Raw genomic sequence first — 461,373 nt, forward strand, 5'->3', positions numbered from 1 at the left:
ACAGAGAGTTTTGGAACAGTAGCCTCTGACATCGCAGAAATCATTTTCGCTCCGTGTCTGATAATCCCAGCCTGTTCTACTTTTGTGCCAATCATAAAACCGGGGATATCGGCTAAGAACAGCAATGGGATATGAAAAGCGTCACATAAGGTAATAAACTTAGCCGCTTTGTCTGCTGAATCGTGGAATAAGACGCCTCCTTTTACCTTCGGCTGGTTTGCAACAATGCCGACAGGCTGTCCGTGGATTCGTGCGAGGCCCGTCAATAATTCCGGTGCAAATAAGGCTTTGATCTCAAAAAATGAGTCTTCATCTATGACCCGCTCAATCAGCTCATGCATATCAAAAGGTGCGTTTTGATTTTGCGGAATGACGTCGGCAAGCGGAGTTTTGAAGTGTTTTGGCGGGCGTTTCTCATGAATGGGCGCTTTTTCTTGAAAATTTGCCGGAAAGTAAGACAAATAAGCCCGCGCCAGCTGTATGGCTTCTTCTTCAGTTTCTACAAGAATATCTCCGCAGCCGGAGATTGAGCAATGCATACGGGCGCCACCCATTTCTTCAAGAGACACTTTTTCTCCAATAACCATTTCCGCCATCCTTGGCGAGCCTAAATACATGGAGGCGTTACCGTCTACCATAACGACGATATCACAGAAGGCCGGAATATAAGCGCCACCTGCCGCAGATGGTCCGAAAAGCAGACAGATTTGCGGAATGCGTCCCGATAATTTGACTTGATTGTAAAAAATTCTTCCTGCACCGCGTCTCCCTGGAAAGACATTGATTTGGTCGGTAATTCGGGCGCCTGCCGAATCGACTAAATAAATGAGCGGACAGTTTAATTTTTCCGCGGTTTCTTGAATTCTGATGATTTTTTCAACTGTTTTAGCTCCCCATGACCCCGCTTTCACTGTTGAATCATTCGCCATGACGCAAACGGTATGGCCGCCGATTTTGCCGATAGCGGTGACAACTCCGTCAGCGGGAAGCCCGTCTGACATACATTCCGCAAAAAAAGCGTCTTCTAGCTCAATGTCATCGTCAAAGAGAAGGGAAAGCCGCTCTCTGACAAAGAGCTTGCCTTTTTCCCGATTGCTTTGATGATACTTTTCCGCTCCGCCTTTTCGAATCCGTTCAGCCCGTTCTGTTCGTTCCTTTTCATAATCCATGAGCATTGCCTCCCTTTTATATTCCCTTGTATACGGCCCGTCTTTTTTCTTGAAAGGCCTGAAGCCCTTCTCTCCTGTCTTTTGTCGGGATGGTTTGTTCATACGCTTTTTGTTCAATCGCAAGGCCTGTAGCGAGATCTGTCTCCAATCCTTTATTGATTGCAAATTTAGCCTGACGGACAGCGATCGGCCCGTTGGCAGAAATGGCTGCGGCCAGTTCCTCTGCTTTGGGCATAAGGTCACAAGGAGCCGTGACATGCTCTACAAGGCCGATTTCTTTTGCTTCGTGTGCGGTCACGCGTCTGCCTGTATAAATGAATTCTTTTGCTTTTCCTCTGCCAATCAGCCGGGGCAGCCTTTGGGTCCCTCCAGCGCCCGGGATAATAGCTAACCCTGTTTCCGGAAGTCCCAGCACAGCTGATTCAGCTGCGATTCGAAGGTCGCATGCCAATGCCAATTCTAGTCCGCCGCCTAATGCGCTTCCATTTATCGCAGCTATGACCGGCTGCGGCAAGGCATCAAGTAAAGCCGCCGTTCTTTGAATGAGAGATACACTTTCCAGAACCTGATCTTCTTTCAGTTTTATCCGTTCCTTTAGGTCTGCCCCTGCACAAAACGCTTTTTCACCGGTGCCTGTGAGGATGACGCAACGGATGTTTGAGTTGAATTCAATTTCCTGAAGAATCATTTGCAGGTTTCTAAGCATTTCCGCTGAAAGAGCATTTGCTGCCTGAGGCCTGTTTAAGGTGATCAACGCAATATGTTCATTTTTAACAGTAAAAAGAATAGAGTCTCCCATTGTATGCGTCCTCCCTTTTATCAAGATGATTTAAACACCTGTAAATTTCTGCTCGGCAGCGGTTTGCCCATTTTTTCTTCTATCCATTTGGCCGCAGATAGCAGTTTTTCTAGCTTTACATTTGTTTTGATATCCATCTGTTCAAGCATATACACGATATCCTCAGTTGCGGCGTTTCCTGATGAACCTGGCGCATATGGGCATCCCCCAAGCCCGCCTGCCGAGCCGTCGAACACCGTGATGCCCATTTGGAGTGCTGTGACCATGTTGGCCAGAGCGGTTCCTCTCGTATCATGAAAATGCAAGGCAATTTGATTAGCCGGGAATCGTGCCAAAAGAGCTTCAAGTACAGTTTCCACTTGGGCGGGATTAGCCGCTCCAATCGTATCTCCAAGCGACAGTTCAGAAATCCCAAATTCAAATAGAGCTTCTGAAAGGCGAATGACTTGTTCAATGGGGACATCTTTTTCGTACGGACAGCCGAAAACAGTCGAGAGGTAGGCTCTTGTTGTGAGGTTTGCTTTTTTTGCGTCGTTGTTTACTTGTTTGAGTATATGAAGGGATTCAGAAGTGGATTTATTGATGTTTTTTCTGTTGTGCGTCTCGCTGGCGGACATAAAAACGCAAGCTTCGTTAATGCCTCCTTCAAGTGCATTCTCCAGTCCTCTTTGATTCGGGACAAGTGCCGCGTACGTTACCCCTTTTTCACGGTCGATGCCTTTTGCTACGTCGATAGCATCTCGAAGCGCCGGAATCCATTTTGGGTGAACGAAGGATGTGATTTCAATATACGAAAGCCCTGTCCGGGAAAGCTGGTTGATCCAGGTTATTTTATCCTCTGTTGCGATCCATACGGGCTCGTTTTGTAAGCCGTCACGCGGGCCGACTTCTTTGATTGTCACTTTTTTAGGATATGACATGGTCTTCCTCCAAATTATTGAGTGGAATCGCTCAGTTCGAGCAGTACGTCTCCTTCATTTACAAAGTCGCCTTCCTTTTTTTTGACTTCTTTTACGATTCCGCTTCTATCTGCAACGATCGGGATTTCCATTTTCATCGATTCCAAAATGGCTACCTCCTGGCCCTTTTCGATTTGGTCGCCGGCTTTGACGTGGACTTTCCACAGGTTTCCTGCCATTTGTATGCTAACCGTCATGACAACTGCCTCCTTTATAGGTGTTGTTTCAAAAAGTCAGTCGTGACATCCCCTTCTTTAAATGCCTTTGTTGCCGCAGCTTGTATGAGAAGCGGAAGATTTGTTTTGATTCCCTCTACACGATAGTCGCGAAGCGCTGTCTCTAGTTTTTCAATTGCTTCTGTTCTGGTTTGGCCTTTGACAATCATCTTAGCGATCATCGGGTCATAAAAAGGGGTAACGGTGCTGTCTTTTGCTACCGCACATTCGTGTCTGACTCCTTTTTGGTCAGGAAGTGAAAACGCAGTGATCGTACCTGGTGACGGGAAGAAGGTCTTGGGATCTTCCGCGTATATTCGAACCTCTATCGCATGCCCGTTCCGTTTGATGTCTTTTTGGGAGAATGTGAGTGTATGGCCCGCAGCAATCCGCAGCTGCTGCTCAACTAAGTCCAGGCCTGTTATTTCTTCAGTCACGGGGTGTTCAACTTGCAGTCTCGTATTCATTTCGAGGAAATAAAAATTTTGTTTCTGGTCAACTATAAATTCGATGGTGCCTGCGTTCGTATAGCCGATTGCCTTCGCTGCTTTTACCGCTGTTTGCCCGATCTTCATTCTTAGTTCATCGTCTACAAATGAAGACGGTGCTTCTTCAATGACTTTTTGGTGGCGCCTCTGAACAGAGCAATCACGTTCAAACAGATGTACTGTATGGCCGTGTTGATCGGCCAAAAGCTGAACCTCGATGTGACGCGCATGTTCAATAACTTTTTCTATATACATCGACCCGTCACCGAAAAAATCTGCTGCGCGCTTTTTGTTTCCCTCGTACGCTTTTTTTAATGCTTCTTCATTTTCAACACGCTGCATTCCGATGCCCCCTCCGCCCGCTGAAGCTTTCAGCATGACAGGATAGCCGATTTGCCTTGCGGTGCGGCAGGCTGCCTCTATATCTCCGAGGGATTCAGAAACGCCCGGCACCACAGGGACACCTGCAGCCTCCATTGCTTTTCGCGCTTCAATTTTGCTGCCCATCTTTGCGATGATATCAGGGGAAGGTCCGATAAACACGATGTTTTCTTGCTTGCAGCGTTCAGCGAACCGGCTGTTTTCTGATAACAATCCATATCCCGGGTGGATCGCGTCGGCATTTGCTTTTTTCGCCGTCTTTATGATTCTCTCTATATTTAAATAACTTTCACTGACTCTCGATTCCCCGATCAAATATGCCTCTGTAGCGGCTTTTGGATGGAGCGCGTCCTTGTCTGCTTCTGAATAAACCGCGACCGTTTTAATGCCGAGACGGCTGCATGTTCGGATAATTCTCATTGCAATTTCTCCGCGGTTGGCGATCAGTACTTTTGTAAACATGATTTCACCTCATTGACTTGATGATAGGTTAAACATTTCAATCGTTTTTTCTCGCAGTTTATATTTTTGAATTTTGCCTGAGGCCGTCATCGGATAGTCATCCGTAAAAATAACATAACGCGGAATTTTGTGGCGGGCGATTTTCCCTTTGCAATAGGCTTTAAGCTCATCAGGTGAAACGCTTTTACCGTCTTTCAGTTTAATCCAGGCTGCAGCTTCCTCCCCGAATTTGGCGTCAGGCACACCAACGACCTGTACATCTAAAACAGCGGGATGCCGGTATAAAAATTCTTCAATTTCCCGCGGATAAATGTTCTCGCCGCCTCTGATGAGCATATCTTTTAATCTTCCAGTGATGCGGCAGTACCCGTCTTCATCCATAACAGCAAGATCTCCTGTAAACAGCCATCCGTCATGATTGATTGCTTTTCTGGTCGCTTCTTTGTCTTTATAATAGCCTTTCATGACGTGATAGCCACGGGTGCACAGTTCTCCCTGCATGCCTCTTTGAACTTCTTGACATGTCCCGGGTTCTACAATTTTCACCTCAGTATGTGGCAGGGCACGGCCGGTTGTTTCGACTCTTCTTATGAAGGAATCATTTGCTCTCGTTTGCGTAATGACTGGCGAGGCTTCGGTTTGTCCATAGGCGATCGTAATGTCTTTCATGCCCATCCTTTCAATCACAGCTTTCATCACTTCACTTGGACAGGGAGAGCCGGCCATGATTCCTGTTCGGAGCGTCGATAGATCATATGCATCAAAATCCGGATGATGCAGCTCGGCGATAAACATGGTAGGCACACCATGGAGCGCTGTGCATTTCTCTTTTTCTACCGTTTTAAGGACGGTAACGGGATCAAATTCTTGCACGGGTATCATGGCTGCCCCGACGGATACACATGCCAAAACCCCAAGGACGCATCCAAAGCAGTGAAAAAACGGAACCGGGATGCACATGCGGTCTTGAGAGGATAAAGCCATACATTCAGCGATATTGGCAGCGTTATTGATGACATTAAAATGGGTCAGCATCACGCCTTTTGGAAACCCTGTCGTTCCCGATGTGTATTGCATATTAATCACATCGTCTTTATCCAGGCTGTTCATTCTTTCTTCCAGCTCAGCATCTGTCACTGTTTTCGCCAATATCTCTGTATCGTCCCAATGATACATGCCAGACAATCGTTTATTGCCAATATAGATCAGCGTTTTTAAAAAGGGATAGCGTTCAGATTTCAGTTGGCCGGGCTTTGCTTCTTGCAGTTTTGGAATTAAACTGTTCACGATGTCTGGATAAGAAGTGCCCCTGTATGAATCCATGATAATAAGCGCCGCGGCATCCGATTGCTTTAACAAGTAATCAAGCTCGTGTGCTTGATAATTGGTATTGACGGTCACGAGCACGGCTCCGATCTTCGCAGTTGCGAACTGGACGGCAAGCCATTCAGGGATATTAGAAGCCCATATGGCGACGTGGTCTCCTTTTCCAATCCCCATCCGCATAAGACCTTTAGCGGTTTGACGGCACAGACTGTCAAATTGAGCGTACGTATAGCGGATATTTCGGTCTGGATACACAACAGCATCTCGATCGGGATACGCATCAGCTGTTTGTTCCAGCAGCCTGCCGATTGTGGAATGGATGAGTTCAGCCATTCATTGTTCCTCCTTTCTTAATGATGGGAAAGCGTTTACATTTTTATTTTAAAAGCTGTCTGGCGATCACGAGACGCTGAATTTCAGATGTGCCTTCACCGATTTCCATTAATTTTGCGTCCCGCAGCATCCGTTCCACCCCATACTCTTTCATATAGCCTGAACCTCCATGGATTTGAATGGCTTGATTGCAAGCTCTTGTCGCCATTTCAGATGCGAATAGCTTGGCGTACGCCGCTTCTTTGGTGAACGGGCGGTTATGGTCTTTCAGCCAGGCGGCTTTTAACACCATTTGCCGTGCCAGATCAATTTCCATCGCCATGTCAGCAAGCTTAAATTGAATCGCTTGAAAGGAAGAAATCGGCTGTCCAAACTGCTTTCGTTCTTTCGCATATGCCAATGATGCGTCAAGGGCTGCTTGGGCAATGCCGACTGCAAGAGCAGCGATGGAGATTCGCCCTCCGTCCAGCGTATATAGAAACTGTTTAAACCCTTTTGTTGGATCGCCAAGTAAGTTGGCCGCAGGCACTCTTACATCTTCAAGCAAGATTTCCGCTGTATTCGAACCGCGGACGCCCATTTTATCGTACGGGCTCGTAATCGTAAGTCCTGGTGTATCAGTTGGCACGATTAATGCGGAGATGATGTTTTTTCCGTCTTTGTTTTTGCCTGTTACGGCGGTTACAATAACTGTGCGTGCGTAGCTTGCATTAGTGATCCAGCACTTTTCGCCGTTGATTACATACTCGTCACCATTTGAAATCGCTTTTGTTTGAGTGCCTCCTGCATCTGAGCCGGCATTTGGCTCCGTCAGGCCGAATGATCCGAGTGCTGTGCCTGAAGCCAGCGGCGTCAAATGCGTCTGTTTTTGCTCTTCTGTTCCGAAGTAGTAAAGAGGGCTTGCGCCTAGCGAGACCGCTGCAGCATAGCTTAATCCAGTACTGCCGCAGGCTTTGCCGACTTCTTCAACCGCTAAGGCATATGAAATCGTATCACCGCCAGATCCGCCGTATTCTTCAGGAAATGGAATACCCATCAGACCGAGTTCACCCATTTTTTCAAATGTTTGCATCGGGAACTCGCCTGTTTGATCTACATGTTCAGCGTGAGGAGCAATTTCTTTTTTCGCAAAATCTTTTACCATTTCACGCACCATTTGTTGTTCTTTTGTCAGCTCAAAATTCACATCGTTTCCTCCTTCACATCTTTGTAACATCCTATTAGGCGAGTTCTATAATCATTCCCTGACAAGAAAAGTCTGAAAATTAAAACTGAATCCGTAGGCGCATACCATCCATATCGCAAACGCAATAACTTGACCCTTTGATAAAGCCGGGAAGTGAGGGGATGATTCCAAAGGGAAATCGTATCAATCAATAAACCGACCGCTGATCCCCATATACCTAGCTTGATCACCGCGAACTGTGATTGATCGAGTTTATGATAGAGAAAGAACACAAGGTATAAAACAAGAGCGGTGCCCGCTCCCAAGAGAAGAAAGTTCGGCAAAAAGGCTTCTTCAGCCGGATCAGTCAACACAGCATCTTCGAACAGCACAAAAAATAATGTGGCACCTAACCAGACTAGAAATGAAAACGTAAAACACGTCCTGTACGTGTTTCTCTTCGAATTTACTTAGTACTAGCTTCTCAGATTCCAATAATGGAAAATGTCCAAACACCGCCTACAGCGGTTTACCATCGTTTCCTGTCTCCAAAATCACTTTTAAAAAAAGACGACTTAGAAAGCCGTCCTTCTCATTTCTTATTTTGTTGTTCGTTTGGAAGCCTTGCTTTCGTTATGAAGCCGGTCTGCTGAAGTGACATAATACGTATATTTCTTGTTAGGATCTGCCGTGTTATCTAAGAAGGTTTGCTGCTCATGTGTTTTTCTTTGCGTTGCCAGCAATGTTCTCTGCTTTTTCCCTTCGGCTCTGTATATCGCATAATAGGCTGTTTCTTTCGTTTTTTGATTTGATGGGTGATCTTTAATCTGCAGAAGATTGCCGTTTTTGTCTTCGGTGACTTTCGTAAGCTTCGGTTTTTTTGGGGCGGTATTGTCAAGCCAAGGCATTTGCGGAACCAGTGCCGGCTTGCTGTAAAGATCGGTGCTGAGCCTGTCTTTGATGCCAAGCGGATTTTTGTTGAGGTCCTTGAGGCTGAAATGCATGCTTCCTTTCACCAGTTCAAGCTGGCGGTTCAAAGTGATTTGCCGCACATATTCCTCAGGGTCGGACCAAGGCGGATCAAAATTGTTATTGATTTTATATGCTGCCTGGCCAATATATAAGTGAACAGGCCTATTTTTGACTTCATTGCTCCACCAATCAGCCAGCACGTCGTACGCCGCTGCGTTAAAGCCGATACTCCAATAAATTTGCGGAGCAATATAATCGATGTCGCCTTCTTGGATCCAATGCCTTGTGTCTGCATATAGATCGTCATAATTTCTGACGCCTGCTTTTGTATTCGATCCGGTCGGGTCATCTGCGGCGTTTCTCCATACTCCAAAGGGACTGATGCCGAATTTGACATACGGTTTTGCAGCTTTAATTGTTTGGTTGATTTGTTTGACAAGCTGGTTCACATTGTCCCGCCGCCAGTCATCGATATTAGAAAAAGCGTCTTTTCCGTATTGTTCATACTGTGCTTGATCAGGAAATTCCTGTCCTGCTATTTTATAAGGGTAAAAATAATCATCCATATGAACAGCATCGATATCATAATGTTTTACGACTTCTTCAATGCCTTTGACGATAAAATCTCTCGCTTCTGGAATGCCTGGATGATAATACAGCTGGTTTCCGTAGGCGGCAACCCAATCTGGATGTTTTCTTGCCGGGTGACTCTCAGACAATTTATTAAGATCTGTATGATTCATTGTAATACGGTAAGGGTTAAACCACGCGTGAAATTCCAAATTTCGTTTATGGGTTTCTTCAATCATAAATGCAAGAGGATCATAGCCCGGGTCCTTCCCTTGGACACCGGTTAAGTATTCCGACCAAGGCCCGTAAGCTGACGGATAAAAGGCATCAGCCGTCGGTTTAATCTGAACAATAACGGCATTCATTCCCATTTTCTGCACATCGTCCAGCAGTTTGATATACTCCTGTTTTTGCTCTTTCACAGATAACCCTTTTTTGGATGGCCAATCAATATTTAATACGGAAGCAATCCATACGGCTCTCAGCTCCCTGTCAGACTGCGCATTGGCCATAAACGGAACGGAAATGACAAACGTTCCGATGATCAAGCTGACAAGGAAACGGACAATCGACTTTTGGCAAACCTTCATTCTGTTTCTTCTCCCCCATTACATCACTTTCACTATTCGCTATTACGGTATTCCCGGGCTATAAAAGGGTGATTAACAGAATGTCTATCTCACTAAATAAACGAAAAAAGTCCTAAAGCATGTTGTGAACCGCTTTTAGGACTTTTTATCATTCATCATGGTTTGCAGACTTTTTAACACGTCAATAAGTTTTACGCCGACACCGACAGCCGTTTCAAGGATCGCTTGTGCTCCGGCAATGGCTAAAATAAAGATCAGCGGTATTGCAATACGAGGCAAAAATAGATAGCCAAGTCCGATCAAGATGGCACACCAAACACCGGCACACCAGTAGCAATTGAGCATGTATCCAAAGTTAGAAGCCGGCACGCTTTTTTCATCTACATGCCCGTTTTGATCAACAATCCTTTTCTTTTTCATAAAAGGTTTTCGGATAAATTCTGTGATTTTGTCGAATACAATCAAATGTGTCAGCCTGTAACTGGCTAGAATCAGCATGATAAACGTAAGAAAAGATAGATGATCCATGACAAGCCTCCAAGAAAAAGGATGATGTTATCATTCCCTAGTGTCATCGATCCATTCTTTGATACAAAAAGAAGCGGACAGAGAATGCCTCTGTCCGCGAATCCGCTCTATTGTTTGTGCGGGATTGCTTTATTTGAAGTGATCTTTTCTAAAATGTCGAGGATGATGTCAGCATTCTTTTCAGCATATGTTCCTTCCAGCATGTCTTTATGAGCGCCAAAACCCGTGTACTCACTATAGTTTCCGCAGGCGCCTTCCCATTTCGTTAAGCCTGTATTCTTGCTGGTTTCGGGATGGATTCCAGCTTCGATGAAATGAATGCTTGCTTTGATGTGCCCTTCATTCAGCAATTGTGCCCAATATTCCTGATAGTTTCTTTTTTTCTTCATCACCTTTTCTCTGACTGCTTCAGGCAGATATGCTGCAGATTCGTCATTACCGGTATCGATAGGCAAAGGCTGTTCTTTTAGATAAGCGTCCACGATAATGAAGTCGCTGACTTCTAATCCTTTGCGCTCCATAGCCTGTGCCACTTCAAAAGCCAGGTTTCCGCCTGCAGAGTAGCCTAATAAAACGTATGGGCCCTCAGGCTGTATGTCCGTCATGCAATTAACATATTGTTCAATGCGGGTGTCTTGTTCAATAAAGTGAAACCCGTATACGGCTGCCTTCTCATTCAGCAATAAAGCAAGGTCTTTAAAATAAATGCCAAATCCCGATATCGGCGGGAAGCAGAAAAGATTTTGCGCGCCGTGCTGGTTCAGTTTGATCACATGCTGTTCATTTGCTGCTGTCAGCTGTTTAGAATAAAGTTTTTCGGCAAGCTGAGCGATTGTCGGATGTTCGAACAAGAAATCAATCGGTATGTCAATGTTCTGCTGATGTTTTAGTGTATGTATGACTTGCAGTGCTTTTAGTGAATGTCCGCCAATAGCAAAGAAGTCATCATCAATACTGATTGTGTTAACACCGAGAACTTGCTTCCAAATGTTCGCTAATTCTTCTTCAACCAAGTTTCTTGGCAATATGATGTCCTGTCGTTTGGCAGGCTTATTTTCTGGAATAGGCAGCGCGCTGCGGTCTATTTTTCCGTTTCCGGTAAGCGGCATCCGCTCCACACGCACCCAGTGCTGCGGGATCATATAGTCTGGAAGCACACGCGCCAAATCGGCGCGAAAATCCGTATCTGTTTTTTTGTGATCACCGACGTAATGAGTGTACAGCTGCGCCTCTCCATCTTTTTCTCTCAATGTCACTGCTGCTTCTTGAACGCCTTCCATTTCTAACAGGCGCGCTTCTATTTCGGCAGGCTCAATTCGTTTTCCGCGGATTTTCATTTGCCTGTCAATTCTGCTGATGTATTCTAAGTTTCCATCAGGCAGCCAGCGCGCCAAATCACCAGTACGGTATATTCTTTCTCCAGGCAAGAAAGGATGAGGAGAAAAAACAGCATTTGTCAGGTCATCTTTGTTCAAATAGCCTTTAGCGACCCCATCACCGCCAACACAAAGCTCGCCGGGAACGCCTATTGGCAAAAGACGTCCTTTTGTATCTAAGATGTAAGCGGTGCTATTGCTGATTGGTTTTCCAATCGGAATCGGCACCGCATAGTCTCTCTTTATTTCAAAAAAGGTTGAAAAAGTCGTGTTTTCCGTAGGCCCGTAAATATTATGAAGCGCGAGATCTGGGCAGGCGTGCCTGACAGCATTCATCAGAGCAGGCGAAAGTGCTTCTCCTCCGACATATAACGTATCGAGTCCGCGAAACATATCAGCTCGTACCTGTGCCAGCTGATTAAAAAGAGCTGTCGTTAAAAATAGCACTGTGATATCATTTTCAAGCAAATACGCTCCAAACCGATCAGGTGTCAGCATTGTCGATTTATCAATGATATGAAGGCTTGCGCCATTTAAAAGTGCCCCGAACATTTCAAAGGTGACGGCGTCAAAGCTGATAGATCCAGTCAGAATAAACCGGTCATCACCGGACGCAGACGTGTAATTGCTGTTTCTGACAAGGGACACGACATTGCGATTCGTGATCATGACCCCTTTCGGCCGGCCTGTTGATCCTGAGGTATACATGATATATGCAAGATCGTCTGGACTGGAGATGGTGTTGATAGGAAAATGGTTCTCTCCCATCAATGCCTGCGCATCTGCAATCATACATGTTCCTGAGAACGCAGCATTTTGCTCCAGCCCCTTTTGAACAATCAGCATTTTTGCTTGCGTTTCCTCAAGCATAAAGCTGACTCGTTCAGGCGGAAGCTCCGCATCAAGCGGGAGGTATGCTCCCCCTGCTTTTAATACGGCAAGCACACTGATCATGAATTCGGGAGAATGTGCAGCCAATATTCCGGCTGTCTCGTTTTTCCGAAATCCCTTTTGAATTAATTCTCTGGCGAGCGCATTAGAGCGTTTATCAAGCTCTTTATACGAAATAGACATATTGCCATACACAAGTGCGGTATGGTCTGGCGTCTTTTCTGCTTGTTCGCGAAATAAATCGATAATTGTATGATTCTTTGGATACTCCGTTTTTGTATTGTTGAACTGTGTGACAATCTGCTCTTTTTCTGTTGCATCAAGAAAAGAAAAATCAGCAATTGGCATATGAGGGTGCTGTGCAGCTGTGCTAAGCGCTTGCGTAAATTGCCTCTTGATACAGCTGATCCAGGCAGCATCGTAAACGAATGCATTATAGCTGAACTTGACGACAAGCTCTTCGCCGGGAGCAACGACAAGATTAAAGTTATATCCTGATTGCTCGGATACTTGAACTTGATCGATTTGCAGCGGTGAATCGGTTTGATCAGCGGAATCGGCGATTTTCTGCTGTAACGGATAGTTTTCAAAGACGATAATGTGATCAATCAGTTCCTGTTTTAATGCGGTGTTTGCCTGAATATCAAATAAAGGCTGGCAGGTAAACGGCTCAGCTTCCAGCATTTCTTTCTGGCAGCGTATGAGCAGTTCTTGAAACGTTTCGTCTTGATGTGTTTTAATGCGAATCGGTATGGTATTGATAAACAACCCTATCATTTGCTCCACGCCCGGGATTTCTGACGGTCTTCCTGATACAACTGCGCCAAACACAACGTCGTCTGTGCGATTATATTGCTGCAGCATCACACCCCAGACCGCCTGAATTAGGATAGCGAGCGTGACGCCGTGTTGTTTGGCAGTCTCTTTCAGCTTGTCTGTCAGTGGTTTATTTAATGAAAATATCAAATCTTCACGGTGATAACCTTCTTTTGTTTCTTTATCAGACACACGAGGCAGAGGTGATGGAGTGCTGTAGTTTTTTAAATAGGTATCCCAGTAGGCTGCTGCTTTTTCTTTGTCTCGGTTTGTCAGCCAGGAAATATAGGTGCTGTACGGACGGACAGGGTCTAATGAAAGCGGTTTTCCTGCATGAATCGATTGATAAATTTGCATAAATTCCTGCATAACAATACCTAGGCACCATCCGTCCATTAAAATATGATGGTGACTCCAGATACAGACATGTTCATCTTTAGCTGTTTTGAATAGAGAAATCCGCATCAGCATGTCTTTTTGCAGATCAAAGCCTTTTTGCTTGTCCTTCTCTTTAAAGCGTTCAATATACTCATTCTGATCGTTTGTTGGCAGATGGGAAATGTCTTCGCTGTACAAATGGAATTCACGTTCTGTCATCACGACTTGCCGAGGTCCCGACAAATGCGGGACGTGCGGCAAAAACACGGTTCTGAAAATATCATGGCGGTCGATAATGGCTTGAATGCTGCGCTGAAACCATTCATAGCTGAGGCTTCCTTTAATGGTGAAGAGCGACTGCTCAACGTATGCCCCCTCCTCTTTACGGAGGAAGGAATGAAAGAGCATTCCCTCCTGCATGTGACTCAGAGGATAAATGTTCTTGATTTTTTTTATGTTATCCATAGTGTCTGCACCTTTCTTCACGGTTTCATTAGTGAAAACTGAGCATATCAGCAATCTCTTGCAGGGCATCCTCAGTCAGTTCTTGATCATCATAATCACTGATCGTTTTTTCTGTTTCGCTTTTGTTCTGGCAGTGTTCGATCAGCTGTAATAAAAATTGACGGCATGTTTCGCTAAGCTGTTCGATGGTTTTGCGCTGAAAACGGGTAGTGTCATAAGTCATATTGACAGTCATTTTTCCTTCTGCAGCGATTGCGCTGATATCCAGCGACTGTTCACGGTTCCATGTTGTGCTGATATCACCTCCGGCACCCAGCGGAGAGAATGAGAAGGCGTCCTCCTCAGGTATTTCAGCTGTGCGGCCGCTTTCAAATTGACCAAGATAATTAAAGCTGATTTCTGGTGCACCTGTGAAATTGATGTCTTTTTTGCCAGGCGGAGTCAAATATTTGATGACACCGTAGCCGAATCCTTTGTCAGGTACACGTCTCAGTGTATCTTTTGTTGTTTTTAGCACATGAACCATGTATTCTTCCGAATCTGGCAAGTCTGCGTTCAATTTAACCAATAACGGATAAATGGCGGTAAACCATCCAACCGTCCGGCTCACATCTATTCCTTCTAATACATCCTCTCGCCCGTGGCCCTCTAATGATAGTTTGAAGGCGGATTGATTGGTCCAATGGCGCAGCGCAAGAATGACAGAAGCGAGCAGCATGTCCTGCGTATCAGTGTTATATGCGCTGTTGGCGTCTTTTAAGAGTGCTGCTGTCTCTTTCTCGTTTAAGGTAAACGAAATCGTGGACCGTTGTCCCTCGTGTGCTCTAGTTCCATCAATGTGATCAAAAGGCAATGCCTCTGTTTGATACTCTTCGGCTTCGCGCCAATACTTGAACTGTTTCATGAGCTGCTGGCTTTCAGCGTAGTCAGAGAGCTTTTTCGTATACGCTTTAAATGAGCTTGTTTTAGGCGGCAGTTTGATATCCTCCCCGCCTGCAGCTTGGCGATACCCTAAAGCCAAATCTTCAAGCAGAACCCGCCATGAAATGCCGTCAACGACGAGGTGATGAGCCGATAAAAATAAGAAATCACCGTCAATTGTGTGGAAAAGACCGGCTTGCAGCAGCGGACCATTCTTCAAATCCATTTTCTGCTGAATATCAAGTACATGGCGTTTGATAATAGGCTCATACGCTCTATTTCCATCAGTGCATAAATCAATCATCTGAAGGCCGTACAACGCGTCGTCCGAATGACTGAGCGGCCGATTATATTGATCCCACTTTCCTTGTTCATTCTGTGTAAACACCATTCGCAGCGCATCATGATGACACGTTATTGCTTTTAACGTTTTGCGCAGTGCGTCTTCTTGTACAAAGGTACTTCGATGCAGCATTACGGACTGATTAAAATGGTGTTTTTCTTTTATATCTTGAGAAAGAAACCATTTTTGAACAGGCGACCATTGTACGTCTCCCTCAACCGCAGCTTGGCTGGAACTTGTATCTGAATCACGGATATAAGCTGCCAATTCTTGAATGGTCGGATGGCTAAACAAATCTTTCACTGCCATTTGCTTGCCTATCCGGTGAAGCCGCGCAGATACCTGTAACGCTTTGATTGAATCTCCGCCAAGTTCAAAGAACGAATCAGCTGTTCCGATCTTTTCTGCCCCCAGTACTTCTTTCCATATATCTGCCAGTATTTGCTCCATTTTGCTGGCTGGCGGGAGGAATGGACGTTCACCTTCGTGGTTGTATACAGGTTTTGGAAGTGCTCCGCGATCCAGCTTGCCGTTTGGTGACAATGGAAGTGAGTCCAGTTTTTCAATAAACGCAGGGTGCATAAACACCGGCAGCTTGTTTTGTAATTCTGAGCGTACAGCATTTGTGCTCAACTCTGGTCTTGTCACCACATAAGCACTTAATTCGGTTTGTCCTGACGCTGTTACATGAGCAACTACTGCGGCGTCTTTTACACCCTTTATACACCGGATGACCGATTCAATTTCTTTCGTTTCTACACGGTATCCTCTGATTTTGACTTGATCATCGATTCTTCCGAGATATTCGAGTGTTCCGTCGGCCATCCATCTGGCGGCGTCTCCTGTTCGGTACATTCGTGTTTCGGGTTTAAATGGATTCTGCGTGAATGCTCTCTCTGTCAGTTCTGGAAGATTGACGTACCCTCTTGCAAGCCCTGTTCCTGCTATACAAAGCTCTCCCGCAACACCGATTGGCTGAAGCTGATGATTGCTATTTAAAATCAGCACTTGAGTCCCGTCAATCGGCTGGCCGATGCTTACGTATGCCTGCTTTTCCATATGTCTCATGACGGTAGTCGCCACGCTGTTTTCTGTCGGTCCATATTCGTTGGCGAGTTCGGTATGCGGACATATAGCTAAGCTGCGGTCGATCAATTCGCGGTCAGCCGCTTCTCCCGCCAGTGTGACGACTCTAAGCGTCTTTACATCTTCCGGCTGCACTACGTCCAAAAGCGCTCGATATAAAACAGGCACAATAATCATATGTGTAATCCGTTGACGAGACAGCTGATGCTTAATGGCCAGAATATCCTTCGCTTCCTCTTCATGAAGCAAAACGGCTTTTGCACCTGACAAAAGCGGTGTAAACATACTAGTTATAAAGCCGTCAAATGAGAAAGAAAAGAGCTGCAGAATGGTATCTGTCTCGTTGAATGCATAAGCGTTTCGCCGCCACTGTAGAGTGTTGGCAATACCTTTATGCTCGACCATTACCCCTTTTGGACGGCCCGTCGTTCCAGAGGTATAAATGATATAAGCCAAATGATGGGCAGACGACATTTGCGGCAGCGGCGATTTGTCGTCTGCCTCTACGCTTTCTATCGTCAAGATCTCTCCTTCAAAGTCAGCAAGTACTCCCCGATCCGCTTCATTTATTGTCATCAGCAGTTTCGTTCCGCTGTCGCTAAGGATATAGCGTTTGCGTTCTGTCGGGTATTCAGGATCAATGGGAACGTAACAGCCGCCTGCTTTCCACACACCAAGTATGGCTGCTATCATACTGAACGAACGATGCATCATGATGCCTACTGGTGTGTCCGGCTTAACACCTCTGTTGCGCAATGCACGTGCGATTCCATTGGACCACTCGTCCAACTCTTGATACGTCAGTGTTTTGTCTCCGCTGACAAGTGCAGAAGCTTTTGGTGTTCGTGCAGCTTGCTGCTCAAACAATTGACTGATTGTTTGAACTCCGTATTGATTCGCTTGCCCGGTGTTAAACTCATTAAGCAGCTGGTGCCGCTCTTCTTGGGTCAGGATGTCGATATGGTTGAGTGTCACCTCCGGGTTTTTACCAATGATGCTAAGTACATTTGTTAAATGCGATGCCCAGCGTTCAATGGTTGTTTTCTCGAACAATGCGGTTGAATATTCAAAAAGGAAATGAATGTTTCCGTCGCCCTCAGATGCCTGTAGTGTCAAATCGAATTTAGAAACGAGATGAGAAACTTGTGCCGGCTTCATTTGCAAATCATGAAGATGCAATCGCTCGTAATCATTATTTTGAACAACTAACATCGCATCAAACACTGGATTCCGGCTCATATCCCGTGTCAATTCAAGCTTATCGACAAGTTCTTCGAACGGGTAATCCTGGTGCTCAAAGGCTTCCAATGCTGTCTCGCGTACTTCCTGCAAGTACTGTACAAACGGCTTCCCGCCCTCCGGGCGCGTCCGAAGCGCCAGCGTGTTCACAAACATGCCGAGTATCGTCTCAAGATCCTTGTGCGGCCGGCCGGCGATTGGCGAGCCGACGATGATATCCTCCTGTCCGCTTAAGCGTGACAAGAACGCGGTGTAAGCCGCAAGGAGCACCATGTAGAGTGTGCTTCCGTTTTCTCGTGCCAGCTTGTGAAGGCCTGATGCAACCTCTTGATCCAGCGTAAATGAGACCTTGTCACCAGCGAAGCTTCGCACCGGCGGGCGGGCATGATCAGCGGGGAGATCCAGCACAGGCAGCTCGCCCTCGAGCTGCTTCAGCCAGTACGCCTCTTGCGTTTTGTACGCGTCTCCTGTTTTGAATCCTTCTTGCCATACGGCATAATCTTTATATTGAATGCGCAGTGCCGGAAGCTTCCGATTATTGTACAGCTCGCCGAATTCCCGAATCAGAATGTTGACGGAAACACCGTCTGAAATGATGTGATGCATATCAACCAGCAACAGGTGCCGCTCATCTGATACCTTTACGATTTGGGCACGGAACAGCGGCGCTTGGCTGAGATCAAACGGTTTGATAAATGCGGCTGTGGCCTCCTGTTCGGTTCGTTCGCCGAGAACTGTAGTCTGTAACGTAAACGGCACCTCGTCATGGATGCGCTGCACCGGATCGCCTCCTGCGTCCTGTTCGAAGGAGGTCCGAAGCGACTCGTGGCGCTTGATCAGCTCTTGGAAAGCTCTGTCCATCCTTTCAGGGTTGAGCTTCCCTTCGAGCTCTAACACAGCCGGCATATTGTAGCCTGTCCCTCCGTCCTCCAGCTGCTGAAGGACATAAATCCGCTTTTGGGCAGAGGAAACCGGATAGGTTTCCTGTTTTTCAGCGGGCTTAATCACTTCATATGGACTGTCCGTTCCTTCACGGATAACGGTAGCCAGTCCTTCTACCGTCGGATGGGCAAACACATCTTTTAGCGGCACCTGTACATCGAATTCTTTGGTGATCCGTGAGACAAGCGCCGTTGCTTTTAAGGAATGTCCCCCGCGGTCAAAAAAGTTGTCGTGAATCCCGACAGGGCCATTTTTCAGCACGTCCTCCCACAGCTGAGAAAGCTTCATCTCAGTCACGTTTCTCGGCGCTGTGTAGGTCTCCGCATCTGCCGCTCCGCCAGGAGCTGGCAGGGCGTTTCGGTCGAGCTTTCCGCTTGGCGTAACCGGCCACTGTTCCATCTCTATCATATAGGCTGGGACCATGTAGCCCGGCAACAGTCTCTCAAGCTGTGCTCGCACTTCGTTTCTTTGGAGCCCTTCTATATAAGCGCATAATTCCGGCTCCCCGCTGTCTGTCCGTACGGTAACAGCCGCCTCTCTTACGCCTTCAACGCTTCTTAGTGCCGCTTCAATTTCTCCCGGCTCAATCCGGTAGCCGCGGATTTTCACCTGATCATCCGTGCGCCCGAGGAATTCAATATTCCCGTCAGGGAGCCAGCGCGCCACATCCCCGGTTTTGTACATGCGTTCCCCCAGGTAAAACGGGTCTTCAAGAAAACGCTCCTCCGTTAATGCCGGCCGATTCAAATAACCTCTGGCAACACCCGCTCCGGCAATGTATAGTTCACCGATACATCCAACAGGCAGCATCCGCTGATTCTGATTCAGGATATATAATCTGACATGATGAACAGGTTTTCCAATTGGAATCCGTTCAAGTTTTTCTTGTGGCGGACAATTAAAGAATGCAGCTTCTACGGTTGCTTCCGTTGGCCCATAGGAATTGGTTATTGAAACATTTGGAAGCAACTCGTAAAATCGGGAGACAAGATGGGTCCCCAGCTGTTCTCCCCCAGAAAACACTCGCTTGAGTCTGTTTGTCTTAATCGGTACAGAGCGATATTTTATATGTTCTAAAAATGCATGGAGCATTGAAGGCACAAAATGCATAGCTGTGATCTTTTGTTCTTCTATGGCCTTCGCGATCACTTCAGGTTCTTTTTCGCCTCCCTGAGGAAGCAGATAAACAGAAGCTCCGGCATAAGGCCACCAAAACAGCTCCCATATTGAAGCATCGAATGAATATGATGTTTTGTGCATAATCATATCTGAATGCTTTAGCTGATAGCGGGACTGTAGGGAATTCAAAAAATTCACCGCTGATCGATGTTCAATTTCAACACCCTTAGGCATCCCGGTAGAGCCGGATGTATAGATGACATAGGCTAAAGATTGCGGGAGAACATCCACATTCGGATTGGACAAACGATGTGCCAGTCCGCTATTTGTCTGATTGAGATAGACAATCTCTCCTGTAAATTCCGGAACATGAAGGCCGGCAGACTGAAGCAGGAGAATGTTTGTACCGCTGTCCTCCAGCAGAAAGCTGATTCGTTCTTCCGGATAATCCGGGTCGATGGGCAGATAAGCGCCGCCAGCTTTAAGAATGCCATAAATGCCAAGCAGCATTTCAGGTGAACGCTTTCCTATAATGGCAACAGTCGTTTCAGGTTTTACCCCCCGTCCGATCAGCTCCCAGGCGATACGGTTAGCCTGTTCGTTCAATTCTTTATAGGTCATCACTCCATCTTCGAAGATAACGGCCGCCTGATCAGGCGTTTTTTCTGCCTGCTGTTCGAGTGCATAGTGGAGCGTTTGATTCATTGAATAGCCCGTTTCCTCAAACAGATGGCATGATTCAATGAAATCTCGCTCTTCTTCTTTTGTTAAGATTGGAATATTGTCCAATTCTGTTTCAGGACTGGCAGCTGTATGTTCCACAAGCGTGGTGAAAAGGCTGGCCCACCTTTGGATGGTTTCTTTCTCAAACAAAGCTGTACTGTATTCAAACTGACAGAAAAGCTCGGAATCATGCTCTGTAACGTATAGGGAAATATCAAATTTTGATATTGGGTGCTCCAAGTCGTTCCACTGAAGCTGTACATCATTCATTTTTAGCTTTTGCTGTTCCATATTCTGAAGGACTAGCGTTGTGTCAAACAAAGGATTCCGGCTCATTTCCCGCTGCACACCGAGTTTGTCCACAAGCTCTTCAAACGGGTAATCCTGATGCTCATACGCTTCTAGTGCCGTCTGTCTGACTTCTTTCAGAAATTCCTCAAATGTCTTATTACCCGCCGGGCGTGTGCGGAGAGCCAATGTATTGACGAACATCCCAAGAACAGCTTCAAGGTCGGCATGGGGCCGTCCGGCGATAGGTGAACCAATCACGATATCATCCTGACCGCTTAACCGAGACAAAAAGGCTGAATACAAAGCGAGAAGCGTCATATAAAGCGTGCTTCTGTTTTTATGGGCGAGCCGCTTTATGCGGGCCGTGATCTCTTTGTCCAATTGAAAGGTTACTTTTCCGCCTATGAATTGCCGTTCTGCCGGACGTCGTTTATCTGTTGGAAGCTCCAGTATAGGAAGGTCCCCGCTAAACTGCTGCTGCCAGTAAGTCTCCTGCTTTTGGTACGAGTCTCCCTTTTTAAATTTCTGCTGCCATACGGCGTAATCTTTATATTGGATCCGCAATGGCTTAAGCTGCCGGTTTGCATAAAGATCGGTAAATTCTCGGATTAGGAGCTGAACGGATACGCCATCTGAAATGATATGGTGCATATCCACCAGCAATACATGCTTCTCGTTTGACACTTCTATAAGGCCTGCTCTAAATAATGGCGCCTGGCTGAGATCAAAGGGACGGACAAATCCCTCGATAGTGGTCTCTTTACTTAACGTAAACGGCACTTCGGTGTGGATACGCTGAACCGGCTCGTCATCAGCTCCGGATACAAAGGAAGTTCGAAGCGGCTCATGCCGGCTGATCAGTTCTTTACATACAGCAGACAGTTTGGCGACATCCAGTGCACCTTCCAGTTCTAAGACCGCAGGCATGTTATAGGCGACACCCTCATCAAGCTGTTGAAGCACATAGATTCGTTTTTGGGCCGAAGATACAGGATATGTATCCCTTTTTTCTGCTGGTTCAATTGCTGCATACAGATTTTGTTCTGCCTCTCGAATAATTAAAGCTAATCCTTCAACAGTCGGATGAGCAAAGATGTCCTTAAGTGAAACTTGCACATGGAATTCCTTTGCGATCCGTGACATAAGCACTGTTGCTTTTAACGAGTGACCGCCATTGTCAAAAAAGTTGTCTTGGATGCCTATATGCCCATTCTTTAGCACATCTTCAAATAGTTGCGAAAGCTTTGCCTCTAACAGATTTCGAGGGGCAGTATATGGGTTTCCGCTGATTGAAGCATCTGGCTCCGGAAGTGCTGCGCGATCTACTTTTCCGTTTGGGGTAAGAGGTATGCTGTCAACCCATATCCATTTCGCCGGAATCATGTATTCTGGGAGCTCACTAGCCATATAACTGCGTAAATCTATTGCATTCAGCTTTTGTACACTGCAATAGTAAGCGCATAATTCATGTTCACCGTTTTGATCTTGCCAGATGAGAATGGCAGCCTCACTAATGTCCGGATGATTCATTAGCGTGACTTCGATTTCTTGCGGCTCAATTCGATAACCTCTGATTTTCACTTGATTGTCTGCCCGTCCGATATATTCGATGTTGCCGTCTTCAAGCCGTCTGGCCAAATCACCTGTCCGGTACATGATCACATCAGGCTTGAATGGATCGGATGAAAATTTGTCGCTTGTCAGTTTATCGTGATTGACATATCCTCTGGCAACACTTGCGCCGGAAATATAGAGTTCGCCTGGTACGCCGCATGGCTGAAGCTGTTTTTGATGATTCAAAATATATAGATCAGTACAGCCTATCGGTTTACCGATTGGCGGAAGCTCAGGAATAGGGTCTCCAGGATGAATGGTATACGTAGATACCACATGAGTTTCTGAAGGTCCGTAATGATTGTGCAGGTGTATGCCGCGTTTACGCAACACATCTTGGAAAAGGTCTGAAATCATTAATTGTTCCCCGGCTGCGATCAGGTGTTTGACGCCATCAGGAAACGAGTTCGCAAGTTCTCGCTCGCTGAAAATCATTTTGATAAAAGCAGTTGGGAGAAACACAATATTCGTCTGATGCTTGTTTATAAATGCAAACAGCTGAGGCACATCTCTTTTTATGGCTTCTGGCACGATGTGGAGTGTGCCGCCTTTCAGAAGCGCAGAAAATATTTCTTGATAGCAGACGTCGAAGGAAGGCGTCGCAAATTGCAGAACATCTGCTTCAAAGTCAATGCCGGAGTGAGTATATTCGAACTTCAGCAAGTTAGCCATGTTTCGATGCTCAAATTGAACACCCTTTGGTTTACCTGTTGTGCCTGATGTATAAATCATATACAGCAGATCGTCAGCATTGTTGACTGACTTTATGTTACTGCCGTCTACTTTGCTTTCGATATCTTCTGGATGAGTGATAATGTAATTGTCTTCTAACGATGAGGGAAGATGCGCTTGTGAAACAACATGCGAACAGCCGCAATCATGCAGAATATAACGGATTCTGTCAGCCGGGTAATGCGGATCAACCGGAACAATGGCGCCGCCTGCTTTCAAGATACCAAGAACACCTGTGATAAACGCCGCTGAGCGTTCCATCATAATCGCAACGGGTTCCTGTCTCACAACGCCTTTCATTCGTAAATGCCGTGCCAATCTGTTAGCCGCTTTATTCAGTTCTCTGTATGTTAATGAGCAGGCTTGATCAATTACAGCATGAGCATCTGGTGTCTTTTCCGCTTGCTTTTCAAACATGGCATGGATGGTTTCGTAAACTGGTGTTTGATCTGTGATTTCTCCAATCAGCTGCCGCTTTTCAGTATCTGTCGTGATATCGATTTCTTCAGGTGGAAGATTCGGATTATTTAAGATTTGTGATACAGCATTCAGAAGATGCTCTTTGACAGAGAGCACAAAAGACCGATCGTGCTGCTCCGCATCATAGTTCATTTTGATATGAATTTCTTCCCCTGGCGCCACCATAAGATAAAAGCTGTAGTTGGTTTCATCTGCGACAGTGAAATTATGAATCTGAAAAAGATCAGAAGCATGTTCCTGTTTGTTCAGCATTTGAATCTCTTGCTGCACCGGATAGTTTTCAAATACGAGAATATGATCAATCAGCCCTTGCTTAACAGCTGAGCGGGATTGAATCTCATATAAAGGATGGTAGCTGTACGCTTCAGCGGCAAGACGGTCTTTTTGCATATCTTTTATAAGTTGAAGAAAAGGCGTTTTTGCCCCCTGCACCCGAACCGGCATCGTATTAATGAAAAGACCTACCATATGTTCAATGCCTTCGATTTCTGCGGGTCTTCCTGAAATGACAGAACCGAATACGGCGTCATCGTTATTATTATATTTTTGTAGCAGAATGCCCCAAATGGTATGAAAAATCGTACTGAGTGTCACTTCTTCTCTAGCAGCAAGCTCTGAAAGCCTGCTGCTTTCTTCCTTAGAGAATGAAAATGTAACGTGTTCCTGCCTGCTTTTTCCCTTTGTTTTTTTCTGCTTCGGGAGCACGGTTTGCTGTTCGTGGCCGGAAAGATAATGGTCCCAATAAGAAACCGCCTGCTCTTTGTCTTGCTCCATCAGCCATTTGATATACTTTCCGTATGGCTGGACCGGCTCCAATGTTATTGGGGATGCATTTACATAAGATGCGTAAATATGCAGAAACTCCTTTAGCACAATGCTGAGGCACCAACCGTCCATCATGATATGATGAAAGGTCCAAATGCAAGAGTACTGGCTCTCTCCTGTTTGAATCAGAGCGATGCGCATGAGCACATCCTTTTGTAAATGAAACCCCTGGTCCCGGTCCTTTTCTTTCCATTGCTCGATAAACTGTGATTGCTCCGCCTCGTTTAAATGAGTAATGTTTTCTTCCAGTACGATGACATTTCGTTCTCTCAGAACAACCTGCTGGGGAGAGGAAACATTTTGGCTGATAAAAATCGTTCTGAAAATATCATGTCTTTCTACAAGAGCGTTGATGCTGTTTTGAAAAAACTGCGGGTTGACTTTTCCTTCAATTGTAAAAGAAGCTTGCTCAACATACGCCTGTGAATCTTTTTGCAGGAGGGAATGGAAAAGCATCCCTTCCTGCATGTAAGACAGCGGATAAATATCCTGAATTGAATTCGCTTTTGTCATGTTCATGTCTCCCTGTCACGATTTTCTACAATTCTTCCACCAAGCTGGATATGCTGTCCAAGTCCTCAGCCGTTAATGATTGACTGCTGAAATCGCTCAGTGTCTTTTCTGTTTTCTGTTGACCGGCGCAGTGTTTCATAATGTCCAGCAAAAAGTGTTCAATCCTGTTAATAAGCTGCTCCATTGTGTTTCTGTGAAAGCGGGCTGGCGGATAACTAAGATTGAAATGGAGCTTTTTGTCTGCTGCCATTGCGCTCATCTCGATGATTTGCTCACGCTTCCATGTATGAGTGATATCCTTTCCGCTCCCAAGGCTTGATGGGCGGAAGGTGTCCTGTCTTTCGATGTCGTTGAACTGGCCCAAATAGTTAAAGCTGATTTCAGGTGTTTTTGAAAACGTAATGCTTTTATTTTCAGGGTGTGTAAGGTATTTCAGCATACCGTAACCTACCCCTTTGTTTGGTATCCGGCCCAGTGTATCTTTAACGGTTTTTAATGCGGTTCCGAGCTCATCCCTATGATTTTCAAAGCTTATGAGGGCCGGATACATGGATGTAAACCAGCCGACCGTCCTGCTGATATCTAACTCTGGCAGAATGTGTTCTCTCCCGTGTCCTTCCATAGCGATACGGAGCTTGCTTCCTCCTGTCCATTCACAAATCGCCAAGGATGCTGCGGTTAACAGAATATCTTGTGTATCTGTGCCATAGGCGTGATTGACGTTTTGCAGCAAGACGGCGGTGTCTGCTTCAGTCAGTGAAAAGTTTAATGAGTCCCTTTTGCTGAAGTCGATGTTTACTTGATGCGGTATTTCATAGGGCAGTTCTGCGTCTTGCTGTTCTTCTACACTTCGCCAATACGCCTCTTCGCGAATCAGCTTACTGCTTTGGGCATATTCCTGTATGCGTCTTGCGTATTCCTGGTAGGAATCCGTTTTAGGTGGAAGCTGGATCGTCTGGCCTGCAGCAGCTTGTTGATATCCGGCTGACAAATCCTCCAGCAAAATCCGCCATGAGACACCATCAACGACAAGGTGATGGATCGCAAGGAACAAGTAATCTCCGGTCAGTGTTTTAAACAAAGCGGCGTGCAACAATGGTCCTTCCTGCAAATTGATGCTTTGCTGAAGATCGGCAACTTCTTGTTTGATTTTCGTCTCCCAGCCGCTTTCTGACTGTGAAAGATCAGAGATTCTTAAGCTGTATAGCTGTGACTCATGAATGCCTTGGTTGATTTGAATCCATCGCCTATCATCGTTGCGATAAACCATCCGAAGCGCATCATGATGCTCAGCCAGTTTTTTCAAGGCTGGTCTAATGGCGTTTTCAGACAAACGTCCAGAATGGAATAGCATGACAGACTGATTGAAATGGTGTCTTTCTTCAATATCTTGTGAAAAAAACCATTGCTGAACAGGCGTCCAAGGAACGTCTCCCTGAACGGGTCCTTGCTCTATGATTCTCTCTGACTTACGGATCAATGGTGATAAGTCCTTTATCTTTGGATGACGGAATAAATCACTTACCTGCAAGCTTAGTCCATAGCGCCCAAGGCGTGCAGAAACTTGAAGGGCTTTGATTGAATCTCCGCCCAATTCAAAAAACGAATCCTCTATTCCGATCCTCTGGATGCCGAGAACCTCCTGCCAGATCAACACAAGTTGGTCTTCAAGGTCATTTCGAGGTGGAGCGTACGTTTGTTTAGATGTGAAATTTGGTTCAGGAAGTGCTTTTCGGTTCAATTTGCCGTTTGATGTGAGCGGGAGAGTCTCCATTTCAATAATGTACGCCGGGATCATATAGTTTGGCAGCGAACGCGCAAGAAGAGAACGCACTTGTTCAGCATTCGTGCCTGCTTTTACGCTGATATAGCCAAACAGCTCTTTGCTCCCGGTCTGGGCTGTACGTGCTAACACTGCGGCTTCTTTGACCCCGTCTATTTGACGAAGTGCTGATTCGATCTCACCCAGCTCCACACGATAGCCTCTGACTTTTACTTGATCATCAATACGGCCAACGTACTCAATTGTCCCGTCAGGAAGCCAGCGCGCCAGATCACCTGTGCGATACAGTCGATCGCCAGGTGCAAATGGATGTGGGACAAATTTCTCTTTCGTTAAATCAGGACGGCCCAAATATCCTCTGGCGACGCCATCTCCGCCGACACAAAGTTCACCGACAGCTCCGACCGGCTGCAGCACTCCCCATTGATTTAAGATATAAGCGGTGGAATTACCAACCGGCCGCCCGATCGGAATGGAAAGTTCATATGTTTTTTGAATGTGAAGGCATGTCGAAAAAGTTGTATTTTCGGTAGGGCCATATCCATTCCATATAGATACTTCAGGGCAGACATTTCTGATTCGATTGACGTGGCTCGGCGACAAAGCTTCACCGCCAATAATCAAATGTTTCAGCTGTGAAAATGTTTGTTCATTTTGTTCTGTCAAATGATTGAATAGAGAAGATGTCAGCCAAATCGTTGTGATTCCTTGATGTTCTATGTACCTCTTAAGCTGATGGGAATCGAGAAATGTTTGTTGATCGGACAGATGCAAAGCGGCACCATTTAGCAGCGGTCCGAAAATTTCAAATGACCCAACGTCGAAACCGATTGATGATGTCATCAGAAGGCGGTCTTCAGGTGTAAATGTAATATAATTGCTGTTTTTCACAAGACGAATTACACTTCGCTGCTCAATCATGACACCCTTTGGTTTACCGGTTGATCCAGAGGTATAAATGATATATGCGAGTGAATGTGGCCCTGCTGAAGAATCAACGTTCTTCGTTTCTCCTTGCTTTTGAATATCTTCGATTATGATTTGTTCACATTCAATGTCTAATCGTTGTTTTTCTGTTTTTTCAGATTGAAGGAGTAATGCCGCCCCGCTGTCTGACAGCATATAAGCTATTCGTTCAACAGGCAGATCAGAAGCAATAGGCAGATAGGCTCCCCCGGCTTTTAGAATGCCCAGCATTCCTGCAATGAGTTCTGGTGTTCTGCCTGTCAACAAGGCTACAACACTATCAGGCCCTACGCCCTTAATCTGTAGAACTGAGGCAATTTGATTTGCCCAGCTGTTCAGGTCCTCGTAAGTAAATACTTGGGTGTCGCTGACAATTGCTACAGCATTAGGCGTTTGTTCAGCCTGCATTTCAAAGAGTCTGCTGATGGTTTCATTTCTTGGATAATCTATTTTTGTGCGATTGAGCTCGTGGATAAGGTAATGGGTCTCATCCTCATTCAGGATATTTATTGTTCCGAGAGCGGCTTTGTTGTCTTTGATGATGGAGAGTAACATATTGATGAAGTATTGAAGCCACTTTTCTATCGTTTTTTTCTTATATAAGTCAGTACTAAACTCCATTTGGAACGTCAGCAAACCGTGGGGCTGTTCCTGGGCATATAGGGTTAAATCAAATTTGGACGTTTGATGCCCATTGTTTGCTGCAGGTTTGAGACAAAGTTCATCCAGCTCCAACGATTCCTGATCCATGTTTTGAAGAACAAACATTACGTCAAACACTGGATTCCGGCTCATATCCCGTGTCAATTCAAGCTTATCAACAAGCTCTTCGAACGGGTAATCTTGGTGCTCAAAGGCTTCCAATGCTGTCTCACGCACTTCCTGCAAATACTGTACGAATGGCTTCCCGCCCTCCGGGCGTGTCCGAAGCGCCAGCGTGTTCACAAACATGCCGAGTATCGGCTCAAGATCCTTGTGCGGACGGCCGGCAATTGGCGAGCCGACGATGATATCCTCCTGTCCGCTTAAGCGTGACAAGAACGCGGTGTAAGCCGCAAGGAGCACCATGTACAGTGTGCTTCCGTTTTCTCGTGCCAGCTTGTGAAGGTCTGATGCAACCTCTTGATCCAGCGTAAATGAGACCTTGTCACCAGCGAAGCTTCGCACCGGCGGGCGGACATGATCAGCCGGAAGATCCAGCACAGGCAGCTCGCCCTCGAGCTGCTTCAGCCAGTACGCCCCCTGCGTTTTGTACGCGTCTCCTGTTTTGAATCCTTCTTGCCATACGGCATAATCTTTATATTGAATACGCAGTGCCGGAAGCTTCCGATTATTGTACAGCTCGCCGAATTCCCGAATCAGAATGTTGACGGAAACACCGTCTGAAATGATGTGATGCATATCAACCAGTAACAGGTGCCGCTCATCTGATACCTTTACGATTTGGGCACGGAACAGCGGCGCTTGGCTGAGATCAAACGGCTTGATAAACGCGGCTGCCGATTCCTGTTCGGTTTGGTCGCCGAGAACTGTCGTCTGTAATGTAAACGACACTTCGTCATGGATGCGCTGCACCGGATCGCCTCCTGCGTCCTGTTCGAAGGCGGTCCGAAGCGACTCGTGGCGCTTGATCAGCTCTTTGAAAGCTCTGTCCATCCTTTCAGGGTTGAGCTTCCCTTCGAGCTCTAACACAGCCGGCATATTGTAGCCTGTCCCTCCGTCCTCCAGCTGCTGAAGGACATAAATCCGCTTTTGGGCAGAGGAAACCGGATAGGTTTCCTGTTTTTCAGAGGGCTTAATCGCTTCATATGGACTGTCCGTTCCTTCACGGATAACGGCAGCCAGCCCTTCTACCGTCGGATGGGCAAACACATCTTTTAGCGGCACCTGTACATCGAATTCTTTGGCGATCCGTGAGACAAGCGCCGTTGCTTTTAAGGAATGTCCCCCGCGGTCAAAAAAGTTGTCGTGAATCCCGACAGGGCCATTTTTCAGCACGTCCTCCCATAGCTGAGAAAGTTTCATCTCAGTCACGTTTCTCGGCGCCGTGTAGGTCTCCGCATCTGCCGCTCCGCTAGGAGCTGGCAGGGCGTTTCGGTCGAGCTTTCCGCTTGGTGTAACCGGCCACTGTTCCATCTCTATCATATAGGCTGGGACCATGTAGCCCGGCAACAGTCTCTCAAGCTGCGCTCGGATTTCGTTTCTTTGGAGCCCTTCTACATAAGCGCATAATTCCGGCTCACCGCTGTCTGTCCGTACGGTAACGGCCGCCTCTCTTACGCCTTCAACGCTTCTTAGTGCCGCTTCAATTTCTCCCGGCTCAATCCGGTAGCCGCGGATTGAGCCTGATCATCCAACCGCCCGAGGAATTCAATATTCCCGTCAGGGAGCCAGCGCGCCACATCCCCGGTTTTGTACATGCGTTCACCCGGGTAAAACGGGTCTTCAGGAAAACGCTCCTCCGTTAATGCCGGCCGATTCAAATAACCTCTGGCAACACCCGCTCCGGCAATGTACAGTTCGCCGGCGACACCGGAAGGCTGTACGGCTAAATGCGGATCTAAAACATACAAACGCGCACCAGGTACGGGCTTCCCAATCGGAATCCGCAAACGATCCCTGTCCCGTTCTGGATCTAACACGTAAAATGCCGCGTCTACCGTTGCTTCTGTCGGCCCGTAGCCATGGATTAATGATACCTGCGGCAATACAGAAGCAAAACGGGCTGCCGTACGCGGCGCAAGCGGTTCACCTCCGGCGAATACACGTTTCAGGCTTGTGCTGTCACGCAACCTTTCGATTTCCGCTTGATCCAGAAAGCTGTTCAGCATAGCCGGAATAAAATGAGCCGTTGTCACTTTTTCCTGATGAATGGCTTGTACGATCAATGCGGAGTCTTTTTCCCAGCCGGGCGGAAGCAGATACGCCGAAGCACCGGAAAGAGCCCACCAAAACAGCTGCCACACAGACGCATCAAAGGAAAAAGAGGTTTTCACCATGACAATGTCATCTTCTGAAAGCGGAAACTGGTACTGCATGCCGGTCAGAAAAGAAACAGCCTGGCGGTGCTCAACGGCCACTCCTTTCGGCTGCCCGGTAGAGCCCGATGTATAGATGACATAGGCGAGAGAACCGCCGTCAGCAGGAGTAAACAGATGGTTTTCTGCTTTTTCGCTCGCAAGAGATGTCATGTCCACTTCAAGCGTTTCGCCAGAAAAGTTTGGTGCGGAGCATCCCGGCTGTGTCAGCAAGAGCGATGCCCCGCTGTCTTTCAGCATGTAGCTCAGCCGCTCCTTTGGATACGCAGGATCAAGCGGCAAATACGCCCCTCCGGCCTTCAATACAGCAAGGACAGCGATCAGCATGTCAGGTGAGCGTTCAGACAGGACACCGACGATACTTTCGTTTGTGACGCCGCGTGCCGCAAGGTGCGCAGCCAGCCGGCTGGCGTACATGTCAAGCTCAGCGTATGTCAGCAAACCGCCGGAAAAGCGAATCGCTGGCCGCTCCGGTGTGACTGCCGCCTGTCGCTCAAACAGGCCATGCAGGGTTGGCGCTTTAGGTGAAACAGATACTGTCCTGTTATTTTGAGAAACGATTTTCCGTGTTTTGTCCTCATCTAGCAATGTCATCTTTGACACAGGAAGAGATGGATCAGAGATGACGTCAGAGATCATGTGCTGTAAATAATCTTTTATTTCGGACATCATATTTGGTTGATAAGTGCCGGTATGAAAATGAATCCGAACGTACAAAGTACGCCCTGGGATCACTTTGACACTGCATCTATAATTAGTTACCTCTTCCATCTCAAAATCTTTCACGGAGAAATCAAATGATCCAGCTTGATTCAGCTCTTCAATCTCTTGTTGAGTAGGTGTATTTTCAAAGACGATAATATGATCAATCAGCTCTTGTTTAAGAGCGCTCTGCGCCTGAATGTCATATAAAGGGAAGTAACTATACGCTTCTGCTTCAGTCATGTCCTTTTGCATTCCGCTGACTAGGTCAGAAAAAGACAGAAAATCACTTTGGACTCGAATAGGAATGGTATTGATAAAAAGTCCGACCATGTTTTCCACATCTTTTAGCTCAGAAGGTCTGCCTGATATAACTGATCCGAACACAGCATCGTCGCGGCGATTGAACTTTTGGAGCATGATTCCCCATAAAGCTTGGAAAACAGTGTTAAGTGTCGCACCACATGCTGCAGCGATTTTCTGTAATTCGGAGGTTTCTTTTTCAGGAATGGTAAACGTGATCTGCTGTAATGTCCCATCCGACATTTGATCTGTTCTTTTAGGCAGAGGTGAAGCTTTTTCGAAATGCTGAAGCCTCTTTTTCCAATACTCAGCTGCTTCTTCCCGGTCTTGCTGCATCAGCCATTTAATATACGTCCCGTACGGCTGTACGGGAGGCAAATCAGGAAACTGCCCTTTTCCAAGCGCTTGATAAATATGGAGAAAGTCTTTAATGACGATGCCTAAACACCAGCCATCCATTAAAATATGATGGTGGCTCCAGATACAGACATAATGATCAGGCGCCCATTTTAAAATAGATATTCTCATCAGTACATCCGTTTGGAGATCGAAGCCCCTGGATTTATCCTGCTCTTTGAATGCCTCTGTACAATGTTCTTTATCTTTTTCATTGAGGTGAGAAATATCTTCAACATGAACAGGGCAATGACGTTGCTTGAGCACGACTTGACGAGGTTTGGCTACATTTTTATAGATGAATGCTGTTCGAAAGATATCGTACCTGTCAAAAACAGCATCCATACTTTTCTGGAAACGCTCCAAGTCGAGCTGTCCATTGATCGTAAAAGAAGCCTGTTCAAAATAAGCTCTCGACTGTTCATCATACAATGAGTGAAAAAGCATCCCTTCCTGCATAAATGACAAAGGGTATATATCCTGTATTTCAGGTTGCTGCGGCATCAGTGAATCTCCTCTCCTATAGTTTGTTGACGGCTCCCATGATCTCACTCAATTCATCAAGCGTTAAGTCTTCATCAGTGAAATCAGATGCGCTCCACTCATGGTTTTCTTTGCCGGTACAATGCTCAATGATGTTTTCCAGAGTCTGTTTAAAATGCCTGGAAAATGTTTGGATTGTTTTTTCCTCAAATTGAAACCTGTTATAGATGATGTGCATGTTCAGGCACCCCGAAGAAACGGCGCCGCTGATATCCAGTGCATAAGGACGCTCCCAGTTCGGGCTGATCTCATTTCCTGGCTTGATGTCAGACACCTCAAAGGCATTTGATTGAATATCCTGATCAAACTGGCCTAAATAATTAAAGCTGATTTCTGGGCTGTTTTTCTGAGAGCCCCATCTTTTGCTGATATATTTCAGCACGCCGTAGCCCGCGCCTTTATGCGGTATACGGTGCAGCATATCTTTTGTCTGTTTAATAAGGTGGCCCAGCCGCTCTTCTTTGTCCTTATGATCGGAATCTCTCATATCAAGCCACACAGGATAAATGGAGGTGAACCACCCAACAGTTCTGCTAATATCGATTTTCTCAAGATATGATTCCCTTCCGTGGCCCTCCATGCTGATTTTAAATTGGTTATTTCCCGTCCATTTCTGCAAAGCAAGACCTAAAGCTGTCAGAAGGATATCATTCATCTCCGTGCTGTAAGCTTTATGTGCAGCCGTTAATAGTAATTCTGTGTGATGGCGAGATAGCTCAAAATCAATCACTTCTGTATCTTTGAATGTGTTAGATGATGCGTCATTGTCTTTTGGAATAGGCTGGATGTGACGGTTCTCGCACTCATCCCAGTACGCTGCTTCGCGCTGCACCTGGCGGCTTTTAGAGTAGTCAGCTATTCTTTGTGAATACGTTAAATATGAATCTGTTTTTTGCGGCAGTTTAATAGATTCTCCTGAGACTGCCTGTTTGTAAGCCGCTGAAAAATCCTCGAACAAAATGCGCCAGGAAACCGCATCAACAACTAAGTGATGAATCGTCAGAAATAAATGGTCACCATTCTCGGTTCTAAACAATCCAGCGTGAAGTAAGGGGCCGGTTTCCAAACGAATATGTTCTTGCATCCGGCTGGCTGCTTCCTCAATCGTGTTCCGGGCTTCTGTTAGGCTATCCTTTACATCAAACAGTTCAAGTGCATATAGCTCCTCATCTGAAAGATCTATCCCTCTGTTTATCTGCACTTGCCTGCCATCTTCATGCCGGCATACGATTCTCAGTGCATCATGATGAGTCACAAGGCTTTTTAGTACTTTTCTAAGCGCAGCCTCATCAAATCGTTCAGCCCGGTAGATCATAACGGATTGGTTAAAATGATGGCTTTCCAGAGATTGCGAGAAAAACCACTGCTGGATAGGTGTCCAAGTAATCTCGCCTTCGACCGGGCCTTGGTCAATGGCGCGTACGTCTTTTCGAACCCGGGCGGACAGTTCACCAAGAGTCTGATGTTCAAACATCTCACGTACTGTCGTTTCAAATCCGCGCTGCTTCAGTCTGGCACAAACCTGCAGCGCTTTAATAGAGTCTCCGCCAAGCTCAAAGAAATTGGCGCTTACACCCAGCTCATCTACATTAAGAAGCTCCTCCCAAATTTCAGCCATCACCGTTTCAATCTCATTTCTAGGACTGATATCATCAGCTGTATAAGCGTGTTTTTCAGGCTCTGGCAGGGCTTTCTGATCGAGCTTTCCATTAACAGTCACCGGGATGCTGTCAATTTGTATCATACGGGCAGGCAGCATAAAGTCAGGCAAGGCGTTTTTTAGGTAAGTTCGGATGTCTGATATATTCGCAGCCTGTTGATCTTTTATCACCATATATGCATATATAGCTGTTTGCCCTTGCTCGTCTGCTCTGGTAATGACAGCCGCCTCTTTAATCATTGGATACTGAAGAAGTGCCGCTTGGATTTCGCCTAACTCAATACGGTGCCCTCTGACTTTCACCTGCTCATCAATGCGGCCTAAGTATTCCAGCTCGCCATTTGACAGGCGCCTAGCAAGATCTCCTGTTCGGTATAATCTGTCTCCCGGAAGATAAGGATTGGATACAAAACGGTCAGAGGTCAGCTCATCTCTGTTGAGATATCCCCGTGCCACACCTTCGCCGCCTATATACAGCTCCCCTGGAACTCCGATCGGCTGCAGATTCATATGAGCATCCATCACATAAGCCTGCAGAGTTGAAAGCGGCCGGCCGATATTGCTTTTATTTTTTGCAATGTCTGCTGCGGACAATTTTTTGAATGTTACATGGACCGTTGTTTCTGTAATACCGTACATATTAATCAAATCAGTATGAGGATATTTTTTATTCCAGCTTTGAAGCATGCCGGGCTGTAAGGCTTCGCCGCCAAAAATCACGTATCGGACGTTTAATCGATCCGGATGGTTTTGATCTTCATGCATCAGGCCGTAAAAAGCTGTCGGGGTCTGATTGAGTACAGTGACGCGTTCTTTTTTTAACAATAATCGGAATGCATGGGGGTCACGGGCTGTTTCTTTAGAGACCACGACTAATGTACCTCCGTTCAATAACGCACCGAACATCTCCCATACAGAGAAATCAAAGCAATAAGAATGAAATAACGTCCAGATGTCTTCATGGTTAAATTCAAAAGGCAGGTTTTGATGCTTCAAGAGACTGATCACATTGCGGTGCTCGACAATGACTCCCTTTGGCTGACCAGTCGTTCCAGATGTGTATATCACGTATGCGGGCTGATCCGTTACTATTTCTTGAATGTTTACATCAGCCGGAATTGAGTCGTTTTCACATTCATCGATATACAAAATTTGCCCGATGTAGTCTGCAGGTTTGTTTTGACCGCGCTCTGTCAGCAGCAGTTTTGCTCCGCTGTCATTGAGCATAAAGCTGATACGCTCCTTGGGATATTCAGGATCAATCGGCAAATAGGCCCCTCCAGCTTTTAAAATCGATAAAATGCCAATGATCATATCAGGTGACCGATCGAGCATCAGACCGACGATATCGCCAGTTCTGACCCCTTGTTTGATCAGCATAGCAGCTGCCCGCTCGGCTTTTTCATTCAGGTCTCGATACGTAAGCTGAGAATGGCCGCACACCACTGCGATATGCTCCGGATACTGAGCGGCTTGCTTTTCAAATAAGCTTACTATGTTTTCATTTCTCGGATAAGCCGCATACTGCCCCATTTTTTCAAGGAGCAACCTACGCTCTGCAGCAGGAAGCAATTGCATGTCCGAAATTCTCATCTCGGTATCCGCCGTTACCCCTTTCACCAATTCAATAAAATAGGATGCCCACTGCGTAATGGTTTCTTCTTCAAAAAGAGCAGTGCTGTATTCAAAACGGCAGCGTATTCCACTCGGATGCTCCTCAGCGTGTAATGTTAAATCGAATTTAGATATATCATGTTTAGGAGTGACAGACGAAATCGACAGACCAGGCACTTCGAACCGGAAATCTTCACTGCTTTGAAGCACAAGCATCGCATCGAACAGCGGGTTGCGATTTACCTCTCGATTTGTAAAGAGCTTATCTGCCAGCTCCTCAAAAGGATAATCCTGATGCTCGTAAGCTGTCAGAGCCAGGTGGCGAATGTCCTGCAAATAGGAGCTGAACGTTTTGTGGCCCTCGGGCTTGCTGCGCATCGCCAATGTATTGACGAACATCCCGATGACGCGCTCCAGATCAGCGTGCGGTCTTCCGGCAGCAGGCGAACCGACAACAATATCCTCTTGCCCGCTTAGCTTAGATAACAAAATAGAATAGACAGCCAGAAGAATCATATACAATGTTGTTCCCGTTTCAGCCATTAAACGGTGCAGCTCATCAGTCATGTCTTTATCAATGTTGAGTTCAATTGTTCCACCGCTGAAATCAGGGAGACGCGGCCTTGTTTTATCAAGCGGTAATTCTAGTGTAGGAAGACTCCCGCCAAGCTGACCGAGCCAGTAGGCCTCCTGTTTTTTGTATAGCTCTTTCGGGTGCTTCTCTTGCTGCCAAACAGCAAAATCCTTATAATGCAGGTTTAAAGCTGGCAACTCTTTTCCGCAATATAAGTCAGTAAATTCTTGGACAAGAGTGCTCATCGAGACACCGTCGGCAATAATATGGTGCATATCGAGCAGCAAAAAGCCGCGATTATTGCCCATTGTAATGACACATGCTCTAAAAAGCGGACCGGATGATAGATCAAACGGTTTGATAAAGGTCTCGATTGCAGACTCAAGCATTTGTTCTGATTCCATTTCAAGCTCTTTTAGATCAAAAGCTATCTCTGGATAAATGATCTGCACAGGCTCGTCTCTGTCAAGCACAAAAACAGTCCGTAATGCTTCATGCCGATTCACAAGTTCTGTGAGAACGCTTCTCAACCGCTGGCGATTCAGATTTCCGAGTAATTCAAGTACAGCTGGCATGTTGTAGCCTGTGCTGTCATCTGCCAGCTGATGAAGAGCATATAATCGTTTTTGCGAGAAAGACAGCGGATAGACATCTCTTTGATCCGCAGGTTCAATCTGTGTAAAAGCGTGTTCTTTTAAGCTCATCAATTTGACCGCCATGCTTTCAACCGTCGGATATGAAAACACCTCACTGAGCGGCAGCTCGACATTAAGCTTTTTATGTATTCTTGATACCAGTGCGGCCGCTTTTAAGGACTGTCCGCCTAACTGAAAGAAATCATCACGAATGCCGATTTGCTGTTTATTCAGCACATCTTCCCAAATATGTGCGAGATCAGCTTCGATTAAGGTTCGGGGCGCCATATATGTGACACTCGTATTGTTTTCTGGTTCAGGAAGCGCAAACCTGTCAAGCTTGCCGCTGGATGTTAATGGCATCCTGCTGATGTTGATAATACTTGCTGGGATCATATAGGACGGCAATGTCCCGGCAAGATGCTGATACAAATCTGGGAGGCTGTTTCCCTTTTCCGGAACGATATAAGCAACGAGCTCCTTTTCCTCAGCAGAAACATCACGGGCCAGTACCGCGGCTTCCTTTACCCCCGGTGCTTGTCGAAGAACTGTTTCAATCTCTCTCAGTTCAATACGGTAACCCCTAATTTTTACTTGATCATCAAAACGTCCAATATATTCAATCGTTCCATCAGGCAAAAAGCGGCCTGCATCACCTGTTCGGTATAAACGCTCCCCTTCAAGGAATGGATGATCGGAGAATGCTTTCTGTGTCAGCTCTTGCTGTTTGTAGTATCCTCTCGCAAGACCCGCGCCGGAAATACACAGTTCACCCGCCGCGCCGATCGGCTGCATTTGATTTCCGTGCAAAACAAATACTTTTGTGTTTCTGATCGGGTGTCCAATCGTGATCCTCTCTTTTTCATTCAGATGCCGCAATATTGTTGTTGCCACGCTGTTTTCTGTGGGCCCGTATTCATTTGCCAGTTCTGCAGAAGGACAAATCATTTGACTCAATTCAAGCAGATCAGGCGTGACCGCTTCACCCGCAAATGTCACAATACGAAGACTTTTTGCATCGTCAGCAGTCATCACTTCCAATAACACCCTGTACAGGGAAGGAACAATGATCATGTGGCTGACCTTATAACGGGCTATTTTTCGCTTAAGGGCCAGCACATCCTTCGCTTCGTCATCTGTTGTCAGCAGTACGCACGCACCAGATAAAAGCGGGGTAAATAAGCTCGTTACACAGCCGTCAAACACGTACGAAAACAAATGGAGGGATATATCCTGTTCGGCCATGCCATACTCTTCCCGTCTCCATTGCAATGTATTGGCAATACCGTGATGATCTACTAAAACCCCTTTAGGGCGCCCCGTCGTTCCCGACGTATAGATCAAGTAGGCTAGATCACCTGGCGGCATATTTGGAGCTTCTGTTTGGTAACTTTCTGTATGTTCTATCGTTATCGTATTTCCTTCATAGGACGGAGGGATCAAGGAAATAAGGTCTTCTTCTATCAGCAATTGAGCCGCTTGACTGTCCTTCAGCAGGAAAGAAAGACGTTCTGCTGGAAAATGTGGATCAAGCGGCATATAAGCGCCGCCTGCTTTCCAAATCCCAAGCAAAGCTGCAGGCATTTCCATTGACCGGCCCATCATCACAGCCACGATATCTCCAGATCTAACGCCTTTTTCTATCAGGGCGTGCGCAATCTGATTGGCTCTTATATTTAATTGGCGATAGGTCCAGCAATCGTCTCCCATTTTTAATGCAGCCGCTTCAGGTGTTTTGCGGGCTTGTTCCTCGAACAATTGGGGTATCGTTTTGTTCACATAAGGACGCTCAGTTTCGTTAAACGATTGGATAACCTGTTGCTCCTCCGGCGGCACGATATTGATGTCACTGACGGCAACATCGGGATTTGTCAAAATGCACTCCAGTGCTTGCTTTAGATGCCCCTGAATCCTCAGCATCTCCTCCCGCTCGTAAATGTCTGCGTTGTAGCTGAATTTGATATAAAATGATTCTCCCGGAACGATAACGATATTAAAGTCGTAATTGGTTTGTTCCGACATTGAAATGTCACTCAGCTTCAGAGCGCCTTCGTCATTTTCACTCTCCACGCTTAATGCCTGATGAAGCTGTACAGGGTAATTTTCAAAAACAAAAATATGATCGATCAACCCTTGCTTCAATGGACTATGGTTTTGAATCTCATAAAGCGGATAATACCCATGCTGTTCAGATGATAAAATATCCTCCTGCACGGCTTTGACCAGCGAAGAAAACGTTATGCCTTTCGCAGATCGGATTCGCACTGGAACAGTATTGATAAACAAGCCGACCATTGATTCAATCCCGTCAATCGCTGACGGGCGTCCCGAAATGACGGAGCCAAAAACGGCATCATCTGCAGCATTATATCGATGGAGCAGCACGCCCCAAATACTCATAAACAGCGTGTTTAATGTCACTCCCCAGTTTTGGGCAGCCTCTGTCAGTTTCTCAACCATATCCGGCACTAATGAAAAGCTGACCTGGTCGGCTTTATAATTCCCGTCTGCCGTGCGGCGCTTTATTCGGGGAATAGAAGCAGTATTGCCGTACTCCTTCAAATATTCGCTCCAGTAGGCAGCAGTCTCTTCTTGATCTTGTTCTCCGAGCCATTCAATATAACGGCTGTACGGCACCGTGTTGCCAAGCTGTACAGGTGAGTTATTTTTGAGCGAATCATACATGTTGAAAAACTCTTTAAGAATAATGCCGAGACACCACCCATCCATGATGATATGGTGATGTGTCCAGACACATGTATATTGGCTGTCTCCTCTATCAAAAAGGGCAAGACGCATTAAAGGATCTTTTTGCAAATCAAATCCTTTTTCCCGATCCTTAGTCATAAAAGCATCAATCAGCGTCTGCTGTTCTTGATCAGCCAGGCGAGAAATATCTTCTCTATATACTGTCAATTCCCGGTTTGATAAGACTACCTGCTGCGGACCTGTAAGATCTGGTACTTCTTTAATGAAAATCGTTCTGAAAATATCATATCTAGAAACAAGAAGGTTTAAGCTCTTTTGAAACGAGTCGACGCATAGATTCCCTGTGATCGTAAACGAGGTCTGTTCGATATATGCTTTCGAGCTGAAATCCATTAATGAATGAAACAGCATTCCTTCCTGCATGTGCGATAACGGATAAATATCTTGAATTTGTGCCGATTGTGCCATCAATTCCACACACCTTTTCAAAAGTTAAAGATCTTTCACGAGATCTTCGATGCTAGATAATGCAGACAACGTTAATTCCTTATTGCTGAAATCGCTCAATGTTTTTTCGCGTGCTTTTTTCTGCGAACAATGCTCAATCGTCTCGATAAGATGCCTGTGAAAACGATCCATAAAGCACTCAATTGAGTGTTTGCTGAACACCTGGGTGTATACCGCTTTTACTTGAAGCTGTCCGTCCGTAATGAGAGCGTTGATGTCCAGCTCATACTCTCGTTCTCTCTCACCCGCTATTTCGTAACGGGGCTGGTAATATGATAATTGAAACGTTTCAACTTCCTTCTCTTCGCTAAATTGACCGAGATAATTAAAGCTGACCTCAGGCTCTTTATGCCGCAGTTCTCCTATGTGTGTTAACAATCCGTATCCAGTTCCTTTGTTCGGTACTCTTCTCAGCATATCTTTTGTCGTCTTAATTCGGTATGCGAGCTGATCCTCGAAAGGCTCGGGAATACCCATGTCTAGCAGAATAGGATAAATGGAAGTAAACCATCCAACTGTCCTTGAAATATCAATGTTTGGCACATGCCCTTCTCTACCGTGTCCCTCAGTGCTGATCACGATTTGGTCATGCCCTGTCCATTCAGAAAGCGCCATTCCTAAAGCCGTAAGCAAAAGTTCGTTGGCATCAGTACCATAGGCTTGCTGGGTTTCAAACAGCAATTTTTCAGTCCAGTCCCCGGATAGTACAAACGCTGCTGCGTCGCTATTCATTTGGAGTCTGTCTGGCACATTTTCTATGTCCTTAGGAAGAAAAGCAGTGTGAGCGTCTAAAATCGTTTGCCAATACGTTTTCTCTGAAAGCAATTGGTTACTTTCAGCTATTTGGGTAAGACCATCGGCGTAGGATAAATAAGAATCCGTTTTTGGCGGTAATTGGATTTCTTTCTTTTCTAAAGCCTGTTGATATGCAGCAGCTAAATCTTCAAGCAGAATTCTCCAAGAAACGCCATCTATCACAAGATGATGAAGTGCAATCAGCAAATGATCCCCTTCTGCCGTTTTAAACAAACATGCTTGCAGCAAAGGCCCTTTTTCTACATTCATTTTGCTTTGAATGACGGTTTCCTCAGCGGCAAGTTTTTCATCAAGGTGAGTCCTTTCCAGCGATGCTTTTGTCCAATCTGAAATATAAAGGCCAAACAGTTCATGATCCTTGTGATTGATTCCGCGATTAAACTGAATGACATGGCCGTTTTGGTCACGTTGGAAAATCATGCGAATGCCATCATGATGCTCGGTTATTTTACGCAGCGCTAGATGAAGCGCGTTAGCATTGAATCCTTTTTCACTGAAAAGCATGACGGACTGGTTGTAATGATAGTGAAAAGCATGTACCTGTCCGAAAAATCTTCGCTGAATCGGGGTGAGTTCAGCTTCACCTTCCGCAGGTCCCTGGTCCGCTTGAGATGCCAATGGTGTGATATGTCCGCATAGTTCCTGAATCGTTGAATAACGGAATAAGTCGCGTATTGTCATGCTCCAGCCTTCAGCTGCCAGACGTGCTGCCACTTGTAATGCTTTAATTGAGTCTCCACCAAGCTCAAAAAAGGAATCGTGAATGCCGACTCGTGACATGCTCAGTACATCTTCCCATATATACGCCATCGTTTTTTGTATGTCGTTAACTGGTGCGGTATATGGACGCGATAACACATTATTTGGAGCCGGCAAGGCATTTCTGTCCAGCTTTCCGTTTAGGGTTAGCGGCATGTTTTCTAAAGGAATCAGATATGCAGGAATCATATACGCTGGCAGTTCCTTTGTTAAAGCAGCACGGAGAGCATTCGTATTGACGTCTGAAGGCACAATATATGCTGCCAAACCAGCCTGTCCATTTTTATCATGCTGAACGGCAACAGCAGCTTCTCTGACAAGCCCCGTTTGAAGCAGAACACTTTCAATTTCTTCTGTTTCAATTCTGTATCCATTTATCTTTACTTGATAATCCATTCGGCCAAGAAGCTGGATCGTTCCGTTTGGAAGCCAGCATGCTCGATCACCGGTTCTGTACAGCCTTTCTCCAGAGACAAATGGATTTTCTGTAAATTTCATTTGCGTTAAGTCAGGTTTATGATGATAGCCTTTCGCAACACCTGCCCCGCCGATGCACAGCTCGCCGGCAACACCAATCGGCTGAATTTGATCAGTCTGGCTGAGTACGTACATGTGTACATTCGGCAGCGGGCTGCCGATTGGTACGTTATCTCCCGTACACTCTCCACCCATACTGGTTTCATAGAAACTCGAATCAATGGTTGCCTCTGTGACACCATAGCTATTAATGATGCGCATGCTTTGGCCAAAGCGATCTGTCAATGTTTTGAAATCTTGAGCTTTCACCATGTCGGAACCAAGAATCAGTATGTCTAAGTCAGGAAGCTTGAATTGGTTACGGTATACATACTCCATCACCGGGATAATGAGAGCCGGTGTCGACTCCATCACCGTGATTCTCTGAGAGTTCAAGATTTTATATATTTCAGCAGGTTCCAGCCTCTTTTCATCTGAACAAACGATTAGCGTCCCGCCATTTGTCAATGATCTCGCCAAATCTCCTGAAAAGACATCGAATGAAAAGCTCGCGATTTGAAGCAGTCTGACAGGCTTCCGATCCAGTTCATAAATTTGACGCCAAGCAAGAGCAGCATGAGTAAAGTTCTGATAGGTGACAATAACACCTTTAGGCGCACCCGTCGTTCCTGACGTATAAATGATATATACCGGCTCTTCAGGAGCAGGAGATAAGTTAAGGTTGCAGTTACTTTCTTCAAAAGAGCCCTCATCGTCAAGGAAGATGTGAGACATTTTAGATTCAGGCGAGTTCGAAATCAAATGCTTCAACTCTCTCTGTAAAAGAAGAATATCTGCCCCGCTATCACGAAGAATGTATTCAATACGGGCTTTTGGATAATGTGAATCGATTGGGATATACACTCCGCCAGCTTTCATCACTGCCAGCACCCCAACAATTGCATCAATGGACCGCTTGGCTAAAACAGCCACAGTTGGCTTCGGTCCTTTTCTGTTTTGCAATGTTCGTGCCAGACTATTGGCTCTTTCATTTAGAAGGCGATAGCTAATCTCTGTTTCGTTATCAATAACAGCTATATGTTCTGGAATTTCTTCAGCTTTCGCTTCAAATATGCGATGAAAAGGAACATCTTTTCGAGCAAATTCAACCTGAGTTTTGTTAAATTCAAAGACTATTTTTTGTTTTTCTTTATCACTAAGTATGTTTAATTGTGCAAGGCTTGTTTCAGGGGTTGAAAGTGCCGCATGCAGAAATTCGATAAAATGATCAGCCCACCGTTCAATCGTAGCTTTTAGGAATACTTCTGTACTAAATTCCATTTCGCAGCAAATAGATCCACTTATTTCCGTAGCTATTAATGTGATATCAAATAAAGAAATGTGATGTGCGAAATTGGCAGGCCGGACTTTTATTTCTCTCAGATCTATGTCTTGTTTTTCCACATTTTGAAGGATAAACATCGCATCAAACACTGGGTTCCGGCTCATATCTCGTGTCAATTCAAGCTTATCGACAAGCTCTTCGAACGGGTAATCTTGGTGCTCAAAGGCTTCCAATGCTATCTCACGCACTTCCTGCAAATACTGTACGAATGGCTTCCCGCCCTCCGGGCGCGTCCGAAGCGCCAGCGTGTTCACAAACATGCCGAGTATCGGCTCAAGATCCTTGTGCGGTCGGCCGGCGATTGGCGAGCCGACGATGATATCTTCCTGTCCGCTTAAGCGTGACAAGAACGCGGTGTAAGCCGCAAGGAGCACCATGTAGAGTGTGCTTCCGTTTTCTCGTGCCAGCTTGTGAAGGCCTGATGCAACCTCTTGATCCAGCGTAAATGAGACCTTGTCACCCGCGAAGCTTCGCACCGGCGGGCGGGCATGATCAGCGGGGAGATCCAGCACAGGCAGCTCGCCCTCGAGCTGCTTCAGCCAGTACGCCTCTTGCGTTTTGTACGTGTCTCCTGTTTTGAATCCTTCTTGCCATACGGCATAATCTTTATATTGAATGCGCAGCGCCGGAAGATTCCGATTATTGTACAGCTCGCCGAATTCCCGAATCAGAATGTTGACGGAAACACCGTCTGAAATGATGTGATGCATATCGACCAGCAACAGGTGCCGCTCATCTGATACCTTTACGATTTGGGCACGGAACAGCGGCGCTTGGCTGAGATCAAACGGTTTGATAAATGCGGCTGCGGCCTCCTGTTCGGTTCGTTCGCCGAGAACTGTAGTCTGTAACGTAAACGGCACCTCGTCATGGATGCGCTGCACCGGATCGCCTCCTGCGTCCTGTTCGAAGGAGGTACGAAGCGACTCGTGGCGCTTGATCAGCTCTTTGAAAGCTCTGTCCATCCTTTCAGGGTTGAGCTTCCCTTCGAGCTCTAACACAGCCGGCATATTGTAGCCTGTCCCTCCGTCCTCCAGCTGCTGAAGGACATAAATCCGCTTTTGGGCAGAGGAAACCGGATAGGTTTCCTGTTTTTCAGCGGGCTTAATCGCTTCATATGGACTGTCCGTTCCTTCACGGATAACGGTAGCCAGCCCTTCTACTGTCGGATGGGCAAACACATCTTTTAGCGGCACCTGTACATCGAATTCTTTGGCGATCCGTGAGACAAGCGCCGTTGCTTTTAAGGAATGTCCCCCGCGGTCAAAAAAGTTGTCGTGAATCCCGACAGGGCCATTTTTCAGTACGTCCTCCCACAGCTGAGAAAGCTTCATCTCAGTCACGTTTCTCGGCGCCGTGTAGGTCTCCGCATCTGCCGCTCCGTTAAGAGCTGGCAGGGCGTTTCGGTCGAGCTTTCCGCTTGGTGTAACCGGCCACTGTTCCATCTCTATCATATAGGCTGGGACCATGTAGCCCGGCAACAGTCTTTCAAGCTGCGCTCGGACTTCGTTTCTTTCGAGCCCTTCTACATAAGCGCATAATTCCGGCTCGCCGCTGTCTGTCCGTACGGTAACAGCCGCCTCCCTTACGCCTTCTATGCTTCTTAGTGCCGCTTCAATTTCTCCCGGTTCAATCCGGTAGCCGCGGATTTTCACCTGATCATCCGTGCGCCCGAGGAATTCAATATTCCCGTCAGGGAGCCAGCGCGCCACATCCCCGGTTTTGTACATGCGTTCACCCGGGTAAAACGGGTCCTTAAGAAAACGCTCCTCCGTTAATGCCGGCCGATTCAAATAACCTCTGGCAACACCCGCTCCGGCAATGTACAGTTCGCCGGCGACACCAGAAGGCTGTACGGCTAAATGTGGATCTAAAACATACAAACGCGCACCGGGTACGGGCTTCCCAATCGGAATCCGCAAACGGTCCCTGTCCCGTTCTGGGTCCAACACGTAAAATGCCGCGTCTACCGTTGCTTCTGTCGGCCCGTAACCATGGATTAATGATACCTGCGGCAAGATAGAAGCAAAACGGGCTGCCGTACGCGGCGCAAGCGGTTCACCTCCGGCGAATACACGCTTCAGGCTTGTCCCGTCACCGAGCGCTAACATTTCCGCTTGATCGAGAAAGCTGTTCAGCATAGCCGGAATAAAATGAGCCGTTGTCACTTTTTCCTGATGAATGGCTTGTACGATCAACGCGGGGTCTTTTTCCCAGCCGGGCGGAAGCAGATACGCCGAAGCACCGGAAAGCGACCACCAAAACAGCTGCCACACAGACGCATCAAAGGAAAAAGAGGTTTTCACCATGACAATGTCATCTTCCGAAAGCGGAAACTGGTGCTGCATGCCGGTCAGAAAGGAAACAGCCTGGCGGTGCTCAACGGCCACTCCTTTCGGCTGCCCGGTAGAGCCCGATGTATAGATGACATAGGCGAGAGAACCGCCGTCAGCAGGAGTAAACTCATGGTTTTCTGCTTTTTCGCCTGCAAGAGATGTCATGTCCACTTCAAGCGTTTCGCCAGAAAAGTTTGGTGCGGAGCATCCCGGCTGTGTCAGCAAGAGCGATGCCCCGCTGTCTTTCAGCATGTAGCTCAGCCGCTCCTTTGGATACGCAGGATCAAGCGGCAAATACGCCCCGCCGGCCTTCAAGACAGCAAGGACAGCGATCAGCATGTCAGGTGAGCGTTCAGACAGGACACCGACGATACTTTCGTTTGTGACGCCGCGTGCCGCAAGGTGCGCAGCCAGCCGGCTGGCGTACATATCAAGCTCAGCGTATGTCAGCGAACCGCCTGAAAAGCGAACGGCCAGCCGCTCCGGTGTGACTGCCGCCTGTCGCTCAAACAGCCCATGCAGGGTGAAAGCTTTAGGCGAAACAGCTTCCGTCTTGTTAAACTCATACAACAATTTTTGCTTTTCTCTTGTATTCGTCATATCTAATTCTCTTATAAAGCTGTGCGGATGTTTAAGGGCGTTTTCCAGTATGGTAAGCAGATGAGATTGTATTCGTTTAATATCCTCAAGAGAAAACAAGGTATTTTGATAGTCGAAATTTAATTGAATGGTTCCATTGTCTATCCGTTCTTGTATTTGAACTGAAAGCTCATTCGCGGTGTATCCGCTGAAATAAAGCGCTGTTTCATAGTCAAAATCGTCTGCATTATGCCACTGAAGTGGCTGATACTGCATAGATATACCGATAAGGTTGTGTAAATCCTTCTGTTCATTTCTTAATTCATTTACAAGCAAATTATAAGGAAACCGTTGATGACGCATAACAGAAAGCTGTTCCCTGCCTATTGTGCGGACAAAGGAAAGAAAATCTGTGTCAGGATCAACCGTTATTCTGATTGGAAGAGAACTAACGAACATGCCGAGCATTTCTTTTTCAGCCTTAGACCCTCTGTTGCCATAGTAGGTGCCAATGGCAAGATCTTTTTTAGAAGTGATTCGGCTGATGCATATGTAAAATGAAGCCATAAATAAGGATATGATATTGATCTTGTGTTCTTCGCAGAAGATTCGAATCGTTTGCTCTAGATCAGGTGAAAGAATGATGGTGTCTCTGGATGCAGATGTGCTCTGTTTTTGTAAGGACGTCTGGTCGGCTAACGAGTGGTATTCCAACGGGTGCTCAAAGGTTTGTGTCCAAAATAAACGGTCCTTTGCAAACCGTGGAGATTGTAGATATTGACTCTCTTTTTCGATGTAGCTCAAGTAAGAAGGTTCCGGCTGATCAGGTAAAGGATCTTTCTTTTTCATTTTTTGATAAAGATCTATAATTTGATTTCCCATCACATTTAAAGAGATTCCATCCATTATGATATGATGGAATTTCGCAAATAGCCAAACTTCATGAGAGTCAATTCTAAGGAGGTAAAATTGATAAAGAGGCGAGTTGAACAGTTTAAATGGAATGCTCGCTTGATCCTGAATCCATTGCTCTATTTCTATCATTTCAACATTTGAAAAATCAATTATTCTAAGTGGATAATATTTATATTCAGTAAGGTGCAATCGCGGCTCAAGCTCTTCTCCTTCTAACAGCTGAAATCTAATGGCGTCGTTGCGGGAGATGGAATGATTCAGTGCTCCCTCCAGAGTATCAAGCTCAATATTGCCTTTAAATTTCACACAGGCTGTGAGATTGCAAATGCTGGTATCTGGCTCCAGCAGTTCGGTAAACCACACTCTCCTTTGGGCATGGGTTAAAGAATAAGTATGTTCGCTCAACGGATTCCCTCCAGTTCTCATAATAAGAGGATAAGAAAATGTAGAAAAAAGCAGAAAAATGACAATAAAAGAAATTATATGACTATATAATCCATATATGCACTATATTAACGGATATTTTTTAAAGTACAATAAAAAACATTAAATTTTTATAACATTTTTTTGAATATAGTATTATTTCTTTATTTTTCGTTTCTTTTTTTATCAAATTTCCGGATATAAAGTGATAAAAGTATTGTTTTACATAAGGTCTTATACACTACTTTTTAATCGGACTAATTTTCTTTTGTGCATCATTCTTCTAATTGTTGGAAGGTTCGACAAAGCGTTATTACAGACATAAAAAAACCTGTTTTCTCTTGGAAAACAGGTCTGCCGCTATTATTGATTTGCCAAAATGACAGCGATTTGATCCTCAATATCTTTTCCATCCTCTTCATCAATCAATCCATTTAGAAGAATAGAGAAAACAAGTTTTTTTCCGCTCTTTGTTTCTGCGTACCCCGATAGAGAGCTTACCGTACTGAGCGATCCGGTTTTTGCTCTTACTTTTCCTTGTGCAGGAGTGTCTTTCATGCGGTTTCTCAGCGTTCCGCCCACCATTCTGTCAGGATTGCCCGCAACAGGTAAAGAATTTAGATAAGCCGAGAACCAACTCTGATCCTGAATGTCATATAACAGCTGTGAAAGTTGATCTGAGGATACAGCATCAATATGTGAGATTCCTGATCCGTCCCTTAAGACGAGTGATTTAGAATCAACACCAAATTCCGGAAGCGTACTGTTTAACACTTCGAGCCCCTTTTCCCAGCTCCCTTCTCCTTTTTTCACTTTCCCCATCTCTTTTACGAGCACTTCGGCATGTCCGTTATTACTTAATTTCATGAACGGCACAAAAAGTTTCGATAAAGGCATTGAGCGATGAGAGAGCAGCACATCTGAAGAACTAGGTGCTTCACCCGTCTTGATGTCCCCTTTCACAGTAATACCTTGTTTTTTTAGTGACTGCTTAAATAAATCTAAGGCATATCCGGCAGGCTCCCAGACAGAAATCCATTCCTTTGTCTTTTTTGCGTCAACCGGTACGCTCCCTTCAATTGTAATCGTGTTTGTTCCATGCTCTCTTTCGATTGTGAGGTCTTTTTCTGAACCGGCAGCAGTCGTTTCAGCATCGTTCTTTATCGTTATATAATCGGTTTTCGGAGAGACAGACACGGCAGGCTCTTCCCCTTCTTTTTGATTTGGGGTGACCTCAACAATCACAGTGCCTGCATCATAGTCTTCATTCGGAGACGCTGTTAGAGCGGAGATTGGCGCGCCATAATATGTGTATTCATCGCTCCAAGGCATATCAGGTGATAATCGCATGTCATCATGCCACGTATCATCACCGATCAGATTGCCTTTAATTACTTTTACGCCGGAATGTTTCAATTTCTCAGCCATTTTGTCAAAATCAGATGGTAAAAGTGTCGGATCGCCTTTCCCTTTCAAATAAAGGTTACCATTCAGCTTTTTCCCTTTCAGTGTTCCATCCGTCCGGACCTCGGTTGTAAAAGAATAGTTCTCGCCAAGGACAGAAAGTGCCGCGGCCGCTGTCAAAAGCTTTAGAGAAGAGGCAGGCCTCATTCGGGTTTCTCCTGAATGTTCATATAGAACAGCACCTGTTTCCGCAGAGCGAACGGTGATGCCGGCCATTGCGCCTTCGAGGGCAGGATGATCAGCTAAAATCTTATCGATCTGCCCGGAAAGTGCATCTTGTTTTTCAGCGGCAAGCGCAGCCTGATGCATATAAGGCACCGAAGCAACGACGAAAAGCAGTAAAACAGCAACATAAAGCTTTATGCTTTTTTTCATTAATTTCCCCGCCTCTCTGCGCTTCATCATTGGCTATTGATGATTCAGTTCAATGGTGATACTGCTTTTAGCTGTCGTTTCTTCTCCCGGCTCCAGCACTTGTAAACCAGTGAGTGACGAAGGTAAATCAAGATTCACAGCGTTTGTCACCCATGTGTAAGGTTCAGGGCATAAATACCCTTGTTTTCCGTCCGCATTGTATACAACCCAATGTTTAAACTGTTCATCTGCCTTATAAATAATGCTGATATGTGCATGCTGATGATAAATGACTGCCTGGTTTTCTCCGCCCCTCTTCTGATAGGAAGATAAAAAGACATCATCCAGCTGCTTGTGGCGCAAATCCATTCCTTCATGCAAAGCTTCTTTAATCGGTACATCCATCAGTTTCCCGGTCGGCAGCAGGCGTTCATCCAACTCCCATTGCTGATCTGCTGTCAGGGAGAATAACGAGCTTTCTGCCGGAAACACAAATGTAGTATGATAACCAATTCCCCAAGGAAACGCTTCCTTTCCTTTGTTCATGACTGTCGCATGTTTATATAGAGTATTCCCCTTTACCGTGTATGTCATCCGAACGACGGCATGGTGAGGAAATTGCTTATACACATGGGGGAGCTCAGAAAGATCAATTTCTGTTTCAACAATCACTTCTTCATCAGTTTTCTTCGCGGTCACTACGTTCCACTTTTCATGGTAAAGAAACCCATGAAGATGGTTGTGTTTATCCTTCTCGTTGATATCAAAATGATACGTTCTGCCCCGGAAACTGAATGTACCGTCACTTATGCGGTTAGGTGGGAACAGGATTGGAATGCCATACAATGTTGGTGTATCGTGAAAACTTTTTGCTGTTTCCGGTTCACGCAAAAGCTGGACATTTGTTGTTTTGTCCACGAGAGAAATGACGTTGCTCCCCCACTCAGGGACAACAATCATTTCTAGATGTTCGTTGCCCGCTTTGATGGCCGGTGTTCCCAAATACGTGATTTTCTCAATAAAGTTTGCCATGTTTACTCAACCTCTCCTTGATTCATTGCTAGTATAAGAATTCAATGTACTGTACCATATTTCCTCCATTTTATATTTTCCCCTATCAAATAAAAAAACACCGTTCAAACTTATGAACGGTGTGATTCGGAGGCTATTGGATGAGACGGGTGATTTGTTTCTTTTTCCAGACGAATTGATAATACCCATAAATCAACAGCAAGCTGACGGCAAACGCAGCTGGATAACCAACCCAGACGCCGAGTATTTCAAGCTTTGTATAGTGAGAAAGGACGAAAGCGACAGGCACCTCTACTCCCCAGATTGCAAAAATACTGATGACGGTCGGCCATAAAACTGTTCCGCTTGCCCGCATCGTTGCAGAAATAATTTGGGCATTTCCAAACAGCAAATAGCTCCACAATGTAATCATCAAAAGACGGTGCGCAATGTAAAGCGTCTCTTGCTCGGTTAAAAATAACGATAAAATCTGGTGTGAAAAAACATAGATCAGAATGATCAGTACGCCGCCAATGATATAATTCAGCCAAATCCCCACGCGAATGACCTGCTTTAAGCGGTCAAACTCGTTCGCTCCGATCGATTGCGCAGCGAAAATAGAAACCGCAATACCAAGGCTGACGGCCGGCATCTGTACATAGCTGGCCACCTGGTTGACCACTCCGTATGCAGCTGTTGCATTAGAGCCGTAATGATTGACGAATGAAATAACCGCTATCTCTGATAATGAGACAAGAATCATATTGATGCTTGCTGGGACCCCAAGACGCAGCAGGAGAACCAGCAGTTCCTTATCCATTTTCAAATAACGACGCACTGTTTTATCAAATTGCAGCGGGTGTTTTCGCTTTCGTAAATACACCATTAACACGAGAAAAGTCGCAATCGTAGAAATGACAGTTGCATATGCCGAGCCGTATATGCCCAGTTTCGGAAAACCAAACATGCCAAGGATTAAAACAGGCAAAAGCGCGATGTTGATAACCGTGCTCACAATCAGCGTATAAAACGGTGTCTTGGAATCTCCTGTTCCGCGCAAAAAGGTAGTATATGCAAAATATAAAAACATAAACGGCATAGCATAAAATAAAATACGTGCATAGTTAGCGCTGACATGAATGACATTTTCAGGTGTTCCCATTAAACGAAGGATATCCAGGGTGAAAATACTGCCGATGACGGCTAACACAACGCCTAATAAAAATGTAAACGTGAGCGTCGTCCCGACAACAGCCTTTAGCCGTTCCTCATTTTTCGCTCCGTAAGCTTGTCCGATCAGAATCGAACTTCCTGAACCGATCCCAATCGTAAATGAGATTAAAAGAAAAAATAACGGGAAAAAGGATGATACAGCTGCCACTGCATCAACACCGAGCCATCTGCCTACAGCCATCATCCCGACTAGCTGGCCGACTGATTGCAGCACATTGCTCAGCAGAAGCGGCACTAAAAAGAGTGACATCGACCGCCAAACTGATGGTTTGCTTTTCTTTTGAGTTACAAGAGGTTCTTGTGATGTTTCCATATTAAAGGACTCCTTTATTTGAAATCGTTTTTAAACATGCCCTCATTTTTTGACAAAAACAGGATATGTAACATGTTATTATTCATCACTGCACTTATGAAACCCTTCCCGATTCTTCTAATTTTACACATCTTTTTAGCTTATGAAGAATAAACTAGCAAGTAATGGCGTATTTTTTGTGAGTAAAAGAATAAAAAATAATTTATGCAAAAGTATTGTAATCTATCCGTAATTATTGTAACATTTGTAACATAAGAGAAAGAGATTTTGAAGGAGAGAGCGATAATGAAAAAATGTCTTCTATTTCTAACAACCATTGCACTTATTCTGTCATTAAGCACAAATGCATTTGCGAAAAATACATCAGGCGATTTATCACAAAAACAAGCATTACAGTTGGCATTATCCGCTAGAGAACATTTTTGGAACACCATGAGCGGCCACAATCCGAAGGTGAAAAAAGCAGTTTGCCCATCAGGCACATTCGAGTATCAAAATCTTCAATATGTATACATGTGCAGTGATCTAGGCACTAAAGCAAAAGCGGTGAATTATTTAACTCCTATGTTTACAAAAACAGCAATCGAAAAAGGCTTTAAAGATTATCATTTCACTGTTTCAAAAGGAAAACTTGCTGTTCCAATCGGTGACGGAGACAATCTTTTGAATTGGAAAAAATCAACTGCTAAACTGATCTCTAAAAAAGGCAGCACAATCACATACGAATTTACTGTCCCTACATTAGACGGATCCCCTTCTGCAAAACGGAAAGTGACATTTGTGAAAGAAAATAAAAAATGGAAAGTCAATCAATTTGACGCAGTTATATAAGAATAACGCCCGGTATAAGCGGGCGTTTTTTATTTGGTTTGCATAAAGAAAGACAACAGGCGAAAAGTGCCTGTTGTCTTTTTGTGAATATAACGCTCTAGGAGAGATTCGAACTCCCGACCTGCAGTTTAGGAAACTGCTGCACTATCCGCTGTGCTACTAGAGCTTTTGGTATTTATATAGTAGCTCTGATGATCAATATTTTCAAGCGATTTGTATTAAAGCCCTCCAAAAACCTTATATGCGGCTCTTGTCGTATCTTCATCAATACCGATATACCGCATTGTAATTGATGGTGATGAATGATTCAGTATTCTCTGCAGCTCGGCGATGTCTTTCGTTCGCTGATAAAAATGATAGCCAAACGTTTTCCGGAGTGTATGCGTCCCTATCTCCTCAAGTCCGCACGCTGCAGCGGCCTCTCTTAAAATTCTGTAGGCCTGAATGCGGGAAATCGGCTTCCTGGTCCGCACTGATTTAAAAAGATATTCGTTTTCCTTCATGTCTTTCGTATACTCGTATATTTCCTGTTTCAGCGATTCTAAAATAAGAATCTTTCTTTTCTTTTTCGTTTTGCTTTCAGTCGCCCATAAATGATCTTTATTTTGAACATCCTTCACTTGCAGCGGCAGAATATCAGAAATGCGGAGCGCGCTGTTGATGCCGAAAATAAACAGAAAATAATCCCGCTTGTTTTTGTTAAGCAAATACTGTTTGACTTCTTGGATTTTCTCTAGACTGCGAATCGGCTGTACAATATGCATCAAAAAACTCCTTAAAAACCCTTATGTAACATTTTGAGGTCTATGTTACTATTATAGCTGAAAAACGTTGAATGTCAAAGTGCGGCGGCATTTATGTAACATAATATACATAGTGTTACATAAGCTTTTAAAAAAGCTTCTTCCAACCTTCACCCTATAAAATAAGCTTTAAAGCCTATTATAAAGCTTTTAACCTCTTGGATACTTATCTCCCTACTAATCATCAAAAAACCTCTTAAAACGAAATCTGACACTCCCAATTTTCTGGAGCTTTCGCAAAAATATACAAAAAAAAGACACAATTTCAAATTGTGTCCTAATCCTCATCCTTTACATCAATATCTTCCGGGATCGGTTCATTTAATATTTCCTGCACAAGTGCTTTGTAATTCTCCAACTGTTCGAGATGCGTTTTGAACTGTTCCTTATAAATCAAAAATTGCTCCCCGTCATGAACGGCTCTGATTTTCCCTTCGAGCACCAAGCTTTTAATATAATCCTCTGAAAGATTTGTATATTCTGCTGTTTCTTCAATCGTTAAATACATATAGCAGTCCCTTCTTAATCCGTATGCTGATTCTAATATAGCACATGGCTCATATCAATATAATCAATTTTGCACAGAAAAACGGCTTTATGTACTATATAATATACCATTTGTCACTTGTGAAAACGCTGTAATTTTTTTACGCTAAGATTGTAACAATACAGCTTCATATAGGAGGGAGAACATGAAAAGAACGTGGAACGTCTGTTTAACAGCTCTGCTTAGTGTTCTGTTAGTCGCTGGAAGTGTCCCTTTTCACGTGGAAGCTAAAAAACCGCCCAAAAGCTACGATGAGTACAAACAAGTAGATGTTGGAAAAGACGGCATGGTTGCGACCGCACATCCTCTTGCTTCTGAAATCGGTGCTGATGTGCTGAAAAAAGGAGGAAATGCTATTGACGCAGCGGTTGCCATTCAATTTGCACTCAATGTAACAGAGCCGATGATGTCAGGTATTGGCGGCGGCGGTTTTATGATGGTGTATGACGGAAAAACGAAGGATACAACGATAATCGACAGCCGTGAGCGTGCTCCAGCAGGCGCAACTCCTGATATGTTTCTGGACGAAAACGGCAAAGCAATTCCTTTCTCTGAACGTGTAACAAAAGGTACTGCCGTTGGTGTTCCAGGCACTCTGAAAGGGCTGGAAGAAGCCTTGGATAAATGGGGAACCCGTTCGATGAAGCAATTAATTACCCCTTCTATTAAACTCGCTGAAAAAGGCTTTCCGATTGATTCGGTGTTGGCAGATGCCATTTCTGAATATCAGGAAAAACTTTCACGGACTGCCGCAAAAGATGTATTTTTACCAAATAGCGAACCGCTTAAAGAAGGAGATACCCTTATTCAAAAGGATTTGGCTAAAACATTTAAGCTTATTCGCTCCAAAGGCACTGACGCTTTTTATAAAGGAAAATTCGCCAAGACGCTTTCTGACACTGTCCAGGATTTCGGCGGATCAATGACAGAAAAAGATTTAGAAAATTACGACATTACAATTGATGAACCGATTTGGGGAGATTATCAAGGCTATCAAATCGCTACTACTCCTCCTCCAAGCTCCGGCGGTATTTTCTTATTGCAAATGCTGAAAATCCTTGATCATTTTAACCTTTCACAATACGATGTCCGCTCATGGGAAAAATATCAGCTGCTTGCTGAAACGATGCATTTGTCATATGCCGACCGTGCGTCTTACGCAGGTGATCCCGAATTTGTAAATGTTCCTCTCAAAGGCCTGCTTCACCCCGATTATATTAAAGAACGCCAGCAATTAATCAACCTAGATCAAGTGAATAAAAAACCGAAAGCCGGTGACCCTTGGAAATACCAAGAAGGATCAGCAAACTATAAACAAGTTGAACAGCCGAAAGACAAAGTAGAAGGCCAAACAACCCACTTTACAGTTGCTGACCGTTGGGGAAATGTCGTTTCTTATACAACAACAATCGAACAGCTATTCGGAACGGGTATTATGGTCCCTGATTACGGTGTTATTTTAAACAATGAATTAACGGATTTTGATGCGATACCAGGCGGAGCTAACGAAGTACAGCCAAACAAACGGCCTTTAAGCAGCATGACCCCGACGATTTTATTTAAGGATGACAAGCCTGTCCTCACTGTTGGATCTCCTGGCGGTGCGACAATTATTTCATCCGTTTTGCAAACCATTCTCTACCACATTGAATATGGTATGGAATTAAAAGCAGCTGTTGAAGAGCCGAGAATTTATACAAACAGCATGAGCTCTTACCGTTACGAAGACGGAGTTCCTAAAGATGTCCTCAGCAAGCTAAACGGCATGGGCCACAAATTTGGCACAAGTCCGGTGGATATTGGAAACGTGCAAAGCATATCGATCGACCATGAAAACGGCACCTTTAAAGGTGTAGCTGATTCAAGCAGAAACGGAGCGGCGATCGGCATTAATTTAAAACGTAAATAAATAAAAAAACTGTACTCGCTTCAAATGAGTACAGTTTTTTCATGCAGATCTTTAATAACAACGGGCATTGCTGATGCTCTGTATCCCTGATTGCAATCCAAAATGACAGAAGGATGACTGCTTCTTTGACAAAATCTTTATTCTGCTAATGCACGTCTATCTTCATCTTTTCATTTCGTTTATCTCATCAAGAAATGTCTGAAACGCACTCGTAATAAAAAAGTCTTTCCTGTATATAAAGACGATCTCTAAGTCTTGATATGCTGGTGGCAATTGATGAATCCATACATTTGTACGATGTACGGAGCAGTCAACAGCGGACTTTGGGAGCAGCGCCGTACCCATCCCAGCGGAAACACCTTTTATAATAGCCTCCAATGTGCCAAACTCTATGATTTTTTGATTGTGTATGTCTGCTTCCTCTAGTAATCTTTTGACCCTGTCACGATGAGAACAGCCAGCCCCAAAAAAGAGCATCGGCTGCTGAAGCATGTCTTCTGCCGTCCCTTCTCGTGATGAAATCAAAACTAATTCATCATGGGAGACATGGAGTTGTCTAACTGCAGCGTGTTCAACCGGCCCATATACAAAAGCGCCATCAACTTTATGATCAAGAACCTGTTGAATCAAATGATGCGTATCAGCTGTGTTCACTGATAAATCCACTTCAGGAAAACGCCTGAGGAAGGATGCTGTATGCTCAGGCAAATGCGTTACCGCCGTCGTTTCCAGTGATCCGATCCGCAAAGGCCCTTTTGGTTGCCTGCTCATTCGGGTCGATTTTTCAGCTTGGTCTAACAGCGATAATACTTGATCTGCATATTGTAAAAGATTTTCTCCTGCAGCAGTCAGCTTCATTCCCCGATTCGTTCGATGAAAAAGCCTGATATTCAAATCTTCCTCAAGGTTATGCACTCTGGCTGTCACATTCGACTGAACATAATTCAGCATTTGGGCTGCTTTCGTTATGCTTCCTTCGCGAGCAACAGCCTGAAAAATTTTTAAATCTCCGCTTTCCACGCGCTCTCACCTGCTTGCTATGATGAAAAGTGATATTGGCTATCATATTTGTTCATTTTACTCGAAGAAAACCGCTATGTAAAATATGTAAAGATATGAAAATACAATTCAATGAGGAGGCAGACAGCATGAAAGCTGTAATTCACAACGGAAAAGCCGGTCTTCTGGGGTTATCAGTTCAGGACGTTCCATCAACAAAGCCTGGATACGGAGAGGTAAAGGTTAAATTAAAATCTGCAGGCCTGAATCATCGTGACTTGTTTCTTATGAAAAACAAATCTGAACAAGATCCTCACATGATACTGGGTTCTGACGGCGCGGGTATCATCGAAGAGATTGGTGAAGGCGTGAAAAATGTTACTGTTCAGACAGAAGTAGTCATTTTCCCGACATTGAACTGGGATTTGACAGAGAATGTACCACCTGTACCTGAGATTCTGGGAGGTCCTTCGGACGGAACACTTGCTGAATATGTGATCATTCCTTCACAAAATGCAATCAAAAAACCTGCTTATTTATCATGGGAAGAAGCGGGCGTTTTACCTTTATCCGCTTTAACTGCATATCGGGCTCTGTTTACAAAGGGGCAATTAAAAAAAGGCGAGCATCTATTGATACCCGGCATCGGCAGCGGTGTGGCAACCTACGCTTTATTTATGGCTAAGGCGATTGGGGCAACAGTAAGCGTGACCTCCCGCAGTGAGGAGAAAAGAAAAAAGGCGCTGAAATTAGGTGCTGATTACGCATTTGACAGCTACAGCAAATGGGATGAGCAGTTGCAGGGAAAAAAGGCGGATGTTGTTCTTGACAGCATAGGACCTGCCCTCTTTTCGGAATACTTCCGCCATGTAAAACCAAATGGCCGTATTGTCAGCTTTGGGGCAAGCTCAGGGGATAATCTCAGTTTTCCGGTGCGTTCTCTATTCTTTCCTCAGGTCAATGTTTTGGGAACCTCGATGGGAAGCGGTGAGGAATTTCAAGCTATGCTCGCTTTCATTGACAAACATAAGCTGCGGCCTGTAATTGACCGGATATATCCTTTAGAAAAAGCATGTGAAGCATATAAAAGAATGCAGGAAGGCAGACAGTTTGGAAACATCGGGATCGTAATGGAATAAAAAAAGAAACCGGCTGGCAGCCAGACCGGTTTCTCTTATATGATAATCCCCTTTATTTACGGAAGAACTGAACTCCCCATCAAATATCGATCCACTTCACGCGCCACTTCTCGGCCTTCATTAATCGCCCATACGATTAAGCTTTGGCCTCTTCTTGCATCCCCTGCGGCGAATACACCATCGATATTTGTTTGATAATCCCCATATGCTGCACTGATTTTGTTATTTACAGAATCAACACCGAACTGTTTCAACAGCGGCTGTTCTGTGCCTTCAAAGCCGATAGCGATAAAGACAAGCTGAGCAGGCCATACTTTTTCCGTTCCAGGCAGCTCGCGGAACTCGTATTTCCCATGCTCATTTTTCACTTTTTCCATTTGGATGGTATGAAGCTCTTTCAGCTTTCCGTTTTTATCCGCAACCATTTTTGTCGTTTGAATGGAGTATTCTCTCGGATCTCTTCCGAATTTTGCTTCTGCTTCCTCGTATGCATATTCAAGCGTAAAGACGTGTGGCTGTTCAGGCCACATATTGTCATTCGTGCGGGCTGGCGGAAGTTTCGGGTGTTTGCCGAATTGGTGCACGCTTTTGGCTTTTTGACGCAGAGCAGTAGCCACACAGTCAGCTCCTGTATCTCCGCCTCCGATTACGATGACATCCTTCCCTTTAGCATCAATGAATTGCTTGTCTTTAAAATTAGAATCTAAATAGCTTTTTGTTGCAAGTGTCAGGTAGTCCATCGCGTAATGGACTCCTTTTGAGTCGCGTCCTTCAATTAAGAGGTCCCGCTGTTTTTGAGCGCCTGTGCATAGGATCACAGCATCAAATTGCTCCTTTAGCTCATCAGCTGTAATGTCAACACCGATTTCTGTGTTCGTGACAAAATCAATTCCCTCTTGCGTCAGCAATTTAATTCGGCGTTCTACAATGCCCTTCTCAAGCTTCATGTTTGGAATGCCGTATGTTAAAAGGCCGCCCGCTCTGTCTGAGCGCTCAAAAACAGTGACAGAATGCCCCGCTTGATTCAGCTGGTCAGCACTCGCCAGTCCGGCTGGGCCTGACCCGACGATGGCCACTTTTTTGCCTGTTCGTTTTTTTGGAATTCTAGGTTGAATCCAGCCGTTCTCAAATCCTTTATCGATAATGGTCCGCTCGATGTTTTTAATTGATACGGCCGGGTCTGAAATCGCTAAAGTGCATGATCCTTCACAAGGAGCGGGACATACCCGCCCTGTGAATTCAGGAAAGTTGTTTGTTTTCAACAGACGTTCCAATGCTTCCTTCCATCTGCCCCGGTAGACAAGATCATTCCATTCAGGAATTAAGTTGTAAATCGGACAGCCGGATGTAAATCCGTTAATGTCCGCACCGATCTGGCAAAACGGTGTACCGCAATCCATACACCGCGCCCCTTGCCGTTTCGATGCTTCTTCTGAAAAAGGAGCAGAATATTCTTTCCAATCCTTTAAGCGAGTGAGAGGGTCCCGCTCCGCAGGTTTTTCTCGTTTGATCTCCATAAATCCAGTTGGTTTCCCCATGTTCCTCTCCCCTTCCTTACTGTACTACCGCTTGTTTTTGTCCCGATGCTGCTGTATTCTGCTTTGGCTTCGTGTTGGCCTCAAAAGCGAACATGATGGCTTCTTCATCTGATAAACCTGCAGCTTTTTGCTCTTGGATGCTTGCGAGCATTTGTTTATAGTTTTTCGGAATGACTTTGACGAATTTTTTCACACTGTCTTTCCATTGATCAAGCAGATCTTCTGCTTTTTGGCTGTTTGTATACGCAGTATGTCTTTCAAGCATTGCTTTGATGTGCTGTATTTCTTTCTCATCCTCTAATGATTCAAATAAAATCATCTCAAGGTTGCATTTGCGTTTAAACGCTTTGACATCTTCGGCCAGTACATAAGCGATTCCGCCGGACATACCTGCCGCAAAGTTTTTGCCTACATCACCGAGAACGACAACGCTGCCGCCAGTCATGTATTCACAGCCGTGGTCGCCGATGCCTTCTACAACTACGTTCACACCGCTGTTTCGAACGGCAAAGCGTTCACCAGCACGTCCGTTAATATATGCTTCTCCGCTTGTCGCACCGTAAAAAGCCACGTTGCCGATAATGACATTGTCATCCGAAGCAGAGTTGAATCCTTCTGGTGACTTGACGATGATTTTTCCGCCAGAAAGCCCTTTTCCGACGTAATCATTTGAGTCTCCGTCTAAATAAAGCGTCATCCCTTTAGGAACGAAAGCTCCAAAGCTTTGGCCGGCTGATCCGGTAAAGTGCAACTTGATTGTATCTTCAGGAAGACCTTCTTCTCCGTAACGCTTTGAGATTTCACTGCCGGTTATCGTTCCGGCTACACGGTTTGTATTATTGATTTCAATCGAAATATCAGCTTCTTTTCCAGATTCGATGGCTTCTTGTACAGCCGGGAGAATTGTTGTGATATCAAGCGATTGATCAATTTTATGATTTTGCGGAGCTTGGAATGTCCGCACCCCTTCAGGCTGATAAAGAAGTGTAGACAAATCAAGCTGGCCTGCTTTCCAGTGCCCCTTCGCCCGTTCACTTACATGAAGTACATCAGTGCGGCCGATCATTTCATCAAATGTCTTGAAGCCTAACGCAGCCATGTACTCACGAACTTCTTCGGCAATGAACAGCATATAGTTCACAATATGGTCAGGATCTCCCATGAACTTTTTGCGAAGCTCTGGATTTTGTGTCGCTACACCGACAGGGCATGTATCCAAATGGCAGGCACGCATCATGACACAACCGAGTACAACTAACGGAGCTGTTGCAAAACCAAATTCTTCGGCGCCGAGCAAGGCAGCCATCACAACGTCGCGGCCCGTCATAAGCTTTCCATCTGTTTCTAATACAACACGGTCACGAAGTCCGTTCAGCATTAGTGTTTGATGTGCTTCTGCAAGGCCAAGCTCCCACGGAAGCCCTGTATGTTTAATACTGGTTTTCGGAGAAGCGCCTGTACCTCCGTCATAGCCGCTGATCACAATGACATCTGCAGTCGCTTTGGCAACACCTGCAGCGATTGTTCCTACACCTGCTTTTGACACCAGCTTTACGCTGATTCTTGCGTCACGGTTGGCATTTTTCAAATCGTGGATCAGCTGGGCTAAATCCTCAATCGAATAAATGTCATGGTGTGGTGGAGGTGAGATTAATCCGACACCTGGCGTTGACCCGCGGACATCGGCAACCCATGGATATACCTTGTTGCCAGGAAGCTGCCCGCCTTCACCCGGCTTAGCACCTTGAGCCATTTTAATCTGCAGCTCGTCAGCATTGACGAGGTAATGGCTTTTGACACCAAACCGTCCGGATGCAATTTGTTTGATCGCACTTCTTCTATCATCGCCGTTCTCATCTGGAACAAAGCGTTTGGGATCTTCTCCGCCTTCACCGCTGTTGCTTTTTCCTCCAAGACGGTTCATTGCGATTGCTAAAGCTTCGTGCGCTTCCTTACTCAAGGACCCGAATGACATCGCACCCGTTTTAAAACGTTTGACAATCGATTCAGCGGATTCAACCTCCTCCAACTTCAAAGGCTTGCGGTTTCCGTCAAATGCGAACAAGTTCCGCAAAAATCCGATGCGTTCTTCATCAGCCGCTTTTGTATACTGTTTAAACAGATTGTAATCATTTCTGCGGCACGCCCATTGCAAAGTATGAATCGTTTTCGGATTAAACGCATGATGCTCTCCGCCATTTCTCCATTGGAAGTCACTTCCCGGTTCAAGCGTTTTGCTGTAATCATCCTGATACGCTTCCCGGTGGCGGCGCTGTGCCTCTTCTGCAATTGTTTGTAAATCGATGCCGCCTAGCTGTGATGCCGTACCTGTGAAATAGCGGTCGATCACATCGCGGCTGATTCCTACCGCTTCAAAGATTTGGGCGCCTCTGTAGCTTTGCACAGTTGAAATTCCCATCTTGGACATCACTTTTACGACGCCCTCAGTAATGCTTTTTCCATATTTGCTGACCGCTTCTTCATAGCTGATATCCAAACGGCCTTCATCAATTTCCTGCTTGTAGGTCGCATAAGCGAGATAAGGGTTAATCGCATCTGCGCCATAACCGATTAACGCTGCAAAGTGATGCACTTCACGTGCTTCTCCCGATTCCACAATAATGCTGACCTTCGTACGCAGCCCTTTGCGGATTAAGTGCTGGTGCAGCGCGCTTACTGCCAGAAGCGGCGGAATTGGTGTCAGTCGTTCGTTCATCTTTTTGTCTGATAAAATTAACAAACTTACGCCTTGGCTGATGGCTTTCTCTGCTTGTGTGAACATGTCCTTTAATCCGCGTTCAAGATCCTCTGAAAACAGCACATCAATTTTTTGGCTTTTTAAATCTGGATGAACAATCGTTTTCAATGCGTAAAACTGTTCATTGGATAAAACAGGTGTATACAGTTTAATCCGGCGAACATTTCGTTCACTTGGATGAAGAAGATCGCCTTCCGCACCGAGCCAAGTCATCGTTGAAGTGACAAGCTGCTCACGAATCGCGTCGATTGGCGGGTTCGTTACTTGTGCAAACAGCTGTTTAAAGTAGTTAAACAGTGATTGCGCTCGGTCAGAAAGTACAGCAAGCGGAGCATCATTCCCCATTGAACCAAGGGGATCTTTGCCTTCTTTAATAACAGGAATTAGATATTTTTGGATATCTTCATATGTGTATCCGAATGCCTTCTGGCGAGTAAGAAGATCACTAAATTGTTCTTCTTCTCTTGACTCCGGATCAGGATTTACTTGTACAAGCTCTTCTTCAAGCCATTTTTGATACGGATACTCAGTTGCAATTTGTGTTTTGACTTCTTCATCGGAGATAATACGGCCTTCTTCCAGGTCGATTAAAAGCATTTTCCCAGGCTCAAGGCGGTTTTTATATAAAACGTTCTCCTGTTCAACTTCAATAACGCCTACTTCAGATGAGAAAATAATATAATCATCTTTTGTGACATAATAACGGGCCGGACGGAGACCGTTCCGGTCAAGGATCGCCCCGATTTGTTTACCGTCAGTAAATGAAATGGCTGTTGGTCCGTCCCAAGGCTCCATCAGGGAGCTATGGTACTCGTAGAACGCCCTTTTTTCCTTGGACATATGCGTATTTTCCGTCCAAGGCTCTGGAATGAGCATCATTGCCGTATGTGCCGGTTTGCGTCCAGCCATCACAAAAAACTCAAATGCGTTATCCAAAATGGAAGAGTCACTGCCGTCAGCATTGAGAATCGGCAAAATCTTGTTTAAGTCCTCACCGAAGCTTTCAGAAACAAATTGCTGCTCACGTGCTCTCATCCAGTTGATATTTCCGCGAAGGGTGTTAATTTCACCGTTGTGAACCAAATAGCGGTTAGGATGCGCTCTTTCCCATGTAGGGAATGTGTTGGTGCTGAAGCGTGAATGAACGAGCGCAAAAGCAGAAACGAATGCTTCGTCTCGCAGATCTGAATAAAATGCATCAACCTGTTCAGGTGTTAAAAGGCCTTTGTAAACAATGGTCTGGCTTGAAAGACTGGCAAAATAAAAATCAAGATCTTCCGTTACTCCCCAATTTTCAGCCTGTTTACGAATGACATACAATTTTCGTTCAAAAGATAAATTGTCCTTTAGATCAGAACTTGCGCCGATAAATACCTGACGGACAAACGGACAGCTTTTTTGCGCTACTGTTCCGATTTTTCCGACATTTACAGGTACAGTTCTCCATCCAAGAACGACTTGGCCTTCTTGTTCAATCAGTGCATTGATTTGCTTTTCAATTTTTTTTCTTTCATCTTCTTTCTGTGAGAAAAAGACCATTCCTACCCCGTAACGTTCTTTTTCTGGCAGATTGATGTCTTTGCACTCTTTTCTAAAGAAAGCATCAGGGATTTGAACCAGTAAGCCGGCTCCGTCTCCTGTATCCGGATCACTGCCTTGCCCTCCTCTATGGTCTAGCTGGCAAAGCATCTTAAGTCCTTGTTTGACAATGTCGTGAGTCTGCTTGCCCTTTAAGTGTGCATATAGGCCGATTCCGCATGCATCATGTTCAAATTCAGGACGGTAGAGACCTTGAGCTTTTGGCATTTGATTGTACGTCATAATTCCTCTCCCCCGATCAATTTCCGATAATACCGGTCATAAAATCTAACAACTCTATAATCATTGTAGGTTTTCAAAACGATATAAACAATATATAATTTAGATCAAAAGAATCTCAAAATGAGATAGATGGATGTGAGACAAACATGGAGCTGCGCCAACTGCGTTATTTTATGGAGGTGGCTGAAAGAGAACACGTTTCAGAAGCCGCTGATCATTTGCATGTGGCCCAATCAGCAATCAGCAGACAAATTGCCAATCTTGAAGAAGAATTAAATGTGACCTTATTTGAGCGTGAAGGGAGAAATATCAAACTCACGCCAATCGGAAAAGAATTTTTGATTCATGTGAAAACGGCGATGAAAGCCATTGATTATGCGAAAGAACAAATTGATGAGTATCTTGACCCGCATCGCGGAACGGTAAAGATCGGCTTTCCTACAAGCCTCGCCAGCCAGCTTTTGCCGACTGTCATTTCAGCGTTTAAAGAAGAATATCCGCACGTCGAATTTTTGCTGCGCCAAGGCTCCTATAAGTTTCTGATTGAAGCTGTCAGAAACCGCGATATTGATCTGGCCTTATTAGGGCCGGTGCCGACGAATTTCTCTGACATAACGGGAAAAATATTATTTACTGAAAAAATTTACGCGCTTGTTCCATTAAATCATCCGCTTGCTAAACAAAAAACGGTTCATTTAATCGATTTGCGCAACGACCAATTTGTATTGTTCCCGGAAGGATTTGTACTTAGAGAGATGGCAATCGATACTTGCAAACAAGCAGGCTTTGCTCCTCTCGTTTCCACGGAGGGTGAGGATTTGGATGCGATCAAAGGGTTAGTGTCCGCAGGAATGGGCGTTACCCTTCTGCCTGAAAGTACTTTTGCTGAAACAACACCTCGTTTTACTGTGAAAATTCCAATTGAGTTCCCTCAAGTAAAACGGACTGTCGGAATCATTAAACCGAAAAATAGAGAGCTTGCGCCTTCCGCGAATGATTTTTATGAGTTTGTCATTCAATTTTTCTCTAAGCTGGAGCAGTATCAATAAAAAAAATGAACCCGAGCTTCTATATAGAAGCTTCGGGTTTTTTTCTGCAAATTAATTTACAGGTAAAGAAAAATCCACATGGCAAACAAATGCTTCTTGATCAATTAGAGCTCTATTTGTCAGTTCCTTTTTCTTTTCCGGTTCTTGAAGCTGTACAGAAGAGTAATTGACGATTCCAAGGCCGATTTCCGTCCCTTTTGAATCCATCAGCCGAACAACTGAACCGCTTTTGAATTTCCCTTTAATCTTCTGTACACCGTCTAGGTATAAACTCGATTGTCCGTTTGTTATTTTTCGTGAACAATCATCTGATAAAATCATTTCACCTTCCGGACCGGAATTAAAAGCGATCCATTGCTCCTTTTGATTCAACGGAAGCGTTCCTTCTGCTTCAAAATAGGTGCCTTCCGCCTGTTCATGAACGGCGTGGTATAAAATATCGCCAGCATCTGCCTGACCTAGGAAACCTTTAATGCCAGACGCCATTACGATTTTAAACGCATCAAGCTTAGAGCGCATGCCGCCGGTGCCAACGATGCTCCCAGTGTCACCTGCGCATGCTTCGATGTCAGGTGTTATTTCACTTACCCGCTGTATCCTTTTCGCTTCTGGATTTGTGCGCGGATTGCCGTCATATAATCCGTCTATATCTGATAAAATCACAAGCATATCTGCATCAATCAATCCTGCGACTTTTGCCGCGAGTGTATCATTGTCGCCAAACTTGAGCCGATTGACGGTAACTGTATCATTTTCGTTTATGATCGGGATGATGCCGCGCTCGAGCAGTACATTCATTGTATTCCTGACATTGTTGTATCGATATTCATCAGAAAAATCGCTTCTCGTAATTAAAATTTGGGATGCGACATAGCCGTGTGCCAAAAACAGCTTTGAATAAGCCTCCATCAGCAATCCCTGGCCGATTGAAGCTGATGCTTGTTTTTCTGGAAGCTTCTCGGGCCTTTGGATAAATCCGAGCTTCCGATATCCCGCCGCCACTGCGCCTGAGGAAACCAAAATCACTTCATAACCGGCGTCTTTGAGTTTGACGACCTGGTCGACCAACGCTTCTAATTTTCGAATGCTGATTTCTCCATGAAGGCTTGTTAATGAACTGCTTCCAATCTTCACAACGACTCTTTTCATGCTTGTATCAGGCGTCACTTTATCACTCCTGATAGCGGCGCTGCAGTTTTTTCGATATCTTCGCTGATTTCCTTTGAACGCTTAGCCGCATGCTTTATTGCTTGAGAAATCGCTTCTCCGCCGCCGCTCTTTTTCAAGGCTTGCAGCCCCGCTGCTGTGGTTCCGTTCGGTGACGTGATATTATCTCTTAAGATCTCAGGATGTTCTCCTGTTTCCATGAGCATTTTTGCGGCACCTAAAAGTGTCTGTGCGCCGATGCTTCGAGATAACTGTTTATCGAGGCCCGCTTCCTCGCCTGTCTTTTCAATGAATTCCATTAAATAATAAAAATACGCGGGTCCGCTGCCTGCAATTCCGGTGAATATATCCATTTGATTTTCTTGGATTGTATAGACTTCGCCCATGCATCCGAGCAATGCTTCGGCCAGCTTCTTCAGGTCTTCCGACACATATTTGCCAAGGGCAATAGCTGTTGCAGAAGCGCCAATCATACTGGAAGTGTTGGGCATCACTCTGACAACCGGCTGTTCATTAAGCAATGATTGTTCAATAAAAGAGGTAGTTATGCCGGCAAGGACCGACAATATTAATTGATGGGGTTGAATACGTGATTTTAGTGATGACAGAGCGTTTTCGGCGTCTTTTGGCTTCATTGCCAAAATGAGCACATCCATGTCTTCAATACATAGTTGGTTCGGCAAGGTGCCTTTAATGCCATATTGAAGTTCAAGTTCAGTTAATCGCTCTGTATTGCTGCGGTTTGTAACGCAGATGTTTTGTTTCGGGATTTTGTTGGCACGAACGATACCTGATATCATTCCTTCCGCCATAGATCCTGCTCCTATAAAGGCTACTTTCTTTTGATCAAAGATCGGTAACATCTCCTTTGTTCGCTTTTTTGTTCGCATTTTCACACGTTTAAAATGTTACCACGTGAGGAAATGATGTCAAGTTTGAAGGTCATCATTGATTTGTATTGTTTCTTTTCGACAAATATGTATAATGAAAAGCAGAAAACACCCGGTTCACACTGCTGCGCCGGGTGTTTGTTTCTATTAAAAATTATCTGAGAGAGCTTTTTCAATCAGTTTTTTACAGCGATCCAGCTCTACCTTCAGCTGTTTTTTATATAGCTTGGCGGCTTCGTAATCTTTAAATTGATAGAGGACGACTTCCTGGAGCTTAGCCCCTTCTTTTTTTACTTTAATTTGTTTTAGTATCCCGTCATCAAGAAGCTCATGCAAAGACCGGTATACTTCTGTATGATTTGGTTTAAAACCAATCTCTTTAAATTCAGACCGAAGTACTTCAAGCAGCTTTAACCCATAGAGTCTCTCTTGCTCTGTCATCGTTATCATATAAAGCTTCAAAAATGCGCGCTGTTTCACTAAAAAGCCTGTTGAACTCCTTTTTTCTTCTTTCATCATATGCACTCCTTCTTCTGTCACTGACAACACTATGTACTAAATATTCAATTTTCTTTTATTGTTTTCCTTCTTTATATTAAAGACTGATAGTCCAAGCATTTCATATTTACTGATTATAGGTGTAGCGGAAAAAATAAATTTCGACTGAACATTTGGTACATAGTTTTCTTAGTTCTATTATAGCCTGCATTCACTGCCAGCTTCAATTTAAAACGATTGTCAGATTTGCATATGCCGGTATGAATTTCATTCAAATAAAAAAACCTGTCGAAAGACAGGTTTTCATTTTTAAGGATTTGTTGACCATAATCCCGCTGTTTTGATGAAAATACGAGGATCTAATTTCAATTGTGCCACCATGTACTCAGCAAGATCCTCAGGCTGCATCACTTTTTCAGGATTACCGTCTGTTAAGTTCAATTCGATAGACATATCACTAGCGACAGTGCTCGGCGTTAACGCGCTGACTCTGATATTATGTTTTCTCACTTCTTGCATAAGAGACTCTGTTAACCCGAGAACGGCAAATTTAGAAGCGCTGTAAGCACTTGTTACAGCAGCTCCTCTTTGGCCCGCTGTAGATGAAATATTAATGATGTCTCCGGCTTTGCGTTCGATCATTTCCGGAAGCACCGCGCGCGTGACATGGTACACACCCATTAGGTTGACTTGAATAATATTTTCCCACTCATCAGCTGACAGATCTAAGAAACCGCCAAATTTGCTGATGCCGGCATTATTAATGAGGATATCGATATCACCGAGCTGTTCCTTCACTTGAGCGACGGCTTGGTTAACCTGCTCGGCATCTTTTACATCTGCAGCAGCAAATGCAGCTTTTACACCAAGCGCTTTGACTTCTTCTGCCACTTTTTCAACATTAGCGGCAGTCCGGCCGATTAACCCAATATTTACGCCTTCTTTCGCAAGAGCAAGAGCTGTAGCACGGCCAATTCCTCTGCCTCCGCCTGTGATTAGTGCAGTTTTATTTTGTAAACTTTGCAATTGAAGCACCCTTTCTTTGTTTACATATGTACGATATCACATTATAAGTACAATACATCCAATACGCAAATCAAACGAACTGTGTAAATATCATTTCTTCTGATTAAAAAAACGGATACAGGGTAATGACATAAGAAAAGGAGTGAACATATGATTATAGTTTATATCAGTCTTGCAGTATTAGCAGTTTCTATTATCTTCTTAGGAGTTACCGTGATTCAAAACAAGAAAAAAATGGACCCTGCACTAAAGGAGCTTTCCTCTGTTACGCAGGCTATGCAAAAACAAATCGAAGGATTAAAAACAGAAACAGAGCTGCTGACGCAAAAACAAAAGAAGGTTCAGCAGGATGTCCAAATAAAAAAATACACGTTTCAGCAGACCGCAGCTGAAGTGAAAAAAGTTCCTAAAGCTGTTAAAGAGGTGTGGCAGGCTGGCCATTTAAATAGCAGGTCATGATGAATGATATCCCGTTGTTTCGATCAGAATGAACAATGGGATATCATTTTTTGAGGAGGCTTTCGCATGATTGTAAACCACAGTTGCTTAAAGGAGTTCGCAGAAAAACTACATTCTCTTCCCTCTTCACTTACAAAGTCGGATTTATTTATTTCTCCATTTCATCTCCATCAAGAAAATGAACTTGACATCTACTATTCACCTCATAATGAATATATCAATCGGACTGCTACGATTGTGATTGCCGGGATCACGCCGGGTTTTTCCCAGATGAAAACAGCATACGAAACAGCAGTCGAAAGTCTGCGGCAAGGCCGCACTCTTGGGCAAATGGCGGTAGATACAAAAATAGCAGCGGGTTTCTCCGGGTCGATGAGACATAACCTTATCACCATGCTGGATTTATGCGGGCTGCCGCAAGCTTTTGGCATTCAAAGCGCCGCAAAGCTTTTTGGAGAATTACGGCATATGCTCCATACAACTTCCGTTATTAAATATCCTGTCTTTATCCAGCAAAAAAACTATACCGGATACAAACCGGCTATCACTCATTCTCCTATTCTAAGCACTTATGCTTTTGGGTACTTCCCTGCGGAGCTTAACCATGTGACGGGACCAGCTCTTCTCATTCCGTTAGGAAAAGCGGCCGAAACAGTATGTGAAACATTGATCAGACAGCACAGCCTCCAGAATTTGGTTTGCCTTAACGGCTTTCCCCACCCATCAGGCGCGAACGGCCATCGTTTGAAACAATTCAACAAAAACAAAGAGCAACTAGAAACACAAATTCGTTCCTTTGCTGCATTGGTTGATTTCACTATAGAAAAGAGGAAATAAAAGGGATATGATAAACATAGACACAAACGCGGGGAGTGGTTGAATGTTTCCTATATTAGAAACCGATCGGCTTACACTTAGGCAAATCACAGATCAGGATGCGGAAGCCATTTTTGCTTGTTTCTCAAACGATGAGGTGACACGCTATTATGGGCTTGAAAACATGGAATCTATAGAACAGGCCATTTCAATGATTCAAACGTTTGCTGCCCTCTATCAAGAAAAACGCGGTATACGGTGGGGAATTGAAAGACGGGACACTAAAGAACTGATCGGAACAATAGGCTTTCACGCTCTGGCCCAAAAGCATAGGCGCGCGGAAATCGGTTATGAATTCATCCCGGAGCATTGGCGAAACGGATTTGCATCAGAAGTCATTTCAAAGGTCGTATCTTACGGATTTTCTGCCCTTGGACTGTCGCGTATTGGCGCAGTCGTATTTACCGATAATGAAGCATCAAATCGTCTGCTTCTAAAAATGGGGTTTCAAAAAGAAGGCGTTTTAAGACAGTACATGTATCAAAATGGGACTCCAAATGATACAAATGTGTACTCTATTGTGAAACCAAGAGAATGACGGTATTCTCTTGGTCTGTGCCACATCCCTTTTCCTTTAAAATGTCCGATTCATGACCTGCATCAGCTGTGACGTTTTGATTCTTGATCAATCCCTACAAAATTTTCATCTCTTAAAACAATGCTAATAACTTTTTCCCCTACTCATAAATCCCTTTATTGGTTCTTCTTCTTGTGATAAAATCCCCAAGGAAACAAAACGCAGCCGACCACATCAAAATATAAATAACCTGAGTTTTGTATTCCCACATTGAATCCCCCATTTCTACCCCGTGAATGAAAGTCATATACGCTTTTTGCGGCAGTATCGCACAAAGGGCATTCAATATTGGATGATGTGGAGCAAAAGAAATAAAACAGCCTGACAATACACACGTGATCACACTGATACCACTCGTCATCAAACTGATGTTTCGATCCATCACAGAAGCCATAAAGATAGCGAATGCTGTTGCAAGCACTGTAAGAACACCCAGTAACCCAGCAAGAATATTTAAACGGAAACCAATTTCAGCATGAAAGAGTACATTTGTAATTAGGATGGCCAAGTAAGTGGGTATGTATAAACATAAAAAAGTAAAGATAAACTGAACCAACAAATATTTCCCCACATGCACGGGAGACACTAAAATCCTTTTGAAGGTTTTGAGCATCCGGTCTTCTGGATATAACGCAGCTAATGCCACACCTTGCATCAATACAAGCATCATGATAAAGCCTAATATATTCGTTCCCGTTCCCCGTTCAGTCCTTAATTCATCCTCTCCCCGGTAGCTGCCTGGCATTTCTCCAGTCTCAAAAAATTGCTGAATCATTTTTTGATCCGCTTTACTTTTCAACGTGGTTACTTTGTAATCAAGTTGATTTTTTTCTACAATGGCTGCATATTTCCCTAACATCAGATCAGAAAACTTCGGCTTCTGATCTACCGTTACCACTCTAAATGCAGAATCACTCGGCAAATGATGAACTTCGTCCAGTTCTGTAACAAAAGCGATTGTTTCTTTGAAAACCGGCTTCCCGGAAAACATAATCGCAACGCCAATCATCAGAGGGATAATGATTAATGCAATGATAATAATGGCTTTTTTGGTCAGGATTCGCTCCCACCTGTTTTGGAATAAACTCAGCATATATATCCCTCCGGCTTAAATACAACATGAGAAACGGCAATACAAATGATTGAAGCCAATATTAGTCCTGACATAACAGGCTGCAGCATACTGAAATCATGATCATAAATGAGACGAAATGAACATTCTGTTACCCATTTAATCGGAGAAAGAATCGATATCTGATTGACGGTATCTCCAAATCTATGAATTCCGAAAAATACGCCACCAAAGAAAACAAAAAAAGCTATCGGAATTTGCATAATCCCATTCGCCTGTTCTTCATTCTTGAACAAACTGCAGAACATTGTGCCAAAACAGCAACCGAAAAATAAAAATACATACAATAAAAGCATGAAATACGTAAGATATTGTCCTCCAAAGTTCAAATGAAAAATCGTTTGGACTATCAACACATTCATGCTGTACATAATGACACTGAATATAAAGGTTGATAGTAATTTAGAAAGATAGATACTAGTTGTCGAAACCGGCGCATACACAATACGAAGGTTCGCTTTCTTCACCTTTTCCTCCATAAACGTATTAGAGGTCGTCATAGCAATCAGAGCTGCAGTGAAAATCATCATATTCACTCCGTAATAATCATAAGAACTTACCCCGCCTGCTCCAAAGCTGCTTTTCGTAACAAAGCCCATGACCAGAATGAGAACGAAAGGAAAGGCCGTATTGGCTATTACAAGAACCGGATTCCTTAAAATATTCATAAAATCAAATGTTATCAATTTTAACAAACTCATTTTGCTCTCCTAATCTCTTAAATTTCTTCCCGTCAGCTCTAAAAATACCGTTTCTAACGATGCCTCTTTTTTGTTCATGTTTAGGATGCTGCAACCTTGGGCACTCAATTCTAATATGATTTCACTCAGGTGATCTTGGTTCTTTTGAACGGTAACATTTAGTTGATGGTCAGAGAAATCAACTCCTGTCACTCCTATGATTTCTCTAATCGAGTTTTTATTTAATCGCTGAACATGCGCCAGTTGAAAAGCGTATGTTATTTCTTTATTGACTTCTCTGTACAGCTCTTCTTTTGTTCCATTGGCAATAATTCTTCCTTCATTCATGATCATAATACGATCTGAAATCGCCTCGACTTCTTCCATATAATGTGTAGAGTAAATGATGCTTGCGCCTTTTGTTTTCAGCTCTTTTATTGATTCCAAAATGTGATGCCGGGATTGCGGATCAATTCCTACCGTGGGCTCATCCATGATAATCAGTTTCGGCTGATGGGCAATGGCGCACGCAATGTTTAATCTTCTTTTCATCCCGCCTGAAAACGTCTTTGGCTTGTCATCTTTCCGTTCATATAGCTGTACGAGCTCCAAAGCCTCTTTGACTCGGGCTTTCAGTTCTTCTCCTTTAAGAGAATAAAGACTGGCAAAAAAACGAACATTTTTCTCAGCTGAAATCTCCTCATAAATCGCGATATCTTGAGGCACAATCCCGATGCCTTTCTTCATTTCCTTTGACCCTTTTTTCACACTATGGCCCAATATCGAAACGTTTCCGGAACTGGCCGACAATACTCCTGATAAAATATGAATGGTTGTGCTTTTTCCTGCACCATTTGGACCTAGTAAGCCAAGCACTTCCCCCTCTCTCACTTCGAACGAAATCCCATCTACTGCCGTTTTGTTTTTGTTTTTATACTGCATTTTCAAGTTTTCTACTATTGCTACGTTGTTCATAGTTGGTTCTCCTTTTTACTTTCTCCGTTTTGCAAATTCCTGCAATAAATTTGTTTTCAAATTGTCTCGATTTTGTTCAATGTCAAAATCAGCAGCGTCTTCTTCAAAACCATCCTGTTCTTCTCCATCAAAACTGTACAGTTTCTTCAATAAAATCCACAATGTTTCCAGCTCTTCCGTCGAAAAGCCTTTAAATAGATCAGCCATAAAATACACCGCTTTTTCACCGCATTCCTCCATGACACGCTTTCCTGAATCAGTAATCTTCACATTAACTGCACGCTTGTCACGTTTACTTGGTACAGTGATGACATAACCTCTTTTTTCAATACCGCTGACAAGTCTGTTGATGTTTTGTTTTGAAGTGCCTAATTTTTTTGCAATGTTGTTGAATGTCGTTTCCTCTTCCGGTAAATGCAGTATGGCAACCATCGTCATAAATTGCCTCGACGTTAAGCTTTCATAATAATCGTCTCCGCGTGATTGGATTTTGTTTAAAGTGGAAAAAAATGTAGCGTAAGACTGTTGCATTAAAAATAAATCTTTCAGTTCCTTAGAATAATCCACGATGTTCCCTCCTTGAATGGACAACTTATTGTCTATACATCTTAACATTTCTCATTACATTGTCAATATGTTGTCTATTTTCCTTTAGACTCCCTCGATAATTTATAGAATAGTTATATACTGATCGATTCAGAAAGAGGTAATGTTGATGGCTCGTCATCGAGAATTCAATCAAGAATAAAGCATTGGAGACCGTTATGAATTTGTTTTGAGAGAACATTCGGGCGAGCTAAGACGTGAAATTAACGTGGAACAAACGGCTCAGACTTATATTCTGTTTCTTATCGGCTGACTGTTATGGTGAAATCCCGTCCAGATCAATCATTTTTGCGTCATTCCGTATCGGAAATCCTTACATTGCTGAACAAATGATAAAAAGCGCCCCGGAAAATGGGCGCTTTCTAATTAAGATGCATATTGAGGAGATGTTTCCTCCTTAACTGCTTTTTCCTCAGGTATATGAATACATTTTGTCAAGACCGCACTTGCAAGGTAAAGGGCCGCAAAGCTCCAGACGACACCTTGCGCGCCGACGAGACCGATGAACAGCCAAGCGAGTGCAGGGCCGACAAACGCTGATAAACCTGCAGCTAAATTCAATACAGACATGGCTGCCCCTTTATCTTTTCCTGCCACCGTCGGCACAATTGCACCAATCGGCACATAGCCTGCCAGCAAACCGCCCCAAATAAAGCCGATCACGCTGACAACCGCTACACTTCCGCCGGAGAAAACAGGTGCGTAGTATAATAAAACGGTGAAAATGCCGCAGCCGACTCCGCCGAACCAAATAACAGTATTTTTCCAGCCGAATTTATCGCCGACAATACCAAAGATAAGGTTAAACACAATGTTCCCCAGGAAAATCGTTCCCCAAATTTGCAGCCACACATTGGTTGAAATTCCATGCTGGGCCATGTGCATCGGCAAAAAGACTGGAAAACCATATGTACCAATACTGTTGATGATTCTGATGATTCCGCCTGTAAGCACGCGCGGATTTGTAAATAAAATCGTAACCCCTTTTAAAAGCTCCTCGGCTGTTTCTGATCTTTTTCTTTTCTTCTTTTCAAAACGGTCTTTATTGATAAACAATGCAAAGAATGCACCGAGACATACCCAGAAAATAGAGCTCCAAAGCGTATTCAAATAACCGAACGCTTTGATCGCGTAGCTTGAGTACCAAGCGCCGAACACAAACATGCCGAGGCAATATGCAATCCAAAACCAGCCGACAGCAGTGCTCAGTTTGCTTTGCGGTGTTCTGTAAATGACCCATGTCAAGAAAGAGTAAGCAAAAAGCGGGTAACCTAACCCTTTTACGAAGTAAGTCACATACATCACTGGCAGGTTCAGCTGTTCAAATCCAAATACGATAAAAGCAGCTGTACCGATCACATAAAACAACAGCCCCATAAACATCGTCCGTTTTGCGCCAAATGCTTCGAGACATACACCCGAAAACCAGGAAGCTATGGCAAGCGCAATTCCGTATATACTAAAAATGGAAGCGGACTGCTGAACGGTGAGCCCGTTTTCGATCAAAAAAGGACTGAGCCAGCCTTGTTCAAGGCCATCTCCCATCATAAACAAAACAACCCCTAAAAATCCCCAGGCAAGCCGCTTCGGTATTCCTATTTTATCCAACATATCTGTCTCCTCCTTAGATGCTAATATTCATTACCGTATTACCTTATTAAAGTTGAAAATTAAATGATTCCTCAAAACAGCAGAAATGCCGCCTTAAATTAATACTTTGCTTTCTGATCCTGAAAAAAAGCGCTGTGTTTGCTTCCATTCCTCATATAAAGCCAATTCTGTCTGACAGTCCTTCGGTTCGATCACCCGGACATTTGCTGATATCTCCTCCGTTAATTGAAAGGTTTCATTGCAAATGACTGCAGCACCGACGACAGATGCCTGATGATATCCCTCTTGGACATAGACCTTTTTTTGAAGAAGATCCGCGATATATTGAGTGAGCGCTTTGCTTTGGAATCCCCCTCCGCACACCCAAACATAGTCACGTTCAAACGGAGTAACCTCTGTTAAAATGTCAAAGTTCCATTTGATTGAAAATGCGATCTCTTCTAGCGCTGCACGTACAAAATGTGCCCTCTTTAAATGTGCTGACAGCGGGGCATCAAAAAGAAAACCGCCTCTCGTTAACGCATTCTTTTCAGCCGATAAATAAGAGCCGAGAGCCGCTACACATGCATGGTCTTCTTTTGCAAGTGCAGAAATCTCCTCCTCCATTACTTCGTACGTTTCATTCGGATAAAAAATCTGTTTTAATTTTTGATAATTCAAGCCGGTAATTCCCGGATTCGTTTCCACAAGCCAATGCCCTTGATCCGTATGACAGTTCAGCCAGGCTTTATGTTTTGTGTCGCCATGATCCGCAGTAATTTTGGTTATTGGCGTTGTTGTCCCTGATACAATGACAATGTCCTCAAGTCCAGCTCCGGTGCTTTTGACAGCTAGCTGTGTATCCCCGCCCCCTGCTATAACCTTAGCATTTATTGAAAGGCCTAATTCGGATGCATATTCATTTGCTATCGTTCCAATTGCTGTTCCCGCTCTTACAAGAGGCGGAAGGATAGATGGAGAAAAGCCGAATATGTCGCACATCTCTTCTGACCAAGTGTTTTGCTTCACATCAAACAGCAGGGTTTCTGTTGCCTGTGATGGTTCATATGTTAATATTCCGCTCAGTTGGTACGTCACCCAATCACTGATGCTAGTAAAGCTTGCAGTCTTTTCCCATAAAGAGGGCTGGCGCTGTTTTAATCCATAAAGCTTGAGCGCGGAAAAAAGTGCGGTTGGCAGGCGGCCTGTGCGGCTGTATATCTCTTCCCGATCGGGAATGCTCGCCTCCCACTCTCGGCCGCGATTATCGATGTTCGGCAGCCCGAGAAAAGGATTGCCGTTTTGATCAATCAAAACAATCCCCTGTCTTTGGCTCGTCGATGTCAAACCAATGATGTCAATATCACACGAACGGGATAGCGCACGTTTTGCCAAATTCATCACCTGCTTCCACAGCACCTGAGGAGAAAAATAACGGCTGTCCGGGTAAAGCGTCTCTGTGGAATACACGATGTCCTCCCGTTCAACTGTTAGAACACTGCCAGTTACACTCACGACCGCTACCCTCGCATTGCCTGTGCCAATATCAAAAACAAGATAGCCTTTTTGTTTTTTCATTCTGTTAGCCTCCTTTCTTATACCCCTGTTTTCAGTTCGTCCTTGTTATACATTGTCGGAATATTAAGAGTTTTTTCACCCTTCCACTTTTTGAGGGCTTTATTCAGTATCGTCACGTGATGATCCTCCACTTCAAATGTTGCTCCAGCGAGATGCGGTGTTGCCAGAACATTAGGCAATGAAATCAATTCATAATCTGATTCCTCTGGAGGTTCATGATAAAAAACGTCTAATATCGCACCTCTGATTTTATGTTCTTTTAATACAGATAAAAGATCTTCACGGTTTACAACAACTGCTCTTGAAGTATTGACGAAAATCGCACTCTGTTTCATCAGATCAAAATACTTCCGATCAATAAGTCCAAGTGTTTCCTCAGTACGAGGCAGATGGACAGAAACGATATCACTGTCTGAAAACACCGTTTTAAGAGATACTTTTTCATACAACGGATGATCGTCTTCAATGTATGGATCGTAATACTTTATTTTACAGTCAAACGCAGTCAGCAGTTTTGCAATCCTTTGCCCGACTGCGCCGAACCCAATCATGCCAACCGTTTTTCCTGATAATTCATTCCCTTTAAATTTGACATAAGCCTGCAGGTAATCACTGTCCCACTTTCCATCCTTCAGCCATTGATTCGAGACGCTGGTATGGCGGAGAAAGGTAATCACATTTCCAATAAACATTTCAGCAACGGCTTGTGCATTCCGCCCAGGTGTATAAAAAACAGGTATGCCTCTTTTTGAAGCAGCTGCCACATCCACATTGGAGGGCATTCCCCTGCAAACACCGACAAATGAAAGGTCGGGAACAGAAGCAAATACGCTGTCTGTTACCTGATCAAGTTCAGTAATCAAGCCTGTCGCATTTGTTGCTTTTAGCAGCTGAATGAGTTCATCTTCCCGATATGCCCGGCCTTGTTCCTTCCAAGATTGATAAGCAACTGAGCCAAACAAGTTTTCTAGCTTTTTTCGTCCTTCTTCGTTGTACGGTGCTGTAACCAAAACCGTCATGGTGCAAAACATCCTTTTCATCGTATTTTTCATAAAAAAAATCTCTTTCCGAAGATGGAAAGAGATTCATATATAGGCGCGCTCTGTTACAGGCAGACGCCGGTATAAACCTTGCTTTCCTATCTTTCAAGCTGACGCTTGCTGGAATTGGCACAATAATGTTGCCGAGGTTTCATAGGGCCAGTCCCTCCACCTCTCTGGATAGAAAATGTTGAGTATGTAATTTTCAGAATAAAGAATACGTTTATCATAAAGAAGTCTCAGATTGATGTCAATCTCTTTTTTCAGAATTGACGTTATGATCCGAAATGTTATAATTCTTACAAAATATCTAACTAGAGAGAGGAACTGGGCCATGAAATCTTTTGCCACACAACAAAACGGCATTTTCAAATCCGTTTGCTCGCTGGACTGCCCGGATCAGTGCGGATTGTTAATACATAAAAAAGACGGGAAGATCGTAAAAGTGCAAGGAGACCCTGATCATCCTGTCACAGCCGGAAACATATGCAACAAAGTCCGGAATATGACGGAGCGCATATATGATGAAAAGCGGCTGACTACACCGCTCAAACGAACAGGTGCGAAAGGCCAAGCGATATTTGAACCGATTTCTTGGGAAGAGGCAATCGATACGATCACCTCCCGCTGGAAACAGCTGATTGATGAAGAGGGAGCTGAAAGCATACTTCCTTACAGCTTTTACGGAAACATGGGGAAATTGACAGCTGAAGGAATGGACCGCCGCTTTTTTTACCGCATGGGGTCAAGCCAGCTTGAACGGACGATTTGTAGCAAAGCGGGATCTGAAGGCTATAAATATACAATGGGCATAAGCGCGGGAATCGATCCTGAGGAAACCATTCATACAAAACTATTTATTTTTTGGGGAATCAATGCGGTCAGTACAAACATGCACCAAATTACGATCGCCCAAAAAGCGCGAAAACAAGGTGCCAAAATTGTCGTGATCGATGTGCATAAAAATCAAACAGGACGTCTCGCAGATTGGTTTATTCCAATAAAGCCGGGAACCGACAGTGCACTTGCTCTTGGCATCATGCACATTTTATTTAAAGAAAACCTTCATGATGAAGCATTTTTGTCCGAGTACACGGTTGGCTATGAAGAGCTCCGTGAACACGTTAAACAATATGATCCTGAAAAGGTATCGACGATCACCGGTGTCAGTACCGAAGATATTTACCGACTGGCAAAAATGTACGGGGAAACCTCCCCTTCTTTTATCAGAATCGGAAACGGACCCCAGCATCACGATAACGGCGGAATGATTGTCAGGACGATTGCCTGTCTTCCGGCGATCACCGGCCAATGGCTGCACACAGGGGGCGGCGCAATTAAGCATAACAGTGGAATTTTAGAATATAACACAAATGCCTTGCAGCGGCCCGACTTATTGAAAGGGCGCACCCCGAGGTCATTTAATATGAATCAGCTTGGCAAGGTGCTTTTGGAAACAGACCCGCCGATTCGCTCTCTATTTATTTATGGAACGAACCCTGCCGTCGTCGCGCCCGAAGCAAACAAAGTCAGACAGGGTTTGCTGCGGGAAGACTTGTTTACTGTGGTTCATGATTTGTTTTTAACGGAAACGGCTGCATATGCGGACATTGTACTGCCTGCAACATCCGCTTTTGAAAATACTGATTTTTACACCTCCTACTGGCACCATTACATTCAGCTTCAGCAGCCGGTGATTGAGAGATATGGGGAAAGCAAGTCTAACACTGAGGTTTTCCGATTACTGGCTGAAGCAATGGGATTCACAGATCAGGAGCTTAAAGATTCAGATGAAGAATTAATCCGCCAGGCGCTTGACCATCCAGATAATCCGCATTTGGCAGAGATTGATTACGATGCACTTGCTAAGCATTCATTTATGAAAGCGAAACGCGAAAAGCCGCTGTTTCCGGGCGAACTTCCAACGCCAAGCGGAAAAATAGAATTATATTCAGAAAAAATGAAACAAGACGGCTTCCCTGCTTTACCGACATATACACCTCTTGTAACCGATAATGAACATCCGTTTATGTATGTTCCGGGGCCAAACCATAATTTCTTAAACTCAACATTTTCCAATAATGAAAAACACATCAAGCTTGAAAAGACGCCAAAGCTCTTTATCAACACAAAAGATGCTGAAGAACACGGAATCGTTGATGGGGCACCTGTACGAATTTGGAACAGCCGGGGAGAATGCCAGCTGACCGCTGCAGTTGGAGAACAAGTGCTGCCAGGTGTCGTTGTCAGCCAAGGATTATGGGCGGATGAACAAGGAAAAAAACAGCTTGTAAACGCGCTAACCCCAGACCGATTGTCCGATATGGGCGGCGGTGCCACCTTTTTTTCAGGCCGTGTACAGATTGAAAAGGTTTGAAAAATAATGAAACCCGGAGTATGCCAAGCCCGTATAACATAACATTGACATAATGGAGGCATACACATGGACGTTTTTTTAGGAATTGGTATTGCTTTGGCAGGATATTTTATCGGTGAAGGCTTAAAGCAGATGAACCATACAAAAGGTAGTGAACAAAATGATATCTTGCTTATAAAAGAACGGGATATTTACTTTTACATCGGACTTTTTTTAGGAATAACAACGACTGAAGCAAAACAGTTAGCTGGAGACATGGCAGACCTGCCTTACATTGAAATAAACGGAAAAAAATATGTCCAGAAACATATGTTAAAAGATTGGACATTCACATTAGTTGAAAAACATCAGGGTGAATAAATAAATCTGAGGAGAGCCAGATTCATTGTCACGCTCTCCTCTGTTTAGCTGTATGGATTGACCGCCACCAAAACTTTGTTCTATAAGCGCTGATAAAACGATAAACCACCATCTATGTTCTTTCCTCAAACAGCTCGAGATGCCCGTTCCACAACAATAGTTTGTATATTCCATTGATGACGTGATGATCTTGATGAACGTATGTATCGTAAAACACTTAGAAAACCTATTCGGTTCGAATGTGTGCTCTCATTATGTCCCCATACTGCGCCTTTATCCGCGGAGGATTTTTTTAAAAAATATGAAACCTAAAGCTTTTAGATTCACGCAGCAATGTTAGTGCAATACCCTTTATTTTTATTGACCTCCATATATCTCCGATTGGTAAAACTACGTTAGCCTGATTTGCTTGCTTTATACGCCGGAAGCTGTTCGTTTATAAAGGATCAGAGAATCCCATAACCAGTAAATCACTGCAGCCGCAATACTTAACATATAATAAAAGTACGATTGCAATGTCCATGCTATTGACGCAGGTTCATTGATAACAAAAAACAGGAAAGCTGCGATAAAAGCAACCACACTGTAAATCAATAGGTACATGACATTGAATGTTCTCGCTTTTTTCTGCAACTTCATTTGGAGCGGAACAGCAAAAAGGCCATACACCACAAAACCGTATAATAAAGCAATTGCTGCCGTAAACAATGCAATTATCATATCGCCATACATAACGAAAGAATAAAACCCTAAAAACAAACCAAATGTAAGGCTGGATAGCCCTAATGTCATTAAATAATATGATGCGATTTTTTTCATTTTTTCACCCCCCTTGTTTGATTTATTCACAGTGCTGTTAGTATAAATTCACAACCTTTGTATTTCTTTTATCGAGATGTCTTCCCCAACGGGCTATACGCAATGCGCTAATAAAAGGTTTCAAAAATGACGTTCTTTTATTAGATAATACGCTGGCATGAAAACGCCTCTCCTGATTGGCGAAAGCGCGAATGAAAAAAGTGAATGAATACCTGATCAACAGACAAAATAAGAAGAGTTGATATTCAACACTTTTCGTAAAGGAGTGAAACCAATGAGTAAAAAGGGAATTCAAAATTCAAGTATTGAACAAATGAGAAATGACCATGAGACTGAAACAGCTTTTAAAGCAGATGATCCTAAAAAACATGGTTCTGATCCTAAAAGAACGAAATAAGTTCTTACCCCACTAAAATATCAATAATCTGGAGGAAGTAAAGTGACTCAAAAAAACGGTGCAGACAGACCTGATGATTATAAAAGATTTTCTTCATTAGACAAGGAATATGATTTTCAGCAATCTATAAGCAGCAATACTGAGACAGAAAGTGTAAACACTGAAACACAAACTCATAACAAAGAAAACAAAAATGACACAACAGATGTTGCCGGGAAATACTTTGAGCCCTCAGATTATAAAGGAAGCACGCAATTAGAAAAAGGATTGGCTGAAACTCATGAACAGGTCAGCGATGACTATTTTGAAGGGACAATCGATCAAAATTTGGACTAGCCATACAAACGGAACTAACTTAAAAGAAGTCAGTTAACTCTGTTTTTAGAAACAACCACAGTAAAAGTAGCCAACCCCCACCGAATAAGATGGGGGTTGCACGTAAGTAGCCTGTTTAATATTTAAAACGATTAATGACGGTTTGAAGTTCTTCTGCCAACTGAGATAGAGATTCTGCGGCATAGGAGATTTCCCCCATTGAATGAAGCTGTTCCTGTGATGAATTTGCAACCGCTTCTGTATTTGCAGACGTTTCTTTTGTTCCAGCGGCCAATGTATGAACTGTGTGCTGAATCACTTCAACGCCTGATGTAAGCTGTTGAGTTGCCGCTGCGACTTCTTGTATTTGAGAAGTGACCTGTTCCACGAGGTTCAGTATTTCATTGAAATTTCCTGTTGCCTCTTGAGAAAGAACAATACCTGAGCTCACATTTTCTTGAACAACCTTAATATTATTTACCGTTTCTATCGATTCATTTTGGATGGTCGCTACCACCGATTGGATGTGGTTTGCAGATTTATTTGTTTCATCCGCCAACTTCCGAACTTCTTCTGCCACCACAGCAAATCCTTTTCCTTGCTCTCCGGCTCTGGCCGCCTCGATCGCTGCATTTAGTGCCAACAAATTTGTCTGCTCTGAAATCGTCGTGATAAGCGAAGAGATATCGCTGATTTCTGCTGTGCTCGCTACCAATGTCTGCAATCCATTGCCGGCTGAATCTACAGATTTATCTATGAATTTCATCTGATCTAACATCTTGTTGACGGACTTAGAGCCTATTTCAGCCTTGTCTCTCATCGAAGAAGAAAGATCCGCTATGTTCCCTGTATTTGAAGCAACTGATGATATACTGTCTAATAATTCAGTGATGGATTCTGCGCTCTTTTCTGTCATTGAGCTTTGCTTCACATTGCTGTCGGCAGCCATCTGCATGGCTCGGGAAATATGTTCAGATGTTGATTTCGATTCTTCCGCGCTTGCCGATAATTCTTCGGAGGAAGCGGCGACTTGTTCAGATGAGCTGCTGATCTGCTTCACAATTTGAGTTAATGAATGAGTAAAAGAATTAAACGATTGGGCAAGCTGACCAAATTCATCTTTATTTTTCACAATGACTTTTTTGGTTAAATCAGCGTCGCCATGAGCAATTTCCTCTAGCTGCTTATTTATGCTTCTTAGTGGCACCATAATGGACTTTAACAGCATTATGCTTAGAACAATGCCTAATATTACTGATATCCCTGTGACAATGATAATGAGCGATTGACTCATTTTCCCATTGCCCTGTATTTCATCCTTTAGATCCTCTACCTCTTGATCCAGGCGATCAGACAGCTTATTGACAGCCGGATCTACGACTTCTTTTCTTAATGTTCTTTCTTCTCCAAAATGGATGGTTTCTGCTTTTTTAGGATTTGAAGAGTAGGCTGTTACTACCTGCTGATTCAAAGCTCTATACTGAGTAAAACTTGTCTTAATGTCTTCAATATTGGATTGATACTTCTCTTCATCAATCAAGTCATTAACCCGGTCAAGGCTCTTTAAGACATCGTCTGCTTTTTCCTTCATACCCTCGTCGTATTCTTTGTCTCCGGTAATCAAGAAGCCTCTTTCATCATTTGATAACCCGGTCAATTCATATTGGATGTGTTTTATCTCTTTTTGGAATTCCATTTTGTCTTTAAGTTCTTCATTCTTTTTCACAGTAGAAGAAATCATAAATACTGAGGAGCCTCCAATTCCAATAATTGAAACAACTAATATTGATATAATCCCCAGCAATTTTGTTTTCACTTTCATGTGTCGTTTTCCCTTTCCGCACAATGTAATGGCTGAAATAAAATATGTTCAAGCGCGTTTGAATCCAATTCGCTTACGCTCATGTCCATAATATCGACACGTGTTATCAAGTTTTATAGTGCTATTTTCATATGAATAAGCTAATTCTTTACGTCTCTGAACTTACAGAAAAACCTTAAGTAAAATTTGCAGTCTTTTGCGGTATGTAAGTCACTCTTATTCGTTTTTCTAAAAAAGGCTTTTCCCACCTCAAATTGGCTGAACCGGCTGTTTTCTCGAAAATATAATACAATACGCAGCATAATATGAAGGAGCGAAACTTAAATGGGGATCATCAATGGTAAAGAATTCATTGACCGATTGAATAAACTAGAAAACGAAATATGGTATGATGGCGAAAAAATAAAGGGTAACATTTCTGAGCATCCTGCATTTAAAGGAATAATCAAAACAAAAAGCTCACTTTATGAATTGCAAACAAAGGATGAGTTAATACATGAAATGACTTATTGCCTTCCTGGAGATCATAATCGAATCGGCCTTTCCTATCTCCAGCCTAAAACCAAAAATGATTTGAAAAAAAGAAGGACCATGATTGAACATTGGGCTAGACATACTCATGGAATGATGGGGAGAAGTCCGGATTACATGAATACGGTTATGATGAGCTTTGCTTCGTCAGCGGAGCTTCTAAAAGATAAAGAGAATTGCTTTCCTGAACATATACTAGATATGTATGAACAAGCTGCTAAGCATGACCTTTCCTTTACCCATACATTCATTACTCCGCAAGTGAACCGGTCACAGTCCTATTTTGGGCTAAGTGAAAAACCGATATCTGCTAAAGTCATTGATAGAACCGAAAAAGGTTTAATGATTCATGGCGCACGACTGCTTGCAACACAAGGCGGGTTGACCGATGAAATCTTGGTTTTTTCAGCGCCTAAATTTTTCTTTGAAACAGATGAAGCTTATGCTTTTTCAATCCCTTCTAATACAAAAGGCGTAAAATTCATCACAAGAGAATCATTTGTATTAAGCGACTCTTCCTTTAATCATCCCTTAAGCTCAAGGTATGAAGAAATGGATTCAATTGTGGTTTTTGATCATGTGTTAGTGCCGTGGAATCGTGTGTTTTTTTACGATAATGTGGAAGCAGCTAAAGATTTTATGACAAAAAGCTCTTTTCATGCCTTTACCTTTCACCAGGTTGTCATTAGGCAAATGATAAAAATTGAATTTCTATTAGGTGTTGCACAGCTTCTTGTCGACACCATTAATGTTTCCGAATATCAGCACATCCAAGAAAAGCTCTCAGAAATCATTGTGGGATTGGAAACAATCAAAGCCCTCATTGACAAATCGGAAAATGATGCTCAGTTAGATGAATTCGGCTATATGCGCCCCTGTTTAATTCCTCTTCAAGTCATCAGTACGATCATTCCTAAGCTATATCCTCGATTTACTGAAATCATACAATTAATTGGAGCTAGCGGAATGGTGACACTGCCTACCGAAAATGCATTTGACTCAGAGATACGGGAAGATCTTGACCAATATCTTCAAGCAACCAATACAAATGCTGAAGAACGTGTGAAAATTTTCCGTTTGGCATGGGATTTAACAATGAGTTCATTCGGAACTAGACAAACTCACTACGAAAGATATTTTTTCGGAGATCCTATTCGGATTTCAAGCAGGCTGTATACCAGTTATCCAAAGCAGGAGCAGTTGAACATGATTAAAACATTTTTACATGCAGATACAGAACATTGAAAAAACAGCGGGAAAAGATCCGCTGTTTCGTATTTTTTATTCAGGAAACTGAACATGGCCCGGTACTGTATAGGCTTTGGACGTTCCGCTTTCAGGCAGCTTTGGAATGGTGTCTTTCACAACTTTTCCGCGGATGTCAGTCATTCTGACTTTGAGAGAGCCAGTACCTAAATTCGTACTCACAAAATGGTTATAGTCCATTTTCTCCATGTTGATCCACTTACCATCCTTTTCATATTCCATTTTCATAACAGGATACTTGTGATTTCTGACTTGGATTGCTGCCCACCACCTGCTGCTGCCTTCTTTGATCCGGTACGTGAAATTGCCGGTGATTGGGGCTTTGACAACACGCCATTTAATATTGATTTTTCCGTCTTTCATATTGCCGATTTTACGGAAGGCATTAGGTGACAGATCAAGAGCTCCCCGAGCGCCTTCGGGATAAAGATCAGTAACATATACGGTTGTTTTCCCTTTTGGCCCTTCAACTTCCAAATAAGAGCCGGCAAGTGCCGCTTTTACTCCTCCGTAATTGAGATCCGCCGGATTTATTGCAGTAATCTCCATATCGGAAGGAATGGGATCCAGCAGGAAAGCTCCTCCTGAATAACCTGACCCTGTATACGTTGCATAACCTTCATGCAGGTCGTCATATGCTGCCGAAGCTTGCGGGGAAAAACAGAAGATCGTCAACAAAACCATACCAACAAATGCACTCATGATCTTTTTCATATTTGGTCCTCCTCAAACCAGACTTCAAATGAGAATCATTATCATTATAAGACTCAATCCATCTGGTTTGAAAGAGGAAATAGATTCATAGATGATTTTAAGGCAAATTCACTATCATTCATATATCAAATGTAGGTACTTATGAAAAAGCCAATACAAATGAACGAATGTGCACTTCAGCCGAATGTCTTATTTTCCCCTCTCAAAATTCGCATTACAATAACGAAATGAAACAGGCTGTTGGCCTGATAACAGCTACACAGGAAAAGCTATTTTTCCCCGCTCAGTTTCAACTTAGCTGTCATCATAATGCCAAATATCAGCACAATCGGAACCCAAATAATGAAGTGATAAAAATCAGGCTCAGCCAGAGCAACAATAATAGCCCCCACACAATACAAAATAATAGCCAGTGCTCTTAACACAGTATCTCTTAAGAAAGTCTTCTTTTGCTTCTTAAAAAACAAACGGCCGGATATATCCTCTAAAAGAGAAGCCAAAGTGCCGGTCAACACAGTTGAAGAAATACCTGCGATCCCCAGTTTTTTTGCTGCTGTAGTTTGAATCCCCATAGAAATGCTCATGAGTATAATCAGAATGTGCACAGGAACAAATGCCCGGTAAAAAGAAAGACAAGCAAAGACAAACAAAATGAATGCTTCAAGTGAGAGGGCTTTTGTCACAGCAGAAGGCCAAAGGGTATTTTCCGCCTTTCCGACCATCAATGTAGCAATGATCACGCCGCATATAAATCCGATTAGCGCAGTCAAGGAATTAAAAACAGTGACCTGAATGGATTTGCCGATAGCTAACCCCAATAATACAATGTTTCCAGTCATATTAGCTGTGAACACATGTCCCAGGCTTAAATACCCGATTACATCCACGATTCCAGCTGTTAAACATAAAAGTGATAGCAAGGTGTTTCGATAAGCTGCTGCAGTCAACGGTGTATCAATCCTTTCTTCTATTTTAATTGTTAGTATGTCTTTTGGCGCAATCTGTATTTTTTAAGTAACCCAACATTAATTAGGAAGATAGAACCTATCATTCCTTTCCATTAAATGTAATAATAATCCCCGCAAGGAAATGATTAAAATTGAAAGGAAGCATATTGTGATGAAACGACTTTGTTTATGGTTCACCGTCTTTAGTTTGTTTTTGGTTCTCTTGCCTGGAAAAGCATTAGGTGCAGCCGATTTTCCGAATACCTCAACAAATGGCCTTTTAGGTTTTGCCGGAAATGCCAAAAATGAAAAAGGCATTTCTAAAACGGGCACAACGGGTGGAAAAAACGGGCAGATTGTTTACATTCAAAGCGTAAATGATTTAAAAACCCATCTAGGAGGGTCCACTCCGAAAATTTTAGTGCTTCAAAATGATCTTTCCGCATCTGCGAAAACAACAGTTACCATTGGCTCAAATAAAACACTCGTGGGCTCTTACGCGAAAAAAACGCTGAAAAATATTTATTTAACAACTTCATCAGCTTCTGGAAATGTCATTTTTCAAAATTTAACGTTTGAACACAGTCCGCAGATTAACGGAAATAATGATATCCAGCTTTATTTAGATTCCGGTATGAACTATTGGATTGATCACGTCACATTCTCAGGTCATAGCTATAGTGCAAGCGGAAGTGATTTGGACAAACTCCTGTATATCGGAAAATCCGCAGATTATATCACGATCAGCAACTCAAAATTTGCGAATCATAAATACGGTTTGATTTTAGGATACCCGGATGATTCTCAGCATCAATATGACGGCTACCCTCACATGACAATCGCCAATAATTATTTTGAGAACTTGTATGTTAGAGGCCCAGGTCTGATGAGATACGGTTACTTTCATGTTAAAAACAATTACAGCAACAATTTTAACCAGGCGATTACAATTGCTACAAAAGCAAAAATATATTCCGAATATAATTACTTTGGGAAAGGCAGTGAAAAAGGCGGCATCCTTGACGACAAGGGCACTGGTTATTTCAAAGACATAGGCAGCTATCCATCACTCAACAAGCAAACCTCTCCGCTGACTTCTTGGAATCCCGGGTCAAACTATAGCTATCGTGTTCAAACGCCGGAATATACAAAAGAATTTGTCACGAAATATGCCGGATCACAAAGTACAACTCTGGTATTTGGCTACTGATATAAAAGAGGCCCTGCGTTAAAAACGCTGTGCCTCTTTTTATACTTATAGGCTATTTTTAAGCGATCCTTGTAACTCCATCAAGATCCAGCGTCGGTCAAACAAAAAAGCATATGTTCTTTTCCACAATAACTTCTTAACTGGCTTTCTTATTATACCAGTTTATCGCAAGTGAAAAGAAATCATTGTTCTGGACCTGTATTAAATGAACGTTCGTCCCACAAACTATTCAAAAACCCCTAAAAAGGATGATGGATATGTGCGGCAGGTTTACTTTGTACTCTGCATTTGATGATATTATTGACCAGTTTGACATCGATCAATTTTTTCCTAAAAGTGAATACCAGCCAAGCTATAATGTCGCACCATCACAAAACATCCTTGCAATCATCAATGATGGATCAAATAATCGCTTAGGCAAGCTTAGATGGGGACTTATTCCACCTTGGGCAAAAGATGAAAAGATCGGTTATAAAATGATCAATGCTCGAGCCGAAACCATTACCGAGAAACCGGCCTTTCGAAGACCGCTTGTCAGCAAACGCTGCATCATACCAGCAGACAGTTTTTATGAATGGAAACGGCTTGATTCCAAAACCAAAATCCCAATGCGGATCAAATTGAAATCATCTGCTCTTTTTGCGTTTGCTGGCTTATATGAAAAGTGGAGCACACATCAAGGATACCCTCTTTATACCTGCACCATCATAACAACTGAGCCTAATGAGTTCATGAAAGATATACACGACCGAATGCCGGTTATATTGGCCCATGATCATGAAAAGGAGTGGCTTAACCCCCAAAATACAAGCCCTGATTATCTGCAAAGTTTGCTGCTGCCTTATGATGCTGATGACATGGAAGCATACCAGGTTTCATCATTAGTAAATTCACCTAAAAATAATTCAGCTGAGCTTCTTGATGCAGAAAATCATATGTAGTGATTGAAATTCTCTAGCAAGAACTTGTCAAATAGCTTTGTTCCTTAGGTGCCAATCCCTCTAGTAATTATGAATATTTAGTACATAGATCAATTAGTTATTTTCAATATCAGTTTGAAATAATTTTATTATGTAAACTTAAATAAGCAATGTTATCTCTTTCATATAAAATAGTTTACATTTTTATAAAATCGCTTCACTTTTCTATTTTGTCAGCAAAAAAACTGAACCACATTAAACTTATGAAACCTGCCGCACCTGTGGATTGCAAATATGATATAAGCCCATAGAGGTAAATCCATACACTTTCCCTCCTAAGAATTAAATGAAATTTCTTTCATCTTACATGAAGGTCTTCTTTCTTTTGTTTATCCAGTGTAATACTTAATAATATGTTGATGAATGCAGCTGGAAAATATATAAATCCCACTCCAAGAATGCCTAGTATCGTACTTAAACTTACTATGTAATTCTTTGTCATCGTTTGACTGTCAATCAATATTAGAAGTGAAATCAATCCAGCTAAAACACCTATAAACCAAGCATCGCCAACAGCATAAGAATCATCCAGCATCCCTAACCATCGCCCCAATATAGAGCTCCCAATGGCAGTCAAACTGGATAAAAATATGAGTGCTTTCATTTCTTCTCCTCCTTTAAAGCCAATCAAACTGGTAGAAATCGGCCATTGAATTCCCATTATCGAATGGTTACCATTTCCACATTAACATCTTAAAGCTCATTACAATACGATTCAAGCAGAAAAACCCTACATAACGTATATATAGGGATTTAATAAAACACAGGCCAAAATTCAGCTCTATCTACTTTAAAAAGATATGAAGGTGTGTGATCTGTTACGTCTTTACGTACCGGGATATTTCACAACAGGCACTTTCTTCTTACGCAGAGAATCAAGCATGACTGATCCAGCATTCAAGTTGCTTTGCACTAATTCTTTAGGCGTCAATGCCATCCACTGATTGAGTGACACATCTGCATAGCGGTTACTTTTGAACATTTCTAAAAACCATAATGTTTCTGTACCAGTGTTTTGTATATAGTGTCCGGCATTAGAAGGCACGTATCCAACGTCGCCTGCTCTATAATCAAATGTGCGGGCAGTCCCATTTCCGATAAATACCGTCATTCGTCCCTGTCCTGTTAGATAATATTGCCACTCATCGCTATTGGGATGCCAATGAAGCTCTCTCATCGCGCCAGGCTCAATCTGAACAAGTGCAGCGGCTATCGTTTTTGAAATTGGGAAGTTAGAAGAATCCACTATTCGTACACTCCCCCCTGGCATTTGAATTGGGGGTTGATTTAACAGCTCGTGTTTAAAGGTCATGGGGACTTTTCCATATGGTGACTGAATGTCTTCACTGGCGACTGATCCCGGCACATTCCCTTGGTAGATATAGACTTGCTCAGACGGAAGAGATTGAAAGCATTCTCCGGGACACCGAAATTTGCAGACAGAACGTCTTTTGGTGTGTGTGCAAGCCAATCTGAAATGGTTAACGTTGAAAACTCAGAAAAGTTTCCATCATCGAATACGAGCAGAAACTCGCAGTGTTCCAATCCCTGTATGGAATGCGGAATTCCTGCCGGGAAGTACCAAAGGTCGCCGGGACCAACATCAGCAATGAAATTTCGTCCGTCTTGGTCAACAGCGGTGATACGTGCCCGTCCCAAAAGCATATAAGCCCACTCCGCTTGCTTATGCCAATGAAGCTCACGGACGCCTCCCGCAGTTAAGCTCATGTTTACACCTGCAATCGCAGTCGAAATCGGAAGCTGTCTTACAGTGATTTCTCTTGACCAGCCGCCATGATCTAATTTCATGGGAGCGTCTGAGAATGAAAATCTCAAGTTAGGAATCATACCTTCATCTGTAACAGGCGGAACAAGTATATTCGGATTTTGAATATCCCGCATCATATTTCGCGGGCCTGCATCAATAGCTCCAGCTCCATCACTTCGAATAGGCTGCGGCACGTTTCTGTCTTCATTATTGATTGGTTGTTGTTCCAACAGCATGCACCTCGTTTTAGAAATGAACAAGATTTTATTTCAGCCTATGCAGAATCTTAGATTGCTGTGCCTAGGAATCTGCAAATAAAAAAGTGACCACCAATGTGTCACAAATACATCAAATAAGCTATTTTTTATACCATGGCTTCTTATGTAATTTGATTTCTTCTGTCTGTTTTTTCTGGCCTGTCCTCCACTCCACTTTTACTAATACATCATGACCTATCACTTCATCTTCAGGCATATAATCAAAGGTGGAAATATGGTCCTCCATGCGTCCCCCACCCGGCATTTCATCACCTGTGTACTCTGATAAGTCGTACTCATCTACGTTATCATCTTGATACTTTTCGCCATCTACATACAGAGTAATTCTTTCAACAACAGTCCACTTTTCTTCCTTCTTACTCCCCTGCCAATATAGATTTAGAAAATAATTGGGTCCAATTGAAGTTTTGTCTGATTTTTCAAGGTTAGACATCCACAGTCCGCTTTTCCCGCTGCCCTCATATTTCACTTTGTTTCCTGACACCATTACAAATAATGTGATGATGCAGATGATCAAGAATCCAGCAATGATCAATAGCCATTTCTTAATATTGTTCTTTTTTCTCATGTTTTTCCTCACTTTCCTAACTTTTTAGTAGGAAAATACGATCAAAATGTTACCGAAAAGAAAATAAGAAAGGGCTAATGATCTAACAGATGACTGTCTAAACTTTTGACTTAAATTAAAGTGCTCTCTAAAGACAAGATTAAAACGTATAACAGCTCTTAAATGCATTTTTTGTTTCATTGAGTCAAGAACCTTAAAATGGCTTTTTATTATTAAAAATCAAGCTAGTGTATTAAGTAACTTTTCAAATTTATTTATACTCATGATCTCGTGAGTCACAAATCTCCCATCAAAAAAAACGCTAAAAGTTGTCCAAATAGCTGGTGACTTTTGTGCCTCTTCTTTCGATGATAACTGAATTGACTGAAATTGAACCCCTTTCTTTTCAGTCAATTCCCGCAAATCATTTATCATGCCCACTGCAAACGGACACTGAGCTGTATAGTATATCGTAATCCCCTTTTCATTGATAGAATCACTTTTCACCTGGCTCTTAAATGCAGGAGAATCTGCAAGGCCATTCCAAGTCAAAGCCATTAATTGAAAATAAGGGGCAGCTTCATCTTGTAGAGTAAACCCCATATGCTCAAAGAAATGCTTATCACTTAAATAGGGCAGTTTTTTCTTGCCTGCGATATGGATAATGCCATCCATGCCGCACGCTTTCGCATCTGCTATACATTTGTCCAACAATCGTTTCGCATGACCGTTATTTTTATATCTGCCAGACACCCACAGACAATTAATGTACATAAAATTAGGCGCATTGATAGGCACCCATGCCTCATTCGCAGGTAGGTATTCAATAAAGACTTTTGCCCGTTCATGTAAGCGATAGAACACCAATCCTTCATCCATTCGAGCTTTGAGCCATCTCTTCTTTTCATTAACTGCATGCTCATATTGTTTCGTGCCTAATGCACAGCAAATATGATTGTCTTCAATATTGTCCTTTGTGATTTCAATGTAGCACATCTCCTCTTTCCCCCCTTTAACATAATTACATGGAATTCAACTTCACACTTTACATGCCTAATAGAATAAATACCCGTTCCAACTTAAATACTTTTTCTTTTCCATTTTGCCAATTAACTGTAAAACCCTTCTTTTATTCAGATATTATCTTGATTCCTATATCACCCATTTCAAATCCAAAGTGTGTTCATCTTTGAGGATTAGATGCACTGCTTATGCTATAAATACAGTACACGAAGTTTTTTATTTGAAGTAATATTTGTTACGGGACAGCAATAGTAAATAAGTGATAAAAGGGGAATTAAACTTGGTGGAAAAATGTTATTCTTGTTTAATTTGCGGATACAAAGGATTAATTCAAAATCCTTTGTATAAAGGCGAGTATCAAAAAACGTTTGACATTTGTCCATGTTGCGGTTTTGAATTTGGCTACAGTGAGGATCATGATGTGAGGTTAGGTTTTATTGTAACTCCTGATCATTTAATTGAGGCTGCATTTCAATTGTATCGCAAACAATGGATTGAGAGCGGGATGGTAATTGCTCATCCGGAAGATATTCCAGAAGAATTGAAAAATGGCAATTGCTTAAAATTTGAAGTTTTGTTGAAACAATTGAAAAAACTAAATCTTGACATAGAAAATTTTGGAATTAGCGGTTTTTAATGATGAAACAGGTTGCACTTGTTTAGGTTTCACTGTCATTATCAGTAAAATGTTAAGTTGAAATGCGCAGTTAGTCACAAAGTCTCTATTCGTATTCAATAAAGACTTTGTGATCATCGACAAACATTTCACTCCCATCGGATAAAGTATCCAAAAGGCCTCCTCTGGTTCTTCTCTATAGTCATTAATCACAGTCACTTTGACATTTGACTCAGCTATGATTGGTTTTCCAACAATTAGTTTCGTTTTTTCCTCAGGCAAAGTAAGAGATCGAATCATCAAAGCCATTCCATCTTTACTGTCTAATTAATGCCATCTTCAGTGAATTTAAAGGTCTGTTTTAAATTGCGTCCTTCTTGCCCCTTCTGTGTCCAAATTATAACAACCTCTAATTCAGAGGCCTTATCTGCCAGCATAAAATGATTGAACTTCAGCGGTGAGCCATCATTTAAACTTTCAGCTAACATTTTAGAATCTTCTTTTGGTTTGACACAATTTTCATCGGGACATCCAAAAAGCGAAAACCTTGTGATTGAATTAGGGTCATTTCTATACAATTGCACATCCACTGTAGCTGCTTTTTCCCCTATATTTTTGACTTCCAAGGAATATACTTGATATTCTCCTTTTTGAGGTCTCGCAAATTCCTTTGCTTTTTTTGCTTCACTTACTTTTACTGACCACTGGTCTGTTTTTTGTGTAATAGGCAACACCGTAAAAGTCAGGGCATGCGCTTTTGATTGGCAAAACGTAAATCCAACTGCTGTAAAAACAATTACAGAAAATAATACCCTTTTCACTTCATTTATCCCTCCTTCCTTTCACTGGCCGCTCCTTAAAGAATTGATTTTGACAATCTACAAGCTCTCTTAACCAAAACCTTACCTAAGGTTTTGTCTTTACTGCTCTGCATTTATTTCTTTCGGTATCCGAGATGGAGCTTTGGGGATTTTTCTCAATCTGCTGTTAATCACATCAGAAGAGTATAGCGTAATAATCATACTTCCCCCATACCTTTTTGCCCGAATTAAGATTGGTTGGTTATATTGGTTTTGAAAGCGAAAGTCAGGACCTCCCCAGCTTACCGTCGCATCCCGTCCGGGCGGTACATATGGTACACTTCTAGTATGAGAATAGCGCTGAACGATCTGCAGTCCTGCACGATCGACTGCATTAAATAGAGTTGAGGACACCTGACAAATTCCTCCTCCTACACCTTCAGACAACTCCCCTTTTACAATAATGGGTGCACTTTTATATCCTTTGTTCCGAGTTCTCATTCCCACAACTTGGTTAAACGAAAACGTCTCATTAGGGAAAACAACGTGATTGTCGATTGCTTTTGCAGAAAGAGAAATATTGTGTGAACGGCTTTTATTGCTTGAGTTAAAATACGTCACGTACTGACCAAGCTGCTGCGTACTGATGTGAGCTAGCAGCTCGCTGTCAACTTTCGGATAAATGTTCATTTCCGGCACTTCTATCTTGGAGGGACCTTGCCCATAAAAATACGCATAAAACTTTTCCATAAACGCCTGTTGATACAGTTTGTAGCCAACCCTGCCCGGGACGATGCTTCCATGATCGTTAAGGACAGCATTTATCGGCTCACGGTACACTTTCTGATCAAGCTGTTTGATGAATTTACTGTATTTTTCATAGTCAACCATTGGAGTGCCGGGAAGAGGCATTGTAAAGTCTTCACGGTTAACAGTGGCAATCGTCCGTCCTTGCTGTGTGACCGTTAAACTGTCCTGCGGCTCACTCGGCTGAGCCAATAAAAAAAGACCAGTGATCAAAATTTGTATCATAAGTCGGTTTACCTCCCGATCATTAGTATGAACAGCCGCTTATCCTTTGATGTATTTCTTCCCATCGTTTGTTTGAATCTTTAGACGTTGATAAAAACCTTCATAAAAGAGCTTAGCTTTATGTTCACACCGATCCCTGAGCTCACTGAGGGACACGGTTCATTCAGTCGGCAAGTTTGAAGTAGTTCAGCATCTCCCAATGATGAGGGATGCTTTTTTGTCTTGTCAAAAATGAAAAGGGTCTCCTATAACAATAACAAATCAATACATTTCAATATTTTTTTATTGAGAAACGATAAATTTTTTGTTACATTCAATTAGACAACAAATAAATGAGGTGCTTGTTATGAATCGAATGTCGACAATTTTTTTAAAGATAGCTTTGGTTCTTATTGGAATTCCAATTCTTGCTTTATGCATTTTTTTAGTGCCTAAGATAGCCAACTATTCAGCAGAATTATTTCCAAATATCGCTTATATAAAATATCTCGTTTTCATCTATTTGTATGTAACGGCGATACCTTTTTACTTTGCTCTTTATCAAGCGTTCAAACTTTTAAGCTATATTGACAAAAACAAAGCTTTCTCGGGTTTGTCTGTAAGAGCTTTGAAGAATATAAAATATTGCGCAGTCACTATCAGTATCTTTTACGCAGCAGGCATGCCTGTCTTTTATCTGATGGCCGAGATAGACGACGCCCCGGGTATCATTGTGATCGGATTGGTTATTATTTTTGCTTCAATGGTGATTGCGGTCTTTGCTGCTGTTCTTCAAAAACTGTTAAAAGAAGCGATTGATATAAAATCAGAAAATGACTTAACGGTCTGAGGTGATGACATGGCGATTATTATCAACATTGATGTGATGCTTGCTAAGAGGAAAATGAGCGTAACAGAGCTTTCAGAGAGAGTTGGCATCACCATGGCTAATCTTTCGATATTAAAAAACGGAAAAGCAAAGGCTATTCGATTATCAACTTTAGAAGCGATTTGCAAGGCTTTAGAATGTCAGCCCGGGGATATATTGGAATACCGAAGTGATGAAGACACAGGATTCGCAAAGAAAAAATATGAAGGATCAACAGAAAAATAAAGTGATTGGCGGTGAGCTTATGGACATAAACTTATATCCATCTAGCTGCTATACTAAGCGTCCCTTTCATACACGAAGAACACAACTATGGAGGAGGCATACATCATGAGAGCCATAAAACAAATCGTCCATTTTGGCTGGGAACAAGCCCTTTCATGTTTGTTTCCTGCCGTTATTTTTGCCTCTTTGGCTATTACGCAAATCATCCCACTGCCCTTCTTGCCGCGATATGACTGGCTGCTCATTATCTGCGTTCTCATGCAATTGTGGATGGTGCGTTCCGGTCTTGAAACACGGGATGAATTAAAAGTGATCACATTATTCCACCTCATTGGGCTTGCTCTGGAACTTTTTAAAGTCCATATGGGCTCCTGGTCTTATCCAGAAGAAGGATACTCCAAAATATTTGGAGTACCTTTGTATAGCGGTTTTATGTACGCAAGTGTAGCCAGTTATTTGTGCCAGGCATGGAGAAGGCTTAAGGTTGAACTGGTTAAGTGGCCGCCTTTTTTTGCAGTTGTTCCGCTTGCCGCAGCGATTTATTTGAATTTTTTCACCCACCATTTTTCTATAGACTTTCGATGGTGGTTATCTGGGCTTGTCATCATTGTCTTTTGGCAAACATGGGTTACATACGAGGTGAATGGAGCTCGTTACCGTATGCCGCTCGCACTTTCTTTTGTACTCATCGGATTTTTTATATGGATAGCGGAAAATATCGCTACGTTTTTTGGAGCTTGGAAATATCCAAACCAAATCGATACATGGAGTCTCGTACACCTTGGAAAGGTAAGTTCATGGCTCTTGCTAGTGATTGTTAGCTTTCTTATAGTAGCATCATTAAAACAAGTTAAGGAGCAGAGTCCCACAAAGGCAGAGATGGAGGAATCTTTTTCTTAGCATACAAGGTCCCAAATAGAGTGAAAAGCAACGTTCAAATGGTTGCTTTTTTCTTTTATGTAACTCTGCCGGTGAGTATTCATCTTCTTCAATTTCATCGCAACACGATAACTGATTCAGATTACAACTGCTTTCAACACTTTGACAAACTCATGCGCCGCCGGCGTTATCTCTTCAAATGAATGTACGATGACGCCAATATCGCGTGTGACCCTAGGAAAGATGTCCTTTTTAATCAATTGATGCGGGACGGATGAAAGTGTAAAGTTTGAAATGATGCCGATACCCAAGTTATTTTTGACCATATTAATCAAGGTTTCGGCATTTTGCACAGTTAAGTTTTCCTTTAATTCGATGTTGTATTGCGAAAATGCGTTTGACATCGCGATTTCATGACCGCCTTTACAAAAAATGAGGTCATCTTGATATGTTTCAAGGTCGACATGCTTTTCAAGTTTTAACTCGTCACGCTGCGGCGGGATGACAGCCACCATATAGTCGTTACACAATAGCTGATTTTCAAACGGTTCAAATGGAGATGCTGCGATCCCGATATCAACCGTCCGATCCTCAACCCATCCTTTTATTTGGTCAGAGGTTCCTTCGATCAATTCTATGCGGATCAGCGGGTAGTTTGATCTGAATGCAGCAATCGCCTGTGGCATGATATTTGTTGAAACTGCAGGAAATGAACCGATTTTCACCTTCCCGTTTAACAGCTTGTTTTCCCGGTTGGCTACTTGATATATTTTGCTTTCAATTCCCTTCATTTGCCTCGCAAGCAGCAATATTTCTTTTCCGATGTCAGTCAGCATTAAACCATGATGTTTATCCCTGATCAATAATTTGAGCTGCAGTGAGCTCTCCAGGTTTTTTATCGCTTTGCTTACCGCCGGCTGAGAGATGAACAATTCTTTTGCCGCTTCTGTAATATTCAATTTCTCCCCGACTTTTACAAATATGTGAAGATGGTTCATATTCATAACCATTTGGTTATACCCCCAATAATAAAAATGTATTTCAGTTATACATAAATGTAACATATGATAGAAACCAGCACGATATTTAAACAAGAAAGGCGGCTTCATTATGGTAAAAGTTATGCTGGGTATCATATCTGTCACACTTATTTGGGGTTATACTTGGGTTGCGATGAAAGTAGGAATTCATGACATCCCCCCGCTTTTATTTTCGGGTTTGCGCCTGTTCATCGGAGCGGTTCCTTTATTTCTCATTCTCTTCATCCAAAGAAAAAAGCTTTCAATTAAAAAAGAACATCTTAAAAGCTATATCATCATGAGCCTGTTGATGGGGCTGGGCTATATGGGGATCTTGACGTATGGAATGCAGTTTGTCGATTCAGGGAAAACCTCTGTTTTGGTATATACAATGCCTATATTTGTTACGGTGATCAGCCATTTTACATTAAACGAGAACATGAATGTGTATAAAACGCTGGGACTGGTCTGCGGCCTCTTCGGACTGTTATTTATATTTGGAAAGGAAATGCTCAATATCGATCAAAGCGCTTTATTTGGGGAGCTGTGCGTCCTTGCAGCAGCGCTTAGCTGGGGAATCGCGAATGTGTTCAGCAAGCTACAATTCAAGCATATCGATATTATTCACATGAATGCCTGGCACCTTATGATGGGAGCCGTCATGTTATTGGTGTTTTCCTTTATATTTGAGCCGGTCCCTTCAGCCGAGTGGACATATCAGGCGGTGTGGTCATTGCTGTTTAATGGCTTGCTTTCCACCGGCTTTACCTTTGTCGTATGGTTTTGGGTGCTCAATCAAATCCAAGCGTCAAAAGCATCCATGGCATTAATGTTTGTTCCCGTATTGGCCCTATTCTTTGGATGGATGCAATTGCACGAACAGATCACCATCAATATTATCCTCGGCGCACTGCTGATATGTTGCGGGATTTTTATGAATACATTTACATTTTCACGACGGAAAGTGTGAATGATATACATTTCCCCTGTCATTTGGGCTTCATGTGACAGGAGACGACTATTACGAGAAAGTCTTCTAGAATCATGACGACAGCCTATTAAACAATGAAAAAAGCTAATGTCTGCATGTGAGACATTAGCTTGGCTGGCGTTTAGGCTGGTGAGAATCCAGATTCTTTTTTATTACCATTCTGGCTGATCAAACTGAAAACCGTATAGACCTTTTACTTTAACATCTCCGCAATCTGGATCTTTTGTCAAAATCAAATAATGAGTCTTATAAGGCATCGTCTCAACTCGATCAGTTGCACTAAAATCAAAATGATCCCCTGAGAAGTTTTTTTCACTAACGGTTATTTCATATCCTGACAAAGTCATTCGCATGATTCTTGCGTTAATTGTACATCCTTCAGTATCGAAAATGGTGAATCTATACCCAAAGTGAGATATCCAATGGTTTGAATTTAGGTCATCAGACTTCATAAACCATTTTTCATTTTCTGTCATTGTAAAACTCACTTTCTCCTCATCTTTCACGATAACGGCCGAAGCTTCCCCTACATGGATAGTCAAAGCCAAAAGAATTGTAAAAGCTAACATCAACATCTTTTTCAAAAGAGTTCCTCCCGATATCTTTTACTTCAATATATTGGAAGGGTCTTTTCTGATCAAGACAGTCTTCTCTAAATGAATCTTTAGCACCATGAAATGAGCCTTAATAAGAACAGTTTTAACCCAAATCAAACTCTATTCGAAATAAGGCTTACCAATCTATATTCTTTTTAAAAGTTTCTGCATTTCTTTATATAGCTCCTAGACACATATAAAAAATGCTCCCATAAGTTCAGGAGCACTACAAAAAACTGCTAAAGTGTTTTCTATCGATTTATTGTATTCATTAGCTCAAAGAAGTGTTCAGGCTTTTGAGTCTTATTTAGCTTATACCATGAACGCAATGTATCTGGTGCAAATACATCTAATTTTTTCAATACTTCTACCGCAAATTCCAGAGGAGCAATTCCTGATGCAGTAACCAAATTTTCATCAGATACTGCAGGCCCCTTTTCATATAATGTTTCTCCTTTGTAATTAGGGCAGACCATATTCATATAGTCTAGGTCATTGCTTGTGTGCTTTCTCGAATTTAAGTATCCTTCATTCGCGAGGCCCAGGGTTGCCCCACAAATTGCAGCAATAGTCGTGCCGAGCTTTAAAGCGTCGCCAACTTTTTCAAGATCGGCTGATGAATATCTTCTCCCCAAGTGTTTCCTCCGGGTAAAATGATAAGATCTTGACTCCCAAGAGTACATTCGCCAAGAGAAATATCTGGTTTTATGCTTAATCCTCCCAACGTAGTTATCATTTCTTTATTAACCCCTACTGTAACTACTTTTAAAGATGCTGCATCTTGTTTAAAGTATCTCCCTTAGTTTAGTTCCGCAATTAAATATCCATATTCCCAGTCTGACATTGTGTGAAATACGTAGAGATAAACTTTTCTCGTTTGCATCCAATAACACTCCAATCACAATTGATAAAGCTTTCTAATAGATGACTTTGCTGACAGCCATTGTCAGCATATGTATTCTGATTTGCCTATTCTTATATAATACCATGTAGGTTGGCAATTGCCCTTGTTCTCCCAACTTATTAAAAATATAAGATCAATTGATTCTATGTTTACTAGCTCAAAGGGGTTTGTTACACTAACTGTCATGGGAAACATTTCATTGGAAATATCTCGATTTCATTCCTGCTTTTGTGATGTGAATTAGAAGGTAATACAAAATCATTTGAATGAGGAGGCTTGATGAAGTTGAAAAATAAAGCGTCAATAAAATTCGGAATATGTGTTGGGCTTTTATGTTTAAGCATTACTGGTTTCACACCTTTTTACAGCTCAACGCATGCCGAAGCAAAATCCATAGAAGACACAAACATGGCAAGCTGTATAACGAATAAAAAATTTGTTCAACTTGAGAAAAAATTTGATGCCACGCTTGGTGTTTATGCAATTGATACAGGTTCAAACAAGACAATCGCCTATCGGCCGAATGAGCGATTTGCTTACGCATCAACCTATAAAGTTCTAGCCGCAGCTGCTGTCCTGAAGAAAAACTCAATTGAAAAACTTAATGAAGTCATCCACTACAGCAAGGACGATCTTGTTACATATTCTCCAATCACAGAGAAACACCTAGATACAGGCATGAGCCTAAAAGAAATCTCGGAAGCGGCTATACGTTACAGCGATAATACCGCTGGGAACATCTTGTTGCAACAGCTTGGCGGCCCTAAAGGTTTTGAAAAGTCACTGAAACAGATTGGGGATCATGTAACGAAAGCTAAACGATTCGAGACGGATCTAAACTCTGCGATTCCTGGTGATATTCGTGACACCAGCACCGCAAAAGCACTGGCAACCGATCTTAAAGCTTTCACTTTAGATAACACGCTCACGACTGACAAACGCACGATCTTAACCGATTGGATGCGAGGCAATGCTACTGGTGACGAACTGATTCGGGCAGGCGCTCCAATAGGATGGGAAGTTGGCGATAAATCCGGAGCCGGAAGCTACGGGACACGAAACGACATTGCTATCGTTTGGCCTCCTAACAGAGCTCCTATTGTTTTGGCAATTCTGTCAAACCGCTTTACGAAAGATGCTAATTATGATAATGCTCTTATCGCTGAGGCTGCAAAAGTCGTCTTTAACGATCTCAAATAATATGTTTAGCCTTTTGCCACAAAGGAAAAGACATTACTTTTTTAACCCCTACCGTTCATTTTTTGATGAACGGTTCTTTCATAGGACCTCTAGAATCATATATTTAAACACCACAAAATTAAACGTTATTATAATTAACGGCAAGTTTTCATTTTATGGAACAAGTAAAGTTTGACCTGACAAGAATTAAGATTAAGCACCCTAAAATCCGTTTTCTTCTCCTTCAAGTAAACATACAATGCAGACAACTCTCTTAGGTCTCTTATTCTGTGACCAATTTGTAATACTCATTGATATTCGGACTCTCTTCCCAATATTTCGTCTCGTTCGAAGACACTAACATATCAAACCACTTGAATTAACATAACTGAACTTGATATTGGTCACTGGCAGTTTCAATGCAATAGAACAACATTTGTTGTCTCAGAGGTTATCTATATGAGAATTCAACAATTTTTTTATAATAATTCATATTTTTGTATCGTTGCACTTGGTGGATTTGACTCTTTTCGTGTATGGAACCACACTTTTATTTTTTCACCTCTTTTGAGATCATCTGTGTTATCAATCTCACTTAATCCTACAATTACTATGTTATTTTTAAACTTGTTCATAAGTTGTCCTTCAGAAAGATCGTAATCTTCTTTTACTGGAGTTTCTGTAGTGGTAATGAGAATTGCCCTATTATTGTCTTTAAGCACGACATAGCCTACTAGGCTCTGCATCTTTGTTTCGTCTCCGTTTTGTTCATTTTTATTGCAGCCTGCAAGGAAAATAATGAGCACTATCAAGCTTACTCCGATTTTCGGCAACCTTTCTCCCTCCCGTCATGTTTAACAATCTCACTCCATAACTACATATCAATAAACTGTAGTGTAAATCTATCCAGAAACTTCTTCATTTTCTCATATTGAATCTTTTACAAGCTGGTAATACACAGACTAAATCGGGTAAAAATTCGTAGAGGTGATTTCATTGAATGATGATCATAAAGTAACTCATTACTCTTCATTTATTTTTTCAACAATCATGGTATTGGCGGTCGCCATTTTTCCACAATACACTTCTTGGTTTGTAACAGTTTTCTTCTTTGGTTTTGCACTTATCTATACATTCCAAAAACATAAAACAAGTTCTTCAAAAGCAATATCTTATATTTCGTATTTTTTATTCATTGTTTCATTGATTTACACTTTAGTTAATATGTAATAGTAATCCTCCCTTTGTGGGAGGATTTTTTGTTTAAGCTTATTTCTAGGCTGCTTTTGGGCCACCTCTATCTATAATGATAAAACTATCTGAACCATTTTTTTCTTCCGATCTTTGTCTTCGTAAATAGCAACATTTTGGCGTGTCATTAATGTAATACCGGCCATTTTAAACTCTTTTTGATCTTTAAAATAAACAACAGGGACATTCACCAAACGGATCTACTTCTTTTTGTTCTTTCTCAAATGTTTGTATGTGGTTTCCTTCGAACCATACCCTTACTCTTATTCCGCTAAAATCGAGATTTTTACTTTTTATGATCCATTATTCACTTTCAAAATAACTTCCAATTACAACATAATATGTGTATAAATTGTAAATGGAGTTGATATAATTGAAGATTAGGAAAATCTTATTGAGTTCTGCTTTATCCTTTGGCATGCTCATATCCGCGATTCCCGCATTGGCTGCTGGCACTTCGTCTGAGGTTGCAGTAAAAAGTGATGAATATGATTATGACACTATATACCGCATTAGTCCTCTGCCAATGGACTTCCAGCCAACAATAGAATACAACGGTTATACTTATACGCTTACACGACATTATTTTGATTACTCAATCGGGTTTTACACGGCTATTTATACAAAAGTTGTTTAAATTTATAAAGGAGCTTTTTAGCTCCTTTTTCTCTTGTTTTAAGCACAAATACAAGTTTAAATGCTGGTAATAAAAAATTCACTTTAAAGAAGCGCCGCCCGCAAAATGCGGCTTTTGCACACTACGCCAATTTTATATAGAAAAGCCAGACCTCCTCCAAGAGGTTCCAGCTTTTCTTAATGTGCTATCGATCTTCGTTAGTTCAACGGGAACTTAATCATTCGGTACAAATGCAGCCTCCCACTTCTAGTTAGGGCTGATGGCGGAATATCTGATGGCTCTCTACACATCAGACATTATAAGATTTCAATGTAGCCTTCTGTACCATGAACGCGAATTCGTTGCCCATCTTTTATCAGCTTGGCAGCATTTTCAACGCCAACAACTGCAGGTAAGCCATATTCACGGGCTATAACAGCTCCATGGGTCATCAGTCCCCCAACTTCGGTGACTAGGCCTTTTATGGATACAAACAATGGTGTCCAGCTTGGATCGGTAAAGGAGGTAACTAATATATCTCCATCTTCTAAATCAGCATCTTCCATGTTTAAAATGACACGCGCTCGCCCCTCTATCACTCCGGAGGAAACAGGTAGACCTACAATCGCTCCGGCTGGGAGATTTTCTCGTTTATACTCACCTGTAACGATTTCACCATCAGACGTGATAACACGTGGTGGAGATAGTTTTTCATATAATGTGTACTCGTCTTTTCGTGTACTGATGATGTGATAATCCAGTTTATGTGTGCGTACGACTTCGTGAAGTTCTTCAAAAGTGAGATAGTATATATCTTCTTTTTCATGAATAACGCCCGCTTCTATGAGTTGTTCGGCTTCTTTCAGTAAAGCCTGCTTATAAACGAAGTATCGATTAACCATGCCGTATTTTGGATATTCCCTAAACCCGCTGAAATTCCGGATGATATCTATCATTCGTTTTGTTTCTTTGGCTTTTTGTTCACCATCCGGTAATTGCTTCAATCGATCTAATAACTCTTGCTCTTTCTTCAAAGCTTTCTGTCGCCCTTGCTCAAATTTCCGATGGCTGGCATTAGGCCCACTGTTATTGATATTATTAAGAATCATTGGGATAAGTGTAGTTGGTTTTTCGCTCCATCGAGTTCTTGTAATATCAATTTCTCCGGTACATCGCATTCCGTATTTGCTGAGATAATCATAGATCGCGTCTCGGGTTTTGCTTCCGCCATCAAACTTAGCCAGTTCATCCAAAAAGTTATCATCTTTTACATGTTGTAAGTAATCAATTACCTCTGGATAAGGACGAATCACATCTGCGACGTCTAATAACGCAAGACCCATTTCTGAAGTAATATTATGGGGTACAGATTGAGAGAGTGTATCTGCTGCGTTTTTTTCACCTAACCACTCGTTCATTTTTTCGTTAATCCATAATGAAGCATTCATAGCAGTTCGAATCACAACCGAACTTTCTGGGTTAAATAAAATCTTCTTTAATTCCTGGATATCTTCCAGAATAAAACGAAATAAATCTGATCCTGATTTCGTTTGGATGTTTTGTTTTAACTCTTCTATCGATGTTTGACTGCTCTCAATCAAATCAGACACGATTGTCGGATCGTTTTCAACTTGAGCCGGCATATCTGCATTGCCTCTGATGGGATTTGGTGCTGTTTTATCATTTGGTATCGACATTATGAAATCTCGTCGCTTTATTATGGTCATAAGTGCGTCTTTTAAAAGCTGATCGTGCTGCCCCATGCCTTTTAAGAAAACTTCTCTGCTGTCAGGGGATGCCAGATGATGTGTGACATCAACAAATAGCCTTCCACCGGCTTTACGCATAGGTGCAGCAGTCGTCAACAGAAAAAAAGACAATCCTAGTGGTTTTATGGGATCCGTCATCATTTGTTGATGACCAACAGAAATATAGACGTGATTTTCTTGGTCACTCGCTTCAGGGATGGGGAATAAAGTAGTGATTGGACGACTCTGTACAATATAAAAAGTATCGCGGGCCAAACACCATTCGATATCTTGCGGCTGGCCGAAATGAGCTTCGATCTGTCTTCCAATGCGTGCCAGCTGTAAAATTTGTTCATCAGTCAGTGTTTGAGCCTTTTGCTGATCAGAATCGATCTGATGTGTTTCTGTTCCGCCTTCTTTTCGTCCGTAGATAGCCAATTTTTTAGTTGCTATTCTCTTATCGATGATTTGCCCATCCTGTACTTTATAACAATCGGCAGATACCAAGCCGGAAACCAGTGCTTCACCAAGTCCAAAACCGGCATCGATGGATAACACCTTTCGGCTTGAGGTAATCGGATCAGCGGTAAATAAAATCCCCGAAGCCTGAGGGAAAACCATCCTTTGAACGATAACGGATAAATAGACTTGGCTGTGGTCAAATCCATTTTGCATACGGTAAATAACCGCGCGATCCGTAAATAGGGACGCCCAGCATTTACTGATATGCTGCAAGATTGCATCGACGCCGATAATATTTAAATAGGTGTCTTGTTGACCGGCAAAAGAAGCATGTGGTAAATCTTCAGCAGTCGCACTAGAACGCACGGCATAGGCATGTTCCTCGCCAAACTGGGAGATATATTGAGCCACAGCTTTCACAACATCAGAAGGGATGTCTACTTCCATAATGATTTGCCGAATCTTTCTGCTGATGTTACCAATCTGATCTCGGTCCTCAACTTTTAGCATCGCCAACTGGTCCAACAACTCTTGTAACGTTTCGTTTTGTTCGATGGCTTTTTGATATCCTACTGTTGTGACACAAAATCCTTCTGGTACTTGTATACCTTGAATTTTTGATAATTCCCCTAAATGTAACCCTTTTCCTCCAACGAGCGAAAGCTGTGTTTTTTCAATTTCATGTAAACCGAGAACCAAAGAACTCATTCTACATCTCCCCTTCAAAAAATAAATATTGACAAGAGCTTCCCAGCAGGATATAATAAAATTATAAGATGGGTATCTATAACTTTTTAACCAGAAAGCGCACGTAGTGTGATTATATCACCGTGTCTGTTTTTGTGCAATATAAAAAGAACCTGGGCAATTTCACCAGGTTCTTTTCTTAATTTCCATAGCTAGTCGCATTAAAAAACTTGGTTCGAGCTGATACAATCCTCTAAGGAAATCCTAAAGTTGGGTTCTTTTCGAACTAACCTGTCTTGTTCCGTAGAGTCCCCATTTATAAATTAGACTTTTTGTTCTTAACAGTCCCACCTTTAACTAGTATAAAGTTATGAGGATCTGGTTAACTACTAGATATTTTTATTTTGAATAAGGCTTATGTTTGATAAAGAAGGGTTATGTAAAGGTGTCTGTTGTGAGCAAGCGCTGACTACAAAAAATTGATAGCATTCTCATTTAAATACCATTCTATTAACCTATAGGAAAAGTTATAAAACCAGATGGAGAATACCCTACCTCCAGTAATTCCAAGGCCGTTCACCTAGTAGAAAACAACCTTTAACCATTACTAACGATTTTAATAATCATTGATTATAAAACTTCTCAAGGAACGATCATCAGCCCGTTAGCTACCCCTGATTAAAGATGATCTGCTACCACACTGTTACGTTAGAAATTCCACTACTTTGATATCCTTCTGTCGCCATGACTTGGTAAGCCCAATTACTGCCCAGATTCATTCCATGGCTCTTCCATGCGTTCACATGATTGCTGAAAGTGATTGTAGCGTTGCTTCCAGTTGGTCTCTTCGTCTGACGAACACTCCAGTACTGCGTAAAAGTAGTGCGATCGCCATCAATGGAAGGTGCGTTATAACGTGTAGTTGTATATATGTCATATGTACCCCCATCACTTTTTACAGTACCTTTATACGTTCCAGTAGGTCTATAAGTACCCCATGAATCCACTACATAATATTCTATGAGAGGTGATCTCGTCCAACCATATAAAGTTAAATATCCATTGCCATTTGGTGCCCAAACTCCGGCATTATAGTTTATCGTCCTAAATGGCGAACCTGTAGTCCAACCTTTACCAACAACAAAATTTCCGGTATTAGACCAATTAACACTGTAATTCCCGCCAGACCCATTAACAGCGTTTACTATACCGCCCCCATCAGTCCAATTTTGCCAGTAGTCTGTGCTAGCTGCAGAGGCGGTTGCCGAAAACAAGCTAATACTCATTAAAGCTGCCGATAATCCAACTAAGAAATTCTTTTTAAACTTAAACATATGTTACCTCCTATAATATTTTTTCCGACTTTGAGGTAGCACTCGTATACATTTAAAACATTCTTAATTACTAATGCCAAAGCTTTTGATCGTCCCCTTCAGTATAATACCACGAATTCATGAGCAAATATTAAAAGTATTTGTAATTTAATTACAAATACCTAGAAACACATTATAAGTGGTCTTCTTCCACCATATCCTGATCCTTTTTTCGTAGGATCACAATTCTTGTTTCTAATTCAGATGGAGTAATATCTGCAATGAATTCCCATTGAACCATTTCTATAAAGGAGATATACAGTAGAGATTGTGAAATTATTGTGCTGCCGCTTGTCTAATGAAGGGAAGCAAATCTATGAAGAATATGAAGAACTGAAGAAGAAAACAATTAAGGTTATACTAAGAAAGAACTGCTCAATTAGAATTATTGACCAAAAATTTGAGGATGATAGCTTAGATCAGTTTTACAAAGAAGTTGCAAGATTGTTATTTGAAAGGACTCTGAAAAAGAAAAATAAGAATTGACAATCGTGGTAACTGTGGAATGTAACCGAGCCTCCAATTCAAAATAAATTTCTTTAAAATACTTATTTTATTTAAAGAGGGACTGTATATCCCTCTTTAAAATTAAGCTTTAGATTGCTGCTGAAAGTAATAAAAATTGTACTTTTGATCAAACCCTTCTTCGCTACCACAAAGAAAAATAATGAATTCAATAAATGCGATAATAGAGGGGATACCAGTCCAGCAAAACAAAATATATAGAATACCTTGTCCTACTCTTCCCAAATAAAACTTATGTATTCCCAGACCCCCGAAGAAAAATGCTAATAATGCCGCTACAATTTTGTTCTTCTTGCTTACCATGACTTCCTCCTAGTTCATTGCTACCATTTTTAAAGTAATGCTTTCACATTATAATGCATTTTCCGCCAGAAATCGTGAAAATTTTGAAATTCTTTTGAGATTTTTTATTTTATTGAGAAATGAAAGCTCATATAATTGAACTAGATGGTTTTGGGAGGCGTTTATTCAAAATGTATGGCCAAAGATTACGTCAATTACGAAAGGCACACAAATTAACAATGGAACAGTTAGCTGAGAAAATTGGAATTGCAAAATCAAGTTACGGCGGGTATGAAGCTGAAAGCAAAAAACCACCATTGGACAAGTTGGTTATTTTAGCTAGACTATATGATGTTTCAGTTGATTACATACTTGGATTAACAGATGATCCTGATCCTAAAGTGGAAAGAAAAAATCTAAAAGAGTTTTTAGAAAAACCAGATATTCACCGGGATGGATATAAACTTACCCCTGAGATGTTAGATCCTATCCGGAAAATTTTGAAGATGGTTACTACAAACAACAATTAAAAAGAGCCCTTATGTGAGCATTTGCATAAAACAATTATTTTATCTAAATCTAAAAATTTGGATTCCAAGCAAATTCAATGTTACCTTCTGTTCTTACGACTAAATCTTTGCTTAATCTCTCTTTGTTAACCTTATATTCTTTGCAGCTAAAATATTGAGCTTGTGCAATGAAGTTATCATTACTTGACATTATGTATCTTTTGCGATCACTTTTCCTTCCATACTCTTTAAAAATATCCATAAATATAACATCTGCTGGCATCTTACCATACTTTTTATCATGCGTTATCTCTGGAAAGTTTTCTAAATGTCTAACCTTGTCTATGATTCGTACAATTTCCTTCTTCACATGACTTCTACGCTTTGAATTCTTCATGTAGATCTCAATTTTAAAACGTTTTAAATTGTTTGTACTTGTGTCTCTGATATTTTTAACGATATACTCTTCTTCCTTAATATCGTGATAATGACAATGCAAAGTATAATTTCCGCTAACTGTATCATCATCTTGAAAATTCGCACCAAAAAGACTATTCCTACTTATTTTATCAACTAAGTATTGGGCATCTATACCGTTTTGAATATATGCAATAATATCAGCTGTATCAGTTAATAAGAAAGAATTAATTTGTTTGTCGTTATTAAATGTAAGGAAAAGCCTATCGGACTCAGGATACAACAAAACTAATTTAACAAAGGTAAATATACCAAACTGAATCAATTCATTATTAGAAGGAACTTCATATGTAGAAAAATAGAGGTTGACTTGGTTGTTTATTTCATCCACATTCAAAAGATTACATCTTAAATTATAAGTTGACATCTCGAGTTTTATCCAGGATTGATAAACAATATCGGTTGTATTCGAACAAATTGACTGAGCAATGCTCTTATAATTCTTTACATTAAATTTTACAATACCGGCTAGCAATCCGTTAACCAGATCAATTATTTTATATATCTGTCTCTTAAATTGAGAAACACTTACTTCCTTACTTTTAGGTTTTCCTCTGTTAGTGAAGTTAAAGATAATTTTATCTTTCTCTTTTAGATAAGTTCCCCCATGGTTAATAGCATTTCTAATATCTACATCAATTTCCTTTGTTAAAATTGTACACCCTTTTGAATTAAGCAAATTGACTAAAGGGCCTAGATTATTTTGACTTAACAAGTCTTTATCATCTATGGTGTTAAGCAAATTCTTCAAAAATTTATATAAATTGCTAACTACTCCTTCAACTAACGAATTAAATAAAGGCAAATACTTGACTTGAATTTCAGTGTCTCTCGGAATTATAGTTTTATTAAATAAATTCAATGTACTCAGTACACGATCATATGATGAAAGGGCTAAAAAAAAGTTGTCTAGACTGTCTCTGAAGTTCTCAAAAAACAAATCAGTGTTAACGTTCTTGCATTTTACTTCATCAATTAAGTTGTAAATAAAATCTTTAATATCTTTATTCCAAAACTGTTTCTCCTCATCAAATATTAAATCATAAATTAACGGAAGCCATGTCTTAGGTATATATTGTATCCCCTCAATATTTTGGTCTATTCTCTCTTTGTACCCCTTCATAACTAATTCACTATCAAACCCCATGAAATCTAATGATCCAAATGCAGCTTCAACGTAATCACTGTTCAATTATTCCCTCTCCTAGCTCCTCATTTAATAAAAAGATTCTTTTAAACAGATATTTCACTTTCAAGTTTACTCAAGCTATATTGTTCTAGTATGTGCATATTCTTCTTAGAAACATTTATCCCATACTCAGGTTCCTTATAGTTTGGCTTATATTTAAATACTGGATTATTTCCTTCAAGGAAGACGTTCCCTGGTATTAAAAAAGATTGTGGTAAAGATCCTTCAATAAATAACATTAAATAAATATAAAAGCCCTTCTTATAAGGATTGAAATGTTTTTCTTTTAAAAATGTATAAGTTGATTTAGGAAAACTAAGTGACTTTACTTGTATTTCTAAGAATTCGCCGCCAGCCTTCCTTGCAATGAAGTCAATTCCATGATCATCTACCTCGCTACTAAAAATTTGATAACCATATGAGGCAAAATCCATCATTGCGTAATATTCACCATATCTACCTAATTGTAAGTTATTTAACTTACTCCAATTCATATTTGGCATTTCTTCATCTCCGTAAATAAATAATTATGCCGTTACTTATTTAATCCCTTTATATGAAGATGGGTCTTTATCAGGAAAATTCTTTTTCCAAACATCAAATGTGCTAAACAGTTTTCTTGTCCCATTTTTATGCAAGTGCACATGTTTGTATCCATAAACATTGCCATTCTTATGGCGAACATGATTGTTCTTTTTGCAGATTATTCTTCCTGTTACAGTAATCCAATATTTCTCTTCATAGTCAATTAAATCTCTTATCTTTTCCTTCATCTTTTCACCCAATCTGAATAAAATGATTATTTCATTACTATTATACTACAATTTTCCATGGTCACACTAAACAAAAAGCAGTCTATTCAGATCTGCTCCTTAGTGTTTTCTTCTTTTAACTTTTTGTTTAGGTTGAAGCCAATTAAAACATTGACAATAGCTGCTGGAAGATATAGAATCCCTGCACCTATTATTCCTAGTGCAGTACTTAAGCTCACAATAAATGTCTGCATTTCTGTGTTTCTTGACTTAAAGCAAAGTAATACTAGGAAGCCAGCTAAAACTCCTATAAGTCGTGAAATACCTGGAATAAAGAAATCTGTTAGGACTCCAAATAATTGCCCTATAATTGATAGCACAATTCCTAAAAAGCTGGACAATAAAACTAAATTTTTAATTGCATTTCACCCCTTTTCAAAGCCGCTTCCATTCAACATAATCAAACCGCTTCTGATACAAGTCTTCAAGTATAACAGCCCCTTCAATCCAACCTTCTGCAACAATGCTTTTCTTTTCTCCATTTTCAATCCACTCTATCCAATACACCTGAACACTCCTAACGCTTTACGACTTGGATTTCCCTTACCTCACATTGCACATTGCACATTGCACTTTGTTTTGAGTTCACTGGCTACCTCAATGACTTCATACATTGTTTGCAATTTAGAAGCGCCGTGGAGGTCGCTAGATGTTAAATAACCGTCCTCATCTAACTTAAATGATTTGAAGTATTCCTTGTTTTCAAACTGCAGTACATAAAAATAATCAAGCAAAGGCATAAATCAACCTCTTTTAAATAATTTTGTAATCCTCATTGCTAATGGCAGCAAACCAATTAGCATGAAAAAAGCAATAACGTTTACCTTATTTTTGAAAAACAGGCTGGCCAAATTCCTTTCCATGCCCGCTGCTGTTTCTTTATCCATGAGTTCTTTAAACTCATCATCATAGACCTGGTCAACAAAAATAAACTTAATGCCAGTCAACAATCCAGCTCCTAGCCAGATAATTAAAAAATAAGCTAAACCAATCATTTGTTCCCTCCCTATATCGAACGAAATTTGCTATTCTTGAGTATGTTGAATAAATTATGTAGGTGATCTTGTGGAAGAGAAATACGAAACAAACGGGTTAAGAAATGTTATCTAACGACGCTTGTGCAAAAATAATATTGTTGTTTAATTTACAATAAAGTCATTTGAAAAATAATATTAGTTGTTTAAAAATCCTTATTCCACGAACGGAGCAGGTTAGTGGAAGCAATAGTAATTTAGGTTTGACTGGGAAAATTGTCGATGATATTAAAAAAGACACCGAAGTGTCTTATGTTTTTCAAATTAAGCATACCGATAAATTCAAATTTAATTACTTAACATTATGCTTATCTTGGGAGCGAGGTATTTTATCGGTGAGTGTATACAAACCATGTAATGCTTGCTGTTAATAATGCTGACGAAATCAAAGCTGTAAGAACACTATATGTTTGCCAAATAAGTATCGTTGACCAATCGAAAGCACAGCACAGTATACCCAGGGCAATCGTAGCGATCAGGAAAATAACTGTTACGATTATTCTCTTTTTTGTCATTGGCTGCCGCTCATTCGTTTTCCTTCTGCGTAATCCTAAGAGAAATAGGAGAACGGCCAATAGGCAAAGAATAATAGTGATAGACGACAAAATGATATCCAAAAGCTGTGTGCCGCTTATTTCATATGACTGAGTTAGATTACCGTCTAATATATCTTTAATTTTTAGTACCAGGTTTATATTGGTATTTGCGCCGTTGCTCAGCAAGCAGACGGCTGTTCGTTCATTTAGCAGTATGACTACTTCGGTTCTGAAATTTGGATTGCTCCCAGTGTGTTCTATAATCGTTTGGTCGGCGTTTACCGACCAGCCTGCCGCATAATACATATCGTTGACAGCCGAAACAGACATATCACCCCTATGTGATTTTTCGATAACCGTGTGAAATATTTCGGGTATGTCCTGCACAATACCCATCTGTATGCCCATCCAACGCGCCATATCTTTTGTATTAGAAATGATGTAGCCTGCGGGCTTATTCCCAGCATAATCCGGAGCTTTAAATGGAGTTGTCATAAAAAAGGAAGAACGGTAGCCCTGTGCCAACTGTCCAGTGGCTTGAGCATCTTCTTTATAAACATACGTCTGGTGAAGACCTAACCGCTGAAATACCTGTTCCCTCATAAAGTCTTCATAGCTTTGTCGCGACACAATCTCAATAACCAAGCCCAATACGTCATAATTAACGGTTCCATAGTTATACTGTTCACCGGGAGGGAACGCCAATTCAGCATCTACGAGCATTTCCACAGTCTTTTGCAACATATCCGGTGTATTGCCTTGTGGAATACTTTGAGTATGCCTAATATTTGTTAGACCACTGGTATGGTGAAGAAAGTTATTTAGTGTAAGGCTTTGCATATCAACAGGTTTCCCTTGATACTTTAACGTAAACCAAGGTAAATATTTTTGGACAGGGTCAGTCATTGAGAGCAGCCCTTGCTCTTCCAACAGCATAATACCCATACCGGTAAAAGCTTTACTGACCGAGGCTAACTCATAGAGTGTATTTTCACTTGCAGACACCCCCTTTTCACGGTCAGCATACCCTGAAGAAAAGTAGAACACTTCATCATCAGTAAGTATTGAGATTGACATTCCCGGCACACCTGATATACGAGAGGCATCATCTAGCAACGCTTGTATTGCCGCAGATTTCGAATCAGACAACGCATAACTTTGTGTTGCGAATCCTGAGAATAATATAAATATCGTTAATACAAAAACAATAATCTTTTTCATATTGTATAAGCCTTTATCATTGAATTTCGCCGCCTTTCTATAAAACACTTCTTTTATCTTGATTCTTTATGCTCTCGGATTAAGACGCGTAATCGTGTTAAGGTTAATTCATGACCGCATAAGGAGTGATACCTTGCTAAAAGTTGCAAAAATTTCGGTTTCTTGCATTGCATTAGTCTTGTGCGTATACTCATTGTTCAATCAAAATGAATTATTGTTGATTGTTGTGCAATTATTTGTTGCAGCCCTTTTATCATTAGTCGGAGTTGAAGCGATATTAAGCAAACAAAAACTGTCTGGATATTTATTGTTTGGAACAGCAGCCTTCTTACTTGTTGTAAACGGAGTGAAATTCATGATTTAATTTAATGTTTTAATTCCGTAAGAATATAGAGTCCCAAAACCAATAAATAAGACCTGTAACAATACTCATAATGTAATAATTTAAGCTTCTGAATACAGTAAGAGCATTTGGCGGATAATCAACAGTCCAGCACAAAAACACAGCTAAAAAGGCTACTGCAATATAAATTAAAAAATTGTTCAAACTGAATTTTCTGGGCCTTCTTCTAAGCCACACTTGCAAAGGGACAGCAAATACCAAGTAAGTGATTAAAGCATAAACTCCTATGATGCCAATAGTGACTAATGCGAATGCCATAAAACCAGAGTAAGCAAACATATACAGACCAAAGATTAAACCAAATGATAAACTAGAGATTATTAGAGTATAAACATAACTGTTTAACAATCTATTAGGTAGCAAAAGTCTATCCTCCTGTCTTCAAAAAACCTTATTAATACAAAACTTTACTTAAGCCAAATAGCCTTAGTCGCATCAACTACTCTAGATTTTTCATCAAGATATGCATATTTTCTCTCCCACTCGCTTTTTCTCCAAGCCTCTTGATTTGCAAACGATGATTTAATTGGTTTTGGGTACTCATTCTTTGACCAGCCGTCTTCAATATGGTTTAACTTAGGGTCATTATCATCGTAATACTTATACCAAACAGTAATCATTTTTAACATTATTGCCCCCTGCTTCTTTTTAAAATCGTAGTTTTATTTAGTCTTGAGAAAGTTTGTCAAAATCTCTTTCTTTCATTTCAGGTAAAGTTAGATTAATCCCTAATATATTTATTAATTCTTGTACATATCTTTTAATTGCAAGCATATCAAATGGAAAATCGAAATCAAATTCCTCTTTAACGCTTAGAATATCCATTGAATACGAACAATTATGCTTCATACCCAAAAGATCATCATTAAAGCTTAGTACATCTTTATATGATTGATCAGATAACTCAAAGTGAGTAACTAAATAAACACTAATATGGTTACCACCTTGAGAATCAAAATCCTCTAATCTTTCCTCAAGTACTAATAAAAATGCAGATCTCTCATCATCACTTAAGACCAACTGAAAAAATTCTAAGTTTCTAAGTTTCAATAATCGTTTAAATCTTGTATGTAGTGCCCTCATAATCTAATTCTGCCTTTCCTGGTATAAATCGTTTTAGAAAGAGTATTACAAGTATTTATATGTATTTATATTCTTCTACCCAGTTGTGATATTTTTCATAAAGTGGACGTATTCGTTTGAAATCAAGAGCTATGACTTCACATCCTCGGTCATCATAGATAAAGAAAATAATGTCTTTTGTAATGTTCACAAAGAAAACATCAGGGTAATCAATAGAGTAACCCCCGAATCTCGGTTTCAATGGAAAATCTTCATTACTGGCTGCTTTAAGTAGTTCAGTTACATGTAAGTCTCGAGGTTTGCATAACAAGGAAAATTGTTGCATCTCGTATTCTTCAGCTTCATCTATCTCAAACGAGTAGGGATATGTCTTCACCAGAATTTGATTCAAATGATTTTTACACTTTAGAAACGGTTGATAGACCTTTAATTTTCTTATACATTTCTCTTTCTTGTGCTTATACATATTCGTCACAAGGAATATGTCATCGTTTTGTTCAAATAATTCATTAAAAATGGTTGAGATTTGCTCATATACAAACCGAAATCCTGATTATAGATGCTAGGAATTAATTCGAGTCTTGGAAACCTTTCCTCCATATACCCCATTAAATTCATTCATACATTCTCACTTTCGGTTAATCGAATCTTTTTCCTATTAGATAACAATTATGAAACAACAAATCATTTTATTTAAATAACAAAATACCCTTTTGGATAAAAGTACGATTTTATTTAGACCTAGAAAACTTGTAATTCTTTCCTAACCTTATAACTTTAGTATACCATTTTCATCCTGAGTGTTCGATATGGTTATGATTTTTTGGAAAATCAATAACTCATGCAGCTCGATGTTTAAATATGTACAGACTTTATCTAACAGCTCTCTTGGATACCGCTCCATTTCATCTCTGTATAGCTTTCTGACAGTCGGATACTCATGATTAATTTCTCTGGGTAGCTGCCTGATGCTGATCTTCCTTTCGTCTAATAAGGGCTTTAAATTTGATTTAATCACGTTCTCACCTCTTAGTTATTTCTGATCACTTAAAATGATCATTAACTAAATAATAATGGCCAAGGCTTTTTTCTCCTTGGCCTCGCTGAATTTAATACTCATCAGGCTCTTCATGTTCAAATCCATAAATACCGTTTATCCAAACATCTCCACAACCTGGATTCTTTGTAATCTCTAACACGTGATTACGATTAGCATCTCCCTCTACTCGGTCTGTAGCAGTATAATCTAAATAATTTCCGGTAAATTCTTTCTCACTACGTGGGAATACCCAGCCAGCAAGAGTAATTCTGCTGATTTTCATATTTAGAGTACAACCTTCAGCATTGCGAATTGTGAATTTGTAAAATAGCCAAGTACGGTCATAATCACGATCAAAATAATCTGCCATAGAAAAACTTTCTGAATCCTCACTCATGTGAAAGTTAACATTTTTGTACTCTAATGTAAGCTTTGCCTCGGCATTTGGAATACTAAAACTCGACATAAAGCCAAGGCAAATCATAGTCAGAAGGATTAATTTTTTCATTTCCTCTCCCCCTTTTTCCAATTATAATATTAATTGGTAATTAAAGGGTAGTGGTTTTTTCTCTGGATAATGAAATATTCAAAGATGTTTAATCTTACTTAGCTGCTATCTTCGCCTTATTTTGCAGAAAAACTGAGTCCCAGACCCAAAAGATTAGAGCAAATGTGATACTAAATAAGTAAATTTCATATCCCATTAGGAAATCTATAGTGGTCTTAAGGTCAGTAATTATTGCGAAGATTAACCACACTAAGAAGGAAAAGAATATGTATATGAGTAAGTATTTCAGGCTAAACCTTTTTGGATTGCGATTTAAAAAATATTGAACAGGTGCAGCAAAGATTAAATAGAAGATAAAGAGAATAACACTTATTAAGAAGTACGGAATATAACCATCATAATCAATGCCCAAAACATAAACAACAGCAGCTGATAACGCAGACGAGACATGAACAATAAAGATCCTTAAAATTTGCATGTTTATACCCCCTTTCATGTTAAAAGCTTCTTCAACATTGTCTAGACGCCTCCTTAAAATCACTTTAAAATCCATGTTTTAACTTAAATTATTTGAAATATCACAAACATTGCAACTTCAGCTACAAGCAAATAAATCATATATCTAGCATAATTAAACACATCTTCATCAGCATTTTTTCTTTTTTAAATGTCCAAGCAAATAATCCTAATATAGTTGCCACTAACACGATTTCAATTATTGTTAAAATTGACATACTTTCCTCCCAAATAAGAGCCAAATATAGATCAGAATTTCTTATGACAAATATTTACTTAGTTTCTCCAAAGCAATAACGGCAATAAACTGAGTTGTTATCTTCATCTCTAATGTATGTATCCTGGATTAAGAAATTTTAAAGCCAGCTGTTTTGAGTATCGATTTACTCATCATGAGCATATCCATCTGGATATCATAATCAGTTTAAAGATCCAAATTAGTAGTAAACGCTGCATGTAATTTAAATATAGAATTATCAAATTTAAAGTTTAAGAGTATCAATATTTCCTTTATTATACAAATATTACACAAAAAAGATTGCTTCAACTTAGACTAATACTGTAAATCAACCTCAATTGCCTTTTCATATGCTGAATGGAAAATTATTTTGTTATTTATCCATTCGACATTACCTACTCCTAATACACTAAGGTCATCTTTACCCTCGATATTTCGAGTCATAATACGTATGGTGTCCTTATTCACTTTTTTCATTAAACCAGGGTATAAACTAGGAACATGAACATAAAAATCGTAAAAATGATTCGTTTCCCCTAAGGTGGCATTATTATGTTCTATAGTTATTGTTACATTTTTAGTTGGCGAAGAAATGGTATCGTATGAATCACCAGTTAACGCAAACCATGCAACTGAAAGTATCAGTGGAATTGTTATGCAAGTTACATATAATTGTCGAATTTTAAACCTCCAAGCTAACACAAAAAAACCGGCTAAAGTAAGTAGTATAGGGAAAATATAATTTGTTTGTAAAACAAAGCTTAAGTAATAATCATCAAAAGACAATAAGAAAACAGTTAGATCAAAAGTTAAAACCAAGGCAAAGAAGATTGTTGCTCCGTCTATTTTGCGTAATACTTTGTTTACCATATTCATTCCCCCTGTTAATACACCACTATCGATAATTTGTATCTACAACCTTTGAGTTGTATTATAGCAAAGTAAAAGGGGTATCCGTAATCAAGAAACAGAATAAAACAAAAGGACGAATGTCTATTTTGAGGAAAATTTAATCTCTCCTTTCTATTAATAATTCAATGTTCCCTGTTATATCCTGGATCAAATCAATATTACAGTAAACACACAAGTTTCGTGACCTTCCCCACAGTCTGAGAATTGAAGGTGATCCAATATTTCTTCAGGCTTAGTTTACCTCCCTTCTCTTTAAACTGCTGTTTTATTCAAAACTTAATGTCCTTTGTTCCTTTCCCTCTTCCGACCATTGCGGATGCTAGCCACTTCATAGTTTCTTTAATATAGTTTTAATATAATAAAAGCTTCATGAGAAAAGGTCATTTTTTGCCCGCTTGCACACCCCCCCAACATTTTTAGTTATAATTATTATAAAAATCAATAGGAACTATAAATATATAAAGAGGGATTGCTATGCCAAAATTATATACATGTTTAATTTGCGGATATAAAGGATTAAGTGAAAACCCATTAAACAATGATGGTCAGTATCAAAAAACATTTGAAATCTGCCCTTGTTGTGATTTTGAATACGGCTACAGTGAAGATCATGAAGTAAGCTTAGGTTTTATTGTAACGCCAGATGAAGCTGCAATTCAGTTATACCGAAAACAATGGATTGAGAATGGCATGAAAATTGCAAATCCTAAATATATTCCAGATGAATTAAGAAACGGTGACTGCTTAAAATTTGAGGTGTTGTTAAACCAATTGAATAGCCTAAATCTCGATACAGAAAACTTTGAAATCAAGGGATTTAATGGTTATTAAGCAGATCCAAGCCCCCATATGGGGGCGTTCTTATTATTGTGCAGTCTATCAAAACTATCTATAGAAAAACTATTTAATGTATTGTATAAATATCACTGACCTTTTCTTTCTCCATTCAACTTCCTTAACCCTCAACTGTTTGCTGCTGCATCACATTCCTCCTTTTTGATTTTTGTGTATCAAGCCTGTACAATATTCAAAAACCCTAAAGGATGATGAACATGTGTGGCAAGTTCACTTTATTTTCTGAGTTTGATGACATCATTGAGCAATTCAACATAGATCAATTCTTACCTGAAGGTGAATATCACCCTAGCTATAATGTCGCTCCTTCACAAAACATCCTGACAATCATCAACGACGGATCAAACAACCGGCTGGGCAAACTTAGATGGGGTCTTATTCCTCCTTGGGCTAAAGACGAAAAAATCGGCTATAAAATGATTAATGCTCGTGCTGAAACGTTGGCCGAGAAACCCAGTTTTCGAAAACCGCTCGTAAGCAAACGTTGTATCATACCGGCTGACAGTTTTTATGAATGGAAACGTCTTGATCCGAAGACTAAGATCCCTATGCGGATTAAGCTTAAATCATCCAATCTCTTTGCTTTTACCGGCTTATATGAAAAGTGGAACACGCCAAAAGGCAATCAGTTGTACACTTGCACAATCATCACAACAAAGCCCAATAAGCTTATGGAAGACATCCATGATCGGATGCCGGTCATTCTAACTGATGAGAACGAAAAAGAATGGCTTAACCCTCAAAATACTGATCCTGATTATCTACAAAGCTTACTGCAGCCTTATGATGCTGATGACATGGAAGCATATCAGGTTTCATCTTTAGTGAATTCACCTAAAAACAATTCACCTGAGCTGATTGAATCCCATTAAGTACCACTGCCATATGGCTTTATATATCACCTTCGCTTAGCTAATATGTTCTAAGTAGGAGGGGGTATTTTGTTTGTATCTCCAATGCTATTGCATTCAATAAAAGAGCCTTTAGCCTTTTGATGACGAGAGCTATATCACTGAGCTTAAATTATCAAGACTAAAATTAAAATAAGGGCTCATACATAGTTGATATTTATAATATGTATTGAGACCTTTATTGAACAAACGCCCCGTTTGTTAAAGTGGAAATCTCTATAATTAATAGCCGACTTTTAAAAGTTCCAATCTAAAATTATCCTCTAAATCGGCTAGCTTCATTAACTTCTCCGATATACCTTTCCAATCTTTATTTACAGACATAGAATGACATATCCCAAACACCTTAGCCTGTTCAGTCTTCAACACTGATAAATGTGAATGCCTATCTTTAAAATACATTGCATAATCGTTGGCCCTTCTTGCACTTAATTGGAAAAGGAAGAATGTTGTATGCCCTATAGTATCAGCTGTAATAGGGGCATTTAATAATTGATCAGCATAAAAACAAATTGCTTCCCTTCCAATTAACCCTATATCCACTTTTTCGAATTTCCGATAAGTTCTCTTAAAATAATCAATTGCTCTCTCGTATATTTCGTTATTGTCTAATGTGAGAACCTTTTTTGCTGAAGACCAATATTTATTGATTCCTTTCCTATACGGAATCCTTTCCGCCATCCAAGCCTTCTTAAATTGGTCCAGTGATAATGGAACAAATGGAAAGCCAGCTGGATCTTGCACATAAATATTTTCATTATCCATTTGGTACCCTAGAACATAATGGTCAGAACCATTTAAATTTTTATGATTCGGATGGTATGTTAGCTCCCCCATATCTAAAGGGCCTAGAATTACAGGGTTTTGTTTGATTTGCTGTTTTAATAACGGAAATGGGTCATCTAAGTCCCTAGCTTGCTGATGTTCTTCTGCAGTAAATCCAAGGATGTTTAAAGCATAATTGATACCATCATCAGGATCTCTCATACTAAAATAAAGGTTTTTTTCATTTTCTATCATGGCACCTAACCCAACACCAGTTAATATCTCTACAATTTGAGGAGATACATTTTCTCCTATTGATGAAAGAAACATTGCAGTTGAATTTGAATAACAGTAATGGCCATTCCCTATATACATAACATCACCTCCGGGTAGATAAGTTAACCTTACAATTTTGAAAATTGAAAATCCATATTAAATTAGCTCCATTCTCGTACTCATCATCTGGATCATTTTTATCAACAATAATGATCTTCTCGCCAACCTCCGTTTTACGATCGACCTCTACGTATTCGCGCTTGATGCCGCTAAGTGTTTCGTCAGCCAGTACGTGAATCTTTACATTTGCTTTCGCTTTAGTTTCCATCATTTACTGCATCCTTTATACTTTTTTAAGTTTTTTTCAATTCTTTTTAGATTTTCATATTGGATTTCACTCTTTTATTTATAGAGCGTGTCATACACATGCCATCTAAGAGAGATAGGACATTTTTGTCTCGGAGGTGGAAACTAATGAATTTTTTTCTGGATCTTTTCACAAACTGGACTTTTGATAAAGTCCTGGATTATACGTTTGCTTTTGCAATTTGGTTTGTATTTAAATTCAGACCAAAGCAGAATAATTATCCAGATTATTTCGAGAAAACACGCCGCTATAGAGATTAACATCCCCTTCTGCGATCGTTATCGATGCGTGTACTTTTACCGATAACGATCCATCCTTATATGTATAGTTAAAAACTATCTTTTATCTAAACCCTAATGGCTCATTCAACTCAAATGCCAATCAACACCCATTGATAAACTGTTCTAAAGTCTCTATGTATCTATTAGGTAGCGTATAATCATGAGGCATCCACACATTTGCCAACTCTTCTGCATAGGGTAGATGGCTTCTAATTCCTCTGCAATAACTTTACACATTTCAGGTGTAATTACACCATCACAATCTGAATGACCGAAAAACTCTGTTAGCCCCTTATAGGTTATTGTTGAATAGCCTTTGCCAAAGTACCAATAGCCATACTTAAATTTTTTGGTTATCATGTGGTGGCCAACTACCTCCAATTGATTTTAATAAAAATCTCCTAAGATTATTGAATGACGAGTACGCCCCATCGAATGCTCCGTGTGTTACATATAAACCCATGTATCAAGGCCTCCAATTCTGTTTAAAATCTCGATTTTAAGTTAACTTTAAAGTACATGGTCTTGAGAAATTCCCCTTTAATTGGTAAGCTGGCACCTAGGATCATACAAAGCAGGTGATACCTTGAAAAAAATAATCGGAATAATTGGATTAATTGCTTCCTTAATTATGCAAGGATTTTCAGCAAGCGGTTCGTTGACTCATGAGATTGCTATGGCTTGTCTATTTGTATTTCTAATAATTTATAATTTTGAACATGCTAAGTATTTCTCTAAAAAATCTCTAATTGTTTTAGGAGCAATCTTTATAGCTCTAATGCTAGGTATTTATCAACTCATTTCCTTTAGCGGTGATTACTTTGATAGGCTTGACTTAAATATTGGACTTATCATCTTACTTGAGATCGCTTTGATCATTGTTTTGGTATCTATTGCAGTAAATTTAATGAAACTTATTGCGAATTGGTTAAGGAAAACACCTCATGGTAAAGAGTCTTAACTCTTTGCCTTGTGGTCTCTTATATATAAAATCAAATGCTTTCCCTAATTCCTTCTCTTCTGTTACCGCTGAGTATTAATAATTACTTTGGCCATATCTTATATTGCATATAAGGGTTAATCAGTCGAGATCATTAAGGGATTAAAATATGGCCAAATAAAAAACGATGGATGCTCCATTTCCATTAAAAAGACAAGGTTGAATATGTAGTACTTCACTCAGAACATTTGGCTTATTAAGGATATAATAAGTGTTCTTATTAATTTTTCCTGTTACGATAACGATCAAAAACAGAGTTATCTATCCCATTTCAAGCCAGATATTCTGCTTTTTTTAAAAATGTTCTTGATTTTCACTTATATATATATCCATAAAGCATCCGGACATAACCTTATATGTAACTGAAATGCAGGTATAAGACTTATTATATAGAGATTTAACTACCAATATGTGGGGGTCTATTAACATCCAAATACTCAAAAGCAAGAACAAATGTACTCATAACACTTCCATTTCCACACCCTATCCAAATTTTCATTTTCCTAATTTCACTTTAAATCGTCCTTTTTCACTTCGTAATCGCTATCGTAAAAGCCTATATTATCAACGTTTTTCCTTCTGAAAATTTTCCCTTTTTTATCAATATCTCCTTAAAACAACCACTTTTCCCTACTCCCACTTACGTTTTATCGTTTACCCCCTATTCACTAATTAAAGTATCAAAAATCCTTATGTTTACTGTCTTTTTTAACTCATTATAAATTTTTACGATAAGCATGTTATTCGTGTACGTTATACGACTTGATTGTATTTGGTGACGATTTAACAGAGAAATTTAATGCATTTCTAACATTTTTAACTGCAATGGGTATCATTGTTGACCCAACAACTCAAGGTATTTCTGATAGTGAACAAGCAATGGATTATGATTCACCGAGATAAAACCCCTACCCTTCTCTTAATCGAGGAGGGTATTTTTTTCGCTTTTTAAGAAAACGTTAATCTTCCTTAAACACTTAAATATGATAAAATATTACATATTTAGTCTATTGGATACATAAAGGGAGGGATTTTAATGGAGCAATTAATTCCGTCATCCACAGTAGGAGTTAAAATCAATGAGTGGTATAAATACATACGGATGTTCGCCGTTCCAGATGCAGAGATATTAAAAGCAGAGGTTGAAGAAGAAATAAAACATATGAAGGAAGATCAAGACTTATTGTTGTATTATTCTCTAATGTGTTTTCGTCATCAGCTAATGCTGGATTACCTTGAACCTAAGTCATTGAATGAAGAACGCCCTAAAATTTCAGACTTATTAGAAAAGATCGAAAGCAGTCAAACAAAGCTTAAAGGTGTCCTGGAATATTACTGCAATTTCTTTAGAGGAATGTACGAATTTGATAAGAAGGATTATATAAAAGCAATAAAGTCATATAAAATTGCTGAGAAAAAGCTCGCTTTAGTAACAGACGAAATTGAACGAGCTGAGTTTTATTTCAAAATGGCTGAAGTGTATTATCACATGAAACAAACCCATGTATCAATGCACTATGCTGAAGCAGCCCTTAACATTTATAAAGACCAAAAAACTTATACTGTTCGCCGAATACAATGTGCTTTTGTTGTAGCAGGCAACTTTGATGATCTGGAAAGTCATGAAAAAGCAGTTCCGCATCTTCAAAGAGCATTAAAAGATTCGAAAGCTATAAACAAGCACAAACTAATTGGTGCATCGTTATATAATTTGGGGAACTGTTATTATAAGATGAAAGAGTATGACAAAGCTGCTGAATATATTGAACAAGCAGTCTCATTGTACGAAAACGATAAAAGTGACCTTCTCCCTCATACGTTATTTACACTGACACAAATTTACTTCAAAATGAAGGATATTGAAAAAGCCTTTATTCTTTATAAAAAAGGAATCGAGAAAGCACAAGCCATTAACGATGATGTCTTAGTTGCTGAGTTTAATTACTTAAAGGCTTTATATATCGACTCTATAGATAAACGCACAGTTTTCCGAACTTTTTCTGTACTTAAAGATAATGTAATGTATCCAGATTTAGAGGAATTAGCACTCGACACGGCTAATTATTGTAAGGAGATAGGGCAATTTGAAAACTCAACCACCTTTTTTGACGTCATGGTGGATGCCCGAATCCAAATACAAAGAGGAGAGTGTTTATATGAAATTTAAACTTGCATTAGCCACCTTGTCAGTTGTCGTTGGATTAGCAATTTTTAGTGGCTTTTCATCCTCGAATGACAAAGAGTTCCATGAAGCTAAAAGGAATATTACTTCTATTCAACCGACCAAGTTTTTTGTTTAATATTTAACCCATTAGAAACATTACCGAGCAATGGGTGCTACTAATTTGTCAACTCTTGATTAATCATTAGCTAATTAAACTAAAAAGACCGCACTACGAAATACAGTCAGTGTGGTCTTTTGTCTTCAAAATAAAATTTTAATGGAAAGTTTGTTACCACATATGCAAAGCAAGAAACGAAAGCCCCCATGCTAATATGCCGAACATTACGAAGAACCTAAGAAAAGTTTCATATTTTGTAAGTCTTCGTTCTCTTTTTATTTTACTCAATCTCCAATAAAAGGCGTAGCCGGAGAACAATAAAATTATTTGTCCCAGTTGTGACACAGATTCTAAAAATTCTATCCCATTCATTGATTTTCACCTCGTTTATTTATGAGAAAAGTAGGTTTTATTATCTCAGATGAAAAAACCATTTCCAACTGTTTAAGTAAAAATAAGTAAGCCATACTGTGTCTAATGGTATAAGAAAAGATGTCCTCTGTGTCTAGTAAAACCATAGTGTATGGTGGCAGAATACGTTATGTTTCTCTATTAAAATTAGCAAATTAACATTGTAGTTTTATCATCTTAACTTTATGATGTATGTCCACCAGTCAGCCCTGCTCTGTGAAGCGCAGTACCAGCAGATGTATAAGAAACTGCTCTAAGAATCGCTTTCGAATTGTTTTGGCTCGGTGAAATCCACCACCAAGATCATCTTTACTGTATCCAATACCCAGGCTGATTGTTCGACCAGCTTTGTTGTTTGCACCCTTACCGGAAAACTCGGTGTCATCTAGGTCAGCTACAGACTTAAACGCTTTTTTAAGCTTCACCATTTGCGACCTTAGTTCCTTGTACTCTTTAGTTCTTTTGTCTGCTTCTGAGAGCAATGAATCAGCTTCAAATACCTTCATTTCATTCTCCTTTCAAGCCTACTCTATGTAAATTTTACCACAGTAATCTATTTGAATAACAGAAAAAGACAGCCAAAATGACTGTCTTATACATCACACTATCTTGTTCTATAATAATTTTCTGCGGTATAGTAGCGCCAATCCCAAAAAGGTTCCCCATTGGCCAATATATACCGGTCTAAAAATTTTTCAAAGTTTAAATTTAATGGATTATATTCTAAACCACTTTCAAATATATAGAGATAGTTGGGATCACCTTGGTTCACTTTATCTTTATCGATCATTAAATGGCATTCTTCCAATAAGTAGCCAATTGGAATACCATTGATATCTTCAAACAAATCCTCATATTTTAACTCCTCTTCAATCTCTTCAAGGCTAAATAGCTGAAGTCCTCCACCTATATTCTCCCCATCAGAAAGAATCTCAAAAATTTTCGCACCGTTATGCAGTGTCATGAACTTCTGATAATCCTCTGGAAGTGTAATCTGATGTTTAGCTTCAAAGCTTTGAATGTCGTTAAGGGTTGCTTTGTCCGGTGAAAAAGTAACAAGGCATTCCATGGTATCTCCTTCAGAACAAAACAATTGAATGGCTCCTTTTTCATCTAAAAGACTTTTCAAGCCATTTACAGTCTTATGAACAAAGTTAGTCACATACATCACCCCTTTATTTCCTTTTAACAATAACCTTTCAAATTCCAAAAGTTGTGGACAGATCGTGATAGGCGCTCTTTTCAATGAATATAATGCAATAAATTCTAAAAAGAGGTGCCTCCAAAAAAGTGAATTCTCTAATGAATGATGACATGGTAAAGATCATTAGAAATGGCCTTAGCGCATCGCAGCATCCAAAGCACATTCTTGTTATAGGAGCTGGATTGTCCGGGCTTGTATCAGCAACTTTGCTGAAATATGCCGGTCACAGAGTAACGATTCTCGAAGCGAGCGGCAGAGCGGGCGGCCGTGTCTGCACTTTAAGATCTCCCTTTAGTGATGATTTGTATTTCAACCCTGGCCCGATGCGCATACCGAATAACCATTCGTTAACCTTAGAGTATATAAAAAAATTCAAATTGCCAACAAATGTATTTATCAATAGAACCCCTATGGACATCATTTATGCAAATGGAATCAAAACACGTCTCCAAGTTTTTGAGCGAGCTCCTGGAATATTGAGATACCCAGTTGCACCAAATGAACAAGGGAAAACGTCTGAAGAGCTGATGCTTTCTTTACTGCAGCCTATTCTAAATTTTATCAATCAAAATCCAGCGAGAAATTGGCGGATTGTCGAAGAGCAATACAAAAATCATTCGTTAAGCTCTTTTTTAAACACGTATTTTTCATATGGCGCGATCGATATGATCGGTGTACTTTTGGATATGGAAGCGTATATGGGGATGTCCCTTGTTGAAGTATTGCGGGAATCTATCTTTTTTTCTTCACCCGCTCACTTCTATGAGATAACTGGCGGCATGGATCTGCTGCCTCACGCGTTTCTTCCTCAATTAAAAACAAACATTCTATACCATCAAAAAATGATGAAAATTTCTCAGGGTGAAAATCGTGTTACGATCCATTGTCAGCATCAACAAACGGCAGAATTCACATCATTCACAGCTGATCTCGCTATTGTAACCATTCCTTTTTCAACATTGCGATTTGTAAAAGTCGAACCATACCATTCATTCTCGTACTATAAACGGAGGGCAATCCGTGAGCTAAACTATATCAGTGCAACAAAAATCGGCATAGAGTTTAAAAGCCGATTTTGGGAAAAAGCCGGGCAGCGCGGCGGCAAATCTATTACTGATCTACCGATTCGTTTTTCGTATTATCCAAGCAGAAATATTGGAGCAAATGGACATGCCGTCATTCTGGCCAGTTATACTTGGGCTGATGAGGCACTGATATGGGACAGTCTTTCAGAAGGAGAGCGAATCCAGTATACTTTACTGAATTTATCTGAAATCTATGGTGATATTGTGTGGTCTGAATTTGTGTCTGGCACTTCTTTTAGCTGGAGCCAGTACCCGTATTCTGCGGGAGGTTTTACAGCTTTCGAACCAGGACAAGAATTAGAGCTGTATCCCTATATTCCTGTCCCTGAGGGCAGAGTTCATTTCGCCGGAGAACACGCCTCACTCACTCATGCGTGGATGCAAGGCGCGATTGAATCTGGAATACGTGTTGCTTATGAGGTCAATCGCTTACCTTAGATCATGCTCACCTTCTGTACTAAAAGATTATTACATTTCATATAATAAGATCTTGATTAGACGGACAAATTCAATCACAAAAACAAAGTAATCCTTGCATTCCTTCGCCCTCCATGCTATATTCATATAGCGATGAGCTGAATTGTGTAAGCCGATGTACACGCCTTTATGGCATACACGAATGTGGCGTGTGGTGCATCGCCTCAATACGCAAAGACGTTTGCCTTAGGCAAACGTCTTTTTTGTGTTATCCGATTTTTGTGCCGTTTGAAACAGGCTGATCCGGCTGCAAAAGGACGACATCGCCCTGGCCGGGTATGCCGCCGAGGACCAAGACTTCCGATTTAAATCCGGCGATCCGGCGGGGCGGAAAGTTCACGACTGCTATGACTTGCTTGTTGACGAGACCTTCCGGCTGATAACGCTTCGTGATCTGCGCGCTCGATTGTTTTATGCCGATTTCTGTCCCAAAATCTATTACAAGCTTGATTGCCGGTACTCTTGCTTCAGGAAATTCTTCCGCTTTTAGAATTGTTCCCGTTCTGATATCCAATTTCTCAAAGTCTTCAATGACTGCCATATCAATAACTCCTTTTTCTCCTATTGTAAAGGAGATATTCAAGATTCGTTTAACCAAAGAGCCATTATTTTTTATCTGAATATAAGGTGTTTCGATACAGTCGGGGCGGCATTCCTGTGCTTTTTGTGAACCATCTTGTAAAAGAAGAAAGGTTTTGAAAGCCCAGCGCCCCGCTCACGAAGGTAAGGGTTTCATTTCTCTCCATCAGCATTCGTTTTGCTTCCTCAAGGCGAAGGTCGGCAATATAGTTCTGCGGGGACTTCCCTGTCTGTTTTTTGAACCAGCTTGAATAGTAAGCTGGGTGATAATGCTCGATTTCTGCCAGCTTCTTAATCGTCAGCCGCTCAAATAAATGGCTGTGAATGTATGCAATTGAGGCATAGCTATGGGATTGAAGCTTTTCTTTTATGTATTGTACTAGCATATGAAGCGAGTTGGCTGTTCCGGCCTTTGCTTCCTCTGTCAGCAAGTACCTGATCGAAGACCAGAAAGGATCGAGTGCAGCTTCAATTCCCGATCCTGCACGATACTCATCAATTTTCATTGCATGAAGCGGAACATCTAGTACAAGACATTCATTTCTTCCGATAGAACGGAAGCGATGCTCGCACTGCGGCGGAATATATAAAAAATGATCCGGATTTAATTTCACCTGGCGCCCCTCAGTCTCAAGATCTATACTCCCTTCAAGCGGAAAAAGAAATTGGCTGTACGCGTGCTTATGTGAATGATATAGGCGTGTGTATGTCCGTTTTTCGCAAATCATCTCTTGAAGCGAATCCATCAGCAACCCCCTTCCTTTGGTCATCTTTTAATCCGGTAATGGTGTTCCGATATAGGCGAAAATCCGATTTTTTCATATAAAGAAACTGCCGCCAGATTTTCTTTCATCACTTGTAAAAACATGTGTTCCGCTCCGTTGTTTTTTGCCCATTCAGTCAACACCCTGATCACTTGGGTTCCTGCCCCTTTTCCTCTGTGCTCCTCAGCTACAACGATATTACTAAGTCCGCCATAACCATCAATGACAGAAACCGTGCCAAGCGCTGTCAGGCTTTCTTTGTCATACATCTTGAAAAAAGTTTTACACGGCGGCATGCGTTCGAAAATGTGTTTGTAACCTTTGTGACGCTCGGGTGAAAACCCTTCTAATTGAATAAATTCATCTATCCAAACAGATGATGGCTCTTGTTCCCACTTGTATGTAAATCGGCTGTTGTCATTTGTTCGGCTCATAATTGACCGGCACAACGCTGTCATCTGGAAGCACTCGTCTACCTTTTCATAACGGCTGTCTGCCAATGCGTCATCAAGCCCTTTCGGTGATGCGTTGCTAATATGAAAACAAACAGGTAAGCCTAAACTTTGATAAAAAAGTTCGGCCTCTAGCTGAAAATCCCCTTCAGGCATATCCGCAGACGTCCATACGCTATTTGCCCTTTTGGTTACGCCAAAATTCGCTCTGAGAAGCCATTGCCCTATGCTTTTTTGAAAATAAGCCGGCCATGAAGCTGCCGCTAATCGTTCAATCTTGTGAATGTCATCCATTGCATAATGCCTCTCCCCTATGTATACTCCCTTGATATTATACAATATTCAGAAATATAAGACATCCATTTATTTGTTTACATAATATTTTTATTGTTTATTAATAATCCTGACAAAAATGTCCTAATTGAAAATGACAGGCTTTCTAAAATGTCCTCCTCACGTTCAAATGCTTCTTTTGCGATTAAAGCAGTAAAGCCATGCAGCAGGCTTCTGAGCCCCCTTGTCGCATGAATGGCAGTCTTTTCACTTGCATAGCCGTTTTCAATGAGCAGCTTCGTCACAAGACAGACAATTTGGTCAGAGACGATTTCCGTCCGTTTGTCCTGAACCTTAAGCAGAGCCGCTTCATAATATCCGGGATTTTCAATTGCAAAATCAACATATGCATGAGCTAAAGAAAGCATAGCGGAATCTCCCTTTCGTTCGGTTACGGAGTCCGCCATTTGATCAAAAAGCTTTGTCAGTCCTCTGACAGCAAGTTCTGCTCTGATCGCTTGCAGCCCGTTGATATGGTTATACAATGACGGGGGGCGAACATTCATTTTTTTAGAAAGTGCGGCAAGTGAGACACCATTTACCCCTTCCTGATCGGCAATCTCTGCTGCAGCGTCTACAATCATTTTTTGGGTCAAACCTATTCTCGGTGACATGCTCATCATCCTTTCTTTGCTTTTTGGATCGCCTGTCTCATCCGCTCTGAAGGTGATCGCAGGAATTTTCCATGTCCGACAGCGAGACAGGAAGGCGCCTTATCTGCGAGCAATTGTGCACTTTTGATGGCCTCCTCCTTATTCCATGTGGCGAAAGCGGGAAAAGGAAACGCCCATTTTATCTGACCTGATACAGCGATTCCTCCGCGCAACTGAAACGCATCTCCTGCTATTAAAGTGCCGTTTCTTGTATCAAGAAATGACATGCTGCCCGGTGTATGGCCCGGTGTTGGAATGGCAAGCAGAGAACCAATTGTTTCACCGCCCGTCAGCAGTTGGTGAGGCTTTGTTTGTATGTGTTTCGGAATACCTCCTTTTATAGGCGTCTGCGGCTCATCTTGCCGCAAGGATGTGTCACCTTGGAGCAAGAATGAATCCCGTTCCGAGATCATGACCTTTGCATGCGGAAATGTTTGTGCCAATGTATCCAGTGATCCGACATGGTCCCCATGTGCATGAGTCAGTAAAATATGCTGAAGCGGTTTTCCAAGCTGATTCACAGCTTGAATAATCCCTTTATAGCTGCCTGGCAGTGCGGCATCAATAAGGGTGACTTCGTTTTCTTCCTCTACTAAATAGCAATTAACCGGAAACAATGCTGGAAAAAAAGTCAGCTGCCAAACCGTTTGGTACTGAGTAATTCTCATCTTTTTATTCCTCCTAACAAAAACTAATGACGTTAGTTTTATTATTAACTAACACCATTAGTTTTTCAAGAGTTTATTATTTTTTTATCGCTACATAAATGTTAACTTGTGCTCGCTGTGGCACTGCGGCATTTTGATCATACATCTCAAAGTCACCTGTAAACGTGCGCAGATGCCGCTTATCCCAAGTCCAAATTTCCTTCCACGTTTCAAGCACAATCTCTTCAATAGGACCGATTCTGGAAGTGAAAACGGCGTAAGCGGAAGCCGGCAAATCAATGTTTTCATATGGTCCCGGAAGAATGTCGTCGTATTCCTGAAACGTTCCGACTGAAAACGTATAAAACCCATTCGTCTCTTGTTCATAATTCGAATATAAGGCAATAATGCTCTTGTCTTTTTCAGCCTGTGATAAAAGAGCGCTCATATCCTGCTTCCAGAATTGATCCCACAGTGCCGGAATCCTCCTTTCTTCCGTCATTTCCAGTGCGTTGCTTGTCCGTTGTGACAGTCCGGCAAATCGTTTCCAGTCTAAGTGTGTTATATGTGAAAAGCCCATACGATCTCCTCCTTTTTTTAAGATTATAGACAAAGAAACCTGACAGCAGTGTGTCAGGTTTCATATATTCTTTGCATGTGATGAATGGTTTCTTTTACTTTATCCCGTATATGAAGAGGCTGCAGAACCTCAATATCCTTTCCGAACTGGAGCAAAAAACCGATCAGCCATTGATCTTCTGGAAGTGAAATCACCGCCTGGCAGATTTTATCTTCCTCACAACAGTGAAGGACATCATATCCGAACCATTCACCTATGCGCTGACGTGCTGACGGCTGAACAAGAATAACCAATTCAGTTAAACGGTCCTTTTGGTACCAACTCTTATCCCATGGCAAAGTGTCCAGCTGAATGTCTTTTCTGATAAAGGTCTGATGTAAGATGGCCAGATCTTTCATCCGGTTCAGTTTAAAAAAGCGAAAATCATTTCTCACCAAGCAATAAGCGTATAAATACCAGTGCCCCGCCTTGCAAACCAATGTATAAGGTTCAGTTTCACGAAGAAGAGTTTCCCCGCTTGCGCTTGTATATGTAAAAGATATCGTTGACAACCGATCGATGGCAGCGCTTATTTTCTCACGAAGCGCCTTTTGATCCTCGGTATGGCCCCATGCCGTCATGTCAATAAACCATTTTTCTGTTTGGTGCTTAAATGCTTGAGCAGATTGCTCAGGTATAAGGTGTTTGATTTTTTGATAGGCTGTGCTGTGAGAAACGGGTTCATACATAGATGAAACGCTTTGCAAAGCGGAAGCAATTGCAAACAATTCCTCCTCCTTCAGCCACTCTCTTTCAAGCCGATACGTTTCCATGATGCCAATTCCGCCCCCGGAACCCTGTGAGGTCACAATCGGAATACCAGCCCTATTGATCGTCTCAATATCACGGTAAATTGTTCTGACAGATACTTCAAACAGCTCAGCAAGCTCTGCAGCCTGCACTTGTTTTTTGCTGATCAATAACACAACCATCGCTAACAAACGTTCCAGTTTCATTCTGCGCACCTTTTCTTCTTGTATTTTCCAACAAAACAATCATAACATTTTGATAAAGCTTGGGCATATCTATTATGCGGCGGAATACACCTCGCATATGCTATGAAAACAGGGGTTTCCCCTTCTTTTTTGTGTTCAGTATTTTATTTCAGCTACTATTTCCAACCGGATAAGCATACACTTCTCAACGGAGGGGATTTCACATCATGCATCTTACATTTCAGAGCGTTTATCCTGCCATGATCATCATCTTTTTTCTGTATAAAAAAATTAAAAGGTCCATCGGATACCAGCCGCTGAAGCCCCGCTGGCTGTTCACTCGCGTCATTCTTTTCTCGCTGTTTGCTTTTGGCCTTTCAATCTTCAGCGCCATTCACCCTTTTTTATATGGATATCTCATTTTGGGCATTCTTGGCGGATGGCTCCTTGTCTTTTTCGCTAAGAAAAACATCTCCTTTGAAAAACGCAGAGGAAAGATCTATTTTCGGACTCATATTTGGGTAGAAATGATTCTCTTAACCTTATTCCTGTCAAGATTTCTATATCGAGTGACAGAGCTTTATCTTACCTCGCCTGATCTAAACCGCCTTGGATCATACAGTCAGTCAATCGGAACGGACCCTCTGACAATTGGCGTCTGTTTTCTGATAGCCGTTTATTATATCGGTTTTTCTTCTTTTGTCATCAAGCTCAGCAGAAACGAACTCGAACAGCACGGACACAATAAAGAAAAAGACATCCTTGCCCGCTAACAGCGAGTTAAGCAAGGATGTCTTTTTCAATCATGCTGCGTATGATGGATCATTTGCTGAAGAACATCTAAAACATGTTCATCCTCCGGAGAGTAATAAATCGATGTTCCTTCTCTGCGCGATTTGACAAGCCGAAGATTTTTCAAAAATCTAAGCTGGTGGGACACGGTGGATTGCAGTAAATTCAGCTTTTCTGCAATTCCGTTTACAGCATGCTCACCCTGGGACAATAAATGGAGAATCCTGATTCGGGTTGGATCAGAAAGCGCTTTGAATGTTTGCGCGACTAGAAACAGCGTCTCCTCGTCCAGATCAGCAGCCGATTGTTCCGTTTCTCTAAATTCAGTCATATGTATCACCTTTCTTTATTCATAGTTTTATCTTATAACAAATGCGCTTGAGTGCAAACCAGCCTGCTTGTATTCCATTTCAATCTCATAGTTTAAATTTATGTTTCAAATCAGGTTTTTACTTGGTCTGATATACCGTCTTATGTCATAATAAAAAAGGTCATACTGCTCCAAACATTGAGGGTGAAACACAGTGAAGAAAAAGAGAAAAGGCTGTTTCGCTGCTGCGGGTTTTATGATGATTTTTGTCTTTGTCATCGCCTCTTTTTTATTGGTCCTGCTTTTTTTCAACCGGGATTTAATCAAAAAACTTCCGATCGATACGAAAACGATTGTTTTGGAACGTTTAACCGATTACAAACCCTTGGTGGAAGAAGAGCTTGAAAGCCAAGGACTCTCTAATTATACATCACTCATATTAGGCATGATGTATCAGGAGTCAAAAGGAAAAGGCAATGATCCCATGCAGTCCTCTGAATCTCTGGGGTTAAAACGCAATGAGATAACAGACCCTCAACTCAGTGTTAAACAAGGCATCAAGCAATTTACCCTCATGTACAAGACCGGTAAGGAAAAAGGCGTGGATTTGGATACCATTATTCAAAGCTACAACATGGGGGCAGGTTACATTGATTTTGTAGCTGAACATGGAGGAACGCATACTGAGGAATTGGCAAAACAATACTCCGAGCAGCAAGTCAAAAAAAATCCTGATCTGTATACTTGCGGGGGAAATGCGAAAAATTTCCGCTATCCGTATTGCTACGGTGATTATACGTATGCAGAAAAAGTAAAAGAAAAAACAAAAACTGTTGAAGAATCTTTGCAGGTTGCAACACTTGAAACCATGGAATCCAAGGCTCATGAATAAGAGTCTATCAATTTACTGACAAAAGCCCAAAAATGAATTTGGGCTTTTGCCATGTTTACACGTAAAAAAAGCCATACTGAGTATGGCTTTTAATAATACGGTGAAATCATCAAATATACAATAACGCCTGTAAGGCTTACATACAGCCATAGAGGCATTGTCCATCTCGCAATTTTTTTATGGCGCTCCACCTGCATGCTGAAGCCTCTGATCAGCGTAAACAGCGCAAGCGGCACAATAATTGCAGAAAGGCAGATATGTGTAATTAAAATAAAGAAATAAATCGGGCGCATAATACCTTCTCCGCCATAGAGCGTGTTTTCCGCAATCGAGTGGTACGTCACATAGCAAATCAAAAATAGTAATGTTGTTGTGAACGCAGCCAAAATAAAGCGTTTGTGAGCTTTGATATTTTTCTGTTTAATCATAATCAGCGCGGCCAATAAGAAGATAAACGTAAAGCTATTGAATATCGCATTCAGCATTGGCAAAATGTGAATATTCGCATGGCTGAACTGATCTAATTTAGGCATAAAAAACAGCACTGCGATTAAACCGTTAATCAGAACTGTCAGCGTAAGGACAATCCCCGTGTAATTTTTCGGTTTATTTTCTGTTTGGTTCATTTGGTGACCTCTCCTAATTTGTACTGGCTATCCAAATCGTATGCAAATTCAAAGAAGATGTCAACGGTTTCGATTGCTTCGTCAGAAATTAGACACACTTCAAAGGCCGGAGGCTATTAGCCCCGGCCTGTTAGGTTTACGCCTCTTTTATCAAATGTTCAATGACCTTATATTCATTTTCATTCAGCAGGTTCTTTTGAATTTTCGAATGAATGGGTTTATTCATATGCTGATCCAAGATATCGGCCGTTTCTTTATCCCCGGCAATAACCATTCGTTCCCATCTTTTCGCGGCAGCTTTTTGATCAAGGCTGGCAGCCAGCCGCTTATACAGTCTCGATTGGTTCTCTGTTACATGTTCCCTCATCCGGTTCTCTTCAAATCGTGCCGCTTTGTCTACAGCTGAATGGCAATTCTTCCAAGATTCATTGATCATATCATACTCATAACGCTCCACCGCCTCAATTTTCCCTAAAACGGTTTCAATAATTTTCACTTCATGCTGCTGAGTTAAAATAAACGCCGTACTTGGGTATGTCTGGCGCAAACCCTTTAGCTGATCCAGGACAGCTGTTTCTTCCCAGTAAAATCTTGTATCTACAGGGACTTGAAGCTTAATAGGCTCCCATATGCCGCTGTCGGAAACAAAAAACACGAGACTGCGGGGCATGTCTTTTCCTATTGCATTCAAGTATTGATTCATTTTAGCTCTGATTCCATCCAGACACTTTTCCTCCTCTGGATCACTAACTGCCAAATACTCTTTTAATCGGCTGAATCCTGACTTTAGGGCAATCTTCCATTCTCCCCCCTGCTGCTCTGGATCTCTCATGTCTGTATTGAGATACAGGGAGAGAATTTTATCCGGCGGTTCCAATTGGACATACTGTAATTTGTTAATCAATGAATCAATCGCCATTCTGATTCCTCCTTTTTCACAGGTTAGTTTTCTTTTTCCTCTCTTAAAAACGATCAAACCTGACTTTGCGCTAATTTCTAGTAATAATGGAATTGTTGTTTACAATACGCCTCTCTTCTAATACAATTGGTAACTGTGTTTCTAAGCTGTTTTTTGAAAGGAGTTTGATCTTGTTTACTATTAAAGAAAAAAATCGTCAAGAGCTTGAGGAAGAACTAAATGATTTAGAATTTCAAATTTATCGCATGCAGGAAAATATGAAGGATTTATCTAAAGATGCCAAAGTGCTTGGTATTGATCAATCGAACAATGAAGAATGGATGATTGTTTCCTCGATTGATGATGGCCAAACATGCAAAATTATGCTAACTGATTGTAAAACGGCTTACCGAGGAAAAGGCTGTTTTTCACTTGTAGCGTCTTACAAGGACGATGCCATTCATATAGGCGATATAAAAGGCCCTCCGAATCACGGGTTTGGTTCCATTTGCATGAAATATTTAAAAGATATAGCAAGAGACCACAATATACCGAAAGTCACAGGAGACATCGCCAAACGGGATTGGAATCATGTAGACCGGCTGATTCACTTTTATGAAAAACATCAATTCAAAGTATGTATCGATCATGATACCCAATCCGGCAGCATTAAGTGGGTTGATTTGTAAAAAAGTCTGGAAGAAAGAGCCAAGATATGCTGTAATGGTATAAAACCATTGATGGAGGGTTCTATGTACGCCTCAAAACTGAAAATGGGAGACGAAATCCGGATCGTGTCTCCCGCGACCAGCATGTCTATATTATCAAATGAAGCAAAAACCCAAGCAAAAACGGCGTTAGAACGCTTAGGTTATCGGGTAACCATCGCTGAACACGCAAATGAATGTAATGAATTTGATTCATCATCTATCGAGTCAAGAGTCCATGATCTGCACGCTGCCTTTTTTGATCCAGGCGTCAAAGCGATTTTAACGACACTCGGAGGGTTTAATTCAAATCAGCTGCTGCGTTATCTTGATTACGAGAAAATCAAACGGCATCCAAAAATTCTGTGCGGCTATTCCGATATAACCGCTCTTTGCAACGCTATTTATCGAAAAACGGGTCTTGTTACGTATTCAGGCCCCTTCTTTTCAACATTTGCAATGAAAAAAGGGCTTCATTATACACAAGAGTATTTTCTTTCTTGCTGCGCTTCAGACGATCCGTTTGAAATTCACCCCTCAAGTGAGTGGAGCGATGATCGCTGGTTTTTGGATCAAGAAAACAGGCGTTTTTATCCTAATAACGGCCCTGTTGTAATCCAAGAAGGTTATGCGGAAGGCACTTTAATTGGCGGAAACTTATGCACGCTTAATTTGCTGCAGGGAACGGAGTATTTTCCCGAAACAGAACATACTATTTTATTGATTGAAGATGATTATATGTCAGACATCCATATGTTTGACCGCGATCTGCAATCACTCATCCACCTCCCCGCTTTTTCACATGTAAAGGCGATTTTGATCGGCAGATTTCAGAAAGCATCAAACGTATCAATGGATCTAGTAAAAGCCATGATCGAAACAAAAAAAGAATTATCCGGCATCCCGATCATCGCAAATATAAATGCCGGACATACCTCGCCAATTGCCACGTTCCCTATAGGAGGAACATGCAGGATTGAAGCTATTTCGGGTACATCACGAATATGGATTGATAAACATTAATCAGCTTGTAAATTTTTTTACAAGCTTTTTTAGCGCAATCGGTTATGCATGCCGCACGAGACATGACAAATGTCATATAGGAGGCATGATGTGTGCTACTACAAAAGACTTCTCTCATTAGCGTATACTGAACCGAGACACACAATGAGAGGATACTTACTATGACTGAACAAACCATTGCACATAAGCAAAAACAGCTGACAAAGCAAGTCGCTGCATTTGCTCAGCCTGAAACAAAAAACAGCCTGATTCAGCTTTTAAACACGTTTATTCCATTCTTCGGCCTGTGGTTTCTTGCTTATCTCAGCCTCGATGTCTCCTATCTTCTTACGTTAGCATTAACGGTGATTGCCGCAGGTTTTCTGACAAGAATTTTTATCATCTTCCATGACTGCTGCCATCAATCTTTTTTCAAACAAAAACGCTATAACCACATTCTCGGTTTTCTGACAGGTGTCCTGACTTTATTCCCGTATCTTCAATGGCAGCACAGCCATTCGATTCATCATGCGACTAGCAGCAATCTGGATAAACGCGGAACAGGAGACATCTGGATGTTAACAGTAAACGAATATAAAGCTGCATCCAGACGAACAAAGCTTGCATACAGACTTTATAGAAACCCGTTTATCATGTTTATTCTCGGACCGATTTATGTTTTTCTGATCACGAACCGTTTTAACAAAAAAGGCGCAAGACGCAAGGAACGTGTAAACACATACCTTACGAATCTGGCAATTGTCGCGTTGGCTGCTGCTTGCTGTCTGATCTTTGGCTGGCAATCGTTTTTACTGGTGCAAGGCCCGATATTTCTGATTTCAGGTTCAATCGGTGTTTGGCTGTTTTATGTGCAGCATACCTTTGAAGATTCTTATTTTGAAGCGGATGAAAACTGGAGCTACGTTCAGGCTGCTGTTGAAGGCAGTTCATTTTATAAACTCCCGAAACTGCTTCAATGGCTAACAGGCAATATTGGTTACCACCACGTTCATCATTTGAGTCCAAAGGTGCCTAACTATAAGCTTGAAGTTGCTCATGAACATCACGAACCATTAAAAAACGTACCGACAATCACCTTAAAAACAAGCCTGCAATCACTTGCGTTCCGTCTATGGGATGAAGATAACAAACAGTTTGTGTCATTTCGGGCTATAAAACATATACCTGTAAGCCTTCCGCCTGATTCACCAGAAAAACAGAAGCTGCGGAAGAATGCCTGATGATAAAGGAGGTCTTCTAATATACTAGAAGGCTTCCTTTTTATTGTTGGAGGGTGCATTCTGGCTTTCACAATGATAAAGTTACAAGTAAGATGAAAAGCTGAAAATGAGGTAAGATCATGATTAAAAAGCATTTAACATTTCAAAAACTAAACGGGATTACGCCCTATATATGGACGATATTTTTCATCCTCCCCTTCTACTTTATATGGAAATCATCATCTACATTTGTTATTATTGTCGGCATCATTTTGACGCTTTTATTTTTTTCGGTATATCGATTTGCTTTTGTCTCAAAAGGCTGGACCATTTATTTGTGGGGATTTTTATTAATTGGCATTTCAACCGCTTCCATTACCCTGTTCAGTTATATTTATTTTGCTTTTTTTATCGCGTATTTTATTGGAAACATTAAGGAACGCGTCCCTTTTCATATTTTATATTATGTCCATTTAATAAGCGCAGCCGTCGCAGCCAATTTCAGTCTCGTATTAAAGAAGGAATTCTTTCTGACACAAATTCCTTTTGTCGTCATTACCCTCATCAGCGCAATTTTATTGCCCTTTAGTATAAGAAGCCGCAAGGAGCGCGAACGGCTTGAAGAAAAGCTCGAGGATGCAAATGAACGGATTGCAGAACTGGTAAAATTAGAAGAACGTCAGCGAATTGCCCGCGATCTCCATGATACGCTTGGGCAAAAGCTTTCTCTTATCGGGTTAAAAAGCGACTTAGCAAGAAAATTGATATACAAAGATCCCGAACAAGCAGCTCGTGAACTGAAAAGTGTTCAGCAAACTGCGCGAACTTCTTTAAATGAAGTAAGAAAAATCGTTTCCTCTATGAAGGGCATCCGGCTCAAGGATGAATTGATCAACATCAAACAAATTCTCGAAGCAGCTGACATTATGTTTATCTATGAAGAAGAGAAATGGCCCGAAAATATCTCATTGCTGAATGAAAACATTTTGAGCATGTGCTTAAAGGAAGCTGTCACAAATGTCGTCAAACACAGCCAGGCTAAAACTTGCCGAGTTGACATTCAGCAGCTCTGGAAGGAAGTTGTGATAACAGTGTCTGACGATGGAACATTCAAAGGAGAAGAAAATTCCTTTTCAAAAGGACATGGCTTACTCGGGATGAGAGAACGGCTTGAGTTTGCAAACGGAAGCCTTCACATCGATACCGAAAACGGAACCAAGCTTACCATGGCAATTCCTAATAATTCAAAATAAACATAAAGGATGGCTTATATGATTAGTATATTTATTGCAGAAGATCAGCAAATGCTGCTGGGCGCTTTAGGATCACTTCTAAACCTCGAAGACGATATGGAAGTCGTAGGCAAAGGTACAACCGGCCAAGATGCTGTTGATTTTGTCAAAAAACGCCAGCCTGATGTATGTATTATGGACATTGAAATGCCCGGAAAAACAGGGCTTGAAGCTGCTGAGGAGCTAAAAGATACAGGCTGCAAAATTATCATCTTAACCACCTTCGCCAGACCCGGTTACTTTCAGAGAGCTATTAAAGCTGGCGTTAAAGGCTATTTGTTAAAAGACAGTCCGAGTGAAGAGCTGGCCAACGCCATCCGTAGCGTCATGAACGGAAAACGCATCTATGCACCTGAGCTGATGGAGGACTTATACAGCGAAGCTAACCCTCTTACAGATAGAGAAAAAGAAGTGCTCGAACTTGTGGCTGACGGTAAAAACACAAAAGAAATCGCTCAGGAACTCAGCATCAAAAGCGGGACGGTACGGAATTATATCTCAATGATTCTAGAAAAGCTTGAAGTGAAAAATCGAATTGAAGCCATTACCCGGTCAAAGGAAAAAGGCTGGTTTAAATAAAAAAGGATCTTGGCATCTGCCAGGATCCTTTTTGTTAATCTGAAATTCCCGTTTGAGAACCTCGCCGCAACCAGAATTAAATTGATCCATATCCTCGCTCCTACGCCCGCTGAACGATTGTTTGGTTAACAGCCCAATAAAAGACTGGATTGAATGATATCCCTGTTAAAATGGTCGGCCATTGCACATCAGCAGAATTTCTGATATTGATTATATTGTATTTTCAGTATGACAAAGTTGCGCTACTTCGCTCCCGAAGCTGCCATGCCCAACTGCAAGAGCCTAATATCACAATAAAAAACCGTCTGAAATCAATCCGATTCCGTAAATGGCATCTGCTACATCCAACTGCTTATTATCTGCCAAAAAAGATACAACACCAGCTCGTTTCGCTGATCAAAGATAGTAACAACCAGCTATAAATGTCATGATGCCGAATGTCTCTGTAATGTGGAACCAATCATTTAACCCGAGAGCCCCTGAATCGCACATAAAGAGAAAAACGGGACCACTTTCTTTTATCAGCTTATGATATAAACAGCTCTAAGTAGAACAAAAAAAGACACAAGCCAAAAGCTCATGTCTTTTATCACAATCTATATTATTAGTTTAAGACTTTAACACTTACAGTTTTGACGCCCCAATTAGAAGCATCACTTTTACTTGGTACAAATACGTCGATTTTATTTCCTTTAATAGCGCCGCCAGTGTCTGCTGCTGTTGCTTCCCCGTAGCCTTCAACATAGACTTTAGAACCTAGCGGAATTACATTAGGATCAACCGCAATAACTTTCGCGTTCGGGTTCTTATTTAAGTCAATGCCTGTAGCTGTAACGCCGGAAATGCCGCCGTCGTTAGCAGTGTAAGCAGTAGCAGTAACTGTTAGTTCTTTTGAAGCTTCTTGATTATTTGTATTTGATTGAACAGCCTTCTCCTCTGTGTTAACAGAAGTTTCTGCCTCAGCCTTTGTTTCTTGTTTAGGTTGCTGTTGTACAGCTTCTTGTTTAGGTTGCTCTTTTTGCACAGCCTCTTGTTTTGGCGCAGCTTGAGGTGCGTTTGTTTGCGCATTCTCAGTAGCTGTGTTTGCTGCTGTTGCCTGACCTTTTACTGAAAGAGTTGATCCAGCATAGATCATGTCAGAGCTTAAGTTATTCCAAACTTTCAGGTTGTTGACTGTCGTGCCGAATTTTTGAGCAATCTTAGAAAGCGTATCTCCCGCTTTAATTGTATATTGCCCAGTCGTGGTTGTTTCTTCTGAAGAAATGGTCAGTTTTTCTCCTGCAATGATTTTATCAGAAGTTAACTTGTTCCATTCTTTTAAGTCCTTTAGGTTCACTCCATTTTTCTGAGAGATTCCCCAGAGCGTATCACCCTTTTGCACCGTAATTTCTTTTGCAGAAGCGTGAGCTCCGAATGCAGTTGTTGAAAGTGCAGCAACTGCCACAAAGGACATAATCGTCTTCTTCATAAGTAAATCCTCCCTTGTTAGCTTTTTATTGGCGGCTAACAGGTGATATCGTAACACACGTAAATGTCAAATCAATAACAAAAAGATATGATTTAGATTACAGTTCCTTTACATGAAGGATTTCTCTCTGATGGAAAGACTTGCTGAACCCTTGATATAATAGGCTTCGCAGGTCTTTTTATTTTGAGGCGAAACAGAGAAAATAAAATGTGTTTTTTATAGAAAAAAAGATTGTTTTTCTGTTTTTTTAGTCTGTCATCCTTGCATAAGCTTGTATTTCTTGTAAAAAAAGCCGGCCGTATTTTGCTCTTTTTTGTTCTCCGACTCCTTTTATAGACAAAAGTTCATCATCATTTACGGGCTGTTTTCCTGACATTTCTTTTAACGTTTGGTCAGAGAAAACAACAAATGGCGGAACACCCTGCTCAGCCGCAACTTCTTTCCGAACCATGCGCAATCGTTCAAATAGCTCGTCATTTTCAGTAATCGCTGCCGCTTTTAACGCTTCTTTTCTCGCTACTGATAATTCTCCTTTCAGCACATTCCTTCCTTTACTACTGACAAAAAGAGTCGGAAACGTTCCGTCTGACATCCTGATGAAGTCGTCAGAAATAAGAAATTCGATAAAATCACTGATTTCGCCAACGGATTGGTGTTTTAATATCCCGTATGTTGAAAGGTCGGAAAAGCCGTTTTCAAGAACTTTTTTATTTTTGGAGCCGGCAAGCACCTGGGCAACCATCGTCTTGCCAAACCGTTCTTTCATGCGAATGATACAAGATAAGACCATTTGCGCCTCCCGCGTCACGTCATGGGCCGCTCTTGTATCGGTACAGTTTCCGCACTGTCCGCACGCATCAGGCTCCTTTTCTCCGAAATACATAAGGATAAAACGCTGCAGACAATCTTCCGTATGACAGTAGTCGACCATTTGTCTCAGCTTTTTTAAATCCTGCTTTTGTTTCTCTTCATGTTCTGATTGCTCAATTAAGAAGCGCTGCACCATAATATCCTGCGGTGAAAACAGGAGAACACATTCACTGGCAAGACCGTCCCGTCCAGCTCGTCCTGCCTCTTGATAATAGCTTTCCATATCTTTCGGGATTTGTGCATGCAGAACAAATCTGATATTTGATTTATCAATACCCATTCCAAAAGCAGAGGTTGCCACCATCACTTGAAGCTCATCATTAAGAAACCTTTCCTGCTGCTCTTTTCTCACATCATCAGCCAAACCTCCGTGATACCGACCTGCCCTGACTTGATTTCGTTTCAATCTCTCATATATCCGATCAGCTTCTTTTCTGGTCGCGGTATAGACAATTCCTGCTTCATGCCTGTTGTTTTGCACATATTCGTCTATAAACCGATCTTTATTTTCTCCTTTTACTACTTTAAAGGTTAAATTCTCTCGGGAAAATCCGGTATATACCGTGTTTTCTTTTTGAATATGCAGCTGTTTGCAAATATCATCATGAACCTCGGGTGTGGCTGTTGCTGTTAACGCCATGATGACAGGCTTGTCGTGTAATTCACGGAACAAGATTTCAATATTCCTGTAGCTTGGCCTGAAATCATGGCCCCATTGAGAAATACAGTGCGCCTCGTCTATTGCGACCAAAGGAACATCTATGCCCTGCAAAATCCGGATAAATTCTGTGGACGTTAGTCGCTCTGGTGTAATGTAAAAAAGCTTATAAGCTCCTTCTTTGAGTCCGTTCAGCCTCTCATATATTTCCTGATTGGATTGTGTGCTGTTAATGTAGGCGGCGTTAATCCCCGCTTCTTCTAACGCATCAACTTGATCCTTCATCAAGGAAATCAACGGTGAAATGACGATCGTCGTCCCTTCAAACATTAATGCCGGAATCTGATAGCAAATCGATTTGCCGCCTCCCGTCGGCATAATGCAGGCCGTATTTTGCCTCGCTTCCGTCACCAAGCGGATCGCTTCATCTTGGCCGCTCCGAAACTTCTCATAACCAAAATAATGAGCCAGAAGGGATTGGGCTCTATGTAACATAACGTGTAAACCTCGCTTTTCCTTGAATTTCTCCCATCATATCATAAAAAAGCGGCCTTCATTTCTTTCACACAAAAATGGAATATTCACTATACCAAACCTTTTTAGATAAAATAAAAAGCCATTTCCGAAAAGGAAATGGCTTTCGCTACGTCTTGCCGTATGCAAGTAAGAAAGTTTTAAACCACCACTCCTCAAAGTGGGTGTTTGCAGAAACGTTCCTGTCGTCCTCTGCAATGGAGGCATGACATTCCGGCTTCGATATAAAACTCCCTATTACAGCTTAAAGGTTAAAACTTAATTAACAATACGCACAAAGTAGCTTCTTTAATATAGTACACCATCAGGCGGTTTTAATCAAGAGGTCAGAACAATTGTTTAGAAAAACTTTTTCCAGTGAATAAAACTGTTTTTTCTCCAAAATACCTGACAATTCGACAAACAAAAAATATATTACAATAAAAAAATAGCCTTTATTGCTAAAAGCGAATGATTATTTTCTTCTATATTAATGTGTATATACAAAAAGACTCCTATTTGTAACGATAGGAGTCTTGGCTTTATTAGAATTTTGCAGCAAGATCTTTTGCTTCTTGTAAACCTTTTTCAACGATTTCTTGCGCTTGATCAGGTGCTGCGTTATGTCCTTCGATGACAACTGTGTGCAAGTCTTGAACACCCCAGAAACCAAGAACTGTTTTCATGAAGTTTAATGACATTTCAAGTGCAGCCATTGGTCCTTCTGAGTAGACACCGCCGCGAGCGTTAAGAAGCGCAACTTTTTTGCCTCCCATTAAACCGACTGGTCCTTCTTGTGTGTATTTGAATGTAACGCCTGCGCGAGACAGATAATCAACATAAGTATGAAGCACTGCTGGCACTGTGAAGTTCCAAAGCGGGAATGCGAAAACAACTTTGTCAGCTTTTACAAACTGGTTCAGATATTTGTCAGCAATTGCTGCTTGTTTTTTCTCATCTTCTGTCATTTCCATTCCTTGACCTGCTTTAAATGTTCCGTTAATCATATCTCTGCCAAGGTAAGGAAGGTTTTCCTTATGAAGATCTAATTCAACCACTTCATCATTAGGGTTGTTTTCTTTATAAGCAGCTAAGAAAGCTTCGTAAAGTTTAGTTGAAACGCCTTCTTCAGCTGTACGGTCGCTTGATTTTACAAATAAAACTGTAGACATTTGTATTCCTCCCGGTAAACTTTTTATATTTACTTACAAATAGTATGTTACTTTCTTTTTTACGTAAAGTCAATCACTTTATTTTGAATATGAGATTTTTTTTCAAAAAAAAGCAAGTACATCTAATATCGGTGTACTTGCTTGCCATTTTTACTTCGAATCTTGTTCACGATCCAAGATTTCATACGTCTGCGAGCTTTTTTGATCAATTGTTTCTTTGTTGGATAAGTCTTTTACCTGTTCATGAAACTCTCTTTCATAAGAAGGAGCATCTGTCTCCAGATCATCCTCCACATTAGCTTGAGCCTCAACTGTCATTCTTGCATAGGGAACAGCTTCAAGTCTTTCGTAAGGAATGTCTTGGCCGGTTTTTTCACACACACCGTAAGTTCCGTCTTTCATCTTTTGTAATGCACGGTTGACCTCCTCTAACAGCTCCCGGTCAATCTCTTTCACTGTTTGGTCTGTCATCCGGTCTGTGACGAGCGTCCCGTGGTCTGCCATATGGTTGTCAACCCCGTTGGAAAGCTCCCCCACTTCTTCCGTCATTGATTCTGTTTCCTTTTTCTCGCCAGACAATTCTTTTTGCATATCGAGCAATTTATGATAGAGATGCTGTGTTTGTTCTTTTGTCAGTGCCATGTATATCCTCTCCTTTCTATCCTGTTTCCCGTTTTGCCTTCTGTCAAACATGGAAACATCGATGGAAAGAAGCTACTGCCTTTTTGAACGGATCGTGACCGCTGGCGTCGATGGTGCTTCGGGTTTTCGTTGGCACTTTTTGTCCTTCTCTTCTGGCGGTATATAATAGGTTGCGCCTATATTTAATCTGCCGCTCAGTTCATCAATGGTCAGCTCGCCGAATTCAAGATGATAGTCAATTTTTTCGACATTCAGCGTTTCAATATGTATATAGGTTTCTTCAGACTCTTGTTTGCTGCTTTGTTTTTGTTTCTCAATCACTGAGAGTCTTTCTTCACATTCACGCAGTTTGTCAAGTTCTGGTTTCAAGCAATGCCTGATCAGCGACCGGAACATTTTTTTCATGACATCACGACCCTTTGCATACTCCTCTTTCGTCTACATATATAATGAGGTATATCCCATAGAAAGGAGAGGTTTTCATGCTTCCGACTAACATCAATATTTCTCATCTCAAGACTAACTCGATAGGCACCGGATCATCCCTTACCTTTGGTTCTGCGGAGTTAAGGAACAGGTGCTCTGCTATCAAAAGAAATAACGGTTTTGGGGAACAAAATGCAGATGTTATTGTTATGGTCATTCCGATTGAATCAATTGATGACCGTGATGGGGCAGATGCACTCAGTATGAAAATCAATCATCAATAACAATGGTTTTCGCTTGACCTTCGTCTTTTTGAATAGTGATGTATAGGATTCCGTCTTTAAAAATGGCATTCATCTTTCCATGAAGATGATCGGAAAGCGGAATTTTCTTCTCAAAACTTCCGTATTTTCCTTCTTTTTGGCGAAAGTCCTGTTCATTAAAATAGGAAAAGCGCTGCCCCTTCACCACTAAATAATCTCCGTACGATAATATGTGAACGTCTTGTTTACGGTAGCCTGGAAGATAAATTAAAAACTGTACTTCCGCAACGGTATCTACAATATCCATGCTCGGAAATGAAGCATCTCCTTTCCCTCGCTGATCTTGCTGCGAAAACGGAAACGGAGATTGGCCATTTGTCATAAAAGGGGTTTTTTGGTCTTCATCAAATACCTGTTTCCAAAAGTCACCGCCGTACATCTGCTGCGCGAATTCCATCCACTGCTTCATCTTTTCGAAATCCATTTGAAGCCCCCTGTCTTAACATACTTTATAACCGCCAGCATACAACTATAGAAAGGAGGTTTGCCTGTGGTTCAACCAACTCCGTATATCAATATTAATATTTTCATGCTGAAAATTAATTCCTTTGAAAATGCTTCAGCGGTTAACGTAGGACAAAATTTATTGGCAGAATGGCAAAATTCAGATAAAAAAAATCAAGGCTACGGACAGAATTTTGGAGATGCGAGCGGATTTATGGGCACGAGAAGCCATGTGGATGACAGAGACCAAATTGATTCTCCGGCCTCTTTTGAAAGTGAAGCGGTTAACTCCTCAATCAAAAGGAAGTGATGAGATGTTCTTTTCACCCTCCGTCGTGAATGTCGGCGGATTTAAAATCAATACGATGGATCGAGGTTCCTCTTTAACACTCGGTCCGTATCAGCAGGTCGATTACTTTTTATCAGCTAAAATAAATCAAGGGTTTGGAGAAGAAAATGGCGACTTTACTCCTCTTGTCGTACCGATTTCAAATGTATTAGATGCAGATCTTGTTGATTCGAACTCAGCGAAAAACAGTGTGGTGTAATAAGAACAGGGCGCACATGCCCTGTTTTTTTTATAAAAAAAAGCCTAACCATTTTTTGAACGGCTGGCTCATCAAATATTCAGCTGCACAAATGCTTTGTCAGCACCGCCTGAACCTCGCTTAAATCGGTGTCTTTCGCAAATTCTAATTCGAACGTTTTGCTTCTTGTCATCAATAAAAGCCCAGTGTCCGGATCAAACATTCCCGCTTCTTGGATGGCAAAGCTTTCAATTGTTTTATATGGAAGAAATACACGAACCTTCTTTTTGGAAAACATTTTATTGTCAAAGAAAATGATCCGCTTATTTGTAAAGCAAATTTGGTCCACTCGGAGCTTATAAATCGATTCTATTCTTTCCCCTTCAACGAGCAAAGCCTCAAGCTTCTTTGCGTCCGTTGATCTACTAACAGAAAAAATACCCAATGAAGAACCCCTCTTTCTGCATTTATCTATTTGTTTTATCATTCACTACATAAAAATAAGTCCTTTATCCCTATATAAGAATACGACATAGAAGACATTTAAACCATTACGAACAGATTACATTTTTCAAATTTTTGATTTGTTTTTTGGCTTTTAAGCTGTTGTCATCAAGTAATACGCACAGATAGAGAAAAAAGTTTCAATATTCAGCAATGTTTTTATAAAAAAGCGGTTTTTAATGATTTTTTTAATTTTGTTTTATATTTCCTGTTTTAACCACAAAAAAACCGCAGCTGAGCTGCGGTTTTATGGATCGACTACTTTTAACAAAATCTGTCTGATGCTTCAAGGAAGCATTACATCTCTTCGAAGTATTCTTTATAATAGCCGCCGACTTTATTCGTATTGTCGACCACAAAGAGAAACTCCTCTGTTTCATTTTTTACTTCATATTCTTTTCCCGGCGTTAAAACGCGGTTTACGATATATTTTTTTGCGTTTGTCTGCACACACTTTACTTTTTTAATTGTTTCTTTTTCAAGCCAATTTTTATGAATCATGATGAAATCTCCTTTTCTTATCTATAAGCTTATTGTAGCTTTTTTCTTTTGTAAATTGCAATATCGGTTATTCATTGATTTTGCCTTGATTCCTATTATAGAATGTTTGTATACGCTTACGTTTGAAGCAACTATCACAGCTTATTTCTGCTATTCAATCCAGGAATCAATGTGCTATCACCAAGAATCTCAGAACAGACCATAAAAAATGACTGGAGGTTTGTTACGGATGAGTTCTTTAACGATGCAAGTGACGAAAAGGCTGGAGACATTTTTACAGGGAACAAAGAAGCTTTATATTGACGGAAAGTTTGTTCCGAGTGCCTCAGGGGCAACCTTTGACACTCCAAACCCGGCGACCGGCGAAACCTTGATGACGCTGTATGAAGCCCAGGCTGCGGATGTGGACAAAGCGGTTAAAGCTGCCCGGAAAGCCTTTGACCAAGGTGAATGGAGAACAATGTCTCCAGCTTCGAGAAGCAGACTGATGTATAAGCTGGCAGACTTAATGGAAGAGCATAAAACTGAGCTTGCTCAGCTTGAAACACTTGATAATGGGAAACCGATCAATGAAACGACTAATGGAGATATTCCGCTGGCTATTGAGCATATGCGCTATTACGCCGGCTGGTGTACAAAAATAACAGGACAGACGATTCCGGTTTCCGGCGCTTATTTTAATTATACGCGTCATGAGCCTGTCGGTGTCGTCGGCCAGATCATTCCATGGAATTTCCCGCTCCTGATGGCGATGTGGAAAATGGGCGCGGCACTTGCAACAGGCTGTACAATCGTCCTCAAACCGGCTGAACAAACACCGCTTTCAGCTCTTTATTTGGCAGAATTAATTGACCAAGCCGGTTTCCCTGCCGGTGTAATCAACATCATCCCAGGATTCGGTGAAGATGCGGGAGAAGCGCTGACGAACCACGAAGCGGTTGATAAAATTGCCTTTACCGGTTCCACTGAAATCGGAAAGAAAATCATGTCCACCGCAGCGAAAAGCATTAAGCGTGTGACATTGGAGCTGGGCGGAAAATCGCCTAATATTCTTCTGCCGGATGCGAATTTGAAAAAAGCCATCCCGGGCGCTTTAAACGGTGTGATGTTTAACCAGGGCCAAGTCTGCTGTGCGGGCTCACGTGTCTTCATTCATAAAGACCAATATGATGAAGTTGTTGATGAAATGGCATCCTATGCTGAGTCACTCCGCCAAGGAGCGGGACTTCATAAAGATACTCAAATCGGGCCTCTCGTAAGCAAGGAACAGCATGAGCGCGTTCTTTCCTATATTCAAAAAGGAAAAGATGAAGGAGCAAAAGCAGTGACCGGCGGAAGCTGTCCTTTTGAAGCAGGATATTTTGTCGCACCGACTGTGTTTGCGAATGTTGAAGACGAAATGACCATCGCAAAAGAAGAAATTTTCGGACCCGTGCTGACTGCAATTCCGTACGAAACAGTCGATGAAGTTATTGAACGGGCAAACCATTCAGAATATGGGCTTGCGGCCGGACTATGGACAGAGAACGTCAAGCAGGCTCACTATATCGCGGACCGTCTTCAAGCCGGAACCGTTTGGGTCAACTGCTATAATGTGTTTGACGCGGCGTCTCCATTTGGCGGTTATAAACAGTCAGGACTCGGACGAGAAATGGGATCATATGCCTTGGATAATTACACAGAAGTCAAAAGTGTATGGATAAACCTTGAAGACTAACATGTATGTTTAAAAAACTGCTGCCTGCCAGCAGTTTTTTTCTTTCTGTAATGGCAGTAAAAGACGCTGAATATATATGCTTCTGAAGGAGTTGAGCGTGATGGGCACACTTCAGGAGAAAGTGAGGCGTTTTCAAAAGAAAACCATTACCGAGTTAAGAGACAGGCAAAATGCTGATGGTTCATGGACATTTTGCTTTGAAGGACCAATCATGACAAATTCCTTTTTTATTTTGCTCCTTACCTCACTAGATGAAGGCGAAAATGAAAAAGAACTGATATCATCCCTTGCAGCCGGCATTCATGCAAAACAGCAGCCAGACGGCACATTTATCAACTATCCCGATGAAACGCGCGGAAATCTAACGGCTACCGTCCAAGGATATGTCGGGATGCTGGCTTCAGGATGTTTTCACAGATCTGAGCCGCACATGAAGAAAGCTGAACAATTTATCATCTCACATGGCGGTTTGAGACATGTTCATTTCATGACAAAATGGATGCTTGCCGCGAACGGGCTTTATCCTTGGCCTGCTTTGTATTTACCATTATCACTCATGGCGCTCCCCCCAACATTGCCGATTCATTTCTATCAGTTCAGCTCATATGCCCGTATTCATTTTGCTCCTATGGCTGTAACACTCAATCAGCGATTTGTCCTTATTAACCGCAATATTTCATCTCTTCGCCATCTCGATCCGCACATGACAAAAAATCCTTTCACTTGGCTTCGGTCTGATGCTTTCGAAGAAAGAGATCTCACGTCTATTTTGTCACATTGGAAACGCGTTTTTCATGCACCATTTGCTTTTCAGCAGCTGGGCCTACAGACAGCTAAAACGTATATGCTGGACCGGATTGAAAAAGATGGAACATTATACAGCTATGCGAGCGCAACCATATATATGGTTTACAGCCTTCTGTCACTTGGTGTGTCACGCTATTCTCCTATTATCAGGAGGGCGATTACCGGCATTAAATCACTGGTGACTAAATGCAACGGGGTTCCTTATCTGGAAAACTCTACTTCAACTGTTTGGGATACAGCTCTAATCAGCTATGCCCTACAAAAAAATGGTGTGACCGAAACGGATGGCTCTGTTACAAAAGCAGCCGACTTTTTGCTAGAACGCCAGCATACCAAAACAGCAGATTGGTCTGTCAAAAATCCAAATTCAGTTCCTGGCGGCTGGGGGTTTTCAAACATTAATACAAATAACCCTGACTGTGACGACACTGCAGCCGTTTTAAAGGCGATTCCCCGCAATCATTCTCCTGCAGCATGGGAGCGGGGGGTATCTTGGCTTTTATCGATGCAAAACAATGACGGCGGATTTTCTGCTTTCGAAAAAAACGTGAACCATCCGCTGATCCGCCTGCTGCCGCTTGAATCCGCCGAGGACGCTGCAGTTGACCCTTCAACCGCCGACCTCACCGGACGTGTACTGCACTTTTTAGGCGAGAAAGTTGGCTTCACAAAAAAACATCAACATATTCAACGCGCTGTGAACTGGCTTTTCGAACATCAGGAACAAAATGGGTCATGGTACGGCAGATGGGGTGTTTGCTACATTTACGGCACTTGGGCTGCTCTTACTGGTATGCATGCATGCGGGGTTGACCGAAAGCATCCCGGTATACAAAAGGCTCTGCGTTGGCTCAAATCCATACAAAATGATGACGGAAGCTGGGGAGAATCCTGCAAAAGCGCCGAAATCAAAACATATGTACCGCTTCATAGAGGAACCATTGTACAAACGGCCTGGGCTTTAGACGCTTTGCTCACATATGAAAATTCCGAACACCCGTCAGTTGTGAATGGCATGCAATACCTTACCGACAGCAGTTCGCATAGTGCCGATAGCCTCGCATATCCAGCAGGGATCGGATTGCCGAAGCAATTTTATATTCGCTATCACAGTTATCCATATGTATTCTCTTTGCTGGCTGTCGGAAAGTATTTAGATTCTATTGAAAAGGAGACAGCAAATGAAACGTGAATCTTATCAAACGGAGATGTTCAATTGGTGTGAAGCCCTGAAAGATCAGATTCAAAAGCGAGGACAGCTTGACCAGTTTGAAGATCAAATCGACAAGATGATTGAGGCTCTGGAAGATGATCAAACAACAGAAGAAGATTGGTATAAACAGGCCGCTGCCCTTTATCGGGATATTACAGAATCAGATGATACAAGTGAAAGACGCGCTTATGTCCCTATAGGGAAACACGTGCTGCCAAAGCTTCCTTACAAATACTCCGCCTTAGAACCTTATATTTCACGCGATATTATGGTCCTTCATCATACAAAACATCATCAAAGCTATGTCGATGGCCTGAACAAAGCAGAATCAGAGCTTAAAAAAGCGAGAGCGACAAAGAATTATGACTTAATCACTCATTGGGAAAGAGAGCTTGCGTTCCATGGAGCAGGCCATTATTTGCATAGTATTTTTTGGTTTTCTATGCATCCAAACGGAAAACGGCGTCCTACAGGGGCATTGTTCCAAATGATAGACCTTTCATTTGGAAGCTATTCCGCTTTTAAAGAACATTTTACCCAGGCCGCTAAAAAAGTGGAAGGCGTCGGCTGGGCCATTCTGGTCTGGGCACCTCGATCAGGACGGCTGGAGATTTTAACGGCAGAAAAACACCAGCTCTTTAGCCAATGGGATGTGATCCCCCTTTTACCGCTTGACGTATGGGAGCATGCCTACTATTTGCAATACAAAAATGACCGGGCCAGCTATGTCGATCACTGGTGGAATGTCGTGGATTGGCGCGAGGCTGAAAAACGTTTTGAGCAGGCAAAAGAAGTCGTTTGGAAGCTCTATTAAAAAAAGCCCCCTTTCCTCGGGGGCTCCGTGTTTTAAAAAATCCCTACCACATGCAAAAACACGATGATGATGGCAACAGGAGATAGATATCGAATGAGCAGCAGCCAAACCGCAAACCACTTTCGTTTAAGATTGGAACCGCTTTTCAGCTCGTCAAACAAATCCTGTTTCGGTATTTTAAGCGGGACAAAAATCGAAATCAGTAACGCACCTAACGGCATTAAAATATTGCTCACAAGATAGTCGGCCGCATCAAAAATAGACAGATGAAATATAGAGACGTCACTTAAGACACCGTATGATAATGCAGACGGCACACCGACAATAAAAATAGCAATTCCGCCTAACCAAGCGAATCGTTTTCTCTTATTGACATCGCCTTTCGACAGTACTGCGACCAAAATTTCCAGCATTGAAAAAGCAGATGTCAATGCAGCAAATAAAAATAGAAGTAAAAATGCTAATAAAAAGATAATTCCGAACGGCATTTGATTAAACACAGTCGGCAGCACGTTAAATAACAGAACCGGGCCTTGGTCTGGTTTGAGGCCGAATGAAAAGACAGCTGGAAAAATCGCAATTCCGGCCATTACAGCTACAAGCATGTTCATAACAGTTACAGATACAGCGGACTGTACCAGATTTTCCTGTTTCTCTAAATAAGCGCTATACGTTACCATGACAGATACACCGACACTTAATAAGAAAAAGGATTGTCCCATTGCATATAAAATGGTATTGGCATCAATTGCAGTTAAATCAGGCATCAGGAAAAATTTGATTCCTTCCATCGCGCCATCAAGTGTAACCGAACGCACCATTAAAATGATGAATAATAGAAAAAGCGCCGGCATTAATACTTGGCTTGCTTTTTCAATTCCGCTGCTTACCCCTTTTGCAACAACTAAAATTGTTACCACCATAAAGAGCAGCTGGCCTCCTACAGCCAAATAAGGATTTGAAATGGTACTTGCAAATATCGTATCAAAACCAGATGTTTGCGATAAACCGCCAGTGAAGCCTTTTATAATATAAATTAAAATCCATCCGCCTACGACACTGTAGAAAGATAGAAGAATAAAGCACGTCACCATGCCTAAATAACCGATCCAATGCCACTTCGTTCCTGGAGCAAGTGTTTTATAGGACTGAACGGCATCTTTCTGTGTTCTTCTGCCTATGATGAATTCACCTAACAATAAAGGCAGTCCGATTAAAACCGTAAATAAAATAAAAATAAGTAAAAATGCGCCTCCTCCGCTGGTTCCGGCAACATATGGGAATTTCCATATCGCACCAAGCCCGATAGCTGATCCTGCCGCGGCTAAAATAAAGCCGAGCTTCGAAGACCATTGATTTGCTTCCTTCACCGTATCACTCCTATTTGATCTAACCATTATAAAGGTTCATTGTAAGAATATCTTCCTATATAGTCAAGAACATTTTAATTAGTTTACATCATATATCTATAGACATCTGCCAAAAACTAATATTGAATTATTCAGAAAATTATTTATAATAAGAGAATGTTATGAAATTTGTAAGAATTTCTGCTGAAGTTCTTGATAAGTGTGTTAGGAGTGTTTTTATGGACATCATTAGAAAAATAAGTCATTTTGCAGGACAAACCTTTGGCATATGGGTCATTGTTTTTGCAGTGCTGGGATTTTCTTTCCCATCTTTATTTACGTGGATCAGTTCTTATATTACGATTTTTCTTGGCATTATCATGTTTGGGATGGGCCTTACACTGCAAGCCGATGATTTCAAAGAGCTGGTCAGAAAGCCTTGGCAAGTTATTATTGGAGTAATAGCCCAGTATACGATCATGCCGCTCGTTGCTTTCGGCCTCGCATTTGGGCTTCATCTTCCAGCTCAAATCGCAGTTGGTGTTATTCTTGTCGGCTGCTGTCCCGGGGGAACTGCATCTAATGTTATGACATTCTTAGCAAAAGGAAATACTGCCCTTTCTGTTGCGGTTACGACAATTTCTACCTTATTGGCACCTGTTGTAACACCGTTGTTGATTATGCTGTTTGCCAAAGAATGGCTTCCTGTCTCACCGGGGTCTTTGTTTATCTCAATCTTACAGGCGGTTTTATTTCCGATCATTGCAGGTTTGATTGTCAAAATGTTTTTCAGAAAACAAGTAGCAAAAGCCGTACATGCCCTTCCGCTTGTTTCTGTCATTGGCATCGTTGCGATTGTCTCAGCTGTCGTCAGCGGCAATCGGGAAAATCTGCTTCAATCGGGGTTGCTCATTTTTTCAGTTGTTATCCTGCATAACGGTATCGGTTATTTACTTGGGTTTCTTTGTGCAAAACTTTTAAAAATGGATTACCCGTCTCAAAAAGCGATTGCAATCGAAGTCGGCATGCAAAACTCCGGACTTGGGGCTGCACTTGCCACGGCTCATTTCTCACCGCTATCTGCCGTACCAAGCGCAATATTCAGTGTGTGGCATAACCTTTCAGGTTCTATGCTTGCAACATATTGGTCAAAAAAAGTGAAAAAGAAACAAGCTGGATCCAAAAGCAGCAATCTATCACTTTAAATATGCATCAAAAAAGGTACATCACTTTATCGTGATGTACCCTTTTTTATTATCCTTCTAATAAAAGCTGTTCAGGATCTTCCAGTAAATTTTTGATTGTCACGAGGAAACCAACCGCTTCTTTACCGTCTACAATTCGGTGATCATAAGATAAAGCGATATACATCATCGGACGGTTTTCGAAACGCTCTTCATCAATGGCTACAGGGCGCAGTTGAATCTTATGCATGCCCAGTATACCGACTTGAGGGCTGTTTAAGATCGGAGTTGACATCAGTGAACCGAAAGTCCCTCCGTTGGTAATCGTGAAGGAGCCTCCCTGAAGCTCGCTAAGGGTTAATTTATTGTTTCTTGCTTTTTTCGCAAGCTCGCCGATCTCTTTTTCGATTCCTGCAAATGTCAGGCGATCCGCATCCCGCACAACCGGAACGACAAGGCCTTCATCAGCAGCAACAGCGATTCCGATATCGTAGAATTTTTTAACGATCAACTCATCACCTTGAATTTCTGCATTCAACAGCGGATATTTTTTCAATGCAGCCACGACTGCTTTCGTGAAGAAAGACATAAAGCCGAGCTTCACTTCATTTTGCTCAAAGAATTGATCTTTGCGGCGTTTTCTGAGATTCATGACAGCCGTCATGTCCACTTCATTAAATGTGGTCAGCATTGCTGATGTTTGCTGTACCTCTACAAGGCGCTTTGCAATCGTTTGTCTGCGGCGTGACATTTTTTGCACTTCAACAGGTTTTTCAAAGCTTTGCTGTGCTTTTTGAGCCTGAGGCTGCTGCTTTTGCTGAGGAGCCGGTTTTGATGCCGGTTTTTCGTACGCTTCGACATCCTGCTTGCGCACTCTTCCAAGCGGATCTCCAGTTGGAACTTGAGACAGGTCAATTCCTTTTTCTCTCGCCAGCTTACGGGCCGACGGAGAAGCGATCGTTCTTGATTTTGCTTCAGATTGTGTTTCCTCGCTCACCTCTTGTGCAGCTGGTTCAGCCTGTTTCTCTTCTTTCACGCTTTCCTTGCTTTCTGCTTTCTCTGTAGGAGCAGGGGCAGAACTTTCACCCGCGCCTTCTGAAATCGTACCGATAATTTCTCCGACCTGGACGGTATCACCCGAATCTTTCAATACCTCTTGAAGTACACCCGATTCTTCTGCTGTCAATTCAACATTCACTTTATCCGTTTCTAGTTCAAGCAGATATTCACCCTGTTCTACATAGTCACCAGGCTGCTTTAACCATTGGGCTATTGTTCCTTCTGAGATTGATTCTGCTAATTCAGGTACCTTAATTTCCGCCATTTTTTCATTTCCCCCTTAGTTTTTGCGAGTCAAGCTATCAGATACAATACGTTCCTGTTCTTTTTTATGAACTGTCGGATCTCCCTCTGCAGGGCTGGATCGTCTTCTTCGTCCAATATATTGAACGCTTACTCCCTCTGGTGCAATCTCAGTCAAATACGGGCTGATATAACCCCAAGCCCCCATGTTCTGCGGCTCTTCCTGCACCCAAACGATTTCTTTCAGGTTCGGAAGTTTTGCAAATAATTCTTTGACTCCTTTTGCCGGGAATGGATACAGCTGTTCGATTCTCGCAATGTGAAGCCACTCTTTACCGTCTTCTAACTTATTAAAATGATCGCTAATGTCTATAGACACTTTACCGCTGGATAATACAAGTCTGGTTACTTTTTCATAGTCATGAGAAAGTCCCGACTGTTCATAAACAGGCTGGAAGCGGCTTTCGCTGAGCTCCTGCACTTCCGACACCGTATTTGGGTTGCGAAGAAGGCTCTTCGGCGTCATAATGACGAGCGGTCTGATTTCTTCACGAAGCAGCATTTTAGCCTGTCTTCTTAAAATATGGAAATACTGTGCCGCGCTTGTCAGGTTGGCAACCGTCCAGTTGTTTTCCGCTGCAAGCTGCAGGAATCGCTCGATTCTTCCGCTTGAGTGCTCAGGCCCCTGTCCCTCGTAACCGTGCGGAAGCAGCATGACTAATCCGGATTTTTGGCCCCATTTCGCGCGTCCGGCAGAAATAAATTGGTCAAAATACACTTGAGCTGCGTTGGCAAAATCTCCGTACTGTGCTTCCCACAAAACAAGCGTTTCCGGTGAATGCACGTTATAGCCGTATTCAAAACCGAGAACCGATCCTTCAGACAGCGGGCTGTTATGAACAGCAAATGATGTGCTGCAGTCAGATAAGTGATGAAGCGGCACAAATTCTTTGCCCGTCTCACTGTCATGAAGCACAAGGTTTCTTTGGGCGAACGTTCCGCGCTCGGAATCCTGTCCTGTTAAACGAATCGGTGTTCCGTCTTTCAAAATTGAAGCAAACGCGAGTGATTCTGCCAAAGACCATTCCACTTTTCTGTCATCATCGAACGCCTTGGCGCGTCTTTCTAAAATGCGTTTTAGCTTGCCGAAAACATTAAATGACTCCGGCCAGTTGATCAATTCGCCATTCAGCTTGCGGAGCACATCAAAATCAATCGAAGTGTCCACATCTGGGAAACCGTTTGATACAGGCTCTGGAAGTTCAATTTCACAGGCAGTGTGTTCCTTTTTAGACGGGACTTTCTGATATGCATCCTCAATGCGCTTCGTTACCGATTTTTCGATGTTTTGAACGACTTCCTCGGTAAGCACGCCTTCTTTTACCAGCTTTTCAGCGAAAATTTGTTTGACGGTCGGATGCTTTCTGACAGCATCATACAGCATTGGCTGAGTGGTTGACGGTTCATCCATTTCGTTGTGTCCATAGCGTCTATACCCGATCAAATCAATCAGAAAATCCTTGTTGAATGTTTTTCGGTATTCGACCGCAAACTTAACAGCTGAAAGACAAGCTTCAGGATCGTCCGCATTCACGTGAACAATCGGAATTTCATAACCCTTGGCCAGGTCGCTGGCATATTTTGTCGATCTGGATTCAGCGCTTTCTGTTGTGAATCCGATCATGTTATTGGCGATAATATGAATCGCACCGCCTACTTGATACCCTTTTAAAGAGCTTAAATTCAATGTTTCAGCTACAATTCCTTCCCCAGGGAATGCAGCGTCTCCATGGATTAAAATGGCCAGCGATTTTGTTTCATCTTGTACCGGGTATCCGCTTTGTGTCCGCGTTTCCTGTGCCGCTCTAGTGCTGCCTTCAACAATCGGATTGATAAATTCCAAGTGGCTCGGGTTGTTCGCTAACGTAATGCGCGCTGATTTTGTTTCAGCGTCTTGAAGCTCCCGATTCGCCCCCAAATGGTATTTGACATCCCCTGTCCATCCGTAGCTGATTCCAATGGATCCCTCAGACGGGACAAGATCTTTATTCGGCGCATGCTGGAATTCAGAGAAGATGATTTCATACGGTTTGCCGAGCACATGTGCCAAGACATTCAGGCGTCCCCTGTGCGCCATCCCGATGTTGACGCTTGTCGTACCTGATTTGACAGATTGTGCAATAATGTCATCAAGCACTGGAACAAGAGCGTCCAGACCCTCAATGGAAAAGCGCTTCTGCCCGACGAATGTGCGGTGTAAAAACTGCTCAAAGCCCTCTACTTCTGTCAATCTTTCCAGCACAGCTGACAGCTTTTCAGCTGAGTTCTTCTGGAACAGCTCGCCAGATTCAATCTTTCTTGTCAGCCACTCGCGCTCTTTGAAGTCATGCACATGGTCAAATTCAAAAGAGATGGTTCTTTTATACGTATTTCGTAAATACTGAATGGCTTCTAAACCGTTCGTAATGTTTTTAGGAGCGTCTTTGCAGATGACAGACGCAGGTATTGCTTTTATTTCCTCTTCTGTTAGCCCGTAATCGGATAATGGAAAAAGTTCGCTCTTTTTCTCATCCTTTCTGAGCGGATTGACGGAAGCGTTCAAATGGCCATAGGTTCGAATATCTTCTGCAAGTCTGACTGCGGATGCGATCTTTTGAATCAGATCGGCTGTAACACGTCCCTTTTCTTTTGTTCCCGAGGCCTCTTTTATATCGCTTGGCGGAGCACCGAGCTCGTCGAACATTTCCTTCAAATCCGGGTCAATGCTGTTCGGATCCTGGGTATACTGATCGTAAAGCTCCAGCGCATAGCCGAGGTTCGGACCGTAAAAATCTTCCCAATTCATTCGTTGTTTCATACTATTTTGAAACATTTGAATATTACCCCCAACTTAAATAATCAAGTGATTGATTCACTATCTTGAAATAACTTTCGAACGCTGTGTCCAAAATTATGTAATAAAAACGCTTCCAACGATATTTTACCACTGTTTGCAATTTGATTCTACCTTGATTGTTCACAAAATAGTAAAAAACCTTTATAAAAAACAAAAAATTTAATCATTCGAAAAAACAAACGCCAAAAAGCATAGGATTAAGGGCTATCCTATGCTTTTATGAAGCAGTTTTTTCAGCAGCGGATACAAAACATCCGGTAGCTGATCAACATCCGGGACAAATATACTGAATTTTCCGTACATATCCTGAATCGTCTTCATTTGCGATTCTTCTATTTCTGAGTTGGAGAGAAAAACATTTATCACTTCTATTCCTCTTTTTCGGGCTTCGATAACCGCCTCACTTGTATCGACGATCCCATTTTGTTCGTAGCCAAATGCGGCCGGCTCTCCATCTGAGAAAACAATTAAGAACTTTTGCGCCTCGCTGCGATGCAGCATTTTTTTCGTCATCTGCCTAATTGCGTACCCGTCACGGTTATCTTCTTCTGGCTCAAGCTGCATAATGGCCGGTCCAGACTCTTGTCTTAATGATGATTGGAAGGGAATAACCGTATTGAAATAGTTTGGCTGGCTTGTTTCGGTTGCATCATTTGTGTCCTCCCAGAACCCGACAATCTGATGCGGAACCGCTACCGATTTCAGCGCTTCGTGAAACAGCACGATTCCTCGTTTTGTTTCGTCCATTTTGTCGAACATGCTGGCTGAACAATCGACCAGCAATGTAAAAACTGCATCGATTTCTGAAGATGGTTCTTGCTTTTTGTAGAACAGGCGCGGATTTCGCTCAGTGAAGTAGCGAAGAAGCTTATTGTTCAGTCTCCCGGCATGAAGGTCTGTTCTCGGCAATGTTTTTTTATGTTCAAGCGTTTTTTGAATCATTTGTTTCAAACGCTTTTGATACGATTCAATCGTTTTTGCCTGCTGTTTATAAGAAAGCTCTTCTTCACTGGTTGCCGGCTGCGGTTCTTTATAAATTGGAAATGCATATTTATTTTCTTTGCCGTCAGCCATACCCGCTCCGTTCGGCTGGTCTTTTTGAGACTCCAGCGCTTCCAGCTTGGAATAGTCTTTCCGTTTCGTTTGTCTGGCTGATCCTTGAACAGAGCCAAGGGCCTGATCTCCATCGTCGCCTTCCCTTGAAGCATCTTTTCCTAAATCTGATTTTGCGCCGTGTTCAATATCAAATTGAAGGAAGCTTTTAGACGGTGCTTCTGTTTCCCTGTGCCATGTCGGCATTTCTTCTTCATGGATATCCTCATCACCGTCTGATTGTTTTGGAAGCGTGACGTCATCACTCAGCTTCGGCGCTTTTTTCTCTTCTTCAAATAAAGGCTGTTCTGCAGCTTTTGCGTAGTCAAGCTCAGGCAAAAAGAAGTAGGTGTTCAACATGTCTTTATCGAGCACCTCTTCAAGTCCGTCCATGAGGTCCTCAACAATTTTCAGAACCTGCCGTGTCGAATCTGCTTCATACACACGCAAGAGCTGCTGCTCAATAAACGGGCGCATCAGATCGATATCTTCACGCATGGATGGAAGGGTCTCGAGCGGCGATTCCGCTGTGAGCTTGACATAGATCGCGCAAAAGAGCGCATCGGTAAAAATGCTTCGTTCCAAATTTAAGGTCAGCTGGGTTGAGAAATGTTTTCTGTACATGTCTTTTCGCTTCGCAAATACATGTTTCGTACCCGGACGCTCACGTTTGATGCATTCTTCGATCCTAATGTCTTCAAGCAGCATAAAGAGCTGCTTGGCAAAACTTTTAAAGGTGAGATGACGATGGATATCATTCAAAAAGTTCGCAAACTCATGCAGCGAGCTATATCTTGTTCCGACTGAACGCAGGTAGACGTCGCTTTTCAGACCCGCTTCCATGTCCTCAGCTGCCCTGTCTTTCCAAAAGTGGCTCATATAGATTTTCTTTTCAAATGGATTGTAATAGGACTGAACGCCATACTCCACTTCTACCGCTTCACTCTTGGTGAGTGTTTTGGCCAAATCAGTCAGCATCATAAATAAAAATGAATCAATCGTGCTGTCGTTAAATTTGATAAATTTCATCGCAGCCCCCTCATTCAAATAGAGTTTCTGCAATATTTCGGACGGCCGCTTTTTCCCGATCATCATCAAGCTTTTCTACAATTCCCCGCTCAATGGCACGACGCGGCGGAATATAAGCAGCTAAATCACATGTATCGATTAAAGCTCTGATGGATGCCGCTTCTTCAGACACCTGTCCGTTATTGGCCTGAACGATCAAGTCAGAGGAAAGCGTGATAAATCTGTCAATCAATTTCTCGTCTTTCAGGGCTGACTGAGACATGAGCACTTGTTTCAGCAGCTCGCCTTTAATATAAGGCACATCAATGATGACAAAACGGTTTTTCAACGCTTCATTCAGAGGAACAGTTCCGACATAGCCTTCATTGATGGCTGCAATGACTCCGAAACCGCTTTTAGCCCGTATGACCTCGCCTGTAAACGGATTTGTCATCATTTTTCTGTAATCTAATACACCGTTTAAAATAGGCAGTGTTTCCGGCTTCGCCATATTGATTTCATCTATATAAAGAAAATGGCCTTCCTTCATTGCCTTTGTAACAGGTCCTGAAACAAACTCGATTGTCGCCTGGCCAGATTGATTTTCAATCGTTTTATAACCGACCAATGCCTCAGCATCCAAGTCGACTGAACAGTTGACGCTGTGCATCGGTTTATGAAAATAGCTGGACAATGTTTCTGCCAACTTTGTTTTTCCTGAACCTGTAGGCCCTTTCAGCAGGACATTTTTCCCCATGGCTAATGCAATAATGGCGTCAAATAGAATGGCTTCATCCTCCGCCTCATAGCCTGATGTTCCTATAAGCGATTGAAACTCCGGGGAAATAGGCTGCTCTTTATATGATAAAAGCTTTTGTTGTATATCTTCCGGCAATGTTAAGTGCTGTAGTTGAGTTGTCATAGACAGATTCCCTTTCCTATTCATATTCCATTAACGAGTATACTAAAAAAGCCCCTGTATGCTCAATACAAAAGGGCTTGGATGATATTACTGCTTCTCGTTATTTCCCAAAAGGGCTCCGCAGACAATACGCGCACCGGAATTGCCGCTTGGGTTTGTCAGATAATCGTCCGCTTGTTCATGAATAATAAATGCACTTCCGTCCTCGTCGAGAATATTTAGTTTACTTCCTTTTTTCAGTGAAGTGTCAGGCGCATTCATTATGACATCTACCTTTCCATCAGCACCGACTTCAAGGTTCGGCAGATCTCCGGCATGATGCCCCATCGGATTATTGAAGCCGTGTTCTTTGTTCAGTGGATTAAAGGGACCGCCCGCTGATTCAAAATCCGGCCTGACACAAGAACCTTTCTCATAAATATGAAAACCGAGAGAAGCACCTGGACGCAGGCTGTTTGCGGAAATATGAATATCGAGGCCTTCATCATCTGATTCTTTGATCTCTATAAAGCCGACTGCTTTCCCTTCACGATTGACCAACTGGACATGATGACCAAACGCTGACGTTTCAACCACTTTTTTTTCCGGCACCCGGTTAGGAGGGTCTGGAGGTTTTTTTTGTCCGCATCCGGCAACTCCCAGTGCCGTCAGCATCATCAACAGCAAGAGACGGTACATACTGTCTCCCCCTTGTTTTTTCTAACAGTGTGGTCAATCATTGTCTGGTATAAACAAAAAAGCCTATAAAAGGCTTTTTGTCATACTCATTTTTAAAAATAACTTCTTGCGCCCAAGTACCGCTGTTTCCAATACGAATTGCTGAGATTGGAAATGTCGACGCCCGATGAGCTTGCATGAATAAAATCACCGCCGCCTAGATAAATCCCCATGTGAGACGGGCCGGATTTATATGTGGTAAAGAAGACAAAGTCTCCTACTGACGGCTGGCTGACTTTCTGCATGACATTCCAATACCCTGCCGTACTCAATCTTGATATAGATGATACATTATTAATGAGGTAATAAATGAAGCCGCTGCAATCAAAACCGGCAGGCGTGTTTCCGCCCCATCGGTAAGGCACTCCGACATATTTTTTCGCTTCCGTTATCATTCTGTCAATCTTCGAACCTATTTGAATGTTTGACCCTGAGTTATCTTTTGGCTTTGTTGGCTTTGTCGGATTTGAAGGATTAGATTTTGATGCTCCCGAAATAGTCAGAACCTGCCCGATTTGCAGCACATCCGATGATAAATTGTTTTTATCACGGATGCTTTGGACAGTGACTCCGAGCCGATTTGCAATTTTCCACAGTGAATCGCCTGCTTTTACCTTGTACGTCGTTGTTTTTGAGGGATTGGAGTTTGACGGCTTTTTGGAACCGCTGTTTCCGTTCTTAGGTGAACTGCTTCCTTTTATTTTGAGCACCTGTTTAGGATAAAGTGTATCTGATGTTAAGCCATTTAAGGTTTTTAATTCGGCTACAGTCATATTTAAGCTGTTTGCGATTTTCCACAGTGAGTCACCAAGCTTGACCGTATATGTACTTTTTGAAGAACCTGAAGAATTGGAACCGCTGTTTTTCTTTGATCCATTTGATCCGCTTGAACTGCTTGTCCCTTTGATCTTAAGCTTTTGCCCCGGACGAATCAGGTCACTGCTCAGGCTGTTTAAGCTTTTAAGCTCAGAAACACTCATTTTATGATTTTTAGCAATCATCCATAGGGAATCACCATATGCAACTGTGTATGTTGATGTTTTGCTTGAGTTAGATGGGGATGTCGTGCTTTTTTTGCTGCTTTCAGGAACCTTAAGGCTTTGTCCGACATAAAGCACCGTTGATTTCAATTTGTTTTCGGATTTCAGAGCTGATATTGTCGTATCATACTGGCGGGAAAGTTTCCAAAGAGAGTCACCGCTTTTTACTTTTATCGTTTTTGCTTCCGCGGGTGCTGCGGCCATCGACGACCCAACAACTGCAGAAACAGCCAAGCCGGCTACAATCTTCTTTTTCATTCATTCAACCTCCTAAACTGTTTTTTTGTAAAAACAGCTAGTATTTTGTTTCCAAAAATGGCACACAACTGTTTTATCGTCAATTTTTCAGCAAGTTAAACCCTTTTCAAACATTTGGCGCAGCATTTTCAGCATCGTTCGACCTTTAAACCTTCAAATAAACATCTAACATTTTACATAAGCACGATATGTTTTTCGAAAGTCTAAGGAACTATTTAAGTGAGGGTAAAAATGATGGTTTTCTATCGATGAACGAAGCAGTTTCTCCTCCTTTCTTGTCTATTTTTCTAATCAATTCTCTATCGGCGTGTCAAATCCCTCTTATGAAATGGCAAAAAGCCTGTTCTTTCGATAAGAACAGGCTTTTACACTATGCATTTGCTGATTGAGTTTTTTGTTTTACAGCTTCAAGAATGCTGTCGGCTGCTTTTTTAGAGCCGCCTGCCGCTTTCAGTGATTGTCCAATTTCTTTTGCCTTTTCAGCATACGAACGATTATTCATTACTTCTTGTATCGTCTCTTTCAGTAGGCTTTCAGACAATTCTTCCTTTTTAATTACTTTTCCTGCGCCGACTTTTTCTACCTGATCTGCGACAACAAATTGGTCGCCTCCCATCGGAATGACAACGAGCGGGGTTTCAAAATACAAACCTTCACTTGTGCTGTTCATTCCGCCGTGTGTCACAAATAAGCTGGCTCTTTTCAAGATCTCAAGCTGAGGGACATACGGGCGTACAATGAAATTCTCCGGAATGTCGTTTAACTCACTTGTTTTAATATGCTTGCCGATGGAAAGCACAACTTTACCGTCAAAGTCCTTACACACTTCAAGGCATTGATTAAAAAACTGCTTTTGATTATTAAAAATGGTTCCCATTGAAATAAACAGCACGTTTTCATTGTCAATCTGATCAAATGGGAAATCATTGTTTCCGGCTCTTTCTGTAATGGAAGGACCGACAAATACATATCGCTCGCCAAATTGCTCAGCCAGTGGCTGAAATCCCCTTGATGTAAAGACGATTGTCAAGTCACCATCAGCTAAAAAAACATCAAATGGCTTCTTGATCTCTGCTTGAAAATCAGCATTTAACGTTTCTGCAAGCTGCTGGTATGATTCATAATGAGGCGAATCTTCAAGTGATCCTTTCATGTACGCTCCCATCATTTCCTTCGCAAATTCCTCATTCATCGCAAAGGTTGTACACAATGAAAATCTTGGCAGCTTCAGCATGTTGGCAATGACTTTACCCGCGAGAAGATGGTGATCATATATGACATAATCATACGATTCATGTTTAACTTCCTCATAAATATGAGTCGCGATATCCTTACAGGCTTTCAAAAAAGCGCAGAGCATTTCTGTGAAATCTCTTTCTTCATCGCCGGTTGCGTTTTTCCCGAAGTAATCTCCTCTGAAATCATGATACTCACGAAACTCTATATCAAGAGCTGTGATTTTTTCTTTATATTCCTTCACTGCGTAGTACGTAATGTTTTCTCCCCGGGATTTCAGCTCCTTCATCACACCGATAGAGGGATTAATATGCCCTTCACCGGGAAAACCGATCATTAATACATTAGCCATGCGACAGCACCCTTCCTTTGAAAATTTATGTAATATTTTATACGGTACTATAAATACATAAACAGGTAAAGTATTTCACTTAATTAATATTCATTACATATAACTTTTCTACCAGTTTATATTTCCTGTCTTCAAGACAAAAAGCATTCAGCTTGAAGCGAATGCTTTAATAAAGATACGAATTCAGTCATTTTGTCTCATGATAGGATTCTTAATCAGGCCCTTTTTATTATTTTTACGTTCTTGGTGAAATTAACGGATATAATACACCGTCTTTGGCAAACGACATCTTCCCTGTTTCCTCTGAAACCACGAGCACCAGTGCATCCGTATAGCCCGACATACCGAGAGCCGCCCGGTGCCGGGTTCCCAAATGGATATCCACTTCCTTCGTCGTCAGCGGGAGCACATTGGCTGCTGACACGAGTTTGTTTTCCCTCACTAATAAAGCGCCGTCATGAAGAGGGTTTCCGGGAAAAAAGATGCTTTCAATTAATGAAGAGCTGATCTCGGCGTGTAGGGAGGTGCCTTTTTGAATAAAACGTTCAACCGGGTCTGCTCTTTCAATCACAATTAAAGCTCCATGCTTATGTTCCGATAAGGCTTTAATCGCCTTGGCCAGCTCAATAAATGCCGGCGTAAATTCCTCAATGTATGATTGCAAATAAAAGGAGGATGCAATCCCCTGCATGTCCTGAAAAACGTGCCCCAAATCATCTAATTCACAAAGGAGACACTGGTCTTTTTCGTGAAGCGTTTTCAAGATTAGAGATGCATCACCTAATATTTGCTCTAAGTACACCTGTATTTTCCCCTTGAACGCATTTTCTGATATCTGCTCATAGCGCATAGCCTTCATCTCCTGTTCAAATTTCCAACTTTTCACGAATGCTTATCTTATTGATGCACATTCTATTGGTAAAGGAGGGATGTAAAGAATGGAAATCGAAAGAATCATTCAGTATATTTGCACCTTTTTAGGCGTGATTTCGCTTTCTTTTATTTATGCCCAAATGTTTAGAAAAACGAAACCGACAAAAAAAGAATAGGCCCGGCGTTCATTGCTTTTTATACATAAAATGTTATAATTTCTCTCGTTATGAAAAAGAAACGGAGATCAATGTATGAAAGAAACTCAAAACGCCCGGGAAAAAATCAAACAGCTCTTGCACATTTTAATACCGATATTCATTACCCAAGCGGGGCTTTCTCTGATCACTTTTCTAGATACTGTGATGTCAGGGAAAGTCAGCCCCGCTGATTTAGCTGGTGTCGCCATTGGCTCAAGCCTTTGGACCCCTGTTTACACAGGACTTGCAGGTATATTAATGGCGGTCACCCCGATTGTCGCTCAGTTATTAGGTGCAGAGAAAAAACAGAAGATTCCCTTTACTGTTTTACAAGCTGTATACGTAGCCGCGCTTCTTAGCATCGCCGTTTTAGTGATTGGATATGCTGCAGTTGACCTTATTCTTGGCCGATTGAACCTTGATATTCACGTGCATCAGATTGCTAAACACTTTTTAGGCTTTTTATCACTGGGAATTTTCCCTTTATTTGTTTACACCGTGTTGAGATCATTCATCGACTCATTAGGAAAAACGAGAGTCACCATGATGATTACACTCAGTTCTCTTCCAATCAATTTTGTATTGAATTATGTATTTATCTTCGGGAAGTTCGGAATGCCGGCACTTGGAGGTGTAGGCGCGGGACTGGCATCCGCGTTAACTTACTGGTGTATCTGCATCATCAGTTTTTTCATTATTCATAAAAACGCACCGTTTTCTGAATACGGGATTTTTCTTACCATGTATAAGTTCTCTTGGAAAGCATGCAAAAATTTGCTCAAAATCGGGCTGCCTATTGGGTTCGCCGTGTTTTTTGAAACGAGCATTTTCGCAGCTGTCACGCTTCTAATGAGCCATTTTCATACAGTGACCATCGCGTCCCACCAGGCAGCCATGAATTTTGCGTCTCTTTTATATATGCTGCCGCTTAGCGTGTCCATGGCTCTAACAATTGTTGTCGGATTTGAAGCGGGTGCAGCCCGTTTTAAGGATGCACGCTCATATAGCTTAATCGGCATCATGATGGCGATCGGCTTTTCTTTGTTCACTGCCGCCTGTATCCTTTTATTCAGAGAGCAAATTGCGGGCATGTACACTTCTGACCCCGATGTGCTCCGGCTGACACAGCACTTTTTAATTTATGCGCTATTTTTTCAGCTTTCCGATGCTGTTGCCGCACCGATCCAGGGAGCACTCAGAGGGTACAAAGATGTGAACTATACGCTTGCGGCCGCTTTTGTCTCTTACTGGGTCATTGGCCTTCCGGTCGGTTATATGGTCGGTACGTTTACAAGCCTCGGTGCATTCGGCTATTGGATTGGATTAATAGCGGGACTCGCCGCCGGAGCAGTTGGGCTGTTTTTCAGGCTGGCAAAACTGCAAAAACGTTATTCGCAAAAACAACATATTTAAAAGAGGTGATCAATCATGGCAAAAAACAAAAAATTATTCGAGTATCTTTCCCAGCATGCGGAAACCATCAGTTCAACATGGTATGAAACAATCGAGGAGACTGATCCCAATTCCATTTATGCCTCAACAGACCCTGTTGTCATTCACAATTTAAAGAGCCAGAATCTTGCCTTTAACTATAAAATAAACCGTATTTTTATAGATGATGAGGACATATACTTGCCTATACTGAAAGAATGGGCCTTTGAAGTCACACAGGATCAAGAGCATTTAAAAACTCCTATCCACTATATTATTCGGGAGTTTGTCAGAGTGAGAGATTTATATGTTTCTTATGTGAAAGAATTTGTCCATCTCAATCAGGATACTGTGAAAAGCGAAGAAGCCGAAGACCTGTATCACGCCCTTATAAAAGCGTTTGATCTTGTGATTCATATTTTTATAGAAGAAATGTACAAAAACACAAGCCTTCAGCTTCAGGCCCAAAAAGATATGATTACTGAATTGAGCGCTCCGGTCATCGTGCTGTTTCACAGCGTCGGACTGCTGCCTTTAATCGGAGATATTGATACAGTCCGCGCCAAGCTGATTATGGAAAACACACTGCATCAATGTGCGAAAAAAAAGGTGACACAACTGTATATTGATTTGTCAGGAGTAGCTGTGATTGATACGATGGTTGCCCATCAGCTGTTCAGTCTGATTGAGGCGCTTCGTTTAATCGGTGTTTCTTCAACTTTGTCTGGAATCCGTCCGGAAATCGCGCAAACAGCGGTTCAGCTAGGTTTGTCTTTCGAAGGTATTTCCTTGAGATCCACTCTCGCTTCAGCAATTGCATCGGACTTAAAATTAAAAAAGGTATAAGGCTTAAGGCCTTATACCTTTTTGATTAATCATTCCATTGATACGTCCAATATATTTCTTCTTCAAACCATGTTGCCATAACAGGTTCATTATTTTTCAATTTCTCTTCAAGCTCTCTGAGCATGCCTTCTGTTTGTGTGCGGTGAGCTCTTAACGCATTCATTTTAATATCAGCTACTTCTTTGATATCAAGCACGACATCAGCTTCGCCGAGAACCTCTTCTCTGTTGCGGGTAATGGCCATGCAGATTGTACGCGGACGGTCTTCTTTCTTTTTGCGGTATAATGCACGGATAACCGCTTCCCCGCATGCATCATGGTCAGGGTGCACACCGTGTCCGGGATAAAATGTGACAATTAAACTTGGTTTTACATCATCTATGATCTCTTCCATGATATCAGCTAAATACTCATCATCTTCAAATTCGAGCGTTTTGTCACGGAGTCCAAGCATACGAAGGTCATTGATATCCATTTCTTTGCAGGCATTGATGAGCTCTTGTTTTCTTAATAGCGGCAACGTTTCCCGATTCGCGAAAAATGGATCGCCCATATTTCTGCCCATTTCACCTAAAGTGGCGCAGGCATACGTAACGGGAATGTCTTTTTTTCTGTTTAAGGCAATGAGGCCTGCCACTCCATATGATTCATCATCAGGGTGAGGCAGGATTACTAGTACATGTTCTTTCATTATTATTCACCCTTTTCTTTAAACTGTGAACGGTTTTTCGCTGATTTGCAGAGAAATAGCCAGTTTACCGCCCGGCAGATGTCCCGCCATTAATAAACGGTTTTCTTCATCTACCGTGTATTCAGTCAAGCCTTCAGCATAAATCCAGCCTTCTTCTGTTTTCAAGCCAACGCGGTAAGGCCCGTTGCCTTTGATTTTTGCCTGATGATAAGTGACTTTTGCATTGCGGATATACGCAACAACCGTCATGTTCTTTTCATTTAAATGCGCTGAATAAGAACCTGTGGTGGTTTCTAAATGGATATATACAGGGCGGTCCGCATATCGTTCTAAAGATGCTTGCACATCTTCTTTTATGATCGCTTTCATGATTGCTCCCCTCTTTCTTCTTTTAAATACTCTGCACGTTCTGTATGTAATTTGACCAGCTGATATTTCACAGCCGGTTCGAGCTGTGAATTCACAATGCGCTGAATCGCGGCAAAATATTTTTCCAGCATCGGTTTTCGGAGTCTTGGATGTGTTCGTTTATCCAAGAGCTCAAGATCAATCGCCTCTGCTACCGCTTCTGCGTCATCATGTGCGAGAGATCGGTTATTCCAAAGTGAAGCATAGGCTTTCACTATCTCTTTATCATTGTCCATCGTCTTGCTCCTTTATGTCTTACATACATGAAATGATTATACATAATATATGCATCAGCTGAAAAGCCAAAGGCCTCAATGGCTTTTTGACGCCCGTTTCCACTTCACTTGTGAAAACGTAAACAAGATCAGCGCAGCCCATATACAGCTGAATGTAAAAGCCTTCGAGCTTGAAAATGGCTCATTGTAAACAAACAGCCCGATCAGAAGGGTAATGGTCGGCGCAATATATTGTAAGATACCGACTTGATACAGTGGCAGCCGTTTCGCTCCTTCCGCAAACAATAAGAGCGGCAAAGCCGTAAACACACCGGCCAAAAAGAGAAGCAGCCACGTCCCTCCGCTTTCTGCACCCGCTGGCTGAACATGTCCGCTGAACAGCAAATACCCCAATGCAATGGGCATAATCATGAATGTTTCCAGCGTTAAGCCAATGGCGCTCGGCAGGCTTGTTCTTTTTTTGCTTAACCCGTACAGCCCAAAGCTGAATGCGAGCAGAAGCGCAACATAAGGAATGGAGCCGTATTGGAACGCCGAGATGATGACACCGGCTGCCGCAATCGAAACGGCCACTAATTGCAGGCGATTCAGTTTTTCCTTTAAAAATAAAATCCCAAGGAGCACTGATACAAGCGGATTAATGTAATAGCCAAGACTAGCCTCAAGCAAAAAGCCATGGTTGACAGCCCATATGTATACAAACCAGTTGATCGAAATCAGGATAGAAGCAAGAAATAAAGAGAGGATCCCTCCGTTCTTTTTCAGAGAGCGCAACTCCTGCCATCCTATTTTCCATTGCCGCAAGAAAAAAAGTACGATACACATAAAAACAAAAGACCATATAATACGATGAGCCAAAATATCAAGAGCCGGCAGCTGTTCGAGAAGCTTCCAATAGAGCGGAAACAGGCCCCACATGATAAAGGAAACGGCTGTGTAAATAACGCCTTTTTTTGTTTCTGAATATTGCATTTATATCCCTGCCTTTCTTTAGAGCATCTTATATTATATCACGTGAAAGATCTGGCGGGCATATACTATTTTGTCCGTGAAGAAAGGATGTGAAGACAATGTTTGAGTGGAACAAGTACTTTCCTTTCCACAATCAATTTTCTAAAGAAGCATTAAAAAAAGCTGATCCGAAAGAAGTTGAAACGTATGTCAATCGTGTGATGGAAAGTGTGTTCGGCAGTGATTATGCGGCTCAATTTCCTTTCCGCGATCCTCTCCCCCAAAAAGAACATCCCGCCAAACCTGATGCAAAACCTGATGTCAAACCTGATATTGATATATTCGAAACAGCAGACCATGTGTTTGTAAAGGTGCCAATCAGCGAAGAATGGCTGGAACAAGTGAGAATCAAACACACATCTCACGAATTATGGTTGGAAAACTTCCCAAGAGCAGATCATCCGAAAAAAGTAAATCTTCCTTGTTTAGTCAAACGCAAAGGAACAAAAGCCGTCTATAAGGATGGCCTTCTGGAAGTCATGTTTCAAAAACAGCAAGACTACAATATGTCCGAGGTAGAAATCATCCGATAAAAAACGGCCTGCAATCGATGCAGGCCGTTTTTTATTAATAGAAGCCGGGATATCCCCCGTATGGCACGCCGGCACCAAAACCGTACGGTCCGCCTCCGTATCCATAAGGGCCAGGAGGATAGGCATAGGGACGAGAATAGTTAAACAGCGCACTCCCGAGAAAACCGCCTAATAAACCGCCGACTAGAGGAGCGCCAAACAAAAAAGGACTACGCGCCGGATATCCGGCTGGACCTGGGATTCCGCGTAAATACGAATGATGAGGGTACATGATTTTTTCCTCCTTTATGTCTGCCTATACGTAAAGTATTCAGCAAGGAAGAAAAACGATTGGGCTACGGACTGTCTATGATTGTTACATCACAAGCCCTGCCAATAACACACAGCCGAGCCCTGTAACCGAAAGAACTGTTGTAAGCAGCGTCCAGGTTTGAAATGTTTCTTTCATGCTCAAGCCGAAAAATTCCTTTACCATCCAAAATCCTGCATCATTTACATGACACGCAATGACACTGCCGGCTCCTGTTGCAAGCACCATTAACGCGGGGTTTACACTGCCAGCCTCCATAAGCGGAGCTGCCATTCCCGCTGTGGTAAGCGCAGCCACGGTAGCAGAGCCTAGACACAGACGCAAAACCGCGGCGATGGTCCATGCAACGAATAGCGGCGACATGTTTGTTTGACGGAAAAAATCAGCGACATAATCGCCGACCCCGCCGTCAATCAGCACCTGTTTAAACGCTCCTCCCCCTCCTATGATGAGCAGCATCATCGCAATTTGCGAAATTGATTCTGAAATAGATCTGCTGATTTCCTGCATAGGTATTTTACGGGCATATCCCATCGTATAGAGTGCAAGCAACAGCGAAATGAGGATTGCCGTTCCCGGAGTGCCGATAAATTCTATAATGTCTTTTCCTTTTGAATGTTCATTCAATAATAAAGAAAAAACTGTTGCCATTGCCATAAAGATAACCGGGAATAAAGACGTGACCGCACTGATCGCAAAGCCCGGTGTTTCATCCAGCTGAAATTCTTTCCTTGGTCCTAACCCCGATAAGTTTCCATGCTTTTGATACGCACCAGGAAACCGTTTCATCGCAAATTTATTAAATAAAGGCCCGGCAATCACAGTTGTCGGAACAGCGATGATGATTCCAAAAAGCAGCACCTGGCCAATATGGGCACCGTATGCAACTGAGATAGCAGTTGGAGCAGGATGCGGGGGCAAAAATCCGTGAGTAACATTTAAGGCGGCGGCCATCGGGATTCCCAGATACAGAAAAGGCATTTTTAATTCTTTAGCAATCGCGTAAACAATCGGTATCAACAGAACAAGACCCACTTCAAAAAACAGCGCAATACCGATGATAAAAGAGGCAACCACAACCGCCGCCTGTATTCGTTTCCTCCCGAATTTGTCAATCAGCGTAATGGCAATCCGGTAGCCGCCCCCAGCATCTGAGACAAGCCTCCCAAGCATCGCGCCAAGTCCAAACACTAAAGCTAAATGCCCCAGCTGCCCGCCAATTCCAGTCTCAATTGAAAGAACAATTTTATTGATATCCATTCCAAGTCCGATGGCTACTAAAAATGAAACGACAATCAGTGAGACAAAGGTATTTAATTTTACTTTAATAATGAGAAATAACAGAATCAGCACTCCGACAGCTACAATTAAAATCGGCATGGTACCCCTCCAAAAGTGTTTTATATGATTCTCGCGACAATGTTTTGGCGCTTTTCATGCCTAGACGAACAGAAAACGCTTTCATTTATAAATAACAACGTCTTGGTTATATGATTGTTATCTTTTGATCAACTAATATGTTCATACTAATCTCCTAATCAATGACTGTCAATCGTTTTTATGAGCTTGTCTCGATTATCTACCGCCTAACCTATGATTCATTAGTTATATGTTGATTAACTTTTGGTTATATGTTATGTTTTTTAAAGTTGACTGCCAATCATTATATCTCTCCATTGTCTGAAAGCAAACGAGACAATATGAGAACAGACGGATAACAACTTCACAAGAGGAGGAGTACACATGCCATTATTGCGTTTTGATGTAATTGAAGGCCGTGACGAAAAATCGCTGCAATTGTTATTAGATACTGCTCACCAAGCGATGGTTGAAGCGTTTGGTGTTCCGGAAAGAGACCGTTATCAAATTGTCCATCAGCATCCCGCAAACGAGCTTATAATCCAGGATACGGGATTAGGGTTTCAGAGAACCAAGGATATGGTCATCATTAGCATGACAAGCAAAGCAAGAACCGAAAGCCAAAAGGAAAAATTGTATGCTCTGCTTGCTGAAAGGCTAGAAGAAAAATGCGGAATTTCCCCTGAAGACCTCATGGTATCTATTACTGAGAATGGTGACGCAGACTGGAGTTTCGGTCTCGGTGAGGCGCAATTTTTGAATGGAAAACTATAAGATTTCGTCACCCCACAAAAAAAGAAGAGAGAGCTCCAAAGAAGCTCTCTCTTTTTTCATAAATGCGGAAGTCATCAGTATAGAAGCATCCAGCAATACGAAAAACCTGGATCTCCTTTTAGATCCGGTTTAAATGCCAATTGGAAGCTGACTTTGGCCGAAAATATAAAATTTTGCTGATTTGCATAATAAGATACATCATAATCACCATTTACAACAGGTTGGATGCTATAACTTATTGATCATTTCCATGAACATGACACTTTTGCCAATCCGGAAATGTCAGTCTGACAAATATAAAAAGTCATGTAAACGGGTGTGAACCGTACTTACATGACTCACCATGGAAACAAAGGCTCTTTTTCAGGTGCCGCTTTCCTTATTTCTCTTCTTCACACACTGTGTCACCAGGCTCGCAAAATTGATCGGCCCATGCCTGCATTTCTTGAAATACAGCTTGAAGCGCTGTTCCTTTTTCAGTTAGCGTGTAGATGACTTTGACCGGCGTTTCAGGGAGAACCTGCCGTTCGACAATCTCGTTTTGTTCAAGCTCCTTCAAGCGCTCTGCCAACATTTTTTGGCTGATCATCGGTATTGTTTCCGTTATCTCTTTAAACCGTTTCGGCCCATCCATTAGCACATGGATGATCAGACCGTTCCATCGTTTTCCCAGCAATGAGAATGCGGATTCCATTTTAGGGCACATCGTATTTCCCACAAGTCTTCATCCCTTCATCTATTGATTGACATGTATTCAATGATCCATTACAATAATCTTTCAAGTTACATTTAGTAAGCTTCTAACTTTTCTATTATCATACCACGTTTATCCGAAGGAGGAAACACTATGACGAATACTCTGGATGTTTTAAAAGCACGTGCATCTGTAAAGGAATATGATACAAATGCCCCGATCTCTAAGGAGGAGCTGACTGAGCTATTAGACCTTGCCACTAAAGCGCCTTCCGCTTGGAACCTTCAGCATTGGCATTTTACAGTATTCCACAGCGATGAATCAAAAGCGGAGCTTCTTCCTGTAGCTTATAATCAAAAACAAATCGTTGAGTCTTCTGCTGTTGTTGCCATTTTAGGCGATTTAAAGGCAAATGAAAACGGTGAAGAAGTTTATGCTGAATTAGCAAGCCAAGGCTATATTACGGATGAAATCAAACAAACATTGCTCGGCCAAATCAACGGTGCTTACCAAAGCGAGCAATTCGCACGTGATTCCGCTTTCTTAAATGCTTCTTTAGCTGCTATGCAGCTTATGATTGCCGCAAAAGCAAAAGGTTATGACACTTGCGCAATCGGCGGATTTAACAAAGAGCAGTTCCAAAAGCAATTTGATATCAGTGAGCGCTATGTTCCGGTTATGCTTATTTCAATCGGCAAAGCAGTGAAGCCTGCGCATCAAAGCAACCGTCTGCCGCTTTCAAAAGTATCAACTTGGCTGTAAGGATATGAAAAACCTTAGTCCGAAATCCGGACTAAGGTTTTTTTATACAATCGCCTCTTTGTACCATTCACGAGCCTGTTCAGCTTCATGCTGAGTCAGCTGATGGCCCCCGTCCTGCCAGAAAACGGAGGCTGATGCCCCGCTGTCACGCAAATAGCGGTAAAGCTCTTCTGATTCTTCCTTCGTGCAGAGAGGGTCGTATTTCCCGGCACCGATAAAAACAGGGAGCCCCGCCATATCAGGCAGCTCGATACCCCGAATCGGAACCATTGGATGATGCAGAATAGCCCCTTTTAACACATCTTTATAATGAAAAAGCAGGCTTGCCGCAATGTTTGCGCCATTTGAATATCCGACTGCAATCACTTTGCCGCGATCAAACTGATGCGTTTCTGCAGCCTCGTCGATAAAATCTTTCAATTCTCTTGTCCGCACCACAAGATCTTTTTCATCAAAAACTCCTTCACTCAGACGTTTGAAAAATCGCGGCATTCCATTTTCAAGCACCGATCCTCTGACACCAAGCAAATGGGCATCAGGGTCTATAAACCGCCCCAATGAAAGCAGATCGTGTTCATTACCACCCGTGCCATGCAACAGCAAAAGTACGTTGTCAGATGTTCCTTTTTCATAAATATGCTTCATTATAAATTCCCCCTTTTAAAGTTCAGGTAAAATGTCTGTAATTTGTTGTCTATGTTTCTCCAGCCATTCAGGCAGTTTTAAGGAAGTCCCTAGCTCAGCAAACGTTTCATCTGTCATAAAGCCCGGTTCATCTGTGGCAATTTCAAATAAGATACCGCCTTTCTCCCTGAAATAAACTGATGTAAAGTATTCCCTGTCGAGAATTTCTGACGAAGGCAGATGGTTTTCAGCAATAATCGGCAGCCATTTCGCCTGTTCCTTTTTCTTTGTCCGAAACGCTACATGGTGTACCGTACCATATCCTCCGACTCCTCTTTTTTCAGGGTATAAATGGACATCAATGACACCGCCGACGGCCGCTGAGGTTGCCAGTCTGACAATCTGGTCTTCTTCGGCCACTTTGGTGTATCCAAAGCTTTCCATTAACAATTGTATGGTCGCCTGCGGGTCGTAGGAATATAGCAGCACACCTCTCATTCCCGTAATTGCTTCATTTGTTGTGATCCCGTCAGGCGTCCACTCGCTTTTGCCGCTTTTCGCATCCTCCATGATCGCCAGCGGAAGGTCTTCTGTATCATCAAAAATAAGACCTTTTTCACCAAACAACGTTTTTTCCTCTAGGCTCAGCCCGCTTTTCTCAAGACGCTCCTTCCAAAAAGACAGGGAGCCTGAGGGAACTGAAAAGTACACCCGGCCCGCTTGGCCTTTTCCTACCGTTCCCTGTCCGCTTCCTTGGAACGGAAAAAAGGTCATTATTGTACCGGGATCTCCGTTTTGATTCCCAAAGTAAAAATGATACGTTCCGGGATCATCAAAGTTTACTGTTTTTTTAACAAGCCTGAGCCCAAGCACTTCTGTATAAAATCGCAAGTTTTCTTGCGGATCTCTGGCGAATGCTGTGACATGGTGCAATCCTTCTGTTTTCATTTTCTCACTCCTATTTATCTCGATTTCAAGATATTTATTATTTTAAACCTTAATTGAAAAGGATGCAAACCATGTGTTTTGATTAAATAATTGAAAAAATCACTTTTTTCTAATAATTATCTTGTGATCTTTTCTTACAACTGCTATTATAGTGAGCATTATCATGTTTCAGGAGGAAAGTAAATGGTTAAAAAAGCACTTATTGTGATTCTCATTCTTTTGCCATTCGTTCAGCTCGCGCTTTTGCCGCTTGTGAATCGAATAGAACCGATTATATTCGGCCTGCCGTTTTTCCACTTTTGGCTGCTGCTGTGGATTATTGTTACGCCGTTATGCTCGTTTGGCATTTATCAGATGCAAAAAAAAGATGGAGGACTTGAATAATGCAAGGGAATCTGACTACTCTTCTCATTACTTCTATTATTGTTTTAACCGTTGTCTGTATCGGCTTTCTCGCCGGAAGAGACAAATCCTCGCGCACTTCTGTGGAAGAATGGTCTGTCGGCGGCAGACGCTTCGGCGGTCTTCTCGTCTGGTTTTTAGTAGGCGCTGACCTTTATACGGCCTATACTTTCTTAGGGTTGACCAGTACTGCTTTTACAGGCGGAAGTGTTGCATTTTTCGCCATTCCTTATTCTGTGTTGGCCTACTTTATCGCCTACTTCTTCTTGCCAAAACTTTGGAAAGTTGCGAAAATTCATAAATTAACAACACTCGCGGATTATGCCCGGGAACGTTTTAACAGTAAGCTTTTGGCAAGCCTCGTTGCCATCGTTGGGGTACTCATGCTTATTCCGTACATATGCCTTCAGCTGAGCGGCATTCAAGACACGCTTCAGGTTGCCGGCACCGGATATATTAACGTAAAATTCGTTGTGATCATTTCATTTATTCTTGTTGCTCTTTACACATTCTTCAGCGGGATTAAAGGGCCCACATATACAGCCATCATTAAGGACATTTTAGTATGGGTCATTATGCTGTTTATGGTGGTGTCCCTCCCTCTCATTCATTTTAACGGCTGGACGCCAATGATTGACACGTTAGTGAAGGAAGCGCCGCAAATGCTGACGATACCGTCAGAAGGGCCAAAAGGCATTCCTTGGTTTATCACAGCATCTATTGTTTCCGCTCTGGCACTTTTTATGTGGGCACATGCCGCTACAGGTGTTTTCACGGCGAAAAGCGCTGATGCAGTAAGAAAAAACAGCATGTTTTTACCCCTTTACAATATTGTGTTAATTTTGGTCATTTTTCTTGGCTTTATCGCCTTTCTTGTTCTGCCGGAAGATACAAATCCAAGACTCGCGCTGCTGCATTTGATTCAAACATCTTACGGCGGCGTGGCACAAGGCTTTGCATATGCCACTATCGCTCTTGCTTCATTAATACCTTGTTCCATTATGGCAATCGGCGCATCGAATTTATTCGCCAACAACCTATACCGGGATTTGATTCATCCGAATGTGTCGCAAAGCAAGCTTACTCTTGTCACACGTTCAATGGTCTTTGTTGTCATCGGTCTCGCGCTGCTGTTTGGAATGCTGTTCCCGACTGCCTTAGTGACACTCCAGCTATTAGGTGTATCCGGCATGGTGCAAATCTTCCCGGCGATTGCTGTCAGTCTATTCTGGAAGCATCAAACGAAAGAAGCGACAGTTATCGGATTATTAGTCGGCCTTGCGGTTACGTTTATTGTGTATATCACTCAATCCGCACATGGCATTTATGAAGGATTCTGGGGATTGGCCGCCAACATGATCGCTGTGGTTATCCTGAATCCGCTGTTCGTTAAAAACGCGGGATCCAATCCTGTCATTGAAGGTTTATTTGGCAAAAAACAAGACGCTAATCCAAATCAAAAGGGTGCATAAAAAAACCATACGCGGCAGCCGCGTATGGTTTTTTTACATTTCTTTTTTCAGTGTTTCAATTGCCTTTTCCATTTGCGTATCATTATCAGACAGCTTCTTTTGAAGTTCTATCATTAATTTCGTTGTTGTATCGCCAGTCAGTATGCCTGTTTCTTTCAGCTCCTCTTTTTTCTGGAACTGTTTGACGACAGATACAAAATCCTGGTCATACGTACTGTTAACGTTTACCTTGTAACCAAGTGCTTTGAGCATTTTCTGAGCCACTTTGACGTTTGTGCCTGTATCACCTGATTTGTACGTTTTATCTGCGTCCAAATACGGCAGCTTCGCGTAATCAGGCAGCTCAGCTTTCACTTGAGGCTTGATGCCTTTTTTGTGAATCCATTCGCCGTCAGCAGTCAGCCATTTGGCAACTGTCAGTTTGACAGTAGAGCCATCATCATATTCTTTTGCCGTTTGCACTGTACCTTTTCCGAATGTCGTCTCGCCGATTAACGGTACGTTTGACGATTCATGAAGGGCAGCGGCCATAATCTCGGCTGCACTTGCTGTACCGTCATTTACTAAAACGACGGTCGGCTTGGTCACTTTCCGTTCTTTTTCGGCCTTCATGACTTCTTTTGAACCGTTTTTGTATTCAACCTGCATGATGTTTTTCCCTTTATCAATGAACAGGTTGCTCATCGTAATCGCCTGTTCCATTAAGCCGCCCGGGTTGCCTCTCAAGTCTAAAATATAGCCTTTGGCGCCTTTTTTCTCTAAACTGTCAATCGCATCTGTCAGCTCTTTAGCTGTTGTTTCAGAGAAAGAAGTGATTTGAATTTCTCCGATGTTGTTGTCTTTCATCTCTGAATAGACAGTCTCTACAGGAATGGTATCGCGCTTAATGGAAAGATCGATATTCCCCACTCCCGCTCTGTTCAGTTCAAGCTTCACCTTTGTGCCCTTTTTGCCTCGGATTAAAGCGACGGCTTCATTTACATTCATGCCTTTTACGCTTTTTCCATTTACCTTAATGATTTGGTCTCTCGGTTTGATACCGGCTTTTTCAGCAGGTGAACCTTTAATTGGGGATACAATAAGGATTTCTCCGTCTTTCTCCTCTACTTGGGCTCCGATTCCTTCAAAAGATGCTGAAATCGTCTCGTCGAATGATTTCGCTTGCTCTTGATCCATATATGTAGAGTACGGATCATCCAGTGATTGAATCATTCCTTTAATTGCTCCGTCTACTAATTTGTCATCATCTGTTTTTTGGTAATAATCACTTTTGATTTGCTCATACGCTTTATTTAATTTGTCGAACTTACTGTCTCCTGTGCTTGCTGATTTTTGGCCCAGGATACTGGAATTGCCCGTAATAAATAAAGTAAGCGCCGAAGCGACAACTGCAGTGATCAGCACAATAAAAAACAGTTTTAATTGCCGTTTCAATTAAACACCACCTTTTTCTTCTTACATTATTATCATGGACGAATTCTTATTCGTCAACTCGGAGCAGAAATGAAAGAGAAACGCCCTTCTTTTGCTTTTCATAAACCTATGTCTTTATACGACATATGATAAGGAAAAAGGAGGATTCGATATTGAGCCGATATTTAGAAATGCTGTCCTTATTCGGTGTCGCAGGGGCGCACCCAGGCGGGCTGGCTTTTTCAAAAGCGGTCTTGCAAAAGGCTGCACCCTCTCCGGATCAGCCGATTCTTGATGCCGGATGCGGAACAGGGCAAACGGCGGCTTATTTAGGACATTTGCTGTATCCTGTAACAGTCGTTGATAAAGATCCTATTATGCTTGAGAAAGCGAAAAAAAGATTTGCGAATGAAGGGCTTGCCATCCCTGCATATCAGGCGGAGCTGGAACATCTCCCGTTTTCTTCTGAGTCCTTTTCCTGCGTCCTGTCAGAATCGGTCCTCAGTTTTTCACGCCTGACATCCTCTCTTCAAGAAATTTCAAGAGTTTTAAAACCCGGCGGGATGCTGATTGGTATCGAAGCTGCTTTAAAAAAACCGATGCCCCCTGCAGAAAAGAAGCAAATGATGGATTTTTACGGATTTACTTGCTTACATGAAGAAAGCGAATGGCATAAACTCCTAAGATCCTATGGCTTTCAAAAGACAGAAGCTATGACACTTCTTCCGGAAGACATGGAATTTGAACCAACCACAGAAATGGATTTATCGCAAACGATTGATCCCATCTATTACGATACGCTTCAAACACATTATCAGCTCATGCAGTTATATAGTGAGTACATGGGTCATTGTATTTTTATCGCGTACAAGTAAAACGGCGTATCGCCCCCTGTTTTCGTCCAACCTTTTTTTCCTATCTATCATATGCTGATAGAAAGTCAGGATAGGAGGGGAACAATATTGGAGAGATATTATCATCTTTGCAAAAACCATCAAGGTAAAGTCGTCAGAATTACAGAGAGAGGCGGGAGAGTTCACGTCGGCAGAATTACCCGTGTAACAAGAGACAGAGTTTTTATAGCTCCGACCGGCGGAGGGCCAAGAGGTTTCGGTTACGGATATTGGGGCGGTTATTGGGGATACGGAGCAGCTTACGGTATTTCCCTCGGTTTAATTACAGGGGTCGCTCTTGCTGGTTTATTCTTCTGGTAAGCATAGAACAAATGCTAGATTCACCAGACACAATGAAGCCCGCTTTTCTAGAGTAAGCGGGCTTTTCATTTTAAATTTTCTTCACTTTTTCAAAGTACTCTTCAAGCGTTAAATCATTATCTTGGATGACCTTTGCGGCTTTTTTGCCTACATAGCGCAGATGCCATGGCTCATATTCATATTTCGTGATATCTTCTTTATTTTTCGGATAGCGAATGATAAAGCCATATTTATAAGCATTGTCCTGCACCCATTTCCCGTCTGCCGTGCTTCCGAACGCTTCATTTAGCTCAAAGCCATTGCTCCGGCTCGAAATGTCCATCGCAAGGCCTGTTTGGTGCTCGCTTTCACCCGGGTAAGCAACCGCTTCCTTTGCCTTCTTTTCCCCTTTTAGGCTTACTTCATTGTCAAAAATAACTTTCTGTCTGTCATACGAACGGTACCCTGAGACAGCTGCCAGTTCATAGCCTTCCTTTTTGGCAGCATCGAACATTGTTTTTAATGCGTCGGCGGCTTCTTTTCTGATGTAACGTTTTTGAATCTTTTCTTCAAAAGAAAACTCTACATCAGGTATGACAAGATCGCTAGGTTCATAGTTTCCGGGCAATGCGTATTGTTTATTGACAAGCGCGAGTATATTTTCTGGATTTTGAATGGTTTCCAGACCATCGACTTTTTTAATATCATTGAAATACTGGCTTTCCAATGAAAACTCACTGTTTTGAGTGTTTGATTTTTTGCTGTCAGCTGTTTTTTGTTCTGTTTGCTTTGTTTCTGCTGTGGTTTTCGTATCCTTTTGAGCATCTCCGTTCGACATGCTGCAGCCGGCTCCGACTATTGCCGTTACACTCAGAGCGGCAGCCAGTGAGAACCATTTACCGGACTTTTTCATATTACATTACCTTCCTTTTATCAATCGTTTCCGCATTCATAAAGAAGAGGCTGCCGGCACCCAGCACGCCTCTTGATATATTTTATTGTGATACGGAATGTAAAGCCACTTCTATCATATCATGAAATGTCGTTTGACGCTCTTCCGCTGTCGTTTCTTCTCCTGTTAATACGTGATCACTCACGGTGAGAATTGACAGGGCTTTTCTTCCGTGCTTCGCTGCTAATGTATACAATGCAGTTGTTTCCATTTCAACGCCAAGCACACCGTATTTTGCAAGTTTTTCAATTTGCGAATCGTCATTGTAGAACTGGTCAGCTGTAAATACGCTTCCTACAGTCACCGGCACACCTTTATCCTTTGCGGCATCATAGGCATTTTTTAAAAGCTCGAAATCTGCGCAAGGCGCAAAATCAACGCTTCCGAAAGCAACTCTGTTCATTTGTGAATCAGTTGAGGAGGTCATCGCCAAAATGACGTCTCGCACTTTGACATCTTTACGAATAGCGCCGCAGGAACCGACTCTTATTAGATTTTGCACATCGTAGCTTTGAATTAATTCATTCACATAAATTGAAATAGACGGAACGCCCATTCCCGTGCCTTGTACTGAGATTTTTTTACCTTTATATGTACCCGTAAATCCATACATGCCTCTGACTTCATTGTAGCATTCTACATTTTCAAGATACGTTTCTGCAATAAATTTTGCTCTGAGAGGATCTCCCGGCAAAAGCACAGTATCCGCAATTTGTCCTTTTTCAGCACCTATATGTACACTCATCTCATATCCTCCTGTAAATCTAAATTATCATCCAGCCCGTCCATTTTACAACGAATGTCATGATGAAACAAACTTTAGCATTGATTATAAAGGAATATGTCGAAAAAAGAAATGTTCGAGGATCTGTTAGGCACTTCCTCAGAAAAACGGATAATCGGGGTGTTAATTTGAAAACCTAACCGCAGGAAGGAGGGGTGGGACATGGGTAAAAAACATCGCAACCGGATCACCGGCCAAAAAAAGAACAATCATATACCTGAAAAAGATATCATTGCAGCTGAAGAAGCACACGGGAAAGAATATTCCGCTGCCAAACGCAAGCCTTAAAACTGCAGAAAACTGCGGGTTTCCGCAGTTTTCTTTTCATTATGTCGTTTGTACAATCAGACGATTGATTTTCCTCCAGCCGGCGGGAAGCAGTTGATAATATGTTTTCCCTTTTCTGCCTTCATCAATCAGGATCACGTCCCCTGTGGCCATGAATCTTGCATCATAATCACTCGGAACAGTGTCGAATACATTAAACAAAGAGAATGCTCTTTTCAGCACGTCTTGATGATCGCTCCCGTTCAGTTCAGTTCGATAGACGGCTCTGTAGCCCTTTTTTTCGCCAAACCGGGGTGTCTGAAATATTGTCACGTCATAGGAACAAGACTTCTTTTTAAACACGGATAACATCATCAAGATCCCCTCCCTTTTATTTCTATAACATATTGGCGTTTTTGCTGTGTTTTCCTCTCTCTATTTTTGTCGAAACCGCTTAATCTTTTCGTCAAAACCTTTTACTAGGAAAAACAGAAGCAAGCCGAGACTGAAGCCTCCTAACACATCCGTCAAAAAATGAACCCCCAGATAGACTCTGCTTATGCCGACCAAAACAGTAATTACACCGGCTATGATATATACCATTTTTTTATGCTTGGACAAAAACGGGAGGTGTTTCACTAAAAAGTAAGCAATAACAGGATAGACACAAGCTGCATTCATGGAATGGCCGCTCGGAAAACTGAAGGATGATTCATGAACCAGCGGTGCAAAATCAGGCCTCACTCTTTCGATCCATTCTTTTAAGACTTTGTTTAACAGCCGATCTGTGCCGAATACTAAGAGCATCAACAGGCCGTCCCATGTTTTTCTGTAGAAAAACATGCCTGCTCCAATGATGACAATTAGAGGGAGCAGAAAAGAAGAAGCACCAAGATGCGTGATCCCCGTCATGACTTCATTAAGCCATGGCTGACGGATCAAAACAGCTGCCTTGCTTATTGCTTCATCTGCAGATTGAACAGCATTTGTATGAATGGCCGCAGCTAGAATGAGAAAGAAAAGAAACAAGCTAACGGGCTTGTACAATTTAACCACCTCAATTTTCACAGAAGTCATAGAACATGAATAATAAAACCGGAGCTGACCGCTCCGGTTTTAAGCCTCACTCATCTTCATCCAGCTCTTCATCTATCATACATTTTTCTATCAAATAATCAAAGGTAATATCAGCGATTTCAAACAGCTCATCCTCACTCGGTATGTAGCCCCGTCTTGCAAGCTCTCTGTAAAAAAATTCAGCGATTTCTTCCGTATCAATCACAAGATCTATTTCTTTCATCTCCGTACCGCCTCCTTTTTTATGTTTTATGAAAAAACAGGCTGAATTATACCCGGTGTTCTAAACAATTCTTTCAGTCATATATTGAATAAAAAACGAGCCATGGGAGGCTGACGCTATGATTGCTAAAATGATGGAAGCACTGGACGGAGAAAGATTTGATATCATAATGGAAAAAACGCTCAAAGGAATGACGCGTGTGATGATTTGGGGCTGTCTGCCATATTTTTTATATGTCTTGATCCGTATGTTCACAAACTAACTGAAATGCTCTTTTAAACTTTCCAAAACAAACATCATCATGTCTTTATATTCTTCATCATGAAACATTTCGTACAGAATTTTGTAGTCATTATAAATATCCAGAAGCTCATCAACAATTGACACAGCAAGGATGTGAAGGGTATCTTGATCTTCATCATCGCCTTCAAACTGAAGAAGAGCAGACGATGCGATATCTTCGCCGATCTCATGGCCAGTTTCTCCGACATAATGGACAAACAACAGCTGATGCACAAACTGGTCCATTTCATATTTTCTAAGCACCAGCGTGAGATCCTCTTCCTCCGTTTCAAGCCACTCTCCATCCTTTAAACGGGTCAGCTCATAAATGATATCTTCCCAGCCATCTTCTAAATATCTCCAAATTTCTGTTCTATGGCCGATAATGCGAAAGAGTTCTTTTCCATAATCTTTTACATAAACAACGTCCCCAATAAGGAATTCATACTCAATATCAAGCTTCTCCATGTCGACAATGACACCCTCATAATCTTTATAAAGCTGAATAGATGATTCAAAGTATAAAACTTCGTTATGATTGACTTCATAAAGATAGTGTTTATCAATTTGGTGTACTTTTGTGATGGTGCCGACTGTTCCATACATAATGACGACTACGATATCCCCTACTTGGAATTTCGGTTTATTTTGCTTCATGGTGTCTCCCCCTCGCCGCAACATTTCTCATACGCTATCGTATGCCGGGTGAAGCCAATTCGCATGGGCATGAAAACCAAAGGAAATATCCAATTATGGTATGGGTATGGACATAAAAAAATCCGCAGTGATCTGCGGATGAAACAGCTATTATCTGCCGTGCACTTCAGACTCGTATTGATCCCAAGCTTCATCAAACGTCGCCATCGTGTGAAGGTAATCAGCATTCAGCTCCAAATATGAACTGATTTCATGATAATCGGTTGATGTTTTTGGAAAGCTGTGATCCTCATACGCCTGATTGGCAAATTCACTGATGCTGTCCTTCGGCTTAGGGTGTCTGTATTTCAATAAATAGTGATAAAAGGATTTCATGGGTTTCCCCTCCTGGTGTCTGTCTTTTGTTGTTCTATTATACAGTTCAAGTGTAAAATTACAACAAAAGAATACTGAAACATGACTCAGGAGAAGTCAAAATAGTTGCGTTTCAAAATTCTTTCTGTCTCCATGAGCTGCTGATATGTCAGGCTTTCAGGCAGTTTTTTTGTTTGAATTAAAAGCAGCTGATCCTCAATCTCCTTAACCGTGTTTTCCTCTTGATAGGTCATACCGCAGGAAGAACATACCATGGCAGGGATGTCTGTCAGTTCTATAGCCCTCGATCCATCAGGGAGCTCCCAGTACACCGTGTTCCTGCCGGGCACCGCTTCAAGCTCGCCGCACCATTCGCATGTTTTCATGAAGAATCCCCTCCGCATTCAGTCTCTTTCTGTTTTTTCTGCTGCGCCAAAAATTTCTTTTCTTTGAGCTGATCTCTTTTCTCACGCCGATCTTTTAATGTTTCATGCTCCGGATTTGCGATGTATGCCTCTCTCCTTTTGATTCTGTCTACATTTTCAGGTGTAAACGAAACTTCTTTGTCAGCAAAAATGGCACTCAGCCCGATCGGCTCCTTTTTGTCAGCGGTTTCAGGGAAAACGGACTCAAAATAGGCGTCTGCCTGATTGGGGATATAATTCTCTGGTTCCGGATATGACGTAATCACACCTTCAAAATTTCTTAAGATCACTTTGTCAGGACTTTGTGACAGGACATAGTTTGGCTGCAGGGCGATTTTACCTCCTCCGCCTGGTGCGTCAACGACAAAGGTAGGAACCGCATAGCCTGAGGTATGACCTCTCAGCCCTTCAATGATCTCCAAACCTTTGGAAACAGGAGCTCTGAAATGCCCGATTCCCTCTGACAGATCACATTGGTAAATATAATAAGGACGGACTCTGATTTTTACCAAGTCATGCATGAGCTTTTTCATAATTGGAACCGAATCATTTATACCTGCTAATACGACAGCCTGATTTCCGACCGGCACTCCCGCGTTCACCAGCTTTTCACATGCCTCAACGGATTCTTCTGTCATTTCGATGCTTGTGTTAAAATGGGTGTTCAGCCAGACCGGATGATATTTTTTCAATATCTCGCACAGATGATCGGTAATGCGCTGCGGAAAGACGACGGGCGCTCTTGTTCCGATTCTGATGACTTCCAGATGCGGAATACTGCGCAGCTCTTTTAAAATATATTCTAAAATTTGGTCGTTGATGAGCAGCCCATCACCGCCTGAAATTAAACAATCTCGGATTTCGGGTGTTTCCCGGATATAAGCAATTGCAGCATCAAGCTGTTTTTTTGGGACGCCCATTCCGATTTGTCCGGAAAAGCGCCTTCTTGTGCAGTAGCGGCAGTACATGGAACATTGATTCGTGACAAGAAACAGCACACGGTCGGGATAGCGGTGTGTCAGACCGGGTACCGGTGAATCTTCATCCTCATGGAGCGGGTCTTCCAGATCGTATTTTGTTTTGTGCATTTCTTCAGAAAGCGGCACAGACTGCATGCGTACCGGGCATCTCGGATTGTCGGGGTCCATTAAAGAAGCATAGTAAGGTGTAATATTTAAGGGGATCGTTTTGGTAGAAATTCTGACGCCTTCCTCTTCATCCTCGGTCAGATTGATGACTTTCTTTAAATCATCTAACGTTCTTACAGTGTGTGTCAGCTGCCAAAGCCAATCGTTCCATTTCTCTTCCGGAACGTCCTTCCATAACTCGATCTCCTTCCAATGCCGTTTCGGTTTATACCATTTGTTTTTCAAACGAACTCCTCCTCGCGCATATTTTGACTTACAGTTGCTTGCACCAAATATTCATGTTTTCAAGGCCTTCGGCTATAAAGCAATTATTGATCAGCCTTCCGCCATACTGATAACCTGAATGGTACAACACAGCATTCATCCCAAAAGACGAAGCACGGGCGAGAGAAAACACATGAAAGATATCCTTTCCAGCCATTTCTTTTTCTAACGCCTCGATTAAAAAGCTTGTTAACGAATGGCCGCGATATTCCGGCAGCACAGCGCAATCGGTTATTTCTGCATGCCCAAGCTCTGGATTGATTTCTGCGCTTGCTGCGCTGATCAGGCGGTCATGATCAAGCATGATATAATACACCGTATTTGCATTCATCGTCTTTTCAATATAAGCGGGGTCAAATACCGGGGTTGGGTACGTGCGGAATACTTTTTTATACAGCATCGATAGCTGGTACATGTCGTTTGTTTCTGCTTTTCTCATCGTAAAAACGGGTGTACTGTCGTTGCGAAGACGGGGCGCTGTGCGATATATGGCTTCGATGATCTCCTGTTCCTCTGTATAAGAATCTGTTTGTCTCCGGCTTTCTGAAAGGTAACGTACCATGACACAAGCCAAATGGCCGAGATAATAGCCCTTTAGATAGCCCTCCGGCGCAAATAATTGTTTGGCAAGCATTGGCTCATCATGCTGCTTCGCATAGACGATGATTTTTTCTGCATTCTCTTCTTTTGCCGCTGCCACGATATCCGGCAGGGCCTTCTCAATGGCTCCGTCATAACGGACCACTCTGATTCGTTTATTAAAACCGTCATGGTCCAAAACTGCTGTGACACCGCTACTCTTTATTGACTTGAGCATCCGCATCCTCCCCATCTGTATGAAGCCCGCACCAATCCATGACAAAAAGTGCAATAATTTTAGCAGATTCTATCATGGCTTCAACCTCAATGTATTCATTGGCCTGATGAGCCGTTTTTGTTTCCCCCGGCCCGAAAACGATTACTGGTGTATCTCCTGCATGGTACAAAAGCCCTCCATCCGTTCCCCACGGGGAAGCCTCAATAATCGGCTCTTTCTGTTTCATTTTTTGATAGGCTGATTGCAGCACAGAAATTAAAGGGTGATCATCAGGTAAATCATTCGGTAGCCATTGAGCGCCAAACCATTCTACTTGTACGGGATGACGTTTAAACCATTCGTCATGGTATTCTAAATCCTTCAGCCAGTTTTCCAATTCAAGTTTTACAGCTTCTGGTTTCTCATGGGGAGCAATTCCGCATCTCCCTTCTATGACGACACGGTCTGCAACTGAAGATGGCCAGGCACCGCCTGAGATGGTGCCGATATTCACCGGTACCGGTATTGGGATATTGTCATACAGCGGATCTGAAATTCTCGCATTGCGGACTTTCTCCAGCTCTTGTATCGCTGTGATAACGTGCATGCTTTTTTCAATCGCGCTTACCCCTTCGTAGCGTGTGCCCCCATGTGCGGATAATCCCTTCACAGTGATCCGAAACCACATCGAACCCTGCTGCTTAATAAATAGTTTCATATTCGTCGGTTCAGGAATCAGCGCCCCGTCAGCACGATAGCCTCTCATGATGGCGGAAAGTGTACCGGCGCCGCCGCACTCTTCATCTACAACACTCTGAAACAATACATCTCCCTTCAGTTTGACATCGCAGGCGTGCAGGGCTTCTAAAGCAAAAAGAAGGGCTGTATTGCCTCCCTTCATATCCGTTGAGCCGCGGCCGTATATTTTACCGTTTTCTTCGACAGCTTGATACGGTTCATACTTCCAATCCTTTACGCTTCCTTCAGGCACAACATCGATATGGCCGTTCAAAATCAGGGACCTGCCTCCGCCGGCTCCCGTTTTTTTAGCCACGATATTCGGGCTCTCATGAAAATCGGATCGGTTAGATTTAAAGTAGGGATGCTGTTTTAATTGCTTTATGCTTGGCTCCCATACATCAATGTCCATATGAAATTGCCGCAGCTTTTCAAGCACAACAGCTTGGGCGTTAAACTCTGACCCCAATGTGCTTTTTTCCCCAATCAGCCTTTTGAGAAGACGAATGGCTTTGGCCGAATGCTGATCAAGCCACTCGATTACTTTTCTTTCAATGTCTTGCATCCTCATTCCCCCTCTTAAGAAAAAGGCATATCTATTTTGATTTCAGCTTCTGTCAGCCTCGTCACCTCATCGATTGTCGAGCCATTCATCAGCTCTTTTAAAATGAAGTGATGGCTATCGACCTCAAGAACCGCTTTTTCGGTAATAATCAAATCTACACAGCCTGCAGCAGTTAATGGCAGCGTACACCTTTCTGTTAATTTAGGCCTTCCCTTTTGATCTGTATGACTCATGACGACAACCACTTTTTTCGCTTTTTGGGCAAGCTCCATCGCCCCGCCCATACCAGGCACCTTTTTTCCCGGAACAAGCCAATTTGCCAAATCTCCTGATTGGCTCACCTGCAGGGCGCCTAAAATCGTAATATCAATTTTGCCTTTTCTGATCATCGCAAAAGACATGGTTGTATCAAAATAAGACGCCCCTTTTACAGCGCGGACAGGATAGCCCGCGGCGTTGCATAAATGCGCATCCTCTTCTCCCTTTTCGGGACTTTCTCCAATGCCAAGGACACCGTTTTCCGCTTGAAACATGACCTGCATGTCAGGCGGCAAAAAGTTCGGTACCAAGGATGGGATACCGATACCGAGATTCACAATCATGCCCTGCTTAATTTCAGTAGCAGCCCGTTTTGCAATCTGTTCTCTTTCTGCTACTCCCAAGCCCATTTCCACTTCACTCCCTCGCTTCGTACAACTCCCTCAACAAAAACCCCCGGTGTGACAATCATTTCTTCAGAAATCTCACCCATCGGAACGATACGCTCAGCTTCGGCAAAGGTTCTCCTGGCGGCCATTGCCATAAGCGGGTTCATATTGCGCGCGGTTTTGTCATACGTTAGATTGCCGAATTCATCTGCAATGTAAGCATTGATGAAAGCAAAATCAGCCGTCAGCGCCTCTTCAATCAAGTATCGTTTTCCCGCCACTGTTACAATGTCCTTTTTTTCGCAAACCATTTGATTATCAATGCCCACGTCGGTTAAAATACCGCCAAGCCCCGCTCCGCCGGCGCGAATCCGTTCCGCAAGCGTTCCCTGAGGTGAAAATTGAACCTCTAACGTCCCCTCTGTCATCTGTTTTCCGGCTACAGGATTGGAACCGATATGCGAGGCGATCAGGGTTTTGACCCGTTGATTAACAATAAGCGGGCCGATCCCTATATCCGGGAAACCGGCGTCATTGCAAATCACAGTTAAATCCGTTACACCGCTGTCCAATATCGCTTCAATCAATGAAGGAGGCGACCCGACTCCCCCAAAACCGCCAAACATCAGAACCGATCCATCCCGAACATCTGCAATTGCTGTGTCAATGCTGATTGCTTTTTGAAATGGCGCCATTTAATGTCAATCCTTTTTTAAGTTTTTTTCGACCGCTGCAACTGTTTCTGAAAAAATAGAGATAAGCTCTTCCATTTCACCGTCTGAAATGGTAAAAGGAGGAGCAATAATGACAGCATCTCCTTCTCCACTGTCTATTCCAGCTTTGGAAGGATAAACAATCAGCCCGCGTTTTTTCGCCTCGCTGACAATAAGCTGGGTTACCGCCTGCTCTGGCGGAAACACTTTCTTCGTTTTTTGGTCTGTCACAAATTCAATGCCTAATAGCAGTCCTTTTCCGCGCACATCACCTATAATGCCGCTTTGAGATGCCGCCTCATCAAGCTTCTTCTTCAGCACAGCGCCCTTTTTTTCTGATTGTTTGATCAAGCCGTGCTTTAACACATATCGCAAAACTTCAAGAGCAGCTTTGGCTGAATAGGGATGTGCACTATATGTGTGACCGCTCATAATCACACCTGACCCTTGTTTTATGGTTTCAATAATAGAATCAGATACGACGGCAGCAGCAATAGGCGCATACCCCGCACCGAGTCCCTTCCCCAGTACAGCAATATCAGGTACGGTATCCCAATGCTCTGTCGCGAGCATCCTTCCTGTTCTCCCAAGCCCCGTCATCACTTCATCTGCAATAAAAAGCACATCGTGTGTGCGGCATACCTCACTTAATCTCTCATAATATCCCGGAGGCGGAGTAATCGCTGCGCCTGCAGCACCAATAATAGGCTCAGCCACAAAGCCGGCGATGAATTGGCTTCCGATTCTTTTGATCATGGTGTCCAGTTCATCAGCTGCAGTCTGAACAAAGTCTTCTTCCGTCTCATAATTCAGCCGATAAATATGTGGAGCTGAGATAGCTGGATACCGCTCAATGAGATGGGTGAACCGGTATCTCCTTTCATAAAAACCAGACAATGAAAGCGCTCCCAAAGTTATTCCGTGGTAACTGCTCCATCGAGACAAAAAGATGGATTTTTGTGTTTGCTTTTTTTCCTGCCAATACTGAATGGCGATTTTCATAGCTGTTTCTATCGCTTCTGATCCGCTGTTGACAAAAAAAGACCAATTCACATCTCCGGGCAGCTCCTGTGCCAAGAGAGCGGCTAATTGCTCGGCGGGCTCACTCGTAAACTGTGAGCGGTAAGCAAAAGACACCTGATCAAGCTGTTCTTTCAGCTTCTCAGTCACATCACGAACTCCGTGGCCGATATTACATGTCACCGCACCTGACGAGCCGTCGAGATATTTTTTTCCGGTCTGATCATAAACATATGAACCCTTCGCATAACTGACAACCGGATAGGCCGAGCTAAGCTCTGGCTTAATCAAATAACTGCTCATGCTCCCACCTCAAAACCCCTTTTACCATATTGTATGAGTGTCCAAATGGCGGCATGACGTTCCCCGCAAAAACTTTTTCACATAAAAAGAGCCTTCCTAATAGGGAAGGCTCTTTTGGAATTTCAGCATCTAGCAAATAAAAGCGGCTCCAACAATAATTAATAAAATGAACAAGACAACAATTAACACAAATGTATTTGTCCCGCAGCCAAATCCGTAACCGTACCCAGAGTATCCATACATGCTGTTTTCATCCTTTCTTATCACGATATACGGCATTTTATGCGGGCCAAGTCCCAAATGGTTTGTGCAAACGCCTATTTCATGTAAGGAAATAATGAAATACAGTATGCACCCGCTCATATTTTTTAAACGTCAGCTTTTCGTAAAACTGAGTTGCACCGTCAGTGCTTGCAGCAACTAAGTAGGCTGCTTCCATTCCTAGTGATTTGGCGATGGACAGCATTTCTTTCACTAAGATACTGCCGTAGCCCTTCCTTTGAAACTGATCTAAAATTGCCACTTCTTCGATTTTAGCCGTTTTCTCTTGATGATCGATAAACAGCTCGCCGCACCCAATGGGAACTTTCTGTGCCTGGTCGCTGTAACAAACAACAAGAATGATTATACCTGCTTCATAGAAAGGATATTTTCTTTTTAATTTTTGTTCAGCGATTGCTTCTCCAATATAAATGGAATCGTAAATTTTCATAATAGAAGATCCGTCGCTAAGACTTTTCGCCGTCCCCCATGCGGTTAAAGGATGTCCCATCTGCCCCTTCCAGTCACTAAGCTTCATGTCATATAGTAGCTCATCCTCGACGACAAAACCGCTTTTTACAAGCGACTGCTTCAAGCCGAGCGGAAAAACATGCTGCGGCGACGCTTTTAAATGGAGATAATTCGCATCAAGCAGCTTTGGTACGGAGGGTAAAAAGTTAAGTAACCGCTCCAATGGAAACGTATCATGAAGCTGAACAAAGTTATGAGAAAAAATTTGCGGAAGCTGCGGATCTCTGTATACGCTGTAATGATCAAACGATGCCGATTCAGACGTTAACAATATATATTGATGTTCCGTTTTTGAATAATGTCCTGTCATGAACGTCTCCTTTTTATGACCTATACCTTTACTCTGTTGCAATATTCAATTTCTTTATAATCTCATCGTACACCGGATAAAACGGCTTTCCAATTGGAAATTGTTGAATATTTCGGAAAGAAGCGGAGATTGGCTTCTGATGTAAAAAAAATTTCCTTGTTACTTGTTCACTAATCGGGTGAAAGACGCCGTTTAGAAACAAAAACGGCTCGCGTTCGATGAAAAACACCCGTCGGCCAGGTGGATTTTTGATCAATTCAGATCGTTTCCACGTAATCGGCGGTCCTTCCGGAAGCATCTCCATCTCTTCTTTTCCAATTGTCACTATGTCTTTTCTTTGAAATTGATAAAATTGAAACGCATACTGGTCCACAATTCGCCTTTTTTTTCCGGCTTCGATATAAAATATTGCAGGATGGTCAGCTTCCTTTACTAAAATATAATTCGGAATGTTTAAAATTTTGCCAATCCTATATTGGAATAAATATGGGTCTGGAACAGCGACAGTCCGATTTAGATACAAAAAACCCCACTTTTCTCCAACAGGATGCCTTACACCCTGATCAAAAAAATACACATTTTGATCTGAACCTTTTACAAAAGAGCCGTCAATCAAATCGGCGGGCAGAAACCGATATGCATTTTGAAATGAATCTGGGGTTTTATAGGTTGTGTCTAATACTTCATTTATCGGCAGAAATGGGGTAAAGTTGTTGAGTCTCGCCCAAAAAATTGCGTCTCCATGATTCCAATGCTTCATATCATCATCCCAGTAGCCTCCAAATTTATGGTGGATGAGATTAAGTAACGAACGGCGATGCATAACGGAGCAATGATCAACTTGAAAAGCGGCCTGATCAAGCACTGCATTGGCATTTCTGTAGAAATGTGAGATTTCCTCTCCCCTTTCGTTTACATGTACAACTTTTTGTTTTGAATAGACCGCCTGCGCTTCAGGCTTATGTGAAAACTCTTGCACCATACGGCTCAGCCGCTCAGGATGATAAACAGTGTCGTCAGTAAGATAGGAAATGTAATCGCCGTCTGCAAATGGGAGCGCACTGTTAATTAATGTGGCATAACGGGTTGTTTTTAATCGATCTGCAGGATGCACGAAACTGTTATGATATTGAATGCGCCGGTCATGGAGATACTTGTGAATCACCGCAGTTGTTTCTGCATTCGAATGATCATCCATGATAAAAAGCTCCCAAAAATCATGCGTTTGCTGTATCACGCTTTCGATCGCTTTTTGCAAATAATCGGGTTTGTTGTAACTTGTTAAAATAATAGACACTTTCTCTCCCATCTATACCGCCTCCCGCCGTCAAACATAAAAACGGCTCCGCAGCAAGCAGAGCCTCTGTCATCATTTAAAAAGCACCCCAGCTTACAACACTTGAGAGTGAAACATGAGATCTCGTGTTATTTAACGGGTTTTGGAAAATAACCAAATCAGTCAGAACTTCTTTTACGATGACATTTTGAAGTGTATCTCCGTTGATCAAATTGACTTTTGAAACCGGTACGCCCAGCTCTTTTGCAAAAACAAGCTGGCGTCTGAGGTCAGATGGATTTCCTTCAGAAGACGATTGACGTATAAGCAGAATCAGCAAAAGCAAAATAAAATGCAGATCATCTTGGTTTTCTTCTCGATCCACTTGTTTCTCTAAATCCAAATCATCCCTCTCCCTTATCATTATCTCTGTTTCACAATATGTGCGACTTCGATTTATGGTATAGGCTATGTCCACTCCATTAAAAAATCAGCATTTTCCTTAAATAGATGAAAAATAGATCAGGTACGGCGTTCGACTCATACCAAATAACAGCCGGAAGAATATGAATAACGTGAGTTCACTATCGAATAGGAGGTGTGTGTAATGAGCTCTGAAAATGCACAGTTAAAAAAGGATTTAATTAAAGCCGTTTTAAGCCCTTTATTTCCAACTGCAACAGAAGGAGGAGAAAATATGGATAGTAATCTTAAAGCCTTGCTTGATGCTGCCATCGATCAAAAAGTAGATGAAAGTGAAACGGTTACGGCAGAATCTCTTTTAGACCCTTCTCTTCCGGCAAGATGGATTTTTGCCAGAATTACGCCAGGCACTACAATCAGCATTGTGACTGATTCAGGTGACATGATCGGACCGGTTGTTTTCGTTGCTTTCGATCAAGTTCACGGTATCGTCTTTGTAACACAGGAAAGCTCCGTCACTCCGGCAGGCCAAGCTACAACATTAATTGATGTAGACAAAGTAGAAAGCGTTACGTTCTTTTCATAACATCCGATGAAAGTCTTGTATATCCAGTCGGGATACGGAGGAATATACAGTTATTTTGATCGCTGGGCTGAAGAATGTTTTCAGAACACTCATACAGAGTATATGATTGCAGATAAACCTGAAGCAGAATCTTTGATGAAGATCGAAGCGTTTCAGCCGGACTTCACACTTATGATGGTTGGAGACCGCGTTCCTCACGACTGGCTGACCTGGTTAAAGGGTAAGGATATCCCCGTGTATGTTTGGCTGACCGAAGACCCATTTTATATGGATATCAGCCTTCAGGTAATTAAGCTTGCTGACGCCATATTAACGATAGAACAAAATGCAGCTCTCTACTATCAAGAGCTCGGCTACCAGAACGTCTATTATGTTCCGATACCAGTTAACCATCGGCTGTTTAAAAAAATGGGCACCGAACATTCCTATCATTCAAATCTGTTAATCATCGGCTATCCTTACCCTAATCGGGTTCAGCTTATGAAAGAAGCGTTCCATCTGCCATTCACGGTTCGGGTAATCGGCAAGGAATGGGGAAAATATCTGCCTAAAAAAGTGCTCAAACAGCCGCATATTGATGTCGTCAGCACATGGGTTCCACCCGAACAGGCCGTTCATTATTATAATGGGGCAGACATCGTAATTAATGCGCATCGTCCCTATCATTTTGCTTTCAACCAAAATACTATGCGCATCAAAAATGCCAGTTTTAATAACCGAACGTTTGATATCGCTGCATGCGAAGCATTTCAATTAACAGATTTACCCGCGGCGCATCCTTTTTCATCCTTTATTTCTTATCACGGCATGAACGACTTTAAGGAAAAAGCCGCTTTCTATATCAACCACCCTGAAGAACGGCAAAAAGCTGCAGCAGCCAATTATAAAGAGATCGTACCCACATTTACGTTTGATGAGCTTCCTGCAAAACTAAAAGCGATTCATCTGGCGCTCTCATGAAAAATCGTTCATTGCTATGAACGATTTTTTTATTCATAGAAAAAAGCAGCCGCACAAGCTGCTTTCTTTTCTAGCCGTCAGAACGGTCTTTCAGCTTCCTCGGGTTCACCTGTTTATGAAGATCAGGCATTTCGCCGAGATGCTGTGCAATTTGTTCCCACGATACAATTTTGAAATTTTGATTGACGGCTTGTCCGTTATCGATATTTTCGCCATCCTGCGCCATAAAAATCCCGTACGGATATTTTGGGCCAAGTCCGAAACCGAGAACATCAATACCATCCGTGTCACTAGTACCGTCTATCTTCTCGCCATCTGTAATCTCAAAGTTGGCTACATAGCGATTTTTCCCCTGCCGTTCATACATTGCATAGCTGTTATTTCCTTGACTTGAAGCCATAAGATATCCTTTGCCATTTGGTGCATAATAGATTGTCAGTCCTTCAATATCAGCTGTCAAATGATCTCCTGTCGCACGGTCAACAACCTGCCCCTTTGATCCTCCGCCGGGCTCAGCGTTAAATTTCCAGATGGCCTCATCTTCCTCTGCTATGTATAGGTTTCCGTACTCATCATCCGCAACAAGGCCTTCGGTCTGAGAATTCAACTTAAATTCACGCACTTTTTTCCCTGTTACATAACCCTTTCCACCATCAACAATTTCATACTGCTCAAATTCCCCTTGTTTGCCTGTCACTAATGCGTAAAATGCTCCTGTTTTCTTGCTGTGATACAGGCCGAATCCATAAACCTCAGAAATATTGGTGGAAATAGGATGTTTTGGATCTGTAATGCTTTTCAATTTTCCTTTATCCCCGTCTATTGCATATACTTCAATTGTATTTTTTCCTTCGGACCGGTTGGATGCGGCAGCAATATCAATTTTTTCGCCGTTCAATGGAAAATCATAGCGCAGATCGACATTATTGAGCTTGCCAAACTCATAAGAATGAAGCTGTTTTCCGTCTAAATCATACACGACGAGGCCTGACTTCTTATTTGTCGTAATCAACTTGCTTTTTTCCGGGTGTTTTTCATGAACCCAAATGGCCGGGTCATCTGCTGCGTCATCGCCAGATGCGACCGGATCTGTCTCCGTGTGTGCAGTCACTTTGAAATGATGTTCCTCATTCACATAATGAGCCGACACCGAGGTTGCTGTCAGGCTAAGCAATAAACCCGCGGCAGTGCTTAGCAGCATTGTTTTTGAAACCTTCATTTGGTACCCTCCTCTTTTATCACTAACACTACTATTGTAAAATATATACAGGTGATTACCGTGAGGAAAATGAACCTTTTTTTATAGGGTTTCTGACTCATAAACAACTTATTCCCCAAAGAGGTACGTGAGATGACTTTGCCAGATTTCCTTTTGCGGAGCGAAATAAAAATATGTTGAATATTTAGTACATTGTTTATTTAGTTTTGTTGTTCCTTAGTTACGTCCGTTTTTCCATTTTCTATTAAAAAAGAACACTTTGTGACATGATCATTCCCCTAAATTTTGTTTTATTGGTTGCTTTCATTAATTCGATTACAAAGTTGAACATATGATGCATGGTAGAGAAACGAGAGTTGGAGGATAAGCCATGCCTAAACAGCAAACAGCAGAACTAAAACCATTTTTCCATAACAAAACAGTTTTAGTCACTGGCGGAACGGGTTCAATCGGGAGTCAAATTGTCAAACGCCTTTTGCTGCTTACACCTAAACAGGTGATTGTATTCAGCAAAGACGACAGTAAACAGTATGTCATGAGCCAAAAGTATGCGGAGGATAAGCGGCTATTATTTGTACTTGGAGATGTACGCGATCACAGAAGGGTGAATCAGGTGATGAAAGGCGTTGATATCGTCTTTCACGCGGCTGCGCTGAAACAGGTTCCGACATGTGAGGACCATCCATTTGAAGCGATCCAGACCAATCTCATCGGCGGACAAAATGTGGTGGAAGCTGCCCTTTCACACCGAGTGCAGCATGTCATTAATATCAGTACAGATAAAGCTGTATCTCCTGTGAACACAATGGGTGCCACCAAGCTGTTATCTGAAAAGCTGTTTCATCAAGCAAACCGCCACGTCCAAAACAAAGGAACCTTGTTTTGTTCGGTCCGCTTTGGAAATGTTCTCGGTTCCAGAGGTTCGGTCATCCCCATATTATTTGAACAGATGATGGAGGGTGAACCCCTGACCATCACAGACAAAAACATGACCAGATTTTTCATGTCAATAGACGATGCAGCTACATTGACATTACAATCGGCTGCTATTACAAAAGGCGGAGAAACCTTTATTTTCAAAATGGAATCACTGAAACTTGAAGAACTGATTCATGGGTTTGAAGAATATGCATCGCAGCACGGGCTCCCGCGGCCGGCTGCAGTAGAAGTGGGCAAGCGTCCAGGTGAAAAGCTTCACGAAGAATTAACATCTCCACATGAAATTGAATCACTGTATGAATGGGGCAACCTTTATGCGATCCTTCCAGAGCCGGAAAAACATCCTGACTTTCGCAAAGTCAATCTGCCTGGGTATCAATCAGATCAAGCCCCGCTCATTACGAAAGAAAGAATTGCTCAGATTATTGAAGAATTGCATCAAGAGAAAAAGGCATAAAAACAAGCCTGTCTATCCATTAGGCAGGCCTGTTTTTAACACTTTATTTATTAAAGAGATGCAGATAGCTTTCGTATCCTTCTTCTTTTAGCTTATGCTTCGGAACAAACCGCAGCGCTGCTGAATTTATGCAGTAACGAAGTCCGTTTGGACCAGGTCCGTCATTAAATACGTGGCCAAGATGAGAATCAGCAGTTCGGCTTCTTACTTCTGTGCGAATCATGCCGTGGCTCGTGTCCAGTTTTTCTTCCACTTCTTCTTCTTCAATCGGCTTTGTAAAGCTTGGCCAGCCGCAGTGGGAATCAAATTTATCCTTGGATGTAAACAATGGCTTGCCTGACACAATGTCTACATACAACCCTTCTTCCTTATGATCCCAATATTCATTTTGAAATGGCGGCTCCGTGCCGTTATTTTGCGTTACTTCATATTGCATGCGATTTAATGACTTTATTTTTTCTTCTTTATTGTACGCCATTTATTTAGCCCCCCAATGCTCGCTGATAAATCCCGCTCGTCCGGAACCTGTCCGGTAGCGCTGATAATGTGCTGGATTCTTTTTATAAAAATGCTGATGGTAGCCTTCCGCTTCATAGAAAGGTTCAGCTTTTAAAATGTCCGTTACAATCGGATCTTTAAAGATGCCGCTTTCCGCCAGACGTTGCTTGGAAGCTTCCGCAAGCTCCTTTTGTTTATCATTATGATAAAAAATGGCTGCGCGATAGGAACTGCCGCGATCAGCAAACTGCCCCCCGGCATCTGTCGGATCGATTTGCTGCCAAAATAATTCAAGCAGTTTTTCATAAGGGAATACATCAGGATTAAACGTGATTTGAACGGCTTCACGATGTCCCGTCGTTTCACTGCACACCTCTTCATACGTAGGGTTTTCAGTATGGCCGCCTGTATACCCGGACACCACTTTTTCAATTCCCGGCTGTTCGTCAAAAGGTTTAACCATACACCAAAAACAGCCTCCTGCAAATGTGGCGATTTCTTTTTTTTCAGACATACTGGTGCCTCCTTTGTTAATACGTGGTATTATTATATTATAGCATGTAAAAATAGAATGAAAATGATTCTGCTTTTCAATAAAATCTATAGGTTTTAAGCAATATGCTTATGTAATGGAGGTTCACAAATTTGAAAGTAAGAACACAGATGATGTACGATATGGAAACTTTACTCCGTAAAGTCTTTAAACAAATACGCAATGAAATCAATGAAATTTTAGATAAAGAGCTGTCGCGGAATGAATTCACCATTCTTCGGATCCTCAGTGAACAAGGGCCTAAAAAAGTCACTGAATTTGCGCCTATTTTAGAGGTATCGGCAAGCCACATTACGGCTGTGACCGATGCGCTGGTAGAAAAGGAATGGATTACGAGAATCAGATCGAAGGAAGACAGACGCATCATCCGCATTCATATCACTGAAGCGGGCGAAAAAGTCCTTCAGCACTTTAACGAGAAAAAAACGGAATATTTCTTTAAACGCTTTGACTGCTACACTGATGCTGAACTTGCCACGTTAATCGAGCTCTTCAGCAAACTTGATAAAAAACGGTGAAAAAAAGCACATACCGATATATAGGTATGTGCTTTTCGCAGTGCTTCACTTATTTTTCAGTAAACAGCTTCATTGCTTTCCAGCGGCCATATCTATAATACAAAAATGCCGCGCAGCTGCTAAATAAAAAACTCATTCCGATTCCAAGCCCGATTCCCTTTTGTCCAAGCCAAGCTGAAAATAGAGCTGTGAAAGGATATCTCAACACCCAAAACGAGATTAAATTTAATACCAGAACCTGCAGCATCGCTCCCGCGGCCCTGACGATTCCGTTCAGCACAAAATTAATCCCAATAAAAGGGTAGAAAAACGCGATCCACTTCAAATATTGTTCACCAAATGCGACCGCATCGGGCTCACTGATAAATAACCTTATGAGATATTTACCAAATACCCAAATCATAACCGCAATCACCAGCATGCAGGAAATAACAGCTATCACACCCAGCCTTGCAATTGTTCCCACTCTTTTTTCGTTTCCGATTCCAATATTTTGCCCTGCCATACTGTTGACGGCCGTACCGGCAGCCATTGCTGGAAGCGTGATGATGCTATCAAGCCGCTGCACCGCGCCAAAGCCTGATACCACGTGATCTCCGTATGAGTTGACAACACTCATAATCGCCATCATACCGCCTGTAATCACCATCATCTGCAGACCTGCCGGAATCCCGAGTTTCAAAATCAGCGCGGACTCTTCCCACTTGGGCATTCTCGGAATCGAGAATGGCACAAGCTTGTGTTTGATGACATAAAACAACCCATACAGAAACGCAATGCCCTGTGACAAAATCGTTGAATAAGCCGCTCCCGCTATTCCCATGCGGAACACAGAAATAAAGAGCGGCGCAAGCACTGTATTCAGTACAACAGCAAACGCAATAAACCGGAGAGGTGTCTTGCTGTCGCCCAGCGCACGAAGCACAGTACTGATAAAGTTATAACCAAACAAAAATAAAATGCCGATAAATTGAATCTGTAAATACGTCTCAGCAAGCGGTATCATTGACTCCGGCGTTTTTAGAAGACGCAGCAAAAGCTCTGAGAGAAAAAAACCGGCCGCGCCGAATCCGATGCTTAGGCCTGTTAATAAAACAACAAAAGCGTTAATATACGACGCCATTCCTTTTACATCATCTTTTCCTTTTTGCTGAGATAAAATGGTTAACGTCGCATTGTTAAGGCCCAAAATAAAAGACAGCACGGTCAAAACAATCGTGCTTGATACCGCGGCTGCCCCAAGGGCCTTTGCCCCCAGTAAATTGCCGATCCACAAGCTGTCTATAAATTGAAAGGAAACCTGCAATGCGTTTCCGAGCATAATAGGCATTGAAAACAGTACAAGCTGTTTCAGCACGTTCCCCTGTGTAAAATCGTATGCTTTCATCTTTTCTCCTTGTGTTCTCAAATTTTCTTTGGACCGCACGAAAAAAGAGACGTTGTTTCATGTCTCTTTTTTCATGACTTATCGGTTTTTTTTCGGTCTCGCATACCGAATGTAAACACCATCACACTTAGGAACAAGGCACAATAGGAAACATTCAAATACATTTGATCCATGTCTTCAGCGGTCAGATGATGATAAGCAAGCCAGCCGAAGTACAGGGAAAATGTAAAGGATAATAAACTGAAATACTGGTAAATCCGTTTCATTTTCAGTCACCTCTATTGTTTAGGATGGTAATAGGAAAACTCAATTTCATCTTTTTCTAAATTTATCTTATCCGCTTTGACATACATTCCATTCGTTAAAGGCATTTCTGACAAACGCACTTCAATGCTTTTATCTCCGGGGTGAACATGGACAAATGACGGCAATTCATAAAAGCTGTCCATATAATTTAACACAAAGCTAATTGGTATACTCAATTTCCCTAACGAAAATTTCGTGACATTCAGCTCTACATCACCGTTTTTTTTCACGGTCGGCTCAAAAGCGATAAACGCATCAATAGACGTGGAAAATGCCTTGATTTTCCCTGCGACATGAACATCATCATCAATCTCTACTTTATAATCAAGCTTGTTTGATGCTTTGTCGTTTAAATATGAGTTAACAAACGCAGCTAATGATTCTTTTGTGCTTGTCACTTGAAATCCATACTCGCTCTCAGATGAATCTTTCACCTGAGCCTGTTCCCCCGGGAGCAAAACAAGTGCCACAAACCCGGCGGCGAGGATAAAATTGATTGCAAGCAATATAAAAAACAGTCGCTTCCACTTATTCATGCTGTCACCCTACTCTTTCGGTAATCCTTCTTTTTTGATGGCTTGATAGACGCGCTTTGCGATAAGAGAATAACCCGTACCATTAGGATGAAAATCATCTTCCTCAGAAATTCGGCTGCTGTCACTTTTTTGATTGAACAAATCTTCGATATGAACGATTTTTGCATGTTTATCTTTTTTCAGCTCTTTTTCAGCAATATGGTTCCAATCCGTGACGACACCATTTATTTCATTTAGTTCTGATAATGTAAACGTAAACGGATTGTACATGCTAACATAAATCAGCTCAGCGTGATCATTCAGCTCGCGAATTTCAGAAATGATTTTTTCAAAGCGCTTTTCGTACGGTTTTTCCGCTTCCTGAAACGGTTCAACGGTTAATTGCAGAAAGTTTTGGCGAAGGATTTTCATCAAATCATTACCGCCAATTGTAAAAAAGACATAATCTGCGTCCTTTATGCCTTTTTGAACCTTTTTATCTTTTAGTTTTTCTAATAAATCATCCGAACGGTTCCCTTTTACGGCATAATTTTTCACGTCGACCGTTTTGACTTGTTTATCTGACCGGATAGAATCCGCCACCTTGCCGACATATCCCTTTCCGTCGGGATCTCCGACTCCTTCTGTCAGCGAATCTCCGACAGCCGCTATGACAATGTGTTCTTTTGTTTTCGTTTCATGGGCCTTTTGTTTTCCCTCAGATGATGTACGTATGCTCGTACACGCAGTAAGAAGCAAAATCAAACTGGCCATGATTGAAAAAATGCGCAGCTTCAATCTTGTTGCTCCTTCCCATTCTACTAGTGGAAAGTGTATCATGTTTTAGAAGATTTGCAAATGCCTAGTCTCTTAGCTTACTTGAGTGTACTGGCTGACTTCACATCGGAAATGATATCATCGTACGGTGTATTTTCCACTCCATTATAATCTTTCAGCACCTTGCCGTTCGGGCCTACTAACCAAAAAGAAGATTGATGAATGACTTGGTCCTGTCCCTCAGGTTTCTTCACAATCGCCTTAAAGCTCTTAAGTGCGAACTCTTCAATCTCACTCTGGCTGTATCCGGTGAGAAAATCCCAGTTATCAAACGATAATGGATAATTTGCGGCAAATTTCTTCAGCTGTTTCGGCTTATCGTTTTCTGGGTCAACACTAAATGATATGATACGGACATCTATATTTTCGGCTTTCAGTTTTTTTTGCAGATCGGTCATATGAGCGGTCATTGGCGGACATATAGTTTCACAATTGGTAAAAATAAAATCCGCCAGCCATACTTCTCCTTTTAAACTCTCTAAAGAAACGTTCTTGCCGTCTTGGTTTTGAAATGTAAAAGGCTCCACCTCGTAATTGAGCGGATTTTTAATCTGCTGTCCTCCGCATGCACACAAAAACAGAAAAATCAGCCCAGCCGTTAACCCCTTGATAACCTTCATGACATCCACCCTTTCCAGCCATCATAAAAACGCTTTCTAAAACCGTCCTTACTGTCCTATGTTTGTATTCGATACTGAGCAAAAAAAATCCTGCATGCCTCCCATTAACGATTACAAAGGAGGGCATGCAGGTAAAAAACGGCATGTTACGCGTTGTGCTTTAACACCTCTTGATGAAATACAGCCTGATAATCTGCCCACTTCATCCGGCGCTTCATATAATGTCGGAAAGAATACACTTTTGCCCTGCTGTTTGATGAAAACACTTCTTTTAAGTAGAATTGCAAATGGTGATGTAACATAAAGAAATAGTGCTCATCTTCCTTTAATACAGGTATTTCTGTCACTTTCACCTGAATCCCGTCACCGCGTTTGAACTCTAGGCTTTTGAGTAACAAGCTATCAATCCTCTTTTTTGTTTTTCTTCTATTATATATGATGCCAGCCGGGCTGTCTGTCATTTTGCGCGGTTGTGTAAAAAAATTAGATCAGCAAATGGAACAAGTCCTCATCCTTGTTCACCTCTACATAATGAAACGGTTTTTTGTTCATCCGTTCAATCAGCGGCCCATAATCGGCTTTGTTCTGCAGCTCGATGCCGACAAGAGCAGGTCCGTTGCTTTTATTATTTTTCTTCGTATATTCAAATCTTGTAATGTCATCATTCGGCCCGAGGACTTCGTCAAGAAATTCGCGGAGCGCCCCCGCTCTTTGCGGAAAGTTGACGATAAAATAATGCTGAAGACCTTCAAAAATCAAGGAACGCTCCTTCATTTCCTGCATTCTTCCGATATCGTTATTCCCCCCGCTGACCACACACACCACATTTTTTCCTTTGATTTCATCCTTGTACAAATCAAGCGCTGCGACAGAAAGAGCTCCGGCCGGTTCAGCAACAATCGCACATTCGTTATATAATTCAAGAATGGATGTACATACTTTTCCTTCAGGCACAAGGAGAATGTCATCAACGACAGTTTCCAGCGTCTGGAAGGTTTCCTCGCCAATTTTTTTAACAGCCGCCCCATCTACAAACTTGTCAATTTTATCAAGTGTGACGACATGCCCAGCTTTGTTTGATTCAAAGTAGGATGCCGCTCCCGCCGGCTCAACAGCAATTACCTTTGTATCAGGAGACACGTTTTTCAAATATGTACCTGCCCCAGAGAGAAGGCCGCCGCCTCCGACACTTGCAAAAAGAAAATGCGGTTCTGCATCAATGTCGTTTAAAATCTCGACTGCGAGCGTCCCCTGTCCGGCCATCACATCCGGATCATCGAACGGATGGATAAACGTCCGAGATTCAGCCTCACAGCATTCAACAGCGCTTTTATACGCATCGTCAAACGTATCGCCTGTCAAAATAATATCGATAAATCCTTTTCCGAATAGTTCAACTTGAGATACTTTTTGTCTCGGTGTAGTAGACGGCATAAAAATTTTCCCGTGAATGCCAAGATGTTTACACGAAAATGCCACACCTTGAGCGTGGTTTCCGGCACTTGCACACACAACTCCGTTTTCTGTCTGCTCGCTGGAAAGCTGTTTCATTTTATGATAAGCCCCTCTGAGCTTAAAAGATCTGACAACTTGCAAGTCTTCACGTTTTAAATAGATATTGCATTCATATCTCTCAGAAAGTCTGTCATTCCTCTGCAAAGGTGTGTGAATGACAACGTCCTTTACGTTTTGGTGAGCCTTCAAAATGTCTTTCACTTGGATGAGAGAGTTTTCTTTCAACAACGGTTTCATGTACAGATTCCTTTCTTGTTTTAAATCCCTATTTAATATGCCATTATAACATGAATATTCAAAAAATAAGACAATTATTTTTATTTAATAATTAAAAAAATACAGACTATGTCCATCACATCTTGTGGTAACTTCTGTTCAACCATTATCCTGCAGAGCCAAGAAAAAAGATGATCGTAAAATAAAGGGTGTTTTCAACCAAAAGGCATGATATAATGAAACCAATTAGAACCAAAAGGAGCCAATTGATGAATAGTGCACCAAAACTCAATACATTTCAACATCTAATCGGAGAACATCAAACTTTCCTGGAAGCGAAGCGAATCGCCAAGCAGTTCTCGTTATCGGAGCTTCCTGTCTTAATAACAGGAAAAATCGGAACAGGCAAAAATCACTTCGCACATGCCATACACTTGGAATCTTCGAGAAGCAATGAACCGTTTATAAGCGTCAATTGCAGCACCCATTCGGAAGAAACCCTTATTCATGAGCTTTTTGGCCCTAACGGAAACACAGGTGTTTTTCAAAAAGCGGTACGAGGAACCCTTTTTCTTGATGATGTATGGCGCATGCCTGCTTCTGTACAAGCTCAGCTGTTAAAAGCGCTTGATTCAGACACGGAGAAACCGCGAATGATCTGTGCTTCTGCAGACCGATCCGTGGAACATACCTTCAGGCAAGACTTATTCTACAGACTGAACATTTTAACGCTCACACTGCCCGAATTATCGGAACGAAAAAGCGATATTCCGCTTTTGACAAAGCATTTTCTCTCAAATTCCGGTCAGCAATTGTTAATCGATCCCTCCGTTTTTCCCGTGCTTGAGAAGCATGCATTTGAAGGCAATGTCAGGGAATTAAAAAACGCTGCAGATTATATGGCGGCAGTATCAAGCGGAGGAACGATTCAGCCATATGACCTGCCGCCATATATTAGAGGCGCGATAGACGGAAAAACGTCGAAGAAAAAAGCGAAGCTGCTGACTTTAATGGAAAAAGCAGAGTTTTTGTTTATTTTGGAAACAATAAAAGTATTGAACGAAGAAGGAGAACCTGCCAGCAGACGGATCATTTCTGAATACAGCAAAAATACCCAAACCTCGTTAACTCCTCAGCAGGTCAGAAGCCGTCTCGACTATTTGGAGAAAAAAGATTATGTCACCAAAAGCCGCGGACGCGCAGGCACAAAAATTACCTTTGAGGGCTTGAGCTTTATAGAGACGTTAAAAAATCAAATGATCTAGCGATCGAAAGGAGAATGTACTTGTTTACAATCAAAGAAGAGATCGCCAATGCGATTACACACGGCATCGGTGTCCTCTTATCCATCCCAGCATTAGTGTTTCTAATCATATTTGCGGCTAATTACGGGTCTGCATGGGACATTGTCAGCTTTACAATATTCGGTGTCTCTATGCTGCTGTTATATTTGAGCTCCACACTGCTTCACAGCATCACACATAAAAAAACGAAGGACATTTTGGAGATTATTGATCATAGCGCGATTTACGTACTCATCGCCGGAACCTACACGCCTTTTTTGCTTGGACCGCTGAAAGGCACACTCGGCTTTACCCTGTTGGTTATCGTATGGTCACTTGCCCTAGGCGGAATCGTTTTTAAAATTTTCTTTGTGAAACGGTTTATCCTATTGTCAACCTTCGTGTATTTAGTCATGGGGTGGCTGATGATTATTGCAGTTAAACCTTTATATGCTTCACTGAGCGGAGCGGGATTCAGCCTCCTTTTTCTCGGCGGCATTTTATACTCTGTCGGAACCATCTTTTACATTTGGAAAAAGATCCCCTTCCATCACGCCATTTGGCACAGCTTTGTATTGGGCGGGAGCGCTGCCATGTTTTTCTGCGTGCTCTTCTATTGTGTAAAGGTGCCGTTCCTTTCGTAACAGTAACAGAAAAGCGCAGTCTTCACGACTGCGCTTTTTTATGCACGTAATTGTTTTTCATTGGCAGGTATATAAGCTTTTGAAAAGGACAATTCAATGTCTGCCGGTTTTAAGCGTTTAAAAAACGAGCCCTTTTGCATGTTATCTGTTCCTTTCGTTTCCACCATCACCAACGGAAGATGATAGCGGGCCGCAAGTTCTATAGGATCAATAGAACCATCTAGTGAAAGAATCAGGCTTTGTCCCTTTTCCAGCTGTTTTGTCACATCTTCATATACCTTTTCTGAATCACCGTCTGAAATCACATCCATCCGATCCAGCCATTGCCCGATAAAAGGCAAGCGGAACACTTTTGGGTTGGCGATAAAGCCGGCCGGTTCCTCAATATATCCAGCAATTAAGGCCAGTTCAGCCAAACGCAAACGGGGATGTACATACAAAACAGGACCGTGTGGTATTGGCTCTGGCTGATGGATTGTCACAACTGAACCGGAGATGCCGATACAGCCTTCCAAAAACGCCTTTGGCTGTTCGTACACAAGAGTCATCTGTTTTTTGTATGACAGACGGGGATCGAGCATTGTTTGATTAAATAATTGTTTCATATTTTTTAACAGCATATACACAATATAAACCACTAGAAGGCTGTAGCGAACCAATTAAAATCCTCCCGCTTTAGAAGAATTCTTTTTTTCATACATTAGAAATTCGTAATCATACGGGTTTTTTTCGTCTTTGATCCCCTGCTCAGAAGAAACCAGCTTCCAATTGGATTCATCAAATTCAGGGAAATGACGGTCACCCTCAAACTCGTGATGAATTTTCGTCATATACAGTCTGTCCGCATAAGGGAACAGGTCCGTATAGAGCTGAGCCCCTCCGATCACAAAGCATTCTTCAGGGCCTGAACAAATGTCCAGTACATCCTTTAATGAACTGACAACGGTGCATCCCGGAAATTCTGAAGCCGGCGCTGAGGTAACGACAATATTTTTCCGATTTGGAAGCGGACGTCCGATCGATTCAAATGTTTTCCGGCCCATAATGATTGAATGGCCCGATGTTACTTTCTTAAAGTATGCAAGATCATTGGGCAAATGCCACGGCAAATCATTGTCTTTGCCGATAAGCCTGTTGGCATCCATCGCAAAAATGAATGAAATCATACGCTGACCACCCCTTTTATATGAGGATGCGGATCATAATCCTCGATGATAAAGTCCTCAAATGCAAAGTGGAAAATAGAATCAACCTTTCTGGCGAAACGAAGCTTCGGAAGCAGTCTAACATCTCTTTCCAGCTGCAAATTGACTTGTTCAATATGATTTTGATAGATATGAACATCACCAAACGTATGGATGAACTCGCCCGGTTCAAGCCCAGTCACATGAGCAATCATCATGGTTAGCAGGGCATAAGATGCAATATTAAACGGCACACCTAAGAAAACGTCGGCAGAGCGCTGATACAGCTGACAGGACAGCTTGCCGTCAGACACATAGAATTGGAACAGGCAATGGCACGGCGGCAACGCCATTTTATCAATTTCACCAACATTCCAGGCGCTGACGATTAAGCGTCTGGAGTTCGGATTTGTCTTAATATCTTCAATAAGACGGGAAATTTGATCAATGGTTTCTCCATCAGCTCCCCGCCAAGAACGCCATTGGGAGCCATATACAGGTCCAAGTTCACCGTTTTCATCAGCCCACTCATTCCAGATTCGCACTCCGTTTTCCTGCAAATAGCGTACATTCGTATCTCCTTTTAAGAACCACAGCAGTTCATGCGCAATTGATTTAAAGTGGAGTTTTTTAGTGGTGAGCATCGGAAAGCCTTCCCGTAAATTAAATCTCATTTGATATCCGAAAGTGCTGATTGTTCCGGTCCCTGTCCGGTCTCCCTTTTTCTCACCATGCTCTAAAACATGTCTGCATAAATCCTTATACTGTTTCATTTTTTTCATCCTTTAAAAGTAGTCTTCTAGTAGTGTAACACAATAAAAAATCATTTCTGAACCCAGAAATGATTTTTTTATAGTCAGCTGACGACAGGCTTTTCATCCTGTTCTTTTTCTTCATCTTGCAGATCCTGATGCGTATGTGCAATTCTGCTCGCCGCTGCTGCAGCAAGAGCTGCCACAATATCATCCAAAAAGGTGTGAATACCGTCTGGACTTTCATCAAGTTCCTTAATAATTCCAATCTTCTCTTTATCTAAATAACCGAAATTGGTCAAACCGATCGACCCGTACACATTAACGATTGAGAGCGGGATAATTTCATCTATGCCGTAAAGCGGTTCATCCGTTTCAACAAGGTGCTGCAGCGGTTCGGGGAGAAGCTTCTGTTCTGCAAGCTGATCGAGTGCAAGGCCTGTCAAAACAGCATGAATAATTTCACGTTTGTTCAGGACTTTTTCTACATTCTCCATGCAAACACTGAGCGGCAGATTTGGATTGTATTTTTCCTGAAGTTTTTGAACAATCCGTGCAATATCTTCTATCATAACGCCCCGTTTGTTCAGCATATCCTTTGTTATATCGACCATTTCATTCATTGTGTACTTTTTCATGTCTAATGGCATCTCCTTTAGGCACTCATCCAGTTGGGAGGCGTGTTGCGGTCCCAGTAAATGCTCCCAAGCTCATGATGTGATTGAAATCCATCTTCTGCTGTATGATAATGAAAATTAAACCAGTAGCCGTCATGAGGCGGGTGGTCTCTTCGCACATGGAATCTGAGAAGATCTTCTCCAGTTGTCCGATTGTAAACGTTGAAAATTTTTTCCGTTTTGCCCGCTGAAGGCATGCTTGAGATCACAATATCTTGGTACGCCTCATCATCTTGCAATGTCGCTAAATAATCACTAATCACATTTTCGATTTTTGGCAGGATCTCTTTCCGATAGTCATCCTCAATGACAGGAGCGATTCTGCTGCCGAATTTTAAAAAGGACTGATCCTCAGCGCTGTCAAGGAGCTGTTCCTTGTACGATTGAAAAAGCAGTTCAGGATCTCGCCTGTCATCCGACTCATCATCGTACAGGTCATGCTCATCATAAAAAGCGGTGTAATCATTCTGCTCAAGACTGCTCGGCTGTCCGGAAGGCTTGTCCGCCATAAGGGCAGCCGGAGGAGATACGAGCCCGAACGTTACAATGGTAAATAAAACCACAAGGGTCTTTCTCATCCACAATTTCATGACTGCTTATTCCTCTCTATTTTATTGTCATGTTTCTCTTATTTTAGCACATCCAAAACATGCAAGTCATGTACTATATGAAACTGATATGCAAATTAGGAGATTCGTTGCTATGCACTTTGTGTAAAAACGCTTACAATATTTCATGAAAGGAGGCTTTCCGCATGATTGACACTCTGTTTGCCACAGTTTCACTCTTAACATTATTATACTTTGTCGTCATGGAGGTCACCGATTAACAGAAAGCCCGTGATATGAATCACGGGCTTGTTTGAATGACGCCATAATGGAACAGTGCTGTTTTTCTTTTCATGACGTTAAAACCAAACTGTTCAAACCGCGGGCTTTTCCAGTGGTCTTTTAGCACAACGCTTTTTCTGGCGACTCGTACCGCTTCATTGATACATCCTTCGTGCAAAATGGAATCCTCTGCCAAATCACGTAAAGGCGCGATGCCGTCAGAGGTCTCTACAGGTTCATGAAACATTGGATCGAAATAAACCACATCAACAGAGTTGTCAGGAAGCTGCTTGATGTGTTCAAAGCAATCACCATTCTTCACCTGGATTCTTCTCATCGCAGCTTGAAGCTCTTCTATACCCGTTTCCCATGAATGCAGCCCCGTCCTCACTAAAACAGACACAAGATGGTTTTTTTCAATCCCAACAACAGAACCCGTTTCGCCTACTGCCATACTTGCGATAATGGCATCTGACCCCAGCCCGAGTGTGCAATCTAAAAACGTATCCCCTTCAGATAAGCCCGCAGCCCGAAGCATAGGCTCTTTCTCCCCCTGTAAGAAGCGTTTGGCTCTGAACATCGCTGTATTCGGATGAAAAAAGAATTTGGCACCTTGTTTCGTATACAGCTCAAACCGCTCTTTGCCGACCACAAGCAAATCACGTTCAGCTGATTTCAGCAGGTGTTCAACCGTTTGTTTATTCCGGCCGCAGTATGGCATATTTAGCTCTTTAGAAAGCTGCTTTGCAGTTTTTATGGTGTGTTCAGACGGTCTATAGCTTGTTGTTATCATCTTCTGTACTCCCAAAAAGAAAATGCCCGGAGAACGGGCATTTAGCAGTGCGCATCGAAGGCAGCAGTCAGATTTTTCATGATTTCTTCCATATCGTGTCCTTCAATTTCATGACGCGGAATAAAATGTACGACTTCTTTGCCTTTCAAAAGAGCCATTGATGGTGAAGAAGGCTCCTGGCCAGTAAAATACTCACGCATTTTCGCAGTAGCTTCTTTATCTTGGCCCGCAAAAACAGTCACCGTATTGTCAGGTGTTTTGCCATTCTGGAGGACTGCCTGTGTAGCCGCAGGACGCGCAAGGCCTGCCGCGCAGCCGCATACAGAGTTAACGACTACAAGAGTTGTGCCCTCTGCCTTTTCCATAAAGTTTTCTACTTCTTCCGCTGTTGTTAACTCTTCAAAACCTGCTCCAGTCAGCTCGCGGCGCATCGGTACGACAAGCTGGCGCATGTATTCTTCATAAGCCATTGACATAAAAAAAGCCCCCTCTAGTATCCTTCATCTGAAGTAAAGGATACTATAGAGAGGGCCGGATTTCAAATGTTCACACCTTAAAATAAAAGAAAGTGTCCCCAGCTATCTAGATTTTCATAATACCGCCGGTGTTGGCACTTGTCACAAGTTTAGAATAACGTGCCAGGTAGCCGGTTTTCACTTTCGGTTCAAAACCTTTCCAGTTCGCTTTTCGTTTTTCCCACTCTTCTTCTGGCACTTGTACATCCAAGATGCGTTTTTCAATATCAACGATAATATGGTCTCCGTTTTCAACAAAGGCAAGCGGCCCGCCCTCAGCGGCCTCAGGTGATACGTGGCCGATTGAGAGGCCACGGGAGGCTCCGGAAAAACGTCCATCCGTAATCAATGCCACTTTTGGCCCGAGTCCCATTCCAACGATTTGGGATGTTGGCGCCAGCATTTCCGGCATGCCAGGTCCGCCTTTTGGCCCTTCGTATCTGATGATGACAACGTCGCCTTCTTTTACTTTTCGGTTGATAATGCCGTCAAGCGCCTCGTCCTGAGAATCGAATACGACAGCCGGCCCTTCGTGTCTTGTAATCCCATTCTGTACGCCGCCTGTTTTAATGATAGCGCCGTCCGGAGCTAGATTACCGAATAAAACAGCAAGGCCGCCCTTTTCAGTGAATGGTTGATCCAGCGGATGAATGACGTCATAATCCTTTACTTCATGTCCGGCAATAGTTTCTCCAAGAGTTTTTCCTGTAACAGTCAGCGCATCTAAATGAAGCGCTCCTTCTTTCTTGGAAAGCTCATTCAGAGCCGCTGACACGCCGCCCGCTTCATGAAGATCTTCAATAAACACATCCGATGCAGGAGCCAGCTTGGCCAAGTGCGGCACGCGCTCAGCGACTTCGTTAATGCGTTCTAAAGAGTATTCAACGCCGGCTTCGTTTGCAAGGGCAAGCGTATGAAGAACGGTATTTGTAGAACCTCCGAGCGCCATATCGAGTGCAAACGCGTTATCAATCGCTTTTACTGTAACGATATCACGCGGTTTGATATCTTTGCGAATCGTTTCCATTAATTGCACAGCCGATTTTCTCACAAACTCTTTGCGTTCCGGAGATGTCGCCAGAATGGTTCCATTACCCGGCAAAGCAAGACCAAGTGCTTCTGACAGACAGTTCATTGAGTTCGCCGTAAACATGCCTGAGCAAGACCCGCACGTTGGGCATCCGAACTGCTCTAGTTCTTGAAGCTCGTTTTCGTTGATTTTCCCTGCTTGGTAGGCGCCTACCCCTTCGAATACTGAGGAAAGAGAGATTTTTCGCCCGTCACTTGTTCTTCCTGCCGCCATCGGTCCGCCGCTGACAAAAATCGTCGGAATGTTGATGCGCATTGCCGCCATAAGCATTCCCGGTGTGATTTTGTCGCAGTTCGGAATACAGACCATTCCGTCAAACCAGTGTGCGGATACAACCGTTTCCACAGAGTCTGCGATAATTTCACGGCTTGGCAGCGAATATCTCATACCGATATGCCCCATTGCGATGCCATCATCTACCCCAATGGTATTAAATTCAAACGGCACGCCCCCTGCTTCTCTGATTGCTTCTTTTACGATTTTCCCAAACTCCTGCAAGTGAACATGACCGGGAACGATATCAATGTATGAATTACACACCGCAATAAACGGCTTGCCGAAATCCTCTTCTTTTACTCCTGCTGCACGAAGCAAACTGCGGTGCGGAGCTCTATCGATTCCTTGTGTGATCATATTACTGCGTAATTCTGCCATGGTGATCCTCCTAAATTCTTTCAATTGTTTGATTGGATTTTATTTTGACAATTTTCAGTTTATTTATGGGCTGTTTTTGCAAATAAGATAAATACAGGCCGCCCTCACCTTGTTTTGTTCTTTCGTGTTTTTATATTTATATAGCTTTCTTTCGATTTGAACCCTCCAACTATTAATATTGTTACTTACTATAAATAGTTTTCGGATATTTTTCAACAATATTCGAAATAATTTTTATAAAAAGTGAATTCACATAAAAAAGGTGCATGATCTGCACCTTTTTTATTTCTATTCGCCTTTTTTTCTGCTTTCCGTCATTTGTTTCCAAACAGAACCTTTTGCTTCTTCTCCATGCTCAATACGTTCAAGCGCCATTTTGACTTGAAGGCTGACCTCAAATTCAGGGTCATCTTCGGCAGCGCGCAAAGCTTCAATTGCACTTTCATCGCCGACTTCGTACAGGAACATGGCCGCACGCCAGCGAACAAGCTTGCTGGAGTCGCTTAACGACTTGATCATAGCGGGAATGGCTTGAGGATCGCCGATATCAGACAGGCAGTCTCCGGCCGTTCTTCTGACTGATACAGCTTTGTCCTCAAGTGCTTTATACAATAGAGGAAGAACATCAGGTGTTTCAATCATTCCTAAGTACACAACAGCCTGTCTTCTGATGGACACCTTTGGATCATCCAATGCCTTCTGTAAAACCGGGATATCCTCTTCTTTCGGATCCATCTGTTCCAAGTGTGCATAACGCTTTTTCCAGTCCTCATCATCCAGCATGTCAAGCGTTACTTTATACGCTTTGCGCTGTACAGCTTGTTTTGCTTCGCCCTTTCCTTGAGCGGCTGCTTCAGTCAGTCGTTTCAGCCGTTCATCACTGTATGCCGCCTGAAGCTCTTCTGTCACATCATGGCCGATTTCATCAAAGTCACCGAATCTGACACCTTGTTCTTTCCAAGCCCGCTCAAACACAACATTGGAAGCTTCAGATCTAAGTTTTAAGATCGCCTGCTGAAAGCGTTCAGGTAAGCCGAAGCGTTCTTCCCGCTCTCCATCGGTTAATTTAACTTGCATAGGAATGCCGCTGAACATCTGCACAAAAACTTTTACCTCTCCAAAAGATTCTTGATCAGAACGATTTTCTTCTCCGCTTTCAGCACTTTCCATCCCAAATGCAGTGCGGACTTGCGGTAAAATGTCTTTCCAGTCGTATCTTGCATTCCGTTCAACAGCAAGAAAATCTGCGACGTGATATACCCCTTTAACTCCATCTATTTTAAGGATTTCCGCTATAACAGGCGGTGCGCCTTCTGCTTGCTCAGGTTTATAGTTATTGCTTTTGCCCGCCGGAAGCTCTTCCGTTAAGATGACTTTCATTGTATTCGGGCTTGGTGTAGGTTCAATTGATTTTATCTTCATGATCGTCCTCCTATAGCATATCTGTGACTTATTCTATCATAGTCGCTCCAAGCCTTCTATTACGACGTTTCGGCATCAATCCCGGGTATTTCTTTTTCTAATTGGCGGACAAACTGAAGCATAAAATTGTGTCTTTCTTCTGCCAGTTCCCGTGCAGTGTCTGTATTCATCATATCTTTCAGCCGCAGCAGCTTATGAAAAAAATGAGTGTAGGCGCTTCGATCATCTCCATAAAGGCCATGCCCGTTTGCGCCTGCAAACATGAAAGCTCTCGCAATGCCGACAGCACCAATCGCATCAATTCTGTCAGCATCCTGTACGGCTTTTCCCTCAATTGAGAGCGGCTCCTTCGCCAGCTTTTCCCTGTCTCGAAAGGACATCCTTGTTATAATATGAATCACCCTGTCAGCATTCTCTTTTCCTACTCCGAAAAAAACGAGCTGATCATATACTTCGCTCACAGAAAGCCTGACCGTGTCAGGCAGCTTCACATCAATTAAATCATGAACCAAAGCCGCCGTTTCAACAATGAACAAATCCGCTTTTTCCTTTTCTCCAATATACGCTGCAAGATCTGCTACTCTTGATACATGATGCCAGTCATGTCCAGAGCTTTCGTCAGTCAGGATAGATTGAACCCATGCCCTGATTTGCTCTGCCTGCTGCTTCAATTCCTTCACAAAAACACCCTCTTTTTATTGCTCTAATAGCTTCACGATATCGTCTTCCAGCTCTTTCGGATTTGTATTTGGTGAATAACGGCCAACGATTTCTCCATTTCTATCCACTATAAATTTCGTGAAATTCCACTTGATCGCCTTAGTTCCCAGCATCCCTTTCGCATGTTCTGTCAAATACACAAACAGCGGGTGGGCGTTTTTCCCGTTTACATCCACTTTTGAAAACATAGGAAATGTAACACCGTAATTTGTTTCACAAAATTCCTGTATGTCAGCCTCTTCACCAGGCTCTTGGTTCATGAATTGATTGCAGGGGAACCCTAAGATCTCCAGCCCCTCCTGCTGATATGTATCATATAATTCCTGCAGCTGCTTCAATTGGGAAGTAAAACCGCACTTACTTGCTGTATTCACGATCATCAGTACCTTTCCCGCGAAAGGCTGAAGTGTCATGTCTTTCCCTGTGATTGTACGTACCTTCATATGATAAATAGACATGTAAGTCCCTCCTATGTCCCTGGTGCTGATTATTTTACCTTTTTTAAATCGCAATTCAAAATGTAAACATCAATTAAGAACTCATAAGAAACCTAACGATATGAGCGTCAGTTCATTATCAATTCATATGGCTCGTTTTTTATCTTATCATTCTATAAAACATTACAATTCCCTCTGACATCTTTGAAAATCATTTTACTGTGAAACCAAAAGGCGTGTCAGTGCGTTTTATTTAAAGAGTTTTCTGTTGTTTCCCCCTCAACACGTATAGATAGATTGAAAATTGGCGTGAAAATTCCTATAATGAAGAAAATTAAACGGGGAAATAATGGAGGTGGCACGTTGCCTATTAATATACCAACACACCTGCCGGCAAAACAGGTGCTTGAAAGTGAACATATATTTGTAATGGATGAAAGCAGAGCATTTCATCAGGATATCCGGCCGCAAAAAATTATTATATTAAATTTGATGCCGAAAAAAATCCAAACAGAGACTCAGCTTCTCAGATTGCTTGGAAATTCGCCTTTACAGGTTCATTTCACATTTTTAATCCCAAGCACACACACGCCGAAAAATACTGCGAGAGAACACCTTGACGAATTTTACACGACTTTTTCCAATATCCGTCACAAGAGGTTTGACGGCATGATTATCACCGGTGCGCCGATCGAGCATTTGGCGTTTGAAGAGGTTTCATATTGGGAAGAGCTCAAGGAAATCATGGAGTGGAGCAAAACAAATGTCACTTCAACCTTGCATATTTGCTGGGGTGCTCAAGCAGGTTTGTACTACCATTACGGTGTGGAAAAAATTCAAATGCCGAAAAAAATCTTCGGTGTGTTCGAACATACCGTTCTTTCAAAACACGAAAGATTGGTAAGAGGTTTTGACGAGCTATACTACGTGCCGCATTCCCGGCATACAGATATAAATATGGAACAGCTTCAAGCAGTGCCCGAGTTAAACATTCTTACCGCATCAAAGGAAGCCGGGGTGTGCTTAATTGTGTCCAAAGACGAAAAACAAGTCTTTTTGACAGGGCACCCTGAATATGATACAAATACGCTTCTGCAAGAGTATGAAAGAGATTTGGAACGAAACCTTTCTACTGTCGAGGAGCCTAAACATTATTTTGCAAAAGGCAGCAACGAGCCAGTGAATCGCTGGAAAGCGCATGCCACATTATTGTTTATGAATTGGCTGAATTATTACGTTTACCAAGAAACTCCTTATGAATGGGACTAATTTTTCTTTTTTTAGTGATACGCTGAGCAAAAAATATGATAAAATACATCTGATTCAGTCTGCGTATAACAAAAATTTAAAATACTGGAATCCAAATCATTTAAAATTAGCTTAACTTTTTCACTGCATTAATAATTCGATTATGTATTTGTGTTATGTTTATGTATAGACAATAACTCCTTACGATGCATGAAGCTTGCTTGTTGTTGATTACATTGAGGTGAATTTACTTGAATACCAATAAAAGAGTATTAATTTTGACTGCAAATTACGGAAATGGACATGTGCAGGTAGCCAAAACACTTTATGAACAATGTGTACGGCTCGGCTTTCAGCATGTAACAGTTTCTAATTTGTACCAAGAGTCAAATCCGATTGTTTCAGAGGTAACTCAATACCTTTATTTAAAAAGCTTCTCAATCGGGAAACAGTTTTATCGTTTGTTTTATTACGGAGTTGACAAAATCTATAATAAACGTAAATTCAATATTTACTTTAAAATGGGTAATAAAAGATTGGGCGAACTTGTCGATGAACATCAGCCCGATATTATTATTAATACATTTCCGATGATCGTCGTGCCGGAATACAGACGCCGAACTGGAAGAGTCATTCCTACCTTCAACGTTATGACTGATTTTTGTCTTCATAAAATTTGGGTTCACGAAAACGTGGATAAATATTATGTGGCGACAGATTACGTGAAGGAAAAACTGCTGGAGATCGGCACTCATCCAAGCAACGTAAAAATCACAGGAATTCCAATCAGGCCGCAATTTGAAGAATCCATGCCGGTTGGCCCGATATATAAAAAGTACAATCTTTCACCAAACAAAAAAGTGCTTCTGATCATGGCAGGTGCTCACGGTGTATTAAAGAACGTAAAAGAGCTGTGCGAAAACCTTGTCAAGGATGACCAAGTGCAAGTAGTTGTCGTGTGCGGGAAAAATACGGCTTTAAAAGAATCTTTGAGTGCGCTTGAAGCGGAAAATGGTGACAAATTAAAAGTTCTGGGCTATGTGGAGCGTATTGATGAGCTATTTCGGATCACAGATTGCATGATTACCAAGCCCGGCGGCATTACTTTGACAGAAGCCACAGCCATTGGAGTGCCTGTCATTCTGTACAAACCCGTGCCTGGCCAGGAAAAAGAAAATGCAAACTTCTTTGAAGACCGCGGAGCTGCCATCGTTGTGAACCGTCATGAAGAGATTCTCGAATCAGTCACTTCCCTTCTTGCAGATGAAGATACCTTGCATCGCATGAAGAAAAACATTAAGGACCTTCATTTAGCAAACTCCTCTGAAGTGATTTTAGAGGATATCCTGAAGGAATCAGAAATGATGACTGCCAAACAAAAAGCCAAAGTGCTATCGTAATGGCGAACTTGAGAGCATACGAAAATCGTGTGCTCTTTTTATTTATATTCAGCCATCAATAAAAGCGGTTACATTTTTTTGTGGAACTTGCCCTTCTTTTGAAAAATAAGCCGTTTCGCAACTTGACGGGTGCTCCCAGATGGTGTATAGTTGAACCATCATTTAACAATGAATCGAAGTTAGATGATGACAAAATTTTTTTTAGCACATGGGTGCTACAGTACTAGGAGGAATTAAGCAATATGCAAAACGGTAAAGTAAAATGGTTCAACAACGAAAAAGGATTCGGCTTCATTGAAGTTGAAGGCGGAGACGATGTATTTGTTCACTTCACAGCTATCGAAGGAGATGGATACAAATCATTAGAAGAAGGACAAGAAGTTTCTTTTGAAATTGTCGAAGGTAATCGTGGACCTCAAGCTTCTAATGTTGTAAAACTCTAAACTCAATACATGATGATGAGATGACAAATAGAGGAGAGGCATTCGCCTCTCCTATTTGATTTTCATCTGGATTTCAATCGCCAAAATGTTTTGTTTACACCTCTGTTCAATCTCTTCAACATACTTTTCCATTGACGGTTTTCCTTTTTTCGCGATATCCGCCAGTTCTTCTAAATCACTGTATATTTCTATAAATGTTTTGTGAAGGATCAACTTCAAGTCTTTATCATCCATAGCTGCGTTCCCCTTCTCTATCAAGATACCTCAAATAGTAAAACAGTCCTATTTATTCTGGTTCAATAGTTATATCGGCTTATTTTTATTTTCTTTTCTATTTTGGTACATAAATTTCAAAAAAACTCTGCAAAATAATGGCGGAGGTGTTTTTTGTGACTTCAGAATTTCATAATGAGGATCAGACTGGCTTTACGGATAAGCGGCGGCTGGAACTAGCGGTGGAAACAGCGCAGAAAACAACAGGAGCTGCGACGAGAGGCCAAAGCAAAACATTAGTTGACTCTTCATATCAAGCCATTGAGGATGCTAGAGAACTGTCACAATCTGAAGAGCTGGCAGCTCTCGATGATCCTGAATTTGTAAAGCAGCAACAGCAGCTGCTAGATGACAGCGAGCATCAGCTGGATGAATTCAAAGAATAAAAACCGCAGCTTCTGCGGTTTTTATTTTTAGTGATTGGTTAAGACATCTCCGTATTGTTTCAGCTTTTCACCAACCGTACATTTATTGATACAAAATGAATGCGCATAAGTTTTGCCAAATTCTTTGCGAAACTGCTTCTTAATAAAACAGTCCTTACAATATTCATCGTGCAGTTCTGTCAGTTCTTTAAAGATCATTTTCTTATCCAATATCGTCATCTCCGTTACGGTCTAATTTCGTGTGGCTTTCTACGAATTGATGGGATAGAATTTTTTTAGCGAGGCCGTCAGCTTCCTGATTATCTTTTCGTTGTATTGTTTCGTAGGTTGGAGTAAGCTTCAGCGATTCAAGGAGTGCTTCTATTTTGTCCAGCCATTCATTATGAGATGGATCATAACAAGGCCAGCTGCCGTCAAGCTGATTCAGCACAACAAGCGAGTCCCCTTTGATTGTAATTGAATTTCTGCTTGCCCCAAGCTCTCTTACTTCTCTTATTGCTTCATAAAGCGCTGCGTATTCAGCTTCATTATTGGTTTTCAGCCGGAAGCTTTTATTTTTTCTCAAGCGATGCCGGGTTCCTCCCAGTGAATAATAGATGACGATCCCGAGACCGGCCAATTCGCTCTCCTTATCGAAACTGCCGTCAAAATAAACAGTAATGTCATCAGGCTCTTGAGCAAGCTCCTCTGTCAGCTTTTCCAATTCCTTCAGCGTCCAGCTGCCGCCTTTCTCGTCTTCGAACTCTAGCTCTTTCATGTATGGAAAACGTCCAAGTTCTCTGGCGAGCATACGTGCCTGCTGTGCTGTCAGCCAGTCTTCGCTAAAAAATGAGACGGATCCCGTTCCTTTTGCTTCTATTTTCAAATGCGGTCTGAGCTTCATTACAATCACCTTACCATTCATTAGTTGCCGGGCTTATGCTATAATCAAACCAATCTTACCCCGGAAAGGAAGCTTTTTCATCTTGTTTAATAATTCGTTTTGGATCTTTTTTGCGATCATTCATTTTATCATTGTTCTTTTATTTTATAAAGGATTTGGCAAAATGGGGCTGTTTGTTTGGATCGGTTTTGCGACAGTCTGCGCCAACCTCCAAGTCGTCAAAACAGTCGAACTGTTTGGCTTAACAGCGACACTTGGGAATGTGATGTATGGCACAATCTTTTTTGCGACAGATGTGCTGAATGAAAAATACGGACCAGCTGAAGCCAGAAAAGCGGTATGGCTCGGATTCTCAACGCTCCTGACGCTGACATTTGTCATGCAGGGCGTGCTGCTTTTCGAACCGGCTTCCAGCGACATATCACAAACAGCGCTGGAAACGATCTTCGGATTCCTTCCGCGAGTTGCGTTAGGAAGTCTGCTTGCCTTTATCTTCAGCCAAACGCTGGATGTTTATGTATATTCGGCAATTAGAAGGATATTTCCTTCTGATCGGCTTTTATGGCTCAGAAACGGCGGCAGTACAGCAGTCAGTCAGCTGTTTGATACATTCATATTCACTGCAGTCGCCTTTCTCGGCATTTATCCGGCAGGCGTGTGGCTTCATATTTTTATTTCTACATATTTGATTAAGTTTGCGGTATCTTTGATTTCATTGCCTTATGCTTATGCAGCCAAAAAAATGATACCTAAAGATGAAAGGAGTTCATAATGCCTACAGAAATATACGTAGACGGCGCAAGCGCTGGTAATCCCGGACCTTCCGGTATCGGCATTTTTATCAAACATGAGGGAACAGCAGAATCCTTCTCTATTCCAATCGGAGTGCATACAAATCAGGAAGCGGAATTTCTTGCATTAATTGAAGGGATGAAGCTATGTGCAACGCGCGGGTATCAATCGGTTTCCTTTCGAACCGATTCAGATATTGTGGAACGCGCCACTGAGCTTGAAATGGTTAAAAATAAAACGTTTCAACCGTTCGTAGAAGAAATCATCCGATTAAAAGCGGCATTCCCTCTTTTTTTCATCAAATGGATACCGGGCAAGCAAAACCAAAAAGCCGATCTTCTGGCAAAAGAAGCGATTCGGCTGAATGAAAAGAATTAAATCTTGATCATTGGTTCATCCTAATGGCGAGGTGAACTAACATGAAAAAGAAAGATAAAGGCCGGCTGACCGGCGGTGTTACTCCGCAAGGCGACCTGGAAGGCAATACACATAATGACCCTAAAACAGAGCTTGAGGAGAGAGCAAAAAAAAGCAATACAAAACGCTAGAGAAGATCTAAACGATCTCTCTAGCGTTCAGCTTTTCAAGCATACGCTCAATTCCTTTGATTTGGTGGCGGCGAAGCATGTCAGCCGCCTGCTCCATTTGCAAAGTAAATAAAGCGTCTTTCAGTGTGCAGGCCAGCGGCACTGAGCAATGAATTTCCGCCAGCTTCCTCGACATCTCCAAATCACTTAAACCTTGCTGAATTTTTCCCTGCTGTCCTTTTGGAAGAAGAGAAAGATTTTCCAATAAACGGTCAATCGTTTCGTATTCACGAATCAGTTTGTAGGCTGTTTTTTCTCCAATCCCTTTGACTCCGGGATAGTTATCACTGGAATCTCCCATAAGCGCTTTAATATCAATCAAAGCCTTCGGCATTACGCCTGTTTCTTCATAAAAAGTCTCTTTTGTATAGACTTTATAATTTCCGATTCCTTTTTGAAGTAAAGCAACGCTTACTTTATCCGTTAACAGCTGAAGTAAATCTCTGTCCCCTGTTACGACCGTAATGTCCGCTTCATTCGCAAATAAATCGGCAAGAGTACCGATACAGTCATCCGCTTCATAGCCGGCAAAGCCAATATTCATGATTCCAAGCTCTGCGGCTGCTTCCTTTGCCAAATCAAACTGCGGAATCAGCTCCACAGGCGGCGCGCTGCGGTTGGCCTTATAATCTTGGAACAAGTCATTTCGGTACGTTTTGCTCCCCATGTCCCAGCAGCAGACGACGTGTGTCGGCTGGAATGTTTCCACGGCTGTAATCAAATGCTTTAAAAAGCCGTTGACGCCGTTCGTCAACACCCCGCTGTCATTTATCATAAAGTTGCGATGTACGGCCGTGGCAAAAAAGGCCCGGAATAAAAGAGCCATGCCGTCAACCAGCAATAGTTTATTATTATTCATCAAATAACTCCCTTTTCTTTCATTCCTTCTATTTTATCATAAAGCAGCCCAAAAATAAAAAACAGTATCTCTTTAATTAGAGATACTGTTTGGATATTTATCAATCGTTGTGTCTTTTGTTGCTGGCGATCAGCTTTTCAGCTTCGCGTCCTGCGTAAGAGTCAAAATGGGTTTGAAATCCGTTTTTCTTTTTGGCATTGTTATTCGCCTGTGCATTTCTGTTTCCGAGCTTTGTTCTGCCCAACATGAATCCCCCCTTACGTCGGATGCATATAGTATATGCTTCCGGCAGGAGGTTCACTCGCGACAGGATCATCCAGCTTACATGCGGCTTACGTATTCTCTGACCATTTCTTTTGATACAAGCCGTCTTGTCGGGACGATGCCTTTTTTAGCGAGCTGATTCATTTGCTCGGTAATTTCATTAATTGCATCTGTAGTATAAGGTTCATCGTTTCTGCATTTAGCAACAGCTTCTTCAATCGCCAATTCACGCATATTTTCAAGACGCATAAATGCTTTGATATGCTCGTGCTGTTTTGATGAATGTGCTGAAATTGCTTTATGTACCTCTGACATTAATCGTTCATCTCGCTTTTTTCTATTTAGTCTATCATGACTTGAAATACAAGCCAACTGAATTTTACATTTTTATTGTATTGTCTGAATTTTTCCAGGAGATGCACGCCTGGTACGCCATTTCAATCTCTTTCGCATGTTCCCCTTCCGCATATCCTCTTAAATATGTCTCTTTTTGATCCATTATTTGCGCGATTGCTTTTTCACCCATATCTTCCTGTAAGCGTCTGAGGTGAGCTGTGTAATGAGAGATCAGGCTTTCTTCTTCATTTTTTATCCATGCCTCTGTGATTTTCGTAAGTTTCATCCGTACAGCTTCGATAAAGGCCGCTTTTCCTTTCTGCTCAAAAAACTGCTTCGGTGATTTGACCTCTTTTAGTTCCTGCTCAAAAGCACGTTCTTCTATTTCCGGTTCAACTTCCTTCAACTGTATGCCGTTCGAATGCTGATCACCCGCATAAACGGAAAAATAACCGTCCTCGTTTAATATTTTTTGAAAATGATCTAGCCATTCTTCATTGATATGCCGTTCGATGAAACCGCTCATGCGAACATCAAGCGTTTTGATTTCCTGAATATATTCAAATTGATATTCATGTAAGGCTGTTGTCATCGCTTTACTGACGTTCTTTTTCCAATCCCCGTTTTGCAGCCCGGGATGAAATGCCGATTTTAATAAATCATTTGCAAAATATGATAATCGCTGTGCAATGTGATATAGCTGCTCTCTTGTATCTTTTTTTACTTTTTCAATGATGGTTTTTGAGTTCCGCCGTTTCTCGATATCGGCCGCTGTCCGCTCAAATGACAGCATAAGGCGCTGTTTCTGCGCTTCCTTCTCTTCTCGGGACTGATGCTGGGATTGGTGAAGCTGAAAAACGGTTTCGCATAGTTTGTCTGCCTCCGAACTGAGCTGCGCTGCTGACGCTTTTTTTACATCCACTTCGATAAACCGGTCTAAGTGTTTTCTTACTTTCGAGAACTGATTATAAAATGACTCCGGTTTTCCCACCAGTTCCTCCTTACTTGATACGGTAAAGAGCTGCGGCTCATAAACCCCTTCTTTTACAAGCTCTGCGCTGACATAATCGGTCACTGTTTCGAGCTCTATTTTATCTTTTGCAAGGTCTGCAGCATTAATAATAAAAAACATTTTATCCATGCTGAGCGATTCTTTCACAAGTCCAAGCTTTCGCAAAAATGAACGGTCTCCTTTTGAAAAAGAGTGCTGATAATAAGTCATATAAAAAAATGCATCAGCATCTTTGATATATTGGAATGCCAGTTCTGTATGCCGTTTATTCATGCTGCTCGCGCCGGGTGTATCAACGATCGTAATCCCTTTTTCAGTGAGCGGGCATGTATAGTAGACCGTTACCTCTTTCACAGCACAGGCCGTTGTTTCCTCTGCTACATACGGCTTTAATTCAGAGAGCGGAATCGTTAATTTCTTCCGTTCCTGTATATACTGCTGATACTTCTCGTATGCAAGCAGAAAATTGCTGATTAATTTCACTTGTTCTTCCTGCAGCCTGTTTTTTTTGACTGCCTTTTCCCACTTCTCTGTGAAGGAACGGCCTGCCGGTTCTTTTGGTATTCCGGTGAGCTGCAAAATTTCAGCCGTTATGTCATCCTCTGTCTTAAACACTACATCCGCTGTTTTGTTTAAGTTGCCATTGATTGGCTTTGTGATCTTGTTAATTGTCGCTGTGGTTGGCGTTGGTGAGGATGGCAGCACTCTTTCGCCGACAAGCGCATTGGCAAATGATGATTTCCCCGAGCTAAAGCCTCCAAAAAGAGCGAGTGTAAATTTCCGTTCCTCAAGCCTTTTCACCCTTTCACGAAACGCTGAAGTTTGCTTTAACAACATGCTGCATTCGCCTAAAATGTCAGACAAAGTGTAAAAGCGTTTGATTTGGTCTTGAAGCGGCATTTCTTGTTCCATTTTGATTTCTGATTTCGGCATCGGCTGCGCCGTCAGCTGGCTTCGGCCTTGTTTCTGCTCTGGAGCCGCCACTCTTGTTTTCTTCGATTTAAACCATTCTGTGTCTATATGCATTGGGCATGCGGACTCTTCTTCCCAAATGGCCCACAGGCGATCGGTTTTCTCTCGGGCATTATTCTCTAAACGTGCCTGTTCTTGAAGAAAGACAAGTTTTTCTGATTCTTGGACGAGCCGGTCGTTAATTGTTTGCACATCTTTGGAAACACGCTCTTTCACCATAGCGGAGAGCACCTTTATTATGTCTGCGGCTTCTCTTTTCGCCTCTTTCCGGATGAGCTCTGCCAAGTCTTTTGTATATTGCAATACATATTCAGAGGAAAAGGCTGCACCATGCTTGACCGCGCGTTCAATGATGCTTATATCAAGCGGTGTGCGATAGGCCTGAATCAGCTTTTCACTTTCAGCAGTATAAACATCAAATGCCTTGGCGAGTTTATGAAGCGTGTCTATCATATGCCAATCCGCTTCGGCCTCTGTTCGTTTTGCCACATCAGAGAAAAAAGCATTCCGTCTTTTATCTCTTTCCTGTGCAGTTTTCGCTTTAGAAAAGAAAAAGCCGGTTTTAAAAGAAGGCTCTTGTGATTCTAAAAATGCAGCCGCCAATTCACGCATTTCAAAAGGCGTCAGGTTTGCGTTTTTTAAAATACGATTGATTTCTTCCAGCATCCTCTTCTCTGCCTCAGTCGTTTGTTTTTCGGCCTCATTCAATTGATCACGCAGCGATTGGACCAGTCCAATTTGGATATTAAGCTGTTCAGCGAAACTCGGAGCGCCTGTTTCGTCTTTCTTCAGCATTTCCGTATGTTCCTTTAGCAGATTACGGACTTTTTGTTCCGTTAAAGCCTGCATATTGCTTTTTGATTGCTGTTCTATTCTTCTTAACTCTTCTCTCAGGGCCCCCATCTGATTGAACGGGTGATCCGGTTCTGTTACTGATGTAAAATAGAGCGCTTCCCTTGAAATCCCTTCATTGCAAAGCATCTCCTCTACCTGCGCTTGATAGTCTCCAAATTTCGTCTCCGTCTCATCATGGCGGTCAATTTGATTGACGATAAAATACACATTCGGAATGCTTTCTTTTATTGATCTGAGAAACTTTACATTTTCTTCAGAGTGCACGTGATTATAGTGAACGACGTAAAACAGCGCATCAGCTTGGTGAAGAATAGAAGCAGCCGATAGAAAATGCGCATCATCTGTTGAATCTATCCCTGGAGTATCAATATACGCAACCCCGGAATCGATCTCAGTATACCTGTCAAAAATTTCGACGCTTTCAATCTGTTCCCCGTCTTTACAATATTGCTGCACCTTGTCTTTCTGGTAAGCTCCTTCCAGCTCAGCACACGCTCCGTCTGTTGTATGAAGCCGAACTCGCTTTTCCCCGTTTCTGATCACAACAAGGTTAGCGCTTGTCGGAATCGGGCTTGTCGGCAAAATATTCTCCATTAACAGGCAGTTCAGCAGTGACGATTTTCCCGCTGAATAATGCCCGGTAAACGCGATATAAACCTCTTCATCAGCCGCTTTTTTCATGACCGCAGCCAGTTTAGCAGCCCTTTGTTCATCTTGATTCTCAATAAATTGCTTATAAAGTTCCCCAGTTTTATGCAAAAGCTCTTTTCTGTTTTGATCTGTCATAAGTCTGAACCCCTTTGTGCCGTTTCAATTGTGAACCTTTTTCGAAAGATCTGAATTCATTCCCTTTTCATTTTACACAAGAATAAACCAAATTTCTTTAGGGAAATAGAAAAAAGCCGCCATTACGGCAGCTTCTATAAAAGAAAATCTGCAACTTTTACAAGTTCCAGATTCATCAAACAGATTTATTAGAGATTCCTTTTAATACAAAACCAATTAATACACTATATGTACAAACCGCTCCAAGCAAAAACAGCATTGTCATTTGCTTCACCATCCTGATTGAGAATCTTTTTCAAATTCATTTTAACATGGTTGAGAATGATTTTCAATCGCTATTTTACGCTGTATTCCTGTAATGCTTTGTCTTCTGCGCGAATTCTGACGCTTAACAACACGGCATTGAAAATGGAAAACAGACACATGGTGACGTATGCTTGATAAAGCAGCGGAATCAGCAAGATTTCGAGTATAACAACGGCATAGTTTGGATGTTTCATCCATTTATATGGACCTTTTTTTACAAGCTCTACACCTGGAACAACAAGGATTTTCGTATTCCAATATGCCCCTAAGGAACAAAGCGCCCAATACCGTACGATCTGTACGCTTAAAATCACTGCAGCGATACCGAGCCACCAGCTGGACGGCTGTTTATTCATCAGCAGCACCTCGGCAATTAAGGACAGGAAAAAAAGGATATGCATCGTAATGATATACGGATAGTGGCTCTCGCCAAATTCAATTGCTCCTTGCTTCTTTACCTTTTGTTCGTTTTGCCTGGCCACTGCCATTTCTGCTGCTCTTTGAACAATGAGAATGGCGATCAACAACCAAAACATGAGTCAGGCCCCCTTTTCCCAGCTGAATAACAGCAACTCTGATGAGAAACCCGGCCCTAATGCGCCAATCAGTCCGCGTTCAGCTTCCTTTTTATGTCCGTTCTGCAGATGGTCTTTGATCACATACAAGATTGTGGCTGAAGACATATTTCCGTGCTTTTGCAAAATGCTTTGCGCAGATGAAAGCTTTTCTGACGACAGCCCGAGACTTTTGATGTATGCATCGATCACTTTTTTTCCGCCTGGATGCGCCAAAAAAACACTGATATCATGGAATGACAGCTTATGTTTGTCCAAAAAAATCTGTACATTTGTTTTGAGCCATTTTTCCACCAAGGTCGGAATGTCTCGTGAGAAAATGACTTTGAATCCTTGATCGGTAAAGTCCCAGCCCATGACATCTTCTGATTGTTTCATCAAAATAGATTGGGCGTCCATTATCTTCGGCGCAAGCTTCAGCTTTGACATCCTGCGGTCCGCCTTCTCTCCGCATAATAAAGCTGCGGCAATGCCGTCACCAAAAAGCGAGGTGCCGATCAGATTGCTTTTCGTTTTATCTTCCGGCTGGAATGTCAGGCTGCATAGCTCGGCAGCAATGACAAGCACAAAAGCCTCAGGATACGCTTTGCAGTATTCGGCTGCACGCGCAAGTCCGCTGGCTCCTCCTGCACAGCCAAGCCCCCAAATCGGAATCCGCTTCGTATATGGAGAAAACGGAAGTTCATTCATAAGCCGCGCCTCGATACTCGGTGTGGAAAGACCTGTACTGGAGACGAAAAAAACAGCTTCCACTTTCTCATAAGGAATGGCTTCTTGAAAAAATTCCGGATGAGAGAGGCACTCACGAACAGCCGCTCTGCTGTGTTTAAGTGTTTCTTCTATGTATATTTGATTTTTTTCTTCAAAGCTGTGCCCCTCTTTATACCATTCAATCGGCTTAACAAACTGTCTCGAATGGATTTGCCCGTTTTTAAAGGAGGATAACAGCCGGTCAATATCCTTAAAAGAATGCTGAAACATATAGCGGGCGAACTCGGCCGCTTTCTCTTGGTTTACATTATACGCAGGAAGACTTGTTCCAATGGATAAAATAAACGCCATGCGATCACCTCTTTGCATACATTGTGCCGCAACAATCTTTTTTATATGCAAAAAAACTCCGCCGCGGCGGAGTTAGACTGCTGTTTTTTGTTCAGCGAGGTCAGCTTCTTGTTCTATTTTTTTAGCTTTAGAAAAAACGTTATATACAATATTTAAGACGACTGCAGTAAAGCTGCCCGCCACAATGCCATTCGTTGTAAGCAGCGTTAAGGCACTCGGAAGCTGTTTGAAAATATCCGGCACAACGGTCACACCGAGCCCCAATCCCACTGAGCAGGCAACAATCAGCAGATTTTCCTGTTTCGCAAAATCAATGCGGCTGAGCATTTTAATCCCGTAAGCGATCACCATTCCAAACATCGCCACCATTGCACCGCCCAAAACAGCGGATGGAATAATGGTCGTAAAAGCAGCGATCTTTGGAAACAGCCCAAATGCCATTAGGATCACACCTGTGACCACAATGACGGCATTTTTTTTGATCCCTGTGAGCTGAACAAGCCCGACATTTTGAGAGAATGCCGTATAAGGAAAAGCGTTAAAAATACCGCCCAGAAGCACAGCCAGTCCTTCAGCTCGATAGCCTTTAGACAAATCTTTCTCTGTCAAACGGCGGTTTGTCAGGTCACCTAAAGCAAAGTAAACACCAGTTGACTCCACAAGGCTGACAATTGCAACGATGGACATCGTAATGATAGGCGCTGCATGAAAAGACGGCGCGCCGAAGTAAAATGGCTGAATCATTTGAACAACTGCCGCATCCGAAACATTATCAAATTGAACTTTCCCCATAAAATAAGCGATGAAGGTGCCAAACAAAATACCGATCAAAATCGAGACGGACTTGATAAAGCCTTTTGTAAAACGGTATAGAAGCACAATGATACTCAACACGGTAAAAGCAAGAGCAAGGTTGGAGAGATCTCCGAAATCTGCACTTCCTTCTCCGCCGGCCATGTTATTCATGGCAACCGGCATCAATGTAATACCGATAATCGTAACAACAGAGCCTGTCACGACCGGCGGAAAAAACGATACGAGCTTTCCAAAGAAAAATGAAATAAGAATGACAAGAATGCCTGAAGCGATAATGCTGCCGTAAACTGTTGAAACCCCATATTCAGATCCAATCGCAATCATTGGCGATACAGCTGTAAAGGTACATCCAAGCACTACCGGAAGCCCGATCCCAAAAAATCGGTTGCTCCACACTTGCAGAAGTGTAGCCACACCGCACATAAAAATATCAATTGATACTAAGTAAGTCAGCTGCTCGACGGTCAGTCCCATTGCTTTTCCGACAATCAGAGGAACGACAATGGCGCCGGCATACATGGCGAGAACATGCTGAATCCCTAAAGACAGCGTTTTGCCGAATCCATTTCTCATGAATGAACCTCCTGTACGAAGGACACTTTTCCTTCTTCTAAAGACTGAATTCTTGCCAAAGATTCCACTCGGTAGCCCAGTTTTACAAGTTCTTCTCTTCCCGGCTGAAATGACTTTTCAATAACAATGCCGATTCCCGCGATAGAAGCTCCCGCTTGCTTCACAATCGACACAAGCCCGTGCGCTGCCTGTCCATTTGCCAAAAAATCATCGATAATCAGCACATGATCCTGATCCGACAGGTGGGTCCCAGACACTGCGATTTGGCTTTCTGTTTGCTTCGTAAAGGAATAAACAGACGCTGTCAGCAGGTTGTCGGTGAGTGTTAACGATTTATGCTTTCTCGCGAAGACAACTGGCACACCCAGCTTCAAGCCCGTCATTACAGCGGGGGCGATACCTGATGATTCGATTGTCACAATTTTGGTAATACCGTCTTTTGCAAACCTGGACGCAAATTCGTCACCAACTCTCTGCATAAGCAGCGGATCAATTTGGTGATTCAAAAAAGAATCCACTTTCAATACCTGATCAGATAATACGACGCCTTCTTCCTCTATTTTCCGTTTCAGTGCTTCCATCCTGTCTTACCTCCGTTATGAGAATAAAAAAAGCATTGCCCGCTCAAATAAAGAGCAAGCAATGCTGATATCACAAAAAACCGTACACGTGCGGTTCCATTGCTCACCCATAGTCGGACATTTACGGTGCCCGGTAGAAACTTGCGTGCCATATCCACGCGATTATATGAGTGTTCCTATTATATTGTAATAAATTATATCAAGATTCTAATCTCTTGCATAGGCTGAAAATAAAAATTCCCGAACTTTATTTTTGTTTTTTTAGATATCATTCGTATTTAAAGGGAATTCGATATAAAAGAGCCTGACGACCGCGCCGCCAGGCTTTTGATTATGACAGATAGAGATTTGAATATTTGTTTGATAAATAATCAATTAAATAACGAACATTCAGCTCTTCTCCTGTTGCATCTTTAATAATGTCTAACGGCTTTTTCCGTTTTCCGTGAATGTGCACCTTTTCCGTCAGCCATTGCTTTATCGGATGGAACTCTCCTCTTTCCAAGAGAGCGTCAAATTCAGGGAGATCCTCAAGCATTTTTTGTTTCAGCTGAGCCGCATACATGTAGCCGAGCGCATAGGATGGGAAGTAGCCGAAATCTCCACCTGCCCAATGGACGTCCTGTAAAATCCCCTCTGCGTCGGTCTGCGGTGTAATCCCTAAATAATCCTGGTATTTTTGATTCCAAAGCGACGGCAGATCTTCCACAGACACTTCATTGCTGAAAATCGCTTTTTCAATTTCATAACGGATGATGATATGAAGAGGATACGTCAATTCATCCGCTTCGACCCTGATAAATGAAGGTTTTGATTCATTGATTGCCCGGACAAAATCATCCAGGGAGATGTCCTTGAACTGTTCAGGTGATGCTTCTTGAATCTTCTGATAGTACGGTGTCCAAAAATGCTTGTTGCGGCCGATAAAATTCTCGTAAAATAATGATTGCGATTCATGAATTCCCATTGATGCGCCGTCTGACAAGTTCGTGCCACTGAGTGCTTCATCAATATTTTGCTCGTATATCGCGTGCCCGCACTCATGAATGGTGCCAAAGATCGCCGTCCGGAAATCTTTTTCATCATATCTCGTCGTGACCCGAACGTCTCCCCGGTTCAGCGTAGTTGCAAACGGATGAACGGTTTCATCAAGTCTTCCGCCATCAAAATCGTAGCCAAGCTCCTGTAAAAAATACAGACTGAGCTCTTTTTGCTTTTCTTTCGGGAACGCTTTTGTAAGAAAGCTTGTATCTGGTTTATTTCCGGAAGCTGTCACCTGTTTAACAAGAGAGATAATCGCTTCCTTCAGCTCAGCAAACAGCTGATCAAGCACCTTTACCGTGACGCCGGGCTCAAACAAATCAAGCAATGCATCATAAGGATGCTCTTGATATCCCCAATACGTAATAAAACGTTTATTGAATTCAATCAGCTGTTCTAAATAAGGAGAAAACAAGCTGAAATCAGATTTTCCTTTCGCTTCCTCCCACGCTGTTTCTGCCTTTGAACACAGAATTACGTATTCTTTGTATTCAGCCTCAGGGATTTTCTTATTCTCTTCATACTCTTTTTTCGCCAGTTCCACTGCTTTTTTCGTATCTTCCGACAAGTCATCAAATCGTTCATACAGGACATCGATAAGCTCCTTCATTCGATCTGATGTTTGGATATTGAATATATCTGTTGAAAGCTGGCCGATGCTTTCGGCACGATCCTCTGAGCCGTTTTTCGGCGCGCCTGTTCTGGAGTCCCAGTGCATTAACGCAACTGCTTCGCTGTAATGTGAGATTCTTTTTAAAAGATCAAAAAATTCTTTTTCATATGTATGTATCTCCATATCCATTCCCTCCCTATTCTAGCCGTTCCATTACAGGCTAATGGAAGGGGGTATGAAAGTCAAATTGTTTGTATAAAAGGCTGCCGGTATGTTTTGCGGCAGCCTTTTTATTCAGTTGATCGTCATTTGATTTTTTGGCGGAGGTGTTCTTCGCTTTTTCTGCTTGATTTTTTTATCCACCCACACTGTTGCCAGCGGGGTTAAGAGCGAGGTGACAATAACGCTTGTCGCGATAATTGCAGTTGCCGACTCAGCAACTGGCGCAAATGAGGCATTCGCTTCCGCTAATGCGTATGGCACGGCTACAGCCGCCCCTGCCGTAGAAGAAGCGGCCACACCCGCGACACCGTCTCCCCGCGCGACAAAACGATCAAGTAAAAACAAGGAACTGCCCGATAAAATGACGACAGAAACTCCGATAAAAATGCCGAGCAGCCCTGATTGGATCAGCATTCCAAAATTCAAGGTATTGCCGAGCGAAAAGGCGAAAAATGGAATGATCGCCGGCACAACCTTGCTGAATAAGTCTCTGAGATCGTGATCCAGATTTCCAAGTATACATCCAAGTAAAAACGGGATAACTGTCGCTGCCAGCGTTTCCCATGGGAATGCGGCAAGTCCCGTCACACCAAACGTCACCATGGTCATAAAAGGACCAGATTCTGTACTGATAAAGGCGAAAGCGCCCGCATCCTCTTTTCTTCCCATGTGATTCATGAGCGCCAAATACAGTCCGCCGTTCGTTTCATTCATTACCGCGACAATTGCTAAAACAGAAAGGCCTGCAAAAAAGCCGGATTGTATGCCTTCGTCAGGTATAAATTGCGCTGCGATCACGCCGAGCAGTGCCGCAAATCCGACCTTTCCCAATAATAACGTGATTCCTTTTCTTGCGATATAGCCTGAAGAACGAAAATCAATCGTTGCTCCTACGCAAAAGATAAAAACACCCAGTATTGGCAGCGTTCCGGTAATCAAAGCACCCGTAAACCCTCCAAAGAACTCCGCTGTTCCAGGCGCAAACGTGTTGAGCGCCGCTCCAAGAAATAGCGGAATAATCATCATTCCGCCAGGTACCCGTTCAATTGTCGCCTTGATTTTCATATTGTGGATTCTCCCATCCTCCGGTTATGAAAAAACAATTCCACTTACACTTGGAAAACAGCCTGCAAATCCTCTTTTGAACAGCTGCCCAGCTGGCTGCCGACTCCGACGGCGCCAGCTCCGGCTCTAAGCCAATCCGGCACTTCAGACGGATGTATCCCGCCTGTCGGAATAAAGGTCACCTGCGGGAAAGGACCCGCTAAATTTTTCATAAACGGGATGCCAAACACACCGCTTGGGAACAGCTTTAATGTCGTAAAACCGAATGTCAACGCTTCCATAATTTCGCTCGGAGTCAAGACGCCGGGGATATAATGTGTTTTTACAAAAGATAGATGTTCAGCAAGATCAGCTGAAAAACCCGGACTGACAATAAACTGTGCTCCAGCCTCAGCAGCTTCCCCAGCTTGCTGCGCGGTGATGACAGTGCCCGCGCCAATTAAAATATCTTCCCTATTACGGAAGGATTCGATAATATCTGATGCCCCGGGGGTCGTATACGTCACTTCAACTGCACGAATCCCTTTATCTAACAAACTCTCAATCTGCTGACAGGCCTCCTGCGTATCCTTTGAACGAATGACTGCAATCAGCTTTGCTTCTTTCAGACGGTTTTCAACGACTTTGGACTCCATATTAATAATCCCCTTTCTTTTGGTGAACCGTTCTTTGAGCAGATAAAAAAGAAGCTAATTTCTCCCTGGTCGGCAAACCGTCCATATCCCCCGGTGCCTGCACTTGCAAAGCGCCAATCGCATTTCCCCTTTGCACCGCATCCTTGTACGACAAACCGTCTAGGATACCGCTGATTACACCGACTGCAAATCCGTCTCCGGCGCCGACTGTATCAACCACCCGGTCGACCCGGCAGCCTTCTAGAAATCCTTCACTTGTCACCGTTTTAAAGTAAGCGCCTTCTTTTCCAAGTTTAATAGCAACAAAGCTGGCACCTTTTTTCAAATAATAGTCGGCAATGCCTTCAGGTGTTTTTTCTCCGGTCAATAGCTCTCCCTCTGCGATACCCGGGAAAAACCAGTCTGCAAGCCCAGCCAGATCATTGATTGTGTGTACCATTGTTGCTTGATCAGGCCAAAGCGAAGGTCTTACATTAGGGTCGAATGAAATGGTCTTCCCTGCGTTTCTCATGTCGTTCATGACATGATACGTGAAGTCTTTCATCTCGGCTGATAAAGCAGGCGGAATGCCTGTCACATGCAAATGGCCTGCGCATTGAAAATAATCTCTCGGATATTCAGCTGAAGTTAATGTGCTTGCAGCTGAGTTTTTCCTATAGTAGGTAACTTGCGGGTCGCCTTCTTTCACTTTTGACTTCAGCAGCAGCCCGGTGGGATTTTCGTCCTGCGAGCGGATCACGCGGGACACATCCACTCCCTCTTTTTTAAGTTCCTGTACAATAAACGTTCCGAGCTGATCATTGCCGACCTTGCTCATCCATCCCATTCGAAATCCGAGTCTGGCAAGGCCACAGGCGACATTGCTTTCTGCTCCGGCAAGCCCTTTAGAAAAAGTGGATACTTCATGAAGGCCTCCATACTCATTTGCATAAAACATGGCCATTGATTCCCCGAATGTCACCGCATCAAGCTTCATCTCTTCCCAACCTCCTCTTAGTTGAGGGCACCTAGGATTAAAGTGACTTTCTCATGATGACTTTTGCCTCTAATTCAATGGTTTGAGGCGCTCCTTTGTCACCTTCAATCCTTTTTAATACACGTTCCATCGCCGTCCTGCCCATATCATGTGACGGCTGGGCGATCGTTGTAATACCTGGACCGATCAGTTTATACCATTCCGTATCATCGAATCCTGCAATCCCTATATCTTGAGGGATGCGCAGGCCAAGCTCTTCCATACAGCTGATGATTTTCAGCATAATCAAGCCATTCAAAGCCAGAATCGCTTTTTTTTGCTCCGGCATTTCCTTGTGAAAAGAACGAAGCGCCGCCTTAAGCTGCTCCTTGTCCTTTACGTCAATTTCATGCAATCTGACAAGCCCGTTCACATTTTGAACCGAAGCCATTTCCTGATACACAGCTGCTCTTTCTGCACGAGGGCTTATAGAGGAAATCGGTTCGGTAAACAGCGCGACATCAGTATACCCTTTGCTGTACACCTTCTGAAGAATCTCTTTTGTGATCCATCTGTTGTCAGTCGTTACGGTATCCAGTTTCAGATCCGGCAGTTTCCGGTCAATTAAGATGGTTGGAATTTGCTGTTCAGCAAAAGCGCGGAGTACATCCTTGTTTTCCCCTGTTGCGTTTAAAATCAAGCCCTCAACCGAATGGGCTTCTAGCTTTAAGAGCATTTCCCGCTCTTTTTCAGGACTGTTATCTGTGTTGCACACCATAATGCTGTAACCATATTGATCACAAACCTCTTCGACTCCCCTGAAAGCAGCGACCGAAAAAGGATTTGTAATGTCAGCCACAACAAATCCGATTAACTTACTTTTTTTTATTTTTAAACCTTGTGCCATTTTACTCGGCCGATAATTCAATTCTGCGATTGCCTTTTTAATGTTTTTCACTTTTTCAGGAGAAATCGCGTCAATTTTTCCGTTAATATAGCGGGAAACTGTCGATTTCGAAACTCCTGCACATTCAGCTACATCTTTGATGGTTGTATGGCCTGTTGTTTTCTTTTTCATTCAAGTGCTCCTGTATCTCTTATATTTGAAACCGATTTCAAAACCGTTACAACAAAAGAATACCATAATTTTAAAATTTGGAAAGAGTTTTTTTAATAATGTGTCAATTCATTATTTTTTCGTTGACTCTTTTCACTATTTATCCTAAAATTTTCTTTGAAACCGTTACCAAAATATTTTCATTCAAGTGATGCTGAAATCCTAACCAAGGGGGAAATATAATGGAAAATCGTTATTCTGTACATCCTGAACAAGTAAAACGCTTTACAACAGAGGAGCTTCGCAGTCATTTCTTAATGGATCCTTTATTTACAGAAAACAAACTTACGATGTATTACTCACATGAAGACCGGGTTGTCATCGGCGGAGCGGCTCCAGGGCAAAGTGAACTGAAGCTTGATGCAGGTGATTTTCTAAAAACAGACTTCTTTTTGGAACGGCGTGAAATCGGGATTATTAATGTCGGCCAGCCTGGTGCCGTTAGAGTCGGCGATGATGAATATGTGCTTCAAACAAAGGATTTTCTCTATATCGGAATGGGTAATCAGGATGTATCATTTTCAAGCCTGAACGGTGAAAAAGCGAAGTTTTACTTCGTCTCCGCTTGCGCCCACAAAAGCTATCCGACACAAAAAGCCGCCCTAGCTGAACTGACACCGGACCGCCTTGGTGATGATGCAGCGTCTAATGTCAGAAGTCTGTACAAAGTCATTCATCAGGATGGCATTAAAAGCTGTCAGCTGATGATGGGAATAACGATGTTAGATCAAAACAACAACTGGAATACCATGCCAGCACACGTTCATGACCGTCGGATGGAGGCTTATCTTTATCTGGATCTTGAAAAGGATTCAAAGGTATTTCATTTCATGGGCCAGCCGGACGAAACACGCCATCTTGTTGTTGGAAATGAGCAGGCTGTCCTTTCTCCCGCCTGGTCTATTCATTCTGGCGCAGGAACATCAAACTATAGCTTTGTGTGGGCGATGGCTGGAGAAAATTACACATTTACGGACATGGATCTCGTTCCGATGGATGGGCTGAAATAAGATGGGTTATCTACATGACGCCTTTTCATTAGAAGGAAAAACAGCGCTGGTGACAGGCCCTGGAACAGGGATCGGTCAAGGAATTGCCAAAGCCCTAGCCGGTGCTGGCGCTGATATTATCGGCACATCACATAAAAGCAGCCTGTCTGAAACACAGCAGCTTGTGGAACAGGAAGGCCGGATATTTACATCTTTTACATTGGACATGAGCAAGCCGGAAGCGATAAAGGATTCTGCAGCTGAGCTGTTTGAAAACAGGCAGATCGACATCCTTGTCAATAATGCCGGCATTATTCATCGGGAAAAAGCGGCAGATTTTCCAGAAGAGAACTGGCAGCACGTACTGAATGTCAATCTAAACAGCCTGTTTATTCTGACACAGCTTGCTGGCAGGCACATGCTGAAAAGAGGTCATGGAAAGATTATTAATATTGCCTCTCTCCTGTCTTTTCAAGGCGGCATCCTCGTTCCGGCTTACACCGCGAGCAAACACGCTGTTGCCGGTTTGACAAAATCATTTGCAAATGAGTGGGCAGCGTCAGGTATTCAGGTCAACGCAATCGCCCCAGGCTATATTTCTACTGCGAATACAAAGCCTATTCGGGATGACGAAAAGCGAAATGAGGACATTTTAAAGAGAATTCCTGCCGGCCGCTGGGGCCAAGCGGATGATATCGGGGGGACTGCAGTCTTTTTGGCATCACGTGCTTCAGATTATGTAAATGGACATATTTTAGCAGTTGATGGCGGCTGGCTATCCCGCTGACAAATAAAAAAAGCTGACGAACGATCGTCAGCTTTTTTCCATTACATCTTATGCGGTTCAACAGGCAAGACCTTTTTGACCTCATCAATGATGCGTTCATTTTCTCCGCCAGCGTAAATGTGAATCGAGCCGCTGTCTTGATTCGAGCGAATCAGGCGCCCGATGCCCTGCCGTACACGTAACAACATATATGGCAGATCAACTTCTTCGAACGGATCTTTTTTCGCTCCGTTGCGCTTCGCTGTAAATACAGGATCGTGTGGCGGAAATGGCAATGACCAAATGGTAACATTCTTCAATGCGTCACCGGGAATGTCGAGTCCTTCCCATAAGTGAACTGAACAAAGTACTGTTTCCTCTTCCTCTTGGAATTTCTCTACTAAGCTGCTGATTTCCTCATCACCTTCAAAGAAAATTGGATACGGCAGCTCCCATGCCGCCGACAGCTCTTTAAACTCGTTTAATTCTTCAAAAGAAGGGAAAAGCACCAGCGTTCTTCCTTTGTAACGTTTGATTGTTTCAATCGTTTCAGCCGTTTTTTGCTCAGCGTCCATATCTGTTTTTGCGTATAGATTAATACTCATTTGCTCGTCATAATCATAAGGGGAATCAACAGTTAATGACAAATAATCATGAATCCCAAGACTGTCGGCAATATAATCAAACGAACCGCCTTCTGACAGCGTAGCAGAAGAGAAGATATAAGGAATTTTCTTAGAAAACACTTTTTCGCCAAGTACTTCTGCTACCGTTCTCGGCATCACGACAAAAGTTGATTCTGCTTCCTTTTTCTCCAGCCAGCTGATTGCATCCTTTTGATATAGAGATAATGAATACGCCATTTGTTCAACATATTCTTCCACTACTGACAACTCGTATTGATCAATCGTATACATTTCAGACTCAAATACAAGTGCCTCACCGATTTTATCAAGTAAACGGCAAAGCTCGTCCGCCGCCTTTTTGACACGCTGGTCATTTTTTATTTCTAAACGGTGTGAACCGGCTACTTCCTTTGATTCTTCAGAAAGAACATAGAAAAATTCGTCGTTTGCGAGAAGCGCATCTTCAATCAATTCTGCAAACTCTTCTCTGATGTCATTTTGCAGCAATCGTTCTAAAAACAATTCAAGAGTAGACTGCTTCACTCTATAGGTTAGCGCTTTTTGCGCAGCAAACTCTAACAAGTGCCCCTCATCAAATACAACTGCACTATGATCAGGCAAGAGCGGCAGCTGGCCCTCTCGTTTGCGTGATTCTTCCGTCCACACATGCTCCATATAAAAATCATGGGAACATATGATTAAGTCCGTTGACTTGCGATAGTAATCTCTGGAAAGTGTCAGACCGCATCTGTGTCTCATATCACAAGTCAGACAGTCCTGAAACGAGTCGTAGCTTACGTCAGACCACTCTTCATTCGATAGATTTGCGTACTGCTTACGGTCGCCATACGGATAAAAGCGCTGCATCGCCTGTGACTCGTGGACAAATGACGGTAACGACTCATAAAGATCCAGCCATTTATCATCATCAGAACGCTGCATTGTTTTTTCAAGCTTCTTCAAGCATAAATATTGCTCATGTGATTTTGACAGCCTTGTATCAATTTTCAGATCAAGATGCTCAGCCAGCTTAGAAATATCGCCCTCTTTTTTCACTAGCTGTTCAATTAATGTTTCATCTGCACAAGCGATGATGGCGGGTTTGCCGACATACCTTGCATAGCTGATTGCAAAAAGAAGATATACCAGCGTTTTCCCCGTTCCCACTCCAGCTTCGGCGAACATGACTTTTTTCTCTTTAAACGCCCGCTCCAGCTGAAAAGCCATAAATACTTGCTCGTCCCGAAGATCAAACCCTTTTTCGGGAAGGATATCGTAAAACACGTCACCAATCCAATTGTTCAATTCTTCATAAAAATTCTTTGTTTTCGTTAAAGAAAAAGGCAAACGTGATGTTGTCACCTAGTTCCAACCCCCAACTATTCGACATTCAGACCACCAATAATATCATTTTCCGCTGATGAATACAATAAAAAAACTTGGCAATGCCAAGTTTTTTGCAGTTTACTTACGATTGATCACATGCGACGATAAAAAAGGATGGTCTGTTGAATAAATATGTTCTACCGCTTTTTCTAAATTAGTTTGCGCATGCGAAATCATAGACGGAGACGATTCAGTCCCGAGCTCCTTCAGCTCGTTTGCTGTTGCGTCAAGCGCCCTTTGAATAAGATTAAAATGTTCGCTGTTCAGCATGAGATCACCTCTGATGGAAATAATCATCATTGTATGCGAACTTTTCATTTTATATACATGCTTTACCGCATGTTATCACCGAAACATGCACAAACTACACTTGATATTCCGTCTCCGGATTATCCGTCTTATCAACAATATTCTATCAGGGAGTGATGTTGACATGAGTTATAGAAACCGATTAGATCAGCATTCTGAACTGTTTCATCACAATTGGACGCGGCCTAAACGTTCTAAGTCTCAAGTAAACGGTCACACTGAAATGTCCCAAACCAACATTATATTGAGAAGCAACGCGAAAGCTCACCGTTGGTAACGATAGAATAGGGCTGAAAGATGAAAGAAGACGCATGCAGAGCGTCTTCTTTTTATGCGTTTTCTGTTTTCTTGCGCTGCGGCCTTACTTTTGACCAATATTGATAATAATCCGTTTTTATAAACCCGTTAAAGAGTTTTCGTTTCTTCGTTGCTTTTCTGCCATATGCTTCCTCAAAGTTTTCATTTGATGTCAGCATATACACAGACCAAGTATCAAGCGGCTCGAACGCCTTCCCCATTTCTTTATACATCTGCTCAACAGCTTTTTTCTCGCCGAGACGCTCTCCATATGGCGGGTTGCCGACAATTACGCCAAATTCCAGATTTGTGGTAAAGTCTTTGACCTGCATCTGCTTGAACTGGATTAAATCTCCCAGTCCTGCTTCCTCTGCATTTTCTTTTGCGATTTGAACCATGCGGTGGTCTATGTCGCTAGCGAAAATTGTAAGCGGCTGATCATAATTTGCCTTTTCTTCGACTTCAAGCCGCGCTTTGTTCCACAGATCTTTACCGATCCATTCCCAATCCTCTGAAACAAAATCGCGATTGAATCCCGGTGCGATGTTTTGGCCGATTAACGCCGCTTCTATCGCGATTGTTCCGGAGCCGCAGAAAGGATCAACAAACGGGCGGTCGGGCGTCCAATTGGTTAATTGCACCAAAGCGGCAGCAAGTGTTTCTTTAATCGGCGCACCGCCCTGATCGACACGGTATCCTCGTTTGTGAAGGCCTGTCCCTGATGAGTCCAGTGTAATCAAAGCCTGATCTTTCAATAAAGAAATTTCGACTTTATACTCGGCACCTGTTTCTTCAATCCAATCATTGGCTTTGCCGGACTGCAGCTTGAGCTTTTCGACAATTGCTTTTTTGACGATCCGCTGACAGTCGGGAACGCTTGCAAGTGTTGATTTTACCGATTTTCCGATGACAGGGAATTTCCCGTTTTCAGGTATAAATGAGCGCCAGTTAATCGCTTTCGTTTTTTCAAACAGTTCATCAAATGTTTTCGCTTTAAAAGAAGCAACCTGAACCTTTATGCGGTCGGCTGTTCTAAGCCAAAGGTTCGCACGGCAGATGGCAAGTGCATCACCTTCAAAAATAACTTTCCCGTTATCAACCTTGCATTCGTATCCTAAATCTCGTACTTCCTTTGCGACAACAGCTTCAATGCCCATCGGCGCCGTTGCAATTAGTGTATACTTCTTCATCGTATCACCCTGTCTTTTAAAACTTTTCTCTTTTCAAGATAAAAGCTCTCCTTATACGGGAGAGCTTGTTTTCATCATTTTAAATGTAAGTGGTTTAACGTTCTGTAAGCCATGTTTTGTTCCGTCGTACTGCAAACGGCTCATCACCTCGTACTCAGGCGGCAATCATCTATCTACAGAAAGCATTCTGTCCTTCTCTCCGTTGAATTCCGTTAAGAAGGTTCCCCTACCAAAATTTGGGTTTCTCGCTCGAGGGGTTTACCGCGTTCCACTCTCACCATTTCTAGTGAGACTTCGTCACTGTGGCACTTTCAAGGATACTCAGCCATATCCGAAGACGTAGGCTTTTTTCCTGCCGTCAGTCTCTAAAGACTGCCCTAGCTTATGACTTCGCTAGGCACGAACACTACGGGCATCTCAGCACCGTGCGAGCATGGACTTTCCTCTACAGATTCAAGATCTGCAGCGATTACCCGAACGTTAAGAACATGAATTATTATATAACAACTGATTACAATTTACAAGCGCCATTTTTTTCAAGCATGATCAATCATAAAGCTTGCTGCCAAAAACGTGTTTTTCTAAGTTAGACAGCCGTTTTAAAATATCAAAGTTTGTTGTGTTAGATTGCACAGGCTGTTTTTTGCTGGCTTCTTCAAGCTGTTTTTTCAGCTGCAGATTTTCCTGCTGCAGTTCTTCAATTTCTTGATGGAAGGTTTCATAATCCTTAATAATCATATCTAAAAATTTGTCAACGTCTTCTTGCTTGTAGCCTCTAACGCCTGTTTTAAATTCTTTTTCCAAAATTTCTTTCGCAGAAAGCTTTACTTTATCAGCAAGCATCTTTTTCACCTCGTATCGTGAATCATCACATATATTTTTTCAGAAATCTGTACGGTTGTCAAATTTCTCTTATTGCTATGAGTAGCTGTCTTCCTCTACTGTCACTCTCAAGTCATCCATTGTAATAAAGTAGATGGGATAGCCATCCTGTTCGCGCCTTTTTTCCGCTGTCCCAAGCATATACTTAGGGGAGCCTTCCTTTTCCGGGTCATATAAAAGCAGAAGCCCGTCGGACTTATCAATGAAGAACTGATTTTTTTGTTTGAATTGAAGCGGGCTTTCATAAGGACGGTGAGTCAGGCTTGCTTCATAGTCTGCCTGAGCCAGAACTGCTTCATACTGTTCCTTATTCGGTTCTTTCCAGTTCTTTTCCTGCTCGTAAAATGGTGTGATGACAGCTACCTTTAAATCAGGGTATTCCTCCTGCAAATCATATGCAGCTTCTGCCGCCCACAGCTCTGCTCCAAGCTGGCCCGAAATTAAAATCCATTCTAATCCTTCATCCAAAAAAGCAATCAGCCGGTTCTTAATGGCTTTTTTTATGTAATACAGCGCCTTGTCATCCTGCTTAAATATCCCGAGTTCAAACGGTTTATAGCCCGTTATTGCCAATACTTTCATCATTTCACCTGCTTTAAAAAATGGGGCTCCCGTGGGCCCCATTTGTTGTGCTGCATTGTTTACACCATCAAGCTGCACGTTTTCCATACTAGTAGTCGCAGCAAGGTTTTCCTGCTTGAAAATGCTGATGCGTAGCCGGGTCAACATTTGAGAAAGTGTGTGGAAAGTAGTGAACGTGCTGAAAATGCTGGTGGTTTACGTTTGTTGTATGCTGTGGGTGAATGTGCGGCACGATAGTCTTCGAAAACGTATGGTGTTCACAGCAATGAGTAGGATGGACAATTGGCGCCATCATATGCGGTCTGCAGTGATGCATGATAAAATCCCCTTTCCATAAACTTTATTACAATACTAAGCTATGAAAAATAAGGGGTACATGTTCTGATGCAAAGACCTATTTTAAAAGTGTGCAATTAAGCTGTCTTTAAAGTTTGAAAACACAAAAGCAATCAAAAATACCACAACAAAGAACAAGTAAAAAACACCCTTATACATACCAACTCTCCCTTTAAAAATAACTAACGTCATTTTACAGGATTCGCCGCTATTCTACAACAAAATCAATGTGAATTCAGCAAAAAAAATTCATGACGAAACAAGTCGTCTTTTGCGCTTTCCCGGGGAATATTTAAGAGGAATATTTCCTCTTTAGCCGGGCAATTCTCACATGCAGTTTTTCAGTTTCTTTCTCTGATAAGCATGCCGCATCGCTAAGCAATTGCTCTGCTACTTGCAATGCTTTTCCGAATTCTTTTTTCTTATGCTCAAAATATTTCGCGAGCTCTATTACAGCAGCGTATCTGCACTTCTGGTTTTGCGAGCGGGACAGCTTTTCCCAAAGCGGCACTGCTTCTTCCAAGCGGTTTTGTTTTTTGTACAGGAGCGATAAATCCAGCCGTGCACTGTCCTGATCCTCAAACGATTTTTCTATAAGCCTTTCCAACTGCTTGATCGCTTGGTCCGTTTCCTTATGAGCCATAAACCATTTCGCCATAGCATAGGCTTCACTGTGTTCTTTTGGCGCATGTGATTCTGAAAGGATTTTTTTAGACATATGGATGTACAATGAAATGAGCGATAACACATCCATTTCATTATGATGCAGGACACCTTTTAAAAGATCCGGCTCTTGCGCCTTGATAAAATGAAAGTAAAGCATTGGCGCCAAGTAGCCCGGTGTGTCTTCTAGCCTGCGGATGCCGAGCTCCTCTTTTTCAACCGTGCCAAGAGATACACGGTCCATTTTGTGTTTCCACAGGCGTCTAGCTCCATGCAAAAGATCAAAGTGGCCAAACTCCGGAAGCTTCGGAAGTCTGTCACGGATCAAGGTGTGCCTTGTTTTCACCTGCGGCCAATCAAAGGCTTTGCCGTTGTAGGTCACAAGTGATGTAATGTCAACCTCGCTTAAAAAGCTTTGGTACAAGGCGACTTCGTTCCCCGGTTTGGGCAAAAGATGCTGTTTGACTGTCACTCGGTCTTCATATACTCTCGCATGCCCAAGCAAAAAAATGGTATTCCCAGCTCCACCCCCAAGACCGGTTGTTTCTGTATCAAAGAAAAAGAGGTTGTTTTTGTTATACCCTTTTGCTGACAATGTATGCGACAGGCCGCTTTGATTCCACAGTGTGATCACTTCTTCAAGCTCAGAAAAGCTGTATAACCCATGGCGGTGAGAAAGCGGATATTCTACTTCTCTGATGAGGCAATATTCATCTTCGAAGATGAAAGGCTTCATGCCAAAAGCCTCCCACTCTTCTAAAAACGGGATGTCATCAAAGTGGTTTTCTTGTTTGCCTGCTTCTATTTTTTGTTCTCCTTCGTCGAGCGCCATGTGCTTTTTCATCCGTTGGAGTTTCCCTTTTAATGACATATCCGGCCTCCCTCCTTACGACATTTGATCCAACAGCTGCAAAATTCTTTCCTTTGCTTTTATCCCTTCTATTTCCGTACCTATACAAGACGGACAGCCGTCATGACAAGGACAATGTGTAATCAGTTGTTTCGCCGCTTCATTAATGTCTGAAAAACGTTTAAAGACTTCCTCCGCCAAACCGATACCGCCCGGATAATGATCATATAAAAATATGGTTGGCAATCCGGTATGGGCTGCTTTAATTTGAGAAACAACATGAACATCATTTCGATCACACATGATATACACAGGGACAATATGCTGCAGCACATTCGAGATGCCAAGAAGCAGCTGTTCCAGTGTCTTTTCCCCGATGTCTTCATCCGCTGTTTTGATTTCGAGCCAAGCTGCACTTGTATGCAGTTCTTCTTCCGGCAAATGAATAGGTCCAGACCCAATATTTTCAAAAGTGGTCATTTTTATTTTTTTAAAAATGGTCGGCAGGGCATTGACAGTGACGTCTCCGTAGTGCAATGACGTACGGCTTTTTTCTTTCGTTTTATCGATTTCTAATACCTTCAGCTGAACTGCCAGGTTTGCATCCGTATAATATTCGACATCGACTTTTCTGACATACGCCTTTTTATGGTCCCAATCGAGCTTCTCAACTTGATACTGAACGCCTTCATGCAAATAAATCGCTTCATCATGCAAAAGCGTCATCGCACTAAAACGGTCCATTTCACCGATAATCCTTACATTTGCAATATCCGACTGATCAACTATAACGACATTTTCCTGGGAGGCGGAACGCAAACTGATGTTTGAAGCAGGAAACGACTCACTTGCCCAATGGTACCGTTCGCCGTTGCGGTGAAGAACAGCCTCTTCCTCAAGATACTCAAGAATATCACTGACTTCCATGGGTCCAAATTCTTCATCAGCTCTAAAAGGAAGCTCATAAGCCGCACACTTTAAGTGGTCTACTAAAATAATCAAATTCTCCGGATTGATTCTTGCAGATTCAGGCGAACGATTAAAGAAATATTCAGGATGCCGCAAAATATATTGGTCAATCGGTGTTGAATTGGCTACCATGATAATCAAAGATTCACCATGTCTTCTGCCGGCTCGTCCCGCCTGCTGCCAAGCACTTGCAACACTTCCGGGATACCCCGTCATTACACACACTTGCAGCTGGCCGATATCAACACCAAGCTCTAAGGCATTCGTACTGACCACTCCTAAAATGTCGCCTTCTCTCAGGCCTTTTTCGATTTCTCTTCGCTCTTTCGGCAGATAGCCTCCCCGATAGCCTCTGATTGATTTTGTTCCAATCTCTTTTTTCACAAGCTCCTGAATATGGCTTAAAATAATTTCCACCCGAACTCTGCTTCTGGCAAAAACAATGGTCTGCACTTTGTTTTTAAGGAACTCTTTCGCCAGTTCATTCACTTCTGCGGTTGCGCTCCTTCTAATATTGAGCGGTTTGTTCACAATTGGCGGATTGTAAAACACAAAATGCTTGCGTCCGCTCGGTGCGCCGTTGTCATCGACCAGCCGCATCGGTTTGCCTGTCAGCTGCTCTCCCAATTCCTTTGGGTTGGCAATTGTTGCGGAAGTACAAATAAAAACCGGATCACTTCCATAAAACCGGCAGATCCGCTTTAGCCGCCGGATCACATTTGCCACATGGCTGCCGAACACACCTCGATACGTATGAAGCTCATCGATGACGATATACTTAAGGTTTTCAAACAAACTGACCCATTTCGTATGATGCGGTAGAATGGCAGAATGCAGCATATCGGGGTTTGTAATGACAATATGACCTGCTTTTCTCACCTTTTGTCTGATTGCCGGAGACGTATCCCCGTCATATGTAAAGCTTTTAATATCAATGCCCATTTCATCAATAATTTCATTTAGCTCGCTCTTTTGGTCTTGTGCCAGCGCTTTAGTCGGAAATAAATATAACGCCCGGTTTGTTTCATCTTGGGCGATGGACTGCAGGACTGGGAGGTTGTAGCATAACGTTTTTCCTGATGCTGTTGGCGTTACGGTAACGATGCTCTCTCCTTTTTGCACATATTGAAAAGCGGAATATTGGTGAGTATATAGTTCATCAATGCCCCTTTTCGAAAGGGCCGCTTTGATTCTCTCGTCTATACTTTCGGGCATAGGCCTTGTTTTTGCTTCCCGAGGCTCAATTTCATGCCAATTCACAACGTTTTCATTTCCTTTTAAATCAGAAATGAGTTCAGTCAGTGATTTCTTTTTCATTCTTTACACCTCTTTGTCAAGTACAGTTTACCGAATATTTGTTTGCATGGCTAGGTGCAAATTATATACAGTTGAATAAAAAAAGCAAGGCATACGCCCTGCTTATTTCGCTTTTATTGTAAGGAGCTTTGATTTGCCTTTACGAGCAGCCTTTTCGCCTGCCGGCACCATTGATCCTACAGCCTCACCATTCATTATAACGATTGGGATGACTGTGCTGCTCGCTTTTTCTTTTATTAATTCCAAATCACATGTAATCAGCGGGTCACCGACCTTCACTTTATCCCCTTCTTTAATGTGGGCAGTAAATCCTTCTCCGTTCATATTGACTGTCTCCAGCCCGACATGAATTAACAGCTCAATTCCCGAGCGAGTCCGAATGCCAACGGCGTGTTTGGTGTGGAAAATCTGAATGACTTCACCTTCAGCAGGAGAAACGATTTCACCGCTAGAAGGTTCCACCGCTATTCCTTCTCCCATCATTTTCTGTGAAAAAACAGGGTCCGGTACATCTGACAGGTCCATTACTGTACCGTCTGCCGGAGAATAAATAACCTCTTCTGTCACCTTTTCCTGAGTTTTGCCCATTCCGAATAATTTTTTCAGCAATGTATTTTCTCCCTTCTCATTCACTTCAACCGTTATCCCTTCATTCACCACTATTTAACCACACTTTCAATTTTGCTTCAATTTATAACAACATCTGGCATAGACGCATAATCTGGTTAAAAAAGGCGGTGGCGAAATTGGAATTCTATGATGACAAAAAGAACGAACTGCAAAAGAAAGAAGAAATCATAACGGAGGCAATCGACACTCTTTTTCAATCCTCAGCGTTCGGCAACCTTATAAACGGATTTCAGAACCTGATCAACTCGAGTTTAAAGGATGTGCAGACGACCATACATGTCAGAGAAAAAGATACTGGGCTGTATATCGATATTACCATTCCGGCGACGTTTCGAGATGGCGAGATCGTCGTTGATGTTAAATCGAGGTATCTCCATGTAACACTCCAAGAAAAACAGAAACACCAAAATGAGGCTACCTTTACAAGCATGACAAGAACGGTTCAGCTGCCTTATGAAGTTCGCCAAGAAGATATGGAAACGTCTTGGAACGAGCAGACAATGACACTTTTCTTTCCAAAAAATAAGCATGAATGAACGATTCATTCATGCTTTTATCATTTAAAAAAGCTGGTAAATCCCTTTATTAAAGATCCGACCTGATTCATTGCACTCATTACTTGACCTGTCGTATCCATCATTTTATTAAAATCAAATTGCCCATTGGCTTTTTTGAACTGCGACATAATGCTTTGAAATTGCGAAGGCTGCTGTTGATTAGGCCTTGGGATAGGATAAGGGTTAGAAAATACAGGCGGCTGCATAGGCATAGGCTGGATCGGAGCATAGGGCTGATAATAATCCTGCTGTCCATAATGCTGCTGAGGCAGTTGTTGCTCTAAATAACCGGGTGCAGCCTGCTGATAATATCCTTGCATTTGCTGAGGATAATAATAGCCCATTTGCCGAGGATAGCTTCGAGAGCTCCTGTTCATTGCGATTCCCCCCTAAACACAACATATTTCTCTTCTATATATGTATGAATGACTTCTATTGTTTGTGTCACAAGTGATGATTAGCATTTGTCAAATTGTGTCGAAAGTTTAAATTTTTTAAAAACAGAAAAAAGTCGAATCATTATGGTACCATATTTTCAATACAGATGAGAGGGGATGCACCATAATGAACGTATCATACTTAAGCAAACGTTTTGCAGAAATGAAGAAATATGAAACAGACTGTATGAATAAACTGATGGACTTTGCCAAGTTCCTCTATATTCAAGGACATCTCAGCATAACTGAGTTTCGTAACAGTATGAAGGTTCTCGAAGCAAATGGAGCAGAAAGCCCGGCATATGAGATGAATTAACGTCCGGCCCCCTATAAAAACGAAAAGAAGACAGCCTTTTACCGGCTGTCTTCTCTTGCAATTTCATCCTTTACTGCGTGCAATGTATAAAGGACTGACTCAGTGATGTCCTTGAATCGTTTTTTATGAATATGATGAACATATGATTGAAGGACCAATTCCAGGAAATTATCCTTTACAGTCTCAATTTGCTCTTTATGCACATATTTTGGCCGGTGGGCTTTTATCAATTCAAGAGCACCCTCTGCCCAGCGGGCCGCCAGTTCATCATTCTCTTCAACTGCAGGCTTTATCGTCTCAAAAAAATCATAAGAATGATTACTGTTTTTTCCTTCCTGATACCGATCAGCGCCTTTTTCAGCAACTTCAATCATTTGCTCGGTCATTTCCAGCAATGTTTGTGATAGCAATACCTTTCACCTCAATGCCTATCGTACCAAATTTCACTCACAAATTCAGCCGATGCGGTATACCTTCTCAAACGCATACCTGTGTTCAGGCGATTGATACAGCTCATTTATACAAATATGAAGATCTATGATTTCTTCTTCAAGCATACTTAGGCGATCGTTTTCCGTTTCCCGCATCTCAGCCTCTAATGCATTTACAGAATGATTCAGGCTTTGCTCAGCTCGCGTTAATTCATCTTCTATATCAGAAAGCATACGGAGAATATCTGTCTTGCATACATAACCGGACATTCGTGTACCTCCCTTTCCTTGTCTCTCCCGGTTAACATTCTTTGCTCTCAAGGCTCTTTCCTTCCTCATGACAAAACTAGAAGCAAATCGCCAAACAAACAGGTATTCCACGAAAAGCTGAAGTTTTCGACAAAAACACCCGCAAAAATTGTATGATCCTCCTCCTTAATGCAAACGATACTTGTGAGGAGGTGCCGTATGAAAACAAGACCGAAAAAAGCCGGCCAGCAAAAAAAGACTGAATCAAAGGCAATCGATTCTTTAGATAAAAAATTAGGCGGCCCGAACCGCCCTTCTACGTAAGAAGCAAGGAATTTCCTTGCTTCTTTATTTTTTGAGCCACTGCTCCACCGCAAAAAGCGCATGAAGCTGGCGCTTTTTATGTAAATACCAGTCTGTCAATTCAATCTGCTTCGGCAATTCCTCGCGCCTAAAGAACGTTTTCTTTATCTTTCCATGAAACCAATCTGTTTTCGTTCCGTCTAATGAGTGGATTAACTCAGGGTAGCATGTCCTTAGCATAGGAGATGTTCTTTTTGTAATCCCGATCATCTTTTCCATATCAAAACGGGAACCTGAGTGCGACACTGTGTGCAAAAAGTGATAAAAAGAGGAGAACAATTCTGGCTTGAACAGCAATTGAGACAGCTGCTTTCCCAGCCTTATCCTTTCCTCCGCCTTTGAAAAGCGTTTCACTGAAATGCCGTAAAGAAACCCATTTGAGGAAGGAAAAATAACGGTGTTAAAATGAAACCAGTCACTTAAATAAAAAGGAATCGTGTCAAAAACATTCTTTTTAAACGAAGGATTTTGTATAATAGGTGTTTGGATAGTGTTTTGTTCATTTATAATGAGGGCATACATTAGCCGCTCCGTATTTCGGTCATGCCAAAAACGGGTCCACTCTTCCGACATAAATTGTGAGACGCCAAACACATGCAGAAGATGAAACAGCGGTTTCCCGACTCTTTTTGACCAGTGGTATAGTAGAAGCTGCGGATAGGCATCCGAAAAAATAAGCCAGTTCGCTCTTTCATAGGCTAAAAAGAACCATTTTTGCTGTCTCTCACGAAGTCCAAGCTGAAACAGACTGCCTTTTAAGTCAGTCATTGACCAGCCGGCATTACGAGAAACGAAAGAAGCCAAGAGTGACCATTTGATTTCCGGGTGACGGTCGTAAAATGCTTTATAAGCATTTGTTCTTGAAATGTTATCCGCGTTTTTTATTTTTGTCTGCCGCTCAATCCGGCTCAGAAGCTTTCTAATGGTCTGTTGTTCTTGCACGTTCATTCACTTCCGTCATGATTAGTTTAATAAGGAGGATGAGAAAGTGATTCGGTATCCTAACGGAAAAACATTTCAGCCGAAACATTCGGTTTCATCCCAAAACAGTCAGAAAAGGGCCCCGTCTTACAGTAATCGCGGAATGACCCTCGAAGATGACTTAAACGAAACGAATAAGTATTATCTGACAAACCAAATTGCCGTTATACACAAAAAGCCGACACCTGTTCAAATTGTAAATGTCCATTATCCAAAAAGAAGTGCCGCAGTGATTAAAGAAGCTTACTTTAAACAATCATCGACAACAGACTACAATGGGATTTACAAAGGGCGGTATATTGATTTTGAGGCGAAAGAAACGAAAAACAAGACTTCTTTCCCCCTGCAGAATTTTCATGCCCATCAAATCGAGCATATGAAGCAGGTAAAGGCTCAAGACGGTATTTGTTTTGTTATTATATCCGCTTTCGACCAGGTTTATTTTTTGGAAGCCGATAAGCTGTTTTATTTCTGGGACAGAAAAGAAAAAAACGGCAGAAAATCAATTCGAAAAGATGAGTTGGAAGAAACAGCTTATCCGATTTCTCTTGGATACGCACCCAGAATTGATTATATTAGTATTATTGAACAGCTTTATTTTTCGCCATCATCTGGTGCGAAAGGTTGATTAACGAAAGGTTGAGATGTTATGTCAGATCAATTTAACAGCCGTGAAGCTCGACGAAAAGCGAACAGCAAGTCGAGTCCTTCACCGAAAAAAGGCAAGAAACGAAAAAAGGGCGGATTGTTTAAAAAGACCCTTTTCACTTTACTCATTCTGTTTGTTTTAGGCGTAGTTGGCGGTGCTGTTACATTTGCCGTTATGGTTTCAGATGCGCCTTCACTAGACGAAAGCAAATTGAAGACGCCTTATTCATCAACGATTTATGATAAAAACGGAAAAGAAATTGCTGAATACGGTTCCGAAAAGCGGTCCTACGTCTCAATAGATGAAATACCTGATGTCGTAAAAGAAGCCTTTATCGCGACAGAAGACGCACGTTTTTACGAACACCACGGGATTGACCCTGTCCGTATCGGAGGTGCCCTTGTCGCCAACTTTAAAGACGGCTTCGGAGCTGAAGGCGGAAGTACGATCACCCAGCAGGTCGTTAAGAATTCCCTTCTGTCCCATCAAAAGACGCTGAAACGGAAGGTACAGGAAGTGTGGCTTTCAATTCAGCTGGAGCGCAATTACTCTAAAGATGAAATTTTAGAAATGTATTTAAACCGGATTTATTTTTCTCCTAGAGCATACGGAATCGGAAAAGCGGCGGAAGAATTTTTCGGCGTCACAGATTTAAGCAAATTGACTGTGGAACAAGCTGCGACACTCGCGGGTATGCCGCAAAGCCCGACAGCGTACAACCCCGTTAAAAACCCGGATAAAGCGGAAAAAAGACGGAACATCGTCCTCAGTCTGATGAAAAAGCAAGGATTTATTTCTGATTCTCAATACAACAAAGCGAAAAAAGTGGCAGTGAAAGACGAAGGCGTTGTTTCACAAAAGGAATATGAAAAAAACAATTCAAACAAATACAGCGCGTTTGTTGAAGAAGTCATGAAAGAAATTGAAGAAAAATCTGATGTCAATCCAGGTACTGACGGATTAAAGATTTATACAACATTAGATACAAAAGCACAAGACAAACTAGATGAATTAATGGACGGAGACACTGTCGGATTTACTGAAGGCATGCAGGGCGGTGTGACGCTTCTCGATACCAAAAACGGAGAAGTCCGAGCGATTGGTGCGGGACGCAATCAGCCTGTCGGAGGCTTTAACTATGCTACTCAAACTAAGGCACAGCCTGGTTCGACCATAAAACCGATTTTGGACTATGGACCAGTTATTGAAAATAAGAAATGGTCCACATACGAACAAATTGATGACTCAGCTTATACGTATTCTGACGGAAAACCGATTCGTGATTGGGACCGCAAATATCTAGGGCCTATCTCAATGCGTTACGCTCTGGCCCAATCAAGAAATATACCTGCTTTAAAAGCATTCCAGGCAGTCGGTAAAGATACTGCTGTAGACTTTGCAAATGGACTTGGCCTTGGTTTAACAAAAGATAATGTAACAGAGGCCTATTCTATTGGCGGTTTCGGTGGGAACGATGGTGTTTCTCCTCTGACAATGGCAGGTGCATACAGCGCGTTTGGAAATAACGGAACGTATAATGAACCCCATTTCGTAAAGTCTATTGAATTTAACGATGGTACAAAGCTTGACTTAACACCAAAATCAAAGTCAGCAATGAGCGATTACACTGCGTTTATGATTACAGATATGCTGAAAACAGCTGTTAAGACAGGTACTGGACAGCTTGCACAAGTACCTGGTGTAGAAGTTGCAGGAAAAACAGGAACGACTAACTTTGATGATAATGAAGTCAAAAGGTACAATATCGCTAGCGGTGGCGCCCGAGATTCTTGGTTCGTTGGCTACACACCACAATATACAGCTGCCGTCTGGACGGGAATGGGAGAAAACGAAGCTGGAAAGAAATCTCTTTCAACTGAAGAACAAAAAGTTGCAAAGCGCATCTTCGCCCAGCTCATTGCTGATGTCGATGACGGAAGCGGATCATTTGAGAAGCCTGACAGCGTAGTGGAAGCCTCTGTAGAAAAAGGCTCAAACCCTGCAAAACTGGCAGGGCCAAATACGCCAAGCGATAAGAAGCTCACAGAGTACTTTGTTAAAGGCACAGCTCCTTCTACTGTTTCTAAAACATATGAGAAAGAAGAAAAAGAGGAAACAGCTAAACTGTCTGGTTTAAACGTGAAATACGATAAAGACAATCAATCTTTAACGTTAAGCTGGAATTACGACGGAGATGCGACCTTTGCTGTTAAGCAATCTGTTGACGGCGGCAGCTACTCGGAAATTCAAAACAGCTCTGCAAAAGAAGCAGTCATTTCGGGTGTGCAGCCAGGATCTGTGTACAAATTCGAAGTAACAGCCGTCAGTGATGATGGCAAAAGTACAGCTTCCACATCCTATGAGGTGCCAAAAGCTGAAGACGATGAAGATAAAAAAGACCAGCAGCAAACTGATGATGAAAAACAAGATGATGAGAAGACTCAGGATGATACACAAACTGATGATTCTCAAAAAGATGACGGTCAGACGGATCAAGATCAGACAGATGATTCAACAAACGATCAAGACAAAAAACAAGACAATACGAACACCAATCCGTCCGACAACAATAACCAAGACCAATCAAACGATAACGATAACGATAACGACAACAGTAACAACCAGGATACGTCGGATGGTGATTCGAACTCTGGTAAGAATGATTCAACAGGTTCTGACACGAATAAAAATAAAACAGACACATCTAATAAAACACAAACAAACTCATCATCCATTGAAAAAACAAATTAAACAAAAAAGCCGTCACCTTTGGGGTGATGGCTTTTTTGGTACACAATAAAAAACCTCCCGTTTTAACAGGAGGTTTTATCGATTCATCGCATGATATTTATAAAAATGCTTTTTCATTTCGGTAATCAGCTCATCAAGCTGAATAAAGCAATGGTATTGGGTCGGCTTAAGAAGAATAAATTCCACTCGTTCAGCCCAATTAATCGGCTTTGCGGGATATGATTTCTCCCTCAGTTCTTGCCAATCGAGCGATTTCACCGGCTCACCTGCTGTCCAATGTAACGAAGCCAGCAAACACACAATGCCCTTTAACATTTCGTTTTGGTCACATCTCGATTTTCGTGTTTGAAAGACTGGGAGAAGTGATGCTTTGATGTCATCCCACACTTCAAATAAAAGCGGAACGTATTTCCCGCTGTCCTCCCATGGCAAATCGCCTTGTAATTCCGTGCAGAAATCAAAATACACGGGATTGGTCTGCAAGGTTTTCTTCATATCCGAGGAACTCTTCTGGCCAAGACTGCGCAAGTATTGCTCATAGGAAGCCAACACTTCTTTTGCTTGCGTCATCGTTTCACCAGTCCTTTTTTATCCCTCTTCTGCCCTTCTCTGCACAAAGAAAGCAGCGGACACTCCGCACAGCGCGGAGATTGGGCTTTACAGTGATATCTGCCGAAGAAAATAAGCCGGTGATGCGTAACGGACCAGTCTTCTTTGGGAACCTTGCGCATCAGCGTCTTTTCAACTTCCAGAACCGAGTCCTTCCACCGGCAAATGCCCAATCGTTTGCTGACTCTCTCCACATGGGTATCTACGGCAATGGCCGGCACGCCAAACGCAACGGATACCACTACGTTTGCGGTCTTTCTCCCGACCCCTGGCAGTTTGACAAGCTCATCGCGGTCTCTCGGCACTTCTCCGCCGTAATCTTCAATAATCATTTTACTCAGCTTTTGAATATTTTTCGCTTTATTACGATATAAACCGATTGATTTAATATCCTGCTGAAGCTCTTCCAGCGGAACAGCCAAATAGTCTTCCGGCCGTTTATATTTTTGGAATAATGTTTTGGTCACTCTGTTTACAAGTGCATCTGTACATTGCGCAGATAAAGCAACAGCCACCACTAATTCAAAAGGATTGGAATGAACCAGTTCACACTCCGCATGAGGAAACATGTCACCTATCTTGTCTAAACAGAATTCAATTTGTTTTAGATTTAACACGATTGTCACCTTTTCACTTTATTGTTCAAGCCAATTGTAAAAAGGAACCTGCCTTTTATACTCTTTTTGCGGTTCATTCTGCTTTGCTTGTACACGCCGGAATTTTTGGCTGTGTATTTTTGCCTGCTCCACAGTTTTAAGCCCGTTTTTCTTCCATTCAAACAAAATCCGGTCAATGTAGCGGAAACTGAGTTTTCCTGATAGTACAGCCTCTTTTAACGCGTGTTTGATCAGTTGTGCGTCATGCTGATCCTGGTCCTGCCAGATCGCCAGCGTTTCACACTCCAAAGGCGATAACGGCCTTGCGAACTCTTCCTCAAAAATGGTATAAAGGCTTTTTTGTTCCCCTTCTGCTTTTCTTTCCTGTGTTTGATTCTGTGCAAGCTGAATATACTCGTACAGTTTCCCCCATAAAGGCTGAAGAGAATATTTCTCAAATTTGATGCCGTTTTGATCCTCGCATTCTTCAATAAACAGAAAGCCTTTTTGAATAAACATCCGCAATCTGTTTGTGCATTCTTCAACAGAAATTGACATACCTTCCTGCAACTGATTCGGTGTAGGAAAATATGATCCTTTTTCTAAATGCATTTTAATTTTTAACAGCAGAATAAGTTCTGTTTCATTAAGCCCAAGCTGTTTATAATGCGTGAGCAGAAGATTGGGAATGGTTGATGTTCCCTGCTCCTGCATATCAATAAATTGCTGTTTTTTCATCGTCACACCTCTTACTGTAAAGGATTGTGATTGCCCCTTTACTGTAAAAAGTCTCCCTTGCAGGAGACTCTTTTTTGTTTCATTTGAATGTATTACGGATACAGACGGTTTAACAGTCTTGGGAACGGAATCGTTTCACGAACGTGAGGCGCTCCGCTGATCCAAGCTACTGTCCGCTCTAATCCAAGGCCGAAGCCGGAATGAGGAACTGATCCATATTTTCTAAGTTCAGCATACCATTTATATGCGTCAGAATCCAGTCCATGTTCTTTAAGACGCGATTCCAAAAGTTCCATATCGTGAATCCGTTCAGACCCGCCGATGATTTCTCCATAGCCTTCCGGCGCAATCAAGTCAGCGCAAAGCACAACGTCCTCACGGTCAGAAGCCGGCTGCATATAGAACGGTTTTAAGGACGTCGGATAGCGAGTGATGAATACCGGTTTGTCATAGTGTTCAGCAATCGCTGTTTCATGAGGCGCTCCGAAATCATCTCCCCACTCGATATCGTCAAAGCCTTTTTCTTTCAGAAATTCAATCGCTTCATCATACGTAATTCTTGGGAACGGAGCTTTGATTTGCTCAAGTTTTGACGTGTCTCTTCCCAATGTGTTTAGTTCAATTTTGCAATTTTTAAGAACTGATTGCACGATGAAAGAAACGTAATTTTCCTGTACTTGAAGGTTTTCTTCAAATTCTACAAACGCCATTTCCGGTTCGATCATCCAGAATTCGATTAAGTGACGCTTTGTTTTAGACTTTTCCGCTCTGAATGTCGGTCCGAAAGAGAATACTTTTCCTAAAGCCATTGCCGCAGCTTCCATGTAGAGCTGGCCGCTTTGAGACAGATATGCATCTTCATCAAAGTACTTTGTGGCAAAGAGTTCTGTTGTTCCTTCAGGTGCGCTTCCAGTCAAAATCGGCGGATCCACTTTTACGAAGCCTTCGTTATTAAAGAATTCGTAAGTCGCGCGAATGATTTCATTACGGATTTTCATGATCGCATGCTGGCGCTTTGAACGCAGCCATAAATGTCTGTGATCCATTAAAAATTCCGTTCCGTGTTCTTTTGGTGTAATTGGATAATCGGTCGCTTCGTGAATGACTTCAATATCTGTCACAGCAAGTTCATATCCAAGCGGAGAACGCTCGTCCTCTTTGACAATCCCTTTTATATAGAGCGACGTTTCCTGCGTCACTGATTTAGCTGTTTGGAAAATGCTTTCTTCCACTTCCGCTTTTACTACGACACCCTGAATAAAACCGGTTCCGTCCCGAAGCTGTAAAAACGCAATTTTCCCGCTTGAACGCTTATTAGCGACCCAAGCTCCGATCGTTACTTCCTCACCTACGTGCTTGTACACTTGGTTGATTGTTGTTTTCAACATATTTCCCTCCAAAACAAGAAAGACATTCGGAAGCTCATTGCCCCGCGAACTCTTTTATCATCACTTTATTATACCCGCTCTTAACTAACCGGGTCAATGCAGATAAAAAGCGGCTTTTCTGTCAGCCGCTTTTTGATCTGTTAGCTATGTTTTTCTACAAAACGCTTGATTCTTTCAATGGCTTTTTCAAGAAGATCTAACGATGTTGCATAAGAAAGACGGACATTCTCAGGAGAGCCAAATCCGGATCCTGGAACAATCGCAACTTTTTCCTCCTCGAGAAGCGCTTTAACAAATTCATCTACATCTTTGAAACCGCAAGATTGAGCTGCCTCTTTTGCATTCGGGAACAAGTAAAAAGCACCTTCCGGCTTCACACAGCTGAACCCTGGGATTTCTATGAGCTTTGCATAGATCGTATTTAATCTATGTTCAAATGCTTCTCTCATTTCTTCCAATGGCTCAGAAGGCCCGTTATAAGCAGCAATCGCTCCGTATTGTGCGATTGATGTCGGGTTTGACGTGCTGTGGCTTGCAAGGTTCGTCATCGCTTTAATAATGTCTTCAGAGCCTGCCGCATAACCGATTCTCCAGCCTGTCATGCTGTGGGACTTCGATACGCCGTTTATAATGACCGTTTGCTCTTTCAGTCTGTCTGACAGCTGTGCAATGGAAACATGTTTCTTTCCGCCGTATGTAAGTTTTTCATAAATTTCATCTGACACAATCAAGATATCATGTTCAAGGCACACTTCACCGAGTGCAGATAGTTCTTCTTCCGTATACATGACACCAGTCGGGTTGCTTGGAGAGTTAATAACGATTGCTTTTGTTTTTTCCGTAATTGCATTTTTCAGCTGCTCAGGCGAAATTTTGAAGTGATTTTCCTCAAGCCCTTCTACATAAACAGGCTTTCCGCCAGCGAGTTTCACCTGCTCCGGGTAGCTTACCCAGTAAGGCGTTGGAATAATAACTTCATCTTCTTCATCCAAAATCACTTGGAAAAGGGTATACAGAGCATGTTTGGCACCAGTGCAGACAATAATTTGAGACGGTTTGTATTCAATATTCTGGTCGCGTTTAAATTTCTCTGCAATGCTGTTTTTCAGTTCAGCCAAACCACCGGAAGGCGTGTATTTCGTATGGCCCTCGTTCATCGAACGCACAGCGGCATCAATAATATGCTGCGGTGTATTGAAGTCAGGTTCGCCTGCTCCTAAGCCGATGACATCATGGCCTGCGGCTTTCAGTTCTTTCGCTTTCGCTGTGATTGCCAGTGTGGTTGATGGTGTTAATGCGGATACTCTTTTTGCCAGTTTCAACTTGAACTCCCCCTAATTCGTCTTAAGGCGTGATATTTTTGAGAATCTTTCCAGTTGTAAAGTCCACATAACTTAAACTGTATTGCCCTTCTTTGTCTAAGTACGTCACTTCCCAAAGCAGGACGTTTCCTTCTCTTGCCAGATGAACCTCTTTTTGCTTTGAAACCAGCCCTTCATCCTTTATGATTTTAGCCGCTTTGTCTTCAGAGATTCCCTCTTTCGCTTCTTTTGAGAGAATTTTTGCTTTTTTATCAGCAGGAACCCAGACATATAATGCAGTGCCTTTTTTATCCGTTCCCTTTACAACATAATATTTTTCTTTTCCGACAAATGTTTCGACTTGATCAACATTGGCGAGATCGGTTTCTTTTTTAGCTTCAGCAGCTGCTGCTTCGTGCCCCTCTTCCTTTTGTGCCATGGCTGATTTATAAATGCTTGCCGAGACAAGAAGTACTGCTAAAAAAATAATACCAAAAATGACGGTAAATATTAATGCTTTTTTTCTCATCTTCTCACCTACGTACGATAAATGGTAAAAACGGCTTGGTTTTTGTTTTCTTCATCCAGCGCAAGGCCGAACATCAGATTGTCTCTTTTCAATGTACGATTCAATGTGTCCACAATTTTATACAGATCATCAGAATGCTCTACATTAATTGTTGAAAGAATTTCGATTTTACTTTCCATTTTTTCATCCTCCAGTTTGAACAAATATTGTTAGTCATACTCCATTTCAGGACACGCCATACTAGTATCACAGAGCGGGAAATCCGCTTTTAAATAAAACACCATCCTACTCCCACACCGCAAAAGCCGCTTTATGCGGCTTTTATTCTTTTTCCCCTGCAACATAAGCTTCAAGCTCGCTGTCAGTCATTTCGGATACTGAGGTTGTCGGCAAGGCATCAAGAAACAGCCGGCCGTAACCAGCGGTTTTAATCCGTCTGTCCAATATAATAATCGTTCCCTTGTCTCCCGCAGAACGCAGCAAGCGTCCGATTCCTTGCCTGAAGGTCAGCACAGCTTCCGGTAATGACACTGTTTGAAACGGATTCTTTCCTTTTTTGCGGGCAAGCTCACATTTTGCAGCATGAAGCGGGTGATCAGGGGACCGGAATGGGAGCCTCACGATCATTACTGTCGTCAGCTCATCACCAGGGAAATCAACGCCTTCCCAAAAATGATTTGTTCCGAGCAGGATCGCCTGATTGGATGTTTTAAAAGTCTTCATCAGCTTGCCGGGACTTCCGCCTGTAATCCCTTGTGCCAAGAGCTGAATGCCGGAAGCACTCATGTTATGCTTAAGCTCCTGGTGAACCTTTTTCAGCATATCATGGGATGTAAACAGCACAAGAATTTTAGGCTGTTTTTCCTTTGCCATCAGTTCGATATAACGGGCTGTATCCTGTATAAATTCAGGTTGCCCTGTATCCTGAATTGATTTCATTTCCTTTGGAATCATCACCTGCATACGCTCATCGTAAGAAAAGGGTGACTCAATTCTCATTGTCCGCGGGAAAAAGTCACTCAGTCCCAGTCGTTCAATCATAAATTGAAAAGAACCTTCGACTGTAAGAGTTGCAGATGTCAGCACCACACTATTTTTGCGCGCGAAAAACTGATCAGCCAGAAGTTCACCAGGTTCAAGAGGCTGTGCGTAAATGGCCACTGCATTTTTCGCACCCTTTGCATCTATTTCAATCCAAACCGCTTCATCGTCATCAGACCCAAAGAAGAGCTTCTGCAACGTCTGACAGTAATGCTGCAAGCCTTTCATGCTTCTTTGGTATTCATCGGCTAAAAAGACGGTTTTGCTCTTCATACCCTTCAAATGTTTTTCCATCAGGGATGACTGTGCCTCAAAAAGCTGCTGCAAATGTGTCAGCATGGAACAAAGCCTCTCCGCACCATCCGTTAAGATCGACCAGCTTTTATCCTGGCTTTCTTTGTTCACCTTAAACACTAGACGGTTTAAGTCTTCTTTAGGTTTTCTTCGTTTGACAAAAGAATGTACAGAGCTGAAGAAAGCATCACTTTCTGCTTGAACGTGCTGAAGCCACTCTTCCAATTCGAAAAATGAATCAACCGGCAGGCTGTTTCGCTGGAATAGCTGTCTCATCTTTTTTAGAAGTCCCTGCTCCTTCAGAGTGCCGATTCTGCTCAATTTCGTATGCAATTCTATGTACGTGGCTCTTTTCCCTAAATGTTCGCTTGCCGCACGTTCAAAATGGTGTGCTTCATCAATAATAAATGTGCCGCTTTCGGGAAGCCTTTTTTTCTGGCTGCCTTCATCGGTCAGCAAAAGGGAATGATTGGTGATCACCAAATCGGAGCGCATAGCAATCTGTTTGGCCCGCTCGTAAAAACCGATCACATGCTCACTGAGACATCTTTTATAGGAGCCATCGTCATAAGCCAATCTGTCCCACAGCAATTTTCCGCCTGAAGGCAAATTCAGTTCCGCTACATCTCCTGTATTTGTCTCTGTCAGCCAAACAAGAAGCTGTGCCTTTGTCAGTACGGCATCATAATTTTCATCTTCTTCATGAAGCACCTGCTCAAATTTATACAGGCATAAATAATGCGATTGCCCTTTTAAAATCGCCGCTGTTACCGGAAATGGAAACAGATCTTGGACAATCGGCAAATCCTTTGTGAGAATCTGCTGCTGTAAAAGCGTCGAATACGTGCTGATTATGACCGGCTTTTTTGATTTCTTGGCAAAAAGCGCAGCCGGAATAAGATAGCCAATCGTTTTTCCGATGCCTGGAGGAGCTTCAATCAGCGCATGCTCACGATTGGCAAACGCATCAGCCACCTCTCTCATCATCATCATTTGGCCGTCTCTTTTTTCATACCCAGGCATTAACTCTGACAGCGCTTTTTCATTTCCCGCTTCCCAGCTTTCGATCTCAAATGAGAAGTTCTCGTCCTCATTTATACGAACAGCGATAGCTTCAGGTTCTCTGACAGAAAACGAAGAAAAGCGCGTATAGCCCGGTATCTCGGTATGTCTGTTTTCATTAATGAACATATCCAACAAATGCGTCAGATCACTGATGAAATGCTGCGAAAGCCTTCTTAACTGCTTTAATGTCGGATAAGGAAGCTGCCGTAGCTTTTCAAGGATTTCCAAAAAAATAAGCCCTGTCACTTCAGCATCGCTGTCAGCCCGGTGCGGCTGATCATGCCGCAGCTGAAGCTCCTCGCTTAATTCCGTCAGCTTATACCCTTCAAATCCCGGAAAAACAATGCGTGAGAGCTCGACAGTATCAAGCACTTCACAATCTGGGAGCTGAAAGCCCGCCTTATGTAGCTCATACTTGACAAATCCAAGGTCAAAATGGATATTGTGGGCGACAAAATAAGCGCCATCAAGCAATTGGAATACTTCTTCAGCAACTGCTTCAAATGGCTGTTCATTTTCTACCATTTGATTAGAGATTCCAGTAAGCTGCTCAATAAAAGCAGGGATTGATTTATTTGGATTAATGTATTTTGAAAACCGCTCAGTAATTTGTCCATTTACGATTACAACCGCTGCGATTTGTATGATTTTATCGCCTTTCTTCGGCGAATTCCCTGTTGTCTCTACATCTATAACAACGAACCGTTGCTTATTCATTAAAATGGACACCTCAATTCTTGCATACGACAAAAGTGTAACACGTTTTGTACGGAAATGGAGCGGCAAAACCGTTTTACTCTCAAAATCTTAAAAGAAAACCCCCGATAAAGGGGGCTTTTCTTCTACAAAATTGTACGGGCTGGTTCGTTCCCCAGCATTTGTTCAATTTTGTTTTGATCATTCAGAACAGCCACTTTCGGCTCGTGGCTTGCCGCTTCTTGATCAGACATCATTTTGTAGGAAATAATAATGACCTTATCTCCTTCCTGCACAAGGCGTGCGGCTGCACCGTTTAAGCATATGACGCCGCTTCCCCGTTTACCAGGAATAATATACGTTTCAAGACGTGCTCCATTATTATTATTCACAATTTGTACTTTTTCATTAGGAAGCATTCCCACAGCATCAATGAGATCTTCATCAATTGTAATGCTTCCCACATAGTTCAGGTTTGCTTCCGTAACAGTTGCCCTGTGAAGCTTGCCGCTCATCATTGTTCGATACATATTATATTCTCTCCATTTCTCGAATATCAATAATGATATTATCTATTAAACGCGCTTTTGAAAAAGCAACTGCAACAGCGAGAATCATCTTTCCAGCAATTTCATTCACAGGCTCGAGTTCCGGATAGGAATAAAGCTCCACATAGTCTATGGTTCCGCTAGTCGTTTCAATGATTTCTTTTGCAGCTTTTATCACCGCTTCAGGATCTCTTTCACCGGCTTGGATCAGCTCCGCACTTGTTTGAAGGGCCCGATACAGCTTAGGCGCTTCTTTTCTTTCCTCAGCTGTTAAGTATACATTGCGAGAGCTTTTGGCTAAGCCGTCTTCCTCTCTGACCGTATCGACAGGAACCAATTCAATATCCATGAAGAAGTCACTGATTAACCCATCAACAACAGCTACCTGCTGCGCATCCTTTAAACCGAAATAGGCACGAGTCGGCTTGACTAGGTTGAAAAGCTTCGTCAGTACGATCGCGACCCCGTCAAAATGTCCTTCTCTTGAGCGCCCGCATAACACGTCTGTGCGTCTTTCTACATGAATCGTGACATTCTTTTCACCGGGATACATATCATGAGCATCTGGCGTAAATAAAATATCGACTCCGGCGTTCTCTGCAAGAGCTGCATCCCGCTCAATATCGCGCGGATATGCTTCAAAATCTTCATTAGGACCGAATTGTGCAGGATTCACAAAAATACTCATAATAACGGCGTCGTTTTCTTGTCTTGCTTTGTCTGCTAAGGTTAGATGGCCCTCATGCAGAAACCCCATCGTCGGGACAAATCCGATTGACTTGCCCTCTGAATGATATTGTTTTATGGCTTCTTTCAACTGTGAAATATCAGTAATCTGTCTCATCTTATTTTCCCCCGTACAAGCCGTCCAGCACTGTCTGGTTCATTTGAAAGGAATGCTTTTGTTCAGGGAAAGCACGATGTCTTACATCCTGAACATATCCGCTGATTGCTGTTTCGATGGTTTCATCAATGCGCGTATATTGCTTTACAAATTTAGGTGTTCTCTCAACACCGTGGCCAATAATATCATGATAAACGAGAACTTGTCCGTCCGCTTTCACACCAGCCCCGATTCCAATGACCGGTATGCTTAGCGTCTCGGCAATTTTGGCTGTGAGTTCTGCCGGCACACATTCCAGCACAAGCATCATAGCTCCTGCTTCTTCGCATTTTATACTGTCTTCTATTAATTTTTTGGCGCTTTGTTCGTCTTTGCCCTGTACTTTATAGCCGCCCAGTACGCCGACTGACTGCGGTGTCAAACCTAAGTGACTGACTACTGGAATGCCTCCAAGCGTCAATGCGCGAATGGATTCAAACACGCCTTCTCCGCCCTCAAGCTTCAGTGCGTCAGCTCCGCTTTCCTGAACGATTGCCGCTGCATTTTTCAGCGTATCTTCCTTGGACAGGTGATAAGACATAAACGGCATATCTGTCACAATAAAGGTATTCGGCGCACCCCTTTTAACGGCTTTTGTATGATGGATCATGTCCGCAACTGTCACACCGACAGTTGAATCAAGGCCGAGGACGACCATTCCAAGTGAATCACCGACTAAAATCATATCAACTCCCGCTTGTTCAGCAAGTTTAGCTGCCGGATAATCATAAGCGGTCAGCATGACAATCGGTTCTTCAGACTCCTTCATTTTTAGAAAATCCAGTTTTGTTTTCATGTTTTCTCCTCCTCATGTTTAGAGGAGATGATCTGCCGTTTTCTTCTGCAAGCCAAAAAACCTTCCGTTACAACGAGAAGGATTCTTCACTTTCTAAAGTTCGGCGAGTTTCATCCCTCTGTCCCAGTCCTTTTTTGGATCAAGGCAGACTGCTGCAATGTCTATCTATTTTAATAATAGGTGCAGTTCGCAGGCGATACTGCCCAATGGAAGTATACCAAAATCAACGGGCTTGTACCAACACATTAGCCCAATTCGATATCGGCAGAATAGATTTTTTTAATGCCTTCGTTCGTTTCTAAAAGCAGAACGCCTTCATCATCTATACCTAACGCCTTACCGTAAAAGGTTCCGTTTAACGTTCTGGCTCTCATATTAGTGCCAATACCGAGCGCATAGCTTTCCCATAAAAGCTTAATCGGCGTAAATCCGTGCGTCATATAATCCCGGTACCGTTTCTCAAAGCATAGTAAAATATGCTGGATGACGCCGGCCCGATCAATTTTTTCCCCAGCAGCTTGGCTGAGGCTTGTCGCGATGTCCTTCAATTCATCTGGAAAATCATTAGGCTGCTGGTTAACGTTAATGCCGATCCCAATGATCACTGAACGTACGCGGTCTTCTTCAGCCTGCATTTCCGTTAGGATACCGACTGTTTTTTTTTCGTTAATCAAAATATCATTTGGCCATTTAATATCCGTTTGGATGCCTGCTGCCTCTTCTATTCCCTGCACAACAGCTACTGCAGCAAGCAGAGTCAGCTGCGGTGTTTTTTGGAGCGGAATGTCAGGCCGCAAAATCAGGCTCATCCAAACACCGTTCCCTTCTTGAGAATGCCATACCCTAGACATTCGGCCCCTTCCGGCTGTTTGTTTGTCAGCCACCACGAGGGTGCCTTCCGGTGCGTTATTATTCGCGAGCTCATGAGCCGTTTTTTGCGTGCTTGAAAGAACGTCATGGTAAATAAGATGCTGGCCCATCACTTCCGTTTTTAATCCAAAACGAATTTCGCTTTCACTGAGTTTTCCGGGTTTTTTGATGAGCCGATATCCTTTTCTTCTAACGGCTTCTACTTCATAACCCTCTTTCCGAAGCTCTTCAATATGCTTCCACACAGCAGTTCTTGAACAGCCGAGAGCATCACTGATTTTTTGGCCAGAAATAAATTCATTGCCGGCCTGAGAAAATAATTCAATAAGGTCTTTTCTTAATGTTGACCGCATGTCTTCAGCCACTCCTCTATGTGTTTCTTTTGATTGGAGAGCTTCCCTGTCACAACAGCCTGCTCGATCCGCTGTAATTCTTCCGACACCCATTTTCCAGCCGGTCGGTTTCGAAGCGCAAGCAAGTCCTTACCCGTGATATCAAGATCCTTAAGGCTTTTGATCGGCAGGTTTTGATAAGCGTACTGAATGTCCTTCAGTTTCTTTTCATCCAGTTTTTCGTTTTGCCGAAGCTGCGATATTTTGGCCGCAGAGAGCAGTGCTTTTTCCCCAGCTCTGTACATTGTCATTACGTCAAGGCTCTGGCCAAACGTATCAGCAATGTGAATGGCTTCCTTGATCACTTTTCCCGGGAGCTTCCAGGCTTTCAGGAAAAGGGGCGCGTCTTTCAAGACTATGTCAAGGTTAATTAAAAGAGCAGCCCAAAGTTCCTCACGGGATGTTAAAGAGAAGAATGGAAACTCACTCGTTGAAATCAGGTTTTCTCGTTTATGATAAATACCAGGAAGCTCTTCATACAATCTCGTTTGAATGAGTGTTTGAAGCGCCTGGCGAGAAGCTCTTCCCTGCAGCAATTTCTCGAACTCTATAGTTTTTCGTTCGACTGAAACATGGGAGAGGAGTGATTTTTCTTTCGCAATGGCTTCTTCTGTTTCCGGTGAAAGCGTAAAGCCAAGCTGGCTCATAAAGCGTACGGCTCTCAGCATACGAAGCGCATCCTCTTGAAATCTATCCTCAGGCTTTCCAACGGTTCGAATCACTTTCTGATCAATATCTTTCTTGCCGCCAAAATAATCAAGCACCTTCCCATCCGCTGTCATGGCCATCGCATTGATCGTTAAATCTCTGCGTTTTAGATCCTCTTCTAATGATGAGATAAATTGCACTTCTGACGGTCTTCTGAAATCAACATAATCAGATTCAGTCCGGAATGTCGTGACTTCATAGGTTTCATCCTCCCAGAGCACAATAATGGTCCCGTGCTCTTTGCCTACATCAACAGTCCGCTGAAACAGCCGTTCTACTTGATCAGGTGCCGCATCTGTCGCGATATCGACATCTCCGATCGTTCGTTTCATATAGCTGTCACGAACTGCGCCTCCGACAAAATAAGCCTGATGGCCTGCTTCGATTAAGATGCGGAGCACGGGAAGTGCTTTGATAAAAACTTTTTCCATGTGATCACTCCGGTTCTGCTAAATCGGCATAAATCTGTTCATACTGGCTGACAATTTTTTGGGAAGAAAATTCATTTTCAAGCATCTCTATTGCCGCCTTTGTAAAACGATTGCTTAGCTGTTCATCTTCTAAAATGCTCATCGCGCGGGCTGTTGCGGCCGCAACATCACCGACATCCACCAAAAATCCGCTCACATTGTTTTTAATAACCTCAGGGATACCGCCAATATTTGTTCCGATACAAGGCACTCCGCAAGCCATCGCTTCAAGCAGGACAAGGCCGAAGCTTTCTTTTTCAGATAGCAGCAGCTTCAAATCGCTAATAGAATAAAGCTCTTCAACACGGTCTTGATTTCCAAGCATTAAGACTTGGTCTTCCAAGCCATATTTTCTGATAAGCTCGCAGGCTGTCGATTTCTCCGGACCGTCTCCGACTAAAAGCAGCTTCGCTTTCGTTTTGCCAGCGATATTGCGGAACACACGGATGACATCCTGCACGCGTTTAACTTTTCTGAAGTTGGACACATGGATGACGACTTTTTCATCTGGTAAAATTCCATGTTTCTCTTTAATTGCCGCTGTGTTTTTCTTCAGATACACGCGCTCGTCTATAAAGTTATAAATCGTTTCAATTTTTTTCTCCGGTTTAATTAAATCGTATGTTTCAGCCGCAAGCGCTGAGGAGACGGCCGTCACCCTGTCTGATGACTCAATAGCAAAACGGATCAGATCTTTTAGAGACGGATCATAACCTAACACCGTGATATCCGTGCCATGCAATGTTGTAACAATGCCGATATTACGTTTCAGCATTTGTTTTGCAAGATAGGCGCAAACGGCATGCGGGAGAGCATAGTGAGCATGGATAATGTCTAAATTCTCCCGTTCCGCCACCTCAGCGATTTTGCTTGCCAATGTCAAATCATACGGAGGATACTTAAAAACAGCATATTGATTAACCTCAACTTCATGAAAATGAATATTGGGATGATATGTATTCAGTCTAAACGGAATGCTTGATGTGATGAAATGGATTTCATGTCCCTTTTCAGCAAGCTGCTTCCCCAGTTCTGTCGCAATGATACCTGAGCCTCCAACGCTCGGATAGCATGTGATTCCTATTTTTAGTTTTCTCATTGTTCGCCCCCAAGCACATCATGATCAAGCATCAGCATCCGTTTGGAAAAGAAACCTTCGGCATACTCCACGCCCGCTTCTTTACCGTAAAGCTTTTCTCTCGCTTCAACGATTTCAATATACCCATTCGTCAGAGGAGTAGAAACGGAATCCTTTGACGGGATAAACTGGCTTTTGTAGGCGTTGAGGCTTAGTTTCTTCGCCTCTATTGTATCCGAGATATCAATAACAAAATCCGGCTGATGAAAACCATTTATCATATAATAGTAAACCTTGCTGACTTTATGCGCCGGAAGGCTTTTTTCGTCTTTATATTTATGGATTCCGGCGGAAAAGATCGCTTCTTCCACCAGTGCAGCCGCATTGCCGTGATCCGGATGGCGATCCTTTTTATACGGCATAAAAACCGCTTTTGGCCGGCAGGTTCTGATGACAGTGACAATTGACCGAATTGCCTGATCACTCATTATTAGGCCGCGGTCTGGAAGCGTTAGCTGAATTCTTTTATCTGCGCCTAATATGCGGGCTGCTTCAGCTGCTTCTTCTTTACGCAAACTGACCGTACCGTTAGAAGAGAGTTCCGCTTCTGTCAAATCGCATATCATTACTTTTTTTTCCTGTTTGACAAACTTCGCTATTGTGCCGCCCATTCCGATCTCGACATCATCACTGTGGGCGCCAAAAGCAAGAACGTCAGCATTATACATTCGGCTCTTCTCCCCGAAGAAGGTCACGGAATTCGAAAACACCTTCATCAAGTGTGCGCACAAGAATTTCCGCAGTACCCATATTTGTGGCGAGCGGAATGGAATACACATCACATAACCGGATTAATGCCGAGACATCCGGTTCATGCGGCTGCGCGGTCAGCGGGTCGCGCAAAAAAATGACAAGATCGAGTGCATTGGCAGCGATCAGTGCACCGATTTGCTGGTCTCCCCCTAAAGGGCCGGATTGAAAACGTTCAATTTGAAGACCTGTCGCCTCATGAATTTTCAACCCTGTGGTTCCGGTTGCGTATAGATCATGATTCTTTAAAATATCCCGATAGGCAGTCGTAAATTGAACCATGTCCTGTTTTTTCTTGTCATGCGCGATCAAAGCAATTTTCATTGTTTATCCCCCCGTCTAATCAATGATATTTTCTAAACCATACACAAGCTGATCAATCTTCATGACTTGTTCGACTGACAGTTTAACGCCTGACATGAAAGAAGCACGGTTATAAGAATCATGGCGTATCTGAAGCGTTTGGCCATCCATGCCGAACATGACCTCCTGATGCGCGATCAGTCCCGGAAGACGGACGCTGTGCAAGCGAATGCCGTTTTGCTCCGCTCCTCTTGCTCCTGGGAGAATTTCTTTTTCATCCGGATGTCCTTGCTGCTTTTCTTTACGGACTTCTGAAATCATTTCCGCTGTTTTAAGCGCAGTTCCGCTTGGTGCGTCAAGCTTCTGGTCATGATGAAGCTCAATAATCTCAACATCCTCAAAATAGTTGGCAGCCATTTTTGAAAATTTCATCATCAGTATCGCACCGAGCGCAAAATTTGGCGCGATGATGGCTCCGATCCCTTTTTCTTCTGTTAAAGATGTGAGCTCTTTTAAATCAGCTTCTGAGAAACCGGTTGTTCCGACAACTGGACGGACTCCGTGCTCTAATGCAATTTTTGTATGTACTTTTCCGATTTCGGGCGTTGTTAAGTCAATCAAGACATCCGGTTGTGTTTCTGTAAAGCAGGCATGGATATCTGTGTAAATGAAAGCATCTGACTCAACAGGCATCACATCAGATAATTTTTGCTGATCGTATGTATGGTCTATGGCCCCGACAAGGTCAAAATGTGGTGTTCGTTCTGCCAATTTAACAGCTTCCTGCCCCATTCTTCCACGCGGTCCCGCAATGACTACTTTAATTGTTTCGTTTGACATCTTGATCTCCTCTACTTTCCTTCTTCTTTTCTGGTCCAGCGATCTTTATCTCTTGTATTAAATTTATGCATGACTCGGTCGTGGGCTTCCTCTAAAGAGATATCAAGGGAGTTAGCTAAACAAACCAATACAAATAGCACATCGCCCATTTCCTCTTCCATGCTTTTATCATCTTCAGTCGCTTTTTTTGGTTTTTCTCCATAACGGTGATTCACTTCTCTGGCAAGCTCGCCCAGTTCTTCAGTCAGCCTCGCCATCATGGCCAGCGGGCTGAAATATCCTTCTTTAAATTGGCCGATGTAACGGTCTACTTCAGCCTGTATGTCTTTCATTGTTTTATCACTCACTGAACGAAACCTCCTATCATCCTCTTACATGTTAGCTAATTCAGATACGTTTGACAAATGTTTAAGCACGTTTGCTGTTTTCTTTTTCATCCACTATAATATAAACGCTATCTAATGGAAGGAAAAGGGGTTTTGTGTGATGCTTGGAGAAATTAGATTAAAAAACATATTTTTTATTTTAATCGGAGCGGCAATTTTTTCATTTGGCTTGGTTCATTTCAATATGCAGAACAATCTGGCTGAGGGCGGTTTTACAGGTATTACACTTTTGCTTTATGCCCTTTTCCACATCAGCCCCTCTATATCGAACCTGGTGTTGAACATTCCGATTTTTTTTATTGGCTGGCGTTTGCTCGGCAGGACAATGTTTGTTTATACCCTTGTCGGCACTGTAGCTTTGTCTTTGTTCCTCAGCATCTTTCAGCGATATGAAATCCATATGCCCCTTCAGCACGACTTAGCGCTCGCCGCTTTATTTGCCGGCGTATTCATCGGAGCCGGACTGGGTATTATTTTTAAGTTCGGCGGTACGACAGGCGGTGTTGATATCATCGCACGTTTAGTGAATAAGTATTTTGGGATTCCGATGGGCAGAACGATGTTTGCTTTCGATGCCTGCGTCATCATTTTGTCTTTGCTTACTTATCTCTCCTATAAAGAAGCGATGTATACGCTGGTAGCTGTATTTGTAGCGGCAAGATTAATCGATTTTATTCAGGAAGGCGGATACGCTGCTAAAGGCGCTACGATCATCTCTTCGAAAAACGACCTGATTCAGAAAAAGATTCTTGAAGAAATGGAACGGGGCGTCACCATTTTGAAAGGACAAGGTTCCTACACAAAAGAGGATATAGATGTACTTTATTGTGTGGTGCCGAAAAATGAATTGGTGATGCTGAAAAGCGTGATTAACTCCATTGATCCCCATGCCTTTGTAGCGGTAAGCGATGTTCACGATGTGCTCGGAGAAGGATTTACGCTTGATGAAAATAAAAATCCGCTTCCGCGCTGACATGTAATAGAAAAAAGGCGGCTGACCGCCGCCCCTCATCCTTATTTAGGGTAGTCCCTTTTTTTCAGCTTGTTTTTTTCCGCCTTGTACTTTCTGTAACCGACATAGGTAAGAGCAGTAATGATGATACTGCCGGTTGTAATGATCACCCAGAGTAAAGACGGATCGGCATCATCCTCCTCCACCCTGTCAAACACATTTTTCAGGTCATGCTGAAGAAGGGAAAGCCGTTCAAGCTTCGTGCTCTCTGTCATTTGCTGAAATTCCTCTTGCTCAATAACATCTATATGTTTTCCGACTGTTTCAAGCTGATCCTCTGATACATCGATTGTAAGACTGGGGTAAATCAAGTCATATAAACTGATAAATTCATTCCATTTTTCATGAAAGCTTGTGCTTCCATTCTTTTGGACATCTCGCTTCAGTTCAGTAAAAGCTTCCATAATCGGTTTTTCCAGTGAGCCCCAAAGCGGGTCAGACCGATTGTCAACCGCATCCATCAGCATTCTGAACTGCGCGGCTGCTCTGAGTTTTTGTGTGTCTGATGTATCAGCTTGCTTTAAACTCCGAACCATATCATTATAGCCCAATGTGATTTGACGAATTTGGGCTCCCGTTAGCATGGGGTCTTGCTGTTTTTTCTCAGCGGATTTTAATGTTTTTTCAAAATACTCCAAGACTTGAAGCGCCTCTTCATATTTCGCCTGTCGGGTCATTTGAAAGACTGTATCGGATAAATCATTCAATTCCTCGAGGCTTCCCCGCTCTGCAGCCTTGGCATTTCCATTATAAAAAATAAGTGCAATCAACAAACAGATCGTCAGCTTTCGTTTCATGCAGGTCCCTCCCACTCTCTCTCCTTACAGAATATGAAGAAAGGGACAAGGATAGACCAACATTGTCTTTACATCAGCTCAAGCTTCGTTTGTTTTTTTGAGACCACAAGAAAGTAAGCAAGCGCGATTGAAAAGATGCTTAGCCAAAATGTTCCGTATCCTATTTCAGTCATATAATCAGAAAGCATAGAGTATTGCGGCATCATATCAAACAAGTAGTCAATGACATCGTTATGCAGTGTCCAGACTGCAGCAATTGCAAGATGCCAAAATGAAAAACGAAAATACGGACTGTATAATACGCCTTGAACTGCCATTGCAAAATGCGAAGCAATTAGCATGTAGCCCTCCCACGGCAAGTCACCAGTTACTGCAAGCACAAGAAAATTCATAGCCACCGCCCATAGGCCATACTTTACGAGGGTAACTAGCGCAAGCGCCTCAAAGAACGGAGCATTCCGTTTCATGAGAAAGGCAAGCAGCACAAACAGAAAGAAAAACGTTGCTGTCGGACTGTCCGGAACAAAAATCAGGAAACGTGCCGGTGTCTCCAAAAGCTGCGGCAAGTACCAATAGTAGCCGTAAACCGTTCCCAGAAAATTAATGGCTAAGACAAGAATAAGCATCGGCCGCTGCCCTAATACATATTGAAACCATTTCACATCGAATCAACTCTCAGTCTGTAAAAATAATATGTCCAAATAAAAAAGCTGACGCCGGGTCAGCTTTTGATAATAAAAGTATATCCTTCCATTTGACAATTCACAATACGTTATTTTGCGGTTGTTTCAGAAATAAATTTTGCAAGTTCTTCGAGCTGCTTATCATTTCCTTTGAACACACCCGCCGGCATTTTGCCTTTCCCTTCTACAGCGATTTTTTTGATTTCATCCGGTTTCAGCCCGCTGTCAACCAATGAAGGCCCGGCCGCTCCTCCCTGAAGGTTATCCCCATGGCAAGAAATACAGCCCTGTTCCTTAAAAACCTTATATCCTTCTGCATTGGTGTCAATGTCGGCTTCTTTTGTAATTTTCCCCTGTTCTTCTGCCTTGGCCCAGTCATGAGTAGCAACTGACTGCCACGTCAAAAATACAGCAGCGGAAATGGCCAGAAGCATCATACCGACAGCGACCGGACGCTTCCACGGCCTTCTTTCTGTCCCTCTGTCTAGGAATGGAGCCAAAAGCAGGGCCCCAAAAGCGAGACCTGGCATAATCATGGCGCCGACCACTGTAAAGCTTCCGGCGGCGTATTCATACTTCAACAGCTGGTATAAGAAAAGAAAATACCAATCCGGCAGCGGAATATAACCAGTATCAGTCGGGTCCGCCATCCGCTCCAAAGGCGGCTGATGCACAATCGTCAAAACGAGAAAACCGATGAGAAAGACAGCTCCAACCATCCATTCCTTTAACAAGAAATTTGGCCAGAAAGCCTCTGTTTTACCCGGATACTCCGAATAATCCTTCGGTATATTCGGCTTTTTTTCAGCCGGTATCCTTGAGTCGCCTACAAATTTCATCCCTTTGCCCCGGTGCATGTCATCCCCTCCCTTTTATTCGCAGATCAAGAGTTTAAAGCGGTCCTGAAATCCCCTGCTTCCGGATCATAATAAAATGTGCAGCCATCAGCCCGAACAATGCGGCAGGAAGAAAAAATACATGGATCGCAAAAAACCTAGTCAGCGTTTGGGCGCCTACAATATCCGGATGCCCTGCAAGGAGCGTTTTAACTTGCGTTCCGATCAAAGGCGTAGCTTCGGCGATCTGCAGCCCGACTTTTGTTGCAAACAGAGCCTTCATATCCCAAGGAAGCAAGTAGCCTGTAAAGCCAAGACCGAGCATAACAAAAAAGATCAGCACACCGACAATCCAGTTCAGCTCGCGCGGTTTTTTATACGCGCCTTGGAAAAAGACCCTCAGCGTATGTAAAAACATCATCACAATGACCAGGCTCGCACCCCAGTGGTGCATCCCCCTGACAATCTGGCCGAATGCCACTTCATTTTGCAAATAATATACCGATTCCCAGGCATTTTTGATATCAGGCACATAATACATCGTTAAAAACATTCCAGATAATACTTGGATAACGGTTACAAAAAACGTCAGTCCCCCAAAGCAATACACAAACGCAGAGAAATGATGGGCGGGATTCACATGTTCCGGTACTTCGTGATCGGCAATATCCCTCCACATCGGTGTAATATCAAGCCGCTCGTCTACCCAGTCATAAATTTTGTTCAGCATGTCACCCTTCCCCCTTAGGCTTTGCTTTTCCAAGATACAGGAAGCCGTCTTTTACTTCTTGCTCATAATGATCAAGAGGCGCAAGCGGCGGCGTGCCAGGGACATTGGTGCCGTCCTTTTCATAGAGTCCATAATGGCATGGACAAAAGAATTTATTCGGGTTTTTAGGATCACTATTCCAGTTCACCGTACACCCTAAATGCTTACAAATTGGCGAAAGTGCTACAATTTCATCCCCGTTTTTGAAGACCCAGGCTGATCTTGACTCTTCTGACTCATACCAGGCATCGACTTGATTAATTTTAAAATCAAAGCGCTGCGGCTCTTTTGTCAACTCATCAACGCTGACAACCTGAACCATATCCTGCTTCCCTGTCGATTTTAATACCGGGTCGAGTGCGAAGCGAACCATAGGCATGAGCATACTAGCCGCCATAAAACCTCCTACGCCTGTGAGCGTGTAATTCAAAAATTGACGTCTGGATATATCATGTTTACCGCCCATCTCTTCTCCCCCCTCTAGGTCACCCCTGCAAACTGACTAAAATAGAAAATATTGCAATAACTCTAGACACCCTCATAATATATGAATCTCTCAGCAAGGTCAATATAGCCAAAATATTGTTTATAAGGAAATGTAAGTGTTTTTATGAAGTGCTCCATAACTGTAACAAAACGTTCAAAATTTCAGCAGTGCGTTCATCCAATATTTTTCTTTTTAAAGAGTCATTTAAATGCTCTAATGGAACAGACGGTGTAACAATCATTTTGCCTAACGCATCCTCAGCTCTCCAACTTTCGTCAGATGTGAGCAGGACAACATGCGGAAATTCCGTTATCAGCTCTTCCCGCAAATCCTTAAGCCCTTGAACGGTTATTTCATTTCTATCAACATATGTATAAGGCGGAAGTAAATATACCCGTCCCTTTAACTGCCTTTCAAGTTCTTCTGAGAGAAGCTGCGTAAACTCGCCTTTCTCCGCCGCCATTTTAAAATGGTTATTAACCCTTATGTTAATTAATGGTATGACAGCGGTATCAATGTAATCCTTAGCTTGTAAATAGTCCTTGGCATCAGTGATTCTCCACCTCATCGTTCTCCCCCTTTACGGCAACAAGCCTTGCAATTCACTGCAAGGCTGGTCATATTATGTGAGCTGATTTAATTGGCGCGATAATTGTTCAAATGCCTCTTTATCATGACGATCTAACGCGTCGTCAATGTCTTTTAATAATTTTTCTCTTTGGAATGTGGAAATAGCGTGCTCTAAAATCTGTTCCGCCAATCCCTGATCTTTTTTATTCTCAAAAAGGTTTTTCGGAATATGCGGGTTGGACTCCAGCACCGCCGCATATTCAGGTGAGCTGTAAGCCGAACGGAAATTAAGCTGGATAAACAAATCCTGCTGTTTATTTAATCTAATATCATGAAAAGATTTTTCCGCGTCGGTAGTCATGACATTCTCTTTATAGAACCGGAACGGAACTTCTTCAACACAATGTGTTGACATTATAATGCCTCTCGGGCAAAATTCAGCCTGCTCCACAAAATGAACCTTCTCCATGAGAGAATCATGGCTCATTAAGTAGTTCAAGATCCAAACGCACTCTCGGCGCTTTAACTGATAATGGTTTAAAAACCAACGGATAAAATCTTTTTTCTCATTGACAGAAACAGGGGTCTGCATGTAATTCCCTCCTCTATCGTTCGTATAATCTATATACTTATATGTTCCACATGAATGGTTAATATTCCTGCTTATCTAGAAAATTCATCCTCGATTCGCAAAATCGTTTCTTCAAGCTCTTCATTGGCTCCGTCCATTTCAAGAACCTTTTTCAAAAGCGGCAGCGCTTCTTTTTGAAGGCCTTCTTCTAATAGGAAGCTTGCGTATTCATATAAGAAATCTCTATCCTCCCGGTAATGAAGATAGGCAGCCTCAAAGGATTGTTTTGCTTCCTCGTATTGCTCTAATTCAGTATATGCGCTTGCAAGATACCAATTGTATTTAGGATCTTCTTCACCGTAGCTTCGAACCTCTTGAATAAGATCAATGATCTGATCATAATCCTCTTCTTTGTGATACACGGCAAGAAGTGTATGAAGCGCCTCGACAAAGCCCGGATCAAGCGCAAGCGCCTCCTGAAGCAGCTTTTTCCCCTCTTCTGACTTCCCGATTTTTAAGGCCATTTTGGCGGCATAAAGGAAAAGTTCTTTGTTATATTCATCATATCTGATCCCCTCTTTTGCCGTTTTTAATGCCTCTTCATACATTCCTTCAGCTTCATAGCTTTTCGAGAGCGGCATATAAAGTGAAGTATAAGATGGATCAAGCTCCTTTAAATCAGACAGCTGCTTAATAGCTGTTTTCACAAGCCCCGCCTGTAAGGCTGTAAAACCATAGCCGAAAATCGTATTAGGATCAGGATTCTCATCGACAGCTTTCTCATACCATGGAATGGCATCCTCAAATTCACCTGAGGCACTTAACGATTCTGCCAGTCTTTGATGGACATTAACGCCTCCGATCTCACTCTGCTCCTCAGCCGTTGTTTTAAAATATTGAACCGCTTTTGCATAGGCTCCCTGAGCAAAGTAAAGTTCTCCCAGTGCAAAATCAATAACAGGTTCATTGTCCAGAATGGACTTTGCCTGTAAAAGCTTTTGTTCACTGACTTCGAATAACCCCTGCATCTGATAAAGATCCGCCATAAGCAGCAAACTTTCCGGATATGATGGATCTGTTTCCGGAATAGTCTCCAGCACAGCGAGGGCTTTTTCTTCTTCGTCAATATCTATTAAAAGTTCAGCGTAGAAATTCGTCAGTTCTGTTTCATTTGGATATAAATCATGTAGATCACTAATCAGTGAAATTGCTTTTTCTACATCGCCCCACTCGTAATAAAGCTGGGCTGCAATGGCTTTATCTTCATCATGCAGCTGTTTTTCAGCCTTCGAGAGCGTGTTGAGGCCTTTTTCTGTTTCACCTGCTTCAACTAATTTTATGGCTTCTTGAATCAATGTATTCAAATCGGACCGGTCCTTTCTTTTCCTATACAACATCAACCATACAAAAAAGCTTTATTTGTTCGGGTTAATCTTATCATAATTCAGACGAATGCCCCCGGCAAATAAGATGCTTCTGTACGGAAGGGAATTATTGAGTCTTATTAGTTTACCAAAAGATCTTGAGATAGAAAATGAAAAAAGGAAGATCGCCCTCTGTACAGTAAAGCAGCTCTTTGACCTGCCGGCTTGTAAGTAAAGCACATCCCCCCTTTTCGTTTTTCTATCCCCTCTATAAGACAAGCTATGTTTTTTCGCCTCGAATTATGATCTGCATAAAAAATCCTGAAGTAAAACTTCAGGATTTTTTCGAAAGCTTATTTAAATGCTCGAAGAAGGTTGGATAAGAAACGTGAATGGCATCCGTGTGCTCGATTTCAATCGGCTCCTCCGTTATACAGGAAGCAATACCAAGCATCATTCCAATTCGATGATCTCCGTGGCTGGACACTACAGCGCCGCCTTTCAACGTTTGTTTGCCATAAACCTTCATTCCATCTGCTGTCGGTTCAATTTCAGCACCCAGCTTGCGAAGCTCAGAAACAACAGTATCAATACGGTTTGTTTCTTTCACTTTTAGCTCTGCCGCGTCCTTAATAACGGTGGTTCCTTCCGCCTGAGTCGCAAGAAGCGCGATGATAGGGATCTCATCAATTAAACGCGGAATGATATCTCCTCCGATTTCAACTGCCTTTAGAGATGACGTTTCTATAATCAAATCTCCATAAGGCTCTGCACCGCTATCAGCAGATGGTTTGATTTCAAGTTTTGCCCCCATGTTTTGAAGGACATCAATAATACCTGTCCGAGTCGGATTTAAACCTACGTTTTTCAATACAATTCTGCTGTTTGGAACCATCGCGCCAGCAGCAAGGAAAAACGCGGCTGAAGAAATGTCTCCAGGAACAAAAATATCAGCAGCTGTCAGTTTCTGGCCACCAGCAATGGAAACACTCGTTTGATCTTCAGAAAGCTTAACGCCAAAAGCAGAAAGCATCCGCTCAGTGTGGTCCCGAGATTTATGGGGCTCTGTGACAGTTGTTGTGCCCTCAGCCTGTAATCCGGCCAGCAAAACAGCAGATTTAATTTGCGCGCTTGCAACAGGTGATACATATTCAATGCCTTTTAATGAAGCGCCGCTCACCGACAGCGGTGTAAATTCTCCGCCGGCTCTGCCGTCGATTTTAGCCCCCATTTTTTTCAAAGGCTCAGTCACACGCTTCATTGGGCGCTTCGCAATGCTCTCATCTCCGGCTACCGCGCTGTAAAAAGGTCGGCCCGCCAATATTCCGAGCATCAGGCGAATGGTTGTACCTGAATTTCCGACATCTAAAAGGCTTTCTGGCTCTTTCAGGGCATCGATTCCTTTTCCGTGAATCACGACATCGCTGCCGCTTTGCTCAATGTGAACACCCATTTTTCTAAAGCAATCGATCGTGCTCAGACAATCTGCTCCCGGCAGAAAGTTTTTAACTGTTGTTGTGCCTGCCGCTAGCGCGCCAAACATAACAGAGCGGTGAGAAATGGATTTATCACCGGGAATATGTATTTCTCCATGTAAGGTCTGCACCTTTTCTCGTTTCATTTTTTCCACCTCAATCAGCATAAAAAGTTTCATATTCCGCCCGGGCTTCAATGCATTGTTCTGCCCTTTTGCGGTCGTCATCAGACTGAAAACTGATCCTTAAAATCCCGTTAATATCCTCTCGTGTTTCGATAATGCGGATATTCGTGATACTGATGCGCTCCGCAGCTAAGATCGCTGTTATCTCGGATATTACACCCGGATGATCGGGTACATCCACATATAAATCATAAAATGCAGGTATCGCTCCCTTCTGCCGAAGCGGCAGCCCGTCGCGATAATCCTTGGCGGTTTTAAAATAACGAAATAGATTTTCCGCATCTTCTTGTTCTACATATGTACGGATCTTGTCAATTTCACGAATCCACTCATCAAAACGGTCTAAGATTTTATCTTTATTATGTAATAAAATATCCCGCCACATTGCCGGGCTGCTTGATGCAATCCTTGTAATATCTCTGAATCCGCCGGCAGCAAAACGCTTAACAAGCGGATACAGGTTTTCCGAATGATGGGTTTGGTGAACAAGACTGGCTGCTACAATATGCGGAAAATGACTGATTACACTTGTAACACCATCATGCTCCTCTGGCGACATTTCCACAAAATGGGCATTCGTCCCCTTCAGCAGGTTTTTTAACTGTTCCACAGCTTGTTTGTCCGTTTTCTGGCCTGGCGTTAAAATATAAAATGCATTTTCAAACAGGAACTCCTTCGCAGCGGCCACTCCTGATTTATGTGAACCCGCCATCGGATGCCCTCCGACAAACTGATAGCGGCTAGGCAGCACTTGATCAGCGTAATCAACCACTTTTTGCTTTGTGCTTCCTACATCCGTAATCAAAAGCTCATGTTCAATTCCTGAATGAGCCAGCTCTTCAAGCATAACCAGTGTTTGTTCGACAGGTGTCGCAATGATTACTGTAGCTGCCTCTTTCGCACCGCTAATAAACGAATCAGCACGATCGTCTATCACACCTAATTTTAATGCCGCTACCGCCTGTTCATCAGAGATGTCGATTCCGATAATCCGTTTGCCGGGATGATTTTTTTTGATCGCTAGGGCAATCGAACCGCCTATCAATCCGAGACCGGCGAGCAATATTGTATCTTTCATTTGATTCATACGTCATCACCTGGTTTATAGACTAAAGAGGTGATATTTGATCACCTCTTATAAAATTTCAGCTAAAATTGCAAGTATTTCTTCATTTTGCTCTTTTGTTCCGATCGTAATCCGGAGTGATGTCGGGAAACCTAATGCATTTCCTGACCGGACGATATAGCCTTTTTCCAGCAGAGCCTGAAACAGTTCATCAGCAGGACGTTTAAAGTCAATTAACACAAAATTTGTCTGTGAAGGGTAGCACTTTAAACCATGAGTTTTCGCAAAATCATAATACTGATGAAGGCCTGCATTATTTTGCTCGATACAGGAAGCAATAAACGCTTGATCATCAAGAGCGGCAATCGCCGCAGCCTGGCCCAGACGGCTCGTATTAAACGGCTCTCTCGCCGGCTCAATCTGGCGAATCAGGTTCTCGTCAGCAATTCCGTATCCGACTCTGAGCGCTGCCAGACCGTATGCCTTTGAAAATGTGCGCAAAATCATCAAATTGGAATACTTGCTTAAGAGCGGCACGGTTTCCGGGTAATCCTCTGCTGTTACATATTCATAATATGCTTCGTCAAGAACAACAAGGACACGTGAAGGAACGCGCTCCAGAAATGCGAGTAATTCTCCTTCAGATGTATAAGTGCCAGTCGGATTATTCGGGCTGCATATCCAAACGACTTGTGTCTGTTCGTCGATGGCTTCTAACATGGCGTCTAAATCATGTGAGCCGTCGGGACGAAGTGCAATTTCACGTACTTCAGCACCTTCAATGACCGCATTATGTTTATATTGCGGAAAAGTGGGGGCAGCAGTAACCGTGTTTGTTTTATCGTTTAAAAATGCCCGGCAGATGATCTGTATGATTTCATCAGAACCGTTGCCGAAAATAAGTGATGTTTCGCTGACATTGAGGTGCTTACTGAGCCTTGTCCGCAAAGCGGCGCTATACCCGTCCGGGTAAAGGGCAAGCTGTTGAATCTCATGATGAAGCGCCTCTTTTGCAGCCTCTGAACAGCCGTAAGGATTCTCGTTTGAAGCAAGCTTCACCACTTTATCCAAGCCATATTCTGATTTCACTGCTTCAATCGGCTTTCCAGGCTGATAAGGCTTCAGCTGTTTTAAATGTTCTTTGATACGCAAATCAGTCACCTCATTTTAAACTGTACAAGCCGCTAAACGCCATTGCATAATCCTCAAACTCCTGCAGCGCCTGATTTCTCGTTTCAGCGCTGATGAGCCGGTCCTTTAATTCTTCTATTTTTCTGACGAGCGCACTTCCCACTACGACACCGTCACTAATTTCATTCATCTTTATGACCTGTTCACGGTTTGATATACCGAACCCTACAGCAACCGGAACAGCGCTGAGATTCTTCACAGTACGAATGAACGGGTACACGGATGAATTGAACTCATTGCGGACGCCGGTCACACCCAGAGAAGATACACAGTAGACGAACCCCTCGGCTTGTTCAATAATGGTTTTCAAACGGCTTTCGCTTGTCGGCGCAACCAAAGAAATATACGTCACCTCATGGCTTTTACATTCCTCTTGAAGGCTGTTGCTTTCTTCTAATGGCAGATCCGGAACAAGCAGACCGTCAATATGATTTTCCCGCAGTAAAGCGAAAAAGTATTCTTTGTTCAATTGTAACACAGGATTATAATACGTAAAGAGGATAATCGGAATATTCACTCCGTTTTTTTTCATTTCTCCGCCTAATTCGATTGCCTTTACGATATTCATTCCTTGATCAAGTGCCCGCTTTGAAGCCCTCTGGATCACCGGACCGTCTGCAAGCGGGTCAGAGTATGCAACACCAAGCTCCAATGCAGTGGCGCCTGCTTTTTGGAGTGACTTCGCCAGTTCAATCGAAACCTCAGGAACTGGATCGCCCGCCGTAATAAACGGGATAAACAATTTTTCTGTTGGTTGAAGATCCAATTTAAACATGGGCTTTCACCTCTTCTTCCAATACATTCATTAATGTGTTGACATCCTTGTCTCCCCGTCCTGATAAACAGACGAGAATGAGTTGACCGCGATCCATTCCTTTGGCGAGTTTGAATGCTTTCGCTAACGCATGGGCAGATTCGATTGCCGGCAAAATCCCCTCTTTTTCTGACAAAAGCTTTAATGCATCCACCGCTTCTTCATCAGTGATACTGTCATAAGTGACACGGCCGCTCTTATGCAAGTATGCATGCTCCGGACCGATTCCAGGATAGTCGAGACCGGCTGAAATAGAGTAGGGCTCAATAATTTGCCCGAACTCATCCTGAATGAGATAAGTCAATGAACCGTGAATAACCCCTACGGTTCCTTTCGAAATAGTGGCGGCATGAAGAGGCGTATCAATTCCTTTTCCTGCTGCTTCAGCGCCGATCAGTTCAACATCTTCATTTAAAAATGCCTGAAACATACCCATCGCATTGCTTCCTCCGCCTACACATGCCACTACTTTATTAGGCAGAGTGCCTTCAATACGTTTCAACTGATCCTTCGCTTCCTCTCCGATCATTTTTTGAAATTCACGGACCACTTGCGGATAAGGATGCGGGCCGACAACTGATCCAATCATATAAAAGTGATCCTCACAATGCTGAACCCAGTACCGGATCGCCTCATTTGTGGCATCCTTCAATGTTCCGTTTCCGCTTGTTACAGGCACTACCTCCGCTCCAAGAAGCTTCATGCGGAAAACGTTCAGAGACTGGCGGGCAACATCCTCTTCACCCATAAACACAGTACAGGAAAAGCCGAATTTGGCTGCAACTGTTGCAGCGGCAACACCATGCTGGCCGGCACCGGTTTCAGCAATGATTTTCGTTTTGCCCATTTTTTTAGCAAGCAGCGCTTGACCTAGCGCATTATTGATTTTATGAGAACCTGTATGGTTTAAATCTTCTCGTTTCAAATAGATTTTCGCGCCTCCTAAGTATTCAGTGACTCGATCAGCGTATGTTAATGCAGTCGGCCGTCCGGAATAGTCCTTTAACAGCTTATAATACTCTTCACGAAAAGCGGGATCATCCTTGATTTGTTTAAATGCTGTTTCTATTTCATCTAACGGCTGCATGAGTGTTTCCGGAACAAACTTTCCGCCAAAATCACCGTATCTGCCTATTTCATTCGGATATGGATACATATCGGTTCATCCTTTCTTCTAAAAGACTCATCAGATTCTGATCTTTTTGTCCGTTTTTTTCAATTCCGCTGGCAAGGTCAATTCCTTCTGGCTGCCATTTCAATAGGCTGGTGATGCTATCCGGATTCACGCCGCCAGCGATAAAGCAGCGTTTACCAATAGCCGCCTGCTGATATTCCGGCACACATTCCCAAGAAAATGCAACACCAGTTCCGCCTCTAGACCCTTTTACAGATGAATCAATCACAAAGCCGTCAACATTATCTTTAAAGCGGGCTATTTCTTGAGTTGTGTTACCTTGATGGTGAAGCGCCTTCCATATTTCACAGCCTGTCAGCTTGCGAAGAGCATCAGCATCCGCCGGTTTTTCATCACCGTGAAGCTGAATGACGTCGAGCTTCAAGCTCTTGGCAATACGTGACATCGTCTCTATTGATTCATTAACAAAAACACCTGCAACCTGTTTTTCGACACGAGCTTGGTTCAGCCATTTTTTCACATCTTGCGGAGATACTTTTCGTTTGCTTTCAGCAAAAATAAATCCTAGGTAATCAGCCTGTGATTCCGCCGCAAGCTGCAAATCCTTTAGTGACCGAATACCACAATATTTTAATGCCGGTTTCTTCACAACCTCACTCCCTAAACAAAGCATGGATTGCTTTACGCTGAGAAGTTTGTCTCATCAATGATTCACCGATAAGTACAGCTCGCGCCCCATGTTCATTGACAAATGTTAAATGTTCTAAAGAACCGATTCCGCTTTCGCTGACAAGCAAGGATTCTTTCGGAACGAGAGATGCGATTTGTTCTGTCTGCTTTACAGATGTTTCAAACGTTTTTAGGTTTCGATTATTTACGCCGAGAATGTCGGGTGTGAACACTTTCAATATTTGTTCTAGCGTTGATGCATCATGAACCTCCACTAACACGTCCATCCCCTTTTCACCTGCTTCAAGATATAATTCATGAAGGTGTAAGGGATCAAGCACCTCGCCGATTAACAATATGGCATCCGCTCCGATTCTTCTTGATTCCTCTACTTGAAGAGAATCAATAATAAAATCTTTTCTAAGTACAGGAATCGAAACAGCACGCTTTACGTCTGATAAATAGCTGTTTTCCCCTTGAAAAAACGGGGTGTCTGTTAAAACGGAAATCGCATCTGCCTTCGCAGCCTCATAGTCTTTTGCAATCTGCACAGGCACAAAATTCTCTTTAATAAGCCCTTTTGACGGCGATGCTTTCTTCACTTCGGCAATCAACCCGATAAACCGATTCGGGCTTGCCAGCGCCTCCTTAAATGAACGTTTCTTGAAAGGCTGCTCTACCGGCAGAACCAGTGTTTTCACTTCTTCTTTCTTTTGTTTGATGATTTTTTCAAGCATAGATCTCTTCCTCTTTCTGCTTTAGTCGTTCAAGCTGCGCGGCAGCGCCTCCGCTTGTAATCGTCTCTAACGCCAGCTCCGTTCCTTCCTTCAGTGAGGCGGTAATTCCCGCCGTGTAAATCGCAGCTCCCGCATTAAAAGCCGTAATAGATAAAGCGGAACTGCTGCTTTTATTTTCAAAAATATTCTGAATGAGATAGGCGCTCTCTTTCGGTGACTGCACCTGTAAATCTTCAAGTCTGCCATTTGTGAAACCGAAATCTTCGGGTGAAACGGTATATTCCCGGCGCTCTCCGTCCTTTAATTCAATCACGTCGGTCGGTGCTGTAATTGAAAGCTCATCTAAACCGTCACGGCTTGATACAAACATGACGTGCTTCGGCTGAAACGTCTCCAGTGCGCTTGCCATCAGTCCAGCTTTTTCAACAGAATAGACCCCAATCACCTGACGCTTCGCCTGTAAAGGATTGCTGAGCGGCCCAAGCAGATTAAATACCGTTCTGAAACCTAGCTCTTTTCTAGTACCTGCTACATGTTTCATAGACGAATGGTAAAGCGGCGCAAAAAGAAATCCCATGTTGTTTGTTTCAATGCTGCTTTTGACCTTTTCGGGAGTGGTTTGAATAGAAACCTCTAGCTCCTCTAAAACATCAGCGCTTCCGCTTTTAGAAGAGACAGAGCGATTGCCATGCTTAGCGATTTTTGCGCCAGCTGCCGAGGCAACAATTGCCGAGGCCGTTGAGATATTAAAAGTGGAAATACCGTCTCCCCCTGTTCCGCATGTATCAACAATATCAGGAAGTCCATCGACTGTAAGAGTGTGTGCCCGCATTGCCTTCACAAAACCCGCAAGCTCTTCTGGCGTCTCCCCCCGATGAGCAAGAATAGACAATATACCACCCATTTCAGAAGGAGTCATTTCCGCTGCCATCATCATATTCATCAGCGTTTCAGCCTCACCGGCAGTAAGGGTTTTTCCGTCAACGCACAATTGTAGAAATCTGTTCATCAGCTTTATCCTCCTTGCTATGAAACATGTCTTCTGCAATATGAATCGTTTTCAGCAGCGCACCGGCTTTATTACAGCTTTCTTCGTATTCGGCTTCCGGAACAGAATCAGCAACAATGCCAGCACCTGCCTGTATCGATGCAACGCCGTTCTTTACACTCATCGTGCGAATCGTAATACAAGAGTCGATATTCCCGTCAAACCCAATGTAGGCAATACATCCTCCGTATGTCTCTCTCGGTGTTGGCTCGAGCTCTTGCAAAAGCTGCATGGCACGGATTTTGGGTGCGCCTGTTAAAGTCCCCGCCGGGAAAGCTGACATCAGTGCATCGACAGGATGAACCCCTTTTTTCAATCGGCCTGTAACCACCGAGATAATGTGCATGACATGTGAAAAGGAAACAATTTTTGTGAACTCCGGCACAGAAACAGAACCATACTCTGCTACTCTGCCGATATCGTTTCGGGCAAGATCAACAAGCATGTAATGCTCCGCTTTTTCTTTTTCATCCTTCATGAGCTCAACCTTCAGTCTCTCATCTTCAGTTTTGTCTGCGCCGCGTTTTCTCGTACCGGCAATCGGATGGATTTCTAAGTGCCCGTCTTGAACGTGTATTAACCGTTCCGGAGAGCTGCCGACTATTTCTCTGTCTTGTAGTTTCATATAATACATATACGGCGAAGGATTGACGATCCTAAGCACTCGGTATAACTCAAAAGCATCTGCTTTTATCGGCACCTCAAATTTTTGTGATAAAACACCCTGGAAGATATCTCCTGCTTTTATATAGCTTTTGATTTTTTCTACATCAGCCATAAAAGCCGATTTTTCATAATTAGAAGATACCGTCTCAAAGCTGGGTGTCTTGTATGAATCAGCAGAGAGAAACAGCTCTTTTATGTTTTTTTGGTCCATCATTTTTTCGATGAGATTTTGGAGCTCCAAATGATTTTGATGGAATACATCCATTTTTTCGTTTTCTGTTTCCTCTCCAGTGAGCCTTGCATATTGGATAAAGTGGACGTTTTTGGTTTCATGATCATACGCAATTAATGTCCGGCAAACAAACAGCATACACTTTTCCATGTCTGTTTCTTTGGTATGCGAAGGAACAGAAGGCTCAATCAGCGGGATCATATCATAGCTTAAGTACCCAACAGCTCCGCCGACAAAAGGAATGCCAAGCTCAGGTGTTTTGATTTTGTATGTGGTATTCATCCAGTTCAGCACTTCTTTTAGTTCATTTCCTGTGTAAAGAGATTTGCTGTCCTGATCAGCGGCCGAAAAACGGCCCTGCTCTTCTTTAATTGTGAGAAATGGATTCAGGCCGATAAACGAATATCTGGACCAAGTGGAAGTATCGTCCTTGCTTTCAAGAAGATACGTAATCTCCCTGTCAAGCTTCTCTATCATTTGAATGGGTGTCAGTGTATCGACTGTGAAGGTCTCCACAATCGGTATCGTGTGGTGGGACAAGCTGTCCTCTAAAAATGCGGAAATGTTTGATTGGAAATTCATTGCTCTCACTCCTTATGGCAAGGAGAATGAGAAGATGGCATGAGAGGATAAAATACTATATAACAAATAAACCCAAAAGAAAGACTTCTTTTGGGTAGAATAAACATACATGTCTCAGCTCAACTAAACTCATTCTCTGCTACCCTATTCTCTAACTCAACTCATTCTAATCGCTTTATACACACTCTTGTGTATTTCTAAGCTATTCTTATCGTATTACAATTCAGTATTTTTTGTCAATGATAAATCGGGCCTCAATACGACGGCTTTTTCTAAATATACATGTCTGATCTGATCCTGAGGGACATCTGTCTGGACGGTCATCATGACTCTTATGCACTTTTTCAGACCGCCTGTTACGTCCATTTCCTGCATACATGTTACCGGTACATACTGCCATCCTGAAAGCTCGCGAACAGCTTTTGCCGGGAAAACAGCGTGCAAATCAGGTGTAGCCGAAAGAAGCATTTGAACAACATCTTCCGGTTTTGTATGATTTTCTTCTATGATTTTCTCTAACAGCTGTTTTGTTTTTTGTAAAATTTCTTCTTCAGTATCCCGTTCAACTGTAGTTGCTCCGCGAATTCCGCGAATCATCATGATGTCTCCTCCAATCGCCATTTGTTCAGCCAGCTCTCAAGTTCATTTCTGGAAAATGTATGATCAGCAACTTTCCCTAATTCGTTGAGCACAATAAACTGAATCTTCCCGCCGCGGGTTTTCTTATCATTCATCATACGGTCCAAGAGAACCGAAGTTTCCGTCTCTTTTCTGATTTGACTTGGATAACCCAGGCTTTTTAGCCAGCTGACCAAACGTTTTCTGTCCATTTCACAGCCTACAGTCTTTTCGCTTATATATAAAGCAAACTGCATTCCGAGGGCTACGGCATCACCGTGAGTGATCTGCCCGTATCCATATTCCGCCTCAACGGCATGACCGAGCGTATGCCCAAAGTTTAAGTAAGCTCTTATCCCCTCTTCTTTTTCATCCTGCTGAACGACAGACGCTTTAATTGAAATGCCTTTAAAAATCATGTCATTCAGCTGATCATTGGTGATATCACGGAGTGAGTGGATATTCAGCAGCTCCTCCAGAAACGCTCTGTCATAGATAAACGCGTGTTTAATCACTTCTGCCATTCCGGACCTAAGCTCTTTTTCAGGCAGAGAACGCAGGAAATCTGTATCATAGAGCACGGCTTTCGGCTGATAAAACGCACCGATTAGATTTTTTCCAAGCGGATGGTTCACGGCTACTTTTCCTCCGACTGCGCTGTCATGCGCCAAGAGCGTCGTAGGCATTTGGATGAAATCCATGCCGCGCATAAAAGTGGCAGCCACAAAACCGGCAAGATCCCCTACAACACCGCCACCGAATGCGATGATGCATGAGGAGCGATCCAAATGAAAACGAATCGCTTCACTCTGCAATTTTGTGTACATGTCCATGGATTTTGCCTGCTCTCCACTCGGTACCGTCACTTTTTTCACAGGCCATTTATCTTGCAGCAAATGGAGCATTTCATCACCATACAGGCGGTCCACTTCTTCATCCGTGACAAGCATAATCCTTGTTAAAGGCCTGTTTAAAGAGGTTAATAGTTCGCAAGCCTTTTTTCTGATACCTTGTCCGATAAAAACAGGATATGACGAGGAAGCAGTTTGAACATGCAGTGTCTTCATTAAAATTCCCTCGACAGTTTTCTCATATTCTCCACATTTTCTCTAATGCGGTCAATTTGATCTAATCCGAATTGTTCAACGACTGCGTTCGCAATTTCCCAAGCGACAGCCGCTTCAGCGACTACACTTGCCGCAGGAACAGCACAGCTGTCTGAACGTTCAATGCTGGCGGAAAACGGTTCTTTCGTTTCAATATCGACACTTTTCAGCGGTTTATACAAAGTCGGAATCGGCTTCATGACTCCGCGGACAACGATTGGCATCCCTGTCGTCATGCCGCCTTCCAGTCCGCCAAGTCTGTTAGTAGCACGGGTGTATCCTTTTTCCTCGTCCCAAATGATCTCGTCATGGACTTCGCTTCCATTTCGGCCTGCCGCCTCAAATCCGATCCCGAATTCCACACCTTTAAATGCATTAATTGACAGTACAGCGGCAGCAAGCTTGCTATCCAGTTTGCGGTCATAATGGACATAGCTGCCCACGCCTACCGGCATTCCCTCGACAATGACTTCTACTATTCCGCCGATGGAATCTCCGTTTGCCTTTGCTTCATCAATGGCAGCCATCATTTTTTTGCCTGCCTCTTCATCGTAGCATCTGACAGGAGACTCTTCCGTTACGCGCTGCAGGTCTTCAATTGACGTATATTCTGTTTTTTCAGCTTTAACAGCGCCAATTTGCAACACGTGGCCCGCCACCTTAATGCCAAGCTCAGAAAGAATCTTTTTAGCTACAGCCCCTGCCGCCACTCTGACAGTTGTTTCCCTTGCTGAAGAACGCTCAAGCACATTTCTCATATCACGATGATTATATTTAATTGCACCGTTTAAGTCAGCGTGCCCAGGTCTAGGTCTGGAAATCTGGCGCTTCATTTCCTTTTCTTCATCTTCTGTAATTGGAGCGGCGCCCATGATTTTTGTCCAATGCTTCCAATCGTTATTTTCAACTACGAGAGCAATTGGTGAACCGAGTGTACGTGCATGGCGCACCCCGCTCATAATTTTGGCCTGGTCTTTTTCGATCTGCATGCGGCGGCCGCGGCCGTGGCCTTTTTGGCGTCTGGCAAGCTCAAAATTGATATCTTCCTCCGTTATGTAAAGCCCGGCAGGTACACCCTCAATAATGGTTGTCAGTTGGGGGCCGTGTGATTCTCCGGCTGTTAAATATCTCATGACTTCTTCTCCCTTCATCGCATTAACGCTTTTAAGTAAGACTACTATAACATATTTTTCAGGAAAAAGTCAGTCTATCTTTTTTGATAAAAGAATGTATCGGCTGGGACTAGGCCAAATTTCTCGGGATTGAAGATTTGCTCGGTGCTGCCGACAAAAAGAACTCCATTCTTCTTCAAGCTATGTGCCATTTTTAAATACAGCTCTTCCTTCGCGCTTTCTGTAAAATAAATAAATACATTGCGGCACACGATTAAGTCAAAGTCTTGTTCATAACGATCCGCCAGCAAATTGTGCTTTTTGAATGTAATATTCTTTTTGATTTCCGTTTTCACTTCATAACTTCTATTTGCGTTTTGCGTAAAATAACGATCTTTCACAGATAGCGGCACTTCCTGTAAAGACCGCTCCTGATAAACGCCTTTTTTCGCTTTTTCCAATGCTTTTTCATCAATATCCGTCGCTAAAATCTGATAGCCCGGAAGCCCTTTTTGCTGGTCCAAAAGCATGGCAAGCGTGTATGGCTCCTCCCCCGTTGAGCAGGCGGCACTCCAAATTTTTAAAGGCCTAGAGGTCTTGATTAACGGCAGAATTGCAGTCTCAAGAACTTCCCATCTTTTATAATTACGATAAAATTCTGAAACATTGATCGTCATTCTGTCCAATGTTTCATTTAAGAGAGCTTGATCCTTTTCCAATGCCGCAGCAAAGTCCTTAAAGCTTTGGAACCCCTTTTTCTCATAGAGTGACGTTAGCCTTCTCTTCATTTGTGCTTCTTTATATAGTGTCAAATCGACTCCGGTTAATTGTTTCCATTTCGTTGTAAATACGCTGTATGTATCCATCTCTACTCTCCCAGTCTCGCTGTCTTTTTGTCCTAGTATAGCTTGTTTTATCAGGAAATTGTATTGTTTCAATAAAAAAATCAGCTTTTCAGCTGATTTTAGATCGTTGGGAAAGGCAGAGGTCTGATGCACACTGCCAATCAACACTTTATTCACTTTAATGTAAACCTTTACAAAACAGATCAAAAACCGGCGGCGTTATATGATGCCGGCTCTGTTGCTTATTTTCACAATGATTAATAGATCCAGCCTGCCATAAGTTGCTGATATGATACTAATTCTTCATTCTTAAAGAAAATGTTAATCTCGCGTTCTGCACTTTCGAGAGAATCAGAGCCGTGGATGATGTTTTTTCCGACAAACATGCCATAATCCCCACGAATCGTACCAGGTAAAGCTTCTTTAGGGTTTGTCTTCCCGATCAGCTGTCTCGTCACTTCAATGACATTTTCGCCTTCCCACACCATTGCGAATACAGGTCCTGAAGTAATAAACTCAACGAGCTCTCCGAAGAAAGGCTTACCTTGATGTTCGGCGTAGTGTTTCTCAGCCATTTGTTCAGTCACTCTCATTAACTTGGCGCCAGCTAATTGTAAGCCCTTACGTTCGAATCTAGATAAAATGTCCCCAATGAGCTGACGTTGGACACCGTCTGGTTTCACCATGATAAAAGTCTTTTCCATCATATTCTCCACCCCATCATTATGTATGTATAGGCTTTCACACTGCACACCGAAATCGTAACATCTTTCTGATAATTAATCAATCCGGGGCGGAGAAATTTCTTAATATCTACAAAAATTAAAATTTTCTTTTACCGATATATTTTGCGATGGCTGCAAGAGACGAGCGTGCGCGCCCTCGAGGAAGCGTGTTTAATTTCTGAAAAGCTTTCTGCAGATACATTTCGCTTACTGCCATAGATGCTTCAATTGCATCTGTTTTTTTGATTTCTTCAATGATTGGTTCAAGCTGTTCCTGCGTTGTCTCACTGTTAATCAATTTAAGCTGGTTTTTTAATGCAGGATTTTTCAGGGCATACAGCACTGGCAATGTGACGTTTCCTTGAAGCAAATCTCCTCCAACGGGTTTACCCAGCTCTTCTTCAGTTGAAGTAAAATCAAGAATATCATCAATAATCTGATAAGACATGCCGACGTAATACCCAAACCAGTACAATGCCTTATGAATCTTCTCATCAGCTCCAGACGCAATGGCACCAAGCTGGCAGCTGACCGCGATCAAGAGAGCTGTTTTTCTTTTGATACGGCGGAGATACGTTCTGAGATTTTGTTCCATGTTGTATTTGTCTTTGATCTGCTCAATTTCCCCTAGACAAACTTCAACGATCGTCTGTGACAAAATCCTATGGGCTTTCGGTTCGTTAATTCTCGTCATCATTTCAAGAGATCCCGCAAGCATATAATCGCCTGTGTACATCGCAATACGATTGTCCCACTTTGCTTTGATTGTCGGTTTTCCTCGGCGAAGCTCCGCATCATCAATGACATCATCATGAACCAAAGATGCCATGTGAATCATTTCCAGAGTGACGGCGACATATTTAATCTTATTAATATCGTAATCACCAAACATGCCGGAAAGCAACACGAAAACAGGCCGAATACGTTTCCCTCCGGCCTGCAGCAGGTGAAGACCTGCCTCGCTTAAAAGCGGGTAATCGGAACGTACGGTTTGTTCAAGTTCTCTTTCGATTACATCAATATCGTCATTTAAAAAAGAGTAGGCCATTTTAAATTTCATATCATTCACCCAAACATCTGTGTTTTCATTTCCATCCGATATGCGTGGCAGCGACTCCGCCAGTAAACGAATGATATTTAACATTTTTCAGGCCCGCCTCTTCAAACAGGCCTGCCAGTTCCTTCATTCCAGGGAAATCTCTGGCTGATTCTTGAAGCCAAGAATATTCTTTATAGCTCTTCGCAAACAGTTTCCCGAAAAACGGCATAATATACTTAAAGTACATAAAGTAAGCCTGTCTGAATCCGAACATTTCCGGCTGGGACGTTTCCAGACATACCACCTGCCCGCCCGGCTTCACTACACGTCTCATCTCTTTCAGTACAGTCAAGTAATCAGGGACATTGCGGAGCCCGAAGCCAATGGTGACATAATCAAATGTATCATCATCAAAAGGAAGCTCCATCGCATTTCCGTGCAGCAGTTCAATTTGGCTGAATCCGCCGTCTTTTACTTTCTGCTCGCCGACACTCAGCATATTTTCACTGAAATCCAAGCCCTTGATCTCGCCGCTTTTGCCGGCCGCTTTTGCAAGAGCGATCGTCCAGTCAGCCGTTCCGCAGCAGACATCAAGTGCTGTTGCGCCTTCTTTTACATTCATGATGCGCATCGTTTTGTCGCGCCATTTTTTATGCTGCTGAAAACTGATGACAGAGTTCATTTGGTCATAGTTTTTATATATTTTTTCAAATACTCCGTGTACGCGCTGTTCTTTTGAGTCCTGCATAATGGTTTACCCTTCTTCCACTTTCTGATGATAGGTTTGATCTTGGCTGATTGTCTTCAGACGGTTTATTAAAATGTTCTGAATAGGTGAATTTAGAGGCAGAAGTGACTCAATGCTGTTTTTCGCTTTTTTAAAACAATCTTCTAATATCTCTTCTTTTGTTTTTCCCAGCTGTATAAAACTCCCGATCACATCCAGAAATGCATCATTTCCGTTCATAAGCCGCTTAAATACAAAAAAATCACTCGACAGCTTTTTCCAGCGCGGAAGGTTGAAGTGTTCCGCCACACGATGGAATAAAGCTGATTCAACGATGCCGACACTTTCGAAAAAATCGTTTTCGTCCTTGAAAGAACGGTCATACAGACGAATTTTATGTTCGTTGATTTCTTTAATGGCTGTAGCAAGCGTCCGAATCATGTAGATATCCTTCATTTCAGATAGTAAAGAGTAGTACAGCCCGCTGAAATAATCGCCCGCGAGAACAGTCAATTGGCGGTTTTTGTTTTCGTCTCGTTTTATGACTCTAGCTGTCGTCACTTCATCATGGGTATCAAGGGCGCTTTGTACAAGCATCGCTGTTACAATATAATTTTCTCTGTCGTTGTTTTTTATGTCAGCTTCTTCAAATAAAGCATGAAAAAGAAGAAGCTTATCCTCATCAATTTTCGGCGCGGAAATATGCTTCGCTAAATAAGGATGAGACAGCTTTTGTTTTAATTTCGTGTTCAGATTGGCTAAAGTTCCGTAGATGTCTTGCAAAAATATCACCCTTGTCCCCAAATTCACATTTATTTCTTAATCTATGTATGAGTTTTATCTTTTCATTCGCTTACGCAGGTATCATTATAGCATAAAAAAAAGAAATTGGCTGTATCCTCCCGCTGTTTGCGAGCATTTGCTTTTAACAGCGGGGACAGCCAGCTTATTTTTTTTCGCTTTTCATTTCTCCGTACGCGGTTTGAATCAGTGCCTCTCCTCTGACTTTAATGGCAGAAGTATGCTCTGTAAACTGAGCGATGATCACTTCTCCCTTGTCGAGTTTTTCGGAATGGTGAAACTTTGTGTCTGTTCCTCTTGTCAGGCCGATCACATTCACTCCGTCCTCAACGGCTTTAATGACGACAAAATCACTTGAATGCTTTTGGTTCATTTATAGCACCCTCTATCTTTATTAGTCCTGGCGTTTAATATGTTCCAATACTTCTGCACGGGCAGCGGCATCATCTTTAAAAACGCCTCTGACTGCTGAAGTCACAGTTTTCGCACCCGGTTTTCTTACACCGCGCATCGTCATGCACATGTGTTCCGCTTCAACCACTACCATTACGCCATGCGGATCAAGCGTTTCTACGATGCTTTCTGCAATTGTAGAAGTGATGCGTTCCTGAAGCTGCGGGCGCTTTGCAACTGCTTCAACGGCACGTGCCAGTTTGCTGAGTCCTGTGACCTTTCCGCCTCGCGGGATATATGCAACATGTGCTTTTCCATAAAAGGGAACAAGGTGATGCTCACACATAGAATGAAACGCGATATCTTTTACAAGAACAAGCTCCTCATGGTTTTCACCGAAGATAGTCTGGAAATGTTCTTTTGGATCTTCATTCAAGCCGGAGAATACTTCGGCATACATCTTTGCGACTCTTTTCGGAGTATCAAGAAGCCCTTCTCTATTCGGGTCTTCTCCGATCGCTTCTAAAATTTGACGAACAGCTTGTTCGATTTGCTCTTTATTAACTTCTTTCATGTTCTATGTCCTCCACCAATGAATACATTTAATTTCGATTCTAGCACATATGCCCCGCTAAAAGCAAAGTGAATGCCCTGTCAGGAAGCCCATGCTCTTGAAATATGAAAAGCCCCTTAGAAAGGGGCTTTTCTGTGAAGAAATAAAGTGTATGTAAGCTAGATGCATACACGATCTATATTCACAATTATTTTCCGGCAACTGCGTCTTTAAGCGCTTTACCTGGTTTGAAAGCAGGTACTTTGCTTGCTGGAATTTCGATTTCTTCACCTGTTTGAGGGTTGCGTCCTTTACGTGCAGAACGTTCACGCACCTCGAAGTTACCAAAACCGATCAGTTGGATTTTATCACCGTTTTTAAGTGCATCTAAGATCGTATCAAAAACAGAGTCAACTGCTTTTGTAGCGTCTTTTTTAGACAATTCGCTTGCTTCTGCAACCGCATTGATAAGTTCTGTTTTGTTCATGCCTTTCACCTCCTCCCAAAAGGATACATTCAGTTCGTTTATTATCATTTCTTCACAGTTCAGTCTGATTCTAAACCTGTCTCAGAAAAAAATGAGAGCAAGTAAGAGAAAGACAATTAAACGGCTTTTTAAGAAAAACTGCACTCTGAGGAATGTTTGTCCAACAAAGTGAAGAATTTCTGTATGTAGAGTAACACATATAAAAAGCCATATCAAGCATTTTAAAGCGTCAATCCCTTGCTCGTCAAGGATTTAAGGTGATTTACCGAACAAATATTCCTTTTTTTCCTTTTTTCATCCTATTCCTTGATCCTTTTCCATTATTAAGAGCAAAGAAAAAAGACCTCCCATTCTATAAAGAGGTCTACCGGTATTACAGGATGATGGCGATTAAGCCGCCAGAGCCTTCGTTTATGATTCTTTCTAATGTTTCTTTTAATTTATACCGTGCGTTTTCAGGCATCAATGACAGCTTTGCCTGAATCCCTTCTCTCACAATTGAGCTCAGCGACCTTCCGAAGATATCGGAATTCCAGATGGAGAGCGGATCATCCTCAAAGTCCTGCATTAAATAGCGTACAAGCTCTTCACTTTGTTTTTCCGTTCCGATAATCGGGGCGAATTCGCTTTCGACATCGACTTTGATCATATGGATCGACGGAGCGACAGCTTTCAGCCTCACACCGAATCGCGAGCCCTGCCTTATAATTTCCGGCTCATCGAGACTCATATCAGCTAAAGCAGGCGCTGCAATGCCGTATCCCGTCTGTTTGACCATTTTTAAGGCATCAGACACTTGATCATATTCTGTTTTCGCATGGGCGAAGTCTTGCATGAGCTCAAGCAGATGGTCTCTTCCTCTGATTTCGACGCCCACAACTTCTTTTAGGATTTGATCATATAGATGATCAGGCGCGTACAAATCAATTTCTGCCACCCCTTGGCCCAGCTCAATTCCGGCTAATCCGGCACTTTCAATGAATTCAAACTCGCTGAATTGGCCGACAACCCTGTCTACGTCCCGGAGCCGTTTAATATCCTTAACCGTTTCCTTCACGGACTCCTGATAGCTTTCACGCAGCCAATGGTTTTCTTTCAGCACCATTACCCAGCTTGGGAGATTGACATTCACTTCTAGCACCGGAAACTCGTAGAGGGCCTCTCTGAGCACACTCAGCACATCTGATTCCCGCATGCTCTCTACACTCATTGCCAATACCGGGATATCATATTTTTCGCTTAAATCCTGGCGCATGGCTTCCGTTTCCGGGTGATACGGCCTGACTGAGTTGATGACCATAATAAAAGGTTTGCCAACCTCTTTCAGCTCTTCAATGACTCTTTCTTCAGCCTCTATATAGTCACTTCTGGCGATATCTCCAATGGTGCCGTCTGTCGTAATGACAACTCCGATGGTCGAGTGTTCTTGAATGACTTTTCGTGTGCCGATTTCAGCAGCCTCATGAAATGGGATCGGTTCTTCGTACCAAGGCGTATTGATCATCCGCGGCCCGTTTTCATCTTCATATCCTTTAGCCCCGGGCACTGTGTAACCTACACAATCTACTAATCTTATATTCACATCGAGTCCGTCTGACACATGAACAGACATCGCCTGATTCGGAACAAATTTAGGCTCTGTAGTCATAATGGTTTTGCCGGCTGCGCTCTGCGGCAGTTCATCCTGCGCTCGGGCCCGGTCTGCTTCGTTACTGATATTCGGGAGCACCACAAGCTCCATAAATTTTTTAATGAACGTGGATTTTCCTGTACGGACAGCACCTACGACTCCTAAGTATATATCGCCTCCTGTTCGTTCAGCGATATCCTTGAAAATATCGACCTTTTCCAAGTGATCCCCTCCCGGACTTCCTATCCTTTTCAATTTTATTAAGCTCTTTCAATCAAACACAGGACACTATATGTGTATGACGTTGTCCTATTTGAATATGACATCTTTAGAAAATTTCTCATCCTCAATCTATTAATATAAAAAAACCTTTCTCCCTATTTGTATGCAAGGGAGAAAGGTTCATTCCTTTTTCATATCATTTTCTAAAAAAACAGGTTCCTGTTTGTCATTTACCGTATATTTTACAGAAAACGCGGGGACAAAGGGGGTTTCCTGCCAAATCATATCCTGGATTTCAGTCCCGGGTTTAAACGTTTTCTTGCTTTTTTTGAGGCAAGAAGCCAGCTCAGTCCGGTAATCAGCATATATTTCTCCGTCTCCGTCAATCATAAGCGGCAAGGAATTCCCTGAGATTGGGCTTGTCACTGTAAGAGAGCTGCCATCCCCAAGCTTCTTCTCATCGAGTGTAAATAAATCACGAGATAGCACATCCTTGTAAGGCGGATATTGATGCTCCTGACGATACATTTGGATGCGCAATTTCACATCGCGAATTTTTTCTGCCATCTTTAGATCAATTAATTTAACAGCCGGATCGTTCTCTACGTCAACAAGCACGTATTGATAGTCTCCCCCGCTTTCAAATGCCGTACTTGGAGGTTCAGCTATGTATCTTGGCGCTAACCGGTTAAAGTCTATCGGATATTTTTGATATAGCGGTGTCGACATATCTTTGGTTTGAATAGGAAGCAGCCCTCCATTTGCCTTTTGAAATTCATCAACAGCAGATTGAACCTGCTTTAGCTGGTCTTGATAAGGAATGGCATGCACACTGCTTTTCCGTTCATTTGGATATAAACATCCGGATAAAAACACGACTGCCGCAAAAATGATTGCGCACTTCAGTTTACCCATACAGCACTTCCTTTTACAGCTTTATTCATTGACAGGGCCGCTAAAAACCACGACAAACACAATAATTCCAGATATGAGCATACACATGTATGCGAATGATGAAATCGCAATCTTCAAAAAACGGTTTTGGCACTTAAAGCGGCTTAAATAGATGGAAGCTACAGCCAAAAACATCAGACCCATGGACCCTAGAGCAAACCACATTTTCATCAATGCCAGATTCAATGACGTGCGCCTCCCCGATATGTATGATGTAAGCGTTATATTATATTTTAATATACAGCGCCGGAAAAGATCAACCAGATTTTCCATCCTTTGATAGAACAAAAAAACTGAAGCAAAGAGGGGGACCTTCGCTTCAGTCAACTTGACTATATTCACCTGCACGTTTAAGAAACACTCTCTTGGACTTCGATGCTATAGTATGCGACTTGGCATACAGATGCATCCTCTATTGCCTAAATCGGCAAAATGTTTCAGGAGATCCCAAGACTTAGGTGTTCTTCTGTTTTTCGGGCTTTCGTTCAATTAAGATATGCGTTTCACCATACGATTGATACTTTTACTTCACTTGATTTTCAAACGTATTTACCAAATCCTCCATCTCGTGGGTTTTCCCTCTCGCCATTAAAGATTCAACAGCGGTTTCCACTTTTTGTCCGTTGAACAGGACCTGATGGAGAGCTTCTGTAATCGGCATTTTAACATCATATTTCTTCGAAAGCTGGTAAGCCGCTTTCGTCGTGCGGACGCCTTCGACTACCATTCCCATCTCTTCAAGAACATCTTCAAGCTTGTACCCTTTTCCGAGCAAATTGCCCGCACGCCAGTTTCTGGAATGAACACTTGTGCACGTCACAATCAGATCGCCTACTCCTGTCAATCCAGAGAACGTCAAAGGATTTCCGCCCATTTTCGTTCCGAGTCTCGCGATTTCGGCAAGTCCGCGTGTAATCAAAGCAGCTTTGGCATTGTCGCCGTACCCTAAACCATCTGTAATCCCTGCAGCAAGGGCAATAATATTCTTTAAAGCCCCTCCGATTTCAACTCCGATAATATCAGGATTTGTGTACACCCGAAAATTGTGATTAATAAATAGATCCTGCACCTCTTCTGCTGCCCTCATGCTCTTTGAAGATGCAGTAACAGTTGTGGGGTGCCGCAACCCTACTTCTTCCGCATGACTCGGGCCGGAAAGGACAACGATATCTTTTCTGACATCACTCGGGATCTCAATTTCCATAATTTCAGAAATGCGCAGAAGTGAATCTGGCTCAATACCCTTGCTGACATGAACAAAGACTGCCTTTTTCGTTATAAAAGGGACAGCCTGTCTCAGCACTTCCCGAATTGCTTTTGTCGGGACCGCAACGATAATGACATCTGCGTCTGAAACAGCCTCTTTCATATCTGTTGTTCCTTTAATGGATGTAGACAGCTTAACATTCGGCAAATAATCTTTGTTTTCATGCAACTCATTAATTTGATGAATTAAATCTGCACGGTGAGCCCACACACACACTTCATTTCCATTATCAGTTAGAACTAAAGCCAGTGCTGTTCCCCAACTCCCTGCTCCAAGCATTGTGACTTTTTTCATGTTTGATTCACACCTTTTTATTTTCTAGCTCTTGCAAATATTTTGATTGGTGTCCCCTCAAAACCGAACGCGTCTCTGATTCGGTTTTCTAAAAACCGTTCGTATGAAAAATGCATCAATTCCGGATCGTTTACAAACACAACGAAGCTTGGCGGCTTTACCGACACTTGAGTCGCATAGTAAATCTTCAAACGAGAACCGTTATGAGTCGGTGTCGGATTCATTGCCACAGCGTCCATAATGACATCATTTAAGACGTTTGTTTGAACTCGAAGTGAATGATTTTCACTTGCTTTAATAATCGCAGGCATCAGCGTATGGATCCGTTTTTTCGTTAAGGCAGACATAAATAGGATTGGCGCATAATCCAGAAATTGAAAATGATCGCGAATATTTTCTTCAAATTCTTTCATTGTGCTCTCATCTTTGTCAACAGCATCCCATTTGTTTACCACGATGACGACGGCCTTGCCCGCTTCGTGTGCATAACCGGCGATACGCTTGTCCTGTTCAATAATGCCTTCTTCGCCATCCAGCACAACTGCCACGACTTCTGAGCGGTCAATCGCTTTCAGCGCCCTCAGTACACTATACTTCTCAGTCGTTTCATAGACTTTCCCTTTTTTTCGCATACCTGCAGTATCGACAATGACAAACTCCTGCTGGTTGTAAGTAAATGACGTATCAACAGCATCTCTTGTCGTTCCAGCCACGTTGCTGACAATAACGCGTTCTTCGCCGAGCATTGCGTTCACAAGTGAAGACTTTCCGACATTCGGACGTCCGATCAGACAGAATTGAACAACTTCCTCATTGTATTTCGTTTCTGGAATGTTTTTAAAATGCTCTGCAACGGCATCCAGTAAATCACCCAGTCCGAGTCCGTGTGTTCCCGAAATTGGATATGGCTCGCCAAAGCCTAGCGAATAAAAATCATACATATTCGCTCTCATTTCTGTGTTATCCAGTTTATTAACCGCTAAAACAACAGGCTTTTTTGTGCGGTACAAAATTTTCGCCACTTCTTCATCAGCAGCTGTCACGCCTTCACGGCCGTTCACCATAAAAATAATCACGTCCGCTTCATCCATGGCGATTTCAGCCTGCTGGCGAATCTGCGCTAAGAACGGCTCATCACCGATATCAATACCGCCCGTATCAATCAAATTAAAATCATAATTCAGCCATTCAGCCGAGCTGTATATCCGATCCCTTGTCACGCCAGGGGTATCTTCTACTATTGAAATTCTTTCTCCCGCAATCCGGTTAAAGATTGTGGATTTTCCTACATTTGGTCTCCCGACAATGGCTACGACAGGTTTACCCATAGTACCCTTCCTTTCAATCCAGCCGCTTTCATTTTTACATAAATTTTCAACCGGTTATTAAAATCATTTCATTCACTTTTATGAAAAGAAACCCTTCAGAGGAAGGGCTTAACTCATTTATTATATCAGTTTTTACTGGGATCACAACTATTCTTAAAAATGTTTCACGATCAAATACACGTCATCTCCGATTCTGTGAGCTATTCCATCAAGGATGGCCTCAAGATTTTTAGCGAAAAGCTCCATCTCCTTTTGGTCATTGCAAAAAAAGACAGGTGCTCCCCCTGCAACCCGGTTTGGATTTGTCGTGATTACAGACAAAATCACTTTCGTAAGAGATTCACTCATCCTATCACCTTATCCTGATTCTTGATAAATTCAGTCGGCATTCTAATCGCATTTTCCAGGGTTGGAACATTGCTAATAATTTGAACAGCCGTTTCGGGATGGTGAATTTGCGGGAGAACAAATACTGCCACTCTCCCATCATTTAAATCCCGTTTTGCAATTGGTGCCAAAGATGGCTCTCCTGAATCCCGATAAACCCCGAGCACATTGGAAACATCAAATAAAATGGCCTGACGCTGCCCTAAATTTGCTATCGTCGCTGCTGAATTAAAGTTTTTCGGCGTCAAAATAAAGCCCATGCCATGCTTTAAAATCAGTTCCTGTTTCTCTGGAAGCCCGATATTCATCATATAAATATTATCAACAAACAGCCCAGGACCGTCAAAGCGCGGCTTTATGTACTCGATATCTACAATATCCTTCAACACACTGCCCGACATAAACTTCATAGCCAGTAAAAAACAAACGACAGCCGCTATGACAGCAGCCCAGATGGATAAAAACACATACGCAGAGGTTGTCAAAAGCGCTGTAAAGATCACAATATAATTTCTGCTTTCAAACGCAATGGCAATCCCCTCAATATATGTGCTTCCCCTTGAGACAAGTTCATACGAATCCATTTGCGTCAATGTGTTCCGCTCCATGTTTCGGACATCTCTAAATTGCGTCGCTGCCAATGTTAAAAATGTGATGGCCGTAAATTCCTCCTGCAAAAGCGCCGGCATAATAATTGCACCTAAACCAGCCGCTATCAACCCCAGTGCGATGTGAATCACTTTCCCATGAACATAGGTCGGATACTGGCGGTAATCCGTTTTCAGCATATAAAGCCTTGTCGCAATTCCGGCAATGACCCCAGCAATAATCGGATAGATGTAATCACTCATGACATTTTGGTAGCTCCTTTGTTTGATCTTTTGCTTTTCTGACCAATCTGGCTTGCGAGGTGTTCGTATTTAGATATGCCAAACAGCAATATCATCCCCGCAGAACACGCATTCAGCCATTGAAAGCCGCCGACAGCCATAGCCCCGGCCAACTTCTGGATCACAAATGAATACACCAGTTCGCCTTGGCACATCCCTAGGACAAATAAGACAAGCTGCTTCTCAAAATTCCTTTCAACTGAAGCTGTTAAAAGCACTATTAATATAACAGCAGCCCACTCAGGTTTTATGATGAACCAAACCGGGTCATATAATGCAAAAAGATAAACAAACGCATACGCGGCAACGAGCGTCAGATAGACCAAGATGTAACGAAAACGATACATTCCCAAATACCCGGCATAGACACATCCGCAAACGAAAAACATCAAATATGCAGCATTCAGGGAAAAATATAAAGCGATGTCATGTATGCTTAGAATAATATTAGTTAAAATAAAGACAGAGACGGCAATTCGTCTTTTCGTCTTTTCAAAAATAAATGTTGTCAGAACCCACAGAAACCACATTGACCAATAGTAATAAAATTGTTCCATTTTACTTCCTCCATATTCCCAGTATGGAGTTCAAGTACATTTTTTAAACAATCGATCTCACATTAAGGAGTATGATCATGGGAAAAGACAGACAAGAGAAAAAACTCAAAGCTTCAGGCAGAGTCGAATCAGACCGCGACCAGTCCATTCACTATGACGGAGCGACAAGCCTTGAACAAAACGGAAAATTCAAAAAACGAAAATCATAACACAAAAAGCCCAAACCACATATGGTTTTGGGCTTTTATCATTTATCGCACACTATAGCTTGATGTATTGACCCCTCTCTCTGTGAGCCAATGATGGGTTTCACCTTTGATCACAAGGGGCGCCTTTTGTAAATCGGCAATCGTTCTGGCACCCAGCACAGTCATAATCAACTTTAATTCCTCAAGGATCAGCTGAATCTCCTCAAGCAGTCCTTCCTCACCGCTGTCAGTCAGCGCTTTTAAAAAATGCCCTGCCATTCCGGTGCAAGAGGCCCCCAGCGCAATTGCCTTTGCCACGTCAAGCGCATCTTGCAGACCGCCAGAGGCGATCATGGTGCTTGCAGGAAACTCAGAGCGGATTTCCGCCAAACTTGCAGCTGTCGAAATGCCCCACGAATTAAAAAAGGAGATTTGCCGCTGTCTTCGGAGATTTTCGATTTTCGAGAAATTTGTTCCCCCGTAACCGCCAATGTCAACAGCTGCAGCACCAGCTTCATACAGCTTCCCTGCTGATGCTTTGCTCATACCGAATCCGACTTCTTTCACAATGACCGGTACACTGACATGACTGCAAATTTGTTCAATACGTTCCAGTGCGCCGCTAAAGCTTCTGTCTCCTTCAGGCATCACAATTTCCTGAATCACATTGAGGTGGATCTGCAGTGCGTTTGCTCCAATCATCTCAACGGCTTCCTTTGCCTGAGCAGCCGTTGCCTCGCTTCCCAGGTTGGCAAAAATCAGCCCGTTTGGGTTTTCCTTTCGAACAATTTCATAGGAAAGACGCTCTGATGGATCTTTTAATGCTGACATTTGCGATCCCACAGCAAGGGGAATTCCAGCCTGAGAAGCCGCTCGCGCAAGCGATTTATTAATCTCATATGTAAGTTTTCCGCCGCCGCCAGTCATTGCATTGATAAAAATCGGCGAACTGCTTGAAAGTTCGCCGATTTTTGTGGAAATATCTACTTGTTCTAATGCAAGATCGGGCAGACTGACGTGAACAAACGTAATATCATCAAGACCTGTTTCCCGCTTCTGGCCGGTAGACAAGGCATGATTGATGTGTTGTCTTTTTCGTTCTGCTCGAGTCACGTTTATCACCAATTATTTTAGTTTATTCAGCTTATCTCCGATCAGATCTCCAAGCTGGAAGCCAGTGCTTGTTTCTTCCTTCGCTTGATATTGACGGTAATCTTCCTGGTCAGCTTTAGGCGTTTCTTCAAGTTCACGCATGCTTAATGAAATGCGCTCCTCATTTTCATTCACATCAAGAACCTTCACTTTTACAGTCTGTCCTTCTTCAAGGACTTCATGCGGCGTGCCGATGTGTTTATTGGAAATTTGAGAAATATGAACGAGACCTTCAACACCTGGAAGGATTTCAACAAAGGCACCGAAGCTTACAAGACGCTGTACAGTTCCTTCAAGCACATCGCCAGGCTTCACTTTTTCGCCGATTTGGCTCCAAGGTCCAGGCAGTGTATCTTTGATTGATAAAGAAATACGTTCATTATCACGGTCAACCGATAACACTTTCACTTTTACTTCTTGTCCCTCTTCAACAACGTCAGACGGCTTCTCTACATGAGAGTGGGAAAGCTGTGAAATGTGTACAAGTCCGTCAATGCCGCCAATATCAACAAACGCGCCAAAATCAGTCAGGCGCTGTACTTTGCCATCAAGTACACTTCCAACTTCAAGAGACTGAAGAAGTTCTTGTTTTTTATTCGCTTGTTCACTTTCAACAACAGCACGGTGTGAAAGGATCACGCGGTTTTTATCACGGTCAAGCTCTACAACGAGCAGTGACAGTGTTTTTCCTTTATAGTCAGTGAAGTCTTCAACGAAATGTGCTTCAACAAGTGATGCCGGAATAAAACCGCGAACGCCGATATCAACGACAAGGCCGCCTTTCACGACATCTTTCACTTCAGCTTCAAACACTTCTTTTGTTTCAAATTTTTTCTCAAGGTCTTCCCAAGCGCGGTCTGCATCAACAGCACGTTTAGATAAAATCAAAGCATCGTCTTCCACTTTTGTTACTTTCAGGTCAAGCTCGTCGTCTACTTTAACAACATCCGATGCTTTCTCTACATGAAGACTTGATAATTCACTGATTGGAATAATACCGGATTGTTTAACATTAATAATTTCTACATCTACATGTTTGTCTTCTACCTTTGTCACAATCCCTTTAACTACATCTCCAACCTCTGGCACTTGAACATCAATTTGATTCATTTCCTCTGTCATTTGAATAACCTCCTTGGTCCAAACCTACACAGCTTAATTAAAACGGTTTGAAAGCTGAACATATAACATGCCCGCTTTTAGCCGAATATGTATTAAAGAATCATCCAAAAAAGTTTTTTGAATGATCAATAAAAAGTTTTATTAGTATTAACTTCTAATAAAAGGACAGGTTTGTCAAGCAATAACATTCTATCTTCGTTGAAAAATTCAAAAAAAGTGGCATTTGCCATCCTCAGCGGGACTTTTGCTCCACAGCCTCGAGGATTTTATCAGCTACCTCTTGAATGGAAAGCGATGTCGTGTCGATTTCAAGAGCGTCTTCTGCTTTACGCAGCGGAGATACTTCGCGCTCTGAATCAAGCTTGTCTCTTCTTGCAATTTCCTCAATTAATGTTTCGAAGTTGACATCAAAGCCTTTTTTCACATTTTCTTCATAACGACGTTTCGCTCTCTCTTCAACAGATGCCAAAAGAAAGATTTTTACTTCTGCATTTGGCAGCACATGCGTCCCGATGTCACGACCATCCATGACGACGCCGCCTTTTTCCCCAAGCTGCTGCTGGCGTTTCACCATTTCTTCTCTGACACTTCTGTGCTTGGCCGCAATTGAAACTTGGTTGCTTATTTCATCTGTTCTGATCGCCTCAGTTACATCGGTGCCGTTTACAAGCACTTTTTGTCCATCTTTTGTTGTAATCAGCTCAATGTCTGTCCGCTTTAGCAGCTCAGCCAGTTTTTCTTCATCTGTCAGATCAACGTTTTCCTGTAAAGCCGCGTACGTAATCGCCCGATACATCGCTCCTGTATCAATATATATGTACGATTTTTTCTCAGCCACAATTTTGGCAACGGTGCTTTTCCCCGCAGCTGCCGGGCCGTCGATTGCAATCGATAATTTCTTTTCCATAATTCCTCTCCTTGCTCTTTTCTCCTCTATGGATTGTATCACGAACTTTATGAAAAAGGGTGAAAAATTGATGAATAATTAATGTTTGAAGGTTTCAATCCTATTGTTTTCCTCCATTTTATCCACCCCTTCATATTGAATCACTTTTGATACGTATGGTTCAATATGCTGATAGTGAAAAAGAAATTGGACACCAAGTAAAATGATGGCCTGAATGAACAATAATTTGATCAGCAGCCGTTCAAATGTTTTCATTGGAGCACCTCCATTACAAATAGTATGGAAGTGTTTGCCGATGTTTATTCCATTCGGGCCTTTCTTCTCTTATTTAACTGGCGCCGGATGCAGTATTGAAGCAAAGCCTGCTGGTCACCTGCTGCAATTTCTGAATACTCTAAAGTCATTTTTCGTTTTTCTGACTTGGGGTCATTAAAGATTCGTCTGACAACTGCTTCTGTTTCTATTTGACGTGTGTGCTCCTCTTCAGGAAGACGGATGATCAGGCGCAATGATTCCCCCGATTGAAAAGAAAGGCCATCAGCTAAAACCACGGCTATGCCGCCTGCACTGATGTTATAAGATAGTGTGCGGATCTCTTCCTCATTTCCCGGCTGAATTTGCACATCTAATACCGCATCAGTTCTTACATATTGGCGGCGCTGGATTCTTTTCATTTTTTCACGGGGAGGCACTTCAAGACAGATCATTTGAAGTTTGTCCTTCACTTTACCTTTTATACGGCTTATAAAGCGATAAGGAACTTCGTCTTTTCCCACAAACTCTACCGTTACTTCCATATCGTTATGTAAAATCACAGTTCGCCCTGTAACTACATCAACAGGATACGCGATCAAAAGTTCATTGTTTTCGATGCTGACCGCCTTGCTTTTTGCCTTTTTCAATTCATTTTCTTCTATATATTCTAAAAGTACAGTTTCTCCAATCTCTATCATTGACTTCACTCTTTCGCATTCAATATACTCACGTTTTTATTAAAGCACGTAATGAAAAAAAGGAAAAGACATTTAGTCCTTTCCTCCTGTTTTTTATAGGTCTTTATATATAGGTTCTGCATTTTTTAGTTTTTCAACCTTTTCTTCCGATCCGTCTTTGGCATTGATATACATTCTGAATGTGTCATTTTCAATTGTTCCAAGCATTTCGTAACATAACACTTCTTGACCTAGTTCATTTGTAATCAAAGCGAGCCTTGTTTCTCTCACTTGTACATTTTTATTTAATTTAGACTTTGCCTCTGCTTCAGTAATTGCAGGCTTAGGTATGGTTCTTTTTCTATGAGATGTGAGGAAGTCTCTTGCTGAAAAGCCGACAACCTCACCGTCATCCAAGGCCACTTTCATACGAATTGCCTCCGGGTACATCCGGACTTTATTTTCAACAGGAACATATGAAAATACACCGATTTTATCATATTGGGCACTTTCATCAATTTCCAAATCATCTGTTTCAAATCCGTTTTTCTTTAAAAATGCAAGCGCTCGGTTCGATCCGTCATTTAAACTGATTTTCTGATCTTTCACTTCCCTGTTTTGGATCAAGTATACCGGATGCCCGCCCTTCTTCGTAATATCCATATAAATCACTGCTTTATGGTCTGGGTCTTTCATGCTGATGCTATATACATCGCGATTTGTTTTTTTTCCGCTCTTTACCACTTTAATTGAATAATTGTCATCTGGGGCAAAGCGCTCAGCAATTTGTTTTGCTTCCTGTTCGGAAATTTGTTTTCCCTTCAGATGGCTGAAGCCTTTCTCTTCTTTTTTCGTACTGGTGAAACTCGGGCCAAGATCAGTGCCAGTGGAGAATGCACCAACATTTTTTTCGACTGTTTTAAAGCTGTTGATAATCGTATTATCACTTTGTTTTTCGTCAGAAGCCAGAGCCATTTCTACGTCCATCCAGCGAAGGTTTTTGCTCATGACAAGGTGCTGAACATGACGCAATTCATTTTGTATATCTTCGGACTGCTGATATAGCTTATTTAGTGATGTATACTCGTTTTTATCAAGCGGCTTTTGGTCCAAATCTCTGACTGACGTTTTATAGCTGAAATCGCCGATCTTTGATAATAGCTCTTCAGTTTTATTAAACGGCATTAATGTAAGCGGCAGCTGACTGACGCTGTTATGAGCTTCTGATGTAATCCTCCACACATCGATCAATGCAGGCGACAGTGATTTTTGGCTGTTCATGGCAAGTGTTGTTCCGATTTTATCATGAAGCTGATCCACCTGATAGGTAAGCTCATGAAACGCCCGCTGATAGTTATTTTCAGCATGAAGAAGAACTGCGTCTTTTTCCTGGTGTTCTTTGTATCCCCAGTAGCCTGTACCGACTATTGCAATACCAAGCACGGCGATTAAAATTCCTCTGATCATTTATCACACCTCTTTTTATGCTTTCTCATATCTGCTACTCACAGAAAATGTGTTTACCGATTCTTTTAATCTGCGGACGCCCCCAAATCCACGGACTTGTAGCCGTATCCGGATTAAAGTAGTAAAGTGCTTCCTCTGATGGGTCCCAGCCATTGATGGCATCCAGCACTGCTTCTCGTGCCGTTTCATTCGGCTGCATGTAAATTTGTCCGTCGGCTACTGCTGTGAAGGCAAGCGGCTCAAAAATAACCCCCGCTACTGAATTTGGAAATAACGGGCTGTTCAAACGGTTTAAAATGACTGCTGCAATAGCAACCTGCCCCTCGTACGGCTCGCCCCGGGCTTCGCCATAAACCGCTTGAGCAAGCAGCCTGATATCGTTGTTGGAAAATCCACCAGGCATGTTCGCTGCTACCGCATCCTGTTTTCTTGCTTTTGCTGGTGTATTGTTTTGCTGTTTATTCGCATTCGCTTTAGGCTTCTGCGTTGTTTTTTCCGCAGGCTGTTTCTGCCGTGCTTCTGCTTGTTGTCTTGCCTTTTGTGTTGCTGCTTTTGATGGTTTCGTCTGATACTTTAGCGGAATTTTTCCGTAATGCGTGAATGTATTCCCTTTATTGAGCTGTTCCATGACATATTCACGATAGTATTTTGATTTACAAATTAAGGTTTGCTTTGTTTTAGCTCCTACAAGGCCGTCAACCTCTTTTAACCCGAATTGATCCTGAAAATTTCGAACTGCCCAGTACGTCCCCCATCCATAAACCCCGTCAATTTTTCCGTTATAATATCCGTTGTATTGAAGACGCGCCTGAAGCTCGACCACATCATCCCCTGTTGCCCCTCTTTGAATGACCTGATTCGAAAAGGCAGAGATCGTTTCAGTATTAATAAACGTCGTTATTGTAAAGGAAAAAAGGATGAGACATGCCATAATCGATCCTTTGGACTTCATCTTTTCAAGCCTCCTACTGCAAATTTTTAAGTGTAATCGTATTTTCTGTAACGAGGTTATTTTTATACACTCTTTCCTTGTTATCCCTCAGAACATAAAAACTGCACACAAAAAAGCCGCACGGTTGCTGTGCGGCTTCTATACTTGCATCATATTAACGGAACGGGCTTTTTTCGCTTTACGCAAACCAAACCACCATAAAAATACCATAAATGGAAGCATATAATAAATCCAATTGCTAAGCGCTGTTAGGATAAAATCATATGATCCATGCAAAAGGGATGGGACAACTAAAGAAAGAGTAAGCCACTTTACACGCGCCTTATCAGCGGAAAAACGGGCTTTTCCAAGGTAAAATCCCATTATAACGCCAATCAAGGCATGGCATGAAACAGGCAGCAGCGCCCTGACAAACGCATGCTCCACGCCGTGGCCAATTAAATAAAGAATATTTTCGAGGGTTGCAAAACCGAGTGATACACTTGTACCGTACACAATCCCGTCATAATGCTCATCAAAGTGGGCGTGCGGGTAGACACTGATCATCAGTATAAACCATTTTAATGATTCCTCCAAAAACCCCGAAGATAAAAAAGAAACGAAAAAGCTTCCGTCTCCTACATTCTCTTTTTCAAGTACATACTGGATAAACATGATGGGAAATACAAGAACAACCCCGAGAAAAAACGACCGTAGCACCATATGTACAGGTTCATTATCATACTGATCTTTTAAATAAAAATAACTTAATAACGCGATGCCGGGGGCAATTCCTGCAGAGATGATTGCAAACATCAGGCAACCTCTTTCCTTTATATTCCTACGTCTATCCTACCATGTTGTTTAAAATTTTACATCTGTCTGCACTTAAAAAAACAAAAAGAGCATACGAATGCATCATATGCTCCTCATCTTTAATGGTTTTCTCTTTTGGCGATTTCCGCTGCGATATGCCCCCCGTGAAACCTGCCGTTTTCAATAAATATTTCATTTGCATTATTTCCCGCAGCAATAACCCCGGCAATAAAGACACCTTCAACGTTCGTTTCCATCGTTTCTTCGTTGAAATATGGACGCCCTGTTTCTTTATCAATTTCAACACCAATTTTTTCAAGAAATTGATGATCGGGATGATAGCCTGTCATGGCAAATACAAAATCATTTTTAATGGTAATGAGTTCTTTCTCTCCGGAGCGAAACACAACTTCATCCTCGGTGATTTTTTCGACACAAGCGCCAAATTCCATACGGATTGTACCGTTTCTGACGAGGGCTTCAAATTCTGGCAGAATCCACGGCTTAATGCTTGGAGAATACTCATTGCCCCTATATAAAACTGTGACACGCGCCCCAGATTTCACGAGTTCAAGGGCGGCGTCCACGCTTGAATTTTTCCCGCCGATGACAACAACATCTTTATCAAAATACGGGTGGCCTTCTTTAAAATAATGAAATACTTTCGGCAAATCCTCACCGGGTACGCCCATATAGTTTGGATGATCATAATAGCCTGTGGCGATGATACAATATGGCGTCGTGTAGGTCTCTTTTGACGTCTCAATAACGAATGTGTTATTTTGCGTTTTCGTCACTTTACGCACCATTTCAAACGCATTAACACGGATGTTTTTCCGTTTGACGACTTCACGGTAATACGATAAAGCCTGAATTCTGACAGGCTTCCTGTTCTCTGTAATAAATGCCACATCTCCGATTTCGAGCTTTTCACTTGAGCTGAAAAAGGTTTGATGCGTCGGATAATTGTAAATACTGTTAACGACATTGCCTTTTTCGATGACGAGGGCATCAATGCCAATTTGTTTTAGGTGAATGGCAGCAGATAGTCCACAAGGTCCTCCGCCTATAATAATTGCTTTTTCTTGAATCATTTCTGTCAACTCCTGCGATTGGCATTTCACTTCATATTTTCTATTTCCGAATAAAAAAATCTCCTATTTTATCATAGGAGATTTTTTATTTTTATGCAAATCATCAACTTATATCCAGCCTCTAAAACGCGAAGCTTCAGCCATTTTGCGAACGCCGACCATATATGCAGCGAGCCTCATGTCAATTCTTCGGTTGTTAGCCATTTCATAAATATTGTTAAATGATTTGACCATCATTTTTTCTAATTTTTCTTCTACCTCTTCTTCACTCCAGTAGAAGCCTTGGTTATTCTGAACCCATTCAAAATAAGAAACTGTTACGCCACCGGCACTTGCCAGCACGTCTGGTACAAGCAGAATGTCCCGGTCTGAAAGAATTTTTGTTCCTTCAAGCGTTGTTGGCCCATTCGCTGCTTCAACGACAATTTTAGCCCGGATATTATGGGCATTTTCTTCTGTAATTTGATTTTCAATCGCAGCAGGAACGAGAATATCACAATCCAGCTCCAGCAGCTCTTGGTTGGTAATGGTATCGTTGAAAAGCTTTGTTACGGTACCGAAGCTGTCGCGTCGGTCGAGTAAATAATCGATATCAAGGCCTTCCGGATCATAAAGTCCGCCATACGCATCTGAGATGCCGACAACTTTTGCCCCCGCATCATGCATAAATTTTGCCAAATAGCTTCCCGCGTTTCCGAAGCCTTGGACAACGACACGCGCACCTTTAATATCGATGCCTCTCTTCTTAGCCGCTTCTTTAATACAGATGGTAACACCTTTTGCTGTCGCAGATTCTCTCCCGTGAGATCCGCCAAGCACAAGCGGTTTGCCTGTAATAAATCCAGGCGAATTAAATTCATCAATTCTTGAATACTCATCCATCATCCAAGCCATGATTTGTGAGTTTGTAAATACATCCGGTGCCGGCACGTCTTTTGTCGGGCCGACAATTTGGCTGATCGCTCTGACATACCCTCTGCTCAGACGCTCCAGCTCTCTAAACGACATATCCCTTGGATCACAAACAATTCCGCCTTTACCACCGCCATATGGAAGATCAATTATGCCGCATTTTAAACTCATCCAAATTGAAAGCGCCTTCACCTCTTTTTCTGTTACGTTCGGGTGAAAACGTATCCCGCCTTTCGTTGGACCGACAGAGTCATTGTGCTGCGCACGATATCCTGTGAAAATCTTTACTGAACCGTCGTCCATACGAACAGGTATTTTTACCGTTAATAATCTCATCGGCTCTTTTAACAATTCGTATACCTCTTCGGGATATCCCAATTTTTCCAGAGCCTTATGTATTACGGTTTGGGTTGATTTTAATACATCAAGTTTGTCCTCTTCTGTATGACCGGTGTTTCGATCGGCTGCCATTTGAGTTAACCTCCTAGAATCTTCTGTTTCTCACATGCTCCCTTTCAGAGAATAGTATACACCTTCATATGATCTGTGCATAGAATAAACGTTATGTTTTTCCATGTTTTTTAACGAAAAAAAACTGCTGAAATCAGCAGTTTTCCGTTGCATTCTTATGAAAAATGAGTTTGTATCGTCTCTACGGCATTACCGTCCATAATGAGCTTACCATACTCTTGCAGGCGATAAATCGTTAAAGTTGTCGGATTGCCGTATTCAGCCAGAACCGCCACAACCCCTTCAGCCGTATGTGACCCTAGATCTTCAAGGCTTAAAAAGTACTGCCCGTCATAGTGGTAGACAGTTCCCCCTGTGATACCGATTCGCTGTAAGCTTTCTGAAAGCTGAATGATATCTTCAAAGGAATGGAATTGATATATGATGTCCGCGCTTTCATCAAGCTTGACTTGCATTTCGATGTAATCATCATCATACTCATCGTCTTCTGAATCGGCGTCTTGGTTCTTTGTTACAATCACGACCATCCCTTGTGCTTGGAGAGAATACACTTCCACTGCAATCGGTCCATTCGCTTCAAAGCCGAGCTCTGTATTTGCTTCATTCATCATATCTTTAAATAACTGGTGGACTTTGAATGAGTCCTTCCAGAGGTCTTCTTTTGTCAATCCCCGGTCTGTTAAATCATCGAGGGTTAAAAAGATTTTGATCTTATTATAATTCAGACGCTCAAGCCGCATAACGTTCCCTCCTGCCTCTACTTGCACACAAATCATATAACACATTATATGAGATGATGAGTCATAGGTTCTTAATTGTTATCAGTTTACACTGAGTTCACTAGTAAGACAAGCACAATGCAGTTTTTATTGCCATACGGATTTTTGCTTTTTAGAAGTTATTCTGGCCCGCAAAGAGTCACAATGTGAGTTTCAGGCTCAGCACCTAAACGAAGAGGCACTTTTGTCGTGCCGTAGCCGTTGCTGATCAGATATGCCACGTTTTTAACAATACCTGTTTTCCCCAGTTCATAAGGGCCGAATTTTCCAAACCTGATCTGGCCTCCATGGGTATGTCCGCTGAATATCACATCAATACCGTCATCTTCATTGATTTGTTCATGAATCTCCGGATTATGGCAAACCAGAATATTCAGCTGGCTTTCATCAAGTTCTTTGATGGCTTCCTCATAATGATCCATCTCCATCCTGATATCATCAACCCCCGCAATTGCAATCGTATGCCCATTGTATGAAAACGGGACTGACTCATTTCTCAGAGTGATGACGCCGTGCGCTTTAAATATGGAATACAGCTTATGCTGCCTGACTTCATAATCATTATTCCCCCACACAAACACGATAGGGACCCCGAAATGTACGAGCCTTTTGATGTTTTCCTCGATTCTCGCACTGGGCACCCCGCCCTCAGCTAAATCACCGCCGATTATAACCAAGTGAGGGGCATGGCTTCGCGCTTTTTCTAAAAGGTCTTGATCGATGAGACGTTTGTGAATGTCTGAAATAAAAAAGATTGTCAGAGGCGGCTTGCCCTTCATCTTTGATAAAGGAAACGTATGTGTCTTCAAATGATTGCCTTTTGCTGTCGCATACATTTTTGCCGTCATTGCCGCTGCCGCAACAGTTAGTACACCGGCAATTTTCACTGATAGCTTCATAAAAAACTCTCCATTCTTTTTAGAACTTATCAATAAGACGGACAATAAAAAAAAGACGTTTCTATCGTTTGAGAAAACGCCCCATTTTATTTACTTTCAAAATATAGATTAATGTCATATTTGTGCTTCATCATGTGAAAAACAGACTCTCTCGCCTTCCATTTATCGGGCTGCGGCCAGAGATCAGTGCTTTTCTGAATAATTTCACATCTCAGTTTATGGAAATCAGTCTCGGATTTTTCTTCCTTTTTCTTGAAATAATATGAAGTGCAGTAGGCAAAAGCGGTTGCCAGCATCCAAAATAAATAAAAGGTATGGCTGAGTATTTCTTGAAGTATAAGCTGAGGCTCCGGGCTTTTGATCATGATCATAACACATAATAAGCCTAGGCAGATAAGTGAAGCCCATCGCCATCTGCGGCATTGTGCTGCATAATTTTCGAATTTTTGTTTTCGTTTTACAAGCGCTTGGAGCATCTGTTTGGTCGGCGCGTCTGTAAACTGATCCAGCTGATTCCATAAGGATTCCATACGCTTCACACCTTGTCCATTTTCATTGCTACAATATATGAACGTAAAATAAAAATAATACCCTATTCATCCATTAAGGGGATGTCCAAAACTTGTCCGGTGTAAACATCATTTCCATTCAGATGATTATACGCTCGAATTTTTTCTTCTCCTGTCCGGCTTTTATAATACTTCATGGAAATGCGGTATAGCGTTTCTTTCTTTTGGACGGTGTGCTTAACAACGCGATTCGGCACATTTTGAACTGGCTCAGCCGGCTGCTGTTGCTGTTCTTGCTGTTGTACTGTTGATTGGGAAGAGGAAGCAGCCGCGGCGGTTGCTTCCTCCTTATTTGCCGAGTCTTCTTTTTCCGCTACAGCAGTCTGTTTCTTATCATCAGCGGTTTTTGCCGGCTCTTTTGGCTTGGAATCTTCAGGCTCTTTTTTTGACTCCTTCTGCAGTGCGGTCTCTTTAGTGTATGCGGTATCGTTTTTATCCTCTGATTTCGGGACAACCTCATATTTGCTTTGGCTGCTGTCAATAAAAACATCTTCATAATCGTCATGATTATCCGGGTGGCTCTTTAGATAAAATAAGGTGACTAAAACGATAACCGGCACAAATACAAATATTACTGCGAGTACTGTGAATAATGGCGTTTTTGTTTTACCTTGCTTTTTTTTCTGTTCTCTTTGATTTTTTACAGATTGTCTTGTCGGAAGGCTTTCTCCATCATCGACATAATCGTCCGCCAATGCGGCGTTTTGATCTTCATAAAGATTCTGGGCTTTTCTTCTCTCTACTCTCGACATGTTCGTCATGTTTATCCCTCCTCACATGTTCAAAACGAATCTGACAGGCAAACACGGCATCAATGATAAAATGCGCCGTCATCGGAACAAATAAGTTGCCGGTCCATTCATACATCAGACCGAGCAAAAAGCTGATTGCTGTCACCATAATAAATAACAGCCATTTTGACAAATACCGAAAGTGCAGAGCGGCAAATATAAGGCTGGCCGCCCATAAACCGATATGAGTCTGCAGCACTCCTCTGAATAACATTTCTTCCGCGAAAGCAATCAGAAGCGTTAAAAATATAATATGAGGGATTGACCTCTTACTGAATATTTTTTTATTGATTCCGCCGTCATCATATAAATGAGACGGAAACCATTTCATTACTGCCATATCGGCTAAAATAACAATAACAGCTATAGAAACACCATACCAGATGATTCGCATATCGCGAATGTCCCAGTGCTTTAATACGTCCCGTACATCCTCAAAAAAGAATAGTCCTGCTGCAGCAGCGGCAAAGATGATGAGTAGCTGCGTCAAGTATAACTGCTTCAGCATATCACGGTCAGACATATGCTGAATATAATCTTTTTGCTGTTTCAGTTCAGCTCACCTACAGTCTGCAAGCTGAATATCCGGTGCAATTCCGAACTCCAGCTGTCTAATGGCGCCATTTTACTCCGTTCCCCTTTTTGTTCATACAAGGATAAATCAAAACCGCAATGTGAACAGCACGGGAGGTTTCCGTCATCAGGCTCGTATGATTCATCAAAGTAGGTTAACAGTGCCTGCCTTAAACAGCCGTCACGCTGAAGCAAAAATGATACACGGTGCATTTTTTCCAGCTTCAGCTCCATGCGATATGAAATTTCTTTCTTCATCAGTTCAACTGATGTTTTTCCCTGCATAAAGAGATGAATCATCATACGGGCCTGTGTCTCTCCGACTCCATACTGAAGTAATACGTCACGAAGCCTTCTCTCATCCCGCTCCTCCGTCTTCTCTAGCACACGGATCACGTCGGCGATTTCTTCAGCTGTGACACTCTCCATCTGGATAATCTGTTCCTGCAATTCAAAATCCCCTGGCGCCCGCAGCAAAATGCTGACACTCGGCTTTCCGTCGCGTCCCGCTCTGCCGATTTCCTGCATAAAAGCTTCTGCCGTCTGCGGGAGGTGAAAATGAATCACATATCTGATATCGGGTTTATCGACACCCATTCCAAACGCATTCGTACAACATATCACATCAAGCTGGTTATGAATAAACTGCTGCTGAATTAAAATCCTGTCCCCTGACTCCAAACCGCCATGGTAAAAGTCGGCTCTGCTGCTCGTTTTGCTTTTAATTTCACCCGCTAATTCCTCAGCCCATTTCCGTGTCGGACAATAAACAATTCCCGGACCTTGCAGGTTTTCAACCAGCTGAATGACCCTATCTATTTTTTCGGCAGTATCCGCCGCATTTTCAACCCTCAGTGCGATGTTTGGGCGGTTGACTGAGTTGAGATGGCGTACAGCATGCTGCAGCTCCAGCAGGTTCATGACATCTTGCAGCGTTTCCTTTGTAGCCGTGGCGGTCAATGCCAGAACGGGCGGGTGACCAAGTTTTTTTCTCAGCTGCCCGAGCTTTGAATAATCAGGCCTGAAGTCGTGTCCCCATTCAGAAATACAATGCGCTTCGTCAATAACAAATAGGCTGATCGGGACACTTTTCAATTTTTCCAATACATATGGAGACTGTAAAGCTTCAGGAGACAAGTACAAAAATTTATATCGATGAATATGTTCTAAAACAAATTGTCTTTCCTGCCTGTTAAGCATGCTGTTCAAAGCTGCAGCACGCTTTTCCCCCCGGGCTTTGAGCTGCTGCACCTGATCCTCCATTAAAGAAAGCAGTGGAGAAACGATTAATACCATGCCGTCAAGCATATAACCAGGCAGCTGGTAGCAAAGCGATTTCCCTCCCCCAGTCGGGAGCATTGCAATGGTATCCTTCCCGCTGAGTATGCTTTCAATAATGTCCTGCTGCCCTTTTTTAAAGGAAGTAAAACCAAAAAACTGATATAACGTTTGCTGTAATTTAGTCATATTGCTGCACCTGCTTTGTCAATGCCAGTCTGATTTGAAAGTAGCTGAACCGCTGTTCCAGCCCGTCGCGAATTTGTTTGATTTTATTCGTCCGCATCCGTTTGGCAAACTCTGCGATTTGAAGCTGGTCTTCTGCTGATACATAGTCATTAATCATAAACGCAGGCTCATGGAGAGAAATCTCGACAATGTGGTCTTCGATCGTCGCTGTTTTCAGCTTTCTGATTTCAGCAATTCGATGTATCGGAAACCCTTGTTTGACCATCTGCCATGTTTTCCTCGTCGACTCTGTCAGGGCATTATCTAAATGCACATCAGAAAGGAGATCCTTTAACAAAGCATCTTCACACTCCGGAAGAGAATGAATAAAATAATGTACCGAAGCCCAAAACATGATATAGACATACCATTCGTCTTCTTTCAGCGTATCAGCAAGCTGCCTGCTCGTATAACCGATCCGATGGTGCGAGGTTAAGGAGTAGACAAAAATTTGCGCTGCTTTGTTTTCAATCTTTTTCAAATGCGCCTCAAGCATGGCAAAAAGGCTTTTTGCCATCTCTATATGATCCGTATGCCGGGACAGGTATTTCTTTACCCAGTGAAGTGTCTTATGATCCTTTGTGACAGGGATATACTGCCTGCTCCCTTGCTGTTTATGGGATAGGACCTGCACAAGCAGCGAAAGCCTTTTCCAAAGCACGCCGGCAGCCTGCTGATAATGAGCGCCGTGACAATGAACGGGCCAAGGCCGCTCGCTAAGGGCATGTCTCAAAACTGCTGCGCCGCTGGCTGTCACTTTGTATGTATCTGATTCAGACATTGGCGCGAGATATGAATGCTTTTCAAGCTTGTCAAGCGACGCAGAAATATCGCTTCTCGAACATTTTGCCGCCATTCCAAAGTATTTTGCAGTCTGAAATAAGCCGGCATCTTGAATGGTCTGTGACGATCTCTTGCCTTTGAATAGGTGAAAAACAGCGCTTCCCGACCGTTCCCCGTTTATTTTGCAAAGACAATCGAGAACCATAATATCGAAGTAATTTAATGACAACCTATCCACCTACATTCTTCCTGACAAAAATCGTTGATTTGCTCTTTTTATTTTAACAGATTTCAAACAGAAATCGACGTTTAAAGTCATCATTAAGGGGGATGTTATGTAGATAACCCCTTATGTGATAAGCATTCTCAATCATTTTTCTGTTGAAATGTGGCAGCAACATCATTACAATAAGTAAGAGGAATAGGTGTTAAATTGATTAAATATAAAGATTGATCCATTTGTTCCACCAAGAACAATCTGGGAGGTTTTATTCATGGCAAAGTACACAATCGTAGACAAAGATACATGTATTGCATGCGGCGCTTGCGGAGCTGCTGCACCAGACATTTACGATTACGATGATGAAGGCATCGCGTTCGTAACGCTTGATGAAAACAAAGGTGTTGTCGAAGTTCCTGAGGTACTGGAAGAAGATATGATTGACGCATTTGAAGGATGCCCTACTGATTCCATCAAAGTGGCGGATGAGCCATTTGAAGGCGACCCGCTTAAATTTGAATAGAAGTAACTAAAAAAAGCTCCCGAACGGGAGCTTTTTTATTTAATGGATATGTGCACTTCGCTGCTGCTCAATCCATGGCTTAAGCTTGATAAAAATTAGTGAGAATACAACCGTAATTACAATACCTTTTATCATGTTAAACGGCAGGATACCTGCGACGACTGCTGTTTTTAGCGCGCTGTCGGATAATGCCGGTGAATGTAAAAACCACGTGTATGCCGGAAGAATCAGAACATAATTTAAAATACTCATTAAAATGGTCATCGCTGCAGTTCCCAAAAGCAGGCTGACAGCCAAGCCCTTTGCTGAGTTGAGTTTTTTAAATAAGAAAGCAGTCGGTAATATAAAGAGTGTTCCTGCAATAAAATTCGCAACTTGCCCTACAGGAACTCCGGCCATGCTTCCCTGAATGATATACTGAAGAACATTTTTTATCGCTTCTACGGCAATACCCGCCAAAGGTCCGTAAATCAGAATGGCAATAATAGCGGGAACGTCGCTAAAATCGATTTTTAAATAATCCGGAAGACCCGGAAACGGGAAATTTAACAGCATCAAAACAAATGCAATGCTGCTCAGCATGCTGACCACAACTAATTTTTTTACTTTCACTTCATTCTCTCCTTTTCGATCACATCTTACTCGAAAACGGAAAGGTTCTTTTCCAGCCAATAAAAAAACCGCTTCATATATAAAAGCGGGGTTTCGAAAATTAGGCTAGGCAAAGAAACGTTTGAAAAATTTCAATTTCAAAACGCTTATGAACCTCCATCTTCTCCCATCCAGACTGTACTGTCGGCTCCGGAATCTCACCGAATCCTGCTGTAAAGACAGCTCGCGGGCTTAGAGCCATTGGCTCATCACCGCCGGTAGGGAATTTCACCCTGCCCCGAAGATTGATCATATAAAATTTAATTACATTATAAACGATAACTGGTTGGCTGTATAGAGAATTGCTTCAAATTAAATATATTACCTGCAAGCTGTCAGATCATTGATTTATTAGGCTTTACTTTTATCCTTTACTGCGTCAATACACGTTGACACTCTTTTGAGAATATGTTAAATTATCAGATATTTAGTTTGTCAATTTAGGAGGAAATCTAACGATGTTTCGAGTATTGGTCTCAGACAAAATGAGCAACGACGGTTTACAGCCACTTATTGAATCAGACTTTATTGAAATCGTTCAAAAAAACGTAGCAGATGCAGAAGATGAATTACATACTTTTGATGCTCTTTTGGTGCGAAGCGCGACAAAAGTAACAGAAGACCTTTTCAACAAAATGACTTCTTTAAAAATTGTCGGAAGAGCCGGTGTCGGTGTCGATAATATCGATATTGATGAGGCTACGAAACACGGGGTAATCGTGATCAATGCTCCGAACGGCAACACCATTTCGACAGCTGAGCATACATTTGCAATGATCTCTTCTTTAATGAGACACATTCCGCAGGCTAATATCTCAGTGAAATCCAGAGAGTGGAACCGCACAGCTTATGTCGGTTCAGAGCTTTATGGAAAAACGCTTGGTATTGTAGGATTAGGCCGAATCGGAAGTGAAATTGCACAGCGTGCGAGAGCGTTCGGTATGACAGTGCACGTTTTTGATCCTTTCTTAACGGAAGAAAGAGCGAAAAAAATCGGCGTAAACAGCCGTACATTTGAAGAAGTACTTGAAAGTGCGGATATCATTACCGTTCACACGCCTTTAACAAAAGAAACAAAAGGCTTATTGAATAAAGAAACGATTGCAAAAACGAAAAAAGGCGTTCGCTTAATTAACTGTGCGCGAGGCGGAATTATCGATGAAGCAGCACTTCTCGAAGCTTTGGAAAACGGGCATGTTGCGGGAGCAGCGCTTGACGTTTTCGAAGTTGAACCGCCAGTTGACAACAAACTTGTTGATCATCCATTAGTCATTGCCACTCCTCACTTAGGAGCATCAACGAAAGAAGCACAGCTCAATGTCGCCGCCCAAGTGTCAGAAGAAGTTCTGCAGTTCGCAAAAGGCCTGCCTGTCATGTCAGCTATCAACCTGCCTGCCATGACAAAAGATGAATTTGCTAAAATTAAGCCCTACCATCAAATTGCAGGAAAAATTGGCAGCCTTGTATCACAGTGCATGAAAGAACCAGTACAGGATGTTGCCATTCAATATGAAGGCACAATTGCTAAACTTGAAACATCGTTCATTACAAAAGCCCTTCTGTCAGGCTTTTTAAAACCGCGCGTTGACTCTACTGTTAATGAGGTCAATGCCGGGGGTGTCGCAAAAGAACGCGGCATCAGCTTCAGTGAAAAAATTTCCTCTTCTGAATCTGGATACGATAACTGCATCAGCGTAAAAGTGACAGGAGACCGCAGCACCTTTACTGTAACGGCTACGTATATTCCTCATTTCGGAGAACGAATTGTCGAGATCAATGGATTTAATATTGATTTTTATCCGACAGGTCACTTGGTGTATATCCAGCATCAAGATACAACAGGTGTCATTGGCCGAGTAGGACGTATTCTCGGAGATAACGATATTAACATTGCAACTATGCAGGTTGGCCGTAAGGAAAAAGGCGGAGAAGCCATCATGATGCTTTCCTTTGACAGACATCTGGAAGACAAAATTGTGAAAGAACTAACAAATGTCCCTGATATTGTGTCTGTGAAACTCATTGATCTGCCATAATCAAAAAAAACTCAAGCTATCTATATAGCTTGAGTTTTTTTATTTCTATCCCCGTGTGTTTTTATGCAAAATATCTAAGACACTCCTTAGCTCAGAAACAGGTATTTGACCTGGTGCGGACGCCTCTTCTCCAGCTCCAAAAGTACAAGCCGATCCAAAAACCTCACCGCTCAGCCTGCTGATAAGCCCTGTTGCAGCCATTGACATTGTAATAATGGGACGGTCTGCATATTTTGTTTTCATTGTATACGTCGCATCAAGCAGTGTTAGGAGATCTCCAGTATCATTCGGCATGACAGCCATTTTTGGAATATGCGCGCCTAAGTCCTGCATTTTTCGAAGTCTGGAAAGAATTTCATCTTTTACAGGTGTTTTTTCAAAGTCGTGATTTGACATCACCACATAGACGTTGTTTTCTTCCGCCAGCGATACTAACGCTTTTACATTTGCATCTCCTGAAAATAATTCGATGTCTATCAGATCGATGTCTTTTGTTTGGATTGCCGATTCCAGCAAAGCAAGATAGGAGCTTTCGTCCATCTCCATGCTCCCACCCTCTTTGTGGGTTCTGAATGTAAATAGAAATAGCTTGTCTTCTAAAGATTTACGAAGCTTAGAAATGAGCTTTGTGACCGCTTCTCTGTCATTCGCTTTTTCAAATACGTCGACTCTCCATTCAACAATGTCCGGATTCAGTAATTTTACTGCCTCTGCTTCATTCAGAATTTGTTTTTCCGTCTTTCCCATCAGCGGAACGATGATTTTCGGCATTCCTTCCCCGATGGAAACTCCTTTAATTGTTAACACGTTCACTCATCTCAAATCCTTTCAATCGTTACCTTGTTTTATTATACACGTACAACTTTTTTTTGAAAATTTCTATTATATGAATAGCAACTAAAAAAGAGCCTCAAAGGGCCCATTTTAGTTTAAGAAAATCGGATTTGGAGCAGCCGGTACCGGAATTGCATCTGATACGTCATATTTGCCGATTTTGTTTGTTCTGGTTTCGGTAAAGGTCACTTCTGTGAAGCCAAACTCTTTTGCGGTTAAAAGAAGTCCCTCAATCATTAAAATACCGGCAATAGAATCCTCAACTTCTGAGTCCTTTGAAAAGCGGATATATAAGTGTTTCTGTTTCTTCGTTACAGATTGGACAGCACCCGCTTGAATAAGCGGTGTTGTATCTTCTTGGCTGCTCGATTCCATTTCCTTAATCGCTTCTTTTACTGTATCAAATGTTTTTTCTGACGGAATGAGAAAGTTCCCTTGTTTATTTTTGTACAAGTAGTAAGCTCTTTTTGACTGTTTGGGAATCGAAATTTCCGTAAAAGTGCCATATGAGCCAATCCGAACCCCAGTCTCATTTTGATCCGATAAAAATTTGACTTTTTCATAAGGACTCCATTTTAAGGATTCTTTAAGCAATTTTTTTAACAGTGTATCATCTTTTACAGAAAATGCCGTAGCTGGCTGATGGACTCGTATACTTAATTCCTTCTTCTTTGGTTTTTCTTTTATTTCTACTTCATCTATGAAGGATGGAATTGTAATGGCATGATCCAAGATATCCAATTCACTACTTACAGTCAGCATGTCCTGGATCGTTTGGTATGCATTTGTTTTTTGAATGCTGACAGGTATGATTGCAGATGTATCGGCATCAGCAACTGCTACAGTGATGTAATTGTCTTGTTCCTTTTCAGTTACAACAAACGATGTATGATCCAGGGATGATGCAGCTTTTGGGCTGTCTTCTGTCTCAGTTTTCGTTACTGCGTTCTCTTGGGACGCTTCTTTTTGTTGAGGCTGTGCCTGATCAAAGAAATGAGGAGAAATAATGAAGGCGATATAAACCGCAATTGCAGCGGCACACGCGGGGCCAATCCACCTGACAGCGGGCTTATTTTTACGCTTTGCCATCGTCAGCCGCTTGTAAATATCCTGAGGCGAACGATGGTCTTTAACTGCCGGAAGTTGACTTAACAACTCCTTTATCTGTTCTTCGTTCCATTCTGACTTCATCATCCATTAGCTCCTCCCTCAAAAGCTCCATATGTTTCCGAAGTACTTTGAGCCCTCTGTGTTGGGTCGTTTTTACTTTGCTTTCCGAGAAGCGCAGAGCCTTGGCTGTTTCCTGTATTGAATATCCCTGAATAAACCGCAAGATAATCACAGCTCTTTGATCGATTGTACATTGATCAAGCGCAGCATAAATTTCTCGGACATTTTCATGTTGAACCGCAAGTTCGTCCGGCAGCAATTGCTGATCCCTGACATCCTGTGTATCCCAGTCAAATGTACCGAGTATACGCTGTCTGATTGTTTGCTGTTTACGAAACCAGTCTATCGCAACATGGCGTGCGATAGACAAAAGCCATGTTTTTTCACTGCTTCTTCCTTCAAACGTATGATAAGAATTTAATACCCGGATATAAACCTCTTGAAGAAGGTCTTCTGTCTGGTTTTTATCCTTTACCATATAAAATAAAAATTGGTACAAATCTTGATGATATGTATCATATAATAATTGAAAGGTTTCTTCCATTTGAAACCCCTCCGTTCACTTTTTTGTCGTATGAATAGCTTGAAAAGTTACATTACAACTATATTACGAGTAACTGGAATTTGGAAGGGAATTTATATTAACATATCCTTAAATTTTATTAATGTTGGCTATTAAAAAAACACCCGCTCAGTCAGCGGGTGTTTCTTATGGAACAAGATTCTTCGGCAAATTCAGACTCGATTTTACCGTTTTGTCGGAATATAAAAAGTAAATGTTGTTCCTTTATCTATTCGGCTGTGCACAGTAATTGATCCGTTGTGGGCTTCCACGATATTTTTAACGATAGCCAGCCCTAACCCGGTTCCTGCTCTGCCCCGTGTCCGCGCTTTATCTGCCTTATAAAACCGCTCAAAGATAAATGGCAGATCTTCTTCCGGTATGCCGGATCCGGAGTCTTTGATATCAATTTTCAATCCATCCTTCACAGAATGGACTGAAATGGAGACACTGCCACCGGATGAAGTATGCCGCAACGCGTTATCGATCAAATTGGTAAATACCTGCTCCATCTTGTCTTCATCAAACAGAAATTCCTCTTCTGTGAGAGAAATGTCATGATGTAAAGCAATATTTTTTTCTTTCGCAACACCCGAAAACTTCCGAATGATCTTTTCTAAAAACTCATTCACATTGATTTTTTCATAATGTAAGCCTGTATGGCCTGATTCCATTCGGGCTAAATCAAGCAAATCATTAACTAAACGGCCCATTCGGAGCGATTCGTCATAAATGATTTGGGCAATTTCTTTCCGGTCTTCTTCAGAGCTTGCAATGTCATCGACAATTGCTTCACTGTATCCCTGAAGCATGGAGATCGGTGTTCTCAGCTCATGACTGACATTTGCGATAAAGTCCTCCCGCAGCTTATCAAGGCGGCGTTCTTCTGTCATGTCACGCAGTACGGCAACCGCTCCTCTGACATGCGATTCCGCATAAAGCGGCGACATCAAAAGCACCCATGATCTGCCTTGCAGCGTCATCTCAATCATTTGTTCTTTTTCAGTGCTGACAGCGTTTTGAAACAGCTCTTTTGCTTCAGGCGGAAGGTTGTCGCCTTCTTTGATATTCATGTTCTGTTCATAATACCAAGCCTGAAGAAAACGTTCAGCCGGCGGGTTGGTCACAAGAATCGTACCGTCAATATTAATGGTAATAACCCCGTCAGCCATACTGCTCAAAATGTTAGAAAGCTGCTCTTTTTCTTGATTGAGCGCATTGATATGAAAGTTAAGCTGCCGGCCCATTTGATTAAAAGCGGTTGCCAGTTCACCGATTTCATCCTGAGTTAAAATCGGGATTTTTGTGTCGAACTTGCCCTTCGCCAAATCCTGCGCGCCTTCTCTCATTTTTCGGAGAGGGTACGTGACCCTGCTTGATAAAAAGAATGCGAAAAATGTGGTCAGCACAATCGCAATTCCAGCGGCAAGAAAAATATAGCGGGTCGTATGTTTTGTTGTATCTTTAACGGCAAGCAAAGACTGGGATAAAAAGACCATGCCTTTCTTTCCGTCTTTTTCATACGGGACACCTACAATCAGGCGTTCATTATCCGTGTCTGTATCGCTCAGTCCCGTCCGTTTGCTTACTTTTTTATGGTCTTTGAGAGCTTTATTTAAGTCTTTGTCATGCTGTATTTGCTCAACCGTAATAGACGACAGGCGATTTTTATCATTCGGAGAATACCAGTGGTTCTTCTCATCCTGGATGATGGCAATGCTTGTTAAGTTATCAGCGAGCTCCCAAGTGATTGACCTTGCCAGTGCCTGGTCCTCGTGATTTTCTAGGATGACAGCAACTTTATTCGCAAGCTGTGTTAAATCATTCTCGGCTTCTTCCACATGGTAGTTTTCAATAAACTCCAGCAAAAGAACCGTTAAAATGAACAATACGATCAAGACGAGTGAAAGGATCGTAAACCACAGCTTGCCTACTACGCTTTTCCAAAATTTCATTCAGCGCCGACCTCAAATTTATAACCTACACCCCATACGGTGACAATTTTTTTCGCAGCCTCCGGAGAAACCTTGTTCAGCTTCTCTCTCAAGCGTTTGACGTGAGTGTCAACTGTCCGTAAATCACCAAAAAACTCATATTGCCACACTTCTTTCAGAAGCTTTTCCCGATCATACACCTTGTCAGGCGTTTTCGCTAAGAAATATAGAAGCTCATACTCTTTTGGCGTCAGGCTCACTTCTGTTCCATCAGCTGTTACGCGGTGAGCATCATGGTCTATTGACAGATGTGAAAACACGAGCACATTTTTCGTCGGTGTATTGGCATTGAAATAAGAGGTTTGGGATGCTCTTCTCAAAAGGGCCTTTACACGCAGCACGACTTCTCTCGGGCTGAACGGCTTAACAATATAATCATCTGTTCCCGCTTCAAACCCCTGCACCCGGTTTGCTTCTTCTCCTTTTGCGGTCAGCATGATAATGGGTGTCGCTTTTTTTTCACGAATTTGCCGGCACACTTCAATTCCATCAGTCCCCGGCATCATCAGATCAAGCAAAATTAAGTCATAATTGGCTTCAAGCCCTTTGGCAATGGCTTCATCACCATTTTCAGCTTCATCTATAGCATAATTTTCACGTTCAAGATACATTCTTAAAAGGCGGCGAATTCTGGCTTCGTCATCAACTACTAATATTTTTGTTTCGTTCGTTTGGTCCATGTTTTCCCCCTGCTTTCCTTCTGTTACTTTCATTTTATCAAATCGTGAGAAAGTTTGAGAACTGTGTCGCTTTCAAAGGACTATGCATAAGAATGAAGTCCGGCAAGCACAAGATTTACGAATATTAAATTAAACATAATAATAGCAAAACCGATTACGGCCAGCCATGCTGACTTCTCACCGTGCCAGCCTCTTGACAGTCTTAAGTGCAAGTAAGCGGCATAGAACAAAAACGTGATCAGCGCCCATACTTCCTTAGGGTCCCAGCCCCAAAATCTGGTCCACGCGAGCTGAGCCCAAATCATTGCAAAGATCAGCGCGCCGAGTGTAAAGATCGGAAATCCGATTGATACGGCCCTGTACCCAACCTCATCCACCAGATCAAGATTGACGTTTTTCACCAGCGGATGTAATAGAGCGCTGATTCTTTTTCTGATGATCAGACGGAGAGCCCCATACAACACAAGACCTGCTCCAAATGACCAAATGACAGTGTTCACTTTTCTGCCTGAGAAAAGCGCGGGAAGATCAACAAGCGGTTCCATTCTTCCTTCGGTCAAAAGCTCTCCCTGATGCGGACCGACAAGCGCGGGCATTTCGTACACCATCACGCTTTTTTCTTTACTTTTGTCCACCCAGTTAAACTCCGCTTCATAGCCTGCAAGACGAAATGCCGATGTGATTGCAATAAAGGCGACGGTTGTGACCAGGATAAACATAATCGCTTCAAGCCAGAAGGTCTTTTTGCTTGGCTTTGTCTGGTCTACATGCTTCAAAAGAAAGATGACACCAGCGACAAAGCTGATGGCAAGTATAGCTTGCCCAAGCGCGGCCGTTGTTACGTGAATATACAGCCAGTTACTTTGGAGCGAAGGAATTAAAGGCGAGATATCTGTCGGAAACATGCTGGCGTAGGCAATCAGCAATAAAGCAATTGACAGCGTAAACAGGCCTAATGAAGGCAATCTATAGAGAAAATAAAGAATGATAAACGCCAAAACAAGCATCATGCCAAAAGCGGTGGTGAATTCAAACATATTGCTGACAGGCGCATGGCCGCTGGCAGCCCACCTTGTGATGAAATATCCTAGGTGGCAGAAAAAACCGACAATAGAAAGGGTGATTCCAATGTTGGCCCATCGGTTTGGCCTGCCCTTTTTATTCTTATTCCCGCGTATGGCCCCGCCGAAGATTGGGACAGCGATTAAATACACAAGAAAGGCCGCATAAAGAAAATTTCCGCTCAGCTCTGCCATGACATCACTCCCTTTTCGCCTATTTCTGTGTTTTGATTAATTCTTTTTGGTCCACCGGTTCAGTCAGTCCGGAATCAGCCAATATAAATGCTAAATCCTTCTTCAGGCCAAACCAGTTTTTATTGGTATGCCCTGCCACCATAACTGCGCCGTCCTGTGAGTGCAGCCAAATTCTTCGATGCTGCCAGTACATACCTTGAATGACACCGATCATAAAAATGGCTCCGCCGACAGCAAGCACCCAGAGTGTCAGATCCTTTCTGACTGTAAGTCCAGTAATGTTTTTCGTTTCGACATGGTCAAATTTCAGCTTGTATTTATTATTGCCTGATCCTTCGATGGTTTCTTGGATGGCGACAAAGCTCTTTTCGCCTTTCGGTTTGTCCGGCGTTATAATATTAAAGACAAAAGCCGGATTGTTAGGGATCTTTGTTTTTGTGCTCGGCTCTCCGTCCTGATTAAAATAGAAGTCTGGCAGGTAGCTGGCGATTTCCACCTTGTAACCGTTGCCAAGATCATAGACCGAATCTGGATCCAGAAGGTTGATCTTCAGGCTCCCAAAGGATTTTTTTGTTTTTTTATCAATCAGCTGGAACACCATTTGGTCAAGCTGATTCTCTTTGTAATCCACCTGGTAAACGGAAAAAGAATCAAAACGCAGCGGCTGATTGACACGGATGTCTTCTTCTGTTACTTTTTTCAGCTTCGGCTTCTCGCCATAAACAATTTTTCCTTCTCTCTTGTAGAGTACGGCATCGGTTTGAAAGTTCTTTGCCACTCTACCGTCCCCGACTCTGTCAATGGCATCTGCAAATACCTTTTTTTCTGTTTTGCTGTTATAGGTCTCTACGCTGAATTGATTGTTTTTCAAATAATATTTTCCGTCTGTACCCGGAATTGCTGCGGTTTCGCCTTCTCTGACCCAAAGCGTCTCATCGACGTACATGCCAGGCACAAATCTCAGCATCGCACCAATCAGAAAGATGATCAATCCAATATGGTTGACATACGGGCCCCAGCGGGAAAAGCGTCCTTTTTCAGCAAGAATGCTGCCCTCTTTTTCTCTGATTCTATAATGTTTTTTCTTTAATAGAGCAACTATCTTTTCTTTCGATTCCCCGTTCAGTACAGTAACTGTTTCACTGAACAAGCGCTGCCTTCTTAAAAAAGCCGGGCTCCTTCTGACGCCTTGGTTTTTTAACGCTCTGTACAACGGAATGACCCGATCAAGGCTGCAAATCACGAGTGAAATGCCGATCGAGGCAATGAGCAGCAAATACCACCAAGAACCATATAAATGATGAAACCCGAGCAAATAATAAAGCTGGCCAAACGTGCCGTACTGCTCCTTGTAATAAGTATCAGCCTGTGCGCCCGGAGGCAGATAGGCTTCCTGGGGAAAAATGGTGCCGAACGCTGATGCGGCAAGGGTTATGACGATAAGCCATATTCCCACCTTAACCGAGGAAAAGAAATTCCAAATTTTGTCGATGATCGTTTTGTTATAGGTTTGCGAACGTCTTGCGCTTCCGTCATATCTCATATCAGCGAGCGGAGGTTGAGTTTCCTGAAGAGCTCTTCCGCACGATTCGCATAAAACGGTTCCGACCGGGTTTATATGTCCGCATTCACATTTGACTTGCTTCATCCCGAAGTCTCTCCGGGTTTTATGAGATTCATATAATCGTGTATCATGCTTTCTGTCATAGTGCCGGTCACCACCTTGACAACTTTTCCTTCCGGATTGATCAAAAAGGTTGTCGGAAGCGGAGATACGTCATAGGCATCAAGCACTTGGCGATCTGTATCCAGAACAACCGGGAAATTGACTCCGTAGGATTTCATAAAATTATGTACTGCTATCTTTGACTCCCCAACATTTACAGCGACAATTTCAACACCTTGGCTTTTAAAATGCTTATATTGGTTTGCCATATAAGGAAACTCTTTTTTGCACGGTTCACACCATGTACCCCAGAAATTCAAAAAAACACCTTTCCCTTTTAAGTCACTGAGCTCGATACGTTTCCCATTCGTATCCTCTAGGACAAAATTCGGTGCGTCGGACCCTTCGGATATACTCTCTTTGCCGGCAAATACAGCGTTGTAAATGGTATAGCCGAGTGCGCAGATTAAAACGAGAAGGATGCCGGTCCGAATGAATAAACGCCTTTTTTTCTTCATTGTCCACTGCCCCCTTCCCCCTATTGCAGATCCATTCAATTATATCATTGCACGTTCATTTCACATTTCTTACTTTTTGAAGGTTATGTGAAATTTAGAAAGCGTTTTTACCGTGATCCGCCAGTGCTCTGAGCCTTTTTACTTCGTGAGGCGTAAGCTCTCTGGCATCGCCCGTGTGCAGGCCTCGCAGGTTTAAAAACGCGTATTCCTCACGCTTCAGCTTGATTACCTCATGTCCGATCGCTTCAAACATGCGGCGCACCTGTCTGTTGCGTCCCTCATGGATCGTCAGCTGAATAATGCTTGTCTGCTTTTTCTTATCCAAAGACAGCAGCTTCGCTTTAGCAGGCGCTGTTTTGCCTTCCTCCAGCCTAATTCCGCGCTCCAGCTTTCTGAGCAGCTCTTTAGGCGGGATTCCTTTCACCTTCGCCACGTATGTTTTGTCTATTTCATACTTAGGATGCATTAGCTTATTGGCGAATTCGCCGTCATTGGTTAAAAGCAAAAGACCGCTCGTATCATAGTCCAGACGCCCAATCGGATAAATGCGCTGCGGAATATTTTTAAAAAAGTCCGTCACCACTTTGCGTCCTTTATCATCTTGCGCTGCGGAAATAACGCCTCTTGGTTTATATAAGAGAAAGTAAACCGGCTCTTCGCGTTCAACCTTTAACCCGTTTACCTCAATCTGATCAGAACCGGTGACCTTAACACCTAGCTCTGTTACTACTTTGCCATTCACCTTTACTTTTCCTTCTTTAATCAGCTCTTCTGCCTTTCTGCGCGACGCAACTCCGGCATGAGCAATCACTTTTTGCAGTCTTTCCATGTCTTTCACCTCAAGTATTATCTTACTTTTTTCAACCTTAACAAACAAGCTTTTTCAAATTCCTATGCCAAATCTAAAAAAAACGCCGTTTTCAGGCGCTCCCAAATAATAACGTAACGATGATGATAGATGCAACTACGCCGATTAAATCTGCAAGAAGTCCCACCTTTAATGCATCACCCATTTTTTTAATGCCGACTGCTCCGAAATACACAGTCAGTACGTAAAGCGTTGTATCTGTAGATCCCTGCATGACGGAAGCCAGCCTGCCGATAAAGGAATCGGGCCCGTATACTGCAATTAAATCGGTCGTCATTCCGAGTGCGGCCGTACCGGAGATCGGGCGGATCAGAGCAAGCGGCACTACTTCAGCAGGGAGGCCGATAGCGGAGAAAGCCGGTTTTAAAAGATCCATTATAAAATCAAGCGCGCCTGATGATCTGAAAACAGTTATAGCGACAAGCATTCCGACTAAATAGGGGATAATGGAAAAGGCGATTTCTATCCCCTCTTTTCCGCCTTCGACAAACGATTCATATGTCGGAACCTTTTTGATCGTTCCATAAAGAAGAATTCCGGCAATAATGATTGGAATCATGGCTAAAGACAGCCAGTTGATGATTTCCATCCGCTCACCTTCCCTTCTTTTTGCGGCGGTAATAAAAATACCGATCAATGATAATGGCACCGATTCCGGAAATAAGCGTTGCCAAAATGCTTGGCCCGACGATATCTGTCGGCGTTTTGGAGGAATAAGCCATTCGGACAGCGATCACCGTTGTCGGGATGAGTGTGATGCAGGACGTATTAACAGCTAAAAAAGTAATCATCGACCGGCTTGCTTCCGATCGGTTTCCGTTCAGCTTTTTCATTTGTTCCATTGCTTTAATGCCAAGCGGAGTTGCTGCATTTCCGAGGCCGAAGAAATTCGCCATAAGATTAGATAAAATATAGCCCATCGCCGGGTGATCCGGCGGTATATCAGGGAACAGTTTAGATATAAAAGGCCTGCACATCCGGCTGAAAATATCCAAAAGCCCTGACTGCTCGGCGATTTTCATTAAGCCAAGCCAGAAAACAAGCACGCTCATCAATCCAAATGAGATCGTAATCGCTTCTTTCGCACCCTTAAACACGGCTTCATTTACATCTTGCAGAGTTCCGTTGCACATCGCAAAAACGAGTCCGATCACGGTTAAACTGACCCAAATTATATTGACCATTTTGCTCCGCCTGCCGCATTCAGAAAGATTGATTTAAACGTTTCAAAAAATTGTTTCTTCGGTTTTTGATGCCGCTCATTTTCATAATAGATCGGCACTTTTGCGATGGTTGCATCGTTGAACATGATCTCCATGTGCCCTACGATGTCAGGGATTTTCGAGGCATCTTTTTCCCATGCTTTTTTCGGCTTGAGCAGTGTGGTATTAATTTTCACATCTTCTTTTTCCTCTTCGGTCAGCAAATAGGTGATATCACGTTTGATAAAAGCCTTCGATTCATAAAATGTGCCTTTCAGCTTTGGAATATCCCCTTTTTTTGCAATTAAATAGGTTTGATAATGCTCAAACACATAGTTAAACATCTTCATATGGTCATCCCAATCATTAGGGTCATTAATGGTGACGGCTATCAGGTCAATGCCGTCCTTTGAAGCCGTAGAGACCAGTGTCCGTTTTGCAAGTTTTGTATAGCCTGTTTTTCCTCCTGTGCTGTACGGATAAAGCATGGTCAGCAGTTTGTTTTTGTTTTTCCATACGCTTTCCATCGTTTCCGCTTTGTATATTTTTGTGCCTGAAATCTTTTGATAGTCTTTCAGCTTCATAGCATATTTAGTTAAAATGGCCATGTCATAGGCTGTTGAATAATGATTTTCATAGTCGTCCAATCCGTGCGGGTTTTGAAAACGGGTGTTCTTCATACCAAGCTGCTCGGCTTTTTGATTCATCATATAAACAAACCCATCGAGGCTCCCACCGACATGCTCAGCAATCGCGACAGCGGCGTCGTTTCCTGACCTTAGCATCAGGCCATACACAAGATCTTTTAGCTTCACTTTTTGACCTTCTGTTAAATAAATAGCGGAGCCTTCTGTTCTGACAGCATTTGCCGAAACCGTCACCGTTTGATCCATTTTGCCGGATTCGATGGCGAGGACGGCGGTCATAATTTTTGTGATGCTCGCGATCCGCCTTTTTTGATGCTCATCCTTGGCATATAACACTCTGCCTGACGCACCGTCAATAATGATCGCGCTTTTTGCACTGACATCTATAGCAGCATGTGCTGTATTCACATTTACGGTTGCAATAAGAAAAGAAATCATGATCACGAATACTGCTTTTTTGAAAATGCGCATGTTTGCTCACGTCCTTGTGGTGGTTTGTACAAGTTTATGCGCATGTCCATCAGTTATGAATAACAATTATATTTCTGGAAGCAAACATAAAAAAACTCTCCCTGAAAAAGGGAGAGTAAACGTTATCTGATTGGCGCCATGCTTGATCCGGACGCTTCGTAATGAGCCAGCTCTTCCCTCATCTTCAGAAAGGCAGCGCTCAACGGCAATAATAATTGCTCAAGCGACGCAGGAACAGCATGATAAAACTCAATTGCGCTGACCCCGGTATAAGACGCCCGGCTATTTTCACACCACGTGTCTTTTTTCGGCATAAAGAACTCTTCAATGCATTGGTGATACACATTATAAAGTGTTTTTTCCGCTCTGGCTTCCTGAAAAGGCTCCTGCATCAGGAGACGGCGGCACGCTTCTGCGCCTCCTTCACAAAATACTGCCATTCTTCTCAGAGTGCTCAGCACATCACAGCAGTATCCTTTTTCAATAGGCAATTCAGCCTGTAAGGACTCAAGCGTCGTTTGATTTAGGTAATCGTTCACGGTATTGACAACCATTGATAAGAATTCGCCTGTTTTTTGAGTCTGCGCTCGCACAATCGAATGTCCCATTTCGTTTGGTATCTTCCCCTCATGTATTTGTCTCTCACATTTTGCTTCTTTCATGATAGCTTCTTCCTTATATCTTATGATGATGAAAAAGCGCGATTCATTAAACTTCTATTTTATATCTTCGAAGGTTTGGTTAAAGTTTTCAAAAAATAAATCTGCTTCTTCTTGAAGAACGTCTTCTTCCGCATTTTCAGGCAGCGGCGGAAGCTCGTCCAGCGTTTTCAGACCGAATTGTTCAAGAAAAGTCGGCGTAGTACCGTATAAAATGGCCCGCCCCGGACCATCGGCACGCCCTACTTCACACAATAGCGCCTTCGCGACAAGACTGTGTAAAATCCGCTCTGATTTTACTCCTCTGATTTCTTCAATTTCTGCTCTCGTAATTGGCTGTTTGTATGAAACAATGGCCAGCACTTCTAAAGATGCTTGAGAAAGGCCCTTTGACGGCACTTCAATCAGTTTTTTCAAGTAAGGCGCAAAGTCTTTTTTGGTAGAGAGCATGTACGTATCTGCATACTCAATAAGTTCAATCCCTCGTGTATCTCCGCGGTATTCGTCCGCCACATCCGCCATGATCGTGTTCAGTTCAGGCTCTTCGATTTCAAGCACTGTTAACAGCTGCTTTTTTGTAAGCCCTTCATCGCCTGCCGCATAAAGAAGGGCTTCCACAATAGCTTTCCAATTCACGATATCAAGCCCCATGAATGGATTCACTCCCCGTAATGTAAATATCTGAAAAATTGTGCTCCTGTTCAATGAGGACCAGCTGATTTTTCATCAGCTCAAGAACAGCTAGAAAGGTCACTACTAAATGTTCTTTTTGTTCATATGGAAACAGATCCATAAAGTTGATTCTCGTTCCTCTAGATTTCAAGCTGTGCACGATTTCGTTCATTCTGGCTTCGATTGGTATGTCCTGTCTTGTAATTGTTGTTTCCATCGGCCTGTTTATTTTTTTGCGTTTCAGCACTTTTTGAAAAGCTCCGATCATATCATAGACCGTGACAGAGAGCTTTTGCTCAGACTGTTTTACTTCTTTTGCATATTCACTCAAATCACTCGGCGGTTTCGTGAACGATTTTTGTCTTTCTTCTTCCCGTTCTTTTAATTCCTTCGCCGCATCTTTATATTTTCGATACTCAATCAGCTTTTCAATCAGTTCCTCCCGCGGATCTTCTTCTTCAAGCAATTCATCTTCAAAAAGCTCCTCCTCTTGCTTTGGGAGCAGCATTCTGCTTTTAATGCTGAGCAGCGTGGCAGCCATAACCAAATACTCGCTGGCCATATCGAGCTCAAGCACACGCATCGTATGTACATATAATAAATATTGTTCAGTGATCTTCGCCACAGGTATATCATATATGTCAATTTCAAGACGATTGATTAAATGAAGCAGCAGGTCCAATGGGCCCTCAAACGTATCAATTTTCACTTGATATTCTTCCATCATCTCACCATTTTCAAGTATCACTCTCATTGCCGTAAAAACTGGCTACCCTATAGTATAATCCACCAAAAAGCTCTCGTCCAATACTATTTCATTTCCTGTTTTGAACAAGTTTGTGCAGAATATTCAAAACACGAGAGGTGTTTGCTCGGAGCGCTGAAGCGGGAGAAAAAGCCTTAGCTTCTGGTTTTCCTTTCTAAGAAGCAATAGAGGCAGAGCGTTCTTTTTTCCTTTTATCCCTTCTATGGTACACTAAAAGCACATTAAAGGAGGAAACACCTTGTATCCGAAAGCTTATATAGATTATCTCGTTGAGTTTCACGCGACACGGGATTATTTTGAATGCCATGAAATATTAGAAGAATATTGGAAGGAAGATCCGCCAAAGAAACGAAAACGCTATTGGGTGGGCTTTATTCAGCTTGCAGTGGCTTTATATCATCACAGAAGGCAGAATACAGCCGGGGCAAAAAGACTGATGGCGAACAGCATCCGGATTCTTCAAGCAGAACACCGGGCAGTCGAAGACTTAGGGCTTGATCATGGCCGTTTGCTCGAACTTATGCAATCGGTTTACGAACAAATCGAGACGGGCTCTGCCTATAAAAGCATTATGCTGCCAATCAAAGATGAGAAACTGGAGGAAGCATGCAGGATCGAATGCAGGAAAAAAAAGTATACATGGGGGCAGCCCAGTGCACTCAGGAACATATTTCTTATCGACAAACACCGTTTGCGGGATCGGACTGACGTCATCCGTGAACGTGAAAAAGAAATAGAACGCAGAAAAAAAAGCAGAGACTGATGACAGCCTCTGCTCAGCGTGTCGACAAACCCTCGCATTCGTTGTCAAGCCTGTGCGTTGGTGCTCACGAATGAAAACATTCGCTCCGCTCCAATGCTCAGCTTTCCTAGACTTCAAGGGTTTTCAATCGCGCTGAAAGGATGACAAAAACCTAAAACAAAACTGTTTTCGGATTTTGTCATCAAACTAAAGCAGAGGCTGATTACAGCCTCTGCTTAATTATTGTATGAAATGTCTTGATCCTGCTGACCTTGACAACGTTCGAAAAAGCTCTGCGTTAATTCATTTGGAACCAGTACTTGCGTTTTGAATAAATGCTTTAAAGCATCCATCATCTGTTTTCCGATTCCTTGATGGCGATGAGAAGGATTCACACTGATATGCCGGATCTCAACCTCAGAATCCTTTTTTTCGACTCCGATTGCTCCGACGATATCCTCGTCCTCTTTCCAAAGAAAGAGCTGGCGGTCTGTATCCGTTTCGTAGTCCTTAATTGTCTGCTGAAGCTGCTTAAGGTCTTTTTCATTCGGCATAAACGAAAGAAGCCCCATCGCAATCTTTTCAAACGATTTTTTATAACGAATTAACATAAAAACCCCTCTATATCCAAAATGTCCAGTCTGCTATTAACGGATACGAATAGGTGATCCGTTTTCTCACATTATATCATTTTCGCCATATTTTTAAACTGTTTTCAGCAAATTATTCAAATGAGCGGTTTAAATTTGCCATTTCAATGGCAGAAACAGCACAATCTACACCTTTGTTGCCCGCTTTTGTGCCGGCACGCTCGATAGCCTGTTCGATGTTTTCAGTTGTTACAATTCCAAAGATGACAGGTACACCAGTAGTGTTTGCTGCTTGCGCGATGCCTTTTGCAGCTTCATTGCAGACATAATCGTAATGTGTCGTTGCGCCTCTGATGACAGTGCCCAATGTGATAATAGCATCATATTTTTTTGTTTCCGCCATTTTTTTCGCAGCAAACGGTATTTCAAATGCGCCTGGAACCCAAGCCACATCAATGTCATTTGTGTCTACGCCATGTCTGAGCAGCGCATCTTCTGCTCCGCTCAGCAGCTTGCTCGTAATAAAATCATTAAATCTTCCTACTACGATTCCGATTTTAAGACCTGTACCAACTAAATTTCCTTGTATGATATTCATATGATTCCCATCCTTTTTTGTGATATTTGTGATTAGAAATGAAGTAAATGACCTAGCTTGTTCATTTTGGTTTGCAAATATTTTTTATTGTGCTCTTTCGCCTCCATTTGAAGCGGCACTCTTTCTGAAATACTGAGTCCGTAGCCTTCAAGGCCTGCGATTTTTCGCGGATTATTCGTCAAAAGCTTCATATTCCGGACACCGAGGTCGCGTAAAATTTGTGCTCCGATGCCATAGTTGCGAAGATCCGGCAAGAATCCAAGCGCCTCATTGGCTTCTACGGTGTCATAACCTTGTTCCTGAAGCTTATAAGCTTTTAATTTATTGATTAAACCGATGCCTCGTCCTTCTTGGCGCAAGTACAGAAGCACTCCACGGCCTTCTGCGGCAATTTGGTTCAGCGCGGCGTGCAGCTGCGGTCCGCAGTCACAGCGATGAGAGCCAAACACGTCACCTGTGAGACATTCTGAATGCACCCGGACCAATACCGGTTCTTCTCCGAACGGCACATCTCCCATCACAAATGCGACATGCTCTTTTCCATCTACCTCATTTGTGTATCCATAAACCTTAAATGTCCCAAAATCAGTAGGCAGCGTAATGTCAACTTCACGCTCGACAAGTGTTGTCAGATTGTAACGGTATTGAATCAAATCCTTAATGGTGATCATTTTTAATTGATGCTTTTTCGCAATTTCAATGAGCTCAGGCACTCTCGCCATCGTTCCGTCTTCATTCATAATTTCACAAATGACGCCGGCTCCTGGAGATCCGCAGGCTTCAGCAAGATCAACAGCAGCTTCTGTATGGCCCGCTCTTTTCAGGACACCTCCTTTTTTCGCAATCAGCGGAAAAATGTGCCCCGGACGCTGAAAATCAGATGGCACGGATGTGCTGTCCAGCAATGCTTGAACGGTAAAAGATCTTTCTTGAGCGCTGATACCTGTTTTCGTTTCACGATGGTCTATGCTTACAGTAAATGCAGTGTGGTGAGAATCTGTATTATGCTCCACCATAGGGTGAAGATCAAGCCTGTCTGCGATTTCCTCACTGAGCGGCGTGCAGATCAGTCCTCTCCCATGTGTCGCCATAAAGTTAATGACTTCCGGCGTTGCATGCTCGGCAAGAGCCACAAAGTCTCCTTCATTTTCTCTGTCTTCATCATCTACAACGATGATGACTTCGCCTTTTTTTAAAGCGTCCAGTGCTTCTTCTATCGGATGAAACATGCAAATCTTCCTCTCTAAAAGCCGTTTTCGCTTAAGAAGGCTTTTGTAATGGTTTGTTGGGTCTTATTTTCATTGGCTTTATGCAAAAATCGATACATATATTTTCCGATCATATCGCATTCGATATTCACTTTAGAGCCGATCGTTTTTTCTGAAAAGATCGTTTCGCTGATTGTATGCGGTATTAAGGAGATCGTCACTGTGTCTTCTGTCAGGCCGAATATGGTTAAGCTCACGCCATCCACAGTAATTGATCCCTTTAAAACCAATGTTTTTGTTAATGACGGGTCCAGTTTTAAATCATAGTAAACTGCGTTGCTTTTCTCTTCAATTCGTGTGATTTCCGCAGTTCCGTCGACATGGCCTGAGACGAAATGGCCTCCGAAACGGCCGTTTGCCGCCATTGCTCTTTCCAGATTTACTTTGCTTCCTTTTGTTAAATCATTCAGTGACGTAGCTTTGACTGTTTCAGGCATAACATCCACTGTGAATTGATTTTTTGTAAAATCAGTGACAGTCAGACAAATGCCGTTCACTGCAATGCTGTCGCCAAGATGAACATCCTCTAAAATCTTTGAGCATTTAATTGTTAAGGCCATTGAATGCCCTGCTTTTTTCATGGATTCGATTGTGCCTGTTTCTTCGATAATTCCTGTAAACATGGTCACCATCCTATTCCTTTGTCGGTTTTGCCGTCAGTTTGATATCACGGCCGATTTGGGTTATATCAGTGAATTGTAATAAGGGGACATCTTTCATTGATTGAAAACCTTCACCGGAGATTAAGCTGGGAGCATGCGTTCCTCCGATTAGTTTAGGGGCAAAATAGAAGATGATTTCTTGAAAACAGCCTTCTTTGACAAAGCTTCCGTGAACAGCTGAACCGCCTTCCACATACACCGACATGATGCCTTCTTCCGCTAGGATCTTCAAAACATCAGGAATTTGAATGCGCTCGGTTTCAAGTGTAAATATGTTCACTCCGAAAGCTGAAAGCCGTTTTTTCTTTTCCTCGTCTGCGCGTGCCGTCGTAAAAATCCATGTCGGCGCTATTTGATCGCAAATCACTTTAGCGTCCTCAGGAATCGAGAGTACGGTATCAAGTATGACCCGAACCGGCTGTTTTGTTACATTCGGCAGTCTGCAGGTTAAGCTCGGATTGTCGGCTTTCACTGTGCCAACTCCGACTAAAATGCTTTGGTGTGTTTTCCTGTATTGCTGAGCATCCTGTCTTGCAGCCTCTGACGTGATCCATTTGCTGTCACCCGTGCTGGTAGCTATCTTGCCGTCAAGGCTGGCAGCCGCTTTTAGCGTGACGTACGGAAGGCCTGTCCTCATAAAGTGCAGAAATTTTTCATTCAGCCTCTCCGCCTGGTCTGCCAGGATGCCTTCCCTTACCTCAATGCCGGCTTCTTTCATCATGCTGATCCCTCTTCCAGCCACAAGCGGATTAGGATCTCTCATCGCTACGAACACTCTTTTGATGCCAGAGTTGATAATCAATTCTGCACATGGCGGTGTTTTTCCGTAATGGCTGCACGGTTCGAGTGTAACGTAAATGTCGGCACCCTCTGCATGTGCTCCAGCCATATGGATGGCATGAACTTCTGCATGAGCTTCACCATATTTTAAATGGGCGCCCATTCCGACAATTTGTCCGTCCTTTACGACAGCAGCGCCGACGAGCGGATTGGATTCGGTCTGTCCTTCGCCCTGCTTCGCAAGATCTAATGCCAGCTTCATATAATACTCTTCCATTTGGTTCCCTCCCCTCTTTTGTTATTTACCGTCAAAAAAGCCCCGAATTTATAAAAAATCCGGGGCTTTAGGTATTTTACGCAATAGGAAATAACACTATGCATTTTTGAACCATTTGCATAGCGGTTCATCATCCTTCTCCCATCCAGACTTTCACTGTCGGCTTCAGCTTAAACTGAATCCACCGCGTGCTCATGCACACGGGTCACGGGCTCTAAAGCAAATGTGCTTTACTACCGCCGGTCGGGATTTCCACCCTGCCCCGAAGGATACAATCTTTATTCATTTGTCCTTATTGGCTATTATAGCGATCCTTTTTAAAGTACGCAATGAAATAAACTTACAATTTGAGAAAAACAAAACATCACCCTTCGATCCGAAAGGTGATGTTTTGTTAATCATTCACTTTTGCAACCTTGATTAATCCGTCGATCCGCTTTGATTTGCTGAAGTAAGCCTTAATCTTGTCACCTTCTTTTATATCAGATAAATCCTGATTTAATTTTTTTCCGTTGAAGATGATTTTCGTTCCGTTTTCTGCTACTCCATGATACTCTGAGCCGTCAATTTTCGTCACTTTATATTCCTGGATGGTGTATTCCTCTTCTTCCGAGGACAAGGTTTGTCCAATTGCTGTCGGAACATCCTTCAGCTCAACATCATTTATGTACATATAACCGCCTGCAAGTAAAAGCAAAAGCACTAACAGAATGGTAATCTTGGTTTTTATTCTTCCCATTTCTAAACCTCCAGCCAATATGAATCTATTCATTCATATGAGTTATTCCTTTTTTTCATGAATAAAAAACCGTAAATTCTCGTAAATTATTAATATAACGATGCATAACGGGAATATGTTTCACATTTCTGCAAAAATTTCTTTTCTATAGATATACGAATTTATGTTCTGTTTTTAGGGGATGACCGTAAAAAAGATATAAAAAAAGCAGCCCCAATGGGAAACTGCTTGATCCTAATTTGTTTTGCGCATTTCGTTAAACGGGTAGAAAACAAACTTTGATGTACCCGCAATTTGTTTTTTCGTGAAGAGGCCAAGTCCGTTACGGCTGTCCGTGGAATTCCGACGATTGTCACCCATCACAAAATACTTGTTATCAGGCACTTTAACCGGGCCGAAATCATCGGTCAAATGTTTACCGTCCTGTTTCGCTATCTTTTTATTAGCTGCCAAATAAGGTTCGTCCACCTTTTTCCCGTTAATATAGAGCTGGTCATTTTTCATCTCAACCGTATCGCCGGGAAGGCCGATAATACGTTTGACATAGTGAACATCATCTCCGTTTAACACGACGATGTCTCCTCTATCAAACTCGCCGATGTATTTGACTGTCATATTAACAAAGACCCTTTCACGATCGTGAAGTGTAGGTTCCATGGATTCACCGTCAACGACATACGGCGCAAAAATAAAGTTGCGGATGAGCAAAGCAAGAACGACAGCAATCACAATTGCTTTTGCCCATTCTAATATTGATTTTTTCTTCGAAACTTTTTCTGATTTCAACTGATTTCCTCCAATAAACAACGGTCTTCAATTTATGTTATCACGAATCGAAAAAAAATCCCATTAGGACCATTGAAGTGATTTTACAAACACATCTTCTACCCACATCATGCCTATTTTTCTTGTCGATCATAACTAAGCCTGCAAATATTGAAAGAAATGAATCGCATAATTCAGAAGCGATGGACTCAGAAGAAAGAGAGTTCTCATATGCTAAATCTTTAGATCGTATATAAGGCATGAGGTTACGAACAGTTTGTTCATTTATCTCCCAGTCCATGATATCCATGGCACTTGACAAAACAATTCACATCAAGAAGGTTACTGGAATGTTTGCGGCAATCTATTTCACAGGTGATAACCGCACCCCGTTTTTTGCTTTCATAATATGTTTAAAATCATTCAAGCTCGAAAACATGGATCAGCCTCCAAAAAATAAATCCAATATATTCCCGGCAGTTGAAGACTCTTTATTATAAAACTCTGAATATCCGCAGTTCTTACAGTAAACCACTAGAAATCGGTTATGCTGCACGTCAAACAGCTTTGATAATCCCGTGCCGGTTGTGGCTATTTCTTTTTGTCCGGCTTCTGTACTGCCGCATTTTATACAGCCTTTGTTGTCCATATCGCGATCTCCTTTTCATTACATCACGTTTGTTTGATTTATTTTACTACAAAATATCAATCCCAATGAACAGGCATCTCCTAAATATTTTTGCCATTAAGTTTACGCTAATCAACTCTAGCACTAATACATATAAAAAATAGAATGATATGAAAGGAGACTTGATAGTATGATTGATTATCCTATTAATATAAACAACGTTTCCGGGAACAGTGTAATTAACGTAGGCGGCGCTTTTATGATCAGGCCTTTAACTTTGTCCAAATCTGTGTTTGGCTCCGGAGGTTTAAACACAGGAATTGTCTTTGAAAATAACTTTGTAAGCAAGGCTAAAATGATTAATCATCAATTTACTGATCAGAACGTCACCAAAACTTTTTAATGTATTCAATACACGGGGGTCACTAACTAAACACCTGGTTTTACCAACCGCCATCAGCACTCGGCGGTTTTTTATTGAACATTTTTACCCAATAAAAAAGCCCCCTCTATATGAGGAAGCCTTTTGCCTGCCAATTAGCCTTCAACGCGAACTTCTTTCATGACGTCGCCGTTAGACATGTTTTTTGCGAATTCTAATCCGCTTGTTACTTTACCGAACACAGTGTGAACACCGTTCAAATGAGGCTGTGGCTCATGAACGATGAAAAATTGGCTGCCGCCAGTGTCTTTTCCGGCATGTGCCATAGAAAGTGCGCCCGCCTCATGTGTATGCGGGTTTCCTTCTGTTTCACATTTGATTGTGTATCCCGGACCGCCAGTACCAGTTCCGTGCGGGCAGCCGCCTTGGCTGACGAAGCCAGGAATCACTCGGTGGAATGTAAGCCCGTCATAAAAGCCTTCGTTCGCAAGCTTTTCAAAGTTTGCAACAGTTCCAGGTGCAGCTTCAGGATAAAGTTCAAATTCAATTTTGTTCCCGTCTTCTAATAAAAAGTAACCTGTTTTCAATTGTATGCCTACTTTCTTTATTTTAATTTTCAAAGGAGATTATGTATGATAGGTTATGGCCTGTCTCTCCTTGTCGCGGCTATTATACCACACCTTTCGGGGGAAAACGAATCTCCCGGCTTTACTAAAAAATAAAAATGAAACCTGAATCTCTTTATCTCCGTCTAACCTAACGGAACTGTATTTTTCATGATTCAGGTCCTCACAAAGCAGCACTATCCAGCTGCTTGTGAAATTGAAGGAGGTCAAACTGCTTTGAAGAAAATTTGGATTGGAATGCTGGCAGCGGCCGTTTTGCTGCTGACGGTTCCGAAGGTCAGTCTCGCGGATGCCGCAGTTGGAGATGTCATTGTAACACTGGGTGCTGATTTGTCAGAATCCGACAAACAAAAAGTGCTTGATGAAATGAATGTCCCTGATAATGCCACAACGGTAACCGTGACCAATAAGGAAGAACATGAATATTTAGGAAAATATATATCGAACGCGCAAATCGGATCGAGAGCGATTTCTTCATCGTCAATCACCATTGCCAAAAAAGGCTCCGGATTGAATGTTGAGACCCATAATATCAGCGGCATCACAGATGAAATGTACCTGAATGCACTGATGACAGCCGGTGTTAAAGATGCGAAGGTGTATGTTACAGCACCGTTTGAAGTATCCGGGACTGCCGCTTTAACTGGATTGATTAAGGCTTATGAAGTTTCTTCTGACGAAGCGATCTCGGAGGATGTTAAGCAAGTCGCCAACCAAGAGCTTGTCACGACATCAGAGCTTGGAGACAAAATCGGTAACGAAAATGCGGCAGCCCTGATTGCAAAAATCAAAGAAGAGTTTGCTAAAAACGGGGTGCCTGATAATAAAGCTGACATCGAAAAACAAGTGGATGACGCAGCTTCTGATTTAAACGTCACACTTACAGACAGCCAAAAGAATCAGCTTGTCTCCCTATTCAATAAGATGAAAAACGCTGACATTGACTGGGGACAGGTCAGTGACCAGCTAGATAAAGCGAAAGATAAGATTACGAAATTCATAGAATCAGATGAAGGCAAAAACTTCATCCAGAAAGTCATTGATTTCTTCGTATCTATCTGGAATGCGATTGTATCTATATTCAAATAGGAAAAGCGCCGAAAAATCGGCGCTTTCTTTTATTGCTTTACACCCGTTTTAAATGGCAGATCAAGTTTTACAATATCTTCGTATGTTTCTCGCTTCACGACTAAATGAGCCTCACCGTTTTCGACAAATACAACGGCGGGTCTCGGAATACGGTTATAATTGTTGGCCATGCTGTATCCATAAGCGCCTGTACAAAAAACGGCAAGAAGATCGCCTTCTTTTACTTCCGGCAGGTCAATATCCCAAATCAGCATATCTCCGCTTTCACAGCACTTTCCGGCAATTGATACCGTTTTGTCATGCGCTTCTCCGATCCTGTTGGCTGCCGCAGCTTCATATTTAGCTTGGTAAAGCGCAGGACGAATATTGTCGTTCATGCCTCCGTCTACAGCCACATATTGGCGGACACCCGGCACTTCTTTTTGAGAGCCAACCGTATAAAGAGTTGTGCCTGCGTCTCCCACGAGAGAACGGCCCGGTTCGATCCAAATTTCCGGAATGTCAAAACCGTAACGGGAAGCATTTTCTTTCACAGCTTCGATAATTTTTTCAACGTATTCAGTGGCATGAAGCGGTTCATCATCTTCCGTATAACGAATGCCGAAACCTCCTCCAAGATTCAGCACCTTGGATACAAATGAATATGAATCTCTCCACTCGTCTAGTTTTTTGAAGATTTTTTCCGCTGCTAACACAAAACCGGCCGTATCAAAGATTTGCGAGCCGATATGGCAATGGACACCCAGCAGCTGAATGTGTTCCGATTGTAATACTTGTTCAATGGCCCGTTCAGTTTGTCCGTTATGAAGATCGAAACCAAACTTTGAATCTTCCTGGCCCGTTGTAATGTAGTCATGCGTATGCGCTTCTACTCCGGGCGTGATCCGAAGAAGAACATCGATGGAGTGACCCGTTTCTTTACATAGGTCTTCAAGAAGCGCAATTTCATAGAAATTATCCACCACAATGCAGCCGATGCGGTGCTCAAGCGCCATGCGCAGTTCTTCCCTGCTCTTATTGTTTCCATGAAAGTGGATGCGTTCTGCCGGAAAGCCTGCCGCAACAGCCGTATATAGCTCTCCTCCGGATACGACATCTAAAGAAAGTCCCTCTTCCTCAGCGAGCTGAATCATTGCGACTGATGAGAATGCTTTGCTCGCATATGCCACCTGTGCTTTCAGCCCTGCAGAAATAAACGCCTGTTTAAAGCTTTTAGCACGCTCACGTATTAAAGCCACATCATATACGTAAAGAGGTGTACCATATTTCTCCGCTAAATAGAGAGCATCCACACCTCCGATTTCTAAATGACCATGTTGATTTTGTCTGCTTGTGCCGTGTAAGAACAATGTCATTCCCTCTTTCTCCGCTTATGGATGAAAGGACAGTTTTATGGACTGTCCCTTCATAATTAAGACATACATTATCATACTCTTCAGTCAGTTTCAATGCGATTATGAATTGGTAGGCTGCCTTAAGCGATTTTTGGGGTGAACGATACTGGGTCTTACTTTTGCGCCAGGTTTCGCTGTGCGGACAAGAACCTGCCACAGCGCCTTTCCGTTAAAGGGAATCAGCGGCCATAAGTACGGTGTCTGAAGGGATTTGATGCTTGCCATGGCAATAATTAGCACTGTAAATCCGATGACGAGCCCTTTTATATGAAATAAGGCAACGAGTATCATGAGGACAAGACGGCTCATTTTGTTTGCCAAGCTTAATTCATAACTAGGTGTCGTAAAGGTTCCAATCGCCGCAAGTGAGACGTACAGGATCACCTCAGGAGAAAAAAGGCCGACCTCAATCGCAATCTGCCCGATCAGAACAGCGGCAATTAAACCCATTGCTGTCGATAAAGCCGTCGGGGTGTGAATGGCAGCCATTCTGAGAAACTCGATTCCTAAGTCAGCTAAAAATATCTGCAGGATGATCGGGATATGCGTATCTTTATTTAAACCGATAAATTTCATGTTGTCCGGGAGCAGATCAGGCTGAAGCACAAAGAGAAACCAGATCGGAAGAAATAAAGTAGAAGCAAGAATACCGAAAAATCTTACCCATCTTAAAAAGGTCCCGACTGAAGGCGCCTGCCTATATTCTTCAGCATGCTGCACATGGTGAAATAAAGTCGTCGGGGTAATGATCACACTCGGCGATGTGTCCACTATAATGATAACATGGCCTTCTAGAACATGATTTGCGGCCACATCCGGTCTTTCTGTATAGCGCACGAGCGGAAAAGGATTATAGCTTTGATTAACAATGAATTCCTCGACAGTTTTGTCTGCCATTGTTAATCCATCGACATCAATGGATGCAATTTCTTTTTCTACGATCTCAACCAGATCCGGATCAGCTATATCTTCTATATAACAAATGCTTAAATCCGTCTTTGACCGCTCACCAACTTTAGTCATCTTGACTCGAAGGCGCTCGTCTCTGATCCGCCTTCTGAGAAGGGCCGTATTGACGACGATATTTTCAACAAATCCGTCTCTGGCTCCCCTGACCACCTTTTCCGTATCAGGTTCTTCCGGGTTTCTGCCCGGATAGCTTCTGACGTCAATTATAAATGCGAAGCCTGCACCTTCAACAATGACAGCGACGAGCCCGGACAGCACTTGGTCGGTGGTTTCATCCAAGGTTTTTACTTTTTCGACCTGGGCGTTAAGCAGCCTGTTTTCGACGATGTCGACCAGCTCATCAGGGTCTTCTTTCCGATTGTTAATGGCAACAAGCTCTCTCATTAAATGAATAATATAGGCTGTATCGCATAATCCATTTAGATAGTAAAGCTGGATCTCTTTATCTAAAATCGTGAGCTTGCGAACACCTACATCATAGCTCGTCCCCATCCCGACACGGTTTTTGAAATACTCTTCATTTTTAGCTGGATTCCGATAAACCCGAATTTTCTCTTCCTTGTGGTCCGGCATGATACCCGCTCCTTTCTAAAATAAACTCGACCGCTTTCATGGTGATTGGCGACCCTTTTGAGATATCGTCTTTTCTGCCCATTTTGCCGATATCCCCGATACCGACAATAAGCGGGAGATCAAGTTTATCAAGGCAATAGACTGTATCTCCACTCATTCTGTGGTCATCAAATTCCCTTTCCCCGACTTTATCGACGCCGTATTCAGTTATTTCTCCATTGCGGTCAATGCTTACATCGACCCTGGTCCATTCAGCCTGATGTGTTTTTGACGCGACCGCAATCACACCGAGCACTTCAATAGACGGATGGGTTGCGACATAGGTTAGAGCGGCTTCTCCCGGACCCTCTCCTTGAAGGCCGGAGTCGTCAAACATGACAAATACAGGATCATACGGTGCTGAGGCGATCAGCTTGACAAGCTCGGCGCCGCTGCGGGTGGAAGGATTCCCTTTTGATTGTGAAATGCATCGGCCTCCCACTTTGCTTGCGGCATATTCAATTGTTTTAGCGGCATAAACATCCCCGTCTGTTACCAGTATGACCTTGCGTTTTGTCGTCATGTCGGCATTATCCTTTCGGTTTGAAAATAACAGCTACGATAAAGGCGAAAAGAATAGCGGCTGAGATACCGGCCGAGGTCAGCTCAAAAATCCCCATGCCGATTCCGATAAATCCGTGTATATGCGCCTGATGCATGGCGCCGTGCAGAAGACTGTGACCGAAGCTGACGATCGGAACGGTGGCGCCTCCTCCGGCAAATTCAATAAATTTATCGTAAATGCCGAAACCATCTAATATTGCACCGATTACAACAAATGATGTCATGACATGAGCTGGCGTCAATTTAAAAATATCCAAGAGCAGCTGGCCGACGATACAAATGGCCCCGCCGCAGACAAAAGCCAAAAGGTAGTCCATATTAAGATGCACCTCCTGCACGCTCAAATACAACCCCGTGGGCGATAGTCGGGATGGTTTCTTTTTGCTGGATCATCGTCGGGCTTAATAGCGCCCCGGTCGCCACGACAAATACACGGTTTAGTTTTCCTTCTCTCAGCTGCTTAAAAATATGAGAGTAGGTGACAACCGCTGAACAAGCACAGCCGCTCCCCCCGGCAAAGACCTGCTGATCCGGAGTGTAAATCAGAAGCCCGCAATCATCATGCTTTGTGCCGACTGGATATCCATCTTCTTTTAAAATGTCTTTTACGATTGGAGAACCGACGCCTGACAGGTCACCTGTCAGGATTAGATCATAGTCATCCGCTGTCCGGTTGAGATCTTTAAAGTGCTGCTTAATCGTATCAGCTGCAGCCGGAGCCATAGCCGATCCCATATCAAAAGGATCTGTAATTCCTAAATCAGAAACCTTCCCGACAGTCGCACTTGTGATTTGGATATCACCCGGTGTCTGACTGATGACAACTGCACCGCTTCCGGTTACAGTGGAGGTAGCAGTGTCCGGTTTTTGGCCTCCGTATTCTGTCGGATAGCGAAACTGTCTTTCCGCAGTTGCATTGTGACTGCTAGTGGCAGCGAGTGCCCTTTTGGCAAACCCGCCATCAACTAAGGCTGATGCGACAGCCACTGTTTCCATTGATGTTGAACAGGCGCCAAACATACAAAGAAATGGGATTTTCAAGTGTCTTGCCACATAGTTAGCCGTCACGTTTTGGTTCAGCAAGTCGCCTGCCAGCAATAGGTCAATATCATCTTTTGTCAGATTGTTTTTTTGAAGTGCAACATTAACAGCGTCTTCCATCAGCTGCCGTTCCGCCATTTCCCAGCTTTTTTGATTACAATGCATTTCGTCATAGGTTTTATCAAATAAAGAGCCGAGCGGCCCGTCTTTTTCCTTTGGTCCTGCTGCCGTTCCCGCTGAGTTGACAAATATGGGATGTTCAAATACCCAGGTTTGCTTTCCTGTTAATTTCATTTTCTTCTCCTCCTATGACATCAATTTCTCAAAAGCAAACCGAATCATTCCAACGATGTATGCAGCTACAACTCCGAAAACAATAACATTTCCTGCCAGTTTAAACATATTTGTCGCTACTCCAAGCACTAATCCTTCGCTTTTATATTCAAGAGCCGCGCTTGCCATACTGTTGGCAAAACCTGTGACAGGTACGGCTGAACCTGCGCCTGCGAATTGTCCGATTCTGTCATAGATGCCAAGCCCTGTAAGCAGGGCAGAAATTAATATCAGCGTTGCAGCTGTTGGATTCCCCGCAGTTTTTTCATTGAAATCAAAAAAATGGATATAAAAATTTTGCAGACCTTGCCCGATTGCACAAATCAGTCCGCCCACTAAAAAGGCTTTTACACAGTTCCAGACGTAAGGCGGCTTAGGCTGATATGTTTTCACTTTTGATTTGTAATTTTCTTTTATGTTTGTCATCTTGAAACCTCCTTATGAATGGTCAATAAAGTACAGCCAGTGAAATAAAGATCCCGCGATTTTCCCAATCACGATGGCCATTAATAAAATAATGATTTTACTTCTGAGCCCGATTCGTTTCGCCAAAATCGGCAGGACATTTAAAACCTCTGTAAGAGCAGCCGCTAGCATCCCGACGAACAAACCTGCCAGAAGCCCGACCGGCACAGCTATCCATTTTGTTAGATAAAGATGATTCATATGAAGCGTCTCCCATCCCCCGCAAACCGCGCCAAGAATAACAGCCGCTTCATAAGCCTGAACAAATCTCATTGTTTTGGTGAGCTGCATCAGCCGCGGAATGATTCCCATTACGGTTAAAAAAGCAACGAAACCCGCCCCCACCGTTATGCCTCCGCCGAGCCCGACAAAAATGATGAACAATACACTAACGATCATGCAGATCCTTTATGGTTTCTTGATTCTCATGCATGGCCACATATTGATCGAGATCAAGCTGATAGTTAAACATCTCAACCTCCAGCGGGCTGGGCTCTTCATTTAGGCGCTTTTTAAATATGTGGTTAAAAAACACGATCATCCCCAGTCCCAAACCGATGCTGTATGGGATTTGAAGCAAATATGGATAATCATTCCTCTCTCCGGTTATGATTTCATATAGTGCGATATGAACATCTCTCATGCTTACATCCTCATGAAAGTTCATGATGGCAAGACACGATCCAATAAACAGAAGCAGCCAGACACCGATAAATAGAACCGTTGATAAATTTCGCTTTCGATACTGAATTTCAACAATGGTTTCTGCTCCGCCTACGGTTTGAACATCAAGTGTCGGGTCTTGTAAATGAATGGCTCTGAGGACTTGTATGATATCCAGAATTACGATATTTTTATCTTTTTCGCTCACCTGATAAAGCGGCATAGCCGAAAGTTTCTTTTTCAGCTGAAGCTGCCCTTCTATTTGCGCGGCATCTCCAACGGTAATAATATCCCCTGGATGTGCCAGCACCCGGTGGCGAAGCCGGATAAATATTCGTCGTTCCATCATTGATCACCATCTTTCGGTGGTTATATATGTAGTATGTGGTTCGATTTTGTTCTCATTCATCCGCTCGAAAAGACCATAAATTACCACGCTTTTGCACATAAAAAAGCTAGCCTGCACTGCAGACTAGCCATCCGTATGATCCATTTGAACCTTGATCTGTTTTAATATTTTCTTTTCAAGCCTGGAAACCTGCACCTGAGAGATCCCGAGCCGCTCAGCCACCTCGGACTGTGTCTGGTCTTTATAATATCTGAGATAGACGATTAGTTTTTCCCTTTCCTCCAAATCGCTGATCGCTTCTTTCAGCGCAATTTTGTCAAACCATTTTTCTTCTGAGTTGTCAGCGATTTGATCAAGCAGGGTAATCGGATCTCCGTCATTTTCATAAACGGTTTCGTGAATCGAAGATGGAGCCCTTACCGCCTCTTGGGCCAGTACAACATCCTCAGCTTCAATCTCCAAATGGTCAGCGATCTCCTGCACCGTCGGCACTCTGCCCAGTGTTTTCGAAAGCTCATCCTTCGCGCGCCGGATTTTGTTTCCAAGCTCTTTTAATGACCTTGATACCTTTACGGTTCCGTCATCACGGATAAATCGTTGGATTTCTCCGATAATCATCGGCACTGCATACGTTGAAAAACGCACATCATAGGTTAAATCAAATTTGTCAACAGATTTTAACAGCCCGATGCAGCCGATCTGGAAGAGATCGTCAGGCTCATATCCTCTGTTTAAAAACCGCTGTACGACAGACCAAACAAGACGCATGTTTTTTTCTATGAGGAGGTCTCTTGCCTGCTGGTCGCCATTTTGGCTTTGTTTGATTAATTCCTTTACTTCATGATCCTTCAGCTGAGCGTTTTTGCCGTTTTTCTTAACCTCCACATCCATAACAAATCTCCTTAATTACAAAGCGCTTTGCTTTTTGATAAGTGCTTTGTTAAGCGAATCGTTGTTCCCATTTCAGGCGATGAATCGATACTGACATCATCCATGAAATTTTCCATAATGGTAAAGCCCATTCCAGAGCGCTCAAGCTCAGGCTTAGTCGTAAATAGAGGCTGACGGGCTTCTTCAAGATCTGTAATGCCTAAGCCTTCATCACGAATGGTCATATATACGACATGATCTTCCAGCGTCACTGAAATGTAAACTTTCCCTTCACAGTTCTCTTCATATCCATGGATAATCGCATTCGTGACAGCCTCTGACACGACTGTTTTGATTTCAGTCAGTTCATCCATTGTCGGGTCCAGCTGAGCTATAAATGAAGCAACTGTCACACGGGCGAACGATTCATTCTGACTGAGGGCAGAAAACTCAAGGTGCATTTCATTTTTCATGATGCCACCCCCAGTGTCAGGAGTGCCTGCTGTTCAGATTGTTCAAATCGGATAATTTTAAACAGACCCGACATATCAAACAATCGCTTCACCGCAGGAGAGATAGCGCAAACAACCATTTCTCCGCCAATTTGCTTAATTTGCTTGTATCTTCCTAAAATAACGCCAAGCCCCGAGCTGTCCATAAAGGAGAGGTCCTCCAAGTTCAGCACGATATGGCGAATATCATCCTTCTCCAATGATTGAGTCACTTTTTGCTTCAGGGTTTCAGCCGTATGGTGATCGAGTTCGCCTGTTAATCGAATACAAAGCACAGATTCTTTGACATTCATGTCAATTCCAAGGCTCATGCTCATTCCTCCTTGATATGATCGGATAATGAGTGTTTCGATTTCGACGGAATGAATTCCTTCACCGTGACAAAACTAGTGGTCATTCGGCATAATTACTTAAATTTTGTCCAGTCTCCCATCGTCCGCTTCAAGAATGTGATAAACCCGGCTTTCTTCATATCTTCTTTTGCAGCAACAGGACTTTCAGCGAGTACTTCTCCATCCTTTTTCAGAACAAGAGTGCCAAGCTCTTGGCCTTTTTGAATCGGAGCACTAATATTGTCCTTCATCTTGATTTCTTTTTTCACATCGTTCATATCCTCGCCTTTTTTCGTCAATATTGAAATCGGCTCAGATGTAGTGAGTTCGATCAATTTTTGTTTCCCTTTTTTGACCTTTACTTTTGCTACTGTTTCATTTCGTTTATATAAAGGATGCGTTTCATATTGGCTAAAGGCGAAGTCAAGCATTTTTGTCACTTGCGCGTTTCTTTCTTTAGGCGTGCTCGCTCCGAATACAACCGCTATGGCCCGCATGTTTCCTTTTTTAGCCGAAGCAGTCAGACAATATTTCGCTTCGCCTGTATAGCCTGTTTTTACGCCGTCTACACCAGGATAAAATTTGATAAGGCGATTTGTATTTACAAGCCAAAACTTTTTATCTGTATTTTCACGCAGATAATCTTCATACGTGCCGGTAAACTTCGTAATTGATTCGTATTTCAATAATTCCTTAGCCATGATTGCCATGTCATAAGCAGAGCTGTAGTGTCCTTCCTCGGTCAGTCCTGTTGGGTTTTTAAAGGATGTATTTTTCAATCCCAGCTCTTTTGCTTTTTTATTCATTTTCTTCACAAATTCTTCTTCAGAGCCGGAAATAAATTCAGCCATGGCGACGGAAGCGTCATTTCCCGAAGCGATTGCGATGCCTTTCAGCATTTCTTTGACAGTCATTTCTTCGCCGGGCTCAAGGAAGATCTGTGAGCCGCCCATTGACGCCGCATGCTCGCTTGTACGGACTTTATCACTCATTTTGATTTTGCCTTTATCTAAAGCTTCCATAATCAAAAGCATCGTCATAATTTTCGTCATGCTTGCAGGCGCCAGTCTCTCATTGCTGTTCTTGTTGTAAAGCACTTTTCCCGTGTCACGTTCTATCAGCACCGCAGACTTCGCTTCATGAGCAAGCTCCGATGTACGTTTTCCGTCTTGTTTTGCAAATGCAGACGGTGCAAATGTAAGCAGCATTATACCAATCAACAAAGTGGATAAAAGACGTTTCATCTCAAAAGCCCTCCATTTCATAATCCTTTTTATTTTTTCCAAGCGGGATGGTTTTATACGCCACTGATGGAAAATGTTTCGAATTTTGGGCGTAAAAAAAGACAGCTGTGTGATATCAGACACAGCTGTCTTTTGGTCCTGCATTGATTCATTTTTATTCGTACTGAGCGACGATCGCTTTAACAAGCTTTAAGAATCCAGCTTTTACTTTTTCGGTCACTTCCATAACTTCATCGTGGCTTAAAGGCTGATCCAGAACTCCGGCTGCCGCGTTAGAGATGCAGGAAATGCCAAGAACCCGCATTCCCGCATGATTCGCTACAATGACTTCCGGAACAGTAGACATGCCGACTGCATCAGAGCCCATCGTTCTTAAGAACCGGACTTCTGCCGGTGTTTCGTAAGAAGGTCCTGTCACAGCAGTGTACACGCCTTTTTGAATTGGGATATTAAGGTCTTTCGCAATCTTTTCAGCCAGGCTGGACAGATCTTTGTCATAGGCTGAAGACATATCTGGAAATCTGGCGCCGAAATCTGCTTCGTTTGGCCCGATTAACGGGTTTGTTCCCATAAAGTTGATATGATCGGTAATAATCATTAAGTCTCCCGCACGGAATTCAGTGTTGACACCGCCTGCGGCATTTGTCACGATCAACGCTTCCACACCGAGCGCTTTCATCACGCGTACAGGGAATGTGACTTTCTCCATTGAGTAGCCTTCATAAAAATGAAAGCGGCCCTGCATTGCAATGACGGAAACTCCTTCAAGAGTGCCAAGCACAAGCTGTCCGGCATGCCCTTCAACAGTAGATACCGGGAATTCAGGTATGTCTTCATATTTCAGCTTGACCGGATTTTCGATTTCGTCAGCCAAAATGCCAAGACCTGAGCCTAAAATAAGGCCGATCTTCGGAGATTCCGGCAGGTTTTGTTTAATAAAAGCTGCTGCGCGTTCAATTCTGTCCTTCAAGAAACAGTCCCCCTATTGTAATAAAGATAAAAAGCTTTTCCCGTATTTCGGTTTATTCGTTTGGAAATTATCAGCGATCGTTGCGCCGATATCAGCAAATGTATCTGCAAGCGGCAGCATTTGCGCTTTCTTATGTTTTTTGCTGTAAGCGAGAATCGGCACATACTCGCGTGTATGGTCAGTCCCATGATGAATCGGATCATTGCCATGGTCGGCTGTAATAATTAACAGATCGTCTTCTCTCATTTTTTCAAACACTTCCGGAAGCCGCGCATCAAATTCTTCAAGCGCGCGTCCGTAACCTTCAGGGTCACGGCGGTGTCCGAATAACGCGTCAAAATCAACAAGGTTCGCAAAGCTCAGACCCGTAAAGTCTTCTCCCAGCGTATCGATCACCTTGTCCATTCCGTCCATATTGGAAACCGTTCTGCGTGAAGAAGTAATGCCTTCTCCGTCGTAAATATCAGAGATTTTACCGATTGAAATCACATCTAAGCCGCTGTCTTTCAATTCATTCATGACAGTGCGATCAAACGGTTTAAGGGCATAGTCATGGCGGTTTGGCGTCCGTTTGAATTGACCCGGCTCTCCGACGAACGGCCGTGCAATAATGCGGCCAACCATATATTTCGGATCAAGCGTCAGCTCTCTCGCCGTTTCGCAAATGCGATACAACTCCTCAAGCGGCACAACCTCTTCGTGAGCGGCAATTTGCAGAACAGAGTCAGCAGACGTGTAAACAATTAAAGCCCCTGTCTCCATGTGCTCCTGGCCAAGTTCATCCAAAATCGCTGTGCCGGAAGCCGGCTTGTTTCCAATAATTTTGCGTCCAGATCTCTTTTCAAGTTCTTGAAGCAATTCATCAGGAAAGCCTTCCGGGAACACTTTAAACGGTTTATCAATGTATAAACCCATAATCTCCCAATGGCCAGTCATCGTATCTTTTCCGTTTGACGCTTCTTGCATTTTTCCATAATAGGCAAGCGGATGTTCTGTTTTTTCTACACCTTTGATATCTTCGATAAGACCAAGGCCGAGCTTTGCCATATTCGGCATATGTAATCCGTTCATATGCTCGGCAATATGACCGAGCGTATGAGCGCCTTCGTCATTAAAGTCAGCGGCATCCGGCGCTTCGCCGATTCCGACTGAGTCCATCACAATTAAAAACACACGATTATATTTGTATGCAGGCATCTTGAAAGCCTCCTTTTTTTCTATACGTCTATTGTATCGCTAAGAGGTCTGACAACTCAAGTATAAACCGTTTTCATTCCCGTTGACAATGTATTTGGAAATAATGAGAAACTTCAATATTTTCTGTCGCTCTAAACAAAAAAGCCGCAGCCACCTGCGGCTATGCTCGCGGATGAAACTGCTTGTACACATCCTTCAGCCTTGTTTTCGTCACATGCGTATATATTTGCGTCGTGGATATATCCGCATGACCAAGCATTTCCTGCACCGCTCTTAAATCTGCCCCGTTCTCAAGCAGATGCGTCGCAAAGGAATGCCTGAGTGTATGTGGAGTCAGCTCTTTCTTAATGCCGGCTTCCAACGCGATTTTTTTCAGGTTCTTCCAAAATCCCTGGCGGCTGATCTGTTTGCCGTGATGATTTAAAAAGAGGGCGTCAGATACATTATTTTTTAACAGTTTTCCCCTGGCTTTTGTCATATATTCCTCAATGGCGGAAGCAGCGGCTTCACCGATTGGCACAATCCGTTCTTTTCTTCCTTTGCCGAAGCATCGGATAAACCCCATAGATAAATGAACATCAGCCGTTTTCAATTCAATCATTTCACTGACTCGTATGCCTGTCGCATAAAGCAGCTCCAGCATTGCTTTATCCCGATATCCGAAAGGGCTCGTCAGCTTAGGCGTGTCCAATAATCGCTCGACTTCATTGAGTGCGAGCACCTTCGGAAGCGCCCGTTCCGTCTTTTGTGTTTCGATATGAACGGAAGGGTCCTTATCCGTTACTTTTTCCCTGAGCAGAAATTGATGAAAAGAGCGAATGGATGCCAAATGCCGCGCCGATGTCTTGCCGGATTTCCCCGAGTCCTTCAAATGCTTTAAGTATTGGATAATATGTATGCGGGTAACGTGATTCCAATCCGTCACATGAAGGGTTTCTGTTAAGTAGAGAGAATAGTTTTTTAAGTCACGTTCATAGGATACGATCGTATTTTGAGAGAGCCCTCTCTCTACCATGACGTAGTGGATGAAATCCTTTATTTGATCTTTCACTCTTGATCTACTCCCCGTTTTGGTAAAAAAAGATCAACCGGTCGAGCCATCCGCCTTTTTCATCCTGATCCATTTCAACAACTTTTACAGCGGAGCCTTCCGGTTTATCATACCGATGATAGTTTTCATACTCTTGATTCACCCATATCATAGCATAATAGAACAAAGCGGTAAAACCGGTAAACAGGATGAAAACTTTCAATGCATCGACAGCTGTTTTCAGGAATCTTCCCATGTCCTAATCGATCCTTTCTCTATTGTTCCAGTTATATAAACCATATGCCAAATCAGAAAGGTTTTATACATAGAAACAGCAAAAAACCCTTTCCCTATGAGAAAAGGTTCGCGCTCGGCACCGTCTATTCAGTTTCTTTTCCGTTACAGCGGTGGCAAATGCCGTGAAACGTCAATCTATGATCTTTAATCTTAAATTTCCAATCACGTTCAATAATTTCTTCCACGTCTTCAAGCAAATCTTCTTCAATTTCATCAACGGCTCCGCACTCCATGCACACCAAGTGGTGATGAAAGTGAGCTGCGCCCTCTTTCCGAAGGTCGTAACGGGACACACCGTCTCCAAAGTTAATTTTATCTACGACTTTTAATTCAGTTAATAATTCAAGCGTACGGTATACTGTAGCGAGACCGATCTCAGGAGATTTCTCTTTTACGAGGAGGTATACATCTTCTGCGCTTAAATGGTCTTCTTCGTTTTCAAGCAGCACTCTTACTGTCGCTTCACGCTGTGGCGTAAGTTTATAGCTGGATGAGTGCAGTTGTTTCTTAATACGATCAATACGGTTTTCCATGTCTTTCCCTCCTACGCCGCATTCCATGACTCATTATAACAAAATACGCGCAGAGTTCCAACTATAATTATTATAAACTGATAAATAAAATGGTTTTCTTTTAATAATGATTTTAAAAAAGTCTAGATGTAAGCTTTTCCATTAAAACAGGAGATAAGTATGCTTCAAACAGAGATGAGATCAGCGCTAAAAACAGAATGACCAGCAGCACAAAGGCATACCGCCCGAACCATTGAATCGGCGCGTCATGCAGGCTTCGTTTCACGAACAGCTGTCTGATTAACTTTAAAGAAAACGCAATTGCACATGTGCCCATAATGAGATAAGCCGGAATCAGCAGCACATTTTGCGGCAAAACGGAGACAAAAGATAGGAAAAAACCGCTTACTCCCATCTGATTGACTAGGAACCCGACAGTAAAGCCGACGACGATCCCTTTCAGAAAGATCATAATGAAAATAATCGGCATCCCAATGACGGAAATTCCCAGTATCCACATCAGGCCTAAATACTTTGCATTATGAAAAATACTTTGCCCAAACATATCAGCTGAACTTGCCTGTTTTCCATCCGAAAGCTGTCCAAAAAATTGACTTAAGTAGTAGTATAAATCTTCTTTCTGGCTGATGGTCATACTGTTGACAATAATCGCGCCAAAGATGACACCCATAAAAAACAGCACTGACACAAATATATAAAGAGAGAGATGATCTTTGACATGCCTGAGAAACATGTCCTTATAAGAGATTTTTCGCATACCGTTTCCTCCCGCCCGTTCTAGTGATTTGATTTAATAGATTGTATGAAAGAAACGGAAAAACATGCCCTTTTTCAAAAAGAAACGATAGAGACGAATGCTAGGCGGCTTTTTGGGGCACAAAAAAATCCTTATCATCAACTGCTGTATGATCATAAGGATTCTTATGCTTCCGTTTATTCAAAAACTCTTTTTTGCTTTTTGTCATTCTTTCATGTGTGCTGAAAGATGGTGTGCTGCCTCTTGATAATAAGACGTCACGTCCGCCGTTTCTCAATCGATGCTCCCGCTTCTTTTTCGCTTGGCTTTTTGCCATGTGATCACTCCCTTTTTTATTTTCATAGTAATGATAACAAAATTGAACAATGATAAGAAAAAAACAGCACCTGCTACGACAGGTGCTGTTTAGCTACATTTATTTCACTGCTGTAAGAGCTGCATGCTCGACAGCTGCCGCTACAGCATGATGGACTTTTGAATCAAGCGGCTGAGGGACAACATCACCTTGTTTAGTGCAAGCTGCGATGGCCTCTGCTGCTGCGACAAGCATATCATGATTAATCTCCGTGCTTTTTGCGTTAAGCGCTCCTCTAAAAATCCCCGGAAAACCGAGTACATTATTAACAGAACGCCCGTCAGCTGCATATGCGGCGCCAGCCTGCAGTGCGGCCTCCGGCTCAATTTCCGGCTTCGGATTCGATAAAGCCAAAATCACTTGACCAGAACGTACAAATGCAGGTTTTATTAAACCCGGAACGCCCGTTGTAGCAATGACAATATCACATGTTTCCATGAGCTCCTCAATACTGGAAACTGCCTGTCCGCCGTATTGTTCGAGACGGTTCATTGCTGACTCTGATTTATCTGTTCCGTACACAGCATTCACACCATAAGCCATGAACATCCGGCAGATGGCCACGCCTGCTGCACCAAGGCCGATTTGCCCCACTTTCGCTTCCTTCAGGTCAACCCCCGCACTCCTGCATGCCGAAATGGCAGCTGCCAGCGTCACTACAGCTGTACCATGCTGGTCATCGTGCATAACAGGGATGTTCAGCTCCTCTTTTAGGCGATCCTCGATTTCAAAACAATGCGGCGAACCGATATCCTCAAGAAGGATGCCGCTAAAGCCCGGAGAAATATGTTTTACTGTTTTGATGATTTCTTCAGGATCACTCGTATCAAGAAGTATCGGAATGCCGCTAATACCCGCCAGCTGATCAAACAAAGCAGCCTTTCCTTCCATGACAGGCATGCCAGCCACAGAGCCGATATTCCCAAGGCCTAAAATTGCGGTTCCATCCGTTACAATTGCAACAGAATTGCTGATCGTTGTATAAATAGAAGCTTTTTCAGGTTCTTTTTCGATCAGTCGGCACACGTCCGCAACACCTGGTGTGTAGACACGTCCCAGCTCTGCCAGTGAACGGATCGGCATTTTGCTTTTCATTTGGATTTTTCCGCCTTCATGTGCGGACAGGACTTCATCAGATACGGTGTGAAGCCTGATCCCTTCTCCGAGGGCCTGTACAGCCGCGATCACTTCCTGAAGCTGTTCTTCATTCTCCACTTGAACGGTAATATTCCGCATTGTGTAATTGGGTCCGACTTTTACCGTCTCCACTTCACCAATATCCCCGCCCAGAAGGCCGATGGCCGTAGCCACCCTTCCAAGATTTCCGGGAACCGAAGGCGTTTCGATCATCAGTGTCCGAATCATGTGTTTCGCTATCATTCAGTGATCCTCCCCTATTAGCCTAGTTTTTCGGCTTTAACTGTATTGTTTTTCGTATACCATATAAATTTTCCTGTATAACCATAGATAATTGCAAGACCTATTGCTACAAAACTGAGCCACATAAACGGCAGATAAGAGAAGGTAGAAACACCTAAAATACCAGCCATGTAAATCCCATTATCAGACCAAGGAACCATCCCCGAAGTCAATGTTCCCCCGACCTCTGAGTTACGTGATAACACTCTTCTGTCCAGATGTAAGCGATCATAGCTGTCTTCCATAATTTTCGGAGTCAAAATAAGGGATACATACATCGCACAGCCGAAGATGTTTGCTAAAAACGCTACGATCAGTGTAGACAATGTGACATTGCCGGCTGAAGTTAATTTCTTTTCAAACGTTGAAACAATGACTTTTAACACGCCGAGCTTCTCAAGCAGACCGCCAAAACCAAGGCCAAAGATGATGACGACGAGAGAATCAAGCATACCGACAATTCCACCGCGGTTTAACAAGCCGTTCAAAAATTCAACATCAGTTTTAATAGAGAAGCCGTTGTACGCAGTTGCAATCGCATGGGCAATATCCATTCCTTGGAAAACAACAGCCCAGATTGCACCGAGTAAAGCGCCAATTACGATAACCGGCATAGATGGCTTTTTCATCGCCAATAAGACTATGACGAGAACTGCCGGGATCAGCATCCAAATATGAATGTCAAACGTGTTTTGCAAAGATGATTTTAAGAATTCAACTTTATCAAGATCAATATTTTTCCCGCCGTACATAAATCCAACAACTGTAAAGAGTATAGCTGTAATGACATAAGCAGGTATTGATAAATAAAGCATTGCTCTCACGTGAGCCAATACATCGACTTTTGATAGTGAAGAAGCTAGAACTGTACTGTCAGACAGCGGAGACAGCTTGTCCCCAAAATAAGCACCTGAAAGAATAGCTCCCGCTACTAGAGGAAGCGGAATGCCTAAACCCTCTCCAATTGCGATCATGGCAATGCCAGCAGTTCCGACTGTTCCCCATGACGTTCCTGTTGCCACAGACATAATGGAACAAATAATTAACGTTGCCAGTAAAAAGATACTTGGGTGAATAAATTCCAGTCCGTAATAAATCAAAGTCGGCACAACGCCTCCGGCAATCCATGTTCCGATGAGCGCCCCAACTGAAACGAGAATCAGTACGGCTTCAAGGCCATTTGATATCCCATGTACAATCGCATTTTGTAAATCTTTATAAGAATAACCGAGTCTTATACCTAAAAGCATTGCAATAAACCATGAAACAAAAAGCGCCAGCTGTATCGGCAAGTCGAGAAAGACTGTAAACGATAGAACAAGTGCTAAAAATACTCCTAGTACAATAATAATTTCAAATAGTGTTGGCAATCTTACATCCTTCAAAAGAAGTCCCCCTTCATGTAAAAGCTAAAACGCTTTCAATATATAGTGCAACACGTATACTATACTTCCTCATCCCTATGTTGTAAACAGCTTATTCATCCGACTATTCGGAGATGAATAAGCTGTATTTTATACAAATTTTATTTTTCTAATAGTTCTTTCCCTGCGATACCTGGTTTGGTCATCTCATATGGGTTTAAAATAATATCCAATTCTTCTTCTGTCAGCACATCATGCTGCAGGCAAAGGTCACGGACTGATTGGCCTGTCATAATCGCTTCCCTGGCAATTCTGGCAGCCGCTTCATATCCAAGATGCGGATTGACAGCTGTGATCACGCCTGCGCTTTTTTCTACGTATTGCTTCAACCGCTTTTCGTTGGCTTCAATGCCTTTTAAGCAGTTGTCAGTGAACGAACGGAAGCCGTTGTTCATGATGCTGATGGATTGAAGCAAATTAAAGACAAGCACGGGCTCCATGACGTTCAACTCAAGCTGGCCGGCTTCTGAAGCAAGGCAGATTGTATTGTCGTTTCCGATAACCTGGAACGCAATTTGGTTGATCAGCTCCGCCATAACCGGATTGACTTTCCCCGGCATAATAGATGAACCCGGCTGACGTGCAGGCAGAGAAATTTCCGCAAGTCCGGCGCGCGGTCCCGACGCCATTAAGCGCAGGTCGTTTGCGATCTTCGACATGTTCATCATGCAGACTTTTAATGAAGCTGATACCTCTGTATAGGCATCTGTATTTTGTGTCGCATCAACAAGATGGTCAGCGCCGACAAGAGGAAGCCCACTAATATCAGCAAGGTGCTTTACTACCTGTTTGATATATTCAGGATCAGCGTTCAGCCCTGTACCAACAGCAGTTGCGCCCATGTTGACTTCATACAGGTGCTGGCGCGATTGCTTGATTCGTTTGATATCACGCTCGAGAACACGGCTGTAAGCTTCGAATTCCTGGCCAAGACGGATCGGAACCGCATCTTGAAGGTGTGTCCGGCCCATTTTAATAACAGAGTCAAACTCCTGTGCTTTTTGCTTAAACACACTATGCATATCTTCCATTGTTTTCAGCAGTTTTTCTAAGAGCTTCAATGTGGAAATATGAATAGCAGTCGGGAACACATCGTTCGTAGACTGTGACATGTTCACATGTGTGTTTGGACTTAAATGGATATAATCTCCCTTTTTATGTCCCATGATTTCAAGCGCCCGGTTTCCGATAACCTCATTCGCGTTCATGTTCATAGAAGTTCCGGCACCGCCCTGAATCGGATCGACGATAAACTGATCGTGCCACTTGCCTTCCAGAATCTCGTCAGCGGCTTGTACGATAGCTTGGCCAATTCCTTCATACAGCCGTTTCACGTCCATGTTGGCAAGAGCCGCAGCTTTTTTCACAATCGCCAGTGCGTTAATCATTTCCTCATGGATTTTGTATCCTGTGATCGGGAAATTTTCAGAAGCACGGAGCGTCTGAATTCCGTAATAAACATCTGCTTCAATTTGTTTTTCCCCAAGGAAGTCTTTTTCCACGCGATATTCTTTTTGGCCGTTTAACATAATCTTTAACCTTCTTTCTCTTTGCTGGTTATCGTTTTTACATTTTACAGGACAACGTCATCAGCTATCGGCGTTTCCATAATTCTCTTGACGATAGGAAGATCCGAAGACTGACCTAGCGCCCACATCAATTTTGGCACAATTGCTTCTGTGTTCATATTTCTTGATCGGATAATTAAGTCTTGGTTGACTCTGCGGCCAACCTCGTAAATGCTCATGTCTTCGCCTTCTTCAAGACATTGAGTCGTAATGACGACGACAATGCCGCTTTCGATCAGTTCATTCACTTTTGACAAAATGTCTCTGCCTTCAAACGGCACCCCTCCGCTGCCATAACTCTCAATGACAATTCCTTTGTACATGCTTTTCAGGGCATCAAACATTTCGGGCTTTAAGCCTGGATGCAGCTTCAGCAGACATACATCTGTGCATAGTGAAGTGTCAACTGTGAAGGTGTCGTTCTCAGGTTCCGTTACTTGTTTGTTGTATTCGATCCCGTCTTCATTGATAAAAGCGATATATGGGTAATTGATGCTTTCAAATGCGTCGTAGCTTTTCGTTCTTAATTTGATCGCACGTGTTCCCTGAATGACTCTGCCATCAAACACAACATAAACGCCGCCCACGCCTTCACAGGCAAATCGAATGGCATCTGTAATATTTTTTTTGGCATCGGTTTTTTGGAACGTGATCGGAATCTGCGAGCCGGTGATGACAATCGGCTTTTTGGCATGCTGCAGCATATACGATAGTGCGGCAGATGTATAGGCCATTGTATCTGTACCGTGAGTAATAACAAACCCGTCATAGGCATCATAATTTTCCTTAACGGCTTCTGCTATTTCCACCCAGTATTCAGGCTGCATATTGGTGCTGTCTATATTCATAAGCGACTGAGTTTCCATTGTGTAATCGTTATCAAGTTTTGATACGTAACTTAATAATTCATCAGCCTTGACTCCGGGAGCCAGCCCATTTTCCCCTTCAACTGAAGCAATCGTTCCCCCAGTTGTCAACATCAATAATTTTTTCATACCATGCACCTCTTCACTGTATCTAAAGATGGGTTGCGAGAAGGTATTCGCTTTTCGCATACTTTTAATGCAATTATAGACACGGAAAATAAAATACGCAAGACATTATTATTCAATTCGCGTACACTTCCTAATACCTATATGATATAATCAGCTCAAGGTGAAAAAGGAGCGGAAGTTCATGAATCTAGATCGTTTAACTGAATTGAGAAAAAAGAAAAATTGGTCGCTTCAATATACAGCTGACCTTCTCGGTATCGCAAAAAGCACATATGCCGGCTACGAGTCAGGCTACCGACGACCTTCACTTGAAGCGCTTGCCATGCTGGCTGACCTCTTTGACACAACCTGCGATGAACTTTTAGGCCGCGAGAAACAAAAGCAGACTGCTCCTCAGGCCATAGAATTGGCCACGTGGAGCAGCCTTGACTTTACCATTTCTGTTGATGGCAAGCCGCTGAGTGAAGATGAAATCATCCAGCTGATTACCTTTATACGCACAAAAAGAAAAGTACAGGAGGAACTGAGTTAATCTTTAGCTCACGGTTTAATTTTACCGTAGGTTCCTCCTCCTCCGGCTTTCAATTCCAATTTTCCGGATCTCGCTTTTACGATAAGCGCCGCGGTTTTCGGCGGGACAACGCGAGCCAAATCTTCTTCTGCAGCCTCATGAAGAACAGCCATTTCTGTTCCGAAGGCTTTTTTTAGTTTGTCCAGCGTTTTCGGGCCTACACCCGGAACAAATTGCAGCGGGATCTGATGTACATATCGCGGACGCGGGACGCGATCTTCAAGCTGATCACTCAATTCACGTAATCTTTCGCTGACTCCTTTGGTAAATCTAGCATTTCCGCAATTCGCGCACGCTGTTTCCCCGCTTACAGCAGGCTCTCCGCACGCTTCGCAAGCGGTCTGATAATATTTCCCCAATAACGGGTCCAAGCCGTAATTTGCGATAATTTTCCTGTCATCTTGTCCCTTTAATGCAAGAGCAAATTCAGTAAAATCAGCTGACTGCACATATAATTCATTATATTCTCTGCCGATTTTCCCCAACGAATGCGCATCAGAATTTGTTAAAAAAGGATACGGATTCAATTGCGATACGTGTGATGCCATGTCTGTATCACAGCTTAATCCAAGCTCCACCGCGTCTATCATAGATGGATCAAAAACCTCAGTTAAGCTTGATTTAACCCCTTTTCCATATAAGCTTTTATGCGGCGTAAAGATATGGGCGGGGATAAACAGGCCGCCCATATCCTGCACTTTTTTTTGCAGGTTTAAGCCCGTTTCATAAATCCGCTGCGAGCTCAAATGAATATTTTTCAGCCGGGCTGACAGCCAGTTTGAAAACTGTTTCATATCAGCCAGCGTCGGCATAAATACGAGCACATGGATCGGTCCGCTGCAGGCTTCATCATAAATCTCCAGCTCGCTCCCCAATAAAAGAGTCGTGCTGCGATAACGGATTCCTCCCCCGTCAAGCTCGCGATATTTTCCAGATGAAATGCCTTCCTCAAGCTCTAGAATGACTTCCGGAGAATGACAGTCGATAATGCCGAGGAGTTCAATTCCTTTATGTTCACTGGCTTCAACCAAAATTCTGTCCAGCGTTAATGTTTTGGCGCCTGTTATTTTGACAGCCCTTCCTGTAAAGGTTCGGCCGATATGAATGTGCAAATCCGCGTAAATCTTTTTCATTTTTGTGCTTGGAGCGCTTCTTTCAGTTGAAGATACTGAATCGCGTAGGCTGTTTTAGCATCATATACTTCACGCAATTCAACCAGCTTTAGCGCATCTTCAAGCGTCACCTCCATCACTTCAACAAACTCGTCCTCATCAAGCTCCCGTTTTTCTTCAAGCACAGAAAGCTCCTCAGCAAGAAAAACGTGAACGATTTCATCTGCAAATCCGGGTGATGTATAAAACGCAGTTATTTTTGTCAGTTTTTTTGCTGTATAACCGGTCTCCTCTTCAAGTTCCCGAAGTGCCGTATACTCCGGCTCCTCACCTTTTTCAAGCTTACCGGCCGGAATTTCAACGATCGTCCGCTCAAGCGGCTTACGGAATTGTTTGACCATGATGATTTTCCCTTCATCTGTGACGGCTAGTACCGCTACAGCTCCAGGGTGTTTCACAATTTCACGTTTACTGGCTTTGCCGTTTGGCAGCTCTACATCCTCGACATAAAGATCAATGACTTTACCCGAAAAGATCTGTTCTTTGGCAATTGTTTTTTCTTCTAATGATTTCATTTCTTCATCTCCCGTTCTGTCTCTATATGATGCCCCATACATTTTATCATACTAGAGCAAAAGGGGGCTTCTTCGTGAAAGTGCACCGCATGCCAAAAGGTGTTGTCTTAGTCGGAAAAGCTTGGGAAATTCGGGCGAAGTTAAAAGAGTATGGACGCACATTTCAATATGTGAAAGATTGGATCTCAAAGCCATAAAAGTTGAAACTTTAGCTCCTTTATATTACGGTCAATACAAAGCCTAAAAAAGGAGTGTGCACATGAGAAAGCGCAAATTGGGTACATCTGATTTAGACATTAGTGAAGTCGGACTCGGCTGTATGTCTCTTGGAACTGAAAAAAACAAAGCATTGTCCATTTTGGATGAAGCGATCGAGCTTGGCATCAACTATTTGGACACAGCGGATTTGTATGACCGGGGACGCAACGAAGAAATTGTCGGTGATGCGATCCAAAACAGACGCCAGGATATTATACTGGCAACAAAAGCGGGAAACCGTTGGGATGACGGAAGCGAGGGCTGGTATTGGGACCCTTCAAAAGCTTACATAAAAGAGGCTGTAAAAAAGAGCCTTACACGGCTGAAAACAGATTATATCGACCTTTATCAGCTTCACGGCGGCACGATAGAGGACAACATTGATGAAACGATTGAAGCGTTTGAGGAATTAAAACAAGAAGGTGTCGTCCGCTACTACGGCATTTCTTCCATCCGCCCGAATGTGATTAAAGAATATGTAAAAAAATCAAACATCGTCAGCATTATGATGCAATTCAGCCTGTTTGACAGACGCCCTGAGGAATGGCTCCCGCTTTTAGAGGAACATCAAATCAGCGTAGTCGCCAGAGGTCCTGTTGCCAAAGGGCTCTTAACTGAAAAACCGCTTGATCAAGCTTCAGACAGTATGAAACAAAACGGGTACTTGTCCTATTCATTCGAGGAACTGACAAATGCACGCAAGGCAATGGAGGAAGTGGCTCCCGATCTTTCCATGACAGAAAAGTCGCTGCAGTATCTGCTAGCACAGCCGGCTGTCGCTTCAGTGATTACAGGCGCCAGTAAGATTGAGCAGTTACGGGAAAATATTCAGGCAGCAAATGCACGGCGTTTAACCGAGGAGGAAATCAAAGCGCTCCAATCTCATACGAAACAAGACATTTACAAAGCTCATCGCTCATAGCAGAAAAACCAGCACCCGTACAGGTGCTGGTTTATTTATATTGATGCCAATCCATTTGGCTTTCATTTAGGAGTTCTTCAAAGCTCTTATTTTTTTCGATCTCTTTTTTCTTTCTGATCTGTTCTGCTTTTTCTCTTTCCTGCCTCTTTTCATCCTCTTCCTTCAATTGGCTCTTCATCTCCATAAGCTTTGCTTTGATATCGGATTGAAGGCCGTCTTTTAGCTGGTGTTTGTCAGCGGATTTTTGTTTTTTCATTCAGACTTCCCCCATGTTTTGTTTTGAAGCCAGTTTATCACGGAGCATATAAACTGAACAAGCAGACTCTCTTCTGATCACTTTCTCAGCGTAGCAGTGTTTAGGTATAATGATCTTAAACACGAATTGCCTATATATTTCGTTGAAAGGTGCTGTGACTTTTGAAGAAAATCCTTTTGGCCATTGGCGCGCTCGTAACAGCTGTCATCGCAATCGGAATTGTTTTTTCGAATATGATTCTATTCATCAAGAGAAAAACGGATGAAGACATTATCAAAAGAGAGACAGACAACGGACATGATGTGTTTGAATCATTTGAGCAAATGGAGAAAACCGCTTTTGTGATACCCTCCGCTTACGGGTACGACATAAAAGGATACCATGTCGCACCGCATGACACACCAAATACCATCATCATCTGCCACGGGGTAACCATGAATGTGCTGAATTCTCTTAAGTATATGCATTTATTTCTTGATCTCGGCTGGAATGTGCTCATTTATGACCACCGCCGGCATGGCCAAAGCGGCGGAAAGACGACCAGCTACGGGTTTTACGAAAAGGATGATCTCAATAAGGTTGTCAGCTGGCTCAAAAACAAAACAAATCATCGCGGATTGATCGGAATTCATGGTGAGTCGATGGGGGCTGTGACCGCCCTGCTTTATGCTGGTGCACACTGCAGCGATGGCGCTGATTTTTATATTGCCGATTGTCCGTTCGCTTGTTTTGATGAACAGCTTGCCTACCGGCTGAGAGCGGAATACAGGCTCCCGTCTTGGCCCCTGCTCCCTATCGCCGACTTCTTTTTGAAGCTGAGGGGCGGCTATCGCGCACGCGAAGTATCTCCGCTTGCTGTCATTGATAAAATTGAAAAGCCGGTCCTCTTTATTCACAGTAAGGATGATGACTACATTCCTGTTTCTTCAACCGAGCGGCTTTATGAAAAGAAACGCGGTCCAAAAGCGCTGTACATTGCCGAGAACGGTGAACACGCCATGTCATATACCAAAAATCGGGATACGTACCGAAAAACAGTGCAGGAGTTTTTAGACAACATGAATGATTCAACAGAATAAAAAAGCGAAAGGCCTCTTCGGCTCTTTCGCTTTTTTATGTTACAGAACGTCGGTAATGCCATCCATATTTTCTCTGATCCATTCAATCGCAAGATCTATCGTTGTAAACTCCTGCGTCTCGAAGGTCATTTCATCCTGCAATAGCCAGACATCTTTCTTGATGGACTCTGCTCCTCCGATTGACCAGTGAAGCAAGGTATAGGGATGGTTTTGATTCAGGAAGGATACCCACGTTTTATTTTGTGCTGTGTTCTTCATTGCCTTCAGCTTTTGTTCCACGTTTCGCGTCTCCTACTTTACTAATATGCTCATTCTGGGGCTGAGCATTTCAGCCGGGCTTTTCAGCGCCAATGTTTTGGCTTTTTCATTGTAATCGATCGTCATTTGATCGTCAAAAAACACTTTTTGCGACGATTGGATATACAGCGGAATGCCGTTCGTTTCCAGCTGCTCGCACTGTCCCGTTAATTCTTCTGCCAGCCAGATTGTCGGGACACCGCTTACAGCGCAGCCGCATCCTTCTGCATCGTAACGAAGCTGGGCTTTTTTTCCCGGGTTGGCGTCAAACGCCTGCTGCAGTGCCTGTTTTGCTGCATCTGTCACATGTATGTTCATAAGGTGAAACCCCCGTTTTCATCATTTTCGCTATTGTAGCATACAACACTGCCATTCGCATTGTTTCTGCCTTTTTTCCACCGCTTCGCATTTTCTTCTGCAGTCTTGATCCACTCATCTTTCCCTTGTATGTACTGATTGATGCTGTCAGGATGCTGGGCCGCCAGCCGTTTTTTGAGAACGGCGTATTCTTTCTCTATGTTTGGATGAGCTCTGAGATAATCTCTGAATAACAGATGCCTTTCAATAGCAGGGTTTCCCTGTTCGTACATATGGACATGATGAGTGCGTTTATTTCCGCCCTTTTGGAAATAACGCCTGCCCGCTATGCCGTTCTCACCTTTTGGTGTATAGCCGTTAGCCTTCATTTGTTCATCAAATTGGCTCACGGCTTCAATGCTTCTGACTTCAATTAACATATCAATGATTGGCTTCGCTGCCATGTTCGGTATCGATGTGCTTCCGATGTGATGAACAGCGATAATCTCCGGCCCGAACACAAGTTTCAGCCGTTCTTTTTCTTCATCGAAACATTCTGCCCATTTTTCGTTGTAGAGAATGACCTCAACTTTTCTTTTCGGATACAAATGAAAGACCGACAGCAATAGACCCTGCGCTGCTTTGACGGTTTCTGCCTTTTGGAATCCAGCCTGTGTATAGAGTGACACGGCCGGGGTATTGTTCTCGGCTGTGACTACTTCGATTTTCTCAGCGTCTTTATTATGATCAATGACAAATTGCAGAAGTGCTCGTCCAATTCCTTTTCTGAAACCGTCAGGATGCACAACAAGCCTGCAAATGGTGAGATGATGCATGTTTTTCTCATATGAAATGACACCGATCAGCTTGCCGTTTTTCCGATATCCCGCAAACCGTTCATGGGATGCTTGAATATCCTTCACCTTCTCTTGTAAAGCGGGAATACCGTCAAAACCGATAATCTCTGTTTCCTTTATGTAGGCGGGGATCTGTACGGCTAAAATCTCACGCGCTATAGTGGCTTCCTTATGCTGGAGAAATTCAATCATTCGTGTTCTCCTGAAACAGCCGCTGTCTGTCGACTTTTGCGACGCGGACTGCATACGACTCGTACCAAACGCTTTTTCCTTTTTCTTTTGCCGCTTGATGTTCAGTGTGATGCCTCCAATGGTTAATTGCGTCCATACTGTCCCAATAGGAAACTGTGATGCCCCTTCCATCCGCTTCACGTACGCTTTCCACGCCTAAAAATCCAGGTTGATCCGCCGCAAGTGATACCATCCGCTCCGCTGTTTCTCCATATCCTGTGTCATTTTCGCTTTTGACAGAAGAAAAAATGACTGCATAGTAAGGAGGCTCAGGTGTTTTTGATAAAAAATCCATCATATTTCCCCCTCATATGTTTTTGACAAACAGTACCCTGTCTTGGCCCGGTCCATCATAGTTTGCAAACACTGAGATGCCATTTACCGTCTTGGTGCCCTTTTCAATATCAAACCCCAATTTTGTGTGATATGCGATTGATACCTTATTCACAGGTGAAGTGACGCACTTTACCCGGGTGCAGCCTCTTTGTTTTACTGTTTCGATAAATACATCATACAATTGTTTACCTATTTGCATTTTTCTGAAATCTGGATGCACACCGGAAAAATGAATGTACGCCGTTTCAGGATCCGATTGCGATTGAAATCCGATTAAAAATCCCGTCATGCTGTTATGTTCGGATGTAATAAAGCTTGTGTCCTGAAAATGCTCAAAAAATAGTCTCGGCAATTTTTCTTTCAGCTGTCTGCCGCCCCACCATTCATTCAGTACAGACGTTACCATTTCATAATCTGAAGACGTGATTGTTCGAATATCCATTACGATTTGATCTCCCTCCGTCTGGCAAAACGAATGTCAGCTCTTTTTCTCACAATATAAAAATTATATTTTGCCTGGCTGGAATTGTAAATGCCTTCTTTCCTTTATCATACGTTTCCAGACTGCCGAGGGAACAATGTTTGATCATTTTACGCCTATCTCCCCCAAGCAGGAGGAGAGACTTTACAGCACAATATCAAGCACTTGATCAAGTTTCAGCTTATAAAGCTGATCCTCGTCTCCTTTTATCCATACTGCTTTTTCAAACTCTTCATACCGGCAGATCTTCCCGGTGCAGCGGACAATCTCACCGTCCTGAAAGCAGCTGACAGTGATATCCTGAGCGAACTCCATCGCGGCGCAAAGCGTTTGATTCATCTCTTCCAGCTTATCGGGGTCAAGGATCGGCTTTTGCAGCTTCTGTTTAAGCCGCTTTCTCTCCAGCAGGCTTTGCTTATGTTCCGGCAGAAACATCCTGCTCCCTTCCCACAGCAGGTTGCCCCTTTTTAAATGGTCGTTCATTTATAATGCCCCCCTATTTTAGCCGCACGTTCAAATGCCTGGCCTGCCGCTGTCAGTGACGCCGCCCTGATGATTGCTGTATCGCCGAATCGATTTTTAATGCCATCCATCACATAGCCTAGGCTCATTTTCTTTGCATAATCCTGAAATAAATTGAGCTGCCATATGTCATCAGATGAGAGCTGAGACAGATTGACACCGAGACGGCGGACAGGTTTCCCGTCCCAAAATGTAAGAAACAGCCGGCGTACAGCCTCATATACATCCTGCGTAGAATTAGTCGGCTCTGCCAGCTTCACTTGCCGGTTGAAGCCCGTCGGCCAATCAAAATCAGCACCCCGGCAGCTCACTGACACCGTCTGCCCCATGACCCCGGCGTTTCGGCTTCGCCTGCACACCTCTTCACTCAGCTCAAGCAATACGACCTTGATTTCTTTGTCAAAGTGTTCGTAGTCTCTCGGGAGAGTCATTCCATGGCCTATCGCCTTTTGCCCGTCCAGAGACGAAGTTGACACAGGGGAATAGTCGATTCCGTTTGCCGTCATCCACAGCACGTGGCCGTTAATGCCCCATTTCTTTTTTAAAAGATCGAGCGGAAAAGCCGCGAGCCCGCCGATCGTGCTGATGCCCATTCGATTTAAATGATGCTTCATGCGGCTCCCGACGCCAAACATGCTGCCCACCGGGAGCGGCCACATTTCGGTTTTCATATTTTCTTTCGTTAAGGTAAAAATACCGTTCTTATTCTTTTTGGCAAAATTGTCACACGCAATTTTGGCCAGCGCTTTGTTAGGGCCGATTCCGACCCGTGCATAAACGCCGATCTCCCGCATGATTCTGCTCTGAATGCTTTTCGCGATCTCCATCGGCGTCCCAAACAGCTTCTGGCTGCCTGTAATGTCCATGAACTGTTCATCGATAGAATAAGGCTCCACAAGGTCTGTATACTCCTCGAGAATGGCCGTAATTTGCAGTGATACATCAATATACCGTTGCATACGCGGCCGGAGCACAACAGCCTCAGGACACTTTTCCTGCGCCTCCCACAGCCGTGAAGCATTCACCACACCTTTTTGTTTCGCCAGCGGGCAGGCAGCCAATACGACTCCGCCCCTTTTTTCAGGGTCACCCGAAACAATGACGGGCTTATTTTTCAAATATGGATTTTCCGCTTTCTCTACAGATGCATAAAACGATTGCATGTCAACGAGAAAAATCACTTTTTCTTTCATCATACACACCTCTAAAAAGAACTTATGTTCGTTTTTCATTATATGCGAAAGTATGTTCGTTTTATACTGGTAAATGATTCTTGTCTGACAGAAAATATGATCCAAGGGTTTGAGAGAAGAAAAACATTTAGTAGAATAAAAGCGAACATAAGGATAGGAGAGTCATGATGGAGAAATTTGTCGAAAAAATGATGGAACAGGCATTGCGTCAATACGGCAGAAACGTTGCTATAGATCCGTTAAGCCCGTATGAAAAACAAAGCCTGAAAGCGGCTCTACAAGAGAGACGGAATGAAGAACCGGATGAGAATTTGCATGCGCATATAGAAGATATCATTTATGACTATGTCACAAACCAAGGCCTGTTCTCTTAAACGCATGACTGTCAGTTCTTTCAGCCGCTGATGCGGCTTCCCTTTGAAAACACCGCCTGAAACAAATAAACAGTCTCAGGCTTACAGAAAAAAGCAGGATTTTCTCACGCTCCATAGATTCATATGGCCTGGCGTAAAATTCCCCCTCAGAACTCGCGCAAAACGGAATAAGCTGTCCATGATCACGCGTATACACTTTTTCGAAGAGATGTGCTCTCTTGTTCTGTCATGCGGTCCATCGGTTTTCAGCTTACATCTTGATCTCATATCCAGTTTCACTGCCGATATGATCTACGTCCTGGCGGCTTAAACTCTTTTAATGTTTCAAACACACCCTCACTGAATTCGGACATACCGTCATTTTCCTTCTGTCATCACCTTCAATTTCAAGATGTAACCCCCGCCACACGCATCCTCAACGCATAGTATATTGCCATCCATACAATCAGGCATACTACATGTCAATAACGAAATATTTTGAACGATCTATTGGAGAAGGAAATTTTTTCATATATGATAGAGAAAGATCATACATACAGGAGAGAATATAATTCATGAAGAAATGGAAAGATATCCACCCGATCAGCTGGACAATTATAATCGGAACCATTTTCGGCAGAATGGCAACATCGATGAGCATTCCTTTTTTAGCGATTTATTTGACAGCCGTCCAAGGCGCATCAGCTTCCTATGCAGGGCTGGTCATCGCCGCGAGCTCATCAGTCGGCATCCTCGCAAGCTTTTACGGCGGATATATCTCAGATAAATTCGGCAGAAAAAACATGATGCTTGTATCGATTTTCGGATGGATGCTGGTATTTGCAGGCTTTGCGGCAGCATCTAATCTCTGGGTGTTTTTTGTAGTAAACGCATTAAACGGTCTTTGCAAATCACTGTTTGAGCCCGCTTCAAAGGCCTTGCTGTCTGATATGACAGAAGAAAAAACGAGACTGCTAGTTTTTAATTTACGCTATGCGGCTATTAATATCGGCGTTGTCTTCGGACCTGTGCTTGGCCTATATTTCGGCTCATCGCAATCGACTACGCCCTTTTTGGTGCCTGCAGTCATTTACGGACTATACGGAATTGTGCTTGCCCTCCAATTTAAAAAACATCCATCCTTATCAGCACCAGCCCAGTCCCGAAATATGAGCGTGCGGGAAGCGTTTATGGTCACGCAAAAGGATTATCTTTTTACCATTGCTTTGGTCGGCATTACGCTATGCACCTTCGGCTACTCACAATTCAGTTCCACATTCCCTCAGTATATGGCGCAGAACCCCTTGATCGGCAATGGAACGAAGCTGTATGGGCTGATGCTGACATTAAACGCAATCGTTGTGTTGGCGACGCAATTTCCCATTGTCCATTTTGCAAAACGGTTTTCGCCGCTTTGTTCTCTGATGCTCGGTAATGTGATGGTTAGCATCAGCATGGCCATTTTCACCGTATCACACGGTGTTCCATCAATTGTGATGATTGTCATCACATTTACAATCGGCGAAGTGCTTTTATTCTCTATGATGGATTTGTATGTAGACCAGATTGCAAAACCAGGATTAAAAGGCACTTATTTCGGGGCAATCGGTTTTTCACAGCTCGGAAACGTCATCGGCCCTTGGGTCGGGGGGATATGTATAGACCTGTTTGGCGCTGGCCGGCCGATTTATATTTTTTCTGTCCTGAGCGGCATTACCCTGCTCGGCCTGCCATTTTTAGCGTTCGCCTATCGGCAAATGAAAATGGAGACCACAAAACACCGTTCCCGTCTGGAAAAGCCGCTTTACATAAAAAACGGAAGAGAATGAATCTCTCCCGCAAACATGAGGTGAAGAACATGAATATAGGTGATGTGATGTTTCAGCTGTTTGTATTTATTATATTTGCCGCTGTCGTCTTTGCGGCTGTTACAGGCTTCAAGTATGCGAAAAACCGAAAAGCGCAGCTGGATCGCATTGAGAAAAAGCTGAACAGCCTGTCCGAAGATCACGATTAACAGCTTAGGGCAACGAGCTCTACCTTAATCCGGTCTGGATCCTCACAAAAGACTGCATAATGCCCGTCTCCTCCGGCAAAAGGATGCCTGTCTCGGTACAACACACGATAACCTTTTGCCGTCAATTTTTCAGTCATCTGATCGACTTGAAGCTTGGATTCAGCATGAAATGCGAGATGGTTCAGACCGACTCGGCATCTATGGTATTTCGGCTCTAGAAATGACTCTTTCGCCTGCACAATCACTAGGTAAAAACGATCTTTCTTCCAGCTGATGCCTGAGCTCCATTTTTGATACTCTTTATAACCAAGTTCTTTTAAGAACCAGCCCCAAAACCGCCTAGACGCCTCCAAATCAGAGACATACAGTTCAATATGATGCACAATTTCATACCCTCCTTACCAGCACTTCCTCGACCTTATGCCCGTCTCCCTTGCGCAAAATGAGATCTGACCTGAATTTAGTCGGCAGGATATTTTCATATAAATTTGGCCGGTTGACACTCTCCCAAATCGAGGCTGCCATCTCGTCAGCCTCCTGATCGGACAAGTCTTTGAATTTATGAAAATATGAATCAGGATTTTGAAAAGCTGTTTCCCGAAGCAGGCGAAAACGCTCTAAATACCAAGTGAAAATCCGGCTTTCCTCCGCATCCACATAAATCGAAAAATCAAAGAAATCGGAAACAAAAATACGCGGGTTTTCCCGGTCATCCTCCAAGGTGGGCGACTGAAGAACATTAATGCCTTCAATAATCACAATATCCGCCTGTTCTACAACCTCGAACACACCTTCCTCGCGGTCATAGGTTAGATGGGAATACACCGGGGCCTTTACGCTGTCCTTTCCTGATTTTAAGTCATTCAAAAATTCGAGCAGCGCCTTTACATCATAGCTTTCAGGAAACCCTTTTCTAGACATCATATTTTTCTTTTTCAGCTCGGCAGTAGGAAATAAAAAACCATCTGTCGTGATAAGGCTCACTTTTGGACGGTCAGGCAAACGCGAAAGCAGCTTCTGCAAGATCCGCGCCGTCGTGCTTTTTCCGACTGCGACACTGCCGGCAATGCCGATAATAAACGGAATTTTGGCTGAATGTGGGTGCTTCAAAAAAACATTGACATGCTTATTGCGTTCAGCCGCAGACTTGACATGTAAATGAAGCAAGCGAACAAGCGGAATATAGATCGTCTCCACTTCTTCAACAGATAGATAATCATTCAATCCTTCCACAGCTTTTGCCTCTTCTTCAGATACAGCAATCGACAAATGCCCCCCAAAACCAGACCAAGACTCCCGATTGTGCTGTGTATATAAAGTATGTAGGTTAAGTTCTTTATTTTTCACTGTTTACACCTGACTCTCTGTAGGTTAAAACCCTTACAAAGATTGTAACGGAAAACCTTTTCACTGTCTGCTTATTTTTCATTTCGTTTTTTTAGCAAATCAGCACCGATTCGGTTATACGCAGCCATTTCATCTTTTGGAACCATGCTTCCTCCCGTTCCCCAGACGACATGTACGGCATGTTCCATCTTATATTTCTGAGCATAGTGCCTTCCCTCTTCTGTCGTAAGAAGCTGAACCGGCCCGAACATGCCGGCAAGAGCAGAGGGCTCTAAATATTTATCTTCAGATACAGCCAACATATGAAGCAAAGTATAAAGCGTATTGTCCTCTACCGTATAACAGCCGCTCAGAAGCGGTTCAATCAGCTTGCCGACAAATCCTGACGGTCTCCCTACGGCAAGTCCGTCAGCAGCAGTCTGATTATCCAGGCCGATATCCTGGACGGAGATCTTTTCGTGAAGTCCTGAATAAAGCCCTAACAGCATACAAGGTGAATGAGTTGGTTCTGCGAAAAACACATGAACATGATCTCCGTATAAAAGCTTCAGCCCAAATGCTACACCGCTCGGTCCTCCGCCGACTCCGCACGGCAGATACACAAACAAGGGCGTCTCAAGACTTGGCTTTATATTCATACAGTCAAGCTGTGTTTTTAATCGGCTTGCAGCAACAGCATATCCTAAGAACAGCTGACGAGAATGTTCATCATCAATAAAATAACAGAATGGATCTTGTTCCGCCTGCTGTCTCCCTTCGTTCACCGCTTCGCTGTAATCTGTTTCGTACTCCATAACAGTGACTCCCTTTTGGCGGAGGAGATCCTTTTTCCACTGCTTAGCATCGGCGGACATATGCACTGTCACGCGAAACCCGAGTGCCGCGCCGATGATGCCGATGCTTAAACCCAGATTTCCTGTCGAACCGACAGCAATCGAATAGCGGGAGAAAAACCCGGCAAACCGCTCTTCCTGTAAGATGCGGTAATCATCGGTTTCCCGAAGCATTCCTTCTTGAAGCGCGAGATTTTCAGCATGCTTTAACACTTCATAAATCCCGCCCCTCGCTTTAATCGATCCTGAAATCGGAAGCTCATGGTCGCACTTTAAAAGCCATCTTCCGGGAAATGGCTGCTGATATGCCGCTTCCAGCTTTCCCTTCATATGCTGCACCTCAAAAAGCGGAGACTCGATGATTCCTTTAGCGCCTTTCGTCTCAGGAAACACCTCGGCAATGTAAGGTGCAAACCGCCGCATTCTTTTTTCCGCTTCCGCTATCTCGGTTGCCCACTCATCTGCACGGGGTATTGGCCCCTCTTTCTTGCCTGAATTTGCCCAGAATACAGGCTCTGCATCAATCAGTTTCTGAATAAACGGATCTTTAAGCAGAGCATGAAGGACTTCTGAATGAACTGACATTCAACAATCTCTCCCTTCCACTATCAAAAACTGCCCCGTGAGAAACAAGCCACTCCACTACAGGCAGTTCCATCATTATTTTTTCATGAGCGCGCGTCCTGCCAGCTTTTCTACAAGAGCTGGAAACAGCTGATACAGCTTAGTGCCGGCATTCATTAAACGCGGAAGATTGATCTCCCGCTTGTTCGTAAAAATTGCAGCTGTAATTTGAGCTGCTACGTCATCAGGATCAAGCATCCAGCGGCCGACATTTTTGGCGTAGTCCCCGCCTTTATCAGCAATGGAAAAAAAGTCCGTCTGAATCGGTCCCGGGTTGACTGTTGTCACATAAATGCCGGTTCCCGAAAGCTCCATCCGCAAAGCGTTTGAGTAACCTAACACGGCATGCTTGGTCGCGGAATACAGGCTCGACTTCGGTGTTGCGATTTTCCCCGCTTGAGAGGCGATATTGATGATATGGCCCTTTTTTTGCTCAAGCATTTGCGGAAGCACCGCTTTTGTACAGGCGATCAGGCCGAAGACATTCACATCAAACATCGCTTTCATGTCATCCAATGTAGAGTCTAAAACCGTTTCAAATATACCGAAGCCTGCATTGTTAATCAGTACATCAATCGAGCCGATCTGATCGCGGACCCGGGCGATATCCTCTAGGCGGCCGACATCCAGAGGAAAAATCTCACACTGTCCGCTCCATTCCTCGGTTATTTTCCTTTTGATTTCTATCAAACGATCCTCGCGTCTAGCAGACAGCAGGACATGGGCTCCTTCAGCCGCGCATAAGTATGCGATTCTTTCTCCAAGCCCTCCTGAAGCGCCGGTTATCCAAATCCTTTTTCCCGCTATATGTTTCACCCATTTCACCTCTTCATTGTTTTAAAGTATGCGGTATTTCCTTCCCAATATGACGTGATGGCTTCTTCAGCCTCCAACACATCAAGGTGACCTGCCGTTTCTGACATCGTTAAAAACAATTCCTTTTCATATACAGCAGGAAAAAGCTGCTGACAGACCTGAAAAGCGGTCATCGGCTTTTCATCCAGCATGCGACGCACATCCTCCGTCCTGTTCCTCTGCTTGTCAAAACGCTTCTCAATCAGCGCTTGTACACTGGTGATAGGCTCGCCGTGACCAGGAAATACGATTGTTGGATCAAGTTGAGACAGCCTTCGCAATGACCGCTGATAATCCACTAAAGGCTTTGACCTAACGTCTCCCGCTTTCGGCGCTTCCAAAATCGGATTAGACGAGCTGTTTGCCAGCAGTAGATCGCCGCCAAGCATCCTTCCGCTTTTTTCATGGAACAGAACGATATGCGATTCAGCATGTCCAGGCATCTCCAACACAGACCAGCCCTCAAGCCCATCTATGCCCATACCTTCTCTGATTGATTTTGTCAGAGATCTCGTACAGGAAAATGCGTACGCTGATCGAATCAGCTTTTCCGCCTTCCCCGTATCAAATGGAACGCCTAATTCAGGCAGCAGCTTTTGAAAAAAACGTTTTTGCCAATCCATAAAGGCTTGATTTCGGCTGATATAAGGTTCGTTGAACGCATGCCCAATCACTTCGATTTCATCTGAAAAGACATCAAGCAAGCCTGCATGGTCAGCATGATGGTGAGTCAGGACAACCTGCTCGATATCTGACAATTTCACATTTACAGCGGCAAGCTGCTCTTGTAAGGCTCTGGCAGCCTCTTTTGTATTCGGCCCTGCATCAATAAGTGTCAGTGCATCACCTTTTACGAGGTAAACGATAACATCGCCGACAGCAAACGGCGTCGGGACGCGGATCGTAATTACATCTTCAGTTGTCATCCTTTCGCTCCTTGTCTTCATTCATTATTCATATTTTAGCTTTTTCTCGGTCTTGTGTCATTATTGCTGAATGAGAACAAACCTTTTTGAAAAAGCTATTGACATTAGCTTATCCGCCATTGCATAATGAACAACAAACTAAAACGAGAACCATTGGAACGCTATGACGAGGAATAGTATACAAGGCAATGGCCTAAGAGAGCGATACCCCCGGCTGAAAGGTGTTGCGGCCCGCTTGTTTGTAGAACCTGCCCTCAAGTCGCGGTTAGGAAAACCTAAACGTTTCCCGCGTTACGGGATTTGAGCTGAGCACAATTTGTGCTAATGAGGGTGGTACCGCGAACCTTTTCGTCCTTTACGTGATGAAAAGGTTTTTTGTTGTTCTGATAGAAGGAGGATATCAATGAAAAAGATAGGATTTGTCGGCGCCGGGTCAATGGCAGAAGCAATGATCAACGGCATTTTGCAAAGCGGCATCACAAAACCAGAACATATCTATATTACAAATCGCTCAAATGACGAGCGTCTGATTGAATTAAAGGAAACGTACGGCGTGCGTCCATGCAGAGATAAAAATGAGTTTTTCACTCACACCGATATCATTATCCTCGCTTTCAAACCGAAAGACGCGGCGGAAAGCATCGACAGCATACGACCGTATATCAAGGACCAGCTTGTCATTTCAGTACTTGCAGGCCTTACCATCGAAACCATTCAGCATTATTTTGGCAGAAAGCTCCCGGTCATTCGCGTCATGCCGAATACATCAGCGGCAATCAGAAAATCAGCAACCGGATTTTCCGTAAGCGCTGAAGCAAGCCAGAATGATATTAGTGCCGCAAAAGCTCTATTGAAAACAATCGGTGATGCAACACTGGTTGAGGAGCGAGATCTTGACGCTGTCACTGCAATCGCAGGCAGCGGCCCGGCCTATGTGTATCGTTATATTGAGGCGATGGAAAAAGCGGCACAAAAAGTAGGATTAGATAAAGAAACGGCAAAAGCACTCATTTTGCAGACAATGGCAGGGGCAACAGATATGCTCCTTCAAAGCGGCAAACAGCCGGAAAAGCTGCGTAAAGAAATCACCAGTCCTGGGGGCACTACAGAGGCAGGTCTTCGCGCTTTACAGGACTCCCGCTTTGAAGAAGCAATTATTCACTGTATTGAAGAAACAGCTAAACGGAGCGCAGAAATCAAAGAACAGTTTGCCGTTGCCGCCTTAGAGAGACATTCTTAGATGTAAGACAAAAACAGAAGGCACTGTGCCTTCTGTTTTTTATTTTTCCCGCAGCAGCTGGCCGGCAGATTCTGATTGCTTTAATAGCGCGGAGATCGTAAATGAAAGCAAATCGGGAAGCACTTCAAAGGAATAAGGCATATACAATCTTTCCGTCCATTTATGCGGGTCTTTACCAGCCGGACCGACATTTAAAACCGGAACATATAAAGCCTGATTTTTACCGCTTGGCAATGAATATCCTCTGTTAAAGAGCGGCATATTGCTTGTGTATGCATCAACCTCCTGTTTTTCCAGCTGAAGATAACTCAAGTCCGAAAGTCCGGGGAAGTACTGAACCTCCCGTAATGCAATGCCGTATCGCTCAGCCGCATAATGCTTTATCTGATCTGCTGTATTTCTGATCAATTGATCATCCTTTGAAGAAACAGCTGGATAAAGCGGCGGACTATAAAACAGAACGATGAGCGGCGCATCCTCCTTACAAAGCGAAGCAAGCTCAGAAACAATTTTCGTCGAAAAATCCCTGTCTCCAAGCTCCCCCCTGTTAGCAAAGGCATAATTTAGAGCCCGCTCTGTTTCCGAGATCCCCGCACGCTTTTTTGCACGCGAGACCAGCTCATCAAATGTCAAAACAGTGACGTCCCGCTCAATCGGCTGAAATGGCTCAAATTGTTGAAAATCCTGTGTTTTCTTCCGAACGTTCGACATGATTTCCTCCGCCGCCTGTTCTGCTGTTTTAAGCAGCATCTGATGCAGCTCACTAGCTGAGCGTTTCATTGACAGCACATTAAATAATGTGACGGCTGTATGCGGTGTCTGGACTGAATATGCCTCTTTCAAGTCCTTTTGCATTAAGTTTACCGGCGGCGGAGTGACCTCGCCATCAACCTTTTCGCAATAATCAGCATTCAGTTCAAGCAAACGGTTAATCTCAGATACCATTAAATTTGCGTTTAGACCTGAAAACGGCTCTCCAACATGTGTCTCAATCCCCTTGCAGAAAAAACCCGCAAGCACCTTGCCAATGCTTCCTGTATAAAAATATTGCTGCTGATCGCCGGGAAATTTTTCAAACATCGGTTCGGCATTCAGGCAAGCGGTTAATGTGATATCATGCTTTTTCTCCATCTCCTTCAATGCAGGAACCGCTTCAATCATGCCTCTTGAATTCACTTCCTCGTCCGGAACCGTTATCAACAGCAGATTGCCCTCAAAATGCCCGTTCATTGCCCTCTCCAGCATCGACAGTTGAATACAAAGCCCCGCTTTCATATCCATCGTCCCTCTTCCGAACAGCCAGTCTCCGCTTTCGGCATCTCTTCTCACACGTTCCGGGAGCAGCTCTTTTTTCTCTAAAAAGGAGCTCAAAAGCTCAGCAGGCTTGCAAGCCATATGTTTAAATTCGCCGTAATCTTCTATGTCAACGACATCAAAATGACTCAGCAGAAGCACTGTCTTTTTGACATTCTTCTTTTTGACTAGAGCCGTAAGAAAAGATCTGCCATCGTCCATCGGATGAAGTGTTACATCATCAGGGTGCTTTTGAAAATAGGGCTTGTCCTTCAAAATAAAATAAAGATACTCTGCAAGCGCTGCCTCGCCCTTTGAACCGGTGATGCTTTCGTATTGCACAAGAGAAGTTAAAAGTGCCAGCAATTCGTCCTTCGTCTGCCAATTCATTGATTCCGCCCCTCCTATGAATAAAAATGCTTCAATACTGAAAAATAAACTGATTTCTCGTCTATTATACAGAAATGTTTGACAAAAGCGGTTCTTTTGAGCAGTTTATATGACGGGAAAGAAATGACTTGATATAATCAATCTCTAAAAACCTTACGGGAGGCGAAAGAAATGCCCAGAAAATTATTCACACCGATTACAATTAAAGATATGACGTTAAAAAACCGCATTGTCATGTCGCCAATGTGCATGTATTCTTCTCATGAAAAGGACGGAAAATTGACACCGTTCCACATGGCACATTACATATCGCGCGCAATCGGCCAGGTCGGACTGATTATTGTAGAGGCGTCAGCGGTTAATCCTCAAGGACGAATCACTGACCAAGACTTAGGCATTTGGAGCGACGAGCATATTGAAGGCTTTGCAAAACTGACTGAGCAGGTCAAAGAACAAGGTTCAAAAATCGGCATTCAGCTTGCCCATGCCGGACGTAAAGCTGAGCTTGAAGGAGATATCTTCGCTCCATCGGCGATTGCGTTTGACGAACAATCAGCAACACCTGTAGAAATGTCAGCAGAAAAAGTAAAAGAAACAGTTCAGGAGTTCAAGCAAGCGGCTGCCCGCGCAAAAGAAGCCGGCTTTGATGTGATTGAAATTCATGCGGCGCACGGATATTTAATTCATGAATTTTTGTCTCCGCTTTCCAACCATCGCACAGATGAATATGGCGGCTCACCTGAAAACCGCTATCGTTTCTTGAGAGAGATCATTGATGAAGTCAAACAAGTATGGGATGGTCCTTTATTTGTCCGTGTATCTGCTTCTGACTACACTGATAAAGGCTTAGACATTGCCGATCACATCGGTTTTGCAAAATGGATGAAGGAGCAGGGTGTTGACTTAATTGACTGCAGCTCAGGCGCCCTTGTTCATGCAGACATTAACGTATTCCCTGGCTATCAAGTCAGCTTCGCTGAGAAAATCCGTGAACAGGCGGACATGGCTACTGGTGCCGTCGGCATGATTACAGACGGTTCAATGGCTGAAGAAATTCTGCAAAACGGACGTGCCGACCTCATCTTTATCGGCAGAGAGCTTTTGCGGGATCCATTCTTTGCAAGAACTGCTGCGAAACAGCTCAATACAGAGATTCCGGCCCCTGTTCAATACGAAAGAGGCTGGTAATGCCCATAAGAGATATCCTGTAGAGGATATCTCTTTTTTTATTTTTAGAGAAACGATCGGCTAAGGTTCTCCGTCTCCCTAGTAGAACCAATTAGAGGAGATGACTCCAATGAAATCAGCTTGGATGGAAAAGACATATACAATTGACGGATGTGCGTTTCATACACAGCACCGGAAAGGATCAAGCGGTGTAACGATTGTCTTTGAGGCCGGCTATGGTACTTCTTCTGAGACGTGGAAACCATTAATGGCGGACATTGATGATGAATTTGGCATTTTCACATATGATCGGGCAGGCATAGGAAAAAGCGGGCAAAGCAGAGCTAAACGAACAGCTGATCAACAAGTGAAAGAATTGGAGAGTTTGCTTAAAGCAGCTGATGTAAAACCTCCTTATTTGGCTGTTTCACACTCATACGGAGCTGTCATCACCGGTTTATGGGCCTGCAAAAACAAGCATGATATTATCGGCATGGTCCTTCTTGACCCAGCTTTAGGCGATTGCGCCAGCTTTACCTTTATACCCGAAGAAATGCACAAATCACATACGAGAAAGATGATGCTTGAGGGCACACATGCAGAGTTTTCAAAAAGTCTGCAGGAGCTCAAAAAGCGGCAAGTCCACTTAGGAAACATGCCTCTTCTTGTGTTGTCATCAGGAGAACGGACTGAGAAATTCGCTGCTGAACAGGAGTGGCAAAACTTGCACAGCAGCATATTGTCTCTATCTAACCAAAGCGGCTGGATTCAAGCTAAAAACAGCTCCCACAACATCCATCATGATGAACCTCATATCGTTCACTTGGCTATTTATGACGTATGGTGCGCAGCGTGCCAGCAGGCCGCTCCTCTTTACCAGGCAGTCAATTAACGTAAAAAAAGACCGGGCCGTAAGGGATTCCCGGTCTTTTATATTATTTTGTTTCACGGTGAAGGGTATATTTCTTTAAACGCGGTGAATATTTTTTCAGCTCCAAACGGTCTGGATTGGTGCGTTTATTTTTTGTTGTGATGTAATTTCGGTCTCCCGTTTCAGTGCAGGCTAAAGTAACATTTACTCTCATAATTAACATCTCCTTATAAAGCGTAATGATTACGTTTTATTATACAACGTCATCACAAATTGTCAAATAAGAGCTCCGCCTTCAGCCTCGCGGGACGTTTACCTCTAAGAAATCATATGCCGCCACGCTATTGGGGAAAACGTCAACCGCTTCTTTTTGAAGCTCCAAAGAAGCATCTCCCTGATATCTTGCGCTGATATGGGTTAAAATGAGCTGCTTCGCTCTTGCTTCTTTCGCTGTTACAGCCGCTTGTTCCGTTGTACTGTGATAATAATCATAAGCAAGTTTACGGTCTTCCTTAGCAAAGGTTGCTTCATGAACAAGCACATCACAATCCCTCGCAAGCTCTTTTAGTTTGTCACTTACTCTCGTATCACCGGAGAACACAACAGATCTTCCCTTTTTAGGAGGCTCCAGAAAATCATTCCCATTGATAATTCGTCCGTCTTCAAGCGTTACCGTTTCGCCTTTTTTGATTTTCTGATATACAGGTCCGGGCGGGATGTTCATTTCTTTTAATACGTCAGCCTTCAAGGAACCCGGTACGTCTTTTTCCTGCACACGGTACCCGAAGGCTTCTACTCCATGAATAACAGATACCGCTGTGACAATAAACTGATCGTCCTCAAACACAATTCCTTCTTCAATTTCCTGGATCGCAAGCGGATATGTCAAATGGGTTTTCGTGACGGCAAGGCTTGTTTCAATAAACGCCTTGATCCCTTTAGGCCCGTACACTGTCAGCTCGTCCTCTCCGCCTTGAAAGGAACGGCTCCCCAGAAGCCCCGGAAGTCCGTATACATGATCGCCGTGCATGTGTGTAATAAAGATTTTCTCTATTTTACGAGGTTTAATCGTTGTATGTAAAATTTGATGCTGTGTGGCTTCCCCGCAGTCAAAAAGCCATACCGAACGCCTTTCTTCAAGCAATTTTAATGCAACCGACGTTACATTTCTCGCTTTGGCGGGAATGCCGGCTCCCGTCCCTAAAAAAAGTAATTCCACGTTTCCTTCCTCCTACTAGAACCAGATACCTACAAGAATACAGGATCAAGCGCAAAATGTGAATCTTGCCTCTGAAAAGAACAATCCTTTCGTGCTAGAAACATTTTTTCAGCATTCTGCTTAAAAAAGGTCTTAAATGTTTGCTTTCGTTGAATTTTAGATTTAAAATGAAGGAAATATACGGGGTGTACTAAAATAAAGCTTCGAATAAAGTGAGGTACTTTTAGTGAAAACAAACCAACAACCAAAAGCAGTAATTGTCATATTCGGTGCAACTGGAGATTTAGCAAAACGAAAATTGTATCCGTCTATTCACCGTTTATATCAAAACGGACAAATCGGAGAAGAGTTTGCAGTGGTAGGAGTTGGAAGAAGACCTTGGTCTAATGAGGATCTTCGCCAAACTGTTAAAACATCCATTTCCTCAGCTGCAGATAAGCATATAGATGATTTCACGTCTCATTTTTACTATCACCCGTTTGACGTGACAAACCCTGGCTCTTATCAAGAGCTTAACGTATTGCTTAACCAGCTGGAAGATACATATCAAATTCCTAACAACAGAATGTTCTACTTGGCAATGGCTCCTGAATTCTTCGGGACGATTGCAAAAACTTTAAAATCAGAGGGTGTAACAGCTACAACAGGCTGGTCCCGCCTTGTCATCGAAAAACCATTCGGCCATGATCTGCCAAGCGCACAGGCATTAAATAAAGAAATCCGCGAAGCATTTACGGAAGATCAAATTTACAGAATCGACCATTATCTAGGCAAACAAATGGTTCAGAACATTGAAGTGATTCGATTTGCCAATGCGATTTTCGAACCGCTTTGGACAAACCGCTACATTTCAAACATTCAAATCACATCTAGCGAATCACTAGGCGTTGAAGACCGCGCAAGATATTACGAAAAATCAGGCGCCCTTCGCGACATGGTGCAAAACCATATTATGCAGATGGTTGCCCTTCTAGCAATGGAGCCGCCTATCAAATTGAACACAGAAGAAATCCGCAGCGAAAAAGTGAAGGTGCTGAGAGCACTGCGTCCTATTGCAAAAGACGAAGTGGATGAATACTTTGTGCGCGGACAATATCAAGCTGGTGAAATTGACGGTGTACCGGTTCCTGCTTATACAGATGAAGATAATGTCGCTCCTGACTCCAATACAGAAACCTTTGTTGCCGGCAAGCTCTTGATCGACAACTTCAGATGGGCTGGTGTTCCATTCTATATCAGAACCGGAAAACGAATGAAAGAAAAGTCTACAAAAATTGTCGTTCAATTTAAGGACATTCCGATGAACCTGTACTACGGTAATGAAAACAACATGAATCCGAACTTGCTTGTCATTCATATTCAGCCTGACGAAGGCATTACGCTTTACTTAAATGCTAAAAAACTTGGCGGAGCAGCACACGCACAGCCAATCAAACTCGATTACTGCAGCAATTGCAATGACGAGTTGAACACCCCTGAAGCATATGAAAAACTAATTCACGACTGTCTTCTTGGCGATGCAACAAACTTTGCACACTGGGATGAAGTTGCCCTTTCTTGGAGCTTTGTCGACTCTATTTCTGAAACATGGGCAGCAAACAAGACCTTATCTCCTAACTACGAATCAGGCTCAATGGGACCGAAAGAATCTGATGATCTTTTGGCGAAAGACGGCTTACACTGGTGGAATATATAATAAGAAGAAAAAAGCCGAAAATGCTTACAAGCATTTTCGGCTTTTTTGCAGCTGTCACAAAGGTATAACACAATCTCTTTAATAACAAAACCCCCGAAGCTCTAGAGCTTCGGGGGTTTCTATTAATTACTTCATCCATTCAGTATGGAAGATGCCTTCTTTGTCAGTACGCTCATAAGTATGAGCGCCAAAGTAGTCGCGCTGTGCTTGGATTAAGTTTGCAGGCAGTACGGCTGTGCGGTAGCTGTCATAGTAGGCTAATGCGCTTGAGAATGATGGCACCGGTACACCTTGGGCAACTGCAAGTGAAATCACTTGGCGAAGCGCTCCTTGGTAGCTTTCTACAATATTCTTGAAATAGCTGTCAAGAAGCAGGTTGTCAAGCTCCGGCTCACGATCGTAAGCTTCTTTGATCTTCTGAAGGAATGCCGCGCGAATGATGCAGCCACCGCGGAAGATCATAGCGATTTCACCATATTTCAGATCCCAGTTGTATTCTTCAGAAGCAGCTTTCATTTGGGCAAATCCTTGCGCGTATGAGCAGATTTTACTCATGAATAACGCTTTTCTGACCGCTTCAATCAGCTCTTCTTTATTTTCTGTAACAGGCTTCACTTCTGGTCCTGAAAGAAGGCCGCTTGCTTTCACACGCTCTTCCTTCATAGCTGAGATAAAGCGCGCGAATACAGATTCAGTAATAATCGGAAGCGGAACACCTAAGTCAAGTGCGCTTTGGCTTGTCCATTTTCCTGTTCCTTTTTGGCCTGCTTTATCAAGAATCACATCAACAAGCGGTTTGCCTGTTTCTTCGTCTTTTTTCGTAAAGATGTCAGCTGTAATCTCAATCAAGTAGCTGTCAAGCTCACCTTTATTCCATTCAGCGAAAACTTCGTGAAGCTCATCAGCAGAAAGGCCCAGCACCTGTTTCAGAATGAAATATGATTCAGAGATCAACTGCATATCTCCGTATTCAATTCCGTTGTGCACCATTTTTACGTAATGGCCGGCGCCGTCCGGACCGATATATGTCGTACAAGGTTCTCCGTCAACTTTTGCAGAAATGGCTTCAAGAATCGGTTTTACAAGCTCATGTGCTTCTTTTTGTCCGCCAGGCATGATAGAAGGTCCTTTAAGCGCCCCTTCTTCTCCGCCGGAAACGCCTGTTCCGATAAAATGAATGCCGCTTTCAGCGAGTTCTTTGTTACGGCGCTGTGTATCTTTATAGTATGTATTACCGCCGTCAATTAAAATATCATCCTTCTCTAGATGAGGAAGAAGAGATTGAATTGTCGCATCTGTTGCAGTTCCCGCTTTAACCATTAATAAGATTTTGCGCGGTGTTTCCAAGGATTGGACAAATTCTTCAATGCTGTAAGTGCCAACAACATTTTTTCCTTTTGCCTCCTGTAAAAACTCCTCAGTTTTACTGCTTGATCTGTTGTAAACAGAAACAGAAAATCCCCGGCTTTCGATATTTAAAGCCAGATTTTTACCCATGACCGCAAGTCCGATAACGCCGATTTGTTGTTTTGACATATTCTAACGTCCCTTCTGCAAACGTTTAATCATTTTAAAATTTAAATTAAAATAAAATGATATTTATAATAAAGAAATTACCATACATTCACCCTTTTTTTCAAGCGATTCAGCTTTTCTTTTCATCTTGAAAAAAATCTTTATTAAAGCTTGTTCCCTTTGTTTTGCTCTCCTCTTTTTTTAACGTTGCCCCTTTTCTGATCAGTTTGGTACCGTACTTTTTATTCAGCTTTTCCATCATCTGCTGAATGGGCTCATCCTTCGCATCTTCATTAAAGCTGAACAAATCGAGCTGTTTATAGGCCTGCTCTTTTTCTACTAAATCCGTTCCGGTAATGCCAAGCAGCCTGACAGGATTTTTATTCCAATGTTTAAAAAAGAGGTGCTCCGCTTCTTTCAAAATGTCATTTTTTTGATCAATCGGGTTTCTCAGCGTAGTGCTTCTTGTGATGGTTTTCCAATCCGCATATCTAATCATAATAAAAAGCTTCGAAGCCATGACTTCCTTGCGCTGTAAACGGTCACTCACAGAAGCGGCAAGCTTTCTAAAGACGCCTAACAGCTCTTCTTCATCACTGGAATCATGGGAAAGTGTCGATGAGTTGCCGACGCTTTTAAATTCGTAAATGCGCTCCGGGTCAACCGGCGCATGGTGAATGCCATTTGCTTTATTTTTAAGGCGCGGACCGTTGATGCCAAGCAGGCGCTTCAGCGAGTGTTCATCAGCTGCAGCTAGCTCTCCGATTGTATGGATGCCGAGTCCCTTCAGTTTTTCCGCTGTCTTTTTGCCGACTCCGTGCATCTCTCCAACAGGAAGCGGCCACAGGATATCAGGCACTTGCCTCTTTCTTAAGATCGTAATTCCAAGCGGTTTTTTCATATCAGACGCCATCTTAGCGAGAAATTTATTCGGCGCAATCCCTATGCTTGACGGGAGCAGCAGCTCTTTTTGCAGCCTGCTTTGGATTTCTTTTGCCGTCTCTAGAGCGCGGCTGCTGTATGGTGTATCGGTCATGTCCATATAGCCTTCGTCGATAGAGACAGGCTCCACCAGGTCAGTATATTCACGAAGAATGGTAAACATCGCTCGTGAAGAGTTTCTATAGCGGTCAAAGTTCGGCGGAAGAACGATGAGCTCAGGACAATGGCGCTTCGCTTGCCAAACCGGCATCGTTGTTTTGACGCCGCGCGCTCTTGCTTCATAGCTGCATGTTACCACAATGCCCTTTCGCTCTTTTACGTTTCCGGCAACTGCGACCGGCTTTCCCCGGAGAGCCGGATCATATGCCATTTCAACCGACGCATAAAAGCTATTCATATCAATATGGAAAATAATTCGGCTCTTTCCCGGCATAAACAAATCTCCTTTTCGGTCATTAGACAACAGCTTGTACATATAGTAAAATGAAGCTATTGAATGGATGTGATGACAATGTTTGTGGAATCGATAAATGACGTTTTATTCTTAGTCGATTTTTTCACAATTATTCTTCCTGCTCTAACGGCAATCGGGATTGCATTTCTCTTACGGGAGTGCCGTGCGGGCGAGCAATGGAAATCAAAACGAACAGATGAACATCAGACGGTCTTTCACATTAACCGAACAGACTTTCTTATTATTATATATCATCGCATTACAACTTGGATACGTAAAGTCTTCCGCATGAATTCGCCTGTGAACGATGAGGAAGACACCGGTTCTCTTCTTTTATAAACCGCATTTATAAAAAGGAGGAGAACAAAATTGTTAAAAACATATCAAAAACTTTTGGCTATGGGTATCTTTTTGATCGTATTATGCTCGGGCAATGCTGCATTTGCAGCGACTAATCAGGTGGGAGGCCTCAGCAACGTAGGTTTTTTCCACGATTATTTAATCGAACCGTTTTCCGCTCTGCTTAAGGGTGTTGCCGGGCTGTTTCACGGAGAATACGGACTCTCTATTATCCTCGTAACCATTATTGTGCGTATAGTTGTATTGCCTTTGTTTGTCAATCAGTTCAAAAAACAGCGCATCTTCCAAGAGAAAATGGCCGTTATTAAACCTCAGGTTGACAGTATCCAGGTTAAGTTGAAAAAGACGAAGGACCCGGAAAAGCAAAAAGAGCTGCAAATGGAAATGATGAAGCTGTATCAGGAGCATAATATCAACCCGCTTGCGATGGGCTGTCTTCCAATGCTGATTCAGTCTCCGATTATGATTGGGCTTTATTACGCGATTCGCTCAACACCTGAAATTGCGTCACACTCGTTTCTATGGTTCAGTTTAGGGCAATCTGATATTCTCATGTCCCTTAGTGCAGGGATTATGTATTTTGTCCAAGCCTATATCGCTCAAAAACTGAGCGCGAAATATTCCGCTGTCCCGCAAAACCCTGCGGCACAGCAATCCGCAAAATTGATGGTGTTCATCTTCCCTGTGATGATGACGATTTTCTCGCTTAATGTTCCGGCAGCCCTTCCGCTGTACTGGTTTACAAGCGGACTGTTTTTGACAGTGCAAAACATCGTCCTTCAGATGACGCATCATAAAAGTAAAAAAACAGCCGCTCTTACTGAGTCTGTGAAATAAAAAAACAACCCCGCGCGAAAAGCCGGGGTTGTTTTTTTGTTACTTGCAAAGCATACCGCGCCAAACAGTCATGTTTATCATGACTGAAGCAGAAATGGCTATCCTAAAAAACAGCCGTACCGTTTAAAAAGAAGGAAATCGGGAATATCTTTACTCACCTCCATATGAAAGGAGCATGTACGTTGACGGAACGCTTTCAGCAAAAAAATATTTCTGTACCTGAAGGAATCTGGATTATGAGACAAACCTGGAATGATGTCTTATTTGCTCACTGGCCTGTTGATGTTTCTATCCTTCGCGCTTTGGTACCGTCCGTTTTAGAATTAGATACATATAACGGGCAAGCTTGGATCAGCATGCTTCCCTTTATGCTCACGAACCTGAGGGGGCGTTATCTTCCTGCCATTCCCGGTGCGCGTGCATTTCCTGAGCTTAACCTCCGCACCTATGTCACGTATAAAGGCAAGCCCGGCATTTATTTTTTTAGCTTAGATGCCGATCATCGTCTGGCGGTCCTTGGCGCTCGCACATTCTTTCATCTGCCTTATTTTTACGCGGATATGAAAGCCGAAAAAAACGGTGATGCCATTGACTATGTCAGCAAGCGGAAAGATGACAAAGAAGCAGCATTCCACGCCGCATACCGGCCCATTTCAGCGCCTTTTACAGCAGAAAAGGATTCGCTCGATTACTGGCTGACAGAACGGTATAGACTCTATACTATCAATCAAAACAAACTCTATTACGAAGACATCCATCATCATCCCTGGCTGCTGCAAAACGCCGAAGCGGAAATTTCAGTCAATACGGTGACTGATGCTCACGGCATTACATTGCCAGAGTCAGACCCCTTGCTTCATTACGCTAAAAAACAGGATGTGTTATTTTGGCCGCTTAGGAAATGGAGCTAAAAAAACCCGATGCGGGAAATCGCACTCGGGTTTTCTTTTTTATTTTGCCGCCTCTTCAATAATGGCAACAACCATTTCTGCCGTTTTAACGAGCTCTTCGATCGGCATTTTTTCATTTTTTGTATGGATTTGCTCATAACCGACAGCAAGATTGACCGTCGGGATGCCATGACCAGCGATTACGTTCGCGTCGCTTCCGCCGCCGCTCGTTTGCAGCTCGCTTGGACGTCCGATTTTAGCAGCCGCTTTTTTCGCGATTTCAACAACTTGGTCGCCGTCTTGATATTTAAAGCCCGGATACATAACCTCAATTTCGACTTCTGCGCGTCCGCCCATATCAGCAGCTGCCTCTTCAAAAGCAGCTTTCATTTTTTGAACCTGAGCTTCCATTTTCTCAGGAACTAAAGAGCGCGCTTCAGCAAGAATATGAACTTCGTCGCACACAATGTTTGTTTGTGTGCCGCCTTCAAACCGGCCGATATTAGCTGTTGTTTCTTCATCGATACGGCCCAATGGCATTTTTGAAATGGCTTTGCTAGCGATTGTAATCGCTGAAATGCCTTTTTCAGGTTCAACCCCGGCGTGAGCGGTTTTCCCGAAAATTGCCGCTCTTACCTTCGCCTGTGTCGGCGCGGCCACAATGATATTTCCGACTTTTCCGTCTGAATCAAGAGCATAGCCGTAGGATGCAGTGATCATAGAACGGTCAAGCGCCTTCGCTCCGATCAGACCCGATTCTTCCCCTACTGTGATGATGAATTCAATCGTGCCGTGTTCAATGTTTTCTTCTTTCAGCACCTTAATCGCCTCAAACATTGCAGCCAATCCCGCTTTATCATCAGCGCCTAAAATCGTCGTGCCGTCAGTTTTGACGTAACCGTTCTCTACAACTGGTTTTACGCCGTTTCCGGGTACAACTGTGTCCATATGAGATGTAAAATAGATCGTATCTGTTTGTTTTGTCCCTTTTAGCGTGCAAATCAGGTTACCGGCTCCGTGGCCCGTGATATCCATTGTATCGTCTTCTTTAACGTCCACACCTAAATCAGAAAATTTTCGTTTCAGCACTTTGCAGATTTCAGCTTCGTGCTTTGTTTCTGAGTCAATTTGGACAAGCTCTAAAAATTCTTCCAGCAGGCGTTTTTCATTCACCATTTGTAAGTCCCTCCATATTAAAGCGGTATGTTACCGTGCTTTTTTTTCGGTCTCTCTTCTGTCTTATGTGCAAGCATATGAAAAGCTTGAATCAGTCTTCCCCTTGATTCTTCCGGCAAAATGATGTCATCGACCATTCCACAAGCGGCCGCTTTGTATGGGCCGGCGTTTTGCTTTTTGTATTCCGCTGTTTTTTCGCGTTTCGTCTTTTGCGGGTCAGCTGAAGCTTTGATTTCCTTTTCATACAAAATCGATGCCGCACCTTCTGGACCCATCACTGCGATTTCAGCATTCGGCCATGCAAACACAAGGTCCGCTCCGATTGCTTTGCTGTTCATGGCCACATAGGCGCCGCCGTACGCTTTTCTAATGATGAGTGTGACTTTTGGGACAGTCGCTTCTGCATAAGCAAACAATAATTTTGCTCCATGCCTGATGATTCCGTTGTGCTCTTGCTGAATACCGGGCAGAAACCCCGGGACATCCTCAACAGTCAACAGCGGGATATCAAATGCGTCACAAAAACGGATGAACCTTGCTGCTTTATCAGCAGCGTCAATCGTCAAGCTTCCCGCCAGATGCTTCGGCTGGCTCGCCACGATGCCGATTGTTTTTTCACCCAGCCTTGCAAACCCAATGACAATGTTCTTCGCAAAAAATGGCTGAATCTCAAAAAAAGACTGCGGGTCGGCCATCTCCTTAATCACCGTCCGAACATCATACGGCTTTGTCGTGTCAGCAGGCACTAGACGGTTTAATAACGGTCTGGACGCCTCTTTCTCTGGCTTTGGCTCAGTTGTCCGGCCATTCAGCGGCAAATAAGACAGCAGTTTTCTCACCCCTGTCAGAACCTCCTTCTCCGTATGTCCGGAAAAGTGGGCGTTTCCGCTGACGGCATTATGTATCCCCGCTCCGCCTAAGCTCTCCGCATCAACCTGTTCCCCTGTCACTTTTTCAATCACCTTCGGGCCGGTAATAAACATCCGGCCGGTCTGTTCAGCCATAAATATAAAATCTGTGAGTGCCGGAGAATATACAGCGCCTCCAGCGCACGGCCCTAAAATAACCGATATTTGCGGAATGACTCCGGAATATAAGACGTTTCGGTAAAATATGTGACCGTATCCATCTAATGATAACACACCCTCTTGAATTCTCGCACCACCTGAGTCATTCAACCCGATAATCGGCGCCTTATTTTTTGCTGCCAGATCCATCAAAGCGCAGATTTTCTTGGCATGGGTTTCGCCAAGCGCCCCTCCGTACACTGTGAAGTCTTGCGCAAATACATAAACTGAGCGGCCGTCAATTGTGCCGTACCCTGTCACGACCCCATCCCCTAACATGCGCTGTTCTCTTGTTAACACTTGACTTTCCATGAAGGGGTGTAATTCGATAAAGCTGTCCTGATCTAGAAGAAATATGATCCTTTCCCGAGCAGCGAGCTTGCCCTTTTGCCGCTGCTGAGCCAGCTTTTCCCGTCCTCCGCCTTCTTCTGCCTGCTTGCGTTTCGTGTATAAATGATCCATGTGCTCATCCATGCTCATTGAGTTGGTCTCCTTTCGGTTCACAAAGCTCTACAAGAACACCGTTTGTTTCCCGAGGGGAAATAAACGCGATCTTTTTCCCGTTTGCCCCCTGTCTTGGAAACCTGTCAATCAATTGAACATGCCGGTCAGACAATGCTTGAAGCTGTTCAGATAGGCCGTTGCACAAAAATGCAATATGATGCAGTCCCTGCCCTTTCTTCTCCAAAAATAAACGGACGGGGCTGTCAGCTGTCAACGGCTCTATCAGCTCAAGTTTGACGCTACCAGCTTGAAAAAAAGCAACATTCACCTTTTGCTCTTCAACCGTTTCTTGATGAAGAAATGCAAGCCCCAATACATTTTCATAAAAGCTTCTTGCATCTTTTATCGAAAAAACGGCTATCCCGATATGGTCAAGCCTGTTCATTTTCATCCCTGCTTTCGCTAATAGATATCGCTTGTCCGCCCATTCAAAACACGCTAAAATATAGACAGATTGTTTAAGGAGTGAAAATCATGTCTCAAAAACTGATGAAAAGCGTTTTGATCGTGATTTTGGGAGTTTTTATTCTTTCAACTGTACTCTCAGGAATCGTCATGTTTCTATAACGATAAAAAAGCAGGCGCCTTATTCAATGGGAATATCCTGCTTTTTTATCAGAGCTTTATGCTCGATGGCAATCTCCTCAAAAGAGCGGTTGTCGTCCGTGATCAGCACTCTCGTTCCTACTGGTATCGTTTGAAACAAATGAACAACCTCATCGTTATGCATACGTATACAGCCGTTAGACACAAATTTTCCTACTGATTCCTCTCGGTTTGTCCCATGAATTCCATAAATCCGCCCGTCCGTTCCTTTCGCGTCAAATCCGATCCATCTTGCCCCAAGCGGGTTATCAGGAGATCCCCCTTCAATATTTTTCTTTCTGTAGTAAGGATTTTCCGCTTTTACCGTTACCGAAAACTCTCCTTCAGGCGTCAAATCATCTGTTTTTCCAGTCGCCACACTATACACGCCTTCTACTTTGTTGTCGAGAATAACAGCAAGTTCATTTGTTCGCTTGTTGACAATAACATACGGATCACCTGGCAGCGGATTTTCGCCGAGCGGCCAAATCGGTGAAATCATCATGAAAATCGAACATAAGAAAAAACGCATAAGCTCCTCCTTTTTCATTAGGTTGACCAATGAAGGAAGAGCTCATGCGAATCATCCGAGTGATTTTTGCGCTTTTATTCCTTTAAAATAACTTTTAATCACTAAATATTGTTCCATTTCACCGAGAAGATGGAAGAGAGCAGCCCTCGCTTCAAATTCCTCTCTAGTCGCAGGAAGCGGCATCTCCTCAAATTCTTTTCTCATGTCAGCAAGTCTTTTCAGAAATTTATACGCTGTATTCCCAGGGTGTATCGCCTCCCGCAAATCATGAATAAATTCAGCGATCATTTTTCCCTGATCTACCGTGATGGAGATCGATGTCACTTTAGGGAGAAGGCGTTCAATAATTTCAAATTGCTTTTCTCTCATTTTAAAATAATGATAATGCAGATTTTCGTAACGTAAAATGTGGTTTTGCACATCTCGATATGCCAGGTTTTTAGCCTCCGTAATAAGCTGGTGCGTTTCCGGAATTTCTTTTCCAGACCAATCTTGCTCACCAGTTAACAAATACCGTTCGATTTCTGCAAAAATGACAGCAAAGTTATCCTCTATCTTTTTACGGTAAGCAATCAGCTTCCGATCAAGACTCGGCATATACAAGTTCATCAATAGAGCGACGCCGATGCCGACCGTAATCAGCTGAACTTCATTCCAGATGAAAGTAGGCGTAATGCCGCCGGACATGTATAAATGAAGGATAATAACAGAACTGGTGACGATACCCTCGTTAATTTTTAACAGAACCGTTATCGGAATGAATATCAAAAGAAGCGCTCCGATCACAAACGGGTGGTAGCCAATAAGCTCGAAAAAGAGATAAGAAAAAACAATTGCCAGACAGCATGCCGCAAAGCGGGCCCATGAGGCCTGAAGCGACCGTTTTTGTGTGATTTGTATACACAAAATGGTGATGATTCCTGCTGATGCGAAGTTTTGCAAATGCAATAACTGGCTTATATAAATAGCCAAAGCTGTTCCAAGCGCGGTCTTTATTGTGCGGTAACCAATTTTAAACATGTCGGACTCCATTTCTATTTGTTTCTTCAATAAAAAAGAAGAGGCGGCCAGCCTTCTTCTTTTTTATATTCTATAATATTTTCTCTAAAAAGTCCTGCGCTCTTTTGGATTTTGGCGACATAAAAAATTCCTTCGGATTGCCGTCTTCGACAATCATTCCTTGGTCCATAAACAGCACACGGTCTGCCACTTCTTTTGCGAAGCCCATTTCATGTGTGACAATCACCATGGTCATGCCGGTTTCGACCAGCTCTTTCATCACCTGTAGCACTTCTTTGACCATCTCTGGATCAAGGGCGGAGGTCGGCTCGTCAAACAGCATGATGTCCGGATTCATCGCAAGAGCCCTGGCAATCGCGACACGCTGTTTTTGTCCGCCAGACAAACGGTTTGGATAGTCATTTCGCTTTTCAAACAAACCGACTTTGCGGAGCAGGTCCTCAGCTTTCTCCTGTGCAGCCTGTTTTGATTCTTTTTTTACATTGACAGGCGCGTACATGATGTTTTCGAGAACCGTTTTGTGCGGAAAGAGATGAAAATGCTGAAAAACCATCCCGATGTTTTCCCGGACCTTTAATGTGTTGGTTTTCGGCTTCGTAATCTCTGTGTCTTTTATTGTAATGGTTCCGCCGTTAGGCTTTTCCAACAGGTTTAAACAGCGGAGGAACGTTGATTTGCCTGAGCCTGAAGGACCGATCACGGCAACAACCTCACCCTCAGCGATTGTTGTTGAAATGTTTTTTAATACTTCGTGTTTCCCAAATGATTTTGACAGCTTTTCAACCTTAATCATTGGATTTCAGCTTCCTTTCTACAGCCTTGCCGATAAACGTTAAAATCAGGACAAGCACATAATAAATCAATCCCGCGATAATGAGCGGCTCAAGGTAATTGTAAGTGGCGGCGCCAGCTTGATATGCGCGTCTCATGACATCACCAAGCCCGATGACGGTGACGATCGCCGATTCTTTTGTTAACGTAATTAATTCATTCACAATTGCAGGTGATATATTTTTGAAGGCCTGCGGCAGCAGCAGATCCTTCATCATTTTTCCATATGGGACACCGAGTGCAACAGCAGCTTCTTTTTGCCCTTTATCAATAGCATTGATTCCCGCTCTGATAATTTCCGATACATAAGCGGCGGAATTCAAAGACAATGCGACAACCGCAGCCCAAAACTGGTCAATTTGAAATCCGAGCAGCTGAGGAAGGCCAAAATAGACAATCATAAGCTGCAGCACTAAAGGCGTGCCTCGGAACACTGATGTATAAAAATCAGCGATCCAGATAAACGGGCGGAATGTGCTGATCTTGCATAAGCTTAGCACAATACCGAGTATAAGTCCGATAATAGCAGATACAACAACAATTTTTAATGTAATTGCCAAGCCTTCTAATATAAAAGGAATTTGGGGGATCGTTGCTGAAAAATCCAAATTCATAACTTTGTCTCCTTTTCTTACAGGAAAAAAGATTTCCTATTCAATAAAAAGGCTCAACGAAAAAGTTGAGCCGCTTTTTTTTACTTCTCGCCAGTGAACCATTTTTTCTTCAATTTCTCAAGCTCTCCGTTATCTTCCATTTCCTTGAGCGCTTTATTGAATTTGTCTGTCAGTTCACTGTCCTTTCTGAAAGCAATTGCTGAACCGGCTTCTTCCGCTTTCGCATCAGGAATCACAAAGCCTTGCAGGTCATCATTTGATTTGAAATACCCTTCTGCAACAATGTCTTCAATAATCGCGGCATCGAAGCGGTCAGATTTGATTTCCTGCACCAAATCAGAAATTCTGTTGCGGTCTTCTGTTTTAAAACCATATTCCGGAGAAAGCTCTTTCCCCTTCTCTTCCTGAATAGAGCCAAGCTGAACACCAACTGTTTTTCCTTTCAGGTCTTTCAAAGATTGAATGCCGCTGTCTTTTTTGCTGACAATCATATGGTTCGCTGTGTAATACACATCGGAAAAATCAACTTGTTTTTTACGCTCAGGCGTTGGTGTCATTCCTGACAAAACGAGATCCACCTGTTTTGATTTAAGCGCTGTAATTAAGCTGTTGAAGTCCATATCCTGCACTTCAATTTCATAGCCTGCCTTCTTCGCCAGAGCTTTTGCCAACTCTACATCAAAGCCGACAATATTATCGCCTTCTTTATATTCAAACGGTTTGTAATCCGCCGAAGTACCCATAATTAATTTTTTCTTGCCGCCTTCTGAACCTGAATTGCTTGAGCCGCAAGCAGATAATGCAAAGGTAATGCAGGCAGCTACAAGTAATAAGAGCCATTTTTTCATGATCCATTTCCCCCGTATTCATTACTTTTGGTGTATTTGAATATTTATTCGTTAATTTGTATTTTAAACAGTTTCTTATTTTTATGCAATACTATTTTTAAAAATTATCTTCAAGCTTATCTTTCCAGTGATCTCTTTTTGATATTACTAGATAAAAATAAAATCACTGTACAATCCGATTGAATAATCCCTTAATATTTATTCATATACCCTTGGAAATTTATGCACAAAAAAACCCGGGCCGCTTGGGCATCCGGGTTGTTCGTCTTATACTTCTTCACAATATTCTTCAAAGGCTTCCTGCAGCTTTGCCACTACGGCCATCGGCTCGTGGCCTTCAATTTCATGGCGCTCTACCATTTTCATGATCTTTCCGTCTTTCAAAATCGCAAAGGACGGAGAAGATGGCGGATAACCTTCAAAATAGTCACGCGCACGCGCTGTCGCTTCTTTATCCTGTCCGGCAAAAACGGTGACGAGCTGATCAGGTCTTTTATCATAGTGAACGGAATGGTAGGCTGCCGGTCTTGCAATTCCTCCGGCGCATCCGCAAACAGAGTTTACCATGACGAGCGTCGTTCCTTTTTTCGTAAGTGCCTCATCCACCTCTTCGGCTGTTTTAAGCTCGGTGTATCCGGCAGCTGTTATTTCTTGTCTCGCTTGGCGGACAATATCATTCATAAATAAATTAAAGTCCATGTTCAATGAAGACCTCTCCTTTTTCATCATCTGTTCTTATGATAGCAAGGAAACGTCCATATCGGCAAATGACTTTGCTTCGCCGTGCACTTTTTTTGCTCTTCGTTTACTGCTTACAGAAAAAGGGGATTATATAACCAGAAGTAAAATAAAGGAGCAGTTGTATATGAGCCACCGGAAAGCGTTACTGATTCATAACGGAAATGCCGGCAACAAAAATATAGAAAAAGCACTTGGTGCTGTGGTGCCGGTTTTATCTCACCATTTAGATGAGGTGATTATTAAACAGACAAAGAAAAAGGATGATGCGTATCATTTTTGCCGATCCATTGATGATTCTGTCGACACCGTCTTCATTCTCGGCGGCGACGGCACGATCCATCAATGCATAAATGCTATCAGCGCTCTAGAAAGAAAACCCGCTGTCGGAATTTTGCCCGGCGGCACGTGCAACGACTTTTCAAGAGTGCTTGGCATCCCTCAAAATCTTGCAAAGGCCGCGGAAGCACTTATGGCGGGAAAAAAAACCAGCGTAGACGTATGTCAGATGAATGACCGTTATTTTTTGAATTTCTGGGGGATCGGCTTAATTGCAGAAACGTCGAATCAAATCAACGAAACGGAAAAAGCATTATTGGGAAAAATCAGCTATTTTACAAGTGCCTTGCGAACCGTCTCATCTGCTGCATCGTTTCCGATGACATTAAAAATTGATGGAGAAGAAATTAAAGAAGAAGCCGTTATGCTGCTTGTGATGAATGGCCAATACATTGGAACGAATCGAATTCCTCTGCCCGATGCCAGTATTGAAGACGGCTTACTTGATGTTCTCATATGCCGCAATACCAACCTCACCGCGCTGCGGGAGCTGATGAGCATGGAACAAGGCTCAATTGATCGTTTTACCGGAGAGTTGTCCTATGTCCAGGCTTCCCGTATCGAGATTGAAACAGACACTGCCAAAAAGGCGGATATGGATGGAGAAGTTTATACACATACACCCGCAGTCATTCAGGTCCTGCCACAGCATATCGACATGCTTGTTCCCGCAAATGAATAACTGTCATAAGGCTTTAGAAAGATTTTGCAAATCCGTTGACTCTCCCCTAGGAGGAGGTCTTACAGTATAAGGGATACACACTTGAAAAAGGGGAAGTCATATGGAGAAGAAAAATATTACCTTAACTATATTATTAACCAATTTATTTATTGCTTTTTTGGGGATCGGGCTTGTGATTCCAGTAACGCCGACCATTATGAATGAATTGCATTTATCGGGAACCGCGGTCGGCTATATGGTTGCCTGCTTCGCTATTACACAGCTCATTGTCTCACCAATAGCCGGACGATGGGTTGATCGCTTCGGGCGCAAGATCATGATCGTGATCGGCCTGTTGTTCTTTAGTGTGTCGGAGTTTTTATTCGGCATTGGAAAAACAGTGGAGATGTTATTTATCTCCCGTATGCTGGGCGGTATCAGCGCAGCCTTCATTATGCCCGGGGTCACGGCTTTTATCGCAGATATCACGACTATTAAAACACGGCCGAAAGCGCTCGGTTATATGTCAGCCGCTATTTCAACAGGATTTATTATCGGCCCCGGCATTGGGGGATTTTTAGCAGAAGTCCATTCCCGGCTGCCTTTTTTCTTGCGGCAGCTTTTGCACTGTTAGCAGCCATTTTATCCATCCTCACGCTGCGCGAGCCGGAACGAAACCCTGAAAATCAGGAAATAAAAGGACAGAAGACAGGCTTTAAACGGATTTTTGCCCCCATGTATTTCATAGCTTTTCTCATTATCTTAATTTCGTCTTTTGGTTTAGCATCATTTGAATCTTTATTTGCATTATTCGTGGATCATAAATTCGGTTTTACGGCCAGCGACATTGCCATTATGATTACAGGAGGAGCGATTGTTGGCGCCATTACGCAAGTCGTCTTATTCGACCGCTTCACAAGATGGTTTGGCGAAATCCATTTAATTCGGTACAGCTTAATTCTCTCGACGAGTCTGGTATTCTTGCTGACAACGGTACATTCATATGTTGCGATTCTGCTGGTGACAGTCACCGTATTTGTCGGATTCGATCTCATGCGGCCTGCGGTAACGACTTACCTGTCAAAGATTGCGGGAAATGAGCAGGGGTTTGCCGGCGGTATGAATTCAATGTTTACAAGTATCGGCAATGTATTCGGGCCTATTATCGGCGGAATGCTGTTCGATATAGATGTAAACTATCCTTTCTACTTTGCAACGGTCACCTTGGCTATAGGGATTGCACTGACCATTGCTTGGAAAGCGCCTGCACATCTTAAAGCCAGCACGTGATAAGAAGCGTATTCTTTGTGTACTGTAAAGAATGCGCTTCTTCTTTATACTGATGATAGAAGGAGTGATGGCATGAAGGAATCGTATTACTCAATTGGGGAAGTTTCAAAACTGGCAAATGTATCGATTAAAGCGCTCCGTTATTACGATAAAATTGATTTATTTAAACCCGCCTACGTCGACCCGGATACCAGCTACCGCTATTATACAGATTCTCAGCTCATTCATCTGGATTTGATCAAATCATTGAAATATATCGGCACACCTTTAGAAGAGATGAAAAAAGCACAGGACTTAGAGATGGAAGAACTGTTTGCTTTTTATACAGAGCAGGAGAGGCAAATCAGGGAGAAATTAGACTTTTTATCAGCACTGGAGCAAACCATTTCATTGGTGAAAAAGCGGATGAAACGGCAGATGGAATATCCCGCGCTCGGTGAGGTTTTTGTTTTAGATGAAGAAGAAATACGGATTATTCAGACAGAGGCAGAAGGAATCGGGCCTGAAAACGTGCTCAACGCCTCCTACAGCAAATTAAAAAAATTTATCGAGTCAGCAGATGGATTTACGAACAATAGCTACGGCGCTACTTTCTCTTTTCAGCCCTACAACAGCATTGATGAAATGACTTACCGTCATATTTTCACGCCTGTATTGACGAATAAACAGATTTCATCAATTACGCCGGATATGGAAATCACAACAATCCCTAAAGGGAGGTATGCGTGTATCGCGTATAATTTTTCGCCTGAACATTATTTTCTCAACTTACAGAAGCTTATCAAGTATATCGCAGACCGCCAATTAACAGTTGTCAGTGATGTATACGAGTTAATCATACCGATTCATTACTCCCCGAAAAAACAAGAAGAATATCGTGTCGAAATGAAAATACGAATCGCTGAATAATAGAAAAAGAGCATTTTTTGAAACAAAACTTCAAAAAATGCTCTTTTTGCTTATTTAGTAAACAGATGTCTTCTCGTCAATCGATTCTAAAATTTGTTTCACACGTCCCAGGAATCGTCCGCACACGAGACCGTCAAGCACTCTGTGATCTAAGGACAGACACAGATTAACCATGTCTCTGACAGCAATCATGCCATTGTCCATGACAACCGGGCGTTTGACGATGGATTCTACTTGAAGTATCGCAGCCTGAGGGTAGTTGATAATGCCCATCGACTGAACAGAGCCGAACGAACCTGTGTTGTTGACGGTAAACGTGCCTCCCTGCATGTCATCTGCAGTGAGTTTTCCGTCTCTTACTTTTTTAGCTAGGCCGGTAATGTCTTTCGCAATGCCTTTAATTGTTTTTTCATCAGCGTTTTTAATCACCGGAACAAATAAAGAATCCTCTGTGGCAACTGCAATTGAAATATTGATATCCTTTTTCTGAATAATTTTGTCCCCCGCCCACATGCTATTCATTTGTGGGAATTCTTTTAACGCCTGAGCGACCGCTTTTACAAAAAAGGCGAAGAACGTTAAATTAAAGCCTTCTGTCTTCTTAAAGGAATCTTTTATACTGTTGCGATATGCAACCATATTTGTGACGTCGACTTCCATCATCGTCCAAGCATGCGGAATTTCTGTTTTGCTTCGCTTCATATTGGAAGCAATTGCTTTTCTTACACCTGTGACAGGGATTTCTTTATCACCGGCTGCAGACGCAGGATATGACGTCTCTTCTTTTGGCTCAGGTTTTGATGCAGACTTCGGTGCAGGAGCTGCTGTTTTCGGCTCCTCAGCCTTCTGTTCTTGCGCGCCGCCTGTTTCAATTAAGCGCTGAATATCTTTTCGTGTGATGCGCCCGCCGGCACCTGTTCCTGTTACTTGTTCAAGATCAATGCCGTGCTCTCCGGCCAAACGGAGTACAGCTGGCGAGTAGCGCTTTTTATTGGGCTGATCAGCTGCTTCGGCACTTTTTGCAGCAGGCGTCTCAGCGGCTTTTGAAGCAGCTGGCTGTTCTTGTTTTTGTTCAGCCGGATTCGCGCCTTCTGTTTCAATTTTGCAAATCACTTCTCCGACTTGCAGGGTTTGGCCTTCTTCTCCCACAAGCTCTGTTATCGTACCAGTAAAAGAAGACGGAACCTCCGCATTTACCTTATCTGTCATGACTTCCGCGATCGGATCGTATTTGTTCACTTTATCACCGGGGGCGACAAGCCATTTGCTGATCGTCCCCTCTGTTACGCTTTCTCCAAGCTGCGGCATCGTCATTTGTTCAATTGCCATGATTGTATCCTCCCTTACGTCTTTAAAACTCCGCTAATTCTCTCATCGCCGCTTCCACTTTATCAGGATTGACCATAAAGTATTTTTCCATTGTCGGCGCATAAGGCATAGCCGGAATATCAGGACCTGCAAGCCGTTTGATCGGCGCGTCTAAGTCGAACAGACAATGCTCGGATATAATTGCGGCTACTTCGCTCATGATGCTGCCTTCTTTTGTATCTTCTGTGACCAAAAGAACCTTTCCAGTTTTGGACGCAGCTTCGATGATGGCTTCTTTATCAAGCGGGTAAACTGTTCTTAAATCCACCACATGCGCTGAAATGCCATCTTTTTCGAGACGTTCTGCAGCTTGTAAGGCGAAGTGGACACACAGACCGTATGTAATCACTGTGATGTCGTCGCCTTCCCGTTTTACGTCAGCCTTGCCGATTGGCAGGACATAATCATCAGCCGGAACCTCTCCCTTTATCAGACGGTACGCCCGCTTGTGCTCAAAAAACAGCACTGGGTCTTCGTCACGAACTGCAGCTTTTAATAGACCCTTGGCGTCATATGGTGTTGATGGCATGACAATTTTCAGTCCGGGCTGGTTGGCGAAAATTGCTTCGACTGATTGAGAATGATACAGGGCTCCGTGCACGCCTCCGCCGTATGGCGCTCTAACGACAATCGGACAGCTCCAGTCATTGTTGCTGCGGTAGCGGATTTTAGCCGCTTCAGAAATAATTTGGTTGACTGCCGGCATAATGAAATCAGCAAACTGCATTTCAGCAATCGGTCTCATTCCGTACATTGCCGCTCCGATACCGACTCCTGCGATCGCAGATTCAGCAAGCGGCGTATCCATAACGCGCTCTTCCCCAAATTGTTCATAGAGTCCCGCTGTCGCTTTAAACACACCGCCTTTTCTTCCTACATCTTCCCCAAGGACGAAAACGCGAGAATCTCGTTCCATTTCTTCTTTCATTGCCAAATTGATTGCATCAATATATGACATTACTGACATTTGTTCTTCCTCCCTACTTCGCATACACATAATCAAGCGCTGACTCAGGAGCTGCATATGGGGCGTTCTCCGCTTCATCCGTCGCTTCATTTACGATTGCCATAATTTCATCCAGCATGGTTTGTTCTATCTCATCGGACAACAGGCCTGTTTCCTTTAAGTAAGCTTGATAAGTAAGCAGGGGATCACTTTTTTTCGCTTCCTCTACTTCTTCACGGCCTCTGTAGCTGCTGTCATCGTCATCACTGGAATGTGGTGTAAGGCGGTAAGAAATCGTTTCAATTAATGTCGGGCCTTCTCCTCTGCGTGCCCTTTCGCGTGCTTCTTTAACCGCTTGATAAACTTCCAGCGGATCATTTCCATTCACAGTTACGCCAGGCATCCCATAGCCTATGGCACGGTCGGAAATGTTCTCACATGCGACTTGCTTATCGTAAGGCACTGAGATTGCGTATTTGTTGTTTTCACACATGAAAATAACCGGCAGCTTATGGACAGCGGCAAAGTTTGCCCCTTCATGGAAATCGCCTTGGTTTGAAGACCCTTCCCCGAATGTAACAAAGGCTGCGATATCCTTTTTCTCCATACGTCCCGCAAGCGCAATACCGACTGCGTGCGGCACTTGCGTTGTAACCGGAGATGATCCCGTCACAATGCGGTTTTTCTTTTGTCCGAAATGTCCCGGCATCTGGCGGCCTCCTGAGTTCGGATCTGCTGCTTTTGCAAACCCGGACATCATTAAGTCCTTTGCTGTCATGCCAAACGCGAGCACGACACCCATGTCTCTGTAGTACGGCAATACATAATCCATTTCACGGTCAAGTGCGAAAGCCGCTCCTACCTGTGCTGCTTCCTGTCCTTGACAAGAGATTACAAATGGAATTTTGCCAGAACGGTTTAACAGCCACATTCTTTCATCGATTTTTCTTGCTAACAGCATGGTTCTATACATATCAACGGCTTCCTGATCAGTCAGCCCTAGTGCTTGATGTCGGTTTGTACTCATTCAAGCCCCTCCTTTATGCTTTTAAAAATGAATGGCTTTGCCATCTGCGGCAAGCGCTGCTTCTCCAATTGCTTCAGAAAGCGTTGGATGCGGGTGAATCGTTTGCCCGACCTCCCACGGTGTTGCGTCCAGCACTTTGGCAAGACCCGCTTCAGAAATCATGTCGGTGACATGCGGGCCGATCATATGAACGCCGAGAATATCATCTGTATCTCGGTCAGCCACGATTTTGACAAAACCGTCGCTTTCACCGTATACAAGCGCTTTTCCAATCGCCATAAATGGGAACTTGCCGATTTTGACATTATGCCCGTTCGCCTTTGCTTCGTCTTCGGTTAAGCCGACACTGGCAGCTTCAGGGCTTGAGTAAATGCACTTCGGCACAAGCGTCGGATCAAGCGGATGCGGATTGAGACCTGCAAAATGCTCAACAGCAATAATTCCCTCATGTGAAGCAACATGAGCTAACTGCAGGCCACCGATTACGTCTCCGATTGCATAAATATGAGATTCCTTCGTTTGGCAGCTTTCATTGACTGAAATCATGCCATTTTCAGTAACAATATCGGTGTTCTCTAGGCCGATGCCTTCGATATTTGCCTGTCTGCCGATGGAAACAAGCATTTTCTCAGCAGAGTAGGTAACGGTTTCTCCGTCTTTTTCCGCTTGTATGCTGATATCGTCTGATGTTTTTGTCACTGTGTCAGGCAGCACTTTTGCCCCTGTTATGAACTGGATGCCTTTTTTCTTAAGAAGACTTTCCATTTCTTTTGAAATCTCTAGATCTTCAGTCGGCAATATGCGATCCGCGTATTCAATAACCGTTACCTTCACACCAAAATCATGAAGCATAGACGCCCATTCGATACCGATAACCCCTCCGCCGACAATGATGATTGATTGTGGCAGCTCCTCCATTTGGAGCGCCTCATCTGAAGTCAGTACAGACTTACCGTCCGCTTCAAGACCCGGAAGCATTCTCGGTCTTGATCCTGTTGCAATGATCACTTGTTTCGGTATCAGCATGTCATTTTCTTCACCATTTCCCCGCTCAACAGAAATTGTTCCCGGCAGCGGAGAGAAGATTGACGGTCCAAGGATACGTCCATATCCGGTGTACACGTCAATTTTTCCTTTTTTCATTAAATGATTTACACCCGCTGCAAGCTTATCAACAACGGCTTGCTTACGCTGCTGCACTTTTTCAAAGTTGAGGGACACGCCAGCCGTTTCCACTCCGAATTGATCGGCTTCACGAGCTGTCCGGTATACCTCTGCGCTTCTAAGCAGCGCTTTACTCGGGATACAGCCTTTATGCAGACATGTTCCCCCGAGTTTTTCCTTTTCCACAACGGCTGTTTTTAAGCCGAGCTGAGCGGCTCTGATGGCCGCAACATAACCGCCGGTACCGCCGCCCAGAATGACTACGTCATACTCAGTTGCCATGGTGACTCACTCCTGTCTGTCTATTCAATACGATATTGTTTGGATTGCTCTTCGCCCTGCAATACTCTGAGCGCCCCTTGGGCAAGAGACTGCAGTTCATTTTCACCCGGATAGACTAAAACGTCTGAAATCCAATCTATGTATGATCTGATAGCAGAAACAAAACTTTTTCCGTACGCAAGGCCTCCCGTCAGCACAATCGCTTCAACTTCGCCTTTTAACGCCGCGCTGGCTGCCCCGATTTCCTTTGCTACCTGATATGCCATGGCATCATAAATGAAGCGGGCTTTTTCATCGCCCCCTTGAATCATCTGTTCCACTTTTACTGCATCATTTGTACCGAGATAGCCTAAAAGTCCGCCGGTGCCAACAAGCTTTTTCATGATTTCTTCTTTTGTATATTCCCCTGAAAAACATAGATCAACAAGATCTCCCGCAGGCACTGTTCCTGCTCGTTCAGGACTGAATGGTCCCTCGCCGTGCAGGCCGTTATTGACATCTACCACTCGCCCGCGGTCATGGACGCCAATTGTAATACCTCCGCCCATATGGGTAATAATCATTTTCATGTTCTCATATCGTTTGCCAAGAGAGGCTGCCGCTTTACGAGCGACAGCTTTTTGGTTTAACGCATGGAAAATGCTTTTCCGTTCAATTTCAGGCATGCCTGAAACTTTCGCAAGCACTGACATTTCGTCTACGACAACAGGGTCGACGATATACGAAGGGATATTCAGGCCGTCAGCGATTTCCCGCGCGATAATGCCGCCGAGATTAGAAGCATGCTGACCGGCGTAACCGCTTTTCAAGTCCTCAATCATGTCATCATTCACTACGTAGGTCCCGCCTTCAATTGGCCGGAGAAGGCCGCCTCTTGCGCAGACTGCATCAAACTTCGAGATATTGATTCCCTGTTCATGAAGTGTTTCGAGAATATGGTTTTTACGAAATTCATACTGATCAATAATTCGGTCAAATCGCTGCAGCTCTTCTATGTTGTGTCTCAATGTTTTTTCAAAAATGCTTCTTTCATTATGAAAAACACCGATTTTCGTTGAAGTTGAGCCTGGATTAATTGTGAGAATGCGTTTTTCGTCATGTAGCACTTTCATAACCTCCAGATCAATTTCTTAACGTCTGCTTAATACACTGTGGCCGTTTTGCAAAAACTGGCTTCTTGAGCGGCGCATGCGTTCAATCCGTTCCTCTGCCAAGCGGTCAGCCGCTAAATATGCAGGAATGCCGTCACGCTGAGAAATCTCAAGTACACGCTCGATATTGCCGTAAATGCCTTCAACTTTTTTCAATGCACGTTCTGCATTATAGCCGTAAAGCTCATCTGCCACGTTGATGACACCGCCCGCGTTAATCACGTAATCCGGTGCATAAACGATGCCCATTTCGTGAATTTGATCACCATGGCGTGTCTCTTTTAATTGGTTGTTAGCCGCACCTGCGATCACTTTCGCCTTCAGCTGTTTAATGGTATCGTCGTTAATAGTCGCACCAAGGGCACATGGCGCATAAATATCGCAGTCTTGTGAATAAATATCATCAGGATCTACCGCCCGGGCGCCAAAATCTTCAACTGCACGCTGTACAGATTGTTTGTTGATATCCGTAACGATTAAGTTTGCTCCTTCTTCATGCAGGTGGCGGCAAAGGTTATAGGCTACGTTCCCAACACCCTGTACAGCAATGGTTTTTCCTTCAAGAGAGTCGGTTCCGAAAGCAGCTTTAGCTGCTGCCTTCATTCCTCTGTACACCCCGTACGCTGTGACTGGGGACGGATTTCCAGAAGAGCCGAAAGCAGGAGAAATCCCTGTAACGTAGTCTGTCTCATCATGAATGATATCCATATCCTCGACCGTTGTGCCCACATCTTCAGCCGTGATGTATCTGCCGTTCAGCCCTTGAATATAGCGGCCAAACGCGCGGAACATTTCTTCATTTTTGTCTTTGCGCGGATCGCCGATAATGACTGTTTTTCCGCCGCCAAGGTTTAAGCCTGCCGCCGCGTTCTTATAGGTCATGCCTCTTGCCAATCTGAGCGCATCTTCAATTGCCGCTTCTTCATTTTCATATGTCCACATTCTCGTTCCGCCAAGCGCCGGACCAAGCGTTGTATCATGAATCGCGATAATCGCTTTTAATCCAGATTGTTCATCCTGGCAGAATACCAATTGTTCGTAATCGTATTTCTCCATATATTTAAAAAGTTCCATGTTCGTTCCTCCTAATGTGTGTATTCTTCAGATGCGCATATTGCCAGCGCAATGGAATACAGTTTATTTTCAGCAGAGTCCGCTCTGCTTGTTAAGGCAATCGGTGCTTTGGCTCCTGTAATGACAGCCGCCACGCTGGCCTTGGCAAAATAAATCAGAGATTTGTATAAAATATTGCCGGCCTCAATTGTTGGGACGAGAAGGATATCTGCGTTGCCCGCTACGTCTCCCGAAATTTTTTTCTGGGCCGCGGCAATTTGAGAAACTGCGTTATCCAAAGCAAGCGGTCCATCAACAATGCAGCCTTTGATCTGGCCCCTTTTGTACATTTGAGCTAGAGCAGCTGCATTCACGGTCGCTTCCATCTTAGGGTTCACCGTTTCGACCGCTGCAAGGGCAGCTGCTTTTGGCATATTGTTCCCCACTGCATGGGCCACATGAACGGCATTTTGCAAAATCTGCCGGAGCTCTTCCAGCGAAGGAGCAATATTCATTGCCGAATCTGTCACAAACATCAGCCGGTCAAAATCCGGTATATCGAAGACAGCCACGTGGGAAAGGACACTTGCTGACCGAAGCCCCTCCTGTCTGTTCAATACCGCTTTAAGCAAAACAGAAGTCGGCACATTGCCTTTCATTAAAACGTCCGCTGTTTTATGATGCACAGCACGAACCGCTAATTTCGCCGATTCCTCAGGAGTATCGGCATGGACGATTTCCACTTGATGCCCTTGCATGGATGATGTCAGCTCGTTCAGTTTTGTGCTGTCGCCCGTTAACAAGAAACGGGCGGATAGGTGCTCGGCTGCCAACTTTACAGCCCGGATCACTTCCTCATCCTCAGCGTGAGCAACCGCAATGGTCTTATTTTTGTGTATCGACGCTTTGCCGATTAAATCTTTCAGCTTCATCTGTTACCACCTTTCTTGTTTCGACTCCGCCTTTTATTATGCAAGTTCCATGCCAGCTCTTAAGGGTGCTGTCATACCAGATATATCGAAACATTCGTGCAGATGTTTGCGTTTATTCTGCAAATTATTGCATGCCTTCATTTGCAAGGCCATATTTATCCATTTTGTAATATAAGTTCCGAATGCTGACACCGAGAGCTTTTGCTGTTTTTGTCCGGTTAAAATGATGCTTTTCAAGCGTTTGCTGGATCAAATGTGCTTCAAATTTTTCTACTGCGACAGACAGCTTTTCGCCTTCAATATCCGGAAAGTCAAAACCTGTTCCCTGGTCTGTGTCATTTTCTTTTTGCTCAAGTTCGAATACAGGCAAGTGATCTTTTTCAATCCATTCCATATGCGGATTCAGAAAAATCATGGCTCGTCCAAGGACATTTTCAAGCTCCCGGACATTCCCAGGCCAATGGTAGGCAGATAAGGCGCGCAAGGCTTGCTGTGAGAGCCCTTTTACATTCCTGCCGTAATCCCGGTTGATCTTTTGGATAAGTCTGACGCTCAATGCTTCAATGTCCTCCAACCGCTGCCGCAAAGGCGGGATGGAGATCGGATAGCGGTTGATCCGGTAATACAGGTCTTCCCGGAATGTTCCGTCCGCCATCGCCTTTTCAATATTTACATTTGTCGCCGCGATCACTCTGACGTTGACAGGGATCGCTTTCGTGCCGCCCACTCTGACGATTTCCTTTTCTTGAAGGACGCGTAGCAATTTGGCCTGCATATTTTGTGTCAGCTCACCGATTTCATCTAAGAAAATACTGCCGTTATTTGCTTCCTCAAATAAACCCTTTTTACCGCCGCGCTTCGCTCCTGAAAACGCGCCATCCTCATAGCCGAACAATTCTGATTCGAGCAGGTTTTCAGAAAGGGCTGCACAATTCACGCGAATAAATTTATTGTATTTCCGGTCACTTTCGTTATGGATGGCATGGGCGAACAGTTCTTTTCCTGTTCCTGATTCCCCGCGCAGCAAGATGGTTGCCGGTGTTTTCGCACCGAGCTTCGCCTGCTCAAGCGCAACCAGCATTTGCTCGCTTTTGCCGATAATGTCGTCAAACGTGTATTTCGCTTCAAGCGTGCGAATAATTTGTCTGGCGCGATTAAGCTCCGCTGTCAGCATTTTAATTTCGGAAACATCGTGAATCACGCCGACGCTGCCTTTCAAAATCCCGTCCACAATCACCGGTGCTACATTAACGATGACCTCTTTTTCATTCGGGCCGACCTTCATTCTGACACCGCGAACAGGACGTCTTGTTTCAAGCACCTTTAAATGCATGCTTTCGCCTTCGGAAATATCAGTGTTTGCAGGCTTGCCGATGACTTCTTTTTCAGAAAGCCCCGTCATTTTCGTATACGCTTTATTGATTAGCAGGCCGATGCCGTTTTCATCAACGACAGAAATCGCCTCATCGGAGGATTGAATAATTGCCTCCAGCATCGTACGGACCTGCTTTAAGTTGGTCACTTCCTCTGCCAGCTCGACCGCATCAGTGATATCTTTAAACACACAAAGAGCCCCGAGCAGACGTCCGCCTTCATCAATAATCGGCAGCCTTGTGGTCACAATTTGCAAATGATCGCCTAACAGCTGCTTCTGGTTGTATTCAGGCACTCTTGTTTTTAAAATCCGCGGCATCTTAGTGCTCGGAATCACTTCTTTTATTGGACGCCCAATGACTTCCTCACGTTTTTTCCCAACCATTTTTTCGGCCATATGGTTAAAGAGAATGATTTCTTCATTGATATCAATAAAAATCATTCCATCATGGGTCGAATTAAAAATTCTGTCATATTTATAGGTTTGCTCTTTTAGCATTTGAATCAGGTGCTGCTTTTCTTCCATCAGCTGAAAAACGATGTATGCCATTTTTCCCGGCATGACAATGGTATCTTCATGCTTTCTTTGAAGGAGCTCGTCAAACACGGCTTGATCGCCGGTGGTATGAATGACGATATCCGGTTTTTGTTGTATGTAAGGTTTCCAATCAGATGAAACGGCAATCCCATACTGTTCTGCTTCTTTCAATCCCGGCGCCTCGGGGTCTTTGTCAACTACGGCAATGATATCTATGATGGCTGTTTTAATCAGAATATGTAATAACGCCGTTCCCCTTTTGCCGGCACCTACTATCAGTACCTTTTGCATCCCGATACCCCTTTGTATGAAAAAATTTGCACACCTATTTATTCCGTTGCAATAATTTGCACAACCCTATGTTACCACGTTTTCTTCTCTTGACAAAATATTTTTTCCGCTGGACAATAAAGGTAATGAAAAGATAAAGGGGTTTTCTGAAGATGAGCCGACTTCTTGCGCTTTTGATATTACTCATCCCCGGGGCCATTTCCGCTTTAGGCATTAAACTGATGAGAGATACACTTTTCGGCCATACAATCAAGCCATTTTCAGCTCTTTGGCTCCAAGGGTTGTCAGGATTCATCTTTTTTGCGATCGGCCTCTATGTGCTGGCCGGGTTCATTTTATACAGAGACAGTAAACGCAATCAAGTCAGCCCGCGATTCAGAAAACGATAGCTGCAAAAAAGCCGGAGAATGCTCCGGCTTTTTTTGTTGCACTATTCGTCAGGCAAAACGGTCTTGGCAATCGTTTTGTCTAACGCTTCATAGTCATAATAAGAAATCGTATCGTACAGTTCTTTTCGTGTCTGCATATCATGAAGTCCTTCTTTTTGTGAGCCGTGCTCCTTCATCAAACCAAACATCCGCTCACAAGCTTTTGCCGCCGCTCGAAGCGAGGTGACAGGATATATCACCATGTGAAACCCCATATCTTCGAATTCATCGGCACGATAATATGGCGTTTTCCCAAATTCAGTCATATTCGCAAGGAGCGGAACGGGGATACGCTCAGCAAACTGGCGGAATTCATTCTCCGCCTGTAGCGCTTCCGGGAAAATTGCGTCCGCTCCCGCCTCAATGTAAGCCTCTGAACGTTTTATTGCGGCAGCAAGCCCTTCCTGCGCCCTGGCATCAGTACGGGCAACAACAATAAGGGAGGGTGCCGCTTGTTTAATGGCTTTTATTTTTTGCGCCATTTCCTTTATCGGAACTAGCTGTTTGCCATTTAAATGTCCGCATTTTTTTGGGAGCTGCTGGTCTTCTATTTGAACGGCTGCTACCCTGGCTTCAAGCATCTCCCGGGCTGTTCGGGCGGCATTTAAGACACCGCCAAATCCCGTATCGATATCCACAAGCAAAGGCAGATCAGCTGCACGCACAAGATCTTTGGCCCGTTCAGCTATCTCTGCCGATGTGATGATCCCTAAATCAGGCAGCCCCCTGCTGGCTGTATAGGCAGCACCGGACAAATAAATAGCAGAAAAACCGGCTTCTTTCGCAAGCAAAGCGGCCATCCCGTCATGGGCGCCGGGAATTTGAAGAATGTCCGGTGCTGACATCAGCTTGCGGAAACGCCCGGCAAGCTCCTCTTGTGACGATTGCTTATTGACGATCCACGACATGAAACAAAATCCCCCTTTTACATGCAGAACATGTCTACGAATTCATTTACGCGCATCGTTTGTAATGTCTCATAGCTGGTACAGCGCTCATAAATGTGTTTGTGCTGTTTATCAGGAAAATGGGTTTTGAGATTGTCAGAAAACTTTTCCAGCAGTTTCGGCACTGCTTCCTCTCTTCGAAAACGATGGCCAAGGGGAAACTCACATTCCACCATTTCCGTGCTCGTTCCGTCTTTAAAATGAACCTGAACTGCATTTGAGATGGAACGTTTATCAGGTTTCAAATAATCCTCGGTATATGTTTTATTTTCAGTCACTTCCATTTTATCACGAAGTTTATCTATTCTCGGATCACTCGCTGTTTCAGCTTCATAATGCTGTGCCGTAATATCACCAAAAAGCAAACCAATTGCTGTAATGTATTGGAGGCAGTGATCACGGTCTGCCGGATTGTGGAGCGGGCCTTTTTTATCAATGATTCGGATAGCGGATTCATGCGTTCTGATGACAACTCGGTCAATCTCATCAATCCGGTTCTTTACCTGCGGGTGAAGAATGACGGCGCACTCCGCCGCTGTCTGAGCGTGAAATTCCGCAGGATAAGACACTTTAAATAACACATTTTCCATGACATAAGCGTCGAGCGGACGGGCAAGCTTGATCTCTTTCTTATTGAATAAAACGTCTTGGAACCCCCAACCCGGTGCACTCAAGGCTGTCGGATAACCCATTTCCCCTTTTAACGACATCAGCGCCAAATGAACACCTCTGCTCGTTGCATCTCCTGCCGCCCATGATTTACGCGAGCCTGTATTTGGTGAATGGCGGTATGTCCTCAATGCTGCATTGTCAATCCATGCATTCGAAAGCGCATTTTTGATTTCTTCTCTTCCGCCGCCCAAAAGCTTTGCCGCAACAGCGGTTGTCGCAACTTTGACAAACAGCACATGGTCAAGGCCAACTCGATTTAAGCTGTTTTCTAACGCCAGCACACCTTGGATCTCGTGTGCTTTGATCATCATCTCAAGTACGTCGCGTACTGTTAACGGCTCTTTTCCTTCAGACAGCCTCACTCTTGATACATAATCAGCAGCGGCAAGGATTCCTCCCAAGTTATCGGATGGATGCCCCCACTCCGCCGCCAGCCACGTATCGTTGTAATCGAGCCAGCGAATCATGCAGCCGATATTAAACGCTGCCCTCACAGGATCGAGAACATATGACGTTCCCGGCACTTTGCTTCCATTGGGCACAGTCGTTCCTGGAACAATCGGGCCAAGCAGCTTTGCGCATTCCGGATACCGTAGCGCCAAGATCCCGCAGCCCAGGGTATCCAGCAATACATGCCCCGCTGTTGTATACGCTTCGGCACTTGTAATCTCTTTTTCAAGCACATAGTCTGTGATTTCTTCGATAACACGATCCGTTTTCGGCATTCTACCAGCTCCTTTCATGATTTTGTTTGATATCGCGGGCCCATGTAACTGACACGGGGACGGAAGAGCCGATTATTGGCATGCTGTTCGATCACATGGGCGCATAAACCGGACGTTCTTGCGCTGAAAAAGATCGGCGTATATAAAGGAATCGGTATGCCGAGCATCCAATACACTGGGGCAGCATAGTAATCCAAATTCGGGTAAAGCCCTTTTTCCTTCTCCATCAGCCGCTCACCCGCTTCGCACATCTCATATAAACGATGGTCACCGGCTTTATCGCATAATTGCTGCAGTGCCTCTTTCATCATGAGTGCTCTCGGGTCCATTTTTTTCATATACACCCGGTGGCCGAAGCCCATGATTTTTTCTTTTCTTTTCAGTTTTGTTTGCAGAAGCTGCTCAAAATCAGATGTCGTTTTTGCCTCCAAAAGCAAATACATCACAGCTTCGTTTGCTCCTCCGTGGAGATTCCCTTTCAGGGAAGCGACAGCCCCAGTCAAAGCCCCATAAAGATCTGAATGTGTAGATGCAATGACCCTGGCCGCAAAGGTTGAATTCGGCATCTCATGCTCACTGTACAGGACGAGCGACCGGTCAAAAATCTGTTCTTCCAATGCAGACGGCAATTTCCCTGTCATCATGTAGAGAAAATTCGCACTGTAGGATAGGGTTTGAAGCGGAAGAATCGGTTCTTTCTTATTAATGATCCTGTAGCTGGCAGCAGTGAGGGCAGGCATTTTCCCAAGAAGCTGATAGGCGCGTTCTTTGTTTGCGGAAGGAGACCGATCATCAATTTGCCGATCATAGCCAGCAAGTGCCGACAGGCCGGTACGCAGACTATCCATTGGATGAGTGTCCTCAGGGAGCAGCTCAAGCAGACGGAGATGATCAGCAGGCAGGCTTGAGGCACTGATTATTTTACGTTCCAGCGTCTCCATTTCACTTTCTTCTGGCAGCCTGCCCTCCAGCAATAAATGGACAAGCTCCAGATAGCTTTTTGTTTCAGAAAGTTCTATTAAATCATAGCCTCTTATCAAAATCTGGCTGGACTGCGTGTCAAGATAAGAAATATGAGTTTCTGCCGCAATCACACCGTCCAACCCTGGAGAATAATGCTGTTTCTCCTCCATATCCTCAACCTCCGTTTTTGCGTTTTTTGTCCATCAGGTTCCGCCAAGCAAATACTTGGAAATAATCAGTCTTTGAATCTCGTTCGTCCCTTCATAAATTTGCGTCACCTTTGCATCGCGAAGCAAGCGCTCAACTGGATAATCCTTCATATAGCCATATCCCCCATAAATTTGAACGGCGTCTAACGCCGCCTTTACGGCTGCATCGGAAGCAAATTGTTTAGCCATAGACGCTTCTTTTCCACAGTTTAGGCCGCGGTTATGAAGGTCTGCAGCGTGGTAGACAAGATGTCTTGCCGCCTCAGCTCTAGTCGCCATATCAGCCAGCTTAAATGATATGCCTTGATTGGCTGCAATCGGCCTTCCAAATTGCACTCGCTGCTTCGCATAATCAACGGCATGCTCAAGAGCCGCCTCTGCAATTCCGAGGGCCTGTGCCGCAATGCCGATCCGACCGACATTTAAATTCGCCATGGCAATGTGAAAGCCATCCCCCTCTTTGCCAAGCAAATTGGCTTCAGGCACTTCTGCATTATCAAAAATCAGTTCCGTAGTATTGGAGCCATAAAGCCCCAGCTTTCTTTCTTTTTTTCCAACGGTAAAACCGGGTGTGTTTTTTTCAACAATAAAAGCCGAAATCCCGTGCCTGCCTTGATCTGGAGCTGTTAAAGCAAATGTGATATAGATATCAGCTGCTCCGCCATTCGTTATGAATATTTTCGATCCGTTTAATAGGTATTTGCCGTTCTTTTTGATTGCTGTTGTGCGGAGGCTCCCGGCATCCGACCCCGAGTGAGGCTCCGTTAGTGCAAATGCGCCCAAATGGTCTCCTGACGCGAGCTTTGGTATATATTTCATCTTCTGTTCTTCGTTGCCGAAATACAGAATCGGATTCGTGCCGACTGAGGTATGAACGGAGAGAATCACGCCGACAGCCGCGCTGATTCTAGAAATCTCATGAATCGCCAAAATATAAGAAACAACGTCCGCTCCAGCACCGCCGTATTGTTCCGGCACCGGTATTCCCATCAGTCCGTGTTTACCCATTTTTTTGATCAGCTGAAAGGGAAATTCGTCCGTTTTCTCCATGATTTCCGCAGCGGGAGCAATTTCTTTTCGTGCAAAATCACGCACCATTTTTCGCATCATGACTTGCTCTTGGGTTACATGCAACTCGGCCACCCCCGGATGGAATAGACTTCAGGAAGTCTTCTCCTCATAGTCATAAAAACCGCGTCCGCTCTTTTTGCCAAGCCAGCCTGCTTTGACATACTTGCGGAGCAGCGGGCAAGGACGGTATTTGGAATCGCCAAGGCCTGAGTGAAGGACTTCCATAATTGATAAACACGTATCCAGTCCGATAAAATCCGCTAATGCAAGCGGACCCATCGGATGATTCATGCCCAGCTTCATCACTTCATCTATTGCCTCCGGCTTCGCCACTCCCTCATCCACGCAATAGATGGCTTCATTAATCATTGGAAGAAGCACACGGTTGGAAACAAACCCAGGAAAATCATTGACTTCTACCGCTGTTTTCCCCATCTTTTCCGCTAATGCCATAACATCTAAGGCCGTTTCTTCTGATGTAGCCAAGCCGCGAATCACTTCTACCAGCTTCATTACAGGGACGGGATTCATAAAATGCATGCCAATAACCCGTTGAGGCCGGTTTGTTACAGCAGCGATTTCTGTAATAGGCAAGGAAGATGTATTGCTGGCCAAAATCGTATGAGGCGGGCAAATGCGATCAAGTGTTTTAAACATCTCAGTTTTTGCCGCCATGTTTTCTGCGATAGCCTCAATCACAACGTCCGCATGCTCTGCCTCCTCAAGCGTTTGAGAAATCGAAATGCGGCTGATTACGCTCTTCACTTCCGTCTCGGTCCTTTTTCCTTTCTCAGCATCACGGGCCAGCTGTTTCTTCAGCCGTTTCAATCCTGCCTCCGCGGCCTCTGGATTCACATCATACATCCGCACATAAAAGCCCGCGTCGGCAGCTGTTTGAGCAATTCCGCTTCCCATCTGACCTGCGCCAGCTACCATGATTTGTTTGATTTCCATTCAAATCCCCTTTTTCATCATGTTTTAATGAACCTGCACTAAGACGGCGTCTCCCTGTGCTGCCCCGCTGCAAATAGCGGCAACGCCCAGACCGCCTCCCCGTCGCTTTAATTCATAAACAAGCGTCATGAGAATTCTCGCACCGCTCGCGCCGATCGGGTGGCCGAGCGCGATCGCACCGCCATTCACATTTACTTTTTCAAGATCGAAACCTACGATTTTTTCACATGTCAAAACAACTGAAGCAAAAGCTTCATTTACTTCAAACAAGTCAATATCTTGGACAGTCAAACCGTTCTTTTTCAGGAGCTTGTTAATGGCAAACCCCGGCGCTGCCGCCAGCTCGTGCGCTGGCATTCCCGTAGTTGAAAAACCAAGAATTGTAGCCAGAGGCCGTTTGCCAAGCTCAGCAGCTTTTTCCTCAGACATCAGCACGAACGCGCCGGCTCCGTCATTGACCCCGGGAGCATTGCCGGCTGTGATAGAACCGTCACTTGCATAAATCGGAGCAAGTTTCGCGAGCTGATCCAGACTTGTGTCACGGCGAATCGCTTCATCTTTATCAACAACGTTTGGTTTTCCTTTTCGGCCGATCCAGTTGACGGGAACAATTTCATCCTGAAACTTCCCTTCATCGGCGGCCTTAGCTGCCCTTGCATGACTTCTCAACGCCCATTCGTCCTGCTCTCTTCGTGAGATTGCATATTCCTTGGCAGCTGTATTTCCGTGAACAGCCATGTGCACCTCGTCAAATGCGCACGTTAATCCGTCATACACCATTAAGTCCCTAAGCTCGCCGTCCCCCATCCGTGCTCCCCAGCGCCCGGCGGGAACGGCATACGGAATATTGCTCATGCTTTCCATCCCCCCCGCAACAAGTATGTCCGCATCCTGCGCCCGAATCATTTGATCACATAAAGTGACAGCGCGAAGGCCGGAAGCACAGACTTTATTCAGTGTTTCTGACGGCACACTCCAAGGCATTCCCGCCAGACGGGCAGCTTGACGGGAAGGTATCTGCCCTGAGCCGGCCTGGACAACCATGCCCATGACGTTTCCTTCTACATCATCTCCAGAGACTCCAGCCCGTTGCAGCGCCTCCTTCATCACAATGCCCCCAAGCTCAGCAGCTTTCACCTCTTTCAATACTCCGCCAAATTTGCCAAATGGAGTTCTTGCAGCACTTACAATGACTGTTTTCCTCATGGTTTCACCTCATTCAGAAGATAGACAGCGCTTACAATTTCTAGTTGTCTTCTATGAATGTATGCTTTGAAAAGGGCATGAATGAATGAAAAAAGAAGGCTGCATCAAACAGCCTCCTTCTAACAACTATTCATTTTTCAGCAATGCCGAAGCCTTTTCTGGAAAGTCGGTAAACATGCCGTCTGCTCCCGCTTCAATGAGACACTTCATATCTTCCGGACGATTGACTGTATACGGCCTTACCTTAATCGAACTGTTCCTCATTTTCTTCAGCACTTCATCTGTGACCCCTGGGCTGTTTAACTTCGGGTGATAGCCGGAAGCCGGAATAGACGCGATATATCGATCTGCCTGATAAAGCACATCTGAAGTTAATACTGCCCGTTCGATATGCGGTGCAAGCCGGGCGCATAGCGCCAAGCTGTCATGATTAAACGTGGATAGGATGACTCTCTCCTCTACATTGAATCGCTTCACTGCCTCCAGCACTTTTTCTTCCATTCCCTCATAGCGGATCACGCTGTTTTTTAATTCAATGTTGATGAGAAAATCCTTTTTTACCGCCCACGAGAGCACATCTTCTAGCAGCGGCACTTTTATATCGCTGTACGCTTGATCGTGACCAGCGGCCGCATTCGCAGTCTTTACCTCATCATAGGCTGTATCCTTCACGAATCCTTTAAGTGATGTCGTGCGATTAAGTCTTTCATCATGAATCACAACAATGCGTCCGTCTTTCGTCAGCTGTACATCAAGCTCTATCCCATCCGCTCCGGCTTCAATTCCTTTTTCAAATGCAAGCATTGTATTTTCGGGAAATTGACCTGAGGCCCCCCGGTGGGCAAAAATCTTTGTCATCGTTTCACCTCAAACCCTAAAGTTTTCTCCATTATACTTATTTTGTCGGCTCCACTCTAGGATTAAGGCTGTATCAATCTACTGATCATAATAAGAATCAATGCCGTTGACAATCGCATCTGCGGCCTTTTGCTGGTATTCTTCACTTCCCAGCTTGTCCGCATCAGAGCTGTTCGTGATAAACCCAAGCTCCGCCAACACACTTGGCATTTGTGAATATGTAATGACGTAAAAGTCTGATTCTTTCACGCCCCTGTCTCTCGTTTGTAAGGAAGAAACGAGCTCTGACTGAATATCGGATGCTAGACGCCGGCTGCTCTCCCCTTCATAATCAGATTGAAAATACGTTTCTGTTCCTGAAGCTGAAGTAACCCCTGAATTCACATGGATGCTGACAAAAAGGTCAGCCTGATTGGCACTTGCCTTAGCCACTCTTTCCTCCAAGGTCAGAAAATGATCGTCAGACCGGGATGCAACAGGATTGGCTCCCTCCTCTTTTAGTTTGTCTGTCACATGCTCTGAGACAGCCAAATTAATATCCTTTTCAAAGAGCCCGTTTCCGACCGCTCCACTGTCTTCACCGCCGTGTCCGGCATCAATATACACTGTTTTCCCTTCTATCGGCTCTGCTGCCTGTGCACAAGGCGCGAGCGTCAAAGCCAATCCGCACAGCGCCAAGCTCCTCCATAACATTCTCAACTTACTCCCTCCGGTCACGAGTTCTTTCGCAGCTGAATATCTTCCAGCTGTAAAGTTCCATTATCCTTCTTTGTATATTTCACCAGGACATGTGTCTGATCTGGCAGTGATTCACATTCATCACGTTTATCCTTCGGAACTTGTATCATGGTTTCTTCTCCATTAAGAGAAACCGCAATCGTATGAGGATCAGCCGAGCCAATGTATTTTCCCTCTTCGGTAAACCTTGGCACTGAGTCATCCGCACTTGCAACACTGCACCCCGAAAGAAAGAGCGCAGTAAACAGCAAAAGAACCGTTTGTTTCACATGACCACCTCTTCCTGATGTTTGGCTTTTATCTTTGACCAGAATGGCGAATTTGTAAAGACAACGCGAATGCAGGCGAGCAAGTTCCATGATTTTCAAAAGGGCTATACGACCCGATCATTTCCTGTTGTTAGAAAGATAACGAGCAGATTTGTCTATGAGGATGGCTCTAATTGAGGCGCCAATTAGAAAAAATTAGCGGAAAGAAGCAACTTTTTATTCATTTTAAAAAATTTGAGAATAGGGTGAGCAAATCGTTTGACGGGTGGGTCAGCCAAGCGTAACCTTTTAAAGGATATTTACTTTATTGAAAGAAGTTAAAGCCATGAAAAAATTCGTTCTGCTGCTGGCGGCAGCTGTCATCACATGTTCCATCGGCCACCAAATCAGCGGCGGCTACAAAGGCCCCGAAAAAGAGCGGCGAAAACATCACTCTGCACTCAAGATATTCAGTCGGTAAAGCAGATCAATTGCATTAATTTTTACATATAGGCTAGAATATGTGCGAATCCAAACGAAAGAAGATGATCAAATGAATCCTAAGTATAAGCCTCTGTTTGAACCATTTACGTTTAAAAGCGGCGTTACAATCGACAACCGGATCGCAGTAGCACCAATGACTCATTACGCTTCTAATGAAGACGGTACAATATCTGAAGCGGAGCTCGACTACATCATCCCCCGTTCAAAAGAGATGGGAATGGTGATTACAGCCTGCGCAAATGTTACACCGGACGGAAAAGCATTCCCCGGGCAGCCGGCCATCCATGACGATTCCAACATTCCAGGTTTAAAAAAGTTAGCACAAGCCATTCAGGCACAAGGCGCTAAAGCTGTTGTACAAATTCATCACGGCGGTATTGAGTGCCCGTCTGAGCTTGTTCCTCAACAGGATGTTGTGGGGCCAAGTGACGTGTTTGATAACGGCAAACAAATTGCTCGCGCATTAAAAGAAGAAGAAGTGGAAAACATTGTGAAGGCGTTTGGAGAAGCGACAAGACGCGCCATTGAAGCCGGCTTTGACGGTGTCGAAATTCACGGTGCAAACGGCTACTTAATTCAGCAGTTTTATTCTCCGAAAACCAACCAGCGCACGGATCGCTGGGGAGGAAGCGATGAAAAACGATTAGCCTTCCCGCTCGCTATTGTCGATGAAGTGAAAAAAGCCGCTTCAGAACATGCGAAGGGTGCGTTCTTAGTCGGCTACCGTCTGTCTCCGGAAGAACCTGAGACACCGGGATTGACAATGACTGAAACTTATACGCTTGTTGATGCTTTAGGGGATAAAGAATTGGATTATCTTCATATCTCACTGATGGACGTGAACTCAAAAGCGCGCCGCGGTGCAGATCCGACTCGCACACGCATGGACTTATTGAATGAACGTGTCGGAAACAAAGTGCCGCTGATCGCCGTCGGTTCCATCCATTCCGCTGATGACGCGCTTGCCGTCATCGAAAACGGTATTCCGCTAGTCGCTATGGGACGCGAAATTCTAGTTGACCCTGACTGGACGGTAAAAGTAAAAGAAGGCCGTGAAAAGCAAATCGAAACAGTGATCAAAGGCACAGATAAAGAAAAATATCATTTGCCTGAACCGCTATGGCAAGCAATTGTGAACACGCCAGGCTGGGTGCCTTATAAAGATTAATGTGCAAAGACTGCCGAATCGGTACGGCAGTCTTTTTCCCTTTATATAAATAGTTTGTGTACACATCTAAACAGCAAAAGAAAGAGCTCCCCACCAACTTCGAAAAGAAAATCCAGGAAAAACCCCTCACGCTTTCTTGCTTTTTTCTTTTTCATTCGTACGTCTCCTTTTTACATGAATACGTCTTACTTACGATTTTGCAGGAGAAAGGTTTCATTTTATAACGGACACATTTAGGGTCGATCATGCTTCGTGATCCTATAAGATGTATGAATGGACCAAGAGTGCAGGTAATACCGCCATTTGCTTTCCTTACTTTTCAAACCTATCCTTTACTATATGCGGATACTTAATATTTTTCTCCCATACTACAAATGTCCCCAAAACAAAACGCCTCCTATTTATCAGCGCAAACTAATAAATAAAAGACGTTTGATTTAATGACCACTTAATAAGCTCATGTTTAAGAAGCCTTATGCTCTAATCTCAGCTTATCCGCAACCATTGCAATGAATTCGCTGTTGGTAGGTTTAGCTTTTGTCATGCTGACGGTATAGCCGAACAGCGAGGAAATGGAATCAATGTTTCCTCTGCTCCATGCCACTTCAATTGCATGGCGGATCGCTCTTTCTACACGGCTTGCGGTTGTGTTGAATTTTTTGGCGATGTCCGGATAGAGGACTTTTGTAATGCTGCCTAGCAATTCGATGTCATTGTATACCATTGAGATTGCTTCGCGCAGATAGAGATAGCCTTTTATATGTGCCGGGACGCCGATTTCATGGATAATGCTTGTGATGCTCGCGTCGAGATTTTTCTTTTTTGGTTCAGGCTGGCTGCTGCGTATAATACTGCTTTGCGATGATGGCGCACGATGCGTCACACTGCTGGCATTTCCGCTGACCTGGCGGATATGGCCGACAAGGTTTTCCATATCAAACGGTTTGAGAATAAAGTAGGACGCGCCTAAATCGACGGCCTTTTTCGTGACATCTTCCTGCCCAAAGGCTGTCAGCATAATGACATTCGGCTGTTTTTTCAGATCTGATTCCCTCAGCCTCTCTAAAACCGCAAGTCCGTCTAAATGCGGCATAATAATATCTAATACGAGCACATCGGGATCTTTTTCTTTAAACAGCGACAGGCATTCCTGTCCGTTATAAGCAACGCCGATCACTTCCATGTCTTCCTGTCCTTCTATATATTCACTTAACAGGCTTACCAGCTCTCGATTATCATCAGCAACACAAACTTTAATTTTCTCCACGTTTCTTCCTCCCCAAATGTAGTTAACAGGATTCACCCTTGCTACATGTTTACATTCGACAAAACCGCTATATACCCTCTAAAAAAATCATAATCACCAATATTAGTGGCGTATCTTTGTTATTCTATGTTTTTCTCTGTTTTTCGACTAAAAATGAAATTTGACAAACAAGGAAACGTGAATTTGTCGAAAAATCTTCTTTTGTATATTTTACCGTATGTATTCTGAGAAGTGAAGAGGGATCAAAATAAAAAAACTGCCGGAAACTCCGGCAGTCAGCTTGCTTTTTCTTTTCCATAAATATCGATTCCTGCTTCTGACAGCATCCATTCAATATGAACACCGTAGCCGCTTGTCGGGTCATTTACAAATACATGGGTGACAGCACCGATCACTTTTCCATTTTGAATAATCGGGCTTCCGCTCATCCCCTGTACGATGCCTCCTGTTTCTTTCAACAGCCTTGGATCGGTAATTTTCAACACCATTCCTTTTGTCGCAGGGAATTTTTGCGGCGTTGTGCTGACGATTTCAATATCGAATTTTTCTACTTTGTCATCATCAATAACCGTTAAAATTTCAGCCGGCCCTTTTTTGACTTCGGTAGAAAACGCAACCGGCAATGCTTGATCTGATATGTTGTTTTGAATCGGCTGATGCAGCGTGCCAAAAATTCCAAATGGGCTGTTTCTGTTAATATCCCCGATCGTTTTGCGTTCTGAGGAAAATCGCGCCAGTTTTTCTCCCGGATTACCGCCTGTCCCTTTTTCAATTGATGTTACAGTGGATTTAACAATTTCTCCATTCTCCACTACAATTGGTTTCTTTGTGTCCATATCGGAAATCACGTGGCCAAGTGCTCCGTATTTTTTTGTTTTCGGTTCATAAAAGGTCATAGTGCCGATGCCGGCAGCAGAATCTCTGATATATAACCCGATTCTGTATTTCCCTTCTCCTTCATCCTTTTCTGGGATCAGCTTCGTTTTGATTTTCTGTTTATCACGTTTGATCAGTAAGTCTAAAGATTCACCAGTTTTCCCAGCCTTTTGAATAAATGGGGCTACATCATTCATTTTTTCAATTTTCTGTCCATTCATCTCAATAATGATGTCGCCCGCTTCAATTCCAGCCGTTTCTCCCGGAGATTTTTTGCCTTCACTTGTATTGATTTGATGAAATCCGACGACAAGAACACCGACGGAATGAAGTTTTACACCGATTGATTGTCCGCCAGGTATAACCTTTAAATCAGGAAGAACATGCACTTTTGTTTTTTTAATTGGAAATCCGGCAAGATCATATACCAATTCTGACTCACCTGATTTTTTGCCCGTCACCTTGATTTCATGCGGATCTTTCTTTACTGTAAACGCTTCTGAGGATTCTGATGTCTGAGCGTTTACCGATAAACTCGTTTCAATCGCTTGTGTTTGGGTTTCAAATACTCTCATTTGCGTTGGAATCAGTAAATATTCTTTTAGCGGTTTGCATAAACCTACACTTAATAACGAAACAAGGAGAATTAAACCTACTGCTTTTCTGATGTTATCGGGCATTCACTACTTCACTCTCCTCGCTCCTATCCCACACCTTCTTTATGACTTGCTGCTACATCATTTAATTTTGCCTTCTGACGGCTTATTTATAACTGTCATATGAAGAAAAACATTGGATATACTGATGAACGAATGGATGTGCACGAAAAAAATAAGCTGCGCTTCTCGCGCAGCTTACCCAGTTGTTTTGACTTGATCCGCTTGTTTTAAAAGTTCTTTCGCATGGCGTTTCGTTAAGTCGGTTACTTCGACACCTGCAATCATGCGCCCGATTTCCGCTACCTTTTCCTGCTTAGAGAGCGGCTTGACACGTGTCGTCGTTCTGCCGTCTTTTAACTCCTTCGCAATATAAAGATGCGTATCGGCCATGGCAGCCACCTGAGGGAGGTGTGTAATACACAGCACTTGTGATCCTATTGACACCTTATGGATCTTCTCAGCGATTGCCTGTGCGACCCTGCCGCTTACACCGGTATCAACCTCATCAAAAATGATCGATGTCACATCCTGTTGTGAGGAAAAAATGCTTTTTATGGCAAGCATCACCCGTGACAGCTCTCCACCTGAAGCGACTTTCGAAAGGGATTTCAGCGGCTCGCCTGTATTGGTTGAAATTAAAAACTTCACCAGGTCAATCCCTTGTTCAGTCAGCTGAACGGGCTGGCCGTTTACAAGCGGCGCCTCTTCATTGCGTGACGCTGTTCTGACCTTAAATTCCGTATCAAAAGTTGATTTTTCCATGTACAGGCTTTTTAATTCCCGATGAATCTCATCAGCCAGCTTTTTCGCCCATGTTTTTCGGATTTGTGACACATTTGCCGCTTCCACTGCGACATCTTTGCCGACGGAGTCAAGCTCCTTTTTCAAGCTTTGAAGGTGGCTGTCCCTGTTTTCAATTTGGTCAATCTCTTCTTCAATTTTAGAAGCATATTCCAAAATGTCTTCAACAGTGGCACCGTATTTTCGTTTCAGCTGTTTGATTTCATTAAGTCGCGTCTCAATATAGTTCAGGCGTTCCGGATCAAATTCAAGCTCATCCAGCATATTTCTCATCTGAAATGTGGCATCCTCAAGCAAATAGTAGGAGTTCGAAACACTTTCAGACATTTTTTTCAGCGGTTCGTTTATATCAGATATATCTTCAAGCTGCGCTGATGCCATTCCAACCCAGTCCAATCCGCCCTGCTCACTGCGAAGCGCGTTATATGCATTTTGCAGCGACTCATATATCTTCTCAAAGTTTGAAATTTGCTGGCGCTCTTCTTGGAGCTGTTCATCTTCGTTAAGCTCAAGCTTTGCCGATTCGATTTCTTCGAGCTGAAATTGAATAAGATCAAGACGATGGGCCATTTCCTGTTCGCTTTCAGAAAGCTGCTTAAGCTTTTTGAGCAGCTTCATATACCGCTGGTACCCTTCCTGATACGTTTTGAGCGCGCTTTCCACTTCGGCCCCGGCAAACTTGTCCAAAAGCTGGAGATGATTTTCGTCTTCCATTAACAGCTGGTTATCGTGCTGCCCGTGAATATCTAATAAAAGCCTGCCGATCTCTCTTAGCGAAGCAATCGTGACAAGCTTGCCATTGACACGGCAAACGCTTTTCCCGCTCGTGCTGATATCCCTTCTCATGACGATCATTTCGTCTGAAACGTCGATTCCCTGCTCAGCGCATACATCTAAAACAGGATGGCCGCTCTCCAACAGAAACAGCCCTTCAAGTTCGGCTTTTGCTTCCCCATATCTAACAAATTCAGATGATCCGCGGCCTCCGACTAAAAGAGAAATGGCATCTATGATGATGGATTTGCCGGCTCCGGTTTCTCCTGTTAAAACCGTAAGCCCGCGTTCAAAAGAAACCGTCAGTTCCTCAATAATGGCAAAGTTTTTAATCGATAGTTCAGCTAACAAACAGCATTACACCTCTTATCTTTGTTAGATTTTCTGTTACAGCAGTTCAAGGAGCCTGTTTTTTACGCCTTCTGTATCTTCAGGAGTCCGGCAAATAATTAAAATCGTATCATCCCCGCAAATGGTCCCCATCATTTCATCCCAGTCCAAATTGTCCATCAGCGCCCCGATTGCCTGGGCATTGCCCGGCATCGTTTTCAGCACAATCATATGGCTTGCTGAGTCTATTTTCACAAATGCGTCCATCAATGCCCGCTTTAGCTTTGACAGCGGATTGAAACGCTGGTCCGCCGGAAGACTGTATTTGTAAGAACCATTATTCGTAGGCACTTTCACAAGGTGAAGTTCTTTAATATCCCGTGATACCGTGGCCTGCGTTACTTTGTATCCATCCTGCTTTAGCATGTCGACCAATTCATCCTGCGTTTCGATTTCATTGCTTGTAATGATCTCTCTGATTTTAATATGCCTCTGGCCTTTGTTCATGTAAGCACCTCTATTTCCAAGCTTATCTGTTCTTTTATGTTATATGATTCTCTGCACATTGTACATGAATGCAGAAAAAAGGAATAATAGCGCCCTATTATTCCGGTACATCTGCTTTTTTTTCTTTTAACGTCTTATGTGCTTCTTCTACAACGCGCATGATCTCTTCTTCCGGCAGCTCCTGGCCTTCCTGTCCCTCTCCCGGCCAATGCAAATGAAGGAGAAACTCAATATTTCCGTCTCCTCCCGTGATTGGAGAAAATGACAAGCCTTTACAGATATAGCCTTCAGCGGCAGAAAAACTGATCATTCGCTTGAGCACATCAGCATGCACTTTAGAATCTCTGACAATCCCTTTTTTGCCGACAGATTCCCGTCCCGCTTCAAACTGAGGCTTAACTAGAGCCATGCAGTCGCTGCCCGGAACGAGCAAAGTTCTTAGGACAGGCAGGATGAGCCGCAGTGAAATAAAGGACACATCAATTGTGGCAAACTCCGGCATGCCCTTTGTAAAGTCTGCCGGTGTTGCATAACGAAAGTTCGTCCGTTCCATCACGACGACCCGTTCATCCTGTCTAAGCTTCCACGCAAGCTGATTATAGCCTACATCCACAGCGTATGACTGTTTAGCTCCATTTTGCAAAGCGCAGTCCGTAAAACCGCCGGTGGAGGAGCCAATATCAATCATAATTTTATCTTTGACAGAGACGGGAAATTCCTTCAACGCTTTTTCGAGCTTTAAGCCGCCCCTGCTCACATACCTCAACGGGTTTCCTTTGACAGTTAACGGAAGGTCGCGGTCAATTTTTTCTCCAGGCTTGTCCAAGCGGTTTTCGTTTGAATAGACGATCCCCGCCATAATGGCTCTTTTGGCTTTTTCACGCGTTTCCGCCAGCCCTCTTTCCACTAATAATACATCTAATCGTTCTTTCTTTGACGTCATGATCCAATTCCTTTGTGTGTCTTTGGCGGCATCAGTAATCTAATACGATTTGCCACCTGCTGTTTTGTCAGTCCAATTTCCTCAAGAAGCGCTGTTACACTTCCGTGTTCAATAAACCGATCAGGTATACCCATTCTGTCAATCGGAGTATGATATTCACCTTGATCATGAGCGAATTCTAAAATCGAGCTTCCGAAACCGCCTTCTAAGACCGCTTCTTCAATTGTTAAAATTGGCAAGCCTTCTTTTAGGATACTCTTCATCATCTTTTCATCAATCGGCTTAATAAAACGCGCATTCACAACGCGCACGGAAAGGCCTTCTTTCTGCAGCTCTTCGGCTGCTTCAATCGCCATTTCGATTGTTGTGCCGAATGTTAAGATGACAGCATCGTTCCCCGGACGCAGCACCTCCCACGTACCGATCGGAATCGTTTTCAACTGTTCATCCATTTTTACGCCGAGTCCGTTTCCGCGCGGAAAACGCATCGCTATCGGGCCTTCGTCATAGCTAAGTGCTGTATGAACCATATGCTGGCCTTCATTTTCGTCTTTCGGCATCATTAAGACCATGTTTGGAATGTGGCGCATAAACGCAATATCAAACACGCCTTGATGTGTCTCTCCATCAGCGCCAACGAGTCCTGCACGGTCAATTCCAATAAACACATTGGCGTTTTGGCGGCAGATGTCATGGACAACTTGGTCATATGCCCTTTGCAGGAAGGTTGAGTAAATCGCCAAAAACGGCTTCATACCCTGCATTGCCATAGCTGCCGCCATCGTTGCGGCATGCTGTTCTGCGATTCCTACGTCGAACATCCGGTCAGGGAATTCCTTTGCGAAACCTTCAAGCTTTGAACCGACAGGCATAGCCGGCGTAATGGCTACAATGCGTCCGTCCTCGCGCGCCATTCGCTGCACAGTTCCGCTGACAAGACCGCTCCACGAAGGAGCTGCGGCTTTCGGCTTTACAAAGTCACCGGTATTAATTTTATATGGTCCGGTACCATGCCATGTCCCAATCGTATCGGTCTCAGCCGGTTTGTACCCCTTCCCTTTTTTCGTGATGACATGCAGAAGAACAGGGCCTTTCGTTTTTTTGGCGTATTGAAGATTCTCAATCAGCTCATGATAAGAATGTCCGTCCACTGGACCCAAATACGTAAAACCGAGCTCCTCGAAAAACATTCCGGAGACGAGCATGTATTTCAGGCTGTCTTTGACTCGTTCCGCCGTGGCGGCAAGCTTGCCCCCAACTGCCGGAATCTTTTTAAATAAGTATTCAAGCTCATCTTTGACCCACTGGTATTTCCCCGCAGTACGGAGCCGTCCGAGCATAGAGTGAATGGCACCGACATTTGGTGCAATACTCATTTCATTATCATTAAGGATGACAATCATGTCTTTTTTCTCGTCGCCGATGTGGTTAAGGGCTTCGAGCGCCATTCCGCCGGTCAGCGCGCCGTCACCAATTATCGGAATAATATATTCATCCGTTCCTTTAATATCACGGGCAGCTGCCATTCCCATCGCGCCTGACAGAGAAGTCGAGCTGTGCCCGGTTTCCCAAACATCGTGCTCGCTTTCACTCCGCTTTGGAAATCCGCAAAGCCCTTTGTACTGGCGAAGCGTCGCGAATTCTTTTCCGCGTCCTGTCAGCAGCTTATGGACATACGATTGATGGCCTACATCCCATAAAAATTTGTCTTTCGGGCTGTTAAATTCCTTATGCAGAGCAATAGTAAGCTCTACGACACCTAAGTTTGGGCCGATGTGGCCGCCGGAAGCGGATAAACTTGTAATTAAAAACTGACGGATTTCATCACTTAATTTCTCTAATTCATCAATGGACATGTTTTTTAAAAACGACGGGTCCTGTATTGATAAAAGATCCAAAGCGGATCAACTCACTTTCAGCATGAATTTCTGCAATGATACATGTCTTTTGCATGCCGAGCTGACAATAATCTCAGACATAAAAAAAGACAAACGCGCTTTTCCTTTTCATTTTTCATATAAACTGCTTACATTTTACCATATCTCGTGCAGCCGCTTCAAATTAGGATCGTTTTAGTGATCTCTTGCCGCAATTAAATCACAAAGCTCATATAAAAGGTCTTTTTGAAGAGAGAGTCCGCCGATCAATCGCTTCGCCTCTTTTATATGAACATCCAATTTATGTTTGGCCCCTTCCAATGAAAGAAGCGACGGGTATGTCGATTTGTCATTTGTGGTATCTGAGCCGACACGTTTGCCGATTTTCTCTTCACTGCCTTCTAAATCTAAAATATCGTCTCTGATTTGAAATCCGATTCCAATGTGGCTGCTGAAGGTACGCAGTGTTTCAATGTCTTCCTCAGGCGCATCAGCCAAAATAGCACCGGCGATTACACAAAAGCCAAGGAGCTTGGCAGTTTTCCGTTCATGAATGGATTCGAGCTCTTCAAGCGTGACTTGTCGGTTTTCCGCTTCCATATCAGCTACTTGCCCACCGACCATGCCTTCGGTGCCTGCCGCTGAAATCAGTTCATTCACAAGGCGCAGGCGCTTTTCTGCTGACACCTCGTCTGACACGTGGGAGGTAATCAGCTTAAAGCTTTCTGTGAGCAGCCCGTCACCCGCTAATACTGCCGTCGCTTCACCAAACACTTTATGGTTTGTCGGCTTCCCGCGGCGTAAATCGTCATCATCCATGCATGGAAGATCATCATGAATTAACGAATACGTGTGAATCATTTCGACAGCACAGCCCACCGGAATGCCGTCTTTTTCGCTTTTTCCATATGCATTTAAAACAGCCAGTACAATCAGAGGCCGCAACCGCTTTCCGCCGGCCTGTAGAGAATACAGCATAGACTTCTTTAATGAGTCCGGCATATCAAGCTTTTCTGTATAGACAGAAAGCTGATTTTCAATTGTTTTTTTCCGGTCCGCCAGAAAGCTCGTTAATTTATTTGTCACCTTCGTCTTCCTCCTGAACACTGAAAGGTGCCAGTTCGCCGTCTTCTTTTAAAATGAAGTCCATTTGCTTTTCGACTTTTTGCAGCTTTTCATGGCACATTTTTGACAGAGCCATGCCTTCTTGGAAATAGTTAATGGCTTGCTCTAGAGGCACATCTCCCTCTTCAAGCTTTGATACAATGCTCTCAAGCCCTTTCATCGCTTCTTCAAATGTCATGTTTTCATTTTTTTTCACGTCTGTCATTTTTCTTCCCCTCTCTTTTCTAATACTTCACAGGTCAGCACGCCATCCTTCAGCTTGACTTCAAGCCGGTCCTGCTCTTCTATCTGACTGACACTTTTAATGAGTTTATCTTCTTTATAAGCCAAGCTGTATCCTCTCTCCATCACTTGAAGAGGACTTAGTGCATTCAGCTTGCCAAGAACGGTTTGAAATTGGGAATGCAGCTGCTTCATTTGGATATTCATATTTTTTCTCAGCTGATTTGTTTGTTCCTGGTATCGTGTTCTCGCTTGTTTCAGCTGTTCATGAGGATGCAGTGCCTCTAATCTGTACGTTTCACGCTCCAGCTGTCTGCTTTTCCGATCTAAAAGAGCGGTCAGCTGTGCTTGAAACTGCTGGTACGCGAGGTCAAACTGCTGCTCTTTTTGCGCATACAAACGCTTTGGAAAACGAAAGGCATAGGACGATTGCAACGTTTGAATCCGTTCTTTTTTCTGGCCGAGATGCTGCTGCATCGCTCTTGTCATTCTGACTTCCGCTGTTTTTGTCCGTTCGATTAAATCAGTGGTATGAGGCACAGCAATCTCAGCTGCTCCTGTCGGCGTCGCGGCTCTGATATCGGCGACAAAATCACTGATCGTAAAGTCCGTCTCATGTCCGACTGCCGATATAATCGGAATATTGGAAGCAAAGATGGCGCGTGCTACAATTTCTTCATTGAATGCCCACAGTTCTTCTATCGAACCGCCGCCTCTCCCGACAATTAATACGTCGCAAATCTCTTTTTCATTTGCCTCTTCAATGCGCGTAACGATGGATCTGCTCGCATTTTCACCTTGTACGAGCGCTGGAAGAACAATGACTTTTACAAGGGGATATCTTCTTTTTAGAGTTGTAATAACGTCTCTGACAGCGGCACCCGTTGGAGATGTCACAACCCCGATTGTGGCTGGAAATGCGGGGATTTGTTTTTTGTAGCGGTCGTCAAATAAACCTTCTCCGGCAAGCTTCTTTTTTAATTCTTCGTACGCTAAATAAAGCGCTCCAACCCCGTCAGGCTGCATTTCTTTGGCATATAATTGATAGTTTCCGCTCGGTTCATATACGGAAATTCCGCCTCTGACCAGCACTTTCATTCCGTTTTCAGGTTTAAAAGGCAGACGCTCGCTTTGTCTCGCGAACATCACCGACTGCATTCTTGCGTTCTCGTCTTTTAAAGTGAAATAAATATGCCCTCGTGTGTGTATCTTTACATTCGACAATTCGCCTTTAATCCAAATATTTTCAAGGTGAGGATCTACATCGAATTTTCGTTTTATATACTTTGTCAGCGCTGAGACGGTCACATACGCTGCTTCACCCATGTCTAAAAACTCCTCTCCTAAGCATTCCTGCACCATAACTAAAGAAAACCCGCCCTGGCTTTAGGAGCCTGAAGAAGCGGGTATCGTGCTCATATTCAAGGCGGGCAAACATTTCGCCTGTGAATATCTCCAATTATCTATGATAACGTACGTTTCGCAGATTTAACAGTATTATGCGCAAGCATCGTGATGGTCATCGGACCTACTCCGCCCGGAACCGGCGTGATGAAGGACGCTTTTTCCTTTGCCCCTTCAAATTCAACGTCTCCGCAAAGCTTTCCGTTTTCCAGACGGTTAACGCCGACGTCAATGACAACAGCGCCCTCTTTGATCTGGTCTGCACTGATGAAGTTGGCTCTACCGACTGCCACCACCAGGATGTCCGCTTTTTTCGTATGTTCAGTAATATTTTCTGTTCTTGAATGACAGTAAGTAACCGTCGCGTTTTCATTTAATAAAAGCTGGCCGACAGGTTTGCCGACAATGTTGCTTCGGCCGACTACAACAACCTCTTTACCGGAAAGGTCAATATTGGTTTTCTTCAAAAGCTCAACAATTCCATGAGGCGTGCAAGGAAGAAACGTATCTTCGCCAAGCAGCATTTTCCCTACGTTTAACGGATGAAAACCGTCTACATCTTTATCAGGGGAGATACGTTTGATCACCGCTTTTTCAGAAATATGGTCTGGGAGCGGAAGCTGAACGAGAATGCCATGAAACTCAGGGTCTTGGTTATATTGATCAATAATGGAAAGCAGTTCAGCTTCTGTGAGGCTGCTGTCAAATTGATCGAGCTTGAAATTCATTCCCATTGTTTCTGCCGCTTTTTTCTTTCCTCGCACGTAAGAGTGAGAAGCAGGATCATCTCCAATCAAAATAACCGCCAGCCCGGGAGTGACGCCTTGCTTTTTAAGCTCTTCTACCTCTTTTGCCAATTGTTCGCGTTTTTCTCTAGCCGTTTCTTTTCCGTCGATGATTGTTGCAGTCATTTTCTTTCCTCCTATGATTGTTCAATATCAGATTTAATGTTAGAAAGAACCCCGTTTACAAACTTTGTCGCTTTGTCATCACCAAACCGTTTTGCCAGCTCAATCGCTTCGTTCATGGAGACATTCACCGGAATGTCTTCGGCATATGCCATTTCATATGCTGCCAGGCGCAAAATCGCACGGTCAACATTGGCAATCCGATCGAGCTTCCAATTCACCAGATGCTTGGAGATCATTTCATCCAGCTGGTCTTGGTGTTCCAATACCCCGTGTACAAGCTGTTCAAAGAAAGGATCTGTTTTTTCTTCATCCAGTGCGTGTTCTATGGCTTCATTCACTGCAATATCGCTGACATCAATTTGAAATAGTGCCTGCAAAGCTTTTTCTCTTGCTGTTCTTCTTTTCATTTTCTTTCTCCTTTGATCCTCTTTATCCGCTTGTCGTTAAGCCACAAAGAGATCATAACATATTTTTTTCGTATCCGCATATTGAAATCAAGGTTTTTTTACCCTATTGCCGAATATTTTCACACACCTTAATATGATTATTCGGATTTCACGTTCATGAAGAAACTCGGCTATGTAAGCCGGCTTTCTTCATGCTTTGAAATAAAGGGTAACGTGTAAAAAAACCAAAGGGCCGCCCTCCCCTTGGTTTCGTGTTAAGCCATTTACATTTCTTCGTCGATTTGGACTTCTTGGGCTTTTGTGTCAAATTGAATGCCGACGATGTGAATATTGATCTCGTTAATCGAAAGAGACGTCATATTTAATAAGGTTTGACGAATGTTTTCCTGAACGGATGCTGCAACTTTCGGAATCGAAACGCCAAATGTAACGACACAGTATACATCGATCGTAATTCCGTCATCCGCCAGGTCGACTTTGACACCTTTGCCATGATTCACTTTGCCAAAGCGCTCGACGACGCCTGTCGCAAAGTTTCCGCGCATTTCGGCAACCCCATCAACTTCTGATGCTGCAATGCCGGCAATGACCTCAATGACCTCCGGTGCAATCTCAACCTTACCCAAATGCGTATCTTCGTGATCCATTTTAAGCAAGCTGTTGTCTTTCATTCAATTCACCTCCGTAAAAATTATGAGCCCATTACATCATATGTTTCTAAAAATTTCGTATTAAACTCTCCGCTCACAAATGTTTCGTGTTCAAGCAGTTTTAAATGGAAAGGGATTGTTGTCTCAATGCCTTCGATGACGAATTCGCTCAATGCGCGCTTCATGCGGGCAATCGCTTCATCCCTCGTTTTTCCGTATGTGATTACCTTTGCAATCATGCTGTCATAGTACGGTGGGATGGAATAGCCAGGGTACGCAGCTGAATCGACACGGACACCAAGACCGCCAGGAGGCAGGTACATTTTAATTTCACCAGGTGACGGCATGAAATTTTTACTTGGGTTTTCTGCGTTGATTCGGCATTCGATGGCCCAGCCTTCAAATTCAACATCTTCTTGCTTGAGGCTCAGTTCCATTCCTGATGCCACTTTGATTTGTTCCTTGATCAGGTCAGTTCCCGTCACCATTTCTGTGACTGGGTGCTCTACCTGAATTCTCGTGTTCATTTCCATGAAGTAATAGCGCTGTTCATTGTAGTCATAGATAAATTCAACTGTTCCAGCACCTGTATAGCCAACCGCTTTTGCAGCCTTTACCGCTGCATCTCCCATTTGCTCCCTGATTTCTGAATCAAGGGCAGGAGATGGTGATTCTTCCAAAAGCTTTTGCAGGCGTCTTTGGATCGAGCAGTCGCGTTCGCCCAAATGGATCGTATTTCCGTAGTTATCAGCAAGCACTTGGATCTCAACGTGGCGAAAATCTTCTATGTATTTTTCGATGTATACACCTGGATTTCCAAATGCAGTTGCCGCTTCCTGCTGTGTAATCTTAATGCCATTAATCAGTTCCTCTTCAGTGCGGGCAACCCTAATTCCTTTTCCGCCTCCGCCTGCGGTGGCTTTTATAATTACAGGATACCCAATTTCATTAGCAAGCGAAACCGCTGCTTCCACATTTTCTATAATTCCCTGTGAACCCGGTACGATTGGCACGCCGGCCTGTTTCATCGTTTCCCGCGCAACGTCTTTTGTTCCCATTTTTGAAATGGCGTCAGCGCTCGGGCCGACAAACGTGACATTCACTTCTTCACATAATTCAGCGAAATCAGCATTTTCAGCTAAAAATCCGTATCCCGGATGAATGGCGTCCGTGCCAGTCAGCTTTGCAACACTCACAATATTTGTAACGTTTAAATAGCTGTCTTTTGATGCTTTCGGTCCGATACAAAAAGCTTCATCGGCCATTTGAACATGAAGGGCATCTTTATCAGCTTCTGAATAAACAGCGACAGTCTCAATTCCGAGCTCTCTGCAGGCTCTGATGATTCTGACAGCAATTTCTCCTCTGTTGGCGATCAATAGCTTTTTAATCATGTTAAGTCTCCTTACTCCGCTTTTACAAGAAATAGAGGTTGTCCGTATTCGACCAGCTGGCCGTTTTCTACTAATACTTCAACGATTTCGCCTTTCACTTCTGCTTCGATTTCGTTGAAAAGCTTCATCGCTTCTACAATGCAGACAACTGTGTTTTCATTTACTTTTGAACCGGCTGTTACATACGGGCCAGCTTCCGGTGATGAAGAAGCATAAAATGTTCCTACCATTGGTGAAGTGATTTTATGCAGATTCTCATCTTGCTTTGGTGCTTCTTGGGCAGGTGCCGCTGCTTGTTGCGCTTGGGTCTGAACTGCCTGCGGAGCCTGTGCTTGTACAGGTGCTGCCGGTGCCTGCTGCATGACTTGAACCGTGCCTGCTTCGTGTTTTTTCAGTTTTAAGGATACACCTTCATTTTCATATACGAATTCGTCAATTGTAGACTCGTCAATTGCTTTAATCAGCTCGTGGATTTCTTTGATATTTAACATTCAATCGCACTCCTATGTATGAAATTTCTTTTTTATAGGTTACTACTAAAAGTACATACTATGTTCATCTTACAGGAGCGGACTTTTGAATTCAACTCTAATATGACAGCAACGCAAAAAGCCCGCTTGTTTAGCGGACTTCTTTTTCCTCTTTCTTACTTGGATGGTTCAAATGTGACAGCGACATCTTTCATTGTTTTAATTTCTTTTGCCACAAGGTCTATAATGGCTGTCGCCTTCGATTTGGAGTGTTTGTCTGATTTGACTGTAATATTGATTTTATCTCCTTCAGCATTAACAAGCGCATCCTCGTAACCTTGTGTTTTAATCAGCGTTTCCAGCTGTTTTTCTGTTCCTTCCACTTCACTGAGAGCCGTCATTTTATCGTATGCTTCGCTTTTCTCCTTGGCTGTTGCATCATCGCTTGACACAATGGCATTCAGCTCTTCTCTTTCTTTGCTTCTGGCATCTTCTAAATCAAGACGGTACGTTGTAAACAAATCATCATCGGCTGTTTCCGTAACAACAGTTCCTTTTTCACTGGCTTCAGCGGATGTTTCCTTGTCTGCTGATGAATCTTTCGTTCCCTTTGTTCCATCTTCTTTTCCTTTTTCAGTTTCTGTACCGCTTTTTTCCTTCGTGTCTTGCTTGGCAGGCGCTTTTTCAGTTGCGACCTCTCCGCTGTCAGACGAGCTTTTTTCACTTTGCATCTGCACGGCGTTTTTGCTTTCCGGCGACATGATATAGTAGACGCTTAACACCACGACAAGACTGAGCATTGTTAATAGCCAAACGGTTTGTTTTTTAAGCATTTATGAATCCTCCTTTATTTTTTTAGGGGCAACCGCAACCCGGTGGCTTGGAACATCCAGGACCCGTGTCACCGCTTCGATAATGGTTTGTTTTATTTGAACGTTGTCCACTCCTTGAGCAACAACGAGTACACCGCGTATATCAGGTTTTTTCGTTTGGACGACGACAGGTGTTTCTTTATCGCCGTTTTTGATCATGACGATTTCTTCCTCCGATGTTTGGTCTGTAACGCTTCTTGTTCCGCCTTCTTTGTCAGTTTCTTCAGTGGTTGTATTTTTGTTTGATTTGTTTTTTTCGTATACTTTCAGCGACGTTGCATCTACATTCACGACAACCGAGACATCGTCCACACCAATGATTGTTTCAAGAATTTCTTTCAGCTGATTTTCGTACTCTTTTTCATAGTCATCGATCGAGTCTTTAGGTTTATCAGATTTTGAGGCTTTAAACACTTCGGCTGTTTTCTCTTTGCTGTCTGCGGAATGTTGCGATGATACGGCCGTTATCGTTTTGGCGTTTTCTGTTTTCTCAGGTGAAGAAAACAGCTGGCTGACAAGCATAAAGGAAACTCCGAGAACAAAAACGAATAGAAAGTAATGATATTTGGTCAGCTTCGGCTTTTCGCCGTCCTTCGTTTGTCCCGGAAGAAACTGCTTTTTCAATACATTCCATAATCCGTTTTTATTCATTGCCGACACTCTCCCCGCCTTCCATATGAACCGTAATTTTCTCACTTCCGATTTCCCAAATGTCCGCGAGCTGCGTTTTTATCTGTTTGGCTTCTTTTTGTTCGGCTGCTTCTTTCGTTACGTATGCATGATCTGTATCAATGTGGACCGGCGCGACCGTTTGGACCGTTTTTTCAGAAGACGGGGCCATATACACGCTGATTGTTTTAATATCCTCTTCTGAATCTACCTTTTCTCCTGCCGTGAGTTTGATGCGGCCTACTTTATATTCATCATGACTGAATCTCTCCTCCGCTTTCTTTTTTAGTTGGACAGCCATTTCTTCTAGAATATATGCGCGCTGGGAAGCTTGTATTTCTATTTTTTTTGAATTGATTTGATTTTTTATGTCGGCAGACTCTGACTGCCCGTTTTTTGTGAGATATTCAAAGATGATTTCGGGGTCTGTCTTGAAAAGTTTAAAAATCGGCGTAAGCATGACGACAATCAAGAGCAGGCTGACTACCATTTTTGCGTACTTTTGCATGCTGGAGCTCGGCAGCAGCATATCAATCACAATTGCAAATAGGATAAACAACACGATGGTGGTAAGCCATTCCGTTAAAAAACTCATTCGCCTGCCTCCTTCATTTCATCATCATCGTGAGGTTTCCGGCTGTGATTATGACAGTAAGGCTTAAAAAAAACATGAGAGACACAATGGCGAGAGCTGCAAAAATATAAATGACGCTTTTGCTGATGACGTCGAGGCAGGTGATGACGGGCCCTCCTCCTAGTGGCTGAAGAATCGCGGCTGCCAGCTTATAAATAAAAGCGAGGGAAAGCACTTTGATTGCCGGAAATGCCGCGATACAGATCAAAATAGCGACACCGAGAATCCCTACCGTATTTTTCAGCAGTAAAGAGGCGCTGATTACTGTATCTGTTGCGTCTGTAAACATTCGGCCAAGCACAGGAATAAAATTTCCGGTTATAAATTTAGCCGTCCTGAGCGTAATGCCGTCTGTCACTGCAGCTGAGGCTCCCTGAACAGAGATGACGCCGAGAAAGATGGTAAGAAAAACAGCCAGTGCTCCGATGGCGATATTTCTGAGCAGGTTAGCCAGCTGTGTTACTTTGTATTGTTCAGTCATCGTGCTGACAATGCTCAGAATCGCTGATAAAAAAATCAGCGGCATGACGATATTCTGAATCAAGAGACCGCTCGTGTTCATCAGGAAGAGGATAACAGGATGAAAGAAGGCAGCAGATACAGCTCCGCCTGAGGAAGCCAAAAGCGCCAAGAGGAGCGGAATGAGCGCCAGGATAAAGCTGGTCATCGTCTGAATCGCCTCAGTTGCATAGTTAATTGCCACATGAAAGCTATTAAGCGCAAGGATAATCAGCACCATGTACACAATTGAGTAAGCGACCTTACTGACGGTGCTTTGCTGAAAAGCATTTTGCAAAAGCTGCAGAATGACGCAAAAAATCGTGAGCAAAATCAATGTGCCCAGCAGCTTTCCGTTGGCAAGCACTTCATGAAACAAATAAGAAAAGAGAGCTTTCAGCCATTCTTGCGGTGAGAATGATTTATCGCCATTGATAAACTCCATTAAGCTGCCTTTTTGGCTTTCCGGCAGCAGTCCGCCGTATTCTGTCATAATGTCATTCCAAAATTCCCCGATCTTATCTGTTTCAAGCGAGGCTGCTGTCCTTTCCGCTAATTGCTCGGCTGTTTCAGCATGGTCTTCCGTTTGTTCTGCATTACCAGCTGCTTGTACAATTTCTGCACGGCCTGCTATGATCAGCACGGCCAAAAGCAAAACCCATTGAAAGCGCTTCAATCTACCGCCTCCTTTCGGTTATGACATAGAAGGTATAAGTCCGAGAATCGTTTCGATAATGACGGTTAAAATAGGCACAGCCATTACGAGTATTAAAATTTTCCCCGCCAATTCTATTTTCGAGGCGATGGCTCCTTGACCGGCATCTTTTGTGAGCTGTGCTCCGAATTCAGCAATATAGGCGATTCCGATAATCTTTAAAATGGTTTCAACATAGACCATGTTGACATTTGCATTAATCGCAATTTTTTCTATCATTCGAATAATGTCGTAGATTTGGTCTACCAAATAAAGAAAAATGGCACATCCGGCAAAAACGACGATTAAAAACGCAAAAGTCGGCTTTTGTTCTTTTACAATTAAAGAAAGGAAGGTGGCGATCAGCCCTAAACCTACAATTTGAACAATGTCAATCTGCAAGCCCCCCTATCCTTGGAATAAAAACACAGCTTTTATCTTTTTAAATAGGTCATCTACAATCGTGGCGACCATAAATAAAATATAGATAAAACCTAACAGCGTCACCCACTGAGCGTATTCTTTCTTGCCCATCTGATCCAATATCGTGTGTAAAAAAGCGACCACGATTCCCACTCCGGCAATTTGAAATATGACATTCACGTCTACTCCCATTTTATTTTTGCTCCCCTCACGTTTACATCAATAGAAGAATGAGTAACAAGCCCGCTAAAAAGCCCAAACTTTTTATCATTTTTTCATTTTTCGCTTGCGCCTGTTCAGCATCCGCTTCAGAGGCTTCCAAATGTGTCAGCGCCAGCTTGATGTGCTTTTGCTGAGAGATTCGATCATGAATCCCGAGCGTCTCGCCAAACTGCTTCAGCACTTCGTATTCGCTTTTTTTCAAAGACAGGGTGTCCCATACCTTCTTTAAGCTTTGCTCCCACGCCGTTTTCGCGGAATCACTTCCCTTGTCCAGCTGATCACTGAATGCGGAAAAAAGAGCTGAAACAGGCTGTGCGAGCTGTTTGGCAATCTGCATTGAAGCAGTATGAAGCGGTGTATGGCCGTACATGATTTCAGCCTCGAGGGATTGAAGCGCCGCACGCAGCTGGCGGATTTGCCGCGGCCGTTCTGTATAAATCTTCGCCATCTCAAAACCTGTCCATGTTGTCGCTACCACAATGAATACAGCGCCCAGCAGCTTCAGCATGTTTTCACGCCCGTCGTCCTAGACAGCACATTTCCGTCTTTGTCATAAATTTGGCTCACTGTGCCCGGCCCTTTTGCTCTTGATAATTCCAAATAGCGGTCAAAGGCTCTTTCTTCCCACAAACGCTTCAATGAAGGCCGCTTCATCAGATCGGATATGCTCCAGCCATGCGCCGATACGATTACTGAAACACCGGCATGCAGCGCCTCCAGAAGTGCATCTGTATCTTCCATACGCCCGATTTCATCGACAATCATCACCTCAGGGCTCATGGATCGAATCATCATCATCAGCCCTTCAGCTTTTGGACAGGCGTCTAACACGTCAATTCTCTGACCAAATTGATGCTGCGGAATGCCGCGAAGACATCCGGCAATTTCTGACCGTTCATCGACGATTCCTGTCTTTACGGGCAGCATGGGTTTTTTGCCGGTGCTTGAGAGCCTCGCAAGGTCCCGGAGAAGTGTTGTTTTGCCGGTTTGGGGCGGTCCGATAATCAGCGTATTCAGCCAGCTGTCTTGATATAAATATGGGAGCAGCGGCTCCGCAATCCCCAGCTTTTGCCGGGCAATTCGTATATTAAAAGATGCGATGTCACGGAGGCCTTTCACACCTCCGTTTTCCGTAATGACTCTGCCCGCCAGTCCGACTCTGTGGCCGCCTCTGATCGTGACATACCCTTTCTTCAGCTCTTCTTCAAGTGTATACATACTATAGTTGCTGAGCCGGCTCAGGATCAGATGGGCATCCTCGGCCGTGCCCGCATAGGACAAATAAACAGGTTGTCCTCTTCGAATCAATTCAACAGGGCGGTTGATCCGAATTCTGACTTCTTCGATTTCCAGCCATTGTTGTTCCGGTATTTCAGAAAGGGCGTTTTTCATGGATTCAGGGAGAACCTCAGCGATTTCATTCAACAGAGCCTCCTCCTTTCTACCGATTGGCTTCTTTAAAATGTATGATGTGAGGCAGACTTTATGACAAGCCTCTCTTTATTTATGAACACCCGCCAAAATCAAGACAACACCCGTAAAAATCAGAATCAGCTTTGCATACGAAAGCTGCCCGGCAATTTGGTAGATTCCGACAGTCATCGTAATGATAAAAATCAACGGACCGACAATAGCGAGAATGCTGTTAACCACAACCGCCTTCCGGACATCGTTGGTCACAAGCATGACAATTGCTGCCGTCAGCTCAATCATAGAGGATAAAACTCGTAATCCCGCCATTGTTAAAACAGTAGAATTGATATTTCCAAGTAAAAATTTCATAGCACTCTCCCAACCTCCCATTTTTTTATATGATATGCTCTAGCTTGCTGAAGTAGTCTTGTCATTTTCGTATAAAAGAAAGATTCTGTTTTTGGGCACAAAAAAAGCCTGCTCCCATTTGGGAACAGACTTCTTTTTTTCTTTCTATGCTCTTGAAACGTAAGAACCGTCTGATGTATTGACAACAAGTGTATCGCCTTCATTCACAAAGAACGGCACGTTTACAACAAGCCCGGTTTCAGTTTTCGCAGGTTTTGTACCGCCTGACGCTGTATCACCTTTAATACCAGGTTCAGTTTCAACAACTTTCAGCTCAACTGTGTTTGGAAGCTCGATACCAAGTGTTTCATCCTGGTACATCATGATATGCACAGACATGTTTTCTAGCAGGTATTTTAATTCTTCTTCGATTTGAGTTGCGCTCAGTTCAAGCTGCTCATAAGAAGAAGTATCCATAAATACGTGCTGATCTCCGTTTGCATATAGATATTGCATTGTTTTGGTTTCGATTTGCGCTTTCGCTACTTTTTCACCAGCGCGGAATGTTTTTTCCTGAATCGCGCCAGTGCGAAGGTTGCGGAGTTTAGAGCGGACAAATGCCGCACCTTTTCCAGGTTTTACGTGCTGGAAGTCAACGACGCGCCAAATGCCGCCATCTACTTCAATTGTTAATCCTGTACGGAAATCGTTAACTGAAATCATGTTTAATGTCCTCCTATATTCCAATCACAAAATAATAAGTTCTTTTGGGGAATGGGTGATTGTCCGGTTGCCGTTTTCTGTAATCACGATGTCATCTTCAATGCGGACACCGCCTGTTTCTGGTATGTAAATGCCCGGCTCCACTGTGACCACCATACCCGGTTCAAGGATAGCTGAAGATCTGACGGATAATCCCGGCGATTCATGAACTTCCATGCCGAGCCCGTGCCCGGTTGAATGGCCGAAATAGTCACCGTAGCCTTTTGCAGCAATATGATCCCTTGTGAGGGCGTCAGCCTCTTTTCCTGTCATTCCCGGCTTAATATGTGCGACGCCAAGCGCCTGAGCATCAAATACAACCTGATAGATATCCTTCAATTGATCACTGGGCTGACCTACAGCGACCGTCCGGGTAATATCAGAACAATATCCTTTATAATAAGCGCCAAAATCAAGCGTAACAAGGTCTCCGCTTTCAATCAGTTTGTCACTGGCCACACCGTGCGGAAGGCTTGAACGAAGGCCTGAGGCGACAATCATATCAAAAGAAGAGCTGTCTGCTCCCTGGCTTCTCATATAAAACTCCAGCTCATTGGCAACAGCGATTTCAGAAATGCCGGGTTTCATAAACGTCAAGATATGTCTGAAGGCATCATCTGCAATCTTCGCAGCTTCCTCTAATATCTTAATCTCTTCACTAGACTTAATCAAGCGCAACTTTTCCACGGATTCAGCCACAGGCACTAATTCGGCATCACTGATAACGGCGCTGTATGAAGCGTAAGTGCCATATGTCATGCTGTTCTGTTCAAAGCCGAGACGCTTGATGCCAAACGATTCAACAGTGTCGGCAGTGGTCTGAATCAAGCTGCCGCCATGTTCAATGATCTCAAAACCCTTTACCTGAACCTTCGCCTGCTCAGTATAACGAAAATCCGTAATAAACGCTGCTTTGTCACCCGATATAACAGCCAAACCCGCCGAACCTGTAAACCCTGTCATATAGCGTACATTCGTGCTGCTTGTAATCAGCATGCCGTCAATTCCCAGCTGTCCAAACAGGTTTCTTAATTTCTCTAGCTTCATCTTGATTCTCCCCCTTGCTGGCTTAATAAGTAGCGAACAGCAAGCTTGTAGCCTTCAGCTCCAAGACCGACAATCTGCCCTTTCGCAACAGGAGCGATAACCGACTGATGCCTGAATTCTTCCCTGGCGTATAAGTTTGATAAATGCACCTCTACCACAGGAAGACTGATGCTTGAAACAGCATCCCTGATCGCATAGCTGTAATGACTCAGGGCGCCGGGGTTCAGAACAATCCCGCTGTATTGCTCCTCAGCCTCATGTATCGCATCTATCAAATCACCTTCGTGATTAGACTGGAAGAAAGTGAGCTGGATATGTAAGGCTTCAGCAAACTGAAAAAGATCTGTTTCAATATCGGTCAGTGTCTGGCGGCCGAATACTTCAGGCTCACGACTCCCAAGCCGGTTAACATTCGGTCCGTTCAAAATCAAAAAATGAGGCACATAATCTCTCCTTTTCGCGAGGGTTTCTCATGTAAAAAATGTTCACTTCTCGTGAACATTTTATCATACTGGAAAAGGATTATACACTATTCTCTATGCATTCCCAGCGCACGTGCAAGCTTTTCCGAATTCAGCTCATTGTATTCAAATGAAATGGAATACCCAACAAACAGCCCGTAAAGTAAATAAATGCAAATGGTCGTAATAATTGTATCTGATGTCAGTTCGGTCACCGTGCGCACATCTGGAAAAATCGGATTAAAAACAAAAAACACGAGCAGCCAAAGCACCAAGCCGTATAAAATACCCGGCCACATTGTTTTTAAACGTTTCAATAGAAGAAAATAAAGAAATGCTGCGCCAATTGAAATTACTCCAATCAAAATGATGCTGATTACCGTTCCCAGCCCATGTTTTTTCCACTCTCCGAGTACAAACGGCTGCAATATCATATTCGGGCTGATTTCGGAAAAATGAAACAAATATGCGATATAAGCAACGAAACTCCAAAGTACGCCTCCGCAAAAACCTGTTGCCGCGACCCTGCCGGCCATTGAAACAGGCGGCTTTTGCTTCTCATTCAATTCTTTATTTTGTTCTGTATCTTTTTCGCTTGTCATCATGGCACCTCCAGTTAAAGTGTGCCCAAAAAATGAAATGTCAATAAAAAAGCTCACACTTTTTGACAACTGCGAGTAAAATTTGAAAATACCGGGTATAATGCATGTAGAAAAAGCAAGGCTATGGCAATTTTTTCAGCCTGTCAATCTAGAGGTTTAGCGCTGTTTCCTGTACAATAGAGTGAAAGGAAATGGTTAGCAATCCTAAAGAAATAGGCAGGTTGATAATATGTCAAAACATAAAGTTCCGCCCGCTTACGGCGGGCAGGCTGTTGTGGAAGGCGTTATGTTTGGCGGAAAGCATCATTACGTTACAGCCATCAGAAGAACGGATGGAAGCATTGACTTTTTTAAGCTTCCACGCAAACACAACCCGAAACTGAACATCGTGAAAAAGATCCCGTTTTTACGGGGGATCGCGGCCATTATCGAAGCGAGTGCAAACGGCACAAAGCATTTGAATTTTTCAAGCGAACGTTACGGGCTCGATCCATCTGAAGACGAGACACTTGAGCAGGAAGAAAAAAAATCCTCCGGGCTGTCTATGTATCTCAGCCTCGCAGTTATAGGCGTCCTATCATTTTTGTTCAGTAAATTCGTATTTACATTGGTTCCAGTTTTCTTAGCTGAACTGACAAGGCCGATTTTTTCCTCGGACACGGCGCAAATCGCGGTTGAAAGCCTGTTTAAGTTGATTTTGCTGCTCGGTTACATCTATTTTTTGTCCATGACACCGCTTATTAAAAGAGTGTTTCAATATCATGGAGCCGAACATAAAGTCATAAACTGTTATGAACAGAATTTTCCAATTACTGTGGAGAATGTCCAAAACCAATCTCGGCTTCATTACCGCTGCGGATCAAGCTTTATTTTATTTACGATTATTGTCGGCATGTTTGTTTATTTACTCGTTCCGACAGATCCGCTTTGGCTGCGTGTTATAGATCGTGTCGCACTGATACCGGTCGTGCTTGGTATATCCTTTGAAGTTCTGCAGCTGACAAACAAAGTGCGTGACATTCCCGGTCTGAAATTACTTGGGTACCCGGGACTTTGGCTTCAGCTGTTAACCACAAAGGAACCTAAGGATGAACAGGTTGAAGTTGCCATCGAAAGCTTTAACGAACTTCTCAGACTCGAAGCATTGTCTGAGCAAAATCAGAAGCCTTCTCACAACGTCATCTAAAATCCGTTGCCCTGCTATTACTTTCGGAGGTGGACAGTTATGAATCATCGTGTACAACCTATTATTGCTGTATTAATTGCGCTGGGAGCGTTCGGTTTCCTCTATGTGCTGGTAACCAATCCCGGAGAAATGGCAAAAATGGCGGTAACCGTCATCGTGGCAGGTATCATTATTTATTTTACTGTGAAATATGTAATGAATCGAAATACGGGCAGCGAAGGAGCAGCCTTCAAAAAAGCGGCGAAACAATCACGGCGCCGGATGAAAGAACAAAAAGCAAAACACCGCGCCGGGCATAAGGGACGTGTCAGCCACCTGCGAAGCGTTCCGAGCGCCAGCAAGCCTAAGCCGATGATTCTCAAGAAAAAAAGCCAGACTCAGCTGACTGTGATAGAAGGAAAAAAAAATAAAAAGAAAAACAGAGCGCTTTTTTAATAGGTCCACTGCTTTAAAAACAGCTCTGTCCGTCTTTTACCTAGCTCAATCAGGGCTAGTTTTTTTTGTTGTGTTAAATGAAAATCAGTGGCCATTACGTCATCGACAGGAAGAAAAATGATATTTTGTTCATAGCGTGACGCAATGTGCCTTGCGTCATGGGCATCCTTCATCGTTTCAAACAGGGCGCCGAACAGTTCAAAAGCGTTGCGGATATTTTTTTTCGGACGCTCTCTTTCACGTGGCGCAAGCGTGACACCGATCACAGGGCGCTTTCTTTCCTTTGAAAACAGCCAGATGGGGAAATTGCTTAACACGCCTCCGTCGACAACCGTGGCGGTGCCTGTGTCCGTTTTTAATTTTATCGGTTCAAAGAAATACGGAATGCTGCAGCTCATTCTGACCGCTCTGGCAACCGGGAACATATCTGGATTTAACCCGTAACGGGCCAAATCGTCCGGCAAAACAATCATGGTGCCGTTTGTCAGATCAGAAGCAATAAGGCGCAGAGACCCTTTCTGCAAATCGCCGAAAACCCTTATGCCTTTCGCTCTTAACAGATCAGCAATCCATTTTTCTATCGTATCGCCTTTGTATAAGCCAAGACGCCAGTAGATGGACACCCACTGGAGCATCTTTAAGGGGAGAAATGAGTACCTCTGATCCAGCAATTTCTCTCCGTCCACTTCTTCAATTAACGCGTGGATTTCCTTACTGGTGTAACCTGACGCAATGAAAGCGGCAATAATGGCGCCCGCGCTTGTACCCGCAACCCTTTTAAAGCGGAAGCCTTTTTCCTCAAGCGCTTCATAAGCGCCTGCAAGCGCAATGCCTTTTACTCCTCCACCGGAAAACACACCGTCAATATACATTTCATTCCCTCCCCCTCCATCCGATCGTTTATTACCATTTTAAGAAAACACGCGAAGAAATAGACCAATGAATGACGGGCGGCGTCAGCGTATCAAAAAAGACGGCCTCCTTCGAGACCGCCTTTTTACTGATTATGATGTTCTGTTTTCTTTTGGATTGATTTCAGATCTTTTTTACGGGCATCATCTTCTTCAAAATATTGAACAAGATCCCCGATGCGATCAATGCTGTTCCAGCTTAAATGATGTTCGATTCCTTCGACATCGTTATATATTTTCTCTTCATCAACACCAATGATTCTTAAAAACTGCTCAAGCAATTCATGTCTGTATACCAGCCGTTTGCCTATTTTTTTCCCTTTAGACGTTAACACGAGACCGCGATATTTTTCATAAATTAAATATTCGTCTTTATCTAGTTTTTGAACCATTTTTGTTACAGAGGAGGGATGGACTGCCAATGCTTCCGCGATATCGGAAACTCGTGCATATCCTTTTTCTTCAATCAGCATATAAATCTGTTCAATATAATCTTCCATACTTGGTGTTGTCATCGAAACCCTCCCAAAAAGCACCTTAACTTTATAAACCATTACAAGTTTACACTAATGAACTTGAAAAAACAAGGATGCTCCGCGGGTCAAAAGCCCTGTTTACCGCTTATAATTCCATTCATCTGAAGCGTACTTTGTTTCAGCCAAGTGATGAACAAAATCAAGCTCTTCCTGAGAAAGTTCATATGGCTCCAAATGAATGTTAAGACCTGTTTCAAATCCTTCTTTAAAGGCTTTACGAGCCTCATCCATCGTCACCCGCTTTTCAGTGAGTTCATTAATGGCAACCGCTTTATTTTTGAAATTGCGCTGCATCCGTTCTCTTACTCTTTCACTCGGATATAAGAACAGATCGAACAGCTTATCCTCATCCAAATCAAGCAGAATGGAGCCATGCTGAAGAATCACGCCTTTTTGTCTCGTTTGCGCGCTTCCCGCCACCTTGCGCCCCTCAACCACTAGCTCATACCATGAAGGCGCGTCAAAACAAACAGATGACCGCGGATTTTTTAAGCTTTCTTTTTCTTTTTCAGTTCTCGGGATGGCAAAGTAAGCGTCCAGACCGAGATTTCTAAAGCCTTGAAGTATGCCTTCTGAAATAACCCGGTAAGCCTCAGTAACAGTTGCCGGCATCTCGGGGTGCTCTTCCGAAACAATTACGCTGTATGTCAGTTCCTGATCGTGCAGCACACCTCTCCCGCCGGTCGGGCGTCTGACGAATCCGAGATTATATTTATGTACTGCTTCAAAATTGATTTCCTTTTTAATATTTTGAAAATACCCTACAGAAAGTGTCGCCGGATTCCAGCCGTAAAAACGGATAACTGGGGGGATTTTCTTTTCGCTGTGCCAATATAAAAGCGCTTCATCAAGCGCCATATTGAATGCAGGACTTGCATTGCCTGAGTCTATAAACCGCCAAGTTTCTTTTTGCATTTTAAGACCTTCCTTACCGTTTTAATAGAATCAGTTTATCAAACTGTCGGGAAAATGAAAAATATTTTAGTTCCATTATAGATGACAATCACGCTGTGCTTTACTATAATAGTATTTGTCGAAAACGGCTCTATGACCTTGTTTTATGAAGCAGGGTTTTGATTTTATATGCTAAAGGAGTAGAATCACATTGTCTAATATGATCGTTTTGATTATTTTTGCTGCATTTATCATCTATATGATTGCTTCATATGTCTATCAGCAGCGAATTATGAAAACACTTACCGAAGAAGAATTCCGCGCGGGTTACCGCAAAGCGCAGCTTATTGATGTTCGTGAGCCAAATGAGTTTGAGGGCGGACATATTTTAGGCGCCCGCAACATCCCGCTTTCCCAGCTGAAACAGAGAAAAAATGAGATCCGTACGGACAAGCCTGTTTACCTGTACTGCCAAAACAGTGTCCGCAGCGGACGCGCGGCACAAACCCTGCGCAAAAACGGCTGCACTGAGATTTACAACCTAAAAGGCGGCTTTAAAAAATGGGGCGGAAAGATTAAAGCGAAGAAATAAAGCAAACAGCTGTCTGGTAGACAGCTGTTTTTATTTATCTTTCTTCCGCCTCGTATCTGAGCACTGGGTG

Annotated in this window: 478 protein-coding genes, 1 tRNA gene, 2 other RNA genes, 15 pseudogenes and 4 riboswitches (2 of these 500 only partly in view); of the genes and pseudogenes, 112 read left to right on the forward strand and 384 right to left on the reverse strand. The window is 42.9% G+C overall.

Annotated elements, in window-relative coordinates:
- The 19 genes and pseudogenes from NSQ16_RS09825 to NSQ16_RS09915 all read right to left on the reverse strand — a co-directional run.
- Positions 1-1,175: the 5' portion of an acyl-CoA carboxylase subunit beta gene (locus NSQ16_RS09825; RefSeq protein ID WP_161476952.1), read on the reverse strand. Its footprint begins 361 nt before the window's first position; the window shows 1,175 of its 1,536 coding nt (coding positions 1-1,175); the start codon lies at positions 1,173-1,175; its stop codon lies off the left edge, out of view.
- Positions 1,176-1,185: 10 nt separating this feature from the next.
- Entirely contained in the window at positions 1,186-1,968 is a 783-nt protein-coding gene (locus tag NSQ16_RS09830) for an enoyl-CoA hydratase (RefSeq protein ID WP_161476951.1), read from the reverse strand.
- A gap of 20 nt (positions 1,969-1,988) precedes the next feature.
- Positions 1,989-2,888, reverse strand: coding sequence for a hydroxymethylglutaryl-CoA lyase (ldeG, locus tag NSQ16_RS09835; protein WP_015714026.1), 900 nt, complete (start codon positions 2,886-2,888; stop codon positions 1,989-1,991).
- A 14-nt stretch (positions 2,889-2,902) separates the two neighbouring features.
- Positions 2,903-3,124 (reverse strand): acetyl-CoA carboxylase biotin carboxyl carrier protein subunit, encoded by a 222-nt coding sequence (locus NSQ16_RS09840; RefSeq protein ID WP_230488777.1) that lies wholly within the window; start codon positions 3,122-3,124, stop codon positions 2,903-2,905.
- A gap of 14 nt (positions 3,125-3,138) precedes the next feature.
- Positions 3,139-4,473 carry an acetyl-CoA carboxylase biotin carboxylase subunit gene (locus NSQ16_RS09845; RefSeq protein ID WP_230488778.1) on the reverse strand — a complete coding sequence of 445 codons (1,335 nt, stop codon included), beginning with the start codon at positions 4,471-4,473 and terminating at the stop codon, positions 3,139-3,141.
- Between the two features lie 9 nt (positions 4,474-4,482).
- Complete coding sequence (locus tag NSQ16_RS09850) at positions 4,483-6,132, reverse strand: AMP-binding protein (protein WP_230488779.1); 1,650 nt, start codon at positions 6,130-6,132, stop codon at positions 4,483-4,485.
- A 43-nt stretch (positions 6,133-6,175) separates the two neighbouring features.
- Entirely contained in the window at positions 6,176-7,318 is a 1,143-nt protein-coding gene (locus NSQ16_RS09855) for an acyl-CoA dehydrogenase (protein WP_064911698.1), read from the reverse strand.
- 51 nt (positions 7,319-7,369) lie between these two features.
- Positions 7,370-7,671: pseudogene (locus NSQ16_RS09860) on the reverse strand (hypothetical protein).
- A complete protein-coding gene (locus tag NSQ16_RS09865; RefSeq protein ID WP_128992931.1) occupies positions 7,661-7,813 on the reverse strand; it encodes a hypothetical protein in 153 nt (50 codons plus the stop codon). The pseudogene NSQ16_RS09860 and the gene NSQ16_RS09865 overlap by 11 nt, the downstream one beginning before the upstream one ends.
- A gap of 83 nt (positions 7,814-7,896) precedes the next feature.
- Positions 7,897-9,429: a glycoside hydrolase family 10 protein gene (locus NSQ16_RS09870; RefSeq protein ID WP_021479789.1), complete on the reverse strand. Its 1,533-nt coding sequence runs from the start codon at positions 9,427-9,429 to the stop codon at positions 7,897-7,899.
- A gap of 135 nt (positions 9,430-9,564) precedes the next feature.
- A complete protein-coding gene (locus NSQ16_RS09875; protein ID WP_014476970.1) occupies positions 9,565-9,957 on the reverse strand; it encodes a DUF1360 domain-containing protein in 393 nt (130 codons plus the stop codon).
- A gap of 107 nt (positions 9,958-10,064) precedes the next feature.
- Positions 10,065-13,904, reverse strand: coding sequence for a plipastatin non-ribosomal peptide synthetase PpsE (ppsE, locus tag NSQ16_RS09880; protein ID WP_230488782.1), 3,840 nt, complete (start codon positions 13,902-13,904; stop codon positions 10,065-10,067).
- Between the two features lie 7 nt (positions 13,905-13,911).
- The gene (gene ppsD, locus NSQ16_RS09885; RefSeq protein ID WP_327836865.1) at positions 13,912-24,711 is read right to left on the reverse strand and encodes a plipastatin non-ribosomal peptide synthetase PpsD; all 10,800 of its coding nucleotides are present in this window, start codon (positions 24,709-24,711) and stop codon (positions 13,912-13,914) included.
- Between the two features lie 25 nt (positions 24,712-24,736).
- Positions 24,737-32,403 (reverse strand): annotated as a pseudogene (gene ppsC / locus NSQ16_RS09890) (plipastatin non-ribosomal peptide synthetase PpsC).
- A 16-nt stretch (positions 32,404-32,419) separates the two neighbouring features.
- Entirely contained in the window at positions 32,420-40,102 is a 7,683-nt protein-coding gene (ppsB, locus tag NSQ16_RS09895) for a plipastatin non-ribosomal peptide synthetase PpsB (RefSeq protein ID WP_339232715.1), read from the reverse strand.
- A gap of 24 nt (positions 40,103-40,126) precedes the next feature.
- Positions 40,127-47,812, reverse strand: coding sequence for a plipastatin non-ribosomal peptide synthetase PpsA (gene ppsA, locus NSQ16_RS09900; protein ID WP_230488171.1), 7,686 nt, complete (start codon positions 47,810-47,812; stop codon positions 40,127-40,129).
- Between the two features lie 381 nt (positions 47,813-48,193).
- Entirely contained in the window at positions 48,194-49,669 is a 1,476-nt protein-coding gene (dacB, locus tag NSQ16_RS09905; RefSeq protein WP_230488172.1) for a D-alanyl-D-alanine carboxypeptidase/D-alanyl-D-alanine-endopeptidase, read from the reverse strand.
- Between the two features lie 33 nt (positions 49,670-49,702).
- Complete coding sequence (galM, locus tag NSQ16_RS09910) at positions 49,703-50,680, reverse strand: aldose 1-epimerase (RefSeq protein ID WP_230488173.1); 978 nt, start codon at positions 50,678-50,680, stop codon at positions 49,703-49,705.
- Positions 50,681-50,813: 133 nt separating this feature from the next.
- Positions 50,814-52,205 (reverse strand): MATE family efflux transporter, encoded by a 1,392-nt coding sequence (locus NSQ16_RS09915; RefSeq protein WP_004399508.1) that lies wholly within the window; start codon positions 52,203-52,205, stop codon positions 50,814-50,816.
- Between the two features lie 285 nt (positions 52,206-52,490).
- Here NSQ16_RS09915 and iseA point away from each other — a divergent pair, with 285 nt between their 5' ends.
- Positions 52,491-53,036, forward strand: a complete 546-nt coding sequence (iseA, locus tag NSQ16_RS09920) for an IseA DL-endopeptidase inhibitor family protein (RefSeq protein WP_230488174.1) — start codon at positions 52,491-52,493, stop codon at positions 53,034-53,036.
- Between the two features lie 93 nt (positions 53,037-53,129).
- Here the strand turns inward: iseA and NSQ16_RS09925 are convergent.
- The 3 genes from NSQ16_RS09925 to NSQ16_RS09935 all read right to left on the reverse strand — a co-directional run bounded on the left by NSQ16_RS09925 (position 53,130) and on the right by NSQ16_RS09935 (position 54,347).
- Positions 53,130-53,202: transfer RNA gene (locus NSQ16_RS09925), tRNA-Arg, on the reverse strand.
- A gap of 52 nt (positions 53,203-53,254) precedes the next feature.
- Positions 53,255-53,800, reverse strand: a complete 546-nt coding sequence (locus NSQ16_RS09930; RefSeq protein WP_003231473.1) for a site-specific integrase — start codon at positions 53,798-53,800, stop codon at positions 53,255-53,257.
- Positions 53,801-54,116: 316 nt separating this feature from the next.
- Positions 54,117-54,347, reverse strand: a complete 231-nt coding sequence (locus NSQ16_RS09935; protein ID WP_003231472.1) for an excisionase family DNA-binding protein — start codon at positions 54,345-54,347, stop codon at positions 54,117-54,119.
- A 184-nt stretch (positions 54,348-54,531) separates the two neighbouring features.
- Here NSQ16_RS09935 and ggt point away from each other — a divergent pair, with 184 nt between their 5' ends.
- On the forward strand, positions 54,532-56,295 hold the full coding sequence (gene ggt / locus NSQ16_RS09940) for a gamma-glutamyltransferase (protein WP_230488175.1): 1,764 nt from the start codon (positions 54,532-54,534) through the stop codon (positions 56,293-56,295).
- 162 nt (positions 56,296-56,457) lie between these two features.
- Here the strand turns inward: ggt and yofA are convergent, their stop codons facing one another.
- On the reverse strand, positions 56,458-57,315 hold the full coding sequence (gene yofA / locus NSQ16_RS09945; protein ID WP_230488176.1) for a LysR family transcriptional regulator YofA: 858 nt from the start codon (positions 57,313-57,315) through the stop codon (positions 56,458-56,460).
- 128 nt (positions 57,316-57,443) lie between these two features.
- Here yofA and NSQ16_RS09950 point away from each other — a divergent pair, with 128 nt between their 5' ends.
- Positions 57,444-58,433, forward strand: coding sequence for a zinc-binding dehydrogenase (locus NSQ16_RS09950; RefSeq protein WP_230488177.1), 990 nt, complete (start codon positions 57,444-57,446; stop codon positions 58,431-58,433).
- Positions 58,434-58,489: 56 nt separating this feature from the next.
- On the opposite strand, the gene gltD is transcribed toward NSQ16_RS09950, so the two are convergent.
- Together gltD and gltB are read right to left on the reverse strand one after the other, a co-directional pair.
- Positions 58,490-59,971, reverse strand: coding sequence for a glutamate synthase small subunit (gene gltD / locus NSQ16_RS09955; protein ID WP_014479972.1), 1,482 nt, complete (start codon positions 59,969-59,971; stop codon positions 58,490-58,492).
- Between the two features lie 16 nt (positions 59,972-59,987).
- Positions 59,988-64,550, reverse strand: coding sequence for a glutamate synthase large subunit (gltB, locus tag NSQ16_RS09960; RefSeq protein ID WP_230488178.1), 4,563 nt, complete (start codon positions 64,548-64,550; stop codon positions 59,988-59,990).
- A gap of 146 nt (positions 64,551-64,696) precedes the next feature.
- On the opposite strand from gltB, the gene gltC reads away from it, so the two are divergent.
- Positions 64,697-65,599: a glutamate biosynthesis transcriptional regulator GltC gene (gene gltC, locus NSQ16_RS09965; protein ID WP_004399246.1), complete on the forward strand. Its 903-nt coding sequence runs from the start codon at positions 64,697-64,699 to the stop codon at positions 65,597-65,599.
- Between the two features lie 51 nt (positions 65,600-65,650).
- Here gltC and proB read toward each other — a convergent pair whose 3' ends face one another.
- The 4 genes from proB to NSQ16_RS09985 all read right to left on the reverse strand — a co-directional run bounded on the left by proB (position 65,651) and on the right by NSQ16_RS09985 (position 69,180).
- On the reverse strand, positions 65,651-66,766 hold the full coding sequence (gene proB / locus NSQ16_RS09970; protein ID WP_042975927.1) for a glutamate 5-kinase: 1,116 nt from the start codon (positions 66,764-66,766) through the stop codon (positions 65,651-65,653).
- A complete protein-coding gene (gene proC / locus NSQ16_RS09975) occupies positions 66,763-67,656 on the reverse strand; it encodes a pyrroline-5-carboxylate reductase (RefSeq protein WP_080530059.1) in 894 nt (297 codons plus the stop codon). Before proC (NSQ16_RS09975) ends, proB begins: the two co-directional genes overlap by 4 nt.
- 147 nt (positions 67,657-67,803) lie before the next feature.
- Complete coding sequence (gene rtp, locus NSQ16_RS09980; RefSeq protein WP_003220337.1) at positions 67,804-68,172, reverse strand: replication termination protein; 369 nt, start codon at positions 68,170-68,172, stop codon at positions 67,804-67,806.
- Between the two features lie 291 nt (positions 68,173-68,463).
- Positions 68,464-69,180 carry a 3-ketoacyl-ACP reductase gene (locus NSQ16_RS09985; protein ID WP_032721974.1) on the reverse strand — a complete coding sequence of 239 codons (717 nt, stop codon included), beginning with the start codon at positions 69,178-69,180 and terminating at the stop codon, positions 68,464-68,466.
- 150 nt (positions 69,181-69,330) lie between these two features.
- On the opposite strand from NSQ16_RS09985, the gene NSQ16_RS09990 reads away from it, so the two are divergent.
- From NSQ16_RS09990 to NSQ16_RS10000, 3 genes are all read left to right on the forward strand, one after another.
- The gene (locus tag NSQ16_RS09990) at positions 69,331-69,639 is read left to right on the forward strand and encodes a DUF948 domain-containing protein (RefSeq protein ID WP_128992953.1); all 309 of its coding nucleotides are present in this window, start codon (positions 69,331-69,333) and stop codon (positions 69,637-69,639) included.
- A gap of 66 nt (positions 69,640-69,705) precedes the next feature.
- Positions 69,706-70,476: a hypothetical protein gene (locus tag NSQ16_RS09995; RefSeq protein ID WP_080529385.1), complete on the forward strand. Its 771-nt coding sequence runs from the start codon at positions 69,706-69,708 to the stop codon at positions 70,474-70,476.
- A 43-nt stretch (positions 70,477-70,519) separates the two neighbouring features.
- A complete protein-coding gene (locus tag NSQ16_RS10000) occupies positions 70,520-71,053 on the forward strand; it encodes a GNAT family protein (protein WP_230488180.1) in 534 nt (177 codons plus the stop codon).
- Positions 71,054-71,192: 139 nt separating this feature from the next.
- On the opposite strand, the gene NSQ16_RS10005 is transcribed toward NSQ16_RS10000, so the two are convergent.
- The 7 genes from NSQ16_RS10005 to NSQ16_RS10035 form a co-directional block, all read right to left on the reverse strand.
- Positions 71,193-72,185, reverse strand: coding sequence for an ABC transporter permease (locus NSQ16_RS10005; RefSeq protein WP_133954586.1), 993 nt, complete (start codon positions 72,183-72,185; stop codon positions 71,193-71,195).
- Positions 72,179-72,925: an ABC transporter permease gene (locus tag NSQ16_RS10010; protein ID WP_230488181.1), complete on the reverse strand. Its 747-nt coding sequence runs from the start codon at positions 72,923-72,925 to the stop codon at positions 72,179-72,181. Before NSQ16_RS10010 ends, NSQ16_RS10005 begins: the two co-directional genes overlap by 7 nt.
- A 9-nt stretch (positions 72,926-72,934) precedes the next feature.
- Complete coding sequence (locus NSQ16_RS10015) at positions 72,935-73,879, reverse strand: ABC transporter ATP-binding protein (RefSeq protein WP_230488182.1); 945 nt, start codon at positions 73,877-73,879, stop codon at positions 72,935-72,937.
- A 15-nt stretch (positions 73,880-73,894) separates the two neighbouring features.
- Positions 73,895-74,446, reverse strand: coding sequence for a MarR family transcriptional regulator (locus NSQ16_RS10020; protein ID WP_024571762.1), 552 nt, complete (start codon positions 74,444-74,446; stop codon positions 73,895-73,897).
- A gap of 405 nt (positions 74,447-74,851) precedes the next feature.
- A complete protein-coding gene (locus NSQ16_RS10025; RefSeq protein ID WP_080529386.1) occupies positions 74,852-76,096 on the reverse strand; it encodes an MFS transporter in 1,245 nt (414 codons plus the stop codon).
- Between the two features lie 93 nt (positions 76,097-76,189).
- A complete protein-coding gene (locus tag NSQ16_RS10030) occupies positions 76,190-77,653 on the reverse strand; it encodes an FGGY-family carbohydrate kinase (protein ID WP_230488183.1) in 1,464 nt (487 codons plus the stop codon).
- A 17-nt stretch (positions 77,654-77,670) separates the two neighbouring features.
- Entirely contained in the window at positions 77,671-78,705 is a 1,035-nt protein-coding gene (locus NSQ16_RS10035) for a 2-hydroxyacid dehydrogenase (RefSeq protein WP_230488184.1), read from the reverse strand.
- Between the two features lie 83 nt (positions 78,706-78,788).
- A riboswitch (SAM riboswitch) is annotated at positions 78,789-78,880 on the reverse strand.
- A 147-nt stretch (positions 78,881-79,027) separates the two neighbouring features.
- Here NSQ16_RS10035 and NSQ16_RS10040 point away from each other — a divergent pair.
- Positions 79,028-81,070, forward strand: a complete 2,043-nt coding sequence (locus tag NSQ16_RS10040) for a molybdopterin oxidoreductase family protein (protein WP_230488185.1) — start codon at positions 79,028-79,030, stop codon at positions 81,068-81,070.
- A gap of 66 nt (positions 81,071-81,136) precedes the next feature.
- Positions 81,137-81,430: a hypothetical protein gene (locus NSQ16_RS10045; protein WP_015251960.1), complete on the forward strand. Its 294-nt coding sequence runs from the start codon at positions 81,137-81,139 to the stop codon at positions 81,428-81,430.
- Between the two features lie 414 nt (positions 81,431-81,844).
- Here the strand turns inward: NSQ16_RS10045 and NSQ16_RS10050 are convergent, their stop codons facing one another.
- Entirely contained in the window at positions 81,845-82,249 is a 405-nt protein-coding gene (locus NSQ16_RS10050) for a UPF0715 family protein (RefSeq protein WP_015714052.1), read from the reverse strand.
- Positions 82,250-82,337: 88 nt separating this feature from the next.
- Positions 82,338-82,455, reverse strand: a pseudogene (locus NSQ16_RS10055) (hypothetical protein); the annotation flags it as partial.
- 68 nt (positions 82,456-82,523) lie between these two features.
- Here NSQ16_RS10055 and NSQ16_RS10060 point away from each other — a divergent pair.
- Both NSQ16_RS10060 and NSQ16_RS10065 read left to right on the forward strand, forming a co-directional pair.
- The gene (locus NSQ16_RS10060) at positions 82,524-82,646 is read left to right on the forward strand and encodes a hypothetical protein (protein ID WP_014477000.1); all 123 of its coding nucleotides are present in this window, start codon (positions 82,524-82,526) and stop codon (positions 82,644-82,646) included.
- Positions 82,647-82,688: 42 nt separating this feature from the next.
- Positions 82,689-82,982, forward strand: coding sequence for a YozQ family protein (locus NSQ16_RS10065; protein ID WP_014477001.1), 294 nt, complete (start codon positions 82,689-82,691; stop codon positions 82,980-82,982).
- A gap of 115 nt (positions 82,983-83,097) precedes the next feature.
- Here NSQ16_RS10065 and NSQ16_RS10070 read toward each other — a convergent pair whose 3' ends face one another.
- Entirely contained in the window at positions 83,098-84,783 is a 1,686-nt protein-coding gene (locus NSQ16_RS10070; RefSeq protein ID WP_230488186.1) for a methyl-accepting chemotaxis protein, read from the reverse strand.
- Between the two features lie 324 nt (positions 84,784-85,107).
- On the opposite strand from NSQ16_RS10070, the gene hpaB reads away from it, so the two are divergent.
- Positions 85,108-86,559, forward strand: a complete 1,452-nt coding sequence (hpaB, locus tag NSQ16_RS10075) for a 4-hydroxyphenylacetate 3-monooxygenase, oxygenase component (RefSeq protein WP_003231423.1) — start codon at positions 85,108-85,110, stop codon at positions 86,557-86,559.
- Positions 86,560-86,595: 36 nt separating this feature from the next.
- Here the strand turns inward: hpaB and exlX are convergent, their stop codons facing one another.
- Positions 86,596-87,294: an expansin ExlX gene (exlX, locus tag NSQ16_RS10080; RefSeq protein WP_003231419.1), complete on the reverse strand. Its 699-nt coding sequence runs from the start codon at positions 87,292-87,294 to the stop codon at positions 86,596-86,598.
- 269 nt (positions 87,295-87,563) lie between these two features.
- A complete protein-coding gene (locus NSQ16_RS10085; protein WP_230488187.1) occupies positions 87,564-88,241 on the reverse strand; it encodes a YoaK family protein in 678 nt (225 codons plus the stop codon).
- Positions 88,242-88,413: 172 nt separating this feature from the next.
- Between NSQ16_RS10085 and NSQ16_RS10090 the strand changes: the two genes are divergently transcribed.
- Together NSQ16_RS10090 and NSQ16_RS10095 are read left to right on the forward strand one after the other, a co-directional pair.
- Complete coding sequence (locus NSQ16_RS10090) at positions 88,414-89,451, forward strand: polysaccharide lyase family 1 protein (protein WP_024571748.1); 1,038 nt, start codon at positions 88,414-88,416, stop codon at positions 89,449-89,451.
- A gap of 257 nt (positions 89,452-89,708) precedes the next feature.
- Positions 89,709-90,392 carry an SOS response-associated peptidase gene (locus NSQ16_RS10095; RefSeq protein ID WP_029318078.1) on the forward strand — a complete coding sequence of 228 codons (684 nt, stop codon included), beginning with the start codon at positions 89,709-89,711 and terminating at the stop codon, positions 90,390-90,392.
- A gap of 337 nt (positions 90,393-90,729) precedes the next feature.
- Here NSQ16_RS10095 and NSQ16_RS10100 read toward each other — a convergent pair whose 3' ends face one another.
- The 5 genes and pseudogenes from NSQ16_RS10100 to NSQ16_RS10120 all read right to left on the reverse strand — a co-directional run bounded on the left by NSQ16_RS10100 (position 90,730) and on the right by NSQ16_RS10120 (position 94,020).
- Positions 90,730-91,035, reverse strand: a complete 306-nt coding sequence (locus tag NSQ16_RS10100; RefSeq protein ID WP_004399414.1) for a membrane protein — start codon at positions 91,033-91,035, stop codon at positions 90,730-90,732.
- Between the two features lie 222 nt (positions 91,036-91,257).
- A pseudogene (gene oxdD, locus NSQ16_RS10105) lies at positions 91,258-92,435 on the reverse strand (oxalate decarboxylase).
- Positions 92,436-92,556: 121 nt separating this feature from the next.
- A complete protein-coding gene (locus NSQ16_RS10110; protein ID WP_131227487.1) occupies positions 92,557-93,045 on the reverse strand; it encodes a YdhH/YoaO family protein in 489 nt (162 codons plus the stop codon).
- 24 nt (positions 93,046-93,069) lie between these two features.
- On the reverse strand, positions 93,070-93,225 hold the full coding sequence (locus NSQ16_RS10115) for a hypothetical protein (protein WP_128992965.1): 156 nt from the start codon (positions 93,223-93,225) through the stop codon (positions 93,070-93,072).
- 39 nt (positions 93,226-93,264) lie between these two features.
- Positions 93,265-94,020 carry an N-acetyltransferase gene (locus tag NSQ16_RS10120; protein ID WP_003231406.1) on the reverse strand — a complete coding sequence of 252 codons (756 nt, stop codon included), beginning with the start codon at positions 94,018-94,020 and terminating at the stop codon, positions 93,265-93,267.
- 307 nt (positions 94,021-94,327) lie between these two features.
- Between NSQ16_RS10120 and NSQ16_RS10125 the strand changes: the two genes are divergently transcribed.
- The gene (locus tag NSQ16_RS10125) at positions 94,328-94,684 is read left to right on the forward strand and encodes a hypothetical protein (RefSeq protein ID WP_230488188.1); all 357 of its coding nucleotides are present in this window, start codon (positions 94,328-94,330) and stop codon (positions 94,682-94,684) included.
- On the opposite strand, the gene NSQ16_RS10130 is transcribed toward NSQ16_RS10125, so the two are convergent.
- The 3 genes from NSQ16_RS10130 to NSQ16_RS10140 all read right to left on the reverse strand — a co-directional run bounded on the left by NSQ16_RS10130 (position 94,643) and on the right by NSQ16_RS10140 (position 96,495).
- Positions 94,643-94,882 (reverse strand): hypothetical protein, encoded by a 240-nt coding sequence (locus NSQ16_RS10130; protein ID WP_230488342.1) that lies wholly within the window; start codon positions 94,880-94,882, stop codon positions 94,643-94,645. The two genes, NSQ16_RS10125 and NSQ16_RS10130, sit on opposite strands and share 42 nt — an antisense overlap.
- 104 nt (positions 94,883-94,986) lie before the next feature.
- A complete protein-coding gene (locus NSQ16_RS10135) occupies positions 94,987-95,484 on the reverse strand; it encodes a hypothetical protein (protein WP_128422273.1) in 498 nt (165 codons plus the stop codon).
- Positions 95,485-95,583: 99 nt separating this feature from the next.
- Positions 95,584-96,495, reverse strand: coding sequence for a VanW family protein (locus NSQ16_RS10140; protein WP_003231400.1), 912 nt, complete (start codon positions 96,493-96,495; stop codon positions 95,584-95,586).
- A gap of 346 nt (positions 96,496-96,841) precedes the next feature.
- On the opposite strand from NSQ16_RS10140, the gene NSQ16_RS10145 reads away from it, so the two are divergent.
- The 3 genes from NSQ16_RS10145 (at position 96,842) to NSQ16_RS10155 (ending at position 98,488) form a co-directional block, all read left to right on the forward strand.
- A complete protein-coding gene (locus tag NSQ16_RS10145; protein WP_015251949.1) occupies positions 96,842-97,324 on the forward strand; it encodes a DUF2975 domain-containing protein in 483 nt (160 codons plus the stop codon).
- A gap of 9 nt (positions 97,325-97,333) precedes the next feature.
- Positions 97,334-97,588 (forward strand): helix-turn-helix transcriptional regulator, encoded by a 255-nt coding sequence (locus tag NSQ16_RS10150; RefSeq protein ID WP_033883967.1) that lies wholly within the window; start codon positions 97,334-97,336, stop codon positions 97,586-97,588.
- Positions 97,589-97,693: 105 nt separating this feature from the next.
- Positions 97,694-98,488: a DUF817 domain-containing protein gene (locus tag NSQ16_RS10155; RefSeq protein ID WP_230488189.1), complete on the forward strand. Its 795-nt coding sequence runs from the start codon at positions 97,694-97,696 to the stop codon at positions 98,486-98,488.
- Between the two features lie 116 nt (positions 98,489-98,604).
- On the opposite strand, the gene NSQ16_RS10160 is transcribed toward NSQ16_RS10155, so the two are convergent.
- Positions 98,605-99,477 (reverse strand): LysR family transcriptional regulator, encoded by an 873-nt coding sequence (locus NSQ16_RS10160; protein ID WP_021481419.1) that lies wholly within the window; start codon positions 99,475-99,477, stop codon positions 98,605-98,607.
- Positions 99,478-99,577: 100 nt separating this feature from the next.
- Between NSQ16_RS10160 and NSQ16_RS10165 the strand changes: the two genes are divergently transcribed.
- The gene (locus NSQ16_RS10165; RefSeq protein WP_230488190.1) at positions 99,578-100,456 is read left to right on the forward strand and encodes a DMT family transporter; all 879 of its coding nucleotides are present in this window, start codon (positions 99,578-99,580) and stop codon (positions 100,454-100,456) included.
- Between the two features lie 173 nt (positions 100,457-100,629).
- On the opposite strand, the gene NSQ16_RS10170 is transcribed toward NSQ16_RS10165, so the two are convergent.
- Together NSQ16_RS10170 and NSQ16_RS10175 are read right to left on the reverse strand one after the other, a co-directional pair.
- Positions 100,630-101,061 carry a hypothetical protein gene (locus NSQ16_RS10170; RefSeq protein WP_230488191.1) on the reverse strand — a complete coding sequence of 144 codons (432 nt, stop codon included), beginning with the start codon at positions 101,059-101,061 and terminating at the stop codon, positions 100,630-100,632.
- 263 nt (positions 101,062-101,324) lie between these two features.
- Positions 101,325-101,956: pseudogene (locus tag NSQ16_RS10175) on the reverse strand (type 1 glutamine amidotransferase family protein).
- Positions 101,957-102,256: 300 nt separating this feature from the next.
- Between NSQ16_RS10175 and bla the strand changes: the two are divergent.
- The gene (bla, locus tag NSQ16_RS10180; protein ID WP_230488192.1) at positions 102,257-103,177 is read left to right on the forward strand and encodes a class A beta-lactamase; all 921 of its coding nucleotides are present in this window, start codon (positions 102,257-102,259) and stop codon (positions 103,175-103,177) included.
- A 262-nt stretch (positions 103,178-103,439) separates the two neighbouring features.
- Here the strand turns inward: bla and NSQ16_RS10185 are convergent.
- Positions 103,440-103,529: pseudogene (locus NSQ16_RS10185) on the reverse strand (SMI1/KNR4 family protein); the annotation flags it as partial.
- Positions 103,530-103,635: 106 nt separating this feature from the next.
- A complete protein-coding gene (locus NSQ16_RS10190; RefSeq protein WP_230488193.1) occupies positions 103,636-103,989 on the reverse strand; it encodes a DUF3221 domain-containing protein in 354 nt (117 codons plus the stop codon).
- Between the two features lie 163 nt (positions 103,990-104,152).
- Between NSQ16_RS10190 and NSQ16_RS10195 the strand changes: the two genes are divergently transcribed.
- Both NSQ16_RS10195 and NSQ16_RS10200 read left to right on the forward strand, forming a co-directional pair.
- Positions 104,153-104,386, forward strand: a complete 234-nt coding sequence (locus tag NSQ16_RS10195) for a hypothetical protein (RefSeq protein WP_046663319.1) — start codon at positions 104,153-104,155, stop codon at positions 104,384-104,386.
- 394 nt (positions 104,387-104,780) lie between these two features.
- A complete protein-coding gene (locus tag NSQ16_RS10200; RefSeq protein WP_160221638.1) occupies positions 104,781-105,044 on the forward strand; it encodes a hypothetical protein in 264 nt (87 codons plus the stop codon).
- A 296-nt stretch (positions 105,045-105,340) separates the two neighbouring features.
- Here NSQ16_RS10200 and ppsA (NSQ16_RS10205) read toward each other — a convergent pair whose 3' ends face one another.
- From ppsA (NSQ16_RS10205) to NSQ16_RS10215, 3 genes are all read right to left on the reverse strand, one after another.
- Positions 105,341-107,941, reverse strand: coding sequence for a phosphoenolpyruvate synthase (gene ppsA, locus NSQ16_RS10205; protein WP_230488194.1), 2,601 nt, complete (start codon positions 107,939-107,941; stop codon positions 105,341-105,343).
- Positions 107,942-108,612: 671 nt separating this feature from the next.
- On the reverse strand, positions 108,613-109,254 hold the full coding sequence (xynA, locus tag NSQ16_RS10210; protein ID WP_217024453.1) for an endo-1,4-beta-xylanase XynA: 642 nt from the start codon (positions 109,252-109,254) through the stop codon (positions 108,613-108,615).
- Positions 109,255-109,881: 627 nt separating this feature from the next.
- Positions 109,882-110,121, reverse strand: a complete 240-nt coding sequence (locus tag NSQ16_RS10215; RefSeq protein WP_003231362.1) for a TM2 domain-containing protein — start codon at positions 110,119-110,121, stop codon at positions 109,882-109,884.
- A gap of 170 nt (positions 110,122-110,291) precedes the next feature.
- Between NSQ16_RS10215 and NSQ16_RS10220 the strand changes: the two genes are divergently transcribed.
- Positions 110,292-110,630, forward strand: coding sequence for a helix-turn-helix domain-containing protein (locus tag NSQ16_RS10220; protein WP_029318062.1), 339 nt, complete (start codon positions 110,292-110,294; stop codon positions 110,628-110,630).
- A gap of 49 nt (positions 110,631-110,679) precedes the next feature.
- Here the strand turns inward: NSQ16_RS10220 and NSQ16_RS10225 are convergent, their stop codons facing one another.
- From NSQ16_RS10225 to NSQ16_RS10255, 7 genes and pseudogenes are all read right to left on the reverse strand, one after another.
- Positions 110,680-112,278 (reverse strand): hypothetical protein, encoded by a 1,599-nt coding sequence (locus NSQ16_RS10225; protein ID WP_230488195.1) that lies wholly within the window; start codon positions 112,276-112,278, stop codon positions 110,680-110,682.
- Positions 112,279-112,319: 41 nt separating this feature from the next.
- Positions 112,320-112,778 (reverse strand): DUF4365 domain-containing protein, encoded by a 459-nt coding sequence (locus tag NSQ16_RS10230; RefSeq protein WP_069837551.1) that lies wholly within the window; start codon positions 112,776-112,778, stop codon positions 112,320-112,322.
- Between the two features lie 36 nt (positions 112,779-112,814).
- A complete protein-coding gene (locus tag NSQ16_RS10235; protein ID WP_230488196.1) occupies positions 112,815-113,048 on the reverse strand; it encodes a 3-ketosteroid-delta-1-dehydrogenase in 234 nt (77 codons plus the stop codon).
- A gap of 414 nt (positions 113,049-113,462) precedes the next feature.
- Positions 113,463-113,594, reverse strand: a complete 132-nt coding sequence (locus NSQ16_RS10240) for a hypothetical protein (RefSeq protein ID WP_043857647.1) — start codon at positions 113,592-113,594, stop codon at positions 113,463-113,465.
- 10 nt (positions 113,595-113,604) lie between these two features.
- Positions 113,605-113,827, reverse strand: a pseudogene (locus tag NSQ16_RS10245) (hypothetical protein).
- 3 nt (positions 113,828-113,830) lie between these two features.
- On the reverse strand, positions 113,831-114,082 hold the full coding sequence (locus tag NSQ16_RS10250; RefSeq protein ID WP_033881213.1) for a hypothetical protein: 252 nt from the start codon (positions 114,080-114,082) through the stop codon (positions 113,831-113,833).
- A 368-nt stretch (positions 114,083-114,450) separates the two neighbouring features.
- A complete protein-coding gene (locus NSQ16_RS10255; RefSeq protein ID WP_033881218.1) occupies positions 114,451-115,878 on the reverse strand; it encodes a serine hydrolase domain-containing protein in 1,428 nt (475 codons plus the stop codon).
- Positions 115,879-116,011: 133 nt separating this feature from the next.
- On the opposite strand from NSQ16_RS10255, the gene NSQ16_RS10260 reads away from it, so the two are divergent.
- A complete protein-coding gene (locus tag NSQ16_RS10260; protein ID WP_033881214.1) occupies positions 116,012-116,242 on the forward strand; it encodes a membrane protein in 231 nt (76 codons plus the stop codon).
- Between the two features lie 9 nt (positions 116,243-116,251).
- Here the strand turns inward: NSQ16_RS10260 and NSQ16_RS10265 are convergent, their stop codons facing one another.
- The 8 genes and pseudogenes from NSQ16_RS10265 to NSQ16_RS10300 form a co-directional block, all read right to left on the reverse strand.
- A complete protein-coding gene (locus NSQ16_RS10265; protein WP_033881215.1) occupies positions 116,252-116,644 on the reverse strand; it encodes a UPF0715 family protein in 393 nt (130 codons plus the stop codon).
- Between the two features lie 44 nt (positions 116,645-116,688).
- Positions 116,689-116,910: a hypothetical protein gene (locus tag NSQ16_RS10270; protein WP_116315615.1), complete on the reverse strand. Its 222-nt coding sequence runs from the start codon at positions 116,908-116,910 to the stop codon at positions 116,689-116,691.
- Between the two features lie 37 nt (positions 116,911-116,947).
- A complete protein-coding gene (locus tag NSQ16_RS10275) occupies positions 116,948-117,301 on the reverse strand; it encodes a hypothetical protein (protein ID WP_069837923.1) in 354 nt (117 codons plus the stop codon).
- 118 nt (positions 117,302-117,419) lie between these two features.
- Positions 117,420-117,982, reverse strand: a pseudogene (locus NSQ16_RS10280) (DUF3885 domain-containing protein).
- A 173-nt stretch (positions 117,983-118,155) separates the two neighbouring features.
- Positions 118,156-118,382, reverse strand: a pseudogene (locus NSQ16_RS10285) (helix-turn-helix transcriptional regulator).
- A gap of 91 nt (positions 118,383-118,473) precedes the next feature.
- A complete protein-coding gene (locus NSQ16_RS10290; RefSeq protein ID WP_230488197.1) occupies positions 118,474-118,911 on the reverse strand; it encodes a hypothetical protein in 438 nt (145 codons plus the stop codon).
- Positions 118,912-119,005: 94 nt separating this feature from the next.
- Positions 119,006-119,464 (reverse strand): UPF0715 family protein, encoded by a 459-nt coding sequence (locus NSQ16_RS10295; protein ID WP_116316657.1) that lies wholly within the window; start codon positions 119,462-119,464, stop codon positions 119,006-119,008.
- A 516-nt stretch (positions 119,465-119,980) separates the two neighbouring features.
- Positions 119,981-120,535, reverse strand: coding sequence for a hypothetical protein (locus NSQ16_RS10300; RefSeq protein WP_230488198.1), 555 nt, complete (start codon positions 120,533-120,535; stop codon positions 119,981-119,983).
- Between the two features lie 516 nt (positions 120,536-121,051).
- On the opposite strand from NSQ16_RS10300, the gene NSQ16_RS10305 reads away from it, so the two are divergent.
- The 3 genes and pseudogenes from NSQ16_RS10305 to NSQ16_RS10315 all read left to right on the forward strand — a co-directional run.
- Complete coding sequence (locus NSQ16_RS10305) at positions 121,052-121,408, forward strand: hypothetical protein (protein ID WP_230488199.1); 357 nt, start codon at positions 121,052-121,054, stop codon at positions 121,406-121,408.
- Between the two features lie 221 nt (positions 121,409-121,629).
- The gene (locus tag NSQ16_RS10310) at positions 121,630-122,304 is read left to right on the forward strand and encodes an SOS response-associated peptidase (protein ID WP_230488200.1); all 675 of its coding nucleotides are present in this window, start codon (positions 121,630-121,632) and stop codon (positions 122,302-122,304) included.
- A 69-nt stretch (positions 122,305-122,373) separates the two neighbouring features.
- Positions 122,374-122,473 (forward strand): annotated as a pseudogene (locus NSQ16_RS10315) (ATP-dependent DNA ligase); the annotation flags it as partial.
- 92 nt (positions 122,474-122,565) lie between these two features.
- Here the strand turns inward: NSQ16_RS10315 and NSQ16_RS10320 are convergent.
- Together NSQ16_RS10320 and NSQ16_RS10325 are read right to left on the reverse strand one after the other, a co-directional pair.
- Positions 122,566-123,483 carry a hypothetical protein gene (locus tag NSQ16_RS10320; RefSeq protein ID WP_230488201.1) on the reverse strand — a complete coding sequence of 306 codons (918 nt, stop codon included), beginning with the start codon at positions 123,481-123,483 and terminating at the stop codon, positions 122,566-122,568.
- 64 nt (positions 123,484-123,547) lie between these two features.
- Positions 123,548-123,715 (reverse strand): annotated as a pseudogene (locus NSQ16_RS10325) (hypothetical protein); the annotation flags it as partial.
- Positions 123,716-123,858: 143 nt separating this feature from the next.
- On the opposite strand from NSQ16_RS10325, the pseudogene NSQ16_RS10330 reads away from it, so the two are divergent.
- The 5 genes and pseudogenes from NSQ16_RS10330 to NSQ16_RS10350 all read left to right on the forward strand — a co-directional run bounded on the left by NSQ16_RS10330 (position 123,859) and on the right by NSQ16_RS10350 (position 127,332).
- Positions 123,859-124,083 (forward strand): annotated as a pseudogene (locus NSQ16_RS10330) (hypothetical protein).
- A gap of 535 nt (positions 124,084-124,618) precedes the next feature.
- Positions 124,619-124,993 (forward strand): YoqO family protein, encoded by a 375-nt coding sequence (locus NSQ16_RS10335; RefSeq protein ID WP_230488202.1) that lies wholly within the window; start codon positions 124,619-124,621, stop codon positions 124,991-124,993.
- Between the two features lie 801 nt (positions 124,994-125,794).
- The gene (locus NSQ16_RS10340) at positions 125,795-125,935 is read left to right on the forward strand and encodes a phage holin (protein WP_134982818.1); all 141 of its coding nucleotides are present in this window, start codon (positions 125,795-125,797) and stop codon (positions 125,933-125,935) included.
- A gap of 133 nt (positions 125,936-126,068) precedes the next feature.
- The gene (locus tag NSQ16_RS10345) at positions 126,069-127,199 is read left to right on the forward strand and encodes a tetratricopeptide repeat protein (RefSeq protein ID WP_134982820.1); all 1,131 of its coding nucleotides are present in this window, start codon (positions 126,069-126,071) and stop codon (positions 127,197-127,199) included.
- Complete coding sequence (locus NSQ16_RS10350; RefSeq protein ID WP_153801665.1) at positions 127,189-127,332, forward strand: hypothetical protein; 144 nt, start codon at positions 127,189-127,191, stop codon at positions 127,330-127,332. Before NSQ16_RS10345 ends, NSQ16_RS10350 begins: the two co-directional genes overlap by 11 nt.
- A gap of 153 nt (positions 127,333-127,485) precedes the next feature.
- Here NSQ16_RS10350 and NSQ16_RS10355 read toward each other — a convergent pair whose 3' ends face one another.
- From NSQ16_RS10355 to NSQ16_RS10370, 4 genes and pseudogenes are all read right to left on the reverse strand, one after another.
- Positions 127,486-127,686 (reverse strand): hypothetical protein, encoded by a 201-nt coding sequence (locus tag NSQ16_RS10355; protein ID WP_021481449.1) that lies wholly within the window; start codon positions 127,684-127,686, stop codon positions 127,486-127,488.
- Positions 127,687-127,908: 222 nt separating this feature from the next.
- Positions 127,909-128,081, reverse strand: a pseudogene (locus NSQ16_RS10360) (hypothetical protein); the annotation flags it as partial.
- Positions 128,076-128,231: pseudogene (locus tag NSQ16_RS10365) on the reverse strand (T7SS effector LXG polymorphic toxin); the annotation flags it as partial. The pseudogenes NSQ16_RS10360 and NSQ16_RS10365, both read right to left, overlap by 6 nt.
- Before the next feature lie 98 nt (positions 128,232-128,329).
- Complete coding sequence (locus tag NSQ16_RS10370) at positions 128,330-128,887, reverse strand: SMI1/KNR4 family protein (protein ID WP_029318053.1); 558 nt, start codon at positions 128,885-128,887, stop codon at positions 128,330-128,332.
- Between the two features lie 128 nt (positions 128,888-129,015).
- Between NSQ16_RS10370 and NSQ16_RS10375 the strand changes: the two genes are divergently transcribed.
- Positions 129,016-130,452, forward strand: a complete 1,437-nt coding sequence (locus NSQ16_RS10375; RefSeq protein WP_131227505.1) for a flavin monoamine oxidase family protein — start codon at positions 129,016-129,018, stop codon at positions 130,450-130,452.
- A gap of 247 nt (positions 130,453-130,699) precedes the next feature.
- Here NSQ16_RS10375 and csaA read toward each other — a convergent pair whose 3' ends face one another.
- From csaA to NSQ16_RS10410, 7 genes are all read right to left on the reverse strand, one after another.
- Positions 130,700-131,032 (reverse strand): chaperone CsaA, encoded by a 333-nt coding sequence (gene csaA / locus NSQ16_RS10380; protein WP_230488203.1) that lies wholly within the window; start codon positions 131,030-131,032, stop codon positions 130,700-130,702.
- Between the two features lie 64 nt (positions 131,033-131,096).
- Complete coding sequence (locus tag NSQ16_RS10385) at positions 131,097-131,822, reverse strand: helix-turn-helix domain-containing protein (RefSeq protein WP_122895469.1); 726 nt, start codon at positions 131,820-131,822, stop codon at positions 131,097-131,099.
- 14 nt (positions 131,823-131,836) lie between these two features.
- The gene (locus tag NSQ16_RS10390; protein ID WP_122895470.1) at positions 131,837-132,580 is read right to left on the reverse strand and encodes a GNAT family N-acetyltransferase; all 744 of its coding nucleotides are present in this window, start codon (positions 132,578-132,580) and stop codon (positions 131,837-131,839) included.
- A gap of 77 nt (positions 132,581-132,657) precedes the next feature.
- Positions 132,658-133,233, reverse strand: coding sequence for a TetR/AcrR family transcriptional regulator (locus NSQ16_RS10395; RefSeq protein WP_017697555.1), 576 nt, complete (start codon positions 133,231-133,233; stop codon positions 132,658-132,660).
- 5 nt (positions 133,234-133,238) lie between these two features.
- Positions 133,239-133,940 (reverse strand): MBL fold metallo-hydrolase, encoded by a 702-nt coding sequence (locus NSQ16_RS10400; protein ID WP_003231294.1) that lies wholly within the window; start codon positions 133,938-133,940, stop codon positions 133,239-133,241.
- Between the two features lie 76 nt (positions 133,941-134,016).
- Positions 134,017-134,499 (reverse strand): GyrI-like domain-containing protein, encoded by a 483-nt coding sequence (locus NSQ16_RS10405; RefSeq protein WP_327836923.1) that lies wholly within the window; start codon positions 134,497-134,499, stop codon positions 134,017-134,019.
- Between the two features lie 53 nt (positions 134,500-134,552).
- Positions 134,553-135,494 carry a YafY family protein gene (locus NSQ16_RS10410; protein WP_327836925.1) on the reverse strand — a complete coding sequence of 314 codons (942 nt, stop codon included), beginning with the start codon at positions 135,492-135,494 and terminating at the stop codon, positions 134,553-134,555.
- Between the two features lie 206 nt (positions 135,495-135,700).
- Between NSQ16_RS10410 and csk22 the strand changes: the two genes are divergently transcribed.
- Complete coding sequence (csk22, locus tag NSQ16_RS10415) at positions 135,701-136,246, forward strand: mother cell-specific sporulation protein Csk22 (RefSeq protein WP_015251914.1); 546 nt, start codon at positions 135,701-135,703, stop codon at positions 136,244-136,246.
- Positions 136,247-136,272: 26 nt separating this feature from the next.
- Here csk22 and czrA read toward each other — a convergent pair whose 3' ends face one another.
- Positions 136,273-136,596, reverse strand: a complete 324-nt coding sequence (gene czrA, locus NSQ16_RS10420; RefSeq protein ID WP_003231284.1) for a Zn(II)-responsive metalloregulatory transcriptional repressor CzrA — start codon at positions 136,594-136,596, stop codon at positions 136,273-136,275.
- A gap of 193 nt (positions 136,597-136,789) precedes the next feature.
- Between czrA and NSQ16_RS10425 the strand changes: the two genes are divergently transcribed.
- Positions 136,790-137,467 (forward strand): lysozyme family protein, encoded by a 678-nt coding sequence (locus NSQ16_RS10425; RefSeq protein WP_003231283.1) that lies wholly within the window; start codon positions 136,790-136,792, stop codon positions 137,465-137,467.
- A gap of 89 nt (positions 137,468-137,556) precedes the next feature.
- Here NSQ16_RS10425 and NSQ16_RS10430 read toward each other — a convergent pair whose 3' ends face one another.
- A complete protein-coding gene (locus NSQ16_RS10430; protein ID WP_003231280.1) occupies positions 137,557-138,093 on the reverse strand; it encodes a DUF420 domain-containing protein in 537 nt (178 codons plus the stop codon).
- Between the two features lie 136 nt (positions 138,094-138,229).
- Positions 138,230-139,012, reverse strand: a complete 783-nt coding sequence (locus tag NSQ16_RS10435) for a VLRF1 family aeRF1-type release factor (protein ID WP_327836928.1) — start codon at positions 139,010-139,012, stop codon at positions 138,230-138,232.
- 170 nt (positions 139,013-139,182) lie between these two features.
- Here NSQ16_RS10435 and NSQ16_RS10440 point away from each other — a divergent pair, with 170 nt between their 5' ends.
- From NSQ16_RS10440 to desR, 5 genes are all read left to right on the forward strand, one after another.
- The gene (locus NSQ16_RS10440) at positions 139,183-139,680 is read left to right on the forward strand and encodes an N-acetyltransferase (protein WP_024573291.1); all 498 of its coding nucleotides are present in this window, start codon (positions 139,183-139,185) and stop codon (positions 139,678-139,680) included.
- 63 nt (positions 139,681-139,743) lie between these two features.
- A complete protein-coding gene (locus NSQ16_RS10445) occupies positions 139,744-140,721 on the forward strand; it encodes an LD-carboxypeptidase (RefSeq protein ID WP_339232179.1) in 978 nt (325 codons plus the stop codon).
- A gap of 161 nt (positions 140,722-140,882) precedes the next feature.
- Positions 140,883-141,941: a fatty acid desaturase DesE gene (desE, locus tag NSQ16_RS10450; RefSeq protein WP_004399588.1), complete on the forward strand. Its 1,059-nt coding sequence runs from the start codon at positions 140,883-140,885 to the stop codon at positions 141,939-141,941.
- A 119-nt stretch (positions 141,942-142,060) separates the two neighbouring features.
- Positions 142,061-143,173, forward strand: coding sequence for a two-component sensor histidine kinase DesK (desK, locus tag NSQ16_RS10455; RefSeq protein WP_029318043.1), 1,113 nt, complete (start codon positions 142,061-142,063; stop codon positions 143,171-143,173).
- 18 nt (positions 143,174-143,191) lie between these two features.
- Positions 143,192-143,791: a two-component system response regulator DesR gene (gene desR / locus NSQ16_RS10460; RefSeq protein WP_004399356.1), complete on the forward strand. Its 600-nt coding sequence runs from the start codon at positions 143,192-143,194 to the stop codon at positions 143,789-143,791.
- A 604-nt stretch (positions 143,792-144,395) separates the two neighbouring features.
- Here the strand turns inward: desR and NSQ16_RS10465 are convergent.
- The 6 genes from NSQ16_RS10465 to NSQ16_RS10490 form a co-directional block, all read right to left on the reverse strand.
- Entirely contained in the window at positions 144,396-145,259 is an 864-nt protein-coding gene (locus NSQ16_RS10465; protein WP_003231267.1) for a 3D domain-containing protein, read from the reverse strand.
- A gap of 247 nt (positions 145,260-145,506) precedes the next feature.
- The gene (recQ, locus tag NSQ16_RS10470; protein ID WP_088326262.1) at positions 145,507-147,282 is read right to left on the reverse strand and encodes a DNA helicase RecQ; all 1,776 of its coding nucleotides are present in this window, start codon (positions 147,280-147,282) and stop codon (positions 145,507-145,509) included.
- Positions 147,283-147,423: 141 nt separating this feature from the next.
- Positions 147,424-147,610, reverse strand: a non-coding RNA gene (gene ssrS / locus NSQ16_RS10475) — 6S RNA.
- A 235-nt stretch (positions 147,611-147,845) separates the two neighbouring features.
- The gene (gene azoJ / locus NSQ16_RS10480; protein WP_003231260.1) at positions 147,846-148,472 is read right to left on the reverse strand and encodes an FMN-dependent NADH-azoreductase AzoJ; all 627 of its coding nucleotides are present in this window, start codon (positions 148,470-148,472) and stop codon (positions 147,846-147,848) included.
- Between the two features lie 150 nt (positions 148,473-148,622).
- Positions 148,623-149,114, reverse strand: coding sequence for a TraR/DksA family transcriptional regulator (locus tag NSQ16_RS10485; RefSeq protein ID WP_225722017.1), 492 nt, complete (start codon positions 149,112-149,114; stop codon positions 148,623-148,625).
- A gap of 72 nt (positions 149,115-149,186) precedes the next feature.
- Positions 149,187-149,519, reverse strand: coding sequence for a hypothetical protein (locus tag NSQ16_RS10490; RefSeq protein ID WP_014480020.1), 333 nt, complete (start codon positions 149,517-149,519; stop codon positions 149,187-149,189).
- Between the two features lie 77 nt (positions 149,520-149,596).
- Here NSQ16_RS10490 and NSQ16_RS10495 point away from each other — a divergent pair, with 77 nt between their 5' ends.
- Complete coding sequence (locus tag NSQ16_RS10495; protein WP_015383862.1) at positions 149,597-149,824, forward strand: hypothetical protein; 228 nt, start codon at positions 149,597-149,599, stop codon at positions 149,822-149,824.
- Here the strand turns inward: NSQ16_RS10495 and yocM are convergent.
- The gene (gene yocM / locus NSQ16_RS10500) at positions 149,811-150,287 is read right to left on the reverse strand and encodes a salt stress-responsive protein YocM (protein ID WP_085187518.1); all 477 of its coding nucleotides are present in this window, start codon (positions 150,285-150,287) and stop codon (positions 149,811-149,813) included. The two genes, NSQ16_RS10495 and yocM, sit on opposite strands and share 14 nt — an antisense overlap.
- Positions 150,288-150,353: 66 nt before the next feature.
- Here yocM and NSQ16_RS10505 point away from each other — a divergent pair, with 66 nt between their 5' ends.
- Together NSQ16_RS10505 and NSQ16_RS10510 are read left to right on the forward strand one after the other, a co-directional pair.
- Positions 150,354-150,617 carry a hypothetical protein gene (locus NSQ16_RS10505; protein WP_004399338.1) on the forward strand — a complete coding sequence of 88 codons (264 nt, stop codon included), beginning with the start codon at positions 150,354-150,356 and terminating at the stop codon, positions 150,615-150,617.
- A 4-nt stretch (positions 150,618-150,621) separates the two neighbouring features.
- Positions 150,622-150,855 carry a hypothetical protein gene (locus tag NSQ16_RS10510; RefSeq protein ID WP_003231251.1) on the forward strand — a complete coding sequence of 78 codons (234 nt, stop codon included), beginning with the start codon at positions 150,622-150,624 and terminating at the stop codon, positions 150,853-150,855.
- A gap of 79 nt (positions 150,856-150,934) precedes the next feature.
- On the opposite strand, the gene NSQ16_RS10515 is transcribed toward NSQ16_RS10510, so the two are convergent.
- Both NSQ16_RS10515 and NSQ16_RS10520 read right to left on the reverse strand, forming a co-directional pair.
- Complete coding sequence (locus NSQ16_RS10515) at positions 150,935-151,279, reverse strand: PH domain-containing protein (RefSeq protein ID WP_003220141.1); 345 nt, start codon at positions 151,277-151,279, stop codon at positions 150,935-150,937.
- A gap of 356 nt (positions 151,280-151,635) precedes the next feature.
- Positions 151,636-151,839: a DUF6501 family protein gene (locus NSQ16_RS10520; protein ID WP_003231245.1), complete on the reverse strand. Its 204-nt coding sequence runs from the start codon at positions 151,837-151,839 to the stop codon at positions 151,636-151,638.
- A gap of 229 nt (positions 151,840-152,068) precedes the next feature.
- On the opposite strand from NSQ16_RS10520, the gene dhaS reads away from it, so the two are divergent.
- From dhaS to NSQ16_RS10535, 3 genes are all read left to right on the forward strand, one after another.
- Complete coding sequence (gene dhaS / locus NSQ16_RS10525; protein WP_015714095.1) at positions 152,069-153,556, forward strand: aldehyde dehydrogenase DhaS; 1,488 nt, start codon at positions 152,069-152,071, stop codon at positions 153,554-153,556.
- Between the two features lie 100 nt (positions 153,557-153,656).
- Positions 153,657-155,555, forward strand: a complete 1,899-nt coding sequence (sqhC, locus tag NSQ16_RS10530) for a sporulenol synthase (protein ID WP_064911730.1) — start codon at positions 153,657-153,659, stop codon at positions 155,553-155,555.
- Positions 155,545-156,390 carry a superoxide dismutase gene (locus NSQ16_RS10535; protein ID WP_015251901.1) on the forward strand — a complete coding sequence of 282 codons (846 nt, stop codon included), beginning with the start codon at positions 155,545-155,547 and terminating at the stop codon, positions 156,388-156,390. Before sqhC ends, NSQ16_RS10535 begins: the two co-directional genes overlap by 11 nt.
- 32 nt (positions 156,391-156,422) lie before the next feature.
- On the opposite strand, the gene NSQ16_RS10540 is transcribed toward NSQ16_RS10535, so the two are convergent.
- Positions 156,423-157,760 carry a sodium-dependent transporter gene (locus NSQ16_RS10540; protein WP_014480024.1) on the reverse strand — a complete coding sequence of 446 codons (1,338 nt, stop codon included), beginning with the start codon at positions 157,758-157,760 and terminating at the stop codon, positions 156,423-156,425.
- A gap of 218 nt (positions 157,761-157,978) precedes the next feature.
- Between NSQ16_RS10540 and NSQ16_RS10545 the strand changes: the two genes are divergently transcribed.
- A complete protein-coding gene (locus NSQ16_RS10545; protein WP_327836935.1) occupies positions 157,979-158,944 on the forward strand; it encodes a bile acid:sodium symporter family protein in 966 nt (321 codons plus the stop codon).
- 49 nt (positions 158,945-158,993) lie between these two features.
- Here the strand turns inward: NSQ16_RS10545 and odhB are convergent, their stop codons facing one another.
- The 8 genes from odhB to cdaS form a co-directional block, all read right to left on the reverse strand.
- A complete protein-coding gene (gene odhB, locus NSQ16_RS10550; RefSeq protein ID WP_088326278.1) occupies positions 158,994-160,247 on the reverse strand; it encodes a 2-oxoglutarate dehydrogenase complex dihydrolipoyllysine-residue succinyltransferase in 1,254 nt (417 codons plus the stop codon).
- Between the two features lie 15 nt (positions 160,248-160,262).
- Positions 160,263-163,097: a 2-oxoglutarate dehydrogenase E1 component gene (sucA, locus tag NSQ16_RS10555; protein WP_015483337.1), complete on the reverse strand. Its 2,835-nt coding sequence runs from the start codon at positions 163,095-163,097 to the stop codon at positions 160,263-160,265.
- Positions 163,098-163,325: 228 nt separating this feature from the next.
- Positions 163,326-165,242 (reverse strand): nitric oxide reductase activation protein NorD, encoded by a 1,917-nt coding sequence (locus NSQ16_RS10560; protein WP_088326282.1) that lies wholly within the window; start codon positions 165,240-165,242, stop codon positions 163,326-163,328.
- 10 nt (positions 165,243-165,252) lie between these two features.
- Positions 165,253-166,167: a MoxR family ATPase gene (locus NSQ16_RS10565; RefSeq protein ID WP_010886530.1), complete on the reverse strand. Its 915-nt coding sequence runs from the start codon at positions 166,165-166,167 to the stop codon at positions 165,253-165,255.
- A 63-nt stretch (positions 166,168-166,230) separates the two neighbouring features.
- Complete coding sequence (locus tag NSQ16_RS10570; protein WP_015251895.1) at positions 166,231-166,821, reverse strand: superoxide dismutase family protein; 591 nt, start codon at positions 166,819-166,821, stop codon at positions 166,231-166,233.
- A 92-nt stretch (positions 166,822-166,913) separates the two neighbouring features.
- Complete coding sequence (gene cwlS, locus NSQ16_RS10575) at positions 166,914-168,158, reverse strand: D-gamma-glutamyl-meso-diaminopimelic acid endopeptidase CwlS (RefSeq protein ID WP_004399265.1); 1,245 nt, start codon at positions 168,156-168,158, stop codon at positions 166,914-166,916.
- Positions 168,159-168,528: 370 nt separating this feature from the next.
- Positions 168,529-169,746: a macrolide family glycosyltransferase gene (locus NSQ16_RS10580; RefSeq protein ID WP_004399256.1), complete on the reverse strand. Its 1,218-nt coding sequence runs from the start codon at positions 169,744-169,746 to the stop codon at positions 168,529-168,531.
- A 235-nt stretch (positions 169,747-169,981) separates the two neighbouring features.
- Complete coding sequence (gene cdaS / locus NSQ16_RS10585; RefSeq protein ID WP_010886531.1) at positions 169,982-170,605, reverse strand: cyclic di-AMP synthase CdaS; 624 nt, start codon at positions 170,603-170,605, stop codon at positions 169,982-169,984.
- Between the two features lie 265 nt (positions 170,606-170,870).
- Here cdaS and NSQ16_RS10590 point away from each other — a divergent pair, with 265 nt between their 5' ends.
- The gene (locus tag NSQ16_RS10590) at positions 170,871-172,229 is read left to right on the forward strand and encodes an MATE family efflux transporter (protein ID WP_003231218.1); all 1,359 of its coding nucleotides are present in this window, start codon (positions 170,871-170,873) and stop codon (positions 172,227-172,229) included.
- A gap of 15 nt (positions 172,230-172,244) precedes the next feature.
- Positions 172,245-173,093, forward strand: a complete 849-nt coding sequence (gene rsbRC / locus NSQ16_RS10595; protein WP_085187497.1) for an RsbT co-antagonist RsbRC — start codon at positions 172,245-172,247, stop codon at positions 173,091-173,093.
- A 25-nt stretch (positions 173,094-173,118) separates the two neighbouring features.
- On the opposite strand, the gene bshB2 is transcribed toward rsbRC, so the two are convergent.
- The 4 genes from bshB2 to rarD form a co-directional block, all read right to left on the reverse strand.
- Positions 173,119-173,784 (reverse strand): bacillithiol biosynthesis deacetylase BshB2, encoded by a 666-nt coding sequence (gene bshB2 / locus NSQ16_RS10600; protein ID WP_003231215.1) that lies wholly within the window; start codon positions 173,782-173,784, stop codon positions 173,119-173,121.
- A gap of 18 nt (positions 173,785-173,802) precedes the next feature.
- Complete coding sequence (locus NSQ16_RS10605) at positions 173,803-174,153, reverse strand: YojF family protein (protein WP_003231213.1); 351 nt, start codon at positions 174,151-174,153, stop codon at positions 173,803-173,805.
- Entirely contained in the window at positions 174,150-174,428 is a 279-nt protein-coding gene (locus tag NSQ16_RS10610) for a hypothetical protein (protein WP_003231211.1), read from the reverse strand. Before NSQ16_RS10610 ends, NSQ16_RS10605 begins: the two co-directional genes overlap by 4 nt.
- Positions 174,429-174,503: 75 nt before the next feature.
- Positions 174,504-175,400: an EamA family transporter RarD gene (gene rarD / locus NSQ16_RS10615; RefSeq protein ID WP_021481479.1), complete on the reverse strand. Its 897-nt coding sequence runs from the start codon at positions 175,398-175,400 to the stop codon at positions 174,504-174,506.
- Positions 175,401-175,498: 98 nt separating this feature from the next.
- Between rarD and gerT the strand changes: the two genes are divergently transcribed.
- A complete protein-coding gene (gene gerT / locus NSQ16_RS10620; protein WP_024573595.1) occupies positions 175,499-175,972 on the forward strand; it encodes a spore germination protein GerT in 474 nt (157 codons plus the stop codon).
- A 34-nt stretch (positions 175,973-176,006) separates the two neighbouring features.
- Here the strand turns inward: gerT and NSQ16_RS10625 are convergent, their stop codons facing one another.
- Positions 176,007-176,243, reverse strand: coding sequence for a hypothetical protein (locus tag NSQ16_RS10625; RefSeq protein ID WP_004399366.1), 237 nt, complete (start codon positions 176,241-176,243; stop codon positions 176,007-176,009).
- Between the two features lie 84 nt (positions 176,244-176,327).
- Positions 176,328-177,662 (reverse strand): gluconate:H+ symporter, encoded by a 1,335-nt coding sequence (locus tag NSQ16_RS10630; protein WP_327836945.1) that lies wholly within the window; start codon positions 177,660-177,662, stop codon positions 176,328-176,330.
- 363 nt (positions 177,663-178,025) lie between these two features.
- On the opposite strand from NSQ16_RS10630, the gene NSQ16_RS10635 reads away from it, so the two are divergent.
- Positions 178,026-178,415: a tautomerase family protein gene (locus NSQ16_RS10635; RefSeq protein ID WP_021481482.1), complete on the forward strand. Its 390-nt coding sequence runs from the start codon at positions 178,026-178,028 to the stop codon at positions 178,413-178,415.
- A gap of 379 nt (positions 178,416-178,794) precedes the next feature.
- On the opposite strand, the gene yodB is transcribed toward NSQ16_RS10635, so the two are convergent.
- The gene (gene yodB / locus NSQ16_RS10640; RefSeq protein WP_004399427.1) at positions 178,795-179,133 is read right to left on the reverse strand and encodes a transcriptional regulator YodB; all 339 of its coding nucleotides are present in this window, start codon (positions 179,131-179,133) and stop codon (positions 178,795-178,797) included.
- A gap of 129 nt (positions 179,134-179,262) precedes the next feature.
- On the opposite strand from yodB, the gene NSQ16_RS10645 reads away from it, so the two are divergent.
- The gene (locus NSQ16_RS10645; RefSeq protein ID WP_003231196.1) at positions 179,263-179,871 is read left to right on the forward strand and encodes a nitroreductase family protein; all 609 of its coding nucleotides are present in this window, start codon (positions 179,263-179,265) and stop codon (positions 179,869-179,871) included.
- A 42-nt stretch (positions 179,872-179,913) separates the two neighbouring features.
- Here the strand turns inward: NSQ16_RS10645 and NSQ16_RS10650 are convergent, their stop codons facing one another.
- Together NSQ16_RS10650 and NSQ16_RS10655 are read right to left on the reverse strand one after the other, a co-directional pair.
- Entirely contained in the window at positions 179,914-180,516 is a 603-nt protein-coding gene (locus NSQ16_RS10650) for an alpha/beta hydrolase (RefSeq protein WP_024573520.1), read from the reverse strand.
- A 15-nt stretch (positions 180,517-180,531) separates the two neighbouring features.
- The gene (locus NSQ16_RS10655) at positions 180,532-181,443 is read right to left on the reverse strand and encodes a ring-cleaving dioxygenase (protein ID WP_230488211.1); all 912 of its coding nucleotides are present in this window, start codon (positions 181,441-181,443) and stop codon (positions 180,532-180,534) included.
- 183 nt (positions 181,444-181,626) lie between these two features.
- Between NSQ16_RS10655 and NSQ16_RS10660 the strand changes: the two genes are divergently transcribed.
- On the forward strand, positions 181,627-181,827 hold the full coding sequence (locus NSQ16_RS10660; protein WP_230488212.1) for a DUF3311 domain-containing protein: 201 nt from the start codon (positions 181,627-181,629) through the stop codon (positions 181,825-181,827).
- On the forward strand, positions 181,827-183,317 hold the full coding sequence (locus NSQ16_RS10665) for a sodium:solute symporter (protein WP_327836949.1): 1,491 nt from the start codon (positions 181,827-181,829) through the stop codon (positions 183,315-183,317). Before NSQ16_RS10660 ends, NSQ16_RS10665 begins: the two co-directional genes overlap by 1 nt.
- A gap of 33 nt (positions 183,318-183,350) precedes the next feature.
- On the opposite strand, the gene ctpA is transcribed toward NSQ16_RS10665, so the two are convergent.
- On the reverse strand, positions 183,351-184,751 hold the full coding sequence (ctpA, locus tag NSQ16_RS10670) for a carboxy-terminal processing protease CtpA (protein WP_108029325.1): 1,401 nt from the start codon (positions 184,749-184,751) through the stop codon (positions 183,351-183,353).
- A gap of 152 nt (positions 184,752-184,903) precedes the next feature.
- On the opposite strand from ctpA, the gene NSQ16_RS10675 reads away from it, so the two are divergent.
- Positions 184,904-185,605, forward strand: a complete 702-nt coding sequence (locus tag NSQ16_RS10675) for a class I SAM-dependent methyltransferase (protein WP_015714112.1) — start codon at positions 184,904-184,906, stop codon at positions 185,603-185,605.
- Between the two features lie 87 nt (positions 185,606-185,692).
- The gene (locus tag NSQ16_RS10680) at positions 185,693-185,944 is read left to right on the forward strand and encodes a hypothetical protein (RefSeq protein WP_014477099.1); all 252 of its coding nucleotides are present in this window, start codon (positions 185,693-185,695) and stop codon (positions 185,942-185,944) included.
- 70 nt (positions 185,945-186,014) lie between these two features.
- Here NSQ16_RS10680 and ldcB read toward each other — a convergent pair whose 3' ends face one another.
- Positions 186,015-186,836 carry an LD-carboxypeptidase LdcB gene (ldcB, locus tag NSQ16_RS10685; protein ID WP_014480046.1) on the reverse strand — a complete coding sequence of 274 codons (822 nt, stop codon included), beginning with the start codon at positions 186,834-186,836 and terminating at the stop codon, positions 186,015-186,017.
- Between the two features lie 82 nt (positions 186,837-186,918).
- On the reverse strand, positions 186,919-187,620 hold the full coding sequence (gene deoD, locus NSQ16_RS10690) for a purine-nucleoside phosphorylase (RefSeq protein ID WP_003231176.1): 702 nt from the start codon (positions 187,618-187,620) through the stop codon (positions 186,919-186,921).
- A gap of 201 nt (positions 187,621-187,821) precedes the next feature.
- On the opposite strand from deoD, the gene NSQ16_RS10695 reads away from it, so the two are divergent.
- Entirely contained in the window at positions 187,822-187,947 is a 126-nt protein-coding gene (locus NSQ16_RS10695) for a hypothetical protein (protein ID WP_003231174.1), read from the forward strand.
- Between the two features lie 39 nt (positions 187,948-187,986).
- Here NSQ16_RS10695 and yodL read toward each other — a convergent pair whose 3' ends face one another.
- The 3 genes from yodL to NSQ16_RS10710 form a co-directional block, all read right to left on the reverse strand.
- Positions 187,987-188,301 carry a shape determination protein YodL gene (yodL, locus tag NSQ16_RS10700; RefSeq protein WP_004399431.1) on the reverse strand — a complete coding sequence of 105 codons (315 nt, stop codon included), beginning with the start codon at positions 188,299-188,301 and terminating at the stop codon, positions 187,987-187,989.
- 60 nt (positions 188,302-188,361) lie between these two features.
- Positions 188,362-188,973 carry a phosphatidylglycerophosphatase PgpB gene (pgpB, locus tag NSQ16_RS10705; protein WP_015251881.1) on the reverse strand — a complete coding sequence of 204 codons (612 nt, stop codon included), beginning with the start codon at positions 188,971-188,973 and terminating at the stop codon, positions 188,362-188,364.
- A gap of 76 nt (positions 188,974-189,049) precedes the next feature.
- On the reverse strand, positions 189,050-189,226 hold the full coding sequence (locus NSQ16_RS10710) for a YozD family protein (RefSeq protein ID WP_003231166.1): 177 nt from the start codon (positions 189,224-189,226) through the stop codon (positions 189,050-189,052).
- A gap of 118 nt (positions 189,227-189,344) precedes the next feature.
- Here NSQ16_RS10710 and NSQ16_RS10715 point away from each other — a divergent pair, with 118 nt between their 5' ends.
- Positions 189,345-189,488 (forward strand): hypothetical protein, encoded by a 144-nt coding sequence (locus tag NSQ16_RS10715; protein WP_003231164.1) that lies wholly within the window; start codon positions 189,345-189,347, stop codon positions 189,486-189,488.
- Here the strand turns inward: NSQ16_RS10715 and NSQ16_RS10720 are convergent.
- The 14 genes from NSQ16_RS10720 to cgeC all read right to left on the reverse strand — a co-directional run bounded on the left by NSQ16_RS10720 (position 189,485) and on the right by cgeC (position 199,919).
- Positions 189,485-190,165 (reverse strand): hypothetical protein, encoded by a 681-nt coding sequence (locus NSQ16_RS10720; RefSeq protein WP_014480050.1) that lies wholly within the window; start codon positions 190,163-190,165, stop codon positions 189,485-189,487. The two genes, NSQ16_RS10715 and NSQ16_RS10720, sit on opposite strands and share 4 nt — an antisense overlap.
- A gap of 150 nt (positions 190,166-190,315) precedes the next feature.
- On the reverse strand, positions 190,316-190,540 hold the full coding sequence (locus NSQ16_RS10725; RefSeq protein ID WP_003231160.1) for a YozE family protein: 225 nt from the start codon (positions 190,538-190,540) through the stop codon (positions 190,316-190,318).
- Between the two features lie 86 nt (positions 190,541-190,626).
- Positions 190,627-190,905 (reverse strand): YokU family protein, encoded by a 279-nt coding sequence (locus NSQ16_RS10730; RefSeq protein WP_327836953.1) that lies wholly within the window; start codon positions 190,903-190,905, stop codon positions 190,627-190,629.
- A complete protein-coding gene (gene ablA / locus NSQ16_RS10735; protein WP_004399420.1) occupies positions 190,902-192,317 on the reverse strand; it encodes a lysine 2,3-aminomutase in 1,416 nt (471 codons plus the stop codon). Before ablA ends, NSQ16_RS10730 begins: the two co-directional genes overlap by 4 nt.
- 28 nt (positions 192,318-192,345) lie before the next feature.
- The gene (ablB, locus tag NSQ16_RS10740; RefSeq protein ID WP_327836955.1) at positions 192,346-193,173 is read right to left on the reverse strand and encodes a putative beta-lysine N-acetyltransferase; all 828 of its coding nucleotides are present in this window, start codon (positions 193,171-193,173) and stop codon (positions 192,346-192,348) included.
- Positions 193,151-194,461 carry a peptidase gene (locus NSQ16_RS10745; protein WP_339232183.1) on the reverse strand — a complete coding sequence of 437 codons (1,311 nt, stop codon included), beginning with the start codon at positions 194,459-194,461 and terminating at the stop codon, positions 193,151-193,153. Before NSQ16_RS10745 ends, ablB begins: the two co-directional genes overlap by 23 nt.
- Positions 194,462-194,469: 8 nt before the next feature.
- Positions 194,470-195,123: a 3-oxoacid CoA-transferase subunit B gene (locus tag NSQ16_RS10750; protein ID WP_015383895.1), complete on the reverse strand. Its 654-nt coding sequence runs from the start codon at positions 195,121-195,123 to the stop codon at positions 194,470-194,472.
- Positions 195,108-195,797: a CoA transferase subunit A gene (locus NSQ16_RS10755; protein WP_003230839.1), complete on the reverse strand. Its 690-nt coding sequence runs from the start codon at positions 195,795-195,797 to the stop codon at positions 195,108-195,110. The genes NSQ16_RS10750 and NSQ16_RS10755 overlap by 16 nt, the downstream gene beginning before the upstream one ends.
- Positions 195,798-195,803: 6 nt before the next feature.
- On the reverse strand, positions 195,804-197,138 hold the full coding sequence (locus NSQ16_RS10760; protein ID WP_163116747.1) for an aspartate aminotransferase family protein: 1,335 nt from the start codon (positions 197,136-197,138) through the stop codon (positions 195,804-195,806).
- Positions 197,119-197,274 (reverse strand): hypothetical protein, encoded by a 156-nt coding sequence (locus NSQ16_RS10765; RefSeq protein ID WP_015714119.1) that lies wholly within the window; start codon positions 197,272-197,274, stop codon positions 197,119-197,121. Before NSQ16_RS10765 ends, NSQ16_RS10760 begins: the two co-directional genes overlap by 20 nt.
- Positions 197,268-197,381 (reverse strand): YhzE/YjcZ family sporulation protein YoyG, encoded by a 114-nt coding sequence (gene yoyG, locus NSQ16_RS10770; protein ID WP_003218179.1) that lies wholly within the window; start codon positions 197,379-197,381, stop codon positions 197,268-197,270. Before yoyG ends, NSQ16_RS10765 begins: the two co-directional genes overlap by 7 nt.
- 79 nt (positions 197,382-197,460) lie before the next feature.
- Positions 197,461-198,240: a spore maturation N-acetyltransferase CgeE gene (gene cgeE, locus NSQ16_RS10775; RefSeq protein ID WP_015383898.1), complete on the reverse strand. Its 780-nt coding sequence runs from the start codon at positions 198,238-198,240 to the stop codon at positions 197,461-197,463.
- A 28-nt stretch (positions 198,241-198,268) separates the two neighbouring features.
- Positions 198,269-199,549, reverse strand: a complete 1,281-nt coding sequence (gene cgeD / locus NSQ16_RS10780) for a spore maturation glycosyltransferase CgeD (RefSeq protein ID WP_327836961.1) — start codon at positions 199,547-199,549, stop codon at positions 198,269-198,271.
- A 64-nt stretch (positions 199,550-199,613) separates the two neighbouring features.
- On the reverse strand, positions 199,614-199,919 hold the full coding sequence (gene cgeC / locus NSQ16_RS10785) for a spore maturation protein CgeC (protein ID WP_003230826.1): 306 nt from the start codon (positions 199,917-199,919) through the stop codon (positions 199,614-199,616).
- 204 nt (positions 199,920-200,123) lie between these two features.
- Here cgeC and cgeA point away from each other — a divergent pair, with 204 nt between their 5' ends.
- Positions 200,124-200,525, forward strand: coding sequence for a spore crust protein CgeA (gene cgeA / locus NSQ16_RS10790; protein ID WP_015251873.1), 402 nt, complete (start codon positions 200,124-200,126; stop codon positions 200,523-200,525).
- Between the two features lie 6 nt (positions 200,526-200,531).
- The gene (gene cgeB / locus NSQ16_RS10795) at positions 200,532-201,485 is read left to right on the forward strand and encodes a spore maturation protein CgeB (protein ID WP_327836963.1); all 954 of its coding nucleotides are present in this window, start codon (positions 200,532-200,534) and stop codon (positions 201,483-201,485) included.
- Between the two features lie 70 nt (positions 201,486-201,555).
- On the opposite strand, the gene NSQ16_RS10800 is transcribed toward cgeB, so the two are convergent.
- Entirely contained in the window at positions 201,556-202,704 is a 1,149-nt protein-coding gene (locus tag NSQ16_RS10800) for a phytase (protein WP_327836965.1), read from the reverse strand.
- Between the two features lie 370 nt (positions 202,705-203,074).
- Between NSQ16_RS10800 and NSQ16_RS10805 the strand changes: the two genes are divergently transcribed.
- Positions 203,075-204,100: a nucleoside-diphosphate sugar epimerase/dehydratase gene (locus NSQ16_RS10805; RefSeq protein WP_014477115.1), complete on the forward strand. Its 1,026-nt coding sequence runs from the start codon at positions 203,075-203,077 to the stop codon at positions 204,098-204,100.
- Between the two features lie 43 nt (positions 204,101-204,143).
- Here the strand turns inward: NSQ16_RS10805 and msrB are convergent, their stop codons facing one another.
- Both msrB and msrA read right to left on the reverse strand, forming a co-directional pair.
- Positions 204,144-204,578, reverse strand: a complete 435-nt coding sequence (gene msrB / locus NSQ16_RS10810; protein WP_014480061.1) for a peptide-methionine (R)-S-oxide reductase MsrB — start codon at positions 204,576-204,578, stop codon at positions 204,144-204,146.
- Entirely contained in the window at positions 204,579-205,112 is a 534-nt protein-coding gene (gene msrA, locus NSQ16_RS10815; RefSeq protein ID WP_014477117.1) for a peptide-methionine (S)-S-oxide reductase MsrA, read from the reverse strand.
- 131 nt (positions 205,113-205,243) lie between these two features.
- On the opposite strand from msrA, the gene NSQ16_RS10820 reads away from it, so the two are divergent.
- Positions 205,244-205,669: a MarR family transcriptional regulator gene (locus tag NSQ16_RS10820; protein WP_004398634.1), complete on the forward strand. Its 426-nt coding sequence runs from the start codon at positions 205,244-205,246 to the stop codon at positions 205,667-205,669.
- 49 nt (positions 205,670-205,718) lie between these two features.
- On the opposite strand, the gene NSQ16_RS10825 is transcribed toward NSQ16_RS10820, so the two are convergent.
- The 7 genes from NSQ16_RS10825 to ilvA all read right to left on the reverse strand — a co-directional run bounded on the left by NSQ16_RS10825 (position 205,719) and on the right by ilvA (position 211,086).
- Entirely contained in the window at positions 205,719-207,056 is a 1,338-nt protein-coding gene (locus NSQ16_RS10825; RefSeq protein ID WP_014477118.1) for an MATE family efflux transporter, read from the reverse strand.
- A gap of 71 nt (positions 207,057-207,127) precedes the next feature.
- The gene (gene ypmT, locus NSQ16_RS10830) at positions 207,128-207,322 is read right to left on the reverse strand and encodes a protein YpmT (protein WP_017696912.1); all 195 of its coding nucleotides are present in this window, start codon (positions 207,320-207,322) and stop codon (positions 207,128-207,130) included.
- 12 nt (positions 207,323-207,334) lie between these two features.
- Complete coding sequence (locus NSQ16_RS10835; protein WP_015251867.1) at positions 207,335-207,898, reverse strand: YpmS family protein; 564 nt, start codon at positions 207,896-207,898, stop codon at positions 207,335-207,337.
- A gap of 9 nt (positions 207,899-207,907) precedes the next feature.
- A complete protein-coding gene (locus NSQ16_RS10840; protein ID WP_003245956.1) occupies positions 207,908-208,675 on the reverse strand; it encodes an SGNH/GDSL hydrolase family protein in 768 nt (255 codons plus the stop codon).
- 77 nt (positions 208,676-208,752) lie between these two features.
- Complete coding sequence (scuA, locus tag NSQ16_RS10845; RefSeq protein WP_327836967.1) at positions 208,753-209,334, reverse strand: cytochrome c oxidase assembly accessory protein ScuA; 582 nt, start codon at positions 209,332-209,334, stop codon at positions 208,753-208,755.
- Positions 209,335-209,480: 146 nt separating this feature from the next.
- A complete protein-coding gene (locus NSQ16_RS10850) occupies positions 209,481-209,732 on the reverse strand; it encodes a DUF2535 family protein (protein WP_004399020.1) in 252 nt (83 codons plus the stop codon).
- Between the two features lie 85 nt (positions 209,733-209,817).
- Positions 209,818-211,086 carry a threonine ammonia-lyase IlvA gene (ilvA, locus tag NSQ16_RS10855; protein ID WP_024572005.1) on the reverse strand — a complete coding sequence of 423 codons (1,269 nt, stop codon included), beginning with the start codon at positions 211,084-211,086 and terminating at the stop codon, positions 209,818-209,820.
- Between the two features lie 248 nt (positions 211,087-211,334).
- Between ilvA and NSQ16_RS10860 the strand changes: the two genes are divergently transcribed.
- Both NSQ16_RS10860 and NSQ16_RS10865 read left to right on the forward strand, forming a co-directional pair.
- Positions 211,335-212,330: a sigma-54-dependent transcriptional regulator gene (locus NSQ16_RS10860; protein ID WP_327836969.1), complete on the forward strand. Its 996-nt coding sequence runs from the start codon at positions 211,335-211,337 to the stop codon at positions 212,328-212,330.
- A 20-nt stretch (positions 212,331-212,350) separates the two neighbouring features.
- The gene (locus NSQ16_RS10865; RefSeq protein ID WP_004398522.1) at positions 212,351-212,992 is read left to right on the forward strand and encodes a hemolysin III family protein; all 642 of its coding nucleotides are present in this window, start codon (positions 212,351-212,353) and stop codon (positions 212,990-212,992) included.
- 38 nt (positions 212,993-213,030) lie between these two features.
- Here NSQ16_RS10865 and NSQ16_RS10870 read toward each other — a convergent pair whose 3' ends face one another.
- The 11 genes from NSQ16_RS10870 to NSQ16_RS10920 form a co-directional block, all read right to left on the reverse strand.
- Positions 213,031-213,651 (reverse strand): hypothetical protein, encoded by a 621-nt coding sequence (locus NSQ16_RS10870; protein ID WP_024572094.1) that lies wholly within the window; start codon positions 213,649-213,651, stop codon positions 213,031-213,033.
- Entirely contained in the window at positions 213,652-214,158 is a 507-nt protein-coding gene (gene dfrA, locus NSQ16_RS10875; protein ID WP_015383909.1) for a dihydrofolate reductase DfrA, read from the reverse strand.
- Positions 214,155-214,949, reverse strand: coding sequence for a thymidylate synthase (locus tag NSQ16_RS10880; protein ID WP_327836970.1), 795 nt, complete (start codon positions 214,947-214,949; stop codon positions 214,155-214,157). Before NSQ16_RS10880 ends, dfrA begins: the two co-directional genes overlap by 4 nt.
- An 83-nt stretch (positions 214,950-215,032) precedes the next feature.
- Complete coding sequence (locus NSQ16_RS10885) at positions 215,033-215,566, reverse strand: phosphatidylglycerophosphatase A (protein ID WP_003230797.1); 534 nt, start codon at positions 215,564-215,566, stop codon at positions 215,033-215,035.
- A gap of 17 nt (positions 215,567-215,583) precedes the next feature.
- Complete coding sequence (locus NSQ16_RS10890) at positions 215,584-216,195, reverse strand: YpjP family protein (protein ID WP_327836971.1); 612 nt, start codon at positions 216,193-216,195, stop codon at positions 215,584-215,586.
- A gap of 259 nt (positions 216,196-216,454) precedes the next feature.
- Positions 216,455-217,228, reverse strand: a complete 774-nt coding sequence (locus NSQ16_RS10895) for a class I SAM-dependent methyltransferase (RefSeq protein WP_326248317.1) — start codon at positions 217,226-217,228, stop codon at positions 216,455-216,457.
- Positions 217,229-217,269: 41 nt separating this feature from the next.
- Positions 217,270-217,704 (reverse strand): bacilliredoxin BrxA, encoded by a 435-nt coding sequence (gene brxA, locus NSQ16_RS10900; RefSeq protein WP_074794583.1) that lies wholly within the window; start codon positions 217,702-217,704, stop codon positions 217,270-217,272.
- 106 nt (positions 217,705-217,810) lie between these two features.
- Positions 217,811-219,487: a dihydroxy-acid dehydratase gene (gene ilvD / locus NSQ16_RS10905; protein WP_327836975.1), complete on the reverse strand. Its 1,677-nt coding sequence runs from the start codon at positions 219,485-219,487 to the stop codon at positions 217,811-217,813.
- A gap of 288 nt (positions 219,488-219,775) precedes the next feature.
- Positions 219,776-220,909 carry a conserved virulence factor C family protein gene (locus NSQ16_RS10910; protein ID WP_032722021.1) on the reverse strand — a complete coding sequence of 378 codons (1,134 nt, stop codon included), beginning with the start codon at positions 220,907-220,909 and terminating at the stop codon, positions 219,776-219,778.
- 59 nt (positions 220,910-220,968) lie between these two features.
- Entirely contained in the window at positions 220,969-221,589 is a 621-nt protein-coding gene (gene hdhQ / locus NSQ16_RS10915) for an Mn(2+)-dependent (deoxy)ribonucleoside pyrophosphohydrolase (RefSeq protein ID WP_327836978.1), read from the reverse strand.
- Between the two features lie 15 nt (positions 221,590-221,604).
- Positions 221,605-222,087: a glutathione peroxidase gene (locus tag NSQ16_RS10920; RefSeq protein ID WP_003230784.1), complete on the reverse strand. Its 483-nt coding sequence runs from the start codon at positions 222,085-222,087 to the stop codon at positions 221,605-221,607.
- Between the two features lie 342 nt (positions 222,088-222,429).
- Between NSQ16_RS10920 and metA the strand changes: the two genes are divergently transcribed.
- The 4 genes from metA (at position 222,430) to cspD (ending at position 225,157) form a co-directional block, all read left to right on the forward strand.
- Complete coding sequence (metA, locus tag NSQ16_RS10925) at positions 222,430-223,335, forward strand: homoserine O-succinyltransferase (RefSeq protein ID WP_015714134.1); 906 nt, start codon at positions 222,430-222,432, stop codon at positions 223,333-223,335.
- Positions 223,336-223,565: 230 nt separating this feature from the next.
- Positions 223,566-224,714 carry a diglucosyl diacylglycerol synthase gene (locus tag NSQ16_RS10930; protein ID WP_003246153.1) on the forward strand — a complete coding sequence of 383 codons (1,149 nt, stop codon included), beginning with the start codon at positions 223,566-223,568 and terminating at the stop codon, positions 224,712-224,714.
- An 80-nt stretch (positions 224,715-224,794) separates the two neighbouring features.
- Positions 224,795-224,941 (forward strand): hypothetical protein, encoded by a 147-nt coding sequence (locus NSQ16_RS10935; protein WP_119123067.1) that lies wholly within the window; start codon positions 224,795-224,797, stop codon positions 224,939-224,941.
- A gap of 15 nt (positions 224,942-224,956) precedes the next feature.
- On the forward strand, positions 224,957-225,157 hold the full coding sequence (cspD, locus tag NSQ16_RS10940; RefSeq protein WP_003230776.1) for a cold-shock protein CspD: 201 nt from the start codon (positions 224,957-224,959) through the stop codon (positions 225,155-225,157).
- A gap of 51 nt (positions 225,158-225,208) precedes the next feature.
- Here cspD and degR read toward each other — a convergent pair whose 3' ends face one another.
- Complete coding sequence (degR, locus tag NSQ16_RS10945) at positions 225,209-225,391, reverse strand: transcriptional regulator DegR (protein ID WP_003230774.1); 183 nt, start codon at positions 225,389-225,391, stop codon at positions 225,209-225,211.
- 155 nt (positions 225,392-225,546) lie between these two features.
- Here degR and NSQ16_RS10950 point away from each other — a divergent pair, with 155 nt between their 5' ends.
- Positions 225,547-225,816, forward strand: a complete 270-nt coding sequence (locus NSQ16_RS10950) for a DUF2564 family protein (RefSeq protein ID WP_144500732.1) — start codon at positions 225,547-225,549, stop codon at positions 225,814-225,816.
- 27 nt (positions 225,817-225,843) lie between these two features.
- On the opposite strand, the gene NSQ16_RS10955 is transcribed toward NSQ16_RS10950, so the two are convergent.
- The gene (locus NSQ16_RS10955) at positions 225,844-226,026 is read right to left on the reverse strand and encodes a zinc-finger domain-containing protein (protein WP_004399003.1); all 183 of its coding nucleotides are present in this window, start codon (positions 226,024-226,026) and stop codon (positions 225,844-225,846) included.
- A complete protein-coding gene (locus NSQ16_RS10960; RefSeq protein ID WP_014477138.1) occupies positions 226,019-226,699 on the reverse strand; it encodes a ribonuclease H family protein in 681 nt (226 codons plus the stop codon). Before NSQ16_RS10960 ends, NSQ16_RS10955 begins: the two co-directional genes overlap by 8 nt.
- Before the next feature lie 82 nt (positions 226,700-226,781).
- On the opposite strand from NSQ16_RS10960, the gene NSQ16_RS10965 reads away from it, so the two are divergent.
- From NSQ16_RS10965 to sspL, 3 genes are read left to right on the forward strand one after another with little or no spacing between them, the layout of a single operon-like run.
- Entirely contained in the window at positions 226,782-227,471 is a 690-nt protein-coding gene (locus tag NSQ16_RS10965) for a queuosine precursor transporter (RefSeq protein ID WP_014477139.1), read from the forward strand.
- Positions 227,471-227,869 (forward strand): reverse transcriptase-like protein, encoded by a 399-nt coding sequence (locus NSQ16_RS10970; RefSeq protein ID WP_015251853.1) that lies wholly within the window; start codon positions 227,471-227,473, stop codon positions 227,867-227,869. Before NSQ16_RS10965 ends, NSQ16_RS10970 begins: the two co-directional genes overlap by 1 nt.
- A 41-nt stretch (positions 227,870-227,910) precedes the next feature.
- Positions 227,911-228,039, forward strand: coding sequence for a small, acid-soluble spore protein L (gene sspL / locus NSQ16_RS10975; protein ID WP_003218255.1), 129 nt, complete (start codon positions 227,911-227,913; stop codon positions 228,037-228,039).
- A gap of 7 nt (positions 228,040-228,046) precedes the next feature.
- Here the strand turns inward: sspL and exnP are convergent, their stop codons facing one another.
- From exnP to kdgR, 14 genes are all read right to left on the reverse strand, one after another.
- Positions 228,047-228,937 (reverse strand): 5'-3' exonuclease ExnP, encoded by an 891-nt coding sequence (exnP, locus tag NSQ16_RS10980; RefSeq protein WP_327836982.1) that lies wholly within the window; start codon positions 228,935-228,937, stop codon positions 228,047-228,049.
- 100 nt (positions 228,938-229,037) lie between these two features.
- Complete coding sequence (locus NSQ16_RS10985; protein ID WP_003230761.1) at positions 229,038-229,184, reverse strand: hypothetical protein; 147 nt, start codon at positions 229,182-229,184, stop codon at positions 229,038-229,040.
- A 74-nt stretch (positions 229,185-229,258) separates the two neighbouring features.
- Positions 229,259-229,516, reverse strand: coding sequence for a YpbS family protein (locus NSQ16_RS10990; protein WP_003230757.1), 258 nt, complete (start codon positions 229,514-229,516; stop codon positions 229,259-229,261).
- A 64-nt stretch (positions 229,517-229,580) separates the two neighbouring features.
- Positions 229,581-233,162, reverse strand: a complete 3,582-nt coding sequence (dynA, locus tag NSQ16_RS10995; protein WP_327836984.1) for a dynamin GTPase — start codon at positions 233,160-233,162, stop codon at positions 229,581-229,583.
- Positions 233,163-233,337: 175 nt separating this feature from the next.
- Positions 233,338-233,427, reverse strand: coding sequence for a Fur-regulated basic protein FbpC (fbpC, locus tag NSQ16_RS11000; protein WP_100069434.1), 90 nt, complete (start codon positions 233,425-233,427; stop codon positions 233,338-233,340).
- Between the two features lie 70 nt (positions 233,428-233,497).
- On the reverse strand, positions 233,498-234,004 hold the full coding sequence (gene bpsB / locus NSQ16_RS11005) for an alkylpyrone methyltransferase (protein WP_004398552.1): 507 nt from the start codon (positions 234,002-234,004) through the stop codon (positions 233,498-233,500).
- A 3-nt stretch (positions 234,005-234,007) separates the two neighbouring features.
- On the reverse strand, positions 234,008-235,105 hold the full coding sequence (gene bpsA, locus NSQ16_RS11010; RefSeq protein ID WP_327836986.1) for a type III polyketide synthase BpsA: 1,098 nt from the start codon (positions 235,103-235,105) through the stop codon (positions 234,008-234,010).
- A gap of 72 nt (positions 235,106-235,177) precedes the next feature.
- A complete protein-coding gene (gene pbuX, locus NSQ16_RS11015; RefSeq protein ID WP_327836989.1) occupies positions 235,178-236,494 on the reverse strand; it encodes a xanthine permease PbuX in 1,317 nt (438 codons plus the stop codon).
- Positions 236,491-237,075 (reverse strand): xanthine phosphoribosyltransferase, encoded by a 585-nt coding sequence (gene xpt, locus NSQ16_RS11020; RefSeq protein ID WP_046381132.1) that lies wholly within the window; start codon positions 237,073-237,075, stop codon positions 236,491-236,493. Before xpt ends, pbuX begins: the two co-directional genes overlap by 4 nt.
- 90 nt (positions 237,076-237,165) lie before the next feature.
- A riboswitch (purine riboswitch) is annotated at positions 237,166-237,265 on the reverse strand.
- Positions 237,266-237,406: 141 nt separating this feature from the next.
- A complete protein-coding gene (gene ypwA / locus NSQ16_RS11025; protein WP_327836990.1) occupies positions 237,407-238,912 on the reverse strand; it encodes a carboxypeptidase in 1,506 nt (501 codons plus the stop codon).
- A gap of 111 nt (positions 238,913-239,023) precedes the next feature.
- Positions 239,024-240,016, reverse strand: a complete 993-nt coding sequence (kdgT, locus tag NSQ16_RS11030) for a 2-keto-3-deoxygluconate transporter (RefSeq protein ID WP_040082818.1) — start codon at positions 240,014-240,016, stop codon at positions 239,024-239,026.
- A 44-nt stretch (positions 240,017-240,060) separates the two neighbouring features.
- Positions 240,061-240,651, reverse strand: coding sequence for a bifunctional 4-hydroxy-2-oxoglutarate aldolase/2-dehydro-3-deoxy-phosphogluconate aldolase (gene eda, locus NSQ16_RS11035; protein ID WP_014480094.1), 591 nt, complete (start codon positions 240,649-240,651; stop codon positions 240,061-240,063).
- A gap of 1 nt (position 240,652) precedes the next feature.
- Complete coding sequence (gene kdgK, locus NSQ16_RS11040) at positions 240,653-241,627, reverse strand: 2-dehydro-3-deoxygluconokinase (RefSeq protein WP_327836992.1); 975 nt, start codon at positions 241,625-241,627, stop codon at positions 240,653-240,655.
- 37 nt (positions 241,628-241,664) lie between these two features.
- Positions 241,665-242,684, reverse strand: coding sequence for a pectin utilization transcriptional regulator KdgR (gene kdgR / locus NSQ16_RS11045; RefSeq protein ID WP_015383935.1), 1,020 nt, complete (start codon positions 242,682-242,684; stop codon positions 241,665-241,667).
- Positions 242,685-242,905: 221 nt separating this feature from the next.
- Here kdgR and kduI point away from each other — a divergent pair, with 221 nt between their 5' ends.
- Entirely contained in the window at positions 242,906-243,733 is an 828-nt protein-coding gene (gene kduI / locus NSQ16_RS11050; protein ID WP_015251844.1) for a 5-dehydro-4-deoxy-D-glucuronate isomerase, read from the forward strand.
- A 1-nt stretch (position 243,734) separates the two neighbouring features.
- Positions 243,735-244,499, forward strand: coding sequence for a 2-dehydro-3-deoxy-D-gluconate 5-dehydrogenase KduD (gene kduD, locus NSQ16_RS11055; RefSeq protein WP_015714147.1), 765 nt, complete (start codon positions 243,735-243,737; stop codon positions 244,497-244,499).
- Between the two features lie 41 nt (positions 244,500-244,540).
- Here kduD and NSQ16_RS11060 read toward each other — a convergent pair whose 3' ends face one another.
- Together NSQ16_RS11060 and NSQ16_RS11065 are read right to left on the reverse strand one after the other, a co-directional pair.
- Complete coding sequence (locus NSQ16_RS11060) at positions 244,541-246,466, reverse strand: ATP-dependent DNA helicase (protein ID WP_015714148.1); 1,926 nt, start codon at positions 246,464-246,466, stop codon at positions 244,541-244,543.
- Positions 246,467-246,568: 102 nt separating this feature from the next.
- Positions 246,569-246,760, reverse strand: a complete 192-nt coding sequence (locus NSQ16_RS11065; protein ID WP_080530064.1) for a hypothetical protein — start codon at positions 246,758-246,760, stop codon at positions 246,569-246,571.
- A 163-nt stretch (positions 246,761-246,923) separates the two neighbouring features.
- On the opposite strand from NSQ16_RS11065, the gene NSQ16_RS11070 reads away from it, so the two are divergent.
- Positions 246,924-247,076 (forward strand): YpzG family protein, encoded by a 153-nt coding sequence (locus tag NSQ16_RS11070; protein ID WP_010327933.1) that lies wholly within the window; start codon positions 246,924-246,926, stop codon positions 247,074-247,076.
- Between the two features lie 52 nt (positions 247,077-247,128).
- On the opposite strand, the gene NSQ16_RS11075 is transcribed toward NSQ16_RS11070, so the two are convergent.
- The 9 genes from NSQ16_RS11075 to NSQ16_RS11115 form a co-directional block, all read right to left on the reverse strand.
- The gene (locus NSQ16_RS11075; protein ID WP_021481520.1) at positions 247,129-248,286 is read right to left on the reverse strand and encodes a class I SAM-dependent RNA methyltransferase; all 1,158 of its coding nucleotides are present in this window, start codon (positions 248,284-248,286) and stop codon (positions 247,129-247,131) included.
- A gap of 100 nt (positions 248,287-248,386) precedes the next feature.
- Positions 248,387-248,767, reverse strand: an RNA gene (gene rnpB, locus NSQ16_RS11080) — RNase P RNA component class B.
- A 65-nt stretch (positions 248,768-248,832) separates the two neighbouring features.
- On the reverse strand, positions 248,833-249,129 hold the full coding sequence (gpsB, locus tag NSQ16_RS11085; protein ID WP_003225629.1) for a cell division regulator GpsB: 297 nt from the start codon (positions 249,127-249,129) through the stop codon (positions 248,833-248,835).
- A 75-nt stretch (positions 249,130-249,204) separates the two neighbouring features.
- Positions 249,205-249,750 carry a DUF1273 domain-containing protein gene (locus NSQ16_RS11090; RefSeq protein ID WP_169072847.1) on the reverse strand — a complete coding sequence of 182 codons (546 nt, stop codon included), beginning with the start codon at positions 249,748-249,750 and terminating at the stop codon, positions 249,205-249,207.
- A gap of 88 nt (positions 249,751-249,838) precedes the next feature.
- A complete protein-coding gene (gene cotD / locus NSQ16_RS11095; RefSeq protein WP_010886551.1) occupies positions 249,839-250,066 on the reverse strand; it encodes a spore coat protein CotD in 228 nt (75 codons plus the stop codon).
- A gap of 83 nt (positions 250,067-250,149) precedes the next feature.
- Complete coding sequence (locus NSQ16_RS11100) at positions 250,150-250,278, reverse strand: hypothetical protein (protein WP_003230707.1); 129 nt, start codon at positions 250,276-250,278, stop codon at positions 250,150-250,152.
- 100 nt (positions 250,279-250,378) lie between these two features.
- Positions 250,379-251,620 carry a metal-dependent exonucleaseMrfB gene (gene mrfB / locus NSQ16_RS11105; protein ID WP_230488221.1) on the reverse strand — a complete coding sequence of 414 codons (1,242 nt, stop codon included), beginning with the start codon at positions 251,618-251,620 and terminating at the stop codon, positions 250,379-250,381.
- A 15-nt stretch (positions 251,621-251,635) separates the two neighbouring features.
- Positions 251,636-253,885, reverse strand: coding sequence for an ATP-dependent helicase MrfA (mrfA, locus tag NSQ16_RS11110; RefSeq protein WP_230488222.1), 2,250 nt, complete (start codon positions 253,883-253,885; stop codon positions 251,636-251,638).
- Between the two features lie 102 nt (positions 253,886-253,987).
- Positions 253,988-254,494 (reverse strand): PTS glucose transporter subunit IIA, encoded by a 507-nt coding sequence (locus NSQ16_RS11115; protein WP_230488223.1) that lies wholly within the window; start codon positions 254,492-254,494, stop codon positions 253,988-253,990.
- 137 nt (positions 254,495-254,631) lie between these two features.
- Here NSQ16_RS11115 and NSQ16_RS11120 point away from each other — a divergent pair, with 137 nt between their 5' ends.
- On the forward strand, positions 254,632-255,051 hold the full coding sequence (locus tag NSQ16_RS11120) for an Hsp20/alpha crystallin family protein (RefSeq protein WP_015714150.1): 420 nt from the start codon (positions 254,632-254,634) through the stop codon (positions 255,049-255,051).
- 20 nt (positions 255,052-255,071) lie between these two features.
- Here the strand turns inward: NSQ16_RS11120 and NSQ16_RS11125 are convergent, their stop codons facing one another.
- Complete coding sequence (locus tag NSQ16_RS11125) at positions 255,072-255,449, reverse strand: YppG family protein (RefSeq protein ID WP_014477159.1); 378 nt, start codon at positions 255,447-255,449, stop codon at positions 255,072-255,074.
- Between the two features lie 187 nt (positions 255,450-255,636).
- On the opposite strand from NSQ16_RS11125, the gene NSQ16_RS11130 reads away from it, so the two are divergent.
- Positions 255,637-255,825, forward strand: a complete 189-nt coding sequence (locus tag NSQ16_RS11130) for a YppF family protein (protein ID WP_003230690.1) — start codon at positions 255,637-255,639, stop codon at positions 255,823-255,825.
- Between the two features lie 38 nt (positions 255,826-255,863).
- On the opposite strand, the gene NSQ16_RS11135 is transcribed toward NSQ16_RS11130, so the two are convergent.
- Together NSQ16_RS11135 and NSQ16_RS11140 are read right to left on the reverse strand one after the other, a co-directional pair.
- Positions 255,864-256,235, reverse strand: coding sequence for a YppE family protein (locus tag NSQ16_RS11135; RefSeq protein ID WP_015714151.1), 372 nt, complete (start codon positions 256,233-256,235; stop codon positions 255,864-255,866).
- A gap of 45 nt (positions 256,236-256,280) precedes the next feature.
- A complete protein-coding gene (locus NSQ16_RS11140; protein ID WP_015251831.1) occupies positions 256,281-256,526 on the reverse strand; it encodes a YppD family protein in 246 nt (81 codons plus the stop codon).
- Between the two features lie 198 nt (positions 256,527-256,724).
- Here NSQ16_RS11140 and sspM point away from each other — a divergent pair, with 198 nt between their 5' ends.
- On the forward strand, positions 256,725-256,829 hold the full coding sequence (gene sspM, locus NSQ16_RS11145) for an acid-soluble spore protein SspM (protein WP_003225606.1): 105 nt from the start codon (positions 256,725-256,727) through the stop codon (positions 256,827-256,829).
- 24 nt (positions 256,830-256,853) lie between these two features.
- Here sspM and NSQ16_RS11150 read toward each other — a convergent pair whose 3' ends face one another.
- On the reverse strand, positions 256,854-257,816 hold the full coding sequence (locus NSQ16_RS11150; protein WP_230488224.1) for a DUF2515 domain-containing protein: 963 nt from the start codon (positions 257,814-257,816) through the stop codon (positions 256,854-256,856).
- 40 nt (positions 257,817-257,856) lie between these two features.
- Here NSQ16_RS11150 and recU point away from each other — a divergent pair, with 40 nt between their 5' ends.
- Together recU and NSQ16_RS11160 are read left to right on the forward strand one after the other, a co-directional pair.
- Complete coding sequence (gene recU / locus NSQ16_RS11155; protein WP_015714153.1) at positions 257,857-258,477, forward strand: Holliday junction resolvase RecU; 621 nt, start codon at positions 257,857-257,859, stop codon at positions 258,475-258,477.
- Between the two features lie 21 nt (positions 258,478-258,498).
- A complete protein-coding gene (locus NSQ16_RS11160) occupies positions 258,499-261,249 on the forward strand; it encodes a PBP1A family penicillin-binding protein (protein ID WP_230488225.1) in 2,751 nt (916 codons plus the stop codon).
- Positions 261,250-261,324: 75 nt separating this feature from the next.
- Here NSQ16_RS11160 and NSQ16_RS11165 read toward each other — a convergent pair whose 3' ends face one another.
- From NSQ16_RS11165 to NSQ16_RS11250, 18 genes are all read right to left on the reverse strand, one after another.
- Positions 261,325-261,819, reverse strand: a complete 495-nt coding sequence (locus NSQ16_RS11165; protein ID WP_009967579.1) for a YpoC family protein — start codon at positions 261,817-261,819, stop codon at positions 261,325-261,327.
- Positions 261,816-262,475 carry an endonuclease III gene (gene nth, locus NSQ16_RS11170; RefSeq protein ID WP_009967580.1) on the reverse strand — a complete coding sequence of 220 codons (660 nt, stop codon included), beginning with the start codon at positions 262,473-262,475 and terminating at the stop codon, positions 261,816-261,818. The genes NSQ16_RS11165 and nth overlap by 4 nt, the downstream gene beginning before the upstream one ends.
- Positions 262,476-262,493: 18 nt before the next feature.
- Positions 262,494-263,192 carry a DNA replication protein DnaD gene (gene dnaD, locus NSQ16_RS11175; protein WP_004398499.1) on the reverse strand — a complete coding sequence of 233 codons (699 nt, stop codon included), beginning with the start codon at positions 263,190-263,192 and terminating at the stop codon, positions 262,494-262,496.
- 92 nt (positions 263,193-263,284) lie between these two features.
- The gene (gene asnS / locus NSQ16_RS11180) at positions 263,285-264,577 is read right to left on the reverse strand and encodes an asparagine--tRNA ligase (protein ID WP_004398777.1); all 1,293 of its coding nucleotides are present in this window, start codon (positions 264,575-264,577) and stop codon (positions 263,285-263,287) included.
- A gap of 143 nt (positions 264,578-264,720) precedes the next feature.
- Complete coding sequence (gene aspB / locus NSQ16_RS11185) at positions 264,721-265,902, reverse strand: aspartate transaminase AspB (protein WP_003230667.1); 1,182 nt, start codon at positions 265,900-265,902, stop codon at positions 264,721-264,723.
- Between the two features lie 22 nt (positions 265,903-265,924).
- Positions 265,925-266,410: a cell wall elongation/penicillin-binding protein regulator TseB gene (gene tseB, locus NSQ16_RS11190; protein ID WP_014477164.1), complete on the reverse strand. Its 486-nt coding sequence runs from the start codon at positions 266,408-266,410 to the stop codon at positions 265,925-265,927.
- Positions 266,411-266,418: 8 nt separating this feature from the next.
- Positions 266,419-266,589 (reverse strand): YpmA family protein, encoded by a 171-nt coding sequence (locus NSQ16_RS11195; protein ID WP_003225588.1) that lies wholly within the window; start codon positions 266,587-266,589, stop codon positions 266,419-266,421.
- 142 nt (positions 266,590-266,731) lie between these two features.
- Positions 266,732-269,527 (reverse strand): ATP-dependent DNA helicase DinG, encoded by a 2,796-nt coding sequence (dinG, locus tag NSQ16_RS11200; RefSeq protein WP_230488227.1) that lies wholly within the window; start codon positions 269,525-269,527, stop codon positions 266,732-266,734.
- A 125-nt stretch (positions 269,528-269,652) separates the two neighbouring features.
- Positions 269,653-270,036, reverse strand: a complete 384-nt coding sequence (gene panD, locus NSQ16_RS11205; protein WP_003225586.1) for an aspartate 1-decarboxylase — start codon at positions 270,034-270,036, stop codon at positions 269,653-269,655.
- Between the two features lies 1 nt (position 270,037).
- Positions 270,038-270,898: a pantoate--beta-alanine ligase gene (panC, locus tag NSQ16_RS11210; RefSeq protein ID WP_024571841.1), complete on the reverse strand. Its 861-nt coding sequence runs from the start codon at positions 270,896-270,898 to the stop codon at positions 270,038-270,040.
- Between the two features lies 1 nt (position 270,899).
- Positions 270,900-271,733 (reverse strand): 3-methyl-2-oxobutanoate hydroxymethyltransferase, encoded by an 834-nt coding sequence (panB, locus tag NSQ16_RS11215; RefSeq protein WP_003230652.1) that lies wholly within the window; start codon positions 271,731-271,733, stop codon positions 270,900-270,902.
- Between the two features lie 245 nt (positions 271,734-271,978).
- On the reverse strand, positions 271,979-272,956 hold the full coding sequence (locus tag NSQ16_RS11220) for a biotin--[acetyl-CoA-carboxylase] ligase (protein WP_119899536.1): 978 nt from the start codon (positions 272,954-272,956) through the stop codon (positions 271,979-271,981).
- Positions 272,941-274,134, reverse strand: coding sequence for a CCA tRNA nucleotidyltransferase (locus NSQ16_RS11225; protein WP_046381145.1), 1,194 nt, complete (start codon positions 274,132-274,134; stop codon positions 272,941-272,943). The genes NSQ16_RS11220 and NSQ16_RS11225 overlap by 16 nt, the downstream gene beginning before the upstream one ends.
- Before the next feature lie 4 nt (positions 274,135-274,138).
- Positions 274,139-275,272 (reverse strand): N-acetyl-alpha-D-glucosaminyl L-malate synthase BshA, encoded by a 1,134-nt coding sequence (gene bshA / locus NSQ16_RS11230; RefSeq protein ID WP_230488228.1) that lies wholly within the window; start codon positions 275,270-275,272, stop codon positions 274,139-274,141.
- Entirely contained in the window at positions 275,269-275,979 is a 711-nt protein-coding gene (gene bshB1, locus NSQ16_RS11235) for a bacillithiol biosynthesis deacetylase BshB1 (RefSeq protein WP_230488229.1), read from the reverse strand. Before bshB1 ends, bshA begins: the two co-directional genes overlap by 4 nt.
- Positions 275,972-276,385: a methylglyoxal synthase gene (gene mgsA, locus NSQ16_RS11240; RefSeq protein ID WP_003230640.1), complete on the reverse strand. Its 414-nt coding sequence runs from the start codon at positions 276,383-276,385 to the stop codon at positions 275,972-275,974. Before mgsA ends, bshB1 begins: the two co-directional genes overlap by 8 nt.
- 15 nt (positions 276,386-276,400) lie before the next feature.
- Positions 276,401-277,204, reverse strand: coding sequence for a 4-hydroxy-tetrahydrodipicolinate reductase (dapB, locus tag NSQ16_RS11245; RefSeq protein WP_003230638.1), 804 nt, complete (start codon positions 277,202-277,204; stop codon positions 276,401-276,403).
- A gap of 11 nt (positions 277,205-277,215) precedes the next feature.
- The gene (locus NSQ16_RS11250) at positions 277,216-277,551 is read right to left on the reverse strand and encodes a nucleotide pyrophosphohydrolase (RefSeq protein WP_004398044.1); all 336 of its coding nucleotides are present in this window, start codon (positions 277,549-277,551) and stop codon (positions 277,216-277,218) included.
- Between the two features lie 139 nt (positions 277,552-277,690).
- Here NSQ16_RS11250 and NSQ16_RS11255 point away from each other — a divergent pair, with 139 nt between their 5' ends.
- A complete protein-coding gene (locus NSQ16_RS11255) occupies positions 277,691-278,563 on the forward strand; it encodes a YitT family protein (RefSeq protein ID WP_003230635.1) in 873 nt (290 codons plus the stop codon).
- 41 nt (positions 278,564-278,604) lie between these two features.
- On the opposite strand, the gene ypjB is transcribed toward NSQ16_RS11255, so the two are convergent.
- The 36 genes from ypjB to NSQ16_RS11435 all read right to left on the reverse strand — a co-directional run bounded on the left by ypjB (position 278,605) and on the right by NSQ16_RS11435 (position 310,414).
- Positions 278,605-279,399 (reverse strand): sporulation protein YpjB, encoded by a 795-nt coding sequence (gene ypjB / locus NSQ16_RS11260; RefSeq protein ID WP_003230633.1) that lies wholly within the window; start codon positions 279,397-279,399, stop codon positions 278,605-278,607.
- A 68-nt stretch (positions 279,400-279,467) separates the two neighbouring features.
- The gene (locus NSQ16_RS11265; RefSeq protein ID WP_003230630.1) at positions 279,468-280,061 is read right to left on the reverse strand and encodes a DUF1405 domain-containing protein; all 594 of its coding nucleotides are present in this window, start codon (positions 280,059-280,061) and stop codon (positions 279,468-279,470) included.
- 110 nt (positions 280,062-280,171) lie between these two features.
- A complete protein-coding gene (locus NSQ16_RS11270) occupies positions 280,172-280,939 on the reverse strand; it encodes a menaquinol-cytochrome c reductase cytochrome b/c subunit (protein WP_003225562.1) in 768 nt (255 codons plus the stop codon).
- 34 nt (positions 280,940-280,973) lie between these two features.
- Complete coding sequence (gene qcrB, locus NSQ16_RS11275) at positions 280,974-281,648, reverse strand: menaquinol-cytochrome c reductase cytochrome b subunit (protein WP_003225560.1); 675 nt, start codon at positions 281,646-281,648, stop codon at positions 280,974-280,976.
- Between the two features lies 1 nt (position 281,649).
- On the reverse strand, positions 281,650-282,153 hold the full coding sequence (locus NSQ16_RS11280; protein WP_003230627.1) for a ubiquinol-cytochrome c reductase iron-sulfur subunit: 504 nt from the start codon (positions 282,151-282,153) through the stop codon (positions 281,650-281,652).
- 142 nt (positions 282,154-282,295) lie between these two features.
- The gene (locus tag NSQ16_RS11285; protein ID WP_014480115.1) at positions 282,296-282,742 is read right to left on the reverse strand and encodes a YpiF family protein; all 447 of its coding nucleotides are present in this window, start codon (positions 282,740-282,742) and stop codon (positions 282,296-282,298) included.
- A gap of 54 nt (positions 282,743-282,796) precedes the next feature.
- On the reverse strand, positions 282,797-283,336 hold the full coding sequence (locus NSQ16_RS11290) for a ReoY family proteolytic degradation factor (protein ID WP_004399171.1): 540 nt from the start codon (positions 283,334-283,336) through the stop codon (positions 282,797-282,799).
- A gap of 71 nt (positions 283,337-283,407) precedes the next feature.
- Positions 283,408-284,679, reverse strand: a complete 1,272-nt coding sequence (locus NSQ16_RS11295) for a tetratricopeptide repeat protein (RefSeq protein ID WP_021481536.1) — start codon at positions 284,677-284,679, stop codon at positions 283,408-283,410.
- Positions 284,680-285,013: 334 nt separating this feature from the next.
- Positions 285,014-286,300 carry a 3-phosphoshikimate 1-carboxyvinyltransferase gene (aroA, locus tag NSQ16_RS11300; protein ID WP_230488230.1) on the reverse strand — a complete coding sequence of 429 codons (1,287 nt, stop codon included), beginning with the start codon at positions 286,298-286,300 and terminating at the stop codon, positions 285,014-285,016.
- A 10-nt stretch (positions 286,301-286,310) separates the two neighbouring features.
- Positions 286,311-287,426, reverse strand: a complete 1,116-nt coding sequence (locus NSQ16_RS11305; RefSeq protein WP_014480118.1) for a prephenate dehydrogenase — start codon at positions 287,424-287,426, stop codon at positions 286,311-286,313.
- Positions 287,427-287,474: 48 nt separating this feature from the next.
- Positions 287,475-288,557: a histidinol-phosphate transaminase gene (gene hisC / locus NSQ16_RS11310; RefSeq protein WP_339232193.1), complete on the reverse strand. Its 1,083-nt coding sequence runs from the start codon at positions 288,555-288,557 to the stop codon at positions 287,475-287,477.
- A gap of 10 nt (positions 288,558-288,567) precedes the next feature.
- The gene (gene trpA / locus NSQ16_RS11315) at positions 288,568-289,371 is read right to left on the reverse strand and encodes a tryptophan synthase subunit alpha (protein ID WP_015714168.1); all 804 of its coding nucleotides are present in this window, start codon (positions 289,369-289,371) and stop codon (positions 288,568-288,570) included.
- Positions 289,364-290,566 carry a tryptophan synthase subunit beta gene (trpB, locus tag NSQ16_RS11320; protein WP_163130716.1) on the reverse strand — a complete coding sequence of 401 codons (1,203 nt, stop codon included), beginning with the start codon at positions 290,564-290,566 and terminating at the stop codon, positions 289,364-289,366. Before trpB ends, trpA begins: the two co-directional genes overlap by 8 nt.
- A complete protein-coding gene (locus tag NSQ16_RS11325; RefSeq protein ID WP_088467251.1) occupies positions 290,547-291,194 on the reverse strand; it encodes a phosphoribosylanthranilate isomerase in 648 nt (215 codons plus the stop codon). The genes trpB and NSQ16_RS11325 overlap by 20 nt, the downstream gene beginning before the upstream one ends.
- Before the next feature lie 4 nt (positions 291,195-291,198).
- Positions 291,199-291,951 (reverse strand): indole-3-glycerol phosphate synthase TrpC, encoded by a 753-nt coding sequence (trpC, locus tag NSQ16_RS11330; RefSeq protein WP_230488232.1) that lies wholly within the window; start codon positions 291,949-291,951, stop codon positions 291,199-291,201.
- The gene (gene trpD / locus NSQ16_RS11335; RefSeq protein ID WP_029726770.1) at positions 291,944-292,960 is read right to left on the reverse strand and encodes an anthranilate phosphoribosyltransferase; all 1,017 of its coding nucleotides are present in this window, start codon (positions 292,958-292,960) and stop codon (positions 291,944-291,946) included. The genes trpC and trpD overlap by 8 nt, the downstream gene beginning before the upstream one ends.
- The gene (gene trpE, locus NSQ16_RS11340) at positions 292,932-294,479 is read right to left on the reverse strand and encodes an anthranilate synthase component I (RefSeq protein WP_230488233.1); all 1,548 of its coding nucleotides are present in this window, start codon (positions 294,477-294,479) and stop codon (positions 292,932-292,934) included. The genes trpD and trpE overlap by 29 nt, the downstream gene beginning before the upstream one ends.
- Positions 294,480-294,695: 216 nt before the next feature.
- A complete protein-coding gene (gene aroH / locus NSQ16_RS11345; protein ID WP_004398675.1) occupies positions 294,696-295,079 on the reverse strand; it encodes a chorismate mutase in 384 nt (127 codons plus the stop codon).
- The gene (aroB, locus tag NSQ16_RS11350) at positions 295,076-296,164 is read right to left on the reverse strand and encodes a 3-dehydroquinate synthase (RefSeq protein ID WP_230488234.1); all 1,089 of its coding nucleotides are present in this window, start codon (positions 296,162-296,164) and stop codon (positions 295,076-295,078) included. Before aroB ends, aroH begins: the two co-directional genes overlap by 4 nt.
- Complete coding sequence (gene aroC, locus NSQ16_RS11355; protein ID WP_004398727.1) at positions 296,164-297,336, reverse strand: chorismate synthase; 1,173 nt, start codon at positions 297,334-297,336, stop codon at positions 296,164-296,166. Before aroC ends, aroB begins: the two co-directional genes overlap by 1 nt.
- Before the next feature lie 74 nt (positions 297,337-297,410).
- On the reverse strand, positions 297,411-298,181 hold the full coding sequence (cheR, locus tag NSQ16_RS11360; protein ID WP_003230589.1) for a protein-glutamate O-methyltransferase CheR: 771 nt from the start codon (positions 298,179-298,181) through the stop codon (positions 297,411-297,413).
- A gap of 236 nt (positions 298,182-298,417) precedes the next feature.
- Positions 298,418-298,867, reverse strand: a complete 450-nt coding sequence (gene ndk, locus NSQ16_RS11365; RefSeq protein WP_010886554.1) for a nucleoside-diphosphate kinase — start codon at positions 298,865-298,867, stop codon at positions 298,418-298,420.
- A gap of 115 nt (positions 298,868-298,982) precedes the next feature.
- Positions 298,983-299,945, reverse strand: a complete 963-nt coding sequence (gene hepT / locus NSQ16_RS11370) for a heptaprenyl diphosphate synthase component II (protein WP_003246013.1) — start codon at positions 299,943-299,945, stop codon at positions 298,983-298,985.
- 25 nt (positions 299,946-299,970) lie between these two features.
- A complete protein-coding gene (menG, locus tag NSQ16_RS11375) occupies positions 299,971-300,672 on the reverse strand; it encodes a demethylmenaquinone methyltransferase (protein WP_041053214.1) in 702 nt (233 codons plus the stop codon).
- 6 nt (positions 300,673-300,678) lie between these two features.
- Positions 300,679-301,434, reverse strand: coding sequence for a heptaprenyl diphosphate synthase component 1 (hepS, locus tag NSQ16_RS11380; RefSeq protein WP_004398550.1), 756 nt, complete (start codon positions 301,432-301,434; stop codon positions 300,679-300,681).
- Between the two features lie 163 nt (positions 301,435-301,597).
- A complete protein-coding gene (gene mtrB / locus NSQ16_RS11385; RefSeq protein WP_003230576.1) occupies positions 301,598-301,825 on the reverse strand; it encodes a trp RNA-binding attenuation protein MtrB in 228 nt (75 codons plus the stop codon).
- Between the two features lie 21 nt (positions 301,826-301,846).
- Positions 301,847-302,419 (reverse strand): GTP cyclohydrolase I FolE, encoded by a 573-nt coding sequence (gene folE, locus NSQ16_RS11390; protein WP_003225516.1) that lies wholly within the window; start codon positions 302,417-302,419, stop codon positions 301,847-301,849.
- Positions 302,420-302,606: 187 nt separating this feature from the next.
- Positions 302,607-302,885, reverse strand: a complete 279-nt coding sequence (gene hbs / locus NSQ16_RS11395; protein WP_003153447.1) for a non-specific DNA-binding protein Hbs — start codon at positions 302,883-302,885, stop codon at positions 302,607-302,609.
- Between the two features lie 373 nt (positions 302,886-303,258).
- The gene (gene spoIVA / locus NSQ16_RS11400; protein WP_003230572.1) at positions 303,259-304,737 is read right to left on the reverse strand and encodes a stage IV sporulation protein A; all 1,479 of its coding nucleotides are present in this window, start codon (positions 304,735-304,737) and stop codon (positions 303,259-303,261) included.
- Positions 304,738-304,917: 180 nt separating this feature from the next.
- Positions 304,918-305,652, reverse strand: a complete 735-nt coding sequence (locus NSQ16_RS11405) for a hypothetical protein (protein WP_339232195.1) — start codon at positions 305,650-305,652, stop codon at positions 304,918-304,920.
- A 21-nt stretch (positions 305,653-305,673) separates the two neighbouring features.
- On the reverse strand, positions 305,674-305,877 hold the full coding sequence (locus NSQ16_RS11410; protein WP_004399143.1) for a DUF2768 domain-containing protein: 204 nt from the start codon (positions 305,875-305,877) through the stop codon (positions 305,674-305,676).
- A gap of 337 nt (positions 305,878-306,214) precedes the next feature.
- Entirely contained in the window at positions 306,215-307,252 is a 1,038-nt protein-coding gene (locus NSQ16_RS11415; protein ID WP_015714177.1) for an NAD(P)H-dependent glycerol-3-phosphate dehydrogenase, read from the reverse strand.
- A gap of 17 nt (positions 307,253-307,269) precedes the next feature.
- A complete protein-coding gene (gene engA, locus NSQ16_RS11420) occupies positions 307,270-308,580 on the reverse strand; it encodes a ribosome-associated GTPase EngA (protein WP_021481550.1) in 1,311 nt (436 codons plus the stop codon).
- A gap of 153 nt (positions 308,581-308,733) precedes the next feature.
- The gene (locus tag NSQ16_RS11425; protein WP_014480135.1) at positions 308,734-308,928 is read right to left on the reverse strand and encodes a hypothetical protein; all 195 of its coding nucleotides are present in this window, start codon (positions 308,926-308,928) and stop codon (positions 308,734-308,736) included.
- On the reverse strand, positions 308,925-309,818 hold the full coding sequence (locus NSQ16_RS11430) for a YIEGIA family protein (protein WP_230488235.1): 894 nt from the start codon (positions 309,816-309,818) through the stop codon (positions 308,925-308,927). The genes NSQ16_RS11425 and NSQ16_RS11430 overlap by 4 nt, the downstream gene beginning before the upstream one ends.
- The gene (locus tag NSQ16_RS11435; protein ID WP_128993064.1) at positions 309,815-310,414 is read right to left on the reverse strand and encodes a hypothetical protein; all 600 of its coding nucleotides are present in this window, start codon (positions 310,412-310,414) and stop codon (positions 309,815-309,817) included. Before NSQ16_RS11435 ends, NSQ16_RS11430 begins: the two co-directional genes overlap by 4 nt.
- Before the next feature lie 77 nt (positions 310,415-310,491).
- Between NSQ16_RS11435 and NSQ16_RS11440 the strand changes: the two genes are divergently transcribed.
- Entirely contained in the window at positions 310,492-310,623 is a 132-nt protein-coding gene (locus NSQ16_RS11440) for a YpzI family protein (RefSeq protein WP_010334754.1), read from the forward strand.
- A gap of 42 nt (positions 310,624-310,665) precedes the next feature.
- Here the strand turns inward: NSQ16_RS11440 and fni are convergent, their stop codons facing one another.
- The 17 genes from fni to NSQ16_RS11525 all read right to left on the reverse strand — a co-directional run bounded on the left by fni (position 310,666) and on the right by NSQ16_RS11525 (position 326,535).
- Positions 310,666-311,715 carry a type 2 isopentenyl-diphosphate Delta-isomerase gene (gene fni, locus NSQ16_RS11445; RefSeq protein WP_038430019.1) on the reverse strand — a complete coding sequence of 350 codons (1,050 nt, stop codon included), beginning with the start codon at positions 311,713-311,715 and terminating at the stop codon, positions 310,666-310,668.
- A gap of 12 nt (positions 311,716-311,727) precedes the next feature.
- Positions 311,728-312,876: a 30S ribosomal protein S1 gene (rpsA, locus tag NSQ16_RS11450; protein WP_014477197.1), complete on the reverse strand. Its 1,149-nt coding sequence runs from the start codon at positions 312,874-312,876 to the stop codon at positions 311,728-311,730.
- A gap of 232 nt (positions 312,877-313,108) precedes the next feature.
- A complete protein-coding gene (gene cmk / locus NSQ16_RS11455) occupies positions 313,109-313,783 on the reverse strand; it encodes a (d)CMP kinase (protein ID WP_029317977.1) in 675 nt (224 codons plus the stop codon).
- A gap of 78 nt (positions 313,784-313,861) precedes the next feature.
- A complete protein-coding gene (locus tag NSQ16_RS11460) occupies positions 313,862-314,038 on the reverse strand; it encodes a YpfB family protein (protein ID WP_003230553.1) in 177 nt (58 codons plus the stop codon).
- Between the two features lie 44 nt (positions 314,039-314,082).
- Positions 314,083-314,736, reverse strand: a complete 654-nt coding sequence (gene dgrA / locus NSQ16_RS11465; RefSeq protein ID WP_029317976.1) for a cyclic di-GMP receptor DgrA — start codon at positions 314,734-314,736, stop codon at positions 314,083-314,085.
- A 93-nt stretch (positions 314,737-314,829) separates the two neighbouring features.
- Positions 314,830-316,182 carry a germination protein YpeB gene (gene ypeB / locus NSQ16_RS11470; protein ID WP_003230547.1) on the reverse strand — a complete coding sequence of 451 codons (1,353 nt, stop codon included), beginning with the start codon at positions 316,180-316,182 and terminating at the stop codon, positions 314,830-314,832.
- 34 nt (positions 316,183-316,216) lie between these two features.
- Positions 316,217-317,134 carry a spore cortex-lytic enzyme gene (gene sleB / locus NSQ16_RS11475; protein WP_004398523.1) on the reverse strand — a complete coding sequence of 306 codons (918 nt, stop codon included), beginning with the start codon at positions 317,132-317,134 and terminating at the stop codon, positions 316,217-316,219.
- Positions 317,135-317,272: 138 nt separating this feature from the next.
- The gene (gene prsW / locus NSQ16_RS11480) at positions 317,273-317,929 is read right to left on the reverse strand and encodes a glutamic-type intramembrane protease PrsW (protein WP_032722047.1); all 657 of its coding nucleotides are present in this window, start codon (positions 317,927-317,929) and stop codon (positions 317,273-317,275) included.
- 119 nt (positions 317,930-318,048) lie between these two features.
- Positions 318,049-319,023: a YpdA family putative bacillithiol disulfide reductase gene (locus NSQ16_RS11485; RefSeq protein WP_015714182.1), complete on the reverse strand. Its 975-nt coding sequence runs from the start codon at positions 319,021-319,023 to the stop codon at positions 318,049-318,051.
- Positions 319,024-319,131: 108 nt separating this feature from the next.
- A complete protein-coding gene (gene gudB, locus NSQ16_RS11490) occupies positions 319,132-320,406 on the reverse strand; it encodes an NAD-specific glutamate dehydrogenase (protein WP_003230536.1) in 1,275 nt (424 codons plus the stop codon).
- A 155-nt stretch (positions 320,407-320,561) separates the two neighbouring features.
- Positions 320,562-321,146 carry a genetic competence negative regulator gene (locus tag NSQ16_RS11495; RefSeq protein WP_003230533.1) on the reverse strand — a complete coding sequence of 195 codons (585 nt, stop codon included), beginning with the start codon at positions 321,144-321,146 and terminating at the stop codon, positions 320,562-320,564.
- Positions 321,147-321,304: 158 nt separating this feature from the next.
- Positions 321,305-322,084, reverse strand: a complete 780-nt coding sequence (locus NSQ16_RS11500; RefSeq protein WP_230488236.1) for a metallophosphoesterase — start codon at positions 322,082-322,084, stop codon at positions 321,305-321,307.
- Between the two features lie 86 nt (positions 322,085-322,170).
- A complete protein-coding gene (locus tag NSQ16_RS11505; RefSeq protein WP_003230531.1) occupies positions 322,171-322,614 on the reverse strand; it encodes a YpbF family protein in 444 nt (147 codons plus the stop codon).
- 62 nt (positions 322,615-322,676) lie between these two features.
- Positions 322,677-323,414, reverse strand: a complete 738-nt coding sequence (locus tag NSQ16_RS11510; RefSeq protein ID WP_230488237.1) for a LysM peptidoglycan-binding domain-containing protein — start codon at positions 323,412-323,414, stop codon at positions 322,677-322,679.
- Positions 323,365-323,967: a CPBP family intramembrane glutamic endopeptidase gene (locus tag NSQ16_RS11515; protein WP_230488238.1), complete on the reverse strand. Its 603-nt coding sequence runs from the start codon at positions 323,965-323,967 to the stop codon at positions 323,365-323,367. Before NSQ16_RS11515 ends, NSQ16_RS11510 begins: the two co-directional genes overlap by 50 nt.
- Before the next feature lie 26 nt (positions 323,968-323,993).
- Positions 323,994-325,484 carry an ATP-dependent DNA helicase RecQ gene (locus NSQ16_RS11520; protein ID WP_015251799.1) on the reverse strand — a complete coding sequence of 497 codons (1,491 nt, stop codon included), beginning with the start codon at positions 325,482-325,484 and terminating at the stop codon, positions 323,994-323,996.
- On the reverse strand, positions 325,477-326,535 hold the full coding sequence (locus NSQ16_RS11525) for a helix-turn-helix domain-containing protein (RefSeq protein ID WP_230488343.1): 1,059 nt from the start codon (positions 326,533-326,535) through the stop codon (positions 325,477-325,479). The genes NSQ16_RS11520 and NSQ16_RS11525 overlap by 8 nt, the downstream gene beginning before the upstream one ends.
- A 265-nt stretch (positions 326,536-326,800) precedes the next feature.
- Here NSQ16_RS11525 and NSQ16_RS11530 point away from each other — a divergent pair, with 265 nt between their 5' ends.
- Complete coding sequence (locus tag NSQ16_RS11530; RefSeq protein ID WP_003225461.1) at positions 326,801-327,049, forward strand: ferredoxin; 249 nt, start codon at positions 326,801-326,803, stop codon at positions 327,047-327,049.
- A gap of 39 nt (positions 327,050-327,088) precedes the next feature.
- On the opposite strand, the gene fmnP is transcribed toward NSQ16_RS11530, so the two are convergent.
- Positions 327,089-327,661 (reverse strand): riboflavin transporter FmnP, encoded by a 573-nt coding sequence (gene fmnP, locus NSQ16_RS11535; RefSeq protein WP_004399159.1) that lies wholly within the window; start codon positions 327,659-327,661, stop codon positions 327,089-327,091.
- Positions 327,662-327,815: 154 nt separating this feature from the next.
- Positions 327,816-327,950: riboswitch (FMN riboswitch) on the reverse strand.
- 208 nt (positions 327,951-328,158) lie between these two features.
- On the opposite strand from fmnP, the gene serA reads away from it, so the two are divergent.
- Positions 328,159-329,736, forward strand: coding sequence for a phosphoglycerate dehydrogenase (gene serA / locus NSQ16_RS11540; RefSeq protein ID WP_004398713.1), 1,578 nt, complete (start codon positions 328,159-328,161; stop codon positions 329,734-329,736).
- A 45-nt stretch (positions 329,737-329,781) separates the two neighbouring features.
- On the opposite strand, the gene aroD is transcribed toward serA, so the two are convergent.
- From aroD to scpA, 15 genes are all read right to left on the reverse strand, one after another.
- Complete coding sequence (aroD, locus tag NSQ16_RS11545; protein ID WP_015714185.1) at positions 329,782-330,549, reverse strand: type I 3-dehydroquinate dehydratase; 768 nt, start codon at positions 330,547-330,549, stop codon at positions 329,782-329,784.
- A 111-nt stretch (positions 330,550-330,660) separates the two neighbouring features.
- On the reverse strand, positions 330,661-331,764 hold the full coding sequence (gene rsiX / locus NSQ16_RS11550) for an anti-sigma-X factor RsiX (RefSeq protein WP_230488239.1): 1,104 nt from the start codon (positions 331,762-331,764) through the stop codon (positions 330,661-330,663).
- Positions 331,700-332,284 (reverse strand): RNA polymerase sigma factor SigX, encoded by a 585-nt coding sequence (sigX, locus tag NSQ16_RS11555; protein ID WP_003230521.1) that lies wholly within the window; start codon positions 332,282-332,284, stop codon positions 331,700-331,702. The genes rsiX and sigX overlap by 65 nt, the downstream gene beginning before the upstream one ends.
- 203 nt (positions 332,285-332,487) lie before the next feature.
- Positions 332,488-334,257 (reverse strand): sensor histidine kinase ResE, encoded by a 1,770-nt coding sequence (gene resE, locus NSQ16_RS11560; protein WP_230488240.1) that lies wholly within the window; start codon positions 334,255-334,257, stop codon positions 332,488-332,490.
- Entirely contained in the window at positions 334,254-334,976 is a 723-nt protein-coding gene (resD, locus tag NSQ16_RS11565; RefSeq protein ID WP_003246107.1) for a DNA-binding response regulator ResD, read from the reverse strand. The genes resE and resD overlap by 4 nt, the downstream gene beginning before the upstream one ends.
- An 80-nt stretch (positions 334,977-335,056) precedes the next feature.
- Complete coding sequence (gene resC, locus NSQ16_RS11570; RefSeq protein WP_230488241.1) at positions 335,057-336,232, reverse strand: cytochrome c biogenesis protein ResC; 1,176 nt, start codon at positions 336,230-336,232, stop codon at positions 335,057-335,059.
- Between the two features lie 19 nt (positions 336,233-336,251).
- On the reverse strand, positions 336,252-337,880 hold the full coding sequence (gene resB / locus NSQ16_RS11575; protein WP_038429221.1) for a cytochrome c biogenesis protein ResB: 1,629 nt from the start codon (positions 337,878-337,880) through the stop codon (positions 336,252-336,254).
- Positions 337,877-338,416, reverse strand: coding sequence for a thiol-disulfide oxidoreductase ResA (gene resA / locus NSQ16_RS11580; protein WP_003230513.1), 540 nt, complete (start codon positions 338,414-338,416; stop codon positions 337,877-337,879). Before resA ends, resB begins: the two co-directional genes overlap by 4 nt.
- 94 nt (positions 338,417-338,510) lie before the next feature.
- On the reverse strand, positions 338,511-339,245 hold the full coding sequence (gene rluB, locus NSQ16_RS11585) for a 23S rRNA pseudouridine(2605) synthase RluB (protein ID WP_004398815.1): 735 nt from the start codon (positions 339,243-339,245) through the stop codon (positions 338,511-338,513).
- A gap of 91 nt (positions 339,246-339,336) precedes the next feature.
- Positions 339,337-339,873, reverse strand: a complete 537-nt coding sequence (gene spmB, locus NSQ16_RS11590; RefSeq protein ID WP_048655118.1) for a spore maturation protein SpmB — start codon at positions 339,871-339,873, stop codon at positions 339,337-339,339.
- Between the two features lie 4 nt (positions 339,874-339,877).
- A complete protein-coding gene (gene spmA / locus NSQ16_RS11595) occupies positions 339,878-340,468 on the reverse strand; it encodes a spore maturation protein SpmA (protein WP_004398980.1) in 591 nt (196 codons plus the stop codon).
- Complete coding sequence (dacB, locus tag NSQ16_RS11600; protein WP_230488242.1) at positions 340,456-341,604, reverse strand: D-alanyl-D-alanine carboxypeptidase DacB; 1,149 nt, start codon at positions 341,602-341,604, stop codon at positions 340,456-340,458. The genes spmA and dacB (NSQ16_RS11600) overlap by 13 nt, the downstream gene beginning before the upstream one ends.
- Before the next feature lie 122 nt (positions 341,605-341,726).
- Entirely contained in the window at positions 341,727-342,266 is a 540-nt protein-coding gene (locus NSQ16_RS11605) for a YpuI family protein (RefSeq protein ID WP_004399065.1), read from the reverse strand.
- 54 nt (positions 342,267-342,320) lie between these two features.
- A complete protein-coding gene (gene scpB / locus NSQ16_RS11610; protein ID WP_003223904.1) occupies positions 342,321-342,914 on the reverse strand; it encodes an SMC-Scp complex subunit ScpB in 594 nt (197 codons plus the stop codon).
- Complete coding sequence (scpA, locus tag NSQ16_RS11615) at positions 342,904-343,659, reverse strand: segregation/condensation protein A (RefSeq protein ID WP_015714192.1); 756 nt, start codon at positions 343,657-343,659, stop codon at positions 342,904-342,906. Before scpA ends, scpB begins: the two co-directional genes overlap by 11 nt.
- A 280-nt stretch (positions 343,660-343,939) precedes the next feature.
- Between scpA and NSQ16_RS11620 the strand changes: the two genes are divergently transcribed.
- Positions 343,940-344,464, forward strand: a complete 525-nt coding sequence (locus NSQ16_RS11620; RefSeq protein WP_187001796.1) for a DUF309 domain-containing protein — start codon at positions 343,940-343,942, stop codon at positions 344,462-344,464.
- A 215-nt stretch (positions 344,465-344,679) separates the two neighbouring features.
- Here the strand turns inward: NSQ16_RS11620 and ribT are convergent, their stop codons facing one another.
- The 7 genes from ribT to lepB all read right to left on the reverse strand — a co-directional run bounded on the left by ribT (position 344,680) and on the right by lepB (position 350,143).
- Positions 344,680-345,054 carry a GNAT family N-acetyltransferase RibT gene (gene ribT, locus NSQ16_RS11625; protein ID WP_003223910.1) on the reverse strand — a complete coding sequence of 125 codons (375 nt, stop codon included), beginning with the start codon at positions 345,052-345,054 and terminating at the stop codon, positions 344,680-344,682.
- A 112-nt stretch (positions 345,055-345,166) separates the two neighbouring features.
- Positions 345,167-345,631 (reverse strand): 6,7-dimethyl-8-ribityllumazine synthase, encoded by a 465-nt coding sequence (gene ribH / locus NSQ16_RS11630; protein WP_003223915.1) that lies wholly within the window; start codon positions 345,629-345,631, stop codon positions 345,167-345,169.
- A 32-nt stretch (positions 345,632-345,663) separates the two neighbouring features.
- Entirely contained in the window at positions 345,664-346,860 is a 1,197-nt protein-coding gene (locus tag NSQ16_RS11635) for a bifunctional 3,4-dihydroxy-2-butanone-4-phosphate synthase/GTP cyclohydrolase II (protein WP_032726065.1), read from the reverse strand.
- Between the two features lie 14 nt (positions 346,861-346,874).
- A complete protein-coding gene (gene ribE, locus NSQ16_RS11640; RefSeq protein ID WP_029317961.1) occupies positions 346,875-347,522 on the reverse strand; it encodes a riboflavin synthase subunit alpha in 648 nt (215 codons plus the stop codon).
- 10 nt (positions 347,523-347,532) lie between these two features.
- The gene (gene ribD, locus NSQ16_RS11645; protein ID WP_230488243.1) at positions 347,533-348,618 is read right to left on the reverse strand and encodes a bifunctional diaminohydroxyphosphoribosylaminopyrimidine deaminase/5-amino-6-(5-phosphoribosylamino)uracil reductase RibD; all 1,086 of its coding nucleotides are present in this window, start codon (positions 348,616-348,618) and stop codon (positions 347,533-347,535) included.
- Between the two features lie 129 nt (positions 348,619-348,747).
- A riboswitch (FMN riboswitch) is annotated at positions 348,748-348,892 on the reverse strand.
- 120 nt (positions 348,893-349,012) lie between these two features.
- Positions 349,013-349,357: a hypothetical protein gene (locus NSQ16_RS11650; RefSeq protein ID WP_003230488.1), complete on the reverse strand. Its 345-nt coding sequence runs from the start codon at positions 349,355-349,357 to the stop codon at positions 349,013-349,015.
- A gap of 234 nt (positions 349,358-349,591) precedes the next feature.
- Complete coding sequence (lepB, locus tag NSQ16_RS11655) at positions 349,592-350,143, reverse strand: signal peptidase I (RefSeq protein ID WP_230488244.1); 552 nt, start codon at positions 350,141-350,143, stop codon at positions 349,592-349,594.
- 239 nt (positions 350,144-350,382) lie between these two features.
- Between lepB and NSQ16_RS11660 the strand changes: the two genes are divergently transcribed.
- Entirely contained in the window at positions 350,383-350,622 is a 240-nt protein-coding gene (locus NSQ16_RS11660) for a hypothetical protein (RefSeq protein WP_015251784.1), read from the forward strand.
- Here NSQ16_RS11660 and NSQ16_RS11665 read toward each other — a convergent pair.
- Positions 350,565-350,771, reverse strand: coding sequence for a zinc ribbon domain-containing protein (locus NSQ16_RS11665; RefSeq protein ID WP_003230483.1), 207 nt, complete (start codon positions 350,769-350,771; stop codon positions 350,565-350,567). The two genes, NSQ16_RS11660 and NSQ16_RS11665, sit on opposite strands and share 58 nt — an antisense overlap.
- Positions 350,772-350,940: 169 nt before the next feature.
- Here NSQ16_RS11665 and NSQ16_RS11670 point away from each other — a divergent pair, with 169 nt between their 5' ends.
- Positions 350,941-351,153 (forward strand): spore germination protein, encoded by a 213-nt coding sequence (locus NSQ16_RS11670; RefSeq protein ID WP_003230479.1) that lies wholly within the window; start codon positions 350,941-350,943, stop codon positions 351,151-351,153.
- 134 nt (positions 351,154-351,287) lie between these two features.
- Here the strand turns inward: NSQ16_RS11670 and NSQ16_RS11675 are convergent, their stop codons facing one another.
- Positions 351,288-351,719: a peptidylprolyl isomerase gene (locus NSQ16_RS11675; protein ID WP_003223931.1), complete on the reverse strand. Its 432-nt coding sequence runs from the start codon at positions 351,717-351,719 to the stop codon at positions 351,288-351,290.
- 255 nt (positions 351,720-351,974) lie between these two features.
- Between NSQ16_RS11675 and NSQ16_RS11680 the strand changes: the two genes are divergently transcribed.
- Positions 351,975-352,847 (forward strand): DUF1002 domain-containing protein, encoded by an 873-nt coding sequence (locus NSQ16_RS11680; RefSeq protein ID WP_014480169.1) that lies wholly within the window; start codon positions 351,975-351,977, stop codon positions 352,845-352,847.
- 29 nt (positions 352,848-352,876) lie between these two features.
- Here the strand turns inward: NSQ16_RS11680 and lysA are convergent, their stop codons facing one another.
- From lysA to ansA, 23 genes are all read right to left on the reverse strand, one after another.
- Complete coding sequence (lysA, locus tag NSQ16_RS11685; RefSeq protein ID WP_004398851.1) at positions 352,877-354,196, reverse strand: diaminopimelate decarboxylase; 1,320 nt, start codon at positions 354,194-354,196, stop codon at positions 352,877-352,879.
- A 105-nt stretch (positions 354,197-354,301) separates the two neighbouring features.
- Positions 354,302-355,783, reverse strand: a complete 1,482-nt coding sequence (gene spoVAF, locus NSQ16_RS11690) for a spore germination protein SpoVAF (protein ID WP_003230471.1) — start codon at positions 355,781-355,783, stop codon at positions 354,302-354,304.
- On the reverse strand, positions 355,734-356,345 hold the full coding sequence (spoVAEA, locus tag NSQ16_RS11695) for a stage V sporulation protein SpoVABEA (protein WP_003230469.1): 612 nt from the start codon (positions 356,343-356,345) through the stop codon (positions 355,734-355,736). The genes spoVAF and spoVAEA overlap by 50 nt, the downstream gene beginning before the upstream one ends.
- A 7-nt stretch (positions 356,346-356,352) precedes the next feature.
- Entirely contained in the window at positions 356,353-356,703 is a 351-nt protein-coding gene (spoVAE, locus tag NSQ16_RS11700) for a stage V sporulation protein AE (protein WP_003230467.1), read from the reverse strand.
- Between the two features lies 1 nt (position 356,704).
- Positions 356,705-357,721, reverse strand: a complete 1,017-nt coding sequence (spoVAD, locus tag NSQ16_RS11705; RefSeq protein WP_003230465.1) for a stage V sporulation protein AD — start codon at positions 357,719-357,721, stop codon at positions 356,705-356,707.
- A 12-nt stretch (positions 357,722-357,733) separates the two neighbouring features.
- Entirely contained in the window at positions 357,734-358,186 is a 453-nt protein-coding gene (spoVAC, locus tag NSQ16_RS11710) for a stage V sporulation protein AC (RefSeq protein ID WP_029726751.1), read from the reverse strand.
- A 12-nt stretch (positions 358,187-358,198) separates the two neighbouring features.
- Entirely contained in the window at positions 358,199-358,624 is a 426-nt protein-coding gene (gene spoVAB, locus NSQ16_RS11715; RefSeq protein WP_003230463.1) for a stage V sporulation protein SpoVAB, read from the reverse strand.
- Complete coding sequence (spoVAA, locus tag NSQ16_RS11720) at positions 358,614-359,234, reverse strand: stage V sporulation protein SpoVAA (RefSeq protein ID WP_015714205.1); 621 nt, start codon at positions 359,232-359,234, stop codon at positions 358,614-358,616. The genes spoVAB and spoVAA overlap by 11 nt, the downstream gene beginning before the upstream one ends.
- Positions 359,235-359,360: 126 nt before the next feature.
- Complete coding sequence (sigF, locus tag NSQ16_RS11725; protein ID WP_003230458.1) at positions 359,361-360,128, reverse strand: RNA polymerase sporulation sigma factor SigF; 768 nt, start codon at positions 360,126-360,128, stop codon at positions 359,361-359,363.
- An 11-nt stretch (positions 360,129-360,139) separates the two neighbouring features.
- Positions 360,140-360,580 carry an anti-sigma F factor gene (gene spoIIAB / locus NSQ16_RS11730; RefSeq protein ID WP_003230452.1) on the reverse strand — a complete coding sequence of 147 codons (441 nt, stop codon included), beginning with the start codon at positions 360,578-360,580 and terminating at the stop codon, positions 360,140-360,142.
- Positions 360,577-360,930, reverse strand: a complete 354-nt coding sequence (gene spoIIAA / locus NSQ16_RS11735; protein WP_004398633.1) for an anti-sigma F factor antagonist — start codon at positions 360,928-360,930, stop codon at positions 360,577-360,579. Before spoIIAA ends, spoIIAB begins: the two co-directional genes overlap by 4 nt.
- Before the next feature lie 95 nt (positions 360,931-361,025).
- Entirely contained in the window at positions 361,026-362,195 is a 1,170-nt protein-coding gene (gene dacF, locus NSQ16_RS11740; RefSeq protein ID WP_038829775.1) for a D-alanyl-D-alanine carboxypeptidase DacF, read from the reverse strand.
- A 154-nt stretch (positions 362,196-362,349) separates the two neighbouring features.
- On the reverse strand, positions 362,350-363,165 hold the full coding sequence (locus NSQ16_RS11745) for a purine nucleoside phosphorylase I, inosine and guanosine-specific (protein WP_230488245.1): 816 nt from the start codon (positions 363,163-363,165) through the stop codon (positions 362,350-362,352).
- Positions 363,166-363,177: 12 nt separating this feature from the next.
- Positions 363,178-364,362, reverse strand: coding sequence for a phosphopentomutase (gene deoB / locus NSQ16_RS11750; RefSeq protein WP_015251776.1), 1,185 nt, complete (start codon positions 364,360-364,362; stop codon positions 363,178-363,180).
- A 160-nt stretch (positions 364,363-364,522) separates the two neighbouring features.
- Positions 364,523-365,413: a site-specific tyrosine recombinase XerD gene (gene xerD / locus NSQ16_RS11755; RefSeq protein ID WP_033884653.1), complete on the reverse strand. Its 891-nt coding sequence runs from the start codon at positions 365,411-365,413 to the stop codon at positions 364,523-364,525.
- A 7-nt stretch (positions 365,414-365,420) separates the two neighbouring features.
- Positions 365,421-365,648, reverse strand: coding sequence for a YqzK family protein (locus NSQ16_RS11760; protein ID WP_014477240.1), 228 nt, complete (start codon positions 365,646-365,648; stop codon positions 365,421-365,423).
- A 124-nt stretch (positions 365,649-365,772) separates the two neighbouring features.
- Complete coding sequence (fur, locus tag NSQ16_RS11765; protein WP_003223972.1) at positions 365,773-366,222, reverse strand: ferric iron uptake transcriptional regulator; 450 nt, start codon at positions 366,220-366,222, stop codon at positions 365,773-365,775.
- A gap of 112 nt (positions 366,223-366,334) precedes the next feature.
- Positions 366,335-366,979 (reverse strand): stage II sporulation protein M, encoded by a 645-nt coding sequence (gene spoIIM / locus NSQ16_RS11770; protein WP_004398593.1) that lies wholly within the window; start codon positions 366,977-366,979, stop codon positions 366,335-366,337.
- A 100-nt stretch (positions 366,980-367,079) separates the two neighbouring features.
- The gene (locus NSQ16_RS11775) at positions 367,080-367,295 is read right to left on the reverse strand and encodes a hypothetical protein (protein ID WP_064671054.1); all 216 of its coding nucleotides are present in this window, start codon (positions 367,293-367,295) and stop codon (positions 367,080-367,082) included.
- A gap of 99 nt (positions 367,296-367,394) precedes the next feature.
- Positions 367,395-368,714 (reverse strand): NAD-dependent malic enzyme, encoded by a 1,320-nt coding sequence (locus tag NSQ16_RS11780; RefSeq protein WP_004398731.1) that lies wholly within the window; start codon positions 368,712-368,714, stop codon positions 367,395-367,397.
- Positions 368,715-368,731: 17 nt separating this feature from the next.
- A complete protein-coding gene (gene mleN / locus NSQ16_RS11785) occupies positions 368,732-370,138 on the reverse strand; it encodes a malate-H+/Na+-lactate antiporter MleN (protein WP_003230432.1) in 1,407 nt (468 codons plus the stop codon).
- A 140-nt stretch (positions 370,139-370,278) separates the two neighbouring features.
- Entirely contained in the window at positions 370,279-371,706 is a 1,428-nt protein-coding gene (aspA, locus tag NSQ16_RS11790; RefSeq protein ID WP_014477246.1) for an aspartate ammonia-lyase, read from the reverse strand.
- Between the two features lie 44 nt (positions 371,707-371,750).
- Positions 371,751-372,740, reverse strand: a complete 990-nt coding sequence (ansA, locus tag NSQ16_RS11795) for an asparaginase (protein WP_230488246.1) — start codon at positions 372,738-372,740, stop codon at positions 371,751-371,753.
- Positions 372,741-372,921: 181 nt separating this feature from the next.
- Here ansA and ansR point away from each other — a divergent pair, with 181 nt between their 5' ends.
- Positions 372,922-373,272: an HTH-type transcriptional regulator AnsR gene (gene ansR, locus NSQ16_RS11800; protein WP_017695932.1), complete on the forward strand. Its 351-nt coding sequence runs from the start codon at positions 372,922-372,924 to the stop codon at positions 373,270-373,272.
- An 8-nt stretch (positions 373,273-373,280) separates the two neighbouring features.
- Here the strand turns inward: ansR and NSQ16_RS11805 are convergent, their stop codons facing one another.
- Together NSQ16_RS11805 and nudF are read right to left on the reverse strand one after the other, a co-directional pair.
- Entirely contained in the window at positions 373,281-374,444 is a 1,164-nt protein-coding gene (locus tag NSQ16_RS11805) for a TIGR00375 family protein (protein WP_160221668.1), read from the reverse strand.
- Complete coding sequence (gene nudF / locus NSQ16_RS11810) at positions 374,441-374,998, reverse strand: ADP-ribose pyrophosphatase (RefSeq protein ID WP_024572751.1); 558 nt, start codon at positions 374,996-374,998, stop codon at positions 374,441-374,443. Before nudF ends, NSQ16_RS11805 begins: the two co-directional genes overlap by 4 nt.
- A 74-nt stretch (positions 374,999-375,072) precedes the next feature.
- Between nudF and mciZ the strand changes: the two genes are divergently transcribed.
- Complete coding sequence (gene mciZ / locus NSQ16_RS11815) at positions 375,073-375,195, forward strand: Z-ring formation inhibitor MciZ (RefSeq protein WP_003230420.1); 123 nt, start codon at positions 375,073-375,075, stop codon at positions 375,193-375,195.
- Positions 375,196-375,257: 62 nt separating this feature from the next.
- Complete coding sequence (locus NSQ16_RS11820; RefSeq protein WP_069703881.1) at positions 375,258-376,178, forward strand: aldo/keto reductase; 921 nt, start codon at positions 375,258-375,260, stop codon at positions 376,176-376,178.
- Positions 376,179-376,209: 31 nt separating this feature from the next.
- On the opposite strand, the gene NSQ16_RS11825 is transcribed toward NSQ16_RS11820, so the two are convergent.
- The gene (locus tag NSQ16_RS11825) at positions 376,210-376,434 is read right to left on the reverse strand and encodes a YqkE family protein (RefSeq protein WP_003230416.1); all 225 of its coding nucleotides are present in this window, start codon (positions 376,432-376,434) and stop codon (positions 376,210-376,212) included.
- A 161-nt stretch (positions 376,435-376,595) separates the two neighbouring features.
- On the opposite strand from NSQ16_RS11825, the gene NSQ16_RS11830 reads away from it, so the two are divergent.
- A complete protein-coding gene (locus NSQ16_RS11830; RefSeq protein WP_160221669.1) occupies positions 376,596-377,513 on the forward strand; it encodes an alpha/beta hydrolase in 918 nt (305 codons plus the stop codon).
- A gap of 39 nt (positions 377,514-377,552) precedes the next feature.
- On the opposite strand, the gene NSQ16_RS11835 is transcribed toward NSQ16_RS11830, so the two are convergent.
- From NSQ16_RS11835 to NSQ16_RS11865, 7 genes are all read right to left on the reverse strand, one after another.
- Positions 377,553-377,792: a YqkC family protein gene (locus NSQ16_RS11835; protein ID WP_003230411.1), complete on the reverse strand. Its 240-nt coding sequence runs from the start codon at positions 377,790-377,792 to the stop codon at positions 377,553-377,555.
- A 12-nt stretch (positions 377,793-377,804) separates the two neighbouring features.
- The gene (locus tag NSQ16_RS11840) at positions 377,805-378,128 is read right to left on the reverse strand and encodes an iron-sulfur cluster biosynthesis family protein (RefSeq protein WP_003226552.1); all 324 of its coding nucleotides are present in this window, start codon (positions 378,126-378,128) and stop codon (positions 377,805-377,807) included.
- Positions 378,125-379,156 (reverse strand): bifunctional GNAT family N-acetyltransferase/GrpB family protein, encoded by a 1,032-nt coding sequence (locus tag NSQ16_RS11845; RefSeq protein WP_230488247.1) that lies wholly within the window; start codon positions 379,154-379,156, stop codon positions 378,125-378,127. Before NSQ16_RS11845 ends, NSQ16_RS11840 begins: the two co-directional genes overlap by 4 nt.
- Complete coding sequence (locus NSQ16_RS11850; protein WP_041053294.1) at positions 379,149-379,493, reverse strand: antibiotic biosynthesis monooxygenase; 345 nt, start codon at positions 379,491-379,493, stop codon at positions 379,149-379,151. Before NSQ16_RS11850 ends, NSQ16_RS11845 begins: the two co-directional genes overlap by 8 nt.
- A 9-nt stretch (positions 379,494-379,502) precedes the next feature.
- Complete coding sequence (locus NSQ16_RS11855) at positions 379,503-379,973, reverse strand: GNAT family N-acetyltransferase (protein WP_004398668.1); 471 nt, start codon at positions 379,971-379,973, stop codon at positions 379,503-379,505.
- A gap of 183 nt (positions 379,974-380,156) precedes the next feature.
- Positions 380,157-380,495: a YolD-like family protein gene (locus tag NSQ16_RS11860; protein ID WP_014477255.1), complete on the reverse strand. Its 339-nt coding sequence runs from the start codon at positions 380,493-380,495 to the stop codon at positions 380,157-380,159.
- Positions 380,492-381,730: a DNA polymerase IV gene (locus tag NSQ16_RS11865; protein WP_128422303.1), complete on the reverse strand. Its 1,239-nt coding sequence runs from the start codon at positions 381,728-381,730 to the stop codon at positions 380,492-380,494. The genes NSQ16_RS11860 and NSQ16_RS11865 overlap by 4 nt, the downstream gene beginning before the upstream one ends.
- A 164-nt stretch (positions 381,731-381,894) precedes the next feature.
- Here NSQ16_RS11865 and NSQ16_RS11870 point away from each other — a divergent pair, with 164 nt between their 5' ends.
- The 3 genes from NSQ16_RS11870 to NSQ16_RS11880 all read left to right on the forward strand — a co-directional run bounded on the left by NSQ16_RS11870 (position 381,895) and on the right by NSQ16_RS11880 (position 384,097).
- Positions 381,895-382,101 (forward strand): YqzH family protein, encoded by a 207-nt coding sequence (locus NSQ16_RS11870; RefSeq protein WP_128422558.1) that lies wholly within the window; start codon positions 381,895-381,897, stop codon positions 382,099-382,101.
- 554 nt (positions 382,102-382,655) lie between these two features.
- Positions 382,656-383,909 carry an MFS transporter gene (locus NSQ16_RS11875; RefSeq protein WP_015714218.1) on the forward strand — a complete coding sequence of 418 codons (1,254 nt, stop codon included), beginning with the start codon at positions 382,656-382,658 and terminating at the stop codon, positions 383,907-383,909.
- A 29-nt stretch (positions 383,910-383,938) separates the two neighbouring features.
- Positions 383,939-384,097, forward strand: a complete 159-nt coding sequence (locus tag NSQ16_RS11880) for a hypothetical protein (protein WP_004398585.1) — start codon at positions 383,939-383,941, stop codon at positions 384,095-384,097.
- Here NSQ16_RS11880 and NSQ16_RS11885 read toward each other — a convergent pair.
- The 5 genes from NSQ16_RS11885 to NSQ16_RS11905 all read right to left on the reverse strand — a co-directional run bounded on the left by NSQ16_RS11885 (position 384,094) and on the right by NSQ16_RS11905 (position 388,682).
- The gene (locus NSQ16_RS11885) at positions 384,094-384,480 is read right to left on the reverse strand and encodes a VOC family protein (RefSeq protein WP_080477817.1); all 387 of its coding nucleotides are present in this window, start codon (positions 384,478-384,480) and stop codon (positions 384,094-384,096) included. The genes NSQ16_RS11880 and NSQ16_RS11885 overlap by 4 nt on opposite strands.
- Before the next feature lie 4 nt (positions 384,481-384,484).
- The gene (coaA, locus tag NSQ16_RS11890; RefSeq protein WP_003245966.1) at positions 384,485-385,444 is read right to left on the reverse strand and encodes a type I pantothenate kinase; all 960 of its coding nucleotides are present in this window, start codon (positions 385,442-385,444) and stop codon (positions 384,485-384,487) included.
- 71 nt (positions 385,445-385,515) lie between these two features.
- Positions 385,516-386,862 (reverse strand): D-serine ammonia-lyase, encoded by a 1,347-nt coding sequence (gene dsdA, locus NSQ16_RS11895; RefSeq protein WP_069703879.1) that lies wholly within the window; start codon positions 386,860-386,862, stop codon positions 385,516-385,518.
- Positions 386,863-386,937: 75 nt separating this feature from the next.
- Positions 386,938-387,717: an SDR family oxidoreductase gene (locus NSQ16_RS11900; protein WP_032722073.1), complete on the reverse strand. Its 780-nt coding sequence runs from the start codon at positions 387,715-387,717 to the stop codon at positions 386,938-386,940.
- Positions 387,718-387,722: 5 nt separating this feature from the next.
- Positions 387,723-388,682: an MBL fold metallo-hydrolase gene (locus NSQ16_RS11905; RefSeq protein ID WP_069703878.1), complete on the reverse strand. Its 960-nt coding sequence runs from the start codon at positions 388,680-388,682 to the stop codon at positions 387,723-387,725.
- Positions 388,683-389,085: 403 nt separating this feature from the next.
- On the opposite strand from NSQ16_RS11905, the gene proC (NSQ16_RS11910) reads away from it, so the two are divergent.
- On the forward strand, positions 389,086-389,922 hold the full coding sequence (gene proC / locus NSQ16_RS11910) for a pyrroline-5-carboxylate reductase (protein ID WP_033884672.1): 837 nt from the start codon (positions 389,086-389,088) through the stop codon (positions 389,920-389,922).
- A 39-nt stretch (positions 389,923-389,961) separates the two neighbouring features.
- Here proC (NSQ16_RS11910) and NSQ16_RS11915 read toward each other — a convergent pair whose 3' ends face one another.
- Entirely contained in the window at positions 389,962-391,605 is a 1,644-nt protein-coding gene (locus tag NSQ16_RS11915) for a M20/M25/M40 family metallo-hydrolase (protein ID WP_003230379.1), read from the reverse strand.
- A 171-nt stretch (positions 391,606-391,776) separates the two neighbouring features.
- Here NSQ16_RS11915 and namA point away from each other — a divergent pair, with 171 nt between their 5' ends.
- Together namA and NSQ16_RS11925 are read left to right on the forward strand one after the other, a co-directional pair.
- Entirely contained in the window at positions 391,777-392,793 is a 1,017-nt protein-coding gene (gene namA, locus NSQ16_RS11920) for an NADPH dehydrogenase NamA (protein WP_042976447.1), read from the forward strand.
- Between the two features lie 109 nt (positions 392,794-392,902).
- On the forward strand, positions 392,903-393,664 hold the full coding sequence (locus NSQ16_RS11925) for an alpha/beta hydrolase (protein ID WP_003230373.1): 762 nt from the start codon (positions 392,903-392,905) through the stop codon (positions 393,662-393,664).
- A 43-nt stretch (positions 393,665-393,707) separates the two neighbouring features.
- Here the strand turns inward: NSQ16_RS11925 and rpmG are convergent, their stop codons facing one another.
- Positions 393,708-393,857 carry a 50S ribosomal protein L33 gene (gene rpmG, locus NSQ16_RS11930; RefSeq protein WP_003226511.1) on the reverse strand — a complete coding sequence of 50 codons (150 nt, stop codon included), beginning with the start codon at positions 393,855-393,857 and terminating at the stop codon, positions 393,708-393,710.
- Positions 393,858-393,938: 81 nt separating this feature from the next.
- Positions 393,939-394,862 carry a ribonuclease Z gene (rnz, locus tag NSQ16_RS11935; RefSeq protein ID WP_004398681.1) on the reverse strand — a complete coding sequence of 308 codons (924 nt, stop codon included), beginning with the start codon at positions 394,860-394,862 and terminating at the stop codon, positions 393,939-393,941.
- Positions 394,863-395,088: 226 nt separating this feature from the next.
- On the opposite strand from rnz, the gene zwf reads away from it, so the two are divergent.
- Complete coding sequence (zwf, locus tag NSQ16_RS11940; RefSeq protein WP_069703877.1) at positions 395,089-396,558, forward strand: glucose-6-phosphate dehydrogenase; 1,470 nt, start codon at positions 395,089-395,091, stop codon at positions 396,556-396,558.
- 126 nt (positions 396,559-396,684) lie between these two features.
- On the opposite strand, the gene gndA is transcribed toward zwf, so the two are convergent.
- Both gndA and NSQ16_RS11950 read right to left on the reverse strand, forming a co-directional pair.
- A complete protein-coding gene (gene gndA / locus NSQ16_RS11945) occupies positions 396,685-398,094 on the reverse strand; it encodes an NADP-dependent phosphogluconate dehydrogenase (protein ID WP_003230365.1) in 1,410 nt (469 codons plus the stop codon).
- Between the two features lie 109 nt (positions 398,095-398,203).
- Positions 398,204-399,448, reverse strand: coding sequence for a DNA polymerase IV (locus NSQ16_RS11950; RefSeq protein WP_015251756.1), 1,245 nt, complete (start codon positions 399,446-399,448; stop codon positions 398,204-398,206).
- A gap of 72 nt (positions 399,449-399,520) precedes the next feature.
- On the opposite strand from NSQ16_RS11950, the gene mifM reads away from it, so the two are divergent.
- From mifM to NSQ16_RS11965, 3 genes are all read left to right on the forward strand, one after another.
- Entirely contained in the window at positions 399,521-399,808 is a 288-nt protein-coding gene (gene mifM / locus NSQ16_RS11955) for a membrane protein insertion/folding monitor MifM (protein ID WP_160221979.1), read from the forward strand.
- 30 nt (positions 399,809-399,838) lie between these two features.
- The gene (locus NSQ16_RS11960) at positions 399,839-400,666 is read left to right on the forward strand and encodes a membrane protein insertase YidC (RefSeq protein ID WP_003230359.1); all 828 of its coding nucleotides are present in this window, start codon (positions 399,839-399,841) and stop codon (positions 400,664-400,666) included.
- 182 nt (positions 400,667-400,848) lie between these two features.
- A complete protein-coding gene (locus NSQ16_RS11965) occupies positions 400,849-401,577 on the forward strand; it encodes a DUF2071 domain-containing protein (RefSeq protein ID WP_230488249.1) in 729 nt (242 codons plus the stop codon).
- A 39-nt stretch (positions 401,578-401,616) separates the two neighbouring features.
- Here the strand turns inward: NSQ16_RS11965 and NSQ16_RS11970 are convergent, their stop codons facing one another.
- Genes NSQ16_RS11970 through mce form a run of 3 tightly spaced genes read right to left on the reverse strand, consistent with a single transcriptional unit; the run spans position 401,617 to position 404,688 of the window.
- A complete protein-coding gene (locus NSQ16_RS11970; protein WP_003230352.1) occupies positions 401,617-402,732 on the reverse strand; it encodes a tripeptidase T in 1,116 nt (371 codons plus the stop codon).
- Between the two features lie 17 nt (positions 402,733-402,749).
- A complete protein-coding gene (locus NSQ16_RS11975) occupies positions 402,750-404,273 on the reverse strand; it encodes an acyl-CoA carboxylase subunit beta (protein WP_080477825.1) in 1,524 nt (507 codons plus the stop codon).
- On the reverse strand, positions 404,266-404,688 hold the full coding sequence (gene mce / locus NSQ16_RS11980; protein WP_069703875.1) for a methylmalonyl-CoA epimerase: 423 nt from the start codon (positions 404,686-404,688) through the stop codon (positions 404,266-404,268). The genes NSQ16_RS11975 and mce overlap by 8 nt, the downstream gene beginning before the upstream one ends.
- 89 nt (positions 404,689-404,777) lie before the next feature.
- On the opposite strand from mce, the gene prli42 reads away from it, so the two are divergent.
- On the forward strand, positions 404,778-404,870 hold the full coding sequence (prli42, locus tag NSQ16_RS11985; protein ID WP_003226489.1) for a stressosome-associated protein Prli42: 93 nt from the start codon (positions 404,778-404,780) through the stop codon (positions 404,868-404,870).
- Between the two features lie 19 nt (positions 404,871-404,889).
- Here prli42 and NSQ16_RS11990 read toward each other — a convergent pair whose 3' ends face one another.
- The 6 genes from NSQ16_RS11990 to brxB form a co-directional block, all read right to left on the reverse strand.
- The gene (locus NSQ16_RS11990) at positions 404,890-405,420 is read right to left on the reverse strand and encodes a L,D-transpeptidase (protein ID WP_004398604.1); all 531 of its coding nucleotides are present in this window, start codon (positions 405,418-405,420) and stop codon (positions 404,890-404,892) included.
- 51 nt (positions 405,421-405,471) lie between these two features.
- Entirely contained in the window at positions 405,472-406,440 is a 969-nt protein-coding gene (locus NSQ16_RS11995) for an aromatic acid exporter family protein (protein WP_029317941.1), read from the reverse strand.
- Positions 406,441-406,510: 70 nt separating this feature from the next.
- Positions 406,511-407,233, reverse strand: a complete 723-nt coding sequence (artR, locus tag NSQ16_RS12000) for an arginine ABC transporter ATP-binding protein ArtR (protein WP_004398740.1) — start codon at positions 407,231-407,233, stop codon at positions 406,511-406,513.
- The gene (gene artQ / locus NSQ16_RS12005) at positions 407,226-407,885 is read right to left on the reverse strand and encodes an arginine ABC transporter permease ArtQ (RefSeq protein WP_003230340.1); all 660 of its coding nucleotides are present in this window, start codon (positions 407,883-407,885) and stop codon (positions 407,226-407,228) included. Before artQ ends, artR begins: the two co-directional genes overlap by 8 nt.
- Positions 407,886-407,965: 80 nt before the next feature.
- Entirely contained in the window at positions 407,966-408,733 is a 768-nt protein-coding gene (gene artP / locus NSQ16_RS12010; protein WP_003230337.1) for an arginine ABC transporter substrate-binding protein ArtP, read from the reverse strand.
- 267 nt (positions 408,734-409,000) lie between these two features.
- Positions 409,001-409,438 carry a bacilliredoxin BrxB gene (gene brxB / locus NSQ16_RS12015; RefSeq protein WP_003226477.1) on the reverse strand — a complete coding sequence of 146 codons (438 nt, stop codon included), beginning with the start codon at positions 409,436-409,438 and terminating at the stop codon, positions 409,001-409,003.
- Positions 409,439-409,598: 160 nt separating this feature from the next.
- Between brxB and NSQ16_RS12020 the strand changes: the two genes are divergently transcribed.
- The 3 genes and pseudogenes from NSQ16_RS12020 (at position 409,599) to bmrR (ending at position 412,670) form a co-directional block, all read left to right on the forward strand.
- Complete coding sequence (locus tag NSQ16_RS12020) at positions 409,599-410,492, forward strand: diacylglycerol kinase family lipid kinase (RefSeq protein ID WP_003230330.1); 894 nt, start codon at positions 409,599-409,601, stop codon at positions 410,490-410,492.
- Positions 410,493-410,592: 100 nt separating this feature from the next.
- A pseudogene (gene bmr, locus NSQ16_RS12025) lies at positions 410,593-411,761 on the forward strand (multidrug efflux MFS transporter Bmr).
- 72 nt (positions 411,762-411,833) lie between these two features.
- Positions 411,834-412,670: a multidrug efflux transcriptional regulator BmrR gene (gene bmrR / locus NSQ16_RS12030; RefSeq protein ID WP_230488250.1), complete on the forward strand. Its 837-nt coding sequence runs from the start codon at positions 411,834-411,836 to the stop codon at positions 412,668-412,670.
- Positions 412,671-412,724: 54 nt separating this feature from the next.
- Here bmrR and bfmBB read toward each other — a convergent pair whose 3' ends face one another.
- From bfmBB to NSQ16_RS12070, 8 genes are all read right to left on the reverse strand, one after another.
- Positions 412,725-413,999 carry a branched-chain alpha-keto dehydrogenase complex dihydrolipoyllysine-residue (2-methylpropanoyl)transferase gene (bfmBB, locus tag NSQ16_RS12035; protein ID WP_230488251.1) on the reverse strand — a complete coding sequence of 425 codons (1,275 nt, stop codon included), beginning with the start codon at positions 413,997-413,999 and terminating at the stop codon, positions 412,725-412,727.
- A 22-nt stretch (positions 414,000-414,021) separates the two neighbouring features.
- Positions 414,022-415,005 carry a 3-methyl-2-oxobutanoate dehydrogenase subunit beta gene (bfmBAB, locus tag NSQ16_RS12040; RefSeq protein WP_004398638.1) on the reverse strand — a complete coding sequence of 328 codons (984 nt, stop codon included), beginning with the start codon at positions 415,003-415,005 and terminating at the stop codon, positions 414,022-414,024.
- Between the two features lie 13 nt (positions 415,006-415,018).
- Positions 415,019-416,011 (reverse strand): 3-methyl-2-oxobutanoate dehydrogenase subunit alpha, encoded by a 993-nt coding sequence (bfmBAA, locus tag NSQ16_RS12045; RefSeq protein ID WP_004398565.1) that lies wholly within the window; start codon positions 416,009-416,011, stop codon positions 415,019-415,021.
- A 21-nt stretch (positions 416,012-416,032) separates the two neighbouring features.
- The gene (gene lpdA / locus NSQ16_RS12050) at positions 416,033-417,457 is read right to left on the reverse strand and encodes a dihydrolipoyl dehydrogenase (RefSeq protein WP_029726740.1); all 1,425 of its coding nucleotides are present in this window, start codon (positions 417,455-417,457) and stop codon (positions 416,033-416,035) included.
- A 20-nt stretch (positions 417,458-417,477) separates the two neighbouring features.
- The gene (gene buk, locus NSQ16_RS12055; protein WP_029317935.1) at positions 417,478-418,569 is read right to left on the reverse strand and encodes a butyrate kinase; all 1,092 of its coding nucleotides are present in this window, start codon (positions 418,567-418,569) and stop codon (positions 417,478-417,480) included.
- An 18-nt stretch (positions 418,570-418,587) separates the two neighbouring features.
- Entirely contained in the window at positions 418,588-419,682 is a 1,095-nt protein-coding gene (gene bcd, locus NSQ16_RS12060; RefSeq protein ID WP_003230309.1) for a branched-chain amino acid dehydrogenase, read from the reverse strand.
- An 11-nt stretch (positions 419,683-419,693) separates the two neighbouring features.
- Positions 419,694-420,593 (reverse strand): phosphate butyryltransferase, encoded by a 900-nt coding sequence (gene yqiS / locus NSQ16_RS12065; protein ID WP_017696446.1) that lies wholly within the window; start codon positions 420,591-420,593, stop codon positions 419,694-419,696.
- 124 nt (positions 420,594-420,717) lie between these two features.
- Positions 420,718-422,796 carry a sigma-54-dependent Fis family transcriptional regulator gene (locus NSQ16_RS12070; RefSeq protein ID WP_004398669.1) on the reverse strand — a complete coding sequence of 693 codons (2,079 nt, stop codon included), beginning with the start codon at positions 422,794-422,796 and terminating at the stop codon, positions 420,718-420,720.
- Positions 422,797-422,948: 152 nt separating this feature from the next.
- Here NSQ16_RS12070 and NSQ16_RS12075 point away from each other — a divergent pair, with 152 nt between their 5' ends.
- Positions 422,949-423,185, forward strand: coding sequence for a DUF2627 domain-containing protein (locus NSQ16_RS12075; RefSeq protein ID WP_327837047.1), 237 nt, complete (start codon positions 422,949-422,951; stop codon positions 423,183-423,185).
- A 41-nt stretch (positions 423,186-423,226) separates the two neighbouring features.
- Here the strand turns inward: NSQ16_RS12075 and prpB are convergent, their stop codons facing one another.
- The 9 genes from prpB to NSQ16_RS12120 form a co-directional block, all read right to left on the reverse strand.
- A complete protein-coding gene (prpB, locus tag NSQ16_RS12080; protein ID WP_003230302.1) occupies positions 423,227-424,132 on the reverse strand; it encodes a methylisocitrate lyase in 906 nt (301 codons plus the stop codon).
- Between the two features lie 17 nt (positions 424,133-424,149).
- Entirely contained in the window at positions 424,150-425,568 is a 1,419-nt protein-coding gene (locus NSQ16_RS12085; protein ID WP_080333419.1) for a bifunctional 2-methylcitrate dehydratase/aconitate hydratase, read from the reverse strand.
- A 14-nt stretch (positions 425,569-425,582) separates the two neighbouring features.
- Positions 425,583-426,701, reverse strand: coding sequence for a citrate synthase (gene mmgD, locus NSQ16_RS12090; RefSeq protein WP_195727816.1), 1,119 nt, complete (start codon positions 426,699-426,701; stop codon positions 425,583-425,585).
- Between the two features lie 33 nt (positions 426,702-426,734).
- A complete protein-coding gene (locus tag NSQ16_RS12095; RefSeq protein ID WP_088326451.1) occupies positions 426,735-427,874 on the reverse strand; it encodes an acyl-CoA dehydrogenase in 1,140 nt (379 codons plus the stop codon).
- Between the two features lie 27 nt (positions 427,875-427,901).
- Complete coding sequence (locus tag NSQ16_RS12100) at positions 427,902-428,765, reverse strand: 3-hydroxybutyryl-CoA dehydrogenase (RefSeq protein ID WP_327837049.1); 864 nt, start codon at positions 428,763-428,765, stop codon at positions 427,902-427,904.
- A 24-nt stretch (positions 428,766-428,789) separates the two neighbouring features.
- Complete coding sequence (locus NSQ16_RS12105) at positions 428,790-429,971, reverse strand: acetyl-CoA C-acetyltransferase (RefSeq protein WP_015714233.1); 1,182 nt, start codon at positions 429,969-429,971, stop codon at positions 428,790-428,792.
- Between the two features lie 126 nt (positions 429,972-430,097).
- Entirely contained in the window at positions 430,098-430,829 is a 732-nt protein-coding gene (locus NSQ16_RS12110) for a glycerophosphodiester phosphodiesterase (protein WP_069703866.1), read from the reverse strand.
- A 78-nt stretch (positions 430,830-430,907) separates the two neighbouring features.
- Positions 430,908-431,528 (reverse strand): N-acetylmuramoyl-L-alanine amidase, encoded by a 621-nt coding sequence (locus NSQ16_RS12115; RefSeq protein WP_080477816.1) that lies wholly within the window; start codon positions 431,526-431,528, stop codon positions 430,908-430,910.
- A gap of 14 nt (positions 431,529-431,542) precedes the next feature.
- On the reverse strand, positions 431,543-431,836 hold the full coding sequence (locus tag NSQ16_RS12120; protein WP_003230284.1) for a lipoprotein: 294 nt from the start codon (positions 431,834-431,836) through the stop codon (positions 431,543-431,545).
- Positions 431,837-432,143: 307 nt separating this feature from the next.
- On the opposite strand from NSQ16_RS12120, the gene NSQ16_RS12125 reads away from it, so the two are divergent.
- Positions 432,144-432,296 carry a hypothetical protein gene (locus NSQ16_RS12125; RefSeq protein WP_014480226.1) on the forward strand — a complete coding sequence of 51 codons (153 nt, stop codon included), beginning with the start codon at positions 432,144-432,146 and terminating at the stop codon, positions 432,294-432,296.
- A gap of 72 nt (positions 432,297-432,368) precedes the next feature.
- Positions 432,369-433,487, forward strand: coding sequence for an NADH-dependent flavin oxidoreductase (locus NSQ16_RS12130; RefSeq protein WP_017696437.1), 1,119 nt, complete (start codon positions 432,369-432,371; stop codon positions 433,485-433,487).
- A gap of 463 nt (positions 433,488-433,950) precedes the next feature.
- Here the strand turns inward: NSQ16_RS12130 and spo0A are convergent, their stop codons facing one another.
- The 27 genes from spo0A to NSQ16_RS12265 all read right to left on the reverse strand — a co-directional run bounded on the left by spo0A (position 433,951) and on the right by NSQ16_RS12265 (position 456,752).
- The gene (gene spo0A, locus NSQ16_RS12135; RefSeq protein WP_003226427.1) at positions 433,951-434,754 is read right to left on the reverse strand and encodes a sporulation transcription factor Spo0A; all 804 of its coding nucleotides are present in this window, start codon (positions 434,752-434,754) and stop codon (positions 433,951-433,953) included.
- A 275-nt stretch (positions 434,755-435,029) separates the two neighbouring features.
- Complete coding sequence (gene spoIVB, locus NSQ16_RS12140) at positions 435,030-436,310, reverse strand: SpoIVB peptidase (RefSeq protein WP_004398697.1); 1,281 nt, start codon at positions 436,308-436,310, stop codon at positions 435,030-435,032.
- A 174-nt stretch (positions 436,311-436,484) separates the two neighbouring features.
- The gene (gene recN / locus NSQ16_RS12145) at positions 436,485-438,215 is read right to left on the reverse strand and encodes a DNA repair protein RecN (protein WP_014477300.1); all 1,731 of its coding nucleotides are present in this window, start codon (positions 438,213-438,215) and stop codon (positions 436,485-436,487) included.
- 36 nt (positions 438,216-438,251) lie between these two features.
- Positions 438,252-438,701 carry an arginine repressor ArgR gene (gene argR, locus NSQ16_RS12150; protein WP_003230265.1) on the reverse strand — a complete coding sequence of 150 codons (450 nt, stop codon included), beginning with the start codon at positions 438,699-438,701 and terminating at the stop codon, positions 438,252-438,254.
- A gap of 97 nt (positions 438,702-438,798) precedes the next feature.
- Positions 438,799-439,644, reverse strand: a complete 846-nt coding sequence (locus NSQ16_RS12155) for a TlyA family RNA methyltransferase (protein ID WP_160245701.1) — start codon at positions 439,642-439,644, stop codon at positions 438,799-438,801.
- A complete protein-coding gene (gene dxs / locus NSQ16_RS12160; RefSeq protein WP_015384069.1) occupies positions 439,641-441,542 on the reverse strand; it encodes a 1-deoxy-D-xylulose-5-phosphate synthase in 1,902 nt (633 codons plus the stop codon). The genes NSQ16_RS12155 and dxs overlap by 4 nt, the downstream gene beginning before the upstream one ends.
- A 174-nt stretch (positions 441,543-441,716) precedes the next feature.
- Positions 441,717-442,607, reverse strand: a complete 891-nt coding sequence (locus NSQ16_RS12165) for a polyprenyl synthetase family protein (RefSeq protein WP_003230262.1) — start codon at positions 442,605-442,607, stop codon at positions 441,717-441,719.
- The gene (locus NSQ16_RS12170) at positions 442,597-442,851 is read right to left on the reverse strand and encodes an exodeoxyribonuclease VII small subunit (protein ID WP_003226409.1); all 255 of its coding nucleotides are present in this window, start codon (positions 442,849-442,851) and stop codon (positions 442,597-442,599) included. The genes NSQ16_RS12165 and NSQ16_RS12170 overlap by 11 nt, the downstream gene beginning before the upstream one ends.
- Positions 442,848-444,194 carry an exodeoxyribonuclease VII large subunit gene (gene xseA, locus NSQ16_RS12175; protein WP_015251733.1) on the reverse strand — a complete coding sequence of 449 codons (1,347 nt, stop codon included), beginning with the start codon at positions 444,192-444,194 and terminating at the stop codon, positions 442,848-442,850. Before xseA ends, NSQ16_RS12170 begins: the two co-directional genes overlap by 4 nt.
- A gap of 137 nt (positions 444,195-444,331) precedes the next feature.
- Positions 444,332-445,183 (reverse strand): bifunctional methylenetetrahydrofolate dehydrogenase/methenyltetrahydrofolate cyclohydrolase FolD, encoded by an 852-nt coding sequence (gene folD, locus NSQ16_RS12180; RefSeq protein ID WP_327837058.1) that lies wholly within the window; start codon positions 445,181-445,183, stop codon positions 444,332-444,334.
- 11 nt (positions 445,184-445,194) lie between these two features.
- Entirely contained in the window at positions 445,195-445,590 is a 396-nt protein-coding gene (nusB, locus tag NSQ16_RS12185) for a transcription antitermination factor NusB (protein WP_003230256.1), read from the reverse strand.
- A 263-nt stretch (positions 445,591-445,853) separates the two neighbouring features.
- Positions 445,854-446,261 carry a fatty acid biosynthesis protein YqhY gene (gene yqhY, locus NSQ16_RS12190; protein WP_003230254.1) on the reverse strand — a complete coding sequence of 136 codons (408 nt, stop codon included), beginning with the start codon at positions 446,259-446,261 and terminating at the stop codon, positions 445,854-445,856.
- A 20-nt stretch (positions 446,262-446,281) separates the two neighbouring features.
- Positions 446,282-447,634 carry an acetyl-CoA carboxylase biotin carboxylase subunit gene (gene accC, locus NSQ16_RS12195; RefSeq protein WP_327837060.1) on the reverse strand — a complete coding sequence of 451 codons (1,353 nt, stop codon included), beginning with the start codon at positions 447,632-447,634 and terminating at the stop codon, positions 446,282-446,284.
- Between the two features lie 11 nt (positions 447,635-447,645).
- Entirely contained in the window at positions 447,646-448,125 is a 480-nt protein-coding gene (gene accB / locus NSQ16_RS12200; RefSeq protein WP_076458104.1) for an acetyl-CoA carboxylase biotin carboxyl carrier protein, read from the reverse strand.
- A gap of 155 nt (positions 448,126-448,280) precedes the next feature.
- Entirely contained in the window at positions 448,281-448,937 is a 657-nt protein-coding gene (gene spoIIIAH, locus NSQ16_RS12205) for a stage III sporulation ratchet engulfment protein SpoIIIAH (protein WP_041334928.1), read from the reverse strand.
- Entirely contained in the window at positions 448,938-449,627 is a 690-nt protein-coding gene (gene spoIIIAG, locus NSQ16_RS12210; RefSeq protein ID WP_014477307.1) for a stage III sporulation protein AG, read from the reverse strand. It lies immediately after the preceding gene.
- Positions 449,620-450,240 (reverse strand): stage III sporulation protein AF, encoded by a 621-nt coding sequence (gene spoIIIAF / locus NSQ16_RS12215; protein WP_015251730.1) that lies wholly within the window; start codon positions 450,238-450,240, stop codon positions 449,620-449,622. The genes spoIIIAG and spoIIIAF overlap by 8 nt, the downstream gene beginning before the upstream one ends.
- Positions 450,241-450,253: 13 nt before the next feature.
- Positions 450,254-451,453 (reverse strand): stage III sporulation protein AE, encoded by a 1,200-nt coding sequence (gene spoIIIAE, locus NSQ16_RS12220; protein ID WP_003230230.1) that lies wholly within the window; start codon positions 451,451-451,453, stop codon positions 450,254-450,256.
- Positions 451,454-451,471: 18 nt separating this feature from the next.
- A complete protein-coding gene (spoIIIAD, locus tag NSQ16_RS12225; protein WP_003230228.1) occupies positions 451,472-451,873 on the reverse strand; it encodes a stage III sporulation protein AD in 402 nt (133 codons plus the stop codon).
- 6 nt (positions 451,874-451,879) lie between these two features.
- Positions 451,880-452,086: a stage III sporulation protein AC gene (spoIIIAC, locus tag NSQ16_RS12230; protein ID WP_003153142.1), complete on the reverse strand. Its 207-nt coding sequence runs from the start codon at positions 452,084-452,086 to the stop codon at positions 451,880-451,882.
- Positions 452,087-452,108: 22 nt separating this feature from the next.
- Positions 452,109-452,624, reverse strand: a complete 516-nt coding sequence (gene spoIIIAB / locus NSQ16_RS12235) for a stage III sporulation protein SpoIIIAB (protein ID WP_327837065.1) — start codon at positions 452,622-452,624, stop codon at positions 452,109-452,111.
- A complete protein-coding gene (gene spoIIIAA / locus NSQ16_RS12240; RefSeq protein ID WP_043857806.1) occupies positions 452,618-453,541 on the reverse strand; it encodes a stage III sporulation protein AA in 924 nt (307 codons plus the stop codon). Before spoIIIAA ends, spoIIIAB begins: the two co-directional genes overlap by 7 nt.
- A gap of 75 nt (positions 453,542-453,616) precedes the next feature.
- Positions 453,617-453,898 carry a YqhV family protein gene (locus tag NSQ16_RS12245; protein WP_004398639.1) on the reverse strand — a complete coding sequence of 94 codons (282 nt, stop codon included), beginning with the start codon at positions 453,896-453,898 and terminating at the stop codon, positions 453,617-453,619.
- Between the two features lie 144 nt (positions 453,899-454,042).
- Positions 454,043-454,600, reverse strand: coding sequence for an elongation factor P (gene efp, locus NSQ16_RS12250; protein WP_003226377.1), 558 nt, complete (start codon positions 454,598-454,600; stop codon positions 454,043-454,045).
- A 24-nt stretch (positions 454,601-454,624) separates the two neighbouring features.
- Complete coding sequence (gene papA / locus NSQ16_RS12255) at positions 454,625-455,686, reverse strand: aminopeptidase PapA (protein WP_327837067.1); 1,062 nt, start codon at positions 455,684-455,686, stop codon at positions 454,625-454,627.
- The gene (gene aroQ, locus NSQ16_RS12260; protein ID WP_003230223.1) at positions 455,683-456,129 is read right to left on the reverse strand and encodes a type II 3-dehydroquinate dehydratase; all 447 of its coding nucleotides are present in this window, start codon (positions 456,127-456,129) and stop codon (positions 455,683-455,685) included. Before aroQ ends, papA begins: the two co-directional genes overlap by 4 nt.
- An 86-nt stretch (positions 456,130-456,215) precedes the next feature.
- Positions 456,216-456,752: a YqhR family membrane protein gene (locus NSQ16_RS12265; RefSeq protein WP_160221675.1), complete on the reverse strand. Its 537-nt coding sequence runs from the start codon at positions 456,750-456,752 to the stop codon at positions 456,216-456,218.
- 226 nt (positions 456,753-456,978) lie between these two features.
- On the opposite strand from NSQ16_RS12265, the gene NSQ16_RS12270 reads away from it, so the two are divergent.
- Positions 456,979-457,935 carry a DUF1385 domain-containing protein gene (locus NSQ16_RS12270; protein ID WP_327837071.1) on the forward strand — a complete coding sequence of 319 codons (957 nt, stop codon included), beginning with the start codon at positions 456,979-456,981 and terminating at the stop codon, positions 457,933-457,935.
- A 39-nt stretch (positions 457,936-457,974) separates the two neighbouring features.
- Positions 457,975-458,370 carry an SA1362 family protein gene (locus NSQ16_RS12275; RefSeq protein WP_160221677.1) on the forward strand — a complete coding sequence of 132 codons (396 nt, stop codon included), beginning with the start codon at positions 457,975-457,977 and terminating at the stop codon, positions 458,368-458,370.
- On the opposite strand, the gene NSQ16_RS12280 is transcribed toward NSQ16_RS12275, so the two are convergent.
- The 3 genes from NSQ16_RS12280 to lipM form a co-directional block, all read right to left on the reverse strand.
- A complete protein-coding gene (locus NSQ16_RS12280) occupies positions 458,367-459,242 on the reverse strand; it encodes a patatin-like phospholipase family protein (RefSeq protein ID WP_085186484.1) in 876 nt (291 codons plus the stop codon). The genes NSQ16_RS12275 and NSQ16_RS12280 overlap by 4 nt on opposite strands.
- Before the next feature lie 125 nt (positions 459,243-459,367).
- Positions 459,368-459,796 carry a transcriptional regulator MntR gene (gene mntR / locus NSQ16_RS12285; protein WP_003236923.1) on the reverse strand — a complete coding sequence of 143 codons (429 nt, stop codon included), beginning with the start codon at positions 459,794-459,796 and terminating at the stop codon, positions 459,368-459,370.
- Between the two features lie 99 nt (positions 459,797-459,895).
- Positions 459,896-460,732 (reverse strand): octanoyltransferase LipM, encoded by an 837-nt coding sequence (lipM, locus tag NSQ16_RS12290; RefSeq protein WP_014664579.1) that lies wholly within the window; start codon positions 460,730-460,732, stop codon positions 459,896-459,898.
- A gap of 190 nt (positions 460,733-460,922) precedes the next feature.
- Here lipM and NSQ16_RS12295 point away from each other — a divergent pair, with 190 nt between their 5' ends.
- Positions 460,923-461,303, forward strand: coding sequence for a rhodanese-like domain-containing protein (locus NSQ16_RS12295; protein WP_004398485.1), 381 nt, complete (start codon positions 460,923-460,925; stop codon positions 461,301-461,303).
- A gap of 34 nt (positions 461,304-461,337) precedes the next feature.
- Here the strand turns inward: NSQ16_RS12295 and gcvPB are convergent, their stop codons facing one another.
- On the reverse strand, positions 461,338-461,373 hold the 3' end of the coding sequence (gcvPB, locus tag NSQ16_RS12300) for an aminomethyl-transferring glycine dehydrogenase subunit GcvPB (RefSeq protein WP_327837074.1). 1,431 nt of this gene lie beyond the right edge of the window; only the last 36 of its 1,467 coding nucleotides appear in the window; its start codon lies off the right edge, out of view; its stop codon occupies positions 461,338-461,340.

This window comes from Bacillus sp. PS108 (assembly GCF_037963335.1).
GTDB classification, from domain to species: Bacteria; Bacillota; Bacilli; order Bacillales; family Bacillaceae; genus Bacillus; species Bacillus subtilis.

Excerpts from the sequence above, each read along its gene's own strand:
- NSQ16_RS11505 (WP_003230531.1), bottom strand. The coding sequence starts at position 322,614 with ATGGAATCCTTATGGAATCAGCTGGATCAGTTTACAGACGCGCCGACC.
- NSQ16_RS10730 (WP_327836953.1), bottom strand. The coding sequence starts at position 190,905 with ATGAAAACATGCGAATGGTGCGGCGAGCTTGAAGCGGTGCCCGGCAGG.
- NSQ16_RS10650 (WP_024573520.1), bottom strand. The coding sequence starts at position 180,516 with ATGAAGCATATTTATGAAAAAGGAACATCTGACAACGTACTTTTGCTG.
- NSQ16_RS10345 (WP_134982820.1), top strand. The coding sequence starts at position 126,069 with ATGGAGCAATTAATTCCGTCATCCACAGTAGGAGTTAAAATCAATGAG.
- NSQ16_RS11530 (WP_003225461.1), top strand. The coding sequence starts at position 326,801 with ATGGCAAAGTACACAATCGTAGACAAAGATACATGTATTGCATGCGGC.
- panB (WP_003230652.1), bottom strand. The coding sequence starts at position 271,733 with ATGAAAACAAAACTGGATTTTCTAAAAATGAAGGAGTCTGAAGAACCG.
- cmk (WP_029317977.1), bottom strand. The coding sequence starts at position 313,783 with ATGGAAAAGAAATTATCGATTGCAATCGACGGCCCGGCAGCTGCGGGG.
- NSQ16_RS10565 (WP_010886530.1), bottom strand. The coding sequence starts at position 166,167 with ATGAATAGGAAAGGGAATCTGTCTATGACAACTCAACTACAGCACTTA.
- NSQ16_RS10120 (WP_003231406.1), bottom strand. The coding sequence starts at position 94,020 with ATGTGCTACATTGAAATCACAAAGGACAATATTGAAGACAATCATATT.
- folD (WP_327837058.1), bottom strand. The coding sequence starts at position 445,183 with ATGACTGCAACAATCATCGACGGAAAAGAAACGGCTAGAGAAAAACGC.
- iseA (WP_230488174.1), top strand. The coding sequence starts at position 52,491 with ATGAAAAAATGTCTTCTATTTCTAACAACCATTGCACTTATTCTGTCA.
- lipM (WP_014664579.1), bottom strand. The coding sequence starts at position 460,732 with ATGCAAAAAGAAACTTGGCGGTTTATAGACTCAGGCAATGCAAGTCCT.
- aroA (WP_230488230.1), bottom strand. The coding sequence starts at position 286,300 with ATGAAACGAGAAAAGGTGCAGACCTTACATGGAGAAATACATATTCCC.
- NSQ16_RS10520 (WP_003231245.1), bottom strand. The coding sequence starts at position 151,839 with ATGATTCATAAAAATTGGCTTGAAAAAGAAACAATTAAAAAAGTAAAG.
- NSQ16_RS10150 (WP_033883967.1), top strand. The coding sequence starts at position 97,334 with ATGGCGATTATTATCAACATTGATGTGATGCTTGCTAAGAGGAAAATG.
- xseA (WP_015251733.1), bottom strand. The coding sequence starts at position 444,194 with ATGGGTGAAGCAGCGTATGTGACCGTCTCAGCGCTGACAAAGTATATA.
- exnP (WP_327836982.1), bottom strand. The coding sequence starts at position 228,937 with ATGAATAATAATAAACTATTGCTGGTTGACGGCATGGCTCTTTTATTC.
- NSQ16_RS12270 (WP_327837071.1), top strand. The coding sequence starts at position 456,979 with ATGTCAAAACATAAAGTTCCGCCCGCTTACGGCGGGCAGGCTGTTGTG.
- NSQ16_RS10990 (WP_003230757.1), bottom strand. The coding sequence starts at position 229,516 with ATGTCAGAGGTACATAAAGCAATTTCAGCACATTCATCAAAACAGCAC.
- NSQ16_RS11780 (WP_004398731.1), bottom strand. The coding sequence starts at position 368,714 with ATGATAGCGAAACACATGATTCGGACACTGATGATCGAAACGCCTTCG.
- cwlS (WP_004399265.1), bottom strand. The coding sequence starts at position 168,158 with ATGAAAAAGAAGATTGTAGCCGGCTTGGCTGTTTCTGCAGTTGTTGGG.
- yqhY (WP_003230254.1), bottom strand. The coding sequence starts at position 446,261 with ATGAAAGACAACAGCTTGCTTAAAATGGATCACGAAGATACGCATTTG.
- NSQ16_RS10695 (WP_003231174.1), top strand. The coding sequence starts at position 187,822 with ATGGGTAAAAAACATCGCAACCGGATCACCGGCCAAAAAAAGAACAAT.
- NSQ16_RS11425 (WP_014480135.1), bottom strand. The coding sequence starts at position 308,928 with ATGAGTGAATCTCTTACGAAAGTGATTTTGTCTGTAATCACGACAAAT.
- scpA (WP_015714192.1), bottom strand. The coding sequence starts at position 343,659 with ATGGAAGAATATCAAGTGAAAATTGATACGTTTGAGGGCCCATTGGAC.
- NSQ16_RS10920 (WP_003230784.1), bottom strand. The coding sequence starts at position 222,087 with ATGTCTATTTATCATATGAAGGTACGTACAATCACAGGGAAAGACATG.
- bla (WP_230488192.1), top strand. The coding sequence starts at position 102,257 with ATGAAGTTGAAAAATAAAGCGTCAATAAAATTCGGAATATGTGTTGGG.
- NSQ16_RS09875 (WP_014476970.1), bottom strand. The coding sequence starts at position 9,957 with ATGGATCATCTATCTTTTCTTACGTTTATCATGCTGATTCTAGCCAGT.
- ppsB (WP_339232715.1), bottom strand. The coding sequence starts at position 40,102 with ATGGCACAATCGGCACAAATTCAAGATATTTATCCGTTATCGCACATG.
- ilvA (WP_024572005.1), bottom strand. The coding sequence starts at position 211,086 with ATGAAACCGTTGTTGAAAGAAAACTCTCTCATCCAAGTGAAAGACATT.
- ribE (WP_029317961.1), bottom strand. The coding sequence starts at position 347,522 with ATGTTTACAGGAATTATCGAAGAAACAGGCACAATCGAATCCATGAAA.
- NSQ16_RS11990 (WP_004398604.1), bottom strand. The coding sequence starts at position 405,420 with ATGCGTTTTTTCTTATGTTCGATTTTCATGATGATTTCACCGATTTGG.
- ribT (WP_003223910.1), bottom strand. The coding sequence starts at position 345,054 with ATGTTAATTCGTTATAAAAAATCGTTTGAAAAGATTGCGATGGGGCTT.
- fbpC (WP_100069434.1), bottom strand. The coding sequence starts at position 233,427 with ATGACAATGCTGTTTTTGCTTGGAGCGGTTTGTACATATAGTGTATTA.
- spoIIIAH (WP_041334928.1), bottom strand. The coding sequence starts at position 448,937 with ATGCTTAAAAAACAAACCGTTTGGCTATTAACAATGCTCAGTCTTGTC.
- NSQ16_RS10745 (WP_339232183.1), bottom strand. The coding sequence starts at position 194,461 with ATGAGGATGCAAGACATTGAAAGAAAAGTAATCGAGTGGCTTGATCAG.
- NSQ16_RS11850 (WP_041053294.1), bottom strand. The coding sequence starts at position 379,493 with ATGATGGATTTTTTATCAAAAACACCTGAGCCTCCTTACTATGCAGTC.
- NSQ16_RS09830 (WP_161476951.1), bottom strand. The coding sequence starts at position 1,968 with ATGGGAGACTCTATTCTTTTTACTGTTAAAAATGAACATATTGCGTTG.
- NSQ16_RS12280 (WP_085186484.1), bottom strand. The coding sequence starts at position 459,242 with ATGTATATTGACGGTGTGTTTTCCGGTGGAGGAGTAAAAGGCATTGCG.
- sleB (WP_004398523.1), bottom strand. The coding sequence starts at position 317,134 with ATGAAGTCCAAAGGATCGATTATGGCATGTCTCATCCTTTTTTCCTTT.
- NSQ16_RS12070 (WP_004398669.1), bottom strand. The coding sequence starts at position 422,796 with ATGCAAAAGGTACTGATAGTAGGTGCCGGCAAAAGGGGAACGGCGTTA.
- trpC (WP_230488232.1), bottom strand. The coding sequence starts at position 291,951 with ATGCTTGAAAAAATCATCAAACAAAAGAAAGAAGAAGTGAAAACACTG.
- NSQ16_RS11255 (WP_003230635.1), top strand. The coding sequence starts at position 277,691 with ATGCTTGGAGAAATTAGATTAAAAAACATATTTTTTATTTTAATCGGA.
- hpaB (WP_003231423.1), top strand. The coding sequence starts at position 85,108 with ATGGGGATCATCAATGGTAAAGAATTCATTGACCGATTGAATAAACTA.
- NSQ16_RS10000 (WP_230488180.1), top strand. The coding sequence starts at position 70,520 with ATGTTTCCTATATTAGAAACCGATCGGCTTACACTTAGGCAAATCACA.
- NSQ16_RS11650 (WP_003230488.1), bottom strand. The coding sequence starts at position 349,357 with ATGGGAAGAATAAAAACCAAGATTACCATTCTGTTAGTGCTTTTGCTT.
- brxA (WP_074794583.1), bottom strand. The coding sequence starts at position 217,704 with ATGTCAATGGCTTATGAAGAATACATGCGCCAGCTTGTCGTACCGATG.
- msrB (WP_014480061.1), bottom strand. The coding sequence starts at position 204,578 with ATGGCGTACAATAAAGAAGAAAAAATAAAGTCATTAAATCGCATGCAA.
- NSQ16_RS09950 (WP_230488177.1), top strand. The coding sequence starts at position 57,444 with ATGAAAGCTGTAATTCACAACGGAAAAGCCGGTCTTCTGGGGTTATCA.
- NSQ16_RS11875 (WP_015714218.1), top strand. The coding sequence starts at position 382,656 with ATGAAGAAATGGAAAGATATCCACCCGATCAGCTGGACAATTATAATC.
- ansA (WP_230488246.1), bottom strand. The coding sequence starts at position 372,740 with ATGAAAAAATTATTGATGTTGACAACTGGGGGAACGATTGCTTCAGTT.
- mrfA (WP_230488222.1), bottom strand. The coding sequence starts at position 253,885 with ATGAAAAAGAAATCACTGACTGAACTCATTTCTGATTTAAAAGGAAAT.
- NSQ16_RS10160 (WP_021481419.1), bottom strand. The coding sequence starts at position 99,477 with ATGGTTATGAATATGAACCATCTTCACATATTTGTAAAAGTCGGGGAG.
- desK (WP_029318043.1), top strand. The coding sequence starts at position 142,061 with ATGATTAAAAAGCATTTAACATTTCAAAAACTAAACGGGATTACGCCC.
- yqiS (WP_017696446.1), bottom strand. The coding sequence starts at position 420,593 with ATGAAGCTGAAAGATTTAATCGGCAAAGCGTCGATACACAAAAATAAG.
- NSQ16_RS10625 (WP_004399366.1), bottom strand. The coding sequence starts at position 176,243 with ATGTACCCTCATCATTCGTATTTACGCGGAATCCCAGGTCCAGCCGGA.
- NSQ16_RS10015 (WP_230488182.1), bottom strand. The coding sequence starts at position 73,879 with ATGAACAACGTAGCAATAGTAGAAAACTTGAAAATGCAGTATAAAAAC.
- NSQ16_RS10630 (WP_327836945.1), bottom strand. The coding sequence starts at position 177,662 with ATGCCGATTTTAATTGTAGCTGTCGGAGTGCTGATTCTGTTATTTCTC.
- NSQ16_RS11870 (WP_128422558.1), top strand. The coding sequence starts at position 381,895 with ATGGAGAAATTTGTCGAAAAAATGATGGAACAGGCATTGCGTCAATAC.
- spoVAA (WP_015714205.1), bottom strand. The coding sequence starts at position 359,234 with ATGGAACGACGAATATTTATCCGGCTTCGCCACCGGGTGCTGGCACAT.
- NSQ16_RS11840 (WP_003226552.1), bottom strand. The coding sequence starts at position 378,128 with ATGAACATACATGTGACAGATGCAGCAAAACAGGCACTGCAGCAGGCG.
- NSQ16_RS10350 (WP_153801665.1), top strand. The coding sequence starts at position 127,189 with ATGAAATTTAAACTTGCATTAGCCACCTTGTCAGTTGTCGTTGGATTA.
- NSQ16_RS11635 (WP_032726065.1), bottom strand. The coding sequence starts at position 346,860 with ATGTTTCATCCGATAGAAGAAGCACTGGACGCTTTAAAAAAAGGCGAA.
- ilvD (WP_327836975.1), bottom strand. The coding sequence starts at position 219,487 with ATGGCAGAATTACGCAGTAATATGATCACACAAGGAATCGATAGAGCT.
- NSQ16_RS10025 (WP_080529386.1), bottom strand. The coding sequence starts at position 76,096 with ATGTTGGATAAAATAGGAATACCGAAGCGGCTTGCCTGGGGATTTTTA.
- NSQ16_RS10665 (WP_327836949.1), top strand. The coding sequence starts at position 181,827 with ATGCAAGGGAATCTGACTACTCTTCTCATTACTTCTATTATTGTTTTA.
- cgeA (WP_015251873.1), top strand. The coding sequence starts at position 200,124 with ATGAGCTCTGAAAATGCACAGTTAAAAAAGGATTTAATTAAAGCCGTT.
- NSQ16_RS09935 (WP_003231472.1), bottom strand. The coding sequence starts at position 54,347 with ATGTATTTAACGATTGAAGAAACAGCAGAATATACAAATCTTTCAGAG.
- NSQ16_RS11775 (WP_064671054.1), bottom strand. The coding sequence starts at position 367,295 with ATGGCAAAAAGCCAAGCGAAAAAGAAGCGGGAGCATCGATTGAGAAAC.
- cotD (WP_010886551.1), bottom strand. The coding sequence starts at position 250,066 with ATGCATCACTGCAGACCGCATATGATGGCGCCAATTGTCCATCCTACT.
- scpB (WP_003223904.1), bottom strand. The coding sequence starts at position 342,914 with ATGGGGCTTGATATCGTGAATTGGAAAGCTATTGTGGAAGCCCTTCTT.
- rpmG (WP_003226511.1), bottom strand. The coding sequence starts at position 393,857 with ATGAGAGTAAATGTTACTTTAGCCTGCACTGAAACGGGAGACCGAAAT.
- NSQ16_RS11435 (WP_128993064.1), bottom strand. The coding sequence starts at position 310,414 with ATGGAACAATTTTATTACTATTGGTCAATGTGGTTTCTGTGGGTTCTG.
- gltB (WP_230488178.1), bottom strand. The coding sequence starts at position 64,550 with ATGACGTACAATCAAATGCCAAAAGCTCAAGGTCTCTACCGTCCTGAA.
- NSQ16_RS10510 (WP_003231251.1), top strand. The coding sequence starts at position 150,622 with ATGTTCTTTTCACCCTCCGTCGTGAATGTCGGCGGATTTAAAATCAAT.
- aroC (WP_004398727.1), bottom strand. The coding sequence starts at position 297,336 with ATGAGATATTTAACAGCCGGAGAATCACACGGCCCCCAACTGACAACC.
- NSQ16_RS10165 (WP_230488190.1), top strand. The coding sequence starts at position 99,578 with ATGGTAAAAGTTATGCTGGGTATCATATCTGTCACACTTATTTGGGGT.
- NSQ16_RS10140 (WP_003231400.1), bottom strand. The coding sequence starts at position 96,495 with ATGATACAAATTTTGATCACTGGTCTTTTTTTATTGGCTCAGCCGAGT.
- dynA (WP_327836984.1), bottom strand. The coding sequence starts at position 233,162 with ATGACAGATCAAAACAGAAAAGAGCTTTTGCATAAAACTGGGGAACTT.
- NSQ16_RS10960 (WP_014477138.1), bottom strand. The coding sequence starts at position 226,699 with ATGAAGCTCAGACCGCATTTGAAAATAGAAGCAAAAGGAACGGGATCC.
- NSQ16_RS10570 (WP_015251895.1), bottom strand. The coding sequence starts at position 166,821 with ATGTACCGTCTCTTGCTGTTGATGATGCTGACGGCACTGGGAGTTGCC.
- serA (WP_004398713.1), top strand. The coding sequence starts at position 328,159 with ATGTTTCGAGTATTGGTCTCAGACAAAATGAGCAACGACGGTTTACAG.
- ldeG (WP_015714026.1), bottom strand. The coding sequence starts at position 2,888 with ATGTCATATCCTAAAAAAGTGACAATCAAAGAAGTCGGCCCGCGTGAC.
- panD (WP_003225586.1), bottom strand. The coding sequence starts at position 270,036 with ATGTATCGAACAATGATGAGCGGCAAGCTTCACAGGGCAACTGTTACG.
- csk22 (WP_015251914.1), top strand. The coding sequence starts at position 135,701 with ATGCATCTTACATTTCAGAGCGTTTATCCTGCCATGATCATCATCTTT.
- NSQ16_RS10755 (WP_003230839.1), bottom strand. The coding sequence starts at position 195,797 with ATGGCGCCATTTCAAAAAGCAATCAGCATTGACACAGCAATTGCAGAT.
- NSQ16_RS10645 (WP_003231196.1), top strand. The coding sequence starts at position 179,263 with ATGACGAATACTCTGGATGTTTTAAAAGCACGTGCATCTGTAAAGGAA.
- rarD (WP_021481479.1), bottom strand. The coding sequence starts at position 175,400 with ATGCAATATTCAGAAACAAAAAAAGGCGTTATTTACACAGCCGTTTCC.
- NSQ16_RS10895 (WP_326248317.1), bottom strand. The coding sequence starts at position 217,228 with ATGATAACAACAAGCTATAGACCGTCTGAACACACCATAAAAACTGCA.
- exlX (WP_003231419.1), bottom strand. The coding sequence starts at position 87,294 with ATGAAAAAGATCATGAGTGCATTTGTTGGTATGGTTTTGTTGACGATC.
- NSQ16_RS11995 (WP_029317941.1), bottom strand. The coding sequence starts at position 406,440 with ATGTTTAAAATTGGTTACCGCACAATAAAGACCGCGCTTGGAACAGCT.
- NSQ16_RS11140 (WP_015251831.1), bottom strand. The coding sequence starts at position 256,526 with ATGTCCGGTTATGTATGCAAGACAGATATTCTCCGTATGCTTTCTGAT.
- artQ (WP_003230340.1), bottom strand. The coding sequence starts at position 407,885 with ATGAATTTGGATTTTTCAGCAACGATCCCCCAAATTCCTTTTATATTA.
- NSQ16_RS11280 (WP_003230627.1), bottom strand. The coding sequence starts at position 282,153 with ATGGGCGGTAAACATGATATATCCAGACGTCAATTTTTGAATTACACG.
- NSQ16_RS10750 (WP_015383895.1), bottom strand. The coding sequence starts at position 195,123 with ATGGGCTTGGGAGTAGCAGAAAGAGAACAGATTGCAAAACGGGCTGCT.
- NSQ16_RS11430 (WP_230488235.1), bottom strand. The coding sequence starts at position 309,818 with ATGAGTGATTACATCTATCCGATTATTGCTGGGGTCATTGCCGGAATT.
- NSQ16_RS11825 (WP_003230416.1), bottom strand. The coding sequence starts at position 376,434 with ATGAAAAAACAAAAATCCGCTGACAAACACCAGCTAAAAGACGGCCTT.
- NSQ16_RS10320 (WP_230488201.1), bottom strand. The coding sequence starts at position 123,483 with ATGTATATAGGGAATGGCCATTACTGTTATTCAAATTCAACTGCAATG.
- NSQ16_RS11950 (WP_015251756.1), bottom strand. The coding sequence starts at position 399,448 with ATGCCGGGAAAGAGCCGAATTATTTTCCATATTGATATGAATAGCTTT.
- mrfB (WP_230488221.1), bottom strand. The coding sequence starts at position 251,620 with ATGTCATTAAAAGGGAAACTCCAACGGATGAAAAAGCACATGGCGCTC.
- NSQ16_RS10445 (WP_339232179.1), top strand. The coding sequence starts at position 139,744 with ATGTACGCCTCAAAACTGAAAATGGGAGACGAAATCCGGATCGTGTCT.
- namA (WP_042976447.1), top strand. The coding sequence starts at position 391,777 with ATGCCCAGAAAATTATTCACACCGATTACAATTAAAGATATGACGTTA.
- gudB (WP_003230536.1), bottom strand. The coding sequence starts at position 320,406 with ATGGCAGCCGATCGAAACACCGGTCATACAGAAGAGGACAAACTTGAT.
- hepT (WP_003246013.1), bottom strand. The coding sequence starts at position 299,945 with ATGAAATTTAAAATGGCCTACTCTTTTTTAAATGACGATATTGATGTA.
- spoVAC (WP_029726751.1), bottom strand. The coding sequence starts at position 358,186 with ATGACAAACATAAAAGAAAATTACAAATCAAAAGTGAAAACATATCAG.
- NSQ16_RS09870 (WP_021479789.1), bottom strand. The coding sequence starts at position 9,429 with ATGAAGGTTTGCCAAAAGTCGATTGTCCGTTTCCTTGTCAGCTTGATC.
- prsW (WP_032722047.1), bottom strand. The coding sequence starts at position 317,929 with ATGTTTGCAATCATCTCTGCAGGAATTGCCCCCGGCATCGCGTTATTA.
- NSQ16_RS12105 (WP_015714233.1), bottom strand. The coding sequence starts at position 429,971 with ATGAGGAAAACAGTCATTGTAAGTGCTGCAAGAACTCCATTTGGCAAA.
- gltC (WP_004399246.1), top strand. The coding sequence starts at position 64,697 with ATGGAGCTGCGCCAACTGCGTTATTTTATGGAGGTGGCTGAAAGAGAA.
- NSQ16_RS10410 (WP_327836925.1), bottom strand. The coding sequence starts at position 135,494 with ATGAAACTGGAACGTTTGTTAGCGATGGTTGTGTTATTGATCAGCAAA.
- deoB (WP_015251776.1), bottom strand. The coding sequence starts at position 364,362 with ATGCCTGCATACAAATATAATCGTGTGTTTTTAATTGTGATGGACTCA.
- NSQ16_RS11075 (WP_021481520.1), bottom strand. The coding sequence starts at position 248,286 with ATGAAGAAGTATACACTAATTGCAACGGCGCCGATGGGCATTGAAGCT.
- nudF (WP_024572751.1), bottom strand. The coding sequence starts at position 374,998 with ATGAAATCATTAGAAGAAAAAACAATTGCCAAAGAACAGATCTTTTCG.
- NSQ16_RS10885 (WP_003230797.1), bottom strand. The coding sequence starts at position 215,566 with ATGAAAAAGTACACAATGAATGAAATGGTCGATATAACAAAGGATATG.
- dfrA (WP_015383909.1), bottom strand. The coding sequence starts at position 214,158 with ATGATTTCATTCATTTTTGCGATGGATGCCAACAGGCTTATCGGCAAA.
- NSQ16_RS09840 (WP_230488777.1), bottom strand. The coding sequence starts at position 3,124 with ATGACGGTTAGCATACAAATGGCAGGAAACCTGTGGAAAGTCCACGTC.
- dacB (WP_230488242.1), bottom strand. The coding sequence starts at position 341,604 with ATGCGCATTTTCAAAAAAGCAGTATTCGTGATCATGATTTCTTTTCTT.
- aroH (WP_004398675.1), bottom strand. The coding sequence starts at position 295,079 with ATGATGATTCGCGGAATTCGCGGAGCAACTACAGTTGAACGGGATACT.
- NSQ16_RS10430 (WP_003231280.1), bottom strand. The coding sequence starts at position 138,093 with ATGAACCAAACAGAAAATAAACCGAAAAATTACACGGGGATTGTCCTT.
- NSQ16_RS10985 (WP_003230761.1), bottom strand. The coding sequence starts at position 229,184 with ATGTTGGGCAGAACAAAGCTCGGAAACAGAAATGCACAGGCGAATAAC.
- odhB (WP_088326278.1), bottom strand. The coding sequence starts at position 160,247 with ATGGCGGAAATTAAGGTACCTGAATTAGCAGAATCAATCTCAGAAGGA.
- gerT (WP_024573595.1), top strand. The coding sequence starts at position 175,499 with ATGTTTGAGTGGAACAAGTACTTTCCTTTCCACAATCAATTTTCTAAA.
- NSQ16_RS11860 (WP_014477255.1), bottom strand. The coding sequence starts at position 380,495 with ATGAACGACCATTTAAAAAGGGGCAACCTGCTGTGGGAAGGGAGCAGG.
- spoIIAB (WP_003230452.1), bottom strand. The coding sequence starts at position 360,580 with ATGAAAAATGAAATGCACCTTGAGTTTTCTGCCCTCAGTCAGAATGAA.
- msrA (WP_014477117.1), bottom strand. The coding sequence starts at position 205,112 with ATGTCTGAAAAAAAAGAAATCGCCACATTTGCAGGAGGCTGTTTTTGG.
- NSQ16_RS10005 (WP_133954586.1), bottom strand. The coding sequence starts at position 72,185 with ATGCTGAGTTTATTCCAAAACAGGTGGGAGCGAATCCTGACCAAAAAA.
- NSQ16_RS11165 (WP_009967579.1), bottom strand. The coding sequence starts at position 261,819 with ATGACGCAAGCAAAAGAAGTGTTGGCTTCCTATGAGCAATACTTGCGC.
- mmgD (WP_195727816.1), bottom strand. The coding sequence starts at position 426,701 with ATGGAGGAGAAACAGCATTATTCTCCAGGGTTGGACGGTGTGATTGCG.
- NSQ16_RS10725 (WP_003231160.1), bottom strand. The coding sequence starts at position 190,540 with ATGAAATCCTTTTATCACTATTTATTGAAATACAGACACCCTAAGCCG.
- NSQ16_RS12275 (WP_160221677.1), top strand. The coding sequence starts at position 457,975 with ATGAATCATCGTGTACAACCTATTATTGCTGTATTAATTGCGCTGGGA.
- ypjB (WP_003230633.1), bottom strand. The coding sequence starts at position 279,399 with ATGAAACGAAAGCTGACGATCTGTTTGTTGATTGCACTTATTTTTTAT.
- NSQ16_RS11905 (WP_069703878.1), bottom strand. The coding sequence starts at position 388,682 with ATGACAACTGAAGATGTAATTACGATCCGCGTCCCGACGCCGTTTGCT.
- NSQ16_RS10235 (WP_230488196.1), bottom strand. The coding sequence starts at position 113,048 with ATGAAGGAAAAGATAAGAGATTTAATTGACTATGAAGAGAAATATTGG.
- mtrB (WP_003230576.1), bottom strand. The coding sequence starts at position 301,825 with ATGAACCAAAAGCATTCAAGTGATTTTGTCGTCATTAAAGCCGTTGAG.
- NSQ16_RS10290 (WP_230488197.1), bottom strand. The coding sequence starts at position 118,911 with ATGAAAAAATTAATCCTTCTGACTATGATTTGCCTTGGCTTTATGTCG.
- NSQ16_RS11305 (WP_014480118.1), bottom strand. The coding sequence starts at position 287,426 with ATGAATCAAATGAAAGATACAATATTGCTCGCCGGTCTCGGATTGATA.
- kdgT (WP_040082818.1), bottom strand. The coding sequence starts at position 240,016 with ATGAAAATCAAGGCGACAATTGAACGGGTACCTGGCGGAATGATGATT.
- NSQ16_RS11500 (WP_230488236.1), bottom strand. The coding sequence starts at position 322,084 with ATGAAGCTATCAGTGAAAATTGCCGGTGTACTAACTGTTGCGGCAGCG.
- NSQ16_RS10405 (WP_327836923.1), bottom strand. The coding sequence starts at position 134,499 with ATGGGCTTTTCACATATAACACACTTAGACTGGAAACGATTTGCCGGA.
- NSQ16_RS10060 (WP_014477000.1), top strand. The coding sequence starts at position 82,524 with ATGAGTAAAAAGGGAATTCAAAATTCAAGTATTGAACAAATGAGAAAT.
- NSQ16_RS10805 (WP_014477115.1), top strand. The coding sequence starts at position 203,075 with ATGCCTAAACAGCAAACAGCAGAACTAAAACCATTTTTCCATAACAAA.
- NSQ16_RS11495 (WP_003230533.1), bottom strand. The coding sequence starts at position 321,146 with ATGCGGCTTGAGCGTCTGAATTATAATAAGATCAAAATCTTTTTAACC.
- NSQ16_RS11225 (WP_046381145.1), bottom strand. The coding sequence starts at position 274,134 with ATGGAAAAAGTTTTTATCAAAGCACTTCCCGTGCTCCGCATCTTAATC.
- NSQ16_RS10045 (WP_015251960.1), top strand. The coding sequence starts at position 81,137 with ATGGACGTTTTTTTAGGAATTGGTATTGCTTTGGCAGGATATTTTATC.
- dhaS (WP_015714095.1), top strand. The coding sequence starts at position 152,069 with ATGAGTTCTTTAACGATGCAAGTGACGAAAAGGCTGGAGACATTTTTA.
- hbs (WP_003153447.1), bottom strand. The coding sequence starts at position 302,885 with ATGAACAAAACAGAACTTATCAATGCGGTTGCAGAAGCAAGCGAATTG.
- ggt (WP_230488175.1), top strand. The coding sequence starts at position 54,532 with ATGAAAAGAACGTGGAACGTCTGTTTAACAGCTCTGCTTAGTGTTCTG.
- NSQ16_RS12075 (WP_327837047.1), top strand. The coding sequence starts at position 422,949 with ATGAGCCGACTTCTTGCGCTTTTGATATTACTCATCCCCGGGGCCATT.
- trpD (WP_029726770.1), bottom strand. The coding sequence starts at position 292,960 with ATGAACAGATTTCTACAATTGTGCGTTGACGGAAAAACCCTTACTGCC.
- spoVAEA (WP_003230469.1), bottom strand. The coding sequence starts at position 356,345 with ATGACGACAAAACGCAAGGTCATACTGGTAACAGACGGGGATGTTTAT.
- yoyG (WP_003218179.1), bottom strand. The coding sequence starts at position 197,381 with ATGTATGGATACTCTGGGTACGGTTACGGATTTGGCTGCGGGACAAAT.
- cgeB (WP_327836963.1), top strand. The coding sequence starts at position 200,532 with ATGAAAGTCTTGTATATCCAGTCGGGATACGGAGGAATATACAGTTAT.
- sspL (WP_003218255.1), top strand. The coding sequence starts at position 227,911 with ATGAAAAAGAAAGATAAAGGCCGGCTGACCGGCGGTGTTACTCCGCAA.
- NSQ16_RS10465 (WP_003231267.1), bottom strand. The coding sequence starts at position 145,259 with ATGAAGAAGACGATTATGTCCTTTGTGGCAGTTGCTGCACTTTCAACA.
- NSQ16_RS10545 (WP_327836935.1), top strand. The coding sequence starts at position 157,979 with ATGGACATCATTAGAAAAATAAGTCATTTTGCAGGACAAACCTTTGGC.
- sigF (WP_003230458.1), bottom strand. The coding sequence starts at position 360,128 with ATGGATGTGGAGGTTAAGAAAAACGGCAAAAACGCTCAGCTGAAGGAT.
- dapB (WP_003230638.1), bottom strand. The coding sequence starts at position 277,204 with ATGTCAAACGAAACAATTAAAGTAGTCATTGCGGGACCGCGTGGAAGA.
- NSQ16_RS11760 (WP_014477240.1), bottom strand. The coding sequence starts at position 365,648 with ATGGGAAGATTCCTGAAAACAGCTGTCGATGCATTGAAAGTTTTCATC.
- rpsA (WP_014477197.1), bottom strand. The coding sequence starts at position 312,876 with ATGACAGAGGAAATGAATCAAATTGATGTTCAAGTGCCAGAGGTTGGA.
- sigX (WP_003230521.1), bottom strand. The coding sequence starts at position 332,284 with ATGGAAGAAACCTTTCAATTATTATATGATACATATCATCAAGATTTG.
- bshA (WP_230488228.1), bottom strand. The coding sequence starts at position 275,272 with ATGAGAAAACTAAAAATAGGAATCACATGCTATCCGAGCGTTGGAGGC.
- trpA (WP_015714168.1), bottom strand. The coding sequence starts at position 289,371 with ATGTTTAAATTGGATCTTCAACCAACAGAAAAATTGTTTATCCCGTTT.
- ppsA (WP_230488194.1), bottom strand. The coding sequence starts at position 107,941 with ATGAGTTCTTTGGTTCTCGGTTTACATGAAATTGAAAAAACACAGCTT.
- NSQ16_RS12155 (WP_160245701.1), bottom strand. The coding sequence starts at position 439,644 with ATGACGTCAAAGAAAGAACGATTAGATGTATTATTAGTGGAAAGAGGG.
- NSQ16_RS11460 (WP_003230553.1), bottom strand. The coding sequence starts at position 314,038 with ATGAAAACATTTGAACGGCTGCTGATCAAATTATTGTTCATTCAGGCC.
- NSQ16_RS11285 (WP_014480115.1), bottom strand. The coding sequence starts at position 282,742 with ATGAGGTGGAGAATCACTGATGCCAAGGACTATTTACAAGCTAAGGAT.
- gndA (WP_003230365.1), bottom strand. The coding sequence starts at position 398,094 with ATGTCAAAACAACAAATCGGCGTTATCGGACTTGCGGTCATGGGTAAA.
- NSQ16_RS11270 (WP_003225562.1), bottom strand. The coding sequence starts at position 280,939 with ATGCACCGGGGCAAAGGGATGAAATTTGTAGGCGACTCAAGGATACCG.
- papA (WP_327837067.1), bottom strand. The coding sequence starts at position 455,686 with ATGAAGCTAGAGAAATTAAGAAACCTGTTTGGACAGCTGGGAATTGAC.
- pbuX (WP_327836989.1), bottom strand. The coding sequence starts at position 236,494 with ATGAGAAATGGATTCGGCAAAACGCTGTCTTTAGGGATTCAGCATGTT.
- NSQ16_RS10490 (WP_014480020.1), bottom strand. The coding sequence starts at position 149,519 with ATGAAAAAAATGTTCCGGTCGCTGATCAGGCATTGCTTGAAACCAGAA.
- NSQ16_RS11070 (WP_010327933.1), top strand. The coding sequence starts at position 246,924 with ATGAGTTATAGAAACCGATTAGATCAGCATTCTGAACTGTTTCATCAC.
- deoD (WP_003231176.1), bottom strand. The coding sequence starts at position 187,620 with ATGAGTGTACATATAGGTGCTGAAAAAGGACAAATTGCGGATACTGTG.
- NSQ16_RS10580 (WP_004399256.1), bottom strand. The coding sequence starts at position 169,746 with ATGGCTAATGTATTAATGATCGGTTTTCCCGGTGAAGGGCATATTAAT.
- NSQ16_RS10435 (WP_327836928.1), bottom strand. The coding sequence starts at position 139,012 with ATGGCGATTGATTCATTGATTAACAAATTACAGTATGTCCAATTGGAA.
- NSQ16_RS10255 (WP_033881218.1), bottom strand. The coding sequence starts at position 115,878 with ATGAAAAAGATTATTGTTTTTGTATTAACGATATTTATATTATTCTCA.
- prpB (WP_003230302.1), bottom strand. The coding sequence starts at position 424,132 with ATGTCGTGGATCGTCAATAAGCAATCGTCACAAGAGGAGCTTGCCGGG.
- NSQ16_RS12100 (WP_327837049.1), bottom strand. The coding sequence starts at position 428,765 with ATGGAAATCAAACAAATCATGGTAGCTGGCGCAGGTCAGATGGGAAGC.
- ablB (WP_327836955.1), bottom strand. The coding sequence starts at position 193,173 with ATGCTCAAGTCAATAAAGAGTAGCGGTGTCACAGCAGTTTTGGACCAT.
- NSQ16_RS12085 (WP_080333419.1), bottom strand. The coding sequence starts at position 425,568 with ATGCCGAAAACGGATCGTGTTATCGAAGAAATCACAGACTATGTGCTT.
- degR (WP_003230774.1), bottom strand. The coding sequence starts at position 225,391 with ATGGATGATAAAGACTTGAAGTTGATCCTTCACAAAACATTTATAGAA.
- gpsB (WP_003225629.1), bottom strand. The coding sequence starts at position 249,129 with ATGCTTGCTGATAAAGTAAAGCTTTCTGCGAAAGAAATTTTGGAAAAA.
- NSQ16_RS11520 (WP_015251799.1), bottom strand. The coding sequence starts at position 325,484 with ATGACTAAATTACAGCAAACGTTATATCAGTTTTTTGGTTTTACTTCC.
- sspM (WP_003225606.1), top strand. The coding sequence starts at position 256,725 with ATGAAAACAAGACCGAAAAAAGCCGGCCAGCAAAAAAAGACTGAATCA.
- recQ (WP_088326262.1), bottom strand. The coding sequence starts at position 147,282 with ATGTTACATAGAGCCCAATCCCTTCTGGCTCATTATTTTGGTTATGAG.
- NSQ16_RS11150 (WP_230488224.1), bottom strand. The coding sequence starts at position 257,816 with ATGAACGTGCAAGAACAACAGACCATTAGAAAGCTTCTGAGCCGGATT.
- NSQ16_RS11160 (WP_230488225.1), top strand. The coding sequence starts at position 258,499 with ATGTCAGATCAATTTAACAGCCGTGAAGCTCGACGAAAAGCGAACAGC.
- resD (WP_003246107.1), bottom strand. The coding sequence starts at position 334,976 with ATGGACCAAACGAACGAAACAAAAATATTAGTAGTTGATGACGAAGCC.
- panC (WP_024571841.1), bottom strand. The coding sequence starts at position 270,898 with ATGAGACAGATTACTGATATTTCACAGTTGAAAGAAGCCATAAAACAA.
- NSQ16_RS10145 (WP_015251949.1), top strand. The coding sequence starts at position 96,842 with ATGAATCGAATGTCGACAATTTTTTTAAAGATAGCTTTGGTTCTTATT.
- NSQ16_RS10825 (WP_014477118.1), bottom strand. The coding sequence starts at position 207,056 with ATGAAAGCATACGATTTTACACAGGGGAACGTGCTGAAACAGCTTGTA.
- NSQ16_RS10890 (WP_327836971.1), bottom strand. The coding sequence starts at position 216,195 with ATGAAATTGTGGATGAGAAAGACCCTTGTGGTTTTATTTACCATTGTA.
- accB (WP_076458104.1), bottom strand. The coding sequence starts at position 448,125 with ATGTTAAATATCAAAGAAATCCACGAGCTGATTAAAGCAATTGACGAG.
- yocM (WP_085187518.1), bottom strand. The coding sequence starts at position 150,287 with ATGGATTTCGAAAAGATGAAGCAGTGGATGGAATTCGCGCAGCAGATG.
- cgeE (WP_015383898.1), bottom strand. The coding sequence starts at position 198,240 with ATGACAGGACATTATTCAAAAACGGAACATCAATATATATTGTTAACG.
- NSQ16_RS10635 (WP_021481482.1), top strand. The coding sequence starts at position 178,026 with ATGCCATTATTGCGTTTTGATGTAATTGAAGGCCGTGACGAAAAATCG.
- resA (WP_003230513.1), bottom strand. The coding sequence starts at position 338,416 with ATGAAGAAAAAAAGGCGTTTATTCATTCGGACCGGCATCCTTCTCGTT.
- resC (WP_230488241.1), bottom strand. The coding sequence starts at position 336,232 with ATGGCAGAGCTGAGCGGAAATTTTCTTTATGCGGCCTTTCTTGTGTAT.
- NSQ16_RS12020 (WP_003230330.1), top strand. The coding sequence starts at position 409,599 with ATGAGCCACCGGAAAGCGTTACTGATTCATAACGGAAATGCCGGCAAC.
- spoVAB (WP_003230463.1), bottom strand. The coding sequence starts at position 358,624 with ATGATCGTTAGTGTATTGTTCATCATTTTTGTCGGGCTCGGCGGAGGC.
- NSQ16_RS11195 (WP_003225588.1), bottom strand. The coding sequence starts at position 266,589 with ATGGAAAGTAAAATCGAAATTCTTTCAACAATTAATGTAGAGCATTCT.
- NSQ16_RS10970 (WP_015251853.1), top strand. The coding sequence starts at position 227,471 with ATGCCTACAGAAATATACGTAGACGGCGCAAGCGCTGGTAATCCCGGA.
- NSQ16_RS10050 (WP_015714052.1), bottom strand. The coding sequence starts at position 82,249 with ATGAAAAAAATCGCATCATATTATTTAATGACATTAGGGCTATCCAGC.
- NSQ16_RS10800 (WP_327836965.1), bottom strand. The coding sequence starts at position 202,704 with ATGAAGGTTTCAAAAACAATGCTGCTAAGCACTGCCGCGGGTTTATTG.
- NSQ16_RS11065 (WP_080530064.1), bottom strand. The coding sequence starts at position 246,760 with ATGCTGAACAGCGAACATTTTAATCTTATTCAAAGGGCGCTTGACGCA.
- rsiX (WP_230488239.1), bottom strand. The coding sequence starts at position 331,764 with ATGATGAAGTCAGAATGGAACGAAGAACAGATAAAGGAGTTGTTAAGT.
- engA (WP_021481550.1), bottom strand. The coding sequence starts at position 308,580 with ATGGGTAAACCTGTCGTAGCCATTGTCGGGAGACCAAATGTAGGAAAA.
- bshB2 (WP_003231215.1), bottom strand. The coding sequence starts at position 173,784 with ATGAAAGAACATGTACTAGTAATCCTGCCTCACCCTGATGATGAATCA.
- NSQ16_RS09915 (WP_004399508.1), bottom strand. The coding sequence starts at position 52,205 with ATGGAAACATCACAAGAACCTCTTGTAACTCAAAAGAAAAGCAAACCA.
- spoIIM (WP_004398593.1), bottom strand. The coding sequence starts at position 366,979 with ATGCGAAAAATCTCTTATAAGGACATGTTTCTCAGGCATGTCAAAGAT.
- kduI (WP_015251844.1), top strand. The coding sequence starts at position 242,906 with ATGGAAAATCGTTATTCTGTACATCCTGAACAAGTAAAACGCTTTACA.
- menG (WP_041053214.1), bottom strand. The coding sequence starts at position 300,672 with ATGCAGGACTCAAAAGAACAGCGCGTACACGGAGTATTTGAAAAAATA.
- ribH (WP_003223915.1), bottom strand. The coding sequence starts at position 345,631 with ATGAATATCATACAAGGAAATTTAGTTGGTACAGGTCTTAAAATCGGA.
- efp (WP_003226377.1), bottom strand. The coding sequence starts at position 454,600 with ATGATTTCAGTTAACGATTTCCGTACAGGATTAACAATTGAAGTAGAT.
- NSQ16_RS11925 (WP_003230373.1), top strand. The coding sequence starts at position 392,903 with ATGAAATCAGCTTGGATGGAAAAGACATATACAATTGACGGATGTGCG.
- NSQ16_RS09845 (WP_230488778.1), bottom strand. The coding sequence starts at position 4,473 with ATGTTTACAAAAGTACTGATCGCCAACCGCGGAGAAATTGCAATGAGA.
- rtp (WP_003220337.1), bottom strand. The coding sequence starts at position 68,172 with ATGAAAGAAGAAAAAAGGAGTTCAACAGGCTTTTTAGTGAAACAGCGC.
- mgsA (WP_003230640.1), bottom strand. The coding sequence starts at position 276,385 with ATGAAAATTGCTTTGATCGCGCATGACAAGAAAAAACAGGACATGGTT.
- czrA (WP_003231284.1), bottom strand. The coding sequence starts at position 136,596 with ATGACTGAATTTAGAGAAACGGAACAATCGGCTGCTGATCTGGACGAG.
- spoVAF (WP_003230471.1), bottom strand. The coding sequence starts at position 355,783 with ATGCCGGACCACAAGGAAGAGAAAATTCGGGTTTATCGGAATCCAGCT.
- kduD (WP_015714147.1), top strand. The coding sequence starts at position 243,735 with ATGGGTTATCTACATGACGCCTTTTCATTAGAAGGAAAAACAGCGCTG.
- NSQ16_RS10880 (WP_327836970.1), bottom strand. The coding sequence starts at position 214,949 with ATGAAACAGTATAAGGATTTATGCAGACATGTTTTAGAGCATGGTGAG.
- prli42 (WP_003226489.1), top strand. The coding sequence starts at position 404,778 with ATGTCTCAAAAACTGATGAAAAGCGTTTTGATCGTGATTTTGGGAGTT.
- NSQ16_RS12130 (WP_017696437.1), top strand. The coding sequence starts at position 432,369 with ATGAATCCTAAGTATAAGCCTCTGTTTGAACCATTTACGTTTAAAAGC.
- eda (WP_014480094.1), bottom strand. The coding sequence starts at position 240,651 with ATGGAGTCCAAAGTCGTTGAAAACCGTCTGAAAGAAGCAAAGCTGATT.
- tseB (WP_014477164.1), bottom strand. The coding sequence starts at position 266,410 with ATGAGAAAAAAAGCATTAATATTTACCGTCATTTTTGGTATTATTTTT.
- argR (WP_003230265.1), bottom strand. The coding sequence starts at position 438,701 with ATGAACAAAGGCCAGAGGCATATTAAAATCAGAGAGATCATTACAAGC.
- spoIIIAF (WP_015251730.1), bottom strand. The coding sequence starts at position 450,240 with ATGAGTTTTTTAACGGAATGGCTTACCACCATCGTGTTGTTTATCCTA.
- NSQ16_RS09990 (WP_128992953.1), top strand. The coding sequence starts at position 69,331 with ATGATTATAGTTTATATCAGTCTTGCAGTATTAGCAGTTTCTATTATC.
- bshB1 (WP_230488229.1), bottom strand. The coding sequence starts at position 275,979 with ATGTATAATGCTGACGTTCTTGCTTTTGGCGCCCACAGTGATGATGTC.
- NSQ16_RS10715 (WP_003231164.1), top strand. The coding sequence starts at position 189,345 with ATGATTGCTAAAATGATGGAAGCACTGGACGGAGAAAGATTTGATATC.
- cdaS (WP_010886531.1), bottom strand. The coding sequence starts at position 170,605 with ATGAAGGCTATGCGCTATGAGCAGATATCAGAAAATGCGTTCAAGGGG.
- sucA (WP_015483337.1), bottom strand. The coding sequence starts at position 163,097 with ATGTTTCAAAATAGTATGAAACAACGAATGAATTGGGAAGATTTTTAC.
- spmA (WP_004398980.1), bottom strand. The coding sequence starts at position 340,468 with ATGGTCAATATAATTTGGGTCAGTTTAACCGTGATCGGACTCGTTTTT.
- trpB (WP_163130716.1), bottom strand. The coding sequence starts at position 290,566 with ATGTATCCATATCCGAATGAAATAGGCAGATACGGTGATTTTGGCGGA.
- nusB (WP_003230256.1), bottom strand. The coding sequence starts at position 445,590 with ATGAAAAGAAGAACAGCAAGAGAAAAAGCTTTGCAGGCACTATTTCAA.
- NSQ16_RS10115 (WP_128992965.1), bottom strand. The coding sequence starts at position 93,225 with ATGAAACAAAAAATGCATTTAAGAGCTGTTATACGTTTTAATCTTGTC.
- NSQ16_RS09995 (WP_080529385.1), top strand. The coding sequence starts at position 69,706 with ATGATTGTAAACCACAGTTGCTTAAAGGAGTTCGCAGAAAAACTACAT.
- NSQ16_RS11845 (WP_230488247.1), bottom strand. The coding sequence starts at position 379,156 with ATGATTGAATTTCTCCAGCATAAGGAAGCCACTATAGCGCGTGAGATT.
- buk (WP_029317935.1), bottom strand. The coding sequence starts at position 418,569 with ATGAAAGTGCTACATGACGAAAAACGCATTCTCACAATTAATCCAGGC.
- rluB (WP_004398815.1), bottom strand. The coding sequence starts at position 339,245 with ATGGAAAGACTGCAAAAAGTGATTGCTCATGCCGGAGTTGCGTCGCGC.
- fur (WP_003223972.1), bottom strand. The coding sequence starts at position 366,222 with ATGGAAAACCGTATTGATCGTATTAAGAAACAACTGCACTCATCCAGC.
- NSQ16_RS09930 (WP_003231473.1), bottom strand. The coding sequence starts at position 53,800 with ATGCATATTGTACAGCCGATTCGCAGTCTAGAGAAAATCCAAGAAGTC.
- resB (WP_038429221.1), bottom strand. The coding sequence starts at position 337,880 with ATGAAGCAAGTCAAATGTGAATGCGGACATATAAACCCGGTCGGAACC.
- ribD (WP_230488243.1), bottom strand. The coding sequence starts at position 348,618 with ATGGAAGAGTATTATATGAAGCTGGCATTAGATCTTGCGAAGCAGGGC.
- NSQ16_RS10155 (WP_230488189.1), top strand. The coding sequence starts at position 97,694 with ATGAGAGCCATAAAACAAATCGTCCATTTTGGCTGGGAACAAGCCCTT.
- galM (WP_230488173.1), bottom strand. The coding sequence starts at position 50,680 with ATGGCAAACTTTATTGAGAAAATCACGTATTTGGGAACACCGGCCATC.
- NSQ16_RS12265 (WP_160221675.1), bottom strand. The coding sequence starts at position 456,752 with ATGATGACAAGCGAAAAAGATACAGAACAAAATAAAGAATTGAATGAG.
- NSQ16_RS10485 (WP_225722017.1), bottom strand. The coding sequence starts at position 149,114 with ATGGCACTGACAAAAGAACAAACACAGCATCTCTATCATAAATTGCTC.
- NSQ16_RS10090 (WP_024571748.1), top strand. The coding sequence starts at position 88,414 with ATGAAACGACTTTGTTTATGGTTCACCGTCTTTAGTTTGTTTTTGGTT.
- NSQ16_RS10070 (WP_230488186.1), bottom strand. The coding sequence starts at position 84,783 with ATGAAAGTGAAAACAAAATTGCTGGGGATTATATCAATATTAGTTGTT.
- NSQ16_RS10295 (WP_116316657.1), bottom strand. The coding sequence starts at position 119,464 with ATGGATTTTAAAGTGATTTTAAGGAGGCGTCTAGACAATGTTGAAGAA.
- dacF (WP_038829775.1), bottom strand. The coding sequence starts at position 362,195 with ATGAAACGTCTTTTATCCACTTTGTTGATTGGTATAATGCTGCTTACA.
- NSQ16_RS10760 (WP_163116747.1), bottom strand. The coding sequence starts at position 197,138 with ATGAGCAGTTATTTGATTAAGCCAGAGCTTAGCTCGGCCTATCCGGTT.
- bcd (WP_003230309.1), bottom strand. The coding sequence starts at position 419,682 with ATGGAACTTTTTAAATATATGGAGAAATACGATTACGAACAATTGGTA.
- NSQ16_RS10010 (WP_230488181.1), bottom strand. The coding sequence starts at position 72,925 with ATGAGTTTGTTAAAATTGATAACATTTGATTTTATGAATATTTTAAGG.
- bfmBAA (WP_004398565.1), bottom strand. The coding sequence starts at position 416,011 with ATGAGTACAAACCGACATCAAGCACTAGGGCTGACTGATCAGGAAGCC.
- rsbRC (WP_085187497.1), top strand. The coding sequence starts at position 172,245 with ATGGCAAAAAACAAAAAATTATTCGAGTATCTTTCCCAGCATGCGGAA.
- proC (WP_080530059.1), bottom strand. The coding sequence starts at position 67,656 with ATGCGAACAAAAAAGCGAACAAAGGAGATGTTACCGATCTTTGATCAA.
- NSQ16_RS10590 (WP_003231218.1), top strand. The coding sequence starts at position 170,871 with ATGAAAGAAACTCAAAACGCCCGGGAAAAAATCAAACAGCTCTTGCAC.
- NSQ16_RS11515 (WP_230488238.1), bottom strand. The coding sequence starts at position 323,967 with ATGTCTGACCGTGATATGCTGAAGCAGTTATACTTGACGCAGCTACTC.
- aspA (WP_014477246.1), bottom strand. The coding sequence starts at position 371,706 with ATGTTAAACGGCCAAAAAGAATATCGCGTGGAAAAAGACTTCCTTGGG.
- ypeB (WP_003230547.1), bottom strand. The coding sequence starts at position 316,182 with ATGATCAGAGGAATTTTAATCGCCGTGCTTGGTATTGCAATAGTCGGT.
- NSQ16_RS12245 (WP_004398639.1), bottom strand. The coding sequence starts at position 453,898 with ATGAAATTTTTACTTGGAAATATCAATTCTACTGTTTTAACAATGGCG.
- accC (WP_327837060.1), bottom strand. The coding sequence starts at position 447,634 with ATGATTAAAAAGCTATTGATCGCCAACAGAGGAGAAATTGCTGTCAGA.
- NSQ16_RS11485 (WP_015714182.1), bottom strand. The coding sequence starts at position 319,023 with ATGATTCAAGAAAAAGCAATTATTATAGGCGGAGGACCTTGTGGACTA.
- NSQ16_RS11290 (WP_004399171.1), bottom strand. The coding sequence starts at position 283,336 with ATGCAGACCCCTGTTTCTGTCAATGAGAAAAAAGATTTTATCCGTTGG.
- NSQ16_RS10355 (WP_021481449.1), bottom strand. The coding sequence starts at position 127,686 with ATGAATGGGATAGAATTTTTAGAATCTGTGTCACAACTGGGACAAATA.
- NSQ16_RS10720 (WP_014480050.1), bottom strand. The coding sequence starts at position 190,165 with ATGAAGCAAAATAAACCGAAATTCCAAGTAGGGGATATCGTAGTCGTC.
- NSQ16_RS11820 (WP_069703881.1), top strand. The coding sequence starts at position 375,258 with ATGAGAAAGCGCAAATTGGGTACATCTGATTTAGACATTAGTGAAGTC.
- NSQ16_RS11100 (WP_003230707.1), bottom strand. The coding sequence starts at position 250,278 with ATGACGTTAGTTATTTTTAAAGGGAGAGTTGGTATGTATAAGGGTGTT.
- mce (WP_069703875.1), bottom strand. The coding sequence starts at position 404,688 with ATGAACAGGCTTGACCATATCGGGATAGCCGTTTTTTCGATAAAAGAT.
- NSQ16_RS11415 (WP_015714177.1), bottom strand. The coding sequence starts at position 307,252 with ATGAAAAAAGTCACAATGCTTGGAGCAGGGAGTTGGGGAACAGCACTG.
- bpsB (WP_004398552.1), bottom strand. The coding sequence starts at position 234,004 with ATGTTTTGGTTGTTGATCGCCATTCTCATTGTTCAAAGAGCAGCAGAA.
- qcrB (WP_003225560.1), bottom strand. The coding sequence starts at position 281,648 with ATGCTGAACAAAATTTATGACTGGGTAGACGAGCGGCTTGATATTACA.
- NSQ16_RS10300 (WP_230488198.1), bottom strand. The coding sequence starts at position 120,535 with ATGGTAAACAAAGTATTACGCAAAATAGACGGAGCAACAATCTTCTTT.
- NSQ16_RS10250 (WP_033881213.1), bottom strand. The coding sequence starts at position 114,082 with ATGATTGGTTTAGCTTATTTTTTAATTATCTGGCTAGGAGCTGGATTG.
- NSQ16_RS11665 (WP_003230483.1), bottom strand. The coding sequence starts at position 350,771 with ATGGACAACAAAGGCTGTATAAAATGCGGCAGTACAGAAGCCGGACAA.
- NSQ16_RS10710 (WP_003231166.1), bottom strand. The coding sequence starts at position 189,226 with ATGAAAGAAATAGATCTTGTGATTGATACGGAAGAAATCGCTGAATTT.
- NSQ16_RS10390 (WP_122895470.1), bottom strand. The coding sequence starts at position 132,580 with ATGGATGACATTCACAAGATTGAACGATTAGCGGCAGCTTCATGGCCG.
- spoVAE (WP_003230467.1), bottom strand. The coding sequence starts at position 356,703 with ATGGACTACCTTTTGGCTTTTGTCTGCGGCGGGGCCATTTGTATCGTC.
- ldcB (WP_014480046.1), bottom strand. The coding sequence starts at position 186,836 with ATGAAAAAGTCCGGTAAATGGTTCTCACTGGCTGCCGCTCTGAGTGTA.
- artR (WP_004398740.1), bottom strand. The coding sequence starts at position 407,233 with ATGATTAAGGTTGAAAAGCTGTCAAAATCATTTGGGAAACACGAAGTA.
- dacB (WP_230488172.1), bottom strand. The coding sequence starts at position 49,669 with ATGAAAAAAAGCATAAAGCTTTATGTTGCTGTTTTACTGCTTTTCGTC.
- NSQ16_RS10230 (WP_069837551.1), bottom strand. The coding sequence starts at position 112,778 with ATGCCAAATATGAATTGGAGTAAGTTAAATAACTTACAATTAGGTAGA.
- NSQ16_RS11865 (WP_128422303.1), bottom strand. The coding sequence starts at position 381,730 with ATGATGAAAGAAAAAGTGATTTTTCTCGTTGACATGCAATCGTTTTAT.
- NSQ16_RS10035 (WP_230488184.1), bottom strand. The coding sequence starts at position 78,705 with ATGAAAAATACGATGAAAAGGATGTTTTGCACCATGACGGTTTTGGTT.
- NSQ16_RS11855 (WP_004398668.1), bottom strand. The coding sequence starts at position 379,973 with ATGGATATTCGAACAATCACGTCTTCAGATTATGAAATGGTAACGTCT.
- ppsD (WP_327836865.1), bottom strand. The coding sequence starts at position 24,711 with ATGACAAAAGCGAATTCAATTCAGGATATTTATCCGCTGTCTTACATG.
- NSQ16_RS10535 (WP_015251901.1), top strand. The coding sequence starts at position 155,545 with ATGAAACGTGAATCTTATCAAACGGAGATGTTCAATTGGTGTGAAGCC.
- artP (WP_003230337.1), bottom strand. The coding sequence starts at position 408,733 with ATGAAAAAATGGCTCTTATTACTTGTAGCTGCCTGCATTACCTTTGCA.
- NSQ16_RS10605 (WP_003231213.1), bottom strand. The coding sequence starts at position 174,153 with ATGAAAGCGATCATAAAAGAAGATGTGCAAGCATCTTTAGAACGATAT.
- NSQ16_RS10400 (WP_003231294.1), bottom strand. The coding sequence starts at position 133,940 with ATGAGAATTACTCAGTACCAAACGGTTTGGCAGCTGACTTTTTTTCCA.
- desE (WP_004399588.1), top strand. The coding sequence starts at position 140,883 with ATGACTGAACAAACCATTGCACATAAGCAAAAACAGCTGACAAAGCAA.
- NSQ16_RS10110 (WP_131227487.1), bottom strand. The coding sequence starts at position 93,045 with ATGAGAAAAAAGAACAATATTAAGAAATGGCTATTGATCATTGCTGGA.
- NSQ16_RS10310 (WP_230488200.1), top strand. The coding sequence starts at position 121,630 with ATGTGTGGCAAGTTCACTTTATTTTCTGAGTTTGATGACATCATTGAG.
- dnaD (WP_004398499.1), bottom strand. The coding sequence starts at position 263,192 with ATGAAAAAACAGCAATTTATTGATATGCAGGAGCAGGGAACATCAACC.
- spoIIIAC (WP_003153142.1), bottom strand. The coding sequence starts at position 452,086 with ATGGGAGTAGACGTGAATGTCATATTTCAAATTGCCGGAGTGGGAATC.
- NSQ16_RS11660 (WP_015251784.1), top strand. The coding sequence starts at position 350,383 with ATGAGGTTACGAACAGTTTGTTCATTTATCTCCCAGTCCATGATATCC.
- NSQ16_RS10270 (WP_116315615.1), bottom strand. The coding sequence starts at position 116,910 with ATGTTAAAAATGATTACTGTTTGGTATAAGTATTACGATGATAATGAC.
- NSQ16_RS11130 (WP_003230690.1), top strand. The coding sequence starts at position 255,637 with ATGAACGTATCATACTTAAGCAAACGTTTTGCAGAAATGAAGAAATAT.
- NSQ16_RS11670 (WP_003230479.1), top strand. The coding sequence starts at position 350,941 with ATGATTGATTATCCTATTAATATAAACAACGTTTCCGGGAACAGTGTA.
- ansR (WP_017695932.1), top strand. The coding sequence starts at position 372,922 with ATGAATCTAGATCGTTTAACTGAATTGAGAAAAAAGAAAAATTGGTCG.
- NSQ16_RS11970 (WP_003230352.1), bottom strand. The coding sequence starts at position 402,732 with ATGGTGAATGAAAAACGCCTGCTGGAAGAATTTTTAGAGCTTGTCCAA.
- NSQ16_RS10560 (WP_088326282.1), bottom strand. The coding sequence starts at position 165,242 with ATGAAATTTATCAAATTTAACGACAGCACGATTGATTCATTTTTATTT.
- NSQ16_RS11805 (WP_160221668.1), bottom strand. The coding sequence starts at position 374,444 with ATGAAAAAGATTTACGCGGATTTGCACATTCATATCGGCCGAACCTTT.
- NSQ16_RS10215 (WP_003231362.1), bottom strand. The coding sequence starts at position 110,121 with ATGGTAAGCAAGAAGAACAAAATTGTAGCGGCATTATTAGCATTTTTC.
- NSQ16_RS11220 (WP_119899536.1), bottom strand. The coding sequence starts at position 272,956 with ATGCGGTCAACATTAAGAAAAGACCTTATTGAATTATTTTCTCAGGCC.
- NSQ16_RS11880 (WP_004398585.1), top strand. The coding sequence starts at position 383,939 with ATGAATATAGGTGATGTGATGTTTCAGCTGTTTGTATTTATTATATTT.
- NSQ16_RS11975 (WP_080477825.1), bottom strand. The coding sequence starts at position 404,273 with ATGGATGAGCACATGGATCATTTATACACGAAACGCAAGCAGGCAGAA.
- aroB (WP_230488234.1), bottom strand. The coding sequence starts at position 296,164 with ATGAAGACACTGCATGTTCAAACTGCTTCCTCGTCATATCCTGTTTTT.
- NSQ16_RS11605 (WP_004399065.1), bottom strand. The coding sequence starts at position 342,266 with ATGAAAGAAGCAAAATGTGAGAGACAAATACATGAGGGGAAGATACCA.
- csaA (WP_230488203.1), bottom strand. The coding sequence starts at position 131,032 with ATGGCAGTCATTGAAGACTTTGAGAAATTGGATATCAGAACGGGAACA.
- yodL (WP_004399431.1), bottom strand. The coding sequence starts at position 188,301 with ATGATGTTATCCGTGTTTAAAAAGAAGTCTTGTTCCTATGACGTGACA.
- kdgK (WP_327836992.1), bottom strand. The coding sequence starts at position 241,627 with ATGAAGCTTGATGCGGTGACATTCGGGGAATCAATGGCCATGTTTTAT.
- NSQ16_RS12170 (WP_003226409.1), bottom strand. The coding sequence starts at position 442,851 with ATGACAGACGTGAAAAAAAATGAAAACATGACATTTGAAGAAGCGATG.
- cheR (WP_003230589.1), bottom strand. The coding sequence starts at position 298,181 with ATGGATACATACAGCGTATTTACAACGAAATGGAAACAATTAACCGGA.
- resE (WP_230488240.1), bottom strand. The coding sequence starts at position 334,257 with ATGAAATTTTGGAAAAGCGTAGTAGGCAAGCTGTGGTTTACGATCCTT.
- NSQ16_RS11090 (WP_169072847.1), bottom strand. The coding sequence starts at position 249,750 with ATGAAAGTATTGGCAATAACGGGCTATAAACCGTTTGAACTCGGGATA.
- bfmBAB (WP_004398638.1), bottom strand. The coding sequence starts at position 415,005 with ATGTCAGTAATGTCATATATTGATGCAATCAATTTGGCAATGAAAGAA.
- mifM (WP_160221979.1), top strand. The coding sequence starts at position 399,521 with ATGACAATGTTTGTGGAATCGATAAATGACGTTTTATTCTTAGTCGAT.
- ypwA (WP_327836990.1), bottom strand. The coding sequence starts at position 238,912 with ATGGAGATACATACATATGAAAAAGAATTTTTTGATCTTTTAAAAAGA.
- NSQ16_RS11125 (WP_014477159.1), bottom strand. The coding sequence starts at position 255,449 with ATGAACAGGAGCTCTCGAAGCTATCCTCGGCAAATGGGCTATTATTAT.
- gltD (WP_014479972.1), bottom strand. The coding sequence starts at position 59,971 with ATGGGGAAACCAACTGGATTTATGGAGATCAAACGAGAAAAACCTGCG.
- cgeD (WP_327836961.1), bottom strand. The coding sequence starts at position 199,549 with ATGGGAGAGAAAGTGTCTATTATTTTAACAAGTTACAACAAACCCGAT.
- azoJ (WP_003231260.1), bottom strand. The coding sequence starts at position 148,472 with ATGTCTACAGTTTTATTTGTAAAATCAAGCGACCGTACAGCTGAAGAA.
- dinG (WP_230488227.1), bottom strand. The coding sequence starts at position 269,527 with ATGAATAAGCAACGGTTCGTTGTTATAGATGTAGAGACAACAGGGAAT.
- mntR (WP_003236923.1), bottom strand. The coding sequence starts at position 459,796 with ATGACAACACCAAGTATGGAAGATTATATTGAACAGATTTATATGCTG.
- NSQ16_RS10910 (WP_032722021.1), bottom strand. The coding sequence starts at position 220,909 with ATGAAGATAAAATCAATTGAACCTACACCAAGCCCGAATACAATGAAA.
- spoIIIAB (WP_327837065.1), bottom strand. The coding sequence starts at position 452,624 with ATGCTGAAGCTGCTGGGCGCTGTATTCATTGTGGTAGCGACAACATGG.
- bpsA (WP_327836986.1), bottom strand. The coding sequence starts at position 235,105 with ATGGCGTTTATTTTATCCATTGGAACAAGTCTTCCTGCGTATAATGTA.
- dgrA (WP_029317976.1), bottom strand. The coding sequence starts at position 314,736 with ATGATAGAGATTGGAGAAACTGTACTTTTAGAATATATAGAAGAAAAT.
- spoVAD (WP_003230465.1), bottom strand. The coding sequence starts at position 357,721 with ATGAAATTAACAGGAAAGCAAACCTGGGTATTTGAACATCCCATATTT.
- dsdA (WP_069703879.1), bottom strand. The coding sequence starts at position 386,862 with ATGTCAGTTCATTCAGAAGTCCTTCATGCTCTGCTTAAAGATCCGTTT.
- spmB (WP_048655118.1), bottom strand. The coding sequence starts at position 339,873 with ATGGAAATCATCAACTGGCTGTCTTTAGCCATGATTCCAATCATTATT.
- NSQ16_RS10305 (WP_230488199.1), top strand. The coding sequence starts at position 121,052 with ATGCCAAAATTATATACATGTTTAATTTGCGGATATAAAGGATTAAGT.
- NSQ16_RS10395 (WP_017697555.1), bottom strand. The coding sequence starts at position 133,233 with ATGTCACCGAGAATAGGTTTGACCCAAAAAATGATTGTAGACGCTGCA.
- cspD (WP_003230776.1), top strand. The coding sequence starts at position 224,957 with ATGCAAAACGGTAAAGTAAAATGGTTCAACAACGAAAAAGGATTCGGC.
- xpt (WP_046381132.1), bottom strand. The coding sequence starts at position 237,075 with ATGGAAGCACTGAAACGGAAAATAGAGGAAGAAGGCGTCGTATTATCT.
- NSQ16_RS10610 (WP_003231211.1), bottom strand. The coding sequence starts at position 174,428 with ATGGACAATGATAAAGAGATAGTGAAAGCCTATGCTTCACTTTGGAAT.
- sqhC (WP_064911730.1), top strand. The coding sequence starts at position 153,657 with ATGGGCACACTTCAGGAGAAAGTGAGGCGTTTTCAAAAGAAAACCATT.
- NSQ16_RS10040 (WP_230488185.1), top strand. The coding sequence starts at position 79,028 with ATGAAATCTTTTGCCACACAACAAAACGGCATTTTCAAATCCGTTTGC.
- NSQ16_RS10835 (WP_015251867.1), bottom strand. The coding sequence starts at position 207,898 with ATGAATAAGTGGAAGCGACTGTTTTTTATATTGCTTGCAATCAATTTT.
- NSQ16_RS10220 (WP_029318062.1), top strand. The coding sequence starts at position 110,292 with ATGTATGGCCAAAGATTACGTCAATTACGAAAGGCACACAAATTAACA.
- NSQ16_RS10495 (WP_015383862.1), top strand. The coding sequence starts at position 149,597 with ATGCTTCCGACTAACATCAATATTTCTCATCTCAAGACTAACTCGATA.
- trpE (WP_230488233.1), bottom strand. The coding sequence starts at position 294,479 with ATGAATTTCCAATCAAACATTTCCGCATTTTTAGAGGACAGCTTGTCC.
- NSQ16_RS10660 (WP_230488212.1), top strand. The coding sequence starts at position 181,627 with ATGGTTAAAAAAGCACTTATTGTGATTCTCATTCTTTTGCCATTCGTT.
- NSQ16_RS10095 (WP_029318078.1), top strand. The coding sequence starts at position 89,709 with ATGTGCGGCAGGTTTACTTTGTACTCTGCATTTGATGATATTATTGAC.
- bfmBB (WP_230488251.1), bottom strand. The coding sequence starts at position 413,999 with ATGGCAATTGAACAAATGACGATGCCGCAGCTTGGAGAAAGCGTAACA.
- xynA (WP_217024453.1), bottom strand. The coding sequence starts at position 109,254 with ATGTTTAAGTTTAAAAAGAATTTCTTAGTTGGATTATCGGCAGCTTTA.
- NSQ16_RS10860 (WP_327836969.1), top strand. The coding sequence starts at position 211,335 with ATGAATAGTGCACCAAAACTCAATACATTTCAACATCTAATCGGAGAA.
- desR (WP_004399356.1), top strand. The coding sequence starts at position 143,192 with ATGATTAGTATATTTATTGCAGAAGATCAGCAAATGCTGCTGGGCGCT.
- kdgR (WP_015383935.1), bottom strand. The coding sequence starts at position 242,684 with ATGAAAAAGAAAACAACAGGCCATACAACCATCAAAGATGTAGCTGAA.
- NSQ16_RS10030 (WP_230488183.1), bottom strand. The coding sequence starts at position 77,653 with ATGAAAAAACAAAAAGGCTATCTTGTTTTTGATATTGGCACAGGCAAT.
- lpdA (WP_029726740.1), bottom strand. The coding sequence starts at position 417,457 with ATGGCAACTGAGTATGACGTAGTCATTCTGGGCGGCGGTACCGGCGGT.
- ndk (WP_010886554.1), bottom strand. The coding sequence starts at position 298,867 with ATGATGGAAAAGACTTTTATCATGGTGAAACCAGACGGTGTCCAACGT.
- scuA (WP_327836967.1), bottom strand. The coding sequence starts at position 209,334 with ATGAAGGTTATCAAGGGGTTAACGGCTGGGCTGATTTTTCTGTTTTTG.
- NSQ16_RS11510 (WP_230488237.1), bottom strand. The coding sequence starts at position 323,414 with ATGACGAACATGTCGAGAGTAGAGAGAAGAAAAGCCCAGAATCTTTAT.
- NSQ16_RS12110 (WP_069703866.1), bottom strand. The coding sequence starts at position 430,829 with ATGACAAAGATTTTTGCCCACCGGGGGGCCTCAGGTCAATTTCCCGAA.
- NSQ16_RS10655 (WP_230488211.1), bottom strand. The coding sequence starts at position 181,443 with ATGAAAACAGAAGGATTGCACCATGTCACAGCATTCGCCAGAGATCCG.
- proC (WP_033884672.1), top strand. The coding sequence starts at position 389,086 with ATGAAAAAGATAGGATTTGTCGGCGCCGGGTCAATGGCAGAAGCAATG.
- NSQ16_RS11405 (WP_339232195.1), bottom strand. The coding sequence starts at position 305,652 with ATGGGTAAACTGAAGTGCGCAATCATTTTTGCGGCAGTCGTGTTTTTA.
- NSQ16_RS11440 (WP_010334754.1), top strand. The coding sequence starts at position 310,492 with ATGGGAAAAGACAGACAAGAGAAAAAACTCAAAGCTTCAGGCAGAGTC.
- folE (WP_003225516.1), bottom strand. The coding sequence starts at position 302,419 with ATGAAAGAAGTTAATAAAGAGCAAATCGAACAAGCTGTTCGTCAAATT.
- ypmT (WP_017696912.1), bottom strand. The coding sequence starts at position 207,322 with ATGAAACGGATTTACCAGTATTTCAGTTTATTATCCTTTACATTTTCC.
- bmrR (WP_230488250.1), top strand. The coding sequence starts at position 411,834 with ATGAAGGAATCGTATTACTCAATTGGGGAAGTTTCAAAACTGGCAAAT.
- spoIVB (WP_004398697.1), bottom strand. The coding sequence starts at position 436,310 with ATGCCCGATAACATCAGAAAAGCAGTAGGTTTAATTCTCCTTGTTTCG.
- NSQ16_RS11915 (WP_003230379.1), bottom strand. The coding sequence starts at position 391,605 with ATGAATTGGCAGACGAAGGACGAATTGCTGGCACTTTTAACTTCTCTT.
- spoIIAA (WP_004398633.1), bottom strand. The coding sequence starts at position 360,930 with ATGAGCCTTGGAATTGACATGAATGTCAAAGAATCTGTGCTTTGTATT.
- NSQ16_RS09850 (WP_230488779.1), bottom strand. The coding sequence starts at position 6,132 with ATGGCTGAACTCATCCATTCCACAATCGGCAGGCTGCTGGAACAAACA.
- NSQ16_RS10100 (WP_004399414.1), bottom strand. The coding sequence starts at position 91,035 with ATGAAAGCACTCATATTTTTATCCAGTTTGACTGCCATTGGGAGCTCT.
- spoIIIAG (WP_014477307.1), bottom strand. The coding sequence starts at position 449,627 with ATGAATAAAAACGGATTATGGAATGTATTGAAAAAGCAGTTTCTTCCG.